Annotated in this window: 381 protein-coding genes, 4 tRNA genes, 3 rRNA genes, 6 pseudogenes and 1 riboswitch (2 of these 395 cut by a window edge); of the genes and pseudogenes, 215 read left to right on the forward strand and 179 right to left on the reverse strand. The window is 60.3% G+C overall.

All coding sequences use genetic code 11. The annotated features are described in order from the left end of the window. The 9 genes from hutH to mdoH all read left to right on the forward strand — a co-directional run. Window positions 1–234 carry the final stretch of a histidine ammonia-lyase gene (gene hutH / locus ACM1ZW_RS10695; protein WP_416740516.1) on the forward strand. It extends 1,299 nt beyond the left edge of the window, so the window shows 234 of its 1,533 coding nt (coding positions 1,300–1,533); the start codon falls outside the window, past its left edge; its stop codon occupies window positions 232–234. A gap of 101 nt (window positions 235–335) precedes the next feature. Then, window positions 336–1,541 carry an imidazolonepropionase gene (hutI, locus tag ACM1ZW_RS10700; protein WP_017336089.1) on the forward strand — a complete coding sequence of 402 codons (1,206 nt, stop codon included), beginning with the start codon at window positions 336–338 and terminating at the stop codon, window positions 1,539–1,541. A gap of 10 nt (window positions 1,542–1,551) precedes the next feature. Continuing rightward, window positions 1,552–2,355, forward strand: a complete 804-nt coding sequence (gene hutG / locus ACM1ZW_RS10705; RefSeq protein ID WP_414883473.1) for an N-formylglutamate deformylase — start codon at window positions 1,552–1,554, stop codon at window positions 2,353–2,355. A gap of 272 nt (window positions 2,356–2,627) precedes the next feature. After that, complete coding sequence (locus tag ACM1ZW_RS10710; protein WP_017336091.1) at window positions 2,628–3,584, forward strand: choline ABC transporter substrate-binding protein; 957 nt, start codon at window positions 2,628–2,630, stop codon at window positions 3,582–3,584. Window positions 3,585–3,790: 206 nt separating this feature from the next. Then, the gene (locus ACM1ZW_RS10715; protein ID WP_050558245.1) at window positions 3,791–4,744 is read left to right on the forward strand and encodes an alpha/beta hydrolase; all 954 of its coding nucleotides are present in this window, start codon (window positions 3,791–3,793) and stop codon (window positions 4,742–4,744) included. A gap of 81 nt (window positions 4,745–4,825) precedes the next feature. Then, window positions 4,826–5,797, forward strand: coding sequence for a prolyl aminopeptidase (gene pip, locus ACM1ZW_RS10720; RefSeq protein ID WP_017336093.1), 972 nt, complete (start codon window positions 4,826–4,828; stop codon window positions 5,795–5,797). After that, a complete protein-coding gene (gene dtd, locus ACM1ZW_RS10725; protein WP_414879933.1) occupies window positions 5,794–6,231 on the forward strand; it encodes a D-aminoacyl-tRNA deacylase in 438 nt (145 codons plus the stop codon). Before pip ends, dtd begins: the two co-directional genes overlap by 4 nt. 321 nt (window positions 6,232–6,552) lie before the next feature. After that, entirely contained in the window at window positions 6,553–8,364 is a 1,812-nt protein-coding gene (locus tag ACM1ZW_RS10730) for a glucan biosynthesis protein G (RefSeq protein ID WP_416740517.1), read from the forward strand. Further along, window positions 8,357–10,927 (forward strand): glucans biosynthesis glucosyltransferase MdoH, encoded by a 2,571-nt coding sequence (gene mdoH, locus ACM1ZW_RS10735; RefSeq protein WP_416740518.1) that lies wholly within the window; start codon window positions 8,357–8,359, stop codon window positions 10,925–10,927. Before ACM1ZW_RS10730 ends, mdoH begins: the two co-directional genes overlap by 8 nt. A gap of 453 nt (window positions 10,928–11,380) precedes the next feature. Here the strand turns inward: mdoH and ACM1ZW_RS10740 are convergent, their stop codons facing one another. From ACM1ZW_RS10740 to ubiE, 11 genes and pseudogenes are all read right to left on the reverse strand, one after another. Beyond that, window positions 11,381–12,253 (reverse strand): methyl-accepting chemotaxis protein, encoded by an 873-nt coding sequence (locus tag ACM1ZW_RS10740; RefSeq protein WP_416740807.1) that lies wholly within the window; start codon window positions 12,251–12,253, stop codon window positions 11,381–11,383. 33 nt (window positions 12,254–12,286) lie between these two features. Next, window positions 12,287–13,297, reverse strand: a pseudogene (locus tag ACM1ZW_RS10745) (methyl-accepting chemotaxis protein); the annotation flags it as partial. Between the two features lie 239 nt (window positions 13,298–13,536). Beyond that, entirely contained in the window at window positions 13,537–14,244 is a 708-nt protein-coding gene (locus ACM1ZW_RS10750) for a 16S rRNA (uracil(1498)-N(3))-methyltransferase (RefSeq protein ID WP_017336098.1), read from the reverse strand. Continuing rightward, window positions 14,241–15,035, reverse strand: a complete 795-nt coding sequence (gene tatC / locus ACM1ZW_RS10755) for a twin-arginine translocase subunit TatC (RefSeq protein ID WP_008025235.1) — start codon at window positions 15,033–15,035, stop codon at window positions 14,241–14,243. The genes ACM1ZW_RS10750 and tatC overlap by 4 nt, the downstream gene beginning before the upstream one ends. Then, window positions 15,032–15,493: a Sec-independent protein translocase protein TatB gene (gene tatB, locus ACM1ZW_RS10760; protein ID WP_017336099.1), complete on the reverse strand. Its 462-nt coding sequence runs from the start codon at window positions 15,491–15,493 to the stop codon at window positions 15,032–15,034. The genes tatC and tatB overlap by 4 nt, the downstream gene beginning before the upstream one ends. A gap of 10 nt (window positions 15,494–15,503) precedes the next feature. Further along, a complete protein-coding gene (locus ACM1ZW_RS10765; RefSeq protein WP_017336100.1) occupies window positions 15,504–15,782 on the reverse strand; it encodes a twin-arginine translocase TatA/TatE family subunit in 279 nt (92 codons plus the stop codon). Window positions 15,783–15,807: 25 nt separating this feature from the next. Beyond that, entirely contained in the window at window positions 15,808–16,140 is a 333-nt protein-coding gene (locus ACM1ZW_RS10770; protein ID WP_008047820.1) for a phosphoribosyl-ATP diphosphatase, read from the reverse strand. Then, on the reverse strand, window positions 16,133–16,534 hold the full coding sequence (gene hisI / locus ACM1ZW_RS10775) for a phosphoribosyl-AMP cyclohydrolase (protein ID WP_017336101.1): 402 nt from the start codon (window positions 16,532–16,534) through the stop codon (window positions 16,133–16,135). Before hisI ends, ACM1ZW_RS10770 begins: the two co-directional genes overlap by 8 nt. Before the next feature lie 80 nt (window positions 16,535–16,614). After that, window positions 16,615–18,219 carry a ubiquinone biosynthesis regulatory protein kinase UbiB gene (ubiB, locus tag ACM1ZW_RS10780; protein ID WP_253435196.1) on the reverse strand — a complete coding sequence of 535 codons (1,605 nt, stop codon included), beginning with the start codon at window positions 18,217–18,219 and terminating at the stop codon, window positions 16,615–16,617. Continuing rightward, a complete protein-coding gene (locus tag ACM1ZW_RS10785) occupies window positions 18,216–18,839 on the reverse strand; it encodes a ubiquinone biosynthesis accessory factor UbiJ (protein WP_017336103.1) in 624 nt (207 codons plus the stop codon). Before ACM1ZW_RS10785 ends, ubiB begins: the two co-directional genes overlap by 4 nt. After that, window positions 18,839–19,609, reverse strand: coding sequence for a bifunctional demethylmenaquinone methyltransferase/2-methoxy-6-polyprenyl-1,4-benzoquinol methylase UbiE (ubiE, locus tag ACM1ZW_RS10790; RefSeq protein ID WP_007948968.1), 771 nt, complete (start codon window positions 19,607–19,609; stop codon window positions 18,839–18,841). The genes ACM1ZW_RS10785 and ubiE overlap by 1 nt, the downstream gene beginning before the upstream one ends. A gap of 155 nt (window positions 19,610–19,764) precedes the next feature. On the opposite strand from ubiE, the gene ACM1ZW_RS10795 reads away from it, so the two are divergent. The 3 genes from ACM1ZW_RS10795 to ACM1ZW_RS10805 all read left to right on the forward strand — a co-directional run bounded on the left by ACM1ZW_RS10795 (window position 19,765) and on the right by ACM1ZW_RS10805 (window position 21,633). Further along, window positions 19,765–20,040 (forward strand): polyhydroxyalkanoic acid system family protein, encoded by a 276-nt coding sequence (locus tag ACM1ZW_RS10795; RefSeq protein ID WP_017336104.1) that lies wholly within the window; start codon window positions 19,765–19,767, stop codon window positions 20,038–20,040. 278 nt (window positions 20,041–20,318) lie between these two features. After that, entirely contained in the window at window positions 20,319–20,741 is a 423-nt protein-coding gene (locus ACM1ZW_RS10800) for a phasin family protein (RefSeq protein WP_017336105.1), read from the forward strand. Between the two features lie 10 nt (window positions 20,742–20,751). Next, window positions 20,752–21,633 (forward strand): phasin family protein, encoded by an 882-nt coding sequence (locus ACM1ZW_RS10805; RefSeq protein WP_414883468.1) that lies wholly within the window; start codon window positions 20,752–20,754, stop codon window positions 21,631–21,633. A 128-nt stretch (window positions 21,634–21,761) separates the two neighbouring features. Here the strand turns inward: ACM1ZW_RS10805 and ACM1ZW_RS10810 are convergent, their stop codons facing one another. From ACM1ZW_RS10810 to ACM1ZW_RS10855, 10 genes are all read right to left on the reverse strand, one after another. Next, window positions 21,762–22,382 (reverse strand): TetR/AcrR family transcriptional regulator, encoded by a 621-nt coding sequence (locus tag ACM1ZW_RS10810; protein ID WP_017336107.1) that lies wholly within the window; start codon window positions 22,380–22,382, stop codon window positions 21,762–21,764. 59 nt (window positions 22,383–22,441) lie between these two features. Beyond that, on the reverse strand, window positions 22,442–24,124 hold the full coding sequence (gene phaC / locus ACM1ZW_RS10815; RefSeq protein WP_416740519.1) for a class II poly(R)-hydroxyalkanoic acid synthase: 1,683 nt from the start codon (window positions 24,122–24,124) through the stop codon (window positions 22,442–22,444). Window positions 24,125–24,238: 114 nt separating this feature from the next. After that, window positions 24,239–25,093, reverse strand: coding sequence for a poly(3-hydroxyalkanoate) depolymerase (gene phaZ, locus ACM1ZW_RS10820; protein WP_010464458.1), 855 nt, complete (start codon window positions 25,091–25,093; stop codon window positions 24,239–24,241). An 84-nt stretch (window positions 25,094–25,177) separates the two neighbouring features. Continuing rightward, window positions 25,178–26,857, reverse strand: a complete 1,680-nt coding sequence (phaC, locus tag ACM1ZW_RS10825; RefSeq protein ID WP_414879939.1) for a class II poly(R)-hydroxyalkanoic acid synthase — start codon at window positions 26,855–26,857, stop codon at window positions 25,178–25,180. 260 nt (window positions 26,858–27,117) lie between these two features. Further along, the gene (locus ACM1ZW_RS10830) at window positions 27,118–27,498 is read right to left on the reverse strand and encodes a gamma-butyrobetaine hydroxylase-like domain-containing protein (protein ID WP_017336111.1); all 381 of its coding nucleotides are present in this window, start codon (window positions 27,496–27,498) and stop codon (window positions 27,118–27,120) included. A gap of 193 nt (window positions 27,499–27,691) precedes the next feature. Next, window positions 27,692–29,029 (reverse strand): ATP-dependent protease ATPase subunit HslU, encoded by a 1,338-nt coding sequence (gene hslU, locus ACM1ZW_RS10835; RefSeq protein ID WP_017336112.1) that lies wholly within the window; start codon window positions 29,027–29,029, stop codon window positions 27,692–27,694. Between the two features lie 55 nt (window positions 29,030–29,084). Further along, entirely contained in the window at window positions 29,085–29,615 is a 531-nt protein-coding gene (hslV, locus tag ACM1ZW_RS10840) for an ATP-dependent protease subunit HslV (RefSeq protein WP_007899242.1), read from the reverse strand. Window positions 29,616–29,903: 288 nt separating this feature from the next. Further along, window positions 29,904–30,602 carry an SPOR domain-containing protein gene (locus tag ACM1ZW_RS10845; RefSeq protein WP_017336113.1) on the reverse strand — a complete coding sequence of 233 codons (699 nt, stop codon included), beginning with the start codon at window positions 30,600–30,602 and terminating at the stop codon, window positions 29,904–29,906. Between the two features lies 1 nt (window position 30,603). Continuing rightward, window positions 30,604–32,340 (reverse strand): arginine--tRNA ligase, encoded by a 1,737-nt coding sequence (argS, locus tag ACM1ZW_RS10850; protein WP_416740808.1) that lies wholly within the window; start codon window positions 32,338–32,340, stop codon window positions 30,604–30,606. 266 nt (window positions 32,341–32,606) lie between these two features. Continuing rightward, on the reverse strand, window positions 32,607–34,826 hold the full coding sequence (locus ACM1ZW_RS10855) for a primosomal protein N' (RefSeq protein ID WP_017336115.1): 2,220 nt from the start codon (window positions 34,824–34,826) through the stop codon (window positions 32,607–32,609). A 170-nt stretch (window positions 34,827–34,996) separates the two neighbouring features. Here ACM1ZW_RS10855 and rpmE point away from each other — a divergent pair, with 170 nt between their 5' ends. From rpmE to ACM1ZW_RS10870, 3 genes are all read left to right on the forward strand, one after another. After that, window positions 34,997–35,227, forward strand: a complete 231-nt coding sequence (gene rpmE / locus ACM1ZW_RS10860; protein WP_414879940.1) for a 50S ribosomal protein L31 — start codon at window positions 34,997–34,999, stop codon at window positions 35,225–35,227. Window positions 35,228–35,241: 14 nt separating this feature from the next. Further along, window positions 35,242–36,042 (forward strand): thermonuclease family protein, encoded by an 801-nt coding sequence (locus ACM1ZW_RS10865; RefSeq protein ID WP_416740520.1) that lies wholly within the window; start codon window positions 35,242–35,244, stop codon window positions 36,040–36,042. 182 nt (window positions 36,043–36,224) lie between these two features. Next, on the forward strand, window positions 36,225–37,493 hold the full coding sequence (locus ACM1ZW_RS10870; protein WP_017336118.1) for a malic enzyme-like NAD(P)-binding protein: 1,269 nt from the start codon (window positions 36,225–36,227) through the stop codon (window positions 37,491–37,493). Window positions 37,494–37,663: 170 nt separating this feature from the next. Here the strand turns inward: ACM1ZW_RS10870 and ACM1ZW_RS10875 are convergent, their stop codons facing one another. Next, on the reverse strand, window positions 37,664–40,102 hold the full coding sequence (locus ACM1ZW_RS10875) for a penicillin-binding protein 1A (protein WP_416740521.1): 2,439 nt from the start codon (window positions 40,100–40,102) through the stop codon (window positions 37,664–37,666). A 217-nt stretch (window positions 40,103–40,319) separates the two neighbouring features. Here ACM1ZW_RS10875 and ACM1ZW_RS10880 point away from each other — a divergent pair, with 217 nt between their 5' ends. The 23 genes from ACM1ZW_RS10880 to gspM all read left to right on the forward strand — a co-directional run bounded on the left by ACM1ZW_RS10880 (window position 40,320) and on the right by gspM (window position 67,462). Further along, window positions 40,320–41,384 carry a pilus assembly protein PilM gene (locus ACM1ZW_RS10880; protein WP_017336120.1) on the forward strand — a complete coding sequence of 355 codons (1,065 nt, stop codon included), beginning with the start codon at window positions 40,320–40,322 and terminating at the stop codon, window positions 41,382–41,384. Beyond that, window positions 41,384–41,950 carry a PilN domain-containing protein gene (locus ACM1ZW_RS10885; protein WP_416740522.1) on the forward strand — a complete coding sequence of 189 codons (567 nt, stop codon included), beginning with the start codon at window positions 41,384–41,386 and terminating at the stop codon, window positions 41,948–41,950. The genes ACM1ZW_RS10880 and ACM1ZW_RS10885 overlap by 1 nt, the downstream gene beginning before the upstream one ends. Beyond that, window positions 41,947–42,570, forward strand: a complete 624-nt coding sequence (gene pilO / locus ACM1ZW_RS10890) for a type 4a pilus biogenesis protein PilO (RefSeq protein WP_017336122.1) — start codon at window positions 41,947–41,949, stop codon at window positions 42,568–42,570. Before ACM1ZW_RS10885 ends, pilO begins: the two co-directional genes overlap by 4 nt. Further along, window positions 42,567–43,094: a pilus assembly protein PilP gene (locus tag ACM1ZW_RS10895; RefSeq protein WP_416740523.1), complete on the forward strand. Its 528-nt coding sequence runs from the start codon at window positions 42,567–42,569 to the stop codon at window positions 43,092–43,094. The genes pilO and ACM1ZW_RS10895 overlap by 4 nt, the downstream gene beginning before the upstream one ends. 13 nt (window positions 43,095–43,107) lie before the next feature. Continuing rightward, window positions 43,108–45,207 (forward strand): type IV pilus secretin PilQ, encoded by a 2,100-nt coding sequence (gene pilQ, locus ACM1ZW_RS10900; protein ID WP_416740524.1) that lies wholly within the window; start codon window positions 43,108–43,110, stop codon window positions 45,205–45,207. Window positions 45,208–45,211: 4 nt separating this feature from the next. Beyond that, window positions 45,212–45,730, forward strand: coding sequence for a shikimate kinase AroK (aroK, locus tag ACM1ZW_RS10905; protein ID WP_017336125.1), 519 nt, complete (start codon window positions 45,212–45,214; stop codon window positions 45,728–45,730). Window positions 45,731–45,881: 151 nt separating this feature from the next. After that, a complete protein-coding gene (gene aroB / locus ACM1ZW_RS10910; RefSeq protein ID WP_017336126.1) occupies window positions 45,882–46,982 on the forward strand; it encodes a 3-dehydroquinate synthase in 1,101 nt (366 codons plus the stop codon). A gap of 10 nt (window positions 46,983–46,992) precedes the next feature. Further along, window positions 46,993–48,591 (forward strand): AAA family ATPase, encoded by a 1,599-nt coding sequence (locus ACM1ZW_RS10915; RefSeq protein WP_017336127.1) that lies wholly within the window; start codon window positions 46,993–46,995, stop codon window positions 48,589–48,591. A 350-nt stretch (window positions 48,592–48,941) separates the two neighbouring features. Continuing rightward, window positions 48,942–53,387, forward strand: a complete 4,446-nt coding sequence (gene gltB, locus ACM1ZW_RS10920) for a glutamate synthase large subunit (protein ID WP_017336128.1) — start codon at window positions 48,942–48,944, stop codon at window positions 53,385–53,387. Window positions 53,388–53,420: 33 nt separating this feature from the next. After that, entirely contained in the window at window positions 53,421–54,839 is a 1,419-nt protein-coding gene (locus tag ACM1ZW_RS10925) for an FAD-dependent oxidoreductase (RefSeq protein ID WP_017336129.1), read from the forward strand. 252 nt (window positions 54,840–55,091) lie between these two features. Next, on the forward strand, window positions 55,092–56,159 hold the full coding sequence (gene hemE, locus ACM1ZW_RS10930) for a uroporphyrinogen decarboxylase (protein WP_017336130.1): 1,068 nt from the start codon (window positions 55,092–55,094) through the stop codon (window positions 56,157–56,159). Between the two features lie 292 nt (window positions 56,160–56,451). Beyond that, window positions 56,452–57,918 carry an N-acetylglucosamine-binding protein GbpA gene (gene gbpA, locus ACM1ZW_RS10935; protein WP_414884973.1) on the forward strand — a complete coding sequence of 489 codons (1,467 nt, stop codon included), beginning with the start codon at window positions 56,452–56,454 and terminating at the stop codon, window positions 57,916–57,918. A gap of 232 nt (window positions 57,919–58,150) precedes the next feature. Then, window positions 58,151–58,624, forward strand: a complete 474-nt coding sequence (locus tag ACM1ZW_RS10940) for a hypothetical protein (RefSeq protein WP_017336133.1) — start codon at window positions 58,151–58,153, stop codon at window positions 58,622–58,624. Between the two features lie 8 nt (window positions 58,625–58,632). Further along, on the forward strand, window positions 58,633–60,561 hold the full coding sequence (gene gspD / locus ACM1ZW_RS10945) for a type II secretion system secretin GspD (protein WP_416740525.1): 1,929 nt from the start codon (window positions 58,633–58,635) through the stop codon (window positions 60,559–60,561). Next, a complete protein-coding gene (gene gspE, locus ACM1ZW_RS10950; protein ID WP_416740526.1) occupies window positions 60,558–62,030 on the forward strand; it encodes a type II secretion system ATPase GspE in 1,473 nt (490 codons plus the stop codon). The genes gspD and gspE overlap by 4 nt, the downstream gene beginning before the upstream one ends. Before the next feature lie 3 nt (window positions 62,031–62,033). Further along, on the forward strand, window positions 62,034–63,242 hold the full coding sequence (gene gspF, locus ACM1ZW_RS10955) for a type II secretion system inner membrane protein GspF (RefSeq protein ID WP_416740527.1): 1,209 nt from the start codon (window positions 62,034–62,036) through the stop codon (window positions 63,240–63,242). 3 nt (window positions 63,243–63,245) lie between these two features. Continuing rightward, window positions 63,246–63,701, forward strand: a complete 456-nt coding sequence (gene gspG / locus ACM1ZW_RS10960) for a type II secretion system major pseudopilin GspG (protein WP_017336138.1) — start codon at window positions 63,246–63,248, stop codon at window positions 63,699–63,701. A gap of 3 nt (window positions 63,702–63,704) precedes the next feature. After that, window positions 63,705–64,172, forward strand: coding sequence for a type II secretion system minor pseudopilin GspH (gene gspH / locus ACM1ZW_RS10965; protein ID WP_017336139.1), 468 nt, complete (start codon window positions 63,705–63,707; stop codon window positions 64,170–64,172). Beyond that, entirely contained in the window at window positions 64,165–64,548 is a 384-nt protein-coding gene (gene gspI / locus ACM1ZW_RS10970) for a type II secretion system minor pseudopilin GspI (protein ID WP_031318301.1), read from the forward strand. Before gspH ends, gspI begins: the two co-directional genes overlap by 8 nt. Continuing rightward, complete coding sequence (locus ACM1ZW_RS10975; protein WP_017336141.1) at window positions 64,541–65,083, forward strand: type II secretion system protein GspJ; 543 nt, start codon at window positions 64,541–64,543, stop codon at window positions 65,081–65,083. The genes gspI and ACM1ZW_RS10975 overlap by 8 nt, the downstream gene beginning before the upstream one ends. Continuing rightward, window positions 65,080–65,931: a type II secretion system protein GspK gene (locus tag ACM1ZW_RS10980; RefSeq protein ID WP_416740528.1), complete on the forward strand. Its 852-nt coding sequence runs from the start codon at window positions 65,080–65,082 to the stop codon at window positions 65,929–65,931. The genes ACM1ZW_RS10975 and ACM1ZW_RS10980 overlap by 4 nt, the downstream gene beginning before the upstream one ends. Next, on the forward strand, window positions 65,928–67,034 hold the full coding sequence (gspL, locus tag ACM1ZW_RS10985; RefSeq protein ID WP_416740529.1) for a type II secretion system protein GspL: 1,107 nt from the start codon (window positions 65,928–65,930) through the stop codon (window positions 67,032–67,034). Before ACM1ZW_RS10980 ends, gspL begins: the two co-directional genes overlap by 4 nt. After that, a complete protein-coding gene (gene gspM, locus ACM1ZW_RS10990) occupies window positions 67,031–67,462 on the forward strand; it encodes a type II secretion system protein GspM (protein ID WP_416740530.1) in 432 nt (143 codons plus the stop codon). The genes gspL and gspM overlap by 4 nt, the downstream gene beginning before the upstream one ends. A gap of 79 nt (window positions 67,463–67,541) precedes the next feature. Here gspM and ACM1ZW_RS10995 read toward each other — a convergent pair whose 3' ends face one another. Next, the gene (locus tag ACM1ZW_RS10995; RefSeq protein ID WP_414879995.1) at window positions 67,542–68,771 is read right to left on the reverse strand and encodes an MFS transporter; all 1,230 of its coding nucleotides are present in this window, start codon (window positions 68,769–68,771) and stop codon (window positions 67,542–67,544) included. 166 nt (window positions 68,772–68,937) lie between these two features. Between ACM1ZW_RS10995 and ACM1ZW_RS11000 the strand changes: the two genes are divergently transcribed. After that, complete coding sequence (locus ACM1ZW_RS11000; RefSeq protein ID WP_414879951.1) at window positions 68,938–69,840, forward strand: LysR substrate-binding domain-containing protein; 903 nt, start codon at window positions 68,938–68,940, stop codon at window positions 69,838–69,840. A 395-nt stretch (window positions 69,841–70,235) separates the two neighbouring features. After that, window positions 70,236–70,502 carry a DUF6124 family protein gene (locus ACM1ZW_RS11005; protein WP_150632699.1) on the forward strand — a complete coding sequence of 89 codons (267 nt, stop codon included), beginning with the start codon at window positions 70,236–70,238 and terminating at the stop codon, window positions 70,500–70,502. 57 nt (window positions 70,503–70,559) lie between these two features. Here ACM1ZW_RS11005 and ACM1ZW_RS11010 read toward each other — a convergent pair whose 3' ends face one another. The 22 genes from ACM1ZW_RS11010 to ACM1ZW_RS11115 form a co-directional block, all read right to left on the reverse strand. Further along, a complete protein-coding gene (locus ACM1ZW_RS11010; protein WP_416740531.1) occupies window positions 70,560–71,273 on the reverse strand; it encodes a hypothetical protein in 714 nt (237 codons plus the stop codon). Beyond that, window positions 71,270–72,418 (reverse strand): DUF2515 family protein, encoded by a 1,149-nt coding sequence (locus ACM1ZW_RS11015; protein WP_416740532.1) that lies wholly within the window; start codon window positions 72,416–72,418, stop codon window positions 71,270–71,272. The genes ACM1ZW_RS11010 and ACM1ZW_RS11015 overlap by 4 nt, the downstream gene beginning before the upstream one ends. A gap of 233 nt (window positions 72,419–72,651) precedes the next feature. Next, window positions 72,652–73,878, reverse strand: a complete 1,227-nt coding sequence (locus tag ACM1ZW_RS11020) for a beta-ketoacyl-ACP synthase (RefSeq protein WP_017336150.1) — start codon at window positions 73,876–73,878, stop codon at window positions 72,652–72,654. Then, entirely contained in the window at window positions 73,878–74,606 is a 729-nt protein-coding gene (gene fabG, locus ACM1ZW_RS11025) for a 3-oxoacyl-ACP reductase FabG (protein WP_017336151.1), read from the reverse strand. The genes ACM1ZW_RS11020 and fabG overlap by 1 nt, the downstream gene beginning before the upstream one ends. After that, on the reverse strand, window positions 74,603–75,064 hold the full coding sequence (locus ACM1ZW_RS11030) for a hotdog family protein (RefSeq protein ID WP_416740533.1): 462 nt from the start codon (window positions 75,062–75,064) through the stop codon (window positions 74,603–74,605). Before ACM1ZW_RS11030 ends, fabG begins: the two co-directional genes overlap by 4 nt. Then, a complete protein-coding gene (locus ACM1ZW_RS11035; protein ID WP_416740534.1) occupies window positions 75,061–76,257 on the reverse strand; it encodes a beta-ketoacyl-[acyl-carrier-protein] synthase family protein in 1,197 nt (398 codons plus the stop codon). Before ACM1ZW_RS11035 ends, ACM1ZW_RS11030 begins: the two co-directional genes overlap by 4 nt. Then, window positions 76,254–76,736: a hypothetical protein gene (locus ACM1ZW_RS11040; RefSeq protein ID WP_031318302.1), complete on the reverse strand. Its 483-nt coding sequence runs from the start codon at window positions 76,734–76,736 to the stop codon at window positions 76,254–76,256. Before ACM1ZW_RS11040 ends, ACM1ZW_RS11035 begins: the two co-directional genes overlap by 4 nt. Window positions 76,737–76,762: 26 nt before the next feature. Next, on the reverse strand, window positions 76,763–77,488 hold the full coding sequence (locus tag ACM1ZW_RS11045; RefSeq protein ID WP_416740535.1) for a class I SAM-dependent methyltransferase: 726 nt from the start codon (window positions 77,486–77,488) through the stop codon (window positions 76,763–76,765). Next, window positions 77,485–78,732: an NAD(P)/FAD-dependent oxidoreductase gene (locus ACM1ZW_RS11050; protein WP_414879958.1), complete on the reverse strand. Its 1,248-nt coding sequence runs from the start codon at window positions 78,730–78,732 to the stop codon at window positions 77,485–77,487. Before ACM1ZW_RS11050 ends, ACM1ZW_RS11045 begins: the two co-directional genes overlap by 4 nt. After that, complete coding sequence (locus ACM1ZW_RS11055) at window positions 78,719–79,879, reverse strand: hypothetical protein (protein ID WP_017336157.1); 1,161 nt, start codon at window positions 79,877–79,879, stop codon at window positions 78,719–78,721. The genes ACM1ZW_RS11050 and ACM1ZW_RS11055 overlap by 14 nt, the downstream gene beginning before the upstream one ends. Next, window positions 79,876–82,215 (reverse strand): MMPL family transporter, encoded by a 2,340-nt coding sequence (locus tag ACM1ZW_RS11060; RefSeq protein WP_017336158.1) that lies wholly within the window; start codon window positions 82,213–82,215, stop codon window positions 79,876–79,878. The genes ACM1ZW_RS11055 and ACM1ZW_RS11060 overlap by 4 nt, the downstream gene beginning before the upstream one ends. Next, window positions 82,199–82,747, reverse strand: coding sequence for an outer membrane lipoprotein carrier protein LolA (locus ACM1ZW_RS11065; protein ID WP_416740809.1), 549 nt, complete (start codon window positions 82,745–82,747; stop codon window positions 82,199–82,201). Before ACM1ZW_RS11065 ends, ACM1ZW_RS11060 begins: the two co-directional genes overlap by 17 nt. Window positions 82,748–82,932: 185 nt before the next feature. Beyond that, window positions 82,933–83,358, reverse strand: coding sequence for an acyl-CoA thioesterase (locus ACM1ZW_RS11070; RefSeq protein ID WP_017336160.1), 426 nt, complete (start codon window positions 83,356–83,358; stop codon window positions 82,933–82,935). Next, window positions 83,351–84,895, reverse strand: coding sequence for an HAL/PAL/TAL family ammonia-lyase (locus ACM1ZW_RS11075; protein ID WP_416740536.1), 1,545 nt, complete (start codon window positions 84,893–84,895; stop codon window positions 83,351–83,353). Before ACM1ZW_RS11075 ends, ACM1ZW_RS11070 begins: the two co-directional genes overlap by 8 nt. After that, a complete protein-coding gene (locus tag ACM1ZW_RS11080; RefSeq protein ID WP_017336162.1) occupies window positions 84,876–85,823 on the reverse strand; it encodes a glycosyl transferase in 948 nt (315 codons plus the stop codon). The genes ACM1ZW_RS11075 and ACM1ZW_RS11080 overlap by 20 nt, the downstream gene beginning before the upstream one ends. After that, window positions 85,820–86,554, reverse strand: coding sequence for a glycosyltransferase family 2 protein (locus ACM1ZW_RS11085; RefSeq protein WP_414884985.1), 735 nt, complete (start codon window positions 86,552–86,554; stop codon window positions 85,820–85,822). The genes ACM1ZW_RS11080 and ACM1ZW_RS11085 overlap by 4 nt, the downstream gene beginning before the upstream one ends. A 137-nt stretch (window positions 86,555–86,691) precedes the next feature. After that, on the reverse strand, window positions 86,692–88,374 hold the full coding sequence (locus tag ACM1ZW_RS11090) for an AMP-binding protein (protein ID WP_414879962.1): 1,683 nt from the start codon (window positions 88,372–88,374) through the stop codon (window positions 86,692–86,694). Next, window positions 88,371–88,916, reverse strand: coding sequence for a membrane protein (locus tag ACM1ZW_RS11095; RefSeq protein WP_017336165.1), 546 nt, complete (start codon window positions 88,914–88,916; stop codon window positions 88,371–88,373). The genes ACM1ZW_RS11090 and ACM1ZW_RS11095 overlap by 4 nt, the downstream gene beginning before the upstream one ends. Next, complete coding sequence (locus tag ACM1ZW_RS11100) at window positions 88,913–89,167, reverse strand: acyl carrier protein (RefSeq protein WP_017336166.1); 255 nt, start codon at window positions 89,165–89,167, stop codon at window positions 88,913–88,915. Before ACM1ZW_RS11100 ends, ACM1ZW_RS11095 begins: the two co-directional genes overlap by 4 nt. 9 nt (window positions 89,168–89,176) lie before the next feature. After that, a complete protein-coding gene (locus ACM1ZW_RS11105) occupies window positions 89,177–89,437 on the reverse strand; it encodes a phosphopantetheine-binding protein (protein ID WP_017336167.1) in 261 nt (86 codons plus the stop codon). After that, complete coding sequence (locus ACM1ZW_RS11110) at window positions 89,418–90,227, reverse strand: lysophospholipid acyltransferase family protein (protein WP_017336168.1); 810 nt, start codon at window positions 90,225–90,227, stop codon at window positions 89,418–89,420. The genes ACM1ZW_RS11105 and ACM1ZW_RS11110 overlap by 20 nt, the downstream gene beginning before the upstream one ends. Further along, entirely contained in the window at window positions 90,203–90,928 is a 726-nt protein-coding gene (locus ACM1ZW_RS11115) for a beta-ketoacyl synthase chain length factor (RefSeq protein ID WP_017336169.1), read from the reverse strand. The genes ACM1ZW_RS11110 and ACM1ZW_RS11115 overlap by 25 nt, the downstream gene beginning before the upstream one ends. Window positions 90,929–91,282: 354 nt before the next feature. Here ACM1ZW_RS11115 and ACM1ZW_RS11120 point away from each other — a divergent pair, with 354 nt between their 5' ends. Next, window positions 91,283–92,053: a ParA family protein gene (locus tag ACM1ZW_RS11120; protein ID WP_017336170.1), complete on the forward strand. Its 771-nt coding sequence runs from the start codon at window positions 91,283–91,285 to the stop codon at window positions 92,051–92,053. A 33-nt stretch (window positions 92,054–92,086) separates the two neighbouring features. On the opposite strand, the gene trxC is transcribed toward ACM1ZW_RS11120, so the two are convergent. Beyond that, complete coding sequence (trxC, locus tag ACM1ZW_RS11125) at window positions 92,087–92,521, reverse strand: thioredoxin TrxC (RefSeq protein WP_416740537.1); 435 nt, start codon at window positions 92,519–92,521, stop codon at window positions 92,087–92,089. A gap of 193 nt (window positions 92,522–92,714) precedes the next feature. On the opposite strand from trxC, the gene ACM1ZW_RS11130 reads away from it, so the two are divergent. Together ACM1ZW_RS11130 and ACM1ZW_RS11135 are read left to right on the forward strand one after the other, a co-directional pair. Then, entirely contained in the window at window positions 92,715–93,011 is a 297-nt protein-coding gene (locus ACM1ZW_RS11130) for a type II toxin-antitoxin system HigB family toxin (RefSeq protein ID WP_416740538.1), read from the forward strand. Next, a complete protein-coding gene (locus tag ACM1ZW_RS11135; RefSeq protein WP_017336173.1) occupies window positions 93,008–93,409 on the forward strand; it encodes a helix-turn-helix domain-containing protein in 402 nt (133 codons plus the stop codon). The genes ACM1ZW_RS11130 and ACM1ZW_RS11135 overlap by 4 nt, the downstream gene beginning before the upstream one ends. A gap of 6 nt (window positions 93,410–93,415) precedes the next feature. On the opposite strand, the gene selO is transcribed toward ACM1ZW_RS11135, so the two are convergent. The 5 genes and pseudogenes from selO to ACM1ZW_RS11160 all read right to left on the reverse strand — a co-directional run. Next, window positions 93,416–94,879, reverse strand: a complete 1,464-nt coding sequence (gene selO / locus ACM1ZW_RS11140) for a protein adenylyltransferase SelO (RefSeq protein WP_414884986.1) — start codon at window positions 94,877–94,879, stop codon at window positions 93,416–93,418. Window positions 94,880–94,927: 48 nt separating this feature from the next. After that, the gene (mscK, locus tag ACM1ZW_RS11145) at window positions 94,928–98,278 is read right to left on the reverse strand and encodes a mechanosensitive channel MscK (protein WP_414884987.1); all 3,351 of its coding nucleotides are present in this window, start codon (window positions 98,276–98,278) and stop codon (window positions 94,928–94,930) included. A gap of 34 nt (window positions 98,279–98,312) precedes the next feature. After that, window positions 98,313–100,055, reverse strand: a complete 1,743-nt coding sequence (locus ACM1ZW_RS11150) for a potassium/proton antiporter (protein WP_017336176.1) — start codon at window positions 100,053–100,055, stop codon at window positions 98,313–98,315. Between the two features lie 307 nt (window positions 100,056–100,362). Further along, window positions 100,363–101,235: a methyl-accepting chemotaxis protein gene (locus tag ACM1ZW_RS11155; RefSeq protein WP_416740810.1), complete on the reverse strand. Its 873-nt coding sequence runs from the start codon at window positions 101,233–101,235 to the stop codon at window positions 100,363–100,365. Next, window positions 101,218–102,054, reverse strand: a pseudogene (locus tag ACM1ZW_RS11160) (MCP four helix bundle domain-containing protein); the annotation flags it as partial. The pseudogene ACM1ZW_RS11160 and the gene ACM1ZW_RS11155, both read right to left, overlap by 18 nt. Window positions 102,055–102,263: 209 nt before the next feature. Here ACM1ZW_RS11160 and ACM1ZW_RS11165 point away from each other — a divergent pair. The 4 genes and pseudogenes from ACM1ZW_RS11165 to ACM1ZW_RS11180 all read left to right on the forward strand — a co-directional run bounded on the left by ACM1ZW_RS11165 (window position 102,264) and on the right by ACM1ZW_RS11180 (window position 104,831). Further along, complete coding sequence (locus ACM1ZW_RS11165) at window positions 102,264–102,494, forward strand: hypothetical protein (RefSeq protein WP_017336178.1); 231 nt, start codon at window positions 102,264–102,266, stop codon at window positions 102,492–102,494. Then, the gene (locus tag ACM1ZW_RS11170; protein ID WP_017336179.1) at window positions 102,491–102,793 is read left to right on the forward strand and encodes a cell division protein ZapA; all 303 of its coding nucleotides are present in this window, start codon (window positions 102,491–102,493) and stop codon (window positions 102,791–102,793) included. The genes ACM1ZW_RS11165 and ACM1ZW_RS11170 overlap by 4 nt, the downstream gene beginning before the upstream one ends. Window positions 102,794–103,055: 262 nt before the next feature. Continuing rightward, window positions 103,056–103,919, forward strand: a pseudogene (locus tag ACM1ZW_RS11175) (cache domain-containing protein); the annotation flags it as partial. Between the two features lie 204 nt (window positions 103,920–104,123). Further along, a complete protein-coding gene (locus ACM1ZW_RS11180; protein WP_416740811.1) occupies window positions 104,124–104,831 on the forward strand; it encodes a methyl-accepting chemotaxis protein in 708 nt (235 codons plus the stop codon). A gap of 142 nt (window positions 104,832–104,973) precedes the next feature. Here the strand turns inward: ACM1ZW_RS11180 and ACM1ZW_RS11185 are convergent, their stop codons facing one another. Next, the gene (locus tag ACM1ZW_RS11185; RefSeq protein WP_414884988.1) at window positions 104,974–106,776 is read right to left on the reverse strand and encodes an acyl-CoA dehydrogenase; all 1,803 of its coding nucleotides are present in this window, start codon (window positions 106,774–106,776) and stop codon (window positions 104,974–104,976) included. 246 nt (window positions 106,777–107,022) lie between these two features. Beyond that, window positions 107,023–110,976: a trifunctional transcriptional regulator/proline dehydrogenase/L-glutamate gamma-semialdehyde dehydrogenase gene (gene putA / locus ACM1ZW_RS11190; RefSeq protein WP_416740539.1), complete on the reverse strand. Its 3,954-nt coding sequence runs from the start codon at window positions 110,974–110,976 to the stop codon at window positions 107,023–107,025. Between the two features lie 462 nt (window positions 110,977–111,438). On the opposite strand from putA, the gene putP reads away from it, so the two are divergent. The 6 genes from putP to ACM1ZW_RS11220 all read left to right on the forward strand — a co-directional run bounded on the left by putP (window position 111,439) and on the right by ACM1ZW_RS11220 (window position 121,440). Next, window positions 111,439–112,923 carry a sodium/proline symporter PutP gene (gene putP / locus ACM1ZW_RS11195; RefSeq protein ID WP_017336183.1) on the forward strand — a complete coding sequence of 495 codons (1,485 nt, stop codon included), beginning with the start codon at window positions 111,439–111,441 and terminating at the stop codon, window positions 112,921–112,923. Between the two features lie 271 nt (window positions 112,924–113,194). Next, on the forward strand, window positions 113,195–115,084 hold the full coding sequence (locus tag ACM1ZW_RS11200) for a type VI secretion system tip protein VgrG (protein WP_416740540.1): 1,890 nt from the start codon (window positions 113,195–113,197) through the stop codon (window positions 115,082–115,084). Continuing rightward, window positions 115,074–115,811, forward strand: a complete 738-nt coding sequence (locus ACM1ZW_RS11205) for a DUF4123 domain-containing protein (protein WP_416740541.1) — start codon at window positions 115,074–115,076, stop codon at window positions 115,809–115,811. Before ACM1ZW_RS11200 ends, ACM1ZW_RS11205 begins: the two co-directional genes overlap by 11 nt. Beyond that, complete coding sequence (locus ACM1ZW_RS11210) at window positions 115,811–120,469, forward strand: RNase A-like domain-containing protein (protein WP_416740542.1); 4,659 nt, start codon at window positions 115,811–115,813, stop codon at window positions 120,467–120,469. The genes ACM1ZW_RS11205 and ACM1ZW_RS11210 overlap by 1 nt, the downstream gene beginning before the upstream one ends. After that, entirely contained in the window at window positions 120,466–120,765 is a 300-nt protein-coding gene (locus ACM1ZW_RS11215; protein WP_416740543.1) for a contact-dependent growth inhibition system immunity protein, read from the forward strand. The genes ACM1ZW_RS11210 and ACM1ZW_RS11215 overlap by 4 nt, the downstream gene beginning before the upstream one ends. Before the next feature lie 357 nt (window positions 120,766–121,122). Further along, window positions 121,123–121,440, forward strand: coding sequence for a hypothetical protein (locus tag ACM1ZW_RS11220; protein ID WP_017336188.1), 318 nt, complete (start codon window positions 121,123–121,125; stop codon window positions 121,438–121,440). A gap of 65 nt (window positions 121,441–121,505) precedes the next feature. On the opposite strand, the gene ACM1ZW_RS11225 is transcribed toward ACM1ZW_RS11220, so the two are convergent. From ACM1ZW_RS11225 to ACM1ZW_RS11235, 3 genes are read right to left on the reverse strand one after another with little or no spacing between them, the layout of a single operon-like run. Further along, window positions 121,506–121,922: a hypothetical protein gene (locus ACM1ZW_RS11225; protein WP_414884998.1), complete on the reverse strand. Its 417-nt coding sequence runs from the start codon at window positions 121,920–121,922 to the stop codon at window positions 121,506–121,508. After that, entirely contained in the window at window positions 121,919–122,491 is a 573-nt protein-coding gene (locus ACM1ZW_RS11230) for a type VI secretion system amidase effector protein Tae4 (protein ID WP_416740544.1), read from the reverse strand. Before ACM1ZW_RS11230 ends, ACM1ZW_RS11225 begins: the two co-directional genes overlap by 4 nt. Then, window positions 122,491–122,880, reverse strand: a complete 390-nt coding sequence (locus ACM1ZW_RS11235; protein ID WP_414879972.1) for a hypothetical protein — start codon at window positions 122,878–122,880, stop codon at window positions 122,491–122,493. Before ACM1ZW_RS11235 ends, ACM1ZW_RS11230 begins: the two co-directional genes overlap by 1 nt. A gap of 230 nt (window positions 122,881–123,110) precedes the next feature. Here ACM1ZW_RS11235 and ACM1ZW_RS11240 point away from each other — a divergent pair, with 230 nt between their 5' ends. Beyond that, window positions 123,111–123,947, forward strand: a complete 837-nt coding sequence (locus ACM1ZW_RS11240) for a 23S rRNA (adenine(2030)-N(6))-methyltransferase RlmJ (RefSeq protein ID WP_414884999.1) — start codon at window positions 123,111–123,113, stop codon at window positions 123,945–123,947. Window positions 123,948–124,104: 157 nt separating this feature from the next. Here the strand turns inward: ACM1ZW_RS11240 and msrA are convergent, their stop codons facing one another. From msrA to aceE, 5 genes are all read right to left on the reverse strand, one after another. Next, complete coding sequence (msrA, locus tag ACM1ZW_RS11245; RefSeq protein ID WP_416740545.1) at window positions 124,105–124,752, reverse strand: peptide-methionine (S)-S-oxide reductase MsrA; 648 nt, start codon at window positions 124,750–124,752, stop codon at window positions 124,105–124,107. A 64-nt stretch (window positions 124,753–124,816) separates the two neighbouring features. Beyond that, entirely contained in the window at window positions 124,817–127,510 is a 2,694-nt protein-coding gene (locus ACM1ZW_RS11250) for a putative bifunctional diguanylate cyclase/phosphodiesterase (protein ID WP_017336193.1), read from the reverse strand. A gap of 266 nt (window positions 127,511–127,776) precedes the next feature. Continuing rightward, entirely contained in the window at window positions 127,777–129,171 is a 1,395-nt protein-coding gene (locus ACM1ZW_RS11255) for an alkaline phosphatase D family protein (protein WP_416740546.1), read from the reverse strand. Between the two features lie 271 nt (window positions 129,172–129,442). Next, window positions 129,443–131,431, reverse strand: coding sequence for a dihydrolipoyllysine-residue acetyltransferase (gene aceF / locus ACM1ZW_RS11260; protein WP_416740547.1), 1,989 nt, complete (start codon window positions 131,429–131,431; stop codon window positions 129,443–129,445). A gap of 11 nt (window positions 131,432–131,442) precedes the next feature. Then, window positions 131,443–134,088, reverse strand: a complete 2,646-nt coding sequence (gene aceE, locus ACM1ZW_RS11265) for a pyruvate dehydrogenase (acetyl-transferring), homodimeric type (RefSeq protein WP_017336197.1) — start codon at window positions 134,086–134,088, stop codon at window positions 131,443–131,445. On the opposite strand from aceE, the gene ACM1ZW_RS11270 reads away from it, so the two are divergent. The 18 genes from ACM1ZW_RS11270 (at window position 134,083) to ACM1ZW_RS11355 (ending at window position 154,133) form a co-directional block, all read left to right on the forward strand. After that, a complete protein-coding gene (locus ACM1ZW_RS11270) occupies window positions 134,083–134,475 on the forward strand; it encodes a hypothetical protein (protein WP_080995105.1) in 393 nt (130 codons plus the stop codon). The genes aceE and ACM1ZW_RS11270 overlap by 6 nt on opposite strands. Next, window positions 134,472–137,411, forward strand: coding sequence for a bifunctional [glutamate--ammonia ligase]-adenylyl-L-tyrosine phosphorylase/[glutamate--ammonia-ligase] adenylyltransferase (gene glnE / locus ACM1ZW_RS11275; RefSeq protein ID WP_416740548.1), 2,940 nt, complete (start codon window positions 134,472–134,474; stop codon window positions 137,409–137,411). Before ACM1ZW_RS11270 ends, glnE begins: the two co-directional genes overlap by 4 nt. Window positions 137,412–137,610: 199 nt before the next feature. Next, window positions 137,611–138,645, forward strand: coding sequence for a lipopolysaccharide heptosyltransferase II (waaF, locus tag ACM1ZW_RS11280; RefSeq protein WP_017336199.1), 1,035 nt, complete (start codon window positions 137,611–137,613; stop codon window positions 138,643–138,645). 1 nt (window position 138,646) lies between these two features. Further along, window positions 138,647–139,708 (forward strand): lipopolysaccharide heptosyltransferase I, encoded by a 1,062-nt coding sequence (gene waaC / locus ACM1ZW_RS11285; RefSeq protein WP_414879977.1) that lies wholly within the window; start codon window positions 138,647–138,649, stop codon window positions 139,706–139,708. Next, window positions 139,708–140,829, forward strand: coding sequence for a glycosyltransferase family 4 protein (locus ACM1ZW_RS11290; RefSeq protein ID WP_017336201.1), 1,122 nt, complete (start codon window positions 139,708–139,710; stop codon window positions 140,827–140,829). Before waaC ends, ACM1ZW_RS11290 begins: the two co-directional genes overlap by 1 nt. After that, complete coding sequence (rfaP, locus tag ACM1ZW_RS11295) at window positions 140,829–141,635, forward strand: lipopolysaccharide core heptose(I) kinase RfaP (RefSeq protein WP_017336202.1); 807 nt, start codon at window positions 140,829–140,831, stop codon at window positions 141,633–141,635. Before ACM1ZW_RS11290 ends, rfaP begins: the two co-directional genes overlap by 1 nt. Beyond that, the gene (locus ACM1ZW_RS11300) at window positions 141,635–142,369 is read left to right on the forward strand and encodes a lipopolysaccharide kinase InaA family protein (protein WP_017336203.1); all 735 of its coding nucleotides are present in this window, start codon (window positions 141,635–141,637) and stop codon (window positions 142,367–142,369) included. The genes rfaP and ACM1ZW_RS11300 overlap by 1 nt, the downstream gene beginning before the upstream one ends. Continuing rightward, window positions 142,366–143,118 (forward strand): lipopolysaccharide kinase InaA family protein, encoded by a 753-nt coding sequence (locus ACM1ZW_RS11305; protein ID WP_416740549.1) that lies wholly within the window; start codon window positions 142,366–142,368, stop codon window positions 143,116–143,118. The genes ACM1ZW_RS11300 and ACM1ZW_RS11305 overlap by 4 nt, the downstream gene beginning before the upstream one ends. Beyond that, window positions 143,118–144,569 (forward strand): lipopolysaccharide kinase InaA family protein, encoded by a 1,452-nt coding sequence (locus ACM1ZW_RS11310; RefSeq protein ID WP_017336205.1) that lies wholly within the window; start codon window positions 143,118–143,120, stop codon window positions 144,567–144,569. The genes ACM1ZW_RS11305 and ACM1ZW_RS11310 overlap by 1 nt, the downstream gene beginning before the upstream one ends. 252 nt (window positions 144,570–144,821) lie before the next feature. Continuing rightward, window positions 144,822–145,157: a YceK/YidQ family lipoprotein gene (locus ACM1ZW_RS11315; RefSeq protein WP_031318309.1), complete on the forward strand. Its 336-nt coding sequence runs from the start codon at window positions 144,822–144,824 to the stop codon at window positions 145,155–145,157. Window positions 145,158–145,329: 172 nt separating this feature from the next. Next, window positions 145,330–147,087: a carbamoyltransferase gene (locus ACM1ZW_RS11320; RefSeq protein ID WP_017336206.1), complete on the forward strand. Its 1,758-nt coding sequence runs from the start codon at window positions 145,330–145,332 to the stop codon at window positions 147,085–147,087. Then, the gene (locus tag ACM1ZW_RS11325; RefSeq protein WP_416740550.1) at window positions 147,071–148,201 is read left to right on the forward strand and encodes a glycosyltransferase; all 1,131 of its coding nucleotides are present in this window, start codon (window positions 147,071–147,073) and stop codon (window positions 148,199–148,201) included. Before ACM1ZW_RS11320 ends, ACM1ZW_RS11325 begins: the two co-directional genes overlap by 17 nt. Continuing rightward, the gene (locus ACM1ZW_RS11330) at window positions 148,201–149,097 is read left to right on the forward strand and encodes an antimicrobial resistance protein Mig-14 (RefSeq protein WP_416740551.1); all 897 of its coding nucleotides are present in this window, start codon (window positions 148,201–148,203) and stop codon (window positions 149,095–149,097) included. The genes ACM1ZW_RS11325 and ACM1ZW_RS11330 overlap by 1 nt, the downstream gene beginning before the upstream one ends. 8 nt (window positions 149,098–149,105) lie before the next feature. Beyond that, window positions 149,106–150,539 carry a PIG-L family deacetylase gene (locus tag ACM1ZW_RS11335; protein WP_416740552.1) on the forward strand — a complete coding sequence of 478 codons (1,434 nt, stop codon included), beginning with the start codon at window positions 149,106–149,108 and terminating at the stop codon, window positions 150,537–150,539. Between the two features lie 53 nt (window positions 150,540–150,592). Continuing rightward, window positions 150,593–151,477 carry a DUF6625 family protein gene (locus ACM1ZW_RS11340; protein ID WP_017336210.1) on the forward strand — a complete coding sequence of 295 codons (885 nt, stop codon included), beginning with the start codon at window positions 150,593–150,595 and terminating at the stop codon, window positions 151,475–151,477. After that, a complete protein-coding gene (locus ACM1ZW_RS11345; RefSeq protein WP_416740553.1) occupies window positions 151,474–152,628 on the forward strand; it encodes a glycosyltransferase family 4 protein in 1,155 nt (384 codons plus the stop codon). Before ACM1ZW_RS11340 ends, ACM1ZW_RS11345 begins: the two co-directional genes overlap by 4 nt. Next, window positions 152,625–153,506: a glycosyltransferase gene (locus ACM1ZW_RS11350; protein WP_416740554.1), complete on the forward strand. Its 882-nt coding sequence runs from the start codon at window positions 152,625–152,627 to the stop codon at window positions 153,504–153,506. Before ACM1ZW_RS11345 ends, ACM1ZW_RS11350 begins: the two co-directional genes overlap by 4 nt. Window positions 153,507–153,509: 3 nt before the next feature. After that, window positions 153,510–154,133 (forward strand): CatB-related O-acetyltransferase, encoded by a 624-nt coding sequence (locus ACM1ZW_RS11355; RefSeq protein WP_416740555.1) that lies wholly within the window; start codon window positions 153,510–153,512, stop codon window positions 154,131–154,133. Window positions 154,134–154,161: 28 nt separating this feature from the next. On the opposite strand, the gene ACM1ZW_RS11360 is transcribed toward ACM1ZW_RS11355, so the two are convergent. Next, window positions 154,162–156,027 carry an O-antigen ligase family protein gene (locus ACM1ZW_RS11360; protein ID WP_416740556.1) on the reverse strand — a complete coding sequence of 622 codons (1,866 nt, stop codon included), beginning with the start codon at window positions 156,025–156,027 and terminating at the stop codon, window positions 154,162–154,164. A gap of 154 nt (window positions 156,028–156,181) precedes the next feature. Here ACM1ZW_RS11360 and msbA point away from each other — a divergent pair, with 154 nt between their 5' ends. The 5 genes from msbA (at window position 156,182) to ACM1ZW_RS11385 (ending at window position 162,250) form a co-directional block, all read left to right on the forward strand. Then, window positions 156,182–157,984 (forward strand): lipid A export permease/ATP-binding protein MsbA, encoded by a 1,803-nt coding sequence (gene msbA, locus ACM1ZW_RS11365; protein ID WP_416740557.1) that lies wholly within the window; start codon window positions 156,182–156,184, stop codon window positions 157,982–157,984. Window positions 157,985–158,160: 176 nt separating this feature from the next. Further along, the gene (hldE, locus tag ACM1ZW_RS11370) at window positions 158,161–159,582 is read left to right on the forward strand and encodes a bifunctional D-glycero-beta-D-manno-heptose-7-phosphate kinase/D-glycero-beta-D-manno-heptose 1-phosphate adenylyltransferase HldE (protein ID WP_017336215.1); all 1,422 of its coding nucleotides are present in this window, start codon (window positions 158,161–158,163) and stop codon (window positions 159,580–159,582) included. Window positions 159,583–159,710: 128 nt separating this feature from the next. Further along, on the forward strand, window positions 159,711–160,685 hold the full coding sequence (locus ACM1ZW_RS11375) for a glycosyltransferase family protein (RefSeq protein WP_416740558.1): 975 nt from the start codon (window positions 159,711–159,713) through the stop codon (window positions 160,683–160,685). A gap of 2 nt (window positions 160,686–160,687) precedes the next feature. After that, complete coding sequence (locus tag ACM1ZW_RS11380) at window positions 160,688–161,392, forward strand: hypothetical protein (RefSeq protein ID WP_031318311.1); 705 nt, start codon at window positions 160,688–160,690, stop codon at window positions 161,390–161,392. A 51-nt stretch (window positions 161,393–161,443) separates the two neighbouring features. After that, window positions 161,444–162,250 (forward strand): hypothetical protein, encoded by an 807-nt coding sequence (locus ACM1ZW_RS11385; protein WP_414879982.1) that lies wholly within the window; start codon window positions 161,444–161,446, stop codon window positions 162,248–162,250. Window positions 162,251–162,262: 12 nt separating this feature from the next. Here ACM1ZW_RS11385 and ACM1ZW_RS11390 read toward each other — a convergent pair whose 3' ends face one another. The 4 genes from ACM1ZW_RS11390 to ACM1ZW_RS11405 form a co-directional block, all read right to left on the reverse strand. Next, the gene (locus ACM1ZW_RS11390) at window positions 162,263–163,228 is read right to left on the reverse strand and encodes a hypothetical protein (RefSeq protein WP_017336219.1); all 966 of its coding nucleotides are present in this window, start codon (window positions 163,226–163,228) and stop codon (window positions 162,263–162,265) included. A 34-nt stretch (window positions 163,229–163,262) separates the two neighbouring features. Next, window positions 163,263–164,075: an aldo/keto reductase gene (locus tag ACM1ZW_RS11395; protein ID WP_017336220.1), complete on the reverse strand. Its 813-nt coding sequence runs from the start codon at window positions 164,073–164,075 to the stop codon at window positions 163,263–163,265. Then, window positions 164,072–165,247, reverse strand: coding sequence for an NAD(P)/FAD-dependent oxidoreductase (locus ACM1ZW_RS11400; protein WP_416740559.1), 1,176 nt, complete (start codon window positions 165,245–165,247; stop codon window positions 164,072–164,074). The genes ACM1ZW_RS11395 and ACM1ZW_RS11400 overlap by 4 nt, the downstream gene beginning before the upstream one ends. A 72-nt stretch (window positions 165,248–165,319) precedes the next feature. Beyond that, window positions 165,320–165,652 (reverse strand): DMT family transporter, encoded by a 333-nt coding sequence (locus tag ACM1ZW_RS11405; RefSeq protein ID WP_008027887.1) that lies wholly within the window; start codon window positions 165,650–165,652, stop codon window positions 165,320–165,322. Window positions 165,653–165,754: 102 nt separating this feature from the next. Here ACM1ZW_RS11405 and ACM1ZW_RS11410 point away from each other — a divergent pair, with 102 nt between their 5' ends. Together ACM1ZW_RS11410 and waaA are read left to right on the forward strand one after the other, a co-directional pair. Further along, window positions 165,755–166,657 (forward strand): LysR family transcriptional regulator, encoded by a 903-nt coding sequence (locus ACM1ZW_RS11410; RefSeq protein WP_414885015.1) that lies wholly within the window; start codon window positions 165,755–165,757, stop codon window positions 166,655–166,657. An 11-nt stretch (window positions 166,658–166,668) separates the two neighbouring features. Continuing rightward, the gene (gene waaA / locus ACM1ZW_RS11415; RefSeq protein WP_017336223.1) at window positions 166,669–167,949 is read left to right on the forward strand and encodes a lipid IV(A) 3-deoxy-D-manno-octulosonic acid transferase; all 1,281 of its coding nucleotides are present in this window, start codon (window positions 166,669–166,671) and stop codon (window positions 167,947–167,949) included. Between the two features lie 174 nt (window positions 167,950–168,123). Here the strand turns inward: waaA and ACM1ZW_RS11420 are convergent, their stop codons facing one another. Next, on the reverse strand, window positions 168,124–169,557 hold the full coding sequence (locus ACM1ZW_RS11420) for a TolC family outer membrane protein (RefSeq protein WP_416740560.1): 1,434 nt from the start codon (window positions 169,555–169,557) through the stop codon (window positions 168,124–168,126). Window positions 169,558–169,749: 192 nt separating this feature from the next. Then, window positions 169,750–169,855, forward strand: a riboswitch (TPP riboswitch). Between the two features lie 168 nt (window positions 169,856–170,023). Between ACM1ZW_RS11420 and thiC the strand changes: the two genes are divergently transcribed. Beyond that, entirely contained in the window at window positions 170,024–171,913 is a 1,890-nt protein-coding gene (gene thiC / locus ACM1ZW_RS11425) for a phosphomethylpyrimidine synthase ThiC (protein ID WP_416740561.1), read from the forward strand. 152 nt (window positions 171,914–172,065) lie between these two features. Further along, window positions 172,066–173,358, forward strand: coding sequence for a putative hydroxymethylpyrimidine transporter CytX (cytX, locus tag ACM1ZW_RS11430; RefSeq protein WP_017336226.1), 1,293 nt, complete (start codon window positions 172,066–172,068; stop codon window positions 173,356–173,358). Here cytX and ACM1ZW_RS11435 read toward each other — a convergent pair. Next, window positions 173,327–174,073 carry an RsiV family protein gene (locus tag ACM1ZW_RS11435; protein WP_414879985.1) on the reverse strand — a complete coding sequence of 249 codons (747 nt, stop codon included), beginning with the start codon at window positions 174,071–174,073 and terminating at the stop codon, window positions 173,327–173,329. The genes cytX and ACM1ZW_RS11435 overlap by 32 nt on opposite strands. A gap of 206 nt (window positions 174,074–174,279) precedes the next feature. Here ACM1ZW_RS11435 and ACM1ZW_RS11440 point away from each other — a divergent pair, with 206 nt between their 5' ends. The 9 genes from ACM1ZW_RS11440 (at window position 174,280) to ACM1ZW_RS11480 (ending at window position 183,670) form a co-directional block, all read left to right on the forward strand. Next, window positions 174,280–174,897, forward strand: a complete 618-nt coding sequence (locus tag ACM1ZW_RS11440) for an NUDIX domain-containing protein (protein ID WP_416740563.1) — start codon at window positions 174,280–174,282, stop codon at window positions 174,895–174,897. Continuing rightward, entirely contained in the window at window positions 174,888–175,340 is a 453-nt protein-coding gene (locus ACM1ZW_RS11445) for a DUF1249 domain-containing protein (protein WP_017336229.1), read from the forward strand. The genes ACM1ZW_RS11440 and ACM1ZW_RS11445 overlap by 10 nt, the downstream gene beginning before the upstream one ends. Window positions 175,341–175,443: 103 nt before the next feature. Then, entirely contained in the window at window positions 175,444–176,259 is an 816-nt protein-coding gene (cpdA, locus tag ACM1ZW_RS11450; RefSeq protein WP_031318314.1) for a 3',5'-cyclic-AMP phosphodiesterase, read from the forward strand. 181 nt (window positions 176,260–176,440) lie between these two features. Continuing rightward, window positions 176,441–177,049, forward strand: coding sequence for a YqiA/YcfP family alpha/beta fold hydrolase (locus tag ACM1ZW_RS11455; RefSeq protein ID WP_017336231.1), 609 nt, complete (start codon window positions 176,441–176,443; stop codon window positions 177,047–177,049). A 40-nt stretch (window positions 177,050–177,089) separates the two neighbouring features. Further along, window positions 177,090–178,994 (forward strand): DNA topoisomerase IV subunit B, encoded by a 1,905-nt coding sequence (gene parE / locus ACM1ZW_RS11460; RefSeq protein ID WP_017336232.1) that lies wholly within the window; start codon window positions 177,090–177,092, stop codon window positions 178,992–178,994. Further along, window positions 178,994–179,983: an esterase-like activity of phytase family protein gene (locus ACM1ZW_RS11465; protein ID WP_416740564.1), complete on the forward strand. Its 990-nt coding sequence runs from the start codon at window positions 178,994–178,996 to the stop codon at window positions 179,981–179,983. The genes parE and ACM1ZW_RS11465 overlap by 1 nt, the downstream gene beginning before the upstream one ends. Continuing rightward, complete coding sequence (locus ACM1ZW_RS11470) at window positions 179,980–180,504, forward strand: retropepsin-like aspartic protease family protein (RefSeq protein ID WP_017336234.1); 525 nt, start codon at window positions 179,980–179,982, stop codon at window positions 180,502–180,504. Before ACM1ZW_RS11465 ends, ACM1ZW_RS11470 begins: the two co-directional genes overlap by 4 nt. Before the next feature lie 7 nt (window positions 180,505–180,511). Beyond that, window positions 180,512–182,779, forward strand: coding sequence for a DNA topoisomerase IV subunit A (gene parC, locus ACM1ZW_RS11475; protein WP_017336235.1), 2,268 nt, complete (start codon window positions 180,512–180,514; stop codon window positions 182,777–182,779). Window positions 182,780–182,956: 177 nt separating this feature from the next. Then, complete coding sequence (locus ACM1ZW_RS11480; protein ID WP_017336236.1) at window positions 182,957–183,670, forward strand: PqiC family protein; 714 nt, start codon at window positions 182,957–182,959, stop codon at window positions 183,668–183,670. 233 nt (window positions 183,671–183,903) lie between these two features. Here the strand turns inward: ACM1ZW_RS11480 and ACM1ZW_RS11485 are convergent, their stop codons facing one another. After that, on the reverse strand, window positions 183,904–185,433 hold the full coding sequence (locus ACM1ZW_RS11485) for an AhpA/YtjB family protein (RefSeq protein WP_017336237.1): 1,530 nt from the start codon (window positions 185,431–185,433) through the stop codon (window positions 183,904–183,906). A gap of 135 nt (window positions 185,434–185,568) precedes the next feature. Here ACM1ZW_RS11485 and serB point away from each other — a divergent pair, with 135 nt between their 5' ends. Beyond that, a complete protein-coding gene (gene serB / locus ACM1ZW_RS11490) occupies window positions 185,569–186,783 on the forward strand; it encodes a phosphoserine phosphatase SerB (RefSeq protein ID WP_017336238.1) in 1,215 nt (404 codons plus the stop codon). A gap of 135 nt (window positions 186,784–186,918) precedes the next feature. Here serB and ACM1ZW_RS11495 read toward each other — a convergent pair whose 3' ends face one another. Then, the gene (locus ACM1ZW_RS11495) at window positions 186,919–188,706 is read right to left on the reverse strand and encodes a hypothetical protein (RefSeq protein WP_017336239.1); all 1,788 of its coding nucleotides are present in this window, start codon (window positions 188,704–188,706) and stop codon (window positions 186,919–186,921) included. 199 nt (window positions 188,707–188,905) lie between these two features. Here ACM1ZW_RS11495 and ACM1ZW_RS11500 point away from each other — a divergent pair, with 199 nt between their 5' ends. Then, entirely contained in the window at window positions 188,906–189,307 is a 402-nt protein-coding gene (locus tag ACM1ZW_RS11500) for a hypothetical protein (RefSeq protein WP_031318316.1), read from the forward strand. Between the two features lie 57 nt (window positions 189,308–189,364). On the opposite strand, the gene asd is transcribed toward ACM1ZW_RS11500, so the two are convergent. The 3 genes from asd to ACM1ZW_RS11515 are packed head-to-tail and all read right to left on the reverse strand — an operon-like array spanning window position 189,365 to window position 192,637. Continuing rightward, complete coding sequence (gene asd, locus ACM1ZW_RS11505) at window positions 189,365–190,225, reverse strand: archaetidylserine decarboxylase (RefSeq protein ID WP_008040415.1); 861 nt, start codon at window positions 190,223–190,225, stop codon at window positions 189,365–189,367. 18 nt (window positions 190,226–190,243) lie between these two features. Continuing rightward, complete coding sequence (locus ACM1ZW_RS11510) at window positions 190,244–191,059, reverse strand: rhodanese-like domain-containing protein (RefSeq protein ID WP_017336241.1); 816 nt, start codon at window positions 191,057–191,059, stop codon at window positions 190,244–190,246. A gap of 39 nt (window positions 191,060–191,098) precedes the next feature. Further along, complete coding sequence (locus ACM1ZW_RS11515) at window positions 191,099–192,637, reverse strand: HDOD domain-containing protein (RefSeq protein ID WP_414879989.1); 1,539 nt, start codon at window positions 192,635–192,637, stop codon at window positions 191,099–191,101. A 166-nt stretch (window positions 192,638–192,803) separates the two neighbouring features. Here ACM1ZW_RS11515 and motA point away from each other — a divergent pair, with 166 nt between their 5' ends. The 3 genes from motA to ACM1ZW_RS11530 all read left to right on the forward strand — a co-directional run bounded on the left by motA (window position 192,804) and on the right by ACM1ZW_RS11530 (window position 196,001). Continuing rightward, complete coding sequence (motA, locus tag ACM1ZW_RS11520) at window positions 192,804–193,655, forward strand: flagellar motor stator protein MotA (RefSeq protein ID WP_017336243.1); 852 nt, start codon at window positions 192,804–192,806, stop codon at window positions 193,653–193,655. 3 nt (window positions 193,656–193,658) lie between these two features. Beyond that, window positions 193,659–194,681, forward strand: a complete 1,023-nt coding sequence (gene motB / locus ACM1ZW_RS11525) for a flagellar motor protein MotB (protein ID WP_416740565.1) — start codon at window positions 193,659–193,661, stop codon at window positions 194,679–194,681. Window positions 194,682–194,778: 97 nt separating this feature from the next. After that, window positions 194,779–196,001 (forward strand): IS3 family transposase gene (locus ACM1ZW_RS11530; protein WP_416739011.1). Its coding sequence is split into 2 segments (ribosomal slippage): window positions 194,779–195,130 and window positions 195,130–196,001, totalling 1,224 coding nucleotides; the frame shifts between segments, so codons are not numbered across the junction. A 44-nt stretch (window positions 196,002–196,045) separates the two neighbouring features. Here the strand turns inward: ACM1ZW_RS11530 and rsgA are convergent. After that, the gene (gene rsgA / locus ACM1ZW_RS11535) at window positions 196,046–197,077 is read right to left on the reverse strand and encodes a small ribosomal subunit biogenesis GTPase RsgA (RefSeq protein ID WP_416740566.1); all 1,032 of its coding nucleotides are present in this window, start codon (window positions 197,075–197,077) and stop codon (window positions 196,046–196,048) included. A 107-nt stretch (window positions 197,078–197,184) separates the two neighbouring features. Between rsgA and orn the strand changes: the two genes are divergently transcribed. Beyond that, on the forward strand, window positions 197,185–197,727 hold the full coding sequence (orn, locus tag ACM1ZW_RS11540; protein WP_007995036.1) for an oligoribonuclease: 543 nt from the start codon (window positions 197,185–197,187) through the stop codon (window positions 197,725–197,727). 232 nt (window positions 197,728–197,959) lie between these two features. Beyond that, window positions 197,960–198,571 (forward strand): trimeric intracellular cation channel family protein, encoded by a 612-nt coding sequence (locus ACM1ZW_RS11545; protein ID WP_017336246.1) that lies wholly within the window; start codon window positions 197,960–197,962, stop codon window positions 198,569–198,571. Here the strand turns inward: ACM1ZW_RS11545 and queG are convergent. Next, complete coding sequence (queG, locus tag ACM1ZW_RS11550) at window positions 198,553–199,632, reverse strand: tRNA epoxyqueuosine(34) reductase QueG (protein WP_416740567.1); 1,080 nt, start codon at window positions 199,630–199,632, stop codon at window positions 198,553–198,555. The two genes, ACM1ZW_RS11545 and queG, sit on opposite strands and share 19 nt — an antisense overlap. 63 nt (window positions 199,633–199,695) lie before the next feature. Between queG and ACM1ZW_RS11555 the strand changes: the two genes are divergently transcribed. From ACM1ZW_RS11555 to ACM1ZW_RS11610, 12 genes are all read left to right on the forward strand, one after another. Continuing rightward, the gene (locus ACM1ZW_RS11555; RefSeq protein WP_416740569.1) at window positions 199,696–201,195 is read left to right on the forward strand and encodes an NAD(P)H-hydrate dehydratase; all 1,500 of its coding nucleotides are present in this window, start codon (window positions 199,696–199,698) and stop codon (window positions 201,193–201,195) included. Beyond that, a complete protein-coding gene (gene tsaE, locus ACM1ZW_RS11560) occupies window positions 201,183–201,653 on the forward strand; it encodes a tRNA (adenosine(37)-N6)-threonylcarbamoyltransferase complex ATPase subunit type 1 TsaE (protein ID WP_416740570.1) in 471 nt (156 codons plus the stop codon). The genes ACM1ZW_RS11555 and tsaE overlap by 13 nt, the downstream gene beginning before the upstream one ends. Window positions 201,654–201,701: 48 nt before the next feature. Continuing rightward, window positions 201,702–203,081 (forward strand): N-acetylmuramoyl-L-alanine amidase, encoded by a 1,380-nt coding sequence (locus ACM1ZW_RS11565; protein ID WP_414878231.1) that lies wholly within the window; start codon window positions 201,702–201,704, stop codon window positions 203,079–203,081. After that, on the forward strand, window positions 203,078–204,988 hold the full coding sequence (gene mutL, locus ACM1ZW_RS11570; protein ID WP_416740571.1) for a DNA mismatch repair endonuclease MutL: 1,911 nt from the start codon (window positions 203,078–203,080) through the stop codon (window positions 204,986–204,988). Before ACM1ZW_RS11565 ends, mutL begins: the two co-directional genes overlap by 4 nt. Beyond that, window positions 204,988–205,959 (forward strand): tRNA (adenosine(37)-N6)-dimethylallyltransferase MiaA, encoded by a 972-nt coding sequence (miaA, locus tag ACM1ZW_RS11575; RefSeq protein WP_017336252.1) that lies wholly within the window; start codon window positions 204,988–204,990, stop codon window positions 205,957–205,959. Before mutL ends, miaA begins: the two co-directional genes overlap by 1 nt. 95 nt (window positions 205,960–206,054) lie before the next feature. Further along, entirely contained in the window at window positions 206,055–206,315 is a 261-nt protein-coding gene (gene hfq / locus ACM1ZW_RS11580; RefSeq protein WP_007902656.1) for an RNA chaperone Hfq, read from the forward strand. Between the two features lie 12 nt (window positions 206,316–206,327). Further along, complete coding sequence (gene hflX, locus ACM1ZW_RS11585; RefSeq protein ID WP_017336253.1) at window positions 206,328–207,629, forward strand: ribosome rescue GTPase HflX; 1,302 nt, start codon at window positions 206,328–206,330, stop codon at window positions 207,627–207,629. 96 nt (window positions 207,630–207,725) lie between these two features. Next, window positions 207,726–208,898 carry an FtsH protease activity modulator HflK gene (gene hflK / locus ACM1ZW_RS11590; protein ID WP_017336254.1) on the forward strand — a complete coding sequence of 391 codons (1,173 nt, stop codon included), beginning with the start codon at window positions 207,726–207,728 and terminating at the stop codon, window positions 208,896–208,898. Further along, window positions 208,898–209,767, forward strand: coding sequence for a protease modulator HflC (gene hflC / locus ACM1ZW_RS11595; RefSeq protein WP_017336255.1), 870 nt, complete (start codon window positions 208,898–208,900; stop codon window positions 209,765–209,767). The genes hflK and hflC overlap by 1 nt, the downstream gene beginning before the upstream one ends. A 316-nt stretch (window positions 209,768–210,083) precedes the next feature. After that, complete coding sequence (locus tag ACM1ZW_RS11600) at window positions 210,084–211,271, forward strand: ATP phosphoribosyltransferase regulatory subunit (protein WP_414878173.1); 1,188 nt, start codon at window positions 210,084–210,086, stop codon at window positions 211,269–211,271. A 55-nt stretch (window positions 211,272–211,326) separates the two neighbouring features. Further along, window positions 211,327–212,616 carry an adenylosuccinate synthase gene (locus tag ACM1ZW_RS11605; protein ID WP_017336257.1) on the forward strand — a complete coding sequence of 430 codons (1,290 nt, stop codon included), beginning with the start codon at window positions 211,327–211,329 and terminating at the stop codon, window positions 212,614–212,616. Between the two features lie 150 nt (window positions 212,617–212,766). Next, window positions 212,767–214,701: a methyl-accepting chemotaxis protein gene (locus ACM1ZW_RS11610; protein WP_017336258.1), complete on the forward strand. Its 1,935-nt coding sequence runs from the start codon at window positions 212,767–212,769 to the stop codon at window positions 214,699–214,701. A 102-nt stretch (window positions 214,702–214,803) separates the two neighbouring features. Here ACM1ZW_RS11610 and ACM1ZW_RS11615 read toward each other — a convergent pair whose 3' ends face one another. From ACM1ZW_RS11615 to ACM1ZW_RS11630, 4 genes are all read right to left on the reverse strand, one after another. Further along, the gene (locus ACM1ZW_RS11615) at window positions 214,804–216,369 is read right to left on the reverse strand and encodes an ABC transporter permease (RefSeq protein WP_414885026.1); all 1,566 of its coding nucleotides are present in this window, start codon (window positions 216,367–216,369) and stop codon (window positions 214,804–214,806) included. Then, window positions 216,369–217,379 carry an extracellular solute-binding protein gene (locus ACM1ZW_RS11620; protein ID WP_416740573.1) on the reverse strand — a complete coding sequence of 337 codons (1,011 nt, stop codon included), beginning with the start codon at window positions 217,377–217,379 and terminating at the stop codon, window positions 216,369–216,371. Before ACM1ZW_RS11620 ends, ACM1ZW_RS11615 begins: the two co-directional genes overlap by 1 nt. Before the next feature lie 331 nt (window positions 217,380–217,710). Further along, a tRNA-Leu gene (locus tag ACM1ZW_RS11625) sits at window positions 217,711–217,797 on the reverse strand. Window positions 217,798–217,962: 165 nt separating this feature from the next. Then, window positions 217,963–218,049, reverse strand: a tRNA-Leu gene (locus ACM1ZW_RS11630). A gap of 226 nt (window positions 218,050–218,275) precedes the next feature. On the opposite strand from ACM1ZW_RS11630, the gene rnr reads away from it, so the two are divergent. The 11 genes from rnr to ACM1ZW_RS11685 all read left to right on the forward strand — a co-directional run bounded on the left by rnr (window position 218,276) and on the right by ACM1ZW_RS11685 (window position 235,240). Beyond that, a complete protein-coding gene (rnr, locus tag ACM1ZW_RS11635) occupies window positions 218,276–220,894 on the forward strand; it encodes a ribonuclease R (protein ID WP_416740574.1) in 2,619 nt (872 codons plus the stop codon). Beyond that, window positions 220,891–221,658 carry a 23S rRNA (guanosine(2251)-2'-O)-methyltransferase RlmB gene (gene rlmB / locus ACM1ZW_RS11640; RefSeq protein WP_017336262.1) on the forward strand — a complete coding sequence of 256 codons (768 nt, stop codon included), beginning with the start codon at window positions 220,891–220,893 and terminating at the stop codon, window positions 221,656–221,658. The genes rnr and rlmB overlap by 4 nt, the downstream gene beginning before the upstream one ends. 315 nt (window positions 221,659–221,973) lie before the next feature. Next, the gene (gene rpsF, locus ACM1ZW_RS11645; RefSeq protein WP_003217491.1) at window positions 221,974–222,396 is read left to right on the forward strand and encodes a 30S ribosomal protein S6; all 423 of its coding nucleotides are present in this window, start codon (window positions 221,974–221,976) and stop codon (window positions 222,394–222,396) included. A 28-nt stretch (window positions 222,397–222,424) separates the two neighbouring features. Beyond that, entirely contained in the window at window positions 222,425–222,655 is a 231-nt protein-coding gene (gene rpsR / locus ACM1ZW_RS11650; RefSeq protein WP_002551829.1) for a 30S ribosomal protein S18, read from the forward strand. A 36-nt stretch (window positions 222,656–222,691) separates the two neighbouring features. Further along, window positions 222,692–223,585 (forward strand): hypothetical protein, encoded by an 894-nt coding sequence (locus tag ACM1ZW_RS11655; protein WP_017336264.1) that lies wholly within the window; start codon window positions 222,692–222,694, stop codon window positions 223,583–223,585. A gap of 19 nt (window positions 223,586–223,604) precedes the next feature. Then, the gene (gene rplI / locus ACM1ZW_RS11660) at window positions 223,605–224,051 is read left to right on the forward strand and encodes a 50S ribosomal protein L9 (protein ID WP_007939577.1); all 447 of its coding nucleotides are present in this window, start codon (window positions 223,605–223,607) and stop codon (window positions 224,049–224,051) included. Between the two features lie 121 nt (window positions 224,052–224,172). Beyond that, entirely contained in the window at window positions 224,173–225,567 is a 1,395-nt protein-coding gene (dnaB, locus tag ACM1ZW_RS11665; RefSeq protein WP_017336265.1) for a replicative DNA helicase, read from the forward strand. A gap of 250 nt (window positions 225,568–225,817) precedes the next feature. Beyond that, window positions 225,818–228,121, forward strand: a complete 2,304-nt coding sequence (locus ACM1ZW_RS11670) for a YgiQ family radical SAM protein (protein WP_017336266.1) — start codon at window positions 225,818–225,820, stop codon at window positions 228,119–228,121. 378 nt (window positions 228,122–228,499) lie between these two features. Next, complete coding sequence (locus ACM1ZW_RS11675; RefSeq protein WP_416740575.1) at window positions 228,500–231,775, forward strand: DUF2126 domain-containing protein; 3,276 nt, start codon at window positions 228,500–228,502, stop codon at window positions 231,773–231,775. A gap of 88 nt (window positions 231,776–231,863) precedes the next feature. Beyond that, complete coding sequence (locus tag ACM1ZW_RS11680) at window positions 231,864–234,350, forward strand: circularly permuted type 2 ATP-grasp protein (protein ID WP_414878177.1); 2,487 nt, start codon at window positions 231,864–231,866, stop codon at window positions 234,348–234,350. Further along, window positions 234,350–235,240 carry a transglutaminase family protein gene (locus ACM1ZW_RS11685; RefSeq protein ID WP_017336269.1) on the forward strand — a complete coding sequence of 297 codons (891 nt, stop codon included), beginning with the start codon at window positions 234,350–234,352 and terminating at the stop codon, window positions 235,238–235,240. Before ACM1ZW_RS11680 ends, ACM1ZW_RS11685 begins: the two co-directional genes overlap by 1 nt. A gap of 77 nt (window positions 235,241–235,317) precedes the next feature. On the opposite strand, the gene ACM1ZW_RS11690 is transcribed toward ACM1ZW_RS11685, so the two are convergent. Together ACM1ZW_RS11690 and ACM1ZW_RS11695 are read right to left on the reverse strand one after the other, a co-directional pair. Further along, window positions 235,318–235,509: a hypothetical protein gene (locus ACM1ZW_RS11690; protein WP_017336270.1), complete on the reverse strand. Its 192-nt coding sequence runs from the start codon at window positions 235,507–235,509 to the stop codon at window positions 235,318–235,320. A gap of 68 nt (window positions 235,510–235,577) precedes the next feature. Continuing rightward, window positions 235,578–236,165, reverse strand: coding sequence for a TIGR00730 family Rossman fold protein (locus tag ACM1ZW_RS11695; RefSeq protein ID WP_416740576.1), 588 nt, complete (start codon window positions 236,163–236,165; stop codon window positions 235,578–235,580). A 344-nt stretch (window positions 236,166–236,509) separates the two neighbouring features. On the opposite strand from ACM1ZW_RS11695, the gene azu reads away from it, so the two are divergent. Next, complete coding sequence (gene azu, locus ACM1ZW_RS11700) at window positions 236,510–236,956, forward strand: azurin (RefSeq protein WP_017336273.1); 447 nt, start codon at window positions 236,510–236,512, stop codon at window positions 236,954–236,956. A 176-nt stretch (window positions 236,957–237,132) separates the two neighbouring features. Here the strand turns inward: azu and nadE are convergent, their stop codons facing one another. The 3 genes from nadE to ACM1ZW_RS11715 all read right to left on the reverse strand — a co-directional run bounded on the left by nadE (window position 237,133) and on the right by ACM1ZW_RS11715 (window position 240,390). Beyond that, window positions 237,133–237,960 (reverse strand): ammonia-dependent NAD(+) synthetase, encoded by an 828-nt coding sequence (gene nadE / locus ACM1ZW_RS11705; RefSeq protein WP_017336274.1) that lies wholly within the window; start codon window positions 237,958–237,960, stop codon window positions 237,133–237,135. 4 nt (window positions 237,961–237,964) lie between these two features. Next, the gene (gene pncB / locus ACM1ZW_RS11710; RefSeq protein WP_017336275.1) at window positions 237,965–239,191 is read right to left on the reverse strand and encodes a nicotinate phosphoribosyltransferase; all 1,227 of its coding nucleotides are present in this window, start codon (window positions 239,189–239,191) and stop codon (window positions 237,965–237,967) included. A 287-nt stretch (window positions 239,192–239,478) separates the two neighbouring features. Continuing rightward, a complete protein-coding gene (locus ACM1ZW_RS11715; protein ID WP_017336276.1) occupies window positions 239,479–240,390 on the reverse strand; it encodes a LysR family transcriptional regulator in 912 nt (303 codons plus the stop codon). A 174-nt stretch (window positions 240,391–240,564) separates the two neighbouring features. On the opposite strand from ACM1ZW_RS11715, the gene ACM1ZW_RS11720 reads away from it, so the two are divergent. The 8 genes from ACM1ZW_RS11720 (at window position 240,565) to ACM1ZW_RS11755 (ending at window position 250,433) form a co-directional block, all read left to right on the forward strand. Further along, on the forward strand, window positions 240,565–242,055 hold the full coding sequence (locus tag ACM1ZW_RS11720; RefSeq protein ID WP_416740577.1) for an aldehyde dehydrogenase family protein: 1,491 nt from the start codon (window positions 240,565–240,567) through the stop codon (window positions 242,053–242,055). A gap of 119 nt (window positions 242,056–242,174) precedes the next feature. Next, window positions 242,175–243,458 carry an NAD(P)/FAD-dependent oxidoreductase gene (locus ACM1ZW_RS11725; protein WP_017336278.1) on the forward strand — a complete coding sequence of 428 codons (1,284 nt, stop codon included), beginning with the start codon at window positions 242,175–242,177 and terminating at the stop codon, window positions 243,456–243,458. Between the two features lie 365 nt (window positions 243,459–243,823). Then, window positions 243,824–244,957, forward strand: coding sequence for a branched-chain amino acid ABC transporter substrate-binding protein (locus ACM1ZW_RS11730; protein WP_017336279.1), 1,134 nt, complete (start codon window positions 243,824–243,826; stop codon window positions 244,955–244,957). Between the two features lie 171 nt (window positions 244,958–245,128). Next, a complete protein-coding gene (locus ACM1ZW_RS11735) occupies window positions 245,129–246,043 on the forward strand; it encodes an ABC transporter permease subunit (RefSeq protein ID WP_017336280.1) in 915 nt (304 codons plus the stop codon). Between the two features lie 3 nt (window positions 246,044–246,046). Then, entirely contained in the window at window positions 246,047–247,330 is a 1,284-nt protein-coding gene (livM, locus tag ACM1ZW_RS11740; protein WP_017336281.1) for a high-affinity branched-chain amino acid ABC transporter permease LivM, read from the forward strand. Next, a complete protein-coding gene (locus tag ACM1ZW_RS11745) occupies window positions 247,327–248,202 on the forward strand; it encodes an ABC transporter ATP-binding protein (RefSeq protein ID WP_414878181.1) in 876 nt (291 codons plus the stop codon). The genes livM and ACM1ZW_RS11745 overlap by 4 nt, the downstream gene beginning before the upstream one ends. Continuing rightward, window positions 248,199–248,915: an ABC transporter ATP-binding protein gene (locus tag ACM1ZW_RS11750; RefSeq protein WP_149419281.1), complete on the forward strand. Its 717-nt coding sequence runs from the start codon at window positions 248,199–248,201 to the stop codon at window positions 248,913–248,915. Before ACM1ZW_RS11745 ends, ACM1ZW_RS11750 begins: the two co-directional genes overlap by 4 nt. A gap of 747 nt (window positions 248,916–249,662) precedes the next feature. Then, the gene (locus tag ACM1ZW_RS11755; protein WP_017336284.1) at window positions 249,663–250,433 is read left to right on the forward strand and encodes an SDR family oxidoreductase; all 771 of its coding nucleotides are present in this window, start codon (window positions 249,663–249,665) and stop codon (window positions 250,431–250,433) included. A 112-nt stretch (window positions 250,434–250,545) separates the two neighbouring features. On the opposite strand, the gene ACM1ZW_RS11760 is transcribed toward ACM1ZW_RS11755, so the two are convergent. From ACM1ZW_RS11760 to ACM1ZW_RS11790, 7 genes are all read right to left on the reverse strand, one after another. After that, complete coding sequence (locus tag ACM1ZW_RS11760; protein ID WP_031318325.1) at window positions 250,546–251,673, reverse strand: AGE family epimerase/isomerase; 1,128 nt, start codon at window positions 251,671–251,673, stop codon at window positions 250,546–250,548. A gap of 197 nt (window positions 251,674–251,870) precedes the next feature. Continuing rightward, window positions 251,871–252,443 carry a HupE/UreJ family protein gene (locus ACM1ZW_RS11765; protein ID WP_017336286.1) on the reverse strand — a complete coding sequence of 191 codons (573 nt, stop codon included), beginning with the start codon at window positions 252,441–252,443 and terminating at the stop codon, window positions 251,871–251,873. Between the two features lie 34 nt (window positions 252,444–252,477). Beyond that, entirely contained in the window at window positions 252,478–253,092 is a 615-nt protein-coding gene (ureG, locus tag ACM1ZW_RS11770) for an urease accessory protein UreG (RefSeq protein ID WP_017336287.1), read from the reverse strand. Between the two features lie 23 nt (window positions 253,093–253,115). Next, window positions 253,116–253,790 carry an urease accessory protein UreF gene (locus ACM1ZW_RS11775; RefSeq protein WP_416740578.1) on the reverse strand — a complete coding sequence of 225 codons (675 nt, stop codon included), beginning with the start codon at window positions 253,788–253,790 and terminating at the stop codon, window positions 253,116–253,118. Next, entirely contained in the window at window positions 253,787–254,287 is a 501-nt protein-coding gene (gene ureE, locus ACM1ZW_RS11780) for an urease accessory protein UreE (RefSeq protein ID WP_416740579.1), read from the reverse strand. The genes ACM1ZW_RS11775 and ureE overlap by 4 nt, the downstream gene beginning before the upstream one ends. A gap of 237 nt (window positions 254,288–254,524) precedes the next feature. Further along, window positions 254,525–255,157 carry a TetR family transcriptional regulator gene (locus ACM1ZW_RS11785; RefSeq protein WP_017336290.1) on the reverse strand — a complete coding sequence of 211 codons (633 nt, stop codon included), beginning with the start codon at window positions 255,155–255,157 and terminating at the stop codon, window positions 254,525–254,527. Window positions 255,158–255,328: 171 nt separating this feature from the next. Then, window positions 255,329–255,883 carry a hypothetical protein gene (locus ACM1ZW_RS11790; protein ID WP_414878183.1) on the reverse strand — a complete coding sequence of 185 codons (555 nt, stop codon included), beginning with the start codon at window positions 255,881–255,883 and terminating at the stop codon, window positions 255,329–255,331. A gap of 388 nt (window positions 255,884–256,271) precedes the next feature. On the opposite strand from ACM1ZW_RS11790, the gene ACM1ZW_RS11795 reads away from it, so the two are divergent. Then, a complete protein-coding gene (locus ACM1ZW_RS11795; protein WP_416740581.1) occupies window positions 256,272–258,347 on the forward strand; it encodes an AsmA family protein in 2,076 nt (691 codons plus the stop codon). Window positions 258,348–258,408: 61 nt separating this feature from the next. On the opposite strand, the gene ACM1ZW_RS11800 is transcribed toward ACM1ZW_RS11795, so the two are convergent. Then, window positions 258,409–258,939, reverse strand: a complete 531-nt coding sequence (locus ACM1ZW_RS11800) for a ferritin-like domain-containing protein (RefSeq protein ID WP_017336293.1) — start codon at window positions 258,937–258,939, stop codon at window positions 258,409–258,411. Window positions 258,940–259,073: 134 nt separating this feature from the next. Continuing rightward, a complete protein-coding gene (locus ACM1ZW_RS11805; RefSeq protein WP_017336294.1) occupies window positions 259,074–260,021 on the reverse strand; it encodes a LysR substrate-binding domain-containing protein in 948 nt (315 codons plus the stop codon). Window positions 260,022–260,141: 120 nt separating this feature from the next. Between ACM1ZW_RS11805 and ACM1ZW_RS11810 the strand changes: the two genes are divergently transcribed. The 3 genes from ACM1ZW_RS11810 (at window position 260,142) to ACM1ZW_RS11820 (ending at window position 262,085) form a co-directional block, all read left to right on the forward strand. After that, complete coding sequence (locus tag ACM1ZW_RS11810; RefSeq protein WP_416740583.1) at window positions 260,142–260,780, forward strand: FMN-dependent NADH-azoreductase; 639 nt, start codon at window positions 260,142–260,144, stop codon at window positions 260,778–260,780. Beyond that, window positions 260,781–261,086: a DMT family transporter gene (locus tag ACM1ZW_RS11815; protein ID WP_017336296.1), complete on the forward strand. Its 306-nt coding sequence runs from the start codon at window positions 260,781–260,783 to the stop codon at window positions 261,084–261,086. Between the two features lie 108 nt (window positions 261,087–261,194). After that, window positions 261,195–262,085: an esterase/lipase family protein gene (locus ACM1ZW_RS11820; protein WP_416740584.1), complete on the forward strand. Its 891-nt coding sequence runs from the start codon at window positions 261,195–261,197 to the stop codon at window positions 262,083–262,085. A gap of 102 nt (window positions 262,086–262,187) precedes the next feature. Here the strand turns inward: ACM1ZW_RS11820 and ACM1ZW_RS11825 are convergent, their stop codons facing one another. Further along, on the reverse strand, window positions 262,188–263,075 hold the full coding sequence (locus ACM1ZW_RS11825; RefSeq protein ID WP_416740585.1) for a DMT family transporter: 888 nt from the start codon (window positions 263,073–263,075) through the stop codon (window positions 262,188–262,190). A 97-nt stretch (window positions 263,076–263,172) separates the two neighbouring features. On the opposite strand from ACM1ZW_RS11825, the gene ACM1ZW_RS11830 reads away from it, so the two are divergent. The 3 genes from ACM1ZW_RS11830 to ACM1ZW_RS11840 all read left to right on the forward strand — a co-directional run bounded on the left by ACM1ZW_RS11830 (window position 263,173) and on the right by ACM1ZW_RS11840 (window position 265,571). Beyond that, a complete protein-coding gene (locus ACM1ZW_RS11830; protein WP_416740586.1) occupies window positions 263,173–263,967 on the forward strand; it encodes an AraC family transcriptional regulator in 795 nt (264 codons plus the stop codon). A gap of 64 nt (window positions 263,968–264,031) precedes the next feature. Next, window positions 264,032–264,337 (forward strand): PsiF family protein, encoded by a 306-nt coding sequence (locus ACM1ZW_RS11835; RefSeq protein WP_084319263.1) that lies wholly within the window; start codon window positions 264,032–264,034, stop codon window positions 264,335–264,337. Between the two features lie 220 nt (window positions 264,338–264,557). After that, window positions 264,558–265,571, forward strand: coding sequence for an AI-2E family transporter (locus ACM1ZW_RS11840; protein WP_017336301.1), 1,014 nt, complete (start codon window positions 264,558–264,560; stop codon window positions 265,569–265,571). A 126-nt stretch (window positions 265,572–265,697) separates the two neighbouring features. Here the strand turns inward: ACM1ZW_RS11840 and ACM1ZW_RS11845 are convergent, their stop codons facing one another. Next, window positions 265,698–266,972 (reverse strand): Hsp70 family protein, encoded by a 1,275-nt coding sequence (locus ACM1ZW_RS11845; RefSeq protein ID WP_150654544.1) that lies wholly within the window; start codon window positions 266,970–266,972, stop codon window positions 265,698–265,700. A 297-nt stretch (window positions 266,973–267,269) separates the two neighbouring features. On the opposite strand from ACM1ZW_RS11845, the gene ACM1ZW_RS11850 reads away from it, so the two are divergent. Together ACM1ZW_RS11850 and ACM1ZW_RS11855 are read left to right on the forward strand one after the other, a co-directional pair. Further along, entirely contained in the window at window positions 267,270–268,217 is a 948-nt protein-coding gene (locus ACM1ZW_RS11850) for a DnaJ C-terminal domain-containing protein (protein ID WP_017336303.1), read from the forward strand. 23 nt (window positions 268,218–268,240) lie between these two features. Further along, complete coding sequence (locus tag ACM1ZW_RS11855; RefSeq protein ID WP_414878189.1) at window positions 268,241–268,546, forward strand: chaperone modulator CbpM; 306 nt, start codon at window positions 268,241–268,243, stop codon at window positions 268,544–268,546. Between the two features lie 109 nt (window positions 268,547–268,655). Here ACM1ZW_RS11855 and ACM1ZW_RS11860 read toward each other — a convergent pair whose 3' ends face one another. Beyond that, a complete protein-coding gene (locus ACM1ZW_RS11860; RefSeq protein WP_414878190.1) occupies window positions 268,656–269,783 on the reverse strand; it encodes a sensor histidine kinase in 1,128 nt (375 codons plus the stop codon). A gap of 236 nt (window positions 269,784–270,019) precedes the next feature. Between ACM1ZW_RS11860 and ACM1ZW_RS11865 the strand changes: the two genes are divergently transcribed. Continuing rightward, a complete protein-coding gene (locus ACM1ZW_RS11865) occupies window positions 270,020–275,302 on the forward strand; it encodes a dermonecrotic toxin domain-containing protein (RefSeq protein ID WP_416740587.1) in 5,283 nt (1,760 codons plus the stop codon). 54 nt (window positions 275,303–275,356) lie between these two features. Here ACM1ZW_RS11865 and ureC read toward each other — a convergent pair whose 3' ends face one another. From ureC to urtA, 11 genes are all read right to left on the reverse strand, one after another. Continuing rightward, on the reverse strand, window positions 275,357–277,057 hold the full coding sequence (gene ureC / locus ACM1ZW_RS11870; RefSeq protein WP_414878192.1) for an urease subunit alpha: 1,701 nt from the start codon (window positions 277,055–277,057) through the stop codon (window positions 275,357–275,359). A gap of 180 nt (window positions 277,058–277,237) precedes the next feature. After that, window positions 277,238–277,546 (reverse strand): urease subunit beta, encoded by a 309-nt coding sequence (locus ACM1ZW_RS11875; protein ID WP_017336308.1) that lies wholly within the window; start codon window positions 277,544–277,546, stop codon window positions 277,238–277,240. Further along, window positions 277,546–278,079 carry a GNAT family N-acetyltransferase gene (locus ACM1ZW_RS11880; RefSeq protein WP_017336309.1) on the reverse strand — a complete coding sequence of 178 codons (534 nt, stop codon included), beginning with the start codon at window positions 278,077–278,079 and terminating at the stop codon, window positions 277,546–277,548. The genes ACM1ZW_RS11875 and ACM1ZW_RS11880 overlap by 1 nt, the downstream gene beginning before the upstream one ends. 6 nt (window positions 278,080–278,085) lie before the next feature. Further along, complete coding sequence (locus ACM1ZW_RS11885; RefSeq protein WP_017336310.1) at window positions 278,086–278,619, reverse strand: GNAT family N-acetyltransferase; 534 nt, start codon at window positions 278,617–278,619, stop codon at window positions 278,086–278,088. Between the two features lie 9 nt (window positions 278,620–278,628). Further along, complete coding sequence (gene ureA / locus ACM1ZW_RS11890) at window positions 278,629–278,931, reverse strand: urease subunit gamma (protein ID WP_007907366.1); 303 nt, start codon at window positions 278,929–278,931, stop codon at window positions 278,629–278,631. 93 nt (window positions 278,932–279,024) lie between these two features. Beyond that, on the reverse strand, window positions 279,025–279,864 hold the full coding sequence (locus ACM1ZW_RS11895) for an urease accessory protein UreD (protein WP_017336311.1): 840 nt from the start codon (window positions 279,862–279,864) through the stop codon (window positions 279,025–279,027). Window positions 279,865–279,894: 30 nt separating this feature from the next. Next, the gene (gene urtE, locus ACM1ZW_RS11900; RefSeq protein WP_007950600.1) at window positions 279,895–280,593 is read right to left on the reverse strand and encodes an urea ABC transporter ATP-binding subunit UrtE; all 699 of its coding nucleotides are present in this window, start codon (window positions 280,591–280,593) and stop codon (window positions 279,895–279,897) included. Between the two features lie 140 nt (window positions 280,594–280,733). Further along, the gene (gene urtD / locus ACM1ZW_RS11905) at window positions 280,734–281,603 is read right to left on the reverse strand and encodes an urea ABC transporter ATP-binding protein UrtD (RefSeq protein WP_414878195.1); all 870 of its coding nucleotides are present in this window, start codon (window positions 281,601–281,603) and stop codon (window positions 280,734–280,736) included. Beyond that, a complete protein-coding gene (gene urtC / locus ACM1ZW_RS11910; protein WP_017336313.1) occupies window positions 281,600–282,679 on the reverse strand; it encodes an urea ABC transporter permease subunit UrtC in 1,080 nt (359 codons plus the stop codon). The genes urtD and urtC overlap by 4 nt, the downstream gene beginning before the upstream one ends. Continuing rightward, on the reverse strand, window positions 282,679–284,181 hold the full coding sequence (gene urtB / locus ACM1ZW_RS11915) for an urea ABC transporter permease subunit UrtB (RefSeq protein WP_416740588.1): 1,503 nt from the start codon (window positions 284,179–284,181) through the stop codon (window positions 282,679–282,681). The genes urtC and urtB overlap by 1 nt, the downstream gene beginning before the upstream one ends. A gap of 212 nt (window positions 284,182–284,393) precedes the next feature. Beyond that, window positions 284,394–285,659 (reverse strand): urea ABC transporter substrate-binding protein, encoded by a 1,266-nt coding sequence (gene urtA, locus ACM1ZW_RS11920; RefSeq protein WP_416740590.1) that lies wholly within the window; start codon window positions 285,657–285,659, stop codon window positions 284,394–284,396. A gap of 291 nt (window positions 285,660–285,950) precedes the next feature. Here urtA and ACM1ZW_RS11925 point away from each other — a divergent pair, with 291 nt between their 5' ends. Both ACM1ZW_RS11925 and ACM1ZW_RS11930 read left to right on the forward strand, forming a co-directional pair. Continuing rightward, window positions 285,951–290,477, forward strand: coding sequence for a hypothetical protein (locus tag ACM1ZW_RS11925; protein WP_416740591.1), 4,527 nt, complete (start codon window positions 285,951–285,953; stop codon window positions 290,475–290,477). A 133-nt stretch (window positions 290,478–290,610) separates the two neighbouring features. Further along, window positions 290,611–293,949, forward strand: coding sequence for a hypothetical protein (locus tag ACM1ZW_RS11930; protein WP_416740592.1), 3,339 nt, complete (start codon window positions 290,611–290,613; stop codon window positions 293,947–293,949). Between the two features lie 32 nt (window positions 293,950–293,981). On the opposite strand, the gene ACM1ZW_RS11935 is transcribed toward ACM1ZW_RS11930, so the two are convergent. The 11 genes from ACM1ZW_RS11935 to cbiE all read right to left on the reverse strand — a co-directional run bounded on the left by ACM1ZW_RS11935 (window position 293,982) and on the right by cbiE (window position 305,437). Continuing rightward, entirely contained in the window at window positions 293,982–294,992 is a 1,011-nt protein-coding gene (locus tag ACM1ZW_RS11935; protein WP_017336319.1) for a FecCD family ABC transporter permease, read from the reverse strand. Then, window positions 294,989–295,936, reverse strand: coding sequence for an ABC transporter substrate-binding protein (locus tag ACM1ZW_RS11940; RefSeq protein ID WP_017336320.1), 948 nt, complete (start codon window positions 295,934–295,936; stop codon window positions 294,989–294,991). Before ACM1ZW_RS11940 ends, ACM1ZW_RS11935 begins: the two co-directional genes overlap by 4 nt. Then, on the reverse strand, window positions 295,933–296,721 hold the full coding sequence (locus ACM1ZW_RS11945; protein WP_017336321.1) for an ABC transporter ATP-binding protein: 789 nt from the start codon (window positions 296,719–296,721) through the stop codon (window positions 295,933–295,935). Before ACM1ZW_RS11945 ends, ACM1ZW_RS11940 begins: the two co-directional genes overlap by 4 nt. Window positions 296,722–297,005: 284 nt before the next feature. Then, entirely contained in the window at window positions 297,006–298,385 is a 1,380-nt protein-coding gene (locus ACM1ZW_RS11950; RefSeq protein ID WP_416740593.1) for a PepSY-associated TM helix domain-containing protein, read from the reverse strand. Between the two features lie 127 nt (window positions 298,386–298,512). After that, a complete protein-coding gene (locus tag ACM1ZW_RS11955; protein WP_416740594.1) occupies window positions 298,513–300,630 on the reverse strand; it encodes a TonB-dependent copper receptor in 2,118 nt (705 codons plus the stop codon). A 221-nt stretch (window positions 300,631–300,851) separates the two neighbouring features. Beyond that, window positions 300,852–301,310, reverse strand: coding sequence for a DUF2946 domain-containing protein (locus ACM1ZW_RS11960; RefSeq protein WP_031318334.1), 459 nt, complete (start codon window positions 301,308–301,310; stop codon window positions 300,852–300,854). 21 nt (window positions 301,311–301,331) lie between these two features. Then, window positions 301,332–301,811, reverse strand: a complete 480-nt coding sequence (locus ACM1ZW_RS11965; protein WP_414878201.1) for a copper chaperone PCu(A)C — start codon at window positions 301,809–301,811, stop codon at window positions 301,332–301,334. A 48-nt stretch (window positions 301,812–301,859) separates the two neighbouring features. Further along, window positions 301,860–302,258, reverse strand: a complete 399-nt coding sequence (locus ACM1ZW_RS11970) for a DUF2946 domain-containing protein (protein ID WP_017336326.1) — start codon at window positions 302,256–302,258, stop codon at window positions 301,860–301,862. A gap of 161 nt (window positions 302,259–302,419) precedes the next feature. Next, window positions 302,420–303,139, reverse strand: a complete 720-nt coding sequence (locus ACM1ZW_RS11975) for a cobalt-precorrin-6A reductase (protein ID WP_414885051.1) — start codon at window positions 303,137–303,139, stop codon at window positions 302,420–302,422. After that, complete coding sequence (locus ACM1ZW_RS11980; RefSeq protein ID WP_414885052.1) at window positions 303,136–304,233, reverse strand: cobalt-precorrin-5B (C(1))-methyltransferase; 1,098 nt, start codon at window positions 304,231–304,233, stop codon at window positions 303,136–303,138. The genes ACM1ZW_RS11975 and ACM1ZW_RS11980 overlap by 4 nt, the downstream gene beginning before the upstream one ends. Then, window positions 304,226–305,437, reverse strand: a complete 1,212-nt coding sequence (gene cbiE / locus ACM1ZW_RS11985; RefSeq protein WP_414878204.1) for a precorrin-6y C5,15-methyltransferase (decarboxylating) subunit CbiE — start codon at window positions 305,435–305,437, stop codon at window positions 304,226–304,228. Before cbiE ends, ACM1ZW_RS11980 begins: the two co-directional genes overlap by 8 nt. A gap of 262 nt (window positions 305,438–305,699) precedes the next feature. Between cbiE and ACM1ZW_RS11990 the strand changes: the two genes are divergently transcribed. The 5 genes from ACM1ZW_RS11990 to cobJ all read left to right on the forward strand — a co-directional run bounded on the left by ACM1ZW_RS11990 (window position 305,700) and on the right by cobJ (window position 310,595). Continuing rightward, window positions 305,700–306,107, forward strand: coding sequence for a hypothetical protein (locus ACM1ZW_RS11990; RefSeq protein ID WP_144425211.1), 408 nt, complete (start codon window positions 305,700–305,702; stop codon window positions 306,105–306,107). A gap of 112 nt (window positions 306,108–306,219) precedes the next feature. Continuing rightward, on the forward strand, window positions 306,220–307,542 hold the full coding sequence (gene cobG, locus ACM1ZW_RS11995; RefSeq protein ID WP_416740595.1) for a precorrin-3B synthase: 1,323 nt from the start codon (window positions 306,220–306,222) through the stop codon (window positions 307,540–307,542). Continuing rightward, window positions 307,535–308,161, forward strand: coding sequence for a precorrin-8X methylmutase (locus ACM1ZW_RS12000; protein WP_017336331.1), 627 nt, complete (start codon window positions 307,535–307,537; stop codon window positions 308,159–308,161). The genes cobG and ACM1ZW_RS12000 overlap by 8 nt, the downstream gene beginning before the upstream one ends. Then, window positions 308,161–308,892, forward strand: a complete 732-nt coding sequence (locus tag ACM1ZW_RS12005; protein WP_017336332.1) for a precorrin-2 C(20)-methyltransferase — start codon at window positions 308,161–308,163, stop codon at window positions 308,890–308,892. The genes ACM1ZW_RS12000 and ACM1ZW_RS12005 overlap by 1 nt, the downstream gene beginning before the upstream one ends. Further along, a complete protein-coding gene (gene cobJ / locus ACM1ZW_RS12010; protein ID WP_416740596.1) occupies window positions 308,892–310,595 on the forward strand; it encodes a precorrin-3B C(17)-methyltransferase in 1,704 nt (567 codons plus the stop codon). The genes ACM1ZW_RS12005 and cobJ overlap by 1 nt, the downstream gene beginning before the upstream one ends. Window positions 310,596–310,757: 162 nt before the next feature. On the opposite strand, the gene ACM1ZW_RS12015 is transcribed toward cobJ, so the two are convergent. The 14 genes from ACM1ZW_RS12015 to gcbA form a co-directional block, all read right to left on the reverse strand. After that, a complete protein-coding gene (locus ACM1ZW_RS12015) occupies window positions 310,758–311,354 on the reverse strand; it encodes a MarC family protein (RefSeq protein ID WP_017336334.1) in 597 nt (198 codons plus the stop codon). 64 nt (window positions 311,355–311,418) lie between these two features. Next, on the reverse strand, window positions 311,419–314,196 hold the full coding sequence (locus tag ACM1ZW_RS12020) for a hybrid sensor histidine kinase/response regulator (RefSeq protein WP_017336335.1): 2,778 nt from the start codon (window positions 314,194–314,196) through the stop codon (window positions 311,419–311,421). A 99-nt stretch (window positions 314,197–314,295) separates the two neighbouring features. Continuing rightward, window positions 314,296–315,591, reverse strand: coding sequence for a phosphoribosylamine--glycine ligase (gene purD / locus ACM1ZW_RS12025; RefSeq protein ID WP_017336336.1), 1,296 nt, complete (start codon window positions 315,589–315,591; stop codon window positions 314,296–314,298). A 154-nt stretch (window positions 315,592–315,745) separates the two neighbouring features. Continuing rightward, the gene (purH, locus tag ACM1ZW_RS12030) at window positions 315,746–317,353 is read right to left on the reverse strand and encodes a bifunctional phosphoribosylaminoimidazolecarboxamide formyltransferase/IMP cyclohydrolase (protein WP_017336337.1); all 1,608 of its coding nucleotides are present in this window, start codon (window positions 317,351–317,353) and stop codon (window positions 315,746–315,748) included. A gap of 81 nt (window positions 317,354–317,434) precedes the next feature. Beyond that, window positions 317,435–317,755 carry a DNA-binding transcriptional regulator Fis gene (gene fis / locus ACM1ZW_RS12035; protein ID WP_007907419.1) on the reverse strand — a complete coding sequence of 107 codons (321 nt, stop codon included), beginning with the start codon at window positions 317,753–317,755 and terminating at the stop codon, window positions 317,435–317,437. Next, entirely contained in the window at window positions 317,752–318,762 is a 1,011-nt protein-coding gene (gene dusB / locus ACM1ZW_RS12040) for a tRNA dihydrouridine synthase DusB (RefSeq protein ID WP_416740597.1), read from the reverse strand. Before dusB ends, fis begins: the two co-directional genes overlap by 4 nt. Window positions 318,763–318,947: 185 nt before the next feature. After that, window positions 318,948–320,180 (reverse strand): DUF3426 domain-containing protein, encoded by a 1,233-nt coding sequence (locus ACM1ZW_RS12045; RefSeq protein WP_416740598.1) that lies wholly within the window; start codon window positions 320,178–320,180, stop codon window positions 318,948–318,950. Window positions 320,181–320,210: 30 nt separating this feature from the next. Continuing rightward, window positions 320,211–321,089 (reverse strand): 50S ribosomal protein L11 methyltransferase, encoded by an 879-nt coding sequence (gene prmA / locus ACM1ZW_RS12050; RefSeq protein ID WP_017336340.1) that lies wholly within the window; start codon window positions 321,087–321,089, stop codon window positions 320,211–320,213. A 327-nt stretch (window positions 321,090–321,416) separates the two neighbouring features. Continuing rightward, entirely contained in the window at window positions 321,417–322,775 is a 1,359-nt protein-coding gene (gene accC / locus ACM1ZW_RS12055; protein ID WP_017336341.1) for an acetyl-CoA carboxylase biotin carboxylase subunit, read from the reverse strand. Window positions 322,776–322,792: 17 nt separating this feature from the next. Continuing rightward, window positions 322,793–323,263: an acetyl-CoA carboxylase biotin carboxyl carrier protein gene (accB, locus tag ACM1ZW_RS12060; protein ID WP_416740599.1), complete on the reverse strand. Its 471-nt coding sequence runs from the start codon at window positions 323,261–323,263 to the stop codon at window positions 322,793–322,795. A gap of 48 nt (window positions 323,264–323,311) precedes the next feature. Further along, entirely contained in the window at window positions 323,312–323,764 is a 453-nt protein-coding gene (gene aroQ, locus ACM1ZW_RS12065; RefSeq protein WP_017336343.1) for a type II 3-dehydroquinate dehydratase, read from the reverse strand. A 132-nt stretch (window positions 323,765–323,896) separates the two neighbouring features. Further along, window positions 323,897–325,636, reverse strand: a complete 1,740-nt coding sequence (locus ACM1ZW_RS12070; RefSeq protein ID WP_416740600.1) for a protein-disulfide reductase DsbD — start codon at window positions 325,634–325,636, stop codon at window positions 323,897–323,899. Between the two features lie 165 nt (window positions 325,637–325,801). Beyond that, entirely contained in the window at window positions 325,802–327,748 is a 1,947-nt protein-coding gene (locus ACM1ZW_RS12075; RefSeq protein WP_017336345.1) for a methyl-accepting chemotaxis protein, read from the reverse strand. Between the two features lie 52 nt (window positions 327,749–327,800). Further along, window positions 327,801–329,471: a diguanylate cyclase GcbA gene (gene gcbA / locus ACM1ZW_RS12080; protein ID WP_017336346.1), complete on the reverse strand. Its 1,671-nt coding sequence runs from the start codon at window positions 329,469–329,471 to the stop codon at window positions 327,801–327,803. Between the two features lie 326 nt (window positions 329,472–329,797). On the opposite strand from gcbA, the gene ACM1ZW_RS12085 reads away from it, so the two are divergent. The 11 genes from ACM1ZW_RS12085 to ACM1ZW_RS12135 all read left to right on the forward strand — a co-directional run bounded on the left by ACM1ZW_RS12085 (window position 329,798) and on the right by ACM1ZW_RS12135 (window position 340,414). Then, window positions 329,798–330,949 carry a DUF2515 family protein gene (locus ACM1ZW_RS12085; protein ID WP_416740601.1) on the forward strand — a complete coding sequence of 384 codons (1,152 nt, stop codon included), beginning with the start codon at window positions 329,798–329,800 and terminating at the stop codon, window positions 330,947–330,949. Further along, complete coding sequence (locus ACM1ZW_RS12090) at window positions 330,946–331,629, forward strand: hypothetical protein (protein ID WP_416740602.1); 684 nt, start codon at window positions 330,946–330,948, stop codon at window positions 331,627–331,629. The genes ACM1ZW_RS12085 and ACM1ZW_RS12090 overlap by 4 nt, the downstream gene beginning before the upstream one ends. 14 nt (window positions 331,630–331,643) lie before the next feature. Next, on the forward strand, window positions 331,644–332,150 hold the full coding sequence (locus ACM1ZW_RS12095; RefSeq protein ID WP_414885061.1) for an Hcp family type VI secretion system effector: 507 nt from the start codon (window positions 331,644–331,646) through the stop codon (window positions 332,148–332,150). Beyond that, window positions 332,147–332,623: a hypothetical protein gene (locus ACM1ZW_RS12100; RefSeq protein ID WP_416740603.1), complete on the forward strand. Its 477-nt coding sequence runs from the start codon at window positions 332,147–332,149 to the stop codon at window positions 332,621–332,623. The genes ACM1ZW_RS12095 and ACM1ZW_RS12100 overlap by 4 nt, the downstream gene beginning before the upstream one ends. A 153-nt stretch (window positions 332,624–332,776) precedes the next feature. Beyond that, window positions 332,777–333,844: a DUF2333 family protein gene (locus ACM1ZW_RS12105; RefSeq protein ID WP_017336350.1), complete on the forward strand. Its 1,068-nt coding sequence runs from the start codon at window positions 332,777–332,779 to the stop codon at window positions 333,842–333,844. Window positions 333,845–333,847: 3 nt separating this feature from the next. Next, window positions 333,848–334,396: an NUDIX hydrolase gene (locus ACM1ZW_RS12110; RefSeq protein ID WP_414878214.1), complete on the forward strand. Its 549-nt coding sequence runs from the start codon at window positions 333,848–333,850 to the stop codon at window positions 334,394–334,396. Between the two features lie 291 nt (window positions 334,397–334,687). Continuing rightward, window positions 334,688–335,059: a translation initiation factor Sui1 gene (locus ACM1ZW_RS12115; protein ID WP_007947660.1), complete on the forward strand. Its 372-nt coding sequence runs from the start codon at window positions 334,688–334,690 to the stop codon at window positions 335,057–335,059. A 218-nt stretch (window positions 335,060–335,277) separates the two neighbouring features. Further along, window positions 335,278–337,191 carry an arginine decarboxylase gene (speA, locus tag ACM1ZW_RS12120; RefSeq protein ID WP_017336352.1) on the forward strand — a complete coding sequence of 638 codons (1,914 nt, stop codon included), beginning with the start codon at window positions 335,278–335,280 and terminating at the stop codon, window positions 337,189–337,191. A 233-nt stretch (window positions 337,192–337,424) separates the two neighbouring features. Next, window positions 337,425–338,741 carry a type VI secretion system Vgr family protein gene (locus tag ACM1ZW_RS12125; protein ID WP_416740604.1) on the forward strand — a complete coding sequence of 439 codons (1,317 nt, stop codon included), beginning with the start codon at window positions 337,425–337,427 and terminating at the stop codon, window positions 338,739–338,741. Next, on the forward strand, window positions 338,738–339,520 hold the full coding sequence (locus tag ACM1ZW_RS12130; RefSeq protein WP_416740605.1) for a DUF4123 domain-containing protein: 783 nt from the start codon (window positions 338,738–338,740) through the stop codon (window positions 339,518–339,520). The genes ACM1ZW_RS12125 and ACM1ZW_RS12130 overlap by 4 nt, the downstream gene beginning before the upstream one ends. Window positions 339,521–339,538: 18 nt before the next feature. Beyond that, complete coding sequence (locus ACM1ZW_RS12135) at window positions 339,539–340,414, forward strand: alpha/beta hydrolase (RefSeq protein ID WP_416740606.1); 876 nt, start codon at window positions 339,539–339,541, stop codon at window positions 340,412–340,414. On the opposite strand, the gene ACM1ZW_RS12140 is transcribed toward ACM1ZW_RS12135, so the two are convergent. Both ACM1ZW_RS12140 and ACM1ZW_RS12145 read right to left on the reverse strand, forming a co-directional pair. Beyond that, window positions 340,408–341,757: an MATE family efflux transporter gene (locus tag ACM1ZW_RS12140; RefSeq protein WP_414878218.1), complete on the reverse strand. Its 1,350-nt coding sequence runs from the start codon at window positions 341,755–341,757 to the stop codon at window positions 340,408–340,410. The two genes, ACM1ZW_RS12135 and ACM1ZW_RS12140, sit on opposite strands and share 7 nt — an antisense overlap. 203 nt (window positions 341,758–341,960) lie before the next feature. Next, window positions 341,961–342,254 (reverse strand): hypothetical protein, encoded by a 294-nt coding sequence (locus tag ACM1ZW_RS12145; protein ID WP_017336357.1) that lies wholly within the window; start codon window positions 342,252–342,254, stop codon window positions 341,961–341,963. A 179-nt stretch (window positions 342,255–342,433) separates the two neighbouring features. Between ACM1ZW_RS12145 and ACM1ZW_RS12150 the strand changes: the two genes are divergently transcribed. The 5 genes from ACM1ZW_RS12150 to ACM1ZW_RS12170 all read left to right on the forward strand — a co-directional run bounded on the left by ACM1ZW_RS12150 (window position 342,434) and on the right by ACM1ZW_RS12170 (window position 346,775). After that, window positions 342,434–342,736: a MazG-like family protein gene (locus tag ACM1ZW_RS12150; protein ID WP_414885066.1), complete on the forward strand. Its 303-nt coding sequence runs from the start codon at window positions 342,434–342,436 to the stop codon at window positions 342,734–342,736. Further along, on the forward strand, window positions 342,736–343,485 hold the full coding sequence (locus ACM1ZW_RS12155; protein ID WP_416740607.1) for a methyltransferase domain-containing protein: 750 nt from the start codon (window positions 342,736–342,738) through the stop codon (window positions 343,483–343,485). The genes ACM1ZW_RS12150 and ACM1ZW_RS12155 overlap by 1 nt, the downstream gene beginning before the upstream one ends. A gap of 12 nt (window positions 343,486–343,497) precedes the next feature. Continuing rightward, the gene (locus ACM1ZW_RS12160; protein WP_416740608.1) at window positions 343,498–344,109 is read left to right on the forward strand and encodes a DUF4136 domain-containing protein; all 612 of its coding nucleotides are present in this window, start codon (window positions 343,498–343,500) and stop codon (window positions 344,107–344,109) included. A gap of 54 nt (window positions 344,110–344,163) precedes the next feature. Continuing rightward, window positions 344,164–344,721: a DUF4136 domain-containing protein gene (locus ACM1ZW_RS12165; protein WP_017336361.1), complete on the forward strand. Its 558-nt coding sequence runs from the start codon at window positions 344,164–344,166 to the stop codon at window positions 344,719–344,721. Between the two features lie 131 nt (window positions 344,722–344,852). Then, window positions 344,853–346,775 (forward strand): pilus assembly protein TadG-related protein, encoded by a 1,923-nt coding sequence (locus ACM1ZW_RS12170; protein ID WP_416740609.1) that lies wholly within the window; start codon window positions 344,853–344,855, stop codon window positions 346,773–346,775. Here ACM1ZW_RS12170 and ACM1ZW_RS12175 read toward each other — a convergent pair. Further along, window positions 346,760–349,504, reverse strand: coding sequence for an ATP-binding protein (locus tag ACM1ZW_RS12175; RefSeq protein WP_416740610.1), 2,745 nt, complete (start codon window positions 349,502–349,504; stop codon window positions 346,760–346,762). The genes ACM1ZW_RS12170 and ACM1ZW_RS12175 overlap by 16 nt on opposite strands. Further along, window positions 349,501–349,941, reverse strand: coding sequence for a TadE/TadG family type IV pilus assembly protein (locus ACM1ZW_RS12180; protein ID WP_416740611.1), 441 nt, complete (start codon window positions 349,939–349,941; stop codon window positions 349,501–349,503). The genes ACM1ZW_RS12175 and ACM1ZW_RS12180 overlap by 4 nt, the downstream gene beginning before the upstream one ends. A 75-nt stretch (window positions 349,942–350,016) precedes the next feature. Here ACM1ZW_RS12180 and ACM1ZW_RS12185 point away from each other — a divergent pair, with 75 nt between their 5' ends. Together ACM1ZW_RS12185 and ACM1ZW_RS12190 are read left to right on the forward strand one after the other, a co-directional pair. Further along, window positions 350,017–350,487, forward strand: a complete 471-nt coding sequence (locus ACM1ZW_RS12185; RefSeq protein WP_416740612.1) for a prepilin peptidase — start codon at window positions 350,017–350,019, stop codon at window positions 350,485–350,487. Window positions 350,488–350,601: 114 nt separating this feature from the next. Further along, window positions 350,602–351,384 carry a response regulator transcription factor gene (locus ACM1ZW_RS12190; RefSeq protein WP_017336366.1) on the forward strand — a complete coding sequence of 261 codons (783 nt, stop codon included), beginning with the start codon at window positions 350,602–350,604 and terminating at the stop codon, window positions 351,382–351,384. 67 nt (window positions 351,385–351,451) lie between these two features. Here ACM1ZW_RS12190 and ACM1ZW_RS12195 read toward each other — a convergent pair whose 3' ends face one another. The 8 genes from ACM1ZW_RS12195 to cpaB are packed head-to-tail and all read right to left on the reverse strand — an operon-like array spanning window position 351,452 to window position 358,962. Further along, a complete protein-coding gene (locus ACM1ZW_RS12195; protein ID WP_017336367.1) occupies window positions 351,452–351,727 on the reverse strand; it encodes a DUF3613 domain-containing protein in 276 nt (91 codons plus the stop codon). A gap of 9 nt (window positions 351,728–351,736) precedes the next feature. Beyond that, window positions 351,737–352,450, reverse strand: coding sequence for a hypothetical protein (locus ACM1ZW_RS12200; RefSeq protein ID WP_416740613.1), 714 nt, complete (start codon window positions 352,448–352,450; stop codon window positions 351,737–351,739). 10 nt (window positions 352,451–352,460) lie between these two features. Continuing rightward, window positions 352,461–353,351 (reverse strand): type II secretion system F family protein, encoded by an 891-nt coding sequence (locus tag ACM1ZW_RS12205; RefSeq protein WP_416740614.1) that lies wholly within the window; start codon window positions 353,349–353,351, stop codon window positions 352,461–352,463. Further along, window positions 353,348–354,232 (reverse strand): type II secretion system F family protein, encoded by an 885-nt coding sequence (locus tag ACM1ZW_RS12210; RefSeq protein ID WP_017336370.1) that lies wholly within the window; start codon window positions 354,230–354,232, stop codon window positions 353,348–353,350. The genes ACM1ZW_RS12205 and ACM1ZW_RS12210 overlap by 4 nt, the downstream gene beginning before the upstream one ends. A gap of 10 nt (window positions 354,233–354,242) precedes the next feature. Continuing rightward, entirely contained in the window at window positions 354,243–355,523 is a 1,281-nt protein-coding gene (locus ACM1ZW_RS12215; RefSeq protein ID WP_416740615.1) for a CpaF family protein, read from the reverse strand. Continuing rightward, window positions 355,520–356,716 carry an AAA family ATPase gene (locus tag ACM1ZW_RS12220; RefSeq protein WP_416740616.1) on the reverse strand — a complete coding sequence of 399 codons (1,197 nt, stop codon included), beginning with the start codon at window positions 356,714–356,716 and terminating at the stop codon, window positions 355,520–355,522. The genes ACM1ZW_RS12215 and ACM1ZW_RS12220 overlap by 4 nt, the downstream gene beginning before the upstream one ends. After that, window positions 356,713–357,984: a type II and III secretion system protein family protein gene (locus tag ACM1ZW_RS12225; protein ID WP_416740617.1), complete on the reverse strand. Its 1,272-nt coding sequence runs from the start codon at window positions 357,982–357,984 to the stop codon at window positions 356,713–356,715. The genes ACM1ZW_RS12220 and ACM1ZW_RS12225 overlap by 4 nt, the downstream gene beginning before the upstream one ends. Window positions 357,985–358,005: 21 nt before the next feature. Beyond that, window positions 358,006–358,962 (reverse strand): Flp pilus assembly protein CpaB, encoded by a 957-nt coding sequence (gene cpaB, locus ACM1ZW_RS12230; protein ID WP_017336374.1) that lies wholly within the window; start codon window positions 358,960–358,962, stop codon window positions 358,006–358,008. 317 nt (window positions 358,963–359,279) lie between these two features. Between cpaB and ACM1ZW_RS12235 the strand changes: the two genes are divergently transcribed. Both ACM1ZW_RS12235 and ACM1ZW_RS12240 read left to right on the forward strand, forming a co-directional pair. Then, complete coding sequence (locus ACM1ZW_RS12235) at window positions 359,280–359,480, forward strand: Flp family type IVb pilin (protein ID WP_017336375.1); 201 nt, start codon at window positions 359,280–359,282, stop codon at window positions 359,478–359,480. A gap of 81 nt (window positions 359,481–359,561) precedes the next feature. Beyond that, window positions 359,562–359,975, forward strand: coding sequence for a response regulator (locus ACM1ZW_RS12240; protein ID WP_017336376.1), 414 nt, complete (start codon window positions 359,562–359,564; stop codon window positions 359,973–359,975). Between the two features lie 91 nt (window positions 359,976–360,066). Here ACM1ZW_RS12240 and ACM1ZW_RS12245 read toward each other — a convergent pair whose 3' ends face one another. The 4 genes from ACM1ZW_RS12245 to ACM1ZW_RS12260 all read right to left on the reverse strand — a co-directional run bounded on the left by ACM1ZW_RS12245 (window position 360,067) and on the right by ACM1ZW_RS12260 (window position 365,900). Beyond that, window positions 360,067–361,734 carry a ShlB/FhaC/HecB family hemolysin secretion/activation protein gene (locus tag ACM1ZW_RS12245; protein ID WP_416740618.1) on the reverse strand — a complete coding sequence of 556 codons (1,668 nt, stop codon included), beginning with the start codon at window positions 361,732–361,734 and terminating at the stop codon, window positions 360,067–360,069. 136 nt (window positions 361,735–361,870) lie between these two features. Next, the gene (locus tag ACM1ZW_RS12250) at window positions 361,871–363,304 is read right to left on the reverse strand and encodes a collagen-like triple helix repeat-containing protein (RefSeq protein WP_416740619.1); all 1,434 of its coding nucleotides are present in this window, start codon (window positions 363,302–363,304) and stop codon (window positions 361,871–361,873) included. Between the two features lie 386 nt (window positions 363,305–363,690). Continuing rightward, complete coding sequence (locus tag ACM1ZW_RS12255; protein WP_416740620.1) at window positions 363,691–364,545, reverse strand: MaoC family dehydratase; 855 nt, start codon at window positions 364,543–364,545, stop codon at window positions 363,691–363,693. A gap of 2 nt (window positions 364,546–364,547) precedes the next feature. Next, entirely contained in the window at window positions 364,548–365,900 is a 1,353-nt protein-coding gene (locus ACM1ZW_RS12260; protein ID WP_416740621.1) for a 3-oxoacyl-ACP reductase, read from the reverse strand. 164 nt (window positions 365,901–366,064) lie between these two features. Here ACM1ZW_RS12260 and ACM1ZW_RS12265 point away from each other — a divergent pair, with 164 nt between their 5' ends. Then, a complete protein-coding gene (locus ACM1ZW_RS12265) occupies window positions 366,065–367,342 on the forward strand; it encodes an acetyl-CoA C-acetyltransferase (protein ID WP_416740622.1) in 1,278 nt (425 codons plus the stop codon). Window positions 367,343–367,519: 177 nt separating this feature from the next. Continuing rightward, complete coding sequence (locus tag ACM1ZW_RS12270; protein ID WP_017336382.1) at window positions 367,520–368,311, forward strand: AraC family transcriptional regulator; 792 nt, start codon at window positions 367,520–367,522, stop codon at window positions 368,309–368,311. Between the two features lie 152 nt (window positions 368,312–368,463). Here ACM1ZW_RS12270 and ACM1ZW_RS12275 read toward each other — a convergent pair whose 3' ends face one another. After that, complete coding sequence (locus tag ACM1ZW_RS12275; protein ID WP_390959830.1) at window positions 368,464–369,231, reverse strand: methyl-accepting chemotaxis protein; 768 nt, start codon at window positions 369,229–369,231, stop codon at window positions 368,464–368,466. 90 nt (window positions 369,232–369,321) lie between these two features. Beyond that, window positions 369,322–370,410: pseudogene (locus ACM1ZW_RS12280) on the reverse strand (cache domain-containing protein); the annotation flags it as partial. Window positions 370,411–370,856: 446 nt separating this feature from the next. Between ACM1ZW_RS12280 and ACM1ZW_RS12285 the strand changes: the two are divergent. Both ACM1ZW_RS12285 and ACM1ZW_RS12290 read left to right on the forward strand, forming a co-directional pair. Next, a complete protein-coding gene (locus ACM1ZW_RS12285) occupies window positions 370,857–371,750 on the forward strand; it encodes a PA4780 family RIO1-like protein kinase (protein ID WP_017336384.1) in 894 nt (297 codons plus the stop codon). A gap of 68 nt (window positions 371,751–371,818) precedes the next feature. Beyond that, entirely contained in the window at window positions 371,819–373,036 is a 1,218-nt protein-coding gene (locus ACM1ZW_RS12290; RefSeq protein WP_416740623.1) for an MFS transporter, read from the forward strand. Here the strand turns inward: ACM1ZW_RS12290 and cueR are convergent. The 3 genes from cueR to ACM1ZW_RS12305 all read right to left on the reverse strand — a co-directional run bounded on the left by cueR (window position 372,990) and on the right by ACM1ZW_RS12305 (window position 376,273). Continuing rightward, window positions 372,990–373,403: a Cu(I)-responsive transcriptional regulator gene (gene cueR / locus ACM1ZW_RS12295; protein ID WP_017336386.1), complete on the reverse strand. Its 414-nt coding sequence runs from the start codon at window positions 373,401–373,403 to the stop codon at window positions 372,990–372,992. The two genes, ACM1ZW_RS12290 and cueR, sit on opposite strands and share 47 nt — an antisense overlap. Next, entirely contained in the window at window positions 373,400–375,793 is a 2,394-nt protein-coding gene (locus ACM1ZW_RS12300) for a heavy metal translocating P-type ATPase (RefSeq protein ID WP_416740624.1), read from the reverse strand. Before ACM1ZW_RS12300 ends, cueR begins: the two co-directional genes overlap by 4 nt. 96 nt (window positions 375,794–375,889) lie before the next feature. Further along, on the reverse strand, window positions 375,890–376,273 hold the full coding sequence (locus tag ACM1ZW_RS12305) for a hypothetical protein (RefSeq protein ID WP_017336388.1): 384 nt from the start codon (window positions 376,271–376,273) through the stop codon (window positions 375,890–375,892). Window positions 376,274–376,420: 147 nt separating this feature from the next. Here ACM1ZW_RS12305 and ACM1ZW_RS12310 point away from each other — a divergent pair, with 147 nt between their 5' ends. Both ACM1ZW_RS12310 and ACM1ZW_RS12315 read left to right on the forward strand, forming a co-directional pair. Continuing rightward, window positions 376,421–376,618, forward strand: a complete 198-nt coding sequence (locus ACM1ZW_RS12310; protein ID WP_017336389.1) for a heavy-metal-associated domain-containing protein — start codon at window positions 376,421–376,423, stop codon at window positions 376,616–376,618. 133 nt (window positions 376,619–376,751) lie between these two features. Next, window positions 376,752–377,948 (forward strand): multidrug effflux MFS transporter, encoded by a 1,197-nt coding sequence (locus tag ACM1ZW_RS12315; protein ID WP_017336390.1) that lies wholly within the window; start codon window positions 376,752–376,754, stop codon window positions 377,946–377,948. Between the two features lie 8 nt (window positions 377,949–377,956). Here the strand turns inward: ACM1ZW_RS12315 and ACM1ZW_RS12320 are convergent, their stop codons facing one another. The 3 genes from ACM1ZW_RS12320 to ACM1ZW_RS12330 all read right to left on the reverse strand — a co-directional run bounded on the left by ACM1ZW_RS12320 (window position 377,957) and on the right by ACM1ZW_RS12330 (window position 379,602). Beyond that, window positions 377,957–378,127 (reverse strand): hypothetical protein, encoded by a 171-nt coding sequence (locus tag ACM1ZW_RS12320; RefSeq protein WP_017336391.1) that lies wholly within the window; start codon window positions 378,125–378,127, stop codon window positions 377,957–377,959. Window positions 378,128–378,261: 134 nt separating this feature from the next. Continuing rightward, window positions 378,262–379,275 (reverse strand): zinc-binding alcohol dehydrogenase family protein, encoded by a 1,014-nt coding sequence (locus ACM1ZW_RS12325; protein ID WP_017336392.1) that lies wholly within the window; start codon window positions 379,273–379,275, stop codon window positions 378,262–378,264. Between the two features lie 33 nt (window positions 379,276–379,308). After that, window positions 379,309–379,602, reverse strand: coding sequence for a putative quinol monooxygenase (locus tag ACM1ZW_RS12330; protein WP_017336393.1), 294 nt, complete (start codon window positions 379,600–379,602; stop codon window positions 379,309–379,311). Window positions 379,603–379,720: 118 nt separating this feature from the next. On the opposite strand from ACM1ZW_RS12330, the gene ACM1ZW_RS12335 reads away from it, so the two are divergent. From ACM1ZW_RS12335 to ACM1ZW_RS12345, 3 genes are all read left to right on the forward strand, one after another. Beyond that, on the forward strand, window positions 379,721–380,650 hold the full coding sequence (locus ACM1ZW_RS12335) for a LysR family transcriptional regulator (protein WP_017336394.1): 930 nt from the start codon (window positions 379,721–379,723) through the stop codon (window positions 380,648–380,650). Window positions 380,651–380,966: 316 nt separating this feature from the next. Further along, window positions 380,967–381,701, forward strand: coding sequence for an ArsR/SmtB family transcription factor (locus ACM1ZW_RS12340; RefSeq protein WP_017336395.1), 735 nt, complete (start codon window positions 380,967–380,969; stop codon window positions 381,699–381,701). 125 nt (window positions 381,702–381,826) lie between these two features. Next, entirely contained in the window at window positions 381,827–383,209 is a 1,383-nt protein-coding gene (locus tag ACM1ZW_RS12345) for an MFS transporter (protein ID WP_414885077.1), read from the forward strand. Between the two features lie 114 nt (window positions 383,210–383,323). On the opposite strand, the gene ACM1ZW_RS12350 is transcribed toward ACM1ZW_RS12345, so the two are convergent. After that, a complete protein-coding gene (locus tag ACM1ZW_RS12350; protein ID WP_017336397.1) occupies window positions 383,324–384,277 on the reverse strand; it encodes an adenosine deaminase in 954 nt (317 codons plus the stop codon). A 192-nt stretch (window positions 384,278–384,469) separates the two neighbouring features. Here ACM1ZW_RS12350 and ACM1ZW_RS12355 point away from each other — a divergent pair, with 192 nt between their 5' ends. Further along, the gene (locus tag ACM1ZW_RS12355) at window positions 384,470–385,558 is read left to right on the forward strand and encodes a calcium:proton antiporter (protein WP_416740625.1); all 1,089 of its coding nucleotides are present in this window, start codon (window positions 384,470–384,472) and stop codon (window positions 385,556–385,558) included. Between the two features lie 61 nt (window positions 385,559–385,619). On the opposite strand, the gene ACM1ZW_RS12360 is transcribed toward ACM1ZW_RS12355, so the two are convergent. The 3 genes from ACM1ZW_RS12360 to ACM1ZW_RS12370 form a co-directional block, all read right to left on the reverse strand. After that, window positions 385,620–386,978: an 8-oxoguanine deaminase gene (locus ACM1ZW_RS12360; RefSeq protein ID WP_416740626.1), complete on the reverse strand. Its 1,359-nt coding sequence runs from the start codon at window positions 386,976–386,978 to the stop codon at window positions 385,620–385,622. 252 nt (window positions 386,979–387,230) lie between these two features. Continuing rightward, window positions 387,231–387,917 carry an SDR family oxidoreductase gene (locus tag ACM1ZW_RS12365; protein WP_017336400.1) on the reverse strand — a complete coding sequence of 229 codons (687 nt, stop codon included), beginning with the start codon at window positions 387,915–387,917 and terminating at the stop codon, window positions 387,231–387,233. A 25-nt stretch (window positions 387,918–387,942) separates the two neighbouring features. Continuing rightward, a complete protein-coding gene (locus ACM1ZW_RS12370; protein ID WP_017336401.1) occupies window positions 387,943–388,293 on the reverse strand; it encodes a MerR family transcriptional regulator in 351 nt (116 codons plus the stop codon). 85 nt (window positions 388,294–388,378) lie between these two features. On the opposite strand from ACM1ZW_RS12370, the gene ACM1ZW_RS12375 reads away from it, so the two are divergent. Continuing rightward, window positions 388,379–388,804 (forward strand): hypothetical protein, encoded by a 426-nt coding sequence (locus ACM1ZW_RS12375; RefSeq protein WP_414878229.1) that lies wholly within the window; start codon window positions 388,379–388,381, stop codon window positions 388,802–388,804. A 460-nt stretch (window positions 388,805–389,264) separates the two neighbouring features. Here the strand turns inward: ACM1ZW_RS12375 and ACM1ZW_RS12380 are convergent, their stop codons facing one another. The 3 genes from ACM1ZW_RS12380 to ACM1ZW_RS12390 form a co-directional block, all read right to left on the reverse strand. Beyond that, on the reverse strand, window positions 389,265–389,846 hold the full coding sequence (locus ACM1ZW_RS12380) for an IMPACT family protein (protein WP_017336403.1): 582 nt from the start codon (window positions 389,844–389,846) through the stop codon (window positions 389,265–389,267). Between the two features lie 7 nt (window positions 389,847–389,853). Continuing rightward, complete coding sequence (locus tag ACM1ZW_RS12385) at window positions 389,854–390,504, reverse strand: TetR/AcrR family transcriptional regulator (protein ID WP_017336404.1); 651 nt, start codon at window positions 390,502–390,504, stop codon at window positions 389,854–389,856. A 98-nt stretch (window positions 390,505–390,602) separates the two neighbouring features. Further along, on the reverse strand, window positions 390,603–391,523 hold the full coding sequence (locus ACM1ZW_RS12390) for a LysR family transcriptional regulator (RefSeq protein ID WP_008031360.1): 921 nt from the start codon (window positions 391,521–391,523) through the stop codon (window positions 390,603–390,605). 124 nt (window positions 391,524–391,647) lie between these two features. On the opposite strand from ACM1ZW_RS12390, the gene ACM1ZW_RS12395 reads away from it, so the two are divergent. The 13 genes from ACM1ZW_RS12395 to ACM1ZW_RS12455 all read left to right on the forward strand — a co-directional run bounded on the left by ACM1ZW_RS12395 (window position 391,648) and on the right by ACM1ZW_RS12455 (window position 412,242). Then, a complete protein-coding gene (locus ACM1ZW_RS12395) occupies window positions 391,648–392,997 on the forward strand; it encodes an aspartate aminotransferase family protein (RefSeq protein WP_017336405.1) in 1,350 nt (449 codons plus the stop codon). Between the two features lie 64 nt (window positions 392,998–393,061). Beyond that, entirely contained in the window at window positions 393,062–394,555 is a 1,494-nt protein-coding gene (locus tag ACM1ZW_RS12400; RefSeq protein WP_008031364.1) for a CoA-acylating methylmalonate-semialdehyde dehydrogenase, read from the forward strand. Window positions 394,556–395,182: 627 nt separating this feature from the next. Then, window positions 395,183–396,719, forward strand: a 16S ribosomal RNA gene (locus tag ACM1ZW_RS12405). An 82-nt stretch (window positions 396,720–396,801) separates the two neighbouring features. Further along, window positions 396,802–396,878, forward strand: a tRNA-Ile gene (locus ACM1ZW_RS12410). Between the two features lie 28 nt (window positions 396,879–396,906). Further along, window positions 396,907–396,982 (forward strand) — tRNA-Ala (locus ACM1ZW_RS12415). 236 nt (window positions 396,983–397,218) lie between these two features. Further along, window positions 397,219–400,110 (forward strand): 23S ribosomal RNA (locus ACM1ZW_RS12420). A 155-nt stretch (window positions 400,111–400,265) separates the two neighbouring features. Next, window positions 400,266–400,381 (forward strand): 5S ribosomal RNA (gene rrf / locus ACM1ZW_RS12425). The 16S, 23S and 5S rRNA genes sit together here with 2 tRNA genes alongside, the layout of an rRNA operon. A gap of 154 nt (window positions 400,382–400,535) precedes the next feature. Beyond that, a complete protein-coding gene (gene recC, locus ACM1ZW_RS12430) occupies window positions 400,536–403,988 on the forward strand; it encodes an exodeoxyribonuclease V subunit gamma (RefSeq protein WP_416740627.1) in 3,453 nt (1,150 codons plus the stop codon). Beyond that, a complete protein-coding gene (recB, locus tag ACM1ZW_RS12435; RefSeq protein WP_416740628.1) occupies window positions 403,985–407,677 on the forward strand; it encodes an exodeoxyribonuclease V subunit beta in 3,693 nt (1,230 codons plus the stop codon). The genes recC and recB overlap by 4 nt, the downstream gene beginning before the upstream one ends. Then, a complete protein-coding gene (gene recD / locus ACM1ZW_RS12440; protein ID WP_416740629.1) occupies window positions 407,674–409,782 on the forward strand; it encodes an exodeoxyribonuclease V subunit alpha in 2,109 nt (702 codons plus the stop codon). The genes recB and recD overlap by 4 nt, the downstream gene beginning before the upstream one ends. A gap of 119 nt (window positions 409,783–409,901) precedes the next feature. Then, the gene (locus tag ACM1ZW_RS12445; RefSeq protein WP_414879316.1) at window positions 409,902–410,477 is read left to right on the forward strand and encodes a YfiR family protein; all 576 of its coding nucleotides are present in this window, start codon (window positions 409,902–409,904) and stop codon (window positions 410,475–410,477) included. Beyond that, on the forward strand, window positions 410,474–411,742 hold the full coding sequence (locus ACM1ZW_RS12450) for a diguanylate cyclase domain-containing protein (RefSeq protein WP_416740630.1): 1,269 nt from the start codon (window positions 410,474–410,476) through the stop codon (window positions 411,740–411,742). The genes ACM1ZW_RS12445 and ACM1ZW_RS12450 overlap by 4 nt, the downstream gene beginning before the upstream one ends. Next, window positions 411,742–412,242 (forward strand): OmpA family protein, encoded by a 501-nt coding sequence (locus tag ACM1ZW_RS12455; RefSeq protein ID WP_017336411.1) that lies wholly within the window; start codon window positions 411,742–411,744, stop codon window positions 412,240–412,242. Before ACM1ZW_RS12450 ends, ACM1ZW_RS12455 begins: the two co-directional genes overlap by 1 nt. Here ACM1ZW_RS12455 and ACM1ZW_RS12460 read toward each other — a convergent pair. Further along, complete coding sequence (locus ACM1ZW_RS12460; protein ID WP_017336412.1) at window positions 412,239–413,186, reverse strand: LysR family transcriptional regulator; 948 nt, start codon at window positions 413,184–413,186, stop codon at window positions 412,239–412,241. The genes ACM1ZW_RS12455 and ACM1ZW_RS12460 overlap by 4 nt on opposite strands. Window positions 413,187–413,348: 162 nt before the next feature. On the opposite strand from ACM1ZW_RS12460, the gene ACM1ZW_RS12465 reads away from it, so the two are divergent. Together ACM1ZW_RS12465 and mmsB are read left to right on the forward strand one after the other, a co-directional pair. Continuing rightward, window positions 413,349–414,875 (forward strand): CoA-acylating methylmalonate-semialdehyde dehydrogenase, encoded by a 1,527-nt coding sequence (locus ACM1ZW_RS12465; protein ID WP_017336413.1) that lies wholly within the window; start codon window positions 413,349–413,351, stop codon window positions 414,873–414,875. Window positions 414,876–414,885: 10 nt separating this feature from the next. Next, window positions 414,886–415,773 carry a 3-hydroxyisobutyrate dehydrogenase gene (gene mmsB / locus ACM1ZW_RS12470; protein WP_017336414.1) on the forward strand — a complete coding sequence of 296 codons (888 nt, stop codon included), beginning with the start codon at window positions 414,886–414,888 and terminating at the stop codon, window positions 415,771–415,773. A 219-nt stretch (window positions 415,774–415,992) separates the two neighbouring features. Here the strand turns inward: mmsB and ACM1ZW_RS12475 are convergent, their stop codons facing one another. The 3 genes from ACM1ZW_RS12475 to ACM1ZW_RS12485 form a co-directional block, all read right to left on the reverse strand. Beyond that, window positions 415,993–416,337 (reverse strand): cupin domain-containing protein, encoded by a 345-nt coding sequence (locus tag ACM1ZW_RS12475; RefSeq protein WP_008024653.1) that lies wholly within the window; start codon window positions 416,335–416,337, stop codon window positions 415,993–415,995. Between the two features lie 167 nt (window positions 416,338–416,504). Next, window positions 416,505–417,908 (reverse strand): amino acid permease, encoded by a 1,404-nt coding sequence (locus ACM1ZW_RS12480; protein WP_416740631.1) that lies wholly within the window; start codon window positions 417,906–417,908, stop codon window positions 416,505–416,507. A 104-nt stretch (window positions 417,909–418,012) separates the two neighbouring features. Further along, the gene (locus ACM1ZW_RS12485) at window positions 418,013–418,897 is read right to left on the reverse strand and encodes a LysR substrate-binding domain-containing protein (protein WP_416740632.1); all 885 of its coding nucleotides are present in this window, start codon (window positions 418,895–418,897) and stop codon (window positions 418,013–418,015) included. Between the two features lie 222 nt (window positions 418,898–419,119). Between ACM1ZW_RS12485 and ACM1ZW_RS12490 the strand changes: the two genes are divergently transcribed. Then, window positions 419,120–419,884 (forward strand): sulfite exporter TauE/SafE family protein, encoded by a 765-nt coding sequence (locus tag ACM1ZW_RS12490; protein ID WP_017336417.1) that lies wholly within the window; start codon window positions 419,120–419,122, stop codon window positions 419,882–419,884. On the opposite strand, the gene ACM1ZW_RS12495 is transcribed toward ACM1ZW_RS12490, so the two are convergent. Further along, complete coding sequence (locus tag ACM1ZW_RS12495; RefSeq protein ID WP_017336418.1) at window positions 419,874–420,188, reverse strand: putative quinol monooxygenase; 315 nt, start codon at window positions 420,186–420,188, stop codon at window positions 419,874–419,876. The two genes, ACM1ZW_RS12490 and ACM1ZW_RS12495, sit on opposite strands and share 11 nt — an antisense overlap. A gap of 162 nt (window positions 420,189–420,350) precedes the next feature. On the opposite strand from ACM1ZW_RS12495, the gene ACM1ZW_RS12500 reads away from it, so the two are divergent. The 8 genes from ACM1ZW_RS12500 (at window position 420,351) to ACM1ZW_RS12535 (ending at window position 429,096) form a co-directional block, all read left to right on the forward strand. Beyond that, window positions 420,351–420,941: an NAD(P)H-dependent oxidoreductase gene (locus ACM1ZW_RS12500; RefSeq protein ID WP_017336419.1), complete on the forward strand. Its 591-nt coding sequence runs from the start codon at window positions 420,351–420,353 to the stop codon at window positions 420,939–420,941. A 240-nt stretch (window positions 420,942–421,181) separates the two neighbouring features. Beyond that, the gene (locus ACM1ZW_RS12505; RefSeq protein ID WP_084323566.1) at window positions 421,182–422,093 is read left to right on the forward strand and encodes a LysR family transcriptional regulator; all 912 of its coding nucleotides are present in this window, start codon (window positions 421,182–421,184) and stop codon (window positions 422,091–422,093) included. 103 nt (window positions 422,094–422,196) lie between these two features. Further along, a complete protein-coding gene (locus ACM1ZW_RS12510) occupies window positions 422,197–423,090 on the forward strand; it encodes an NAD-dependent epimerase/dehydratase family protein (protein ID WP_416740633.1) in 894 nt (297 codons plus the stop codon). Window positions 423,091–423,292: 202 nt separating this feature from the next. Next, window positions 423,293–424,738 carry a SulP family inorganic anion transporter gene (locus tag ACM1ZW_RS12515; protein WP_416740634.1) on the forward strand — a complete coding sequence of 482 codons (1,446 nt, stop codon included), beginning with the start codon at window positions 423,293–423,295 and terminating at the stop codon, window positions 424,736–424,738. A 185-nt stretch (window positions 424,739–424,923) separates the two neighbouring features. Then, complete coding sequence (locus tag ACM1ZW_RS12520; RefSeq protein ID WP_052909684.1) at window positions 424,924–426,273, forward strand: gluconate:H+ symporter; 1,350 nt, start codon at window positions 424,924–424,926, stop codon at window positions 426,271–426,273. A gap of 15 nt (window positions 426,274–426,288) precedes the next feature. Beyond that, window positions 426,289–427,149, forward strand: a complete 861-nt coding sequence (locus ACM1ZW_RS12525; RefSeq protein WP_414879324.1) for a MurR/RpiR family transcriptional regulator — start codon at window positions 426,289–426,291, stop codon at window positions 427,147–427,149. A gap of 1 nt (window position 427,150) precedes the next feature. Then, on the forward strand, window positions 427,151–428,608 hold the full coding sequence (locus tag ACM1ZW_RS12530) for an N-acyl-D-amino-acid deacylase family protein (RefSeq protein WP_416740635.1): 1,458 nt from the start codon (window positions 427,151–427,153) through the stop codon (window positions 428,606–428,608). A gap of 119 nt (window positions 428,609–428,727) precedes the next feature. Further along, a complete protein-coding gene (locus ACM1ZW_RS12535) occupies window positions 428,728–429,096 on the forward strand; it encodes a glyoxalase superfamily protein (protein WP_017336425.1) in 369 nt (122 codons plus the stop codon). 143 nt (window positions 429,097–429,239) lie between these two features. Here the strand turns inward: ACM1ZW_RS12535 and ACM1ZW_RS12540 are convergent, their stop codons facing one another. Together ACM1ZW_RS12540 and ACM1ZW_RS12545 are read right to left on the reverse strand one after the other, a co-directional pair. Continuing rightward, on the reverse strand, window positions 429,240–430,103 hold the full coding sequence (locus ACM1ZW_RS12540) for a methyl-accepting chemotaxis protein (RefSeq protein WP_416740812.1): 864 nt from the start codon (window positions 430,101–430,103) through the stop codon (window positions 429,240–429,242). 42 nt (window positions 430,104–430,145) lie between these two features. Continuing rightward, window positions 430,146–431,159, reverse strand: a pseudogene (locus tag ACM1ZW_RS12545) (methyl-accepting chemotaxis protein); the annotation flags it as partial. Window positions 431,160–431,416: 257 nt separating this feature from the next. Here ACM1ZW_RS12545 and ACM1ZW_RS12550 point away from each other — a divergent pair. Next, window positions 431,417–432,088, forward strand: coding sequence for a histidine phosphatase family protein (locus tag ACM1ZW_RS12550; RefSeq protein ID WP_416740636.1), 672 nt, complete (start codon window positions 431,417–431,419; stop codon window positions 432,086–432,088). Then, window positions 432,085–432,912, forward strand: a complete 828-nt coding sequence (locus tag ACM1ZW_RS12555) for a phosphatase PAP2 family protein (protein ID WP_416740637.1) — start codon at window positions 432,085–432,087, stop codon at window positions 432,910–432,912. The genes ACM1ZW_RS12550 and ACM1ZW_RS12555 overlap by 4 nt, the downstream gene beginning before the upstream one ends. 172 nt (window positions 432,913–433,084) lie before the next feature. On the opposite strand, the pseudogene ACM1ZW_RS12560 reads toward ACM1ZW_RS12555, so the two are convergent. After that, window positions 433,085–433,378, reverse strand: a pseudogene (locus ACM1ZW_RS12560) (hydrolase); the annotation flags it as partial. Between ACM1ZW_RS12560 and ACM1ZW_RS12565 the strand changes: the two are divergent. The 11 genes from ACM1ZW_RS12565 (at window position 433,325) to ACM1ZW_RS12615 (ending at window position 448,604) form a co-directional block, all read left to right on the forward strand. After that, on the forward strand, window positions 433,325–433,621 hold the full coding sequence (locus tag ACM1ZW_RS12565) for a hypothetical protein (protein ID WP_416740638.1): 297 nt from the start codon (window positions 433,325–433,327) through the stop codon (window positions 433,619–433,621). The pseudogene ACM1ZW_RS12560 and the gene ACM1ZW_RS12565 sit on opposite strands and share 54 nt — an antisense overlap. A gap of 130 nt (window positions 433,622–433,751) precedes the next feature. Beyond that, on the forward strand, window positions 433,752–434,684 hold the full coding sequence (locus ACM1ZW_RS12570; RefSeq protein ID WP_416740639.1) for an NAD-dependent epimerase/dehydratase family protein: 933 nt from the start codon (window positions 433,752–433,754) through the stop codon (window positions 434,682–434,684). A 62-nt stretch (window positions 434,685–434,746) separates the two neighbouring features. Beyond that, entirely contained in the window at window positions 434,747–437,557 is a 2,811-nt protein-coding gene (locus ACM1ZW_RS12575; RefSeq protein ID WP_017336430.1) for a bifunctional glycoside hydrolase 114/ polysaccharide deacetylase family protein, read from the forward strand. Beyond that, window positions 437,535–441,173 carry a tetratricopeptide repeat protein gene (locus ACM1ZW_RS12580; RefSeq protein ID WP_017336431.1) on the forward strand — a complete coding sequence of 1,213 codons (3,639 nt, stop codon included), beginning with the start codon at window positions 437,535–437,537 and terminating at the stop codon, window positions 441,171–441,173. The genes ACM1ZW_RS12575 and ACM1ZW_RS12580 overlap by 23 nt, the downstream gene beginning before the upstream one ends. A 26-nt stretch (window positions 441,174–441,199) precedes the next feature. Beyond that, window positions 441,200–441,718, forward strand: a complete 519-nt coding sequence (locus ACM1ZW_RS12585) for a hypothetical protein (protein WP_017336432.1) — start codon at window positions 441,200–441,202, stop codon at window positions 441,716–441,718. A 5-nt stretch (window positions 441,719–441,723) separates the two neighbouring features. Then, window positions 441,724–443,091 (forward strand): PelD GGDEF domain-containing protein, encoded by a 1,368-nt coding sequence (locus ACM1ZW_RS12590; RefSeq protein ID WP_017336433.1) that lies wholly within the window; start codon window positions 441,724–441,726, stop codon window positions 443,089–443,091. Beyond that, window positions 443,069–444,058 (forward strand): tetratricopeptide repeat protein, encoded by a 990-nt coding sequence (locus tag ACM1ZW_RS12595; RefSeq protein ID WP_416740640.1) that lies wholly within the window; start codon window positions 443,069–443,071, stop codon window positions 444,056–444,058. Before ACM1ZW_RS12590 ends, ACM1ZW_RS12595 begins: the two co-directional genes overlap by 23 nt. Continuing rightward, window positions 444,055–445,569, forward strand: a complete 1,515-nt coding sequence (pelF, locus tag ACM1ZW_RS12600) for a GT4 family glycosyltransferase PelF (protein ID WP_017336435.1) — start codon at window positions 444,055–444,057, stop codon at window positions 445,567–445,569. The genes ACM1ZW_RS12595 and pelF overlap by 4 nt, the downstream gene beginning before the upstream one ends. Continuing rightward, a complete protein-coding gene (pelG, locus tag ACM1ZW_RS12605; protein WP_017336436.1) occupies window positions 445,570–446,943 on the forward strand; it encodes an exopolysaccharide Pel transporter PelG in 1,374 nt (457 codons plus the stop codon). A gap of 265 nt (window positions 446,944–447,208) precedes the next feature. Further along, entirely contained in the window at window positions 447,209–448,147 is a 939-nt protein-coding gene (locus tag ACM1ZW_RS12610) for an enoyl-CoA hydratase/isomerase family protein (RefSeq protein WP_017336438.1), read from the forward strand. 34 nt (window positions 448,148–448,181) lie between these two features. Further along, window positions 448,182–448,604, forward strand: a complete 423-nt coding sequence (locus tag ACM1ZW_RS12615) for an organic hydroperoxide resistance protein (protein WP_017336439.1) — start codon at window positions 448,182–448,184, stop codon at window positions 448,602–448,604. A gap of 186 nt (window positions 448,605–448,790) precedes the next feature. On the opposite strand, the gene ACM1ZW_RS12620 is transcribed toward ACM1ZW_RS12615, so the two are convergent. The 7 genes from ACM1ZW_RS12620 to ACM1ZW_RS12650 form a co-directional block, all read right to left on the reverse strand. Then, entirely contained in the window at window positions 448,791–450,674 is a 1,884-nt protein-coding gene (locus tag ACM1ZW_RS12620; protein ID WP_416740641.1) for a methyl-accepting chemotaxis protein, read from the reverse strand. A 298-nt stretch (window positions 450,675–450,972) separates the two neighbouring features. Continuing rightward, entirely contained in the window at window positions 450,973–452,214 is a 1,242-nt protein-coding gene (locus ACM1ZW_RS12625) for an OprD family porin (RefSeq protein WP_017336441.1), read from the reverse strand. 154 nt (window positions 452,215–452,368) lie between these two features. Next, complete coding sequence (locus ACM1ZW_RS12630) at window positions 452,369–454,108, reverse strand: acetyl/propionyl/methylcrotonyl-CoA carboxylase subunit alpha (RefSeq protein WP_416740642.1); 1,740 nt, start codon at window positions 454,106–454,108, stop codon at window positions 452,369–452,371. Continuing rightward, window positions 454,105–455,724: a 5-oxoprolinase/urea amidolyase family protein gene (locus tag ACM1ZW_RS12635; protein WP_414879331.1), complete on the reverse strand. Its 1,620-nt coding sequence runs from the start codon at window positions 455,722–455,724 to the stop codon at window positions 454,105–454,107. The genes ACM1ZW_RS12630 and ACM1ZW_RS12635 overlap by 4 nt, the downstream gene beginning before the upstream one ends. Window positions 455,725–455,733: 9 nt before the next feature. Next, window positions 455,734–456,540, reverse strand: coding sequence for a putative hydro-lyase (locus tag ACM1ZW_RS12640; protein WP_414884070.1), 807 nt, complete (start codon window positions 456,538–456,540; stop codon window positions 455,734–455,736). Then, complete coding sequence (locus ACM1ZW_RS12645) at window positions 456,537–457,307, reverse strand: LamB/YcsF family protein (protein WP_150634199.1); 771 nt, start codon at window positions 457,305–457,307, stop codon at window positions 456,537–456,539. Before ACM1ZW_RS12645 ends, ACM1ZW_RS12640 begins: the two co-directional genes overlap by 4 nt. Before the next feature lie 28 nt (window positions 457,308–457,335). Next, window positions 457,336–458,568 (reverse strand): NRAMP family divalent metal transporter, encoded by a 1,233-nt coding sequence (locus ACM1ZW_RS12650; protein WP_150634225.1) that lies wholly within the window; start codon window positions 458,566–458,568, stop codon window positions 457,336–457,338. 330 nt (window positions 458,569–458,898) lie between these two features. Between ACM1ZW_RS12650 and ACM1ZW_RS12655 the strand changes: the two genes are divergently transcribed. Then, window positions 458,899–459,498, forward strand: a complete 600-nt coding sequence (locus ACM1ZW_RS12655; protein ID WP_017336447.1) for a GntR family transcriptional regulator — start codon at window positions 458,899–458,901, stop codon at window positions 459,496–459,498. Window positions 459,499–460,178: 680 nt separating this feature from the next. Here ACM1ZW_RS12655 and ACM1ZW_RS12660 read toward each other — a convergent pair. After that, window positions 460,179–461,373 carry the 3' portion of a DEAD/DEAH box helicase gene (locus ACM1ZW_RS12660; protein ID WP_416740643.1) on the reverse strand. 1,817 nt of this gene lie beyond the right edge of the window, so only the last 1,195 of its 3,012 coding nucleotides appear in the window; its start codon lies beyond the right edge, outside the window; its stop codon occupies window positions 460,179–460,181.

Here is a 461,373-nt window from a genome sequence, read left to right on the forward strand (position 1 = left end):
AACACTCGCGGGATTCTGGCGGTGGAATGGTTGGCGGCTGCTCAAGGCCTGGACCTGCGTGAAGGCTTGAAGACTTCGCCAAAACTCGAAAAGGCCCGGGCGATTCTGCGTAAAGAAGTGCCGTTCTATGAGAAGGATCGCTTCTTTGCGCCGGACATCAATGCGGCGACTGAACTGCTGGCGACGCGCTGCCTGAATGAACTGGTGTCGGTGAATCTTTTGCCGAGCCTGTGATGTACTCATCGCCAGCAGGCTGGCTCCCACAGTTGCATTGCGCATCCTTGTGGGAGCCAGCCTGCTGGCGATTCGATTTTGAATACTGTGGAGACTAAGGGATGAAAACCCTCTGGCAACACTGCCACGTCGCAACCATGGCGCAAGGCGTCTACTCGATCATCGAGGATGCGGCCATCGTGACGTCAGGTGCGCGCATTGAGTGGATCGGCCCTCGCGCTGAGCTGCCGTCTGGTGAATACCCGGCCGTCAACGATTTGAACGGGGCCTGGGTCACCCCGGGCTTGATCGACTGCCACACCCACACGGTGTTCGGCGGTAACCGCAGCGGTGAATTCGAACAGCGCCTGCAAGGCGTCAGCTACGCGGAAATCGCGGCGGCCGGTGGCGGCATCGCCAGCACCGTACGCGCCACTCGCACGGCCAGTGAAGACGAACTCTTCGCCAGCGCCGCCAAGCGCCTGAAAAGCCTGATGCGTGACGGTGTCACCAGCATCGAAATCAAATCCGGCTACGGCCTTGATCTGACCAACGAGCGCAAGATGCTGCGGGTCGCCCGCCGTCTCGGCGCCGAACTGCCGATCAGCGTGCGCAGCACCTGCCTGGCGGCCCACGCCCTGCCACCGGAGTATGTGGGCCGCGCCGACGATTACATCGATCACATCTGCGCGGAAATGCTCCCCGCGCTCGCCGCCGAAGGCCTGGTGGATGCGGTGGACGCGTTTTGCGAGTACCTGGCGTTTTCGCCGGCGCAGGTCGAACGCGTGTTTATCACCGCTCAAGCACTTGGCTTGCCGGTGAAGCTGCACGCCGAGCAACTGTCATCGCTGCACGGTTCGAGTCTGGCGGCGCGTTATCACGCATTGTCGGCCGACCACCTGGAGTTCATGACCGAAGAAGATGCCATCGCCATGGCCGCGTCCGGCACCGTCGCGGTGTTGCTGCCGGGGGCGTTCTATTTCCTGCGTGAAACCCAATTGCCGCCGATGGATGCCCTGCGCAAACACGGCGTGAAAATCGCCATTGCCAGCGACCTCAATCCCGGCACCTCGCCAGCGCTGTCGCTGCGTTTGATGCTGAACATGGCGTGCACCTGTTTCCGCATGACCCCGGAAGAAGCCCTGGCGGGTGCAACGATTCATGCCGCCACCGCGTTGGGCATGGCCGAGACACACGGCTCGCTGGAAGTTGGCAAGTTCGCGGACTTCGTCGCCTGGCAAATCGATCGTCCCGCCGACCTGTCGTACTGGCTGGGCGGTGATCTGGAGAAACGCGTCGTGCGTCACGGCGTTGAAACGAGCGTTTAGGAGAATAGTTGTGGATAAGGTTCTGAACTTCAAACAAGGCCGTGTGCCGCTGCTGATCAGCATTCCCCACGCCGGCCTGCGCCTGACCCCGGCGGTCGAAGCCGGGTTGATCGCCGACGCGAAAAGCCTGCCGGACACCGACTGGCACATCCCCAGGCTTTACGAGTTCGCTGCCGAACTGGGCGCCAGCACGCTGGCCGCCGAGTACTCGCGGTTTGTCATCGACCTGAACCGCCCGTCCGACGACAAGCCTCTGTACGCAGGCGCGACCACCGGCCTGTACCCGTCGACGCTGTTCGACGGCATTCCGTTGTTCCGTGAGGGTATGGAACCGTCGGCAGCGGAACGCGCGACCTATCTGGAACAGGTCTGGACGCCGTACCACAGCACGCTGCAGAACGAACTGGCTCGTTTGAAAGCCGAATTCGGCTATGCGTTGCTGTTCGATGCGCACTCGATCCGTTCGATCATTCCGCACCTGTTTGACGGCAAGCTGCCGGACTTCAACCTCGGCACCTTCAACGGCGCCAGTTGTGATCCTCAGTTGGCCACCCAGCTGGAAGCGATCTGCGCACGGCATGGCGACTACAGCCATGTGCTGAACGGTCGTTTCAAGGGCGGCCACATCACCCGGCACTACGGCAATCCGGCGGAAAACATTCATGCGGTGCAACTGGAGTTGTGCCAGTGCACCTACATGGAAGAATTCGAGCCGTTCCGCTATCGCCCGGATTTGGCTGAGCCGACGCAAGTGGTGCTCAAGGAATTGCTGCAAGGATTGTTGGCCTGGGGCGAAAAGCACTACACCGCATAACTCTGTTGCGAGGGGGCTTTTTGTGGCGAGGGAGCTTGCTCCCGCCGGGTTGCGAAGCAGCCCAGGACCACGACGGCTTCGCCGCCGAGCGGGAGCAAGCTCCCTCGCCACAGGTTGTTGTCCGTCTCGATACTGGATCGGGACAGTCGCCACCGTGCAAAACACAGTCGCCACAGTTCGCTTTTACCTCTCGTCTGCTGCGTAATGTTCCGGGCACGGTGCACAAAGACACCGAGCCCACAACAATCCGCTGCCGCACGAGAAAGCCCTCTATGACAAGCACCAAAGGTTTGTTCACCCGCTGTCTCTCAATCCTTTGCGGTACCGCTCTTCTGAGCACCAGTGTTCTGGCCAGTGACGATGCTTCCTGCAAAGCCGTGCGCATGGGAGTGGTCAACTGGACCGACGTAATTGCCACCAGCGGCATGGCTGATGTGCTGCTCAATGGTCTTGGCTATGAAAGCAAGCAGACCAGCGCCGTGCAGCAAATCATCTTCGCCGGCATCCGCGACAAGCGCCTCGACATCTTCCTCGGTTACTGGAAGCCGGCGATGGACAACAATATCGCGCCGTTCGTGGCGGCCAATCAGGTGAAAGTCATGGCCAAGCCGAGTCTGGCCGACGCTCAGGCAACGCTTGCTGTGCCGCAGTACGTCGCCGACGCCGGGCTGAAAACCTTCGCCGACATTGCCAGGTTCAAAGACAAGCTTGGCGGCAAGATCTACGGCATCGAGCCGGGCAGCGGTGCCAATACCACCATCAAGACCATGATCGAGACCAATCACTTCGGCTTGAAGGATTTCAAACTGATCGAGTCCGGTGAGGCCGGCATGCTGGCCGCCGTTCAGCGGGCGGTGAACCGCAAGGAATTCGTGGTGTTTGTCGGTTGGACCCCGCACCCGATGAACATCAACATGAAAATTGCCTACCTGACCGGCAGCGAAGATGTCTACGGGCCGAACGAAGGGGCGGCCACGGTCTCCACGGTGACGTCACCGGACTACGCCGAACGTTGCCCGAACGTGAACCGTCTGCTGGAGAACCTGACGTTTACCGCCGCTCAGGAAAGTCAGCTGATGGTGCCGATCATGGAACGCAAGACGCCGCAGGACGTTGCCAGGCAATGGCTGCGTGATCACCCGGAAGACCTTCAGCGCTGGCTGGCGGGTGTCAGCAGTTTTGACGGCAAGGACGGTGTAGCCACCGTACAGGCCAGCCTGAAAAACTGACCCGCCATTGTTTGGCAGCGCAATTTCTGTGGCGAGGGCGCTTGCTCCCGATCGGCGGCGAAGCCGTCGTAAACCCGGCTGCTCGGGTGCACCTGATAAAACTCGGTTGAGTGGTTTGGGGGCTGCTTCGCAAACCAGCGGGAGCCAGCTCCCTCGCCACAGAACCGAGTTCCACTTCCAATGCTGAACTGACTGGCACCAGGCTCATGGCTACTTACCCGCTATCTGCACAAATGTCGGCCTTCGTCGAGAAAACCGTCAGCTTCAACAGCACCGAGAGCAGCCTCGCCGGCATGCGCCAGGCCTACAGCGACATGTGTCGGGCATTTACCCCGCCCCGTCCCGCCGGGCTGTATGTCGTGGACTTTGAATTGGCCGGTGTGCCGGTGCGCTCGTATCAGCCGCCGGTTTCGCCGTTGACCGGCGGTTGTCCTTGCATTGTGTATCTGCACGGCGGCGGTTGGGTGGTGGGGGATCTGGATTCCCACGATTTCATCTGCGCTGAACTGGCGTCGACGCTCGACGTGTTAGTGATCGCCGTCGATTACCGTCTGGCGCCGGAGCATCCGTTTCCGGCGGGCTTCAACGATTGTCTGGGAGTGTGGCGGGCGTTGCGAACCGGGCCATTCCAGCTTGATCCCGCGCGTACGCTGGTGGCAGGCGACAGTGCCGGGGGAAATCTCGCCGCCGCGCTTTGCCTGGCATTGCGCGATGCGGGTGAGCCATTGCCAGCGGCACAGGTCCTGATCTATCCGGGGCTCGGCGGCGACCAGCGGCTGGCGTCGCGCAGCGAATGCGTTGACGCGCCGTTGCTCAGCAGCAGCGACGTGGATTGTTATCACGCCTTGTACTTGCGCGGCAGTCGACAGCCGGGCGGCTATGCGATGCCGTTGCTCGCCGAGGATCTCGGCGGCTTGCCGCCGGCGCTGATCGCTGTGGCGCAATTCGATCCGCTGCGCGACGACGGCGTGCGCTACGCCGAGCGACTGGACGCCGCGGGCGTGGCCGCAACACTTTATTACGGCGAGGGACTGGTTCACGGCTGTTTGCGAGGGCGGGGCCAGGTCGCCGAGGTCGATGCGCTCTATGAAACGCTGCTCGGCTATCTGGCTGAAAAAACGGGCGGTAAAACTCTGGCTCAGCAAGGGCATGCTCATTGACGTAATTCGGGTTTATGATGCCGGACGGCAGAATAATAGAAGTCCCCCCAGGGATGACCTCGACCCCTTACGGAGCGCGCAATGCAGACTTTGTACCCGCAGATCAAACCCCACGCCCGGCACGATCTGGCTGTCGATGAAACCCACACCTTGTATGTCGACGAAAGCGGTTCGCCGGAAGGTTTGCCGGTGGTATTCATCCACGGTGGCCCCGGTGCCGGGTGTGATGCACAGAGTCGCTGCTTTTTTGATCCGAACCTGTACCGCATCGTCACCTTCGATCAGCGCGGTTGCGGCCGCTCCACCCCCCACGCCAGCCTGGAAAACAATACCACCTGGGATCTGGTCGCCGACCTTGAGCGGATTCGTCAGCACCTGGGCATCGACAAATGGGTGCTGTTTGGCGGGTCGTGGGGCTCGACCCTGGCGCTGGCCTACGCGCAAACCCACCCGGAGCGGGTACACGGTCTGATTCTGCGAGGGATTTTTCTCTGCCGTCCGCAGGAAATCGAATGGTTCTATCAGGCAGGTGCCAGCCGTCTGTTCCCCGATTACTGGCAGGACTACATCGCGCCGATCCCGCTGGACGAGCGCGAAGACTTGCTCAGCGCTTTCCACAAGCGCCTGACCGGCAACGACCAGATTGCGCAAATGCACGCGGCCAAGGCCTGGTCTACCTGGGAGGGCCGTACGGCGACCTTGCGTCCAAACCCGCTGGTGGTCGACCGTTTCTCCGAGCCGCAGCGAGCGTTGTCGATTGCCCGTATCGAATGCCATTACTTCACCAACAATGCGTTCCTCGAGCCGAACCAGCTGATTCGCGACATGGGCAAGATCGCCCATTTGCCAGGCGTGATCGTGCACGGTCGTTACGACGTGATCTGCCCGCTGGATAACGCCTGGGAATTGCATCAGAACTGGCCGAACAGTGAATTGCAGGTGATCCGTGACGCCGGGCATGCCGCCTCCGAACCGGGCATTACCGATGCCTTGGTGCGCGCCGCCGATCAGATGGCCCGGCGCTTGCTCGACCTGTCCCCAGAAGAAGCATGAAGGGCCTGCTGCAGCGCGTGCGTGGCGCGCGAGTCGAGGTAGCGGGGGAGGTGGTGGGTGCCGTCGATCAGGGGTTGCTGGTACTGGTCGCGGTCGAGCCCGAGGATACTCGGGCCAGCGCCGACAAACTTCTGCATAAGCTGCTTAACTATCGAGTGTTCAGTGACGCCGAGGGCAAGATGAATCTGTCCCTGGCGGACGTCGGTGGCGGGTTGCTGCTGGTCTCGCAGTTCACCTTGGCTGCCGACACCAGAAGCGGGTTGCGCCCGGGTTTTTCAACGGCCGCACCTCCGGCGCTGGGCGAGGAGCTTTTCGACTATCTATTAGGGAAAGCGAAACAGGTGCATGGCACTGTGGCATCAGGTAGATTCGGCGCGGATATGCAGGTGCACCTGGTCAATGATGGCCCGGTTACCTTCCTGTTACAGACCTGAAAGCGCTTGAAACAAGTTTTTAAGCGCTTTTTCACTGAAAACAGGGGTTTTTCGCGAGAAATACTTTGTTGCGCCTGATGCGTTGTAACGCGGCCTGCTAGATAATCGCGCGCTACGGGGATCAGCGTTCGTTGGTCCGTTTTGACTTAGGTAGAGACTTGTCCTGGACCTGTTGGGGAATCATTTGGCCCCATAGGAGTCGGAACAATGCTCGCCAACTTGGCAAGAGTGGTTTGTAGGGACGGGTTTTTCCTTCCGTCTACCTCACAGGCCCTTCAACTGGCCGTTGGTTTTTTGATCTGTTTTCGGCGAGGGTTGCTCGTGATTGTTAGTCCCTGTATTGCACCAAAATTGTCTGCCAAACGGTTACGAAGCGCTCTGGTAGCGGGCTCTGCCCTGCTTTGCCTGCTCAGCGCCGGCCAGCTTTGGGCATTCAGTCTGGATGATGTATCGGCCAAGGCAAAAGAGCTGGCCGGGCAGAAATACGAAGCCCCGCGCAGTAACCTGCCGAACGAATTCCGCGAGATGAAGTTTGCGGACTATCAAAAAATCCGTTTCCTGACCGAAAAAGCCGAATGGGCCGATCAGAAAACCCCGTTCAAGCTTTCGTTCTATCACCAGGGTATGCATTTCGATACGCCGGTGAAAATCAACGAAATCACGGCCAATACCGTCGAAGAGATCAAGTACGACCCGACGCGTTTCGATTTCGGCGACCTGAAATTCGATCCTAAAGCGACTGAGCAACTGGGTTATGCCGGTTTCCGTGTGCTGTACCCGATCAACAAGGCCGACAAGCAAGACGAAATCATGACCATGCTCGGCGCGAGTTACTTCCGCGTTGTCGGCAAGGGTCACACGTATGGCTTGTCCGCTCGCGGCATGGCGATCGACACCGCGTTGCCGTCCGGCGAAGAGTTCCCGCGTTTCCGTGAGTTCTGGATTCAACAGCCGAAACCGGGCGACAAGCACCTGGTCATCTTCGCCCTTCTGGATTCGCCACGCGCTACCGGTGCCTATCGCCTGACCGTACGTCCGGGCAGCGACACCATTGTCGACGTCAAGGCTCAGATGTTCCTGCGTGACAAGGTCACCAAGCTTGGCGTTGCGCCGCTGACCAGCATGTTCCTGTTCGGCGCCAACCAGCCTTCCAAAGTGCTGAACTATCGTCGCGAACTGCATGACTCCAGCGGTCTGTCGATCCATGCCGGCAACGGCGAGTGGATCTGGCGCCCGTTGAACAACCCGAAACACCTGTCGGTGAGCAACTACTCGGTCGAGAACCCGCGTGGCTTCGGCTTGTTGCAACGTGGCCGTGACTTCAGTCACTACGAAGACCTCGACGACCGCTACGACAAGCGCCCAAGTGCCTGGATCGAGCCAAAAGGCGATTGGGGCAAGGGTTCTGTAGACCTGGTCGAAATTCCGACGGCCGATGAAACCAACGACAACATTGTTGCCTTCTGGAGCCCGGAAAAACTGCCTGAGCCTGGCCAGCCGCTGGAGTTCGGCTACCGCATGCACTGGACCATCGACGAAGCCGCGCTTCATGCGCCGGACAGTGCCTGGGTTCAACAGACCCTGCGCTCCACAGGCGACGTCAAACAGTCCAACCTGATTCGTCAGCCGGACGGCAGCGTTGCCTATCTGGTGGACTTCGAAGGCCCGTCGCTGGCGGCATTGCCGTCCGATGCGGACGTTCGCAGCCAGGTCAGCGTTGGCGACAATGCCGAACTGGTCGAGAACAGCGTGCGATACAACCCTGAAACCAAGGGCTGGCGCCTGACCCTGCGCATGAAGATCAAGGACCCGGGCAAAGCCACCGAGATGCGTGCTGCGCTGGTCCAGAACATTCTGCCTGCCGACCTGGCCAAGTCATCCGTGCCAGCGTCCAGCAATGCTGTGGCCAAGGCCGACAAGGTTGCCGCCAGACAACAGGAAAAAGCAGACAAGGAAGCCAAGCAAGCCGAGGCCAAGCAGGCCGAAGCCAAGCCAGTCGCAGATGCCAAGGAGGCCAACAAAGACGCCAAGCAGCCTGCTGCTGCGGACGCGGCCCCAGCCACACCGGAATCGGCCGCGACTGAAGACGTCCTGACCGAGACCTGGAGCTACCAGTTGCCTGCCGATGAGTAATTCTCAAGTACAGCCAGAGACGCTTGCCGAGTATCTGGCGCATTTACCGATGACCGACGAGCAGCGCGCGGAACTCGCGGGCTGCCAGTCCTTCAGCGAGCTGCACCAGCGCCTGTCGTCCTCGACGTTCGACGCACCGACCGAGGCTGCTCAAGCCTCGGTGGGCCGTCGTTTGACCCTGAACTCCGCTGAAGAGCTGGAAGAAGCGGAAATGCTGGTGCTCGACGCCAGCGGTCGGGTTTGCCTCAAGGCCACTCCACCGATCCGCCGGACCAAAGTCGTGCCGGAGCCGTGGCGCACCAACATTCTGGTGCGTGGCTGGCGGCGTCTGACCGGCCGCACCAATCCGCCAGCCCCGCCGAAAGACGAGAACGTGCTGCCGGCCGCGCGCTGGCGCACCGTAGGTTCGATCCGGCGTTACATCCTGCTGGTACTGATGCTCGGTCAGACCATCGTCGCCGGCTGGTACATGAAGGGCATCATGCCGTACCAGGGCTGGTCGTTCGTCGACCTGAACGAAGTCCTGCATCAGCCAATCCTGAAAACCGTCACGCAAGTACTGCCGTATGCGCTGCAGACCAGCATCCTGATCATGTTCGGGATTCTGTTCTGCTGGGTGTCGGCCGGTTTCTGGACGGCATTGATGGGCTTCCTTGAGTTGCTCACCGGGCACGACAAGTACCGCATCTCCGGTAAAAGCGCCGGCAATGAGCCGATTCCCAAGGACGCGCGCACCGCACTGGTGATGCCGATCTGCAACGAAGACGTGCCGCGGGTGTTCGCCGGTCTGCGCGCGACGTTCGAGTCGGTCGCTGCCACGGGTGACCTGGATCGCTTCGACTTTTTTGTCCTCAGTGACAGTAACGATGCCGATATCTGTGTTGCCGAGCAGCAAGCCTGGCTGGACGTTTGCCGCGAAGCCGGCGGTTTCGGCAAGATTTTCTATCGCCGCCGTCGCCGTCGGGTAAAACGCAAAAGCGGCAACCTCGACGACTTCTGCCGTCGCTGGGGCGGCGATTACAAGTACATGGTCGTGCTCGACGCTGACTCGGTGATGAGCGGCGAATGCCTGACCAGTCTGGTGCGCTTGATGGAAGCCACGCCGGACGCCGGGATTATCCAGACCGCGCCGCGTGCCTCGGGCATGGACACGCTGTATGCGCGCATGCAGCAGTTCGCGACTCGGGTGTACGGTCCGCTGTTCACCGCCGGTCTGCACTTCTGGCAGTTGGGCGAATCCCACTACTGGGGCCATAACGCGATCATCCGCATGAAGCCGTTCATCGAGCACTGCGCCCTGGCGCCGTTGCCGGGTAAAGGCGCATTCGCCGGGGCGATTCTGTCCCACGACTTCGTCGAAGCCGCGTTGATGCGTCGTGCGGGTTGGGGCGTGTGGATTGCCTACGACTTGCCGGGCAGCTATGAAGAACTGCCGCCGAACCTGCTGGACGAACTCAAGCGTGACCGTCGCTGGTGCCACGGTAACCTGATGAACTTCCGCCTGTTCCTGGTCAAGGGCATGCACCCGGTTCACCGTGCAGTGTTCCTGACCGGCGTGATGTCTTATTTGTCGGCGCCGCTGTGGTTCTTCTTCCTGGTGCTGTCGACGGCGCTGCTGGCGGTCAACACACTGATGGAGCCGCAGTACTTCCTTGAACCGCGCCAGCTCTATCCGCTGTGGCCACAATGGCACCCGGACAAGGCGATCGCGTTGTTCTCGACCACCATCGTGCTGCTGTTCCTGCCGAAGCTGTTGAGCATCATCCTGATCTGGGCCAAGGGCGCGAAAGAGTTCGGCGGCAAGTTCAAGGTGACCTTGTCGATGCTGCTGGAGATGCTGTTCTCCATGTTGCTGGCGCCGGTGCGGATGATTTTCCACACTCGCTTCGTGCTCGCCGCGTTCCTCGGCTGGGCCGCCACCTGGAACTCGCCGCAACGTGACGACGACTCCACGCCGTGGAGCGAAGCGGTCAAGCGTCACGGGCCGCAAACCCTGCTGGGTTTCTTCTGGGCGTTGCTGGTGATCTGGCTGAACCCGAGCTTCCTCTGGTGGCTGGTGCCGATCGTCGGTTCGTTGATGCTGTCGATTCCGGTGTCGGTGATCTCCAGCCGCGTGGGCCTGGGCCTCAAGTCCCGTGACGAGAGCCTGTTCCTGATCCCCGAGGAATACAATCCGCCGCAGGCGTTGCTGGCAACGGATCAGTACACCCATGAAAACCGTTACCACGCGCTGAAAGACGGCTTCATTCGCTCGGTGGTCGATCCACAGCAGAACGCCCTGGCGTGCGCGCTGGCGACGTCGCGTCACCGTGAGGCCGAGCCGATCGAATGGCTGCGGATCGAGCGTGTGCGCCATGCCTTGAAAGTCGGGCCTGACGGTTTGACCAACAATGAGCGTGTGCAACTGCTGAGCGATCCGGTGGCACTGGCTCGCTTGCACGAGCAGGTGTGGAACGAAGGTCATCCCGCGTGGCTGGAAGCCTGGCGTAAATCGGTGAAAGCCGATCCCCATGCGCCGCTGCTGCCGCTCAAGCCACTGAGTGCACAGCCTCAATTGGCATAAAAAGCCCCGCTTCTGAGAGGAGGCGGGTGTTTTTAAAGATCGCAGCCTTCGGCAGCTCCTGCACGGTATCAATCTGTAGGAGCTGCCGAAGGCTGCGATCTTTTGCTTTCAGTCCCGCGAAACAACAAATCACGCGCAAACACTTTTGCAAACGAGCGAGTGCGTTAGGACCCGTCCGCAAATTGGTGCGCCCGGATAATTTTTGTCCGTATCGATGCTTTTCCTGAGGGGAGCCGGCGTTTGCGCGCCTCATGACGCTTATCTACGACGCGCCACACAACGTAGTGGCGGTGAATAAGGTCGGCAATATGGAGTAAGGCCGGTCAGACAGACCGCGTCGCGCCTCATCGCCAGCAGGCCGGCTCCCACACTGAAATGCATTCTCCTGTGGGAGCCAGCCTGCTGGCGATTGCATCAACTCGGTTCCAAGCGGACCGAGGCATGCACATCACCTCAAACCTTGAACCTGCCCACCAGCGTCTGCAAATGCGTCCCCAGCCGCGCCAACTCGACGCTGGAGGCCGCGGTCTCTTCACTGGCGGCCGAGGTCTGCTCGGACACATCGCGCACGTTCAGCACGCTACGGTTGATCTCTTCGGCTACCGCGCTCTGCTGTTCGGCCGCTGCGGCGATCTGCTGGTTCATCGACTGGATCGCCGACACGGTGCGGGTGATGCTTTCCAGCGAGCCACCGGCACGGCGGGTCAGTTCGACGCTGCTGTCGGTCAGGCTGCGGCTGTTGTCCATGATGGTCGCGACTTGCTGGGTGCCGCTTTGCAGACCGACGATCAGCTCTTCGATTTCTTCGGTGGACTTCTGGGTGCGTTGGGCCAGGCTGCGGACCTCGTCGGCGACCACCGCGAAACCACGCCCTGCTTCACCGGCGCGGGCGGCTTCGATCGCGGCGTTGAGCGCCAGCAGGTTGGTTTGCTGGGCCACGGATTTGATCACGTCGAGCACGCTGCCGATCTTGTCGCTTTCGCGTTTCAGGTGACCCATGGCTTCGGTGGAGTTGCCGACTTCCAGGGCCAGACGCTCGATCTGCGCGATGGCTTCGCCAACGACCTTGTCACCTTCGCGGGCCTGCTGATCGGCGGCCAGAGCCGCTTCAGAGGCCTCTTCGGCGTTACGCGCGACTTCCTGCACGGTGGCGGTCATTTCGTTCATCGCGGTCGCCACCTGGTCGGTCTCGACCTTCTGGCTGTTGACCCCGGCGCTGGTCTGCTCGGTCACTGCGGACAGTTCTTCGGCAGCGCTGGCGATTTGCGTAACGCCATCGCTGATGCCGCCGATCAATTCGCGCAGACCCAGGGTCATGTTCTGCATGGCGCGCTGGAGTTGACCGAGTTCATCGTGGCGCTCGGAAACGAGGTTGTGGGTCAAGTCGCCGGCGGCAATGCGCTCGGCCACTTTCAGTGTCTGGCTCAATGGAATGACGATCTGCCGTGTGATCGCCCACGCCGCGAAGAGGCCGAAGACCAGCGCCAGGGAAGTGGCCAGCAACAGCATGTTCCTGGCGTGTGCCGCATCGGTGTCACGCACGACGGTTTGTGAGGCGGTGAGTTTCTTGCTGACTCCGAGCAGGATGTCGCCTTGCGCGGCCATGCGTTTCAGGGCATCAGCCGTCGCAACCTGCGAGTCACGGAACTGAGTGACCGCGGCTCGGTAGGCTTTGAGCGCTTCGCTGGCCTGTTGCAGATTGGCGGTGTGCTGCTGCGGCAGTTTCGATGGAAGGCTTTCGAGGCTGTTCAACGCGTTGGCGATGGCATCCAGCGCCGGTTGTTCGGCATCGGCCTTGCCACTATAGGTGTAGCCGCGAACCTGATAGCGGGCTTGTTGCAGCAGCTTGCTGACTTCCACCACGTTGTTGAAGTCAGCCACGTTGTCGCCTTGCAGCAGGGACTTCTCGACTTCAGTGACTCGCGCCACAGCGTTGTCGGCGTTGGCGCCGAGTTTACTGCGAGCGTCTTCGCGGCTGGCGCCGGCCTGGGTCATGGCGGCGAAGGCTAGTTTATATTCGCTGACGGCGGTCAATTGCTGGTCGATCATCGCTACGTCGGCCGGTTGTTCGATCAACGTGCGCGCGGTTTTCAGTCCGGTATCGAGTTGGCCGAGCAGGTCGTTGACGGCGCCCGGACCTTGTTCGCCGCGGCGCATCTCGTAATCCAGACGGGCCAGGCGCAAATCCTTGGTCAGCTCATTGAGGCTGGAAATGAATCCCAGCTTGTCGCCGCGACTGATCACATTACCCAGGCCAGTCCAGCCGGTAGCGGTGATCAACACCGTCAGAAGCAGCACCAGACCGAAGCCGACACCCAGTTTGCGATTGACGCTGACGTTCCCCAGTTTCTCGGCTAGCCATCGGTACATGCTGCAACTCCCACGGACCACAAGTTGGTTTTATGGGAGGTGTATCGGCTGGCGGGCGGAAATCTGTAGGCGCAGCACGAGTTTGGCTTGGTTAACCTGTGGCGAGGGAGCTTGCTCCCGCTCGGCGGCGCAGCCGGCGTAAAACAGTCGCCGCGATATTGGGGATTAAATGCGGTGGCCGCTTCGAGCGGGAGCAAGCTCCCTCGCCACGGGGTTTGGAGCGAAGCTCGGGGACCGGATTAGAACAGGCGTGCAAGCAACGCAGTGACGGCAGTCTCGACGCGCAGGATGCGCTCGCCGAGCTGCACTGGTTGCAGGCCGGATTTGCCGAGTAAATCGATTTCGTAGGGAATCCAGCCGCCTTCCGGGCCGATGGCCAGGGTCACCGGTTCGTCCAGGCCGCGGGGGCAGGGCGGGTAATTGCCGGGGTGACCGACCAGACCGAGGGTGCCTTCGGTGATCGCGGGCAGTCGATCTTCGACGAACGGTTTGAAGCGTTTTTCGATGACAATTTCAGGCAACACGCTATCTCTTGCCTGCTCGAGGCCGAGGATCAGTTGCTCGCGAATCGCTTCAGGTTCGAGAAACGGGGTCTGCCAGAAGCTCTTCTCGACGCGGTAGCTGTTTACCAGCACGATTCGCGGCACACCCATGGCCGCCACGGTCTGAAACACCCGACGGAGCATTTTGGGCCGCGGCAGCGCCAATACCAGGGTCAGCGGCAGCTTGGCCGGTGGTGGTTGGTCGAGGGTGACGCGCAGTTCGGCTTCATCGCTGTCCAGACGCAGCACTTCGGCCGAACCCATCAGGCCGCCGATACGCCCGACGCGCAGGCTGTCACCCACTTCACAGCGGTGAACTTCCTGCATGTGAGTCAACCGGCGATCGCGCAGGACCACTCGGTCGGCCGCAATGAAATCGGCCTCTTCGAGGAGCAGCAGGTTCACGCTTGGGTCGCTGGCGGCTGGTCGTTGTGATCGTCGACCGGTTGGTCGTCCGGGTGGTCGCCGCGCTTGCTGATCAGGCCGCCGAACAGGATGCCGATTTCAAACAGCAGCCACATCGGTACGGCCAGCAGCGTCTGCGAAAAGATGTCCGGTGGCGTCAGGATCATGCCGACCACGAAGCAGCCAATGATCACGTACGGGCGGATTTTCTTCAGGTATTTGACGTCGACCACGCCGATCCAGACCAGCAGCACCACGGCCACCGGGATCTCGAACGCCACACCGAAGGCGAAGAACAGCGTCATGACGAAATCGAGGTAGCTGCTGATGTCGGTCATCATCTCCACGCCGGCCGGGGTGGCGGCGGCGAAGAATTTGAAGATCAGCGGGAACACCAGGTAGTAGGCGAACGCCATGCCGGCGTAAAACAGCATGATGCTCGATACCAGCAAGGGTACGGCGATGCGTTTTTCATGTTTGTACAAGCCCGGCGCAATGAAGCCCCAGATCTGATGCAGGATCACAGGGATTGCCAGGAACAGCGACACCATCATGGTCAGTTTCAGCGGCGTCAAAAACGGCGACGACACGTCGGTGGCGATCATCGTCGCGCCCACCGGCAGGTACTGGCGCAACGGCGTCGAGACGAAGGTGTAGATCTGCTGGGTGAAGGCGAACAACCCGGCGAAGATGATGAAGATCGCCGCTACGCAGCGCAGCAGACGGGTACGCAACTCGGTGAGGTGCGAAACCAGCGGCATGTGCTGGTCGTTTTCTGGGAGATCGCTCATGAGACTCGCGGCGGCAAAGTGGTGTCGTGAGGGGCCGGCGTTGTCGGCGCGGCGGCAGGAGCAACAGGTTCTACGGATGCGACAGCCGCTGCCGGTTCAACAGTTTTCACCGTTTCCGTTGGTGCCGCGACAGGTGCAGCTTCTGCAATCGGTGCATGAATCGTCTGCTCCGCCACAGGTTCAACCGGCTGAACCGGCGTAGCCTCCTGCTGGGTCGGCGTGAAGATTTTCCGTGCCTCCTGCTCCAGCGACAGGATGTGCTCGTTGTGCAGTTGCCGACGAATCTCGTCGGCACCGATTTCACGTTCAACTTCCTGTTTGATCGCGTTGAAGCTGCGCTTCAGGCGCCCGACCCACAGGCCGGCCGTGCGCGCAGCCCCCGGCAGACGTTCGGGGCCCAGCACCAGCAGGGCCACGAGGCCGACGAGCAGCAGTTCAGAGAAGCTGATACCAAACATTAGTCAGTGCTCACACGTCTTTGCGGATCGGCTCTTCGACTTTTTGCGCCTGCACGTCGATGGTGTGCGGCTGGTTCACGGACTGTGTGGTCTGTGGCTGAACCGGTGGCACCGGTTGGGCCGGGGTCACAGTCGGGTCAACCGGCTTGTCTTCATCGTTCATGGCTTTGCGAAAGCCCTTGATCGACTCGCCCACGTCAGTGCCGAGGTTTTTCAGTTTCTTGGTGCCGAACACCAGAACGACAACAACCAGGATGACGATCCAGTGTTTCCAGTCAAAAATGCCCATGTTGCTGCTCCTCTCTAATAATTGTTCAGGCGGACGGGCGCGAGGCTTTCTCGGCGTGTCCGGACAGACCGAAACGACGGTCCAGTTCATCGAGTACAGCCTGTGGATGCTGCCCCAGTTGGGCAAGCATGACCATGCTGTGGAACCAAAGGTCGGCAGTCTCGTAGATCACGTCGCTGCAGTCACCGCTGATGGCGGCGTCCTTGGCGGCAATGATGGTCTCGACCGACTCTTCGCCGACTTTTTCCAGAATCTTGTTCAAGCCCTTGTGGTACAGGCTGGCGACATACGAGCTGTCGGCGGCGGCGCCTTTGCGCTCTTCCAGTACCTCGGCCAGTCGGGTCAGGGTGTCACTCATGGGTGTGTCCTGCGCAATAGATAGCGTGCGGGTCTTTCAGGACCGGATCGACGGTTTTCCAGTCGCCGTTCTCGAAGACGCGGTAGAAGCAGCTTTGACGGCCGGTATGGCAGGCAATGTCGCCGATCTGCTCGACCATCAGGATGATCACGTCGGCGTCACAGTCCAGGCGCATCTCATGCAGGGTTTGCACGTGACCGGACTCTTCGCCCTTGCGCCACAGCTTGCCACGGGAACGTGACCAGTAAATGGCACGGTTTTCGGCAGCGGTCAGTTCCAGCGCTTCACGGTTCATCCAGGCCATCATCAGGACGCGCCCGGTCTTGTGATCCTGGGCAATTGCCGGCACCAGGCCATCGGCGTCCCACTTGATCTCGTCCAGCCAGTTTTTCATCTTCGACTCCGACAGCGGGCCCCGCACTTCATTAGCAGGGCCCAACGTTCAAACAGTGTGCCAGTGGATCACACAACTGGCTATCGGCGAACGACCAGATACAAACCGACGGCCATCATGATCCCGGCCGGCCAGTAAGCCAGTTCATTCAGCGGCCCGCCAACGGCGAGTATTGCGCCGCCGGCCAGATGGGCTGTGCCGAGCAGCCGCAGGAACCAGTCGTCCCGGCGCCGATGCCACGGTGGCGGCGGGTCGTAGGCGTGGGGCTGGGACATGCGTTCGAGCAGATCCCGCGCCATGTTGGCCAGGTGCGGCAGTTGCTCGAACTGGCTCTGCACGTTGCCGAGCAAGGCCTTGGGGCTGACGCGTTCACGCATCCAGCGTTCGAGGAACGGTTGGGCGGTATTCCACAAATCGAGGTCCGGGTACAACTGACGGCCCAGGCCTTCGATGTTCAACAAGGTTTTTTGCAGCAGCACCAGCTGCGGCTGCACTTCCATGTTGAAGCGTCGAGCGGTCTGGAACAGGCGCATCAGCACTTGGCCGAATGAAATATCTTTTAACGGTTTTTCGAAGATTGGCTCGCACACCGTGCGGATCGCCGCTTCGAATTCGTTGAGTTTGGTTTCCGCCGGCACCCAGCCCGAATCGATGTGCAGTTGCGCCACACGACGGTAATCACGCTTGAAGAACGCGAACAGGTTGCGCGCCAGGTAATCCTGGTCTTCCGGGGTCAGGCTGCCGACGATGCCGCAGTCGATCGCAATGTATTGCGGGCTCCACGGGTTGACGGTGCTGACGAAGATGTTGCCGGGGTGCATGTCGGCGTGGAAGAAACTGTCCCGGAACACCTGGGTGAAGAAAATTTCCACGCCGCGCTCGGCGAGCATTTTCATGTCGGTGCGTTGATCGGCGAGGGTCGCCAGATCGGTCACCTGAATCCCGTAGATGCGCTCCATCACCAGCACTTTCGGCCGGCACCAGTCCCAATAGACTTGCGGCACGTACAGCAACGGCGAGCCATCGAAGTTGCGTTTCAACTGGCTGGCGTTGGCCGCCTCGCGCAGCAGGTCGAGTTCGTCGTAGATGGTTTTTTCGTAGTCGCTGACCACGTCCACCGGGTGCAGCAGGCGTGCATCGGCCGAGAGCTTTTCCGCGGCGCGGGCGAGGATGAACAGCCACGCCAGGTCCTGGGCGATGATCGGCTTCAGGCCCGGGCGGATGACTTTGACGACGACCTCTTCACCGGTTTTCAGCTGCGCGGCATGCACCTGCGCCACCGAAGCGGAAGCCAGCGGTTCGACGTCAAAGCGGCTGAACACTTCACTGATTTTCTTGCCGAGCTGTTCTTCGATCAGCTTGATCGACACTTGCGAATCGAACGGCGGCACGCGGTCCTGCAGCTTCATCAGCTCGTCGGCAATGTCTTCCGGCAGCAGGTCGCGGCGGGTGGACAGGATCTGCCCGAACTTGATGAAAATCGGCCCCAGGTCCTGCAGCGCCAGGCGCAATCGGGCGCCACGGCTCAGGTCCAGCGTCTTGCGCGGGAACCAGCGCCACGGCAAGGCGTAGCGCAGCGCCAGCAGAAACCACGGCAGCGGCAGGGCGAACAGCAGGTCATCGAGGCGGTAGCGAATCACAACGCGCTGGATGCGCAACAAACGGCGGACGGCAAGCAGCTTCATGCGTTATCGCTTGGGTCGAGGGATCGGGAAAGGCGCTCGAAACGCGCCTCGAGACGTTCCAGATCGAGTTTGATCTGGTCCAGTTCACTGAAACGGGCTTCGGCTTCGCGCTGACCGACGAGGGTGCGCGATTCTTCGGCCAGGTATTCGCCCAGGTTCTGATTGAGGCTGGCGAACCCTTGCTGATACCAGCGTGCGCGGCTGCGCAGGTGACCGCCGACCAGGGAAGTGGCGACGGGGCCGAGCCAGCGCGAGAGTTCGTACTCCCAGTCCAGCTCGAGGTCCTGAAGGATCGCCGCCAGCTCCAGCAACACGCCGCTGTCACCGTCGAGTTCAACTTCAGGGCCATGCAGGACCGAGGTCTTGTCCTTGCTCATCGCCAGTTTCAACAGGCTGGAGGCCGGTGCACGCAAGGTGCAGTCGGCGCCGGTTTCCCAGTGAGAGGCCAGCATCAAGCCTTCGTCGCTGGGCAAAATGAACAGTTGCAGCGCCGGGCTGCGGCAGTCGACGGCAATCACCTTGCCGCTCAAATGCGCCAGCCGCGGCAGCGCCGTGCTGTCGAGACGCAGCACCCGGTTCAGACCGAGTTCAACGCTGGCGAGCAGGCCGGCCAGCAGCATCAGGGTTTGATGCCGCGGTGCAGGGCGACGATGCCTGCGGTCATGTTGTGATAGGTCACGCGATCGAAACCGGCCTCGACCATCATCGACTTCAGGGTTTCCTGGTTCGGGTGCATGCGGATCGATTCGGCCAGGTAGCGATAGCTTTCCGAGTCGTTGGTGATCAGCTTGCCCATCAGTGGCATGAAGGCGAACGAGTAGGCGTCGTAAGCTTTGGACATCAGCGCGTTGGTCGGTTTGGAGAACTCCAGCACCAGCAAACGGCCACCCGGCTTGAGTACACGCAGCATCGAGCGCAGGGCGTCTTCTTTATGCGTGACGTTGCGCAGGCCGAAAGCGATGGTCACGCAGTCGAAGTGGTTGTCCGGGAACGGCAGCTTTTCAGCATCGGCCTGGACGAATTCGACGTTGCCGGCCACGCCGAGATCCAGCAGGCGGTCACGACCGACCTTGAGCATGGATTCGTTGATGTCGGCCAACACCACCTGGCCGGTCGGGCCCACGAGGTGCGAGAATTTCTTGGTCAGGTCGCCGGTGCCACCGGCGATGTCCAGCACGCGGTTGCCGGTGCGCACGCCCGACAGCTCGATCGCGAAACGCTTCCACAAGCGGTGCATGCCGCCCGACAGGAGGTCGTTCATCAAGTCGTACTTGGCGGCTACCGAGTGGAAAACCTCAGCGACTTTTTCCGCTTTTTGGCTTTCCGGAACGTTTTTGAAACCGAAGTGAGTGGTGGGTTCGGCATCGCTGCCTTTGCGCTGATCAGTCATATCGCTGTCACCAGAAGAGAATGCGGGACATTCTAATCCCGGTGGCCTGCTTTGTCTTGGCAAGGCTGAAGGTAAGATAGGCAACCGCCGGGACGTTTTGCCGCAGCAGCGGTCAAGATGCTTCAGGAAAGTATCCATAAAGCAGGAGTCATTCGATGGCCCGTATTAGTGTTGAGCGTGCCCACGGCCTGGGCAAGGAAGCGGCCCGCGAGAAGGCCGACCAGTTGGCGCAGAAGCTGTCCGATCAATATGGCCTGGAGCCGCAGTGGTCTGGCGATACCCTGAACCTCAAGCGTTCCGGGGTGAAAGGCGCAGTGCATGTCAGCGAAGATTCGATCCGCGTCGATGTGGAGTTGGGCCTGATGATGTCGGCCATGAGCGGCATGATCAAATCGGAAATCGAAAAGGCCCTCGATAAAGCCCTCGCCTGAGATCGAGCCGATACCTGTGGCGAGGGAGCTTGCTCCCGCTGGGGTGCGAAGCGCCCCCAACACTGGCACTGCATATTCTCAGGGACATTCGGTTCGCCTGTTTTCGACTGCTGCGCAGTCGAGCGGGAGCAAGCGCCCTCGCCACAATTGATCTCGGTCATGCAGCACCTGTTTATGTCAGTTGTTAGGGTGCCGTTTCTAATTTTTCTCCCTACTTTGTGCCTGAGCCCGACACTTTCGCGGGCAGTTCCTCAAACCTTCTGCGCGTGAGGTGCACCATGGCCAAAGTTATTTTGAAGAAAAAAATCGACGCTTCGACAACCGCTCTGAGCGACGTCAAATCCTATGCCCGCAAGATCTGGCTGGCAGGCCTGGGTGCCTACACCAAGGTCGGCCAAGAGGGCAGCGAGTATTTTCAAGAGCTGGTAAAAGCGGGTCAAACCGTTGAAACCAAAGGAAAAAAAGTAGTCTCCGAGAAACTTGAAGCCGCTAACGCCGAGATCGATGAAGCCAAGAGTGAAGTAAGCACATTCAAAGGCAAGGTCGAACTTCAACTCGACAAGGTCGAGAAGGCTTTCGACTCGCGTGTTGCAAGTGCCTTGAATCGTATCGGCATTCCGTCTAAACATGACGTTGAGACACTCTCTGCTAAGCTCGATGAGCTGACGGCATTGCTCGAACGCGTCGCGCGTAAATCTTAAGGAGAACGGGATGGCTGGTAAAAAGAACACCGAAAAAGAAGGCAGCTCGTGGATTGGGAAAGTCGAAGACTACTCCCGCAAAATCTGGCTGGCTGGTTTAGGCGTGTACTCGAAGATCGACACTGACGGCAGCAAGCTCTTCGATGCATTGGTCAAAGACGGCGAGAAAGCCGAGAAGCTCACCAAGAACGCAGTTGGCAAAAAAGTCGACGACGTCAAGGACTCCGCTTCCTCGGCCAAGTCGCGCATCAGTGGCGTGAAAGATCGTGCGCTGGGCAAGTGGGATGAGCTGGAAGGCGCTTTCGACAAGCGCCTGAACAGCGCCATTTCGCGTCTGGGCGTACCAAGCCGTAATGAAGTGAAAGCGCTGCACAGCAAGGTCGATACCCTGACCAAGCAAATCGAACGACTCACCGGTGCCAAGGTTGCGCCTGTTGCGGCGAAAACCGCAGCGGCCAAACCTGCTGCTAAAACGGCTGCCAAGCCACTGGCAAAAGCAGCCGCTAAACCGGCTGCCAAACCCGCTGCAAAAGCAGCGGCCAAGCCTGCTGCCAAAACGGCTGCTGCCAAACCTGCCGCAGCCAAGCCAGCGGCCAAACCGGTCGCCGCCAAAGCCGCAGCTAAACCAGCCGCCAAGCCTGCCGCCAAGCCTGCAGCGAAAACCGCAGCCGCCAAACCGGCAGCCAAGCCAGCGGCAAAACCTGCCGCAGCGAAGAAGCCAGCAGTGAAAAAACCGGCAGCGCCGAAAGCCGCTGCACCCAAACCAGCAGTGGCTGCCGCCAAACCGGCAACCCCGTCGACTGTAAGCGCATCGAACTCCGCTTCCGCGCCGACCCCTGCTGCAACCCCGACTGCTGCGCCAGCTCCATCGACGCCAACCAGTCAGTCCTGATTCCAGGGCTCAAAAAAACGCCCGGCCTGTAAAGGTCGGGCGTTTTTGTTTGTGCACGATTCTGCAAACACCACGGCCCCTGTGGGAGCTAGCAGGCTGGCTCCCACAGGGGCCGCGGTGTTCGGGGGTTATTCGTGTTCTTCGAGGTATTGCAGCGCCAGCTGTTCAGTCGCAACCTTGATCGGCGGCAGCAGATGCGGCGCCACCAGCATCATGATCTGGTACACCACCAGTCTCACTTCACCCTCACGATCCAGAATCCGCTGATAGTCCAGCGAGAACAGCAGCGTCATGGTGATCTGCTCCACCAGTTGCCCCAGCGCCTGCGTGTCGCTGACCAACAGCCCTTGAGCCTTCAGCCGCGCCAGCAATGAAGCCAGCGTGCGCTTCAGTGCATTGAGCAGATTGCGTATTCCTTTGGCCAGTTTCGGCAACCGCCCGGCGAGGTTCGACAGGTCCTGGAATAGAAACCGGTAATGAGCCAGGCGCTCTACGATCAAATGCAGAAACAGCCAATAGTCTTCAGGGGCCAGTTCCACGTCGGACGGCGGATCGAGCAGCGGCGCGAGTTCCGCCTGGAAACGTTCGAACAACCCGAGAATCAGCGGTTCCTTGCCGTGGAAGTGGTAGTAGAGGTTGCCCGGGCTGATGCCCATTTCGTTGGCAACTTCCATGGTGGAGACGTTCGGTTCGCCCTTCTGGTTAAACAACTGCAGGGCACATTCGAGGATCCGGTCGCGGGTTTTCATCCAGTCTTCTTAATGATCAGGTCATGCCACGGTCGATGCCGGCCGTGGTGTGTTGAGCGTCAGCGCACGCGCACGTAAATACCGGGTGCTGCCTCCATCGGTGGATAGTTCTGGTTGCCGAGCGCCATGTGGGTTTCTTTCTGTGTGCCCGAGCGTTCCTGGATCCAGCCCAGCCACTGCGTCCACCAACTGCCGTCGACTTGTTTGGCGTCGTAATACCAGGCCCGGGGATCGCCGCTCAGTTTTGTGCTTTCGATGAAGTTGGCTTTCGGGTTGGAAGGCGGGTTGAGGATGCTCTGCACATGCCCGCTGTTGGACAGCAAGAAGCGCCGCTCGCCACCCAGCAGCAGGGTCGAGCGGTACACGGCATCCCATGGGGTGATGTGGTCGTTGATGCCGGCCACGCTGAAGCTGTCGACCGTGACTTTCTGCAAATCGATCGGCGTGCCGCACACTTCAAGACCCCCTGGATGACTCAGCGGGTTGTGCTTGAAGAAGTCCAGCAGGTCACCGTGAAAGGCCGCCGGCAGACGCGTGTTGTCGTTGTTCCAGTAGAGAATGTCGAACGCCGGCGGCTCCTTGCCCAGCAGGTAGTTGTTGACGAAGTAGCTCCAGATCAAATCGTTGGGGCGCATCCAGGCGAAGACCTTGGCCATGTCGCGGCCATCCAGTACGCCTTTCTGATATGACCGACGCTTGGCCGCTTCCAGTGTCTGTTCGTCGGCGAACAGGGTCGCGGGGCTCTCCATCTGACTGTCGAGCAGGCTCACCAGATAGGTTGCGCTGGATACCCTGCGCAATTGTCGTTTGGCTTGCAAATGGCCTTGCAGCGCGGCGATGGTCAGCCCGCCAGCGCAAGCGCCCATCAGATTCACGTCCCGGGCACCGGTAATCTCCCGGCACACATTCATCGCTTCTTCGACGGCTTCGACGTACGTCGATAGGCCCCATTCGCGATGACGCACATCCGGGTTGCGCCAACTGATCATGAAGGTCTGCAGGCCGTTTTTCAGGGCAAACTGAACGAAGCTGTTGCTCGGGCTCAGGTCGAAAATGTAGTACTTGTTGATCTGTGGCGGCACCACCAGCAGCGGTTTGGAATACTGCTTCTCGCTCATCGGCTTGTACTGGATCAGCTCCAGCAGCTCATTGCGAAACACCACGGAGCCGGTGGTGGTGGCGACCGTTTTGCCGACCTCGAACGCCTGCTTGGTGACTTGCCTGGGCAGGCCGTCGTTGTGCAGGAAATCATCGACCAGATGACCGATGCCGCGCACCAGGCTGTTGCCGCCGGAGTTGAAGATCTCCTTGATCGCCAGCGGATTGAGCAGGGTGTTGGACGGTGACACCGCATCGTTGAGCAAGGCGAACGCGAAGTGGGCGCGGGCGCGATCGTCCGGGTTCATGTTGCTTTCGTCGATCCAGCTTTTGAACTGCTTCTGCCAACTCAGGTACGCCTGCAGGCTGCGGCGATAAAACGGATTGAGGCTCCAGGCCGGGTCGGCGAAGCGACTGTCATGCGGGTTGGTCGGGTGCAGGGTTTCGCCCAGCAACACCCGCCCCAATTGACCGCCCAGCTTCAAGGCGTGTCGGGCGCTGTGCACCGGGTTGCGCAAACCATGGGCGGCAACACTGCGCAGGGTTGACAGCAGATCCCGACCACGCAGGCCGGTAATCGCACTCTGTGCGTTGATGAACGCGGCGGGAGTGGGCAGAAACTCCTTCGTTGGTTTTTCGCGCATGAATCAACACTCCTTCGTCTTCAGGCCTAAAACAAATACACCGAACCAGAACACCATAGACGCTGTAACGGGTTGTTGCGCGGCGCGGCGTCCTGCCGACCGACGATGAGTCGGCTAACCGCCCAATGGCGCCGGATGCGGATGCATCACGGCGCGCTGCCGTTCTTCCTCGAGGAATTTCATGATGATCGGCGCCACGGCCTCGGCGCGGGTGATCAGGAACAGATGCCCGTCATCGATGATGTGCAACTGAGCATTGGGAATCCGCCAGGCCAGCATGCGCATGTTGATCAGCGGGATCAGAGGATCATCGTCACCTGCCAGCACCAGCGTCGGCTGGTTGATCTTGTGCAGCCAGTGAATGCTGGTCCAGCCGAGGCCGGCGAACAGCTGCCAGTAGTAACCGAGCTTGCCGGCCGAACGCACCTTTGCCGCATGGCTGGCGGCGAGTGTCGGATCGCGTCGGAACGAGCCGCCGTAGATCATTGGCGCAATGCGAATCACGTGAGAGGGCTGGATGTAGCGCCGTGGACTGGCCATCATCCACAGCACTTTCGGCTTGCCCGGCACCATCACCGCACCTGCCGCCGTCGCCGCCAGCACCAGTTTTTTGCAGCGCTCGGGATAGTCGTAGGCAAACTGCTGGGCGAGGGCGCCGCCCCACGACACACCGATCACGTTGACTTGCCCGTAATCGAGATAATCGAGCATCCGTGCCGTGAGTTTGGCCAGGCCCGGAAAACGATACGGCCGGTTCGGTGTCGACGAGCCGCCAACACCCGGGACATCGAAAGCGATGACTTCGAGGTCCGGGTCCAACGCCGCGACGAACGGAAACACCAGCTCCAGGTTGGCGCCGATGCCATTGAAAATCAGCAAGGGCGTCAAGTGAGGCTTGCCGGGGCGTACCGCCGTGCGGAGGGTCTGGCCATCCAGGTCGACGGTACGAAAAATGAACGGTTGCGGCATGCTTCAAGCCCTGTGGGTTAATTATCCCGATCCGCTGCAGGCGCTGAGCAGGCTCCGCTCCTGCAGCGGATCAGGGTGTGTCATTTACCGCTCATGTACGTAAGTGCCTGGTGCAGCTTCACCCGCGGGGTAAGCCTTGTTGCCCAGTTTTGTCGGAGCTTTTTTCAGTTCGCCCGAACGTTCCGCTTGCCAGGCCTGCCAGTGCAGCCACCAGGAATCGGTGTGCTTGGTGGAATTTTCCTGCCAGTCCTCGGCCTTCACCGGCATCTCGGTGCTGGTCATGTAACGTGATTTCGGATTGCCCGGCGGGTTCAGAATGCTCTGGATATGCCCGCTGCTGGACAACACGAACTCAACCTTGCCACCGAACAGTTGCGCCGATTTGTAGCAGGACTTCCACGGGGTGATGTGGTCGTTGGTGCCGGCCAGGGAATAGATGTCCGCCGTGACCTGTTTCAGATCAATCGGCGTGCCGCACACTTCCAGTGCGTCCGGACGAATCAGCGGGTTGTTTTTGAACATCTCGATCAGGTCGCCGTGGAATGCGGCGGGCAACCGTGTGGTGTCGTTGTTCCAGAACAGAATGTCGAACACCGGCGGCTCGTTGCCGAGCAGGTAGTTGTTGACCCAGTAGTTCCAGATCAGATCGTTGGGCCGCATCCAGGCGAACACCTTCGCCATGTCACGGCCTTCCAGCACACCGGCCTGATAGGAATGACGCTTGGCGGCTTCGAGGGTCTGCTCGTCGACGAACAGGGCCACGTCGCTGTCCAGGGTGGTGTCCAGCACGCTCACCAGCAAGGTGAGGGCGTTGACCTTCTTCTCGCCGATCGCGGCGTAGTGGCCCAGCAGCGCGGTGCAGGTGATGCCGCCCGAGCAGGCGCCGAGCATGTTCACGTCTTTGCTGCCGGTGATCGCGGTGACCACGTCGACCGCTTCCTTGAGCGCTTCGATGTAGGTCGAAAGACCCCACTCGCGTTGCTCCTTGGTCGGGTTGCGCCAGCTGACGATGAAAGTCTGCACGTGATTGCGCAGGCAAAAACGCGCCAGGCTTTTGTCCGGGCTGAGGTCGAATACATAGAACTTGTTGATCTGCGGCGGCACCACCAGCAACGGGCGCTCGTGCACCTGCTCGGTGGTCGGCCGGTACTGGATCAGCTCCAGCACGTCGTTGCGAAAGACCACGGCGCCTTCGGTCACGCCCAGGCTCTTGCCGACTTCGAACGCGCCCATGTTGACCTGGCTCGGCATACCGCCGTTGTGCACCAGATCCTTGGCCAGGTGCGAGAGGCCGTCGAGCAGGCTCTTGCCACCGGTTTCGAAGAAACGTTTGACCGCCGCCGGGTTGGCCGCACTGTTGGTCGGGGCCATGGCCTCGGTCATGAGGTTGATCACGAAATGCCCGCGTGCCACATCCTTGGGCCCGAGGTTGCTGTCGTCGATCCAGTCGTGGAGTTCCTTGCGCCACGCCAGGTAAGTTTGCAGATAACGTTTGTAGAGCGGGTTCTGGCTCCAGGCCGGATCGTGGAAGCGACGGTCATCGCTGGTCGGTTGCAGCTCGGACTTGCCGAAGAGCACGTTCTTGAGTTCAAGGCCGAAATGAGCGACATGCCTGGCGCTATGAATCGGTTGCCGGATGGCCTGCCTGAGCACCATTCGAGCAGAAGCCAGTAGATCCTTTCCACGCAGCCCAACGACAGGATTCAGCCCCAGGGTGTTTTCCGAGGCCTGATACTTCAAGTCATCGTTATTCTTGTTACTCATCTACGACGCTCCATTGTCCTGAGACGAGTACCAGGGTCCAGCTGTGTAGGTACACAGCCAATGCCAGGTACTACTGCTCGGGTGACCGTTAATTCTGCATCGCTGCTTTTTCGTTCGCAGAGAGCACTGCAGGGAACTTGCCAGCTCCATTGGTTACCCGAGTTTAATTTTTTTCGCAAGCAGGCCAATGACTGGCCTCGCGGCCAAGCATTCAAACAGATGAAATTAGAAAATGCCCTCTAAAGCGCAAGAAGCCTGGGCTAGAGCATCAGCTTGACGACAGACTCGTTCGGGTCGCGGGTCTTTCCGGCCGCTTTCAGTTCGGCAAGATAATCGTTCCAGAGATCCTCCTGACGCACGCCCAACTGGTACAAGTAATCCCAGGTGAACAGGCCGCTGTCGTGGCCATCGTCGAAGGTCAATTTCAGTGCGTACTGACCGGCCGGTTCTACCTTGGTCAGGCCTACGCCGATCTTGCCAAATTGCAGGATAGGTTTGCCGTGGCCCTGGACCTCGGCGGAAGGAGAGTGCACGCGCAGGAACTCGGCGGGCAAGTGATGCTCCTCGCCGGACGCGTATTTCAGCGACAGGGTTTTCGAGGCTTTGTGCAGCTTGATGTCGGTGGGGAGTTGGGTCGTCATGGGCCGGTCATCCGTCTTGAGGGTGGCGGGTGATCCTGTGGCGAGGGAGCTTGCTCCCGCTCGGCTGCGCAGCAGTCGTAAATCCGGCGAACGGGTTTTGCTGACAGACAGCATTCGCCGAATTCGGGGCCGCTTCGCGACCCAGCGGGAGCGAGCTCCCTCGCCACAGGAGCCCGCTCACACAGAATGTTGCTTACAGGATATAACGGGACAGGTCTTCGTTCTGCGCCAATTCGCCCAGGTGGCTGTTGACGTAGTCGGCGTCGATCAGGATCACCTTGCCGTCGTGGGCGCTGGCCAGGTCACCGGCGCTGAACGACACCTCTTCGAGCAGTCGCTCAAGCAAGGTGTGCAGGCGACGGGCACCGATGTTCTCGGTCTTCTCGTTGACCTGCCAGGCGATCTCGGCGATGCGCTTGATGCCGTCCGGCTGGAACTCGATGGCCAGGCCTTCGGTTTTCAGCAGTGCGCAATATTGCTCGGTGAGGGACGCGTGCGGCTCGCTGAGAATGCGTTCGAAATCTTCCGGTGTCAGCGCTTTCAGCTCGACACGGATCGGCAGACGACCTTGCAACTCAGGCACCAGATCGCTCGGCTTGCTCAAGTGGAATGCGCCGGAAGCGATGAACAGGATGTGGTCGGTCTTGACCATGCCCAGTTTGGTGTTGACGGTGCAGCCTTCGATCAGCGGCAGCAGGTCGCGCTGTACGCCTTCACGAGACACGTCGACGCCACCGGAGTTACCGCGCTTGGCCACCTTGTCGATTTCGTCGATGAACACAATGCCGTGCTGCTCGACCGCTTCCAGCGCCTTGGCCTTCAACTCTTCATCGTTGACCAGGCGGCTGGCTTCTTCGTCGCGCACCAGCTTCAGCGCTTCCTTGACCTTGAGCTTGCGGCTCTTGCGTTTGCCCTTGCCCATGTTGGCGAACAGGCTTTGCAGCTGGTTGGTCATTTCTTCCATGCCCGGTGGCGCGGAGATATCGACGCCGGCCACTTCGGCGACTTCGATTTCGATCTCCTTGTCATCCAGCTGACCTTCGCGCAGGCGCTTGCGGAACAGCTGGCGGGTGTTGGAGTCGGCCGACGGGGTGTCATCGTTGCTGAAACCCATGCGCGCCGGTGGCAGCAGGGCGTCGAGGATGCGCTCTTCGGCGGCGTCTTCGGCGCGGTGGCGAACCTTGGTCATTTCCTGTTCGCGCAGCAGCTTGATAGCGGCGTCAGCCAGATCACGAATGATCGACTCGACGTCGCGACCGACGTAGCCGACCTCGGTGAACTTGGTCGCTTCGACCTTGATGAACGGCGCGTTGGCCAGTTTGGCCAGGCGACGGGCGATCTCGGTTTTACCGACACCGGTCGGGCCGATCATCAGGATGTTCTTGGGTGTGACTTCAACGCGCAGTTCTTCCGGCAGCTGCATCCGGCGCCAGCGGTTGCGCAGCGCGATGGCGACGGCGCGCTTGGCATCGTCCTGGCCGATGATGTGACGATTGAGTTCGTGGACGATTTCACGGGGAGTCATGGACATAGTAATTGGCGGTCCTCAAGCAAAAGTGAGCCGTGGCGCTAAGGCCGGAACAGGCTTACTCGGCGAGGTCCTGCTCCTCAATGGTGAAGGTGTGGTTGGTGAATACGCAGATGTCGCCGGCGATGCCGAGCGCGGTTTCGACGATTTCGCGGGCGGACAGATCGGTTTTCTTCAGCAGCGCGCTGGCGGCGGCCTGGGCGTAACCGCCACCGGAACCCATGGCGATCAGGCCTTCTTCGGGTTCGACCACGTCGCCGTTGCCGGTGATGATCAGGGACGCGTCTTTGTTGGCGACCGCGAGCATGGCTTCGAGGCGGCTGAGGGAGCGGTCGGTGCGCCATTCTTTGGCGAGTTCGACGGCGGCGCGAACCAGGTGACCTTGATGTTTCTCGAGCTGGCCTTCGAAGCGCTCGAAGAGGGTGAAGGCGTCAGCGGTGGCCCCGGCAAAACCGGCGATAACCTGGCCGTGGTACAGGCGACGAACTTTCTTCGCGTTGCCTTTCATCACGGTATTACCGAGAGAAACCTGGCCGTCGCCGCCCATGACGACTTTGCCGTGGCGGCGAACTGAAACGATGGTGGTCAAGGGAGAGTCTCCACGCAGCGGGGCGAAAATGCCTTATGCCAACTCATATGGGGGTGGTGGAGCGTTTTTCAACTGCGGGGTATGGCGGGGGACGAGCGGTGTGCAGCTCGCAAAAAAGGCTTGGAGCGAATACCTGTGGCGAGGGAGCTTGCTCCCGCTCGGCTGCGAAGCAGTCGTAAATCCGGCCATCGCGGTTTGTCTATAAGCCGCGATGGCTGAATTGGGAGCGCTTCGCACTCCAGCGGGAGCAAGCTCCCTCGCCACAAAGTAGGTTGTGTCCCGGGGGAATCAGCGGTTCTGGCGTTGTTGTAACAACAGGTTGCTGAAGCCCGCGCCGGCCAGTTGCTTCTGCGCGGTGGTCAGTTGTTCGCGGTTGCTGAACGGTCCAACCAAAACGCGATACCAGGTCTCGTCTTTGACCGTGCCGGATTCAACCGCCACCGCCTGACCGAGCAAGATGATCTGCGCACGCACCTTGTCGGCATCGGCTTCCTTGCGGAACGAGCCGGCCTGCAGGAAAAACTTGGTCACCGGCGCGGCCTTGGCCACGGGTGGCGGCGGTGGCGGGGTGATGCCGGCCAATGCCGCTTGAGCGCGCGCAGTGTCGATTTTCGCTGCTTCCGCTGGTGTGACCGGCGTGGTCGGTACAGCCGGCGTCGGCGGCGTTTTCTCCGGCACGGCATCCGGCGGCACGATCACTTCCGATTCCGGCAGCAGGGTGTAGAAGTCGTACTTCGGCTTCACCGGTTGCGTCGGGCTCGGCGGGGTCTTGTTGGCCTCGGCGATCTTGCTGGCTTTCTGCTGCTCGATCTTCTCGCGCTTGACGCTCTCGCTACCCTTGCCCGGTTCCAGCTTCATCAGGAACACAATGAACGCGCCGACCGTCAGGCCGATGGCCATCCACAGCCAGCCCGGAATCGGTTGCTTTGCAGGAGCTTGGTAACGGCTGGCGCCACGCTTGGGTGCAGGTTTTTTCTTGGCAGCCAACTTACATACGCTCCAGAGTTTCCAGACCCAAGAGTTCCAGGCCTTGCTTGAGAGTGCGGCCGGTCAGCGCGGCGAGGCGCAGGCGGCTTTGCATTTGCGCCGGGGTTTCAGCGCTGAGGATCGGGCAGTTCTCGTAGAAGCTGGAGAACAGGCCGGCAACGTCGTACAGGTAGGTGCAGAGGATGTGCGGGGTGCCTTTCTCGGCCACGTTGTTCAGTATTTCACCGAATTGCGCGAGTTTGGCAGCCAGCTCATGTTCATGCGCGGCTTCCAGGACGATCTGCCCTTCGACTTCGCTGAAGTCCTTGCCGAGCTTGCGGAACACGCCCGCCACGCGGGTATACGCGTACAGCAGGTACGGCGCGGTGTTGCCTTCGAAGTTCAGCATCAGGTCGAAGTTGAAGCTGTAGTCGCTGGTGCGGTGCTTGGACAGGTCGGCGTATTTCACCGCGCCAATGCCCACGACCTTGGCGATGTTGCGCAGCTCGGCCTCGGCCAGCTCCGGGTTCTTGTCCTTCACCAGGGTGTAGGCGCGTTCCTGGGCTTCGGTCAGCAGGTCGATCAGCTTCACGGTGCCGCCATCACGGGTCTTGAACGGACGGCCATCGGCGCCATTCATGGTGCCGAAGCCCATGTGTTCCATTTCCATCGGGTGCGTCACGAAGCCGGCCTTGCGGGCGACCGCGAACACTTGCTGGAAGTGCAGGGCCTGGCGCTGGTCGACAAAATACAGCGCGCGATCAGCCTTCAGCTTGCCGCTGCGGTAACGCACGGCCGCCAGGTCGGTGGTCGCATAGAGGTAGCCGCCATCCGCCTTGACGATGATCACCGGCAGCGGGTCGCCGTCGGCGTTCTTGAATTCGTCGAGGAACACGCACTGCGCGCCGTTGCTCTCGACCAGCAGGCCGGCGGCCTTGAGGTCGTTGACCACGTTGATCAGGTCGTCGTTGTAGGCGCTTTCGCCCATCACGTCGGCCATGGTCAGTTTGACGTTCAGCAGTTCGTAGATTTTCTGGCAGTGGGACAGCGAGATGTCCTTGAACTTGGTCCACAGCGCCAGGCAGTCCGGGTCGCCGGCTTGCAGCTTGACCACCAGGCCACGGGCGCGGTCGGCGAACTCTTCGGATTCGTCGAAGCGTTGCTTGGCGGCGCGGTAGAAGTTTTCCAGGTCCGACAGCTCGTCGCTGGTGATCGGGTTTTCCTGCAAGTACGCCATCAACATGCCGAACTGGGTGCCCCAGTCGCCCACGTGGTTCTGGCGGATCACTTCGTCGCCGAGGAATTCCAGCACGCGGGCCACGCCGTCGCCGATGATGGTCGAGCGCAAGTGACCGACGTGCATCTCTTTTGCCAGGTTCGGTGCGGACAGATCGACAACCGTGCGTTGCACCGGGCCGGCCTTGCGTACGCCGACGTGCTCGTCGGCCAAAGCGGCGTCGAGGCGCGTAGCCAGGGCCTGGGTGTTCTGGAAGAAGTTCAGGAAGCCAGGGCCGGCGATCTCGGTCTTGGTGACGTTCTCGTCGGCCGGCAGTGCAGCGATGATTTTTTCGGCCAGATCCCGCGGCTTCATGCCGGCAGGCTTGGCCAGCATCATGGCGATGTTGCTGGCGAAATCGCCGTTCTTCTTGTCGCGGGAGTTTTCCACCTGGATCGCCGGCGACAGGCCTTCAGGCAACACACCTTCGTTGACGAGTTGGGTGATGGCTTGTTGGATCAGCTGGCGAATGGTGTCTTTCATGGTCTTCTCTTTCGACCGCAAGCGCGGCGGCGCTTCGATGCGCTGGTGGAAAAACTGGGCATTATCCGTTGCGAAGGCGGGCTTGCCAACCATTGTAGGTTCATTGCGGACTTACGGCGGATGATTCCCTTGTGGCGAGGGAGCTTGCTCCCGCTGGGGCGCGTAGCGGTCCTAAATCAGTCGCCTTAATCTGTCTGGCGGTTCTCGGTTGGCAGTTTGCGGCCGCTTCGCAATCGAGCGGGAGCAAGCTTACTCGCCACTGGGTTTCAGTATAAATCTACAGGGTCGACATCCAGCGACCAGCGCACCGCCCGCCCGCTCGGCATCTGCTCCAGTACCAGCAACCAATTGGCCAGTAACCGATGCAGCGGCGCCCGCGCCGTCGCTTGCAGTAACAACTGCGCGCGATAACGCCCGGCCCGGCGTTCCATCGGCGCCGGCACTGGCCCTAGCAGCTCGATCCCGGTCAGGTTCTGTTCGGCCAGCAACCGTTCAGCCTCACTGCATGCTTCATCCAGAAACCCTTCCGCCTGCCCCGGTTTGTGCGCTTCCGCCCGCAGCAGCGCCAAATGTGCAAATGGCGGCAAACCGGCAGAACGCCGCTCGCTCAGCGCCTGCTCGGCAAAGGCGAAGTAACCTTGTTCGGTCAATTGCACCAGCAGCGGATGATCCGCCAGATGCGTCTGGATAATCACCTTGCCCGGCTCTTCAGCCCGGCCCGCACGTCCGGCCACCTGAACGATCAGTTGCGCCATGCGCTCGCTGGCGCGGAAGTCGCCGGAGAACAATCCGCCGTCGGCATCGAGAATCGACACCAGCGTTACTCGTGGAAAGTGATGCCCTTTGGCAAGCATCTGCGTGCCCACCAGAATGCATGGCTGACCCTTCTGAATGGTCGCGAACAACTGATTCATCGCGTCCTTGCGCGATGTGCTGTCGCGGTCGACCCGCAGCACCGGCACGTCCGGAAACAGGATGGCCAGGCGTTCTTCGGCACGTTCGGTGCCGGCGCCGACGGGTCGCAAGTCGACCTTGCCGCATTTCGGACAGTGCCGGGGCACGCGTTCGACGTAGCCGCAATGGTGGCAGCGCAGTTCGCCGGAGCGCTGGTGCACGGTCATCCGCGCATCGCAGCGCTGGCATTCGGACATCCAGCCACAGTCGTGGCACAACAGCGTCGGCGCGAAACCTCGACGGTTGAGAAACACCAACACTTGTTGGCCGGCTGCGAGTGTCTGGCCAATGGCTTGCTGCATTGGCCCGGAAATACCGCTGTCGAGCGGGCGACTTTTCACATCCAGGCGAAGGAAGCGCGGTTGCTTCGCGCCGCCCGCCCGCTCGTTCAGCCGTAGGAGGCCGTACCGACCGGTGTAGGCGTTGTGCAGGCTTTCCAGCGAAGGCGTGGCAGAGCCGAGCACGATCGGGATGTTTTCCTGTCGTGCGCGCACCAATGCCAGGTCGCGGGCGTGATAGCGCAGGCCTTCCTGCTGTTTATAGGAGCCGTCGTGCTCTTCGTCGATGATGATCAGGCCGGGATTTTTCATCGGTGTGAACAGCGCCGAGCGGGTGCCGATAATAATGTCGGCGTCGCCATCCCGGGCGGCGAGCCAGGCTTCAAGACGCTCGCGGTCGTTGACCGCCGAGTGGATCAGCGCAATTCGTGCATTGAAGCGTTGCTCGAAGCGCGCCAGGGTTTGCGGGCCGAGGTTGATCTCCGGGATCAACACCAGTGCTTGCTTGCCGGCTTCGAGGGTTTCACGAATCAGCTGCAAATAGACTTCGGTCTTGCCGCTGCCGGTGACGCCGGCCAGCAGGAACGCGTGATAACTGTCGAACCCGGCGCGAATCGCTTCATAAGCGGCGCGTTGCTCAGGGTTGAGCGGCAACTCGGGTTGCGCCAGCCAATGCTCGTGGCGCGCGCCGGGAGCGTGCTTGCGGATTTCGACTTGCACCAGGTCCTTGGCCAGCAGCAGGTCGAGGCTGTCCTTGCTCAGCATCAGTTTGCTCAGCAATTGATGAGCGACGCCGTGGGGATGCTGGGCCAGTGTCGCCAGCGCTTCACGCTGACGCGGGGCGCGGGCGATACGCGGGTCATCGAGGCTGGCGCCAGGCGCGGCGGACCAGAAACGTTCCTGGCGCGCTTCGGCCAGCTCACCCTGACGCAACAACACCGGCAGCGCCCAGCTCAAGGTGTCGCCGAGGCTGTGCTGATAATACTGAGAGGTCCACAGGCACAGCTTGAATAATGCGGGTGGCAAGGGCGGTGTGGCGTCGAGCAGGGCCAGGGCCGGTTTGAGTTTTTCTGCCGGTACTTCACTGGTGTCGGTGACCTCCACCAGAATCCCGATCATCTCCCGCCGGCCGAACGGCACCCGCAAGCGCATGCCCGGTTGCAACTGGTCGCGCAGGACCCCGGCAGGGGCGCGGTAATCGAACAGGCGGCGCAGGGGCGAAGGCAGGGCGAGGCGCAGAATGGCGTCGGGCACGCGGCTATTTTCTCGATGATTGAGCGGTGAGGAAGGCCGGGAGCCTAGCAGACGGTCGGTCTCAGCGACAGCTTGCGTGATTGAGATTGTCTGGTAGAATCCGCGGCCTAATTACGTGCGGTATTCAACAATGGTGTTGAGTGGCGGCACGCTAGCCTGAGGAATTCATCATGAAAGCCGATATCCATCCAACATACGAAATCACCGCAGTTACCTGCAGCTGTGGCAACAAGTTCGAAACTCGTTCGAACCTGGCCAAGCCTCTGGCGATCGACGTATGCAACGAGTGCCACCCGTTCTACACCGGTAAGCAGAAGACTCTGGATACTGGCGGCCGTGTACAGCGCTTCGCAGACCGCTTCGGTGCTTTCGGCAAGAAGCCTGTTGCTGCAGCAGAGTAAGGTTCGAAAGCCCCATGGGCTTTACCTTGCTAATGAAAAAGGCGTCCCTCGTGGGCGCCTTTTTTGTGTCCGCGATTTGGTTCTCGGGCGCCCAGGCCTTCTGCCCTGTGCCGAGTGGGCTGGCGTCGGTCGCGGTGCAACGCGTGGTGGATGGCGACACAGTGCGCCTGAGCGATGGCCGCAGTGTGCGCATGATTGGCTTGAATACGCCGGAGCTGGGCAAGCAGGGCCGCTCCGACGAGCCGTTCGCCGTGGCGGCGCGCAAACGTCTGGAAGCCTTGGTGGCTGCCAGCGAAGGGCGGGTCGGCGTGCTCCCGGGTAAAGAGAGCAAGGATCACTACGGTCGCACCCTTGCACACCTCTATGGCGCCGATGGCGTCAACCTCGAAGCGCAGATGCTCGCTGAGGGCCTTGGGTTTCAGGTGGCGGTCGCGCCGAATGTCGATCTGGTCACCTGTCAGCAAGCGGCAGAACACAGTGCGCGACAGGCCGGGCTCGGCGTTTGGCGTCAGTCACCTGTACTGAAAGCGGAGCAGATCAACGCGTCCGGTTTCGCCGTGGTCAGTGGGCGTGTGAGCAAGGTTCAGCGCAATCGCGGCGGCGTTTGGATCGAGTTGCAGGATTCGCTTGTACTGCGAGTTGCACCCAATTTACTGGGGCAGTTCGACGTCGCGGCGCTGGAGCGCCTGAAGGGCAAGCAGATCGAGGCACGTGGCTGGGTGGTGGACCGTTCCCGCCGTGGCGGATTGAAACAGGGGCAGGCGCGCTGGCTCCTGCCTCTGACCGATCCGGCGATGCTGCAAGCGACGCCCTGATAAAAAATTGTAGACATTTTTTATGTCGATTGTGAACAGTCTATCCCTTATGTTCCGTGGCTCTTGGCCCAAAGTCGTAGGGCCGGGCGCTTGACAGGGGTGACTGGTCAGTCTTGTGGGGACTTTGCGAGGCGCGTATCCTCGCTGACCAGTCTGTCCAACAGTAAAAGCGGAATGCCCCCATGTCTGATCTGAAAACTGCCGCTCTCGAATATCACGCCCATCCTCGTCCAGGTAAGCTGAGTGTCGAGCTCACCAAGGCCACCGCTACCGCCCGCGACCTGTCGCTGGCCTACAGCCCCGGCGTAGCCGAACCAGTACGCGAAATCGCTCGCGACCCTGAACTGGCCTACAAATACACCGGCAAAGGCAACCTGGTTGCAGTCATTTCCGATGGCACCGCGATTCTGGGCCTGGGCAACCTCGGCCCGTTGGCTTCCAAGCCCGTGATGGAAGGTAAAGGCGTGCTGTTCAAGCGCTTCGCCGGCATCGACGTATTCGACATCGAAGTCGATTCCGAAAGCCCGCAAGCCTTCATCGACACCGTTAAGCGTATCTCCATCACCTTCGGTGGCATCAACCTGGAAGACATCAAGGCGCCTGAGTGCTTTGAGATCGAACGTGCTCTGATCGAGCAGTGCGACATTCCAGTGTTCCACGATGACCAGCACGGCACCGCGATCGTGACCGCTGCCGGCATGATCAACGCCCTGGAAATCGCTGGCAAAACCCTCGCCGACGCCAAGATCGTCTGCCTGGGCGCCGGTGCTGCCGCCATCTCCTGCATGAAATTGCTGGTGAGCATGGGCGCCAACATCGAAAACATCTACATGGTCGACCGTACCGGTGTGATCCACTCCGGCCGTGACGACCTGAACCAGTACAAGGCTGTCTTCGCTCACGCGACCGACAAGCGCACCCTGGCAGATGCCCTGCAAGGCGCGGACGTGTTCGTTGGCCTGTCCGGCCCGAACCTGCTGAGCGCTGAAGGCCTGAAGTCCATGGCGGCCAACCCGATCGTATTCGCGTGCTCGAACCCGGATCCGGAAATCGCCCCGGAACTGGCTCACGCTACCCGTGACGACGTGATCATGGCCACCGGCCGTTCGGACTACCCGAACCAGGTCAACAACGTACTGGGCTTCCCGTTCATCTTCCGTGGTGCCCTGGACGTTCGCGCCAAGCGCATCAACGAAGAGATGAAAGTGGCGGCGGCCAACGCCCTGCGTGAACTGGCCAAACTGCCGGTTCCTCAGGAAGTGTGCGACGCCTACGGCGGCATCAAACTGGAGTTCGGCCGTGAGTACATCATCCCGAAACCAATGGATGCCCGTCTGATCACCCTGATCTCCGATGCCGTGGCCAAGGCTGCGATCGAGACCGGTGTGGCCACCCTGCCGTATCCGAAGAACTACCCGCTGAAAAGCGTGGATGACGTGTTCAACGGCTAAGCCGTTGTAGCGCTTCGATCAGAGGCCCCGATTCGTATGAGTCGGGGCCTTTTTGCATCTGGGCCTTTGTATCGCCCGCGAAGAGGCCGCGTCATACAGCGTAGAAACGACAGGCGATAAAAAGCCCCGCACTTCCATCGAAGGCGGGGCTTTTGCATTGTGCCGCGCGATCAGAACAAATCGATAGGCGCCGCTTCATCCGCTGGCAGCGGGCTTCCCGGAGCGTTGCCGTTACCCAGCTCATTCACCGAGGGCGGCGTATCTTCGGCCTTGAACAGCTCGAAGTACGCGCCTGGCGTGCCTGGGGTGGCAGCGCGACCACTGACCGGGTCAACCCGCAGGCTCAGAATGCCTTCCGGCTCTGGCTGCGTATGCGGCGGCTTGTCCTTGAGCGCGGCTGCCATGTAATTCATCCAGATCGGCAGCGCCACAGTGCCGCCGAACTCACGTTTGCCCAGGCTTTCCGGCTGGTCGAAACCGGTCCAGACGGTGGTCACGTAATCAGCGTTGTAGCCCGAGAACCACGCATCCTTGGATTCGTTGGTGGTACCGGTCTTGCCCGCGATATCGGGGCGACCCATGGCCAGTGCGCGGCGGCCAGTGCCGAGCTTGATCACGTCCTCGAGCATGCTGTTGAGGATGTAAGTGGTACGGCCATCGACAATGCGTTCAGCCACGGCGGGTGCCTGAGGCGCGGGTTGGCCCGAAGCCTCACCCGGCGTCGCGTTGACCGTAAAGGCCTCGGCCGCGGGGGCGGCAATGCCATCCGTTGCGACACCACCTTTCGGCACGCTCGGCGGGTTGGCGACGAACAGCGTGTCGCCATTACGGCTTTCGATCTTGTCGATGATGTACGGGCTGATCTTGTAGCCGCCGTTGGCAAACGTGCTCCAGCCGGTGGCGATTTCCATTGGCGTCAGGGTCGCGGTGCCCAGGGCCAGCGACAGATTGCGCGGCAGGTCCTGCTTGTTGAAGCCGAACTTGCTGATGTAGTCGATGGTGCGATCAATGCCCAGGGCCTGCAACAGACGGATCGACACCAGGTTGCGCGACTTGTAGAGCCCTTCGCGCAGGCGGATAGGGCCGAGGAAAGTGTTGGTGTCGTTCTTCGGGCGCCAGACCTTGTCCAGGTATTCGTCGACGAACACGATCGGTGCGTCGTTCACCAGGCTGGCGGCGGTGTAGCCGTTATCCAGTGCGGCGCTGTAGACGAACGGTTTGAAGCTCGAGCCCGGCTGACGCTTGGCCTGCAGGGCGCGGTTGTAATTGCTCTGCTCGAAGGCGAAGCCGCCGACCAGCGAGCGAATGGCGCCGTTCTGCGGATCAAGAGAAACCAGCGCGCCTTGTGCTTGCGGGATCTGGCTGAACTTCAGTGAATTGTCCGGCTGGCGTTGCACGCGAATCAAGTCGCCGACCTGGGCAACATCCGACGGCTGCTTCGGGTTGGCACCCATGCTGTTGGTGTTCAGGAACGGCCGCGCCCATTTCATGCTGTCCCAGCCAACATGCTCGTCGCCGGTACGGGTCATCACCTGCAGGCCGGTCTTGTCGACCTGAGTGACGATGGCGGGTTCAAGGCTGCTGATCGTGCGTTGCTTGGTCAGTTCGGCGGCCCAGGCTTCACGCGTCTTGCCCGGCAGGCGTGACTCGGGACCACGATAACCATGGCGCTGATCGTAAGTCATCAAGCCTTCGTGAAGCGCGGTGTTGGCCATTTCCTGCAGGTTGCTCGGCACGGTGGTCGTGACGCGGAAACCTTCGGTGTAGGCATCGCTGCCATAGCGGCCGACCATTTCGGCACGAGCCATTTCAGCGATGTAGGGCGCGTTCACTTCCGGGGTCGGCACGTGATAACTGGCGTTCAGCGGCTCGTTGATCGCAGCGGTGTAATCGGCTTCGGTAATTTTTCCGAGCTTGTACATGCGCCCCAGGATCCAGTCGCGACGCTCCTTGCTGCGCGCCGGGTTGGCCAGCGGGTTGAAGCGCGACGGGGCTTTTGGCAAACCGGCGATCATCGCCATCTGCGCCAGGCTGACGTCACGAATCGACTTGCCGTAATACACTTGCGCCGCCGCCTCGATGCCGTAGGCGCGGTTGCCGAGGTAGATCTTGTTGACGTACAGCTCAAGGATCTCGTCCTTGGTCAGCTGCCGTTCGATCTGCAGCGCCAGGAGGATTTCAGTGGTCTTGCGCGAAAAGCTGCGTTCGCTGGTCAGGAAGAAGTTCTTCGCCACCTGCATGGTGATGGTGCTGCCGCCGGACTGAATGTGGCCGCTTTTGACCAATTGGGTGGCGGCGCGCATCAGGCTGCTGGGATCGACGCCATAATGGTTGGCGAAATTGTCGTCTTCAGCACTTAGTAACGCATTTATGAAATTGGGAGGAATATCGGCGAAACGGATCGGAGTGCGGCGCATTTCGCCAAATTCTGCGATCAACTTGTTATCGCTGCTGTATACCCTTAGAGGAATCTGCAACTGAATGCTTCTCAGCGCCTCCACAGACGGTAATCCGGGGCTAAGGTAAAGAAAAGCGCCGGTCAGACCAAGAAGCAGTCCGCAGAAAACGGCGACGATGGACCAACCGAAAAACTTCAGCAGACGAATCAAGGCTTTGGGATATCCAGGGCAAAGAATGAATGAGGCATCAGGGTTCAGGTAAAAAAGGAGAACGACCCGCGCTTGACGTAAAAAGCGGAAAAAATCGCTGGGCATTATAAGCATTTTTACGTCGAGAGCGTCATTTGCGCTGCTGTCAAGACGGGTGGATGGAACGCAATGGACATTACAGAGTCCGTAACTCACGGATAGTCATAGGGAATTGGTAGTGCTAGGACTCTTCAATAAAAAGGCCAATACGCTTTTGGGGATCGACATCAGCTCTACGTCGGTGAAGCTTCTGGAGTTAAGCCGCCAGGGCGACCGCTACCGGGTCGAAGCCTATGCGGTAGAGCCGTTGCCTGCCAGCGCGGTGGTCGAGAAAAATATCGCCGAGCTCGAAGGCGTGGGTCAGGCACTCACGCGCGTGCTGCTCAAGGCCAGAACCAGTCTCAGGAACGTCGCAGTGGCCGTTGCCGGCTCGGCGGTGATCACCAAGACCATCGAAATGGATGCCGGTCTTTCCGACGACGAGTTGGAAAACCAGCTGAAAATCGAGGCTGATCAATACATCCCTTATCCGCTGGACGAAGTGGCCATCGACTTCGAAGTCCAGGGTGCATCGGCGCGCAACCCCGAACGGGTCAATGTGTTGCTGGCGGCCTGTCGCAAGGAAAACGTCGAAGTCCGTGAGGCGGCGCTCGCACTGGCCGGCCTGACCGCTCGCGTGGTCGATGTCGAGGCCTATGCGCTGGAGCGATCCTTCGGTTTGCTGGCCGGACAGCTGGCAGCCGCTCAGGACCGTCTGACGGTTGCCGTGGTCGACATCGGTGCGACCATGACCACGCTCAGCGTCCTGTACAACGGACGCATCATCTACACCCGCGAACAATTGTTCGGTGGTCGTCAACTGACGGAAGAAATCCAGCGACGTTATGGCCTGACCCTCGAGCAAGCAGGGTTGGCAAAGAAGCAGGGCGGTTTGCCGGACGACTACGTCAGCGAGGTGCTGCAGCCATTTCGTGATGCGCTGGTGCAGCAGGTGTCGCGATCGTTGCAGTTTTTCTTCGCCTCCGGGCAGTACAACGCTGTGGATCACATCCTGTTGGCCGGTGGTACCGCTTCGGTGCCGGGGCTGGACCGGTTGATCGAGCAGCGTTTGAGCACGCCGACGCAGGTGGCCAATCCCTTCTCGAACATGACCCTGAGCAGCAAGGTCAACGCTGGCGCCCTGGCCAGCGATGCGCCGGCGCTGATGATCGCTTGCGGGCTGGCCCTCAGGAGTTTCGACTGATGGCGCGGATCAACCTTTTACCCTGGCGCGAAGAACTGCGGGAACAGCGCCGCAAACGCTTCTTGCTGGCGCTGGTGGGTGTGCTGGTGGGCTCAGTGGCAGCGTTACTGATTGCGGACCAGGCCATCAATGGCGCCATCGATCGACAAGTCGCCCGAAACGATTACATCGGTAAACAGATTACGGTGGTCGACGAGCGGATCAAGCAGATCAGTGATCTGAAGGCCCGTCGCCAGCAGCTCGTCGAGCGCATGCGCATCATCCAGGACCTGCAAGGCAATCGTCCGATCAGCGGGCGGATCTTCGATCAGTTGGCGCGTACCTTGCCGGACGGGGTGTATTTCACCGAGGTGAAAATGGAAGGCAAGACCCTGTCCATTGCCGGCGCGGCAGATTCCAATAACCGTGTGTCAGACCTTATGCGCAACCTGGATGCATCGGACTGGTTCGACGCGCCGAACCTGACGGAAGTCAAGGCGACCACCGCCGGCCAGCTGGATCAGGCCAACGTCTTCCAGTTGACCGTGCGCCAGACCCAGCCAGCCGCTACGGAGGCTGTTCAATGAGGCTGGCCGAATGGATTGAAGGCTTGCGCAAGATTGACATCAACGATCTGGACACCAACAACCTGGGTTCCTGGCCGCCTGCCATCAAGACGCTGGCGGGTGCGCTGTTGATGGTTCTGGTGCTGGCGCTGGGCTACAGCTTTTCCATCAGCGACCTTGAGAGCCAGCTGGAACTCAAGCGTGAGGAAGAGTCGACGCTCAAAGAGCAGTTTGCCTCCAAGGCGCACATGGCGGCGAATCTGGAGTTATATATCCAGCAGATGAAGGAAATGGAGAATTCCTTTGGTGTGCTCTTGCGGCAATTGCCCAGCGACACCGAAGTGCCCGGTCTGCTGGAGGACATCACTCGAACCGGCCTGGGCAGTGGCCTGGAGTTCGAAGAAATCAAGCTGCTGCCGGAGGTCACCCAGCCGTTCTACATCGAGCTGCCGATCCAGATCACTGTTACCGGCGCGTATCACGACCTCGCCACGTTCGTCAGTGGCGTGGCCGGGTTGCCACGCATCGTCACCCTGCATGACTTCGATCTCGCACCGGCCAACCCTGAGGGCGGGACGAAATTGCGCATGAGCATCCTTGCCAAGACTTACCGGTATAACGACAAGGGGCTGCAGAAATGACCCCGATGCGTTTTATCCCGATGATCGGAATACTGGTCGTTCTGGCCGGTTGTGGCGGCGACACTGACTTCCGCGACCTGGACGCGTACATGAACGAAATGCGCCTGCGTGCACCGGGCAGGATTGAACCAACGCCGACATTCCGGTCTTACCCAACGTTCACCTACAACGCCGCTAACCTGCGCAGTCCCTTTTCCCGGCAGGTCAAGGTCGACCTGGCTGGCCAGAAACAAGGCTCACGCAACGTCAAGCCTGATCCCAACCGGGTCAAGCAGTACCTCGAAGGTTTCAACATCGAGCAGTTTGAAATGGTCGGCACGATCTCCAATGCGGCTGGCTCCTTTGCGCTGTTGCGCGGGGCAGGCGGTGTGCATCGGTTGAAGGTCGGCGATTACCTGGGACGTAACGATGGCCGGATCGTTGCCATCAGCGGCTCGCAAGTCGATGTGGTCGAAATCGTTCCTGACGGCGAAGGCGCCTGGCTGGAACGGCCGCGGACCATCCCTTTGAAAGAGCACTCATAGTGGAACTCGAATAATGAACAGGATTTTCGCAACCTTCGGAGTTTCGCTATGGATAGCGTTGCTTTCGCCGATGGTACAAGCGGCCAACCTCAAAGCGCTGGATGTCGCTGCGCTGCCGGGAGACCGCGTCGAGTTGAAGCTGTCATTCGATGGCGCGCCTCCAGCGCCCCACGGTTACACGACGGAGCAGCCTGCGCGGATCGCGCTGGACCTGCCTGGTGTGGTCAGCCAGCTAACGAGCAAGACTCGCGACCTGGGCGGCGGCAATGCCCGCAGTGCCACGGTGGTGGAAGCCAAGGACCGCACGCGGCTGATCATCAACCTGACTCAATTGACCCCGTACACCGCTCGTGTCGAAGGCAATAACCTGTTTGTGGTGGTCGGGCGCGGAACCAGTAACGCCGCCTCTGCACCTGCACCTGCGACCGCACCCAAGCCGCCACGCGTCGCCACGGCAACTCCCGCGCCGGCCAAGGCCTATGCGCCGGTGAGCAAGGCGATCCGCGGCGTGGATTTCCAGCGCGGCACCCAGGGTGAAGGCAATGTGGTCATCGATCTCTCGGATCCGTCCATCGCCCCGGACATTCAGGAGCGCGATGGCAGGATTGTCGTCGGTTTCGCCAGGACCCAATTGCCGGAACCGTTGCGGGTCCGTCTGGACGTCAAGGATTTCGCCACACCCGTGCAATTCGTCAACGCCAGCGCCACGGGAGACCGGGCGACCATCAGTATTGAGCCCAGCGGCGCGTTCGATTACTCGACCTATCAAACCGACAACAAGCTGACCGTCAGCGTCCGCCCGATGACCGTAGACGACTTGCAGAAGCGCAACGCCGAGCGTTTTGCCTACACCGGTGAAAAGCTCTCGCTGAACTTCCAGGACATTGACGTGCGCTCGGTGCTGCAACTGATCGCCGATTTCACCAACCTCAATCTGGTGGCCAGCGACACGGTGCAGGGCGGCATTACCTTGCGCTTGCAGAACGTGCCGTGGGATCAGGCGCTGGACCTGGTGCTGAAAACCAAGGGCCTGGACAAACGAAAGATCGGTAACGTGTTGCTGGTGGCGCCGGCCGATGAGATTGCCGCCCGCGAACGCCAGGAACTGGAGTCGCAGAAGCAGATCGCCGAACTGGCGCCTTTGCGTCGCGAGCTGCTGCAAGTCAATTACGCCAAGGCGGCCGATATCGCCAAGCTGTTCCAGTCAGTGACCAGTGCCGAAGCGAAAGTCGACGAGCGGGGTTCGATCACCGTCGATGAACGAACCAATAACATCATCGCCTACCAGACCCAGGACCGTCTCGACGAGCTGCGCCGTATTGTCGCGCAACTGGATATCCCGGTGCGTCAGGTGATGATCGAGGCTCGGATCGTCGAAGCGAACGTCGACTACGACAAGAGCCTCGGTGTGCGTTGGGGTGGTTCGGTGCAGAACAAGGGCAACTGGAACACATCCGGTGTCAGCAACGGCGCCAACGCGTCGTCGACCATTGGTACGCCGGGCAGCACCAGCACCAACTCACCGTTCGTCGACATGGGTACCGCCGCCAACACTTCGGGGCTCGGCATCGCCTTCATCACCGATAATGTGCTGCTGGATCTTGAGCTGACCGCGATGGAAAAAACCGGTAACGGCGAAATCGTCTCGCAACCCAAGGTGGTTACCTCCGACAAGGAAACCGCAAAAATCCTCAAGGGCACCGAGATCCCGTACCAGGAAGCCAGCTCCAGCGGCGCTACGTCGGTATCGTTCAAGGAGGCCTCGCTGTCGCTGGAAGTGACGCCGCAGATTACCCCGGACAACCGGATCATCATGGAGGTCAAGGTCACCAAGGACGAACCGGACTACCTGAACAAGGTGCAGGATGTACCGCCCATCAAGAAAAACGAGGTCAATGCCAAGGTTCTCGTCAATGACGGCGAGACCATCGTGATCGGTGGGGTTTTCTCAAATACTCAGAGCAAGGTTGTAGATAAGGTGCCATTTCTCGGTGATGTGCCGTATCTTGGCCGCCTTTTCCGGCGTGACGTGGTTTCGGAGAAAAAATCCGAGCTGCTGGTATTTCTCACTCCGCGTATCATGAACAATCAGGCGATTGCTGTGAGTCATTGATTCTGTGCGAAATTTGATTCTTGTTGGACCGATGGGGGCTGGAAAAAGCACCATCGGCCGGTTGCTGGCCAAAGAGCTGCGCCTGCCATTCAAAGATTCCGATAAGGAAATTGAATTGCGCACCGGCGCCAATATCCCATGGATTTTCGATAAGGAAGGCGAGCCGGGCTTTCGTGACCGCGAGCAGGCGATGATTGCCGAGCTGTGCGGCTGCGATGGCGTGGTGCTGGCGACCGGCGGCGGCGCGGTCATGCGCGAAGCCAACCGTCGAGCACTGCGCGCCGGTGGTCGGGTGGTTTATCTGCATGCTTCTGTCGAACAGCAGGTTGGCCGTACCGCCCGTGACCGCAATCGACCCCTGTTGCGGACTGCCGATCCGGCCAAGACCCTTCGGGACCTGCTGGAGTTGCGCGATCCGCTGTATCGGGAAATCGCCGACCTGGTAGTGGAAACCGATGAGCGACCGCCGCGAATGGTGGTGCTCGACATTCTTGACCGCCTGCAGCAGCTGCCTCCCCGTTAAAGCACAGCGCGAAATGCGCTATCCTCGGCGTCCTGCCACGACCGCTCAAGGTTGTGGCGCAAGGTTGCCGAACGGCGTCACACCAGCAAATGCCGCGGACATTCGATAACTCAAGGCAGGACGCCTGATTCCATCTTCACTGTGGGGACACATGCAGACACTCAAGGTCGATCTAGGCGAGCGCAGCTACCCGATTCATATTGGCGAAGGTTTGTTGGATCAGCCCGAGCTGCTGGCCCCGCATATTCGCGGGCGGCAAGTGGCGATCATCTCCAACGAAACCGTTGCGCCGCTCTATCTCGAACGTCTGACCCGCAGCCTTGCGCAGTTTTCGGTGATTTCCGTAGTGCTGCCCGACGGCGAAGCCTTCAAGACCTGGGAAACCCTGCAACTGATTTTCGACGGTCTGCTGACCGCACGCCATGATCGCCGCACCACCGTGATCGCCCTCGGCGGCGGTGTGATTGGTGACATGGCCGGTTTTGCTGCTGCCTGCTACCAGCGCGGTGTCGATTTCATCCAGGTTCCGACTACCCTGCTGTCGCAAGTCGACTCCTCGGTCGGCGGCAAGACCGGGATCAATCATCCCCTGGGCAAAAACATGGTCGGCGCCTTCTATCAGCCGAACGTGGTCTTGATCGATACCGCCTCCCTCAATACCCTGCCGGCTCGCGAGTTGTCCGCCGGGCTGGCTGAAGTCATCAAGTACGGGCTGATTTGCGACGAGCCGTTCCTCACCTGGCTCGAAGAAAACGTCGATCGCCTGCGCGCCTTGGACCAGGTTGCCCTGACGTATGCGATCGAACGTTCCTGCGCGGCCAAGGCGGCGGTGGTCGGTGCCGACGAGAAGGAAACCGGCGTTCGTGCCACCCTGAACCTGGGACACACCTTCGGCCATGCCATCGAAACCCACATGGGATATGGTGTGTGGCTACATGGCGAGGCAGTAGCTGCTGGCACCGTAATGGCCCTGGAGATGTCCGCGCGCCTGGGCTGGATCAGCGAGCAGGAGCGTGATCGCGGCATTCGCCTGTTCCAGCGTGCCGGCCTGCCGGTCATTCCGCCCGAAGAGATGACTGAAGCCGATTTTCTCGAACACATGGCAATTGACAAGAAAGTGATCGACGGTCGTTTGCGCCTGGTGCTGCTGCGCCACATGGGCGAAGCGGTGGTGACCGACGATTATCCGAAAGAGGTTCTACAGGCCACGCTGGGAGCGGACTACCGCGCCCTGGCTCAGCTTAAAGGTTAATAAGATCCCGATGACTAGTTTGCACGCCGACGAGGCTTTCCTCGGCCATTACCAGTTAAGCCATGACCCTTTTGCTCCACGGGTGCCTGGCTTCAAATTCTTCCCGGCCCAGCGCAAACCGGTGCTGGGACAGCTGCATCACCTGGCCCGCTACAGCCAGTTGCTGCTGGTGGTTACCGGCCCGCAAGGCAGTGGCAAGACCCTGTTGCGACAGGCTCTGGTGGCCAGTACCAACAAACAATCCGTTCAGAGCGTGGTGGTTTCCGCTCGTGGCGCGGGCGATGCGGCTGGCGTGCTGCGTCAGGTGGCCCAGGCGTTGAACGTCGCTCAGGCAGAGATCGGCCCGATCCTGTCTCAGGTCGTGCAGCTCGCGCTGACGGGTCAGGAAGTCTATTTGCTGGTGGACGATGCCGAGCAGCTCGACGAGTCCGCACTGGAAGCCTTGATGGAGCTGGCCGCGGGTGCACCGGAAGGTCGTCCGCATGTGTTCCTGTTCGGCGAGTCCTCGCTGATCGCGCAACTCGAGGCGTTGAACCTTGAAGAAGAGCGCTTCCACGTCATCGAACTGCAGCCTTACACCGAAGAAGAAACCCGCGAGTATCTGGACCAGCGGCTAGAAGGTGCAGGTCGCGGTATCGAACTTTTTACCGCGGATCAGATCTCTGATATTCACGAAAGCTCCGACGGCTGGCCTGGCAACATCAATCAGGTTGCCCGCGATGCAATGATCGAAGCCATGATTGCCAGCCGCTCTGCGGTCAAGCGTCCAAGTATGGGGTTCAACATGCCGAAGAAACACGTATTGGCGATTTCCGCCGTTGTCGTGGTCGCGGTGGCCGCCGCCTGGTTGATGCCGGGTCGCAGCAAAGCACCGACCACCGGCGCACCTGCCAACGAACAGGCGCAACTGCCGCTTGGCCAGGGCACGCCACAACCTAACAGCGGCGGCGCACCTGCCGTGGAGTTCGCCGGTAACTCGCAACCGATGCCGTTGCCGCTGGTCGGTAATTCGCAACCGGTCATGCGCGGTCCCCTCGCGGAAGCGGCCGGTGGTATCACCGAAGGCGACGATGGCGTGCCGGTCGAAGGCTCCAGCGATACACCGCCGACCGTGACCACCACCGCGCCTCCTGCAGGCGTTCCGGCCGGTCCTGCACCGACGCCAGCCGCCAAGCCGACGCCTGCGCCGACTCAGGTCGCGACAGCCAAGCCTGTCCCGACTGCCCCTGCGGTGAAGCCGGCGCCAGCGCCAGCCAAGCCAGCCGCGGTCGCTACCGCCAAGCCTGCCGAGAAGCCAGCCGCTGCTGCTGCCAAAGGCGCTGGCGGCACCTGGTACGCCGGGCAGCCGACGAGCAACTACGTGGTGCAGATCCTCGGCACCAGCTCTGAAGCGGCCGCGCAATCCTTCGTGAAGGAGCAGGGCGGCGAGTACCGTTATTTCAAGAAAGTCCTCAACGGCAAGCCGCTTTACGTCATCACTTACGGTAGCTTCGCCAACCGCGATGCGGCCGTTACCGCCATCAAGGCCTTGCCAGCGAAGGTTCAGGCTGGTAAACCTTGGCCTCGCACTGTCGCCAGCGTCCAACAGGAACTGGCAACAACTCGCTGAAGATTCGGCGGCCTTACCCAGGCCGCCTCTCCAAGCACCTCAAAATTTCTGCAAGTGCGCGCCGTCTCTACAGACCGCGTGCCTTGTGGTGTCTGCGTTACAGTAGTCTTTGAGTCGTTGCGGTCAGAATTAAAAAAGTTTTGACTAGCACAGCAGATCGCTTTAAACCTTTCACAAATGCGACATAGATTTGCGACAGTTCGTCGTCAAATTTGTGAGCGTCTGTGTCGCTGTGTACAATGACCACCCTTTTGCCCCCGCTAAGCCGGCGTACGTTCGGCGTGGAATGCAAGTGGTTGAATTGAAAAGAAATTTGCCTTGATAAGAGGCAGCCTGGTGAGAAAGTGTCTATGAAAGCAGGTCTGTACCAACCAGATGAATTCAAGGATAACTGCGGTTTCGGCCTGATAGCCCACATGCAGGGCGAGCCCAGTCATACCCTTTTGCAAACGGCCATCGAGGCCCTGACCTGCATGACCCACCGCGGTGGGATCAACGCCGACGGCAAGACCGGTGACGGTTGCGGTCTGCTGATTCAAAAGCCGGATGTGTTCCTGCGAGCGATCGCCCAGGAAACCTTCGGCGTCGAATTGCCCAAGCAATACGCAGTGGGCATGGTTTTCTTCAACCAGGACCCGGTCAAGGCCGAAGCCGCTCGCGAGAACATGAACCGCGAGATCCTGGCTGAAGGCCTGACCCTGGTCGGCTGGCGCAAAGTGCCGATCGACACCAGTGTCCTCGGCCGCCTGGCCCTCGAGCGCTTGCCGCAGATCGAGCAGGTCTACATCGGTGGTGAAGGCCTGAGCGATCAGGACATGGCGATCAAGCTGTTCAGCGCCCGTCGTCGCTCGTCCGTGGCCAACGCCGCCGACGTCGATCACTACATCTGCAGCTTTTCCCACAAGACCATCATTTATAAAGGCCTGATGATGCCGGCGGATTTGACCGCCTTCTATCCAGACCTCAGCGACCAGCGCCTGCAAACCTCGATTTGCGTGTTCCACCAGCGCTTCTCCACCAACACCCTGCCGAAATGGCCGCTGGCGCAACCGTTCCGCTTCCTCGCCCACAACGGCGAGATCAACACCATTACCGGCAACCGCAACTGGGCCCAGGCCCGTCGCACCAAGTTCACCAACGATCTGATGGATCTGGAAGAACTCGGCCCGCTGGTCAACCGTGTCGGTTCCGACTCCTCCAGCATGGACAACATGCTCGAGCTGATGGTCACCGGTGGCATCGACCTGTTCCGTGGCGTGCGGATGATCATTCCGCCTGCGTGGCAGAACGTCGAAACCATGGACCCGGATCTGCGTGCGTTCTACGAATACAACTCGATGCACATGGAGCCGTGGGACGGCCCGGCCGGTGTGGTCATGACCGACGGTCGCTACGCGGTGTGCCTGCTCGACCGTAACGGTCTGCGCCCGGCGCGCTGGGTCACGACCAAAAACGGTTTCATCACCCTGGCGTCCGAAATCGGTGTCTGGAACTACCAGCCTGAAGACGTGATCGCCAAGGGCCGTGTGGGGCCGGGCCAGATCTTTGCCGTGGACACCGAAACCGGTCAGATCCTCGACACCGACGCCATCGACAACCGCCTGAAGTCCCGTCATCCGTACAAGCAATGGCTGCGCAAGAATGCCCTGCGCATCCAGGCGACCATGGAAGACAACGACCACGGTTCGGCGTTCTACGACGTCGACCAGCTCAAGCAGTACATGAAGATGTACCAGGTCACGTTCGAAGAGCGCGACCAAGTGCTGCGCCCGCTCGGCGAGCAAGGCTACGAGGCCGTTGGCTCGATGGGCGACGATACGCCGATGGCCGTGCTGTCCCAGCGCGTGCGCACGCCGTACGACTATTTCCGCCAGCAGTTCGCGCAGGTCACCAACCCGCCGATCGACCCGCTGCGTGAAGCCATCGTCATGTCGCTGGAGATCTGCCTCGGTGCCGAGCGCAACATCTTCCAGGAGTCGCCGGAACATGCTTCGCGTGTGATCCTCAGCTCGCCGGTCATTTCTCCGGCCAAGTGGCGCTCGCTGATGAATCTCGATCGTCCGGGCTTCGAGCGCGCGATCATCGACCTCAACTATGACGAGAGCGTCGGCCTTGAAGCCGCTGTGCGTAATGTCGCCGATCAGGCTGAAGAAGCCGTTCGCGCCGGTCGCACCCAGATCGTCTTGAGTGACCGTCACATTGCCCCGGGCAAGTTGCCGATCCACGCCTCCCTGGCCACCGGCGCGGTGCACCACCGCCTGACCGAAAAAGGCCTGCGTTGCGACTCCAACATCCTCGTGGAAACCGCTACCGCACGCGATCCGCACCACTTTGCGGTACTGATCGGTTTCGGCGCCTCGGCGGTCTATCCGTTCCTGGCCTACGAAGTGCTGGGCGACCTGATCCGCACCGGTGAAGTGCTGGGCGACCTCTATGAGGTGTTCAAGAACTACCGTAAGGGCATCACCAAAGGCCTGCTGAAGATCTTGTCGAAGATGGGTATTTCGACCATCGCTTCGTACCGCGGTGCGCAGCTGTTCGAAGCCATCGGCCTGTCCGAGGAAGTCTGCGACCTGAGCTTCCGCGGCGTTCCGAGCCGTATCAAGGGCGCACGTTTCGTCGACATCGAAGCCGAGCAGAAAGCCCTGGCCGCCGAAGCCTGGAGTCCGCGCAAGCCGATCCAGCAGGGCGGCCTGCTGAAGTTCGTCCACGGTGGCGAATATCACGCCTACAACCCGGACGTGGTCAACACCTTGCAAGCTGCTGTGCAGCAAGGCGACTACAGCAAGTTCAAGGAATACACGGCGCTGGTGGACAACCGCCCGGTGTCGATGATCCGCGACCTGTTCAAGGTCAAGACTCTGGACAAACCGCTGGACATCAGCGAGATCGAACCGCTGGAGTCGGTGCTCAAGCGCTTTGACTCCGCGGGCATCTCGCTTGGCGCTTTGTCGCCGGAAGCTCACGAAGCCCTGGCCGAAGCCATGAACCGCCTCGGTGCGCGTTCCAACTCCGGTGAAGGCGGCGAAGACCCGGCGCGCTACGGCACTATCAAGAGCTCGAAAATCAAGCAAGTCGCGACCGGCCGTTTCGGTGTCACTCCGGAATACCTGGTCAACGCTGAAGTGCTGCAGATCAAGGTCGCCCAGGGCGCCAAGCCCGGCGAAGGCGGTCAGCTGCCAGGCGGCAAGGTCAACGGCCTGATCGCCAAGCTGCGTTACGCAGTGCCGGGCGTGACCCTGATTTCGCCACCGCCGCACCACGACATCTATTCGATCGAAGACTTGTCGCAGCTGATTTTCGACCTGAAACAAGTCAACCCGAAGGCCCTGGTTTCGGTGAAGCTGGTGGCAGAAGCCGGCGTCGGTACCATCGCCGCTGGTGTGGCCAAGGCCTATGCGGACTTGATCACCATCTCCGGCTACGACGGCGGCACCGGTGCATCGCCGCTGACCTCGATCAAATACGCGGGCGCTCCGTGGGAACTCGGCCTGGCCGAAACCCACCAGACCCTGCGTGGTAACGACTTGCGCGGCAAAGTGCGGGTGCAGACCGATGGCGGCCTGAAAACCGGCCTCGACGTGATCAAGGCCGCGATCCTCGGCGCTGAGAGCTTCGGCTTCGGCACCGCGCCAATGATCGCGCTGGGCTGCAAATACCTGCGTATCTGCCACCTGAACAACTGCGCCACCGGCGTTGCGACTCAGAACGAGAAGCTGCGCAAGGATCACTACATCGGCACCGTCGACATGGTGGTGAACTTCTTCACCTACGTCGCCGAAGAAACCCGTGAGTGGCTGGCCAAACTGGGCGTGCGCTCCCTCGAAGAGCTGATCGGCCGTACCGATCTGCTGGAAATCCTCGAAGGCCAGACCGCCAAGCAGCAACACCTGGACCTGACGCCATTGCTGGGCAGCGATCACATCCCGGCAGACAAGCCTCAGTTCTGCCAGGTCGACCGCAACCCACCGTTCGACAAAGGCTTGCTGGCCGAGAAAATGGTCGACATGGCCACTTCGGCCATCAACGACATGAGCGGTGCCGATTTCGCCCTGGATATCTGCAACTGCGACCGCTCCATCGGCGCGCGGATCTCCGGCGAAATTGCGCGCAAGCACGGCAACCAGGGCATGGCGAACGCGCCGATCACCTTCCGCTTCAAAGGGACGGCCGGTCAGAGCTTCGGTGTGTGGAACGCCGGCGGCTTGAACATGTACCTGGAAGGCGACGCCAACGACTACGTCGGCAAAGGCATGACCGGCGGCAAGCTGGTCATCGTTCCGCCGAAGGGCAGCGCCTACAAGACTCAGGACAGTGCGATCATCGGCAACACCTGCCTGTACGGCGCGACCGGCGGCAAATTGTTCGCGGCCGGCACCGCAGGCGAGCGTTTCGCAGTGCGTAACTCCGGTGCTCACACCGTGGTGGAAGGCACCGGCGATCACTGCTGCGAGTACATGACCGGTGGTTTCGTCTGCGTTTTGGGCAAGACCGGTTACAACTTCGGCTCAGGCATGACCGGCGGTTTCGCCTACGTGCTCGACCAGGACAACACCTTCGTTGACCGGGTCAACCACGAACTGGTGGAAATCCAGCGGATCAGCGGCGAAGCGATGGAAGCCTACCGTAGCCACCTGCAACGCGTGCTGAACGAGTACGTCGAGGAAACCGACAGCGAGTGGGGTCGTGAACTCGCGGAAAACCTCGATGACTACCTGCGCCGTTTCTGGTTGGTCAAGCCGAAGGCTGCCAGCTTGAAAACGTTGCTTTCCAGCACCCGTGCCAACCCGCAGTGATATGCGCCTGAACAGTTTGATGAGGTTTTAACAATGGCTGAACGTCTGAATAACGACTTCCAGTTCATCGACGTCGGGCGCAAAGATCCGAAGAAGAAACTGTTGCGTCAACGCAAGAAAGAGTTCGTGGAGATCTACGAACCCTTCAAACCCCAGCATTCGGCCGATCAGGCCCACCGTTGCCTGGGTTGCGGTAACCCGTATTGCGAATGGAAGTGCCCGGTGCACAACTTCATTCCGAACTGGCTGAAACTGGTGGCCGAGGGCAACATCCTTCAGGCCGCCGAGCTGTCACACCAGACCAACACCCTGCCGGAAGTCTGCGGCCGGGTGTGCCCGCAGGATCGTCTGTGCGAGGGTGCCTGCACCCTTAACGACGGTTTCGGCGCGGTGACCATCGGTTCGGTCGAGAAGTACATCACCGACACCGCGTTCGCCATGGGCTGGCGCCCCGACATGTCCAAGGTCAAGCCGACCGGCAAACGTGTCGCGATCATCGGCGCAGGCCCGGCCGGCCTCGGCTGTGCCGACGTGCTGGTACGCGGCGGCGTGACCCCGGTGGTGTTCGACAGGAACCCGGAAATCGGCGGTCTGCTGACCTTCGGCATTCCCGAGTTCAAACTGGAAAAGACCGTGCTGAGCAATCGTCGCGAAGTCTTCACCGGCATGGGCATCGAGTTCCGCCTGAACACCGAAGTGGGCAAGGACGTGTCCGTCGAGCAACTGCTCGAAGAATACGATGCCGTGTTTATGGGCATGGGCACCTACACCTATATGAAGGGCGGCTTTGCCGGTGAGGATCTGCCGGGCGTGCATGACGCGCTCGACTTCCTGATCGCCAACGTCAACCGCAACCTGGGCTTCGAAAAGTCGCCGGAAGATTTCGTCGACATGAAAGGCAAGAAGGTTGTGGTGCTGGGCGGCGGCGACACGGCGATGGACTGCAACCGTACCTCGATCCGCCAGGGCGCCAAGTCGGTGACCTGTGCGTATCGCCGTGACGAAGCGAACATGCCGGGCTCGCGCAAAGAGGTGAAGAACGCCAAGGAAGAAGGCGTGAAATTCCTCTACAACCGCCAGCCGATCGCCATCGTTGGCGAAGACAAGGTCGAAGGTGTGAAGGTGGTCGAGACCCGTCTCGGCGAACCGGACGCCCGTGGCCGTCGCAGCCCCGAGCCGATCCCGGGTTCCGAAGAGATCATCCCGGCCGACGCTGTGGTTATCGCTTTCGGCTTCCGCCCGAGCCCGGCGCCGTGGTTCGAGCAGTTCAGTATCCAGACCGACAGCCAGGGCCGTGTTGTGGCGCCGGAACAAGGTCAGTACAAGCACCAGACCAGCAATCCGAAAATCTTCGCCGGTGGCGACATGGTTCGCGGCTCTGACCTGGTGGTGACGGCGATCTTCGAAGGCCGCAATGCGGCTGAAGGGATTCTGGATTACCTGGGCGTCTAACCCGCCGGTTCAGACCTGACAGGCAGTAACCCTGTGGGAGCTGGCCGGCCAGCGATAGCATCACCTCGGTCTGACTGATCACCGAGGTGGCCGCATCGCTGGCCGGCCAGCTCCCACATTGGTTTGCGGGTGTTGCTGAAATCTGCGTATTTGTTGCGACAAATTGACCCGATAGACAAAAGGCTGACCTGCAACCGTGCCTTTTGCCTCGCGCTCTGAGAAAATGCCCGCACTTTTTTTCCGGATGCCGACATGACTGCCCTGAAGAACGACCGTTTCCTTCGCGCCCTGCTCAAGCAACCCGTAGACGTCACCCCTGTGTGGATGATGCGTCAGGCCGGTCGCTACCTGCCGGAATACCGCGCCAGCCGTGCCAAGGCCGGTGATTTCATGAGCCTGTGCATGAACCCGGAGTTCGCTTGCGAAGTCACCATGCAGCCACTCGACCGCTATCCGCAACTGGACGCGGCGATCCTCTTCTCGGACATCCTCACCATCCCGGACGCCATGGGCCAAGGCCTGTACTTCGAAACCGGCGAAGGTCCACGCTTCAAGAAAGTTGTCAGCACGATGGCCGATATCGAAGCCCTGCCGATTCCTGACCCGCACAAAGACCTCGGCTACGTGATGGACGCGGTCAGCACCATTCGCCGCGAACTGAACGGCCGTGTGCCGCTGATCGGTTTCTCCGGCAGTCCATGGACATTGGCTACCTACATGGTCGAAGGCGGTTCGTCGAAAGACTTCCGCAAGACCAAAGCCATGCTCTACGACAACCCGCAAGCCATGCACCTGCTGCTGGACAAGCTCGCGCAGTCGGTCACGTCCTACCTCAACGGCCAGATCATGGCCGGCGCGCAAGCGGTACAGATTTTCGACACGTGGGGCGGCAACCTCTCAGCGGCGGCGTATCAGGAATTCTCCCTGGCCTACATGCGCAAAATCGTCAGCGGCCTGATCCGCGAACACGAAGGCCGCAAGGTTCCGGTCATCCTGTTCACCAAGAACGGCGGCCTGTGGCTGGAAAGCATCGCCGACGCGGGTGCTGATGCGCTGGGCCTGGACTGGACGTGCGACATCGGCAACGCCCGCGATCGCGTCGGCAACAAGGTCGCGTTGCAAGGCAACATGGACCCGACGGTCCTCTACGCCAAACCGGAAGCCATTCGCACCGAAGTCGGCCGGATCCTCGCCAGTTATGGCAAGGGCAGCGGTCACGTGTTCAACCTCGGACATGGCATCACCCCGGAGGTCGATCCCGAGCATGCGGGTGCGTTCCTGCGCGCGGTGCATGAGTTGTCGGCGCAGTATCACGAGTAGTCATACCCGCGTTTCATCAAGCCTGTCCGGTCAACGCCGGACAGGCTTTTTTTATGCCTGAAAAACGTATGCCAGCCTGATGCGTTTTCATCTGTAAGAAATTCCTCTCTCTTTGTCAGATGAGTGAAGAGAGAGATCAATCCTCATGTAAGCGAAGACTTGTCCTACATAGAAAACGCGTTCATCCCGGTAAGGTTCCAGCCCTTCGTTTGGTGCCGCACACCGAGCGGCACTACGAACAGTGGCGCCCGCAAGGCGCCTTAATTTTCGATAAGTAGTCTGGAACGCAGTGATGAAAAAAAATTTCCACAAGGGAGGTGCACTAACCGCATGCGCCTCTCCAATGATCCTGTTATCGGCAATGTTGGCGTCTCAAACTGTTGCTGCCCATGGCTATCTTGAAGTGCCACCTTCGCGGGCATTGCTTTGCCAGAAAGGCTTGAACACCCACTGTGGCCCCGCGCAATACGAACCTCAAAGTGTCGGCGAAACGTTCAAAGGCTTTCCGGCGGGTGCAGGTGGTGCTCCTCTGCAAGGGCCGATCGACGGCAAGATTCCGAGTGGCGGTCATCCATCGTTCTCCGCGATGGATGCCCAGTCCGCCACCCGTTGGCATCTGACGGAAATCAAGGACCGCAACATCGATTTCCAATGGCGCTACACCGCGGTTCACCCGGCAACCAAACATGAATACTTCATCACTCGCAACGGCTGGAATCCGAACGAGTCGCTGAAACGGGCCACCTTTGAAAGCACGCCGTTCTGCACCATTGAGGGTGGTAATCAGAAGCCTGGATCGGGTGACAAGCACAACTGCACCATCCCGACAGACAAGTCCGGCCAGCATGTGATTCTGGCGGTCTGGACGGTTGGAGACACCGACGCAGCGTTCTACAACCCGGCCGATGTGAACATTATTGCCGAAGCAGAGTTGCCGGGCGGCTGGTCTTCCGTTGGCGGTATCGCACCGTCGACCGAATTGCTGATCGGCGACAAGGTCAAGGCCCGTGCATTCTCCGCCAATGGCGTTAGCCCGGATTACGACGTGGAAATCGCCATCGCCACTGCCGAAGAAGGCTTGCCAAACAACTGGGCGTTCAAACTGGCAGAAAAGATCAACGCCACTCACACCCTCATCCGCGCCGGTATTCGTGGTGAGAGCGGCAACATCGAACCGGTCCGGGGTAACAACACCCTTTATGCCCAAAAAGAAAGCGGCGTGACCCGTTTCGAAGTTCAACTGGACATGAAGGAAGACGCTGCAGCACGCATGTCGGTAGCTTCTCAGCAAGCTGAATACGTTCTGGAAAAAGGCCTGGCCAAGGTCGGTTTCAGCATGATCTCCAATCGCAAAATGAACGTTGAAGCGACCTTGTTCGATGAGAACAACAAGCCGGTCGGCACCACCTCTGCACAGGTGGACAGCGGCTCGACGACGTTGACCCTGGATGTGCGCAGTAACCCTGGCCAACACACGCTGACACTGGTCGGCACCACCCTGGATGGCCGTACCACTCGCCAGGATACCCAGCCGACCAACATGACCGGTGAAGGCGCTGGCGTCGAGCATGACTTCGTGTTCCCTGAAGGCCTCGGCGAATACACCGCCGGTACCAAAGTGCTGCAACCGAAGACCAACGAAGTCTTCGAATGCAAGCCGTTCCCCGAGTCCGGCTACTGCAAGCAATACAGCCCGACCGCCAATGGTTTTGAACCTGGCGTAGGGGCGCACTGGCACATGGCGTGGGACAAGCTTTAAGCCCGCCGTAACCCTTCAGGCGATCCGCGAATGGATCGCCTGAGGGTTCTTCCTCTTGTAGAAAATCGAGTTGAAAAATGACGGTTTTGGGTTATTCCACCCAACGCGTACGGCTGCACTGGTTATCGGTGGCACTCATCGCCTGGACCCTGATTTTCGGCTTTTATGTGGCCCGCGTTCGAAGTGAGCGACTCGAGTGAGCAGGCGCTTGAGCACACTCTGCCTGCTGGTTATGTCCGCAGGTTACGCAACGTTTCTGGCGTGGCAGGAGTGGGGTTTTCGCAAAACTCTCGCCCCGCCGTTGTCGTTCGCTGCGACCTTGCCGGCGCCAACGCCCCGTGCGCCCCTCGATACCACAGCGGTCGCAACGGTGCTCGGTCTGGCGACTGAAACCTCGTTGCTGCCCAGTGCCGAAGCGCTGACCTTGCAGGCCAGTTTTGTCCTCGACACAGGCTTGTCCAGAGCGTTGCTGGCGGACGCTCAAGGCTCACGGATTTACCAGGTGGGGGATCAGTTGCCGGGCGGCAGCGTCCTGCGTCGCGTCGAGGTGAATCAAGCGGTGTTGTGGAACAAGGGTCGAGAAGAGGTGCTGACGTTGCAGAGCTCTTCCGCGAGTTTCCTGCGCCAACTCGACTCGCCATCCCAACCACCGACACCGGTCAGTTCTACGCGTTTTCTACGCCCTCTTTCCGGGCAGTCAGAGTGATCACACCCATGAACAGCTTCATCGGCGCGTATCCCTTGCGCATCCTTCTTTTTCTGGTCGCTTTGGCGACGACCTTCTTTCATGACACGTTGCAAGCCGAGGAAGAAAAATGGCAACTGGCGATGAACAATGCCGAGTTGCGCGACATCGTCGAAGAAATCTCGAACATTCTCGGGACCACAGTGGTGCTCGACCCCAGAGTCTCCGGGCGCATCACCGTCATGTCCCGCCAGGCTCTCGATCGCGAGGGCGTTCGCCGGTTGTTTTATTCGGTACTCGATGCCCATAACTTTACGGTGATCGACGAAGGTGACCGCATTCTGATCACGCCGGTCACCGAAGCGAAAACCCGTGCAGGCCAGAGCACCGCGACAAACGTCACGGCATCGCAGTTCGTCACCCGGGTCATTGAATTGAATACCAGCAGCGCCTCCGATATTGCCGGACTGGTCCGGCCGCTGGTGTCGGTCAATGGTTACGTCGGCCCGTCGGTGTCGGCGAATGCGCTGGTCGTCACCGATACGGCTGCCAATGTGGGTCGTATTGCCAAGGTTGTGGGTCAGCTGGATGCGGGGCAGAACAACCTGCATGCCGTGGTGCAGATGCATCACGCCCAGGCCGCCGACGTGATGACGATCATTGAGTCTTCACTGGGCAAGCGCGCCGCCGATACGCCGATCCAGGTGCTTGCCGACACCAGGACCAATCGACTGATCCTCATTGGTCCACCGTCGGTGCGTCAGCGCCTGATCGACCTCGCACGCAGTCTCGATACGCCCGCCACTGCATCCCTCGACAATGCCCGGGTCATCCGTTTGCGCCACAGCGATGCCAAGCAATTGGCCGACGTTCTGGAAATGATGGGGCAGGGCCGAAAACAGGCATCGAACCTGGGCGCCGTGAAGGATGGCTCGTCCGGCACGACGTTCATGATCAAGGCCGACGAAAGCCAGAATGCGCTGGTGCTGATCGCCGAGCCCGCGCAAATCCGCACCATCGAAAACATCGTGCGCCAGTTGGACCAGCCCCGGGCCCAAGTGTTGATCCATGCCGCTATCGTCGAAATCTCGGGAGACATCGCCGAAGCCGTAGGCGTCCAGTGGGGCATCAGCAGCGGCGACGCGAAAGGCTTTATCAACTTCCCCGGCACCGATATTCCGATCATTGGCGGGCTGACTTTCGACGAGAAAAAATCGGCGCCGGAAGGCGCGCTCCTGAAACTGGGCAATGACCGTTTTGGCGCGTTGATTTCGGCGTTGGCCAGCAATACCCATAGCAATCTGCTTTCCACGCCGAGCCTGTTGACCCTGGACAATCAGGAAGCGGAAATCATCGTCGGCCAGAACGTACCGTTCAAGACCGGGTCCTACGCCACCAACAGCAACGGTGCGGGCAACCCGTTTACCACCGTCGAGCGCAAGGACGTCGGCATCAGCCTGAAGATCAAGCCGTACATCAACGAAGGTTCGACCTTGCGCCTGGAAGTGGAGCAGGAGGTGTCGGACATTGCGCCGTCGGTGTCAGGAATCGATTCTTCCGACCTGATCACCAACAAGCGTGCACTCAAGAGCACCATTCTCGCCGACGATGGCGAGATCATCGTGATCGGCGGTTTGATCCGCGACAGCGTTCGTACCCAGCAAAGCGGCGTGCCGCTGCTGCGCAATATTCCTTACCTGGGCGCGCTGTTTCGCTGGACCCGGGATACGCAAACCAAAAGCAACCTGATGGTCTTTTTGCGGCCCACCATCGTGCGCAGCAAGGAAGATCTGGCGGATGTAAGCCAACAGCGATACGACGCGCTGCGCAAGCTGAGCCAGCCGGGGGCGCACGGGAACAACTCGTTGTTGCTACCGGCAGAATCGCGTCAGTTGTTCGACCCGGCCCCTGATGCGCCGGTGTTTGATTTGCGCAAGCAGACCCCGGTTTCGCCATGAGCGAAAAAATCGAACAGTTGCCCTTCGGTTTCGCTCGGCGTTTCGGTGTTTTGCTGGCGAGCGAGGGGCCCGATTCGAGCCTGGTGCTGCGAGCCGATACGCCGCTGACAGCCCTGTCGGAAGCACGCCGGATGTGCGGGTGGAATCTGCCGATCCAGGTGCTGGATGCAGAGGTCTTCGCAGCACGTCTGGCCGCTGCTTACCGTGATGGTCAAAGCGCGGCGGAGCAGGTGGCCCAGGGCCTGGATGACGAACTGGATCTGCTCAGCCTTGTCGATCAGGTCCCGCAGACCGCCGACTTGCTGGAACAGCAGGGCGACGCGCCGATCATCCGTCTGATCAACGCCCTGCTCAGCGAAGCCGTGCGCGAGCAGGCCTCGGACGTGCACCTGGAAACCTTCGAGCACACTCTGTCGGTGCGCATGCGGGTCGACGGGCAGTTGCGCGAAATGCTCAGGCCGCGGCGTGAATTGGCGACGTTGCTGGTGTCGCGGATCAAGGTCATGGCGCGTCTGGACATCGCTGAAAAACGTATCCCGCAGGACGGTCGAATGGCCCTGCGACTGGCCGGGCACGAAGTCGATGTGCGGGTCTCGACATTGCCGTCGGCGCACGGTGAGCGGGTGGTGCTGCGGTTGCTCGACAAACAGGCCGGGCGCCTGGAGTTGCAGCGACTCGGCATGCCGCCCGATACCCTCGCGGCGTTGCGCCAGTTGCTCGGAAAACCCCACGGCATTCTGCTGGTGACCGGGCCCACCGGCTCCGGCAAGACCACCAGTCTGTATGCCGCGCTGAGCAGCCTGAATGACCAGACGCGCAACATCCTGACGGTCGAAGACCCCATCGAATATCACCTGCCGGGTGTTGGGCAGATGCCGGTCAATCCGAAAGTGGACATGATCTTTGCCCGAGGCTTGCGGGCGATTCTGCGTCAGGATCCGGATGTGGTGATGGTCGGCGAAATCCGTGATCGCGAAACGGCGGAAATCGCCGTCCAGGCCTCGCTGACCGGGCACCTGGTGCTCTCGACGCTGCACACCAACAGCGCGGTGGGCGCAGTGACACGGCTGGTGGACATGGGGATTGATGCCTACCTGCTCGCGTCGTCGCTGGTGGGCATCCTGGCTCAACGTTTACTGCGTACGTTGTGCCCGCATTGCAAGGCGTCGTTTCGCGCCGATGCGGCCATGTGTCAGCGTCTCGGGCTCGATGTGGCGGCGCCACCGCAACTCTTCAGCGCCGTGGGGTGTGAGCAGTGCCAGCACGGTTATCGCGGGCGTATCGGGATCTACGAACTGATCAGCGTCACGCCGGCCGTGTCGACGCTGATTCATCAGGGCGCCAGTGAGCAGGCGTTGATCGATGAGACGCGCAAGGTCTCCTGCAGTTTGTTTCAGGACGGTCGGCAACGGGTGCTCGACGGCGTGACCAGCCTTGACGAGTTACTGCGTGTGACTCAGGAGGACTAGCGAGTGCCGACGTTCGAATACCGCGCTGACGATGCCCAGGGCCGACGCTGCAAGGGCCGACTGGAAGCCGACAGCCCGCGTCATGCACGACAGCTGATGCGCGAGCGCGGTTTGTGGCCGCGTGAATTGAATGAGGTCAACACGGGCGGCGCTACCGGTGCGCAACCGCGCAGTGGGCGGCTGGGGGCGGCAGAACTGGCGCTGTTGACGCTGCAGTTGTCCACGCTCGTTCAGGCGGGTCTGCCCCTGGAAGAAGCACTGGAAGCAGTGACCAGACAGAGCGCCAGGCGCAAGGTTGCCGGCCTGTTGTCGGCGGTCCGCAGCCGGGTGATGGAAGGGCATGCCCTTTCAACCGCGCTGGGGCTGTTCCCCAAGGCGTTCCCCGAGTTGTTTCGCGCCACCGTCGCGGCCGGCGAGCGTTCCGGGCACTTGGGTCATGTGCTCGAACAGCTGGCGGCTTACACCCAGGCGCGCCAGGCATCGCGGCAGAAAATCCAGATGGCCTTGGTCTACCCGATGATCCTGATGCTGGCGAGCGTGGCGATCCTGGGTTTCCTGCTCGGTTATGTGGTGCCGGACGTGGTGAAAATCTTCGTCGACAGTGGCCAGCCGTTGCCTTGGCTGACGCAGGCGCTGATCGGTTTGAGCGACGGTCTGCGTAACCATTTCCTGGCATTGATGGGCGTGCTGGCGACGTTGATCGGCCTCTGGCGCTGGAGTTTGCGCCAGCCGCCCTGGCGCCTGCGCTGGCATCGCCTGGCCTTGAAGCTGCCGGTAGCCGGTGAGGTGCTGCGGGCGATGGAAGCCGCGCGGTTTGCCAGCACCCTGGCGATCCTCGGCAAAAGCGCCGTGCCACTGGTGGACGCGCTGGAAATCGCTGCCGCTGTCATCGGCAATCTGACCATTCGTGCGCGCATGGTCGATGTCGCCCGCTCCGTACGTGAAGGCGGAACCCTGACCCGGGGCCTGGAACTCAGCGGCGATATCCCGCCGATGATGCTGCACATGATCGCCAGCGGCGAGCGCGCGGGCGAACTCGATCACATGCTGGTAAGGGCCGCCGAACAGCAGGAAAACAGCCTGGCGGCGCGCATCGCGCTGGTTGTGAGCCTCTTTGAACCGGCCATGCTGGTGCTGATGGGCGGCGTCGTGCTGCTGATCGTCATGGCCATTCTTCTACCGATACTCAGCCTCAACCAATTGGTGAATTGATCCATGCAACCTCTACGCAGCAACTCGCGCCGCGGGCAACGCGGTTTTACCCTGATCGAAATCATGGTGGTGGTCGTGATCATCGGCGTGCTGGGGGCCATCGTGGTGCCGCAGTTCATGAGCCGGCCCGACCAGGCCAAGGTCACCGCAGCAAAAATTGATATCCAGGCCATTGCCACCGCCCTGGAAATGTACCGCCTCGACAACTTCCACTACCCCTCGACGCAGCAAGGGCTGGAAGCCTTGAGCAAACGTCCTTCGGGCCTGCCGGCGGCGAGGAACTGGAACCCTCAGGGTTACCTGAAAAACCTGCCGGTCGACCCGTGGGGCACGCCCTATCAGTTTCTTAATCCTGGTGTGCAGTCGATCGACGGCAGCTACGACTTGTATTCCCTGGGCTCCGATGGCGTGGTGGGCGGCGAAGGGCATGCGACCGATATCGGCAATTGGGGCGACTGATTCATGCGCCAACGTTGCCGCGGGTTTACCTTGCTCGAGTTGATGATCGTGATCGTTGTGATCGGCGTGCTGCTGTGCATGGTGAGTCTGGTCGGCGGCCCGAATCCGGTGCGTCAGGCGCGGCACGAGGCGCACGGGATGGCAGGCCTGATTCAACAGCTGCGTGAGCGGGCGGTGCTGGATGGCGAGGAATACGGCCTGCGGATCAGTGACAGCGGTTACCGCGCGATGCGCCTCGATGCTCGAGGCTGGGAGCCGGTGGCTGCGTTTTACAAGTGGCCCGACACCTTGCGGCTACACCTTGAACAGGATGGGCATTCCCTGATGCTGGGTGCCGATGAAGGACTGCCGCAATTATTGATGCTCAGCAGCGATGAAACCAGCGCCTTTACGCTGACGTTCGCGACCCGGGACAGCACGCTCCTGAGCCTTTCGAGCGATGGACTGGGTGAGGCAGTGATTGATGGTTAAGGGCCTGTCTCGGGCACGCACGTGTGGATTCACACTGCTGGAAATCATGGTGGCCCTGGCGGTCTTCGCCACACTGGCGGCGGCCGTGCTGTCGGCGAGCCAGTACGTGTTGAAACAGACCGGGGCGGTCGAGGAACGCCTCTTCGCCACCTGGTTGGCCGATAACCATTTGAACGAACTGCGCCTGCAACCGGGGCTGCCCCTCGGTCAACAGCAGCGCGTGGTGCATATGGATCGCCGCGACTGGCTGCTGCGCCAGCACATCAGCGCATCGACTGACCCGCGTCTGCTCAAGGTCGACGTTGACGTCAGCCTTTCCGGTCGCGAACAAACACTGCACCGCGCCAGCGGCTGGATACCTGATCGTCATGAATAGGCAATCCGGTTTCACCTTGCTGGAGCTGGTGATCGCCATGGCGATATTCGCTTTGCTCGGCCTGGCCAGTTGGGGCTTGTTCGATGGCGTCGTGCGTGCACAGCAGGGCACGACAGCCCACGAGCGTGAGTTTCGACGCCTGCAACGGGCGGTGGCGGTGATTGAGCGGGACGTGTTGCAGGTTACCGAACAGCCAGTCGTGCTCCAGCCAATGGGGCTGCAGTTGCAGCGCAGCCACTGGCGCAATCCTCTGGACCAGCCCCGCAGCGAGCGCCAGACACTGACGTACCGACTCGAAAACGGTGTGCTGTGGCGTGAAAGCCAAGGCGAGGGCACGCCCCTCATGCAACGGCAACGACTGCTCGACGATGTGCGGGACGTAAGCTGGCGTTTGTTTGATCGTCAAACCGGATGGCGCAGCGAGGGGCCGTCGGGGCGAGACGCGAAGGCACCGATGGCAGTGGAACTGCAAGTGTCGGCAGGCCGTTTCGAGGCGATCCGTCGGGTGTTGCTGTTGCCGGGCGTCTTGCCATGAACGGGCGTCAACGGGGCATCGCGCTGATCAGTGTGTTGCTGGTCATGAGTCTGGCGTTGTTGATCACCAGCGGCATGCTGCGCAGTCATCGACTGTCGTTGCAAGGCAGCGGGCAAGCGATGCATTACGTTCACTTGCGGCAACTGGCGGGTGCCGGTGAAACCTGGGCGCTTTTACAGCTACAGGACGCCGCGCGTGCTTCGCAAAAAAACGTTGACCTGACTCAGGACTGGGCGCGGACGGCGCCCGACTTCGACATCGAGGGCGTGCAGTTGCGCGTCGATATCGAAGACCTCGCCGGGCGATTCAATCTCAATTCATTGTTGACCCAGGGTCAGATAGATCAGGTCACCCTTGATCGTTGGGGACGCTTGCTCGAGCTACTCGATCTTGCGCCGCTGCAATTGAGTCAGGTCGGCGCATTACAAGAACTGAGCCAGCTGCGCCTGCTTCCAGGTGTCGACGGCCAGCTGTTGCGTCAACTGGAGCCCTGGGTCGCGGTGCTCCCCACAGAGGCCGCGCTGAACATCAACACCGCGCCTGCGCTGGTATTGAGGATGCTCGATGGCGTGGAAGCGACGACAGCCGACGCGCTGGTCCGTCAGCAATCGGCCACTGCATGGGCGAGCGTTCAGGCCTTTACTCAAGACCCGCTGCTCTCCGGCGCAGGCGTGAGCAGCCATGGGCTGGGCACCGGCAGCCGCTGGTTCCGGATCACAGTGCAGGTCATTCAGGGCCAAAACCGTTTGCGCCTGGCCACTGATGTCGAGCGAGACCCCGACACGCACCAATTCAAGATCCTGCAACGACGTCTTCTTCCTTCGAGTACCCATGAGATGCCGCGATGAACACCTGGCTTTACCTGACCGCCGAGGGCCTGTCCGAGCCGTCGACCGACTGGCCGTGCTGCCTGTGGCCTTCGACCGGCCAACGCCAGTTCATGCCATTGAATCAAGCCGCGCAGTCACTGAACGGGCAGACGGTCGATCTGTTGTTGCCCATGGAAATGTGCAGTTGGGTGCGCAGCGATCCGTGGCCTTCCAGGCGTCAGCCCGCTGCGCAAGCCATCGCGTTTGCCGTAGAAGATCAACTGAGTGACGCGCTGGAGAAATTGCACCTGGGCATTGGCGCTCGCGACCGGGAAGGGCGCTATCCGGTGATGGTGATCGGTCGAGAGCGATTTGCCGCTGTGCTCGCGCTGCTGGCGGAGGCGGGGGTTGGCGTCCGTTCTGTCTTTGTCGATGCCGATGTGTTGCCCGGGGCCCAGGCGGTCGTCGTGCGCTGGTTCGGTCGATGGTTGCTTGGCGGCGCAATGCCGGCTCGCGTGGCGGTGTCGGATGACGGGTTGACCTCGCTGAGACCGGCATTGCCCCCGGATATCCGGTGGGTCGACGAGCGTCACGATGCGGTCGATGTCGACCAGTGCCTGACCCTTCGCCACCCCCAGGCCATCAACCTGCTGCAAGGAGCATTCGCCCCACGCGGCAAACGTCTGCCCTGGCATGTCGGTGGATTGGCGTTACTGATGCTATTGCTGCTGACCTGGGGTGCCAGCGCCACGCGAATCCATTTTATCGAGGGTGAAACCCGGCGGCTCTACAGCCAGAACGAGCAGCGGTTCAAGGCCCTTTACCCTGACCAGAGCCGCATCGTAGACCTGGCGACGCAACTCAAGGTGCTGCAGAACCAGACCGCCGAACCGGAGAAGACACGTATCGCCGGTTTGGTGGGGCTGATCGAGCAGGTCATCGGCGCGAGTCATGTTGAAGTTCAGCGTATCGAATTTCGTGCAGGCGACGGCTGGAAAGTCCGGCTGACTGCCAACAGTTTTGCCGAGCTTGAGCAACTGCGTGAGCGCGGACGGCAGCAAGGTGTGCCGGTCAGGCTCGACAGTGCGAGCAGAGAGCGCAATCGGGTACAGGCGACATTGGTTGTGGAGGACAACTCATGAAAACCGTCTGGCAACGCCTGTCCAATCGTGAGCAGCGACTGCTGTTGGCCGTGGGCGTATTTTTGCTGGTTGTCGCGATGTTCAGCCTGATCTGGCAGCCGACCCGTCAGCGTCTGGAAGCCGTCGAACGCGGTCATCAACAGCAACGGGCCTTGGCGGCGCAGTTGCAACGGGCGCAACCCCGAAGCACCGTTGCGGTCGTTGCTGACCAGCCCTTGTCGCTGCGTATCAGCGAAAGTGCCACAGCGGCGGGCCTCGAACTGCATCAGATGGATGCCGATAACGACTTGCTGCGTTTGACCCTCAGCGGTGATGCGAAGACGCTGCTGCAATGGCTGGATCGTGCTGAGCGGGATGGGGCTGTGGTGCAATCGCTGGTGCTGGAAAGGCGTGATGCGGTGCTTGAGGCGCGGGTGGTGCTCAGGTAGTTGCGGTGGGTTGGGATTGCCCACTGCGCAGGTGCCTGGGGGTTTTCACGAGCAGGCTCGCTCCCACAAGGGCCAGGGTCTAAACCTGTGCAGCCCCCGGCAACGGCGGTAATTTTGCCAGTTTCAACGCGATCAACAACGCCACCACCAGCAACGCCCCGATAAACAACCCGATCCCGTTCCATCCGCCCAGGTGCCAGAACACCCCGCCCGCTGTGCCGGCGATGCTCGACCCGGCGTAGTAGCTGAACAGATACAGCGACGAAGCCTGCCCCTTGGCTTTGGTAGCGCGGCGACCGATCCAGCTGCTCGCCACCGAGTGGGCGCCGAAGAAGCCGAAAGTGAAAATCAGCATGCCGATGATCACCATGGGCAGTGGCGTGAACATCGTCAGGGCCAGGCCGGCGAGCATCAGCACGATGGTGGCCCAGAGCACCTGGCGTCGGCCTAGCTTGTCGGCCAATGCACCGATTTTCGCCGAGCTGTAGATGCCCGACAGGTACACCACCGAGAGCAGCCCGACGAAGGCCTGGTCCATGTGGTACGGCTCGGCCAGCAGGCGATAACCGATGTAGTTGAACAGCGTGACAAACGCGCCCATCAACACAAAGGCTTCGAGAAACAACAACGGCAGGCCGGCGTCGCGAAAGTGCATGGTGAAGCCGTCGAGCAGGCTGCGCGGGTGCAGTGAGCGGGCGCGGAAGTTGCGTGATTCGGGAAGGATTTTCCAGAACACCGCCGCCGCGATCAGCGCCAGGCCGCCGATCACCAGCATCGCCGTGTGCCAGCTGACGAAGTCGATCAACACCCCGGTGATCAAGCGTCCGCTCATCCCGCCGATGGCATTGCCGCCGATGTACAGGCCCATCGCCAGGCCGATGTGTTGCGGATGGATCTCCTCGCTCAGGTACGTCATGGCGACCGCCGCCAGGCCGCTCAACGACAACCCGATCAGCGCGCGCATTACCAGCACGCCGTGCCAGCTCGGCATCATCGAACTGGCGATGGTGCACAGCGCCGCGGCAAACAGCGCCGTCACCATCACCGGTTTGCGCCCGACACGGTCGGAGATCGGGCCGGTGATCAGCAAGCCGATGGCGAGCATGCCGGTGGCCACTGAAAGAATCAGACTGCTCTGCGCCGCGTTAATGGAATATTCGTGGGACAGCAGCGGCATCATCGGCTGCACGCAGTACAGCAGCGCGAAAGTCGCGAAGCCACCGGAGAACAGGGCCAGCACCGTGCGCATGAACATCGGCGTGCCTTTTTCGATGTAGATTTCCTTGAGCTCAGCCACGGCATCATCCAGCGCGGCGGGCGGAACTTCATGGGCGAGTGGGGCGACAGCAGTTTTCACGTCAGACCTCGGGGCAGGCAGCCGGTCAGGCAATGAAAAAAGCATATAGCTGCCTAATGATTCAATCCAATATATTGTTCGACCTGTTTAAGAGGTTTTACGACCTAATGGGGTTTTCATGGAATTGCGTCACCTGCGCTACTTCATTGCCGTCGCCGAAGAACTGCACTTCGGCCGCGCCGCCCAGGTGCTGGGCATCTCGCAACCGCCGTTGAGTCAGCAGATTCAGGCGCTGGAGCAGGAGGTCGGCGCACGATTGTTCGAGCGTACCAATCGTCGGGTCGAGCTCAGTGAAGCCGGGCGATTGTTTCTGGAAGAGGCGCGGTTGGTGCTGGCGCAGGTCGACAAAGCCGCGGATGTGGCGCGACGGGCGCAGCTCGGTGAGTTGGGCGAACTCAAAATCGGTTTCACCTCGTCGGCACCGTTCAACTCGACCATCCCTCAGGCGATTTTTTCGTTTCGCCAGCGTTTTCCGGCGGTGCACCTGAACCTGCGGGAAATGAGCAGCACCCAGGTGGCCGATGCGCTGGTGGACGAGTCGATCGAAGTCGGGATCATGCGCCCGTTAGGTTTGCCGGATTCGCTCAGCGTGGTGGAGCTGATGCGCGAACCGCTGGTGGCGGTGCTCAGTTCCAAGCATCCGCTGGTGCAGGACAGTGAAGCGGGATTGTTCCTGTCGGCGTTGGCGCTCGAACCGTTCGTATTTTTCCCGCGCAGTTATGGCAGTGGTCTGTATGCGCAGTTGCTCAGCCTGGCGCGGGACGCCGGTTTCAGCCCGCACTTTGCCCAAGAGGCGGGTGAGGCCATGACGATCATCGGTCTGGTGGCGGCGGGGTTGGGGGTGTCGGTGTTGCCGGCGTCTTATCAGCGGATGCGGATTGATGGCGTGGTCTATCGGCCGTTGCTCGACCCGGAAGCAGTTTCAGCCGTGTGGCTGGTGCAGCGCAAGGATCAGAAGTCGCCGATGGCCAAGGCGTTTGTGGAGTTGTTGACGCGGAAGGTAGAACCCCTCCAATCGTGACCGAACACAAACCTGTAGGAGCCGGCTCCTACAGTTTTTGCTTCGTGTCAGCGGTGGTTGTGGGACGTTTCCTAAGACGTGTTCCGGGAGGCTACAGCAGCTTGCGGCAGCGCCTACAACTACGCCAGAATCCGCCGGCTTGTGCGCTTTGGGGAGCATCGGTAACTTGATTCGTGTCACTGATTCCCAGTGATCGGGTTTAGTAGCCCGTGTTTACACGATGCGCATTAGCATGCCGAGCAGTCAGGCCATTTCGTGCCTGCACTTGATGGTAGCTGTGCGTAGGGCGCTCTTGGGCGCGCCGGTTTGTGTTTCCCGGTCTACTAACCTGCGTACGGCTGCCACCCTTTTGTTTAGTAGCGATTTGGTGGCTCCACTTTGTAGGTAGCCGAAACATGACGAATACAACAGCAACTCCTCCGGACGTCGATCCGGATGCCCCACGCCAACCAAGCAAAATCTTCCTCATCGCCCCCGACATCGACAACCAGACCCTACTCGAATACGCCTGTGAATCCCTGGCATCTGCCAACGTCATGGCGAGTGATTTCGCGAGGTATCTGGAAGGATCGCAAAGCAACACACTGCTGGGCATTCAACAGTCGATCATGCTCGGGGAACTGGCGGTGAACCGGGTGCTGGATAACCTTGATCCGCCCTAGCTCAGCACTCGATTGATCGTTCCGAAAGGTGATTGTGAGGAGGCCATCGCCGAAAACTCAAGGTTGCTCACTGAGTGCTTCACACTCGGGAATCGGCGATGGCTTGGGACTGCCAAGGCACAGCGAGTACACCTGCTCCCAGTCTGCTTCAATTTCATCGAAGGGTACCCACGGCTTGGCCACCGAAAGAGTAATGAGATAGCGTTCTTCGGTCGGATTTCTGGAATCACTAAACTGTCCTAGAAGCAGCATTGCTTGATACTTGTCTCCTGCCTGCCAAAAGGATCTCCCTGATCGCTCACTGTCCCGAAGCCAAGCTCGCCATTCGGGTGTATCGGCGATGGTGGGGTTGCTCCGCAGGCCCCTCGCCACCCAGCCTTTTTCGCGCCATTGGTTCTGTAAGTCGAGAACGACCTTAAGGGCATCGTCGAGCAGCAACGGTTCTATTTGAGGGGACATGCGGATGTCGTCAATGACATTGTCGTCGAACCCAACCGTGAAAAAGCGAGCCAGAGGCGTGACGAACCCGAACTGCGGGTCGATGAATCGCATTCGTGCATCCACCATAGGAACTCCGAGCCACAGGTGCCCACGGATTAACGGGCTAAAAGAGGCTGAAGAGCGATTACGCATCTCTTCATACGTTCCGCCTATCTCCACGGCGACTTCCGGTTCATCCCACAAAGGCTGTCTCAGTTGGTGTATGGCGGCCAGCGCCAAAACAGCCAGAAGCAACCAGCCTGCTCCTCGGCGCCAGCTGCGCAAGTTCATGCCTCGCCACCGGAGGCGATTTCTCGAATCGACTGCTCTAATGCCCCTCGGTTGCTGTCGTTTAGCATCTCATCGAACCTCGCCGCCGCCCGGAGTACGAAAGGCATGCGCTGCTTGATGTTCGACAAGTCCGCCAGCGGGTTGGAACTAAAGCCGATGGTGCGTTCGTCCTTAACGCTTTGGCATTGGCTCGTGAGGGTCAACTCGATAGCCTGAGCCACGCCAGAGGGAAAACCGGTCACGTAGGCAGCATGATTGGTACGCAGCAAGGCCACCAATTGCTGGTCCTCGTAAATGGCTGGCTGGAGGATATTGCGCTGCTCATGCCACGCCAGAAACTCCACGCTTTGGGCAATATCCCCTTCATCAATCAACTCGAAAGCACGAATGATTTCCTGATGAAATTGTCCAAAGCGGAGCTTTTTCTGCCCCGCAGGCCAAAGCACTGACCACTTCGGATGTCCGTAAATCCCCGCTCGCGCTTCCAGACATTTCTTCAACTCCTTCAAGCCTCGCTTCGCATAGAACTCATGCAGCGGGAAAATATCCAGAAACAGCGTGGTGTTCCCCAGTGCCATCATGTCGTACACATGCCGGAACTGTTGCTGCACCAACGACAAGTCATTTCCCTTGAAACGGAGATCTACGGACGGAACCGGGTTACGCGCATCGGCTTCTTTGTAGTCACGCAGCGCTTCGGCCTGTTCGGCCATCCTGTCAGCTGTAAACAACCCGAATTCACTACGGCTATCTCGCACGCGCTGTCGGGATTGATGTTCCGCGCCAATATGTCCAATGGTGTCCGCCGCATGCAGCAGTCCGCAGCCAACCTGCTTGGAAGCAAATGCAGCAAGCCCGGCCCACTGAAACCGCGAATCATGCAACCACAGCCGGGCATAGGCTGCGTTGATCACTCGGTTGCGTTCCACCGGATCAGCAATCAGCACGCCGCCAGGGGCAACGATGTCTTCGGCTTGGCGTTGGTAGATGCGCCAAAGGCATGCGCACGTGAGGATGGGGACCTTGGTCGCCATGGTCTTGACGCCGTAAAGCAGTTCTTCTTTGCATTCACAGTCAGCAACGGGCGTGCTGTTGTGGTTCAGGTGCTGATTATCGCTGGGGTGTTCTTTGAAGCATTGGGTCATGGCTGGAGGGTCGCTTGTCAGGAAATGCCTGAACCCTAACAGCCATAAATCCCGCCCAGATCACGCGGACCCAAAATCAGACGTCACTGGCAGACGAGATGCGCAAAGTGCGAGGAAATTACGATGAAGCGGGTAGGAAATATCCTCAAGTGCCTCGTTCATCGTAGGAAATCCCATGTTTCTTGCTGTGGTGAATCAAACGATTGCTGCAGGCGGCGATCGTTTGATTTTGCTTAGGCCCACCGCCGAAAAATCAACGACGTATTAACCCCGCCAAACGCAAAATTATTGTTCATCACATACTGATTACTCATCTGCCGAAACTCGCCGCGCAGGTAATCGAGCTTGCCGCAATTGGGATCGACTTCATCAAGGTTGAACGTGTGCGCGTACAGGTTGCTGTTCATCATCTCGATGCTGAACCAGGACTCCAAAGCACCGCAGGCGCCGAGTGTGTGGCCGAGGAAGCTCTTCTGCGAACTGATCGGCATGTGCTCACCGAACAGCGAACTGGTGGCCAGCGTTTCGGCGATGTCGCCCTGTTCAGTCGCGGTGCCGTGACCGTTGACGTAGCCGATGTCCGACGGCTGCAAACCGGCGTCTTCCAACGCCAGTTCCATGGCCCGGCGCATGGTGGACTGCTCTGGACGCGTGGTGTGCTGGCCGTCGGCGTTGCTGCCGAAACCGACGAGTTCGGCATGAATATGCGCGCCGCGCGCCAGTGCGTGCTCCAGTTCTTCAAGCACCAGCATGCCGCCGCCTTCCCCGATCACCAGGCCATCGCGACCGCTGTCGTAGGGGCGCGGGGACGTCTGTGGCGCATCGTTTTTCAGGCTGGTGGCGTAAAGCGCATCGAAGACCATGGCTTCGGTGGGGCACAGCTCCTCGGCGCCGCCGGCAAGCATCAAGGGCAAACGCCCGAACTTGATCGATTCGTAGGCATAACCGATGCCCTGGCTGCCGCTGGTGCAGGCGCTGGAGGTCGGGATCAGCCGGCCGGTGAGGCCGAAGAAGATGCTGATGTTCGCCGCCGTGGTGTGCGGCATCATGCGCACATAGGAGTTGGCGTTCAGACCTTCGGCCACGGAGTTGAGCAGCATGTTGCCGAACGCCTTGATCTCGTCGGTGCTGCCCGTGGAGGAGCCGCAGGCGACGCCCATGCGGCCGTCCTTGATCGACTCGTCACCCAGCAAACCCGCATCGGCCAACGCCTGCTCCGCCGCGCCGACGGCCAGGCGCGAAACCCGGCCCATGCTGCGCAGTTGTTTGCGGGTCCAGTGGCTCGGTACCTTGAAGTCATCGATGGGCCCGGCCAGGCGTGTGTTGAGTTCGGTAAAGCGATCCCATTCGTCCATCCGGCGAATGCCGCTGCGGTTGGCCGCGAAGTTGGCAGCGATGGTCGCCCAATCGCTGCCCAATGAGGTGATGCCGGCCATGCCGGTGACGACGACGCGTTTCATCAGCACAGGCCTCCGTTGACGGCCAGCACCTGCCGGGTGATGTACGACGCTTCCGCCGACATCAGGAAATTCACCGCGCCGGCCACCTCTTCCGGGGTGCCCATGCGCTGTGCGGGGATCATTTTCATCAGTTCTTCCACTGGCACGTTTTCGTCGAGCATGGCGGTGTCGATCAAGCCCGGGGCGACACAGTTGACGGTAATTTTGCGCTTGCCCAGTTCGATCGCCAACGCTTTTGCCGCGCCGATCAAACCGGCCTTGGAGGCGCTGTAGTTGACCTGCCCGCGATTGCCGATCAACCCCGAAACCGACGTGATACAAACGATGCGTCCGGCGGCGCGACGACGGATCATCGGCATCATCACCGGGTGCAGCACGTTGTAGAAACCGTCGAGGTTGGTGCGCATCACCACATCCCAATCATCCTCGCTCAGCGCTGGAAAAGCACCGTCGCGTGTCAGGCCGGCGTTGAGCACCACGCCGTAGTAGGCGCCGTGGCTTTCCACGTCGGCTTCGAGAATGGCTTTGCAACTGGCGCGGTCGGACACATCGAATTGCAGGATGCGCGCGTTGCGGCCCAAGGCTTCGACTTCGATCTTCACGGCCTCGGCGTCTGCAAGACCACTGCGGCAATGCAGCACGATGTCATGCCCGGCCCGGGCCAGACGCAAGGCGATGGCGCGGCCGATGCCACGGCTGGAGCCGGTGACCAGTACGGATTCAGTCATGACCGGACTCCTGGGGTTTCATTAAGGTATTGGGCGGCTTGCGGCGGACGAAACACGTTCAGACGAGCGGTGGCGTGAATGCCGGGGGCGTTGATGTGGCATTCGAACACGCCCATGCCGTTGTCGTCTTCCAGCGAACGCATCCCGTGGATGGTCAGCTCGGTGCCGGCGGGAAAATATTCGACGTTGCATTCAAATTTACGGGTGCCGAGCAGGAAGCCCAACTCCACACCGTCGCCCCGCTGGCGCGCATGGCAACCGGCGAAGGCGGCCACGCTCTGCGCCATCAATTCGATGCCGACCCACGCCGGCAGGCTGCCGTCGGGCCGGTTGAACAGGCCATCGGGCTTGACGGTAAGGCGGGTGTGGATCTGCTCGTCATCGAACGCCAGGATCTGATCGATGAGGATCATGTCGCCAGCGTGCGGCAGCAGTTCGGCGAGCGGCCAGTCAATCATGGGGCGTCTCCGATAATCAGGCTGACGTTATTGCCCCCGAAGGCAAAGGAATTGCTCATCAGGTAGCGAGGTGCAATGGACGCCAGGCGATCGGCCGGGGTCACCCAATTCAGGACCGGCAGATCGGGGTCGGGCTGGCCGTCCCAGACATGTGGCGGCAACGCATGGTGTTGATTGTCAGCGCTCAGGCTCAACCAGCAGAACGCCGCTTCCAATGCGCCGGCCGCACCGAGGGTGTGGCCGGTCATCGGTTTGGTCGACGAACAGGGTACGCCGGCCGGGAACAATGCCGACACCGCCAGGCTTTCCATAGCGTCGTTGTGCTGAGTGGCGGTGCCGTGCAGATTCAGGTAACCGATCTGTTCAGGTTGCAGGCTCGCCCGGCTCAAGGCTTTGCGCATCGCCTGCAGGGCGCCACGGCCGGTCGGTTCCGGTGCGGAAATGTGGTGCGCATCGGAACTCGCCCCACTGCCCAACAGGGCAATCGACGGTTCGTCGCCAGCCACTTTCGTCATCAGGAACAGCACGGCGGCTTCGCCGATGTTGATGCCATGACGATTCACCGAGAACGGGTTGCAGCGTTGTTCGGACACTGCCTCCAGCGCCGAGAAGCCGTTGAGGGTCAGCTTGCACAACGTGTCGACGCCGCCGCACAGCACCGCGTCGCACAGGCCCAGGTCCAGCAGGCGCTGGGCACTCATCAGCGCCCGGGCGCTGGAGGTGCACGCGGTGGAAATCACATAGGCCGGGCCGCTGAGTTGCAGCCAGTCGGCAAGAAAATTCGCCGGTGCGCCGAGTTCCTGTTGCTGGTAGTCGTAATCGACAGGGAACTGATCCTCGCGGATGTAATGAGCCAACCCATGACTGGCTTCATCGATGCCGGAGGTGCTGGTGCCGAGGATCACGCCGATGCGATCACGGCCATAAGTCTGGATCGCTTGATCGATGTCGTCGCGAATTTGCAGCGCCGCTTCCAGCAGCAATTGGTTGTTGCGGCTGCTTTGTTTCGCCAGTTCCACAGGGATCGGCGCCAGTTCGCCGCGCACCGCGGCCACCGGCAACGAGCGTTCCGGCACCCAGCCGGCCTCGCTGCGCATGCCGGAGCAATCGCCGGCGAACAGGTTGTGTGCAACTTCCTGCTTGCTGCGGCCCAGGGCGCAGATCACCCCGAGGGCGTTGAGGTAAGCGGTCATGGCGTTTCACCGGTCAGGGGCGTGACTTGATACGTCGGACCTTTGGGCACGTTCAATTCAAAGCTCATCGATTGTGAGTAACGGACTTCCCAGTGCGACGGCAGGGAACGTTGTGCGCCATGCTGCCAGGCGCCGGGATAGTTGCCCTGTAATTCATCTTTGGGCGTGAGCGCAAACAGCAACGCGGCGAACAACTCACGGGCTTCCGGATTCGGTGGCAGCAAGCCGTCAGCCTGCCATTTGCCGTCGATCAGTTTCTGACGTGCCTGTGGAATGCCCAGCAAATCCATCATCGACCAGCGAATGCCCGGGCCTTCACGCGCAATCACCAACACCCAATCCTGACGCTGGCCGTCCAGCAGCCGCTGGATGTGCAGTTGCTGTGGCAACGGCACGCTCGGGGTTTGCTCGGGCAAGGGCGCGTGGCTGGTGCAGGCGCTCAGCAACACGACCGCGCCGAGCAGCAAATATCTCAGCATGTATTTTGAGCGACTGGCAATGAACATCACACAACACCTTCAAGCGGTTTGCGCGCCACCACATTGACCAGGGTTTCTTCCCGTTGGCCAACAGGTTTTGGCTGGCGCAGGCCAAAGCGTTCGAGCAGGCCGAAATCCTTGGCGCGACTCCACCACAAGTATGGATAAGACACGTTCTGCGCGCTGAATTCGAACCCTTGGCGACGAATCATCTCAAGGTACTCGGCGGCGCTCTTTTGCACGTGCATCGGATGGCGGAACAGCCAGCGAATCACCCAGGTATCAATGTAAGCCTCGGTGGATTCGGCGAACAGCAGATAACCGCCGGGCTTGAGCACGCGGTAGAACTCGGCCAGTGCCTTTTCCTGCTCCACCAGATGGTGGAAGGTCTGGTGACAGAACAGCAGGTCGACGCTGGCATCCGGCACGGCAAGCGTGGCGCAGTCGCTGCCGACCAACTCCACGTCCATGCCCTGACGGGCGGCTTCTTCGCCGCTCAAGTCGAGGCTGTGCGGGTCGGCGTCCACGCCAATCAGGCGCTGTGGCGCAAAGGTCTGGCGCAGGTACTGGAACGACTTGCCCTGACCGCATCCGGCATCCAGCAACACCGGGTTGCCTGGCAACGGTTCGCTGAACAGGCCGCGCAGGTCATTGATCGCGACGCGCAACACATGGTGCTGCCAGGTGTGGCTGCGCAGGAACCAGAAACCGAACCGGGTCTCTTCGACGTAGTGTTCGCTCAAGTAGCTCACGTAGCGTCACTCGCGCAAATTTCCGAAAGCATGCGCAACCGGCGCTTGGCTTCGCTGACGAACGGATTGCGCTCGTCCCACGCATAACCGGCCAGGATCGAGCTGATCATGCGGCGAATATCCGCCGAGCCGCCCTCGTGATAAATCACGTCCTGGAACGTTCCGGCGTACCAGCCTTCGACATAGCAACGGAACGTATCGACGCCACGCTTGAGCGGTTCGGCGAACTCGGCCTGCCAGTCGACGCTTTCCCCCTGCAACTGACGGTGCAGAACCCCGGCGGCCATGCTCGCCGAACGCATGGCGATGGTCACGCCGGAGGAGAACACCGGATCGAGGAATTCCGCCGCGTTACCGAGCAGTGCAAAACCGGGACCGTGCAGGGTTTTGACGTTGGCCGAATAGCCGCCGATGGTGCGCGCCGGCGTATCCCACACAGCGTTGCCCAGCACGCCGGAGAGGCTTGGGGTTTCAGCGATAAACCCCCGCAGGCACTCGTCCAGATTGTCCATGCGGCCTTCATAGTGTTCGGCTGCCGCGACAACCCCCACCGAGCAACGGCCGTTGCTGAACGGAATGGTCCAGAACCAGATATCGCGCTGGGTCGGATGGGTGGTGATGAGGATCTTTTCCCGTTCGAATGCCGGGCTGTCGATATGGTCTTCGATGTGCGTGAACACGGCTTGGCGCACTGGAAAATTCGACGGTGCCTCAAGGTCGAGCAAGCGCGGCAGGACACGGCCGTAACCGCTGGCGTCGAGCATGAAGTCCGCTTCGATCGCGTACTCGCTGCCGTCTTCACGACGCACGCCGAGCTGCGGTTTCGCCCGGTCGACATCGACGCTGACGATGGCTTCGCCGTAGCGGATTTCGACACCCTGCAGCGCGGCCTGATCGGCCAGCAGTTTGTCGAAGTCGGCGCGCTGGACCTGGAAGGTGGTCGGCTTGCCGTCACTGAACGTGTCGCCGAAATCGAAAGCGCTATAGCGCTCGCCCCAGGCAAATGCTGCACCGTTTTTCATCTGGAAACCGGCGGCGTTGACGGCATCGAGCATGCCGGCCTCCTCGACGAAATCCAGGCAGTGCGACAGCAGGCTTTCGCCGATGGAAAACCTTGGGAAATGCTGGCGCTCGATCACCAGGACATCATGCCCTTTGCGCTTGAGCAGCGCGGCGGCGATGGCGCCCGACGGGCCGGCGCCGATGATTACTACCTGACGACGTTCCATTTCAACGATTGGCATGGGGGCTCCTTGCCGGGACGGCAGCTTTCAAGGGGATTCGATGCATGCCGACCAATGCCGGCAGCAGTGTCGCGATCAGGCCCATCAACATCAGCGCAAAGTACAGCGGCGGGCTGATGAGCTGTTGTTGCAGCAGCAGGTTGAGAAAGACGATCTCGCTCAAGCCGCGAATATTCAGCAGTACGCTTTCGCGCCAGCGGCTGGCGCCGGCAAACGAAGCGCCGGCCCAGCCGAGCCCCAGCCAGTTACCCAGCAGTTTGCTGGCAATCGGCAACAGCAGCAGCGCGGCCAGTTGCGCCCAGCTCAGGCTGTCCATGGCGCTGTGGACATTGATCTGCACGATGCCGAACGTGAGGATCAGCGGGATCGCGACCCAGGTTTGCAATCGATTCATCCAGATCGCTTGCACCGGCAACACCAGCGGCACCTTCAGCGCGGCCATGCACAGCAGATAGCCGATGCCGACAATCAGCGCGTTGAGTTTGTAGTGTTCAGCCACCACCAGCAGTGCAAAGAAACACCCGCTGTAGAGTCGTGGCTGGCGCAGGCCGGCAACCCACATCAGTGCGGGCACACAGGCGCAGGCCAAGGGCAGCAGCAGACTGCTCAGGTGCAGGCTGCCCTGGGCAATGGCAAACAGCGTCCAGCAAGTGAGGTCGATCAGAATCGCCGTCTGCACCAGTCGCCGGGTGGCGGTGGTCGGGTAACCGATATGCCGCAAGTACAGATACAACACCGGTATTGCGGTGATGGCGAACAGCAAGCCCACCGCCAGCGAACTGATCCACGGCTGGGGCGGCAGCCACCAGATCGCGGTGGCCAGGCCGCAGGCAAACGGCACGCAGAAACTCGGCAGAGCTATTTTCAGGCTCTGGCGATCAAGGCGCAGGTCGATTACGTCGCTGAGGATGTAACCCAGCAACAGTGCGAAACTCAGGCTGTAGAGGTTTTTCAGCCAGATCGGTGCGACGAGCGTCGCGCCGCTCAACTGCCAGTCGGGTTCGATCCAGAAGTACATCAGCAACGGCAGGCCGACGGTGGCCAGCAACAATTGACTGACGATCGGGATCAAGCCGAAGTGACGCCCGACACGGGTGGCCACGGCGAACAGCGCCAGGGCCATTGCCCAGAACAGCACGACCATCATGCTGCCGACTCCGCGACGCTGGTCGCCTGCACGTGTCGCCCGGCCCACGGCGCGAGCAGGAAGCTGAACGCCAGGCCCAGGCTCACCGACAGTCCGAAGTTACTCACCGCCGGCGTGCTGGACACCGCCAGCAAACCGAACGACAGCCAGGTGGTCAACGCCGCCAGCAAGGTGCCCAGCAGGCTGACGGCGGCGCCGCCGACCTGTTCGCGCATGAGGATCGCGTAGTCGACGCTGATCGCCGTCACCAGCAGCAGGCCGAACAGGCTGAACAACGTCAGTGGCTGGCCGAGCCAGCCAAGACTGGCGAGGCTGCACAGCGCTGCCAGAAGCGGCAGTGAGACGATGCGCAACGCGCCGCCGAGGCCGAACGGCAGGATCAACACCAGCACGATCAGTACGCAGGAGGCGAGTTTCAGTTCGGCGGCGCTGATCTGCGTCTCGGCGAAAACCTGGTTCAATTCACCCAGGCGATCCACCAGCTCCACACCCGGCAAATCCAGCGCCTGAACCCGCAGCAGCGCGGGGTTGTTCAGGCCTTGCAGGCTGACCATCGCCGCCACGCCGTCCTCGGTCGGGCCCAGCCACAGTGTGCGATAGGGTTCGGCCAACGGACCGGTCAGCGCGCTGTCGATGTCTTCAACCGGCAATGCCTGCAACTTCGCCAGCTCTGCTTTCAGTGCTTCAAGCGGCACGCCGACGTCGAGCAGCGGTTGCCAGAATTGCGGCAACCTGTTCAGCGCTTCGCGTACCAGATCTTGCTCGCGGGGCTGACTCACCAGTTGGTTGAGCGACAGGTAGCCCTGGAGTTTGTCCAGGTTGACCAACTGATCCAGGCGCTCGCTCAACGCGGTTTGGCGTTCGAGCAGTTCTTGCTGATTGGTGGCCCGTACCAGGAAGAACTGGCTGGTGGGTTGGTAACCGGTGATGCGCGCAATGGTCTGGGCTTCGTCCGTCAATTGCTGCGGCGCGCCGACCCATTGGCGAATGTCGTTTTTGCTGTCGAGCTGCAACAGACCGCCGACGCAGAAGGCGATCAGCAGCGCCAGCAGCACTGGCGTACGGGCGAAGTTCAACAGCCTTTCGCGCAGTGCCAGCAAATATTCGGCGACGCGCAGCGGCCACTGTGCCGGGCGCAAATCCGCACCCTTGAGCAGTGCCGGTAGCAGGCACACCGCTGACAGGTAGGCGCCGATCAGTCCGGCGGCGGAGAACACGGCGATCTGGGTCAGCGCCGGGAACGGCGTCCAGGCCAGCGCGAGGTAACCGATGCAACTGGTGATCAGGCTCAGCGTCAGGCCAGGCAGCGTCAGGCGCAATGCGGGCCAGCTGTGCCAGGGTTTCAGGCTCCAGCTCTTGGACAGATAGTGCAGCGGGTAATCGACCGCGACGCCGATCAGGCTGGAGCCGAGCACCAGCGTCATCACATGCATATGGCCGAACAGCGCCACACACGCCACCGCGCCGAACAGCATGCCGACCAGAACCGGAACGAACGCCAGCAACACGCGCCAGCGGCGGAAGGCCAGCAGTAACAGCAACAAAATACCGACGGTGGCGCCGCCGCCTACCCAGGTCATTTCCCGAGTCGCCTGTTGTTGACCGGCGGCGGCGTAGAGCAAACCGCTGGCGGCCAGCAGTTGCACGTCGCTATGAGCTGCTTCTTCGCGGCTGTGCTTGAGCAGTTCGGCCACTTGCAGCGGCAGGTTCATGTCGAAGGCATTGCCGGTGGTGCGCGCACGGAGCATCACCCAGCTCTTGCCGTCGGCATCGGCGACCAGTGCGCCGCTGCCGATGTCCAGTTGCACCGAACCGTGCTGCGGCTGGCTGTTCTGGATGCGTCCGGCCAGGCCCAGCCAGTCATCCTGGCTCGGCACCAGGCTGAAACCGGTGAACGGGTCGAACAGCGCCTGCACCCGTTGCTGGATAAAGGCGTCGGGGTGCTCGATCAGTTGCTGTCGATCCGTTGCTGAAAGCATCGCCAGCCGGCCTTGCAGCAATTGCGTGCGCAGCGCCGGCAAGTCGGCTTGCAGGGTCCATTGGACTCTTTCGAACAAACCACTGGCCTGCCATTGCTCGCCCAGTTTCTGCGCCATGGCGACGGCTTGCTGACGATCCTTGTGACCGACCAGCACCAGCATTTCGCGGTTCAGCGGTTCTTGCATGCGTTGCTCGGCGCGCAGCTCCAGCGCGTCCGGTGCCGTGCCCGGCACCAGTTCCATCAGGTTGGCCGACAGCGGTGCGCCGTCACGCCATTGCCATCCGGCAAGCGCGAGCACTGCCAGCAGCAGGATCAGAAACAGGCGTGGAAGCGTGCGTTCACTCGGCAAAGTCATGTTGCTCCGCATCGCTCAACGGTTGGGCGCTGGTGCTGTCCTGCATGCGTAACAGGGTGCTGTCGCCCTGGGTTTCCAACAGTTCGATGCTGTGCACCAGTTCACCACCGGTGATGTTGATCTGATTGAACACTTGCTTGAGCAACAGCGAGCGCGGAATCAGGGTCAGTTTCCAGTTCTGCGCCTCGCCGCTCAGGGACAGTTCGAAGTCCCGTTGCAAACCGCTGCTGTCGCCTTGCAGCACGGCGAGGAACAAGCGGTTCTGCTCGGCACCGGCACTCTTGCCCGGCAGCATCTGCCAACCGCTGGCGTCACGTCGCGCGATGCCTTTGTCGGTGATGCGGTAATCCTGTTGCAGCGGGGTTTTCAGTAGCCAGAGGAGGCCGTGGTTTTTCGCCAGGACGAAGGTGCCCTTGCTGGTTAACGGCTGGGGCAGGGCGCGCAGGTGTTTTTCCTGGATGAAGTCGCCGTGGATCACATCGGGTCTGGCCAATTGATCGCTAAGCTGTTGCAGATCGAAGGCGTGAACCATCGATGACAACCCGAGCAGCGCCAAAGCAGCGAGGTATCGAAACACCTGTGGCGAGCGAGCTTGCTCGCGCTGGGCTGCGAAGCGGCCCCAAAAACCTGCCAGCCATGGCCCTGTTTGTGAGTGCTGCGCACTCAAGCGCGAGCAGGAAACGGGGTTGGCCTCAGAAGAGGTGTCGATATCGGTGTTCATGGCAGCATCCTTTCAACGGCGTCGGTGAACACTTTCGGTGAGGCCATCTGCATCTCGCGGCTGGCCATGTCGACAGCCACCTGCACGGAACTGGCCCGGGTCAAACGTTCACCGGTTTGCAGATCGCTGATCAGGTAATTGATCTTCAACCGGTTCTCCCACTCCACCAGATTCGCCCGTACATTCAGCTTCTGGCCGAACACCGCGCCGCGCACGTAGCGCAATTGCAGGTCGATCACCGGCCAGGCGTAGCCCGATGCAACCATGGCGTCGTAGTTGTGGCCGATCCTGTCCAGCAGCGCGCAGCGAGCGACTTCCAGGTATTTGACGTAATGGCCGTGCCAGACGACGTTCATGGTGTCGACGTCAAAGAACGGCACGAGGATTTCCGTATCGGTGTGAAGCACTCCCTTGCTACGCATGCAGCCTCCAGTGTTGTTCGGCAATCCGTTTCAGGCACAGGCGCAATTCGCCTTCCAGTGCGCGGTCTTCGATGACTGGCGGGAAGTCCTTGGCCAGCGCTTCGTGCATGGCGGCAAGGGCGGGTGGCAACGGGCGGGCATCTTCAGCTTTGCTGCGCAGCCACACACCCTGATTGGCGGCGAGCAGCGTGGCGGCGGCGACCTGTTCGGTCAGCTCCAGCACACGGATCGCATCACGGGCGGCGATGGTGCCCATGCTCACCTTGTCCTGGTTGTGGCATTCGGTGGAGCGGGAGAACACGCTGGCCGGCATGGTGTTTTTCAATGCTTCGGCGGTCCAGGCGCTGGTGCCGATCTGCACGGCTTTGAAGCCGTGGTTGAGCATCGCGCGATCCGCCGTGGCGCCGGACAGATTGCTCGGCAAGCCATGGTTATAACGCTCGTCCACCAACAGTGCGAGTTGACGGTCGAGCAGGTCGGCAACGTTGGCCACCAGGTTTTTCAGGCTGTCCATGGCGAACGCGATGTGGCCGCCGTAGAAATGCCCGCCGTGCAGCACGCGCCCGGCTTCGGCGTCGATGATCGGGTTGTCGTTGGCGCTGTTGAGTTCGATCTCGATAAACGAGCGCAACCAGTTCAGGCTGTCGGCCAGGACGCCGAGCACGTGGGGCGCGCAGCGCAGGGAATAGCGGTCTTGCAAGCGATGCAGCGGCGCGGTCGGTGCGTCGATCGCCAGGTCCTTGCGCAGCCACGCGGCGACTTGCATCTGCCCCGGATGCGGTTTGGCGGCGAACAGGCGCTCGTCGAAGTGCTCCGGATTGCCTTGCAGCGCGACCACGTTCAGCGCGGTGATTCGGGTGGCCAGTTGCAGCAAATAATCGGCGCGGGCGTAGGCCAGGCAGGCGAGGCCGGTCATCACGGCGGTGCCGTTCATCAGTGCCAGGGCTTCTTTCGGGCGCAGAACCAGCGGTTCCCAACCCAGTTCGCGATGCACGTCCGCGGCCTGGCGGCGTTCGCCGCGGAACATCACTTCGCGCTCGCCGGACAAGGTCGCCGCGACATAGGACAGTGGCGTCAGATCACCGCTGGCGCCTACCGAGCCCTCTTCCGGGATCAGCGGCAGGATGTCATGTTCGAGGAACGCTTGCAGGCGCTCCAGCAATTCCACGCGCACCCCGGACACGCCGTGGCACAGCGACTGCAAACGCGCTGCGAGCACCGCGCGGGTGGCCTGGGCGTCGAGCAGTTTGCCCAGCCCGCAACCGTGGAATGTGTACAGATGACGCGGCAACGCCTCGACGTGATGCAGCGGCACCGCGACCACGCAGGAATCGCCGTAACCGGTGGTCACGCCATAGATCACGCCTTCCTTGTCCAGCAGGGAATCGAGGAATCGCGCACCCTTGGCGATGCGCTCGCGGTACGCAGGATCGTCCTGCAACTGCGTCGGCACCTGACGGTTGGCCAGGGCCAGCACGTCTTCGATGCGCAAAGGGAGTTCGCCGAAGGTTACCGGCTCAAGCGTTGGCGTCGTCATCGGTCTTCCAGAAGGGGTAAAAGTTGAACCATTGTTGAGGTGCTTCGAGGCAATAGTGACCCAGGCGTTCGGCGTAGCGGGTCGCCCACTGATGAATGACCTGTTCGCGGTCGCTGCGTTTCCAGGTGATCGCGTCAGCGAACGGTTCCAGGGTCAGCCGGTAATCACCGTCGGGTTTTTTCAGGCACAGCAGCAGGTTGACCGGGCATTTCAACAGCCCCGCGAGCAGCCACGGCCCTTGCGGAAACTTTGCCGGCTGGCCAAGGAAATCCACGGTCACGCTGCGCCCACCGTGCAACGGCACGCGATCACCGGCGATCGCCAGCCACTCGCCGCGCTCCAGGCGCTCGTGCAGTTGCAGCATGATCACCGGGTCCAGTTCGCTGACCTGGATAAGCCGCAGATTGGTCGCCCCGGCTTCGCCCAGCAAACGGTTGAACTGCTCGGCGTGCTTGGTGTGCACCAGCACGTTCATCGTGACCTTTTCGCCGATCTCCGCCAGCGCGCGACACACCTCGAGGTTGCCCAGATGCGCGCCCACCAGCAGTTGCCCGCGGCTGCCGCGCAGCTGATTGCGCAGCAATGCCGGATCGATGATTTCGATCTGCTCGAGGCTCAGCTTGCCGTTCCACACGTCGAGTTTGTCGAGCATCGAATCGGCAAAGGCCATGAACTGACCGAATACGCGCCAGTGGCTGGGGCGTAATTCCTCGCGATGACTCCAGTCGGCGAGGCGCTGCTGGTATTGCCAGGCACTGTGCCGGGCACTGCGACCGAACAGGAAAAAGTACAGGACGATGCCGTACAACAGCGGGCTCAACAGTCGGCGGCCGAGTACCTTGGCGCCGAACGCGGTGAGCTTCATCAGCCAGAAACTGCCGCGCTCCTGGCGGTCGGCCCAGTGTTCCTTGTCTGCGTTGCTGCTCATGCTCGCCACCGTCGCCAAAGGATCACCGGGGCTCGCAGCAACATGCCGAAGAACAGCCGGGTGTGCATGCTCGAAATCAGCACGTTGTCGTGGAACATCCGGAAGTGTGAGACACCGTCCAGCGGGTAGTGCACCTTGGTCGGCAGCCACTGCATCGGCTGATTGCGCCAGGCCAGGCGCACCAGAATGTCCGAGTCGAAGTCCATGCGCTTGCCGATTTTCGCCGAGTCGATCAGCGCCAGGGTTGGCGGTAATGGATAGACGCGGAAGCCGCACATGGAGTCGCGAATCTGCAGCGACAGGGTGTTGATCCAGACCATTACGTGCGTCAGGTAGCGGGCGTACAGACGACCTTTCGGCACGCTGGCATCGTATTGCGGATAGCCGCAGATCACCGCGCGCGGATGGGCGCGTGATTGTTCGATGAACGTCGCGATGTCTTGCAGGTCGTGCTGACCGTCGGCGTCTACCTGCAAGGCATGGCTGAAGCCCAGGCGCGAGGCTTCGCGCAGGCCGGTCATGACCGCGCCGCCCTTGCCCTGATTGGCGGCGAGGCGGATCAGGTAAACCATCTCGCGTTGGGCCAGTTGATCGAGCACCGCCGCGCAGGCCGGGTCGCTGGCGTCGTCGACCAGAATGCATGGCAAGTTGCTTGCGATCACTGCGTCGACCACGGTGGTGATCGCGGTTTCGTGGTTGTAGACCGGGATGATTGCGCAGGGTTTATGCATGATGTGGAACCTGCGCAAAACCCCTGTGGAAAGAGCGCTTGCTCCCGCTGGGCTGCGAAGCAGCTCCAAAACTGATTAGTGCTGACATCAAGGCGACTGCTGCGCAGTCGAGCGGGAGCAAGCTCCCTCGCCACAGGTTAAGCATTGCCTGCAGCCTCCAGCAAAATCCGCCCGCTGGAGCAGGTGGCGGTCTCGTTGCGATAGGCGAAATACAGCTTGCTGCGCACCGGATCGAAGCGCAGGTGTAACTGGATTTCATCGCCCGGACGCACCAGTTGCTGGAATTTCAGCACTTCCATGCCGGCGAACTTTTCCGGCAGTTTCATCAATTGCTGACCAAGGTTCAGTGCCCATTCCACCTGCACCACACCGGGCAGAACCGGCGCCTGGGGGAAGTGGCCACTGAAGTAGGCGAGGTCCGGTGGTATCGCCAATTGCAGGCTCCACTCACCATCGACTTCGACCTGCTCCAGCACTTGCGGCGCTTTCGGGCGCGGCGCCAGCAGCAAGGCTTCCACCTCGGCCTGAGGCAGTTTGCCTTGAGTGTTGAGCGGCAGTTGCCGCAGCAAACGCCAGCGTCGTGGCAGGGCGAGGGCTTCGCAATGCTGGCTGAGGTGTTGGCGCAGTTCCTGAGTGAGGGTGCGTCGGCCCTGATTGCGCAAGGCATGCAAACCCGATTCGCTGAGCACCAGCAATGCACCCAGCGAGGCACGATTCTCCTGAACCACGCCGAGGCGCGCTTCCGCGATCCATTCGTGGGCCATCAGCGCCTGCTCCAGCATCGGCAGCGAGATACGTTTTTCTTCCAGTTTGACGATCCGGTCCAGCCGCCCGAGCAGTTCGAAGCGGCCGTCGGCGGCGATTCGCGCCGCATCCGCAGTGTGTTCGATGTGACCGGGCGGCAAGTATGGCGACGCAATGAGCAGCGCGCCGTCGCTGTCCTGGCTCAACTCGATGCCGGCGAAGGCTTGCCAGAGAGTGTTGCCCTGACGCCAGGCGATGCCACCGGTTTCCGAACTGCCGAAGATTTCCGTCGGCCACTGTTGCAGCCGTTGTTGAAGGCTTTGCGCTGCCTCGGCGGGTAAAGCGCCGCCAGAGGAAAACACCCGGCGAACCGCGCTCAGCGCCGGCCAGTCAAGGTTGTCGCCCATGCGCTTGAGCAGCGCCGGGCTGGCAACCCACGCAAAGGTCGGGTGTTTGCGGCTGGCGCGCTGCAAATCTTCTGGAAAGGCCAGTTGCTTGCGCACGAATGAACGCCCGGCGCACAGCGGCCACAACACCCGAAACAGCAGGCCGTAGATGTGCTGGGTGGCGACGCTGCCAATCAGGCACGCCTCGCCCAGATCGGCACCCCAGAGCTGCTCCAGCGCTTCGACTTCATTGGCCAGTTGGCGCAGGGTCTTGTCGATGCGCTTGGGTTCGCCGCTGGAACCGGAGGTGCACAGGCTTAGCGTGCAGCGATCCAGGTCCAGGGCTGCGGCGGTCAGTGACGCATGGCGATAATCGCTGAGGTGCGCATCATCGGCCTGATCCGTCAGCCACAGGTCGACTTCGCTCGACCAGCGTTGACGCGTTTGCGGTTGCAGGTCGGCAGGCAGCAGCACGCTGACACCGGCGCGCCAGGCACCCAGCAGCGCAATTGCCAGGTCGGCGGCATCCTCAAGGTGCACGGCAATGCGCTGCACGCCCTGCGTTTGCAGGCCGGCGGCCAGACTCAGGGCCTGTTCGCACAGTTGTGCGTGATTCAGCACCGGATCAGCCGTCACAGCACGTTCCGGTTGAGCCTTGAGCAACAATTGCTCAAGTTTTATCCAATTCATGGGTGGCCTCGTACCCGTTGTCGTATAAGCCATTCAATGGCAAACATCAGGCCGATCAATCCATAGGAGATCAGGCCGGTGTACAACATCCACCAACTCAGCGGCGCCCAGAGGGTCAGGGCTGCAGCGCACAAACCGTTGCAGAGAAAAAACACACACCAGGCAATGGTGACCTGGCGGGTATAGCGAATTGCCTTGGCCGGCAAGCGTGGCTCACGCAGGCGGGCAAGGCGTTCGATCATCGGCGGGCCGTATTTCAAACTCAACCCGAACAGCATCAGCATGAAGCCGCTGATCAGCACGGGGTACCAGCGCAGCATGGCGGGGCTGTCGAACAGTGCGAGCAACAGGCAAAACACGATGGCGATGGTGGCCATCCACCGGTTTCCCGGTCGGCGCACGCCCGTCAGCGCCCGAGCCAGCCACAGGCTGCCCAGCAGCAGACCGAACTGCCACGGGGCAAAATGTTCCATGCCGAAATACACCGCAAAGGGGTACAGCAGGCCCGCCAGCAGCAGGCCAAGGCCGATCACTCGGCTCATGCGGCGGGTTGAACCAGACGGTAGACCGCCTCGACCACGTCGCTGACGGTACGCACCGTTTTGAATTCTTCAGCGGCGATTTTCTTGCCGGTCTGGCGCTTGATGTGGTCGATCAGGTCGACCGCGTCAATGCTGTCGATTTCCAGGTCCTGGTACAGGTTGGATTCGAGGCTCACACGCTCGGGGTCCAGCTCGAAGAGTTCTACCAAGGCATCGCGCAGGGTGTTGAAAATGTCATCACGAGTTTGCATGGTCCGGTCTCAAGCTGCCTGTTTTGCGGTGACGAACGCCGCAAGGCTCGCCACGTTACTGAAGTGATTACGGGTGTCCTTGGCGTCGGCGTCGATTTTGATGCCGTATTTTTTCTGGATCGCCAGGCCGAGCTCCAGGGCGTCGACGGAGTCCAGGCCCAGGCCTTCGCCAAACAAAGTCTGGTTATTGCCGATGTCGTCGACGCTGATGTCTTCGAGGCCCAGGGCTTCGATAATCAGTTCTTTGATTTCACGGTGCAGATCGCTCATCTTCGGCGAGCTCCTTAATAAAGTAGTGATGCAAGTAATCATTGAGCTTGCGCGAGGCTTGAGGCGCGGGCCCTTGCACGGCGAAGGCCTGTGGGTCTATATCGGCCCCGACCCGAAAACTGAAGTGCACGCGGCGTTTGGGGATCCGATACCAGGGTTCGGCCTTGGTCAACGTGGTCGGGCTGACCTTGATGACCACCGGGGTGAGAATTTTCGCACCGCGCAGTGCGATCGACGCCGCACCCCGATGAAAGGAGGGCGTTTCACCGGGCTGGGTGCGGGTGCCCTCCGGAAAAATGATCAGGGTCTGGCCGCTTTTCAGTGCGTCGGCTGCCGCATCGAGCATGTCCATGCTGCCGTCGTTGCTGATGTATTCGGTGCGGCGTAGCGGGCCGCGGGTAAAGGGGTTTTCCCAAAGGCTGCTTTTGACCACGCAGTTGGAATGGCGTACGAGGCCGATCAGGAACACCACGTCGATCAGCGACGGGTGATTGGCGATGATCATCTGCCCGGGGCGGCCGAGTTTTTCCGCGCCCTCAATGTCGTAGGTCAGCACGCCGGTACGGGCCATGAACCGGACGAAAAACCAGAAACAGCGACTGACGGTTTGCCGCGCGCGTAGCCGGTGCGTCTGTGCGCTGCCGGGCAGGCAGCCCAGCACCGGAAAAACCACCAGGCGCAGGCACAGCCCACCCAGTCCGAAGAGGGTGAAACTAGCGGCGGTGGCCAGCAAACGCCAGTAATAGGCGTCGCGGTTTTTTTCACTTACAGGTTGCGTTGCCAGGTCCATACACGATTTTTCCAGGCATGTTGGCAGGTGGTCTGCTGGCCTAGCAGGGTACGCAAGAGATTCAGGGCATGGGGCCAGTGGGCTTTGGACAACTCATCCGAAGTGCTGTTCAGGGACAACTGCCAATCGTTGCCGGGTGTCAGCAACAAACCCACCGCGTAGGGAAAGGGCACGTCGTCGATCCAGTCCGAATAGGCTTCGGGTGGCTGTTCTTCGGTGACCACCAGCAGAACCGCGGGCGCGCCTTCGGCAAGCAGTGCCGCCGCCTCTAGCATGCCGTGTTCAAGGCCATCGCCGGCGGCGGCCAGGGCGGTCATTTCACTGGTTTCGCCACGCATGATCGACCACAGGCCGATGACCGCGTTATGCACGGACAGGCTGAACTGGGTCGGCGACAGTGGCTGATCGGCGGCCAGATCACTGAGGATGTCGAAGGTGCGCGGGGTTTCGCCGTGGCGGGAAATAAAGACCAACGGTAGATCAGGGCGACCATCGGCCAACGGCCAGCCGACACTGAACGCCATCCGCGCAAGACGGCTGAGCCGCCGCCGCTGCATGGCCGGCAGAAACGAGACGTCGGGGGCAGCATCGCAGCTTGGCAGCGCGACCGGTTGTCGGCTCCAGGCCTGCCAATCGTCCACGCTTTCGAGCCCAGGGGCCCACGCGCGCCATTGGGCGATGTTGAAGTTGATCACAGGCATTCATCCCGCCCCTGCGGGCTTTCTTGACGCGACGAGGCGCGAAAACGCGACTCACCTTACGTGACGCTTAGCGTCGAGTGGCGCGCATTATCCCGGTGCGGCGGGCGTGTAGCAAATGCTGGTTACATTTTGCACAACGAAATGTACCGATTGGTCCGTGAGTGGATGTCGTTTGGCCATTATCCACATCGGGTCGTGGATGTCTGTCGGCGCCGGGAGCCTTTTTCTTGACGAGAAGGCGGCTTTTTCAGTGAGCGTTTGCACCTGACTGTGTAGTCCCTGTGCCGGCGAGGTAGCTAAGCGACGCCGTGGACTACTACACTCGGTCATTCTTTGATACACGGAGGTTTTGACATGCGGCGCGTGGTATTCAATCAGAAAGGCGGCGTAGGCAAATCCAGCATTGCCTGCAATCTGGCGGCGGTCAGTGCCAGCGAGGGCTATCGAACCCTCCTGGTGGATCTCGACGCTCAGGCCAATTCTACCCAGTACCTCACCGGGCTCACCGGTAATGACATTCCGATGGGTATTGCCGACTTCTTCAAGCAGACACTGTCTTCGGGGCCGTTCTCGAAGAAAAACCAGGTCGATATCTACGAAACCCCGTTCGACAACCTCCATGTCATTACCGCCACTGCCGAGCTGGCCGACTTGCAGCCCAAGCTTGAGGCGAAACACAAGATCAACAAGCTGCGAAAATTGCTCGAGGAACTGGACGGCGATTATGACCGGATCTACCTCGACACCCCGCCGGCGCTGAATTTCTATGCGGTTTCAGCGTTGATTGCCGCTGATCGGGTGCTGATTCCGTTCGACTGCGACAGCTTCTCGCGTCAGGCGCTGTACGGCCTGCTGGCGGAAATCGAAGAATTGAAGGAAGACCATAACGAAGGGCTGGAGGTCGAGGGTATCGTCGTCAACCAGTTCCAGGCCCGTGCCAGCCTGCCGCAGCAGATCCTCGATGAGCTGATTGCTGAAGGTCTGCCGGTGTTGCCGGTGTATTTGGCGAGTTCGGTGCGCATGCGCGAATCGCATCAGGCCAACACACCGCTGATCCATCTTGATCCACGGCACAAGCTGACCCAGCAATTCGTCGAGCTGCATAACCTGCTGGAAAACGCCTGATTCGCGTAAACGACGCCGGCCATTGTGGTGATATTAAATCCCCTGGCTACGTAACCAGCTCATCAACTGCGGCAACGGAAAGGCCCCGCTCTGGCGCGCCACTTCCCGACCGTTCTTGAACAGAATCAGGCTCGGAATCGAGCGAATCCCCAACTGCGCCGACAACTGCTGGTTGGCCTCGCTGTCCAGTTTCGCCAACCGGCACTTGCCCGCCAGCTGAGTGGCCGCCTGCTCGAACACCGGCGCAAACGACTTGCACGGCCCGCACCAGTCCGCCCACACGTCCACCAGCAAGGGCAAATCACCCTTGATCTGGCTGGCGTAATCGCTTTGTTTCAGCTCGAACGGTTTGCTCAGCAGGACTTCGCCCTTGCAGCGGCCACATTTCGGATGGTCGCTGAGGCGCTCGGCGGGTATGCGGTTGAGGCCGTTGCAGTGGGGGCAGGGGATGAGGAGTGGGGCGGTCATGAGGGTGGTCCTTTTAAGAAGCCGTCCCCCTGATTTGGAGACGTTTGCTCATATTTTCAACCGTTCGAACAATCGCAGCGAATCTACGCTAGGAGAACGCTGGCGCGCCGCCGGTCGGCTGAAGATTATCGCAACTTGCGATATTCACTCCCTGTGGTTAACTCATCCATAGCCAATGCGATAAGGAAATTGCATGCGTGTGTTTTCTGAAAAACGAATATGGGATTCAAAGGAAAAATGGCCAAATTCAACAACTGCGCTTGACCATTGGTATCGACTGCTCAAGCGAAATAGTCCTTGTGATTTTGCCGCCATGAAGTCGTTGTTTTCTGCGACCGACAAGGTTGGGGAGTTACATGTATTCGATATCGGGGGAAATAAGCTGCGCTTGATTGCATATGTCAGGTACCGGAGCCAAAAGCTGTACATCAAGCACGTACTGGATCATCGCGAATATGACCGAGGAAAATGGAAGGAGGGAAAAGAATGAGTGCATTGATCAAACAGGCGGCTGAGCACTGGGAGTTTGTTTCACCCTTGTTGCGGAAGCCGAAAAACGAAGACGACTACGACAGGCTTGTTCTTGCGCTCGATGAGTTGCTCGAAATAACAGGTGATGACGAGTCGCATCCTCTAATGAGTCTTGTCGACATCATCGGAGACTGGATAGAGGAATGGGATCACAAACATCACCCTATGCCCGAAGCCAGTGGTGCTGATGTTCTTGGTTACATGATGCGCGAGCACGGTTTGACTCAGAGCGATCTGCCTGGTGTTGGCACTCAATCGGTGGTGTCCGAAATCCTCAGCGGCAAGCGTCAGCTCAACCTGCGACAGATCCGTTGGTTGGCCGAGCGCTTCGGTACGTCAGTGGAAACCTTTATCTAGCCAGGTTCAGGAAGAACAACTGATCTCCAAATGCTTCCCCCACTCCGGCGGCCGCTCGGCATAGCTTTCCATCCCCGGCTGCTCCTCGAATGGCTTGCTCAGTACCGCATGCAGCCGGCGAACTTCTGAGTAGTCGCCGCTTTCCGCCGCGTCGATGGCTTTCTGCGCCAGGTAGTTGCGCAGGATGTAGAGCGGATTGACCGCGTGCATCCGTTGGCGGCGCTGTTCCTGATCAGCTTCACCTTCGCGTGCAACACGGGCGACATAGCGCTCGGCCCAGGCATCGAAGCCCTTGATGTCGACGAAGTCGTCGCGCAACCGGGCCACGGCCGGTTCCGGTGATTCATCACCGAGGCGGCGGAAGAACAGACTGTAGTCGACGCCGCTGTTCTGCATCAGTTGCAGCAGCTGTTCCAGCAGTTTCTGATCGTCATCTTCGGCGGTGGTGAGCCCGAGGCGGCGGCGCATCAGGTCCAGATAGTGAGCCTGGAACAGCGGCAGGTACAGGCCCAGGGTTTCACGCAGGGCCTCGACGCTGATGAACGGCGTCAAGGCTTGAGCCAAAGCGCTGAGGTTCCACTGACCAATCGGCACCTGGTTGCTGAAGGAGTAGCGGCCCTGGTCATCGGAGTGGTTGCAGATGAAATTGGCGTCGAAATCGTCGAGGAAGGCGAACGGGCCGAAATCGAAGGTGATGCCGAGGATCGACATGTTGTCGGTGTTCATCACGCCGTGGCAGAAACCATAGGCCTGCCATTTGGCGATGAGCTCGGCATTGCGCTCGACGATTTCGCGGAACATCGCCAGATAAGGTTCGGGCTGTTCGAGGCATTCGGGGAAGTGCAGGGCCAGCACGTGCTCGCCGAGTTCTTTCTGTTTCTCTGGGCGTTTGGTGTAGTAGAAATATTCGAAATGCCCGAAGCGCACATGACTCGGCGCCAGGCGCAGGACCATGGCGGCGCGCTCCTGTTTTTCGCGCCAAACCGGCGTGTCGGAGCCGATCACGCACAACGCGCGAGTGGTCGGGATGTTCAGTGCATGCAAGGCTTCTGAGGCGAGAAACTCGCGGATAGACGAACGCAGTACCGCGCGTCCATCGCCCATGCGCGAAAAAGGCGTCTGGCCGGCACCTTTGAGGTGCAGGTCCCAATGTTCGCCGGCCTCGTTGTAGACCTCGCCCAGCAACAGGCCGCGACCATCGCCCAGCTGCGGGTTGTAGGAACCGAACTGATGCCCGGAATAGACCATCGCCCGAGGCACCGCATCGGCCCAGAGCTTGTGGCCGCTGAACAGCTCGGCAAACTCCCCGGTTTCGGCCACGGCCGGATCAAGGTCGAGCAGCGCCATGGCGGCAGGGCTCGCGACTACGAGGCGCGGGTTGTCGATGGGCTCGGGCAGCACGTGGGCGGAAAACGTATCGCCCAGGCGATCGAAGCGGTTATCGAAGGTCAGTTCGTCGAGGGCTTTCACCGGCCATCTCCAGCAGAATGTCCGAGCATTCTGCTAGGGACGGGGCGGTTAGTCGAGCTTGGCGGCTGGTGGCTCTTGCGGTGGTTTGCCATCCACCAGCGGCACGATGGTTTTGGTTTCCGACTCGACCGGCACCATTTTGTATTCCTGGCCGTGCAGGTTCTTCAGGTAAACCTCCATCTGCCGGAACGAGATGTTGATGTGCTGTTTCTTGAACTCGCGGTTGATGAAGCGGTTGACCTCATCGAGCACCGGGTTACGGTCACCGAGGTCGCGCACATGCATGCGTAGCTCGTGGTCGAGGGTACTTTCGCCGAAGTTCAGGAAGTACACGTGGGGTTCGGGGTCTTTCAAGACACGCGGATTGTCCCGGGCAGCCTTCAGCAGCAGTTCTTTCACCAGGTCCAGGTCCGAGCCGTAATCGACGCCGAGCTTCAAGGTCACCCGGGTGATGGTGTCGGTCAGGGACCAGTTGATCAGTTGCCCGGTAATGAACGTCTTGTTCGGGACGATGATGTCCTTGCGGTCGAAGTCGGTGATGGTCGTGGCGCGGATGCGAATCTTGCTCACCGTGCCCGACAGGTTGCCGATGGTGATGGTGTCGCCGATCCGTACCGGGCGTTCGAACAGGATCATGATGCCGGAAATGAAGTTCGCAAAGATCTCCTGCATCCCGAAACCAAGACCGACCGAGAGCGCCGCCACCAGCCATTGCAACTTGTCCCAGCTCACGCCGAGGGTCGACAGGGTCGAGACAAAACCGACGCCGGCGATCACGTAGGACAGCAACGTGGTCGTGGCATAGGCGCTGCCCTGGGCCAGGTTCAGCTTCGACAACACCAGGACTTCCAGCAGCCCCGGCAAGTTGCGCGCGAGGGCGAAGGTGATGCCGATGATGATCAGCGCACCGAGCATGTCGCCGATGCTGATCGGCACCATGCTCATGTTGGCGCCGGTGCCGCTGGTGTATTCGTAGAGGGTGATGTTGTCCAGGTACGAGAACACCGAGATAAGGTCAGACCAGACCCAGTACAGTGCGGCCATGAAGCCGCCGAGTAGCGCCAGACGAATCAGGCGCAGGGACTGTTCATTGACCTTTTCGATGTCCAGGGTCGGCTCTTCGATCACTGCTTCGCCGTCGCCGGCCTCTTTGGCGGCCTGACGTTTGGCCAGCGCCCGCTGATAGGCCAGGCGCCGTGCGGCAACACTGAGCCCTCGGACGAAGGTGGCTTCGATCACCAGCCAGAACATCAGCAGGTAAAGGGTGTTGATCAAGCGGTCGCTGAGTTTCAGCGCGGTGTAGTAGTAGCCAAAGCAGACGGCGACGAACAACGCGATGGGCAACGCGGTAAACAGGATGCCCACCGCCTTGCGGAACAGTGAGGCGTTCTGGTGCGTCGGGCTGCTGATCAGCAGGCGACTGAGCAACCAGGCCATCAGTGCGTAGCAGGTCAGCACCACCGGCATGCCGAGCACGTCATCGGCCAGTGCTGCCGGTTGCAGCTCGGCAACCGCCACCACGGCGACCAGGGCCATCACCACCAGACCCAGTCGGCGGACCCAGCCCTGGAGGAATTCGACCTGGGGTTTTTCCCAGCGGAAATGCAGTTCAGCGACGCCGCCCGGCGCGAGGATGCGGTAGGCGGTGTAGAACACCAGCCAGGCCTGGGCCATCTGCAACAAGGCCGAGCCCATGTTGGCGTTCTGCCCGCGAGCGTCGATCTGCAAGGCCAGGCCGCACAAGGCCAGGCCCAGTGCGACCGGCATGGCCAGCAGAATATTGATCAGAATCGCCTGCGGCGTGTGCAGCTGGCTGTCACGCTTAAAGTGGCCGATGTCCTGGTGAACCTTGTTCAGTCGGGCGTACAGGCTTTTGCGACGCCACAACAGGGCGCCGATCAGCAGAACCAACGGCAGGAACAGCAGCGGTCGCTGTGTCAGGCCGTCGATCAGTTCGCTCACGCTCGACGCCAGCGGCAGGGTCGCGATCTGGCGTTGCAGACGCTCCGGCACGCCGCGCATCCATTCCGGATCGAGCGGCTTGTTGCTCGGAATCCAGAACATCTGCTCATCGAGGGTCGCCCGCAGGCTTTGCGCGGTACTGAGCAGCTGTTTCTGATTGAGTTGCAGCGTGATCGATTCGTTGAGCACCGCGCTGAGTTCGCGGTTCAGCCGCTCCAGCAGGTCGGCGCGGGTTGTGGCCAGTTCCAGCAGGCTCTTGCGCAGTTGCGGGGTGACTTGCTCGGGAGGTTGGGTCGAGAGCAGGTTGTCGACGTAGGCCGCCGGGTTGCTGAGCAGTTCCCGTTGCTGGCTGACTTCGAACTGATACAAGCGGATATCGGCGATCTGGTCGGCCAGGTCACGGTCGAGCTTGAGGCGCGGCAGGCCCTGTTTCTGTTTGTAGAGAATCTTCGACAGCAGCAGGCTGCCCTTGAGCACGTTGATTTGTTCGTCCAGGGCCGAATCGCTCTGGGTCACGTTGTCCAGCTGCTGCTTGGTTTGCAGGTTCTGCTGGGTGACGACGTTCAAGCGGTCAGTGCTTTTGAGCAGATAGTCGGAAAGCTTCAGATTGGCCGCGCTTTCGGTGGCTAGCAGGGCGCTGCTGCCGGATTTCTGAGCCTCGATGGACTGCTGCGTCACGGTTTCCTGAGACTGGGCCAGGCGTTTCTGGTTGATCAGGGTTTGCAGCTCCTGGATCTCCCGGTCCAGGCGATCGGTTTTTTCCGTTAGCAAGTCATGCTGGCTGTTGCCCAGATCCTGCAACTGGCTGTTGCCGGCCAGTTCCTGGCGGCGCAGCGGGATCAGCGCGTTCAGTGCGGCCAGCTCGGCATTGAGCAGGTCACGCTGTTCGCCGCTCAAGGTCTTGCCGTTGTCCTTGCCAGCCTTGAGGATGTTGTTGATCTGCTGGATGCGCGTCTGGCTGGTGGAAATTTCAGCCTGGGCGCGCTCGGGCCGGGTCTGGGCGGTAATGACCAGGCTGTTCGCTTCGGCGAGGGCTTTTTGCATGTCGCTTTGCTGGGTCGAACGCTCGGTGAGCATCTGCTCCAGCTGCTGAATGGACTCTTTGCTATAGCGTTGCGCCACCGGCGTCACGTTGGTGGCCTTGAGGCGAGTCAGTTCGCGCTGGTTCTCGATGTTCTGCTTCGGCGCCGTGGCGAGTTGCTGCTTGAGATCGGTCAGCTTCCGCTCGTAATCACGCTTATTCTCGAGCTGGGTCAGCGTGTTCTGCAGGAGGGTCTGCAGGGCCTTTTGGTCGGCTTCCGGCAGTTTGCGCTCGGCAATCTTGTCCAGGTTTGCCTGCACGGCTTCGCTGGACGGCGGTTCGGCCGCTTGCAACGTACCGACAGAAAGACTCAAGCCCAGCAGGGCCATGATGAAAAAGGTGCGCAGGGTTGACATAGAGACCGATCGAAAACGAGACGAAGTGTGGAGTTTAGAGGAAGAGTCCCGGACCCGGGCGACTTCCTTCGGGGAATCTGACGCCCACTTTGCCGATCTTGTTCCCCTCCATGACCGCGACGGTCCAGATGGTGTTGTTCCATTCCACCTGGTCACCCACCACTGGCGCACCGCCCACTTTGTGGGCAATGAAACGGGCCAGAGTCATATCCGGATCGATGCCCTCGACTTTCAATCCGTACAGGGCAGCAACCGCGGCCAGCTGGGCATCTCCTTCCAGTACGAAGTCGCCGAAGAAGCGCAAATCCAGACCTCGTTGCGGTGCCTGGCTGAACAATTTTCCGAGGGCCGGAAGGTTGTGTTCGTGACCGATTACGCACAGCAAATCATCGACTTCGAGCACCGTACTACCCGACGGATGGAGCAGTTGCTGGCCACGAAACAGGGCCGCGATGCGCGTGCCTTCGGGCATTTTCAGTTCGCGAAGGGGCGAGCCGATGCACCATTTTTCAGCGCCGAGGCGATAAACGAACAGCTCCCACTCGCTGGTGACATGCACTTCCAGCGCGGCGCGGGAGATCGGCGCCGGCTCGGGCGGAACGGTCACCTTCAACAGCTTCGCCACCCATGGCAGGCTCGTACCCTGCACCAGCAGCGAGACCAGCACGATAAAGAACGCGAGGTTGAAGTACAGCTGAGCGTTGGGCAGGCCGGCCATCAGCGGGAACACCGCCAGGATGATCGGGACCGCACCACGCAGGCCAACCCAGGAAATAAAGGCTTTTTCCCGGCCGTGGAAGGCCTTGAACGGCAACAGGCCGACCATCACCGACAGTGGCCGTGCAAACAGAATCATCCACAGCGCCAGGCCCAGGGCGGGCAGGGCGATGGGCAATAAATCATGCGGCGTCACCAACAGCCCCAGCACCAGGAACATGCCGATCTGCGCCAGCCACGCCATGCCGTCGAGCATGTGCAAGATGCCGTGGCGGCTGCGCACCGGACGGTTGCCGATCACCAGGCCGCACAGGTAAACCGCAAGGAAACCGCTGCCGTGCAGGGCGTTGGTCAGGGCGAACACCACCAGGCCGCCGGCAATCACCAGAATCGGATAAAGGCCGGTGGCCAGATTGATCCGGTTGACCAGCTGCAGCATCAACCAGCCGCCACCCAGGCCGATCACGCCGCCGATGCCGAACTCGCGCACCAGATGCACCAGCAGGTTCCAGTGCAGGCCGGTTTCGCCGCTGGCGAGCATGTCGATCAGGGTGACCGTGAGGAACACCGCCATCGGGTCGTTGCTGCCGGATTCGATCTCGAGGCTGGCGGTGACCCGTTCGTTAAGGCCCTTGCCGCCGAGCAGCGAAAACACCGCCGCGGCATCCGTGGAGCCGACGATGGCACCGATCAGCAGGCCTTGAATCAGGTTCAGATTGAACAGCCACGCCGCGGCCATGCCGGTCAGCCCGGTGGTAATCAGCACGCCGACCGTGGCCAGCGACAGTGCCGGCCATAACGCCACGCGGAAACTCGACACCCTGGTTCGCAAGCCACCGTCGAGCAGGATCACCGCCAGCGCGAGGTTGCCGACCAGATAGGCCGTCGGGTAGTTATCGAAAATGATGCCGCCGCCATCGACGCCGGCCGCCATGCCCACGGCCAGGATAATCACCAGAATCGGGATGCCGAGGCGGGACGAAAGTGAACTCACCAGAATGCTTGCACCTACCAGCAACGCGCCGATCAAGAACAGGCTGTTGATGGTCGTCGCATTCAAAGGCAGTACTCCAGAAAGCTGAAAGGCGGGCACAAACTGACCATGCAGTCTGCGTGCCAGCGATTCTAACCTGTTGAAATGTGATGCTGTCAAAAAGGTTTTGCAGCAACGACAACGTCGCCGGGTTGAGCTCGATCACTGTGGCGAGGGGATTTATCTGTGGCGAGGGGATTTATCCCCGTTGGGTAGCGAAGCTACCCCCAAACCCTCAGACGAGTTTGATCAGGTGTACCGGGAACAATGGGTTTACGGCGGCTGCGCCGCCGAACGGGGATAAATCCCCTCGCCACAGAGTTCGCGGTGCTCTTTAGAGACTGAACCGCCCAACCATGTTGTTCAGGTCCAGCGCCAACCGCGACAGCTCATTGCTCGCTGCGCTGGTCTGATTGGCCCCGGTTGCCGATTGCACCGACAGATCACGGATGTTCACCAGGTTGCGATCCACTTCCCGCGCCACCTGCGCCTGCTCTTCGGCCGCGCTGGCGATGACCAGGTTGCGTTCGTTGATTTCGACGATGGCGCTGTTGATCGTGTCCAGCGACAGGCCGGCACCCCGGGCGATGTTCAGGGTCGACTCGGCACGCTCGGTGCTGTTGCGCATCGAATCCACAGCGTGTTCGGTGCCGCTTTGAATGCTGCCGATCATCCGTTCGATTTCACTGGTCGACTGCTGAGTGCGATGCGCCAGGGCGCGGACCTCATCCGCCACTACCGCAAAACCACGACCGGCTTCACCCGCGCGAGCGGCTTCGATCGCCGCGTTCAACGCCAGCAGGTTGGTCTGGTCGGCCAAGCCACGGATCACATCCAGCACCTTGCCGATGTCACGGGATTCATTCGCCAGGTCGCCAATCAGCGTGGCGGTGCTCTGCACATCGGCGCTCATGCGTTCGATGGCGCTGACGGTTTCCTGAACCAGATCGCGGCCATCGCCAGCCGATGTGATGGCGTTCTTCGACGCTTCGGACGTGCTCACCGCGTTGCGCGCCACTTCTTCCACGGCGCTGGTCATTTCGTTGACCGCGGTGGCAGCCTGTTCGATCTCGTTGTTCTGTTGGGTCAGGCCGCGTGCGCTTTCGTCGGTGACGCTGTTGAGCTCTTCGGCGGCGGAGGCCAGTTGCGTGGCCGAGCCGGAAATCCGCTGCAGGGTGTCGCGCAGCTTGTCCTGCATCTTCGACATGGCCAGCAGCAAACGACCGGCTTCGTCTTCGCCATCAACGGTGATCGGCCGAGTCAGGTTACCTTCGGCGATTTCTTCGGCAGCGCTCAAGGCATTGGCGATCGGTTTGGTGATGCTGTTGGTCAGCAACCAGGCAAACAGCACGGTCAGGCCGGTGGCGATGACCAGCAAAGTGATCACCAGATTGAAGGACATCGAATACTGGTCACCTGCATTGCGGTCGGTTTTGTCGATCTGCAGGGTATTGATTTCAAGCAACTTCGCGAGGGCTGCGTTGACTTCTTCGGAGTTGGCGAGCAACTCGGTGTTCAACAACTTGCGCAGGTCGTCGACCTGATTGTTGCGCGAGAACGTCTTCATCCGCTCTTCGAGTTGGCGATACTGCGCCAGCAACTGCACGTACTTATCATAGGCGGCGCGTTCTTCCGGGCCCTCGATCAGTTGCTCGTAGACTTTCTGGGCATCGCGGATCTGCTGGTTGCGCAGGTCGAACAGTTCCATGGTTTTCTGCTGAACATCAGGTTCGCGGTTTACCAGCAAACGATAGGACAGGACCCGAAGTCGCAAGGTCAGCTGGGTGAACTCATCCAGGCTTTTGATGCTCGGTACGCTCATGGAGGCGATGTCTTCACCGGCACCACGGATCTTGCTCATCTGGTTCAAGGCAAACACACCCAGAACCAGCATCAAACCGCCAATCAGAGCGAAGCCGAGGAACGCCCGCGGCGCGATATTCATATTACGAAGGGACATGGTGTTTACCGAAAAGAGCGCAGCCGTGCGGCGCTGGGACTGACGTATGGATGACTTATCGGTCATACGACTAAAGTCTTGAATGCCTGTGCGTATTTGTCGCAGCGAGGGCCCGGCGACGAAGTGCAGGAACCAGATTCGCCAATCACAGTCTTTAAAGTTCGCGAGGAAGGTCACCTGCCAGCAAAATCAAGGCCTTGCGCCCCAATAACCCTGGCATCCGTGGTGACTTTTCTTTATCGTACGCGCCCTTTGAAAATGCCTGGAAAATCAAAATGTTGGAAGCATCCCTAAGCCAATTGGAACAGCTGGTCAGCGACCTTGTTCAACAGAACCAGAACCTGCTCGGCACCAACCAGACCCTGAGCGCAGAATTGGCCCAGGCCAAGGATGAAAACGAAAGCCTGCAGCTGAGTCTGATGGAACAGGAAGAAAAACAAGGCGCCACCGCCGCCCGCATTCAGGCCCTGGTTGAACGCGTCAGCGCCGGCCCGGTCAGCGCATGAGTCAGGGCGCCGCAGGGGTAAAAGTCGTCTCGATCCTGGGGGAGGACTATTCGATCAAGGCGCCGGCCGGGGAAGAGCAAACCCTGCTGGACGCCGCCATGATGTTGAAAGCCGCTTTGGCCGACACCAAAAGAAAGTACCCGACGCTGATCGGTGACCGCCTGCTGGTGCTGGCAGCCATGAATCTGTGCTCGCAGCAGATCGAAATGCAAAAGCAACACAAGCTCGAACTCGACCGTTACCAAGAGCAAGTCAGCGCCACGGTTGAAGTGATCTCCAAGACGATCAATCAGGCCTGATCGGCTTTGCGCACAACCAAAGAATAAATTGTCGTTTGTGTTGTATACAATCGGCACGGCTGTTGCAGTGTTTCAGCCTCTTATTCTTTGGGGGTGCTCCATGCAGTTCTGGCGACGCAGTATTCAATGGCAGTTGATCCTGAGCATGGGCACCGCCCTGCTGGTCAGTATTCTGATCGTGGTTGGCATTTATACCCTCGTGGTCAACCGTCTTGCCCAGAGCTACCTTGTCGAACAAGCGCTGCCGTCGAGCATCGAAGCGATGCGCAACGACATCGAACGCATCCTGGTGCAACCCCTTACCGCCGCCAAGGACATCGCCAGCAACAGCATGGTGCGTGACTGGCTGGCCGGGGGTGAAGACAGTGCCCGGACCGCCGCGTTCGTGGAGTATCTGGAAGGCATTCGCGCGGAACACAAAGCGTTTACCGCGCTGATCGTCGGCACGGCTTCAAACCACTATTTCACTGAAAAAGGCCTGGACCGGACCCTCAGCCGATCCAACCCCAAGGACGCCTGGTTCTACTCGTTCCTCGACAGCAACCAGCCGCGCACCCTCAATATCGACAATGACACCGCGACCGGAGAGTTGGCGTTGTTCATCGACCTCAAGGTCGAACAGGCCGGCAAAGTCGTGGGCGTTGCGGGCCTCGGGTTGAGCATGAAAGAGCTGTCGGAGCTGATCCACAACTTCAATTTTGGTGAGCGCGGCAAGGTCTATCTCGTACGTTCCGACGGTTTGATCCAGGTTCATCCCGAGGCGCAGTTCAGCGGAAAACGGACCCTGGCCGAGCAAATTGGCGGCTCAGCGGCGCAAACAGTCATGGGTCAAAAAGCCGCCACCAGCAGCGGATTCACCCGCGACGGCGAAGATTTCCTGGCATTGAGCCTGCCTTTGCGGGATCTGGGCTGGACCCTGGTGGCCGAAGTGCCACAGTCGCAGATCTACGCCGAAGCCCGCCGCGCCATGTGGATGAGCAGCGGCATCGGTCTGGCGGTGGCGCTGGTGTGCCTGTTGCTGGTGGTGTTGCTGGCCCGTGGCCTGGTGCGCCCGATTCGTCAGGTAACAGCGGCATTGGTAGCCATCGGTAGCGGTGGTGGAGATTTGACCCACAGGTTAGATTCCAGTCGCGCCGATGAGCTGGGCGACCTGGCGCGCGGTTTCAATCGATTCCTCGACAGTCAGCGCGAGATGATCGGTGAAGTGCTGACCACCAGTGAGCGCTTGCGCACCGCAGTCAGTCAGGTGGCGAAGGTTGTGGACAACACCGCCGAACGCTCCGGGCGTCAGCAGGAAATGACCGACATGGTCGCCACCGCCGTCCACGAAATGGGCCTGACCGTGCAGGAAATCGCGCAGAACGCCGGCAACGCCGCGGTTGCTTCGCAGAATGCTCGCGATGAGGCGATGCAGGCGCGGGAAGTGGTCGGCGGTTCGATCCGGCATATTGAAAGCATGTCCGATGAAATCGGCCACGCCGCTAGCGCGGTAGGCGAGCTGGCCAATCAGGTGGCATCCATCGATCAGGTGCTGGCGGTGATTCGCGGGATTTCCGAGCAGACTAACCTTTTGGCGTTGAACGCAGCCATCGAAGCGGCGCGGGCCGGGGACATGGGGCGTGGATTTGCGGTGGTGGCGGATGAAGTGCGCACGTTGGCTCGACGTACGCAGGCTTCCACCGATGAGATTCAGCAGATGATCGGCAGCCTCAAGCAGGGCGCGGAGAACGCGGTGTCGTCGATGCACACCGGGCAAGCGGCGACGGGCACCGGGGTTGAGTCCAGCCAGCGCACCGGGGCGTCGTTGACGGCGATTACCGGGCAGGTCGAGCGCATCAGCGACATGAACCATCAGGTGGCGACCGCGACGGAAGAGCAGTCGGCGGTGACGGAAGAGATCAACCGCAATGTGCAGGGGATTTCCGATCTGGCCCGGGCGACGGCGGGGGAGGTCAGGGCTTGCCGTGAGGACTGTCAGACGTTGCAGCGGTTGGCGGATGATCTGGCGCGGCAGATGGGCAGTTTCAAGCTGAAGTGATGTGTTGGTTGTGCTGATGCCGTCGCGAGCAGGCTTGCTCCTACAGGATTTGGGTGTTGATCACATTATCTGTGACCGACAGAGATCCCTGTGGAGGCGAGCCTGCTCGCGATTGGATTTCAGCAGCATTGCAAGGCTTTAGTTAAAACCACTCATCCTGCATCCCAAGACACACATCATCCCGAGCCTCAAGAATCGCCAGTTCATGGTGGCAACCCGGCACTTCCCACGTCAGGAAATACCGCGCCGCCTGCAGCTTGCCCTTATAGAAGCCCACATCCGCCGCATTCCCTTTGGCCAACCCTTCCTCGGCGCGAATCGCCTGTTCCAGCCAGCGCCAGCCAATCACTGTGTGCCCGAACACTTTCAGGTACAGCGCCGAGTTCGCCAGGCTGCTGTTGACCTTGCCTTGGCCCAGATCGGTCAGCAGGCCAATGGTCACGGTCTGCAGGCGTGCCACCAGTTTCTCCAGCGGTTCACGCAAAGGGGTCAACGAATCGTATGCGTGAGCGCGCTCGGCAGTATTGGCGATCAGGCGGATCAATTGCTTGAGTCCCGCGCCACCGTTCTGCGCCAGTTTGCGCCCCAACAGGTCGAGCGACTGAATGCCGTGGGTGCCTTCATGAATCGGGTTCAGACGGTTGTCGCGGTAATACTGCTCGACCGGGTACTCACGGGTGTAGCCGTGGCCGCCGAGAATCTGGATCGCCAGTTCGTTGGCCTTCAGGCAAAACTCTGACGGCCAGGATTTGACGATCGGCGTCAGCAAATCCAGCAGCTCATGCGCCTGTTTGCGCTCGCCTTCGGTTTCCAGTGTCGTGGTGTCATCGAACAATCGCGCCGCATACAAACCAAGGTCGAACGAACCTTCGACGTAGGCTTTTTGCGTGAGCAACATGCGTTTCACGTCAGCATGTTGAATGATCGCCACCGGCGCGGTGTTCGGGTCTTTGCTGTCCGGCACGCGGCCCTGTGGGCGCTCGCGGGCGTACTCCAGCGAATAGAGGTAACCGGCGTAGCCGAGCATCACCGCGCCCATGCCGACGCCGATCCGCGCCTCGTTCATCATCTGGAACATGTAGCTCAAACCGTGGTGCGGCTTGCCCACCAGATAGCCGACGCATTCGCCGTTGTCGCCGAAGTTCAGCGCCGTAGACGTGGTGCCGCGCCAGCCCATCTTGTGGAACAGACCGGCCAGCAACACGTCATTGCGCTTACCCAGGCTGCCGTCATCGTTGACCAGGAACTTGGGCACGATAAACAGCGAAATCCCCTTCACCCCGGCCGGCGCGTCCGGCAGTTTGGCCAGCACCATGTGCACGATGTTTTCCGACAGCGGGTGATCGCCGCCGGAGATGAAAATCTTGTTGCCCTTCAGGCGATAAGTGCCGTCCGACGCCGGCTCCGCGCGGGTACGAATATCCGACAGGGATGAGCCGGCATGGGGCTCGGTCAGCGCCATGGTGCCGAAAAAGCGGCCGTCGATCATCGGCTGCAGGAAGCGTTGTTTCTGCTCTTCAGTGCCGAAGCTTTCGATCAGGTTCGCCGCGCCCATGGTCAGGAAGGGATAAGAAGTTGACGCCGCGTTGGCCGATTGAAAGTGCGCGAAGCAGGCCTGGGACAACAGTGTAGGCAGTTGCATGCCGCCGGCGTCGAAACTGCGCGCAGCGTTGAGGAAACCGGCTTCGAGGAAAGCATCCACGGCCGGTTTCACTTCCGGAATCAGAATCGCCTGGCCGTTCTCATAGCGCGGTTCGTTCTCGTCACCCTTGCGGTTATGCGGGGCGAAGAACTTCTCGGCGATGTTGCGGGCAGTGCCGATGGCAGCATCGAAGGTCTCGCGATTGTGCTCGGCGAAACGCTCACGCTGTGTCAGGCCTTCGGCATCGAGGACTTCATACAGCTCGAAAGCCAGATTGCGGGAACTGAGCAACGTCTCGGACATGGCGGCCTACCTTTTTTTGGAATGGACCGAGTCTAGGCGTGGGAATAGAGGCTGAACAGGATGATTGATGAGCGTGATGGTGGGATGCGGGCAGCGCGAATCAAATGTGGGAGCGAGCCTGCTCGCGATGAGGCCATAACATTCAACATATTAGTTGAATGCTATACCGCTATCGCTAGCAGGCTAGCTCCCACAGGGGAGGTTGCTGACCGGGCGACCATTGCGGACGCCCGGTCTTGTTGCGATTTAGCCGATCGTCATCAAGCTTGCATTACCACCCGCCGCAGCGGTGTTAACACTCAATGCCCGCTCGATCACCAGACGCTCCAGCGCAATGTTGGTCTCGCCCTGGGACAACCCGTGAACCCCGACGATCGCCCCGGCACGCTTGGCCACTTGCTGGCAAACCCCGCGCAGCTGATCGGAATGGCCGTGATGCAGGACCGCATCAAACACCACTTCGTCCTTGTTCCAGTCGGCAACCAGCTTGATCTTCGCCTGAATTTCCTTTGGCAGGCGTGCGAACAATGCCTTGGTCAAGTCAGCTTCCGGCCAAACCGCTGAACCACCGACAGCCAATACCGCCGCCAGTTGAGTCAACAGATCGCCTTCGACTTCCGCCAGGCACAGCACGTGTTCACGCGGCAGAATGGCGTAGCTGTTGCGCTCGCCAGTCGGCCCCGCCAGCACACGGGTGATCCCGCTTTGCGATTGCGCCGCGAACTGCACGCACAGGGTGCTCAGGTCGCTGAGCTTGTTGCTGTCGGCCCAGGCTTGCAGCGCAGTCAGCGGTTTGCTCATGGCGTCACGCAGACGAACATCCGGTGCAGTGACGGCATCGCCGCGAGCGAAGGACTGTTCGATCGCATCGGTAGGACGGGTCGACAGCAGGCGGTACAGGTACAACGGGCCACCGGCTTTCGGGCCGGTGCCCGACAGGCCTTCGCCACCAAACGGTTGCACGCCAACCACAGCGCCAACGATGTTGCGGTTCACGTAGACGTTACCGGCGTTGACGTTGTCGATCACCTTGGCGATGGTCTCGTCGATACGCGTGTGCACGCCCAGCGTCAGGCCGTAGCCGGAAGCGTTGATCTGGCCGATCAACTGGTCGATGTCCTTGCGCTTGTAGCGAACCACGTGCAGCACCGGGCCGAAGATCTCGCGTTGCAGTTCGTCGAAGCTCTCCAGCTCGATCAGCGTCGGCATCACGAAGGTGCCGCGTTTGACTTCTTCGCTGTTGGCGATCGCCACCTGATACACGTTGCGACCTTTGTCGCGCATGGCCTGGATGTGCTTCTCGATGCCCGCCTTGGCTTCGGCGTCGATCACCGGGCCGATGTCCACGGACAGGCGCTCAGGGTTGCCGAGACGGCATTCAGCCATGGCGCCCTTGAGCATTTCGATGACGCGATCAGCGGAATCTTCCTGCAAGCACAGTACACGCAGGGCCGAGCAACGTTGACCGGCGCTGTCGAAGGCCGACGACACCACGTCGATCACAACCTGTTCGGTCAGTGCCGAGGAGTCGACGATCATCGCGTTCTGGCCGCCGGTTTCGGCGATCAGCGGAATCGGACGACCCTGTGCATCCAGACGACCGGCGACGTTGCGTTGCAGCAAGCGAGCGACTTCGGTGGAGCCGGTGAACATCACGCCTTTGACCCGATCGTCACCGACCAGACGGGCGCCAACGGTTTCGCCACGACCCGGCAACAGTTGCAGCACGCCCTCCGGAATCCCGGCTTCGAGCAACAGGCGCACGGCTTGAGCGGCGACCAGCGGGGTTTGTTCCGCTGGCTTGGCCAGAACCGGGTTACCGGCGGCCAGCGCAGCAGCGACCTGGCCACTGAAGATCGCCAGCGGGAAGTTCCACGGGCTGATGCAGACCACCGGACCCAATGGGCGGTGGGCGTCATTGGTGAAATCGTTGCGAGCCTGCACGGCGTAATAACGCAGGAAGTCCACGGCTTCGCGCACTTCGGCGATGGCGTTGGCGAAGGTCTTGCCGGCTTCGCGAGCCAGCAGGCCCATCAGCGGCTGAATCTCGCCTTCCATCAAATCGGCGGCACGTTCCAGGATCGCAGCACGTTCGGCGGGCGGAGTGGCCTGCCAGATCGGCGCAGCGTTCAGGGCGCACTGGATCGCGTTGTCGACGTCTTCGACGGTTGCTTCCTGCACATGGCCGACCACGTCACGCAGATCGGACGGGTTGAGCACTGGCGCAGGTGTTTCAGTGCTGGAGGCGCAACCGAGCATCGGTGCGGCCTTCCAGTGGTTGTGAGCGGTGGCCAGCAAAGCGCAGGACAGCGAAGCCAGACGATGTTCGTTGGCCATGTCGATGCCGCTGGAGTTGGCGCGCTCGGCACCATAAAGGTCACGCGGCAGCGGGATACGCGGGTGCGGCAGGCCGAAGCCGCCTTCCAGCGTCGCCATCTGCTCGATGCTGGCCACTGGATCGGCCACCAGCTCCTGGATCGAAATGGACTGGTCGGCGATACGGTTGACGAACGAGGTGTTCGCGCCGTTTTCCAGCAGACGACGAACCAGGTACGCCAGCAGTGTTTCGTGAGTACCAACCGGAGCGTACACGCGGCACGGACGGTTCAGCTTGCCTTCGGAAACTTTGCCTACAACCTGTTCGTATAGCGGTTCACCCATGCCGTGCAAGCACTGGAACTCGTACTGGCCGGGGTAATAGTTCTGCCCCGCGATGTGGTAAATGGCCGACAGGGTGTGGGCGTTGTGCGTGGCGAACTGCGGATAGATGACTTCCGGCACCGAGAGCAGTTTGCGCGCGCAGGCGATGTAGGAAACGTCGGTGTACACCTTGCGGGTGTAGACCGGATAGCCTTCCAGGCCTTCGACCTGGGCGCGCTTGATTTCGCTGTCCCAGTACGCGCCTTTTACCAGGCGGATCATCAGGCGATGACGACTGCGACGCGCCAGGTCGATCACGTAATCGATCACGTACGGGCAACGCTTCTGGTAAGCCTGGATCACGAAGCCGATGCCGTTCCAGCCGGTCAGTTGCGGCTCGAAGCACAGGCGCTCCAGCAGATCCAACGACAGCTCGAGGCGGTCGGCTTCTTCGGCGTCGATGTTCAGGCCGATGTCGTACTGCTTGGCCAACAGGGTCAGCGACAACAGGCGCGGGTACAACTCGTCCATCACACGCTCGTACTGCGCACGGCTGTAACGCGGGTGCAGTGCCGACAGTTTGATGGAAATGCCCGGGCCTTCATAAATCCCACGACCGTGGGACGCTTTGCCGATCGAGTGGATGGCTTGTTCGTACGAGGCGAGGTATTTCTGCGCGTCGTGCTCGGTGAGTGCGGCTTCACCCAGCATGTCGTAGGAATAGCGGAAGCCTTTGGCTTCGAACTTGCTGGCGTTGGCCAGGGCTTCGGCGATGGTTTCGCCGGTAACGAACTGCTCGCCCATCAGGCGCATGGCCATGTCGACGCCCTTGCGGATCATCGGCTCGCCGCTTTTGCCGATAATGCGGCTCAAGGACGAAGTCAGGCCGGCTTCATTGTGGGTGGCGACCAGTTTGCCGGTCAGCAACAAGCCCCAGGTAGCGGCGTTGACGAACAGCGACGGACTGTTGCCCAAGTGCGGGTGCCAGTTGCCGGTGCTGATCTTGTCGCGAATCAGTGCGTCGCGAGTGCCTTTGTCCGGGATGCGCAGCAGCGCTTCGGCCAGGCACATCAGCGCCACGCCTTCCTGGGACGACAGGGAAAATTCCTGCAGCAGGCCCTGAACAATCCCGGCACGGCCGCCGGCGCTCTTCTGATTGCGCAGTTTCTCGGCAATCGAGGCCGCCAGCTTGTTGGTGGCTTCGGCCATGGCGACCGGCAAGCGAGCCTGTTCGATCAACATCGGCACCACTTCCGGCTCAGGGCGACGGTAAGCGGCGGTGATCGAAGCACGCAGCACCGATTGCGGCAGGATGCTTTCGGCGAACTCGAGGAAGCACTGGTGTGCATGGTCGACATGGACTTCGCCACTGTCGTCAGCCTCTTTGGAGGTCAAACCGTTCAGCTCGGTCAGGGTTGCACCACCCTCGAGTTTTTCCAGGTAATTGAAAATTGCCTGCTTGATCAGCCAGTGCGGCGTGCGATCAATCGAGGTCGCGGCCGCCTTTAGGCGCTCGCGGGTCGGGTCATCAAGTTTGACCCCAAGGGTGGTGGTAGCCATATTTTTATCCTCATGTTTGCCACGACCGCGTGGCATCAGCTGGCCGCAAGATTAGCTGGGCAACCTTTGAGGTGCAACCGGGTGCAACCCTTTTTTTGTCGGAATTATAAGCAGCTCGTCAGGAAATAAATTCCGATACGAACGTACCGCACTTGCTTGGTGCTTTTAATTCTAGGAACGGTCGTTGACTGCGCTAAAAGGAAGCAAAAACCGGCTTTTTTCGGATAAATCCGACTAGGTGCAACTTATTCTCGCGAAATGGGTTGCACCTTATTTGCATTGTTGAATAGCATTCGCGGCTAAGGTGCAACCAGTCAAAAAGACAGGTGTATCTGGCTGATGGCTTTCCTGGGGAAACATCAGTCATAAATGCGCGGGATCTGAAATCGTCTGTCAAACGTCGTCGTTTGCGCGCGGTTCACCAGCCGCCGCTACATAAAAACAAAGCCAGGGCGTAACTTAATGAGCGTTAGCAATCCAACCCTGATCACCTTCGTGATCTACATCGCAGCAATGGTGCTGATCGGCTTCATGGCCTATCGTTCCACCAACAATCTTTCTGACTACATTCTGGGCGGTCGCAGCCTGGGCAGCGTCGTGACTGCATTGTCCGCCGGCGCCTCCGACATGAGCGGCTGGTTGTTGATGGGCCTGCCGGGCGCCATCTACATGTCCGGCCTGTCCGAGAGCTGGATCGCCATCGGCCTGATCATCGGTGCTTACCTGAACTGGCTGTTCGTCGCCGGCCGTCTGCGCGTGCAGACCGAGCACAACGGTGATGCGCTGACCCTGCCGGACTACTTCTCCAGCCGCTTCGAAGACAAAAGCGGTCTGCTGCGGATCATCTCCGCGGTCGTGATCCTGGTGTTCTTCACCATCTACTGCGCTTCCGGCATCGTGGCCGGCGCCCGCCTGTTCGAAAGCACCTTCGGCATGTCCTACGAGACAGCGCTGTGGGCCGGTGCTGCGGCGACGATTGCCTACACCTTCGTCGGCGGTTTCCTGGCAGTAAGCTGGACTGACACCGTACAAGCCACGCTGATGATCTTCGCTCTGTTGCTGACGCCGATCATCGTGCTGCTGGCCACCGGCGGCGTCGACACCACGTTCCTGGCCATCGAAGCGCAAGACGCCAGCAACTTCGACATGCTGAAAAACACCACCTTCGTCGGCATCATCTCGCTGATGGGCTGGGGCCTGGGCTACTTCGGCCAGCCGCACATCCTCGCGCGTTTCATGGCGGCGGATTCGGTCAAGTCGATCGCCAAGGCTCGCCGCATCTCCATGGCCTGGATGATCCTGTGCCTGGGCGGCACCGTGGCTGTAGGCTTTTTCGGTATCGCTTACTTCTCCGCGCACCCTGAAGTGGCTGGTCCTGTGACCGAAAACCCGGAGCGCGTGTTCATCGAGCTGGCCAAAATCCTCTTCAATCCTTGGGTTGCCGGTGTCCTGCTGTCGGCTATTTTGGCCGCGGTAATGAGCACCCTGAGCTGCCAGTTGCTGGTGTGCTCGAGCGCCCTGACCGAAGACTTCTACAAAACCTTCCTGCGCAAAACCGCTTCCCAGGTTGAGCTGGTTTGGGTCGGTCGCGCCATGGTGCTGCTGGTTGCCCTGATCGCTATCGCGCTGGCGGCTAACCCGAACAACCGTGTACTGGGTCTGGTCAGCTACGCCTGGGCCGGTTTCGGTGCTGCGTTCGGTCCGGTTGTGCTGATCTCCGTGATCTGGAAAGACATGACCCGCAACGGCGCACTGGCCGGTATTCTGGTTGGCGCGATCACCGTCATCGTGTGGAAACACTTCGAGCTGCTGGGTCTGTACGAAATCATCCCTGGTTTCATCTTCGCCAGCCTGGCGATCTACATCGTCAGCAAACTGGGCAACCCGACGGCGGGCATGCTTCAGCGCTTTGCCGCTGCCGAGGCAGATTTCCGCCTGAACAAGTGATCGGGACGAGCTGAGGCTCCGACCTTTCGCCGAACATGAAAACGGCCCGCTTCCTTTGGAGGCGGGCCGTTTTTTTTGCTTGCGGGTGACACAGACCCGCTCCCCCATTGGCCGGTGGTGGTTTTGAGGGGGATGTCTGTAGTCGGATGTCCCGATTTTTGAAGGAAGAATCTATAAAAAAGTAGGGCGAATCTGAGTTTCCTGTCCCTTCATCAACACCCCTTGTCGCTCATGCAGAATCGCCCGCCTACATTTTGCAGAGACACATCGGATGTTCGCTCTCGCCAATCAACCGCGCTTCACGCTGACCGTCGACGGCAACCAGAATGAGCTCAAGGTGCTTGAGTTCACGGGAAAGGAAGCCATCAGCCAGCCCTACCGTTTTGACCTGGAACTGGTCAGCGAACGGCCGGACCTCGATCTCGAAAGCCTTCTGCATTGTCAGGCGTTTCTGAGTTTTGATGCGCAAGGTTGCGGCATCCACGGTCAGATTTATCGCGTGGGCCAAGGCGATTCCGGTCAACGTCTGACGCGTTATCAGATCAGCCTGGTGCCGCGTCTGAGCTACCTCGGGCAGCGCGTCAATCAGCGGATTTTCCAGCGCAAAAGCGTGCCGACGATCATTGCGCAGGTTCTCAAGGATCATGGCATCCAGCGTGATGCCTTCGCGTTTCGTCTTGGCAGTGACTACCCCGAGCGCGAGTACTGCGTGCAATACGCGGAAAGCGATCTGGCGTTCATCCAGCGGTTATGTGCCGAAATTGGCATTCACTACCACTTCCAGCACAGCATCGACGGGCATTTGCTGGTGTTTGGTGATGATCAGACGGTTTTTCCTCTGATCGCCAAACCGACGCTTTACTTGCCTGACACCGGTATGGCGGCAGATGCGCCAGCGATCAATCGCTTCAACGTACGACTGGAAACCCGCACCACGGCGGTAGCTCGTCGCGACTACGACTTCCACAAACCGCGACTGCAACTTGAAAGCCGAATCGACAACGGGCAGTTGCCGGCCCTTGAGGATTACCACTTTCCAGGCCAGTTCACGGATCGCGAATACGGTAAGGAGCTGGCTCAGCGAGCGCTTGAACGCCACAACGCGGACTACCGACAGGCTGAAGGGTGGGGCGATGAAACTGCTTTGGTCAGCGGGCATTTCCTACGCTTGGCCGAGCACCCGCGTCAGACATGGAATGACCTGTGGCTGATCACCCAAATTGAACACCATGGCCGTCAGCCGCAGGTGCTGGAAGAGATGGCCGGCAGCAACCCGGAAGATTTCCAAGGCTATCGAAATACCTTTCTGGCAACGCCGTGGGATGTTTCGTTTCGCCCGGTTCATATCGGGAAACCCTCTTTCACCGGTTATCAAACGGCTGTAGTCACGGGCCCAAGTGACAGCGAGATCCACTGCGACGAGTACGGCCGGGTCAAGGTACAGCTTGCTTGGGATCGTGACGGGAAGCGCAACGAACATTCCAGTTGCTGGCTGCGCGTCGCCACGGGCTGGGCGCATGACGGCTACGGCATCGCACTGATTCCTCGGGTCGGCATGGAAGTACTGGTAGGGTTCGTCGATGCCGACGTGGATAAACCGGTGGTCATGGGCTGCGTTCCCAATGGCGCCAACTCGGCACCACTGAATCTGCCCGCCGACAAAACCCGCAGCATTTTCCGCAGCCAAAGCAGTCCCGGTGGTGGCGGTTACAGCGAATTACGCATTGAGGATCGCAAAGGCGCCGAGGAAATCTACCTGCGGGCCCAGCGAAACTGGACTCAAGAGGTATTGAGCGACTTGCACGTCGAGGTCGGCAACCGGCGCAGTGCGGTCGTTGGTGTAAGCGATAACCTGCACGTGCGCGGTGATCGACATATCAGCGTCGGCAACCAGAGCCTTAAAGCGAGCGGACAAGTCGTCATCGAAGGCGGTACCAATGTCACGCTTCAGGCGGGCGGGCACTGGATCAACATCGGCCCCGCCGGGATCTTCAGTAGCGTTCCGATAGAACTCGGTGGTGCACCGATGCCGGCAATGAGTGCGCCGAGCAGCCAAAGACAGCTCGCCGCTCTCAGCGTCGCACAGATTCTGAGCCTCAAAAGCGACGCGCCGTTCTGCGAAGAATGCGCGCGTTGCAAGGAGGGTGTCTGTGCAGCCTGATCGCTTGTCACCTCGCGAATGGCTGGAGCGCCAACCGCTGAAACCTTCGGAGCAACTGTTCGCGATCTTCAGCAATACAAGCTCCGCAGAACCCTTAAAGGCCTGGCAGCGATCGATCGCCGCTCAAGCACCCAGTCCGATCTGGGCCGACACCGACTATGCCGAGTGGGAACCGGTCATGCCTTATGTCGGAATCGTTGCTGCCGGCAGTGAGTTTCTGGAATGGGCGGCCACGACCGAGTCTTGCGACTGGGGTTGGCTCGCGGTGTCTTCTTCGACTCGGGAAGTGTTGGTCGAGCATTTATGCAGCCTTACGCAAGTGCTTTTGCCTAATGGCAGCGCGGTATTTTTCCGTTTCTGGGATGGGCGTTATTTATTGCCGATTCTTCAGTCTGCCGAGGTAAACGCGGCACAACTGATGCCGGTGATCGGGCGTTGCCTGATCAATGGCCAGTCACTTGAAATTGGCGGTGACGCGCTGAAAACCTCCAGGGTTTTTCCATGGTGGGAAGTCTCCGCAACGCTGCTGGAACATCTCGCTGACCAGTCAAGCACCACTCGGGTGAACAACTTGCTCAAGTGGCTGAGCGAAGACCGTCCTGACCTTTTCGAGGCGTTCTCCGAGAACGTCTTGCGGCACAAGCTGGTGGTCTTTTTAGAGGCGCCAGACCTGCCGCCAGCACCGAAATCAGCCTTGGTGGATTACCTGATATCGGAGCTGGACTGATGGATCAGATCGTACAGATCGAGCAGGAGCTCGACGGCTTCAAAGACACCTTGACGCTCTATCGCGAACAACTTGGCAACTGGTTCAACCGTACTGCCGACAAGGTCAGCCGGGCGACGGACATGCCTTCGCTGATGGGCGTGGAACGTCAAATCAAACTCGGCAGTACCACCCAGTCGGTCAGCAGTAGCGATGACGACTTTATCTCCAGTGTTGCTCAGTGTCCTGAGAGCAGGATTCTGGAGATCGAAAGCAAGTTCGAGTCGGTTTACGACATTCCACTGGGGAACATTCAGGTTGATGTGATTGCCGTTGATGGCGGCGAAAAGACAACGGTCACGCTTGATGAAAACGGCAAGGGACGGTTCGAAGGTACACCCGGCAAGTTCTACCGTGTTCATGTCCACAGCGCGGTGACTTCGGATCAAGTTGATGAGCTTTTCAAGTCTTACGACGACCTGAGCGAACAGCTCGAAACCTGGCTGCGCAACGAGTGGCAAGGTTTCAAGCCGCAATGGTCGCAGTCGGTTTTTGCCGCAGCGGGTAACGGCATGCTCGCTGGAAGTTGGGCCGCAATTATGGGTGTGTGGGACAGCCTCAACGTGCTCTCGGACATTCTCAAGGATCCCGGCGAGTTCGTTGAACGACTGGGTAGCGGTGCTGATGAGCTGGCCAGGCTCGCAAAAACGGCTCCGGACGTGATGGCAAAAGTCCAACTGTTGGCCAGCGATGAAGCGGCACTGTGTTTGTTGCTGCGCACCGCCAGCCTCTGGTTGGAGATGCTGCCGCCCAGCGAGGTCGCCGGAAAAACCGCCGAGGCTGTATCAACAGTCGTCGTGCAGTTGCTCATCGACATTCTGATCGGGATTGTCCTGACCTTCGCTGGCGCGGGGGCTGGCATTGCTTATCTGAGTATGCGTTTTGCCAGTTACGGCGCCCGCCTCGTCAGCGCCGTGCAGGGATTCGTCAAAGCGATCTTCAACCTCATCGATAACTTCATGAGCTACGTCGACCGCTACAAAAAGGTCGCAGCAAGGGGCGTGGCGGCGGGCCCCAGAAGTGGCAGGGTGCAGCTGCGTTGGGACGCCAAGCGCAACACGACCCTCAAGCGAAACGAACACCAGGACGACGTCCCGGTTCAGGCGAAAAACCCCAACGGCGACCCCGCCGATTCCACCGATAAAACCGCCACCAACAAATGCCCGGTGTCGATGGTCACCGGCGAAGAGCTGCTGACCCTCACTGACGGCTCGCTGGACGGCATCCTGCCGTTCGACTTCACCCGCCTCTACCGCACCAGCGCTGTCGAGATCGATGGCGGGCTCGGTTTCGGCTGGAGTCACAGCCTCGCGCATCGACTGGAAATCGAGGGCGACAACGTCATCTGGATCGATCACGAAAATCGCCGCACCTCTTTTCCACTGCCGAGCATCGAACGCCCGGCCATCCACAACAGCCTCTCGCGCGCGGCAATTTTCCTGGGCGACGAACCAGAAGAATTGATCCTCGCCCAGGCCGGCGATGACACGCGTTTCTATCACTTCATCAACGGCCGACTGACAACGATCAGCGACGGTTACGACAACCGACTGCGCGTCACACGCGACCGCCAGGAGCGCATCAAGCGCCTCGATAACGGCGCCGGCCGAGCCTTGCTGTTGCGTTATGAGCGCAGCCATCTGGTCGCCGTCGATTATCAGGTTTTCGTCCCGGCCCAAAATCTCGACGAGGCTTGGCACTCCGAACAGACGCTGATCAGTTATCGCTACAACGACCGCTGGCAACTGATCGAAGCCACCAACGCTGTCGGCGAAAGCGAACGTTACGACTACGACGATCAGCACGTCATCCTGCAGCGGCAACTGGCCGGTGGGGCGAGTTTCTTCTGGGAGTGGGAACGGTCCGGCAAGGCGGCGCGATGCATCCGACATTGGGCGTCGTTTGCCCAGATGGAGGCGCGGTATGTCTGGGACGACGCGGGCAGCGTCACGGTCCGCAACAGTGATGGCAGCGAAGAGGTTTACCAGCACGATGATCGCGCGCGGTTGGTGTGCCGGATCGGGCTGGATGGCGGCGAACACCTCAAGGCCTACGACGACAAAGGCCGGTTGATTGCCGAGCAGGATCCGCTCGGCGCCGTCACCGAATACCACTACGACGAAGCCGGGCGGCTGGTCGCGCTGATTCCACCGGAAGAGGAACCAACTTCCTACGAGTATCGCAACGGTTTCCTGCATGCGCAGTCCCGCGGCAAAGCCGTGTGGACGTATCGGCGCAATGCCCAGGGCGATGTCATTGAGGCGACCGATCCTGACGGTCATGTCACCCACTATCACTACGATGAAAAAGGGCAGTTGCTGTCGATCCGGTATCCGGATAACAGCCGTCATCTCTTCGTCTGGAATGCCTTGGGCCAACGGGTTGAAGAGACCTTGCCGGACGGTGGTCAGCGGCGGTTTTCCTACGATGCGTTGGGTCGGCAGATTACCCGCCAGGACGAACACGGCGCCGTCACCCGCTACCAGTGGGATGCCGTCGGACGACTGCTTCAGACGACGCTTCCCACAGGTGCCACTCGGGCATTCAGCTACAACGCCTACGGAAAAATCACCGCTGAACGTGACGAACTGGGTCGTGCCACGCGCTACGAATACCTCGACGATTTGCACTTGGTCAGCCGCCGCGTCAATGCCGACGGTTCGCAGCTGAAGTATCGCTACGACAACGCACAGCTATTACTGACGGAAATCGAAAACGAGTCGGGTGAGAAATATCGCCTGGATTACACGCCCGGCGGATTGATCCGACAGGAAACCGGATTCGATGGTCGTCGCACCGCGTATGCCTACGACCTCAACGGCCATCTGTTGGAGAAAACCGAGTTCGGCGATGAGGGGGCGCGGTGGGTTACTGCTTATGAACGAGACTCGGCAGGGCGGTTGCTGGTCAAGACGCTGCCCGACGGCATCAAGGTCGAGTATGGCTACGACAGCCTTGGCCGCCTGATCAACGTCAATGACGGCCACGATCATCCGCTGGAATTCGAGTACGACCAACAGGACCGCCTGATCACCGAACATCAAGGCTGGGGCACCTTGCGCTATGGCTACGATGCCTGCGGCCAGCTCAACCGCATGCGCCTGCCGGACGGCAGCAAACTCGACTACCACCACGAAAAGGGCGGCGCGCTGAGCGCCATCGACCTCAATGGCGCGCGGCTCACCACTCACCAATTCGCCTTCGGCCGCGAGCAGCAACGCCAACAAGGTCAACTCACCAGCCACTATCACTATGACGAACAGGGCCGGCTGCAAGCCCACGCGATCAACCAGCCAACCCGATCGCTGTACCTGCGCCACTACAGCTACGCGGTCAACGGCAACCTGGCGACCATCGCCGACAGCCGCCACGGCCAGCGCAGCTATTACTACGACCCGCTCAACCGCCTGACCCGCGTACGCCATACCCGCGACGACCTACCGGAAACCTTCGCTCACGACCCTGCTGGCAACCTGCTGTTGCAGGATCGCCCCGGCGTGGCGACCGTTAAAGGTAATCGCCTGCTGATGCAGGGTGACCGCCATTACGACTACGACGCCTTTGGCAACCTCATCCGCGAGCGGCGCGGTACTGGGCAAAAACTCGTCACCGACTACCGTTACGACTGCCAGCATCGGTTGATCGGCGTCACGACACCCGACGGACGTTGCGCGAGTTACCGCTATGACGCCTTCGGCCGCCGCATCGCCAAAACCGTCGACGGTCACACCACCGAATTCTTCTGGCAGGGCGACAACCTCGTCGCCGAAAGCAGCCGCGAGCATTACCGCAGCTACGTCTACGAACCCGGCACTTTTCGCCCATTGGCCATGCTCGACGGCAAAGGCCCGCGCAAGGCGTGCCCGTTTTACTACCAGCTCGATCACCTTGGTACGCCGCAGGAACTGACGGATTTTGGTGGCGAGATTGTCTGGTCGGCGAAGTACAACGCCTACGGAAAAGTCACGCATTTAGCAGTTGGCGGGGGAGAGCGGCTCGAACAACCGCTGCGGTTTCAGGGGCAGTACTTTGATGTCGAGAGCGGTCTGCATTACAACCGGCATCGGTACTATGATCCGGAGGTAGGGCGATATCTGACGCCGGATCCTGTGAAGCTGGCGGGCGGGCTGAATCAGTACCGCTACGCGCTGAATCCGACGGGCTGGGTTGATCCGTTGGGGTTGGCTTGCAACCCATGTCCAGGGGATTCGGACGCGGATGGGCCTTACAGCGAAATTGTTCCGGGTGGAGGTTTGTCTGCGCATGAAGCTCAAGGAGGGCATCTCATCAAGAAACATGTGGGGAGAACGGACAAGCAATTAGCTGAAAGGTTAGAGGCGGAGCCAAATATTCCTGCTGCATCAACGTTTCCTGATCGAGCCACTGCTGAGGCGGCTTCTTCGAAAGCATTAGATGCAAATAAAGCAAAAATCGAAAAATTCCTTAAAGGGAAGAAAGGAAAAACGACAGTTACTCATACATTCCCCTACCCAGTAGGCGTCAGTATGCCCAATGGACGTAACGACCATTTGCCGGCATCGAAGGTTTTGTTGGTACTGGTAAAGGATGCCCGAAGACCGGAGGGATATTTTTTGCTAACAGGGTTTCCAGAGATATGAACAGAGAGTTTTCCGAGCTGCACGATTTTTTCGGCGCGTACTTTCATCAGGATTGGACGGTCGAACACGATTCGGCTGAACAAGTGATTGATGCGTTTTTAGTCGACTCTGATCCTGAGGATCTAAAGTTGGTTCGGCAAGAACTTGGCTTTTTGCTTGAACAACGGAAGAGTGAACGGGAGTTAAGGGAGTACTTATTGAAGGAGCTGAGCTGTTACTACTGCTACTGGAATGAGTGGGAATCAGGCGAAGCATGGTTGTGTCATATTGCTAAAAAGTTGGGCAACAAAATTTGATGGTTTTGCTGATAACGGGAAACGAAATTTCTGGGCAAGGTCGTCGGAAGTTTCCTTCAATTTCTATCGGATTCCATGAACTGGTGCGTAACGTGTTCCATGGATAGTCTCTGGTGGTCACTGAAAATTCAGTGATGGGGGTGTAGGAACCCTTCAAGACCAGAGAGGACGCTTTGGCGTCGACACTTGAATTGCGGCCATCAACATGCGTCCGTAAGATCAGTTGCGGCGGCTGTGCGCGGGCACGCTTCGGTGTGGTCGAGTTCTCTGGTCTCGATATTCCTACCCCGCGTATAGCTGCCACCCAAGCCTGTAGGAAGGCCGATGGTAGCTTCCCTTCTTACCAGAGGTTTAAAAATGACAAATCTTCACCCCGATCCACCCTACGAAAAACCAGCCCCTCCACCCAAAAGCCGTTTCATGGCACTGACCAGCAACTGCGACGACATGCCCACCTTGTTCGTCGATACCCTCGCACCACTCGACGTTTTATACGACGCGGCCAGCTTTCGTATCCGCGCCGTCACCCAAGTCATGGAAAACCTGTCGATGCGTGGCTCGGTCGAGTGTCAGTCCTTCATCCTCAGTGACTTTGCCTTGCTCTGCGCCATTCCGTTGCGGGATGGGTGTGATGTGCTGGATGTGTTGGGGCGGCGGTTGAAAGCGCTGTCGTAACATCGGTAAAGGGGGATCCTTCCGGTGTAATTGCAGGAAGGATCGTCCGGATGATTTTTGATGACCTACTTTGGTAGGTACTGATCCTGAGATTTGACGAATGCTTCGAATTCCGCGGAGTTGTAAACCTCTAGGCAACCATAAAAAACCATTTTTTTATCGGAGTGCTTGCTGACGGATGAGGTCCTTGCGTAGGCATTACGCATGTATTTCTCGGTTTCTGCGTAGGGATCGTGCGTGACTTCAAGGGTGTCCTCGTTTTGAACGATCAGATGCTGACCTTTTCCCATCGACGAGTAGGCGCCAATCGCGAGTCCTATATCAGATTTGATTTCTGACTCGCCCTTGAATTGGCCGGAAATACAGTTGGCCAACCCATAATTTTTAAGCGTTTCTCGAGCCTTGTCGATACTGATTTCAGCAGATATGGCTCGCCCTGAAACCAATAGCAGTGCCAGCACAATTAACTGCGAGCGCGTCATCCTTTCAACTCCCAAAAGTTTATTTTTTCCAGCTTTACCCTCGGATTGTCATAGGTGTGGCTGTCTTGCCTATGGTAGTCACTTTCGTCACCGGTCACGCTCCCGTTCCAAAGGGTCGCGTGGCCTGATGCGTCGCTCCACCCGGTGATCTCCATGACAATGACGCCTTTTTTGCCATTTATAAAATTTGAATTACTTTGCGTCAAAATATGGTCGGGTTTGCCCCAGTTATGTCTAAGAAACGCGAGGAAATCTACCACCTTCATGATGTAGGGGAGTTGGTCCGCTCCACTCAATCGATAGATGGGCTGGTTTTTTATGATCGTGCCTTTGGGGATTTTGTATCCGCCATAGTTAAAGGCTCTGCTTATCCTCAAGGCGCAGGCATTCGCATAAGCATCAGGCTTTTCAACTCTTGCCGCTTCGACTCCGCCGCCGACAAGTCCATAAACCTCCACTGAGCCTTTATGACCCACTTCTGCATATGCGTTCCATAAAGTGCTGAAACGAGGCCGTTTAACCGAAATGTTGGAAGACACCCCCCCGGAACTGATGACAACTTGAGCCATTATGCTTCCCCTTCCATGTCAATAATTTCGCTTCCAAATGCGTTTGGAATGATGGCTATGCCTTTGGCTCCGACTATCCCGGTCAACGCTTTTTCGGTGGGGCCGCTAATGTTGACGGTAACCGTTTCGCCGGGAGAATAACCCGAGGTTTTTACATGAATATTCAAGTCGGTGTAAAACCGGGAAACTGACTCAACAGGCACCTGCGCATCGCCATAGGACAAGGAAATATCAGTGATGGTCTTGGGGCGATTGAGCGCGGCAGTGATGCCTGAAAAATCTGCTTTGTTGTGTTCGGCTCCTCCGTATACAGATGACTGAGCAAACATCACCTTGTTGGATTGTGGAGGGCAGCCGCAGGCAACGTAATCACCTTCCAGGGCAACCAATCCGGCCGGTAATGTAATGGTTCTGGGCCCGACCGCGACGATAGGGCCTTTTCCTTTGCTGCAGGCTGGGCAACTTGCCACGTGTCCAATGGACGAGGGAAAATCGCAGCCGTCGGTAGCTCCGACGCAGGGACGTGATCGCAATTGAATGAGCGAATGCCCGCTCAGCCGCGAAGCCCTGACGTTCGCCTCGGTACAAGGTAAACTTCCCGGCCTTCGCAGGAGCAATCATGAATTATCGTCACGCCTTCCATGCCGGCAATCACGCCGATGTGTTCAAACACCTGACTTTGACCCGCCTCATCGCCCTGATGTCGCGCAAGGAGCAGCCGTTTGCCTATCTCGACACTCACGCCGGCATTGGTCTGTATGACCTGCAGGGTGATCAGGCGAGCCGCACCGGGGAGTACCTGGAAGGCATCGCGCGGTTGTGGGATCAGCCGGACCTGCCGGCGTTGACCGCCGATTACATGAAGGTGCTGCATGACATGAACCCGGATGGCCAGTTGCGCTATTACCCGGGGTCGCCGGAGCTGGCGCGGCGTCTGACGCGGCCGCAGGATCGGGTGATGCTCAACGAGAAGCATCCGGAAGACGGTGTGTTGCTCAAGGACAATATGGCCGGCGACCGTCGGGTGAAGGTTCACCTGGGCGAAGGCTGGCATGTGCCTCGGGCGATGTTGCCGGTGCAGGAGAAGCGGGCGGTGATGTTGATCGATCCGCCGTTTGAACAGCTGGATGAAATGCAGCGCTGTGCGGCGGCGCTGAAAGAGGCGGTTGGCCGGATGCGCCAGACCGTGGCGGCGATCTGGTACCCGGTGAAGGACCAGCGCATGTTGCGGCGTTTCTATCAGGATCTCGCAGGGTCGGGCGCGCCGAAGTTGTTGCGGGTGGAATTGCTGGTGCATCCACTGGACACGCCGAACAGTTTGAACGGTTCCGGGTTGGCGATTGCGAATCCGCCGTGGGGGCTGGAAGAGGAATTGCGTGAGTTGCTGCCGTGGTTGTCCAAGAAGCTTGGGCAGACCCAGGGTGGGTGGCAGATGGATTGGTTGATTGCTGAGTAAGCAGAGAATTTGTGGCGAGGGAGCTTGCTCCCGCTGGGGCGCGGAGCGGCCCTGATTTCGGTAGCGATGTTCATTCAGCAAGAACCCGCATACCGATTTTACGACTGCTTCGCAGCCGAGCGGGAGCAAGCTCCCTCGCCACAGGTATTGCGCTAAGTCAGATCGGGCACGTCACGCCCGTACCGCCAATCCCGCAATACCCTTCTGGATTCTTGGCCAGATACTGCTGGTGATAGGCCTCGGCGAAGTAGAACGTCGGCGCTTCTTCGATTTCAGTCGTGATCGTGCCTTTACCCGCCTTGGTCAACTCGGCCTGGAATACATCCTTGCTGTGATTGGCGGCTGCCAATTGAGTCGGGTTGGTCGCGTAGATGACCGAGCGATATTGGGTACCGATGTCGTTGCCCTGACGCATGCCCTGAGTCGGGTTGTGCAGTTCCCAGAACATCTTCAGCAGCTCTTCATAGCTGACTTTCGCCGGCTCGTAGACCACCAGTACCACTTCGCTGTGGCCGGTCAGGCCCGAGCAGACTTCTTCATAGGTCGGGTTCGGCGTAAAGCCGCCGGCGTAACCCGCCGCCGTACTCACTACACCTTCACGCTGCCAGAACTTGCGCTCCGCACCCCAGAAGCACCCGAGACCGAAGATCGCGAAATCCACGTCCATGGCAAACGGGCCCAGCAGCGGGGCGTCGTGGACGAAGTGTTTTTCCGGCACGGTCATCGGGGTTTCGCGGCCAGGCAGCGCTTGTTCTTTTGTAGGGAGCACGTTTTTGTTCACCAGAATTTCCGAGCGCAGAACCATTATCAGTCCTCTCAGTCAGGTTGAAATTGTCAGACGCGCAGTTTGCCCGAATGCAGCCCCGCTGTCAGGCGAGCGGGCCACGCGGGTAGCGCTTGAGCTTTTCGATCAGCTCGGAGCCCGGGATCGGTCGGTCGAACAGGTAGCCCTGGCCGACGTCACAGCGGTGGCGGCGCAGGAAAGCCAACTGCTCGGCCGTCTCGATGCCTTCCGCCACGACCTTGATTTTCAGGTTGTGGGCCATGGCGATCACCGCGGAGGTGATTTCCATGTCGTCCTGGTTGTCCGGGATTTCGTGAATGAAGCTTCGATCAATCTTAATGATGTCGATCGGGAATTTTTTCAAGTAACTCAGCGACGAGTAACCGGTGCCGAAGTCGTCCATGGCCAGGGTCAGGCCCAGGCGTTTGAGCTGGTCGAGCTGCAAGTGGGTGTCTTCGGTGGCTTCCAGCAGCAGGCCTTCGGTCAGTTCCAGCTCCAGCAGGTTCGCCGGCAGCGCTTCTTCCTTGAGGATGTTGGCGATCGACGACACCAGGTCCGGGTCGGAAAACTGCTTGGGTGACAGGTTGATCGCCACTTGCAGGTTGCCCAGGCCCGCCGCCGTCAGGTCTTTGCTCATGCGGCAGGCCTGGCGCGCGATCCATTTGCCGATCGGAATGATCAGGCCGGTTTCTTCAGCGACGCTGATGAACTGATCCGGACGGATCATGCCCTTTTCCGGATGGTTCCAGCGCAGCAGCGCTTCCATGCCGAGCAGGCGGCCGCTGCGCAGGCAGAGCTTGGGCTGGTAGAACACGTCCAGCTCGTTTTGGGTCAGGGCGCGGCGCAGGTTGTTCTCGACGAACAGTTTGTAACTGGCTTCGGCGTTCAGCGCTTCGGTGAACACCTGGACCTGGTGCTTGCCGTTGGCCTTGGCCTTGTGCAGCGCGAGCCCGGCGTTACGCATCAGGGTTTGTGGATCGCGGCCATGCAGTGGCGCGCAGGCCAGGCCAACAGAGCCGGTGACGCTGATCAGCTGGTTGTCGACAAACATCGGTTTGTCGAGGGTCGCCAGCAGTTGGTTGGCGACTTGCTGGCCCATCGCGAGATCGGTGTCGTCCAGCAGTACGGCGAATTCGTTACTGGCGAAACGCGCCAGGCTGCCGCTCGGGATCAGGCTGTTGCGCAGGCGCCGCGCCAGGCTGATCAGCAGCTTGTCGCCGGTCTGGTGGCCGAGGCTGTCGTTGATCCGCTTGAAGTTGTCGATGTCCACCAGCAACAGGCTGATCGGGGTGTCGCTGTCTCGGGCGAAGCGTTCATCGAGGTTGCGGATGAACGCTGGTCGGTTGCCGAGGTTGGTCAGGTTGTCGGTGTAGGCCAGGCGCTCGATGCGCTGCTGGGCGAGTTTGGTCTGGGTGATGTCTTCGTAGATGCCGATGTAATGCGTCAGCTCGCGGTTGTCGCCGTACACCTTGGAGATCGACAACTGGCCCCAGTAGGGTTCGAGGTTTTTGCGCCGGCTTTTGAATTCGCCCTGCCAGCTGTTGCTCTTGGCCAGCGCCGAGGGCGCGTCGAACAGCAGTTCGCTGAGGTTTTCCAGGGCCGGCAGTTCCGACAGCCGCTGGCCGTGGACTTCTTCGGTGCTGTACTGGGTGATCGCGGTGAAGCTCGGGTTGACGTATTCCACCACACCGTCGCAATTGACCAGCAAAAAGGCGTTGGCACTCTGCTCGACCGCCCGCTGGAACAGGTGCAGGGCGCTGGTGACGGTGCGGCGGTTGTGGTTGTTGATGACCTGGGCGAACTGATCGGCCAGCTCGCCAGCGAAGGCGATTTCGTCGGACTGCCAGGCGCGGGTCGCACCCGTTTGTTCCAGGCAGAGCACGCCGACCACCTGGCCATCCACGCGAATGCTGGCGTCGAGCATCGCGTTGACGTTGCGCGGGCGCAGGCTCTCGGCCATTTCCCGGGTGCGCGGATCACGAATCGCATTGTGCGCATCGATCGCTCGGCTGCCGTGCAGCGCATCCATGTAATCGGGGAAACCGCTGATGTCGATTGGTTCCGGCATCGCGTATTCCCGAGTGGCACGGTGATACGCCGAGATCGGCACCAACATCGAGCCGTCGAGGTTCCACAGGCTGGCGCAGTCGATTTCGTAGATGTCACAGGCACTGCGGGTGATCAGTTCAGCGGCTTCTTGCAGGGAATTGCCGGAGCTGTAGCGCTGGCGGGTCAGCAGCAGGATCAGGTCTTGCTGGGCGCGCACGCGATCCAGGTGCAGGAGTTGCTCCTGTTGGGCGCGCTGATTGAGTTCAAGGGCGATCTGCAGGCGCGAGTTCTGGGTTTCCAGGTCCAGCGCCGGCAGCAGCGGTTCGCCCTCGAACAGACCGTCGACCACCAGCAGGTAGCCGCGCAGCAGGTGTCTGTTGTGTTGTTTGTAGGCTTCGCCCATTTCCAGCAGGCTCAACGTGCCGGCGGCGGTGTGCAGGGAGTAGCGGATCAGGTAATGCGGGCACTCGGTGAGTTGCTGCTGGATGGCGTCATGCAGCTGATAGCGCGCTTCGGGCTCCATCAGGCTGGCGTAGGGTGAGCCGACCAGGGCGCAGAGCTCCACTGCCGGCAGACCGAACTGTCGCTCGCAATTGGGATCGAGAAACAGCAGCGCCCAGCTTGGTTCATTCAGCCGTTCGAAACGCAGCATGCCGAGCCGCGAGGGCACAGGCAACTGCGTCACTACCTCGGCCACCATACGGCTGGCGGCATCGGGTTGGCTCTTCATATGGAGGGAAACTCGCTTCGAATGTGCTGATCGCGCCGGGCTCTCGCCCTCTTTACTGTTGCCTGCGGCAAGGTTGCATCATTGCGACACTGACTGACAAGAGACATGAAGGCCAAGTGCTATAAGAATATGTCGGCAGAGGCGAAGATTTCTTCAGCGTGGGCCGAAAAGTAATGTTTTTACCCTAAAGATCGCAGCCTTCGGCAGCTCCTGCAGAGGAATGCAATCTCATGTAGGAGCTGCCGCAGGCTGCGATCTTTTTGCGATTAACGCAATTTGATGTTTGTCGAATGCAGCGGTTTGCCTTCCCGGTCGTGATAACTGACGCGAATCCGCTCTGACTCTACGATCAGATGGGCAAAGTTGTCCTGGCTGATCACCTCGCTGGTCAGTTCATGCCGATAAACTCCCGCGGCAGCCTGCGCCAGTGGTTGATCGAGGATGAAGGTGGAGGCCTTGGCGTAGGGCAGCAGTTTGCTGTTGCACAGCGGCGAGGAGACGATGGTGTGAACCTCGAAATCCGGGTCTTCGCTGTGTGTCAGCCGGCTGGTGAGGGAGCCGTGCACATCGCCGGACACGAAGAAGACGTTCTTGATGCGCTGTGTGCGAATAATCTCCAGCAATCGCAGGCGTTGTTCCGGAAAGGCTTGCCAGGCGTCATTGCCCAGGCGCTTGCGATCGGGATAGAACATCACACTGGTGACGACGAATTTCACCCGGGCCGGACTGTGGATCAGCCAATTGCACAAGGCTGTTTCCTGCTCGTTGTCGAGGATCCGCCGGTCGCTGGCCGATAGATTGCGTCGGGTTCGGCTGTCGGTGACAAACCATTCGATATCACCATGGGTGAATTGATACCAATAGCGCTCCAGGTGTCGTTCGATGTTTCCATCTTCCAGCAACTCTCGGGCGGGGCTGTGGCTGGCTTGATATAACTCATAGGCGGCGATGGCATTGTTATAGAGATCGTCGTCGTTTTTGTTTTTATTGACGGGCCAGTTGTCTTCGATTTCATGGTCGTCGAGGATCATGTAAGTCGGCGTGCCGGACATCAACTTTGCAATATGAGGCTGGGAAAAAGCGATGCGGTACTTACTGAGTATTTCCTTGTATTCCCGATCCGGGGCGATGATGTTCAAGTCATCGATATAGACTTGGTCGCCCGTCATCAACAGTGCGCTGATGGGCGTTTCGGTGCGCTGCGCCAGATGGGTGATGGAGGCGAAGATCCGATCGCCCAGATGCGGGAACGAAGGCGCACCGACCGTCATCCGCAGGTAGCGGCATGACCCGACGATGTAAGCCCGTGGCACGGCGGGATTGCTGGACGGGGTGCTGAAACGGTAGACAGCCCGGGGCCATTGCAACGGCAGTTCCTGAATCGTCTCGACGGTGTGCACCGGGCTCATGGGGCTGAACCAGCCCGCCTGGTATTCGTACTCGGTATCGGCGGCGAGGCCGTTGAGCGCAAAGACGTCGCACATGTCTCGCGCGGCAGTCAGTTGAATGAACATTCCTTTGGACCAGGGTGTGTCGCCGCTGCGTCGATAACGAACTCCACCAAATACCAGCGTGTCTTTTTGAAGTTCTCCACGTAAAAAGATACGTGCGTGATGAGCTGTAGTGTGGCCAATGATCGGGCCGACTGTAGGTTTGAACATATTCGAATCCATTCGAAGAAGTGCTAACTAATCAATTAAGTTTGTTTAACTTTTCGTCAGTTGTTTGTGTAACTAAGCCTAGAGGCTGGCCGGAAAAAAATATCGTGCCGAAGTGGATTCGAGTTGTGGGTGAACTCAGCCGCGGGCGTAGGAAAGAGTCTTTTTTCAAGGCAAAAAAAGCCCCGCCAAATTGGCGGGGTTGAGGTACGAGCGTGGCGCTCGGAAAACGTGGAACGCGACAGGCCCTCCGGTGAAGGAGGGCCGGCCGGTGTTACAGCAAGATGGTGCGGATGTCCGCCAGCAGGTCGCTCAGACGCTTGGTGAAGCGTGCAGCAGCGGCGCCGTTGATCACACGGTGATCGTAGGACAGCGACAGTGGCAGCATCAGTTTCGGCTGGAAGGCTTTACCGTCCCAGACTGGCTGGATGGTTGCCTTGGAAACACCGAGGATCGCCACTTCCGGCGCGTTGACGATCGGCGTGAAGCCGGTGCCGCCAATGTGGCCGAGGCTGGAAATGGTGAAGCAGGCGCCTTGCATATCGTCAGCGGTGAGCTTCTTGTCGCGGGCTTTGGCGGCCAGCGCAGCGGCTTCGGCTGCCAGTTGCAACAGGCTCTTCTGGTCGACGTTCTTGATGACCGGTACCAGCAGGCCTTCAGGGGTGTCGACCGCGAAGCCGATGTTCACGTACTTCTTGCGGATGATCGCCTTGCCGCTAGGTGCCAGCGAACTGTTGAAGTCCGGCAGTTCCTTGAGCAGGTGCGCGCAGGATTTGAGCAGCAGCGGCAGGATGGTCAGCTTGACGCCGGCCTTCTCTGCAACGGCTTTCTGAGCGATACGGAACGCTTCCAGCTCGGTGATATCAGCCGAATCGAACTGAGTCACGTGCGGAATGTTCAGCCAGCTGCGGTGCAGGCTCGACGCGCCGATCTGCATCAGGCGAGTCATCGGCACTTCTTCGGTTTCACCGAAGCGGCTGAAGTCCACGACCGGAATCGGCGGGATGCCCGCGCCACCGGTTGCGCCTGCAGCAGCGGCCGGTGCTTCCTTGGCCTTCTGCATCATCGCCTTGACGTAAACCTGCACGTCTTCTTTCAGCACGCGACCGTGCGGGCCGCTTGGGCTGACCGCGCTCAGCTCGACGCCGAATTCGCGGGCCAGTTGGCGTACGGCCGGGCCAGCATGAACCTTGGCGCCTGGCTTGGCGGGTGCCGCTGCAGGTGCGGCCGGTGCCGGAGCAGCAGGTGCCGCGGCGGCTGGAGCAGGCGCAGCAGCGCTCGGTGCCGCAGCGGCCGGAGCCGGGGCAGCAGCAGGCGCAGCGCCTTTGACTTTCAGCTTCAGGATCAGGTCGCCAGTACCGACTTCGTCATCCAGCTTGATGGAAACGCTTTCCACCACGCCAGCGGCAGGCGATGGAATTTCCATGCTGGCCTTGTCGGATTCCAGGGTGATCAGCGACTGGTCGGCGGTGACGGTATCGCCTGCCTTGACCAGCACTTCGATGATCTTGGCCTTGCCCGACGAACCGATGTCCGGGACGTGAATGTCCTGAACACTGTCGGCAACCGGTGCAGCCGGGGCAGCAGCGGCAGGCGCCGGAGCAGCGGCCGCAGGAGCAGCGGCCGCAGGAGCAGCAGCCTGTGCTGGCGCGGCAGCGGCAGGGGCCGCAGCACCCGCCACCTCCAGATCCAGGATCAGGTCGCCAGTGCCGACTTCGTCGTTGAGCTTGACGCTGATGCTCTTGACCACGCCAGCGGCAGGCGATGGGATTTCCATGCTGGCCTTGTCGGATTCCAGGGTGATCAGCGACTGATCAGCGGCGACGGTGTCGCCGACCTTGACCTGGATCTCGATGATCTGGGCCTTGCCCGCCGAACCGATGTCCGGCACGTGCACTTGCTGAACCGAAGCGGCAGCAGGCGCGGCGGCTGGCGCTGGAGCAGCGGCGGCAGGAGCAGCAGCCGGTTTCTCTTCAGCTTTTGCAGCTGGCGCAGCGGCAGCCGCAGCCGCAGGGGCCGCAGCAGCGGCACCTTCGACTTCCAGCTCCAGCAGTTCGTCGCCTTCTTTCAGGCGATCGCCCAGCTTCACTTTCAGGCTCTTGATGATACCGGCCTTCGGCGCAGGCACTTCCATGCTCGCCTTGTCCGATTCCAGCGTCAGGATGCTCTGGTCGGCTTCGATGCGGTCGCCGACCTTCACAAACAGTTCAATTACTTCACCTTCACCGCTGCCGATGTCAGGTACGCGAATGAGTTCGCTCACAGAGTGTCTCCTCAGCAGTCCAGTGGGTTGCGTTTTTCCGGGTCGATACCGAACTTGGCGATGGCTTCAGCCACCACTTTAGGTTCGATGTCGCCGCGGTCAGCCAATGCTTCCAGGGCTGCCAACACCACGAAATGACGATCGACTTCGAAGAAGTGACGCAGCTTCTTGCGGCTGTCACTGCGGCCGAAACCGTCGGTGCCCAGGACTTTGAATTCCTTGGACGGTACCCACTGACGAATTTGCTCTGCGAACAGTTTCATGTAGTCGGTAGAGGCGATGACCGGACCTTTACGGCCGCTCAGGCACTCTTCGACGTAGCTCAGTTTAGGCTTCTGGCCAGGGTGCAGACGGTTGGTGCGCTCAACGGCCAGGCCATCGCGACGCAGTTCGTTGAAGCTGGTAACGCTCCACACGTCGGCGCCGACGTTGAACTGTTCACGCAGGATCTTCGCCGCTTCACGGACTTCACGCAGGATGGTGCCGGAGCCCATCAGCTGAACGTGGTGCGCCGCTTCGCGGGTATCTTCTTCGAGCAGGTACATGCCCTTGATGATGCCTTCCTCTACACCGGCCGGCATGGCTGGCTGCTGGTAGGACTCGTTCATCACGGTGATGTAGTAGAAAACGTCCTGCTGCTCTTCGGTCATCTTCTTCATGCCGTCCTGAATGATCACCGCCAGCTCGTAGCCGTAGGTTGGATCAAAGGTGCGGCAGTTCGGGATGGTGGCAGCCAGGATGTGGCTGTGACCGTCTTCGTGTTGCAGGCCTTCGCCGTTCAGCGTGGTCCGGCCGGCGGTGCCGCCGATCAGGAAGCCACGGGTACGGCTGTCGCCGGCAGCCCAGGCCAGGTCGCCGATACGCTGGAAGCCGAACATCGAGTAGAAGATGTAGAACGGCAGCATTGGCTGGTTGTGGCTGGAGTACGAAGTACCGGCCGCGATGAAGGAGCTCATGGCGCCCGCTTCGTTGATACCTTCCTCGAGGATCTGGCCCTTCTTGTCTTCCTTGTAGAACATCACCTGGTCTTTATCGACTGGCTCGTAGAGCTGGCCGACGGACGAGTAGATGCCCAACTGACGGAACATGCCTTCCATACCGAAGGTACGGGCTTCGTCCGGGATGATCGGAACGATGCGCGGGCCGATTTCCTTGTCCTTGACCAGCTGCGCGAGGATCCGCACGAACGCCATGGTGGTGGAAATCTCACGGTCGCCCGAGCCGTCGAGGATAGCCTTGAGAGTATCCAGCGATGGGGTCGGTACGCTGAAGCTCTGCGCGCGGCGCTGTGGCACGAAACCGCCCAGTGCAGTGCGGCGCTCGCTCAGGTAGCGGGCTTCGGCGCTGTTCGGTTCAGGTTTGAAGAACGGCAGGTTTTCCAGCTCTTCGTCCTTGACCGGGATGTCGAAGCGGTCACGGAACAACTTAAGGCTGTCGACATCGACTTTCTTGGTGTTGTGCGCAGTGTTTTTCGCTTCGCCGGCACCGGTGCCATAACCCTTGATGGTCTTGGCCAGGATGACGGTTGGTTGTTCTTTGTGGTTGACCGCTTCGTGGTACGCCGCGTAGACCTTGTACGGGTCGTGACCGCCACGGTTGAGTTTCCAGATCTCGTCGTCGGACAGATCAGCAACCATCGCCTTGAGTTCTGGCGAGTTGAAGAAGTGTTCACGCACGAACGCGCCGTCTTTGGCTTTGTAGTTCTGGTACTCGCCGTCGATGACTTCGTCCATGCGACGTTGCAGGATACCGTCGACGTCTTTGGCCAGCAGTGGGTCCCAGAAACGGCCCCAGATGACCTTGGTCACGTTCCACTGAGCGCCACGGAACACGCCTTCGAGTTCCTGGATGATCTTGCCGTTGCCGCGAACCGGGCCGTCGAGGCGCTGCAGGTTGCAGTTGATGACGAAGATCAGGTTGTCGAGCTTCTCGCGGCCAGCCAGCGAGATCGCGCCCAGGGATTCTGGCTCGTCGCACTCGCCGTCGCCCAGGAAGCACCAGACTTTCTGCTTGCCTTCCGGAATGAAGCCACGGGCTTCCAGGTACTTCATGAAGCGTGCCTGGTAGATCGCCTGGATCGGGCCCAGACCCATGGATACGGTCGGGAACTGCCAGAAATCAGGCATCAGCCAAGGGTGCGGATAGGACGAGAGGCCTTGGCCGTCCACTTCCTGGCGGAAGTTGTTCATCTGGTCTTCGGTGATGCGGCCTTCCATGAACGCGCGGGCATAAACGCCTGGCGAGGTGTGGCCCTGGAAGTAGATCAGGTCGCCGCCGTGTTCGTCGGTCGGGGCCTGGAAGAAATAGTTGAAACCGATGTCGTACAGGGTGGCGCTGGAGGCGAAGCTGGAGATGTGACCGCCCAGGTCAGAATCTTTCAGGTTCGTACGCATCACCATGGCCATCGCGTTCCAGCGTACCAACGAGCGAATGCGGCGTTCCATGAACAGGTCGCCAGGCATGCGTGCTTCGTGAGTTACGGGAATGGTGTTGCGGTATGGCGTGGTGATGGCGTAAGGCAATTGCGAACCGCTGCGGGTTGCGAGTTCGCCCATACGGGTCATCAGATAATGAGCACGGTCTTCGCCTTCTTTGTCGAGAACCGATTCCAGGGCGTCCAGCCATTCCTGGGTTTCGACGGGATCGAGGTCTTGCATGGCTTGCTCCAGGGCGGAAAGGCTTCCAGAATCGGTTGCCTGAGTTTGCGACTGGCCTTGTGGGCAGACGATATAAATTCTTGGATTGCCGAGAGGTTGTTCCGGCGGCGTGTAGTTTTACTACAAATCATCGGGCATTTCAGCCTTTCGAATGTATATACGAGTAGTAAAACTACAGATGAGCGGCTTGTGGCCTCCAGCTGCGTTGTGAGAATAATCGTTAAGGTTGGTCTTTTGCCAACCAAAAAAGGTGAAAGCTTGATGCTGTCTACCAAAAATGAAGAAATTTCAGCTATTTCTAACCTTTGTTCGACAGTCGATCACGTAGTGCAATTTGAAAATTCACTACATGCAGCCCTCTACACGCCGATCAAGGATAGACCATGAGCCTCCCTTCGCTTGCCGAACTGCCTGGCATTCTCCTGCCGTTTGTCACCCGTGCCGAGCAGTCGTTCCGTGCAGCGGTCGAGGCGCTCGATGATGATCATGGCCTGTCTTCGTGGACACCTGAACGCTGGGCGCAGTTCGCCCGTGTCACTGCCGCCAGCGACTTCGTGATTGAACAAAGCATTCGTGACCCTTTGATGTTGCTGGCACTGGTGCAGTCCGGCGAACTGGATCGCGGCTTTGCCCCCGGCGAGTTGTGCGCGCAGATTGCGGCGGCGGTGAATGCCGCGCAGACCGAAGACGAACTCGGCCGCGTCCTGCGTCGCCAGCGTACCCGTCATCAAGTGCGGATCATCTGGCGTGACCTGACCCGTCAGGCCGACCTCATCCAGACCTGCCGCGACCTCTCGGACATGGCCGACGCCAGCATCGATCAGGCTTATCAATGGTTGTACTCGCGCCATTGCCAGCAGTTCGGCGTGCCGACCGGTCGACGCAGCGGCGAGCCGCAGCAGATGGTCATCCTCGGCATGGGCAAGCTCGGCGCGGTCGAGCTCAACCTGTCTTCGGACATCGACCTGATCTTCGCTTACCCCGAGGGCGGCGAAACCGTCGGCGTGAAACGTTCACTGGATAATCAGGAATTCTTCATCCGCCTCGGTCAGCGCCTGATCAAGGCACTGGACCCGATGACCGTCGACGGTTTTGTGTTTCGCGTGGACATGCGCCTGCGACCCTACGGTTCGGCCGGTGCGTTGGTGCTGAGCTTCAACGCGCTGGAGCAGTATTACCAGGATCAGGGGCGCGACTGGGAGCGCTACGCGATGATCAAGTCGCGGGTGGTGGCCGGCGATCAAGTGGCGGGTGCGCAGCTGCAAGAAATGCTGCGGCCGTTCGTTTACCGGCGTTACCTGGACTTCTCCGCCATCGAAGCGCTGCGCACGATGAAGCAGTTGATCCAGCAGGAAGTCCGGCGCAAGGGCATGGCCGACAACATCAAGCTCGGCTCCGGCGGCATCCGCGAAGTCGAGTTTATCGCCCAGGCATTTCAGCTGATCCACGGCGGCCGCGACCTGAGCCTGCAACAACGTCCTCTATTAAAAGTATTGAGCACCCTGGAAGGTCAGGGTTACCTGCCGCCGGCGGTGGTCAGCGAACTGCGCGAAGGCTACGAATTCCTGCGTTACACCGAGCACGCCATTCAGGCGATTGCAGACCGCCAGACCCAGATGTTGCCGGACGGTGCGCAGGATCAGGCGCGTATTGCCTTTATGTTGGGCTTTGCCGATTGGGACGCCTTTCATGAGCAACTGATGTATTGGCGCGGTCGTGTTGCGTGGCACTTCGGCCAGGTGATCGCCGATCCCGACGTAGAGGAAGGGGCTGAAAGCGAAGTGGTGGTCGGCGGTGAATGGCTGCCACTGTGGGAAGAGGCGCAGGACGAAGAGGCCGCTTGCCGCCAGTTGGAGGAGGGCGGTTTCGTCGATGCCACCAAAGCCCTGAAAGCCCTGGCCAGCCTGCGCAGCAGCCCGCAATTGCGCGCGATGCAGCGTTTGGGGCGCGAACGCCTTGATGCCTTTATTCCACGGTTGCTGGCGCAGGCGGTCGAACACGCCAATCCGGATCTGGTGCTGGAACGCGTGCTGCCGCTGGTTGAAGCGGTGGCCCGGCGTTCCGCGTACTTGGTGCTGCTGACCGAAAACCCCGGCGCGCTGCGACGCTTGCTGACCTTGTGCGCTGCGAGCCCGTGGATTGCCGAACAGATCACCCGCTTCCCGCTGCTGCTCGATGAATTGCTCAACGAAGGCCGGCTGTTCAAACCGCCCCTGGCGCCGGAGCTGGCCGCTGAGTTGCGCGAGCGCCTGACACGAATTCCCGAGGATGACCTCGAGCAGCAAATGGAAGCCCTGCGCCATTTCAAGCTGGCGCACCGCTTGCGCGTCGCCGCGTCGGAGATCGCCGGCAGCCTGCCGTTGATGAAAGTCAGCGATTACCTGACCTGGCTCGCCGAAGCGATCCTCGAACAGGTGCTGGCCCTGGCCTGGCGCCAGACGGTAGCCAAATACGGCACGCCGCTGCGCAGTGACGGTACGCTGTGCGATCCGGGCTTCATCATTGTCGGTTATGGGAAAGTCGGCGGGCTGGAATTGGGGCATGGTTCGGACCTGGACCTGGTGTTCATACATGACGGCGACCCGCAGGCTGAAACCGACGGCCCGAAACCGATTGATGGCGCGCAATTCTTCACCCGGCTCGGGCAGCGGATCATTCACTTGCTCACGGCCCAGACCAACTCCGGCCAGCTCTATGAAGTGGACATGCGCCTGCGACCGTCCGGTGCTTCCGGTCTGTTGGTGAGTTCGCTTGGCGCGTTTGCGCGTTATCAGGAAAACGAAGCCTGGACCTGGGAACATCAGGCGTTGGTGCGGGCGCGGGTATTGGTGGGCAGTCAGGACGTCGGCCAGGCGTTCGAGAAGGTTCGCGCGGCGATTTTGGGCAAAGTCCGGGATTTACCGACCTTGCGCCAGGAGGTCAGCGAGATGCGCGCCAAGATGCGCGACAACCTCGGCAGCAAGAGCACCGCGGCCGGCACCGGGGCGAATGCCTTCGAGGCCACGGCGCCGTTCGATCTCAAGCAGGACGCCGGAGGTATCGTCGATATTGAATTTATGGTGCAATACGCGGCCTTGGCGTGGTCCGAAACACACCCGCCATTGCTGCGCTGGACCGACAATATCCGCATTCTGGAAGAGCTGGAACACGAAGGGCTGATGCCCGCCGAAGACGCCAGCCTGTTGCGCGAGGCCTATAAAGCCTACCGCTCCGCCGCGCACCGGCAGGCCTTGCAGAAGGACGCCGGGGTGATACCGGGCGACCAGTTCGTGGACGAACGACGGCAGGTGTTGCGGATCTGGCGCGAGTTGGGTCTAAGCTGAAACGTGGCCGTTGGAACGACGAGATTCAAATGTGGGAGCGAGACCGGCTTGCCGGCGATGAGGCCGTCACATCCGGCATGTATGCTGACTGTCACGCCGCTTTCGCGAGCAGGCTCGCTCCCACAGTAGATCTGCAGTGTTTTGTAGAATTCTCGAGGCGGGGAGGCGTATGCCTCCCCGGTTCGTTTTTGGAAACCACATGAAAATTCTGATCGTTGGGCCCAGTTGGGTCGGTGACATGGTGATGGCGCAGACACTGTTTCAGTGTCTCAAGCAACGCCACCCGCAGTGCGAAATCGACGTCCTGGCCCCCGAATGGAGCCGGCCGATTCTTGAACGCATGCCCGAAGTTCGTCAGGCCTTGAGCTTTCCGCTCGGTCACGGTGCTTTGGAGCTGGCGACGCGTAGGCGCATCGGCAAATCCCTGGCCGGCCAGTACGACCAGGCGATCCTGTTGCCCAATTCCCTGAAGTCGGCATTGGTGCCGTTTTTTGCCGGCATCCCGAAGCGCACCGGCTGGCGCGGCGAATTCCGCTACGGCCTGCTCAATGACGTGCGTACGCTGGACAAAGAACGTTACCCGCTGATGATCGAGCGCTTCATGGCGCTGGCTTACGAGCCGGGCCTTGAACTGCCGAAACCGTACCCGCGCCCGAGCTTGCAGATCGATCCGGTCACCCGCGAAGCGGCGCTGGCCAAATTCGGTCTGGCTCTCGACCGCCCGGTGTTGGCGCTGTGCCCCGGTGCCGAGTTCGGCGAGTCCAAGCGCTGGCCGTCCGAGCATTACGCCAAGGTCGCCGAAGCGAAAATTCGCGAAGGCTGGCAAGTCTGGCTGTTCGGTTCGAAAAACGATCACGCCGTAGGCGAAGACATCCGCGCGCGCTTGATTCCCGGCCTGCGGGAAGAGTCGGTGAACCTCAGCGGCGGCACGTCGCTGGCCGAAGCCATCGATTTGCTGTCCTGCGCACATTCGGTGGTGTCCAACGACTCCGGCCTGATGCACGTTGCCGCGGCACTGAATCGCCCGCTGGTGGCGGTGTACGGCTCGACGTCACCGGGCTTCACGCCGCCGCTGGCCGAGCACGTCGAGATCGTGCGCCTGGGCATCGAATGCAGCCCGTGCTTCGATCGCACGTGCCGCTTCGGTCATTACAACTGCCTGCGCCAGCTGATGCCGCAAGCGGTGAACGAAGCCTTGCAGCGGTTGCAGGGCACTGTGGTCGAGGTCAAATAGTTTGCGGGTTCTGCTGATCAAGACTTCTTCGCTGGGCGACGTGATTCATGCGTTGCCGGCGTTGACCGACGCGGCCCGGGCGATTCCCGGCATCACGTTCGACTGGGTGGTGGAAGAAGGTTTCGCCGAGATCCCGACCTGGCACCCGGCTGTAGGCAAAGTTATTCCGGTGGCGATCCGTCGCTGGCGCAAGAACATCTGGCAGACCATCAAGAGTGGCGAGTGGAAGCGCTTCAAGCAAAGCCTTCGCGCCACGAAATATGATCTGGTGATTGACGCGCAGGGCCTGCTGAAAAGCGCCTTGCTGACCCGCTATGTCAAGGCGCCGGTGGCAGGCCTCGATAAAGGCTCGGCACGGGAACCGATCGCCGCGCGTTTCTACGATCGGCGTCTGGCGGTTGCCCGTGGCCAGCACGCGGTTGAGCGAGTGCGTCAGTTGTTCGCCATCGCCCTGGGCTACGACCTGCCCAATGGGTTGGGCGACTACGGCCTGAACGTCGAGCGCCTGGTGGAATTGCCGCGCAAGAACCCTTACGTGCTGTTCCTGCACGGCACCACCTGGGATACCAAGCACTGGCCTGAAGCCTACTGGCGCGAGCTGGCCGAGCGCGTCGGCTACCTGGGCGTCGGCGTGAAGCTGGCGTGGGGCAATCCGGCGGAAAAAGCCCGGGCCGAGCGCATTGCCAAGGACATGCGGCACGTCGAAGTGCTGCCCAAACTGAATCTGGCGGGCATCGGCAAAGTGCTGGCCGGTGCGCAGGCGTGCGTGGCGGTGGACACCGGCCTCGGTCACCTGGCCGCTGCACTGGACGTGCCGACGCTGTCGCTGTTCGGCCCGACTAACCCGGGCCTGACCGGCGCTTACGGCAAGGCCCAGATCCACATGGCCAGCGATTTCCCCTGCGCTCCATGCCTGCAAAAGAAATGCACCTATCAACCGACGGCCGAAGATGCCCGCCGGTTCGACCTGAAACGCGAGTGGCCGCTGTGCTTCACGCGTCTGAATCCCGAGCGTGTCGCGACCCGACTGAGCACGTTGTTACTGGCTGAGGAGCTGCGCTGATGCAATTGGCATTCGTCTTGTACAAGTACTTTCCATTCGGGGGGTTGCAGCGTGATTTCATGCGCATCGCCCTGGAATGCCAGAAGCGCGGCCACCAGATTCGCGTCTACACGCTGATCTGGGAGGGCGATATTCCGCCGGGTTTCGAAGTGCTGGTGGCGCCGGTCAAGGCGTTTTTCAATCATCGGCGTAACGAGAAGCTCAGCGAGTGGATGGAGGCCGATCTGGCCAAGCGTCCGGTGGATCGCCTGATCGGCTTCAACAAAATGCCGGGCCTGGACGTTTACTACGCGGCCGACGGTTGCTTCGAAGACAAGGCGCAAAACCTGCGCAACTCGCTGTACCGTCGCTGGGGCCGCTACCGGCACTTCGCCGAGTACGAGCGCGCGGTGTTTGCCAGGGACGCCAAGACTGAAGTGTTGATGATCTCCGAGGTCCAGCAGCCGCTGTTCATCAAGCATTACGACACGCCGCTGGAACGCTTCCATTTGCTGCCACCGGGCATTTCTCAGGATCGGCGCGCGCCACCGAATGCGGCTGAGATTCGTACCGGGTTCCGTCGTGAATTCAACCTGAAGGACGACGAGTTGCTGCTGGTGCAGATCGGCTCCGGGTTCAAGACCAAAGGCGTGGATCGCAGCCTCAAGGCGCTGGCCGCGTTGCCCGCTGATCTGAGGAAACGCACCCGGCTGTTTGTAATTGGCCAGGATGACCCCAAATTGTTCCAGATGCAGAGCGCTGCGTTGGGGCTCGGCGACAACGTGACGTTCCTCAAGGGCCGCAGCGATATTCCGCGTTTCCTGCTCGGGGCCGATCTGTTGATCCATCCGGCGTACAACGAAAACACCGGGACTGTGCTGCTCGAAGCCCTGGTGGCCGGTTTGCCGGTGCTGGTGAGTGCGGTGTGCGGTTACGCCCATTACATTGCCGAGGCCGACGCCGGTCTGGTGCTGGATGAACCCTTCGATCAGGCGCAACTGACGCAATACCTGACCGGTATGTTGAACGACGCTCAAGCACGGGCGGCCTGGAGCCGCAACGGTCTGGCCTTCGCCGAGACGGCAGACCTCTACAGCATGCCGCAACACGCGGCCGATGTGATTCTGGCGGAGCACGCTTAATGAAGTTGATGCTGGCTGAACCGTTCAAGAGCCTTTGGGCCGGACGCGATCCATTCGCCGAGGTCGAAGGGCTTCAGGGCGAGGTGTACCGCGAGCTGGAAGCTCGCCGCACGTTACGCACCGAGGTGAACGGCAACGGGTTTTTCGTGAAGATCCACCGTGGCATTGGCTGGGGCGAAATCTTCAAAAACCTGCTGACGGCCAAGCTGCCGGTGCTCGGCGCGGGTCAGGAATGGAAAGCCATTCAGCGCCTGCAGGAAGTCGGCGTGCCAACCATGACGGCGGTTGCCTACGGCGAGAAGGGCAGCAACCCGGCGGATCAGCATTCGTTCATCGTCACCGAAGAACTGGCGCCGACCGTCAGCCTCGAAGACTTCAGCATCGACTGGGTCAAGAACCCGCCGGAGCCGAGACTCAAGCGCGCGCTGATCGCCGAAGTGGCACGCATGACCGGCATGATGCACCGCGCCGGGGTCAACCACCGCGACTGCTACATCTGTCACTTCCTGCTGCACACCGACAAACCGGTGACGGCTGACGACTTCAAGCTCTCGGTGATCGACCTGCACCGCGCCCAGACCCGCCCGACGATTACCCAACGCTGGCGCAACAAGGATTTGGCGGCGCTGTACTTTTCGGCCCTGGACATCGGCCTGACCCGACGCGACAAGCTGCGTTTCCTCAAGGGTTATTTCCAGCAACCCCTACGCCAGATCCTCGGCGAAGAAGCCGGGTTGCTCACCTGGCTCGAAGGCAAGGCCAGCAAACTCTATGACCGTAAACAGCGATACGGGGATGCGCTCTGATGTCGGGCTGGAGACTGGAACCTGCTTACAGTGACCTGGCCGATGATTTTGGCAGCCTTGAGGCGGTGTTTGCCCTTCAGGGCGAGCAGTTGACCCGCGACCCGTTGTCCGAGGTTGTCCGCGTCCAGCTCAAGGGCGTCAACTATTACGTCAAGCGCTACGTGGGCGCAGGCAAAGGCCTGCGCCGCTACCTCGGCAAGCCGCGGGTGAAGATGGAATGGCAAAACCTCAAGCGCTTTGCCAAGTGGGGCATTCCCACCGCAGAGGTGGTGGCCTGGGGGCTGGAACGGCGCGGTGCAGCCTACGCTCGCGGTGCGATGATCACCCGTGAACTGCCCAATACCGAAGACCTGAATGCCCTGGCTGAACGACGTGACCCGAAACTGACGGATCGCGCCTGGGTCGATCACATCAGTCGGCAACTGGCCGGTTACACCCGGATCATGCATGACAATCGCTTCACCCATAATGATTTGAAGTGGCGCAACCTGCTGGTCGACGATCAGGCACAACTGTTCCTGATCGACTGTCCCAACGGTGACTTCTGGAGCGGCTTCTGGCTCAAGTACCGCATCACCAAGGATCTGGCATGTCTCGACAAGGTCGCCAAGTATCACCTGTCGGCCACCCAGCGACTGCGCTTTTACCTGCAATACCGCCAACGGACGCGGCTCAATGCGGCCGATAAAAAGCGGATCCGGCACGTGGTGAGATTTTTCGAGGGGCGCGAATGACTGATTTTCTGGCCGCTGAAGACCGGGCGCTTTTGGAGCGTCACGGCCTCGGCACCTTCGATGCACTGTGGGCCCGGCAGCTTGAGGCTGTGGATGAACCCAACACCGCGCGCGGTGGCTGGAGCAGCGTGTTTCGGCTGGATCTTGAAGGTCACGGCTTCTACCTCAAGCGCCAAAGCAACTACCAGATGCGCACCTTGCACGCGCCCTTTGGCGAGCCGAGTTTTGCCCGGGAATTTCGCAACATCAGCCGTTATGAAAAGCTTGGCATTCCGGCGCTGAAAGCGGTTTTTTTCGGTGAGCGCAAGGTCGACGGCGAGGTCCGCGCGGTTTTGCTGACCCGTGCGCTGGACGGCTGGGATGACCTGGATTCGCTGTTGCAGCGTTGGTCGGATCTGAGTCCGGCGCAGCACTCGGCCATTTTGCAGGCCTGCGGGCTGTTGGCTCGGCGCCTGCACGGTGCGCGTCAGGTCCACGGCTGTTTCTACCCCAAGCACATTTTTCTCCAGGCCACCGGCGACGGTTACATGGCCCAGCTCATCGACCTGGAAAAGACCCGGCCGCTGCTGTTCGGTCAGCGTGACCGGATCAAGGATCTGGAACCGCTGACCCGGCGCTCGCCCCAGTGGAGCGATGCACAGCTGCGCGAGCTGTTGGCCACCTACTTGGATCAACCGCCGTACAGTTCGCTGATCGACAGCTGGCTGGCGAAATTGACCGCGCGGCGTAGTTACAAGAGGTCCAACTGATGCGTTTGTCCGAACTGAAAGAGGCGGGACGCGACCCGGTGCTGCCGCTGAGCATCTCGCTGGCCGATGCCGCCGGGCCTGCCGAGTTGCAGTTGTTGAGCCTGTTGCGGGTGTTGCCGGGCCAGCGCTATGTCGGCGCCGGTGTCTGGCGTGGCCGGCCGGTATTGGCCAAGTTGCTGGTCGGCAGCAAAGCGGCGCGGCATTTCCAGCGTGAGCTGAGCGGCGTGCGCTTGCTCGCGGACCAAGGGCTGACTACGCCGCAGCTGTTGGCCGATGGCCTGAAGGACGGCGAAGGTGGCTGGCTGCTGTTCGATTACCTCGAAGGTGCGCAAAGCCTGGGGGATACCTGGAAACGGGTCGAGCATTTGCCGGTGCTCTCGGATGGGCAAGGGGCCGTGTTGGCCGAGGCGCTGGGCGCGATCGGCCAGATGCACCGCAAAGGGCTGTGGCAGGAAGACCTGCACCTGGACAACCTGCTGCGCCAGCGCGGCCGCCTGTATTTGATCGATGGCGCCGGGATTTGCAGTGAAACCCCCGGCCAGCCGCTGTCGCGACAGAAAGTCCTGGAAAACCTCGGGGTGTTTTTTGCTCAGTTGCCCAGGTCGCTGGAGCCGTTCACTGAAGAATTGCTGGTGTATTACCTCCTGAGCAATGGCGAACATGCCTTGCCGATGGAGGCGTTGCAGAAGCAGATCGACAAGGTGCGCAGTTGGCGCCTCAAGGACTTTCTGATCAAGGTCGGCCGCGAATGCACGCTGTTCAGCGTGCAGCGTGGCGCCTTCGGTTTACGGGCGATTCGCCGCGAAGAAGAAGCGGCGATGTTGCCGGTGCTGGAACAGGCCGATGCGTTGCTCGATCAAGGGCATCTGTACAAGACCGGCGGTGCGGCGAGCGTCGGCAAGGTCGAAGTGGCCGGTCGTACCCTGGTGATCAAACGCTACAACATCAAGGGGTTCGCCCACTGGCTCAAACGCTTCTGGCGCCCGAGCCGTGCCTGGCATTCCTGGCGCGAAGGCAATCGATTGGCGTTCCTCGGGATCGCCACGCCGAAACCGTTGGCGGTGCTGGAAAAGCGTTTTCTCTGGTTGCGCAGTCGGGCTTATCTGGTGACCGAGCACCTTCCGGGGCCGGACATCATCGAACGGTTCGCGCCGTACGTTGACAGCGGTGATGCGCCCGAAGCCGAGCTGGTGGCGCTGGATCACCTGTTTGCGGAGCTGATTCGCGAGCGGATCAGCCACGGCGACTTCAAGGGCCATAACCTGTTCTGGCAAGAGGATCGCTGGGCGCTGATCGATCTCGATGCGATGTGCCAGCATGGCTCGTTCCACAGTTTCGCCCCGGCCTATGCACGGGATCGGGCGCGGTTCATGCGTAACTGGCCTGAAAGCAGTGCATTGCATCAGGTGATTGATCAGCGTTTGCCCAAAGATATCTCAGGCGCTGGCTGAATCGGACCTGCGGTCCTATCGCGAGCAAGCCCCCTCCCACACTGCTCCGGGCCTTACGCAGATTATGCGCAAAGCCAGGAAACTGTGGGAGCGGGCGTGGTCTGGGCGGCCTTGCGACGATTGCGTCAGGCCAGTCACCCGAGATTAAGGGACAAGTTCTTATGAAATGTCCTACATGATCTCCAGACCCCATGAACTGTGCCCTGAATAGTCGCGATGCTAGTTTGCCTGACGTTCCTCGGAGGGCAGGTCTTGACTATAAAAACGGTTGTCCTATTCATCGCATGCTCATTGGCACTCTCCGGCTGCGGCACCGCTGTCACAGTCCTGCAAAATGACGAAGACGCGGCGCGCAGCCTGCGCAAGCAAAAAACCTACTGCCAGTCCATCCCGCGTATCTACAGCGGCCTGGCCTACGATTTCTGCGTCTTGAATGCCCCGCCTGACCCTACGGGCTTTCTCGTCCCGCTGGTCCTGCTGGATCTGGCGTTGTCGGGTGCGCTGGATACCGTTTCCCTGCCCTACACGATTTACCGGCAAGGGGTGGATGGCAATATCAGGATCTACTGGCGGGCGAGCCGCGGTTAGCCCAGGGTTGCGGCGTCGTGCAGGCCATCATTGCGCCGCTGATAACCGTAGGGTCATTCCTACTATGTTTACGCTATAATCCCGCCCTTTAGCTGTCTCTCGCCCTCTTGCGAGGGCACATTCATTTTGAGGCGCCTTGCGCCTGCATGCAGACTAAAGAGGCTAGACCCCTGTGGCATTGACGATTCTTGGCCTGTCCGGCGCCCTTAGCCATGATCCTTCCGCAGCGTTGTACATCGACGGCAAGCTGGTCGCGGCGGCTGAAGAAGAGCGCTTTGTGCGCGATAAACATGCAAAGAACCGCATGCCTTACGAATCGGCGAAGTTCTGCCTCGAGCAGGCCGGCATCAAGCCGTCCGACGTTGACGTGGTCGCCATTCCGTTCGCGCCGATCAGCCTGTTCGGCAAGGCACGCTGGCACTACGCCAAGCGTTACTGGTACGCCCCGGACCGCGCACTTGACGCGATCCTGATGGGCAATCGCCGCTACAAGCGCTACCGCAACAAAATCGTCTGGTGCCTGGAGCAACTGGGCTTCGATCCGAAGAAGATCAAGATCGAGCCGGTCGAACACCACCTGGCTCACGCCTCCAGCGCTTACCACTGCTCGGGTTTCAAAGAGAAAACCGCGATCCTCGGGATCGACGGCAAGGGCGAGTACGCCACGACCTTCTTCGGTTACGGCGAAAACGGCAAGATCCACAAGATCAAGGAATTCTTCGATCCGGACTCCCTCGGCGGCCTGTACGGCGCGATCACCGAGTTCCTCGGTTTCGAGATGCTCGACGGCGAGTTCAAGGTCATGGGCATGGCGCCGTACGGCGATGCCAGCAAGTACGATTTCTCGCGCCTGGCCTCGTTCGAAAACGGCGAGCTGGTGATCAACACCGACTACGCCAACGTCATCGGCCTGCGTCGCTATAAAGAGAAGGGCAAGGGGTTCTACTTCTCGCCGAAGCTGATCGAGTGGCTGGGTCCGAAGCGCGAAGGCGACATCGCCGACGAGCCGTACATCCACTACGCCGCGAGCATGCAAGCGCTGTTCGAAAAGATCTCGCTGCAGATGATCGACCACTATCTGGGCGATGTGCTCAAGGAAACCGGCAAACTGGCCTTCGCCGGTGGCTGTGCATTGAACGTGAAGCTGAACCAGAAAATCATCGCCCGCGACGACGTCAAGGAGCTGTTCGTGCAGCCTGCGTCCGGTGACGCCGGCACCGCGGTCGGCGCGGCGGCTTATGTGTCTCACGCCCGTGGCGTGCCGGTCGAGAAGATGGAACACGTCTACCTCGGCCCGTCGTACAGCAACGAAGACGTGCTCGCCGCATGTGCCCGACACCCGAGCAAGCCGGTATGGCGAAAGCTTGAGAACATGCCGGAAAACATCGCCAAAATCATGGTCGATGGCAACCCGGTGGCCTGGTTCCAGGGGCGTATGGAGTTCGGTCCGCGTGCCTTGGGCGGTCGTTCGATCATCGGTTGCCCGAGCGCGACCGGCGTGGCTGACCGCATCAACCACCAGATCAAGTTCCGCGAGCGCTGGAGGCCTTTCTGCCCGTCGATGCTCGACACCGTCGCACCGCAGATGATCAAGATCGATCACCCTGCGCCATTCATGACCTTCACCTTCGAAGTGGCGGAAGAGTGGAAGACCCGCGTGCCGGAAGTCGTCCATGAAGACGGGACGTCCCGGGCCCAGGTGCTCAAGCGCGAATACAACCCGCGCTACTACGACATGATGAAGGCGCTGGAAGTACTGACCGGCAACGGTGTGTCGCTGAACACCTCGCTCAACCGTCGTGGCGAACCGATGATCTGCTCGCCGACGGATGCCCTGAACATGTTCTTCGGTTCCGACCTACAGTATCTGATCATGGAAGACATTCTGGTGGTCAAAGAGGGCGCGGACGCATATGACACGCTCGGCTGAACGCCATGTGCTGCAGTTCTGCCACGGTTATGACGGTCCGTTTCTGGACTGCGCCCGGCAGTACGCCAGCCTGTTCGCGGGGACCGGTTATCGCGTGACCACGGTGTTTCTGACCGGGGTTGCCGATGCCCGAGTCGCCGAGGCCTGCGCCTCCGATGAAGTGCTGTTCATGGAATACAGCTCCAAGGCTATTCGTGGCCTGAAGCTGGGTGCCATCGGCGATCTGCGCAAGATCGCCGCTTCGCGCAATTTCAGTTTCTGCATTGCTCACCGTTTCAAACCGATCTACATCGCCTTGCTTGGCACGTCGTTGCCGGTGATCGGCGTGCATCACGCGTTTGACGACTACAAGCGCGGCACCCGCAAACTCTTTGTGAATTTTTTCCGCAAGCGTTTGAGTCTGCTCGGGGTTTCCGATGCGGTACGCGACGACATACGCAGTTGCCTGCCGAATTGGCCGGCTGCACGGATTCAGACGCTCTACAACCGCATCAACGTGCAAGTCTTGCAAGGCAGTCACGTGTCGGTTCGCGAAGCTCGGGAAACCCTGGGTCTGTCCATGGATGCGTGGATTATCGGTAATGTCGGCAGACTGCACCCGGACAAGGACCAGGCCACGTTGCTGCACGGTTTTGCCGCGGCGTTACCGGGTTTGCCGGCTAACAGCCAGTTGGTAATTCTCGGTATCGGTCGGCTGGAACAGGATCTCAAGGCCATGGCCCGTGAACTGGGGATCGGCGACCGCGTGCTGTTCCTCGGTCAGGTGCCCGAAGCCCGTCGTTATTTTCGTGCATTCGATGTGTTTGCCTTGAGCTCCGATCATGAACCGTTCGGCATGGTGCTGCTGGAAGCCATGGCCGCTGGTGTGCCGTTGCTCGCGACGGCATGCGGCGGTGCGAAGGAAGTGGTCGAGGGCGTCGGGATTCTATTCCCGCTGGGCGACGCCGAGCACTTGGCTCAAGGGCTGCAACACCTGGCTGCGATGGATGATCAGCAGCGTCGCCAGTGTGCCGAGTTGATGCTCGACCGTTTACGCGAGCGCTTCTCCGACCGCGCGGTACGCGATGCTTTCTGGCATTTGCCCGCCGTCACCGAACTGGCGGCGAGGGGTTGATGCTCAACCGATTTCAAGGATGGCGCGAACGTGGCTGGGCGGTGGTCGATGCCTCGACATACGCCGAGGCCTGGCACCGTTATGGCGGCAGCGTCGCCACTCATCCGCTGGTGGTCGAGCGCCTGGCGCAGTTGGCCGATATTCCGGTGCGTTACCTGGCCTGGGCGCCCAATGGCGAAGTCCAGGCGGCGATTCCAACCTGGGGTCGCGACCTTGCCTTGTCCAAGGACGTGCTCAAGCGCAACGGTAAAAAGGGCCTGTTCGATCTCGGCAATGCTGAGTTGATCCTACCGGCCGCCGCTGATACGCAAGCGCCCCTGCGCCATCGCGCGCGTTACTTGTCCGCACTGAATGAAGGCCGCTTCAGCGGCATCAGGCTGCAGGCAGAACAACTGGCCATGGCCCGTACGCCCGAAGAACTGTCGAAAAAATTTCGCTATAACCAGCGCCGCGAATTGCGTCTGCTGGAAGAAGCGGGCGGCGTGGTGCGGCCGGTCAGCGACTTTTCCAGCGGCGAGCTGGCGGCGATTTACTGCGACCTGTTCCAGCGTCGCTGGGGGTTTCCGGCGACCGGTGCCGAGCGCATGGCCGAGGTGATCGAGTTGTTGCGTGACTTGCTGATCGGCTCGGTGATTTTCCTGAACGATGCGCCGATCGCGATTCAACTGGTGTACCGCGTCGAAGCGCCGCAATGGATCAGCGTCGAGTACATCAACGGTGGCGTCGATCCCGAGACCCGTGAATTCAGCCCCGGCAGCGTCTTGAGCTTTCTCAATACCCAAAGCGCCTGGAAGCATGCACGCGCGCTGGACAAGCCGCTGCGTTTTTCCTTCGGTCGCGCCGACCGTGAATACAAGGACCGCTGGTGTAATCCTGTGCCGGTGTTCACCGTATGAGCGAGCCCATGAGTCGAAAACAGCAATTGCTCAAGCGGCACCGGCGCAACAAACGCATCGGCCTGCTGATCGCCTTGATGCTGTTGATCGTCATCGGCGTGCTGGTGGCCTGGTGGCTGCCGCTGGTGCTGGCGGTGCTGGGCTGGATTGCTCATGAAGCCTGGTTTGCCGATCATTTGTTCTATTCGCCCAAGGACGATTACGCGTACAGCTTCCCGCCTTACACCCCGCAACCCAAGATTCACCTGGACGGCGAGCGTTTGCGCCTGGATGACGGCGTCATGCTGGTGGACGACGCTACGCTGGTATTGGCCCTGCGGATCAAGAGCACCTGGCTTGGACGCTTTATCGACCCGGCAGTCGAATTGTCGGGTGGCGATAATCCCGATCGACAAACCTTCGAGCGTGGCGCCAACGGGCTGCGCTACCTCAACCTCAGTGGTCAGGCGCAAGTGCTGTCGCGAGGCGAGTTGCGTCTGCGTGGACGTTTTTGCCGAGTGCTGGGCGAGCCCGTGCTCTGGGCGTTCGAACAACCGGATTACCGCCGTCAGCGGGTAATGGTCATTGCGCCACACGCCGATGACGCCGAGCTGGCGGCTTATGGTTTGTACAGTCAGGCCGACGAAGCCTGGATCGTCACCCTCACCGCCGGCGAAATCGAAGCGGAACACTATCAGCAGATCGGCCTGAACAAGGTCGAAGCAGCGCGCCTCAAGGGGCGGCTGCGGGCCTGGGACAGCATCGCCGTGCCACGCTGGGCCGGAGTGCCCGAAGCCCATTGTGTGCAGTTGGGCTATTTCTGCCTGCAGCTGGCGGCGATGCAGGCAGCACCGTCCCGGCCAGTGGGTTCACGGGAAGCGGAGATGGACGACACCCGCTTGTTTCGCCAGTTGAACCCCTTTGCACTGCCGGGCGATGTCGATGGGGTGCCGACCTGGAACAATCTGTTGGCCGACCTGCGCGAGTTGCTGTTGCGGGCACGACCTGAAGTCATCGTGTTGCCGCACCCCACGCTCGATCCGCACCCGGATCACCTGTGCGCCCAACAAGCGATCCTTGAAGCACTGCGAGGTCTGGAGTGGCAGCCGACCACGTTGCTCGGTTATGCCAACCATTTGCATGACAATGATCGCTGGCCCATGGGGGATGCCGGTCATGGCATCGCGCTGCCGCCGGCCTTTGATTCGTCGGTGCCGATGCAGCCTTATTGCCTTCCGGTTCCCCCGGAACTTCAGCGTGATAAAGCCATGGCGCTGGGAATGATGCACGACCTGCAGCCGCGCATGCCCTTCAAGCGGCGACTGCGGCGGTTGATACAGTGGCTTTTGGCCAGTAGAGTGCCGCCCCCTTATGGCGAAAATGAATTTTTTCGCAAGGCGGTCAGGCGCCAGGAATTGTTCTGGCTTCTGAAGCATGACGAAACACCTGTGAAGCAGAACTGAAGCAGAACTCTGCCTAGCATGGTGGCGTTCCCAGCATTGACAGCGAGTTATCCGTGATTAATCCATGCCCGCGTATTTTGTTTCTGATGCCTTATTTCGGCAGCTGGCCCTTCTGGATGCCGTTTTTTCTGGAGAGCTGCCGTCGCAATCCGGACATCGACTGGCTGTTCTTCACCGACTGCGGGGTTCCCGAGAATCTGCCGCCCAACGTGACCATCGAATGCATGATGTTCAGCGATTACTGTGGATTGGTGTCCCAGCGGCTGGGTATCGATTTTGCGCCGACCCAGGCTTACAAACTGTGCGACATCAGGCCTGCGTTCGGACTGATTCATGCCGACCGCCTGGAGGGCTATGATTTCTGGGCCTTCGGCGACATTGACCTGGTGTATGGCGACTTGCGCAGCTACTTCACCGCAGATCGTCTCGCCTCGTACGACCTGTATTCCACTCACGAGCGGCGAGTGGCCGGGCATCTTTGCCTGATCAGGAACACCCCCCGCAAGCGTGAGTTGTTCAGGCAGATCAAGGACTGGGAAGCGCGTTTCACCGATCAGAAACATCATGCGATCGACGAAGGTGCATTCAGTCGAATCTTTCTCTGGCGCAAGAATTTTCCCCAGCCCTTGTTCAAGCTGGTGGGCAAGTTCAACCCGTGGCGTCGACGCAGTGAATTCACCGAGGCATTCAGTACGCCCGGTGGTTGCATCAAGTGGCATGACGGGACCGATAATTTCCCGCACCAATGGTTTTGGCGCGACGGCCATCTGACCAATGATCGCGATGGCGATCGCCGGTTTCCGTATTTCCATTTCGTTTGCTGGAAACGTAACGAGTGGCCACGGTTGCCTCAACCCGATCCGGCGGAGATCAAGCGCCTCGCCGCTGAACCCGCCTGGGTCATCGACGCGACTGGTTTTCACCGGGGAGAGTTATGAGTCAACGGTCAAAGGTTCTGCAGTTGCAGCCTGACTACAATGTCAAAGCCCATGACTTTGCCGACCTGGCAGAGCAGATCGTCAAGGCTTTGCCGGGCGATCGCTATGAGGTGACCGCGGCGTTTCTGCGCGGCAAGCCCGGGCCGGGCGAGGCCGTGAGCCGTGCCGCGCGTTCCGTTTATTTCGAGTTTTCCGACAAGTCGCTCAAGGGCATGCGCCTGCGCGCCATGTGGCGGCTGTATCAGTTTTGCCGTAAAGAAAAATTCGATGTGGTGATCTGCAACCGCTTCAAGCCGGTCAACATGATGCTGACGCTCAACCGCTGGTTGAAAGTGCCATTGTGCATCGGCATCTCCCATGGCTTTGGTGAGTACGACCGATTCTACCGACGTCGCCAGACCCAGCGTCTGATCGATCGTCACTGGCGATTTGTCGGTGTATCGCCGGCGGTCAAACAGTACCTGCTGGACTGTGACTGCGGTTTCACCGACCAGAATACCTACGCCATTACCAATGCGATCGACATCGAACAGGCCGAAGGCTTGCAACACAGCCGCGAACGCGCCCGTGAACTGCTCGGGATTGATCCGTCGGTGCGACTGATCGGCGCATTGGGCCGGTTGGTGCCGGTCAAGGGGCACACTTACCTGTTGCAGGCGTTTGCGGCACTCAAGGACAAATACCCGAATACTCATTTGGCGATCATCGGTGCCGGCCGCGAAGAGTCGCGCCTGGCCGCCGAGATCGAGCGTCTGGGCCTGAGCGGACGTGCGCACCTGCTGGGCTTCAAGGAAAACGCCTTGCAGTACGTTCGCGCCTTTGACATCTGGACCATGCCATCGCTGGCCGAAGGTCTCGGGCTGGCATTGCTCGAAGGCATGAGCGGTCACCTTCCGGTGATCGCCTCCAACGTACCGGCGATGCTGCCGTTGATTCAGGGCGCGGGCGGTCTGGCGATTACGCCGAAGGATGTGCCGAGTCTGGTCGCGGCACTGGATACTTACCTCGAATTACCGGATGACGCGCTCAAGGCCAAGGGCGAACAAGCCTACCGTTATCTCCAGGAACAACACGATATCGAGGTGTTCCGCCAGAAATACCTGAACCTGATCGACTCCGGCTTGAGCAAGGCCCGCAAGGAACAATCATGAGCGACGCACAACCCATCGTCACGGTCATCATCGCGTCGTATAACCACGGTCGTTATATTGAGGAGAGCATTCTCAGCGTCCTCAACCAGACCTATTCGAACATCGAGCTGCTGGTGGTCGATGATGGTTCCAGCGATGACAGTGTCGAGCGGATCAACGCCTTGCAGGCGCAACACGGTTTTGATTTCCGTGTTCAGCAGAATCAGGGGCTGACCAATACCCTCAACGGTGCGATTGCGCGCGCAAAGGGCAGTCTGATCGTGCCCTTCGGTTCCGATGACATCATGTTGCCCGAGCGCATCGCCACGCAAGTCGCGCACATGGATGGCAAGCCCGAGGTCGGCATCTGCGCCGGCAATATCGAGCTGATGGACGCTGACGGCATTGCGTACCCGGAGTCGCGCCAGCGCCGCGATGTGCCGTTCCGCCGCCTGGACTTCGATGACATGTTCCTCGAGCGCAAGCCCTATCCGCCGGCACCGACCCTGATGATCCGCCGCGAAGCGCTGGACAAGGTCGGCGGGTTCGATCCGAACATTCGCCTGGAAGATTTGCTGATCGAACTGAAGGTGACCCATGCCGGCTACTTCATTGATGGTTTGAACGTGTTGATGGCGCGCTATCGCAAGCACGCCACCAATTCCTACAAGAATCACCGTTTCATGATCGACAACATTCTGCGCACCTATGCCTTGTTCAGCGATCACCCGCTGTACGATCACGTGCGCTACAAGTTTCTCAGTTCGATGTTCCTGAAGACTGCCAATCGAGACCGAAAACTGGCGCGTGAGCTGCTGGCGCAGATTCCGTTCAAGGCGTGGAACAAGAAGACCTGGCGTGGTCTGGGGCGCTTGCTCTTACCGTTGGAGAAAGATTGAGCCATGGGTTGGATTCAACGCTTTCGGGAAAAGCGCGCGAAACGAGCGATCAGAAAACTGCCGAAGTTCGAGCGTGGCATGGCGCGATTCAAGGCTCAATATCCGGACTATGCCTTTGGCCGTGGCAGCTATGGCGTGCCACAGGTCCATGACTGGAAGGAAGGCTCGACGCTGAGCATTGGTGCGTATTGTTCGATCGCTGAAGGCGTGCAGATTTTTCTCGGCGGCCACCATCGTGCCGATTGGGTCACCACGTTCCCGTTGCCGGTAATGGTCGCGCAGGCCGCACATATCAGCGGGTACAGCGGCACCCACGGCGATGTGAGCATCGGCAACGATGTATGGCTGTGTTCAAACAGCACAATCCTTTCGGGTGTGACGGTGGGGGATGGCGCAATCGTTGCCGCGGGCGCGCTGGTGACTCGCGATGTCGAGCCCTACGCGGTCGTCGGTGGCAATCCTGCGCGTTTCCTGCGGTGGCGTTTCCCTGAGGAGCAGCGGTTGCTGCTCCTTCAGAGTGCCTGGTGGAACTGGCCGGAAGCCGAATTGCACAGTCTGGCTGACAAGCTTTGCAGCGATGATATCGAAGGCTTCCTTGCCTATGTCCGCCAGCGTTCGCCCGTCTGATCGCTAGCCATACGGGCGAGGGTTTCGGTCATACGTGAGCCCGCTCGGGCTGCCTGGCCGCCAGTACTTGCCTGTGCAGGTTATCCACCGCGGATTTCGATGCTGTCACGGCGTAACCCTGAAGCAATGCCTGGAAATGATCTTCGAACAACCAGCGATGGTCTAAGGTGTAGCGCTGCATATGGCGCAGGTTGCGTTGACGCAGGGACAGGCTCAGTGACGAAGGGTAGATGCGCAGGTCTGCCACATCGATCAGGCCGAACTCGCCGTCCTCCAGCACCAGCACATTACCCAGATGCAGAGACCGGAAATACACCCCTTGCTCGTGCAGTTGCGCCATGAACTTGCCAAATCGCTCGACCAGCGCCTGTCGCACGTCCGGAGCCGTGATCGCTTGCAGGACCTGGCGCAGGGTATTACCGGGCAGAGGCGTGTAGTGCACGGCGCTGCTGCCGTCCTTGAGGCGGTACAGACCCAGAATCGGTGGCGTCGGGATGCCCATGCGGCGCAATCGCTCGCTGTTGACGGCAAAGCGTTCGGAATACGGATCGAAGCTGCCCGATGTGTACCAGCGGCGACGGCGGAATAGCTTGAGGAAGCTGCCATCGACCAGGCGCAGGACCTTGGGGCCCAGACCATCTTCTTCGATCACCTGGGCGTTGGCCGTCAGTTTTTCCAGGGCTGCCTGCGCCAGTTGCTTGATCGGCATGGCCAGCAGTCGACCCGCGCGTTGATTGATACTCAGCGCAGCGATCAGTGCCAGAGGAATCCACAACAGGAACCAGTGTTCCTTGGGGCGTGAAATGATCCCGCCGCCTTCGGTCAGGCCCGCGCCGATACCGAACACCAGCCAGGTCGAGGCGATGATGAACAGCGGTTGCACGCGATGGCGCCAGCTGCTCAGCAGGCCCCAGGCCTGGAAGAACAGCCATGGGATAAAGCCGAAGATGCCGACATAGTAGAGAACGCCCAAGGCGAAACTGTGGGGTTCTGCCAGCATGTAGCCCACGCCCGGATCGACGTTCAGGCTGGCGTCGTAGCCATGACCGATCCAGGGGTGTTCGGCGATTTTTTGCAGGACCATCTGCCAGATTTCGAAACGGTAGGAGTCGCCACGTCCGAAAATCATGTTCGAGAAAAGCGCAATTACTGACGCTCCGCCGACGATTATGATGCCCAGCAATACGATGGACCGGCGATTCCAGCAGATGAAACCCAGCCACAGCGCCGCCAGTGTCAGTGCAACCAGCGGTGTCCGGGAGCCGGTGGCGATTACCGCAATGAACATGATCGCCATTGCCGGGATACTCAACCAGAGTATCTGCGGGCGCTTGCAGGTCATGCTCAGGCTCAGCCAATAGGCGCAGAAGAAACCGAACAAGTGCGAGCTCAATAAGGGATTGTCGAATGCGCCGCCTCCAATCAGGCGCCGGCCCGGCTCATAGATGTGGGCAAACATGTACAGGTTGTAGATCGATGCAATCAGTCCGACCATCGCGGCGCTGAACAGCAGGGGCTGGACGATATCACTGCGGTAGCGCACCAGCAGGTAGCAACCTGCGAACAGCATCAGCGTATGGAGCGGTGGCTTGAACTTGCCGGAAAAACCGTCATCGCCCGGGCTCCAGCACAGGCTTAATAGTGCCCATCCGGCGAACAGCAGCATTGCAATGAAGATCGGCTCGCGCAGCAACTCTTTGAGTTCACGTGGTCGCAGGCAAAGCGCTATCAGCGCTGGAATGCTGAACAAACCGTAGTAGAGCTTGTGAAGCAGGCTGCGGTCCGGCAGGAAGAACAGCGAGCACAGAAGTAAAAGATAGCCCAGTGGAAGCACCCACAGGCAAATGAAATCGAAGACTCGATTGGACGTACTGTTGAAACCACTGAGTCGCATGTTGAGAAATTCAATCCTGAAGTTGATCGGCCATTCCGATGGTGGCTATATGATACTGTTTGCGCCGTCTAACAATAACAGCCTTTATGGGATTGCCAGAACCCTGGGGAAGCTGTGCTAAAGTCAGCGTCCTTTTTATCGACATTCGCGTGATATGGCCGACTCCAGTCTCTCCGCAAGCCCCTCGAGCTTGAAAATCTACTTCCGTCTGCTCGGTTATGTCCGGCCGTACATCGGCCTGTTCCTGATCAGCATCGTCGGTTTTCTGATTTTCGCTTCGACGCAGCCAATGCTCGGCTACATTCTCAAGTACTTCGTCGATGGCCTGTCCAACCCCGAAGCGGTGCTCTTTCCCAGTGTCCCCTACCTGCGCGACCTGCAACTGCTGCAAGCCGTGCCGTTGCTGATCATTTTGATCGCCGCCTGGCAGGGGTTGGGATCTTATCTGGGCAACTACTTCCTGGCCAAGGTTTCTCTCGGGCTGGTCCACGACCTGCGGGTGCAGTTGTTCAATAACCTGCTGGTCCTGCCCAACCGGTATTTCGACAAGCATAACTCCGGTCACCTGATTTCCCGCATCACCTTCAACGTGACCATGGTCACAGGGGCGGCCACAGATGCGATCAAGGTCGTAATCCGTGAAGGCATGACGGTGATCTTCCTGTTTGCCTCGCTGCTGTTCATGAACTGGCGCCTGACTCTGGTCATGGTCGCGATCCTGCCGCTGATCGCGTTGATGGTCCGTACCGCGAGCAAGAAATTCCGCAAGCAGAGCAAGAAGATCCAGGCGGCCATGGGCGACGTGACGCACGTGGCGTCGGAAACCATCCAGGGTTATCGTGTGGTGCGCAGCTTCGGCGGCGAAGTCTACGAACAGAAGCGTTTCTTCAATGCCAGCCAGGGCAACACCGACAAGCAATTGCGCATGACCCGCACCGGCGCTATCTACACGCCGCTGCTGCAGTTGGTGATCTACAGCGCCATGGCCGTGCTGATGTTCCTGGTCCTTTTCCTGCGTGGCGATGCGTCCGCCGGTGACATGGTGGCCTACATCACCCTGGCGGGCCTGCTGCCCAAGCCGATCCGTCAATTGTCCGAAGTCAGCTCGACCATTCAAAAAGGCGTGGCGGGCGCCGAAAGCATCTTCGAACAACTGGACGTTGAGCCGGAAGTCGATACCGGTACCGTCGAACGCGATGCCGTGACCGGACGCCTGGATGTGCGGCATCTGAGCTTCACCTATCCTGGCACCGAGCGTCAGGTACTCGACGACATCAGTTTCTCGGTCGAGCCCGGGCAAATGGTGGCGCTGGTCGGGCGGTCGGGCAGCGGCAAGTCGACCCTGGCCAACCTGATTCCGCGTTTCTATCACCACGACAAGGGCGAAATCCTGATCGATGGCGTCGAGGTGGAACAGTACAAACTGCTGAACCTGCGCAAGCACATCGCCCAGGTCACCCAGCACGTGACGTTGTTCAGCGATACCGTGGCCAACAACATCGCGTACGGCGATCTGGCCGGTGCGCCCCGTGAAGACATCGAAAAAGCGGCGAAAGACGCTTATGCGATGGACTTCATCGCGCAACTGCCCGAAGGCCTGGACACTCAGGTCGGCGAGAACGGTGTATTGCTTTCCGGTGGCCAGCGCCAGCGTCTGGCGATTGCCCGGGCCCTGTTGAAGAACGCGCCTTTGCTGATTCTCGACGAAGCCACCTCGGCACTGGACACCGAATCGGAACGGCATATCCAGGCGGCCCTGGATCAAGTGATGAAAGGCCGCACGACCCTGGTGATTGCTCACCGTCTGTCGACCATCGAAAAAGCCGACCTGATCCTGGTCATGGATCAGGGCCGGATCGTCGAGCGCGGCACGCACGCCGAACTGTTGGCGCAAAATGGTTATTACGCCCGCCTGAATGCCATGGGGCTTGATGCCCCGGCTGAAGATATCGCCTGATTCCTGTCGACGTTCGTTCGTCGTGAACGACTGAAAAGAGTCGCAGTCTGTCGTTTTAGAACGTTTACAGGCTGCGATTTTTTTGCTTTTGGCACCCTCGTTCATGCCATGCGCAAGCCCTGCGCCAACCCTGTGCTAATATCCCGCCCTTGTTCATTTTGTATGTGGGATGCTCCATGAAGTTGTCCATGCCGCGATTCGATCAAGCCCCTGTCTTGGTGGTCGGCGATGTCATGCTCGACCGTTATTGGCATGGTGGTACCTCACGGATTTCCCCTGAGGCGCCGGTACCGGTGGTCAAGGTCGAGCAAATCGAGGACCGCCCGGGCGGTGCCGCTAACGTTGCCCTGAACATTGCCGCGCTTGGCGCACCGGCCTCGCTGGTCGGAGTGACCGGCGACGACGAAGCTGCCGACAGCCTGGCCAACAGCCTCAAGGGTGCTGGTGTGCGCGCATTGTTCCAGCGTATTGCGCACCAGCCGACCATCGTCAAGTTGCGGGTCATGAGTCGACACCAGCAGTTGCTGCGTATCGACTTCGAAGAACCCTTTGCCACCGACGCCCTGGCGCTGGGCGAGCAAGTTGACGAGTTGCTTGAAGGCATCAAGGTGCTGGTGCTGTCCGACTACGGCAAAGGCGCGCTGAAAAATCATCAGGTGCTGATCCAGGCCGCCCGTGCCCGTGGCATTCCGGTGCTGGCCGATCCCAAGGGCAAGGATTTCTCGATCTACCGGGGGGCGAGCCTGATTACCCCGAACCTCAGCGAATTCGAAACGATCGTCGGCGGTTGCGCCGATGAGCACGAACTGGTGAGCAAGGGCGCGCAACTGATGCACGACCTGGACCTTGGCGCGTTGCTGGTGACTCGTGGCGAACACGGCATGACCCTGTTGCGTCCGGATCATCCCGCGTTGCACTTGCCCGCGCGCGCGCGGGAAGTGTTCGACGTGACCGGTGCCGGCGACACGGTGATTTCCACCCTGGCGGCCGCGATCGCCGCTGGCGAAGAATTGCCCCACGCAGTGGCGTTGGCCAACCTGGCGGCGGGCATCGTGGTCGGCAAGCTCGGTACGGCGGCCATCAGCGCTCCGGAGCTGCGGCGTGCCATCCAGCGTGAGGAAGGTTCCGAGCGCGGTGTATTGGGTCTGGAGCAGTTACTGCTGGCGGTAGACGATGCGCGTGCGCACAAAGAGAAAATCGTCTTCACTAACGGTTGTTTCGACATCCTGCATGCCGGTCATGTGACCTACCTCGAACAGGCACGGGCCCAAGGGGATCGCTTGATCGTTGCGGTCAACGACGATGCATCGGTAAGCCGTCTGAAAGGGCCGGGACGTCCGATCAACAGCGTTGACCGTCGCATGGCTGTGCTGGCGGGGCTGGGCGCGGTGGATTGGGTGATCAGCTTCCCTGAAGGCACTCCTGAAAACCTGCTGCGCGAGGTCAAGCCGGACGTGCTGGTGAAGGGGGGCGATTACGGGATCGATCAAGTGGTCGGTGCCGACATCGTGACGGCCTACGGTGGTACTGTGAAGGTGCTGGGATTGGTGGAAAACAGCTCGACGACAGCGATTGTCGAGAAGATTCGAAGTCATTGATGAGTATTAGTGATTCCCGTTTCATACGGCGTATAAACGGGTTTTATTGTGAGGATATCAGCCTCCCCGAGGATTTTAGTGGGTATGACCCCGTGCGTTTGCCTGCTTTGTCTCGTGGTAAATGATCTATGAAAGTCATGCTCCTGGTGATGGGCGAGCAACGCGTGATTCTGGATCGACTGTATGAAATCGTGCAGCAGAACTGCGACGAGTGTGTCGTTTATCGCCTGAGCAAAAAGCAGCAAATGAAGCTCGGTCCGTTCCTGGCCTCTGTCAATTACCAGAATTTCGACCGGGTCGTGATCTTCTCCAGGGTCAAGCGCCTGGTTCCTCAACTACGGGTCCTGAAATGTATTCCGGGCCTGGTCTTCCTCGAGCATGATGCTTATCAGAACTATATGCCCGCGAGTAAATACCTTCGGGTTTACTCGCGTCTTTACAGTCGTCTGCCCAGCTCTCGCGCGCTGGTTTCCGGCGCTGTCGTAGCGCGTCGGATGCAAGCTGAAAACATTGATGCAGTGTTCGTTTCGAAGGGATATGACGAACAAATGCTGCACAACACCAACAGTGTCCGGGACATCCCGGTGGCTTTTCTGGGCAGTCTGAAAAGTACTGAATACGCGCAGCGCAGAGCGCTTCTGGAGTCCCTTTCCCGGCGTACCGGCATGTTGGTGGGCCGCACCAAATCGGGCGCTGAGTATCTGGAAATGCTCAATCGCATCAAGATTTTCGTGAGTGCCGATATCGGCATGAATGAATTCATGATCAAGAACTTTGAAGCAATGGCGTGTGGCTGTGTATTGCTGGCCTGGAGTCAGGGCGAAGAAGACCAATTGCTGGGTTTCCAGGACATGCACAACACGGTTTTCTATCGCTCTGAAGATGAGGCCGTGGAAAAACTCCAGCTGCTGCAGAGCGACCCGTTGCTGACGGCTCGTATCGCCAGTAACGGGCAGGCATTCGCCGAGAGCCAGTATTCCTTTGCTCGGGTGGGGCGCACGCTCGCTGCCGAGATTCAGCGTGAAATGCGTCCTTGGCAGCCACCTTCATTGTTGACTCGCCTGTGGGTAAAGCTGCGTTACGGTATGCAGGTTCCAGAGTAACCATGGAAAATCCTCCGTCCCAAGCCGATGAGCCAATGGCGCTGGACGCATTGCCCGGTGGTCATCAGTCTGTTCCGGGCGGGCTGCCGCAGGAACTGAAGGAGTGTCTGCGCAGGGCGCCGCGGGTTCTGCTGGTTGCCAACAATCCAGCGATTACCCGGGACGATTTCCAGGCGCTGAACATCGGCGCCGACGATGTCGTCGTCAGCTTCAACAAGTGTGTCCTGGCGCCGCTGCTTTCCCCACAAAGCGTTAATCTCTTCGTTCATGGTTTCAATTCGCCGGACGCCTATTTTTTTGGTCTTCCTTACGGGCCTGAAGTGCAGCGGCTTTTCCGGCAGGCCGACGCGCGGTGTTTCACGATGCTAGTCGGTTGCACCGGGGCCATGTGTCCCTTGCCACAGGTGGCGCTCTATTGGGAGCGTATCCCGTTGCCGGCATTGTGGAACTACCCGGTCGATCGCCCGGGCGGTAAACGCTATGTCGGACCCACCACCGGTTTCAATGCGCTGGTGCTGTTCGACTGGCTGCGCGGGCAGGCAGGGTATGACTATCAGCTCATGACGTTAGGTTTTTCCGACGAGGCGGGTAAACGCTGGGGCGGGCATGCCTGGGATTATGAGCGTGACTGGCTGAAAAACTCAGACGTTATCGTGATACCTCTGCGGCGTCGACGTTGGTGGCAGAAGCTGTTTGATCGCGGATGATTTGTCGCCGGTTGCCCACAGGGGCCTGATTATTTTTCAAGGGGTGCTGTAGTGTTGAATATTGCGGTGGCTTTTTTTGGTATCCCGAGAAATTCGCAGATCTGCTTTCCTTCCATTCAAGAAAACGTCCTGGCGCTGCTTCCTTCCGACAGCAACGTAAAATGCTTTTATCACCTGTACAAGATCGACGAAGTGCAGAACTCCCGTTCGGGCGAGCAAGGTGAGCTGAAGGCTGACAACTACGAGCCCTTCGAAACCATGACCGGGCAACTGACCTCGACCGAGGGTGTGCTGGCGCGCTGGAACTTTGAACAAGTGAAAGCGCTGGGCGATACCTGGGCTGATGACTACGCCTCACTCAGAAACCTGATCTATCAACTCAATTCGCTGCACACCGTTACGACCATGATGGAGTCTTTCAATCCTGATTTCGTCGTCTACGTGCGGCCGGACATTTTCTTTCATACACCGCTTCCCGCTTATGTGTTCAAGCACGCAGAAGCCCGGCGACGTAATACCTACATTCCCGACTGGCAGTGGTGGGGTGGGCTGAATGATCGTTTTGCCATTTGTGGTCGCGACACCTACGTCGCGTACGGCAAAAGGATCGAGCGCATGTTTGATTTCAGTAAAGTGACGGGAAGGAAGTTGCACTCCGAGCGGCTGCTCAAATTTGCACTGCAACAGGCAGGGGCGAAGATCTGCACCCTGGAGACCCAGGCGTCGCGTGTTCGTATCAACGGCGCCTTTGCCGAAGAATCGTTCTCTCCCAAGCGCGGCATGGGCAAGCGCGAGAATCGCTATTTCCATTTTTTTGCGCGGTTACGCACCTTCATGGACAAACAACGAGCCGGTTAGATCGAACCTGATTTATTTGCGCAAGCTTCCCTGTACCAACCGCACCAGGCGCAAGGCCTTGACGCTCAGTTTCTTCAGTCCCCGTCGCGGGGCTTTGGGTGCTTCCAGCCCTTGTTGTGCAACCCAGTCCTTCCAGCGAATACGCTCCTCGCGCACTGTCCAGCCTTCCTGGATGGCAAAGCTCTCCGCCAGATACAGTCCACGGGTACTGGCGGGTATAAGTTTGTCGCGCTTGAGCGTGTACAACTCGGGGCGCGGGACGCCATCTTCCAGAGGCATCAAGTACAGATCCGGACGTTTACGATCCAGGCGGGCCACCAGTTGGTCGCCTTCCAGTCGTTCGTCGACATGAAACAGGCTCAGGGACTTGGCTTCCCTGGGCACATCCAGGCGCAAGTCATAGATCAATTGCAGCGACGCTGTCGGCAGGTGCACGTAAGCCCGCGGACGCTCGATCAGTTGCATGTTGGCGCAACGCACCGGCCGCGCCGAGCCGGAAAACGGGGTGAGGCGAAAGGGCAAGGCCTCGCGATAGTGCAGCGCAGACGAGTAGGGCGCTGGCAGCCAGGTGTCGTTGAAACGTCCACCGAGCCAGCCTTCCGGAGTTTCCAGCAGGCACTCTTCGGCTATCTCCTGAATCGCCGTGTGCAGGGGCAGGTTCAGCTCGTGGGCCGGTACGTAACCGGAGATCAGTTTGAGCACCACGTCGCCACGATCCTGCCGACGCTGGCGTACCAGCACCCAGTAATCGCGATTCTGCCAATGCAGGGTCAGGCGCACCGAGACCCCGAGGTTGGCCAGCTCCAGCGCGAACCGCTCGTTGTCAGCCACCGTCACCGGGCGGCGACGCTGCAGGGTCTGGGAAAAATTGAGCGGCATCCCGACGCTCTGGTAGTTCAAGCCTTCGGGAGTCGCTTCGACGAATAACGGCAGGGTCTTGAAGTTGCTCGGATTCTTTCTAATGAGCGTACGCGGCATGTCGGCTCCTGCTTTAAGGCCGCGAGGGGCGGCATCAGTTGCTACGTAGGACCTGGGCAACGGTCGCGACGTTGTGGGCGAGGTGCAGCGGATTGATGGTCCCGACAATAGCACTGGCGACACCCGGATGTTCAAACAACAACTCGAAGCTGGCGCGCACCGGGTCTACACCCGGGCTCAGGCAGACATGACCGCTGGCCAGGGCTTTCTTGACCAGGATGGCTTTGCCGTGTGCAGCAGCATAGTCAATGACCGGCTTCTCGTTCTGATCGTTCAGATTGTAGGTGACCATCGCGCAATCACCCTGCTCCAGAGCCTTCAAACCGCCTTCGACGGTTTTGCCGGAGAAACCATAGCCGCGAATCTTGCCTTCAGCCTTGAGCGCGGCGAGGGTCGTATAGACTTCGCTGTCGTTGAGGATCGCCAGGTCGTTGCCGTCGGAATGCACCAGCACCAGATCGATAAAATCCGTTTCCAGGCGTTGCAGGCTGCGTTCCACCGACAGGCGAGTATGCGCGGCGCTGAAATCATGACGGGACAGACCGTCGGCAAACTCCTCGCCGACCTTGCTGACGATCACCCAATCCTGGCGCTGCCCCCGCAGCAACGGGCCGAGCCGTTCTTCGCTGCGGCCATAGGCGGGGGCGGTGTCGATCAGGTTGATGCCCAGATCGCGCGCGAGTTTGAGCAACATGCGCGCTTCGTCATCGCCGGGAATCTGAAAGCCATTGGGGTATTTCACGCCTTGATCGCGGCCGAGTTTGACCGTGCCCAGACCCAGCGGCGAAACCATCAGGCCGGTGCTGCCCAGTGGACGATGCACATCGTGCAGGGTGGGTTGGCTCATGGCAGCAGTTGCTCCCAGGCCGGGACGCCCATCGGCGGTTTCGGCAATTCGGGCAGCGGCGCCGGATGGCCTGGCTGGATGCCGTCACGTTGCAAGGCGTTGATCACGCGGTCGGCGAAGTCCGGCGCCAGCGCCAGTTTGGTAGGCCAGCCGACCAGCAAGCGGCCTTCTTCGGCAAGGAAGGCGTTGTCCGGACGGGTCAGGCCCGATTGCAGCGGCTCGGCGCGGTCCACGCGCAAGGTCGCCCATTGCGCGGTGCTCAAGTCGATCCATGGCAGCAACTGGCCGAGTTCTTTCTGCGCGGTGGCAATCTGCTCGGCAGGTTCGCGTGCAACACCTTCGGCTTCGGCAATGTCGCCACCCAGGTACCAGACCCATTGGCCATCGGCGGCCGGGTGCGTGGTGACGGTGATGCGCGGTTTGGTGCCGCCGCCCAGGCAGTGGGCGTACAGCGGTTTGAGGCTCGGGCCTTTGACGATGATCATGTGCAACGGTCGGCGTTGCATGGCGGGCTGGCTCAGGCCCAGCGCTTCAAGCAGCGCCGCCGTGCCGGTTCCGGCGCTCAAGACGATGCGCTGGGCGCGGATCTCGCGCCCGTCGACCTTCAGGCCCACCGGGACGCCACCGTCCAGCAGCGGTTCGATGTTCTGACCGGCGAGCAAGCCATCGCCCGCCAGATCGGCCAGGCGCTGGACCAGGCTCGGCACGTCGATCACCAACTCCGCCAGGCGGTAGACCTTGCCCTTGAAGCGCTTGTCCTGCAGGGCCGGCGGCAGTTGGTCGCCCTTGACCTGGTCGACGCGGCCACGCACGGCTTTGCTGGCGAAGAAACTGGTGAGGTTGCCGGCGATCGTGCCGGGAGACCACAGGTAGTGGGCTTCGGACAGCAGGCGCACACCGGACAGGTCCAGTTCGCCGTCGCCGGCCAAGGCTTCACGCCAGCGACGGGGCATGTCGGCGATGGCTTCCGAAGCGCCGGTCAGGGCACCATGCAGCGCGTATTTGGCGCCGCCATGGATGATCCCCTGGGACTTCACACTCTGCCCGCCGCCAAGGCTGGCGCTTTCCACCAGCACGGTCGAAAAACCCTGGCGGCGCAAACGCGCATTCAGCCAGAGGCCGGCGACACCAGCGCCGACAATCAAAACGTCGGTGGAAATAACGGATGGCATGCAGCGACCTCAGTGTTCAAGACGAGGGCGCAGTATACAGAGCTAGGACGGGAAAAAAGATCGCAGCCTTCGTCAATGCCCAGCGGTTTTGGAGAAGAGCTGGATCACGACGACACCCAGCACAATCAACGCCATGCCCAACATAGCCGGCACATCCAGCTTCTGCCCGTAAATAAACAGCGCTGCAACGCTGACCATCACGATCCCCATGCCGGCCCACACCGCGTATGCCACACCCACCGGAACGCTGCGCACGACCAGCGTCAGCATCCAGAAGGCGATGCCGTAGCCGACGATCACCAGAATCAGCGGCAGCGGCGTGCTGAAGCCTTTGACCGCTTTCATCGAAACAGTGGCAATCACTTCGGCGCAGATGGCAATGGCCAGGTAGTAGTAAGCGGTCATGGGTGCATCCTCATGTGAAGTGTTGCTTTCTGAGGTCGGCATTTTAGTGATTCTCCAGATGCGGTAAAGTCATTACCTATCTGTTATGGCGATGGGTTGATCATGAACACGCAATGGAATCTGGAGCAGCTACGGCTGTTTGTCAGCGTAGCGGAGCAGCGATCGTTTTCCGCCGTCGCACGGGATCAGCGCAAGGCGCAGTCGGCGGTCAGCAGCTCGATTGCGCTGCTGGAGGAGGACTTGGGTGTGAGCCTGTTCGACCGCAGCAGCGGCCGTCAGCCCAAACTCACCGAAGCCGGCAGTGCCTTGCTGGAGGAGGCGCGGGAAGTGCTGCGCCAGTGCGAGCGACTCAACGGTCGGGCGCTGGCGATGATGCGCGGGCAGGAGGCTCGTCTGCGGGTGGCTCAGGATGAGGCGATGCCCTACCAGCCGATCATCGAAAGCTTCGAAGCACTGGGCGAGCAATTTCCCAGCCTTGAAGTGCAATTGACCAGCGCGGCCCAGGGTGATGTGGCGCGCAAACTGGTGGAGCGTCGGGCCGATCTGGGGTTGCTGTTTTATCACGACCAGATTCCCGAAGCGCTTGAGCGGCGCGTGCTGGGCAGCGTTGAAATGGTTACGGTCTGTGGCGTCGGGCATCCGTTGGCGGCGAACGCTGCCGTGAACTGTCAGGAACTGGCGCAGCATCGACAGCTGCTGATGTCCACGCAGTCCAGTGTCTACCCCGGCAGCGAGCCGGCCAGCCCGCAAGTCTGGCGGGCCGACAGCTTCTACGTGATGGCCGAATGGCTGGTGCGGGGCCTCGGTTGGGCCTGGCTGCCGCGACACGTGGTGCAATACCCGGCGTATCAGGATTTGATGGTCGAACTGGTCAGCGAATGGACACCGCCGGCGCTGGTGGTGGAATTGGTCTGGCGGCGCGACGAACCCCTTGGCCCGGCGGCTCGCTGGCTGGCGGAACGTTTTGCCGTGCACTTGCAGGCGATCGGCGAGAAAAGCCGATAAACTCCGCCGCCATGAATAGAACTCTCTACACCGCGCTGTTTTACCTGGGGCTGCCACTGGTAGCGATTCGGCTATGGTTGCGCTCGCGCAAGGCGCCGGCGTATGCCAAACGCATCGGCGAGCGTTTCTCCCTCGGGTTGCCAGCGATGAAGCCGGGCGGCATCTGGGTACACGCGGTGTCGGTGGGCGAAAGCATTGCCGCAGCGCCGATGATTCGCGCGTTGCTGCAACGCTATCCGGCGCTGCCGATCACCGTGACCTGCATGACCCCGACCGGCTCCGAACGCATCCAGGCGATGTTCGCCAGCGAGCCGCGCATCCAGCACTGTTATTTGCCTTACGACTTGCCGTGCGCAGCGGCGCGATTTCTGGACCGGGTCCGGCCAACACTGGCGGTGATCATGGAAACCGAACTCTGGCCCAACCATATCCATCAATGCGCCAAACGCGGGATTCCCGTCGCTCTGGCCAATGCACGACTATCCGAGCGTTCGGCCAAAGGCTATGGCCGTTTCGGCAAGCTGACCCAGCCGATGCTCGCCGAGATGAGTCTGTTCGCGGTGCAGACCGAAGCCGAAGCCCAGCGCTTCCGTGAGTTGGGCGCCCGTGCAGAAACCGTTGAAGTGACCGGCTCGATCAAGTTCGACCTGACCATTGATCCGCAATTGCTCCTGCGCGCCGCTGAGCTTCGCGGGCAATGGCAGGCTCAGGAGCGTCCGGTGTGGATCGCCGCCAGTACTCACGACGGTGAAGACGAAGTGGTGCTGGCGGCGCATCGGCAGTTGCTGGCCGGTCATCCCGATGCGTTGCTGATTCTGGTGCCGCGTCACCCGGAGCGATTCAACTCGGTGTTCGATCTGTGCAAGCAGCAGGGTTTCGCCACGGTCCGTCGTTCCACCGGCGAACCGGTGACCGCAGGGACTTCGGTGTTGCTCGGCGACACCATGGGCGAGTTGCTGTTTCTTTATGCCTTGGCTGATAGCGCGTTTGTCGGCGGCAGTCTGGTGCCGAACGGTGGCCATAACCTGCTGGAGCCCGCCGCCCTGGCGAAACCGGTGCTCAGTGGGCCACACCTGTTCAACTTCCTCGAGATCGCCGCGCAGTTGCGCAGCGCCGGCGCGTTGCAGGAGGTGGAGGATGCCGAAGGGCTGGCCCTGGCCGTGCAGCGACTGTTCGAATTGCCGCGCGATGCGCAGCGGATGGCGCAGGCGGGGTTGAAGGTGATGCGCACCAATCAGGGCGCGTTGCAGCGGTTGCTGGAGGGGTTGGGGCGGTTGATCGACAAGCCCTGAGTCTGTCACTGAAATAGTGTGGCGAGGGAGCTTGCTCCCGCTCGACTGTGAAGCAGTCGTGAAATCAGCCGTTGCGGTCTATCTGACAGACCGCGTGCTCAGGGTTTGGGGCCACTTCGCAGCCCGGCGGGAGCAAGTTCCCTCGCCACAGGTTAGCCCTGCCGCAAAGCTCCCTCAGGGCCGGGCTTTGAGCTGCTCTGCCGCAGCCTTGGCCAGATCCGGTGGCAGGAAGTCCTTGTCCGGGTTGTAGTCGGCCTTGAGATAGCGCTTCAGATCCTGCAAATCCCCCGGGTTCAACGTACCGGCGGCCTGCTTCAGGCGCAGGTTGTCGAGGATGTAGTCGTAGCGGGTGTTGTTGTAATTGCGCACCGAGGTGTACAGCTGACGCTGGGCATCGAGCACATCAACGATGTTTCGCGTGCCCACCTGATAACCGATTTCGGTCGCTTCCACTGCGCTCTGGTTGGAGATGATCGACTGTTTGCGCGCCTGTACCTGTTCCACATCGGTGTTCACCGCGCGGTGCAGGTTGCGGGTGTTTTCCACCACTTGCCGACGCAGGCCTTCACGCTGTTGTTCAGTCTGGTCCAGGCGCGAGTACGACTCGCGCACCTGCGAACTGGTCAGCCCGCCGCTGTAGATCGGGATGTTCAGTTGCAGGGCCAGCGTGCGCTGCTCGACGGGGCCGCCATAAGACTGGCGGAAGGCATTCGGGTTGCTGAAACCGAAGGCGTCGTTGTCGCCTTTCTCGTACTTGGCCACCGCATCCACCGTGGGCGCGTGGCCAGCCTTGCGCTGCTTGAGGGTTTCTTCGGCAGCGCTGACCGCGTAGTTGCTGGCCAGCAGATTCAGGTTCTGTTTGGCAGCGGTGTCGACCCAGGCCTTGGCGTCGTTCGGGGCCGGCGGCAGGATCGGCAAGGTGTGGACGATGCCCTGGATCGAGTTGTACTGACGGTTGGTCAGGGTGATCAACGCTTCAAATGCATCATCCACCTGGCGCTGGGCAACGATCCGGTTGGCCCGTGCCGTGTCGTAACTGGCTTGCGATTGCAGCACGTCGGTCTTGTCCGACAGGCCGACATCGAAGCGCTCGTTGGACTGGTCGAGCTGGCGCTTGAATGCCGCTTCTTCAGCCTTGGTCGAGGCCAGGGTGTCCTGGCTGCGCAGCACGTTGAAGTAGTTTTCAGCGGTTTGCAGAATCAGGTTTTGCTCGGTCGCCGAGAGTTGCAGGGCTGCCTGCTCATTGACGTCCTTGGCGGCCTGATACTGGAACCAGCGATCGGCACGAAACAACGGCTGAGCCAATGTCGCCTGATAGGAGTTGGCGCTGCGGTTGGCGATGGCCGCCGGTTGATCGATGTCGGTGCGCACGTTGGCCACCTGGGCGCCGCCGGAGATATTCGGCAGCAGGCCGGCGCGGGCCTGGGGCACGACTTCTTTCTGGGCGCCGTACTGGGCGCGGGCGGCGGCCAGGTCGGCGTTGTTGTCCACCGCTTCCTGGTAGACGCTGACCAGATCGGTATTGGTCGATAAGGGCGCTTCTGCTGCCCAGGCCATTCCATTGGAAGCACAAGACACGGCAAGGGCCAGTGAAAGTTTGCGCAGCATGCGGCCATCCCTAAAAATTACGCTGATAATTTGAGCGCCAAAGGTACGGCGCAGGCCACGTAGCGTCAATGCGCTGCATGGCCGATGCGAGTGTAGTTGCACGCTCGTTCCGCAACAATCCTGTAATTGCGCCATTCATCATGGTGTTTACAGCGGTGTTGGCGTTCTTTGCCACTTGTGTCTAGACTGGCCGGGTTCTTGTCGGGGTGCCTTGCTATGAGGCTGAGATCGAATAATTTCGGATCCCGTTGAACCTGATCAGGTTAGCGCCTGCGTAGGGAACAAGATTTCTCGTCACCCGGCGAGTCCTCTTGTGCTTCGTCCGGGATGTTGTTCGACAATCGAACACCCCTCGAGCACTGAGCACAGCACCAACAGCGATGTCATGGCTGATTGGTCGCGTCCATTCGTTACAGGTTCGCTCCGACAAAATTCCACTGCCTGGAAGCTGTCTGGAGAGCCCGTGATGACGATAAAATTAAAAAACACTACGAACCTGAGTGACTCGGCCCAAGTCGATCAACAATCGGTTCAGCCGTTTACCCGTTCGCAAAAAATCTATGTCCAGGGCTCTCGTCCGGACATCCTCGTGCCGATGCGCGAAATCAGCCTCGACGTGACCCCGACCGACTTCGGCGGCGAGATCAACGCACCGGTGGTGGTGTACGACACCTCGGGCCCGTACACCGATCCCAACGTCATCATCGATGTGCGCAAAGGCCTGGCCGATGTGCGTTCGCCGTGGATCGAATCCCGTGGCGACACCGAGCGGCTGCCGGGCTTGAGTTCCAACTTCGGCCAGGAACGCCTCGCCGATGCCGAGCTGACCAAGCTGCGTTTCGCCCACGTCAACAACCCGCGCCGCGCCAAGGCCGGGGCCAACGTCAGCCAGATGCACTACGCGCGCAAAGGCATCATCACCGCCGAGATGGAATACGTCGCCATCCGCGAGAACATGAAGCTCGAAGTGGCCCGTGCCGCCGGGTTGCTGGACCAGCAACACGCCGGTCACAGCTTCGGCGCCAGCGTACCGAAAATCATCACCCCCGAATTCGTCCGTGACGAGATCGCCCGCGGTCGCGCAATCATTCCGGCCAACATCAACCACACCGAACTGGAACCGATGATCATCGGCCGTAACTTCCTGGTGAAGATCAACGGCAACATCGGCAACAGCGCCTTGGGTTCGTCCATCGAAGAAGAAGTGGCGAAACTGACCTGGGGCATTCGCTGGGGTTCGGACACGGTCATGGACCTGTCCACCGGCAAGCACATTCACGAAACCCGCGAGTGGATCATCCGCAACTCGCCGGTGCCGATCGGTACCGTGCCGATCTACCAGGCCCTGGAAAAAGTCGGCGGTGCTGCCGAAGACCTGACCTGGGAGCTGTTCCGCGACACGCTGATCGAACAGGCCGAGCAGGGCGTCGACTACTTCACCATCCACGCCGGCGTGTTGCTGCGCTACGTGCCGCTGACCGCCAAGCGCGTGACCGGCATCGTTTCCCGTGGCGGTTCGATCATGGCCAAGTGGTGCCTGGCGCACCATAAAGAGAACTTCCTCTACACTCATTTCGAAGACATCTGCGAAATCATGAAGGCCTACGACGTCAGCTTCTCGCTGGGCGACGGCCTGCGTCCGGGCTCGATTGCCGACGCTAACGACGCTGCGCAATTCGGTGAGCTGGAAACCCTCGGCGAGCTGACCAAGATTGCCTGGAAGCACGACGTGCAATGCATGATCGAAGGCCCCGGCCACGTGCCGATGCAGTTGATCAAAGAGAACATGGACAAACAGCTCGAGTGCTGCGACGAGGCGCCGTTCTATACCCTCGGTCCTTTGACCACCGACATTGCGCCGGGCTACGACCACATCACCTCGGGTATCGGTGCGGCGATGATCGGCTGGTTCGGTTGCGCCATGCTCTGCTATGTGACGCCGAAGGAGCACTTGGGCCTGCCGAACAAGGATGACGTGAAGACCGGGATCATCACCTACAAGATCGCCGCGCATGCCGCCGATCTGGCGAAGGGACATCCGGGCGCGCAGATTCGCGACAATGCCTTGAGCAAGGCGCGCTTCGAATTCCGTTGGGAAGACCAGTTCAACCTGGGCCTTGATCCGGACACCGCCCGTTCGTATCACGATGAAACCCTGCCGAAGGATTCGGCCAAGGTCGCGCATTTCTGTTCGATGTGCGGGCCAAAATTCTGCTCGATGAAAATCACCCAGGAAGTCCGTGAATACGCGGCCAACCAGCGGATCGAAACCGTCGATGCCGAAGTCGCCCAGGGATTGGCGGAACAGGCCGAGCGGTTCAAGCAGGAAGGCAGTCAGCTGTACAAGAAGGTTTGACCTGACCTGAAAAGGTGGGGCCTGTAAGGGCCCCATCGCCAGCAGGCTGGCTCCCACACTGGATTTGGGGTGTTCACAAGTCCCCTGTGGGAGCCAGCCTGCTGGCGATAGCGATCCACACAACAACAAATGTCCCTCTGAGATAACACCCCTTGAGCATTCAACCCAGCACTTATTCCCCTGACATCGCGGTGCCGACCGACAAGCGTGTCTTCGGCGGACGCGATCTGTTTTCCCTGTGGTTTTCCCTCGGCATCGGCCTGATGGTTTTGCAGACCGGCGCATTGCTCGCGCCAGGTCTTGGCCTGTCCGGTTCGCTGTTGGCGATCTTCCTCGGCACGCTGGTCGGCGTTCTGCTGCTCGCCGCTGTCGGCGTGATCGGCAGTGACACCGGCCTGTCGTCGATGGCCGCGCTCAAGCTCAGCCTCGGCAAGCGTGGCGCGAGCCTGCCCGCGGTGCTGAACCTGCTGCAACTGATCGGTTGGGGCTCGTTCGAAATCATCGTGATGCGCGACGCTGCCAGCCTGCTTGGCGCCCGTGCGTTCAGCGAAGGCAGTCTGTTCACCAGTCCGCTGCTCTGGACGTTGTTCTTCGGTGCCTTGGCGACTTTGCTGGCTGTCAGCGGTCCGTTGACCTTCGTGCGGCAGATACTGCGCAAGTGGGGCATCTGGCTGTTACTGGCGGCGTGTATCTGGCTGACCTGGAACCTGTTCGCCAAGGCCGACCTGGCCGCGTTGTGGGCGCAGGCTGGTGACGGTTCGATGCCGTTCGCGGTGGGCTTCGACATTGCTATCGCGATGCCGCTGTCGTGGCTGCCGCTGATTGCCGACTACTCGCGTTTCGGCAAGCGGGCGAAGAACGTTTTCGGCGGTACTGCGATCGGCTTCTTTATTGGTAATTTCTGGCTGATGAGCCTGGGCGTGGCCTACACCCTGGCGTTCGCGCCGAGCGGTGAAGTGAACGCCTTGCTGTTGGCCTTGGCGGGTGCGGGCCTGGGGATTCCGCTGCTGCTGATTCTGCTCGATGAGTCGGAAAATGCGTTTGCCGACATTCATTCGGCGGCCGTCTCCAGCGGGATTCTGTTGCGCTTGAAAGTCGAGCACCTGGCGTTGGCCATTGGTGTGGTCTGCACCCTGATCGCCTTGCTGGCGCCGTTGGCTCAGTACCAGAACTTCCTGTTGTTGATCGGTTCGGTGTTTGCGCCGCTGTTCGGCGTGGTGCTGGTGGATCACTTCATCTTGCGCAAACGCAGTGCTCGTGTGGCGTCAGCTGCATTGCGCTGGCCGGCGTTGCTCGCCTGGTTGGGCGGGGTGAGCACCTATCACTTGCTGGCCAATCTGTATCCGGACATCGGCGCAACCCTGCCGTCGTTGATTCTGGCAGGGCTGCTGCAGCTGGTGCTGGGCCGGGCCTTCAGTTACGGCCGGGAAACAGCTCGGGCTTGAGAATGCCGTTCAGGCGCGGGTAGGGGATCTTCAGTTCGACGTGGCCCAGCGCGTAAGGCGCGATGGTGCTCACTTCGTACTTGAGGATCACCCCGCCGTAGGTCAGCGCCACGTTCTGGGTTTTCTGGAACGGCCACTGCTTCACGAACTCCGGTTCCTGATCGAGCTTGGTGCTGATCAGCCAGCTGTTGTGCGCCACCTGCGCCGCTTTCCAGAATGCTTCTTCCTGCCCCGGCACCAACATGTCGGACAAGGTCAGCACTTTATGCTGCTGGCGCGAATAGTTGATGAAACTGCGACCCGGCGTGCCATGCGCACCGCCGGTGTCCAGGTAGCTGGAAAACTCAACGATCACCAAGCCGTCATGCTGCTCACGTACTTTCGCTTGCAGGTAACTGCTGTAGCGCGGGCCGGCAGTGCGCAAAAACTCATCGCGATAAGCCGCCAGCGTCGGTGCCGCGGGGGCGTCGGGTGAGGTGCGGGTCATTTGCAGCAGGCGTTTTTCGACGATGCCGTCAAGCTGAGGCTCGGCGGGAAAGCGCAGCGTATCAATGTTTACCAGCGGGCACTCGGGTGTGGTGCAGCCCGGTTTCAGCGTTTCGGTCGCGTCGCGGGTGGTTTCCAGCGGCGCCCGGTAGTTGGGCTGGAACAGACTCTGGCAAGCGCCCAGGGTCAGGGCGATTGCGGCCACGGAGGCGATTTTAAAAAGCGACATGGGCGTCCTTCATAAAACAGGGAAAGGCGAAAAGTTAACCGCTTCGACTCTCAACGAAGCAGTCAGTTCGCCACTAAGCTAATTAGAGTTGGTTTAGCCCTCACCGTCTATCCCGCTGACGGGAAAGGGGCTGCATCAAACGTCACGGGCGCGTTAGGATGGCGCGAAGTCGAGGCAGGAGCCTCGCTGCACATACGAGGATAGTCATGACTGATTTTGCCAACGCCATTCCGACCGCCGTCGATATCGTCCGGCGCGAAAAGTGCTACGAGGGCTTTTACAAGCTTGATCGTGTGCACTTGCGCCACGAGTTGTTCGCCGGTGGCATGAGCCGCGAAATCAATCGTGAAGTGTTTGTTCGCCACGATGCCGTCTGCGTGCTGCCTTACGACCCGCAGCGTGACGAAGTGGTGCTGATCGAGCAGTTTCGCGTCGGTGCCATGGGCAAGACCGATAACCCGTGGCTGATCGAGCTGGTCGCCGGTCTGATCGACAAGGATGAAGTGCCGGAAGAGGTTGCTCACCGCGAAGCGCAGGAGGAAGCTGGGCTTGTATTCGGGGCGCTGTGGCCGATGACCAAATATTTTCCATCGCCGGGCGGCAGCAATGAATTCGTGCATTTGTACCTGGGGCGTTGCGAGACAACCGGGGTCGGCGGCCTGCATGGGCTGGAGGAAGAAGCAGAAGATATCCGCGTTTCGGTCTGGGCGTTCGAAGACGCGCTGCAAGCCGCACGCGACGGACGTATTGCCAACGCGCCAAGCATCATTGCCTTGCAGTGGCTGGCTTTGAATCGCGTTGAAGTGAGGGGGCTATGGTCGTAAACAAGCTGCGCGATCGTTACAGGGTCGACCTCGTGGGGCTGCAAGCCTCTTGCGAGGCCAACTACGCGCGCCTGATGCGACTGTTGCCGGACATGCGCAACGAACCGGCGGCGCGGCGCATTGCCGTGACCCATGGCGAGCAGATGCTCGGCGTGCTGGCGCTGGAAGTACTGCAGGTCTGTCCGTATACCACCACCCTGCAAGTGCGCCAGGAGCACAGCCTGCCGTGGTTGCCGGTGCCGCAACTGGAAGTGCAGGTCTATCACGACGCCTGCATGGCCGAAGTGGTCAGCGCCGAACATGCGCGACGCTTTCGCGGCATCTATCCTTACCCGAACGCCGCGATGCATCAGCCGGACGAAAAGGCCCAGCTGAACATGTTTCTGGGGGAGTGGCTGAGCCATTGCCTGGCGCTGGGGCACGAGTACGAAGTCGTTCGTTGACGTTGTTGTGAACTGCGTCAGGTTCGCGCGTTTCCTCTTTTGACCATCCCCCAGCATAATTGCGGCACTTCATCATCCCGTGATTCAGCCCTGGGAGATCGCCTTGCCGAGCGTATCCACATTGACCACCGCCGATCCGGCGTTGCTGGTGCAACTGTCCGACAGCCATCTGTTTGCCGAGCCCGACGGTACGTTGCTGGGCATGAATACGCGCGACAGCCTGCAAAAGGTCATCGAGCTGGTCAGGCTGCAACAGCCGCAGATCAATCTGATCATCGCCAGTGGCGACCTTTCGCAGGACGGGACGCTGGAGTCGTACCAGCAGTTTCGCGACCTGACCCGACAGCTCGATGCACCGGCGCGCTGGATTCCTGGCAATCACGATGAACCGCAGATCATGGCCGAAGCCGCGACTCACAGCGCTTTACTGGAACCAATGGTGGATATCGGTAATTGGCGCGTCACCTTGCTTGATTCCGCGGTGCCCGGTTCGGTGCCGGGGTATCTGCAGGATGAGCAACTGCAACTGCTGGCCCGCTCGTTGAGCGAGGCGCCCGAGCGGCATCATCTGGTGTGTTTCCATCATCATCCGGTGCCGATCGGGTGTGCGTGGATGGAGCCGATCGGGTTGCGCAATCCAGAGGCGCTGTTCGCGGTGCTGGATCGGTTCCCGCAGGTGCGCGCTGTCTTGTGGGGGCATGTGCACCAGGAAATTGATCAGGATCGTAATGGCGTACGCCTGTTCGCCTCGCCTTCTACCTGCATTCAGTTCGAGCCGGGGAGCGAGGATTTCAAGGTGGGGGAGCAGGCGCCGGGATATCGATGGTTGCGGCTGTTGCCGGATGGGCAGATTGAAACCGGCGTGGAGCGTGTAACTGGCTTTGATTTCACGGTCGATTATGGCTCCAACGGCTACTGAATATCTGCGGTGCTGCCATCGCCAGACGGCTGGCTCCCACTCTGCGTCGTGCACAAATCCCTGTGGGAGCCAGCCTGCCGTCGATGGCGTCCGCTCAGACGATATCAATTCCACGGATATCCCCGATTCCCCCGACACCCTGTAAACTCCGCCTTCTTTACCCGACGCACAGGGAGTTCAAATGTCCGGTTCGATCCTTTATATCCACGGTTTCAACAGCGCGCCTTCGTCGAAAAAAGCCACGCAGTTGATCGAAGTGATGGAGCGTCTGGGCTTGAGCGATCACCTGCGCGTTCCAGCCTTGCATCACCATCCGCGCGAAGCCATCGGTCAGCTGGAACAGGCGATTGCCGAACTGGGGCGGCCACTGCTGGTCGGCAGCTCACTCGGCGGCTACTATGCGACTCACTTGGCCGAGCGCCATGGCCTCAAGGCCCTGTTGATCAATCCTGCCGTCAGTCCGCACCGGATGTTCGACGGGCACCTGGGGACACAGAAAAACCTGTATACCGATGAGGCCTGGGAACTGACCCACGACCACGTGACGGCCCTGGCCGAGCTGGAAGTGCCGGCGCCCCGGGATCCGCAGCGTTATCAGGTGTGGTTGCAGACCGGTGATGAAACACTGGATTATCGCCTCGCCCAGCAGTATTACCGGGCTTGTGCCTTGCGCATCCAGGCCGGCGGCGACCATGGTTTCCAGGGTTTTGCCGAGCGATTGCCGGCAATGCTGAGTTTTGCCGGCATCGGCGCAGATTTGTATCAGGCGATTGATTTCACTGCACTTTGATCCTTGCCTCTTATTCACAGAACATTGACGACGAGACCCCATGGCCACTCCCAGCGCTAGCTCTTATAACGCAGACGCCATCGAAGTCCTCTCGGGCCTCGACCCGGTGCGCAAACGCCCCGGCATGTACACCGACACCAGTCGGCCGAATCACCTCGCCCAGGAAGTCATCGACAACAGCGTCGACGAAGCCTTGGCCGGGCACGCGACTTCGGTGCAGGTCATCCTGCACGCCGATCACTCCCTGGAAGTCAGCGATGACGGTCGTGGCATGCCGGTGGACATTCACCCGGAAGAGGGTGTTTCCGGGGTCGAGCTGATCCTCACCAAGCTTCATGCGGGTGGCAAGTTTTCCAACAAGAACTACCAGTTCTCCGGCGGCCTGCACGGGGTGGGTATTTCGGTGGTCAACGCCTTGTCGACCGAAGTCCGCGTGCGCGTAAAGCGTGACGGCAACGAATACCAGATGACATTCGCCGACGGTTACAAGAAGACCGAACTGGAAGTGGTCGGCACCGTCGGCAAGCGCAACACCGGCACCAGCGTATTCTTCGCCCCGGACCCGAAATACTTCGACTCCCCGAAATTCTCCATCAGCCGCCTCAAGCACGTACTCAAGGCCAAGGCCGTCCTGTGCCCGGGGCTGCTGGTCAGTTTTGAAGACAAGGCCACCGGCGAGAAAGTCGAATGGCATTACGAAGACGGTCTGCGCTCCTACCTGGTCGACGCGGTCAGCGAATTCGAACGCCTGCCGGACGAACCGTTCTGCGGCAGCCTGGCCGGTAACAAGGAAGCGGTCGACTGGGCGCTGCTGTGGTTGCCGGAAGGTGGCGACAGCGTGCAGGAAAGCTACGTCAACCTGATCCCGACGGCCCAGGGTGGTACCCACGTCAACGGTTTGCGCCAGGGCTTGCTCGATGCCATGCGCGAATTCTGCGAATTTCGCAGCCTGCTGCCGCGCGGCGTGAAGCTGGCGCCGGAAGACGTCTGGGAACGCATCGCCTTCGTCCTGTCGATGAAAATGCAGGAACCGCAATTCTCCGGCCAGACCAAAGAGCGGCTGTCGTCCCGTGAAGCGGCGGCGTTTGTTTCCGGTGTGGTCAAGGACGCGTTCAGCCTGTGGCTCAATGCGAACCCGGAAACCGGCATGCTCCTGGCGGAACTGGCGATCAACAACGCCGGCCGTCGCCTGAAGGCGAGCAAGAAGGTCGAGCGCAAGCGCATCACGGCGGGACCGGCACTGCCAGGCAAGCTCGCCGACTGCGCCGGGCAGGACCCGATGCGTTCCGAGTTGTTCCTGGTGGAAGGTGACTCCGCCGGCGGTTCCGCCAAACAAGCACGGGACAAAGAGTTTCAAGCCATCCTGCCGTTGCGCGGCAAAATCCTGAACACCTGGGAAGTCGACGGCAGTGAAGTGCTGGCCAGCCAGGAAGTGCACAACATTGCCGTGGCGATCGGTGTCGATCCGGGTGCGGCGGACATGAGCCAGCTGCGTTACGGTAAAATCTGCATCCTCGCCGACGCCGACTCCGACGGTTTGCACATTGCTACGCTGTTGTGCGCGTTGTTCGTCCAGCATTTCCGTCCGTTGGTGGATGCCGGTCACGTCTACGTCGCGATGCCGCCGCTTTACCGTATCGACCTCGGCAAAGAGATTTACTACGCCCTCGACGAAGCCGAGCGCGATGGCATTCTCGACCGTCTGGTGGCCGAGAAGAAACGCGGCAAGCCTCAGGTCACCCGATTCAAAGGCCTGGGTGAAATGAACCCGCCGCAACTGCGCGAAACCACCATGGACCCGAACACCCGGCGTCTGGTGCAGCTGACCCTGGACGATTTCGAAGCGACGTCGGAAATGATGGACATGTTGCTGGCGAAGAAGCGCGCCGGTGACCGTAAATCCTGGCTCGAATCCAAAGGCAACCTGGCCGAGGTTCTTGGCTGATGCGGGTTGGCCTTGCCCTGGCATGTGCGTTACTTCTGACCTCTGTTTCGGCGTTCGCCGAACCGGCACCGGAGTTGCGCCTGTTGTCCGAACATCCCGTGGAGGGCATGCGCGGCGGCAACCTGTCGGGGCTGGCGCAGTGCGGCAAGGATTTGTGGACGATTTCCGATCGCGACGACGATCAGATCTACCGACTCGAGACCGGCGATACGGTCTGGCAGGCGGAAACCATACGTATCGGTGTGCCGCCTGTGCCGGACAGCGGTTTGCCCTGGGGTTTGCGTTCGCGGACGTGGGCGGCGTCGTTCGTGCGGGGCGGGGATCTGGATTTCGAAGGCATCACCTGCGACAACGCCGGCAATCGCTACATCGTCAGCGAGTCCCACGCAGCGGTACTGCAAGTGCCGCCCGTTGGGCCGACGTCCTGGCTGAAGATCTCGCCGATGTTGGTTCGCGAAGCCCGGGCCAGTGGCATGTTGTTGCACTTCAACGCATTGTTCGAAGGTCTGGCGATCAACCCGGCCGGCGATCAATTGTGGTTGGCCGCCGAACGTGAGCGCCGTGGCCTGTTGTTGATCAAGCGTCAGCAAACGGTCTGGGATTGCGACGGCGGTTGTGTACTGCTGAGCGAAGCCGGCATGGAAATGCAGCCGGCGAAATTTCCCAAGGCCAGAGCGGTGTCGCGGGACTTTGCCGACCTGTCGTTGTTCAACGGCAAGCTGTTTACCCTTGAGCGCAATGCGTTCGAAATTTGCCGCCGTGACGCGGTGACCGCCAAGGTCGAGCGTTGCTGGTCGTTTGCCGACGAAGCCTTGCAGGATAACCGTCGTTATCCACAGGGCTATGGCCTGACGGAAGCACTGATCGTCGACGCCGATGGCGCCTGGGTCGGCATCGACAACAACGATGGTGCCCGTGCTGATGGCGAGTACCGCCCGATTGTCTGGCGCTTCGCCGCGCCTGAAGGTGGCTGGAGTGCCAAGCCGTGACGCCGCAAACGCCCGGGAAACGCGCGGGTCGGGTGTTCATGGTGCTGGCCTGGTGCGCAGCGCTGTTTCTGGCGACGCGGTTTTTCGGCCAATGGGAGGAGCGTCAGCAAAATCCCAATGTCGTCGTCAGCTCGGAACAGGGCGAAGGTTTTATCGAAGTGAAACTGGCGAGCAACACCCAGGGGCACTTCGTCGCCAGCGGCCAGATCAACGGCCAGCCGGTGGATTTCATGCTGGATACCGGGGCAACCGATGTGGCGATCCCGGCAGAAATGGCCGAACGGCTGAAACTTGAAAAAGGCTTCGGGGTGACCCTGAGCACCGCCAACGGTCGTACCGAGGGTTATCGAACCCGTGTCGACCGGCTGCAACTGGGCGACATCGTGCTGCGTGATGTGCGCGCCATCGTCGTGCCAGGCCTTGATGGCAAGCAAGTGCTGCTCGGTATGAGTGCACTGAACAAACTTGAATTTACCCAGCGCGGTGGCACCATGCTGCTGCGCCAGACAACGAACCGATGAGGCCCGCATGAGCGACTCCCTTGATCTCAGCCTGGACGGTGTAGAACGCCGGTCACTGGCTGACTTCACCGAAAATGCCTACCTCAACTACTCCATGTACGTGATCATGGACCGTGCCTTGCCGCATATCGGCGACGGCCTGAAGCCGGTACAGCGTCGCATCATTTATGCGATGAGCGAGTTGGGGCTGGACGCCGATTCCAAGCACAAGAAATCGGCGCGTACCGTCGGTGACGTGCTCGGCAAGTTCCACCCGCACGGCGATTCGGCCTGCTACGAAGCCATGGTCCTGATGGCTCAACCGTTCAGCTACCGCTACACGCTGGTCGACGGTCAGGGTAACTGGGGTGCGCCGGATGATCCCAAGTCCTTCGCCGCCATGCGTTACACCGAAGCGCGGCTGTCGCGTTATTCCGAAGTGCTGCTCAGCGAACTGGGCCAGGGCACGGCGGACTGGGGCCCGAACTTCGACGGCACCCTCGACGAACCACTGGTGTTGCCGGCACGTTTGCCGAACATCCTGCTCAACGGCACCACCGGGATTGCCGTGGGCATGGCCACCGACGTACCGCCGCACAACCTGCGGGAAGTCGCGACAGCGTGCGTGCGTTTGCTCGATGAGCCGAAAGCCACGGTCGAACAGCTCTGCGAGCACATCCAGGGCCCGGATTATCCGACCGAAGCGGAAATCATCACCCCGCGCGCCGATCTGCTGAAAATGTATGAAACCGGCAAGGGCTCGGTGCGCATGCGCGCCGTTTACCACATCGAAGACGGCGACATCATCGTCACCGCGCTGCCGCATCAAGTGTCCGGTGCCAAGGTGCTGGAGCAGATTGCGGCCATGATGCAGGCCAAGCCGTCCAAGGCCCCGCAGATCGCGGACCTGCGCGACGAATCCGACCACGAAAACCCATGCCGGATCGTAATCATTCCGGGCGCGCGCAAGAATTTTGACCACGACGCGCTGATGCAGCACCTGTTCGCCAGCACCGAGCTGGAGTCGAGCTACCGGGTCAACATCAACATCATCGGCCTGGACGGCAAGCCGCAGCTGAAAAACCTGCGTGCGCTGCTGGTGGAATGGCTGGAGTTCCGCGTTCAAACCGTGCGTCGTCGCCTGCAATTCCGCCTCGACAAGGTTGAACGTCGTCTGCACCTGTTGGACGGTTTGTTGATTGCCTACCTCAACCTGGATGAAGTGATCCACATCATCCGCACCGAGGAGCACCCGAAAGCCGCCCTGATCGCGCGTTTCGCCCTCAGCGAAATCCAGGCCGAGTACATTCTCGACACCCGTTTGCGTCAGTTGGCGCGCCTGGAAGAAATGAAGCTGCGCTCCGAGCAGGATGAACTGCTCAAGGAACAAGCCAAGCTGCAAGCCCTGCTGGGCAGCGAAGCCAAGCTGAAAAAACTGGTGCGCACCGAGCTGATCAAGGACGCCGAAACCTATGGCGACGACCGTCGCTCGCCGATCGTCGAGCGCACCGAAGCCAAGGCCCTGACAGAGCACGATCTGCTGCCGAACGAGAAAGTAACCGTCGTGCTGTCGGAAAAAGGTTGGGTTCGTTCCGCCAAGGGGCACGAAATCGACGCCACCGGGCTTTCCTACAAGGCTGGGGACGGTTTCAAGGCCCTGGCACCCGGGCGTTCCAATCAGTTTGCCGTGTTTATCGACTCTACCGGTCGTAGCTATTCGGTGGCCGCTCATACCTTGCCATCAGCCCGTGGTCAGGGCGAGCCGTTGACCGGTCGTCTGACGCCGCCACCCGGCGCGAGTTTCGAATGCGTGCTGATGCCGGATGATGACTCGCTGTACGTGATCGCCTCCGACGCCGGTTACGGTTTCGTGGTCAAGGGTGAGGACTTCCAGGCCAAGAACAAGGCGGGCAAAGCGTTGCTGAGCTTGCCGAACAACTCGAAGGTCATTCTGCCGCGCCCGGTGGCTGATCGTGAGAACAACTGGCTGGCCTCGGTGACCACCGAAGGTCGCCTGCTGATCTTCAAAATCAGCGATCTGCCACAATTAGGTAAGGGCAAAGGCAACAAGATCATCGGGATTTCCGGTGAGCGTGTGGCCAGTCGCGAAGAATATGTCACGGACATCGCTGTTCTGCCGGAAGGCGCCACCTTAGTGCTGCAGGCCGGAAAACGTACCTTGTCACTGAAGGCGGACGACCTCGAACACTACAAAGGTGAGCGTGGGCGGCGTGGAAACAAACTTCCACGAGGCTTCCAGAGGGTAGATGCGCTGCTCGTCGAAAACCTCAATTAAGCGTCCCAGAGCGCTCGATCTGCGATTTAACGCGTAGATCGACGCTTTGCCGCTGGAGTCGGAACGCATATTCACGGATGATATGGCCTTTCCAAGCGCCGGCGTGGCCGAGCGTTCTTCATATTTATTGAGTATTTTCACTGTGGTTAGCCTTGTGGCAACCACCTGGATGGGACGATGACTGCTCTGCGCCTTCCTTTTATTTTGATGCTCGCCGGCGTTCTTGGCCTGGCGGGTTGCAGCACTCACCAACCGGTGTCGCTGTATCAGCTGGACAGCGGAAGTCCGGCTCAGCCTGCGCAAAGCGCGGGCATGGCGGTATTGCTCGGCCCGGTAACGGTCGCCGACTATCTGCAACGTGAGACATTGCTGCAGCGTCAGCCGGATGGCAGCTTGCAGGCTTCGACCGATGGTCGTTGGGCGGGAAGCCTGTCTTCCGACATCGATCAGCTGTTGCTGCGTCAGGTGGCAGGTCATCTGGACAGTCAACGCGTGGTGCTGGCGCCGGCAACGCTCGGCTTCACGCCGGACGTTCAGGTGCTGCTGACCATCACGCGCCTGGACTCGGGTGAGTCGCAACCGGCGATCCTTGATGCGCAATGGCGTTTGATCGACCGTCGTGGTCAGGTGCGCGATAACCGCATCATTCATCTGCAGGAACAACACGCCGGCGGTACTGCCGCGCAGGTTCAGGCTCAGGGTGTGTTGTTGCAGAAACTTGCCGAGCAGTTGTCGGTAGCGCTCAAGCCGCTGGCTAACCAGCCACCGATTGCGGAAGCGCCAAAGAAACCGGCTGCCAAGCCTGCGGCGCCAGCGACGGAACAGGAAAAGCAGCCGAAGATTCCGATGGCTTCGCCGATCCGCACCGATATGGAAGTGTTCAGGTTCTAAGCCTGGATTGATCCAACACAAAGCCCGCAGAGATGCGGGCTTTGTTGTTTCTGCAGGTTCATCTCCATTGCCTGTCCCGGCCTCATCGCCAGCAGGCTGGCTCCCACAGGGGACATGTGGACGCCATAGATCCAATGTGGGAGCCAGCCTGCTGGCGATGGGGCCAGAACAGACAACAAAAAACCCGCAGACAATCACTCATCTGCGGGCTTCTTCACATCAGGGCCTAAGGTTTACGCCCGGCGCTCATGCATCCGCGCCAGTTGCCGCTCCAGCATCGACGGATAAGGCTCCATCAGCCGCTCTACACAGCATGCACCCTCAGGGCTGGCAATCGGACGGATCCGCGCACGCTGGCGAATCAGCGCGTCGTCACTGATCTTGCGCTCCACCAGCAGCAGATTGCGGCTGTGTTGCGACAGTGCCAGGGCGTCCTGGGCGGTTTCGGTCAGTAGCAGGTCAATCTGGCTCAAGCCAAACAACTCGTCGCCCAGGGTCAGGCCCAACTGCAATTGCAGGGTGATGCCGCTGTCCGCGACTTCGATCTGCAACTGATGGCCCAGCGCCCGCAGCAACTCACCGCAGCAAATGGCGTTGGTCAGGTAGTCGTCACCGCTGTCTTCGGTGTGGAACACCATCAACGTGCTGCCATCGTTCAGGCTATGCAGTTCGCCCTCATAGAGTGACGCGGCCTGGTCGAGGCAGTCGCGATAGCGTTTCAGCAATTCTTCCAGGCGCGCACGTGGCAGGCGGCGCAACTGATCCTGGGCGCCCAGTTGCACGGCCAGCACCGCGCTGTGTTGCGGCACGTTCGATACCTGCGGTTTGACCACTGGCTTCGATGCGCTCGCTACCGACTCGTCACGCAGGTCGGCAAACGCATCGTCGTCATCTTCATCTTCTACGGTGCTGACGATATGCCGTGGCGCAGGCTTGAGGCCAGCGACAGGCTTGGTTTCGTCGAAGCTCGGATCACGCAGATTGCGCACTTCGAAGGCCGGCTCGTCGTCGCCGTCTTCGTAATCGTTTTCGTCGTACTCGGGTTCCGGCTCAGGCTCTGGCTCGGCCGGCTCCGGCGCGAAGTTGGCGTGCAGCTGGCGAGCCAGGTCGCCGATCTCGTCCTGACGCCCGGTTGCCGGGGTGTATTCATCGATGTTGCGCAGCCACACGCGCAATTGCAGCAGCGGTGTGGAGATGTGCCGACCCAGGCGCAGGCTCAAGGCCAACGACAAGGCCAACAGGATTGCACTCAAGATGCCCATGCTTTGCAGGCTGATGGTCATCGGCTGCTGGAACTGATCCATGTCCAGGCTGATGCGCAGTTGCCCGGCAGTCACGTCCTGGAAGGTGATCTTGCTCTGGTACATGCCCTCCGCTTCGCCCAGCAGGCTGTGCTTGGGGCGCTGGCCGGCTTCGGCGAGGATGCGGTTGTCCACGCTGTAGATGGCGGCGTGGGCCACCAGCTTGTTCTTGGTCAGGTTGTTGAGCAGCACGTTGAGGCTGAGGATGTCGTTGGACACCAGCAGCTCCGTGGCGGACGTGGCGGTCTGCGTGGTCAGGCTTTCGCCCAGGGCATCCGCCTGCTCGTGCATGGCCTGCTTGAACTGCAAACCCATCACACAGGCGTAGATCACCAGGGCCAGAGCGACCAGGATCACGTTATGGCTGGCAATGCGCAATGCAATCGGTACACGGCGGTGGCGCAGTGCACGGAAGATCAGCAGAAAGAAGTTATCGGTTTTTACTGGCGTGGGCCGGTTCACTTGAGCTCGGCTCTTTTGTCCGTGAAGTTGACGCGCAGTATAGCGACAGGCCCTAGACCGGCAAAGCGCTCACGGTGCCCGATGGTCACTGAAAGTGGGTAGAATGCGGTTTTTTTCCACCTGCGGGGGTGCGCCTTGCGCGAAATCGTCCTGATAAACATCACGGGAGTCGACCGTCCGGGTCTGACTGCGGCCATTACCGGCGTTCTGGCCCAGGGTGGTGTGAACATTCTCGACATCGGTCAGGCGGTGATCCACGACACCCTGTCGTTCGGCATCCTGGTTGAAATTCCTGACACCGAGCAAGGCAACTCGGTGCTCAAGGACATTCTGTTCACGGCTTACAAACTCGATCAGCAGGTGCGTTTCACGCCGGTGTCCGAAGATGATTACCAGCAGTGGGTCGGCAATCAGGGCAAAAAGCGCCACATCGTGACGCTATTGACCCGCAAAGTGACCGCCGGGCAATTGCAGGCCGTGAGCTCGATCACCGCCAAATATGGCCTGAACATCGACCACATCGATCGCTTGTCCGGGCGCATGCCGCTGGACACCCCGGCTGACAAGGGCAAGGGCTGCATCGAGTTTTCAGTGCGTGGCGAAGCGGCTGATCCGCAAGCGCTGCGGGCCGAGTTCCTCAGCGTCGCCCAGGAATTGAATGTCGATATCGCCTTCCAGGAAGATTCGCTGTTCCGCCGCAACCGTCGTCTGGCGGTGTTCGACATGGACTCCACACTGATCGAAGCCGAAGTCATCGACGAATTGGCCAAGGCCGCTGGCGTCGGCGACCAGGTGTCGGAAATCACCGAGCGGGCGATGGCCGGAGAGCTCGACTTCCGCGCCAGCTTCAAAGAGCGTCTGGCCTTGCTCAAAGGTCTGGACGTCAGCGTGCTGGATTCGATCGGCGCCTCCCTGCGCCTGACCGAAGGTGCCGAAACCCTGTTTGCCGAACTCAAGCGCCTGGGCTACAAGACTGCGATCTTGTCGGGTGGCTTCACTTACTTCGCCAAGCAATTGCAGGCCAAGCTGGGCATCGACTACGTGTTCGCCAACGAGCTGGAAGTGGTTGATGGCAAGGTCACCGGCGTGGCGGTCGAGCCGATCGTCGATGCCCAGCGCAAGGCGGATCTGCTGAAGGAGCTGGCGCACAAGGAAGGTTTGCGTCTGGAGCAGACCATCGCGGTCGGCGACGGTGCCAACGATTTGCCGATGCTGGCGATTGCCGGGCTGGGTGTGGCGTTTCGCGCCAAACCGCTGGTCAAGCAGTCGGCGAAGCAGGCGATTTCCACCCTTGGGCTGGATGGCGTGCTGTACCTGCTGGGCTTTCGGGACCGTGACGGGCAGCTCTGAGTTTTCCATAACTCAGAAAGTGCCTTTGTGGCGAGGGAGCTTGCTCCCGCTGGGCTGCGAAGCGGCCCCAAAAAATGGACTGCTAGGCAGTCCAGGCGGGAGCAAGCTCCCTCGTCACCGTTATCGGATTCACCCTCAAAGCGTTTTCCACAACGAATCAAATTCTTCCTCAATACCGACCACGCCGCTCCCCGCGGCGTTGTCGTTTCTGGTGGCCTCCAGCGAACGATAGGCAAACTGATTGAAGCTGTTGGTGCTCGCCACCCGACGGTCCAGTCCGGCCCGGCGTTCCTCGCCATTGGTGTTGATCACCACCTTGTTGCCTTCCTGAAAGGGCAGGCGCGGGGCGAGCAAGGTGGCCGGCAGGTCTATCGCGCTGATCGCGGGCAATAGCAAGCCTCGCAGATATTGGCTGTGGTCGTCACGGGTGCGCACCAGTTGCAGGCCGCAAGGCTCGGCGTAGGGCGCGACTTGCTCGATACCCATTTGCGTGCCGCCGCCGCGAACCTGGCGGATCCAGCGCACCACCGCGATGCTCCAGCCCGACCCCGCCGTATCCTCGATGCCCACCATCTCGCCTGCCTGTAACTCGGCCGGCACGTCACCGGGCCAGGCCAGGCAATAACCGCCCGGGCTGTGATTGATCACCGGCAAGGCGTAGGTCGGAAAGTGACGGTTGCGGTCGGAGTCTTTTTGATTGTCGTCGTTCTGAAGTTGCGGGTATTCGATTTCTTCGTAGGGCAGCAACGTGTCGGCGGTGCCTTGCGGCGCTGCGTCGAAGGCGTGGTGCCATTGGTCTTTTTCCCGAAGGGAGGGCGAGGTCGCCGCGAACTGTGCGCGCCCGGCACCGGGATGTTTCAGGATCTCGCTGAACGGACGCTGCCCGCCCAGATAGAAGTGCAGCGCGCTCATGCCCACGCACAAGGTCAAGGTCCCTTGACTGGGCGTGCGCTGGAAACTGCGTTCGACCGCCTGGCCCCAGGCGGCATTCAGGTGTTGCAGCGTATCCAGGCTCAATCCTGCCGGCACGGGCAGTGGCACCGCACTGTCGGTTTTTTGCAAATGGGCATCAATGGCTGTGACCAGCGGCAGCGTATCGAGCCCCAGCAAGCATTCCTGTTGCTCGGGCCGGAATTTCGAACGGTAACGCGGCCCGATGTCGAGCTCCGGTGCGACGCCAAACAGTCCGCCGCTCGCGGATTCCGGTTGCAGCTTGATCAATTTGCTCCACGGCTCCAGCACTTCGGCGAGCCGCGCGATCTGGTTCTGGCGCAGTTGGTTGCATCGTGCGGCGCCCAGCAGCAGTGCGACCACGTACGTCTGTTCGATGCTCAGGGTTTGCGTCTGGCTGGCCAGCTCATCGCGCAGGCTCAGGTGCTGGAGCCGATGAGAACAGGCAATCCGATACAGCAGATGCAGTTCCAGCCACACACCTTCCGGCACCGGGCAATAGAGCTCGGTGGCGCGGATCAGAGGACCGTTGAGGCAATGGATCGCCCGTTGCAATGCTTGGGCCAGCAGCGGCGCGCGGTCCTTGCTGAGGCGCGGCGAGAGGCGCACGACGATCTGTTTATAGCCAATCGCCAAATGACTTTGCAGCGCCTGGCAGAGGTTGGCGATCTTGCGCGAACGCTCGTCGAGGACAATCGACTGGTACAGGAAGTGCCGCTCCAGGTGTTTGCAAACGTAATACACCTCGGGCCTGAGTAACTCGAGTAATTGCAGACGATTGTCGCTGGGTGTCAGCAGTTGATTCAGTTCGCTCAAGCCTTGATAGAGCTGGCGAGCGGTTTCGCCGATGTTGGCCTTGGGGAGGTCGGCGATCCAGCGCTTGAGGTCGCGCGGGGTGGCTTCGCAGAACGACAGGCGCAACTGTGCAGGGATCGGCGCGCGTAGCAAAAGGTGAGGACTGGTCTCATTCATGCCGTGAACAAACTCCAACCGGGAAAATGGGCAGTGAATGACCTGACTGTAGCAGTTCTGGTCGGCGACCGTTTGTCTGTCAGCCGAGTGAGGTTCGAGTGTGCTACTAATCTGACAGACGTGCGACTGGATACGCACGGTCGTACGGCCTGCTGCCTGTGCCGGGCAGGTCTCTCGTAACTTCAAGGAGATGAAGTTTATGTCTAGATACGTAGTGGCAAATCAATGGGGCGGTAGTTCTGCACCCTGGCATCCGGGCGGAGACTGGACGTTAGGCGCGCGGGACAACCAGAAGGTTGTCGCGATCGAGATCAAGTCGAGCGATGGCGGCAAGAGCTTCACCGGCACCATGACGTACGCGGGTGAAGGTCCCATTGGCTTCAAGGCTCAGCGCACGGGCCAGAACCAGTACAACGTTGAAAACCAGTGGGGCGGTAACGACGCTCCATGGCATCCGGGTGGCAAGTGGGTCATCGGGGGCCGGGACAATCAGAACGTTGTCGCGTTGAGCGTGACCTCCAGTGATGGAGGGAAAAACCTCAGTGGCACCAATACCTACGCCAACGAAGGACCGATCGGTTTTCGTGGACAGATAGAGTAGGGGCACCACCGAAATGTCCGACCCCACGAAGACGTTCGTGGGGTTCGGATCAGGGGATCAGGCTTTTGGCAGGCCCATGCCCTGGCCCATCTGCACCGGCGAACCGGCCGCCAGTTCTTCAGCCCACTGCACTTGATCAGGGCCGAACAGCACTACAGCCGTCGAACCCAGCTTGAAACGACCCAGTTCCGCACCTTTTTCCAGGTGGATCGGCGCACGAGCCGCTTCGTCGTAGCGGAAGGTTTTCAGCTCGCGCTTCGGTGGCGTCACCAGGCCCGCCCAGACGGTTTCGATCGATGCGACGATCATCGCGCCCACCAGCACCACGGCCATCGGCCCGCGCTCGGTGTCGAAAATGCACGCCACACGCTCGTTGCGGGCAAACAATTCCGGAACGTTTTCAGCGGTGGTCTGATTGACCGAGAAAATCCGGCCTGGAATGTAGACCATCTCGCGCAATGTGCCGGCCAGCGGCATGTGCACGCGGTGGTAGTCCTTCGGTGACAGGTAAATGGTCGCGAAATCACCGCCCATGAACGGCGCTGCGTTGGCAGCGTCACCGCCCAGCAACTCCAGCACGCTGAAGCTGTGGCCCTTGGCCTGGAACACGCGACCGTGTTCGATCGGACCGAGCTGGCTGACCGCGCCGTCGGCCGGGCTGAGGATCGCGCCCGGGGTTTCGTCCAGCGGACGAGCGCCGTCTTTCAACGCGCGGGTGAAGAACGCGTTGAAGTGCTCGTAGGCGGTCAGGTCTTCGACCAGGGCCTGGGACATGTCCACCTGATAGCGCTTGGCGAACCACGCGGTGAACGCATTCTTGAACCAGCGCACGCGGCATTCGGCGATGCAGCCGGCCAATCGCGAGAGCAAGTGGTGGGGCAGCAGGTATTGGCTGAGGATAAACAAACGCTTATTCATTAACTGTCCTTAAAAACCTTAAATCTCTACAGGCGTATCGGGATGGTTGCCCCATTCGCCCCAGGAGCCGGCGTAGCCTTTGACCCGCGGATAACCGAGGGACTTGGCCACCAGATAGGTGAAACCAGAACGGTGGTGAGTCTGGCAGTGGGTAATCACTTCTTTGTCTTTACTGATCCCGAGTTGTTCGAGGATCTGCGGCATGTCGGTACGGATGCGCAGGTTCCGCGCCCGATCCATGCCCGCGGTCCATTCGAAATTGACCGCGCCGGGAATGTGTCCGGCCTTGGCCGCCAGGACTTTCTCGCCGGAGTACTCCAGCGGCCCGCGCGCGTCCCAGATCGCCAGGTCGGGGGCACCGAGACGGCTTTGCAGGTACTCGCGGGTGGCGGTGGGTTCATCGTGCAGGGTCAGGGCAACCGGGCCGCCGACCGCGGGAGGGATCTGGATCGACATGGGCAAGCCTTCTGCCAGCCACGCCGTCAGGCCGCCATCGACATAGTGGTACTTGCTGTGGCCGATGACGTCCAGCAGCCAGATAAAACGCCCGGCCCAACCGCCGCCTTCGTCGTCATACACGACGTAGACCGCGTCGGGGTTGTGGCCCAGCTCACCGAACAACGCTTCGAGTGCCGCGTGCGGCGGCATCAAGCCTGGCGCCGGCGGCTGTCCGAGTTGCGTGCGTTTCGGATCGACAAAACGCGCACCGGGAATATGCCCTTCGGCATAGCGGGCACTGCTGGTCAGGTCCACCAGAATCAGTTCGCGGGCGTCGAGACGGGCGAGCAAGTCGCTCGGCTCGATCACCAGCGGCAAGCCAGAGAAGTCAGACATGTGAGGTCTCCAGGGCATAAAGGGGAGGATTGTAGCGGGTCATTGGCCGCGATGGCTAAAGCTGTGCAGGGCTTTCTCGATGCACTGCGCGGTTTTGCCAAAGGCCTGCACGGTGATTTCCGAGAACGGCCCGCCCCCCTGATCCGCCACGACGATCATGATCACGCGGCCGTTGTTGACCAGCGAGCGCAACAGCAGGTGTTCGCCACCGAACTGCGAACGCAGGCCGGCCGGCAGCAGGGCCGAAAATTGCGCGTTGTTGGCCGGAGACAGGCGCACCTGCGCCTGTTGCGAAAGCAGGCGTTGCAGTACGGTGCTTTGGCTGACCACGAAATTCAGGCCCGCGGCTTCTTTCGGCAACCCGGCGATCTGGTGCACGCGCAGATTGGCGTGCGTGCGGTCGGCCATCAGGATCATCACCCGACGCATGCCGCACGCGACCAGCGCGTCACGGGCCGAGTTGGTCAAGTGCATGGCATTGGTGAAACGACTCGGCTCTACCAGCAGTTCGGCGCATTGTGCGCGCCACTTGGCCAGGTCTTCGGCGGTCGGTGCCGGGGCTGGCAGCAGTCCGGCGTGAACGCGGTTCATGCCCCACGGCCAGAGCAGCGCAACGGCTGGGTGCCAGAGGTCGGGCATGGCGTGTTGACGCGCACTGTTGGCGGCCTGCTGGTGCAATTGTTGCTGCACTTCGTCCATCGGCATTTGCAGGTAAAGGCTGGTCAGGTACTGCCAGCGTTCGCTGTGCGGACTGTCCCAGGCCTGTTGCGCCGACAGCGCCAGACCGTTGGCCAGCAACACGGTGTTGGCCGGTTGATTGAGCCAGCGGCGAAGGGTCGGATCGTCATCAAGACGGTTCTGCTGGCGCAATGGATGATCGCTGTCGCGGGCGATACGCAGGACTTTCACCAGTTCCCGCTGCTCGTTGAGCAACAACTTGTAACCCTGCTGCACCCAGATCGGCAGGTGCCAGATATCCACCAGCGCCTGAGCGATTTCCAGCAGGCGAACGCCGAACAATTGTTTCTCGACGTTGCGGGCCGACTCGCCTTTATGGATGACCCGCAGTTCCCATTCTTCAAGCAGCTGCGGATGGGTCAACGCCATGGGCCACAGCGGCGAAAGAAACAGCAGGCTGCCCCAGTGGATGTCCTGCCACAGCCGCGCCAGGCGAGCGGCGAAAAAACCGTTGGCCTGTTGCGTCGCGTGCTGACTGATCATCTGCAACTGACGCAGGGCCACGGGGATTTGCGATTCAGGTTCCGCGGGCAGCCGGGCGAGCAGTTCTTCGGTGCGCTTCAAACCGAGGCGATTGATCGCCACCTCAAGGTTTTCCGCCGGCTCGGTCATGCTGCCGTGGGTGTGCCGGTTGGCTTCGCGGATCACGCTCAAGGCCAGGGCGGGGCTGTCTTGCATCAACTCGGCGATATCGCGCAGGGAACTGCGATCGTCGCGGATGGCTTTGCAGACACGGTCGTGACTGGCCTGCGGAACCGGCAGGCGCACACCATCAAGAAGCTTGACCCAGCCTTCGAGTGTGGTGGGTTTTGGAGTTGGGACGTTCGTTTCGTTAGCCATGTCTGGACGCGACCATCGTCTGCATTACCTATGCCTGGAGCGGGCCAAATTGGCTTTTCGCCTGAACTGGCTATAGTCTGGCGCAGTTTTGCCGATAAGTAGAAGAAGAGATTTTTTAACTTCCGAATATGACCTTGAACCCGACTCAGTAAGTGCTCTCCTACCTATGGCTAAAATAATCGGCATCATCGTCGTATTCGCGAGCGTGCTCGGCGGATACGTGCTCTCCCACGGCAAGATTGCAGCCCTGATTCAACCCTTCGAGGTGTTGATCATCGGTGGTGCGGCCCTTGGCGCATTCCTCCAGGCCAACCCCGGTTACATGACCCTGCACGTGCTCAAGAAGTCCTTGAGCATGTTCGGGTCGCGGTTCAATCACGGCTACTACCTTGAAGTGTTGGGCCTGATCTACGAGATCCTCAACAAGAGCCGCCGCGAAGGCATGATGGCCATCGAAGGCGACATCGAAGATGCCGCTGCGAGTCCCATCTTCGCCAAGTACCCGTCGGTGCTCAAGGACGAGCGCATGACCGCGTTCATCTGCGATTACCTGCGCATCATGTCCTCCGGCAACATGGCTCCCCATGAGCTGGAAGGCCTGTTCGACATGGAGCTCTACAATCTCAAGGAAGACCTGGAGCACCCCTCCCACGCGGTGAACGGCATCGCCGACGCCATGCCCGGTTTCGGTATCGTTGCGGCGGTATTGGGTATCGTGGTGACCATGGCGTCCCTGGGCGAAGGCGACCAGAAATCCATCGGTCTGCACGTCGGTGCGGCACTGGTCGGTACGTTCTTCGGTATTTTGGCCGCCTACGGTTTCTTCGGTCCGCTGGCCCATTCCCTGGCCCACGATGCCAAGGAAGAACTGAATGTCTACGAAGCCATCAAGGCTTCGCTGGTGGCTTCGGCTTCCGGCATGCCGCCATCGCTGGCGGTAGAGTTCGGGCGCAAGGTTCTGTACCCGGCGCACCGTCCTAGCTTCGCTGAGCTGGAACAAGCGGTTCGCGGTCGCTAAGCCATGGAAAACAATCAGCCGATAATCATCAAGCGCGTCAAGCGCATCGCCGGCGGGCATCACGGGGGCGCCTGGAAAATCGCCTTCGCCGACTTCGCGACGGCGATGATGGCGTTCTTCCTGGTGCTGTGGCTGCTGTCTACCGCAACACCGGAACAGAAGATCGCCATCGCCGGTTACTTCAAGGACCCGGTCGGCTTTTCCGAAAGCGGCACGCCTTACGTCATCGACCTGGGCGGCACGCCGACCCTGGCGCCGGAAAACACCCTCAACCCCGAGGTGAAATCCCAGCCGCAGCCGGACAAGGTAACTGTCGACGCCGAACAGGTCGAAGGCATGGCCGAGATGGTGGAGAAGGAACGCCTCGAACTGTTGCTGCAAGAATTGCAGAACAAGGTCGAAGAGAACCCGCAGCTGAAGAAATTCAAGGACCAGATTCTGTTCGAGATCACGCCGGACGGTTTGCGCATCCAGATCGTGGACGCCGAAAACCGCCCGATGTTCGACTCGGGTTCAGCGCGTCTCAAGCCTTACTTCGAAGACATCCTGCTGGCCATGGCTGACACCATCAAAGCGGTGCCGAACAAGATCAGCATCAGCGGCCACACCGATGCCAAGCAGTACTCGGGCACTGGTGACTTCGGTAACTGGGAGCTTTCGGCCAACCGGGCCAACGCCGCACGCCGTGCGCTGGTGGCCGGCAGTTATCCGGAACAGCAGATCGCACGAGTGGTCGGTTATGCCTCGTCGGCCTTGTTCGATCGCGAGAACCCGCTCAACCCGGTCAACCGCCGAATCGACATTGTCGTGCTGACCAAGAAAGCCCAGCGTGCCATCGAAGGTTCGCAAGGCGCGGAACCGACGCCAGAGCCGACCCAGGGGCAGGGTGGCCCGGGTGAGGTGCCTGCCACGCCAGCTGATCCGAACGCGTTGCCGGCGGATAAAGAGCCGTTGCCGGCGCATGAGCTTCGTGAGCGGTTGAATCTGTTTGATGATCCCAAGCCAGCAGACCCGCCGAAACAGTGACGCACAAAAAAGCCGCGAGATGATCGCGGCTTTTTTGTCTCTGCTGTCCCGTCCTGAATAAGGTTTACACCTTCTGACTTCTTTTCAGGAAGGTGCAATGGATACGGGCACGAAGCGCAGTCAGCGTGATTACACACTGGCTTTTAAATTATCGGTTGTCCACCAGGTCGAAAAAGGCGAGTTGAGTTATAAAGAGGCTCAGCGGCGCTATGGGATTCAGGGTCGGTCGACGGTGCTGGTTTGGTTACGCAAACATGGTCGCCAGGACTGGAGCCAAGGCGCCTCCATTCGTTCCCAGAGGATCAGACCTATGGACGAGCCAACCTTGCCACTGACTCCCGAGCAAAGAATCAAAGAACTCGAAGAACAACTGGCGCTGGCAACTCAGAAAGCCCAATTCTTTGAAGCCGTGGTCGATGTTCTGAAAAATGACTACGGCGTATCTGTCGTAAAAAAGCGACCCGGCAAGTCGTTGCGCAAACCCAAACCCTGAGTGTCAGCAGGGCTTGCCAATTTATGGGAATAAGCCGTCAGGCCTATTACAAACGCAACCGGGTCTACAGGGCTCGGGCCGACCAGGATCAGCAGCTCATAACGTTTGTAGAGAAGGTCCGTGTTCGCCAACCGTGCATCGGCACTCGCAAGCTGCATTCGATGATGCATGAGCAGCGTGAGCAACAGGAGCTCCATGTTGGCCGGGATCGTTTGTTCGCGGTTTTGCGGGAAAGCCGCCAGTTGGTCCGCAGAAAACGGGCGTATCACAAGACGACCGACAGCCATCATCGCTTCCGCCGACACCCCAATCTGCTGAAACCAAGCCCGGAACAAATAGTCGCTACCGGCCCAGAACAGGTCTGGGTGGCCGATATTACGTACCTGCCTACCCGTGATGGCGTTGCCTATTTGAGTTTAGTGACGGATGTCTTTTCGAGAAAAATAGTCGGCTATCACGTGCATGAAAGTCTGCACACCGACTCCGTGGTGCAAGCCTTTCGAATGGCTTTGAAGCGACGTCGAAGCGTTCAGAAACTAGTCCATCACTCGGATCGAGGCGCCCAGTACTGCTCGGCCCTTTATCAAGAAATGCACGCAAAGCATGGCATCACTTGCTCGATGACCGACGGCTACGACTGCTACCAAAACGCCTTGGCAGAGCGGGTCAACGGCATCTTGAAAACAGAGTTCTTGATCCACCGACCTGCGGATTTTGCGCAGGCCACACAGATGGTGCGAGAGGCCGTCACGATCTACAACCAGGAGCGGCCGCACCTCTCTTTAAAATACAAAACGCCCGATGCGGTGCATCGGGCGTTAGGGTGAAACAGGTGTAAACCTATTTCAGGACTAGACATGCAGGAAGCGGCTTAGTAACTGCTCTCCGGCAAACTCGCGATGATCGAGCGATAGCTGTTCATCCGTTGCTGCTGCACGCGGCCTTCTTCCAATGCCTTGAGCAATGCGCAACCCGGCTCGCGGTCGTGCTTGCAGTCGCGGAAGCGGCAGGTGCCGATCAGGTCGTTGAACTCGATGAAGCCGGCTTCGACGTCGGCGCGGCTGACGTGGCCGAGGCCGAACTCACGAATACCCGGGGAGTCGATCAGCTCTCCGCCACCGGGGAAGTGGAACAACCGCGCGGTGGTGGTGGTGTGAGTGCCTTGGCCGGACAGCTCGGACAACGGGCCGACGCGGGTGTCGACTTCCGGCAGCAGGCTGTTGACCAGCGACGACTTGCCGACGCCGGACTGGCCGACGAACACGCTGATGCGCCCGTCCAGCTGTTCCTGAAGTTGTTCCATGCCATTGCCATGGTGCGCCGACACTTCGAGGACCGGATAACCCAGCGTGCGGTAAACCGCGAGCAAGGCATTCAGCGCCGGGGCGTTCTGCTCGTCGATCAGGTCGAATTTGTTGAGCAGCAGCAGCGGCCGAATCCCGGCATGCTCCGCCGCGACCAGATAGCGGTCGATCAGGTTGGCGTGAGGCTCGGGCAGTGGCGCGAAGACGATGACGATCATGTCGACGTTGGCGGCTACGGGCTTGAGCTGGCCACGGCTGTCCGGACGGCAGAGTTCGTTCTTGCGCGGCAGTTGCGCCACGATCACACCGATACCCTGGTTGCCGGCACGCCAGACCACCTGGTCGCCGGTCACCAGCGCCGGCAGGTTGGCGCGCAAGTGGCAGCGGAACACCTGTCCGGCCAAATCGCCATCGAGGGCTTCGACTTCGACCTGCACACCGAAGTGCGCGATCACCAGGCCGGTCTGTTCCGGACCCAGGTCGCCACCTTCGAGTGCCTCGACAGCCGAGGACTCGCGTTTGGCGGCGCGTGCAGCGCGTTCGCCCTGAATCTTTTCGATGCGCCAGTTTTGACGACGATTGAGTTGGCGTTTGGCCATGGGTGTTCCGTATCAAGAATGCAGCGATTAGGTAAAACGGCCGCGAGTTTAGCACGCCCGGCCACCGGCCTAGGCTAAACTGCGCAGCATTGCCTAGGAGCCGACACATGCAAAACCCGCAGAATCTGATCTGGATCGACCTGGAAATGACCGGTCTGAACCCTGATACTGACGTCATCATCGAGATGGCCACCATCGTCACCGACAGCGATCTGAACACCTTGGCCGAAGGGCCGGTGATCGCGATCCATCACAGTGATGAAATCCTCGCCGGCATGGACGAGTGGAACACCCGTCAACACGGCGGTTCGGGCCTGACCCAGCGCGTGCGCGACAGCCGCATCAGCATGGCCGAAGCGGAAGCCGAGACCATTGCCTTCCTGGAGAAGTGGGTGCCGAAGGGCAAGTCGCCGATCTGTGGCAACAGCATTTGCCAGGACCGTCGCTTCCTTTATACCCACATGAAATCCCTGGAAAGCTATTTCCACTACCGCAACCTCGACGTCTCGACCCTGAAAGAACTGGCCGCTCGCTGGGCGCCGGACGTGCGCGACAGCTTCAAGAAAGGCAGCACCCACCTGGCGTTGGACGACATCCGCGAATCCATCGCCGAGTTGCAGCATTACCGCAAGCATTTCATCAAGTTCTGATTGGCGGCGGAGGGCTTTTGTGGCGAGGGAGCTTGCTCCCGCTCGGCTGCGAAGCAGTCGCAACCCAGTCGATGCGGTACATCTGAAAGAGCAAGGTGTCTGGTTTTGGGGCCGCGTCGCGGCCCAGCGGGAGCAAGTGTCCTCGCCACAGGTACTCAGTGTCTGTTCTTGCCCTCTTTTGGTGCCGGGACTAAATGGCTAGACTGCGCGCCTTCCTGCAAGGACCGCCACCATGTTGCTGATGCTTTACCTGATCGCCATTACCGCCGAAGCCATGACCGGTGCCCTGTCTGCCGGTCGTCGGGGCATGGACTGGTTCGGCGTGGTGCTGATCGCCTGCATCACGGCGTTGGGCGGTGGTTCGGTGCGTGACGTGCTGCTCGGCCATTACCCGCTGACGTGGGTGAAACACCCGGAATACCTGGTGCTGACATCGATTGCAGCCATGTTCACGGTCTTCGCTGCGCGCTGGATGCGTCACTTGCGCTCACTGTTTCTGGTGCTCGACGCCGTGGGCCTGGTGGCGTTCACCCTGATCGGCTGCATGACTGCCCTGGAAATGGGCCACGGCATGCTGGTGGCCTCGGTCAGCGGCGTGATCACCGGGGTATTCGGCGGCATTCTGCGCGACATCTTCTGTAACGACATCCCGCTGATCTTCCGTCGCGAACTCTACGCCAGCGTGTCGTTCGCGGCGGCGTGGTGCTACATGCTGTGCCTGTATTTGAACGTGCCGGGAGAACAGGCAATTCTGATCACCCTGTTCGGCGGCTTCCTGCTGAGGTTGTTGGCGATTCGTTTCCACTGGGAAATGCCGAAATTCGTTTATAACGACGAAGCCTGACGTTCGGCGTGTTGCTTCAACGCCCATTCCACATGCTCGCGAACCAGTTCCGACGGATACTCGCGCCGCGCCTTCAACGCTTCCAGCACCGGAATGCTCGACGGCGCATTCCCCAGGCCCACCGCCAGATTCCGCAACCAGCGCTCATAACCGGCACGCCGTAACGGCGAGCCTTCAGTGCTGCTGAGGAACTTGTCTTCGTCCCACATAAACAGCTCCGCCAGTTCGGCGTTGTCCAGATTGTGCCGTGGCTTGAAGTCGCTTTCGCCGGACGGGCGAGCGAAGCGGTTCCAGGGGCAGACGATCTGGCAGTCGTCGCAGCCGAAGACCCGATTGCCGATCAATGGCCGCAAGTCTTCGGGGATCGCGCTTTTCAGTTCGATGGTCAGGTAGGAAATGCAACGTCGGGCATCCAGCACATAAGGCCCGACAAAGGCGTTGGTCGGGCAGATGTCGAGGCACGCGGTGCAGCGGCCGCAATGTTCGGTGCTGTGGGGCGGGTCGATGGGCAGCGGCAAGTCGACAAACAGCTCACTGAGGAAGAAATAACTGCCGGCCTTGCGATTCAAGACCAGGGTATTTTTGCCGATCCATCCAAGGCCCGCCTGTTCCGCAATGGCTTTTTCCAGCACCGGCGCACTGTCGACAAACGCGCGGTAGCCGAACGGGCCGATGACCGCCTGAATCTTTTCTGCCAGTTGTTGCACACGTTTACGGATCAATTTGTGGTAATCGCGGCCCAAGGCATAACGCGACACGTAGGCTTTTTCCGGTTGGGCGAGGCGTTTGGCCATTTCAGTATCACCCGGCAGGTAATCCATGCGCAGGGACACCACCCGAAGCGTACCGGGCACGAGCTCTTCCGGGTGTGAGCGTTTAGTGCCGTGGGCACCCATGTAGTCCATTTCGCCGTGGTAGCCGGCCGCAAGCCAGCGCTCCAGGTGCTGTTCATGCTCGGCCAGGTCCAGGCCGCTGATGCCGACTTGCTGAAAGCCCAGCTCGCGGCCCCAGTCCTTGATGGATTGGGCGAGGGCGGGCAGGTCTGTGGTAATAGCAGGCATGAGGCGAGAGAAACCGGAGCTGAGGTGCGTATAATTCTGCCAGACATCGGAGCCCGAAGACGCATGCCGCACACTAAAGATGATTTACCCGACGCGCTGTACAGCGCCGCACAAGTGCGAGCCCTCGATGCGAGCCTGATTGCGGCGGGTACGCCGGGCTTCGAATTGATGCACCGTGCGGCACGGGCGACCTGGCGTGCGCTGGTCCGACAGTGGCCGACGGCCAACGAGCTGACGGTAGTCGCCGGTCAAGGCAATAACGCCGGTGATGGCTATCTGGTGGCGGTGTTGGCCCGGCGTGCCGGCTGGCATGTGCGCGTATTGGCGGCGGGTGATCCTCAGCGTTTGCAGGGCGATGCCGGGTTGGCCCACGCCGAGGCCCTGTCCGAAGGCGTTGCCGTTCAAGCCTGGAGCGCGCAATCCGATTTGCGCGGTGTCGTGTTGGACGCCTTGCTGGGCACCGGTCTGACAGGCGAGGTGCGAGAGCCTTACGCCAGTGTCATCGCCGCGATCAATGCCAGCGATCTGCCGGTTGCTGCCGTGGACATTCCTTCGGGACTGTGTGCCGATACAGGGCGTGTGCTCGGCGTGGCCGTTCGGGCGAATCTGACCGTGACCTTCATCGGTTTGAAGTTGGGGCTGTTCACGGGCGAAGCGGCGGACGTGGTGGGTGAGTTGGTTTTCAATGATCTGCAGGCTTCTCCCGAGTCGTACAACGGGATTGGCGTCAGTGCGCGTCGCCTGACGGCCGGCAATTTGCCGCGTTTGGCGGATCGCGCGCCGACTGCCCATAAAGGCAAATTCGGCCATGTTTTGTTGATCGGCGGGGATCGCGGCTTTGGCGGTGCCATTTTGTTGAGCGCGCAAAGTGCCCTGCGCAGTGGGGCCGGCATGGTTTCGGTGGCCACCCGCAGCGAGCATGTGCCCGCAGCACTCGCCCGAATCCCCGAAGCCATGGTAATGGGCACTTCGTCAGCCAATCAGTTGATGGGATTGCTGCAAAAGGTTTCCGTGCTGGTAGTGGGGCCGGGCCTGGGGCAGGCTTCGTGGGGGCGCAGTCTGTTGTCGGCGGCGGCCAATGCGCCGTTGCCGCAGGTATGGGACGCCGACGCGCTGAACCTGCTGGCCGAACAACATGTGAGCTTGCCCATGGACTGCGTGATCACCCCGCATCCAGGGGAGGCGGCGCGGTTGCTCGGGATAAGTACCGCTGAAGTTCAGGCTGACCGTCCGTCCGCCGCTCACGCATTGAGCAAAAAATACACAGCTGTCGTGATTCTGAAAGGCGCCGGCAGCCTGATCGCCAGTCCCGACGGGCGCCTGGCGTTGTGTCATCAAGGCCACCCGGCCATGGCCACCGCTGGTCTGGGCGATGTGCTGGCTGGATTGGTTGGCGCATTGCTGGCGCAAGGCATGAATGCGTACGACGCCGCTTGCCTGGCGGTCTGGCTGCACGCCAATGCCGGTGCGCAACAAGGTAAATCGGGCCGTGGGCTGGCGGCCAGTGATCTGATTCCAGCCATTCGTCAGTTGTTGGAGGAGCAAGCACCGTGTCTGAAGTAACCCTGTACCTGGCTGATGAAGAGGCGATGACCGCATTTGGCGAGCGCATCGCAAAAACCACTCAAGGGCACGGTCTGATTTTTCTGGAAGGGGATCTGGGGGCGGGCAAGACCACGCTGTCGCGGGGCATCATCCGGGGCCTGGGGCATGCAGGCGCGGTTAAAAGTCCGACCTTCACGCTGGTCGAGCCCTACGAGATCGGTGACATCCGCGCCTTCCATTTCGATCTCTATCGCTTGGTCGACCCTGAAGAACTGGAGTACCTCGGCATCCGCGACTACTTCGAAGACGACGCGTTATGCCTGATCGAATGGCCCCGCAAAGGTGCAGGCTTTTTGCCAAAGCCCGACCTGACCATTACCATTAGCCCGCAAGGCAGCGGGCGTTCGCTGAAAATTTTGTCCCAGGGCTCGCGTGGCGAGTCGTGGTGTGCCGCTTTGGCATTGGAATCCAATTAAATGATGGGGTCAGGTATGCGCTTTCGCGCGATGGTAGCTGCCGTAGGGATGTTGTTTTTGGCGGTGACCGTCGACGCTGTGGCTGAAACAAAGGTCAACAGCGTTCGCCTGTGGCGGGCGCCGGACAACACACGGTTGGTGTTCGACCTGACCGGGCCGGTGCAGCACAGCGTTTTCACCCTGACATCCCCGGATCGACTGGTTATCGACATCAATGGCGCGTCCCTCGGCGCACCACTGAACGTCAATGCTTCGAATACGCCCATCACCGCCATGCGTTCGGCCCAACGCACGCCGACCGACTTGCGTGTGGTCATCGACCTGAAAAAAGCCGTCACGCCAAAAAGCTTCACCCTGGCGCCGAACGCCCAGTACGGCAATCGTCTGGTGGTCGATCTGTTCGATAACGCCGCCGACGCCGCGCCGATCCCGCCGCCGACCAACGTGGCGACCGTGGCACCGGTCCCTGTCACGCCGGTAGATCCACCGGTCAAATTGCCGCCCGCTCCGGCTGGCAAGCGCGACATCATCGTGGTCATCGATGCCGGCCACGGCGGTGAAGACCCGGGCGCCTCCGGCTCTCGCGGCCAGCGTGAAAAAGACGTGGTGCTGGCCATCGCCCGCGAATTGCAGCGTCAGGTCAACGGCATGAAGGGCTTCCGCGCCGAACTGACCCGCACCGGTGACTACTTCATCCCGTTGCGTGGCCGTACCGAAATCGCCCGCAAGAAGGGCGCTGACCTCTTTGTCTCCATCCACGCCGACGCCGCGCCTTCGGCGGCTGCGTTCGGTGCGTCGGTGTTCGCCTTGTCTGATCGCGGCGCCACCTCTGAAACAGCCCGCTGGCTGGCCGACAGCGAAAACCGCTCCGACTTGATCGGCGGTGCCGGCAACGTCAGCCTCGACGACAAGGACCGAATGCTCGCAGGCGTTCTGCTCGACCTGTCGATGACCGCGTCTCTGACCTCCAGCCTGAACGTTGGCCAAAAAGTGCTGAGCAACATCGGTCGCGTGACGCCACTGCACAAACAGCGCGTGGAACAAGCCGGTTTCATGGTGCTGAAATCGCCGGACATCCCGTCGATCCTGGTGGAAACCGGATTCATCTCCAACGCCAACGAAGCGTCGAAACTCGCGGCGGCCAGCCACCAGCAAGCGCTGGCGCGCTCGATCAGCAGCGGCGTGCGTCAGTTCTTCCAGCAGAATCCACCGCCGGGCACTTACATTGCCTGGTTGCGTGATTCCGGCAAGATCGCCCAGGGCCCACGGGATCACCGGGTCAACCCGGGCGAAACCCTGGCGATGATTGCCGTGCGTTATCAGGTGTCCCCGGCCACCTTGCGCAGTGCCAACAATCTCAAAAGTGACGAGCTGAAAATCGGTCAGACCCTGACCATTCCCGGCACTGAACTGGCGTCCAAAGAATGAATCAGGCCGTGATCAACAGCGCTCGCATCGAGCTCCTCAGCCCGCGACTGGCGAACCAGATTGCCGCCGGTGAGGTGGTTGAGCGTCCCGCTTCGGTGATCAAGGAGTTGCTGGAAAACAGCCTCGACTCCGGCGCCAGGCGCATCGATGTCGATGTCGAGCAGGGCGGCGTCAAGCTGCTGCGGGTGCGCGACGATGGCAGCGGCATTTCTGCCGATGACCTGCCACTGGCCCTGGCGCGACACGCCACCAGCAAGATCCGCAACCTGGAAGATCTCGAACAGGTCATGAGTCTCGGGTTTCGCGGTGAAGCACTCGCCTCGATCAGCTCCGTGGCGCGCCTGACCCTGACGTCCCGCACCCGCGATGCCGATCAGGCCTGGCAGGTTGAAACCGAAGGCCGGGACATGGCGCCCCGCGTGCAACCGGCCGCTCACCCGGTGGGTACTTCGGTGGAAGTGCGTGACCTGTTCTTCAACACTCCGGCGCGGCGCAAATTCCTCAAGACCGAAAAAACCGAATTCGATCACCTCCAGGAAGTGATCAAGCGTCTGGCCCTGGCGCGCTTCGACGTGGCGTTCCATTTGCGCCACAACGGCAAAACCATCCTCAGCCTGCACGAAGCCCAAGATGACGCTGCCCGTGCGCGGCGAGTGGCGGCGATTTGCGGTTCGGGTTTTCTGGAACAGGCGCTGCCGATCGAGATCGAGCGCAATGGTCTGCATTTATGGGGTTGGGTTGGCTTGCCGACGTTCAACCGCAGCCAGGCGGACTTGCAGTATTTCTTCGTCAACGGCCGTGCCGTACGCGACAAACTGGTAGCCCACGCGGTGCGCCAGGCGTATCGCGACGTGCTGTTCAATGGTCGGCACCCGACGTTCGTGCTGTTTTTCGAAGTCGATCCGGCCGGTGTCGACGTCAACGTGCACCCGACCAAACACGAAGTACGCTTCCGTGACGGACGCATGGTTCACGATTTTCTTTATGGCACCTTGCACCGCGCTTTGGGCGATGTACGGCCGGATGATCATTTGGCGGCGCCGGTGGCGACGGCCATTGTTCGCCCGACCGGCATCGATGCGGGGGAATTCGGTCCCCAAGGCGAAATGCGCCTGGCGGCCAATGCGCTGCTGGAACAGCCTCAGGCACAACCGTCATTCAACACCGCTGCGGGTTCCGGCGCTGGCGCCGGTTATCAGTATCAGTACACGGCGCGTCCACAGTCGGGCGTGCCTGCGGCTGAAGCCCAGGCGGCGTATCGTGAATTTTTTGCGCCGTTGCCTGAAGCCAACGCCGTCGCACTTCCGGCCGGTCAGGACGATATTCCTCCGCTGGGTTATGCGCTGGCGCAGCTCAAAGGCATCTACATTCTTTCGGAAAACGCCCAGGGCCTGGTGCTGGTGGACATGCACGCCGCGCACGAGCGGATCATGTACGAACGCCTGAAAGTCGCCATGGCCAGCGAAGGCCTGAGCGGTCAACCGTTGTTGGTGCCGGAGTCTTTGGCTGTGAGCGAGCGCGAAGGTGACTGCGCCGAAGAAAACGTCGCGTGGTTCCAGCGTCTGGGCTTTGAATTGCAGCGTCTGGGCCCGGAAACGCTGGCCATCCGGCAGATTCCAGCCTTGCTCAAGCAGGCGGAAGCCAATCGATTGGTGAGCGACGTGTTGTCGGATTTGATGGAATACGGCACCAGCGACCGGATTCAGGCGCACCTGAACGAATTGCTCGGCACCATGGCCTGCCACGGCGCGATTCGGGCGAATCGGCGTCTGGCCCTGCCGGAAATGAACGGTCTGCTGCGTGATATGGAAAACACCGAGCGCAGCGGTCAATGTAACCATGGCCGGCCGACCTGGACCCAATTGGGCCTGGACGATCTGGACAAACTGTTCCTGCGCGGTCGTTGATGAGCCAGCTCCCTCCTGCGATTTTCCTGATGGGCCCGACAGCAGCGGGCAAGACCGACCTGGCCATCGAGCTCACCAAAGTCTTGCCTTGCGAGTTGATCAGTGTCGATTCGGCGCTGGTCTATCGCGGCATGGACATCGGCACCGCCAAGCCCTCGAAAGAGATTCTGGCCGAATTCCCCCACCGTCTGATCGACATTCTCGATCCGGCAGAGAGCTATTCCGCTGCGGATTTCCGCCGTGACGCCCTCGAAGCCATGGCCGACATCACCGCACGCGGCAAAATTCCGCTGCTGGTGGGTGGCACAATGCTCTATTACAAGGCTTTGGTTGAAGGTCTGGCGGACATGCCAGCCGCCGATCCTGAAGTCCGCGCGCAGATTGAAGAGGAAGCCGCACGCCTTGGCTGGCAAGCCCTGCATGACCAATTGGCACTCATCGACCCGCAATCCGCCGCACGTATTCACCCGAACGATCCCCAGCGCCTGAGTCGAGCACTGGAAGTTTATCGCGTCAGTGGTCAGAGCATGACCGAGCTGCGGCAGCGACAAAGTGCGCAAAGTACTGAAGCAGCCGCTTCGGGACTGCAACAATTGCCCTATACTGTCGCGAACTTGGCCATTGCTCCGGCAAATCGTCAGGTACTGCACGAGCGAATTAAACAAAGATTCACTTTAATGTTGGAACAGGGATTCATTGACGAGGTCGTAGCCCTGCGTGAGCGAAGTGACCTGCATTCAGGGTTGCCGTCTATACGTGCGGTAGGCTACCGACAAGTCTGGGACTACCTGGATGGCAAGCTGACGCAAGCCGAGATGCAGGAGCGTGGAATCATTGCCACGCGCCAATTGGCAAAGCGTCAGTTCACCTGGCTGCGCAGTTGGGCTGATTTACACTGGCTGGACAGCCTGGATTGCGACAATCTGCCGCGCGCCTTGAAATACCTGGGGACCATCTCCATATTGAGCTGAGTCCTTGCAATTGCCGTCTATCCTTGGGGGTGTGACGGCCACAAGCCATCTGTTTACCTATTTTTTTATATTGAATCCTTAAAGGAGTGCGGCACATGTCAAAAGGGCATTCGCTACAAGACCCTTACTTGAATACTTTACGTAAAGAGAAAGTTGGGGTGTCGATCTACCTGGTCAACGGGATCAAACTGCAAGGCACGATCGAGTCTTTCGACCAGTTCGTTATCCTGCTGAAAAACACCGTCAGCCAGATGGTTTACAAACACGCTATCTCTACAGTGGTGCCGGTTCGTCCAATTCGTCTGCCTAGCGCAACCGAATCCGAGGCAGGCGACGCTGAGCCAGGTAACGCCTGATAGGAGTCTCCTTTGTTCTTTGAGCGCCACGGTGGTGGTGAGCGAGTGATCCTCGTTCACTTGGATGGACAGGACCCTGAGGCGCGCGAAGACCCGCAGGAGTTTCAGGAATTGGCTAATTCGGCCGGCGCCGAGACCGTTGCGTTTTTTAACGTGCCGCGTCATCGGCCAACCGCCAAATACCTGATCGGTAGCGGCAAGGTCGAGGAACTACGCGACCTGGTCCATGCCGAAAAGGCAGATCTGGTGATCTTCAATCACATCCTCACGCCCAGTCAGGAACGTAACCTCGAACGTGTTTTCGAGTGTCGCGTGATCGACCGCACCGGCCTGATTCTCGATATTTTCGCCCAGCGCGCCCGTACCCATGAAGGCAAGCTCCAGGTAGAACTGGCCCAGCTTGACCACATGAGTACCCGTCTGGTTCGTGGCTGGACTCACCTTGAACGTCAAGGTGGCGGTATCGGCATGCGTGGCCCGGGTGAAACCCAGCTGGAAACTGACCGCCGCTTGCTGCGGGTTCGCCTGCGACAGATCAAGGGCCGGTTGGAAAAAGTGCGCAGCCAGCGCGAACAGTCGCGACGTGGTCGTACGCGTGCGGATATCCCTACCGTGTCTTTGGTGGGGTATACCAACGCCGGTAAATCCACACTCTTCAATAACTTGACGAAATCCGACGTGTACGCGGCTGACCAGTTGTTTGCCACGCTGGACCCGACCTTGCGCCGTCTGGAACTGGACGACCTGGGGCCGATTGTCCTGGCTGACACTGTGGGTTTCATTCGCCACTTGCCCCACAAGCTGGTCGAGGCATTTCGGTCTACCCTCGAAGAGTCGAGCAACTCCGACCTGCTGTTGCACGTGATCGACGCGGCCGAACCGGATCGCATGTTGCAGATCGAGCAGGTGATGGTGGTGCTGGGCGAGATTGGTGCCCAGGACTTGCCGATCCTCGAGGTCTATAACAAACTCGATTTGCTTGAAGGCGTTGAACCACAAATCCAGCGCGACGAAAACGGCAAGCCTCAACGGGTCTGGCTGTCGGCGCGTGATGGCAGTGGTCTGGAACTGCTTGAACAAGCCATTGCCGAGTTGCTGGGCAGTGAGTTGTTTATCGGTACCTTGCGCTTGCCGCAACGATTCGCTCGACTGCGTGCGCAGTTCTTCGAACTCGGAGCGGTGCAGAAAGAAGAACACGACGAAGAAGGTGTCAGCTTGCTGGCCGTTCGATTGCCGCGCTCGGAGCTCAATCGGCTGGTCAGCCGTGAAGGCGTTGTGCCGACAGAGTTCATCGAGCAACACACTTTGCAATAAAAGCCTGAGAAAGCGGTTGTGCCGTGGTGACAGGCATTCTGTAGCATTGGTCGGCGCGCCGTGGGTGCGTCTTTGCTTTATCAGATGGAGAGCGCTATGGCTTGGAATGAGCCGGGTGGCAACTCGAACAATCAGGATCCTTGGGGTGGCAAGCGCCGCAATAACGGCGACCGCAAGGGACCACCGGATCTCGACGAGGCCTTCCGAAAGCTGCAGGAAAGCCTGAATGGGTTGTTCGGTGGTGGTAAGAAACGTGGTGACGACGGCGGTGGTTCGGGCAAGAGTGGCGGCTTCGGCGGCCTGCTCGGCATCGGCCTGGTCGTATTGGCGGCCGTGTGGCTGTACAGCGCGGTCTACGTGGTCGACGAGCAGGAGCAAGCCGTGGTGCTTCGCTTCGGCAAGTACTATGAAACCGTCGGCCCGGGCCTGAACATCTATTTCCCGCCGCTCGATCGAAAGTACCTGGAAAACGTCACGCGTGAGCGTGCCTATACCAAGCAGGGTCAAATGCTGACTGAAGACGAAAACATCGTCGAAGTGCCGCTGACCGTGCAGTACAAGATCAGCAACCTGCAGGACTTCGTGCTGAGCGTAGACCAGCCGGAAATCAGTCTGCAGCACGCGACTGAAAGTGCCTTGCGCCATGTGGTGGGTTCCACCGCGATGGACCAGGTGCTGACCGAAGGTCGTGAGTTGATGGCCAGTGAAATCAAGGAGCGTCTGCAACGCTTCATGGATACATACCGCACCGGCATCACCATTACCCAGGTCAACGTACAGAACGCAGCGGCACCGCGTGAAGTGCAGGAAGCTTTCGATGACGTGATTCGCGCCCGTGAAGACGAGCAGCGTTCGCGCAACCAGGCTGAAACCTACGCCAACGGCGTCGTGCCGGAAGCCCGTGGCCAGGCCCAGCGCATCCTTGAAGATGCCAATGGTTACCGCGATGAAACCGTCTCGCGCGCCAAGGGTGAGGCCGATCGCTTCACCAAACTGGTCGCCGAGTATCGCAAGGCACCTGAAGTCACCCGCGAGCGTCTGTATCTGGACACCATGCAGGAAGTCTTCAGCAATACCAGCAAGGTTCTCGTGACCGGCAACAAGAATGGCCAGAGCAATCTGCTGTACTTGCCGCTGGACAAGATGGTCGAAAGTGGTCGCAACACCAGCACGTCCGTGCCTGGCGCGGCTGCCACCAGCAATGAAGCGAATGCACGTGCGGCAGCTGATCTGCAGCAACAGCCAGCACGTACCAGGGAGAGTCGCTGATGAGCAATAAATCGCTGATCACCCTTATTGTCGTCGTCGTTGTAGCGATCGCAGCCTGGAACTGCTTCTACATCGTGGCTCAGACCGAGCGTGCGGTGCTGCTGCAATTTGGTCGTGTGGTTCAGGCCGATGTTCAGCCTGGCCTGCATGTGAAAGTGCCTTACGTTAACCAGGTGCGTAAATTCGACGCGCGTCTGATGACGCTGGATGCACCGACACAACGCTTCCTGACGCTGGAAAAGAAAGCGGTCATGGTCGATGCCTACGCCAAGTGGCGGGTGAAGGACGCCGAGCGCTTCTACACCGCAACTTCCGGTCTCAAGCAGATCGCTGACGAGCGTCTTTCCCGTCGTCTGGAGTCGGGCCTGCGTGACCAGTTTGGTAAGCGCACGCTGCATGAAGTGGTTTCTGGTGAGCGCGACGCGTTGATGTCCGATATCACTGCCTCGTTGAACACGATGGCGGAAAAAGAGCTGGGCATCGAAGTGGTCGATGTTCGGGTCAAGGCCATCGATCTGCCGAAAGAAGTAAATCGCAGTGTGTTCGAGCGCATGAGCTCCGAGCGTGAGCGTGAAGCTCGCGAGCACCGCGCCAAGGGTAACGAGCTGGCGGAAGGCATTCGTGCCGACGCCGATCGTCAACGCCGCGTGCTGCTGGCTGAAGCCTATCGTGAATCCGAAGAGGTTCGCGGTGATGGCGATGCCCAGGCCGCTGCGATCTACTCCAAGGCCTACGGCCAGGATCAGGAGTTCTACGGTTTCTACCGTAGCCTGCGCGCCTACCGTGAAAGCTTCGCGAACAAATCCGACGTCATGGTCCTGGACCCAAGCAGCGACTTCTTCCGTTACCTGGAAAAAGCCAAGCCTTGATACGACGTTGACCTGAATCATCCCCCGCCTGGCGGCTAAAGCCTCGGGCGGGGTGATCCTTTGGGAAAACGTGTGTATGATGCGGCAGCCGGGAAATTCCCGGCTTTTTTGCGTCTGCACGTTTGATTGCTGTTGTTTATGCAGGCGCCCGAGTCGAATGACTCGACAGGTTTTTCGAGGAAAGTGATTGGCGAAGCTTATTTTCAGGCTTTTCGCCGCGTTGTTCATGCGTGGCTTGTCAACAAGGCCGATCATTTTCTGCTTCACTCAAGGCTCGCCCAAAGGCTGGCCGCCCGGACCATAGGGGAATGGCGTAATGGCAACGGTAGACCGCTGGCTGCTGCCAGATGGCATCGAAGAAGTACTGCCACCGGAAGCGGCGCGCATTGAAGTCGCGCGTCGTCAGGTGTTGGATCTGTTCCAGAGCTGGGGTTACGAGTTTGTCGTGACTCCCCATATCGAGTACCTGGAATCCCTGCTGACCGGTGCCGGCCAGGACCTCGATCTGCGTACCTTCAAGGTCATCGACCCGCAATCGGGTCGGCAGATGGGTTTCCGTGCCGACATCACGCCGCAAGTGGCGCGCATCGACGCGCACACCCTGCGTCGCGAAGGTCCGAGCCGCCTGTGCTATGCCGGCAGCGTGCTGCACGCTCAGCCACGCGCCTTGTCGTCCTCGCGCAGCCCGATTCAGCTGGGCGCCGAGTTGTACGGCGATGCCAGCCCGAGCAGCGACGTGGAAGTCATCAGTCTGATGCTGGCCATGCTGCAACTGGCCGATGTGCCGGATGTGCACATGGACCTCGGTCATGTGGGTATCTACCGCGGCCTGGCCCGCGCGGCCGGTTTGTCCGGTGAAGTTGAACAACAGTTGTTCGATGCGTTGCAACGCAAGGCCATCGACGAGGTCATTACCTTGACCGAAAGCTTGCCTGCCGATCTGTCGGGCATGTTGCGGGCGTTGGTTGACCTGTGTGGCGGCCGTGAAGTGCTGGAAGCTGCGCGCGTACGTCTGGCAGATGCGCCGGCGCCAGTGTTGGCGGCTCTGGATGACTTGCTGGCGATTGCCGAGCGTCTGTCCACGCGTTTCCCTGAATTGCCGCTTTACTTCGACCTTGGCGAGCTGCGCGGCTACCACTACCACACCGGTGTGGTGTTCGCGGTGTTCGTGCCGGGCGTTGGCCAGTCCATTGCCCAGGGCGGTCGTTACGACGACATCGGCGCTGACTTCGGTCGTGCCCGTCCGGCAACCGGCTTCTCTACCGATTTGAAAACCCTGGTGACCCTGGGGCGTGCTGACATCGAGCTACCGTCTGGCGGTATCTGGATGCCTGACAGTACGGATGCGGCACTCTGGCAGCAGGTTTGCCAGTTGCGCAGTGAGGGTCAGCGTGTCGTTCAGGCCTTGCCTGGACAACCTTTGGCCGCCGCCCGTGAAGCGGACTGCGACCGGCAATTGATTCAGCAGAACGGGCTTTGGCAAGTATCGCCACTGGCTTCTTGAGTTTTCCTGTCGGCCCGTGGCCGGCACCAAGTTTGCGCGAATGAGGACAAGTGTTATGGGTAAGAATGTCGTAGTCCTGGGCACCCAATGGGGTGATGAGGGCAAAGGCAAGATCGTTGATCTGCTGACCGAACATGCTGCCGCCGTAGTGCGCTACCAGGGTGGCCACAACGCTGGCCACACCCTGGTGATCGATGGCGAAAAAACCGTCTTGCACCTGATCCCGTCGGGCGTACTGCGCGAAGGCGTGCAGTGCCTGATCGGCAACGGCGTGGTGGTTGCACCGGACGCCTTGCTGCGCGAGATCGTCAAGCTGGAAGAGAAAGGCGTGCCGGTGCGTGAGCGCCTGCGTATCAGCCCGTCCTGCCCGCTGATCCTGTCCTTCCACGTTGCGCTGGACCAGGCCCGTGAAAAGGCCCGTGGCGAGCTGAAGATCGGTACCACCGGTCGCGGCATCGGCCCGGCCTACGAAGACAAGGTTGCTCGTCGTGGCCTGCGTGTTGGCGACCTGCTCAACATGCCGCGCTTTGAAGACAAACTGCGTGAACTGGTGGATTACCACAACTTCATGCTGGTGGGTTACTACAAAGAGCCAGCCATCGAATTCGACAAAACCCTGGCCGAATGCAAAGCATACGCTGAGCTGCTCAAGCCGCTGATGCTGGACGTGACGGCCGAGCTGCACGATCTGCGTCGCGCAGGCAAAGACATCATGTTTGAAGGCGCCCAGGGTTCGTTGCTGGACATCGACCACGGTACCTATCCGTACGTGACCAGTTCTAACACCACCGCTGGCGGCGTTGCTACCGGTTCGGGTGTTGGCCCGATGTTCCTGGACTACATCCTGGGCATCACCAAGGCTTACACCACGCGTGTAGGCTCGGGTCCATTCCCGACTGAACTGTTCGACGAAGTCGGTGCGCACCTGGCCAAACAAGGTCACGAGTTCGGCGCGACGACCGGCCGTGCCCGTCGTTGTGGCTGGTTCGACGCCGTTATCCTGCGTCGCGCTATCGATGTGAACAGCATCTCGGGCATCTGCCTGACCAAGCTGGACGTGCTCGACGGTCTGGAAACCATCAACATCTGCGTCGGCTACAAAGATGCAGAAGGTAAAGTTGTTGCCCCGACTGATGCTGACAGCTACGTGGGTCTGCAGCCTGTGTACGAAGAAGTGCCGGGCTGGACCGAGTCGACCGTGGGTGCCAAAACCCTGGAAGAGTTGCCAGCGAACGCACGTGCCTACATCAAGCGTGTTGAAGAGCTGATCGGTGCGCCGATTGACATTATTTCGACGGGCCCGGATCGCAACGAAACCATCGTTCTGCGTCACCCGTTCGCTTAATAAGCCGTTGATGTAAAACACAAAGGGCCCTTAATCGGGCCCTTTGTCGTTTTTGCCTGTTGGACGGCATGACCTTTGCTGTGATCTTCATTAAGAGCACGTCTTCTGGCGTGCCATCAATTTAATGGCGTCCAGGCAGAGGGATATCAAGTGTCGGCGGTTCTCTCATTGTTACAAAGCCGTCTATTGCGGCCGGTGTTCGTTACCCTTGGTATCGCCCTTTTGGTGCAGGTGCTGGTGGCTGTTGCTCTGACTCGAAGCACAGTGACTGCACTGGAAGCCGATCTGGGTGTGCGCCTTGGGGCGGACAGTCAAAAGCTCTCTGGTGAGCTGGAGCAGGCAGGGCGTGAAGTCACGTCGAGCCTCGACAACCTCTCCACCAGTACACGCCAGCGCCTCACGGCCGGTTTGTCCTCGAAGCTGGAGGAAGAACAGGCTCAGCTGCGTGCCACGCTGGAAAAGGATCTGAAGGATTCCGCCAATGATATGGCGCAGCTCCTGGCCTCGGTCGCACCCCGCGCCATGTGGGACAGCGACGTGCCAACCCTGTCCGAATTCGCCCGTCGCGCCCAGCGCAATCCGAACGTGCTGTTCGTGGTTTATGACGACGCAACGGGGCAGCATCTGACGCGCTACCTCAATCGCGAAAACCCGATCAACAAGGCCCTTCTGGAGAAAGGCCAGGGCGAGCGCGCACTGGACAAAGTGCTGGATGCGGCGAAGAACGATCCTTCGGTCTACTACCTCGAAGCCTCGATCAACCCAAATGGCGTGGAAATCGGCAAGGTTTTGATGGGCGTTTCCACCGCCTCGGTGGAAACCGATCTGGCCGCGTTGGACAAGCGCTTCTCGGCGCTGATCGCCAGCAGTGATCAACTGGTCGGCGATAGCCTCAAAGGTGCGGCAGCTGACAGCGCCACCGCGATGCGGGCTCGCCTGACCTCCGCTCAGTCGACCGCCTCGGAAATGAAAGCCAATACCACCAGTACCGTGCAGGAAGCTGCAGCGACCTTGCGCTGGCGCATCGGCATGGGTCTGGCGCTTGTGGGTTTCGGCGTACTGCTGTTGCTGGCCGTGGTCCTGGGTCGTCGTGTGGTCAACCGCTTGAAGATGCTGATTGCCGCGATGGACGACCTGGCGGCAGGCGAGGGTGATCTGACCAAGCGCGTGCAGATCAACAGCAAGGACGAGATTGGCGACATGGCGTCGGCGGTCAATCGCTTTGTGGACAAGTTGCAACCCATCGTGCGTGAGGCGGGCGACGTGGCCCAGCGCACGGGCGTTGAAATTGGCGCCATGACCTTGCGTAACGCTGGTGCCGACGCGGCCGCGGGCATGCAGCGTGACGAGGTTGCCGAAAGTCTGCGCGCGTTGTCGCAGATGGCTGATGAAGCGCAGTCTGAAAGTCATGCCATGCAGGCAGCCTTGCAGCAGGTGGTGGACATCCGTTCTGCGACCGATGAAAACACCCGGACCTCGGCGAAAGTCGGCAGCTTGATCGAGGCGTTGGCCGGACAGGTCGATACCGGGGCGAAAGTCATCGAGCGACTGGCGCAGCAAAGTGAACAGATTGAAGTGGTGCTCACCGTGATTCACGGGATCGCCGAGCAGACCAACCTGCTGGCGCTGAACGCTGCCATTGAAGCAGCGCGTGCCGGCGAGACCGGCCGCGGCTTTGCCGTAGTGGCGGACGAAGTACGGGCATTGGCGAGCAAGACCCAGAGTTCCACGGGCGACATTCAGGCGCACATCGTGGCCTTGCAGCAAGGTGCACGTGAGGCGGTTGCCGCGATCGGTCAGGCCGGGCGTCAGGCCAGCGAAGGTCTGCTGGTATTGCGTGACAGTGCGCGGTTGCAGCAGTCGGTGCAGGTGTCGGTCGAGCAGGTGCATGCGGCCATTGGCCTGGCAACGCAGGCAGCAGCGCATCAGGCGCAAGGCGCGCAGGCGGTGCGGGGTCGGGTTGAAACCATTCACGCGCAGGCTGAGAAAGCGGCTCAGGCGGTGGTGGAGACTACGGCGAGCGGCAAGGTGCTGGACGGGTTGGCAGCGCAGTTGAAGGCGAGCCTGGGGCAGTTCAGGGCCTGATAAGGTCTGAAGATCCAAGAGATCGCAGCCTTCGGTAACTCCTGCACAGGAATATGCGTTTCCCTGTAGGAGCTGCCGAAGGCTGCGATCTTTTTTGCTTTGTTAGCGGCTCAGGTACATTCGCGTTGTAAGCAGATAAACCGGTAGCCCCGACACCAATATCAACAACGCCGCATAAGGCGCCGCCGCCGCAAACTCTACGTTCGCGGTATGCGCCCAAACTTCCGTCGCCAACGTATTAAGTCCGGTCGGACTCAGCAGCAACGTCGCCGTCAGCTCCTTCATCGCGTCCAGAAACACCAGCGCAAACGCCGCGCCGAGTGCCGGGAAAATAATCGGCAGGGTCACCCGGCAAAACGCACTGAAGGATGAGGCCCCCAGCGTGCGAGCCGCCTCTTCCAGCTGCGGCGCAGCCTTGTTCAATGCCGTACGAATCGGCGCCTGAGCCAGCGGCAGAAACAGCAGCGCATAAGCGATCAGCAGCAACGCCGAGGTCTGGTACAGCACCGGCACGTAGTGCAGCGCGAAATACACCAGCGTCAGCGCAATCACCAGTCCTGGCAGCGCATGCAGGAGATACGGCAATCGCTCGGCCCAGATCGCCAGTTGGCCTTTGTAGCGCACCACCAACAAGCCCACCGGCACCGCCAGCACCAGGCACAACGCTGCGCCACCCAGCGATAGCGCCAGAGAAGAAAGCAGTGCCTCGCTGATCGCTGCCACCGGGAACGCCGCTGAAGAACCGACCGCCAGCCAGTACGCCAGCATCCCCAAGGGAATCCCGCTGCCGATGATCGCCAGTGCCAGGCAATAAATTTGTCCGGCGACAGCCCAGGGCCCTAATCGAACCTGTTCCGCTTGTCGCGCGGCGCCCTGGCCGGTGCGCACGTGCCGGCCTTTACCGCGGACTCGCAGTTCAAGCCATAGCAGCATCAGGCATAGCGCGAGCAACACAGCGGAAAGCATCGCCGCGTTGGCGTTGCTGAATTCCAGTTCGAACTGCTGATAGATCGCCGTGGTGAATGTCTGCAAGCCGATGATCGACAGCGCACCGAATTCCACGAGCATGTGCAGGGCAATCAGCAACGAGCCGGCAAGCAGCGACGGCCAGAGCAGTGGCAGGGTGATTTTGAAGAATACACCCCAGCGATTCTGTCCAAGCGTCCGTGCGGACTCCTCGAGAGAGGGGTCAAGATTGCGCAGGGTCGCCGCAACCGGTAAAAAAATCAGCGGATACTTGGACAGGGTCATCACCAGGATCGCCCCGCCCAAACCTTCGAAGTGGGCGCTCAACGAAACCCAGGTGAAGCTGCTGACAAAGGCAGGAACCGCGAACGGCAGGCACAGGATCACGCCCCACAAACGCCGTCCAGGCAAGTTGCTGCGCTCAAGCAGCCATGCCAGCGAGAGGCCGATCACGCCACAGGCAACCGTCACACCCACCATCAATGCCAGCGTATTGCGCAGCAGGCCGAACACATACGGTCGCCACAACAGATGCAGCGCCTCGGCCCAGCCGGCCTGCCAGGTCTTGAGCCCGACGTATGCCAGCGGTAAAAGACTGAGCACCACCAGCAGCAAAACCGGTAACAACAGCCAGATCGAAGGCCGCTTGCGCCGTGGCACGTAAGCCCCGCGAGACGCAGGGGCAGATAACGATGCGCCCATCAGTTCAAGCCAACGTCACGTTCCAGGTCCAGGGCTTCTTCGGCGTTGCCAAGGTCGGCCGGCGTGACTTTCGGCGCTTGCAGTTCGCTGAACGGCTTGAGGCCGCGATCCGATTGCATGCCTTTGTGCAGCGGGTATTCGGCGGTGGTCTGGGTGATCACGCGCTGACCTTCTTCGCTGGCCATGTAGGCGAGGAATTGTTGGGCTTCTTTTGGATGTTTGCTGGATTTCAGGACGGCAGCGCTGGAAACGGTGATCAGTCCGCCGACGTCGCCGCCGGTGAAGTAGTGCAGTTTCGAGTCGAGCTGGCCTTTTTCACGCTGCAAGGCGAACCAGTAGTAATTGTTCACCAGCACGGTGGCGACTTCACCGTTTTCCACGGCTTTCAGCGCCACCATGTTATTGCTGTAAGTCTTGCCGAACGCGCGCAGGCCGGTCAGCCATTCTTCGGCTGCGTCCATGCCGTGCACCTTGATGATCGCCACGGCTTGTTCCTGGAACGCGCCGCTGGTGGGCACGAAGCCGACCTTGCCTTGCCATTTCGGGTCGGAGAATTCCATCACCGATTTCGGCAGGTCTTTTTCATCGATGAGCTTGGGGTTGAATGCAACGACGCGGACTCGTGCAGTAATTCCGATCCAGGTGCCATTGCCGGCGACGTAGTCTTTGGGCAGGACGGCGAGGGTGGCGGCATCGGTTTGTGCCAGCAGGCCCTGTTCGCCCAGTTTGTTCAGCGGCGGCGATTCTTCGGTGTAGATCACGTCGGCGGGGGAGCGATTGCCTTCTTCGACGACCTGGCTGGCAAGCTGGTTGCTGCTGCCTTTGCGCACATTGACGCGGATGCCGGTCTTGGCTTCAAAGGCTTTGGCGACGGCGTCGCCGACTTCCTTGTGTTGGCCGTTATAGAGTGTCAGGGAAACTGGATCAGCCGCCTGGGTGAGGGAGGTGGCGAGTGCCAGGCCGAGCAGGGTGAAGGTCAGGCCGCGGCGCAGGGTATTTCGAAACATCATTCGCAGGGTTCCTCACTGTCGCATTGCAAAATCTTGCAACAATGATAAACGATATTGTTTCTCAAGTGCGCCTTGCGGCGCTGGAAGGGTTTTGCTAGAGGGGGCTGGTTCAGATCTGTGTGGCGAGGGAGCTTGCTCCCCTCGGCTGCCAAGCAGTCGTTGATCCTGAGCGCGCGGTGTCAATTTTGAAATAGGTCGGGAGCGCTTCGCTCTCCAGCGGGAGCAAGCTCCCTCGCCACAAAAGCCTTCATGTATTTTCGAAAGCCAGAAACGCAAAAACCCGCTTTCGCGGGTTTCTGTGAAATTCAAGGTCGTGACCTTGAATTTGAATTGGTGCCCAGAAGAAGACTCGAACTTCCACGACCTTGCGGTCACCAGCACCTGAAGCTGGCGTGTCTACCAATTTCACCATCTGGGCATAATCTTCAGCGTTGCCGCTGTTGATGTGGCGCACTATACGGAGAGCGTTTTGATCTGTAAACCCCTGATTTGGTTTTAATAAATCAGAAGCCTGGAATGCAAAAACCCGCTTTCGCGGGTTTTTGTGTGAGCCTTGAAATTGAACTAATCTCAAGCTCGAAATTGGTGCCCAGAAGAAGACTCGAACTTCCACGACCTTGCGGTCACCAGCACCTGAAGCTGGCGTGTCTACCAATTTCACCATCTGGGCAGTATCGACAGCGCTAGTGCGTCGTCGATGGCGCGCACTATACGGAGCGTCTTTTTAACTGTAAACCCCTGGCATCAAAAAAACCTGAAAAATATTACCAGTGGCATTCAAGTAAGCTTTTCGGTGTCGATAAAGGGCTTTAGATGGGCGCTCATAGCCTGAAATTTCCCGTTTCATTACGCCTATGCCAAACTAACCCGCATATAGACAAGGTGAAAACTCTCTAATGGCCGATTGGCAGTCCCTCGATCCCGAGGCCGCTCGTGAAGCGGAAAAATACGATAACCCTATTCCTAGCCGCGAACTGATCCTTCAGCACCTTGCTGATCGGGGTTCGCCTGCTAACCGCGAGCAACTGGTCGAAGAGTTTGGTCTGACCACAGAAGACCAGATCGAAGCCCTGCGCCGCCGCCTGCGCGCCATGGAGCGCGACGCTCAACTCATCTATACCCGTCGCGGCACCTATGCGCCGGTGGACAAGCTCGACCTGATCCTGGGCCGCATCAGCGGTCACCGTGACGGCTTCGGTTTCCTGGTCCCGGACGACGGCAGTGACGATCTGTTCATGAGCCCGGCGCAAATGCGTCTGGTGTTCGATGGTGACCGTGCCCTGGCGCGTGTTTCCGGCCTGGACCGTCGCGGTCGCCGTGAAGGCATGATCGTCGAAGTGGTCTCCCGCGCTCACGAAACCATCGTCGGCCGTTACTTCGAAGAGGGCGGTATCGGCTTCGTGGTGGCGGACAATCCGAAGATCCAGCAGGAAGTGCTGGTCACGCCGGGCCGCAATGCCAACGCCAAGATCGGTCAGTTCGTCGAAGTGAAGATCACTCACTGGCCGACCCCACGCTTCCAGCCGCAAGGCGACGTGGTCGAGGTCGTGGGCAACTACATGGCGCCGGGCATGGAAATCGACGTTGCCCTGCGCACCTACGATATTCCTCACGTCTGGCCTGAGGCGGTACTCAAAGAGGCCGCCAAGCTCAAGCCTGAAGTTGAAGAGAAAGACAAAGAGAAGCGCATCGACCTGCGTCATCTGCCGTTCGTGACCATCGATGGTGAAGATGCGCGCGACTTCGATGACGCGGTTTACTGCGAAGCCAAGCCTGGCAAGCTGCGCCTGTTCTCCGGCGGCTGGAAGTTGTACGTGGCGATTGCCGACGTTTCCAGCTACGTGAAGATCGGTTCGGCACTGGATAACGAATCCCAGGTTCGCGGCAACTCCGTTTACTTCCCGGAGCGCGTCGTGCCGATGCTGCCCGAGCAGCTGTCCAACGGCCTGTGCTCGCTGAATCCGCACGTCGATCGCCTGGCCATGGTCTGCGAAATGACCATCTCCAAAACCGGTGAGATGACCGACTACTGCTTCTACGAAGCGGTTATTCACTCCCATGCCCGCCTGACCTACAACAAGGTCAGCGCGATGCTGGAAACGCCGAAACTCACCGAGGCGCGTCAGCTTCGTGGCGAGTACAACGACGTTCTGCCGCATCTGAAGCAGCTTTACTCACTTTACAAAGTGCTGCTGGCCGCTCGTCACGTGCGTGGCGCGATCGATTTCGAAACGCAGGAAACCCGGATCATCTTCGGGACCGAGCGCAAGATTGCCGAAATCCGCCCAACCGTTCGTAACGATGCGCACAAGCTGATCGAGGAATGCATGCTGGCGGCCAACGTGGCCACCGCCGAATTCCTGAAGAAGCACGAAATTCCTGCGCTGTATCGCGTCCACGATGGTCCGCCGCCGGAGCGTCTGGAAAAACTGCGTGCCTTCCTTGGTGAGCTCGGCCTGTCCCTGCACAAAGGCAAGGATGGCCCGTCGCCGAAGGATTACCAGGCCTTGCTGGCGAGCATCAAGGACCGTCCGGATTTCCATCTGATCCAGACCGTCATGCTGCGCTCGTTGAGCCAGGCGGTGTACAGCGCTGATAACCAGGGCCACTTCGGCCTGAATTACGAAGCCTATACCCACTTCACCTCGCCGATCCGTCGCTACCCGGACTTGCTCACGCACCGGGCGATCCGCAGCGTCATCCATTCGAAAATGAACACCCCGCACGTTCGCCGTGCCGGCGCGATGACCATTCCGAAAGCGCGCATCTATCCGTACGACGAAGCGGCGCTGGAACAGCTCGGCGAGCAATGCTCGATGAGCGAACGCCGTGCCGACGAAGCGACCCGCGACGTGGTGAACTGGCTCAAGTGCGAGTTCATGAAAGATCGCGTGGGCGAATCGTTCCCGGGTGTGATCACTGCCGTGACCGGTTTTGGCCTGTTCGTCGAACTGACCGATATCTACGTCGAAGGCCTGGTGCACGTCACCGCGCTGCCGGGCGATTACTACCACTTCGACCCTGTGCACCATCGCCTCGCCGGTGAGCGTACCGGTCGCAGCTTCCGCCTTGGCGACACCGTTGAAGTGCGCGTGATGCGCGTCGACCTCGACGAGCGCAAGATCGACTTCGAGATGGCTGAAAAAACCATCAGCGCACCGATCGGCCGCAAGAAGCGCGGGACTGAAACCGCTGCACCTGCTGCGAAAACGGCTGCTGAGCCGGCGCCGGCGAAAACCGGTCGTCGTCCTGCCAAGGAAAAGGCGGTCGAAGCCTATCGCCCGAGCGATGCTGCGGCGAAAAACGCTGAGCTGCGTAAAAGCCGTGAACTGAAGCAGGCGTTGCTGTCTGAAGCGAAAAGCGGTGGTAAAGCGGCGTCTGGGGGAAAGACCGGACGGTCGGCGCCTGACAAGGCTCCCGGCAGCAAGCCAAGCAAACACCGTAAAGGCCCGCCGAAAGCGGGCTCTGCCCCAGCCAAAAGCGGCGGGGCGCGTAAACCTAAGGCCAAGTCATGAGTCAGTTGGAAAAAATCTACGGCGTACATGCGGTAGAAGCATTGCTGCGTCACCACCCGAAACGCGTCAAGCAGATCTGGCTGGCTGAAGGCCGCAGTGATCCGCGGGTTCAGACGCTGATCCAGCTCGCTGCGGAAAATCGCGTAGCTGTCGGCAACGCCGAGCGTCGTGAACTCGATGCCTGGGTTGAAGGTGTGCACCAGGGCGTGGTGGCGGACGTGAGCCCGAGCCAGGTCTGGGGTGAGGCGATGCTCGACGAGCTGCTCGATCGTACCGACGGGGCGCCGCTGCTGCTGGTGCTTGACGGCGTGACCGATCCGCACAACCTTGGCGCTTGCCTGCGTTCGGCCGATGCGGCCGGCGCGTTGGCGGTGATCGTTCCGAAAGACAAGTCGGCCACGCTGACCCCGACGGTACGAAAAGTGGCCTGTGGCGCAGCGGAAGTGATTCCGTTGGTCGCGGTGACCAACCTGGCGCGTACCCTGGAAAAGCTCAAGCAGCGCGGCTTGTGGGTCGTCGGTACGGCGGGCGAGGCTGAGCAGAGTCTGTATCAGCAAGACATGACCGGCCCGACCATTCTGATCATGGGAGCGGAAGGCAGCGGCATGCGTCGCCTGACTCGCGATCTTTGCGACTACCTGGTGCACCTGCCGATGGCCGGCAGCGTCAGCAGTCTCAACGTGTCCGTGGCGACTGGCGTTTGCCTGTTCGAAGCCCAGCGCCAGCGCAGCGTCAAGGCTGCAGCGGGCGGCAAAAAGTCTTAAAGCGGTTGTAATCCCTGTGGGAGCGGGCCTGCTCGCGATAGCGGTGTAACATTCAGCATAAATATTGAATGTTGCGTCCTCATCGCGAGCAGGCTCGCTCCCACAGTGGTTTGTGTCAGGGCGAAAAGGAACGGTGTGAACGAACTGTTCAAATAATCACCAATTGCCTTGCACCTCTTCTGTCCCTTCTCTACAATTGCGCCCCTTGCTGTGACGGCAGGCACGCATGTGTCTATCGCAGGCAAGTCCATAAGTGTCATTCACTCCTTGTCTGACCGCTTTTGAGCGGCAGGCTACAACCCGTAAGGAGCATTCATGCGTCATTACGAAATCATCTTTTTGGTCCACCCGGATCAAAGCGAGCAAGTCGGCGGCATGGTTGAGCGTTACACCAAGCTGATCGAAGAAGACGGCGGCAAAATCCACCGTCTGGAAGATTGGGGCCGTCGTCAACTGGCCTACGCAATCAACAATGTTCACAAGGCTCACTACGTGATGCTGAACGTTGAGTGCACTGGCAAGGCCCTGGCCGAGCTGGAAGACAACTTCCGCTACAACGATGCAGTGATCCGTAACCTGGTCATCCGTCGCGAAGAAGCCGTTACCGGCCAATCCGAGATGCTCAAGGCTGAAGAAAACCGCAGTGAGCGCCGTGAGCGTCGCGACCGTCCTGAGCACGAAGGCGCTGAAAGCGCTGATAGTGATGACAGCGACAACAGCGATAACGCTGACGAGTAATCCACGGACCTTTTAAGGAGCCTATCAAATGGCACGTTTCTTCCGTCGTCGTAAATTCTGCCGCTTCACCGCTGAAGACGTGAAAGAGATCGATTACAAAGATCTCAACACTCTGAAAGCTTACGTATCCGAGACCGGCAAAATCGTTCCAAGCCGCATCACCGGTACCAAAGCACGTTATCAGCGTCAGCTGGCCACCGCTATCAAGCGCGCCCGCTTCCTGGCCCTGCTGGCCTACACCGACAGCCACGGCCGCTGAGACCGGGCAGTCGACACGTAGCAAAGGATTGAAAGCATGCGTGCCTTAGCTGAGTTCATCATGCGCGGCCGTATGCAGGCCACTCTCGTAGTGGCTGGATGCGCAACATTGCCGTTGTTGTATTGGTTGGGTGCTGCCGCCGGATGCCTTGTGCTCCTGCGGCGCGGATTGAAGGACGCCCTTGGCGTACTTGCTCTGGGACTGCTGCCGGCGTTGATCTGGTGGCTTTACTCCGATGACCCACGGGCACTCCTGGTGCTGCTGGGGTCTTCGAGCCTTGCGTTGGTTTTGCGCGCAAGCGAGTCCTGGAACCGCGTGCTGCTGGTCAGCATAGCGATGGGAGTGGTGTTTGCAGTGGTGCTGGGGACAGCTTTTGCTCCCCAAATCGAGATGCTGGCGCAGGCCTTGATAAAGGTCATGCCGTCGCTACTCGGTGATGTCTACCAGAAGTTGTCGGTAGACGAGCAAGCGCATTTTGCGTCCCTGATTGCACCGGTCCTGACCGGCCTGATTGCGGCCTTGTTGCAAATCGTCAGTGTGCTGAGCCTGATTGTCGGGCGCTACTGGCAGGCGTTGTTGTACAACCCGGGTGGTTTTGGTCGCGAGTTTCGCGCCATCCGATTCCCGCTTTTACCAGCGATGTTGCTGCTGGCGTGCATGCTTCTGGGGCCGAACATCGGTCCACAGATGGCCATGTTGACGCCGTTGTGCAGCGTACCGCTGGTGTTCGCCGGGCTGGCCCTGATTCACGGGCTGGTGGCGCAAAAGCGACTGGCCAGGTTCTGGCTGGTGGGGTTGTACGTCACGCTGTTGCTGTTCATGCAGCTGATCTATCCGTTGCTGGTGGTTCTGGCCATCGTCGACAGCCTGATTGATTTTCGCGGTCGTCTGGTGTCGAAAGACCCCGATAACGCGAACGGTGAAGGTTAAAAGTTAAGAGGATTTTCACATGCAACTGATCCTTCTGGAAAAAGTCACCAACCTGGGCAACCTGGGTGACAAAGTGAACGTTAAGGCTGGTTACGGTCGTAACTACCTGCTGCCTTACGGCAAAGCTACCGCCGCGACCCCAGCCAACCTGGCTGCGTTCGAAGAGCGTCGCGCTGAGCTGGAAAAAGCCGCAGCAGACCGTAAAGCATCGGCTGAAAGCCGTGCCGCCCAACTGGCTGAGCTGGAAGTGACTATCACTGCCACCGCTGGTGACGAAGGCAAGCTGTTCGGTTCGATCGGTACTCACGATATCGCTGATGCACTGACCGCCTCTGGCGTTGAAGTTGCCAAAAGCGAAGTTCGTCTGCCGAACGGCACCATCCGCAACGTAGGCGAATTCGACGTAGCCGTGCACCTGCACGCCGAAGTTGAAGCCACCGTACGCGTTGTCGTGGTAGCAGCTTAAGCAGCACTTGTCGGCTGGCACCCTCGGGTGCTTGTCGGTAACATCGGGCACGATCCTGTTTACAGGTCGTGCCCTTTGTCTTTCTGAACCCCCCAGCTTTTCTTAAATAAACCTAGTGGCCATGAACGATATCTCCGCTCCCGAGCAATACGATCTGCAAACCGCTGCCCTGAAGGTGCCGCCGCATTCCATCGAGGCCGAACAGGCTGTGCTCGGTGGTCTGATGCTGGACAACAACGCCTGGGAACGTGTGCTCGATCAAGTCTCCGACGGCGATTTCTACCGGCATGACCACCGCCTGATCTTCCGCGCGATCGCCAAGCTCGCCGACCAGAACTCCCCGATCGACGTCGTGACCCTTGCCGAGCAATTGGACAAGGAAGGTCAGACTTCGCAGGTCGGCGGCCTCGGTTACCTCGGCGAGTTGGCGAAAAACACGCCGTCCGTCGCCAACATCAAGGCCTATGCGCAGATCGTCCGCGCGCGGGCAACGCTGCGGCAGTTGATCGGCATCGCGACCGAGATTGCCGACAGCGCCTTCAACCCGGAAGGCCGCACCGCTGAAGAGATTCTCGACGAAGCCGAGCGTCAGATTTTCCAGATCGCCGAGGCCCGGCCTAAAACCGGCGGCCCGGTGAGCGTGAATGACCTGCTGACCAAGGCAATCGACCGCATCGACACCCTGTTCAACACCGACAACGCCATCACTGGCCTGTCGACGGGTTACACCGACCTTGATGAAAAGACCAGCGGCCTGCAGCCAGCCGACCTGATCATCGTCGCCGGCCGTCCGTCCATGGGTAAAACCACCTTTGCGATGAACCTGGTGGAAAACGCCGTGCTACGCAGCGACAAGTGCGTGCTGGTGTACTCGCTCGAGATGCCAGGTGAATCGCTGATCATGCGTATGCTCTCGTCCCTCGGCCGCATCGACCAGACCAAGGTCCGTGCCGGTCGACTGGACGACGACGATTGGCCGCGCCTGACCTCGGCGGTCAACCTGCTCAACGACCGCAAGCTGTTCATCGACGATACGGCGGGTATCAGCCCTTCGGAAATGCGCGCGCGGACCCGGCGCCTGGTGCGTGAGCACGGCGATGTTGCCCTGATCATGATCGACTACCTGCAATTGATGCAGATTCCGGGTTCCGGTGGTGACAACCGGACCAACGAGATTTCCGAAATCTCCCGCTCCTTGAAAGCCCTGGCCAAGGAATTCAATTGCCCGGTGGTGGCGCTGTCACAGCTCAACCGCTCCCTGGAGCAACGACCGAACAAACGCCCGATCAACTCCGACCTCCGGGAATCCGGAGCGATCGAGCAGGATGCCGACGTCATCATGTTCGTGTACCGGGACGAGGTGTATCACCCGGAAACCGAACACAAAGGCATCGCCGAGATCATCATCGGCAAGCAGCGGAACGGCCCGATCGGCACGTCGCGACTGGCGTTCATCGGCAAGTACACCCGCTTCGAAAACCTGGCGCCGGGCAGCTACAACTTCGACGACGAGTAACCCGGCAAAAACCTGTGGCAAAGCAGCTTTTGTGGCGAGGGAGCTTGCTTCCGCTTGAGTGCGCAGCGCTCACAAGATTGTGGGGCCGCTTCGCAACCCAGCGGGAGCGAGCTCCCTGGCCACAAAGGCGTGACCTTAAGATCGGCGCTCAAAACAACCACCGACATTTCCGACCATAGCCGTCGGAATTGGTTATTTTTTGTGCTATATTCCGCGCCCGCGATTTTTCATCTCAACACCGGTCATCGTCATGCAAACAGCCAAGCCGTTATTTGACTATCCCAAGTACTGGGCCGAATGTTTCGGTCCAGCGCCATTCCTGCCAATGAGCAGGGAGGAGATGGATCAGCTTGGCTGGGATTCGTGCGACATCATCATCGTCACCGGTGATGCCTACGTTGACCATCCGTCGTTCGGCATGGCGATCATCGGCCGGCTGCTGGAGTCGCAAGGCTTCCGCGTCGGGATCATTGCCCAGCCGAACTGGCAGTCCAAAGACGACTTCATGAAACTCGGCGAGCCGAACCTGTTCTTCGGCGTCGCGGCCGGCAACATGGACTCGATGATCAACCGCTACACCGCCGACAAGAAAATCCGTTCCGACGACGCCTACACCCCCGGTGGCCTGGCGGGCAAACGTCCGGATCGTGCGAGCCTTGTTTACAGCCAGCGCTGCAAGGAAGCCTACAAGAACGTGCCGATCGTGCTTGGCGGCATCGAAGCGTCCCTGCGCCGCATCGCCCACTACGATTACTGGCAGGACCGGGTGCGCAACTCGATCCTGATCGACGCCTGCGCTGACATCCTGCTCTACGGCAACGCCGAGCGTGCGATCGTCGAAGTTGCCCAGCGTCTGTCCTACGGTCACAAGATCGAAGACATCACCGACGTGCGCGGCACCGCGTTCATCCGTCGCGATACGCCGAAAGACTGGTACGAAGTCGATTCCACGCGCATCGACCGTCCGGGCAAGATCGACAAGATCATCAACCCGTACGTGAACACCCAGGACACTCAGGCCTGCGCCATCGAGCAGGAGAAGGGCCCGGTTGAGGACCCGAGCGAAGCCAAGGTCGTGCAGATCCTGGCGAGCCCGAAAATGACTCGCGACAAGACCGTGATTCGTCTGCCATCGGTTGAAAAGGTCCGTGGCGACGCGGTGCTTTATGCCCACGCCAACCGTGTGCTTCACCTCGAAACCAACCCGGGCAACGCCCGTGCGCTGGTGCAGAGGCATGGCGAAGTCGACGTCTGGTTCAACCCGCCGCCGATTCCGATGACCACTGAAGAAATGGACTACGTGTTCGGCATGCCTTACGCACGTATCCCGCACCCGGCGTACGGCAAGGAAAAAATCCCGGCCTACGACATGATCCGTTTCTCGGTGAACATCATGCGTGGCTGCTTCGGTGGCTGCACGTTCTGCTCGATCACCGAGCACGAAGGCCGGATCATCCAGAACCGTTCCGAAGAGTCGATCATTCGCGAAATCGAAGAGATCCGCGACAAGGTCCCAGGCTTTACCGGCGTCATTTCCGACCTCGGCGGCCCGACCGCGAACATGTACCGAATCGCCTGCAAGAGCCCGGAAATCGAATCCGCGTGCCGCAAGCCATCGTGCGTTTTCCCGGGTATTTGTCCGAACCTGAACACCGACCACTCGTCGCTGATCCAGCTGTATCGCAGCGCCCGTGCCTTGCCGGGTGTGAAGAAGATTTTGATCGCGTCCGGCCTGCGTTATGACCTTGCGGTCGAGTCGCCGGAATACGTCAAGGAGCTGGTGACCCACCACGTCGGTGGTTACCTGAAGATCGCCCCGGAACACACCGAGGAAGGTCCGCTCAACCAGATGATGAAACCGGGCATCGGCAGCTATGACAAGTTCAAGCGCATGTTCGAGAAGTACTCCAAGGAAGCCGGGAAAGAGCAGTACCTGATTCCGTACTTCATCGCCGCTCACCCGGGCACCACCGACGAAGACATGATGAACCTGGCCCTGTGGCTCAAGGGCAATGGCTTCCGCGCCGACCAGGTGCAGGCGTTCTACCCGTCGCCGATGGCCACCGCCACCGCGATGTACCATTCGGGCAAGAACCCGCTGCGCAAGGTCACTTACAAGAGCGACGCCGTGACCATCGTCAAGAGCGAAGAGCAGCGTCGTCTGCACAAGGCGTTCTTGCGTTACCACGACCCGAAAGGCTGGCCGATGCTGCGTGAAGCGTTGACCCGCATGGGCCGCGCCGACCTGATCGGGCCAGGCAAGAACCAGCTGATTCCGCTGCATCAGCCGGCGACCGACAGCTATCAGAGTGCCCGTCGCAAGAACTCGACGCCGGCGGGCAGCCATAAAGTGGCGGGTGAGAAGACCACCAAGATCCTGACCCAGCACACTGGCCTGCCACCGCGTGCCAGCGATGGCGGCAACCCGTGGGACAAGCGTGAACAGGCCAAGGCGGCGGCATTCGCCCGCAACCAGCAGGCGGCCAAGGAGCGCAAGGATGCGGCCAAAGGCAAAGGACCCAAGCCTGCGCGCAAGCCGGTGGTACCACGGTAAACACTGACCGCTGACAACAGAACGCCAACCTTCGGGTTGGCGTTCTGCGTTTCTGGATCGGTGATCACCTGTGGCGAGGGCGCTTGCTCCCGCTCGACTGCGAAGCAGTCGCAAACCAGCTGGCACGTCTTGATGGAAGGGACTCATTACCTGATTCAGGGCCGCTGCGCGCCCCAGCGAGAGCAAGCTCCCTCGCCACAATGACGGCGTACACTCACTCCTGCGCCACAAATGCGTGCAACTCCCCCAAACCAATTCTCCGCATTGCCCGATTTTGGTGCTGTACTGCCTAAGCAAATCTATGAAAGCGCCAGCGCCACTGGATGGCATAAGTCTTGCGCGCTTTCGAATACGCTCAAGGCTCGCAGGAGGCACGCCGTGTCGATTCATGTCGCATTGCACCACGTCACGCATTACCGCTACGACCGCGCCGTCGAGCTCGGGCCGCAGATCGTTCGCCTGCGCCCGGCCGCCCACAGTCGCACGCGGATACTGTCGTACGCGCTGAAAGTCTCGCCCGAGCAGCATTTCATCAACTGGCAGCAGGATCCCCAGGGCAATTACCTGGCGCGGTTGGTGTTCCCGGAGAAAACCGCGGAACTGCGGATCGAAGTCGATCTGCTGGCAGAGATGGCGGTGTTCAATCCGTTCGACTTTTTCCTCGAGCCTTACGCCGAACAGATCCCTTTCACCTACGCTGCCGACGAGCGCAAGGAACTGGCGCCGTACCTGGAAACCTTGCCCCTGACGCCGAAGTTCAAGGCGTATCTGAACGGTATCGACCGCACGCCGTTGCCAAGCGTGGATTTCCTTGTCGCGCTGAACCAGCGGCTGAGCGAAGACATTGGCTACCTGATTCGTATGGAGCCGGGTGTGCAAACGCCTGAACACACGCTTGAGCATGCCTCCGGTTCCTGCCGCGACTCGGCGTGGTTGCTGGTGCAATTGCTGCGCAATCTCGGGCTGGCCGCTCGTTTCGTCTCCGGTTACCTGATTCAACTCACCGCCGACGTCAAAAGTCTGGATGGCCCTTCTGGTACCGAGGTGGACTTCACTGATTTGCACGCCTGGTGCGAAGTCTATTTGCCGGGGGCCGGCTGGATCGGCCTGGACGCGACGTCGGGGCTGTTTGCCGGTGAAGGGCACGTTCCGTTGGCGTGTAGTCCCGATCCGGGCTCTGCGGCACCGATCAGTGGCTTGGTGGAACCGTGCGAGTGCGAATTCACCCATGAAATGTCCGTGGAGCGGATTTGGGAAGCGCCGCGGGTCACCAAGCCCTACACCGAGGATCAATGGCTGGCGATCCAGGCGCTGGGCCGGCAGATCGATGCCGACCTGCTGGAAGGCGACGTTCGCTTGACCATGGGCGGGGAGCCGACCTTCGTCTCCATCGATGATCCAGACGGCGCCGAGTGGAACACCGCTGCGCTCGGGCCGGACAAGCGTCGCCTGTCCGCCGAACTGTTTCAGCGCATGCGCAAGCGTTACGCGCCGAAGGGCCTGGTGCACTTCGGTCAAGGCAAGTGGTACCCCGGCGAGCAACTGCCGCGCTGGTCGCTGAACTGTTACTGGCGTCGGGACGGCGTGCCGATCTGGCACAACAGCGCGCTGATTGCCGACGAGCAGGAAGACTACGGCGCCGATGGCGAGCTGGCGGGGCGCTTTCTGGCAAGTGTCGCCGAACGTTTGAAAATTCCGACACGTTTTGTGTTCCCGGCTTACGAAGACAATTTCTATTACCTCTGGCGCGAAGGCACGTTGCCGCAGAACGTCAGCGCCGAAGACTCACGACTGGAAGAGCCGCTGGAGCGTGCGCGTCTGCGTAAAGTCTTCAGTCAGGGGCTGGATAAAGTAATCGGCCAGGTCCTGCCGCTGGCGCGCACCGCCAAGGGCGATCAATGGCAAAGCGGTCGCTGGTACCTGCGCGACGAGCACTGCCGCTTGGTGCCGGGGGATTCGCCGCTGGGCTATCGCTTGCCGCTGGGATCGCAGCCGTGGGTCAAGGCCGCCGAGTATCCGTTCATCTATCCCAACGACCCTAACCAGGAATTCCCGGCGCTTCCGGACACCCAGCAGCTGAACAGCCCCGGAGCCGCGGCTGAAGCGGTCGAGCGGGATCTGGAGGTCGACGAATCCGCCGACTGGCTGACGCGCACCGCGTTTTGCGCCGAGGCGCGGGAAGGGCGCTTGTACCTGTTCATGCCGCCGCTGGAGCGGGTCGAGGATTATCTGGAACTTGTCACCGCGATCGAGGCCACGGCGCAGGAGTTGCACTGCCCGGTGTTGCTGGAAGGCTATGAGCCGCCGAGCGATCCGCGTCTGAGCAACTTCCGCATCACCCCGGACCCGGGCGTGATCGAGGTGAACGTGCAGCCGTCCGCCACATGGGACGAACTGGTCGAGCGCACCGAGTTTCTCTACGAAGAGGCGCGCCAGACCCGGCTGACCACCGAGAAATTCATGATCGATGGCCGACACACTGGCACCGGTGGCGGTAACCATTTCGTACTGGGTGGCGCGACGCCGGCTGACTCACCGTTTCTGCGTCGTCCCGACCTGCTGCGCAGCCTGATCAGTTACTGGCACAACCATCCGTCGTTGTCCTACCTGTTCTCCGGGCTGTTCATCGGCCCGACGTCCCAGGCACCGCGCGTCGATGAGGCACGCAACGATGCGCTGTACGAGCTGGAAATCGCCTTTGCACAAATGCCTGAACCGGGCGAAGAGTGCGCGCCATGGCTGGTGGATCGGTTGTTGCGCAACCTGTTGATCGACGTGACTGGCAACACCCACCGCGCCGAGTTCTGCATCGACAAGCTTTATTCACCGGACGGCGCGACGGGGCGCCTTGGTTTGCTGGAGTTGCGTGCCTTTGAAATGCCACCGCATGCGCGCATGAGTCTGGCGCAACAGTTGTTGCTGCGAGCGCTGGTCGCGCGATTCTGGCGCGAGCCTTATGCGCCGCCGAAACTGGCGCGCTGGGGCACTGAATTACACGACCGGTTCCTGTTGCCGCACTTTATCGAACAGGATTTCGCCGATGTCATCGTTGATCTCAACGCCTCGGGTTACCCCGTGCGGGCCGAGTGGTTTGCCGCGCATCTGGAGTTCCGCTTTCCCAAGGTCGGCGACTATGCCGTCAGCGGCATCGAACTGGAAGTGCGCCAGGCGCTCGAGCCGTGGCATGTGCTGGGCGAGGAGGGCGCCGTCGGTGGCACGGTACGGTATGTGGATTCGTCCCTTGAGCGTTTGCAGGTCAAGCTCACCGGCCTGCCGCCGCAACGTTATTTGCTGACCTGCAACGGCGTTCCGATGCCCTTGCAGCCCACCGGGCGGGTTGGCGAGTTCGTGGCCGGCGTGCGTTTCCGCGCCTGGCAGCCGGCCAACTGCCTGCAACCGACCATTGCGGTCCATGCGCCGCTGGTGTTCGACCTGCTCGACACCTGGATGCAGCGGTCGCTGGGGGGCTGTCAGTACCACGTCGCCCATCCGGGCGGGCGCAACTATGACAGCTTGCCGGTGAACGCCAATGAAGCCGAAAGTCGGAGAATGGCGCGTTTCTTCCGCATCGGACACAGCCCAGGGAAACTTCCTATCCCGATTCTGGAAGTTAACGACGAGCTGCCGATGACTCTCGATTTGCGACGTTTCTAAACCGTACGCGACGCTCGGATTTTTCGTATATCCGGGCGTCATGAGCCTGCGTTAGTCTGACCGTTCCTTGCTGTCTGCCGAGCTTTCCATGCCTGACCTGCTAGACCGCTACCCGCTGACGGCGGGCACTTATCACGAACTGCTCGACAACAGCGGCGCGGTGCGTCCGCACTGGCGTCGGCTGTTCGACCAGTTGCAACGCAGTACGCCCGCGCAGCTGGTGCAGCGTCAGGCACTGCTGACCCGGCAGATCCAGGAAAACGGCGTGACCTACAACGTCTACGCCGATCCCAAGGGCGCGGACCGACCGTGGGAGCTGGACCTGCTGCCGCATGTGATCGCCGCGGATGAGTGGGCGCTGTTGTCAGCCGGGATCGCACAGCGGGCGCGTCTGTTGAATGCCGTCCTGGCGGATTTGTACGGGCCGCAGCGGCTGATCGCTGAAGGCTTGCTGCCGGCTGAACTGGTGTTCGGTCACAACAACTTCCTCTGGCCCTGTCAGGGCATCACGCCGCCCGACGGGGCCTTTCTGCATCTGTATGCCGTGGATCTGGCGCGCACGCCCGACGGGCGCTGGTGGGTCACGGCGGATCGGACTCAGGCACCGTCCGGCGCGGGTTACGCCCTGGAAAACCGCACGATCGTGTCCCGGGCCTTCCCCGAGTTGTACCGAGATTTGAAGGTGCAGCATCTGGCCGGGTTCTTCCGCACGCTGCAGGAAACCCTGGCCCGTCAGGCACCGAGCGATGATGAAGCGCCGTTGGTGGTACTGCTGACACCGGGGCGTTTCAACGAAAGCTACTTCGAACATCTGTACCTGGCGCGGCAGCTCGGTTATCCGCTGGTGGAGGGCGGCGACCTCACGGTGCGCGATGCCACGGTGTACCTGAAAACCCTGAGCGGCCTGCGTCGCGTCCACGCGATCATGCGCCGCCTCGACGACGACTTCTGCGATCCGCTGGAATTGCGCACCGACTCTGCGCTGGGCGTGCCGGGCCTGCTCGAAGCCGTGCGGCAGGGGCGAGTGCTGGTGGCCAACGCGCTGGGCAGCGGCGTTCTCGAGTCGCCAGGACTGTTGGGCTTTCTACCGAGGATCAATCAATTCCTGTTTGGCGAAGAGCTGATTCTGCCCTCCATCGCCACATGGTGGTGCGGCGAAGCGCCGGTGCTGGCCCAGGCATTGGAAAAGTTGCCGGAGCTGCTGATCAAACCGGCGTTTCCTTCGCAGAGTTTTGCGCCGGTATTTGGCCGTGACTTGAGTGAAAAACAGCGCCAGACCCTTGCTGAGCGCATGCAGGCGCGACCTTACGCCTATGTGGCGCAAGAGCTGGCGCAATTGTCCCAGGCGCCGATCTGGCAGGCTGAGGACGGTCAGTTACAGCCTCGGGCGATCGGCATGCGCATGTATGCGGTGGCCAGTCGCGATGGCTATCGGGTGCTGCCCGGTGGTTTGACCCGTGTGGCCGCCGAGGCCGATGCCGAAGTGGTGTCGATGCAACGTGGCGGCGCGAGCAAGGACACCTGGGTGCTGGGGGATCGGCCACCGAGCGGCGAGCAGTGGAAAGCCCAGCGCAGCATCGGCGTGCACGACCTGGTGCGGCGCGATCCGTATCTGCCGTCCCGGGTCGTGGAAAACCTGTTCTGGTTCGGCCGCTACTGTGAACGCTGCGATGACAGCGCTCGGTTGCTGCGGATCATGCTGGCGCGCTACGTCGACGGCGACGACCCGCAAGCTCTGGAGGCGGCTGTCGAGCTGGGCGAGCGGTTGATGTTGCTGCCCGATGAAGGCGAATTGCCTGAACGGTTACTGGCGGCGCTGCTCGGCGACGACTGGCCGTTCAGCCTGCGTTCCAACCTGCAGCGCTTGCAGTGGGCGGCTTCGCAGGTGCGCGGCAAGCTCTCGCGGGAAAACTGGCAGGCGCTGGTGGAGTTGCAGCGCGAGGCAATCGAGCTGGAAACCGAAGAGCCGGATTTCGGCGAGTTGCTGGATTTCCTCAACCGTCTGGTGATGTCGCTGGCGGCGCTGTCGGGTTTTGCCCTCGACGACATGACCCGGGACGAAGGCTGGCGCTTCCTGATGATCGGCCGGCGGATCGAGCGCCTGCAATTTCTCAGCGGCAGCCTGGCGGCGTTCCTGCGCGGTAGTGGTGCCTTCGACCAGGCCGGACTTGAATGGCTGCTGGAACTGGGCAACAGCAGCATCACCTACCGCTCGCGGTATCTGGCGGTGGCGCAATTGATCCCGGTGCTGGACCTGTTGCTGCTCGATGAGCAGAACCCTCACGCCGTGTTGTTCCAGCTGAAACTGGTCACTCGCACCCTCAAGCGGTTGAACGATGATTTTGCTGTGCCGCGCGAAGCGGGGCTGCCGCACTTGGTGGAGCGGCTGGCGCGCTTCGATCTGGGGTGCCTGGAGAATTCGTTGTTCGGCGATGCCAGCGTTCGTGCCGCCATAGAGGGTCTGGCCGATCTGCTGCAAGAGATCGCTGACGCCAGCGGACAAGTGTCGGATCGTCTGGCGTTGCGCCATTTCGCCCATGTCGATGATGTCAGCCAGCGCACGGTGTCCGTCTGATGAGCGCCCGTTACCAGATTTTCCACGACACCCATTATCACTACGACAGCCCGGTGTCCCTCGCCCAGCAATTGGCACACCTGTGGCCGCGATCGTGTGCCTGGCAGCGCTGCACCGAGCAGCAATTGCAGATCAGCCCCGATCCGACATCGCGCCGGGACGAGCTGGATGTGTTTGGCAACCCGCTGACCCGACTGGCATTCGAGCGGCCGCACGATGAACTATTGGTCAACGCCCGGCTCACCGTCGAAGTGATGTCCCGGCCAACGCTGGATTTCAATCAATCCCCGGCCTGGGAAGACACCCGCAACGCACTGACCTACAGCAGTCAGCCGCTTTCTCCTGAATTGCTGGAAGCTTGCCGTTACCGGTTCGAATCGCCCTATGTGCATCTGAAGCGCAACTTCGTCGAGTTCTCGGAAAGTTGTTTCCCGGCGGGCCGTCCGTTGTTGCTCGGCGTTCAGGCGCTGATGGAGAAAATCTTCAGCGAGTTCACCTTCGACGCCGAAGCGACGCAGGTGGCAACGCCACTGGTGGAAGTGCTGGAGCGCCGGCGCGGGGTTTGCCAGGACTTCGCTCACCTGATGCTCGCTTGCGTGCGTTCCCGCGGGTTGGCGGCTCGTTACATCAGCGGTTACCTGCTGACTCAGCCACCGCCCGGCCAGCCACGGCTGATCGGTGCCGACGCCTCGCATGCCTGGGTTTCGGTTTTTTGCCCGATGCTGGGCTGGGTGGATTTCGATCCGACCAACAATGTGCAGCCGGCGCTGGAACACATCACCCTGGCCTGGGGCCGGGATTTCTCCGATGTCTCGCCGTTGCGGGGGGTGATTCTGGGGGGCGGTAATCACGACCCGGAAGTCCGCGTCACCGTAATGCCACTGGAGTAACGCAGGGCCAGCAGCGTAACTGCTGACCCTGGACACAGATCCGGTGGGCCTGATCAGATCATCGGGCCCTGAGGGTCTCAGGCGTCGGGCGCCTGATCTTTCGGTGCTTCAACATCACTTTCTGCGGCCACTTCACCGTCTGTTTCCGGGTTCAGTGCGGCGGCTTCTTCTTCAGCTGTAGCTTTCTTGCGCTGAAGCTTTTCCTCTTTCTTCTGCTCCTTGGCCAAGTCTCTCTGACGTTTGGCGAAGGAATAATTAGGTTTAGCCATGGGCGATCCTCTGGGGTCGAAGGTGAGGTTGAGCGGCGCATATTCTGCCCTGTATCGGTGCCGAGCCGTTAGCTGGGTTTTTGCTCTGTCCACTTTGGCACCAAGGTCGGCTGCCAGGCATCCAGGGCATCGAGCAGGGTTTGCGGCGATTCGCTCAGTTGCAGCATGTCACGGTGCGCTTCGCGAACGAAGCCTTCGCCGACGATATGATCAAGAAAACCAGTCAATTTGCTGTAGAAGCCGTTCACTTCCAGCAGACCCAGTGGTTTGCCGTGGTAGCCGAGCTGGCCCCACGTCCAGACTTCGAACAGTTCCTCCAGAGTGCCCAGGCCGCCGGGCAATGCGATAAATGCGTCGCTGAGCTCAGCCATCCGCGCCTTTCGCGCATGCATGCCGTCGACCACTTCGAGGCGAGTCAGGCCGCTGTGGCCGATTTCCTTGTCCTTGAGGCTTTGCGGGATGATCCCGATCACTTCACCGCCGGCTGCCAGTGCAGCATCGGCCACAATCCCCATCAACCCCACGGCGCCGCCGCCATAGACCAGGGTCAACCTGCGCTCGGCCAATGCTCGCCCCAGGGCGACAGCCGCTTCACGATAAGCCGGGTTGGTGCCGGTGCTGGCACCGCAAAATACACAAACGGATGCTAAAGACATGCCTTGCTCCAGGGTCAGGATGGCCACAGAGTAAAGGCTGAGGCGCTGCGCTCCAAGGTCTAAACTTCGCGTTGGGACGTTTCACAGGTACCACTGGCGCCACAGGCATAAGCGGCGAGCAAACTGCACAAAAAGCTGTTGATCGACATGACAGACGCTCCATATTGGTGATGACGACCTGATGATAGGGCCGCCCTGGACGTCTGGCTGGTAGATTATTTGGATAGGTGTCATAGCTCTAAAGTTGTATACAATTTTTGATTCAGGTCATAGGAACTTGCGAAGTTTTCAGGCAGTCTTCTGTCCATTCGCACTTTTGTTTACCCCCGCCTTGGAGATTCACCATGTTTGCCAAACTTGTTGCGGTATCCCTGCTGACACTGGCCAGCAGTCAATTGATGGCTGCCGAGTGCAAGACGACCATCGACTCCACCGACCAAATGTCCTTCAACACCAAGGCCATTGAAATCGACAAAAGCTGCAAGACCTTCACCGTTGAACTGACCCACTCCGGCAGCCTGCCGAAAAATGTGATGGGTCATAACTGGGTGCTGAGCAAAGAGGCTGACATGCAGCCGATCGCCACTGACGGCCTGGCTGCCGGTATCGACAAGAACTATCTGAAGGAAGGTGATGCGCGCGTTATCGCCCACACCAAAATCATCGGTGCCAAGGAAACCGACTCGGTGACCTTCGACGTGTCGAAGCTTGATGCTGCCGAGAAATACGGCTTCTTCTGCTCGTTCCCGGGCCACATATCGATGATGAAAGGCACGGTTACGCTGAAATAAGCGAATCGGGCTCATAAAAAAAGCGTCCTGCGAGGGACGCTTTTTTTGTGCCTGATATTTGACCGAGTCATCGTTCATCGCTAGCAGGCTAGCCCCACACTGGATCTGCGACACTCCGCAAGTCCCCTGTGGGAGCTAGCCTGCTAGCGATGTGGTCGGTTCAGGCGCTGCCTTGCTTATGGTGCAAACGGCATCACGCGCTTGTGGTGGGTCTTTTTGTACGTATCGCAGATGATCTTGAACGCTTCCTCACGCACCGGCTCACCGTGCAGGAACGCATCGATCTCGGCATACGTCACGCCGTGGGACGCTTCGTCCGGCTTACCCGGCGACAGGTCTTCCAGGTCGGCAGTCGGGACTTTCTCCACCAGTGCTTCCGGCGCACCGAAACTGCGGGCAATGGCCCGGACCTGGTTTTTCACCAGGCCGCTCAACGGGGCCAGGTCGCAAGCACCGTCACCGAACTTGGTGAAGAACCCCATCACCGCTTCTGCCGCGTGGTCGGTGCCGATCACCAGGCCATGGGCCGCGCCAGCGATGGTGTACTGGGCGACCATGCGCATCCGCGCCTTGGTGTTGCCGAGGACGAAATCCACTGACACCGCGTGCTTGCCTTCGAAGGCTGCCACTTCATTGGCCAGGGATTTGACTGCCGGGCCGATGTTCACGGTGTGACGCTCGTCCGGCTTGATGAAATCCACCGAAGCCTGGGCGTCGTGTTCATCGAACTGGGTTTCATACGGCAGGCGCACGGCGATGAACTTGTAGTTGTCATCACCGGTGCGGGTGCGCAGTTCACGCATGGCGCGCTGGGCCAGCAGGCCGGCGGTCAGGGAATCGACCCCGCCGCTGATGCCGAGCACCAGGGTCTTGAGCCCGGAATTGACCAGGCAATCCTGGATGAAGGTAATGCGCCGGGCGATTTCCGCCTCGAGGGCGGCCTTGTCGGCGAATGGCGGTTGAACCTTGAGCTGCTCAGCAATCTCACGCTGTACGGCTTGCATGAATTCACTCCTTGCTTGGTGTGCTGGAAAGGGCGGCAGGAACTTTGAAAACGTGTCGCAAGTAGGCGACGAAATTCGGGTCTTTGCAGTGAGTCTTGCCAGGCTCGTCGGAGATCTTTGCCACCGGTTGGCCATTGCAGGCCGCCATTTTAAGCACGATGCTCATCGGTTCAACACCTGGAATATCGCACGTCAGGTTGGTGCCGATGCCGAAGCTGACATTGATCCGACCGCGTAATGCGCGAAATATTTCCAGCGCCTTGGGCAGCGTCAGACTGTCGGAGAACGTCAGGGTCTTGCTCATCGGGTCGATGCCCAGCTTTTGATAGTGGGCGATCGCCTTTTCTGCCCAGATCACCGGATCCCCGGAGTCATGGCGCAGGCCGTCGAAGAGTTTGGCAAAGTACAGGTCGAAGTCGTTGAGGAAGGCATCCATGGTGATGCAGTCAGTCAAGGCGATCCCCAGCAGGCCGCGGTATTCGCGGACCCAGCAATCGAGGGCGGCAATCTGACTGTCGATCAGTCGCGGACCGAGTTGCTGGTGGGCCATGATCCATTCGTGGGCCATGGTGCCCAGCGGTTTCATGTCCAGTTCCCGGGACAAATGCACGTTGCTGGTGCCGACGAAACGTCCGGGGAAATCGTGCTTGAGCACGTTCACCACTTCTTCCTGCACACGGTACGAAAAGCGACGGCGGGTGCCGAAATCGGCTACTTGCAATTCCGACAATTCGTCGCTGCTGGCGTTGGCGGTCAGCCAGTCGAACTTGCGATAAAGTTGCTCGCGCGCTTGCTCCAGAACGATGTCCCGGTAGCGATAGCGGTTGCGCACTTCGCTGACGATGGACAGCAGCGGGACTTCAAAAAGAATCACATGCAGCCAGGGCCCGCGCAGGCGGATAAACAGCTCGCCGTTTTCGATGCCGGTGTGGACGTAGCGCAGGTTGAAGCGGAACAAGCCGAGGAAGCGCAGGAAATCCGGCTTCATGAAGCTGATGCGCTCCATGAAACTCAACTGGTCGGCGCTCAGGTTCAACTCGGCGAGGCGCTCGATCTGAAAGCGGATTTCCGCCAGGTACGGGCGCAGGTCTTCACTGTTGCGGCAACGGAACTCCCATTCGACGTCCACGTTCGGGTAGTTGTGCAGCACCGCCTGCATCATCGTCAGTTTGTAGAAGTCGGTGTCGAGCAGGTTCTGCACGATGCGATCGGCAAACACACTCTCGCTCATAACGGGGTTCTCCAGGCTGGCCGCGGCCCGTGGCAGTGGCGTTGCAGCTGTTTCAATGAATGGGGCTAGTGGCGCATATCCGCGCGGGGTATTGCCAGCGATTTTTGCATCGCAGCAGATCCCTGTGGCGAGGGAGCTTGCTCCCGCTCGGTTGCGCAGCAGCCGCAAAACGGTAAACGCAGCTTTTCAGTTTGAACGTAGCGGCTGTAGGGGGGCGCTTCGCACCCCAGCGGGAGCAAGCTCCCTCGCCACAGTGATGGTGCTTTGCCACAGGTCTTGGTGAAGCCTTAAGTTTGCGGTACTTCCGGGCTATCAATCTGCTCCAGCATCCACTTCACAAAGTCCCGCACCTTGGGCACTTCCGCCGAATGTTCCGGGTACGCCAGGTAATAGGCGTCGGAACTGGGCATCGCGTGCTGCCAGGGTATGACCAGTTTGCCGTCGGCCAACTCCTCTTCCACCAGAAACCGCGGCAACAGCGCCACGCCACAGCCGACCTGCGCGGCGCGGATGCACATGTAGAAGGTCTCGAAGCGCGGCCCGTGGTAGCTGTGTTCGGTGTGGTAACCCTGACTGTCGAACCAGTCGTGCCAGGCCTGCGGACGGGAGGCGTTTTGCAGCAGGACCAGGTCGGTGAGTTGGGTGGGATCAGTGAACGGTGTCGCCGGCAGGCTACCCGGTGCACACACGGGAACAAGCTCTTCGCCGAACAGCTTCAGGCATTCGGTACGGGGGCGTGAGCCCTGGCCGAAATAGAACGCCAGATCGCTGCGACCTTGCAGCAGGTCATCGGCTTCCTGCTCGCTGCACAGGTCCAGGTGGATCGATGGGTGACGCAGGCGCCAACCTTTCAAGCGGGGCACCAGCCAGCGGGCGCCGAAGGTCGGAGGGGTCGAGACGCGCAAGACTTCGGTTTCCCCGCCGTAGGAACGCAGGTAGTGGGTCGACATCTCGACTTGCGTGAGGATTTTTCGTACCTCAACCAGGTACAAATCACCGGCCGGGGTCATTTGCAGGCGTCGACGCACCCGGCGAAACAACAGGTGTTGCAACAATTCTTCCAGTTGCGCGACCTGTTTGCTGACCGCGCTCTGGGTCAGGTTCAGCTCTTCGGCCGCCCGTGTGAAGCTCAAATGCCGGGTCACGGCCTCGAAACACTGCAATGCGGTGATCGACGGCAGGTAACGTTTATTCAGCATGGGTTGTCCTTTTTCTTGTTTCTTTCTGACCAGCAATTCGCAGCATGAATAAACGGAATGATATCTCTCTTAAAGGTCGTTTGTTGGGTAACCTCCGGCAAGCTAAAACTACAGGTCTGATCAGTCGTGATTTTCCGGCTGCACGTTTTGTGTTTTTTGCTCGAGGAGTGACCCATGGTTGCCGCATTGCTTGATCGTCTTGGTGTGAATCCGGCCCTGTACCAGAACGGCAAAGTGCCGGTGCATTCGCCAATCGATGGCAGCAAGATCGCCTCTGTGAACTGGGAAGGTGCCGCTGAAGTCGAGCAGCACATCAGTCGCGCAGATCATGCGTTCGAATTGTGGCGCAAGGTCCCGGCCCCGCGCCGTGGCGAACTGGTACGCCAATTGGGCGACATCCTGCGTGAATACAAGGCCGATCTCGGCGAGCTGGTGTCCTGGGAAGCGGGCAAGATCACTCAGGAAGGCCTGGGTGAAGTTCAGGAAATGATCGACATCTGCGATTTCGCCGTCGGCCTGTCCCGTCAACTGTACGGCTTGACCATCGCTTCCGAGCGCCCGGGCCACCACATGCGTGAAACCTGGCACCCGCTGGGCATCGTGGGCGTGATCAGTGCGTTCAACTTCCCGGTGGCGGTCTGGGCCTGGAACACCACGCTGGCGCTGGTTTGCGGTAACCCGGTGATCTGGAAGCCCTCGGAGAAAACCCCGCTGACCGCACTGGCCTGCCAGGCGCTGTTCGACCGCGTACTGAAAAACTTCAGCGACGCACCTCCGCACCTGAGCCAAGTGATCATCGGCGGCCGCGATGCCGGCGAAGCGCTGGTCGATGACCCGCGTGTCGCGCTGATCAGCGCCACCGGCAGCACCCGCATGGGCCGCGAAGTGGCACCGAAAATCGCCGCACGATTCGCCCGCAGCATCCTGGAGCTGGGTGGCAACAACGCCATGATCCTCGGCCCAAGCGCTGATCTGGACATGGCTGTTCGCGCGATCCTGTTCAGCGCCGTCGGCACCGCCGGCCAGCGTTGCACCACGTTGCGTCGCCTGATCGCTCACGAATCGGTGAAAGAAGAAATCGTTACCCGCCTCAAGGCCGCTTACTCGAAAGTGCGCATCGGCAATCCGCTGGAAGGCAACCTGATCGGCCCACTGATCGACAAGCACAGCTTCGACAACATGCAGGACGCGCTGGAGCAAGCCTTGAGCGAAGGCGGTCGGGTCTTCGGCGGCAAGCGTCAGCTGGAAGACAAATACCCGAACGCTTACTACGTCTCGCCAGCCATCGTTGAAATGCCGGAACAGAGCGATGTGGTCTGTCACGAAACCTTCGCGCCGATCCTGTACGTGTTCGGTTACAAGGACTTCGCTGAAGCGCTGCGCCTGAACAACGCCGTTCCACAAGGCCTGTCCTCATGCATCTTCACCACCGACGTGCGTGAAGCCGAGCAGTTCATGTCGGCGGTGGGCAGCGACTGCGGCATCGCCAACGTCAACATCGGCCCGAGCGGTGCGGAAATCGGCGGCGCGTTTGGTGGCGAGAAAGAGACGGGCGGTGGTCGTGAGTCGGGCTCCGATGCATGGCGCGGGTACATGCGCCGCCAGACCAACACCGTGAACTACTCGCTGGAGTTGCCGTTGGCTCAAGGGATTACGTTCGACTGATCGGGCCCCATCGCTGGCAAGTCAGCTCCTGCACGGCCTGTGTCGTGGCGCATAACCTGTAGGAGCTGGCTTGCCAGCGAAGCTTTTTCTGTTTGTTAGGTTTCTGTTGGAGTCTGGCAATGCCGTTACGCGAAGAGTGTCTGTGGGAAAAACTGACGCCGCAAAGGCCTGATAACGCGGCGCTCAAGGGTGAAGTCACGGTCGACGTCTGCGTCATCGGCGCCGGTTTCACCGGTCTGTCGGCGGCGGTGCATCTGCTGGAACAAGGCAAAACGGTGTGTGTGCTGGAAGCCCATCGTGCCGGTCATGGCGGTTCGGGGCGCAACGTCGGGCTGGTCAATGCCGGCATGTGGATTCCGCCGGACGACATCGAAGCCGGGTTTGGCGAAGCGGTGGGCAGTCAGCTCAATCGCATGCTGGGGGCGGCACCTTCGTTGGTGTTCAGCCTTGTGGACAAGTACAACATCGATTGCCAGTTACGCCGCGAAGGCACGCTGCACATGGCGCATAACGCTCGTGGTGAAGCGGACTTGCGCAGTCGTGAAGAACAATGGAAACGTCGCGGCGCACCGGTCGAACTGCTGACCGGTCAAGCCTGCGAACAGGCAACCGGCACCCAAAAAATCGCCGCCGCACTGCTGGATCGGCGTGCTGGCACGATCAACCCGATGGCTTACACCACGGGGCTGGCCAAAGCGGCCATCGGCCTCGGCGGTCAGCTGTTCGATCATTCCCCCGTGACCCGGCTCGAACGTCAGGGCCAGAAGTGGTCAGTACAGACCGCGCAGGGTTCGGTGCTTGCCGAGCAGGTTGTCATCGCGTCCAACGCTTATACCGAAGGCGACTGGACAGAGCTTCGGCGCAATTTCTTCCCCGGTTATTACTATCAGGTGGCATCGGTGCCACTCACTGAAGAAGCCGCCCGGCAAATCCTGCCCGGTGGCCAGGGTTCCTGGGACACCCGTCAGGTGCTCAGCAGCATTCGCCGCGATAAAGACGGTCGGCTGTTGCTCGGCAGCCTGGGTAATGGCAATCAGAAGCCGACCTGGTTCCTCAAGGCCTGGGCCGATCGCGTTCAGCAGCACTATTTCCCCTACCTCAAACCGGTGGAATGGGAGTGCACCTGGACCGGTTGCATCGCCTTCACCCCCGATCATTTGATGCGCCTGTTCGAGCCAGCGCCCGGTTTAGTGGCAGTCACTGGCTATAACGGTCGGGGCGTGACCACTGGCACTGTAGTCGGCAAAGCCTTTGCCGATTATTTGTGCAACGGAAATCCGCAGGCGTTGCCGATCCCCTTCGCTCCGATGCAACCACTGGCCGGGGCTGGCCTGCGTAGCTGTCTGTATGAAGCGGGATTTTCGCTGTATCACGCGGGCCAGTGCTTGCGGATCGTGATTTGATTGTTGAAATTTGTTGCGGGGAGCGGCGCTTTTCGGCGCAGCGACTAGCCTGTAAAAGGTGCGGGTTGTAGCAGTACCGCACCAGCAGTGTGCACTTCGGTGACGCGCGTTGTTACAGGCTGGTTGCACGTCGTTTGGCGCTGCGGTTGCAATGATGGCGCGCACGGGTTGCGCCTTGATAAATAAATGGTTTCACCTTCAGCGGTTTAGACGGTTGCACGTCCAATGAAAATGGGCTCGAAACAGTCGATATAACAATAAAGCAGCGACTTTTTTCAGAATAAAAAACCGATGGCACGGCCCTTGCTCTGAGCATTCAGTGAAGTTGCAGTGCCAATTAAAAAAAAACCTTGGAGCACCACCTCATGTCCCAGACGTTTTACAAGAAAGGCTTTCTGGCCCTCGCAGTGGCAACTGCGCTGGGTGTTTCTGCGTTTGCACAGGCTGACGTAAAAATCGGTGTGGCGGGTCCAATGACGGGCGCCAACGCGGCATTTGGCGAGCAGTACATGAAGGGTGCACAGGCCGCAGCCGATGCCATCAACGCATCGGGCGGCGTTAACGGGGAAAAAATCGTACTGGTCAAGGGCGATGACGCCTGCGAACCGAAACAGGCTGTGACGGTCGCCAAGGACCTGACCAACCAGAAAGTGGCAGGCGTGGTCGGTCACTTCTGCTCCTCGTCGACCATTCCGGCCTCCGAGATCTACGACGAAGCAGGCATCATCGCAATCACTCCGGGCTCCACCAACCCACAGGTGACCGAGCGCGGCCTGAGCGCCATGTTCCGTATGTGCGGCCGTGACGACCAGCAGGGTATCGTGGCCGGCGACTACATCGTCGACGTGCTCAAGGGCAAGAAAGTCGTGGTTCTGCACGACAAGGACACCTACGGTCAAGGTCTGGCGGATGCCACCAAGGCCCAACTGGCCAAGCGCGGCGTGACCCCGGTGCTGTACGAAGGTCTGACCCGTGGCGAGAAAGACTTCAGCGCCGTGGTGACCAAGATCCGTGCAGCCGGTGCCGATGTCGTCTATTTCGGCGGCCTGCACCCGGAAGCCGGTCCACTGGTTCGTCAACTGCGTGAGCAAGGCCTCAAGGACGTCAAATTCATGTCCGATGATGGCATCGTGACTGATGAACTCGTGACCACCGCCGGTGGCCCGCAGAACGTTGATGGCGTGTACATGACCTTCGGCGCCGACCCACGCCTGCTGCCAGACAGCAAGACCGTGGTAGACACCTTCCGCAAGGCCGGTACCGAGCCTGAAGGCTACACCCTGTACGCCTACGCTTCGGTTCAAACCCTGGCGGCTGCTTTCAACGGCGCCAAGTCCAACAATGGCGAAAAAGCGGCCGAGTGGCTGAAGAAAAACCCGGTTAAAACCGTGATGGGCGAGAAGACCTGGGACGCCAAGGGCGACCTGAAAGTCTCCGACTACGTGGTTTATCAGTGGGACAAGGATGGCAAATACCACCAACTGGAAAAACAGAAGTGATATGAGCTGCTGAATTGCCCGGTGCCTTGTGCACCGGGCAGTCAACCAACATGTCCGTGCAGTACCTGTCTTTTCTCGTAGAGCTGCACACAACCGTGTTGCGCGGGTGGCTGAACCCCGGTCCGTCGCACCCGGCTTCTGTGCAGTCTCTCAAATGCGTGAGATTGCGTTATGGATGGTATTTTCCTGCAGCAACTGGTCAACGGCCTGACCCTCGGGTCGGTCTATGGCCTGATCGCCATCGGCTACACAATGGTCTATGGCATCATCGGCATGATCAACTTCGCCCATGGTGAGGTTTACATGATCTCCGCTTACCTCGCGGCGATCAGTCTGGCTCTGCTGGCATACTTCGGTATTGAATCCTTCCCTCTGCTGATGCTTGGCACACTGGTCTTCACCATCATCGTCACGGCGGTGTATGGCTGGGTCATCGAGCGTGTCGCCTACAAACCCCTGCGTAACTCAACCCGACTGGCACCGCTGATCAGCGCCATCGGTATTTCCCTGATCCTGCAAAACTATGCACAGATCGCCCAGGGCGCCCGCCAACAAGGCGTACCTACCTTGCTGACCGGTGCATGGCGAGTGGAAGTCGGAAGCGGCTTCGTCCAGCTCACCTACACCAAGATCTTCATTCTGATCGCCGCATTCGCCGGCATGGCCCTGCTGACCTACGTCATCAAGTACACCAAGCTCGGCCGCATGTGCCGCGCCACCCAGCAAGACCGCAAGATGGCCTCGATCCTGGGGATCAACACCGATCGCGTGATTTCCTACGTGTTCATCATCGGTGCAGCAATGGCGGCCCTGGCCGGTGTGCTGATCACCATGAACTACGGCACGTTCGACTTCTACGCAGGCTTCGTTATCGGTATCAAGGCGTTCACCGCTGCGGTACTTGGCGGAATCGGCTCGCTGCCTGGCGCGATGCTCGGCGGGATCATCCTCGGCATTTCCGAGTCGCTGTTCTCGGGTCTGGTCAACTCGGACTACAAAGACGTTTTCAGCTTCTCGCTGCTCGTTCTCGTTCTGGTCTTTCGGCCCCAAGGCCTGCTCGGCCGTCCTCTTGTGTCGAAGGTGTAAGCGATGTCTTCAACCACTAAAAAAACCATTGATCTCAAAAGAAGCCTGGTTGACGCGATTCTTGCCGGTCTGGTCGCCCTCATTGTGTTCGGCCCGATTGTTGGCGTAGTCCTCGACGGCTACGGCTTCAATCTGGAAACGACCCGAGTGGCGTGGATTGTCGCCATCGTCATGGCCGGCCGCTTTGCCCTGAGCCTGTTCCTGCAAACGCCCAAAGGCCTGAGAATTCTCGAAGGTTTTGAAAGCACAGGCTCCGGGGTACATGTACTGCCGCCTGACTACAAGACCCGGTTGCGCTGGATCATTCCAGTGGTGATCGTCGTCGCCGTGGTGTTCCCGTTTTTCTCCAACTCCTACCTGCTGGGCGTGGTCATCCTCGGGCTGATCTACGTGCTGCTGGGGCTTGGCTTGAACATCGTGGTCGGCCTGGCCGGCCTGCTCGACCTCGGCTACGTGGCGTTCTACGCCATCGGGGCCTATGGCCTGGCACTCGGCTATCAATACCTGGGGCTTGGCTTCTGGACGGTGCTGCCACTGGCAGCGATCACCGCCGGCCTTGCCGGTTGCATCCTCGGCTTCCCGGTATTGCGCCTGCACGGTGACTACCTGGCGATCGTGACCCTGGGCTTCGGTGAAATCATTCGCTTGGTCCTCAACAACTGGCTGAGCCTGACGGGGGGGCCAAATGGCATGGCGGCGCCGCTGCCAACCTTCTTCGGCCTGGAGTTCGGCAAAAGGGCAAAGGACGGTGGCGTTCCGTTCCATGAGTTTTTCGGTATCGCCTACAACCCGGACGTGAAGTATTACTTCATTTACGCGGTGTTGTTCCTCGTGGTACTGGCCGTGCTGTACGTCAAGCACCGTCTGACCCGTATGCCGGTCGGTCGCGCCTGGGAGGCCTTGCGTGAAGATGAAATCGCCTGCCGCTCCATGGGTCTGAACCACGTGCTGGTCAAGCTTTCGGCGTTCACCATCGGTGCGTCGACGGCGGGTCTGGCGGGTGTGTTCTTCGCCACCTACCAAGGCTTCGTCAACCCGACCTCGTTCACCTTCTTCGAGTCGGCCCTGATCCTCGCCATCGTGGTACTCGGCGGCATGGGCTCGACCATTGGCGTCGTCATCGCAGCCTTCGTGCTGACCGTGGCCCCGGAACTGCTGCGTGGCTTCGCGGAATACCGCGTGCTGCTGTTCGGCATCCTGATGGTGTTGATGATGATCTGGCGACCGCGCGGCCTGATTCGGATCAGCCGTACCGGTGTGACCCCGCGTAAAGGAGTAGCGCCATGAGCGAAGTCGTACTCTCGGTCGAGAAACTGATGATGCACTTCGGCGGCATCAAGGCGTTGAACGATGTCAGCCTGAAGGTCAAGCGCAACTCGATCTTCGCCCTGATCGGCCCCAACGGCGCCGGCAAAACCACGGTGTTCAACTGCCTGACCGGTTTCTACAAGGCCTCCGGTGGCAAGATCGAACTCAGCGTGCGGGGCGAGCAGACCAACGTCATCCAGTTGCTGGGCGAATCGTTCAAACCGGCGGATTTCGTTTCGCCAAAATCCTTTCTCAGTCGGCTGTATTACAAGATGTTCGGCGGTACCCACCTGGTGAACCGTGCCGGGCTGGCGCGGACCTTCCAGAACATTCGCCTGTTCAAGGAAATGTCGGTGCTGGAAAACCTGCTGGTTGCCCAGCACATGTGGGTCAACCGCAGCATGCTCGCCGGTATCCTCAACACGAAGGGCTACCAAAAGGCTGAAAGCGATGCGCTGGACCACGCCTTCTACTGGCTGGAAGTGGTGGACCTGGTGGACTGCGCCAACCGTCTGGCCGGTGAACTGTCCTACGGTCAGCAACGCCGTCTGGAAATCGCCCGGGCCATGTGCACCCGGCCGCAGATCATCTGCCTCGACGAACCGGCCGCCGGCCTCAACCCTCAGGAAACCGAAGCGCTGAGCGCGATGATCCGGCTGCTGCGCGACGAGCATGATCTGACCGTGGTGCTGATCGAACACGACATGGGCATGGTTATGAGCATTTCCGACCACATCGTGGTGCTGGACCACGGCATCGTCATTGCCGAGGGCGGGCCTGATGCGATACGCAACGATCCGAAAGTGATTGCGGCCTACCTGGGTGCCGATGAAGAGGAAGTGGCGCTATGAGTCAACCTATCCTCGAACTGAAGGATCTGGACGTGTTTTACGGGCCAATCCAGGCCCTGAAAAAAGTCTCGCTGTACATCAACGAAGGGGAAACCGTCAGTCTGATCGGCTCCAACGGTGCCGGGAAGTCGACCCTGCTGATGTCGATCTTCGGCCAACCGCGGGCGGCTGACGGGCAGATCATCTATCAAGGGGTGGACATCACCCACAAGTCGTCGCACTACATCGCGTCCCACGGTATCGCGCAATCGCCGGAAGGACGGCGGGTGTTCCCCGACATGACTGTCGAGGAAAACCTGCTGATGGGCACCATCCCGATCGGTGACAAGTACGCCAAGGAAGACATGCAACGCATGTTCGAGCTGTTTCCGCGGCTCGAAGAGCGACGCACCCAGCGCGCCATGACCATGTCCGGTGGTGAACAGCAAATGCTCGCCATCGCCCGTGCGCTGATGAGTCGGCCCAAACTGTTGTTGCTTGACGAGCCGAGCCTGGGTCTGGCACCGATCGTGGTGAAACAGATCTTTGCCACGCTGCGGGAACTGGCCAAGACCGGGATGACCATCTTCCTGGTCGAGCAGAATGCCAACCACGCGCTCAAGCTGTCGGACCGGGCGTATGTCATGGTCAACGGCGAGATCCGCATCACGGGCACCGGCAAGGAGTTGCTGGTTAACGAGGAAGTGCGTAACGCCTATCTCGGCGGCCACTGATTTCGCTGTTGTAACACCAAGCCCCGGCGCGCAATCGCCGGGGCTTTTTTACATTTTCAATACTCCCGCAGGTGTCCGCGGTGTGCTTTCTGGAAATTGTGGAAAACAAATTCATCAAGCTCCCAAAGCGCGACATAAAGCCGCTGCAAATAGTTGTTTTGTCACGCTTTTGACTTGTCCCCGTTTGCTGTGGAGCTGGCTGTGAATAACGTGGGAGTAGCTGGCTGAGGGCCTTTGGATACGTGGCTTGCAGCGATGTGGTTGTTTTTTGATCAGGTGTTTTTACGCGACTGGGGCTCGGCTTTGTCAACCTTTTTATTGGCTGGGAAATCAGTCCGGAACGGAGGGGTGATGCCTGTGGATAAGTCTGTGGTTAAACTCTGGAAAGAGTCGGCTGAGGGCCGTAGTTACTGGCTCGGCGCCATCGCTGGTTTACCGGGTCGATCGTGCAAAATGCCACGGGCTACACAGTGAGCGCTTCAGGGTCAAGCAAAAAACTTTGTAATTTGCCCGCAAAGCCTTGTGCACAGCGGCTTTCAGCTTTTTCACTTGCCCCCGGAAACTGTGGACCGGCCTGTGGATAACGTGCGCGTACATGGCTGCAGGCCACGGGGGATAAGGCGCCGCTGACATTGATCGTTTTTCATACAGCTTTTGTGGTGGTTGCCGCTGTCGGCAAGGCCGGGCATGCTGCCAGCTGATTTTCTATTCCAATGGCTGCCCGTCGGCCGAAGCAAGGAGAACACGATGTCCAACACCCTGTTTATTACCGGCGCGACTTCCGGTTTTGGTGAAGCCTGTGCCCGTCGTTTTGCCGAGGCTGGCTGGAAACTGGTGCTGACAGGTCGTCGTGAAGAACGCCTCAATGCCCTGTGCGCCGAGTTGTCGAAGCAGACCGAGGTCCATGGCCTGGTGCTCGACGTGCGTGATCGCAAGGCCATGGAGGAGGCGATTGCCAACCTGCCGCCATCCTTCGCCAAGCTGCGCGGGCTGATCAATAACGCCGGCCTGGCGCTCGGCGTGGACCCGGCGCCGAAGTGCAACCTTGATGATTGGGACACGATGGTCGACACCAACATCAAGGGCCTGATGTACAGCACTCGCCTGCTGCTGCCACGCCTGATCGCCCACGGCCGTGGCGCCAGCATCGTCAACCTCGGTTCCATCGCCGGCAACTACCCGTATCCGGGCAGCCACGTGTATGGCGCGAGCAAGGCGTTCGTCAAACAGTTCTCGCTGAACCTGCGCTGTGACCTGCAGGGCACGGGCGTGCGAGTCAGCAACATTGAACCGGGCCTGTGCGAGAGCGAATTCTCGCTGGTGCGTTTTGCCGGTGATCAGGAACGCTATAACGCGACCTACGCCGGTGCGGAGCCAATCCAGCCACAAGACATCGCCGAGACCATTTTCTGGGTGCTCAATGCGCCGGCACACATCAACATCAACAGCCTTGAGCTGATGCCGGTGAGCCAGACGTGGAGCGGGTTTGCGATTGAGCGTAACGGAGCCAAGGCGTAATTATGGCGAGGGAGCTTGCTCCCGTTGGACTGCACAGCAGTCCCTTTCTTTTCAGGGGTAAGCGGGGCCGCTTCGCGGCCCAGCGGGAGCAAGCTCCCTCGCCACAGAGGATTTAGCCGAGATAATCGGCCAATCCGCGATAGCAGGTCGCCAAGTGATAAGGCGTGGTCGAAGGCATGTCCTGGCGGCTCACTTCACCGTTTTCATTGCGACACTCATACCAGCCCTCCGAATGCAGGGAGCGCTGTTGCAGTGCCTGCAATTGGCGCAATACCGATGCCTTGCTGTGTGGACGCAAGGTCAGCGCACGCAGGTATTCAGCCTGGGCCCAGATGCGTTGGGTGCCATCCTTCGATTGCCCATCGAGCGTGAGCATTGCCCGCACCGCCCCACTCGATTGATCGACACCCAACTGCTCTGTGTACGCAAAGGCGCGTTCCAGGGAGGCGTGCAGTTTGGAGCCGCGCAACAACGGTGAAGACTCCAGCAGGAAATACCACTCGAACTGATGCCCCGGTTCAAACCAGTTATCCACAGCGCCCAGCGGTTTTTCCATCAGCACACCGTGCTGCGAATCGATAAAGCGCTTCTGCATGGCTGTGCATAACTCGACGAGCGCGCGCTGCACTGCGAGGTCTTCACGCACCGACAGTGTGGCGAGGAAGGCTTCGGCCAGGTGCATCAGCGGGTTTTGCAGCGGCCCGGTATTCAGCGACGACCAGTCACGTTCAAGGCAAGCTTCGTACAGGCCGTCGCCCGTGGCGAAACGCTGCGCAACCACTTCCAGCACGGCGTTGAGCACTGACTCCACCAGCGGTTCGCGAACCTTGTCCCAGTAATGGGCGCAGGCGAAGAGAATGAAGGCGTGGGTGTAGAGATCCTTGCGCTGGTCCAGCGGCGCGCCTTGCGGATCGATGCTGTAGAACCAGCCACCGTGTTCGGCGTCATGGAAATGTTGCTGCAACGAGCGGAACAGCGCCGCGGCACGCTCTTCGGCGCCGGGTATCTGGCCGATCAGGCTGGAAAACAGATACAACTGCCGCGCGCAGGCCATGGCCCGGTAGCGTTGAGGTGGCAAGGGCAGATGTCCGGCGTCCAGCGCCTCGTAGGGCAGGGCCAGTTCGGCGTTCCAGCCCGGGCCTTGCCAGAGGGGCACGATCACGTCCTGGAAATGCTGATGCACTGAGGAGAACAGAGCGATCAAGTCAGGCTGGGAGGCGGAGCGGGGAGAATGAGGCATTGGCTGGCGTCGTCACGGCAGGGTCGATTGCGCGCCATGTTAACAGGCCTGAGAGTTGCGGTGTCTGTCAGGCCGCCTTCGCGGGCAAGCCCGCATTGGTTCTGCGCACACGCATCTCAAGCCCGCTCCCGACATTGGTTCTGTGTACACGTGTGTGCGGGCTTGCCCGCGAGGGGGCCATCACTGACGGTAGAAAATCAACCCGCCAACAACCACACTCCAGCCGCCGCCGAAACCGCGCCCGCCAGCCGAACCAACGGCGCCGCCGCCTGCGGCAACACACGAACCACCGCATAACCCGCCGCGTGCAAGGCTGCCGTCGCCACTACAAACCCTGCGGCATACGCCCACGGGCTCGACATTTCCGGCAATTCCAGCCCATGCGCCACGCCATGGAACAGCGCAAACAGCGCCGTCGCACCCACCGCCATGCCCAATGGCGGACGCACCGCCAGTGCCACCGCCAGGCCCAGCGCCAGCACCGATGCGGCGATCCCGCTTTCCAGCGCCGGCAGGTTGAGCCCTTCAAAACCCAGCAGTCCGCCGATCAACAGGGTGCCGACAAACGTGCACGGCAGCGCCCAGCGTGCGGCGCCTTTCTGCTGCGCCGCCCACAACCCGACCGCAACCATCGCCAGCAAGTGATCGAGGCCGCCGATCGGATGGCTGATACCGGCGATCAAACCATTGTCGCCGTGCCCGGGGTGGGCAAAGGCGATGGCCGGGGTCAGCAGCAGGGCCATGGCGCCGAGAATGCGTTTAAGAGACATGGATAAGCTTCCTTGTTGATAGGTGTGGTCGTGATCAGGCTGCGGTCAGCAGGCCCTGGCGTTCGATGAACGCGATGATTTCTTCCAGGCCCAGCCCGGTTTTCTGGTTGCTGAAGACAAACGGTTTGCCGTTGCGCATGCGCTGGGTGTCGCTGTCCATCATCTCCAGCGACGCGCCCACCAAGGGGGCGAGGTCGATCTTGTTGATCACCAGCAGGTCGGATTTACAGATCCCCGGCCCACCCTTGCGCGGCAGCTTGTCGCCGGCCGAGACGTCGATCACGTAGATCGTCAGGTCCGACAGTTCCGGGCTGAACGTGGCCGACAGATTGTCGCCACCGGACTCCACCAGAATCAGGTCCAGCCCGGGAAAGCGGCGGTTAAGTTGATCCACGGCTTCGAGGTTGATCGAGGCGTCTTCGCGGATCGCCGTGTGCGGGCAGCCGCCGGTTTCCACGCCGATGATCCGCTCCGGCGCCAGGGCTTCGTTGCGCACCAGAAAGTCAGCGTCTTCGCGGGTGTAGATGTCATTGGTCACGACGGCCAGGTTGTAGCGGTCGCGCAGCGCCAGGCACAGGGCCAGCGTCAAAGCGGTTTTGCCGGAACCGACCGGGCCGCCGATGCCGACGCGCAGAGGTTGTGTGTTCATGTGATTCTCCAAAGTAACAGGCCCTAGGAACGGAACAGGCGGCTGTACTGGCGCTCATGGGCCATGCACGCCAGGGACAGGCCGAAAGCGGCGCTGCCGTAGTGTTCGGGGTTGATTCGGGTGGCGTTCTGCTGGGCTTGCTGCAATAGCGGCAGCAATTCGCTGGTCAGGCGTTGCGCGGCTTGCTGCCCCATCGGCAGGGTCTTCATCAGCACTGCCAGCTGGTTTTCCAGCCAGCTCCACAGCCAGGCCGCCAGCGCGTCCTGCGGACTGATGCGCCAGGCGCGCGCGGCCAGTGCCCAGCCGAGGGCCAGGTGTGGTTCGGGACGCTGATCGAGAAAGGCGCGGGCCAGGGTATCGAGTTCCGGCAAGCCGTTGAGCAGTTGCTGCAAGGAATAACCCATCTGCCGGCTTTCCTGATGCAACTCGCGGGTTTCCCGGCTGGCGCGGTGTTCCTCGCAGCGTTGCAGTAATTCGCCCCAGTTTTCTTCGGCGGCGGCCACGCAATGGGCGAGTAGCAGCGGCGCTTCGAAACGCGCGAGGTTCAGCAGCAACTGATCGCTGATCCAGCGTCGGGCGCTGTCGTAATCCTTCACCCGACCGTTATCCACCGCCATTTCCAGGCCTTGGGAATAGCTGTAGCCGCCAATCGGCAATTGCGGACTGGCCAGGCGCAGCAGCGCCCAGGCCGGGTTCATAGGCGTACGCCGAACTGGTGCAGTTTCGGCGGATAGTTGAAATCCTCGTCGCCATGCCGCGAATGGTGATGGCCACCGCCATAGGCGCCGTGCTCCGGCTGGAACGGCGCCTCGATGTTTTCGACCCTGGCATCAAGTTGCTCGAGCATCGCCTTGAGCACGTAGTCATCGAGCAGACGCAACCAGCCATCGCCGACTTGCAGGGCGACGTGGCGATTGCCGAGGTGATAAGCCGCGCGGGTCAGCTCGAAAGCGTTGGCGCAGGTGACGTGCAGCAGGTGTTCGGGGTGGGCACAGACGCGGACGATGCGACCGTCTTCAGCCTGTAGGCATTCGCCGTCATACAGCGGCGACTGACCGCGCTCCAAAAACAACCCGACGTCTTCACCCTCGGCACTGAAACAGCGCAAGCGGCTTTTGCTCCGGGCTTCGAAGGTCAGGTGCAACTCAGCGCCCCAGACGGGTTGAGGGTCGATTCTGCGGTGAATCACCAGCATCGGAAGGCTTCCAGCAATGGACATTGCTGTGGTTAGAGCAAGGGGCTTGCCAATCGGGGGATGTGTAGGAAATGCCTGTCGGAGCGACGGTTATGTTTCAGATTGTTGTAGTAATTTGGTGCGCGGCATTGTTGGGCGCACCAAATGATGGCGCGCGGTGTGCTCCCGATCAGTCGCGCGTTGCACAACTGGGTAGGGACCGGCTTGCTGGTGTTAGGTGTTGTGATGAAAGCGGGGTTATTCGGTACTGCCGAGTCCCTGCCAATGCTTCAGCCCGATAAAGATAAACCGCAACTGCTGAGTGATTTTTGCCTGCGGCGTCAGATGCTCGGGCAATGCTTCTGCCGGTGGATCAATGATGTCGGGCAAGGTTGCGAACACGCTTTTAACAATCAGGTCGGCCATGACACTCAGGCCGGCGATGTCCAGGTGTTGCAGCTTTGGCATCAATGACAAGTCGGCCGCCAGGTCCGAGCTGATGTCTTCGCGCAACCGTCCGATGGCCAGGCGCACCGGCAGCGAACCGCCGTACTGCTCGCGGGCGAGAAACAGGAATTGCGAACGATTGGCCGACACCACGTCGAGAAAGATCCGCACCGAGGCATCGATGATGCCGCCCATCACGAATTCGTTGTGGCGCACCAGGCGGATGGTTTCGCGGAAGGTCTGACCGACTTCGCTCACCAGTACCAGGCCCAGTTCATCCATATCGGAAAAATGCCGGTAGAAACCGGTGGGAACGATGCCGGCGGTTTTCGCCACTTCGCGCAGGCTCAGGCTGCCGAATCCTCGGCCGCATTCCATCAAATGGCGGGCAGCGTCCATCAGGGCGTTGCGGGTTTGTTGTTTCTGTTCGGCGCGGGGCAGCATCGCAAGGGTGTTTTTCTGGACAAGACAGCGACGCACTCTAGCAAATCGGCTTTGCTGGCGTCGAACGACGATCGGGGGACACCTAAAAGAGGGGCGGGTAGAGAAGGGGTGCTTCTATAAAATCAAAAGCCCAATCCGTGGATTGGGCTTTTTTTCAGGGCCGCCATGGGCTCAGCTCAAAGCGCTGTTGCGTTGGATCACGCGGTCACCACCACCTTCAGCGAGGATTTGACCTTGTGGAGTGCGATCGGAACCGTCAGCAGCCAGGGTTTGACCTTGTGGAGTGCGATCGGAACCGTCAGCAGCCAGGGTTTGACCTTGTGGGGTGCGATCGGAACCGTCAGCGGCCAGGGTTTGACCTTGTGGAGTGCGATCGGAACCGTCAGCGGCCAGGGTTTGACCTTGTGGAGTGCGATCGGAACCGTCAGCGGCCAGGGTTTGACCTTGTGGAGTGCGATCGGAACCGTCAGCAGCCAGGGTTTGACCTTGTGGGGTGCGATCCGAACCGTCAGCGGCAAGGGACTGGCCTTGTGGGGTACGGTCCGAGCCATCTTGAGTGATCAGGCCTTTTTCTTTCAGGCGATCGTTACCACCTTCGGCAACGGTCTGGCTGAACACCGAGTGGGCGGCTTTCACTTGTGGGGTTGCCTGGTCAGCAGCTGGCAGAGCGAAAGCGGTGCTGGCCAGCAGTGAGAGGGAAAGGCTAAGCAGTAATTGGCGTTTCATGATTGGGTGCTCCGTGGGAGGGCGATAAAGTGGGTACGAGGGCAATGCTACTCTCGATAAGTCGATATAAAAGTTCATAAACGCAATGGTAATAATCAACAGAATTGATTGTTCCCTGGGAAGGCTCTAGAACGGGCCTCTCCGGCGAGGCTTTTTGCACTGGTGTGGGTATTTTCGACCCACTCGTGCCGCGCAAAAGTGCGGGGTCGGTAACGCCGGGTTTGCGAGAGCAGGGTGTCCCCGACCGATTATTTGAACGTTAAGCCCATTTCGGTTAAACCTGCGCGCCGTTTCCCAGTCCTAGATTTCATGGCAGGCCGGTTCTGGCCTAACGTTTCACACGTGCGTCGCAGTCAGGGCGCTCAGTCGTATTCAGGAGCCCTGTGCAATGACGCGCACCCCCAAGATTTTTGCCTGGACCTTTGCCAGCCTGGTTGTGTTGCTGGCGATACTGGTTCTGATCATCGTGTTCTTCGATTGGAACCGGATCAAACCGACCATCAACTCCAAAGTCTCCGAAGAACTGCATCGACCGTTTGCCATCAATGGCAACCTGGCGGTGGTCTGGCAGCGCGAGCTCGACGAAGGTGGTTGGCGGGCGTGGGTGCCGTGGCCGCATGTAGTGGCAGAGGACCTGAGCCTCGGCAACCCTGAGTGGTCGAAGCAGCCCCAGATGGTCACGCTCAAACGCGTCGAACTGCGCCTGTCGCCGCTGGCATTGCTGGCTCAACGCGTGGCGATCCCGCGCATTGACTTGACCGAACCGAACGCAGACCTCCAGCGTCTTGCCGATGGCCGCGCGAACTGGACGTTCAAGTTCGACCCGAAAGACCCGAACGCCGAGCCTTCAAATTGGGTGGTCGACATCGGCGCAATCGGCTTCGACAAAGGCCACGTCACCCTTGACGACCAGAGCCTGAAAACGCAGTTCGACCTGATCATCGACCCACTGGGCAAACCGATTCCGTTCGGCGAAATCGTCGGCGACAAAGCGGCGAAAACCGCGCTGGAGAAGGGTGCTGCACCCCAGGATTACGCGTTTGCGCTGAAGGTCAAAGGCCAATATCACGGACAGAAACTCGCTGGAGACGGCAAGGTCGGCGGTTTGCTGGCGTTGCAGGATTCGGCCCGACCGTTCCCGCTCCAGGCCCAGGTCAAGATCGCTGACACCAGCGTCGAACTCGCGGGTACGCTGACCGATCCACTCAATCTCGGCGCATTGGACCTGCGACTGAAACTGGCCGGCAGCAGCCTGGGCAACCTCTATCCGCTGACTGGCGTGACCCTGCCGGATACGCCGCCCTACGCCACCGACGGCCACTTGATCGCCAAGTTGCACGAGGCCGGCGGCGCGGTGTTCCGTTATGAAGCGTTCAACGGCAAGATCGGCGAGAGCGACATTCATGGCAGCCTGGCCTACGTCGCCAGCGAGCCACGGCCGAAACTCAGCGGTTCACTGCTCTCCAATCAGCTGTTGTTTGCTGACCTTGCACCCTTGATTGGCGCCGACTCCAACGCCAAACAAAAGGCCCGTGGCGGTGAAAGCAAGCAACCGGCGGACAAAGTGCTACCGGTCGAAGAGTTCAAGACCGAGCGCTGGCGTGACATGGACGCCGATGTCGAATTCACCGGTAAACGCATCGTCCACAGTGAAAAACTGCCGTTCAATGACCTTTATACCCACCTGGTGCTGACCGACGGCGTGCTCAGCCTCGAGCCCCTGCGCTTCGGTGTGGCCGGCGGCAAGCTGGATGCGCAGATTCGCCTCAACGGACGTACCGAGCCGTTGGAAGGCAATGCCAAGCTGACCGCGCGCGGGTTCAAGCTCAAGCAGCTATTCCCCACCTTCGAGCCGATGAAGACCAGTTTCGGCGAGCTCAATGGCGATGCCGACATCGATGGTCGTGGCAACTCGGTGGCAAAACTGCTGGGTTCGGCCAACGGCAATCTGAAAATGCTGATCAACGACGGGGCGATCAGTCGCGAGCTGATGGAGCTGGCCGGACTCAACGTCGGCAACTATGTGGTAGGCAAGATCTTTGGTGACAAGGAAGTGAAGATCAATTGCGCGGCGGCCGACTTCGACATCAAGACGGGCCTGGCCACCACGCGGCTGTTCGTCTTCGACACCGAGAACGCAATCATCTACATCGACGGCACGGCGAACATGGCCACTGAGCAACTGGACCTGACGGTGACGCCGGAATCCAAGGGCTGGCGTTTGATTTCGCTGCGTTCGCCGCTGTATGTACGGGGCAAGTTCATCAAACCCGATGCCGGTGTGAAAGCGGTGCCGCTGATGTTGCGGGGCGCGGGGATGGTGGCGCTGGGTGTGATCGCGGCGCCGGCGGCGGGGTTGTTGGCACTGGTGGCGCCGAGTGGTGGCGAGCCGAATCAGTGTGCGCCGTTGTTGCAGCAGATGAAGGCGGGGAAGGCGCCGGTGACCGTTAAACCCACCAAGTAAAATCTTCGGTGTCTATCAAGACGCCTTCGCGGGCTTGCTCGCGAAGGCGGTCTGTCCGGCGCTACAAATCTTTCAGAATGTCCGCCATATCATCCGCATGCTCTTCTTCCTGAGCCAGGATGTCTTCGAAGATGCGCCGGGTGGTCGGGTCTTTCTCGCCGATGTACTGAATGATTTCGCGGTAGCTGTCGATGGCGATGCGCTCGGCGACCAGGTCCTCGTAGACCATCTCTTTGAGGGAGTTACCGGCCACGTACTGTGCGTGGGAGTTTTTCGACAGCAGGTCAGGGTTGAATTCAGGCTCGCCGCCCAGCTGCACGATGCGCTCGGCCAATCGGTCGGCATGCGCCGCTTCCTGATTCGCGTGCTCAAGGAACTCGTCGGCGGCGACATGGGCTTTGAGGCCGTTGGCCATGAAATAGTGGCGTTTGTAGCGCAAGACGCAGACCAGTTCGGTGGCCAGCGATTCGTTGAGCAGGCGCAGCACTTCGTCGAGGTCGGCGCTGTAGCTTTCGGTCACCGCGCCGTTCTCGACGTTCTGGCGGGCCCGTGCGCGAAGGGTCGTTACATCAGACAAATGCATGTCACTCATCTCGTTCTCCTTGGAGGCTGATCCGGGTTTGCGTCACCTTCTGGGGAAGTGATCACTACCTAGTTGTGAGTGATGAGCGTGGCGAAAAGTTTGATGTAATTTCCATCGAGAAAGATCGCAGGCTGAGCCAGCGCCTACAGGGGCATGCGTTTTCCTGTAGGCGCCGGCGCAGCCTGCGATCCTGGCAGTAGGCCAGACAATCGAGCTTCTTCCTGCAGCCAGGCAAAGAATGCACGCACGGGCGGATGGCGCTCGCGACCCGGAACGCAAAGCGCGCTGTAACCGGCGCCCTGCACTTGAATGTCACTGCGGTAAGCCACCAGCAAGCCACTGGCCACACTCTCCGACACCAGAATATTGCTCGCCAGCACCAGGCCTTGCCCGGCGATGGCGGCTTGCAGGGCGTAATGTTCTTCATCGTATTCCCGGACAACCGGTTGCCCCGTCAGCCAGGTTTCGCCGGACTGCGCGCACCACGCCGCCCAGCCATGGGCGTAGAGCTTCGAGTTGTGCCAGCGCACGCTGATCAACGTGGGGGCCTGGCCACTTAGGGCCAGCGCGACCTGTCCAGGCGAGCCATAAACGCCAAACGCCTCATCGAACAGGCACAGACCATAAAGGTTCGGATAGTCATCCAGGCTGTAGCGCACCACCAGATCGACACTGGCGTCCTGATGCAAATCGATCACTTCGCAATGGGTGTCCAGGCGCAGGCTGATGGTCGGATGCCGGGCGTAAAACCGCCCAAGCCGAGGCACCAGCCACAGCGCGGCAAACGCGGCCGTGGTGGAAATCGTCAGGCTCGCGCCGCTGCGTTGCGGGCGCAAGGTGTCGACGCTCTGGGCCACTTCCAGAAAAGCGCCGTGCAGGCTGTGGAACAGACGCTCACCGCACTCGGTCAGGCGAACCTGCCGTGGCAGGCGCTCGAACAGCGGCACGCCGAGCCAGCCCTCCAACGAACGAATCTGATGGGAAACCGCCGTTGGCGTCACGGACAGTTCTTCGGCGGCGGCCTTGAAGCTCAATAGGCGAGAGGCCGATTCAAAGGCGCGCAGGGCGGTCAACGGCAGCGAGGCGAACATGGGTTACTCCATGGGTGAAATGAATTCATCCAGACTGATTTTTATTCATTTGAGACGAGTCAGCGGCGAGCTCAATCTGCACGCCACAAGCCGTTTGAGTTTAGTCCCCAGGAGATTCAGATGAACAGAGTTCTTGTCATTCACGCCAGCCCACGGGGCGAACGTTCCCACTCCCGGCGCTTGGCCGAAGTGTTTCTCAGCGCCTGGCAGGCGCGTCACCCGCAATCACAATTGACCCGCCGCGAAGTCGGTCGGGCCTTGATTCCACCGGTCAACGAAGCCTTTGTGGCCGCCGCGTTCTACCCCGACCCCGAGGCACGGCCGCTGTCGATGCAGGCCGATCTCGCGTTCAGCGATCAACTGGTGGGTGAATTGCTGGGCCACGATGTGCTGGTGATCTCCACGCCCATGCACAACTTCAGCGTGCCCAGCGGCCTCAAGGCGTGGATCGATCAAGTGGTGCGGCTCGGGCTGACGTTCAACCACACGCTGGACAACGGCGTCGCTCAATACGAGCCGCTGGTACAGGGCAAGAAAGCGCTGATCGTCACCAGCCGTGGCGGGTTCGGCTTCGGCCCCGGGGGCGAACTCGAAGCGATGAATCATGCCGATACCCTGCTGCGCACGGCGTTGGGTTTCATCGGCATTACCGATGTCACCGTGGTCGCCGCCGAGGGCGAAGAATCCGCCGAGCGCACCTTTGAAATCTCCGTCGCCGAGGCCGAGCAACGTTTGCTGACGCTGGCCAGGGAGTTCTAGATGGCCTGGGTGTTTTTGCTGATCGCCGCCGGGTTTGAAGTCACCTTCGCCATGGGCATGAAGTACGCCGAAGGTTTCACCCGGCCCTGGCCGTCGCTGATCACGGTCGTGGCGGCGGTAGGCGGGATCTACTTCCTGACCCTGGCAATGCGTGAGTTGCCAGTGAGCATCGCTTACCCGATCTGGACCGCCATCGGTTCGCTGGGCACCGTGTTTCTCGGGTTTGCGTTGCTCGGCGAAAGCCTGACGGTGGTCAAACTGGTGTCGGTGGGGCTGATCGTGGCGGGGGTGGCAGGGCTGAAGTAGGACGGATGTCATAGACTGGTCGTCGTGTTGTCATTTTTGATGACGATGCTTGGCTGATGTCTTGCATTCAGCCTTGCTTCACCTCACCGATCACAAGGACGTCCACCCATGTCGCAAGGTTCTGCCCCGCGTTATCCGTTGGTGCTGGTCCCGGGAATGCTCGGGTTTATCCGTCTGGTGCTTTATCCGTACTGGTACGGGATTGTCGGAGCGTTGCGCCAAGAAGGGGCGACGGTGATTGCGGTGCAGGTTTCACCGCTCCACTCGACCGAGGTGCGCGGTGAGCAATTGTTGGCGCGCATCGGCGAGATCCTGCAGGAAACCGGCGCCGAGAAGGTTAACCTGATCGGCCACAGCCAGGGCTCGCTGACCGCCCGTTACGCCGCCGCGAAACGCCCGGATCTTGTGGCGTCCGTCACGTCGGTGGCAGGGCCCAATCACGGCTCGGAACTGGCGGATTACCTGCACGAGCATTACCCGGCAGACAGCGTGAAGGGACGGCTGCTCGCCTTTTTTCTCTGGATCATCGGTGCGTTGATGAGCCTGCTGGAAACCGGCTATCGCGGGCCGAGGCTGCCGGTGGATATTCACGCTTCCCATGAGTCCCTGACGACGGCCGGGGTGACGCTGTTCAATCAACGTTATCCACAGGGCTTGCCTGACACGTGGGGCGGGCACGGGCCGGAAGAGGTCAACGGCGTGCGCTATTACTCGTGGTCCGGCACCTTGCAGCCGGGCAAGACCGATCGCGGGCGCAATCTGTTCGACGGGACCAACCGCAGTTGTCGGTTGTTTGCCAAAACCTTCGTGCGTGAAGTCGGGCATTGTGACGGGATGGTCGGGCGCTACAGCTCGCATCTGGGGACGGTGATTGGCGATGAGTATCCGCTGGATCACTTCGACATCGTCAACCAGTCGCTAGGGCTGGTGGGGAAGGGGGCCGAGCCGATACGGTTGTTTGTCGAGCATGCGGCGCGGTTGAAAGCGGCGGGGGTTTAACCCGCGTTGTGACGAGGGGATTTATCCCCGTTGGACTGCGTAGCAGTCCCTTTTTTTGGGGCCGCTTCGCAGTCCAACGGGGATAAATCCCCTCGCCACAGATCAGGCGACGCTAATCTTGCGGCCCAACACCGTGGTCCAGCGCTCCGAAAGAATCACCCCGCCCAACGTCAGCACACCGCCCACCAGGTTATACATCGCCAACTGCTCATGCAGCACCAGTGCGGCGATCAGCGCCGTCAACAACGGTAGCAGATTGAAAAACTGCGTAGTCCGGCTCGGCCCCAGGCGCACCACGGCCTGCATCCACGCCAGTGGCGCAACCATCGACGCCAGCAGGCAGGCATACAGCACCAGCGGAATGTTCTGCAGCGTCGGGCCGATTTTCGGCGACACCGCGAACAGCGGAAACAGCACCACCACCGCCACCCACACCTGCAGATACAACAACACCAGCGGTGGCAAACGCAGCTGCCACTTTTTCAACAGGGTGCTGTAGATCGCGTAGGCCAGCGTGGCGATCAGCATCATCGCATCGCCCAGATTCACCCCGTGCTCCAGCAAAGCACCGAGGCTGCCGGACGAGACCACCACCAACACCCCGGCAAACGACAGCACGGCACCGGCCAGCGCGCCCGCCGTCAGACGCTGACCGAGACTGATGATCGCCATGGCCAGCGACATCAACGGCATCAGCGACAGGATGATGCCCATGTTGGTGGCCGACGTCAGCGACGCCGCGAAATACGCCAGGCTCTGATAAACCGCCATGCCGAGCACGCCGAGGACGAAAATCTTCCCCAGGTTCGGGCGAATGGCCGACCAATGGGCAAAGACGGGTTTGAGCATGAATGGCGTGAACAACAAGCCGGCCAGCAGCCAGCGGTAAAAACCGATTTCGGCGGGGAAAATCGCGCCGGCCGACATTTTGGTGATCACGGTGTTGCCGGCCCAAATGAAAATGGCCAGCAGGGGATAAGCGTATTGCATCGGGAAAAACCAGAAACGTTAATGAGGAGTGATTATCGCCTGTCTGGATGAAAGCCTATACTTCGATCCAGACAACCCGCCCCGGATGACGGACAGCATGACCAGTAAACACATCGACCTGCTGGAGTTCAGCGAATTGCCTTCGCCGGTCTACTTCCGTTATGCCGACTTCGACACCCACGAGTATGCCTCGGCCCACCGTCACCCCTGGGGCACGCTGGAATATTCGGCCAACGGTGTCCTGCACATGGAAATCGGCAGCAGCCGGTTCATGTCGCCACCGCAATATGCCGTGTGGGTGCCACCGCAGATCGAGCACAGTTTTTACAGCAATCAACCGATCAACTACCGCGCGGTCTGCCTCGCACCGGCGCTCTGCCAGGAGCTGCCACAGCAGGCTTGCACCCTGGCGATCAGCGACATTCTCAAAGCGATTCTCAAGGACTTCGCCGCCCGAGATGTGAAAATTCCCGAACAGGCTGCGGACCAGCGCTTGGCGCAGGTGTTGGTGGACCAGTTGCAGCAGGCGCCCGTTCACGAGTGCTACTTGCCCTACGCCAGCAACCCCGGGCTGCTCGGGATACTGGAAGCCTTGCAGGCGGAACCCGGGGATAACCGACCGTTGTCGGCGTGGGCTGCACAGATTCACGTCAGTGAGCGCACGCTGGCGCGGCAGTTTGTGCGCGAACTGGGCATGAGTTTCGGCGAGTGGCGACAGCGTGTGCGCTTTCTGGCAGCGATCGAGGCGCTGGACAGTCACCGCAGCGTTCAGGAAATCGCTTTCGACATGGGTTACAGCACCGGTTCGGCGTTTATCGCGATGTTTCAACGTCAGGCCGGGTGCACGCCGGAGCAGTATCGCCGTAGCCATCTTGAGAACAGGAAGGTGTAACAGGCTTTGTCTACACTCCAGAACGAGGTCGCACCCCTCGGTGCGGCAACAAGGAGAAAACTCCATGAAGATGTTGCGTGTCCCTTTGTTGATGATCGGTTTGCTGCTCTGTTCCCAAGGCTTCGCCGCCACAGCCCAACAGAACAAGATGACCACCTGCAATGCCGACGCTACCGCGAAAAGCCTCAAGGGCGACGAGCGCAAAGCCTTCATGAGCACTTGCCTTAAAGCGGCGCCAGCCGCCAATGACGCGAAAGCCTTGACCCCTCAGCAAGAGAAGATGAAAACCTGTAATGCCGATGCGGCGACCAAAGCCCTCAAGGGGGATGAGCGCAAGGCGTTCATGAGTGATTGCCTGAAGAAAAAGTAAACACTGGACTGGGGGGCTGTGAGGATCTCATCGCCAGCAGGCTGGCTCCCACACTTGGAATGCATTCCCCTGTGGGAGCTAGCTGCTAGCGATGGGGCCGGCAAGGTCACTACAAAAAACACCCGAGCCCCCGACCAAGGTCGCCCTACACAATCCCTAGTGCTGACACCCGAACGCTGGCAGACTGCCAATCCTTTTAGGCCGTTCGTTTTGAGGCTGTATGCCAACGTTTTCTCAACGCCAAGTCTTGCTGCTGATCAGTTGGGTCATCATCTTTGGTGGTTTGCTGCTGGTGATTCCGCTGCGCTTGCTGCCAAGCCTGCTCGCCGGTTTGCTGGTGTTCGAACTGGTCAACATGCTCACCCCGCAATTGCAGCGGCTGATCGAAGGACGGCGTGCACGCTGGCTGGCGGTGGCATTGCTGGGGACGCTGGTGGTCAGTGTACTGGCGCTGATCTTTGCCGGGGCCATCAGTTTTCTGCTGCACGAGGCGGAAAACCCCGGTGCTTCCCTCGATAAATTCATGGGCGTGGTCGACCGTGCGCGCGGGCAATTGCCGCCGTTCATCGACGCCTACCTGCCCGCCAGCGCCGCCGAGTTCCGCGTGGCCATCGGCGAGTGGATGAGCAAACACCTTAGCGACTTGCAGCTGGTCGGCAAAGACGCGGCGCACATGTTCGTGACGCTGCTGATCGGTATGGTGCTGGGGGCGATCATTGCCTTGCAGCGTGTGCCGGACGTGACCAAGCGCAAGCCGCTGGCCGCCGCCCTGTTCGATCGTTTGCACCTGCTGGTGCAGGCCTTTCGCAACATCGTGTTCGCCCAGATCAAGATTTCCCTGCTCAACACCTTCTTCACCGGGATTTTCCTGGCGGTGGTCCTGCCGATGTTCGGCATCAAGCTGCCGCTGACCAAGACCCTGATCGTGCTGACTTTCCTGCTCGGCCTGCTGCCGGTGATCGGCAACCTGATGTCGAACACGCTGATCACCATCGTCGGTTTGTCGCTGTCGATCTGGGTGGCGGTGGCGGCGTTGGGTTACCTGATTGTTATCCACAAGCTCGAATACTTCCTCAACGCGCGCATTGTCGGCGGGCAGATCAGTGCCAAGTCGTGGGAGTTGCTGCTGGCAATGCTGGTGTTCGAGGCCGCGTTCGGCCTGCCGGGGGTGGTGGCGGGGCCGATTTATTACGCGTACCTGAAGAGTGAGTTGAAGCAGGTGGGGATGGTTTGATCCCGCGTCGATCTCTGTGGCGAGGGGATTTATCCCCGTAGGGCTGCGAAGCAGCCCCATAGCTAAATGCGGGGACTGCTGCGCAGTCCAGCGGGGATAAATCCCCTCACCACAGGGTTTTTCGGATCAGTCCATCGGGCCGTAACGCTTGGCCGCTTCAATCGCCAACCCGCTGCCGATGCTGCCAAAGATGTTCCCTTCCACATGCCGCGCATTCGGCAACATTGCCGACACACTGTTGCGCAACGCCGGAATCCCGCTCGAGCCGCCGGTGAAGAACACCGTATCCACCTGATCGACCCGCACATTGGCGTCGTTCAGCAGTTGGGTCACGCTGTTGCGCACACGCTCCAGCAGGTTGTCGATGGCCGATTCGAACAGCGCCCGGCTCAGCTCCACGCTCAGTCCCGGTTCGATGCGGTCCAGCGGCACATGGCGGCTGTCGGCGTGGGTCAGCTGGATCTTGGTTTCTTCCACTTCCATCGCCAGCCAGTGCCCGGCGCGTTGCTCGATCAGCTTGAACAGACGGTCGATGCCGCCGGTGTCTTCGATGTCGTAACGCATGCTGCCCAGGGCCAGGGTCGACTTCTGCGAGTACACCGAGTTGATCGTGTGCCAGGTCGCCAGGTTCATGTGGTGGCTGGTGGGCATGTAGGCGCCGCTCTTCATGCGGCTGCCATAGCCGAACAGCGGCATCAGGCCTTGCAGGCTCAGCTGCTTGTCGAAATCGGTCCCGCCGATGTGCACGCCGCCGGTGGCGAGGATGTCATCGTGACGGTTGTCGTGGTTGCGGCGCTCGGGCGACAGGCGCACCAGCGAGAAGTCGGACGTACCACCGCCGATGTCGACGATCAGGACCAGCTCTTCCTTTTCGATGGTCGACTCATAATCGAACGCCGCCGCAATCGGCTCGTACTGAAAGGACACGTCCTTGAAGCCGATGGCGCGGGCGACGTCCACCAGGGTGTTCTCCGCTTCCTGGTCGGCCATTTCATCGTCATCGACGAAAAACACCGGACGGCCCAGCACCACTTCTTCGAACTCCCGACCAGCGGCGGTTTCGGCGCGCTTCTTCAGCTGGCCGATGAACAGCCCGAGCAGGTCCTTGAACGGCATCGCCGTACCGAGGACGCTGGTGTCGTGCTTGATCAGCTTGGAGCCCAGCAGGCTCTTGAGCGAGCGCATCAACCGGCCTTCGTAGCCTTCCAGGTACTCGTGCAGCGCCAACCGGCCGTACACCGGGCGGCGTTCTTCCATGTTGAAGAACACCACCGACGGCAGGGTGATCTTGTCGTCCTCCAGCGCGATCAGCGTTTCCATGCCGGGGCGCAGCCAGCCGACGGTGGAGTTGGACGTGCCGAAGTCGATACCACAGGCACGGGCTGGAGATGCGTTTTTCATGTCTTTCAGGTTCCGGTTAAAAAACGGCCGCGCAGTGTATGCCAGTGCGGCGCAGATTCGAAGGCCGACTATCCGCTAAATCTCAGCCAATAGCGCCTTGATAAGCTGGCGGAATGCCCCAAACTTGTCTGCATTGAGCCTGGCAGCCATCGGACGGTCGCAAGAACCGCCCACTGCTGCCGATAAACTTCTGATGCGCCCTCCGGTCACAACCTTGAGATCGGTCAACCCGGCAGCTGCCAATGAGCGCATGCTGCGAGTGACGGCGCGATTTTGATAAGGGATGGTGATTCCACGATGGACTTCAAAGACTATTACAAGATTCTCGGTGTGGAACCGACCGCGGACGATAAGACGATCAAAGCGGCTTATCGCAAGCTGGCGCGCAAATACCACCCCGACGTCAGCAAGGAAAAGGACGCCGAGGCCAAGTTCAAGGACGCCTCGGAAGCCTATGAAGCGCTGAAAAGCGCCGACAAGCGCGCCGAATACGACGACTTGCGCAAGTACGGCCAGCATGGCCAACCGTTCCAGGGCCCGCCAGGCTGGCAGGGGCGTGGTGGCGGTGGTTTCGGTGGCGGCCAGGATACGGGCGATTTTTCGGACTTCTTCAGTTCGATCTTCGGCAACCGTGGTCCGGGTTTTGGTGGTGGACAGTCAGGCCGCAGCGCCGGACGTCGAGGGCAAGACGTGGAAATGGAACTTGGGATCTTTCTGGAAGAAACCCTCTCGAACGAATCGAAGAAGGTCACCTTCCAGGTGCCGCAGTACAACGCGGCCGGTCAGCACGTCAGCAACACCAGCAAGAGCCTGAACGTGAAAATCCCGGCCGGCGTGACCGACGGCGAACGCATCCGCCTCAAAGGGCAGGGTGCACCGGGCATCGGTGGTGGCGCCAACGGCGATTTGTTCCTGATCATTCGCTTCGCGCCGCATCCGAAGTTCGACGTCGAAGGCGAGAACCTGATCATTACGCTGCCGCTGGCTCCGTGGGAGTTGGCACTGGGCACCGAAGTGGCTGTGCCGACACTGACAGGCAAGATCAACCTCAAGGTGCCGGCGGGCAGCCAGAACGGCCAGCGCATGCGCGCCAAGGGACATGGCTTGCTGAACAAGGCCGGTCAACGAGGTTACCTGTTCGTGCAATTGAAAGCGGTCATGCCTAAAACCTCGAACGATGAGGTCAAGGCGTTGTGGCAGGAACTGGCGAAAAAAGCTGCATTCGACCCGCGAGAAAATTTCTGATCCAAGAGACGGAGTAGCCCATCATGAGCAGCCCCCTGATCGTTCAACTGGACATGGCAGAATTCTGTGAGGCGTCCGATTTGTCGGACGTCTACGTGATCGAAATCGTCGAGCACGGCATCCTCGAACCTCAGGGCAAGCAGCCCAAGGATTGGCGTTTCAACGATTATGAGCTGGCCCTGGCCAAGCGTGCCGCCAAGCTGCGGCACGACCTGGAGCTGGAGTGGGAAGGCGTCGCCCTGGCGCTCGACCTGCTTGAAGAGGTGCAGCAACTGCGGGCCGAGAACCGCATGCTCAAGCAGCGGTTGGGGCGGTTGGTGGCTGAATAGCGCTGAGCACTGAACCTGTGGCAAGGGCTTGTCGGGACGCCGCACCGTACTGCTCGGCAGCCCAGCGGGAGCAAGCGTCCTCGCCACAAAGCCTTTTCCCGCAACACCCCTAGATATTTCTCGGCAACACCACGGTGAACAGTGTTCCGTCCACTTCGTTCGAGCTGACTTCAATCGTCCCGGAATGCGCATCGACCACTTCCTTGACGATGAACAAGCCAAGGCCAAGGCTAGTGGACGGCTGGCCGAGTTCTTCATCGGCGCTGCGTACCAGCGGATCGAAGATCGTACCGATGGCCTCTTCGGGAATCGGCGCTCCGAAGTTATGCACCGTCAGGCGAACGGTATCCGGTTCGCCGGTGAGGGTCACCGTCACATCCCGCTTGTTCGACCCATGCTGCAACGCATTGCCGATCAGGTTTTGCAGCAGTTGAGCCAGGCGCCCGGCATCCCAGACGCCGGTGGTGTCCCCCTCTGCATGAACCATAGGGTCGCACTCCGGATTACCGGCACAGGCTTCGGCCACTGCTGCGTGGACGGCATCGGCCAGGTCCATCGGCTTCGGTTCAATCGGCAGGCTCTTGCCCAGGCGACTTCGCACCAGCTCCAGCAAATCGCTGACCATCACCGCCATGTGCCGCGCACCGCGCTTGATGTTGATCGCGCAAGCCAAGGCATCGCCCTCAAGCGTGGCTTTGCGCATCAGCATTTCAGTGGACATGCTCACGGCTTGCAAGGGGGCGCGCAGATCATGCCCGAGTATCGCCAGAAACAGGTCCCGCGAATGGTTGACCTGTTCGGCATAGGCCGCCGTGGATTCGGCAAGGGCTTCATCGATGGCTTCGTTGAAACGGATCATGTCCTGGAAGTGGGCAAGTTCCGGCGATTCCAGGCTGTCGACCCACAGACGAATCACACAGGCGCGCAAATGGCGGAACTCACTGGTCATCTGCACCAGGTCGAACCCCACGGTATGCCGCAGTTCACCATGACTGGCGCCAGCTTCGTCCAGACTCGGGGTTTTCTCCGGACCTTCGCCCTTCGCTTTGGCGAGTTGCTCGCGGGCGGTTTGCGCGGTGGTCATGTCCCGCGCTGCCGCCAACAGAATTGCCTTGGCATGATCGCGCAAGGCCAATCGATCCATGTGATCGGCTGCCGGGGTAATCGTTCTGGCGAACTGCTCCCATTCATCGACGATACGGTCTACGTGCTGCCTGATGAATTCGGATAAGCGCATGGTCGGTTTCCTGATGGCAATCCGGGGCATATTAGCCCCTTTGACGTCCCCTAAAAACTACCATTACGCCGGCGACCATTCTTTGACGGCTTCAGGGTACTAATTATTTATTTTTTAGATCCTGAAATTAATTGCATTGTTCGACTTTTGCGGTTTTCCAAGTGGTTTTTTAATCTTTTGTTTTTAACCGCATTCAATAGTCTGGTGGTTCTTTTCATCGCATAAGGATTTGCGAAATGACCCAACTATCGGACGTTCCGGCGTTGCAAGTTAATTCCGGACAGAGACAAGGCCAGGATAATGTCCATCATGATTATCTTCTGAGCAAACTGCCTTCGCCGCTAAAAGACGCACCGGTTTCGCGTCTGCTGTCGATGGCCGATTCGGCAGCGGGTTTTCCGGAGTGGTATTTGAATGCACGCGCCATCGATCGTCAGTACCTCAAGCAACTGACAGATGAGCGCTGGCGCACTCAGGCCCCGCTGGACGAAGCGCTGGAGCATTTGCAGCAGGACATCCTCGCCTTTGCCGAACCCTTGCTCGTCAAAGCATTAAAGGAACAACTGAATCTCGATCTGGACGTCAATGCGACGCTCATTCGCCTGTATATCCCGGCAAAGCTGGGTTTTGGCATCGATACCAATGCCAGTCGACTCAGGCAATCGACTTTGCTGGAAGCGGCGCTTCACAATTTCGAGGAGCCTGAAACGCAGGCCGACGCATTTCGCGATGGCTCTGGCATCTTCACCCTGGACGACGAAAACCAGTTACAGCGGCATGCGCTGACCGTCGAACGGTTTGCTGCCCTGTGCCGGACGCTTGATATCGGTACGAACTATCAGCAGCACATAAAGGGCCTGCTGAGTCCGCAAGAAGACACGGCCAAAGCGTTGGTTGAACGGCGATGCCTGGCCAGCGAAAAAGCCGCTTTCGACGAAGCGGCGCTGATCGCTTACTTGAAAAGCGACATCAGTTCCTATGGCTACGGGAAACTCAAGCAAGTTCGTGGCAATGAAAAGGGCATCCTATGGAACAATCGCCCTTGGCAATGTCATCGACTTTCGCTAATGGGGTTCAGGTTATCCGGCATCCTGTTATTCAGCGCGGTGGCAGACCCCATTGAAGTGAAAAGAATCTACGACAGTCTGGTTCCCGCTCACCAGCGCACACTGCTGGAATGGTCCAGGCGTTTGACGCTGCTGCCAGGCCAGGAATTTGCCCAGTTCAAACTGCTCGAGGCGTTTTTCGCCAATGGCCCCGGCGGTCTCGTCGACGCCATGTTGCAAAGGGAAGATGATTTTCAACAAAGCCGTCTCGACGGGACGTTGATCGCCTATGTCCCGGATGATCCTCAGCACCCGCTCAAAGAGTATGCGTCCTTCACTGACTTCATGAAGGAACTGACGAGCCAGTTGCGCTCGCCGGACTATCAACAGTTTTTCAGCCGATTCGTCGCACAAAAAGACCATGGCAAATTCTTTGCCCGGGTTCGCGAGCGTTTCACCACGTTCACCTGGACGCAGCGTGAACCGCTGGACATGGGGCCGTGGTGGCGAGAGACCGCGGTTGAAAACGCCAACGCAGAGCCCATCACCCACATCATCTCAGGCGATCTCTGGTCGCAAATCGGTCGCTGGCGCAGGGACAAAGCCATTGCCGATGCGCGGCACATCGCTGTGCCGACCGGGGACGAAGACGCGACCACCCGCTGGAATCGGTTGACCAGCTATCTGACCATCGGCTGGAACGTGTTCAACTTTGGCGCCATGTTGGTGCCGGGGCTCGGCGAAGCGATGCTGGCGGTCATGGTCGGGCAGATGCTGTTCGAAACCATGGAGGGCATTGAAGAGTGGAGCAAGGGCGACAGGGAGGAAGCGGCGGCCCATCTCACCGGCGTCATGATCAATTTCGCCCAACTGGCGATCATGGCGGCGGGAAACGTCTTGCCCGCCGGTGCGGCGGCGTCGGTCAAACCGTCGGCCTTTATCGATCAGTTGAAAAAGGTTGAGTTGCCTGACGGCCAGACGCGCCTGTGGAAGCCGGATCTGTCGCCCTACGCCCATGACCTGACGCTGCCCGAAGGGGGGACGCCAAGTGAGCAGGGGCTGTACCGCCACAGCGAAAAAGACTTTCTGAAGCATGAAGGCAAGCACTTCGAAGTCAGAAACGATCCGCGCACCGGTCAGCCATACCTGCAACATCCGGATCGGGCGCAGGCGTATCAGCCAACACTCGAACATGACGGTGCGGGAGTATGGAGGACCGAGCTCGACCGACCTCTCGAGTGGGACAAAACCACACTCATGCGGCGCATGGGGCCGTCGGTCGAGGGGTTCTCCGACACGACGCTGGAGCAGATTCGGGTCGTCAGTGGTCTCGAAGAAAACCAGTTGCGCAGGTTGCACGTGGTCAACGAACCCGCGCCAGCATTGCTGACCGACACGATCGAGCGGTTCAAGACCTGGGCCGAGGTGCAAAAACTGCCCGAACAGATACTGCGCGATGAGGTGCCTGAAGCGTTCATCGAACAGGTGCCCCGTTTGCTGGTTGACCTGCCGAGATGGCCCGAGCAAAAAAACATCGAGCTTTTTGACGGCGCAGGTATTGCCGGGCGTTCGACAAAGTACGGCAATGTCGACGCGTCGCCGGCCAACACGCTGAAGATAAGCCGTGCCGAGGTCAGCGCAGGAAAACTTCCAGAGCTTGCCGTGAAGTTCATGAGCGAGGCCGACGTCCACGCAATGCTCGGACAGGGCATTTCGACAGACGAGCACATCCGGATCGATGCGTTGAAAAACAAGCTGGCCGAACGGGCGGGCAATCAGCGTGATTCGCTGTTCAACGCGCGGGATCGTCGTCTGCAACAGACCGACAATCGGCAAGTGCTGGCGCTTCAGGACGCGTTCAGCGGCCTGCCCACGGTGATCGCCCGGGAGTTGCTGGCCGACCTCGAACCGCAAGAACGGCTCAAAATCACCGACTCTTCGCGCATCCCCTTACAGCTGCAAGAGCGTACGCGGGGGACTTTGCAGGCGTTACGAGCGGCACGCGCCTACGAAGGGCTGTTTCTCGATGCCGCGTACAGTGTCGATACCGAACGGCTGGCGTTGCACTCGTTGCAAGCGTTGCCCGACTGGCCCGACAACGTGCAGATCGAAATCCGCGAGGATTCATTTGATGGACCGTTGCACGACAGTGTCGGCCCGGCCAATGCCTCCGTTCGCCGTGTGTTGGTCAGCGAGGACGGTCAGTACCAGGCCCGCGATGACGATGATCTGCACCTGCATGGGCCCGATGATCTCTACGCGTCCGTACTGCACGCCCTGCCTGATGCCGAACGAAACGCGCTGGGGTATCACATCAATCAAGGCGCAACGCTCAAGCAGGCCGTTCAAAAAACGCCATTGCCACGGGACAGGTTCAACGCGCTTCTGGCGCAGAACCCTGTCCGTAAACCCGCTTACGACCCGGCCACGATGCGGCTGCGTGGCGGTATGCGCGGAGTTTCCCAAGGGCTGCGGCGGGTCACCGGGAACATTACGCCACAGGAACGTGTGCGGGTTGTCCGCCCAGGCTGGACGGAGGCCGAGGCGCAGGCTTATCTGCAGGCGGGTGGCAGCGAGGTCAGTTTTGAGCAGAGGGCGAGTGCCCTGGAAGCGGAATTCGATCGGTTGAACACCAATTTCCAACGCTGGCTGAAATCGCCGACTGAGTCATACCGCTTCACGTCCGCCGGCATCGCTGAATGGCGATCCAGAAACGCGCTGTACAAAGCGATCAGAGAGTGTTGGCAGCACTCCGGATTGCGCCATGTGGATTCGTTTGGCGAGCTGCAAGGCGTTGTGCTCGACCTCGAGAACATGCCGCTGGGCCGTCATCTGCGCACCATGCCCATGCTGGAGGGCACCTTCGATCACGTCACCCGCCTCAATCTGACCCTGACCGAATTGACCGACGCGCATATTTCCCTGCTCTATCATTTCCCCCGGTTGCGTTCGCTCAACGTCAACGGTAATTCGCTCACCCGGATTCCTCGTGCCGTCGGTCGCATGCGCGCACTGACGGAATTGAACATGCGAGGAAACCGCATTGTCCTGGATGCGCAAGGCGTCTCGGACCTGCGCAACCTGACACGGCTTCAGGTCCTGGACCTGTACGGCAACCCTCTGGGCCGGGAACCGGATATTGGCAGCATGCGCATGTTGCATACGCTGATCCTGGCCGACACTGGCATTCGGACCTGGCCGGACGGTTTGTTCGCGCAGCCACGCTTCCGGCATTTTTACCTGGACATGCAGTACAACGAAATCACCTACGTGCCCATGGTCGCGCGTGGCTCCGTTGAGGCGGAATTGCTGGCGCGCACGGTGTTGAGCCGGGACACGGATTATCTGCCGGCCTTCAATCTGCAGACGCTCAGGGAGTACATCGCGTCCGTCGGCATGGACCCCGATCGACCGTATCCGCCTCGTGGCGTGCGTGACAGCCTCGATTGGGAGGCCGGCATGACCCGACGGGAATGGGTGGCCAAACAGGCAGTGTGGAACAGCGTCGAGGATGAGATCGGCTCGCTCGGGTTTTTCAACGAGATTCGCAAACTCACGGAATCGGGGCACTTCAAGCACGATCCCGGGTTTCGGATCGACATGACTGCCAAGGTCTGGCGAATGCTCGAAGCGATGTCGAAAAATACCGAGCTGCGGCAAAAACTCTTCACTATGACCACCGTGCCCACGGCGTGTGTCGATGCCGGCGCGCAGCTGTTCAACGCCATGGGAATGGAAGTGCTGATTCATGAGGCGTATGAACTGGCCAATCCTGCGCTGGTGGAGGCTGAACTGGTGTCGCTGGCGCGGGGCAAGTCACGTCTGGATGAACTGAGCAGGATTGCCCGCAAAACGGTCTCCGAACGCGAGGCGGTTGGCGAGCAATTCAGGCGCGTCAATGCCGCGGGCGAGGTCACTGGCACGATTGATGAGGTTGAAGTTCACCTGGCGTTCATGACGGATCTTGCCGAGCGGCTGGACCTGCCCTGGCAGACGCGAAAAATGCAGTTCAGAAAAATCGCCGCGGTTACGCCAGAGATGATCGAGGATGCTTTGCGACGTGTACTGGACCTTGAGGAAGGAGAGCTTCTGGGTGATTTGATCGTCGATCAACCGTTCTGGGCATCCTATGTCGAGGGCGTCAATCGAGGGGTTGTCAAAGGTTTCAGTCGCCGGATCGAAGCCACGATCGAGTTCTACTCAGCATTGGAAAAACGTGCAACCGAGACAACACTGTCTCTGGAGCAAAAGGCTCAGTTGAAGGAAGAACTCAGGGTACTCGGTGCTGAATTGAACAAGCCGGAAAGCGCGTTTGCACCGGGACACGTCATGACCGAAGCGGAATATGCCGCCGAGCTGGAAGTCATCGACGAAGACAGGAAAGCCTTTATCAAAACCTTCACACGCCAGGCGATCGAACGGGCAAGACTGCAACGGGTGGAAATTCCTTTCACCGTACAGCCGAACAGCTGATCGTTATTGCTTTACGCCGGGGCCCGGCAAGGCCCCGGTGATCCAGTCAACCGATCAAAACAGGAAGTAACGCTGAGCCATCGGCAGCACATCCGCTGGCTCGCACCACAGCAGGACACCGTCGGCCTTGACCTGATACGTCTGCGGATCGACATCGATACTCGGCAGGTAGTCATTGTGGATCAGGTCGGTTTTCTGCACCTCACGGCAGCCTTTGACCACAGCGATTTTCTTCTTCAAGCCCAATGCCTCGGGAAGACCGGCCTCGTGCGCCGCCTGGCTGATAAACGTCAGGCTGGTGGCATGCAGCGAGCCGCCGTAACTGGCGAACATCGGACGGTAATGCACCGGTTGCGGTGTCGGAATCGAGGCGTTGGCATCGCCCATCAGACTGGCGGCAATGGCGCCACCCTTGAGGATCAGCGTCGGTTTGACCCCGAAGAACGCCGGGCGCCACAGGACCAGATCTGCCCATTTACCCACTTCTACCGAGCCCACTTCATGACTGATACCGTGGGTGATTGCCGGGTTGATGGTGTATTTGGCGATGTAGCGTTTTGCGCGGAAGTTGTCGTTGCCTTCACCATCATCGGGCAACGGGCCGCGCTGTTTTTTCATCTTGTCGGCGGTCTGCCAGGTGCGCGTAATGACTTCACCGACACGGCCCATGGCCTGGCTGTCGGAGCTGATCATCGAGAACGCGCCGAGGTCGTGGAGGATGTCCTCGGCGGCAATCGTCTCGCGACGGATACGGCTTTCGGCGAAGGCCACGTCTTCGGCAATGCTTGGGTCGAGGTGGTGGCAGACCATCAGCATGTCGAGGTGTTCGTCGATGGTGTTGCGGGTGAACGGCCGGGTCGGGTTGGTCGAACTCGGCAGCACGTTGGCAAAGCCGCAGGCCTTGATGATGTCCGGTGCATGCCCGCCGCCCGCGCCTTCGGTGTGATAGGTGTGGATGGTGCGGCCCTTGAAGGCGGCGAGGGTGGTTTCGACGAAACCCGACTCGTTGAGCGTGTCGGTGTGGATCGCCACCTGCACGTCGTACTGATCGGCGACGCTGAGACAGTTGTCGATACTCGCGGGTGTGGTGCCCCAGTCTTCGTGCAATTTGAGACCGATGGCGCCGGCCTTGACCTGTTCGATCAACGGCTCCGGCAGGCTGGCGTTGCCCTTGCCGGTGAGGCCGATGTTCATCGGGAAGGCATCCGCCGCTTGAAGCATCCGCGCCAGGTGCCATGGGCCGGACGTACAAGTGGTCGCGTTGGTGCCGGTGGCCGGCCCGGTGCCGCCGCCGATCATGGTAGTGACGCCGCTCATCAAGGCTTCTTCGATCTGTTGCGGGCAGATGAAGTGGATGTGGGTGTCGATGCCGCCGGCGGTGAGGATCATGCCTTCACCGGCGATCACTTCGGTGCTGGCGCCGATGGCGATGGTGACGTTGGGCTGCACGTCCGGGTTGCCGGCCTTGCCGATGCCGGCGATGCGCCCGTCCTTGAGACCGACGTCGGCCTTGACGATGCCCCAGTGGTCGATGATCAGCGCGTTGGTGATCACGGTATCGACGACTTCGGCGGCCAGTAGCTGGCTTTGGCCCTGGCCGTCGCGGATGACTTTGCCGCCGCCGAATTTCACTTCTTCGCCGTAGGTGGTGAAGTCCTTTTCCACTTCGATCCACAGCTCGGTGTCGGCCAGGCGGACCTTGTCACCGACGGTGGGGCCGAACATGTCGGCGTAGGCTTGTCTCGAAATTTTCATATGTTTGCCTTGGAAAGTGCGGCAGTCCGCTGCCCATTGTGGCGAGGGAGCTTGCTCCCGCTCGGCTGCGCAGCAGTCGTAAAAATCTGCCGTCTGGGTGTATTCAGATAAATCGCATTAGCTGTATTGCGAGCGCTTCGCGCTCGAGCGGGAGCAAGCTCCCTCGCCACAAAGACGGTGTTAATCGAGGTCACCCATGATCCTGCCGGCAAACCCGAACACCCGGCGATGCCCGGCCAGGTCGACCAGCTCGACTTCGCGGCTCTGCCCCGGCTCGAAGCGCACGGCGGTGCCGGCGGGGATGTTCAGGCGCATGCCGCGGCTGGCGGCGCGGTCGAAGGTCAGGGCGTCGTTGGTTTCGAAAAAGTGGTAGTGCGAGCCGACCTGGATCGGCCGGTCACCGCTGTTGGCCACTTTCAGGCTGACGGTGCGGCGGCCGGCGTTGAGTTCGATGTCGCCGGGCTGGATCTGGAATTCACCGGGAATCATCAATGGGCTCCCTGGAGAATTTTGTAGTAAAGGGCGGTCGGCTTGTAGCGGCCGCTCGGGTCGCAGGCGTAGTCGGGGATTTCGCCGGCCCGGCTGTAACCCAGTGCCTTGTAGAAGTCCTCGGCAGGGGAGCCGGCTTCGGTGTCGAGGTAGAGCATGCCGCGCTTGTGCTGGAGCGCGGCCTGTTCCAAAGCGCTCATCAACTGTTGGCCCAGGCCACGGCGGCGCGCGTGTTCACGCACCAGCAGTTTCTGCACTTCGGCGCGGTTCAGACCATTGGCTTTCTGACACAGGGTCAGTTGCACACTGGCCTGCACCTGTTCGTCCTTGACTACCACCCACAGCAGCACGTTGCCCTTGTTGAGGTTGTCCTGAACTTCATCGAAATAGGCGCGTGCCTGAGTGGCATCCAGATCGGCCATGAAGCCGACACTGGCGCCATAACCCACGGCGTCGAGCAGCAGATCAATCAAACCCTGGCGATAGTGCGCGAAGCTTTCAACATTGACGCGGCGCAGTTGGGCGGCGTTCATCGGGCGTTACTCCTTGCTGGCGGGCGACGGTTCGGCGCCAGGGTTGAGGGTCAGTTGCATGAAGGTCAGGTCCAGCCAGCGACCGAACTTGGTGCCCACCTGAGGCATTTGCCCGGTGGTCACGAAACCGACGCGTTCATGCAGGCGGATGGAGGCGGCATTGCCGCTTTCGATGGCAGCGACCATCACATGTTTGTCGCAGCCTTTGGCGCGTTCGATCAGCACGTCCATCAATTGCGGACCGAGACCATTGCCGCGCTGGTCGCTGCGCACATAGACCGAATGCTCGACGGTGTGGCGGAAACCATCGAACGGTCGCCAGTCACCAAATGAAGCGTAGCCGAGTACGCTGTTATCGCCGTCGACGATCACCAGGATCGGATAGCCTTGGGCTTGCCGGGCGCTGAACCAGGCCTGGCGGTTGCCCAGGTCGACAGCCTGGTCGTTCCAGATCGCCGTGGTGTTGAGTACGGCGTCGTTGTAGATGTCGCGGATCGCCGGCAGGTCGGCGTGCACCGCATCGCGGATGTGGTAAGTCATGGCACGGCCTCAGGCGATGGGTTGGTGGACGGTGACCAGTTTGGTGCCGTCGGGGAAGGTGGCCTCGACCTGGATCTCCGGGATCATCTCCGGGATGCCTTCCATCACTTGTTCGCGGCTGAGCAGGGTGGTGCCGAAGTGCATCAGCTCGGCCACGGTCTGGCCGTCACGGGCGCCTTCGAGCAGCGCTGCGGAAATATAGGCCATGGCTTCCGGGTAGTTGAGTTTCACGCCGCGCGCCAAACGCCGCTCGGCCACGAGGCCGGCGGTGAAGATCAGCAGCTTGTCTTTTTCGCGTGGGGTCAGGTCCATCGTTTGGAATCCATCCGGGCAGATAAAAAAGAGTTGGATCTGCTGGCGCAGATCCCTGTGGGAGCGGGCAAGCCCGCTCCCCGGGATTGCATTTCAGGTGCTCCATATTCGGGGTGGGACGGCTTCTCGGTCGAGGAGTGCCGGCCTGAGCATCCGCCACAAATCAATCAGCCAGCCCCGCGCCAGCAATGCCTCACGGGCCAGGCATCGTGCAACCAACAGCCCCGGCAACTGCGTCAAATCCCCGCGTACTTCATGGTTCAGCGAACGGCATTTCTCCAGCAGCTCGCTATCAATCTCCCCCGTTACCAACAACGTCGCAAACACCGGTTGCCCATCCATCCCGATCGGCGAATCGAGCAAACCATCACCGCCGACAATGCGCTGGCGTTCATGCCAGAGCAACTGGCCGTCGCGACGGATGTCCAGCTGCGCCTGGAAATGCCCGAGGTCAAAACGCTCGCCACTGGCCGGGCGGCCCAGCGCCACGACGTCCCAGTAGAACAACCGCCCGTCGCCTTCCAGATCGATAGACGTGCTGAGTTCAGCCTGGGCGGCGCTGAAGATAATCGTCTCTTGCGGCAGCCACTCCAGTGTCGCGCCGCTGGCTACTTTCAGATCAAGTGTCTGATAAGCCGGCCCGGCCGCGCGATACCACTTGGCAGCGCCGGGGCTGGTAATTTGCGCCCACGCCCCGTGGCCGACACTGGCGCTGATGTCGAGCCGGTCGCCGCCGGCAATCCCTCCGGGCGGATGCACGATGATGTGCTGGCACACTTCGGGCCCTTCGGCATACAGATGTTTCTGCACCCGCAACGGACCTTTGTGCCGGCGCTGAACCGGGCGCGTGCTGTCGCCGAATCGGGCATAGCCCAGTTCCAGCTCGGCGTGCCAGCTAGGCGTGAACAGCGTGGTGTGGGCAGGTAAATTCATGGTTTTCAGTTATCGTCAGGACGCTGCAGATTAAATCGTAACCAGACCGCGTACACCCTCGGCTTCCATATTTTCTCCGCGACCCTGCTGCACGATCTCGCCGCGTGACATCACCAGGTATTGATCGGCCAGTTCGGCGGCGAAATCGTAGAACTGCTCCACCAGCAGAATCGCCATGTCGCCCCGTGCTGCGAGCTTCTTGATCACTGCGCCGATCTCCTTGATCACCGAAGGCTGGATGCCTTCGGTCGGCTCGTCGAGAATCAGCAACCGCGGTCGGCTGGCCAATGCCCTCCCGATGGCAAGCTGCTGTTGCTGACCACCGGACAAGTCACCACCGCGCCGTTGCTTCATTTGCAGCAGCACCGGGAACAGCTCGTAGATGAACGCCGGGACTTCCTTCGCTTCACTGCCGGGAAACCGCGACAGGCCCATCAGCAGGTTTTCTTCCACGGTCAACCGGCCAAAAATCTCCCGGCCCTGAGGCACGTAAGCGATTCCGGCGTGAACCCGTTGGTGCGGCTTGAACGTGGTGATCGGCTTGCCTTCCCAGTTCACCGCGCCTTCTTTGGCCGGCAGCAATCCCATGAGGCATTTGAGCAGGGTGGTCTTGCCCACGCCATTGCGCCCGAGCAGGCAGGTGACTTCACCGACCTTCACGTCGAACGACAGGCCCCGCAGGATGTGGCTACCGCCGTAGTACTGGTGCAGCTTGTCGACTTGCAGCATGTCCAGATTCCTTGAATTTCAAACAGACCCCCTGTGGGAGCTGGCCTGCCAGCGATGGGGGCGGCACATTCAGCACTGATGTTGTCTGACCCACTGCTATCGCTGGCAGGCCAGCTCCCACAGTGACCGTGTTGGCAGGTTCAGCGACCGAGGTACACCTCGATCACCCGCTCGTTTTCCTGCACCTGTTCCAGCGACCCTTCGGCCAGCACGCTGCCCTGGTGCAATACGGTGACGTGGTCGGCAATCGAGCCGACAAACCCCATGTCGTGTTCCACCACCATCAGCGAATGCTTGCCCGCCAGGCTTTTGAACAGCTCGGCGGTGAACTCGGTTTCGGCGTCGGTCATGCCCGCCACCGGTTCGTCGAGCAGCAGCAATTGCGGGTCTTGAACCAGCAACATGCCGATCTCCAGAAACTGCTTCTGACCATGGGACAACAAGCCTGCCGGACGATTGACCGAGGTGGTCAGGCGAATGGTCTCCAGCACTTCGCTGATGCGATCCTTCTGTTCTCCACTCAAGCGAGCCCGCAGGCTGGCCCACACGGACTTATCGGTTTTCTGCGCCAGCTCCAGGTTTTCGAATACGCTCAGGGCTTCGAACACTGTCGGCTTCTGGAACTTGCGGCCGATGCCGGCCTGAGCAATCTGTACTTCGCTCATCTGCGTCAGGTCGAGGGTTTCACCGAACCAGGCTTTGCCATGACTGGGGCGAGTCTTGCCGGTGATCACGTCCATCAGCGTGGTCTTTCCCGCGCCGTTGGGACCGATGATGCAGCGCAATTCGCCGACGCCGATGTACAGGTTCAAATCGTTCAGAGCCTTGAAACCATCGAAGCTGACGCTGATGTCTTCCAGGGTCAGGATGGTGCCGTGGCGGGTATCCAGGCCGGGGCCGACGCGTTGGCCGAGGCCGATGGCATCGCGGCTGCTGCCGGCGTCCTTGTTCGGGTTCGGTGGATAAAACGCCGGTTCGAGCATGAATTCAGCCGTCGCAGTCACTCTCATTGGTCACCCCTTTTCTTCAGCAGGCCGATCACGCCTTTGGGCAGGTACAAGGTCACGACGATGAACAACGCGCCGAGGAAGAACAGCCAGTATTCCGGGAATGCCACGGTGAACCAGCTCTTCATGCCGTTGACCACGCCAGCGCCAAGCAGCGGCCCGATCAGTGTGCCGCGACCGCCCAGCGCCACCCACACCGCGGCTTCGATGGAGTTGGTCGGCGACATTTCGCTCGGGTTGATGATGCCGACCTGCGGCACATACAGCGCACCGGCCAGACCGCATAACACCGCGCTCAATACCCAGACAAACAGCTTGAATCCGCGAGGGTCGTAACCGCAGAACATCAGGCGGTTTTCTGCATCGCGCAACGCGGTCAGCACCCGGCCGAACTTGCTTTGCGCGAGGCGCCAACCGATGAACAGGCTCGCCACCAGCAACAGCACCGTTGCGAAAAACAGCACGGCGCGCGTCCCCGGTTCGGTGATGCCAAAACCGAGAATGGTGCGGAAATTGGTGAAGCCGTTGTTGCCGCCGAACCCGGTTTCGTTGCGGAAGAACAACAGCATTCCAGCGAAGGTCAGGGCCTGGGTCATGATCGAGAAATACACGCCTTTGATCCGCGAACGGAAGGCGAAGAACCCGAACACCAGCGCCAGCAACCCCGGCGCCAGTACCACCAGGCACATCGACCAGAGGAAACTGCTGGTGCCGGTCCAGTACCACGGCAGTTCGGTCCACGACAGGAACGTCATGAATGCCGGCAAGCCATCGCCCGAAGCCTGGCGCATCAGGTACATGCCCATCGCATAACCGCCGAGGGCGAAGAACAGACCATGGCCGAGGGACAGCAGGCCGGCGTAGCCCCAGACCAGATCCAGCGCCAGGGCGACAATGGCGTAGCAAAGAATCTTGCCCACCAGGGTCAGCGTATAAGCCGAGACATGAAACGCGCTGTCCGGCGACAACAGCGACAGCAGCGGCAGCGCGAGCAACAGAACGAGGATCACCGCGCCGACGGCAATCGTGACTTTGGGGCCGGCCTTTTGGCTGGCCGTGAGCATCAGGGGCTGGTTCATCAGTCGATCACCCGTCCTTTCAGTGCGAAGAGGCCTTGCGGACGTTTCTGGATAAACAGAATGATCAGCGCGAGGATCAGGATCTTGCCGAGCACGGCGCCGATCTGCGGTTCGAGAATCTTGTTGGCGATGCCCAGGCCAAACGCGGCGAGCACGCTACCGGCCAACTGACCGACACCGCCGAGCACCACCACCAGGAACGAGTCGATGATGTAGCTCTGGCCGAGGTCCGGGCCGACGTTGCCGATCTGGCTCAGCGCGACGCCGCCAAGGCCGGCAATGCCCGAGCCTAGGCCAAAGGCGAGCATGTCGACGCGCCCGGTGGGCACGCCGCAGCAGGCCGCCATGTTGCGATTCTGAGTGACGGCGCGCACGTTCAAACCCAGGCGTGTCTTGTTCAGCAGCAGCCAGGTCAGCACCACCACAAACAAGGCGAAGGCGATGATCACGATGCGGTTGTACGGCAGCACCAGATTGGGCAGCACCTGAATCCCGCCGGACAACCAGGCGGGGTTGGCCACTTCCACGTTCTGCGCGCCGAACAGCAATCGGACCAGCTGAATCAGCATCAGGCTGATGCCCCACGTCGCAAGCAGGGTTTCCAGCGGGCGACCGTAGAGGTGACGAATTACCGTGCGTTCCAGTGCCATGCCAATCGCGGCGGTGACGAAAAACGCCACCGGCAACGCGATCAGCGGATAAAACTCGATGGCTTGCGGAGCGAATCGCTGGAACATCAGTTGCACCACGTACGTCGAGTAGGCGCCGAGCATCAGCATCTCGCCGTGGGCCATGTTGATCACGCCGAGCAGGCCGAAGGTGATCGCCAGGCCAAGCGCCGCGAGCAACAGGATCGAGCCGAGGGACATACCGCTGAAGGCTTGCCCGAGCATTTCGCCGATCAGCAGTTTGCGTTTGACTTGGGCCAGGCTGGTTTCGGCAGCCGTGCGCACATTGGCGTCGGCTTCGATACCCGGTTCCAGCAGACTCTCGAGACGAGTGCGGGCCAATGGATCGCCGGTTTCGCCGAGCAGGCGCACAGCGGCGAGGCGCACGGCCGGGTCGGTGTCGACCAGTTGCAGATTGGCCAGGGCCAGGCTGAGAGCGGCGTGGACGTTTTCATCTTTTTCGCCAGCCAGTTGCTGGTCGAGAAATTTCAGCTGCGCGGGTTTGGCGCTTTTCTGCAATTGCTGCGCGGCAACCAAACGGGTTTTGGGGGCCGCGGCGAGCAATTGGTGGCTGGCCAGCGCGGTGTCGATCAGACCCCGCAGGCGATTGTTCAGGCGCAGGGTTTTCGGTTGACCGTCGACCATCAACTCGCCTTGCTGCAGGGCGTTGATCAGTTCGACACGGGCCGGATCGGGCTGCGCGGCCCAGGTTTCCAGGAGTTTGGCTTGCTGCACGGGATTGGCGGCGACGAAATCTTCGGCGTCGCTGGCGTGTACGGCCATCGGCAGTAACAACGCGATGGCGAGGATGAAGCGGTAAAGGGCGGTGGGCATATGCATGGCCTTGCGCGGACTAAATGTGGAGACAGACTTACTGTGGCGAGGGAGCTTGCTCCCGCTGGACTGCGCAGCAGTCCCCTTCTTTCCAGGTCAGTAAGGGGGCCGCTTCGCGGCCCAGCGGGAGCCAGCTCCCTCGCCACAAAAGCCCGCTCTCACAGGAGTTTTGTCGGGCCGGGGACTGTGTGCCAAGCCCGACATCCAATGGCTTAGTTGCTCTTCACCGCATAATCCGGCTTCTTGTCGTTGCCGGTAATGAACGGGCTCCACGGCTGGGCGCGGATCGGCCCTTCGGTCTGCCACACCACGTTGAACTGACCGTCCGCCTGGATCTCGCCGATCATCACCGGCTTGTGCAGGTGGTGGTTGGTCTTGTCCATGGTCAGGGTGTAACCCGACGGCGCGGCAAAGGTCTGGCCGGCGAGGGCTTCGCGGACTTTGTCGACGTCGGTGGACTTGGCTTTCTCCGCCGCTTGCGCCCACATGTGAATGCCAACGTAGGTGGCTTCCATCGGGTCGTTGGTCACCGCTTTGTCGGCGCCCGGCAGGTTGTGTTTCTTCGCGTAGGCTTTCCAGTCGGCGACGAATTTCTTGTTCGTCGGGTTCTCTACCGACTCGAAGTAATTCCACGCCGCGAGGTTGCCCACCAGCGGTTTGGTGTCGATGCCACGCAGTTCTTCTTCACCGACCGAGAACGCCACGACCGGAACGTCGGTGGCTTTCAGGCCCTGGTTGGCCAGCTCTTTATAGAACGGCACGTTGGAGTCGCCGTTGACGGTGGAGATGACAGCGGTTTTGCCGCCCGCCGAGAATTTTTTGATATTGGCCACGATGGTTTGATAGTCGCTGTGGCCAAACGGGGTGTAGACCTCTTCGATGTCCTTGTCGGCCACGCCTTTGGAGTGCAGGAACGAACGCAGGATCTTGTTGGTGGTGCGCGGGTAGACGTAGTCGGTGCCGAGCAGGAAGTAACGCTTGGCGCTGCCGCCTTCTTCGCTCATCAGGTATTCCACTGCCGGGATCGCCTGCTGGTTCGGCGCGGCGCCGGTGTAGAACACGTTCGGCGACATTTCTTCGCCTTCGTATTGCACCGGGTAGAACAGCAGGCCGTTGAGCTCTTCGAACACCGGCAGCACCGATTTACGCGACACCGACGTCCAGCAACCGAACACCACCGCAACCTTGTCCTGGGTCAGCAGTTGACGACCCTTTTCCGCGAACAGCGGCCAGTTCGACGCCGGGTCGACGACCACCGGTTCCAGCATCTTGCCGTTCACGCCGCCCTTGGCGTTGATCTCGTCGATGGTCATCAACGCCATGTCTTTCAGGGACGTTTCGGAGATCGCCATGGTGCCGGACAACGAATGCAGAATACCGACCTTGATGGTCTCGGCGGCCTGGACGGTCCAGGTCATGCCCATCGCGGCAATGCTTGCCGTGAGTGTGAAAGCCTTGATCAAGCTGCGACGCTTCATTGTGCGATCTCCATGAATTTATGAATTTTCTTGGTTGGCAGATGCGGACTACTGAAGGGTCTTTAGCAAGGGCTGTGCCTGTTCGGCAAAGGCCGGGAAAACTCGGGATAGAGCCTTTGGCGGACTGGGGCGCGCACCAGACTGGGGCCTGAGTGCAAGGCAGGTGCGCCTGCGTGCGCAGCATTGGTGCTGACGGTGTTTAACAGCAAATCCCGGCAAGCGATAAATATGTACCGCCCGTTGCGCTGCGCAATCTTGATGATGAGGGACTCTCAATCAGGCGAGCAGAGCATGGACAGCACTTCGATCAATACACCTTCAACCACCCGGGCGACGGCACGATTTCCCGCCCTGGGACCAACATTCATGAGCGCCGATGATGCGGCCTATTGGGCGCATCGGCAGATTGGCGCGCGCTATGACCAGCACTACGGCGGCGTAATCCTGCAACGGGCCGACGGTAAATATCAGCCCACGTTTCCTGTGCCAGGCAAGAAAGGGCGTTTCGATTTCGACACCCTGCTGTCTGCCGACAACCCTGGGGAGCTGTTCGTCTCCCCTGGCTACAGTGGCGCTGCGTATTACTTGTCCCATTCGGCCAATCACGCCGAAGTCCTGCGTGTTCACCCAGGCTGGACGAACGAGCAGATCAAGTTGAGCCTCGGTTTTTTTTCGAGACACTACATCCTCAGCGACATGCAGGATTCGGGTGCCTATGGACAGCGCCACTATTTATCGGGGCCGGATGGCTCGCTGATCAAATACGAGTCCACTCAACCGGCAGAGGAGAAAAAGCTCTTTGAGGTGGCGTTCAAGGCTTTCGGGCCGTTCTCCGACGTTGAGCGATTGATTCAAAAATTGGCCACGACCGGCACGCTGAGCGTACTGGTACCCAACGCTCAGTGGGGCGGAGTGCGAGGAAACGTGTCGGCGAACTGGAGCCTCGGTACTGCCGCGCAGCGAAGTCCGACGCCGGTACAGCCGTTTTTTTGTGCGGTGTCCGATCAAGTGGACAAGGCGATTGAAGCCGCAGCAACGACGCTCCCCCCGACGTCCGACAGCCTTTATCTAGGGTTTGTGGTGACCTCTGCCGGCAGCTCGGAATGCATGGCGACCTATCCGGTTCTTTCCAGCAATCCGGCAGCCGAACTGTTCAAAACATTTCCGATGCGAGCGGATCGCAAGTTGGAGCCTTTGCTCGATTTCGACCTCAACGGCGTCTATTTCATATCGCACAGTGATGGGGCGCAGAGTGCCAGCGAGCCTTGGCTGTATGAGCGGTTTTTTTCACCGGACGAGCTGGCGGCTGGCATCAGGTTTTCGCTGTGGGATGTTTACCGGCAGGAGTACCCGGACTATCTGAAGGTGTACGCCCGGACCCGCGACGGTGCCGTTTTGCAGTACCAGCCTTCGGCGCACCAGCGTGAAGCTGCGCTGAAGGACAGCACAGACTTCAACGCGCGACTGAAGGAAGGTACGCTCAAGCCTGCGGTTTACGTCAAGCAGGTGGCAGCAGCCGGCGAGTTGACGGTGCTGAAGGACAGCGCGTTATGGGATGTTGTCGGGAACGTTGGCACCGACTGGCAACCCTATGCGAGGTCAAGGCGTTTGAGTCCCGCTTTCCTCCTCGCCGACGATGCTGCACGGTTTGCGCATGGGTACATCGGCAGCCGCCGTGAACAAGGCTTTGTCGGGATGATTTTGCAGGATCAAGACAAACGTTTTGTCGCCACTGAGCCGGTTATCGGCGCGCCGCCGCGGTTTGCCCTGGACCGGCTCTGTCCTCTCGACGCCTCAGGAGCACCGATCGTACTGCTCGAGGGACACTCGTTTTATGGGTTGTACGCTTCACGCTGGCAAAGGGACTCAAGTGCTGTTGTCCATGCCGACGCAGAAGAGCAATTGACGCAGGCGCAAATGTTCACCACCGAGGACATTCGCTCAGTGCTCGCCAAGAGCGCGCATGTTGCCGATTTTTACCTCTCGGGTTCGCCAGACAGCCTGCTGGCTTACAGCCCCGATTTATCGAAAGTGGCCGCTCGCAACAAGGTGAAAGAGCGAGTTACCTTGCTTGCCGATGATTCCACCTTGATAGACCGGGAGCTGGCAGTCGGCACACTGGCACCCGATGCCGTGGTCGAAGAATTGGCCGGGACTGGCCGATTGCGTGTGGTCGCGGGCAATGATGTGTGGGGGCCGAGGGGAACGGTGCTGGGTGATGAATCAGCGCCCGCAGGCGTTTCCGTTCCGATGCTCGGCGCGATTTTTTCCAATGCCGAAGACGCGGTGCTGAACGCCCGTCATCGCGCCCGGCTCGACTACCGTGCGGCGGCTGCGGGTTGGGGTTTTATCCTTAAGCACAAGGACCGCGAAGAGTATGTGGCGACCGAAACGGTGCCTGCCAGCCACCTGGGGGCGCTGAACCAGGCTAGCGACTTTGGCGCGCCCGTATTGATCGACGAGTTTCGCACCCTCGCGCTTTATTACTCGGCAAGCTGGATTCCCGATGGGTTATCGACAACGGACGCCTGGTTTGCCCGTCATTTTGCTTCCATGACCGAACTGGCTGCGGCGATCCATGACGACGATGGCACCCAACGCCTTACGCATTTTCAGGACCTGAGCGTTTTTATCGCGACCCTGGATGGGGCCTTGTTGCGCTATCAATATTCGTCCACCTCAACACAATTCGACGCCAACGGTTTGCAGCAGCTCAAGTCGCTGTTGCTCAACGCCACGCCGCCCTTTGCCAACGTCATTCAATGGATCGCCAAGGCCGGAGAGCTGAAGGTGCTGCGTACCAGTGAGCTGTGGGACGAGACGGGCATTGTCGGCGCCGATTGGAAATCCTATGTACAGCTCCAGCGACGAGCGCTCAGCCCGGTCTTTGTGTCGCAGGATGATGCAGTGCGCCATGCGCTGGAGCAGTTGGGCTCGCGGCGAGAGCGGATCTACGGTGGCCTGGTGCTGCGTCGGCTCGATGGTTTGTTCGTCGCAACATTGCCGGTGGCCGTCGAGGTCGAGAATTTCCCTGCCAGCTGGATTCGCCTGGACGAGTTGATCGAGCAGGGACTGTTTCTGGCCGGGAGCACGGTTGTCGCCCGCTACCATTCGCGAATGCAGGTCGAACCGATTTTCGCGCTGTCGAACCGCGAGCGGGACGTGTACCTCACCATGTTCTCCACTGATTTTCTGGCGGCAATCCTGAGCGGCTCGTCGCTTTCGCCCGGCAAGGAATATCTGCTGGGGCTCGACGGCAGCCTCATCAGCTACACCCTCAGCGCCAGTGCTGCGGAAAAACAACTCGCGCGGTCATTGGCGTCCCCCAGTCAATTGCAGCGCCGGCACACCCCGATAGAGCTGCAAATGCGCAATGGCACGCTGACCCCGAGTGAATACGTCAATCAGGTTGCAAGAGCCGGTCGGTTGCAAGTGATCAAAGGCAGCCGACTCTGGGGCAAGGCCAGGCAGTTGTCGGTATGGAGCGCTTATTCCGAGGGAGGCCCTTCGCAAGTGCATCGGTCGGCTATTGCTGATCCGGCGTTCAGTCCGGTCTTCACGCAAATGGACGACGCCGTACGGCATGTCCACCGAGCGGTTGGCGTTCGAACCGGATTGATGTTCGGGTTCATACTCAAGGCGCTGAACGCCGAGCGGTATGTGACGACGATGCCGATCGACGGGCGGCGAGGAAGTCTCGCCGTCGAGAAGGTATTTCCCGACGGGCTATTGCCTCTGGGGTACCGCGTGGAGGGGATTTTTCTGTGTTCCTCGGCCGGAGCGGGGCGACTGCCGCACGACTTGAATCAGAGTTTCATCTCGCCTCGGGATCTGATGTACGGGTTGGACGCTGTCCGTGTGCGCACGGAGGCAGTCACTGCTTTCCTCTCCGTCTTTGTGTCCTGTGCCGATGGCGCCTTGTTGCGATACAAGCCCAAGTCCATCGCACCAGAGTGGACCCAGTTGCAGGTCGCGCTCGCCTACGAAAAGGTCCTGCAATCTGGAAGCGAAACGCTGTTCGAATATCTGCGTAAAGTGATCGCAAACGGTGAGTTGCAGGCAGTGGTGCGCAGCGCTTTCTGGTCGCCGTTCAGGGTGGACTCCCGAGGTGTCAAAACCGGCATCGGGTTGGTGAGATGGGCGCCGGATAACAGCTTTGCCCTCGGGCCTGTATTCGCACATGCCGATGATGCGGCCCGTTCGGCCCAAAGACAGATTGGCGATTACGTTGCTCAGGAGTTTCTGGGGGGGATCCTGATGCATGAGGCGAGCGCTTCATTCGTTGCTGTCGAGCCGCTTGAAGACGGCCCCGACAGTGGCGCTGCCAGTTCGCTGTTTTACTCGGGGGTGGGCGGGCCCATTGCCCCTGTTTCCATACCGGGGGCGCAACCATTGCCATTACCGATATTTCCTCCGGACTACAAATGGGTCGCCGTCCATCAGTTCTACAAACGCTTCAACCTGTTGGTCAAGGACCCCTCTGCGATGGATCGATTGCTGCTGGATAACCTGGCCCTGGCGGACCTGTGGTTCAGCCGGGACGTGGTGAAAAAGAGCGGGGTCTCCGGCGGTAGTTGCTACTTCTCCGGTCGCGGGGGCGCGCTGTTCAAATTCACCCCCAGTTTCTCGGCACAGGAAACCGCATTTTTCAATGAGGAAGCAAAGGACGGGGTCGCTGCTTACCTCGCTCGACTCGCAGGCGTCGGCCGGCTTGAAGTCGTGGACACCGATGGTTACTGGCGCCGCCTCGGACGTCTGGACTCGACCTGGACGCCGACGGTACAACCGGAGGTGAAGCCAGACCGTGACGAGCTGTAGAACGCCTGATGAGCCGTGCCCACACGTACGCAAGCAGTTCGGGGGGGGGGGAGGAATAACTATGTACCGCCATGGGCGTATTTCACAGTGCGACAGTGAGTGTTCAATGAAGACTCACTGGAGTACTCCCATCATGGATGAACAACCTCAACAGCCTGACTCGACAAATGCTGTATCAACACTAAGTGTATTGGGCCGGACCTTTCTTTCGGCGGGCGACGCCGCCTGTTATGCCCACGAACGGGTAGGGCGGCGCCGTAATCGCGGTTACTACGGCTATATCCTCCAGCGAGATGATCAGCGGTACGTGATTACTGAGCCCGCCGAACAATTGGCCAGTTCGAGTACGCATCACGAGCGTGTCCCCGACAATCATGTCTTGCACAGTCGGTTTTACGCTCACCCCGCGCTTTCGACACTCGACGCACACGAAGCAGCGGATCTGGAATGGTCCGTCGAAGATGCGGCAACGAGCTTGCTGATGTTCAATGTCAAAGCGTTGCGCAATAGCCTCGCAACCGACCTGTCGGCCTATCTGTCGGGGGCCGAAGACAGTTTGATCCGGTTCACCCCGGACAGCTCTCGCTCGCAGGCACTGCTCAAACAGTTGGGAACCAGCCAATCGCCCGGCAAGCTTGCCCTCGACCTGGAAAAGGGCGTGGTCAAACCGGAACAACTGGTGACAGAGGCGGCGGCCGCCGGCGATTTGCAGGTCATTATCAGCAACGGTCGCTGGCGACCTCGGGGGAAAGTCACGGAGCACTTCGTTCCCGGCCCCTGGGAACGGAATGTCCCGGAGAGAGTGTCGTTGGGTGCGGTGTTCCAGTCGGCCGACGCAGCGGCGCTCGATCGTTATGCCCGAAACACCGGACAACGTGATGAAGGACAGACCTGGTTCGGCTTCATTCTCAAGCACAGGGACAAAGAAGAATATGTCGCTTCAGAACTGGTTCCCGTCAGCTATCCAAGAGACAAGCTTTTCCTGGAGCGCAGTGTGTTCCGACGTTCCCCAACGTCCGGGGACTATGTTTATCCCGAGTCCTTCGCTCCTCACTCCTATTTCTATTCGCGCCAGCGGGTCAACCATGAGCGGGATGCGCCCCGACGCTGGCTGGCCGAGCATTTCATTGTTCCGAAAGATTTGTGGGTCGCTGTCTACAACGCCAAAAAACGCCCTGTCTTCGGGGAAAGAGTTCCGGCGCTGCTCTACGTGTCGACGCCGGACGGGGCACTGCTGAAGTACGAGCCCCGACCGGACACCCCGCTGTTCGACAACGATGTTCCGAACATGGGCCTGGAGGCCATTCAAAACAATCTGGCCAAGGGCGTGTCGAGCGCAACCGATTTTGTCGCGACGGTCGCCCGCAACGATGCATTGCACGTGTTGCGCACCAGTGTGTGCTGGGACAGGAAAGGGCTGGTGGGCGCCCATTGGGCGCCGTGCCAGAACGTGCAGCGTCGTTCGCTCGGTCCGGTGTTCCTGACGGCCGATGACGCCGCCGTGCATGCTCGTTCACAAGTGCCTGCCGGCACGCCAAGGGCATTCGGTGGTCTGATTCTCCAGCGCTCTGATGGGCGTTTTGTGGCCACTGATCCTACCGATATCCCCCAGGAAGACTTCGATATCAAGTGGATCTTTGCGGATGCAGCGATCGAGCTCGGTCAGTTTCCGACAGACTGCACGATCGTGGCGCGTTATCGCTCACGGGTGCTGCGCGCGTTACCCGTCCTGTTATCGGACGTCGACAAAGAGCTCTATCGCAACATGCTCTCTGTCGATACCGTTTACACCGCCTTCATGCGCAGAACGCAGGCGCTCGATGAATACCTGTTTGCACCCGACGGATCGATCATCCGTTACCGGATCGGCACATGGGAGCGCATCCGCGCGGACCTGGGCATAGCGATCAGCCTGTCGGGTAAGCCGGCTCGTGATCTGGACGCCACCTGGATCAAGGATCAGATCCATGCCGGTACGTTGACGCCGACAGCGTGGGTTAAAAAACTGGTCAATTGCGGGTATCTGAAAGTGGTTGCAGGAAGCCGCCTATGGGGCCCGGCTCGAGAAGTCACGGAGTTTGAACCGTATCAGACGATACCCCAAACGACGGGTTACCCAAGGGCCTTGGTGGAGCCGGCTTACACTGCGGTCTGCATCCAGGAACAGGATGCCGCCCGCCTGGCACATGAACAGGCGGGCAGTCGTTCATTACCCGGCTTTGGATTTATCCTGCGCAACGCTCGCGATGGTTCATTCCTCGCGACGCTGCCCGTGAGTGTGCGCAACTCACGGTTGGCGTATGACCGTGTGTTTCCTGGCGTATTGCCTTACCGCTACGTGGACAGTGGGCTCATCCTGTGTGCGGTCGCTACGCCGCCGGGGCTGCCGGACGATGACTACCGGCACTTCTTTTCGCCCATGGAGGTGAGTCTGGCGCGTGACAGCGTCCGTACGTCTCACGGGTACAGGCCGATTTATTTTTCCTGTGGCGACGGCGCCTTGCTACGTCTTGAACTCGCGCCGTTCGATCCGGTGGTGTCGCGGGACAAATATGGCCAGGTGCAGGTCAGGGACAACCCGTTTGCGACAACGGCGCAGGCTCAACGTGATCAGGACGATATCAACCGTGGCTCATTCAAACTGACCGATTACATTCGGCGTATGGCAGCGGCGGGGAAACTGGAGGTGCTGTTGACCAGCGCTTACTGGTCCCGTGCCGGTGAGGTGGGTCAGGACTGGTTTGCCGGTATGCCGTTTGTGTCCGTCGAAGCAAGGTGGGCAAACACCTCCAGTCTGCCGTTTGGGCCGATGTTTCATCATCCCGACGATGCTGCTCGTTATGCTCAGTTTCGAGCGGAACACTTTAATCGGGGATTGGCGTGTACAAGCGCAATCCTGGCCAAACCCGATACCTTTTCATACGTCGGCATGCAGCCCCTCGCTGGCACGAGTCATCCCGATGCAGCCATCAGGCTGATCTTCCGCACTGCCAACGACCTTTCAACTGCACCAGACACTCGATTGCCACGCTTGCCTGACGGCTACACATGGATGGCCAGTCATCAGATTGATCAGTCAGGCAAGGTGCAAGCGGGATCGGATGCCGACGTTGAGAACTATGCTTCTCCCGAGTCGATTCATTCGCACACCCAGGTCGTGAAAAACAAAGGCTTCGATATCACGGCTTTCTACTATTCCTCACGCGACGGCGCATTGCTGAAGTACGTACCGACCTATTCGATAGCGGAGCAAGCACTGCTTAACGTCATGCTGGTGCAGCCTCCCAATGATCGATGGACCACCGTGATGTCGTTCGAGGCGTTCATTTCCAGGCTGGCTGACACCAGCCATTTAGAAGTATTGAGGGCCGCCGGTTACTGGCGCCAGCCCGGGCGACTGGGCGCCGACTGGAAAGACGTGCGCCAGCAGTTTCCCGACGTATCCGTCCAATACCCCCGGGATGAGTTGTAACCGTGTCCGCAGCCTGACCACCTCGCACCCGGTCAACGCTTGCGCATGAGGCCGATGAAAAACAATCCGCCAATCGCCGCCGTGGCCACGCCTATGGGCAAGTCCTCGGGGGCGATCAGGGTGCGCGCGGCGACATCGACCCATACCAGAAACACACTGCCCAACAGCACGCACACCGGCAGCAATCGCCGATGTTCAGCCCCCACCAATCGGCGTGCGATGTGCGGCACCATCAACCCGACAAATCCGATGGACCCACTGATCGACACCAGCACCCCCGTCATCAGCGACGCAATCAAAAACACGCGCAGGCGTACGCTACGGGCGTTGAGCCCCAGCGTCACGGCCGTCTGTTCACCCGCCATCAACGCGTTCAACGGACGGGCCATGCCCAGCAACAAAACCAGCCCGAGCAACACGCTCGCCGCCGGCACCGCGAGCAATTCCCAGCGCGCCAGTCCGAGCCCGCCCAGCATCCAGAACATCACCGCCGAACTGGCACGGTGATCGCCGAGAAACAGCAACAGATTAGCGATCGCCATCATCACGAACGACACCGCCACGCCGCACAACAGCAGCCGGTCACTGTCCAGCCGACCGTTGCGGTTGGCGATCACCAGGACGATCAGCATGCTCAGCAGTGCACCGATAAAGGCGGCGATGGGCAAGGTCAGCAGGCCGACGATTTCACCGACATGCAGCACCACGATCACTGCGCCAAGTGTCGCGCCGGACGTCACCCCGAGCAAATGCGGATCGGCCAGCGGGTTGCGCGTCACCGCTTGCAGCACCGCGCCGATCAACGCCAGGCCGGCGCCCACCAGCGCGCCGAGCAACATGCGCGGCACGCGGATCAACCACACGATATGTTCCTGACCGGCTGTCCAGCTCACCTCGCCAAAGCCAGACACCTTGTGCAGCAAAATGTGCCAGACCGCGTCCACCGGCACCCGCGCCGGGCCGAAGCCCAGTGACACCACGCACGACACAATCAACAGTGCGCCGAGGGCGATCAGCAACAAGGCGTAGCGACGACTGGTCATTCGCCGTGGAAACCCTTGGCCAGGGTTTCAACCGCCAGCACGTTGTCGATGCCAGGCGTGGCCTGCACATACGGAATGACGATGAAGCGCTGGTTCTTGATCGCGTCCACCGATTGCAGCGCCTTGTTGTTCAGCAGGAATTGCACCTTCTGCTCGGCGGTGACCTCGCCGTAGTCGACGATCACGATCACCTGCGGATTGCGCTCGACCACGTTTTCCCAATTCACGCGGGTCCAGCTCGCGTCGGTGTCATCCAGAATGTTGCGCCCGCCCGCCGCGTCGATCAGCGCTTGCGGCATGCCCAGGCGACCCGAGGTCATGGCGCGGTCTTCGCCACTGTCATAGAGGAACACGCGGGGTTTTTTGGCCGGCAGATCCTTGCGCACGTCCGCAACTTGCGCCTGCATTTGGGCGATCAAGGCGTTGGCACGATCCTGCACATCGAAGATTCTGCCGAGGTTGCGCAGGTCGTTGTAAGTGTCTTCCAGCGTGGCGGCCGGGCGCTTCATCACGAACGCGCAGGATTCGGTCAGCTCGTAGACGTTGATGCCCAGCGGCTGCAACGTTTGCGGCGTGAGATCACCGCCGACGCGCATGCCGTAATCCCAACCGGCAAAGAAGAAATCGACGTTGGCGTTGAGCAGGGTTTCCACCGATGGGTATTTGGCCGCCAGCTCCGGCAGGCCGTCGAGGATGGTCTGCATCTGTGGCGTGACCGATTTCCAGCCGGTGACGCCGCTGTAGCCGGCCATGCTCGGCTTGAGGCCGAGGGCGAGCATCATTTGCGTCATGTTGATGTCATGGCTGACCGCGTGTTTCGGCGCTTGCGCGAAGGTCACTTCGCGGTTGCAGCTCTGGACCGTCAGCGGATATTTCGTTGCTTCGGCAAGCGCTTGGGCACTGCCCAGCAACAGCGCGACGCACAGCAGGGAACGCAAAGTCATGGTTGGGTTATCCAGGTGATTCGTGGGTAGCCGTGCAGAGGGTGTTCATCGATCAGCGCTTCGACGCCGAACACATCACGCAGCAGCGGGGCGGTCAGGACTTCTTTGGGTGTGCCGCTGGCGACGATGCGGCCGTGATCGAGCACGTACAGCCGATCACAGAACGCGGCGGCGAGATTGAGGTCGTGGATGCTCGCCAGGGTGCCGATCTGCAGGCGCTTGACCAGTTGCAACAGCTCCAGCTGATAGCGCGGGTCGAGGTGATTGGTCGGCTCGTCGAGGATCAGCAGCTGTGGTTGCTGGGCGAGTGCGCGGGCGAGGATCACGCGTTGCTTTTCGCCGCCGGAGAGCGTGGCGAAAGCGTGGTCTTCAAAACCGTTGAGGCCGACGGATTCCAGTGCTTGCGTCGCGAGGTTTCGGTCTTCGAGGGTGTCGCCGTCGAACAGGCCTTTGTGCGGTGTCCGGCCCATGGCGACCACTTCGTCGACGGTCAGGCCGAAGGCGTCGGGGAATTCCTGCAACACCACTGCGATGCGTTGCGCGCACCAGCGCGAGGATTGTTTCCAGACGTTGTGATGATCGAGCCGGACCTCGCCGTTTTCCGGTTTGCTGAAGCGGTAGGCGCAGCGCAGCAGACTGGTCTTGCCGCTGCCGTTGGGGCCGATCAACCCGACAAACTCACCGGCGGCCACGTGCAACGAGGCATCACGCAGCTGGAACTGGTGATGACAGTGGCCGTGGCCCATGGGTGTCCAGGCGAGGTTGGTGAGGTTCAGCGAGGTCATTGCATTCCTGATTGATCGTTTTAACTGTGCACATCACCTGTGGCGAGGGAACAAGCGCCCTCGCCAAAACAGCTTCGGCTGCACTTGAGCACTGTTCAGGGCAGCAGGCAGAGGCCGGTCAAAAGGTACTGTTCATCGGGATGGTGAATCACTTCTTCAAAAGAAAACCCGCAGCCATGGCTGCGGGTTGAATGATGTACTCGAGTTATACAGTAACACTTAATATGACCGGGCGATAAGTGCCGAAGTCTACACGTGCCTCTAAAACAAGCATCTCGCCTGTTTCATGATGAAGATGAGGCCGATTCAGTTTGTCGGTTGAAGCGCGAAAGCAGCACGCGATCCAGCAACCAGACCACCACCAACGAAGCCCCCACCAATGGAAACGCCACCGCCAGCACCAGCATGATTGCCACGCCGGTTTTCCATTTCGGCAGATCGTGGCGTAGCGGCGGAACACCGAACTTGCCTTGCGGGCGGCGCTTCCACCAGATCACCACGCCGCTGACGGCGCTGAGCAGAATCATCAGGCAGATCAGCAACACGATGATCTGGTTGAGCACGCCGAACATCTTGCCTTCGTGGAGCATCACGCCAATTTCCGTGGCGCGGGCGACGGTGCCGTATTGCTCGAAGCGCACATCGGCGAGGACGTTGCCGGTGTATTGATCGACGTGCAGAGTGGCATCGTTGCGCGGGTCGTCGGCAAATACCGCGATGGTGAACACGCCGGTGGCAGTGGTCGGGAACGTGATGCTGTAGCCAGGCTCGACCTTGCGCTGTTCGGCGATGTTCTGCACGTCTTGCAGGCTGATGGTCGGCGCCGCAGGACCGGCTTGACCGCTGCCGTGGGCCATGTGTTCGGCGTGGTCACCGGACATCGGCATCGGCGTGTTTTCCATCGCCCAGGGCACGGTCTGGCGGGTGGCGGTGTTGAGGCTGCGGGCCTCGACGTCGGACTTGGGCATGTCATTCCACATGGCGTCCGGGAACACGTTCCAGACCCCGGCGTATTGCTTGCCCCAGAACCCGGTCCAGGTCATGCCGCTCAGCAGCATCACCAACAGAAACGCGGCACCCCAGAACCCGGTGACGGCATGCAGGTCGCGCCACAGCACGCGACCGCGACTGCTCAGGCGCGGCCACAAGATGCCGGCGGCCTGACCTCGCGGCCACCACAGGAACACCCCGGAGACCACCAGCACGATGCCCCAGCCCGCGGCGAGTTCGATCAGTCGATCACCGACCGTGCCGATCATCAATTCACCGTGGATCGCACGGGCAACGGCTTGCAGATTCTTCTTCGCGTCTTGCTCGCCGAGAATGTCGCCGTGATACGGGTCGACAAAAACATTCAACTCATTGCCGGCGTTGAGCACGACAAACTGCGCGCTGCGTTCGGCGTTGATCGGCGGCAGGTACTGCTTGATCGTTGCTTGTGGATAAGCCTCTTTTACCCGCTTGAGCAGGGCATCGGCCGGGACACTGTGATGACCGGCCGGGACGTTCATCAGGCTGCCGTACATCAACGGATCGAGTTGCGGCTTGAACAGGTAAATGACGCCGGTCAGGGCCAGCATCACCATGAATGGCGCGACGAACAGACCGGCATAGAAATGCCAGCGCCAGGCCAGGTTGTAGAAATTCGGTTTGGGCTGTTTCATCGGTTGTGCTCCGCTTGGCTTGGTACTTTTGTTGTTGTCTGGTGACTGCTGTGCAGTCATTCGCGAGCAGGCTCGCTCCCACAGGTTCAACACTTTCCATGTGGAAGCGGGCTTGCCCGCGATGTTCTTAGAAACTCATGTCGACCTTGGTCCAGAGCATGCGCCCCGGTTCTTTGATGGCCTGCGGGTCATTGGCCGGGTAGCCAAAACCGGCGTTGCCGGCCAGGTTCAAATGCTCGGCGTAAGCCTTGCCGAACAGGTTGTCGACGCCGCTGCTGACCTTCCAGTTCTTGTTGATCCGGTACGCACCGTTGAGCGAAAACACGCCGAACCCCGAGGTCTTGTCGAAGTCCTTGCCGACCACGTTGCCTTTGTTCTGGTCGATACGATTTTGCGCGGCGACCACTCTCCACAGTGCGCCGGCGCTCCAGTTGTCTTCGCTGTAGGTCAGGCCGAAACGTGCATCCAGTGGCGGCATTTGCGGCAACGCGTTGCCGTCGCTGCTGTTCTTGCCCCAGGCATAGGCGAGGGTCGCATCGGCCTTCCAGTTCGAGGTCAGCTTGTAAGCCGCACCGAGTTCACCGCCCATGATCCGCGCGTCGATGTTCTCGGCTTGCGAGGTCATGCCCATCATTCCCGGCGTGTAGTTGAACAGGATGTAATCGCGCACCTGTCCGACATAACCCGAGGCCCAGGCTTCGAGGTCTTCGGTCTTGTATTGCAGGCCGAAGTCGAGCTGGGTGGTTTTTTCAGGCTTGATCGAATCGAAGGCATTCACCGAGCCGGCAGGGCCGGAGTTGGGCGAAAACAGCTCCCAATAATCCGGGAAACGCTGGGTGTGACCGAGACCGGCGTACAACGTGGTCGGGCTGTCGGCGAGGTCGTGTTCGTAGCGGACGAAGCCGCTGGGCAAGGTGTCGGCGCGGGTGTCGTCGGCGGTCGGGTTGCGCCGGGTCATCATCCCCGAGCCAGTGGTCTGCCGAAAATCCCTGGCCGAAGCGCGGTCCAGTCGCGCGCCGGAGATCAAGCGATCGCGGTCGGCGGCGTACCAGGTCAATTCGCTGAACACGCCGTAGTTGTGGAAGTCGGCGTCCTTGTCGCGTGGCAGATCCTTGTAGGTGTCGATGCCCATGGCGCTGCGCTTGCGGTGTTCGTTAGTCTGCGCGTCGATGCCGCTGATCAATTGCACATCGGCCCAGCGCCAGGTGCCCTTGATCCGCGCACCGAGGGTTCGCCGATCGACACTGGAGGCCATCGGCCCAGCCATCATCCCGGTGCCGGACGGCGTGCGCAGGGTGTAGTTGTCCATCACGTGGTCGGCGTAGTTGTAGTAGATCTGTGCTTCGACCTTGTCCAGTACGTCGCCGATGTTGGACTTCTCGAAGCGCAGGCCGAGGCTTTCGCGTTTGAACTGCGCACCGTCCATGCCGCGTCCGGCATAACGGGCTTCGCCATCGCCCTTGCCGGCGGTGAGTTCCAGCAGCGTGTCGGCGTCCGGGGTCCAGCCAACGGCGACGTCGCCGTTCCACTTGTCGTAGCGCGACGCCACGGTGTCGTTGTTGCCGTCGCGGTAGTCGTCGGAATGCGCGGTGTTGCCGATCACTCGCACGTAACCCGACTGGCCGCCGGCGGCAGCATCCACCACTTTGTCGAAGCGACCGTTGGAACCGGCCAATACGCTGGCATTCACGCGTGTACCGAGTTCGCCGAAGCTTTCCGGCTCACGGTCGAACAGGATGGTGCCGGCTGACGCGCCTGGCCCCCACAGCACGGTTTGCGGGCCTTTGATGACGGTAAGTTTGTCGTAGGTTTCCGGGGAGATGTAGGAGGTCGGCGCGTCCATCCGGCCGGGGCAGGCCCCGAGCATCTGGCCGCCGTTGGTGAGGATATTCAACCGTGAGCCGAACATGCCGCGCAGCACAGGGTCACCGTTGGTGCCGCCGTTGCGTACCAGGGCGAAACCGGGAATGGTCTTCAGATAGTCGCCGCCGTCGCTGGCCGGCACCGGTTGGCGCGGGTCCTTGGGGTTGGTGACGACGGTCAGCGGCGAACTCGGCGCGACGGCGGTGATCACCGTCGGGCTCAGTTCTTCATGCTGGCCGGCGTGCTCGTCGGCCAGCACCATAGGGGTCAGCAAAGCGCCGCAAAGAATGGCAGTGGCGTGCCTGAAACGAACGCGCGTTTCGTTCAGGGTAAAAGTGGCTTGGGCAGCGCTCAAGCGCGTGTCAGCAGAAAGCGTGGACATGACAATTTCCATCGAACAGTCGTAAACGACACGGCCGGCCGCCGACGCCATCCCCTGTGGGAGCGTGCCGTGTGGCGAGGGAGCTTGCTCCCGCTGGGCTGCGTAGCGGCCCTTTTGTGAGTGCTGCGCACTCAAGCGGGAGCAAGCTCCCTCGCCACACAGACTCGCGCCCACAGGGATGGCGCAGGCAATCTTCAGGACCGTGTGAGATTGGGGGGTGTTTACGTGACGATGGGCGGCGCGCGGGTGCGGGCGCCGGGGAAGAAGGTCTGCCGGGCGTGGCCCAGGCGAGTGGCGGGTTTGGTGAAGGTCGTGGCTGTTGGTGTATCGAATGCGATGAAGGACTGGCCACCCGTCAGTGCCGGGCAATTGAACAGCAGGCTGCAATAGCCGCACTTTTCCCAGATGGCGTGATGAGGTGTCTTGGGTGGGCAGTGCTCGGCGGCGGCTTGCGCGCCGTGGTCGCCGTGCTCCATTGCCGGCATCTCCATGGGCATGTCCATCGACATGTTCATGGAGACTTCCATCAGGGCGGAGGCGCGCGGATCCATCGGCATCGACTGAGAAATCAGCGGGCCGATAAAGATCATCAACATGGCGAACAGGCTGATCCAGCTACCGCGGGTCAGGCTCAATGGCTGACGACGGGGGGCAGATGACCTGGCGCTAAGCGGGCGCATGGGCGTATTCAGCGTTGGCGATTACGGGGTGTGCGCGTGCACTTGCACGCCGTTCGGCGCGGTTTTCTGCACTGCGACTTCGACCGTCACATCACCGGATTTCTCGAAATGCATCGTCAGCGGGAACCGTTTTCCGTCGCTCAGCAGGCTGCGGTCTTTGAGTTCCAGCAGCATCACGTGATACGCCATCGGCGCAAACGTAACGCTCCCGCCCGCCGGGATTTCGACGACCGGCACTTGCTGCATTTTCATCAGATCGTTCTGCATCACGTGCTCGTGCAGTTGAGCGATACCTGCAATCGGCGAGTCGACGCTGAGCAGTTTGTCTGCGGTTTTACCGTGGTTTTGAATCACGAAATAAGCCGCAACGGTCGGCGCGTTAGGCGGTAACTCTTGCGACCATGGATGAGCGATCTCCAGTTCGCCCGCCTTGTATTCATGGGCATTGGCAAAGCAGGCAGGCAGCAGCAACGCAGCCAGAACGATGAGTTTGTTCAACATGACAGTTCTCCAGAACGATTCAAGACGCAGGTCAATTGCGAGAAGGAATCACACCAGAGGGGATGCGCGGGGGTTGAGATTCGGCCATTGCTGGCGCGGAGTGGGCGTGTCGAGAGAAGCAGCGGGCAGGCTTCGATTGGCCTCGAAACGCGCGAAGTACAACTGCGGTACATGCCCGGGCAGTGCCACCAACGGCGCTGAGCCGGAGCAACACCAGCAATGCTGCATGCTGGAATGATCGTCGTTTTGCGGCGCTTTCTGTTCAAGCGTCCCCAGGGAAATCGCCACCATCTTCGTGCCGGTGGACGAGCAAAAACTGCCCCACAACAGCTGTTCGGCCGGCGATTTCGCCGTCTGCGCCATCGCTCCGGTCATCGGCATGGCGAGCATGTTGAACAGCACTGCGAAGCAGGCTATCCAGGCAATTGCGAGCCGTTGTCGGGACATGGGACAGATCCGGTTGAGTGGGAGATCAGGCGCGGCTATTTAGCCTGATCAATGCCGATAAGTAAAAAAGCGGCCTGCGGTTTGGTGTCGCAGCGTATTTCAGATGAGTGTAGCGGCTCCGATTTGAAATGCCGGGAGGAGTGGTGACTCGCCACAAATACTTAGGCGTCCGTCAGTGCGGCCAGGACTTCACTCACCGACCCGAACTCCCGATCCACCCCCGCCAACACCGGCCGCTTCAACACCAACACCGGCACCCCCCGTTCCCGCGCCACGTCCAGTTTCGGCTCGGTGGCAGTGCTGCCGCTGTTCTTGCTGATCAGCACATCAATCTGCCGGCGCTCGAACAGCTCACGTTCATCGTCAATCAGAAATGGCCCGCGGGCGCCAATCACTTCGCAGCGTTCGTTGCCGGGATAAACATCCAGTGCGCGCAACGTCCAGAATTGCTCCGGCGGGATTTCGTGCAGGTGTTGCAAGGGTTCACGGCCAAGGGTGAACAGCGGTCGGCGGAACGGTTTCAGCGAGTCGATCAACCCGGCCCAGTCGCTGACTTCGCGCCAGTCATCCCCGGCTTGCGGCTGCCAGGCCGGACGCCTGAGTGCCCAGCAGGGAATACCGGCCCGTTGCGCGGCAGTCGCAGCGTTCTGGCTGATTTGTGCGGCGTAGGGATGAGTCGCGTCCAGCAGCAGGTCAATCCCTTCATCGCGGATGAACTGCGCCAGACCCTCGGCACCGCCATAGCCGCCGACGCGCACCTGGCAATTCAGATCCGTCGGCACTCGACCGACGCCGGCAAGGCTGTAGATGTGTTCCGGGCCTAGCGTACGGGCGATTGCCAATGCTTCCGTCACACCGCCGAGCAGCAAAATGCGTTTCATTGAAAAGCTCCCGCATGGCCGACGATGCCGCCCTGGCGATCGATGGCAAACACTTCGACCTGAACCTGCGCCGGCACCACACTGCGCGCAAACGCCAGCGCGTGTCCGCACACCGCATCGCCAAGCGCGATGCCGGCCGCGCTGGCCATGGCCAACGCCTGTTGGCTGGTGTTGGCTTCGCGGATCGCTTGCTGCAACGCTTCATTCGCGCCGACCGCCGCGGCCCATTCGGCCAGTTGCGGCAGGTCGATACTCGAATGCCGGCTGTGCAGATCCATGTGCCCGGCCGCCAGTTTGCTGATCTTGCCGAAACCGCCACAAATGCTGAGTTTATCCACAGGCACTTTGCGCAGGTGCTTGAGCACGGCGCCGACGAAGTCGCCCATTTCGATCAGGGCGATTTCAGGCAAGTCGTAGACGCGGCGCATGGTGTCTTCGCTGGCGTTGCCGGTGCATGCGGCGATGTGCAGGTAACCGTTGGTTTTCGCCACGTCGATGCCTTGATGGATCGAGGCAATGTACGCCGCGCAGGAAAACGGCCGGACGATACCGCTGGTGCCCAGGATCGACAAGCCACCGAGAATGCCCAGTCGTGGATTCATGGTTTTCAATGCCAGCGCCTCGCCGCCCTCGACGTTCACCGTGACCTCGAAACCGCCGTGATAGCCCAGTTCCTCGGCAAGCAAGGTCAAGTGGTCGGTGATCATTTTGCGCGGGACCGGGTTGATCGCCGGTTCGCCGACAGCCAACACCAATCCTGGCCGGGTGACCGTGCCCACCCCTTGGCCAGCACTGAATCGAATGCCTGGTTCGGCGTTCAATCGCACTTGGGAAAACAGCAGCGCGCCGTGGGTCACGTCCGGATCGTCGCCGGCATCCTTGATCGTGCCGGCTTCGGCGCCGTCATCCAGGAGCCGACAGAACTCCAGACGCATCTGCACCTGCTTGCCTTTGGGCAGGACGATGTCCACTGCATCCGCGGGCTCGCCGCCGAGTAGCAGGCGAGCGGCCGCGAGGCTGGTCGCGGTGGCGCAACTGCCCGTCGTGAGGCCGCTGCGCAGCGGTGCGGGTTGTTCGGCAGTTTCGTCACGCATCGAAAGGTTTGACCACGTCCAGCAAGGTAATCGGCAGCGCCTGGCGCCAGGTGTCGAAGTCGCCCAGGGGTTGCGCCTGGGCGATGTGGATGCGCGTCAGTTCGCCGCCATGCCGCTCGCGCCAAGCCATCAGGGTCATTTCACTTTGCAGTGTGACGGCGTTGGCGATCAGGCGACCACCGGGTTTCAACTGAGTCCAGCAGGTGTCCAGCACACCCTCGCGAGTGACGCCGCCACCAATGAAAATCGCATCCGGGCGTTCCAGTCCGGCCAGCGCTTGCGGTGCACTGCCGCGAACCAGTTGCAGGCCGGGCACGCCAAGCGCATCGCGGTTTTGCTCGATCAACAGTTGCCGTCCTTCATCGGCCTCGATGGCCAGGGCCCGGCAACTCGGGTGGGCACGCATCCATTCGATGCCGATCGAGCCGCTGCCGGCGCCGACGTCCCACAGCAGTTCACCGGGCACCGGGGCCAGGCGAGCGAGGGTGATTGCGCGCACGTCGCGTTTGGTCAGTTGGCCGTCGTGCTTAAAGGCTGAATCCGGCAAGCCGGCCAGTCGCGACAGGCGCGGCGCATCGGGGTCAGCGATGCATTCGATGGCGATCAGATTCAGATCGGCGATCACCGGGTCGGCCCAATCGCGGGCGACGCCGTCGATGCGTCGCTCGACTTCGCTGCCCAAATGTTCCAGTACGGTCAGGCGACTTGGCCCGAATCCGCGCTCGTGCAGCAGTGCAGCAATCGCCGCAGGGCTTTGACCGTCGTTACTGAGTACCAGCAGGCGAACACCGCTGAACAACTGCGCGTTGAGCGCCGCGATCGGGCGGGCGACGACGGACAGCGTGACCACCTCCTGCAACGGCCAGCCCATTCGCGCCGCGGCCAGCGAGCAGGAGGAGGGCGCCGGCAGGATCAGCATTTCATCGCCGGGCAGTTGTCGAGCGAGGGTGGCGCCGACACCGAAGAACATTGGATCTCCGCTGGCGAGCACGCAGACCGGATCGCCCCGCAGGGCCAGCAACCCATCGAGGGAGAATGGACTCGGCCACACTCGGCGTTCGCCGCGGATACACGCCGGGAGCAGATCCAATTGTCGTTGGCTGCCAAAGATCTTCGACGCGGCCAACAGCGCATGCCGGGCATTTTTGCCCAGACCTTTGAAGCCCTCCTCACCAATGCCTGTCACGGTCAGCCAGCGTGCCATGTGTGTGCTCTGTTCAACTGTATAAAGCGGCACATGATACGCGTCGGCAGTGAAGGCGAGTAATGGAATGTTTTAAGTGGCCTGCCCCAGTTGCTGGATGACGGTTTTCAAGTTGTAAAGCCTGAACTTTCTTGCATCGCTGATTAATGGTTTAAAAAGAATTAACGATGGATTTGAAGAGCGCGGAATACCTGGGCTTTACGGTATGTTCGGAAGCGTTCGAAACTGACAAGAGCGCGATCGTCAAACAGATCCCCAGGGTTTGTTCTCCCTGTTTGCCATCACGCTTTGGTCTATGGACTGGGAGTACAAAGACGAAAGCGTCGTCGAGCCATATTACAGGCATGTCTCCGGTCAACTAAGTCAGGCTTGTTTGAATGAAGTTTCTGGTGTTGAAAATCAAATGGGAAAAGTTACAAGAGATATGTTGTCTGCACTATTGGCAAATACATCTGCCCTTTGCTCCTTGTCCCCGAGTCCAGCGGGAAGAATTTTGTTTCGGGACTGGAGCGAGAGCAGCGTCACGCTCACGCATCGCGCCGTGCCATTCACTCTGAACAGCGCAAGGTTTGATGAGGTCCGTCCAGTGTTGAAGGATCGGCTCGGCATTATCGCTGACGCGATATTCGAGTTTTATTCGCAACGTCTATGTGGGGCGCCGGATGATTGATTGAGGGAGCAAGCGTTTGCGACACGCGGTCTTAGGATGCCGTACGGCAAAGCAGGCATAATACCGCTCGCTTCCATCCGGAGGCGCTTCCACTTTTGATCCGGTCGTCCCTTTGAACAAACACTCTGCGCCCATCGCTTTACGCCCCTCGGCTTGTCCGGGGCTGCTGCGTATCGTTCAGGCCAGGGATGGGGGTATCTGCCGAATAAAGCTCGCCGGTGGTGTGGTGAGTACTGCGCAGGCCTGCGCCATTGCCGATGGCGCACAGCGTTACGGCAGCTCAGTGATCGAGGCGACTAATCGGGCCAACCTGCAGATTCGTGGCATCGCACAAGAGCAGGCCGCGCTGATTGAAAGTCTGCTCGCCGCGGGCCTCGGCCCTTCGAATGCGGCCGGCGACGATGTACGCAATCTGATGCTGAGCCCGAGCGCAGGCATCGACCGGCAGATGCTGTTCGACACCCGCGACCTGGCCCGGCAGATCCTCGCTACCCTGCAAGAGCACGAACCTTTCCACGACCTCAGCGCCAAATTCGCCGTGCAGCTGGATGGGGGCGAGGGCCTGGCGATGCTCGAACACCCTCATGATCTGTGGTTGTCCGCTGTCGAGCGGGAGGGCGAGCGGCGCTTGGCTTTCGGTTTGGCCGGGTGTCTCTCCGACGGGCCGGTTGGTTCGGTGCCGCTGGAAGAGGGTCATGCGCTGGTGGTCGCCGTGCTTGAGTTGTTCCTGGAGCTGGCGCAGCCCGATCAAACGCGAATGCGCCATTTGCTGAGCGAAATGACGACCTGCGGGTTTCTCGCCCGGCTGGCCGAGCGTGTGCCATTCAAGCCCGTTACAGCCTGGCAGCGTTCATTGACTTCAAACGTTCTGCACATTGGCGCCCATCCGCAGGCGCAAGCCGGTCATGTCTATGTCGGCGCCGTACCGCCGCTGGGGCGGCTCGATTGCGCGATGCTTCGGGGGGCTGCTCAGCTGGCGCAGGAATACGGCGACGCAACGCTGCGGTTCACCCCGTGGCAAAGCCTGCTGTTGCCGAACATCCGCGACGAAAACGCCGATGAAGTCATCCGGCGTCTGCATCGGTTGGGCCTGCTGTGCGACGCCGATCAGTCCTTGTCGCGGTTGATCGCCTGTACCGGTTCCAGTGGCTGCGGCAAAGGCCTGGCCGACACCAAGGGCGACGCTCTGCAACTGGCCGCGCTGTTGCAGCGTCATGGCCAGGTATTGAACGTGCATCTGTCCGGCTGCTCACGTTCCTGCGCCGCCGCGCATGTTGCACCCATCACTTTACTGGCGATCAGCCCCGGTCATTACGACCTCTATTTTCGCGAAGCGGGGCAGCCGGGTTTCGGCGCCCTGCACGCACGCAACCTTACTATTGAAGCGGTCGCAGCCCTGCTCGACGCCCGCTCACGGAGCCCCTTTGATGCTTGATTACATCCGCGACGGTCAGGAGATCTATCGCAACTCCTTCGCGATCATTCGCGCCGAGGCCAACCTCGAACGAATCCCGGCCGATCTGGAAAAACTCGCGGTACGGGTGATTCACGCCTGCGGCATGGTCGATGCGATTGACGGTCTGCAATTCTCCGACGGCGCGGGCAAGGCCGGGCGCGATGCGCTGGCCGCCGGCGCGCCGATTCTGTGTGATGCGCGGATGGTGTCCGAAGGCGTGACCCGCACACGCTTGCCGGCGAACAACGAAGTGATCTGCACCCTGCGCGATGAAAGCGTTCCGGAGCTGGCGCGCGAGCTGGGAAACACCCGTTCCGCCGCCGCGCTGGAACTGTGGCGCCCGCACCTGGAGGGCAGTGTGGTAGTGATCGGCAATGCGCCAACCGCCTTGTTTTATCTGCTGGAAATGCTCGATGCCGGCGCGCCGAAACCGGCGCTGATTCTCGGCTTCCCGGTGGGCTTCGTCGGCGCCGCCGAATCCAAGGCAGCGCTCGCGGCGGACAGCCGTGGCGTGCCGTTTGTCATCATGCAAGGCCGGCTGGGCGGTAGCGCCATGGCCGCCGCCGCCGTCAATGCCCTCGCCACGGAGATCGAATAATGCAGCAACCTGGACGTTTGATCGGCCTTGGCGTCGGCCCCGGTGATCCAGAACTGATTACCGTCAAGGCCCTGCGCCTGCTGCGCGAATCGCCGGTGGTGGCGTACTTCGTTGCCAAGGGGAAGAAGGGCAATGCCTTCGGCATCATCGAAGCGCATTTGCAGGACGCACAAACCTTGCTGCCGCTGGTGTATCCCGTGACGACCGAAGCATTACCGGCACCGCTGTCCTATGAACAGGTGATCAGTGATTTCTACGATGCGGCCGGCGAAGAACTCGCCGCTCATCTCGATGCCGGACGTGACGTTGCAGTGATCTGCGAAGGTGATCCGTTCTTCTACGGTTCCTACATGTACCTGCACGATCGTCTGGCGGAACGTTATGAGGCTGAAGTCGTGCCAGGTGTCTGTTCGATGCTCGGCGGCGCTTCAGTCCTTGGTGCGCCACTGGTGTACCGCAATCAGAGCTTGTCGGTCCTGTCCGGCGTATTGCCTCATGACGATCTCAAGCGCCGGCTGGCTGATGCCGACGCGGCGGTGATCATGAAGCTGGGGCGTAACTTCCCCAAGGTCCGTCAGGTGCTCGAAGAGCTTGGTCTGGCAGAGCGCGCGCTTTACGTCGAACGCGCGACCATGGCCAATCAGAAGATTGTGCCGCTGGATCAGGTCGAGCCCATGTCCTCGCCGTACTTCTCGCTGATCATCGTTCCGGGTGAAAGGTGGCAAGGCTGATGACTCGTCCAGCTCCGGCGATTGTCATCCTCGGCAATGGCAGCCTTGCGACCGCGCGCAATATTCAAAAACTGTACCCCGACGCCGTGATCCATGGCCTGGCCGATCGGGTTGAAGGCGCGGACCGTGTCTATCACGAATTCGGCGCAACCCTGCGCGAACTTTATCAGCAGGACACGCCGATCATTGCCCTGTGCGCGGCCGGTATCGTGATTCGCACACTGGCGCCGTTGCTGCTGGAAAAAGGCGCCGAGCCGCCGGTGCTGGCCGTTGCCGAAGATGGCAGCGCGGTGGTGCCGCTGCTGGGCGGTCTGGGCGGCGTGAACGTGCTGGCGCGGGAAATTGCGGCCGCGCTGAACGTGGCGGCGGCGATCACCACCAGTGGCGAGTTGCGATTCGGCACGTGCCTGCTCAATCCACCTAACGGATATGCCCTCGGCGACCTGGAACTGGGCAAGCGCTTTGTGTCCGATTTGCTGGCCGGTGAAACCGTGCGCATCGAGGGTGAAGCGCCGTGGTTGGCGCAGGCGCAGTTACCTGAAAACCCGCAAGCGCGACTGGCAGTTCACGTGGGGCATGCCGAGCGTACGCCGGCGGCGAACGAACTTTTGATTTATCCGCGCAACGTGTTGGTGGCCATCAGTGCCGGCGTGGCCAATGTGCCCAATGCCGTTCGCGATGCTTTGCACCAGGCAAAAATCGCCGTGCAGTCGGTGGCGTGTCTGTTGGCTGCAGACAGTGAAATGTCGAGCGCTGCATTGCGTGAAGCGGCGCTTGAACTGGGCGTGCCATTGCGCTTTGCCTCGGCGACGGGGGCGGTCAGTGAGCTGGCACGCAACGCCATCACCCCGCCTGTTTTGATCTTCGGCAATGACGCCATTGCCATCGCGGTGGCCGAGCAGCCTCTGGACCCGTTATCGATCGGCCGTCCCCGGGGGCGTCTGGCGGTGATCGGTCTTGGCCCCGGCGCTGCCGAGTTGATGGTGCCCGCGGTCAAGGCTGAACTGGCGCGCGCCAACGATGTGCTGGGCTACGAAACCTATGTGCGCATGGCTGGCCCGTTCCGCGCCGATCAAGTGCTGCATTGCACTGACAACCGCGAAGAGATGCAGCGTGCGCGTCACGCGTTCGAGCTGGCGGCGCAAGGGCGTTCCGTGGTCGTGGTTTCGTCGGGCGATCCGGGTGTGTTCGCCATGGCGGCGGCGGTGCTCGAAGCCCTGCACGAATCCAGTGATGCAAACTGGCACAACGTCGATCTGGAAATCCTTCCCGGTGTTTCCGCATCACTGGCCACCGCTGCTCAGGCGGGTGCGCCGTTGGGGCATGACTTCTGTGTGTTGTCGCTGTCGGATAACCTCAAGCCTTGGGACATTATCGAGAAACGTCTCGATCTGGCGTCGCAGGCTGATCTGGCGCTGGCGTTCTACAACCCGATCTCACGCTCCCGTCCCTGGCAGCTTGGCCGGGCGCTGGAAATCGTCGCTCGACACCGTACGCCTCAGACGCCAGTCGTTTTGGGGCGCGACATCGGCCGCCCGGGTCAGACGTTGCGAGTAACAACCCTTGGCCAGTTGACCCCGGACCAGGTGGATATGCGCACCATGGTGCTGGTGGGATCGTCCACGACCTGCGTATTTTCGCGGGCAGGTGGCGGTGATTGGGTATACACCCCTCGCTGGTACGGAGAAAAACCCTCTTCCTGAAGATGTACTCTTCAATGAAAAGCCATGGCAGCCGAGTGTCCTCTCGCGTTGCCATGGCTTTTTTTTTGGTTCTTCACGGAATCCCGGGAAACACAGAAACAAGAACGCCGGTTTGAATCATTGCGCTTGCCAGAGGCTTCACGCCTCTGGTCATCGCTGCCGTCAGGGCACCAGGTAACCCTTCACCCCTGTGAAAATGATCTGTGCAGCCAGTGCGCACACAAACAACCCCATCAACCGACTGACAATCTGCAAACCCTGGTCACCCAGTATTCGCTCGATGCGGTTCGACAGATAAAGCACCACACCTACCGTGAAACTGGCCAGGGCGATGCTGAGGATGGCGGTGAGTTTGTCGTCCCAGTGCGGCTGGCTCACCCCCATCACCAGCAACGCACCGATGGTGCCGGGGCCGACGGTCAGGGGGATGGTCAGCGGCACGATGGTGACGTCCTGCTGCACATTGTCGGTCTGGACCGCTGACTTGCCTTGGGCCATGCCCAACGCCGAGATAAACAGCACGCTGCCGGCGCCGATGCGGAACGCGTCCACGGTGATGCCAAACACATTGAAAATGACCCGCCCGAACAGGTACAGCAAGACGCTGGACACCAGCGTGGCCGTTGCCACTTTCCACGCCAGCCGACGTTGCTCCTTGCGTGAATAACCGCGGGTCAGGCTGATGAAGCAGGACAACACGAAGAACGGGCTATAGAGCACCAGCATCTTCAGGTAAACGCTGAACAACACATGGAGCATGGGACAAGCTCACTGGCGAGGGAAGTCGTGGGGGAGTCTATCAGGCGTGATCGGGTCTGTCGGCTCAGGACGTTTGAGCCGTTGCCCGGTTCTGCTGATCGCGCTGGGCTACCCAATGCTCGATCAGTTCGCGCAACTGCGACAGCTCGACCGGCTTGGCCATGTGCCCGTCCATGCCGGCCTGACGCGCACGCTCTTTGTGTTCGGCGAGGATATGCGCGGTCAACGCCACGACAGGGGTGCGAACCCGCTGGTTGCCGACTTCCCAGGCGCGCAATTGCTGGGTGGCCGAGAAACCATCGAGGATCGGCATTTCGCAATCCATCAGTACCAGGTCGTAACGCTGGGCCTTCATGGCCTGCAAGGCTTCTTCGCCATTGCTGGCGGTGTCCGGTTGCAGGTTGAGTTTACCCAGCATGCCGCGAATGACCTTGGTCGAAATGCTGTTGTCTTCGGCAACCAGAATGCGGAAGTCGCTAGGCACCTTGACCGGCAGGGTCGGGCCCGTGGGCAGGTGCGGCGAAACGGCGAGGCCCTTGTTGCGCTGGTTCAGTTCATCCGCCAGCGTGGTCTTGAGGGTGTAGCCGGCCACCGGTTTGGCGAGGATGCGCTTGATCCCGGAGTTGCGCGCGATGATCTTGCTCGGCGCATTGCTGATGCCGGTGAGCATGATCAGCAGGATGTCGTGGTTGAGGCTCGGGTCTTCCTTGATCTTGGCCGCCAGTTGCATGCCGGTCATGCCGGGCATGTTCTGGTCGAGCAGGACCACGTCGAAGTAATCGCGCAGGTGCGCCTTGGTCCGCAGCAGCGCCAGCGCCTCCTTGCCGGACGGGACAGCGCTGACATTCAATCCCCAGGCGCTGCACTGTTGCACCAATACTTTGCGGCAGGTGTCGTTGTCGTCCACCACCAGCACCCGAGCACCCTGCAGCGGGCCATCGAGGTCGGAGGTCGGGTGTTCGAGGCGGTCAGGGTCCAGGGGCAAGGTCAGCCACAAGGTGCTGCCCTGGTTGGCGCCGCTCTTGATGCCGAATTCGCCTTGCATCAAACGGATCAGCTGGCGGGCAATCACCAGCCCGAGGTTGCCGCCCAGTCGGGTGGCGGAGAGGAAGTTCTTGCTGTGCAGTTCGGCGTGCATCAGCGCGTCGCGTTCTTCGGCGTCCATCGGCTCGCCGCTGTCCTGCACGGCAATGCGCAGGCGCGGCCTGGCGCTGCGCTCGTCGAGGGCGACGACGATCAGGATCTCGCCTTCGTCGGTTTTTTTCAGGGCGTTTTCCAGCAGGCTCAGCAAGGTCTGGCGCAGGCGCGTCGGGTCACCGCTGATGACCCGCGGCACTTGCGGCTGGATAAAGCTGATCAGTTCGACGTTCTGCTGTTCGGCCTTGGCGCGGAAGATGCTCAGGCAATCTTCGATCAGCGCATTGAGATCGAACTGCACATCGTCCAGCTCGATCTGTCCGGATTCGAGTTTGGAGATGTCGAGAATCTCGTTGATCAGGGTCAGCAGTTCGTTGCCGGCGCTGTGGATGGTTTGCACGTAGTCGCGCTGCTTGACCGACAGCGGAGTGCCCAGCAACAGTTCGGTCATGCCCAGCACGCCATTCATCGGGGTGCGGATTTCGTGGCTGATCTTCGCCAGGAATTCGGCCTTGGCATTGATTTCGGCGTTGCTGGCGGCGAGGTCGCGGCTGATGCTGAAACGGTCCTCGGTGATGCTGCGCTGGCGTTCACTCAGGGCAATACTCATCAACAGACCGCTGATGCAGATGAACACCAGGAGGGCGATGATCAGGCCCTGCGGTTCAATCAGCGTCAACCCCAGCAGGGCCGGCAGGATGATCAGCGTTCCCGCGTTGAACACCACCATGGCTGCCACGAACAGCCGCGCCGGGCGATAGCCTTTTTGCCAGTGCCAGGCGCTGACGAACAACATCGTCAGGCCCGCCAGGGCGACCAGCGTATAGGTGATGATGTTCAGCGGCAGCGTATTGACGAACAGCAACAGCAGGCCGCAGACGGTGATGAGCAGGATTTCGCCGAGCAGCAGTTTGTTCAGCGGATGCGGGCCGAGCGGAGCGAAGAAGCGGTAGGCAAGCATCAGCCCGCACGGTGCGGTGAGCAGCAAGGCGAGGTAGGCACCCGGTGTCTGCACCGCGTGCCAGTCCGGTAACCACGGTCCCGCGAGGTTCAGCAGCAGCCCGAGGCTGAGCATCAACAATGCTTCACAACCTGCCAGCCACAGGCTACTGCGCGATCGGGTGTAGGCATACCGAATCAGGTTGTGCAGGACCAGCATGCCGATGCAGCCGAACAGCAGGCCGTAGATCAACGTCTGACTCTGATTGGCCGCGGTCATGATGGCTGATTGCAGGGTGATGTAGGGCCGCATCTGGTGTTCGGAAACCAGGCGCAGGTAAACATCGAGGGGTTTGTCGCTTTGCGGCAACGGCAACATGAAGTCGCTGTTGGGTAATGGCCGTTCAACCTGGGGCTGTTCGGTGCCGGTGTTGAGCTGATCAATCAGCTTGTCGCCGTCCAGCACATACAGATTGAGGTGCGACAGGTCGGGCGCAAACACCCGCAGTAATTGCTCGTGCTTGCCCGGTGAGAGCCTGAAACGCAGCCAGAGCGCACCGCCGGGCTCCGCCGCGGTGAGGCGTTCGAGTTCGGTGGGGCTGAATTGGTTGGTGTAGCGAGCGGAACGGATGTCGCTCAGCTGCAGGTCGCCCTGTTCGTCGAGCAATACCGCCCAACCACTGCCTTGCGCGGCCTGGGCCGGGAGCATGCAGAGCAAAGTCAGCACGGTGACAGTGAAACCTATGGCAATCCTGAGCCAGCGCACGGCGAAATCCCTTCGTAGGTTGATGCCAGAATATAACTATGCGCGGCGCCGGAATAGTCCGGCAAGGGGTTGAAACCCTTGCCCGACCGAATGGATCGATTATTCCTGATTTTCGCCACGCTCGCGGGCAATGGCGCGGTAGCCAATGTCCTTGCGATAGAAACAGCCTTCCCAGTCAATCTTCGCCGCCAGCCTGTAAGCCTGCTGCTGAGCAGCATCAACGCTGGCGCCCATGGCGGTAGCGCAAAGCACACGACCACCGGCCGTCACCACTTGACCGTCTTTCAGTGCCGTACCGGCGTGGAAGACTTTGCCTTCCAGCGCGGCGGCTGCATCCAGGCCGTTGATGGCCACGCCTTTAGCGTAGTCGCCAGGATAGCCGCCTGCCGCCAGCACGATGCCGACGCTCGGACGTGGATCCCACTGGGCTTCCACCTTGTCCAGAGCTTGTGCCAGGGCGGCCTCGACCAGCAACACCAGGCTCGACTGCAAACGCAGCATAACCGGTTGGGTCTCAGGGTCGCCGAAGCGGCAGTTGAATTCGATGACTTTTGGGTTACCAGCCTTGTCGATCATCAAGCCAGCATAGAGGAAACCGGTGTAAACGTTGCCTTCTTCGGCCATGCCGCGCACGGTTGGCCAGATCACCAGGTCCATGACGCGCTTGTGCACTTCGCTGGTCACAACCGGTGCCGGGGAGTAAGCGCCCATGCCGCCGGTGTTCGGACCGGTATCGCCGTCGCCAACACGTTTGTGGTCCTGGCTGGTGGCCATCGGCAATACGTTCTTGCCGTCGACCATGACGATGAAACTGGCTTCTTCGCCGTCCAGGAACTCTTCGATGACCACGCGCGAGCCGGCGTCGCCGAACGCGTTGCCGGCGAGCATGTCGCGCACGGCGTCTTCGGCTTCGGCCAGCGTCATGGCAACGATCACGCCTTTACCGGCGGCCAGGCCGTCGGCCTTGATCACGATCGGTGCGCCTTTTTCACGCAGATAAGCCAGGGCTGGCTCGATCTCGGTGAAATTCTGGTAGTCGGCGGTCGGGATCTTGTGACGCGCGAGGAAATCCTTGGTGAACGCTTTCGAGCCTTCCAGCTGGGCAGCGCCCGCCGTCGGACCGAAGCAGTCCAGACCGCGGGAGCGGAACAGATCAACGACGCCAGCCACCAGTGGCACTTCCGGACCGACGATGGTCAGGGAAACGTTCTTCTCGGCGAAGTCGGCCAACTGTTCGAGGGCCAGCACGTCGATAGCGACGTTTTCGCACTTGGCTTCAATGGCGGTGCCAGCATTGCCGGGCGCTACGAAAACCTTCTGCACGCGCGGATCCTGAGCCACTTTCCAGGCCAGGGCGTGTTCACGGCCACCGCTGCCAATGATCAAAACATTCATTTCAAAAAACCTCGGATGACGCTAATTCTGTTGAGCGCCGCAGGGGCGCTTTTCTGTGGGAGCCGGCCTGCCGGCGATGCAGACAACTCGGTTTATCGGCTAAACCGAGGGGATGCTATCGCTGGCAGGCCAGCTCCCACAGTGGATCGTGTACTTAGTGACGGAAGTGGCGCATGCCGGTGAATACCATGGCGATGCCAGCTTCATCAGCCGCTGCAATCACTTCTGCATCACGCATCGAGCCGCCCGGCTGGATTACTGCGGTAACGCCGGCCTTCGCCGCATTGTCCAGACCGTCGCGGAACGGGAAGAATGCATCGGAGGCCATGACCGAGCCGGCGACCTGCAAACCGGCATGTTCAGCCTTGATCGCAGCGATACGCGCAGAGTTGACGCGGCTCATCTGGCCAGCGCCGACACCGATGGTCTGACGATTCTTGGCGTAGACGATGGCGTTGGACTTGACGTACTTGGCGACTTTCCAGGCGAAGATCAGGTCGTGGATTTCCTGTTCGGTCGGTGCGCGCTTGGTCACGACTTTCAGGTCATCGGCGCCGATCATGCCGATGTCGCGGCTCTGCACCAGCAGGCCACCGTTGACGCGTTTGTAGTCCCACGCAGCGGCGCGGTCAGCCGACCACTCGCCGCAGGCCAGCAGGCGCACGTTGGCTTTTGCCGCGACGATGGCGCGGGCTTCTTCGCTGACGCTTGGGGCAATGATCACCTCGACGAACTGACGCTCGACGATGGCCTTGGCGGTCTCGGCATCCAGTTCGCGGTTGAAGGCAATGATGCCGCCGAAGGCGGATTCGGTGTCGGTGGCGTAGGCCAGTTCGTAAGCCTGGCGAATGCCGCCTTCCGCGTCCGGGCTCACGGCAACGCCGCACGGGTTGGCGTGCTTGACGATCACGCAGGCCGGCTTGACGAAGCTCTTCACGCATTCCAGCGCGGCGTCGGTGTCGGCCACGTTGTTGTACGACAGCTCCTTGCCTTGCAGTTGGGTCGCGGTGGCGATGCCGACTTCGGCAGGCTTGGCTTCCACATAGAACGCCGCGCTCTGGTGCGGGTTCTCGCCGTAGCGCATTTCCTGAGCCTTGATGAACTGGCTGTTGAAGGTGCGCGGGAACTCGCTGCGACCGGAGGTCGAGAGGGTTTCAGCGGCCTGGTTCACGGTGCCCATGTAGTTGGCGATCATGCCGTCATAGGCGGCGGTGTGTTCGAAGGCCTTGAGCATCAGGTCGAAACGCTGAGCGTAGGTCAGGCCGCCGGCCTTGAGGCCTTCGAGGACGCTGGCGTAGTCGCTGGCATTCACCACGATGGCCACGTCCTTATGGTTTTTCGCAGCGGAGCGGACCATGGTCGGGCCGCCGATGTCGATGTTTTCGATGGCGGTCGGCAGGTCGCAGCCTGGCTTGTTGATGGTGGCTTCGAACGGGTACAGGTTGACTGCAACCAGATCGATCGGCTTGATGCCGTGCTCGTTCATGATCGCGTCGTCGATACCGCGACGACCGAGGATCCCACCGTGGATTTTCGGGTGCAGGGTTTTCACCCGACCGTCCATCATTTCTGCGAAACCGGTGTAGTCCGCGACTTCCACTGCGGCAACACCGTTGTCGCGCAGCAGCTTGAACGTTCCGCCGGTGGAAAGGATCTCGACGCCCAGGGCTTCAAGCTCTTTGGCGAATTCGAGGATCCCGGTCTTGTCGGAAACGCTGATCAAGGCGCGGCGGATCGGCAGGCGGGTAGTCTGGTCGGTCATTTCAATTTCCATCAAAAGCAAAGGAGTCAGCAAAAAAGGCGACCGTTTTTACGCGGGCGCCTTTCTGGTTTGATTGAATGCTTACAGCAAATCGTACTGCTTGAGTTTCTTGCGCAGGGTGCCTCGGTTCAGTCCGAGCAGCTCGCTGGCCTTGGTCTGGTTGCCCTTGACGTAGTTCATCACGCACTCGAGCAGGGGCGCCTCGACTTCGGAGAGCACCAGGTTGTACACATCCGTGACGGCAGCGCCCTCAAGGTGGGCGAAATAATTGTGCAGCGCCTTCTCGACACTCCCGCGAAGGGTCTGACCTTCTTCGCTCGGCGTGTTGAGGTGCTGTTTCAAATTCACGTTGTCGCTCACGGGTGTTGTTCCACTCACTAAAGTCTCGGTCATCATCGTCATGCGGCCACCTCTTCTCCGTCCCCTGTCAGGCTCTTGTAACGTTCGGCGAAGAAGCCCTGAACGTTGGCGCATTGTGCTTCCGTATCTTCCAAACGATTGAAGTGGGCGCGGAACTCCCTGGCGCCCGGCAGGGTTGCGAGATACCAGCCCACATGCTTTCGAGCAATGCGTACGCCCATGACATCTCCATAGAAGACGTGCAGCGCAGCCAGATGCTCTAGCAGAATGCGTTCCACCTCGATCAGTTCCAGCGCCGGGAGTTTCTCGCCGGTACGCAGGAAATGGTCGATCTCGCGAAAAATCCATGGCCGCCCCTGGGCGGCCCGTCCAACCAGCAATCCATCGGCACCGGTCGCGTCGAGCACGTATCGGGCCTTCTCCGGCGAATCGATGTCGCCATTGGCGAAGACCGGAATCGACACCGTCTGCTTGATCGCGGCAATGGTGTCGTACTCGGCTTCTCCGGTGTACAGATCGGCACGGGTGCGGCCATGAACCGCCAGCGCCGTGATGCCTGCCTGCTCGGCGATCTTCGCCACCGTCAGACCGTTCTTGTTGTCCCGGTCCCAGCCGGTGCGGATCTTCAGGGTAACCGGCACATCAACTGCAGCCACCACGGCCTGCAGGATCTCGGTTACCAGTGCCTCATCCTTCAACAGCGCAGAACCGGCGGCCTTGTTGCAGACCTTCTTCGCCGGACAGCCCATGTTGATATCAATAATCTGTGCGCCCAGTTCGACATTGGCCCGGGCCGCATCCGCCAGCATCTGCGCATCGCCACCGGCGATCTGTACCGAGCGTGGCTCGGGATCGCCTTCGTGGATCATGCGCATGCGCGATTTGCGGGTGTTCCACAAACTCATGTCGCTGGTGACCATTTCCGAGACTACAAGTCCTGCGCCCAGTCGCTTGCACAGCTGACGAAAGGGTTGGTCGGTGACACCCGCCATGGGGGCGAGAATCAAGCCGTTGTGCAATGTGTATGGACCGATGCGTACCGCCGACATAGGACTTTCCAGTTGTGGGGCCGGATCATGAGAGTTCGAAAAAGGGTTGGCATGATACCCGCTCTCGATGACTGGATAAAGGCTGAATTGAACAAAATCTGAACAGTTATTCTGTTATCGCCAGCAGTTTGGTTTGAGCGGTCGCTGTCAGAAATGTGCCGTCAAACCCGTAGCACTGAACCGTTTCACTCGGGCGAGTGGAAGCTCAGGCTGTAGTTCACGGCTTTGGCGCCTGGGTCGAGGATATCCAGGGCAATGTGGATCGGCGTTTGCGGCGGCATTTCCGCCATGCCTTCGAGATCGCCGTTGAGGTACTCGCCGGGCTTGAAGCGACGGCTGGCGATCAGGTGGCCGTTGAGGTCGGCAAAACGCAATTCCAGCAGCGGGAACGGCTGGGAGAACGGCGCGCGGTTGTAGATGATCGCGTCGACCACCAGTGCGCCATTGAATTCCGGATGGCTGCGCACCACCAGGTTACTGCTCTTGATTTTCGCGATGTCGACTTTCGACGGCACGGTGCAGCCGATTTGCGGGCACAACTGCTGGAACCAGGGGCGATACTGATCCTGGCGCGCCAGTTCATCGAAGTGGTAGGCGACGTACTGGCCGACGAGCGCGCCGGCACCGAGCAGAATCAGCAGCAACCAGAGAAGCCGTCGACCCCAGGGGGATCGGCGTTTCTGCCAATCGAGTTGCAGCGGGTCGTCGGTCAGGTCTTGCAGAACCTCGGCACGCATCGCCGGCTCGCTGCGTTCGCGACGCTTGCGCAAGGGTTCGATCGAGGGCAGGTCGTCGTCGAACTCGTCAGTGGTGTCGGCCGCTGACAGGCGTTCGTGATGAAGCGGGGCGTCGAGCGGATCGTTCAGGCGTAGTTGCGGCGGCAGAGGCTCGTCGTCCAGTTCCACCGGTTCCAGAGACAGCGAGGGCTCGGTGCGCGAGGGTGTGCTCGGCTCGACGGTCAGTTCTGGCGTGATCGTGGCTTCGGCCGCTTCGGCGCGATCGGCAGCCGATTCGCTGAACAGGCTGTCGGACCAAGGCTCTTCGTCGGGCTCAGTGGTATCCCGACGGGCACTCAGATTGTCTTCGCGGTGGCGTCCGAACTCGGTAGTCGGCTGGATTTCCCGCTGTTCGAGCCGGGCGAGTTCTTCGTCCAGGTCCAGGCTGTCCAGGTCGAGTTCAGCGGCAGACCACTGCTTCTGGCTGATGGCCCGTGGTTCTGGCTCGGCGGTCTCGACGATGGCCGGAGCAACCGGGGGGATCACGTCCTTGCCTGCCTGCTCAAGCAACTGCTTGGCGGCATTGAACACCTGCAGGCAGGAGCCGCAACGAACCACCCCACGGGCCACGCTCAATTGAGCATGGCTGACGCGGAAGCTGGTTTGGCAATGCGGGCACTGGGTGACGAAGCTGTCGGTCATGCGGCGATCCGGATTATGCAGGCGCTCATTCTAGCGCCGACGGCCAGTGATGCGCACCCAGCCATCGCGATTGGCGATCGGGTCCAGATCGAAATCACGGGCGTAGGCGTTGGCAACCTCTTCGCCTTGTTCGGCAAGAATGCCGGACAGTGCCAGGCGGCCACCCGGCTTGACCAGGCTGGACAGTTGCGGCGCCAGGGACACCAGCGGGCCGGCGAGAATGTTGGCCACCAGTACGTCGGCCTGAACTTGCGGCAGGTCCTCGGGCAGATACAGCGGGAACAGCGCTTCGGCGATGTTGTTGCGCCCGGCGTTGTCGCGCGAGGCTTCCAGCGCCTGCACGTCGATGTCGGTGCCGACGGCTTGTTTGGCACCCAGCAGCAGGGCGGCAATCGCCAGGATCCCCGAGCCGCAACCGAAGTCCAGCACGTTGCAGTCTTTCAGGTCCTGACCGTCGAGCCATTCCAGGCACAGCGCGGTGGTCGGGTGCGTGCCGGTGCCGAATGCGAGGCCCGGGTCCAGCAGAATGTTCACGGCGTCGGGTTCAGGGGCAGCGTGCCAGCTTGGAACGATCCACAGGCGCTGGCCGAAGCGCATTGGCTGGAAATCGTCCATCCAGGTGCGTTCCCAGTCCTGGTCTTCGATGACTTCGCTGTGATGCTCGGGCAGCGGGCTGCCCGTCAACAGCTCCAGATGCGCCAGTACGCTGGCCGCTTCGGTGCCACCTTCGAACAGGGCCAGCAGGTGGGTGTGCGACCACAGCGGGGTGGTATTGAGTTCCGGTTCGAAGATCGGCTGATCTTCGGCGTCCATGAAGGTCACCGACACGGCGCCCACTTCAAGGAAAGCGTCTTCGTAGGTTTCGGCTTGTTCTGGGCTGATGGCGAGACGGACTTGCAGCCAAGGCATGGCGGGCACCTTTGAAAAATATTGATTGCAGCCTAGCGGGCTGCGAGAAGCGCACAAGTTTACGCGAGCGCGACGCAGAAGACGACCGGGTTGCCAGGGTTCAGCGGTTAACAAATCACTTGTGGCGAGGGAGCTTGCTCCCGCTGGGGCGCGAAGCGGTCCCAAAATGGCCCAACCGGATCTGTCTGGCACCGCCCTGTTGAATGGTCCTTGCGGTCGCTGCGCAACCGAGCGGGAGCAAGCTCCCTCGCCACAATGGTTTTGCGTGGAGCATTCTGCAGAAACAACAAAGCCGCCCGAAGGCGGCTTTGTTGTTCGGGCTAAAGCTTAGTGCTTGTCGCCAGCCAGCTTGTGTTCCAGGTAGTGGATGTTGATCCCACCCTTGCAGAAGCCTTCATCGCGGACCAGATCGCGGTGCAACGGGATGTTGGTCTTGATCCCGTCGACAACGATTTCGTCCAGCGCATTGCGCATGCGCGCCAGCGCTTCGTCACGGGTTGCGCCGTAGGTGATCAGCTTGCCGATCAACGAATCGTAGTTCGGCGGAACGGCATAACCGCTGTACAGGTGCGAATCGACGCGAACGCCGTTGCCGCCTGGGGCGTGGAAATGCTTGACCGTGCCTGGGCTTGGCATGAAGGTTTTCGGGTCTTCGGCGTTGATCCGGCATTCAAGTGCGTGACCGCGGATGACGACGTCTTCCTGGGTGTACGACAGCTTGTTGCCAGCGGCGATGCTGAGCATCTCCTTGACGATGTCGATGCCGGTGACCATTTCCGAAACCGGGTGCTCAACCTGAACGCGGGTGTTCATTTCGATGAAATAGAACGCGCCGTTCTCGTACAGGAACTCGAAGGTGCCCGCGCCACGGTAGTTGATGTCGATGCAGGCTTTGACGCAGCGTGCGAGGACTTCAGCCCGTGCTTTCTCGTCGATGCCCGGTGCCGGCGCCTCTTCGAGAACCTTCTGGTGACGACGTTGCAGCGAGCAATCGCGGTCGCCCAGATGGATGGCATGGCCCTGGCCGTCGGAAAGTACCTGGACTTCCACGTGACGTGGGTTGGTCAGGAATTTTTCCAGGTAGACCATCGGGTTGCCGAACGCCGCGCCAGCTTCGGAGCGGGTCAGTTTCGCCGAGGAAATCAGGTCTTCTTCTTTATGCACGACGCGCATGCCGCGACCACCACCGCCGCCAGCGGCTTTGATGATCACCGGATAACCGACTTCGCGACCGATGCGCAGAGCGGTTTCTTCGTCTTCCGGCAGCGGGCCGTCAGAGCCCGGAACGGTTGGAACACCGGCAGCGATCATCGCGTGCTTGGCCGACACCTTGTCACCCATCAGGCGAATGGTGTCGGCTTTCGGGCCAATGAAGGCGAAGCCGGAGTTCTCGACCTGTTCAGCGAAATCAGCGTTTTCCGCAAGGAAACCGTAGCCTGGGTGAATGGCGGTAGCGCCAGTCACTTCAGCCGCGGCGATGATAGCCGGGATGTGCAGGTAAGAGTGGGCGGCCGAGGCCGGACCGATGCAGACGGATTCGTCTGCCAGGCCCAGGTGCATCAGCTCTTTGTCAGCCTTGGAGTAAACGGCGACGGTCTTGATGCCCATCTCTTTGCAGGCACGCAGAATCCGCAGTGCGATCTCACCGCGGTTGGCGATCAGAACTTTTTCCAACTTCGCAGTCATCAAAGTTTCTCCGCGGTTCAAACGATGGTGAACAGCGGTTGGTCGTACTCAACCGGCTGGCCGTCTTCGACGAGGATGGATTCGATCACACCGCTGGTTTCAGCTTCGATGTGGTTCATCATCTTCATGGCTTCGACGATGCACAGGGTGTCGCCTTTCTTCACGGTCTGGCCGACTTCAACGAAGGACGGCGAGCTTGGCGAAGACTTGCGATAGAAGGTGCCGACCATCGGCGAACGGGCAACGCTGCCGTTCAGGACAGGGGCGGCCGGGGCGGCAGGCGCGGCAGGCGCGGCAGCGGCGGCAACCGGAGCAGCAGCAGGTGCTGGAGCCGGAGCGTGCATTGGAGCCGGTGCGTAGTACTGCTGAGCCGGGGTCTTGCTATGGCGGCTGATGCGTACGGACTCTTCGCCTTCCTTGATCTCGAGCTCGTCGATGCCGGACTCTTCCAGCAATTCGATCAGTTTCTTAACTTTACGGATATCCATGAATCATCAACTCCCAAGGGTCGGTCAGGGGCGTTTAACGCTTGTTGTTCAAGCCGTTGCCTGTCTTTCAAGCTGCTCTAGTGCGGCCTCCAGGGCCAGTCGATAACCGCTGGCGCCAAGGCCGCAGATCACTCCCACCGCTACGTCGGAGAAGTAAGAGTGATGGCGGAAAGGTTCGCGTTTGTGCACGTTAGACAAATGCACTTCGATGAATGGGATGCTCACCGCCAGCAGCGCGTCACGTAATGCGACACTTGTGTGCGTAAAAGCTGCTGGGTTGATCAGAATGAAGTCCACACCTTCGCTGCGGGCAGCGTGGATGCGGTCGATCAATTCGTACTCGGCGTTGCTTTGCAGGTGCAGCAAATGATGGCCGGCTTCACGAGCACGGCGTTCCAGGTCCTGGTTGATCTGCGCCAGTGTCGTAGCGCCATAGGTGCCCGGTTCACGGGTGCCGAGCATGTTCAGGTTGGGGCCGTGCAGAACCAATAGGGTCGCCATCTGCTGTTCCTTGTTATCCGCTGTGCATTTGTCAGAACCCGGCGACTATGCCGCAAAGCCTTTGTGACTGTCCAGTTCTATGCAATAGCCAGCACGATGGCCGATGTTTGCGCGAAATATGTGACCGGGTGATTAAATCCGGTCATTTGCTTTCGCGACACGTTCGGCGAAGTCCGTGGCGTTGATCTCGCCGATCACTCGCACCTCGGTGCGTTCGACACCGTCCTTGCCGAAAAACATCAGCGCCGGTGGGCCGAACAATTTGTAGCGGTCGAGCAGCGCACGTTGCTCGGCGTTGCTCGCAGTGATGTCGAAGCGGATCAGCCGATAGCCCTTGAGGCGTTCGACGACCTTCGCGTCGTTGAGCACTTCGTGTTCGATGACTTTGCAGCTGATGCACCAGTCGGCGTACCAGTCGAGCAGCAGTGGGGTGCCGGACGATCTGGCGTCCGCGAGGGCGCGATCCAGTTCAGCCGGGGTGGTGATGGTTTGCCAGTTGCCGGTGTGTTGCGGCTGCCCGTTGCCATTGACGATACGCGGCTGGCCGATGGGATTGAGCGGATCAGTCTGGCCGCTGAAGGCGCCATACCAACACGCCAGCGCATAAAACAGCAGGAACATGCCGAGCAATTGACCGACACGTTTTCGCGGCGGTTTGTAGACGAACTCCAGCGCACCCATGAACAGGCCGACGCCACCGGCCAGCAAGCCGATCAGCAGCAAGGTGATCTGCCCCGGCAACACCCGACTGAGCAGACCGATCGCCAGCCCCAGCAACAAAACGCCAATCGCGTTTTTCACGTAGACCAGCCACGGCCCGCTTTTCGGCAGCCAGGCTGCACCGCCGGTGGCCACCAACAATAGCGGGGCGCCCATGCCGAGGCCGAGCATGAACAGCTTCAGCCCGCCGCCCAGCGCATCGCCGCTGGCGCTGATGTACAGCAACGCGCCGGCCAGCGGTGCCGAGACGCAGGGCGAAACCAGCAGACTGGAAACCACGCCCAGCACCGCCGCACCCCATAACGAGCCACCTTCGGTGCGACCGGCGATGCGGTCCAGTCGGCTGCTGATCGCCTGCGGCAACTTGAGTTCGAAGACGCCGAACATCGCCAGGGCAAACACGGCAAAAAACATCGCGAACGGCACCAGCACCCACGCCGATTGCAGCCTCGCCTGAAGATTGAGCTGTGCGCCGAACAGCCCCATCAACGCACCGAGCAGGGCGAAACAGGCGGCCATCGGCAGCACATACGCGAGAGACAGATTGAAGCCGCGCAAGCCACCGACCTGGCCACGCAACACCACGCCGGACAGGATTGGCAGCATCGGCAATACGCAAGGGGTGAACGTCAGGCCCAGGCCGGCGAGGAAGAACAGCGCCAGCTCCCGCCAGCTCCAACTCGTGGTCGCGCCGCTGCTGCCATCGATACTCAGGCGTTCGGTTTCAGGCGGATAGCACAGGCCTTTATCGGCACAGCCCTGATACGTCACGGCCAGCGTAAAGGCGCGTTGATCGGTGCGTGGCAGTTCTACATCGAGGATCCCGTGGTAAACCTCGACATCGCCAAAGTATTCATCGTGCTTTTGTTCACCCTTGGGCAATTGCGCCGTGCCGAGCGCGAGATCGGCGGGGTCGGCGCGAAACTGAAAGCGATGGCGGTAGAGGTAGTAACCCTCGGTGGCGACGAAACGCAGCTTTATCGATTGCGGCGTGCTTTCGACCAGACTCAGCTGAAAGGCTTCGCGCACCGGCAGGAAGTCGGCGCTGTTGTTGATCGAGCCCAACGTGGCGCTTGGCCGACTCTCCAGCAGCCCGGCGGCGTTGGCCGGCAGGGCGAGAACAAAAAACAGCAGGCAAAGCAAACGGCGCATGACAATCTCGCGTATCGGAGGTGCGGGAATGATAGCGGAGTCGTCGCGGATGCGTATGTAGGCGCTGTCGAGTGAAACGAGGCTGCGATCTTTTGATGTTGATCCAAAAACCAAAATCAAAGATCGCCGCCTCGTTTCACTCGACAGCGCCTACAGGGAGTCTGGTCAGACGCGGAAGGCTTGAACGGCTGTATGCAACCGCCCTCCCAGCACCAACAAATGCTCCCCTTGCTCACGTCCCTCACCGATGCGCAGCAGGTTATCCCCACCCAGCTGGTGAATCCGCTCACTGTGATCGCGGATCTCGCTGACCGCGCCGCTTTGCTGAGCGGTGACATCGGCGATGCGTACGGCAGTGTCGGAAATGGTCTGGATCGCCCCGACGATTTTATCCAGCGCGCCGTCAGCGGCCTGGGCCTGATTGGCCGTTGCTTCAGCATGCTCAACCTGCGCACGCATGCCTTGCACCGATTGCTGCGCCGCCGTTTGCAATCCGGCGATCAAGACCTGAATCTCGGCCGTGGCGCCAGCGGTGCGTTGCGCCAACGAGCGAACCTCTTCAGCGACGACGGCAAAACCACGGCCCATTTCCCCGGCGCGAGCCGCTTCAATGGCTGCGTTCAAGGCCAGCAGGTTGGTCTGGTCGGCAATCGAGCGAATCACCGTCAGCACGCCGCCGATGGTGGCCGATTCCGAGGCCAGGTGTTCGATCATCTGTGCATTGCCTTGCACTTCATCGACCAGTGCGTGCAGCCCGGTGAGGCTCAGGCCGATGACTTTTTGCCCATGTTCCACCGCCAACCCGGCATGGCGGCTGGCGTCGGCAGCCTGGCTGGCATCACCGGCCACTTGTTGAATGGTCGCTTCCAGTTCGCCGAGAGAATCACGGATGAGCGCCGTGTCACCCGCCTGATGCTCGGCGCCGCTGTGCAGGTCATTGCTCAATTCGGCCAGGGTGCGGCTGCTGCCGGCGACCTGTTCGGCGTTAAGGCGAATGGTCCCGACCAGATCGACGAGGTAGGCGCGCAGACGGTTGAGCGAGGCTTGAATGTCATGCAGCTCGCGATTGGTCTTGCCCAACTCAATGTCCCGGCTGAAGTCGCCTTCGGCCCAGGTCGAAAGTGCCGGCGCGAGGTTGGTCAGTGTTCGGGCCAGGCGTCGTTGCAGGGTGTCGATGAGCAACGCGATCAGCAGGATCAGGCCGATCATCACGCCTTGCATCAGCCGCACTTCGCTTTGGATCTGCCCATGCTGGGCGCGGACCACCGGTTCCAGCCCGGCGATGGTCTGTTGTACCGCAGCGATTTTCAGGTGAGTCGCGGCGCTGAGGTCGGTACGTTTCTGGATCTGCTCACGGGTGCGCGCAAGCTCCGCGGGATAGCGGGTTAGCAGGCTGTTGAGTTCGCGTTTGAGCCCGACGCCAGCATCTTCGGTCACGGTTTTTTCGGTGTTCTCCAGGCCCATCATCGCGGCGAAATCATCGGTGCCCGATTCACTTTTACTGGCAACGCCGAGTAGCGGCAGGGCATCCAGACGTTCTGCTTGAGCGCGGATGTTGGTGACTTCACGCTCAACATCCGCCGCCAGTTCGCTGCGACCGCTGCTGACCAGTTTGTCCCGGGCCAGCGACAGTTTGCCCAGGTGTTGGGATGCATTAAGCAGAGGCGTCAGATAAGTCGCGTTATCGCTGGCGTACTGGCTGAGCTGATCGAGGCTGGCACCGAGCTCGCGTTCGGCTTGCAGCAGCAGTGCCTGAGGATCTCCCGCGAGTTTGCCGGCGGCCAACAGGTCGGTTTTGCTGAACTCATCCAGGTTCGTCAGGCTGGGGCGCAAGGTGTCGGCCAATGCCGGCGGCAACTCCACGAGCTCCTTTTGCAATGCGTCTATGGCCTGGCTGGCGCTGCTCAGGCGCAAGGCATCACCGCTGGCGAGGTAATCCTCGACGTTGCGCGCCACTTCATTTTGAAATTGCTGTGACAGCCCCAGGTAACGCTCCATCAACAAATACGGGCGTTCCAGGGCTTTTTGCGACCACCAGAGCGTGGCGCCGAGGGCCACGCACACGGCGACTAAAAGGAGGGTGTTGAGATTGGTCAGCAGCTTCAGGCGCATCGCGGGACTACCAACGGCAGAATGGTAAGTCCCTGAAGTTATTGCGTTTCTGTTACAGGGTTATGACTGACTGGGTGGATTCCGATGAAAAGGTGGCATTTTGCTTTGATGCCCGCGCCGCCTGTACGCGGTTGCGCCCGGCGTGCTTGGCACGGTACAGAGCCTCGTCCGCCTGGCTGGCCATCATCAGGCCGTCGGAGTCTTCGCCCAGCTCGACCACCCCGGCGCTGAAGGTGCACCAGAGATCCTGCGGCTGCGCGGGGTAATGAATTTCCGCAAAGCGCTGACGGATTTCATCGAGGACGTTGTAGGCGGCTTCGATATCGGTGTCCGGCATGACGATGGCGAACTCTTCGCCGCCGTAACGGCCGATGAAGTCAGTCTTGCGCAGGCGTTGCTTGAGAAACAGCGCCAGGCTCTTGATCACGCGGTCGCCCATCGGGTGGCCGTGACTGTCGTTGACCCGTTTGAAGTGGTCAATGTCGAGCATCGCGAAGCTCAAAGGCTTGCTCTCGCGGCGGGCGCGAAACGAGCAGTCTTCGAGCAATTGCAGAATGTGCGTGTGGTTGTACAGCCCGGTGAGGCTGTCGCGGACCATCCGCGCTTTGAGATTGCGCGCGCGCGCTGCGCGGTTGCGCACCGTGGTGATCAGGTGGCGCGGCTTGATCGGTTTGGTCAGGAAGTCGTCGCCGCCCTCGCTCATGGCGTCGAGCTGCTTGTCCAGATCGTCTTCGGCGGACAGGTAAATGATCGGCACGCTGACGTAGCGGTCGTTGTGACGAATGACCTTGGCCAGTTCGGTACCGGTGCAGGTCGGCATGTACATGTCGAGGATGATCAGGTCGGGCTGGAAGTCCGCGAGTTCAGCCATGGCCTGGATCGGCTCGATCAAGGTCCGCGTGACGATTCCGGCGCTGTTGAGCAGGCGCTCGGTATGCAAGGCCTGTGCGCGGGAGTCGTCGATGATCAGCACTTTATAAGGTTCGTATTGCGCAACGCAGGTCAGGACTTCGATCTTTTCCAGCAGGCTCGAGGCTTCGAGGGTGCCGGTCAGGAACTCCTGGCCGCCGGCACGCACCGCCGCGAGGCGGGTCGGGGTGTCGGTTTCGAGCAGGCTGAAAAACAGCAGTGGCAACGGTTCATCCAGACCGACCTGGGCTTCGGCGGCCAGTTTCAGGCCGATGCCGGGACCGCTGAAGTCCACGTCCATGACGATTGCGGCGGGCAAGCGTTCGACCATCGACGAACGAAAGGCCGCCACGCTGTCGAGGGATTGGGCGCTGAGTCCAAAGAATTCAAGCTGCTTGGCCAGGCGCTCGGCACGGTCGTGATCCTGGAGCATCACGTAGATCGGCTTGCGCAGCGGCGGCAGGAAGGTTTGTTCGAGTTGATCGCCATGTCGAAGGCCAGTGCGCGACAAGCGCTGCATCAGGCGATTGAGATCAGTGATCAGGCCGCTGCTCAGGCGTCCGCGATTGGCATCGACGGCTTCCAGCGACTGGCCGATGTGGCGCGCCAGCTGGATGTGTTCCGGTTGTTCGAAACGCTCGGCGAAACGCTGCAGGCGCAGGTTGGCCTCGCTCAGTTCCGATAAATCGGTGACGGACCACTCGCTGCGTTGCAGGCGCTGCCAGATCTCAAGAATTTGACGTGCCTGATGAATTACCCGCTGGGCAAAGTGGTGCTTGAGGCGCTCACGGCTGGGGTCTTCTGGCTCGGTCATATCCTGACTACTAGTTAGGGTGCATGCTGAGATCGACTGGTGGCTCTATGCTAGCACCTCTTTTCGTTTGCATGAGTGTCGTACGTCAATAATCTGCAAAGCGACGTCATTCAGTTTCTGACTGGCTGGTCTGAAAATGCCTGGAGGTTATTCCGAAAGGCCCGTGGGCTGGGTGTCTCAGGGCACTTTTCGTGTTTTTGTGCGAAGCGTCCGTAAGCTTGGCGAGTGTTATTTGTCAGGGAGTTCTGGTTTTTGGCTTGCTGGATTCGAGCCGGGTTTTCGGCGTGTAGGGTGTCAGGGAAACCCTTAGACGCCATCCACGAATCATGACCCAGTGTTTCAAAGACCAACCCAGCGATCAGCAGCGCCTCAACCACAACAGCACCCCCATCGCTGACTGTGAATGCAAAGAGGAGCTGCTTTATGGCAGCAAGGCACTCATTACCGACGTGCCGATTCTTACTTGCGCCTGCCTATGGCGACACTACCAGCGCGAGGCGGAAGAGATTGTCGCACCCGGTGGGGTACTGATTGCCGACCCGGTAGAGCGCAACCGCGTGATCAACGCTGCCTACGCTCGCCTGTGGCTGCACGATTCAAGGTTTCAGTGGGCCGGGCTGGCGGCATTTGCCTCCAAGCAGGTCGGCTGCGGATTACTGCATGCGGCGGACAGTATCGACCTCATTCGCAAGGAGTACGAGGCGCGGCAGCGTGTGCGCGATAGCCGCAGCGAGTTCGGGTTGCTGACGCCAGACAAGATGGCCGAGCAGGCGGATGAGTTGCGTGGCTATAAGGAAGCGGATGCGCGTAATCCTGTGCCCTCTGTGGACTTTCGTTCAACGGGTGAGGACTTGTCGCTGGTGCAGCAGCAGTTCCGGCATGTGCACGACATGATGGCGCTGGGGAATACCACGCTGTTTCTGGATATTTATCCGTTGCATGAGTTTTATGCGAAGCGTGGGTTCAGAGAGCTGAAACAGTGCTTGGGAGCACGAGCGGGAATATTTGGGCATCCGAAGTTTCCGGTGCTGTGGCCGGTGGGGGAGGAAAAGCTCGAATTCGGGCTGGATTACACCGAGATTTTTCTGGGTTTTGAGGCGATAGAGGACGGAGATATTGCCGCAGGTGTTAAGCATTTGGCGCGGCATGAGCAGAAGAATATCCTCCAGCCAACGATTTACCAGGACCGCCAACTGGTAGCTTTGCTGCGTGCCAATCACGCCTCCTACGTTACGGGGTTTCCTTCAGGCGTTGCCCAGGCGATTGAGTTGACCCTTACCAGTCAGTGTCAGCGTGTCGGGGACGGGCGCACCGTCGATTTTGGCGACAACCCACTGGCGGACTTGTCCGACATCAATCAGCGAATGGAATTCGTGCTCCAGGCAGCGACACGCTTTGATCGGATGCTCGGTGACCACAACCGTTATGCATTGGAGCAGTCAATCAACGAGATCGCAGCAAGCGGTAGTAGTCAATGACTCTTCGATCACATTGGTTCGGCTGGCGCTGCGGCGCCTTTCTTCTTGTCCTGGCTGGCCTGACGTGGGCCGTCATACACCGCCTGACGCAACCTCTCTGGGATGAACCCGAAATCGTCGTGGAAATGGGGGGGACGTATGAAAACCTGCTCAGAAACTCTTCAGCTCCCTTTAGTCCGGAGATCCGTGACCGCATCTGGTTCGGCATTCCCATGACCGACGCACGATTGCGATTTGTTGATCCACAGTTCGGATTCACCACGCCGGCGGCGCGCTTTTTCACTGTCAATTTTGACGACAATGTCATTTCCGGTATCCGCATGTCCCCGCAGGTCGAACCGCTGCTAATCGATGATGCCCTCAAGGTAGTTCTCGATCTGCAAGACCAATGGCGTGAAAAAGGTTGGGTGGCAAAGGGGCTGCGAAACAATCCCACAATCTCCGATACCCCTGAGTGGCGGGCCTACTTGAGTAAAGGAATTCTCTCCGGACGATCCTATTGGCAGGCGGGCGACAAGTATCAGGCCATGCTGATAATGGGGCGTTTCGAGGATTATCGAAATCCGAGTCAGGAACGCTACCTCATCACCTTGGACCTCGGTAAAGCCTGGCGGCCCTTTGACGAAATCGAAGACATGTACGACGAGCCCAGTCACTTCCCCGCCCCACAACCCAAATAAAAAGGAGCCCCACCATGCCAACTCCCGCCTTCATGACCCTGCGCGGCGAACGACAGGGCCTGATCAGCGAAGGTGCCTTCACCGAGGCGTCGGTGGGTAACACCTTCCAGAAGGGACGTGAGGACCAGATCATGATCCAGGCTCTGAGCCACGGCATTTTCGTGCCGAAAGGGTCGGGTGCAGGTCGTCGGATGCACAAGCCCTTGATCATCACCAAGACCATCGACAAAGCGACACCGCTGATCAACAACGCTTTATGTTCTGGAGAATTGCTGAAAGTGTGCCGCGTCGAGTGGTATCGCACCTCGGCTCAGGGAATTCAGGAGCACTTCTATACGATGGAGCTGGACGACGCGGTCATCATCGGCGCGGAAGTGCTCATGCCTCATTGCCAGGATCCCGGCACTGCCCACGTCACTCAACTGGAGAAGGTTCACTTCAGTTATCGCCGGATTTACTGGCGGCACGAAATCAGCAGAACCATGGGCGCTGATGAGTGGAGCACCGAGGTGCAAGAGTGAGGTTGGTCAACGAGTTCGGGCTGTCCGAGTGGGAGCGCCAACACGCCTGGCCCACTGAGCAGGCGCTGGAACTGGTGCGCCAGGCGCTGATGGATCGACAGCCTATCGATGGGCTGGACGAGTTGCGCATCGGGCTGGTGATCGACACTGACAGCGAAGTGCTTGACCAGATCGAGCGGGGAGAGTGGTGGTTGGTCAGGCCTGAAGCCGATTACGCTGACTGGGTCATGCCGGAGCGGAGCTTTGATCCTGCGATCATGGAGCTGATGCAAAATCCCCCCGCCCAGGCCACAAGATCGCCAAGGCTCTTTCGCCTCCTGGACAGCGTAACCGGTGAGCCGCTGGCGCAGCGTCACTATATCGCGACGGTGGATGGGGACACGGCGCCGCGCAGAACTGACGGAAAGGGCATCGCGCATCTTTTTCTATCGGCGGAGGTTCAGCCAATCTCAATGAAGGTCACTGGCGTTTAACACGGGCAGGGCGGCTCGGGTTCATGGACACGGTTTTCACCGCTACCTGACGGTAATTTACCCGGATAACCTGACGACGGGTGCCGGGCAAAGGCACGTTGTTGTATGGTTGTGGTCGAACCGATGAACTCAAGTGATTGAAAGGATATCGCCATGCTGGACTGGAAGAACCGCGCGGGCAGCGCGCCTGAACGTGCCGCCGAACCGAAATCGGCCACCCGCAGCTACATCGGCGGCCTGTTGTTCAGCCGGGCGCTGGCCACGTTGATCGGCCTCTACCTGATTGTGGCCGTTGCGCTTGGCTGGTACTGGAGCCAGGAGCCGGCGCTGTTCCCGGTTCAACAGAATGCCCAGGTGGCTGCCGAGAAAGAAGGCAAGCAGATGGTCATCGGCTACACCACGGTCGAAACCCTCAAGACGGTTGCCGACACCTTGTTGACCAAACCGGGCGGTTACATTTCCAACGATCGTTTCCCGCCGGGCCTGTGGATGGATAACACGCCGAGCTGGGAATATGGCGTGCTGGTCCAGGTCCGCGACCTGACGCGTGCGTTGCGTAAAGACTTCGCCCGTTCGCAATCGCAATCGGCCGAAGACTCCGATCTGGCGAAAGCCGAGCCGCGTTTCAACTTCGACAATAAAAGCTGGGTGCTGCCGTCCAGTGAGTCCGAGTACCTGGAAGGCATCAATTCCCTGAGCCGCTATCAGGCGCGCCTGTCCGATCCGACGCAGAAAAACGCGCTGTTCTATGCCCGCGCCGACAACCTCAACAACTGGCTGGGCGATGTGGGCACCCGCTTGGGTTCGCTGTCACAACGTCTGTCGGCCAGCGTTGGCCGGGTCAAACTGAACACCGCGCTGAAAACCGAAGTGGTCGCGCCGGGTCAGGTGCCACAGGTGGACGAGGAAGTCGTCGAAACACCGTGGATGCAAATCGATAACGTGTTCTACGAGGCTCGCGGCCAGGCCTGGGCGTTGTCCCATCTGCTGCGCGCCATCGAGGTCGATTTCGCCGATGTGCTGGCGAAAAAGAACGCGACGGTCAGCGTGCGCCAGATCATTCGTGAGCTGGAAGCCTCGCAAGAGCCGGTCTGGAGCCCGATGATCCTCAACGGCAGCGGCTTTGGCGTGCTGGCCAACCACTCACTGGTCATGGCCAACTACATCTCCCGGGCCAACGCAGCGGTGATCGATCTCCGTCAACTGCTCAATCAGGGCTGAGTCATGGTCGATAGCGCCAAAGAGGCCGCCCATCGCGCAGCCTCGGATGCCGAACAGATCGCCTGGGTCGACGAGCAGGACAACCTGCTCGGCGCTCTGGTTCGCTCCGACCTGCGCGAGCGCGGGCTGATCGGCCGCGGCACGTACATCATGCTGTTCAATTCCGTCGGAGAGCTCTGCGTGCATCGGCGCACGTTGAGCAAGGCGATTTATCCCGGTTACTGGGATGTGGCGGCAGGGGGCATGGTGCTGGCCACCGAAACCTACGCCGAATCGGCCGCCCGTGAACTGGAAGAAGAGCTCGGTGTGAGCGGTGTGGAACTGACCGCCCATGACCATTTTTTCTTCGAAGACACTGGTAATCGCCTCTGGTGTTCGGCGTTTTCGGCGGTGTGGGACGGCCCGTTGATCCTGCAGTCGGAGGAAGTGCTCGAAGCGCGCTTTATTCCCGTCGATCAGGTCATGCTGGAAATCCAGCAAAAGCCTTATTGCCCGGACTCTTTGGCCGCCTTGAAGCGCTATCTCCGGGCTCGCGGGGAAGACGTCGCATAAGAGGCATAAATTGGCGCCGATTGGCTCTTAGCAATCGGCGTTTTTGCCGTTACACTGCGCGACCTTTTCAAGCTGAACCGGCATTGCTTTTTTTAGGAGCTGCCGCAGGCTGCGATCTTTTGACATTGCTTTTGATTCAACATCAAAAGATCGCAGCCTCGTTGCACTCGCCAGCTCCTACGCAGGGCTGTACCGGTTCAGTAGCGCTGCCCCTGCCTGAGTGGGGCTTCGCGGTCGATGGCACTTGCCCAAGTGCCGCGACCAGTCTTTGTCCTCCCAAGAGGATTGCCGGTGGCCAAAAAAGCCGCATCCTTCGCCGCCCTTGGTGGCCTGGTATTTTCCACCGACGCAGGTCGTCATTGCCCGGAATGCAGTAAACCGGTGGACGCCTGTATCTGCAAACAGACCGTTATCCCGGCCGGCGACGGCATCGCTCGCGTGCGTCGCGAAAGCAAGGGGCGTGGCGGCAAGACGGTGACCACCATCACCGGCGTGCCGCTGGCCGAAGACGCGCTCAAGGACCTGGCCACCACGTTGAAGAAGCGCTGTGGCACCGGTGGAGCGTTGAAAGACGGAATCATTGAAATCCAGGGCGATCATGTCGAGCTGCTGTTGGGCGAGCTGATCAAACTCGGTTTCAAGGCGAAGAAGTCCGGCGGCTAGCAGCCTCTGTGAAAACCACCCCCGGCTTGATCCGGGCCTGATTCAACCCGGGTCCGCCGTCGCCTACATGGTTTTCACAGAGCCTGTTCTGACCGGTTTCTAAACTCACTGCGGTCAGCGAGGTCTATCCCCTCGTTGACGAACCGTCATTTTCATCCTTTAGACTGCGCCGGCCTGAACCCAGGCGACGCTCTATGACTTCTTTATAGGGGACTTCAATGTCCGTACGACGCACACGCAAAGACGATGGCAGCCAATGGACAGTTGCGGACAGCCGCAGTGTTTACGGGATTCGCCATTGGGGGGCCGGGTATTTCGCGATCAATGATGCCGGTCGCGTCGAGGTTCGTCCGAACGGTCCGACCAGTTCGCCCATCGATCTGTTCGAACAAGTCGACCAGCTGCGCAAGAGCGGCCTGTCCTTGCCGTTGCTGGTACGTTTCCCGGACATTCTGCAAGACCGCGTGCGTCAGCTGACCGGCGCGTTCGACGCCAACATCGAGCGCCTGGAATACCAGAGCAAATACACCGCGCTGTACCCGATCAAGGTCAACCAGCAAGAAGCGGTGATCGAGAACATCATCGCCACGCAAAACGTGTCGATCGGCCTCGAAGCCGGTTCCAAGCCAGAGCTGCTGGCGGTACTGGCGCTGGCGCCGAAGGGCGGGACCATCGTCTGCAATGGTTACAAGGACCGCGAGTTCATCCGTCTGGCGCTGATGGGCCAGAAGCTGGGCCACAACGTGTTCATCGTGATCGAGAAAGAATCCGAAGTGGGACTGGTGATCGAAGAAGCCGCCTCGCTGAAGGTCAAGCCGCAGGTCGGCCTGCGTGTGCGTCTGTCGTCCCTGGCCTCGAGCAAGTGGGCAGACACTGGCGGCGAGAAATCCAAGTTCGGTCTGTCGGCGGCGCAATTGCTGTCGGTGGTCGAGCGTTTCCGCGCGGCGGGCCTTGACCAGGGCATTCGTCTGCTGCACTTCCACATGGGTTCGCAGATCGCCAACCTGGCGGACTACCAGCACGGCTTCAAGGAAGCGATTCGTTACTACGGCGAACTGCGCAACCTCGGCCTGCCGGTGGATCACATCGACGTCGGTGGCGGTCTGGGCGTCGACTACGACGGCACGCATTCGCGCAACGCCAGCTCGATCAACTACGACATGGACGATTACGCCGGTGTCGTGGTCGGGATGCTCAAGGAATTCTGCGACGCGCAGAGCCTGCCGCACCCGAACATTTTCTCCGAAAGCGGCCGCTCACTGACCGCGCACCACGCCATGCTGGTGGTGCAAGTCACCGACGTCGAGAAACACAACGACGACGTGCCGCAGATCGAAAACAAGGAAGCGCTGCCGGAAACCGTGCAGTGGCTGGTTGACCTGCTCGGCCCGACCGACATCGAAATGGTTACCGAGACCTACTGGCGCGCCACACACTACATGAGCGACGTGGCCACCCAGTACGCCGACGGCAAGCTGACCCTGGCGGAAAAAGCCCTGGCCGAGCAATGCTACTTCGCCGTGTGCCGTCGCCTGCACAACTCGTTGAAAGCGCGTCAGCGTTCCCACCGTCAGGTGCTCGACGAACTCAACGACAAGCTGGCCGACAAGTACATCTGCAACTTCTCGGTGTTCCAGAGCCTGCCGGACACGTGGGCCATCGGCCAGGTCCTGCCGATCCTGCCGTTGCACCGTCTCGACGAAGAACCGCTGCGTCGCGCCGTATTGCAGGATCTGACCTGCGACTCCGACGGCAAGATCAAGCAATACGTCGACGAGCAGAGCATCGAGACCAGCCTGCCAGTGCACGCACTGAACGAGGGCGAGGATTACCTGCTGGGGATTTTCCTGGTCGGCGCCTATCAGGAAATTCTGGGCGACATGCACAACCTGTTCGGCGACACCGACTCGGTGAACATCTACCAGAATGCCGACGGCAGCGTATACCACGCGGGTATCGAAACCCACGACACCATCGAAGACATGCTGCGTTACGTGCATTTGTCGCCGGAAGAGCTGATGACTCACTACCGCGACAAGTGCGCCAGTGCACGCATCACCGCCGCCGAACGGACCCAGTTCCTCGACGCATTGCGTCTGGGCCTGACCCGTTCGTCTTACCTGTCTTCTTGAGGTAAGTCGCCGCGCTCATCAGGTTGTCTGAAATTGTTCCGCATGCTGCGGAAATTTCGGATGACCTGGTGCGGCGGTTCTCTATTTCCCCGCGAAATTGCCCACACTCCCGGCTATCAAAGCCATATGGTCTTCTTTTCGCGTAGGCCATTTCCTAAGTTGTACTTCGGCACTCTACTCAGCCATGGCTCTCGGCGAGAATCCCCGGCCGCCCCTCCTGTAGAGAATCGCCGATGTTCGATCCAGTCAACGAACCTTCATTTCGTCTGGACGTAGCCGGTCTGCCCGACCCTTTCGAAGTTCTGGCCTTTACCGGTAGAGAAGCGATCAGCGAGCCCTTTGTGTTCGATATGGACCTGCTGATCGATGACCCGACGCTCGACCTTGCGAGCTTGCTGTACCGCCCGGCCGCTTTACATTTCGGGCCGGAGGGCAGCACGGTGCATGGTCTGTTGCATGAACTCGTCCAGCGTGACCATGGCCCGACAGTCAGGCTTTGCCATGTGCGTCTGAGGCCCAGGCTGGCTTGCCTTTCCCAGCGTTTCAGTCGACGCATTTTCAACGACGTCTCGGTGCCCGAGATTCTCAGCCAGGTGCTCAAGGAGCACGGCATCACGGGTAAGGATCGACGCTTCGAACTGAGTGGCGATTATCCGCCCCGTGATTTCTGCACGCAGTATCGGGAGTCGGATTTGCAGTTTCTCCAGCGCCTGTGCGCCCAGGAGTGCCTGCATTATCACTTCGAGCATCACGCACGCGGGCACTGCGTGGTGTTTGGTGATGGTCGTGGCCATTTCCGTCCCGCTGCGAACGCGCCGTTCCAGGTCGATGGCGAGCAACCGGCGGTGCGGCAGTTTCAGCTTCAGGCGGGGCAGCGTACCGTGCCGGGTGTGGAAGGTCGTACAGACTTGCCGACGTTGCGCAGTGGTCAGTTGATGCCGTTGTCCGGCCACCCGGTAGCCGACTGGAATCATTTGTGGCTGCTGACCCATGTCGAACATCAGGGTAGTCAGGATCCAGTGGCTCCCTACAGTAATCGGATCCGTGCGCTTCATGGAGCCACCTCCTTCGTCCCGCCTCCCTGTGCGGTGAAACCGCGGATGCACAGCCTGCAACGAGCCTGGGTGGTCGATGTCGATGAACCTCGGCCGGATCCCTCTCGGCCAGTGGCCGTGCAGTTCGACTGGCTCTATCAGGGCGAAGGCGCGGCCCCCAGCCATTGTTGGCTACCGCTGGCCGCTGAGCTGGAGGATCCGAGCGTCTCGCTGCTGAGCGAGGGCACCGAGGTGGTGGTGAGCTTTATCGAGGGCGATCCGGATCAGCCGCTGATTTGCGGGTTTCTTCATACGCCGTCGCGGGTCGAGGTGGTCGAGGAACCCAGCCCGCCAGAGGCCGGCCCACTCCATGACGGTTTGCTGGAACTGCTGCGCTCGGGTGAACCCTTGGTGCTGTTGTGTCTGTTACCCGGCGGCGGCAGCTTCAGCCACTGCTCGCAGGCGCTTTGCACCTGTCGGGCGGCGACGCTGTTTGGCCAGAGCGGTGCTGCATGATTGGCGCAACCCCGCAATGGCTGTTGCTGGACGTCCCGAGTGCGACTCAGGCGAGCGCAACACTGCAACAGGTATTCTCGCAGACCCAGCGGTTCTGGCTGTTCGAGGGCACCGAACTGCAGGCGTTGCGTGAAGACGGCCCGGCGCTGGTCGACCTTCGAACGTGCCCGGCGCTGGCCGAGTTGTGCTACAGCGATACGCAGGCCTTGCGTGGCTTGCTGATTGTCAGCGAGGTGTCGTCATCGCGATTGCTGGCGCATTTACGCCGCATGCTCATTGTGACTTGCGGGCTGCACCATCGAGCCTTGTTGAGTTATTACAATCCGAACACGGCCAGTTACTTTTTCGACGCCTGTGATGCCCGCGAGCTGAGTCGCTGGCTGGGACCGATCAGTCAGTTGCACTGGTTCGGCGGGACGTGGGCCGATCGAGCGATCGGCAGTCAGGGCTGGCAGCAGTTGTTCAACCCGGGGCTCGCCGTCAGCCCGCTGGCGGTCGAAGAAAGCCTCAGCCCCCGTCAGCGGGAAACCCTGCAAACCTGCCTGCTGGAACAGCATGCCTGGCACTGGAGCCAATCCACCGGGACCGATTACCGCCGCTTGTGGTCCCATGTGCAGGAAGGGCTGGCGCTGGGTTTCAGCGAACGGCCGGTACTCGATGGCTGGTTATGGCTACGCTTGCAGTACCCCCGCGCTTCGCTGGTGCCGCCATTATCGGGGCTGACCCAGCAGGAACGCCTCGATAGCCTGCGCATTCGGTGGCAGAACGATCAACCCTGAATACGAGGTACGGCATTAATGACGAGCACTCTGCGGCGACTGTTCTGCCTGGCAATGGGCGGGTGTCTGCTGTTGGCGATGACGGCGTGCTCGCCACTGAAATTGCTCAATGCCCTGACGCCCGACGGGAGTTTCGACAAGACCGAGGGCATCGCCTACGGTGCTGATCCGCGGCAAAAACTCGATGTGTACGTGCCGAGTCATCCCGTGGCGAACGCCCCTGTTGTGGTGTTTTTCTATGGCGGCAGCTGGAACAGCGGGTCCCGCAGCGATTACGGGTTTGTCGGCGAGGCTTTGGCGTCTCGGGGGATTGTCGCGGTGCTGGCAGACTATCGGTTATATCCGCAGGTGCGTTATCCGCTGTTCCTGGAAGATGGCGCAAAAGCGGTTGCCTGGACACACGAACACATTCGGCAGTTTTCCGGGAATCCGCAGCGGCTATATCTGATGGGCCACAGTTCCGGGGCGTACAACGCTGCGATGTTGGCGCTGGACCCCGACCTGCTCGGCGCGGTAGGCCTGTCGCCGCACAATCTCAGCGGCTGGATCGGTCTGGCGGGACCGTATGATTTTTTGCCGATCAAGAATCCGGACGTACGCCCGGTATTTTTCTGGCCGGATTCACCGCCGCAGTCGCAGCCGATCAATCACGTCAGTCGTGGCTCGCCGCCAGCCTTGTTGATGGCCGCGACGGACGATGAGCTGGTCAACCCGGCGCGCAACACCGGCGGCCTGGCGCGCAAGCTGCGCGAGGCGGGCGTATCGGTGCAGGACCTGTACTTCTCGCGTCCCGGCCACGCCACGCTGGTAGCGACCCTGTCACGACCGATGCGCGGTCTGGCGCCGGTGCTGGAGCAGGTCGCCGCGTTCGTGAAGGCGACGCCGGGTCAGTGAGCCCGGCCGCTGAACCAGCCGTCGTTGTTGCGCAGAAACCAGGCAATCACACCAAGGGTCAGGCTGCGCAGCACCATGAACAACAGGAAGGTTATCCACAGTCCGTGGTTGCCCAAACCTTGCAACGCCCAGCCAAACGGCAAAAGTAGAATCACGGTCAACAGCATGCCGTTGCGCATTTCCCGAGCGCGGGTGGCGCCGATGAACAGCCCGTCGAGCAAGTAGCTCCAGACCGCGATCAAGGGCAGGGCGGCGAGGTAGGGCAGGTAGATGAACGCCGTATCGCGCACGCTCTGAATGTCAGTCTGCATCTCGATGAACAAGTGCCCGGCGAACAGAAACAGCACGGCAAACCCCAGGCTCGCCAACAACGACCAGCCACAGGCAACGACCAGTGAGCGGCGCAGGGCATCACGGTCGCGAGCGCCAATGGCATGTCCGCACAACGCTTCCACCGCGTGGGCCAGGCCATCGAGCGCATGGGCGGTCAGCAGCAGCCCGTTGAGCAACAAGGCGTTGGCCGCGACGGTGGCGTCACCCAGTCGTGCGCCCTGTACGGTGATCAGGAAAAACACTGATTGCAGCAACAGGCTGCGGATGAATATGTCGCGATTGACCGCCAACAACGGTCGCCAACTCTGCCACAGCGCCAGTGCGGCCCAGGCGATGTGGCCGGGGTAGGCGCGCAGGGCCTTGCGGGTCATCAGCAGGCCGATCAGCGCGCCGGTCCATTCGGCGATTACCGAAGCCCGGGCCGAACCGACCACGCCCCAATCCAGGCCGAGGACGAACCACAGGTTCAGCGCAATGTTGACCAGGTTGGTGCTCAGCAGAATCGCCAGTGGTGCCCGGGCGTTTTGCGTGCCGAGGAACCAGCCGACCAGCGCATAACTGGCCAGCGCGGCCGGGAGGCCGAACAACCGCGTGTGAAAGAATTCGCGGGTCAGTTGGTCCAGCTCTGCCGAGGGTTGCATGAAGTGCAACGCGACTCCGCTCAACGGGATGCCCACCGCCCCCAATGCAATGGCCAGAACCATGGCCAGCAACAGCCCCTGCAACAGAATCTGCCGCAACGCTGCGCCATCCCCGCGTCCGGCGGCCTGGGCGGCAAAACCGGTGGAGCCCATGCGCAGAAAGCCCATGGCCCAGGCGAGAAAGGTATACAGGCTGGCCCCGACCGCGACAGCGCCCAGTTGATGGGCGTGAGGCAAGTGGCCGATGACCGTGCTGTCGACCAGCGCCACCAGTGGCACGGAAATGTTCGAGAGGATCATGGGCGCGGCGAGTGCCCAGACCCGGCGATGGGTCGGGCGGTCGCGCCAGTCGGCAATCAGGTTGGACATGCAGGCTCCTTGGAGAGCCGGCATTGTAGCGATACATGCGAATCCGCAGCATCAATTGTGGCGAGGGAGCTTGCCCCGCTGGGTCGCGAAGCGGCCCCAACCCCCGACTTCGAGTGTATGCAGACACACCGCGCTGGCTGATTTACGACTGCTTCGCAGTCGAGCGGGAGCAAGCTCCCTCGCCACAGTGTTTTGTGCGAGGGCTAGTGGATTATCCAGCTAAGCAACCACAACCCCAGCAGCAACCAGATGATCCCCATGATGACCGACGCATTCATGAACGCCCGGATCGCCGACCACAACAGCATCAGCCCCAGGATCAACGCAATGATGCTGATGATCGATGTGTCCATGCCCAGCGCGCGGGACAATCCTTCGACAAAATTGCTGCCGGCATGGCTCAACAGATTGAACAGGCCGCTGAGGGCGTCAACGATAAAGCGGATGACTGAACCGATTGCCTGGCCGAGCCATTCGAAAAAACTTTCTACCTGCATGTCGTTAACGTCCTGATGTAAGTGGTTGAGCCTTGGGCCATTGAACGCGGTGGCGAGTTCCCTGTAGGAGCTGCCGGAGGCTGCGATCTTTTTGATTATGGAGCAAAGAAACGCGCCTTACCGAGATGCTTGCCTTCCTCAGTCATCCCCCCGAAGCTATACGCCTTCAGGAGAGCCCGATGAACCTTGTTGAACTGACCGAACGCCTGCACGCCATCCGTGACCGCAATGACTGGCGGAAATTTCACAGCCCGAAAAACCTGGCCATGGCCGCGAGCGTGGAAATGTCCGAACTGGTGGAAATCTTCCAGTGGCTGAGCGAAGACCAGTCACGCCAGTTGCCGGCGGACAAACTGGCCCATGCCGGGCAGGAGGTCGGTGACATCGTGCTCTATCTACTGCTGCTGTGCAGCGAGTTGGGGCTGGACATGAATGAAGTGGTGCGCAGCAAACTGGCGGACAGTGAACGGAGGTTCAGCTGATGAGTGACCGTCATTTCGATCAACTGGCAACCCGTTTCGCCGAAAAGATCTACGGCGGCGCCAAGGGCGCGATCCGCCTGGCGGTGCTTCAGGCCGACCTGGCCGAAACCCTGCCTGACCGTCCGCTGCGTGTGCTCGACATCGGCGCCGGCCTTGGCCACATGTCGTTGTGGCTGGCCCAGCGCGGTCATGACGTGACGCTGGCAGAGCCCGCCGAGCCGATGCTGGAAGGCGCCCGCCAGCGTTTTGCCGACGCCGGCCAGACGGCTACTTTCATACAGGCGCCGTGGCAGGATTTGCTCGGCCAACTCACCGAGCCCTACGATCTGGTCCTGTGCCACGCGGTGCTGGAATGGCTGGCGGAACCCCATGCAATCCTGCCGGTACTGCATCAATTGACCAAGCAGGATGGCTGGTTGTCCCTGGCCTTCTACAACCGCGATGCGCTGATCTATCGCAACCTGCTCAAGGGGCACTTCCGCAAAATGCGCAAGAACGACATGGCGGGTGAAAAGCAGAGCCTGACCCCACAGCAGCCGCTTGATCCGCGTGAATTGGCGGCGCAACTTGAAGGCCTGTGGCAGGTCGAAGCCCAGAGCGGGGTGCGTGTTTTTCACGACTACATGCCGGTGGAGTTCCAGGCCCGCGCCGAACTCGTGGACTTGCTGGAAATGGAACTGGCCCACCGTCGTCACCCAAGTTTTGCCGGGCTTGGGCGCTACTTGCACTGGATCTGTCGGCCGGTCTGATCGGAGCGCGAAATGAAACGTCGTTCAGGGTTACTGGTGATCTGTCTCGGGTTGGCTGCCTGCCAGGGCACCAATCCCTACGTGGCAAGTTCCAAACCGTTGCCGCCGGCGCCACCCGAGGCGGCTAACACCTTCGATCGCAGCGCCTACCCGGCTGCGCCGCGTGACTACGGTCGCTACCGCAGCTGGGCGTGGCTCAACGGGCGCATGCCCGCGGGGTCGGCCTGGGCGGATTCGGCGCAAGTCGCCGAGGCCGTGAGCAATGCCCTCGATCAGCGCGGTTTGCGGCCGCTGCATGACAATCGCCCGGCGGACCTGTTTGTCAGTGCCAATCTGCATCTGGAAACCCGCTTGCGTCAGGTCCGGGACGACTATGGTTATTACGGCGGCTATGGCGGTTACAACCACTACGGCAGCGGTTATGGCATGTACAACACGGTGCCGATCGTTCGCACGTATTCGGAACAAGTCGTGGTCGTGAGGGTGGACCTGTTCGATGCGCAAAGCGGTCAACCGGTGTGGAGCGCGAGCGCCGAAACCGCCAACAAGGGCAGCCAGAGCGCCCGCGCCGATGCCATACGGGAGGCTGTGGAAAAGGCCATGTCGGCGTATCCTCCCAGTTAGCTTCTGCAATCAGGAAGCGTTCCGCAGGTTCATGTCTTCAATCGGAGAATCATCATGTTCCGCCGTCTCGCTTTACTGGCAGTGGCCGCGCTCCTGAGCGCCTGCGCCGCCAACCAGGTCAATCATGACTTCGACGCCAGCCGCGACTTCGCCGCCTATCGCAGCTGGAGCTGGAAAGACCCCGCCCTGCAATATCGCCCCGATGACCCACGGATCAAAAGCGACCTGACTGAACAGCGCATTCGCCAATCGGTGGCCGATCAGCTGGATCAGCGTGGCCTGCGCCCGGCCGCTGCGGGCAAACAGGGTGATTTGAGCGTGCAAACCTACCTGATCGTCGAAGACCGTCAGCAACAAGTGACCACCAACTACGGCGGCGCGTGGGGTAACCCGTGGAATGGCTACTGGGGCGGGCCGATGTACAACGAAACCCGCAACATCAGCTACAAAGTGGCAATCATTCAGATCGACCTGCTCGACGGCAAGGACGGCAAACTGGTGTGGCGCGGCAGTGACGAACAAATCCTCAGCCGCTCACCGAACCCGTCGGATCGCAGCACGGCGATACGTGAAACGGTCGGCCGGATACTGGCCAACTACCCGCCCAAGTAAGCCGGAACCCCCGCTCCCACTGTTTTTTGGGGCTGGAGTGGCGGGTTGCCAGCAGGCTCTTCCAGCCTTGTCTACACTGCTTTTCACCAATGGAGGTAGCGCCCGGCAGCGCGCCGGCAAAGGAGTGCGCCATGTCTCCCCGCATGCAGTTTCGCGGCCCGGCCCGGCAACGGGGGGCGATCGGATTGATGGCGGCCCTGACCCTGGCCATGGCCCTGGGCTTCACGGTGCTGGTCATCGACAGCGGTCGGCTCTATCTGGAACAACGGAAATTGCAGCGGGTGGCGGATACCGCGGCACTCGAGGCCGTGACCCGCGATGGCAATTGCCTGCCCGGGCTCAGCGCTGCCAGTTACGCCACGCAAAGTGCGACGCGTAACGGTTTTGCCGTCAACGCCAGCAACACGCTGACGGTCAGTTGCGGCACCTTGCAGACCGGCGCGGACAACCTGCGCGCCTTCACCGTCGACGCCACAAAAAGCGCCGCCGTGCGCGTCATCGCCACCCAGACCGTTGCCACCAGCGTGGCCGCCGGCATCGGCGCTTTGCTGTCCGGCGGGCCCGTCGCTTTAACCACCCAGCTCAGCGCCACCGCCGTGGCGGCCGAGCCCAAGCTGACATTGGCACAACTCAGCATTCGAAGCAGCCTCGTGGGCGCCGATACCTCCCGATCGAACCTGTTGAACCCGCTGTTCTCGACCCTGTTGGGCGGCAACGTCAACCTCACGGCCGTGGGCTGGGACGGTTTGATCAAAACCGACGTCAATTTGTTGAAGTTCATGGATCGACTGGCGATAAAGCTGGGCGTGGCGGCGGGTGACTACATCACGTTGTTGAACACGCAAGCCAGCGTGACCCAATTCATCCAGGCCGCCGCCGATGTACTGCCCGCCAACGGCTCCACGGCGACCGTCAAGACCGCGTTGGTTAATCTCCAATTGGCCGCCACCAATGCCTCACCGATCAAGTTGGGTGACTTGCTCCAGCTGCAAACCGGCGCACAAGCGGCCAGTCTCGACGCCACGGTGCAACTGTTCCAATTGGTTCAAGGGTTTGTGCAACTGGCGAACAAGAACAGCGCGGTGGCCGCGGTATTGCCGGTGAATGTGTTGGGACTGGCTGGCATGACCACCCGCATCAAAGTCATTCAGCCGCCGCAGTTTTCTGCGGTAGGTGACCCCGCGCTGGCGAAAGTGGCACCGCTGGGCGCGAACAAAATATACGTGCGTACTGCACAAATCCGCATCCTTGTGTCGGTGGACCTGACGCTGATCAATGTCGTCCTGCAAACCGTCAATGCGCTGTTACAGACGGTGACAAGCCTGATCAATACGGCTCTGGCGCCCGGCTGCATCCTGGGCAACTGCACCCAGACGGACCTGCAAATACTGCCCGATGGATTCAACCTCGACGTCGGTCTTGAAGCCGGTGTCGGCAGCAGCTACGTCACCGATTACGCCTGCGCCAGCCCTGCAAACAAAAGCCTCACCGCCACCACCAATATCTCCGCGGTGCAACTCAAGGTTGGCAAAATCGATCCGGCGATCTGGCTCTCCTCTTCCGCGGCGTCCAGTCTGTCGCCGCTGACCTTGGTGGATATCGGCTCGAAGACCTGCCACTTGCTCAGCTGCGGCGCGCGAACACCGTTCGGCGGCGGCGGTTTGGAACTCAAGATCGACAGCCCCGTTGCCGGCACCAGCGAGCCCAATTACACCTTCGCCAATCCGCATGAGGTCAATGTAGCGCCAGACCCCACGCACCCGGTGACGGTGTCGGATGTCGTGGGCAGTTTGAAGGGGACGCTCATGGGCATCACGTTAACCCAACACCCTCCGACCATTGGCAGTCTGTTGGGGTTACTGCTCAATACCTTGCTGTCGACGCTGGCTGATGTCACCCAACTTCTGGTCACGGCCATCAGTGGCCTGATCGCGCCTCTGATTGATCCGATCGTCGACAGCCTGTTGCTCAACCTCGGGATCGACGTCAATAAAGTCGACGTCGGTTTCAACCTCACCTGCGGGCAAAAAGGCAAAGCCTATCTGGTGATCTGATTGTCCACGGCAATCGGCAGCTCGATACAAAACCGTGCACCCTCGGTCGAGTTCCGCACGCTGAGTTTGCCGCCCATGTTCTCGACGATCCCATAGCTCACCGACAAGCCCAACCCGGTGCCGACGCCTACCGGCTTGGTGGTGAAAAACGGTTCGAAGATCCGCTCCAGCAGGCGCGGATCAATCCCGCCGCCGTTGTCCTCGACCCACAGTCGAACCGACTGCGCATCACGTTCGGCGTACAGCGAAATCCACGGTTTGAATTGTTGATCCGCCTCACGTTTGACGAGTAGCGCATCCCGGGCGTTGACCATCAGGTTGATCAGTACCTGTTCCAGCTGATCGACATAACCGCGCACCAGCGCCTCGAAGCCTGTCTCGCTGACCCTCAACTCGATACCTTTGCCGCGCATGCCTTCGGCCAGCAACGACAGCGTGCCTTCGATGGCTTGAACCGGATTGAAAGGGTGCTGTTCGATCTCCGAGCGGCGACCGAACACCCGCATGTGATCCACCACCCGCCCCGCCCGCTGGACCTGCGCATCGATGCGGTTGAGTTTGTCGGTCAGGTAATCGATCTGCACATCGCCGTTACTCAAGCGCTTGAGCACATTGACGATGGCCATGCGCATCACGTTCAGCGGCTGGTTGATTTCATGGGCCAGGCCGGTGGCCATTTCGCCGAGGGTGGCCATTTTCGCGCTCTGGGCAAGTTGCTGCTGCGAACGGCGGACTTCGGTGTTGTCGCGGCCCACGGCCTGAACCTCAAGCAAACGGCCTTGCGCATCGAACACGCCGCGATCCGACCAGACCCACCAGGCGTGTTCCCGTCCCGGCAGCTGCAGGTTGATTTCCGCCGTGCTGACCGGAAACTCCGGGCTCAGCTGGCCCAGTCGACGGAGAAACGCTGCCTGCTGTTCCGCCGACATCCAGCTGCCCAGGTTCACGCCTGGCAGTTGCTCGGGCAGGCATTCCAGGTACGTCGCCAGCGGGCGGTTACCGAAGGTCAGGGTCAGGTCCGGCCGATAACGGCAGATCATCGCCGGGGAATCCTCGACCAGAATCCGATAGCGCTCTTCGCTTTGTTTGACGTGCTCGGCGGCCAGGGTCGCGTCGGTCACGTCCAGCCACAATCCGACCGCTTCGACCGGCAGGCCAAGGTCGTCGCGTAACAGCTTGGCTTCGTCGAGCAGCCAGTGGTAGTCGCCGCGACTGTCACGCAGCCGGTAGCGCGCACGGACCGACCCTTCGCGAAGCAGTTGCCGAGAGCGTTCGAAATAGCGCTCGCGGTCCTCGGGATGGACCCGTTCTACCAGGGCTCCAGCTGCGCAATCGGCGAGGGTCCACCCCAGCAAAGGCAACAGGCTGTCGCTGAAAAAGCTCGGTTGCAACGCGCCTTCGGCATAGCGCTGCACATAGATTACCGCCGGTGAACTGGCGATCAGGTTGTCCAGTCGGGCATGGGCCGCCGCCGCCTGTTGCTCCTGATTCTTGATGTCGCTGATGTCGAGCATGAAGCCCACCAGCCGCCGGTTTTTGCCGATGCCCAAGGCCTGGCCCTGCAGGCGATACCAGATCGGTGCGTCTCGGCGATGCAGGCGCACACAGAGGAGCAAAGGCGTGCCCTCATCCTGCAAGTCTTGCAGGCGACTGCGCAGTTCTTCGCGGTCGGCGGGATGGAACTGCTCAAGCCAGTCAGGCAGGGGCAGGCGTGTATCGGGCAGGTCGAGGGTGCTGGCCAGCGACGGCGCCAATTGCACCTCGGCACCGTCGCTGAAAATTTCCCACCAACCGCTGCCCAGCAGGGCTTGTAACGAGTCCAGCCGCTCCAGTTGCACATGGTGCCGATACTCGCGCAAGCGCTCCAGCAGCGGGCCGGCGAGCGCTGCGGCGAGCTGCAACCAGTCGCGGGCGCCGACGTCGGGTGCTCGCTGCTGCGCCGGGTAAAACCCGCAGAGCAACCATGCGACCACACCTTGCGCGTCGTGATAGGGCACTGCAAACCCTTCAGCATTGCCGAAAGTGGCTTGCAGGCGCGGGTGCTCGCCGAGCGCAAGAGGCTGCGGGGCGGAGCCGTTCAAACTGTCGAGTCCGGTGCCCAGGCGCTGACCGTTTTGCCACAGTTGTGGGGCGTCGAAGGCGGCGTAGTGCTGGTGGATCTGCCAACCGTCTTCGTGCTCATCCAGCAATGCCAAGGCGATGCAAGGGACTTGATAACGCTGGGCCAGGCTCTGTAATTGCTCCGCCAACACCTCGGGCAGACGCGCCATGCTGCACAGGCGCAACTGGTCGCCGATCTGCGTCGCGAGCCATTGGGATTGTTCGCGGCTGCGCGATTGCCGACGCTCGTGCAACAAGTCGCCGATGTCCAGCAACTGCAGCAGCCAGGCGTCAGCCCACGGCTGCACCCAGCCGCGCAGGTGCAGGGGGGACCCGCTGAGGCTGTAAAAATCCAGGTCCAGCAGTTGCCCCTGCCAGTCGGCCGGTGTGCCTTCAACGACGAGGAAGCTGTGGGGCAAGAGAAAATCCAGCAGGTGCGGCGCCCGGGCGGCGGTCAGTTGCTGGGCCAGCCCATGCCGCAACGGACCGGTCAGATGAAGCACCCGGCCTTCGGCATCCAGATGCATCTGTAAACCGACATCCGGCACGCTCAAGCGGCTCGGCGCGTTCTGGGGCGGTGGCGTTTGGCGATTGAGCAGGCGCCCGAACAGTCTGTCCCCGGAGCTCAAAATTGCAGGCTCGAACTGGCGGTGAGCGTGGCCGGCAGATTGGGTACCGAACCGATTCCCGGCAGGGTCAGAAACGGGATGACTTGCTTGAGTTTGCTGGTGGGGTAGTTGATGGAGACCTTCAATACCCCGCCTGCGTAAGTGGCGGTGGTGTCGGTGGCGACGTTGAAGTTCAGCGTTGCCGGAATCCAGGCCAGTTGCCGGCTCAGTTCAGCTGTGGCGACGGTCTTTATCACGGTGTCGTAACCGGGTGTGTTCGGGTCGAGCGCGACGCTTTGGCGCACAGCTTCTGCGGTCGACTGGTTGAAGGATTGCATAAGCAACAGCGGCAGGCTGTAGGTGACGATGCCGTAAAACACAGCGAAAAACATGACGAACACCAAGGCGAACTCAATCGCGATGGCACCTTTTTGCTGGCGGGGGAGGTTGGTTTTCATGAGTGCGTCTACCCTGACAATCACTGCGTAATGTCAGCATAGAATCATTCAGCCAAAACGGACGTTTTTTACCGAATGCAGAGTTTTTTCCTACTGGTGTGGCTGACGCTATGCGCCGAGCAGGATATTCGGCAGCGGCACATCGCCAATCATCTGACCCTGGGCGCCAGCTTGGTGGCACTGCTGTTTCTGGGGTGGACCGGCCGCACCTGGCTAGGGGCCGAAGCCGTGCAGGGTGGTTGGGCTTTTCTGTTGGCGCTGGCCTTCACGTTGCCCGGCTATGCGGCGCGGCGCCTGGGCGCAGGCGATGTGAAACTCATGACAGCGTTGGCTCTTGCGACGGACGGTATGCATGTACTGGGCACATTTATTGGCGCCGGATTGGCCAGTGTCTGTTGGCTGCTGCTGGCGCCAAGAGTCTGGCTTCTTTTGAGTCAGGACCTTAGGAATCTTCTTCAATATCTGGGACCCGGAACGTCAAATAAGCAGCCATTTGCACCCTTCGTACTGCTGGGTTTTTTGCTGTCCCTCGCCTGGATTCACTAGTCACCTGTTCTATGTACATAGTCAAAAAGTACGTCTACTTTCAAATCAGTTGTTGTACAGCCCGTGGCTGTCGGTACAGGAACAGCCAGCCTTTGTTTTTGCAGGGAGTTGCATGTGAACAAGCCTACCTCCGTAGTGAAAGTCCTTGTGGTCGATGATCAACCATTGATTGTCGAAGAACTTTGCGAGTTTCTTGAAAGCAGCGGTTACCGTTGTGTGCCATGTGAGTCCAGCGGTCAGGCAGTCGAACGATTCGCTGAAGACGCGGACATCGGCCTGGTGCTCTGCGATTTGCACATGCCCGGGCTGGATGGCATCCAGTTGGTCCAGGAGCTGCAACGGTTGTCCGGCAAGCATCGGGCGTTCGAAGCGATCATGCTCACCGGGCGCGCGGATAAGCAGGATGTGATCAAGGCTTTGCGCGCCGGGATTGCCGATTACTATCAGAAGCCGATTGACCTGGATGAGTTGCTCGAGGGCATTGCGCGACAGGAGGTGGCATTGCGGGAGCGGCAGAAGAGTTTGCAGTTGGGGCATTTGAATCAGAAGCTGCAGTATCTTTCCGAGTCGATCGATGACCTGTATCAGGATCTGGACAAGGTTCGGCGTAGTCCGCAGTCATCGAATTCCTCTGATAGCGATGACAGTGATCTGGATCGGATTGAGATCCCGGCGGTTTTCAATCAACTGTCGCCCAGGCAGTTGGATGTGGCGCGTTTGGTGGGCAAGGGGCAGACCAACTATCAGATTGCCTGTGAGCTGGGGATTACCGAGAACACGGTAAAGTTGTACGTGTCGCAGGTCTTGCGGTTGACGCACATGCATAATCGGACGCAGCTGGCTTTGGCGTTAACGCCCAGCAATTCGGGTTTGCGCCAGAGGGTTACGGCTCACTAGCACTGTGCGCCTGCATGATCGGGACTTTCGCATCCATCGCGCCACTTAGGCTCGTTAAGAGGGGCTGTTATCCCCCCGATCCGCTATCGACCTTCCCTCCCTCATCCTGATCGAAGAACTGCGGGATCTCATGCTCATAACTCTTCAGCCAGCGCTGCATGCTCAACTCGCGTTCCGTCGCGGTTGAGGTTTGCTGTTGGGTCGACGCGGCCTTGTTGCTTCTCTGCAGTTGCAGCCAGCCTTCGGTTTCCTGTTGTTGCGGCGACGCCGGGCCAGCCTCGATTGCGTGCGCAGCGACAGGCAGGGTCAGCAAGCCGAGGCAACAGATCAGTGTCGTTTTCATGACGTCTCTCTATTGAAGGTTCGGGGCCGTGACGGCGGCGACCTGGTTGGCATTGGCCGGGACTGTTTTGCCCGGGGTCTTCAGTTTTTCCGCGCGTGCCTGGGCTTCGGTGACTTGGGCGGGGCTCAGGCCGAGGCGGCTGACCAGTTCGGCGGCGCGACTCCAATCATCCTGGTAGATCAGCAATGTCACCAGATTCAACGCCGCCAGTTGATCGCTTTGCTTGAGCTCCATCGCCGTCAGAAACTCGAAGCGAGCATCTTCGACGCGCAATTGATTGAGGTACACCACACCGAGGTCGTTGCGGATTTTTTCGTCAGTGGGTGCCAGTCGTGCTGCCCGTTGCAAGTGGCTTTGAGCCTGGCGGTTATCGCCCTTCGCGGCGGCGAGTTGGCCCAGGCCATGTTCGGCTTCGGCAGCGAGGCAACTGCCGAGCAGGCTGCGGTACAACGGCTCGGCTTCGTTGCGGCCCAACAATCGGTAGACCTTGGCCTTGCGCAGTCGCACGTCAGCGAGGTTGTCGGGCAGGCTTTGCAGGTTGGCCAGGCTGGCGTGCAGTTTGCCATCGTTGGCCATGTCGTCGGCCAGGTTCATTGACAGTTGCTCATCGGAACTCAGCTTGCCGCAACGGGTGGTGTTGGTCAGGGCGTTCCAGGGCGTCTGACCGTTGCTCGCACAACCGCTCAGCAGCAGCAGACTCAAACCGGCAATCATTGCTCTCATCAGATTCCCTCTAGGAAGCAAAGGCCCGGGCCATGGCGGTGAAGCCGGGGCCGGCCAGCACGATCAACAACGCCGGGAAGAGAAACAGCATCATCACGACGGACATTTTGGCGGACATCTTGGATATGTATTCCTGCAAGCGCGTCAGGCGCCGGTCATCGAGTAACTGTTTGAGTACCAGCAGGGATTTCATCGCGCCGCCGCCCTGGTGGATCAACTGCTGAAGGATCACGCAGGTGTCGGTGAACTCATCCACCGCCAGCAACCGGGAGGCCTTGTTCAGTTCTTCGCCCAGCTCCAGGCCGGAATCGACACGGGCCAGCACCAGGCGCAGTTCATGGGTCAGCGCCGGCAGCAATTGTTTGCCTTCGTTGCTAAGGACGCGCAGCGACTGCTCCACGGCCATGCCCGATTCGAACAGGATGCGCAGCAGCGGAATGAAGGTGGAGATCTCGATCGCCAGTTGTGTCTGACGACGTTTGGCAGCCGCGGCCAGCAAGCGTTTGGGCAGCAGGTAGCCGAGGCCCGTGACAAAGGCCGGGGCGATCCAGTGGTTTTCCACAGGCGGGAAGAACAGGCTTTGGACCAGCATGCTCAAGGCCAGCGCGAGCACCGGCACGCCCACCTGGAACGCCGCGAACAACGAGCGTCGCCGGATGCTGCGCCAACCCAGACGGTTGAGCAGGATCTGGGTTTCATTGTCCAGTTTGACCGAGCGCTGGCCGATGCGGCTGCTGCCCAAGGCTTGCAGCCAATGCCCGACACGGTTAGCGCTCGGCGATTTGCCGTCCAGCCGTTGCGCCACCTGTCGGACTTGTCGCTGCTGCTTGAGCAATCCACTGATGAGCAGGATCCCGGCGGCCAAAAACAGCAGTGCGCTGATCAGCAAGGGAATCTTCATACGCTGCGCAACATGCGCCAGAGCGCAAGGCTGCCCACCAGCTGCAGGCCGAACGCGGTCGCGAGCATGATTCGCCCGGAATCGTCGTGCCACATGGCGAGCAAGTAGTGAGGATTGGCCATCAGGAAATAGCCGGCCAGCCCAATAGGCAAACAGCCCAGTACCCACGCCGTGACGCGGGTTTCACCGGTCATGGCGCTGAGCTGGCGCGCAGCCTGTTCGCGTTCGCGGATCATCTTTATCAGGTTCTCCAACAGCTCGCTGGCGTTGCCGCCGTAGCGATGGTTGACCTTCAAGCCGAGGGCAAACAAATGCAGTTCGTCTTTGTCATACAACCTGGCGAGGTCGGACGCGGCGTCCGGCAAACTGACCCCCAATTGCACGTTGCGCTGCAGCCGGCCCATGGCCTGTTTCAACGGATGTTCCGCGGTCTCGATGGCGCCCAGTACCGCATCCGCCAACGTTCGCCCGGACTTCAGGCTTCGCACCGCGTGATCGAGTAGCGGCGGCAGTTGTTCGATCATGCGTTTGAGCCGGCGCTGATAACGCCAACTGACATACAGCCGCACCGCCAAGGGCGGCACCAGCAACGACAGCAGGGCGCCGATCCAGCTGCCGACGGCAATACCGAGCAGGATGCCAAACACCCAGAGTGTCAGCCACAGACCGATGCGCTCAGTGGGGCGGCCGAGACCGGCGCGCAAAAACGCCCGTTCCAGGCCGGCCCATGAGGACTTCTCGACCACTCGCTGCGGCTGCTCGTGGGCCAGTCGATCAAGGACCCGATCGGTCCCGGACTGGCGAATGCCGCGATAGAACAAGCGCACCGACAACCCGAACAAACCCAGGCAGACAAGAATGAGCAGCAGCGGTTTGAGCATGCCGTGGCCTTCAATACGCTGAGGGAGAAAGCGCCGACTCGCGGCGCAGTTTGTCGCCGGCGGGGTTGACCGCCTCGCGCAGGAAACCGACACCGCTGCGCCGGTCGAGACGGAACAAGGTGTTGGTGACGTAGACGTCGTCGCGGATGCCGATTACCTCCACCACTTCACTGACGCAGCGGCGGCCATCGGGCATGCGCGTCAACTGAATCACCACGTCCAGGGCCGCGCAGATCATTTGCCGCAGGGTCCGTTCGGCGATGGTGCGGCCAGTCAGGCCGACCAGCGTTTCCAGGCGCAACAGTGCGTCCTGGGCGTTGTTGGCGTGCACGGTGCTCATGGAGCCGTCGTGACCGGTATTCATCGCGGTGAGCACATCGACCACTTCGACACCGCGAATCTCGCCGAGGATGATCCGGTCGGGACGCATCCGCAGGGCGTTGCGGATCAGGTCGCTGGACTTCACTTCGCCGTGGCCCTCGGCATTTGGCGGGCGTGTCTCCAGGCGCACGACGTGCGGGTGGCCGAGTTGCAGTTCGGCCACATCCTCGATGGTGACAAGCCGTTCGTGCGGGCTGATCAACTGGCTGAGGATGTTCAGCAACGTGGTTTTGCCGGTGCCGGTGCCGCCGCTGATCAGGATGTTGCAGCGTCTGCCCACGGCCTCCTGAATGAATTCCAGGATCGCCTGGTCGATGGTTTGCATCGCCATCAGGTCGGCGCTTTTAAGCATGTCCTTGCGGAATTTTCGAATCGACAGGCATGGGCCGTCGAGAGCGATCGGCGGGATGATCGCGTTGACCCGGCTGCCATCCGGCAGGCGCGCATCGACCATCGGGGACGACTCGTCCAACCGTCGGCCCAGGGGCGCGAGGATCCGCTGCATCACGCGTTCGACGTGATGCGCGTCGACAAAACGCAGGTCGCTCTGATGCAGGATGCCGTCGCGTTCGACGAACACCCGATGCGGCCCGTTGACCAGGATTTCGCTGACCGCCGGATCGCGCAACAGCACTTCCAGCGGACCGAAACCGGTGAGCTCATCGACGATTTCTTCGGCCAGGCGTTCCATCTCATAGCGGGAGATCGCCAGGTGCAAACGGGCGATGTACTCGGCCACTTTATCGATGACGAATTGCGAGAGCACTTGCCGCGAGCCTTCGAGCAGGTTTTTCCCCGACTCTTCAATGGCGTCGATGATGTAGCGGTGCAGCACCAGTTTCAGGCCTTCGTGGTCTGTGTTGCCGGTGGAGGTGCGCACCGGAGCGCCGAACAGTTTTTCGCCGTTCATGGCGTGCCCCTCAAGCGGGTGAACCAGCCCGCCTTGGGTTTGGCCAGGCCTTCGGAGCGCCTGGCCAGGCGTTCGCCGAGGTTCCGCAGGCTTTGGGTCAGGCCATCGCGGGGGGCCAGTTCAAACAGGGTGACGCCCTGGTTTTTGGCATTGAGGCGTACTTCCGGGCTGTAGGCGAGCGTTGCGATGACTTCCATGCCGAAGCTTTTACCGAGGGTTTCCGGGTCCGGCGCGACGTTGCGCAGGTAGCGGTCCACCAGCAGTCGCGCGTGATCGAGCTTCATGCCTTTTTCGCGCCAGAGGGTGAGCAGGACCAGATTGCGGCGGCAGTCGATCACGTTCTGGTCGGTGTACCAGATCAACTTGTCGCAATGGCTGACAAAGGTGCGCAAGGCTTCGCTGTCGGACTGGCCGGTGAGGTTCACCACGATGTGCTGGAAGTGTTGGCGCAAGGCGCTGAGCAACATGTACAACTCGGCGGCGCTGGTGCGCTCCAGGGGATCATCGTTGTTGGCGTAGGCGAGGATTCGCAGCCCGGCATCGCAGCTGGTGAATGCGCTGTCGATCAGCGTCGCATCGAGGCGCCGCAAATGCCGCAGGGCATCGCCGAAGTGAAACGAGCTTTCCAGGCCGAGCAGCGCCAGGCTGTCGCCGCGTGGCAGGCCGAGGTCGAGCAGCAGCGTTTGCTGGCCACTCTTCTGCACCACTTGCGCCATATGGCTGGCAAGCAGTGCCCCGTCGGCGTTGCTCTGCACACCGTAGAGCACGGTCAATCTGCCCAGTTGCGTATTTGGCGCCACGGACGGCATGCGTTTGCCCAGCCGGCGCACCAGGCCTGTGACTTCACTGGAACGCGAGCCATACGCGACGAAATCCCGGGCCCCGGCGCGCATGGCATTGAGCACCAGCTGATTGTCCATGCCGTCCCCCAACGCGACGATCGCGAGCATCGGTTTGGCTTCCAGCGCACCCTCGATCAATGCGCTCTGGGTTACCACGTGCTCACGATCGAGGCCGACGAACACCAGACTGGCGAAGGTCACATCCACCAGCGCCAGCAACTCGTCGAGACTGCCGCCACCGGCGCTGACCACCTGGCCCAAGGGTGCGAGGGCGCCTTGAAGCCATTCAAGGTCGGTGCTGTTGCGTGTGATCGCGAGGAAGGTCTGACTCAGGCTTTGACTCTGGCTCATTGCGATAATCCGCTGCGTTTGTCGAAGTTGCCGTTTTCGAGGAAGTACAGGCGATACCAGTTCGGGTCGTAGTTCCGCAGTTTTTCGCCGGGCAACGAGGGCAACTGTGCGTTGGCGGCCAGCGGCTGCACCAGGTGCGGCGTGACGATCATCAGCAGTTCGCGTTCTTCGCGCTTGAGCTGAGAGTTGCGAAAGAACGCGCCGAGAATCGGAATATCGCCCAGCCCGGGAAACTTGCTGACTTCGGACGCGTTGTGCGTGCTGATCAAGCCGCTGATGACGAAACTCTCGCCGTCGGCCAGCGAGATGCTGGTGTCGGTGCGGCGAATGGTAAACGCCGGCACGGTGGTGCCGCCGATGGTCACGCCGTTGTTGTAATCCAGTTCGCTGACTTCCGGTGCCACTTTGAGGGCGATGCGGTCGTGGCTGACCACGGTCGGCGTGAGCGTCAGGCGGATACCGAACTCCTTGTATTCGATGGAGTAGCTGTTGCTGTTGGCGCTGGGCACCGGGATCGGGATTTCACCACCCGCGAGGAAGCTCGCACTCTGCCCGCTGAGGGCCACCAGGCTTGGTCGCGCCAGGGTGTAGGCGAAGCCGCTGCCTTCCAGGGCGTTGACGATGCCGAGGAATTTGCTGCTGCCACCGCCCCAGACAATGTTGAAGCTGTCGTTGAGCAACGGGATGCTCGGCGCCGCGATGCGTGGATCGATATTGAACAGCGGCACGACGCCTGGCGTGACGCCAGTGTTGGGAACCGTGCCCGGGGCGCCGAAGAGAAAGTTGTTCGAGGCCTTGCCGAAAATCGAGGTGCCGGCCTCTTTCAGTTTGGTCCGGCTGACTTCGACAAAGCGGATATCGGTCTGCACTTGCGACGGCAGCAACGTGTCATCGGACGGCAGTTGCGCGGCAGTGGTCATGGCTGCCGTGGCCCGCCCCTGAACGAACACCATGCTCTGGCGCGGTGCGCTGGCGCAGGCTGTCCAAACCATCAGGCTGGTGGCGCCGGGCGCCATGCCGGTGAGCAAAAAGGCTTGGTTGCCATTGACGCGCACGTCGGCGATTTTCGGGTCGCCCACGGCCACTCGCGTGATCGCCACCGGGGACTGCACCTCCTGTTGCAGCCCTTCACCGACTTCCAGCGCTGCCGGCAATGCAGCGAGTGCGGCGCAATTTCCTACGGCGGCTGACGTCGCCGTCAGCGGCAGTCCGCTTAACAGAGAGACCCAGAGCAGGCCTTGAAACATGGGCATGGAACGTCTGCGCATTTAGATGCGTCCTTGCTCGATTCAGGGAGTTTGTTGCGTGATTTCGTTGCCGCGAATGACCTCCACACTCGACCTGCGCGGTGCTGCGACGTTGCTAGTGCTAGTGGTGGTGATGGGCTTGGGCGCGGGCGTCATGGCCAGTTGGCTGAACTGGATCAGCTCGCGGTTGGCATTGGCGAGGTTGGCCGAAGCATCGCTTTCGCCAGCCCAGTAACGGGCCAGGCGTTTCTCCTCGGCGCTGCGCACCGCCAGGCGTAACACGCCGGCCTGAGCCGCAAGCATCAGACGACTCAAGAGTGCTTCGGGAACGGCGAGCACCACCGTCCGGGCGCTGACGCGCGACTGTTCCTGCTTGAGCTTTTCTTCGCTGCTGCGCGCCGGGCTGGCGGGTTGGCCGTCGTTGGTCAGCCCCAACTGTTCGCCGACCCCGAGTACACGCAGGGCCGGGACAACCAGTTGAGCCGATGGCTGCGGGTTGTTGGTGTCCAGGCGCAAAAACAGCAGCACATCGACGTAGTCCCCCGGTGTGAGTTGCCCTCCGGCGTTGATAACTTCATCGACGGCCACGGCGAGGGCGCGCTCATTTGGGCGAATCATTCGCGCCAGTTTGCTGCCGGCCTCGAAGCTTTCGTCATTGAGCCAGGTGCCGGCGGCCAGGGCGCGCCAGGTCGTCTTTCCGATAGCTTGATCGATCCGGCTCAGGCTGCCGGCGGGGACGATGGCGAGTTTTTCCACGGCCACGTCGGCTGCGGTGATTTGCTCGAACGGCGCGACGTCACGCAGCAGTACCACTACCGGATGACGGGTGGGATCCTCGACGGAAGCAGATGCCTGTGGGGAGGGGGCGGACGAGCCCGTGTCAACTGGCGCGACAGGTTCGGCAGTGGGTTGACGGCTTAACGTGAGGCCCCAGTAACCGGCAATCATGGCGCCCACCAGCAGCACGCCGGCCAGGCCCAGGGTGACACGACTGTTCATAACGGCTCTCCCTTTCCCGCTGCTCAAACAACCTCGTCTTTTCCGACGAGACAACTTCTCAAACAGGCAGCTATGAACTTGAACTATTTCGCTATTTGACGGTAGCGCAGCTAAAGCGAAATGCCATTACTGTTGTGAAAATTACTAATGAAGGGCGCAAGGCGGCGCGGTTTCTTTGACGTCAACGAAAGGGCTAATACTTTAGTAATAATTCATTCTTACAGTTGCTGGCAGGGGGAATGCCGACAATGCTGATACTGGCATAGGGGAATCATGTTGCGATTGCGCAACACCCGTCGTCATCAAGGAGAAACGTCATGTCCTTCACCAAGCTCGCTCAGAAGATCAAATCCGAAATCGCTTTTTACCAAGGGCTGGCCAAAGATACCGAGGGTGCTTCGGGTATTGAGTACGCGGTCGTGGCCGCGATGGTTGCGTTGGTGATTGCGGGGTTGAGTTCGGATATTGAAGGGGCGATCAGCACTCTGTTCGGCAATATCAAGACGGCGCTGACATAACCGCGGTGGAAGTGCCGCGGGGCAAACTGCCAAACCCCCAGGATTCTAACGTCAGTGTTTAGTCCATTTCAGGTGTTGCCCATGAACGCTCCCGCACTTGCACGCCAACAGCTTCTTCTGGTCGATGATGAAGAGGACGCGTTGCTGGAGTTGGCGGAGTTGCTCGAAGGCGAAGGCTTTCATTGTTTTGCCGCCACCTCAGTGAAACTTGCGCTGCACCATCTGACTCTCCACCCGGATATCGCGCTGGTCATCACCGATCTGCGGATGCCGGAAGAGAGCGGCATGTCGCTGATCAAACGGCTGCGCGAACATACCTCCCGGCAACATTTGCCGGTGATCGTGACGTCGGGCCACGCGGACATGGAGGACGTCAGCGACATGCTGCGATTGCAGGTGCTCGACCTGTTTCGCAAGCCGATTTATCACGTGCGGTTGCTGGAGACGCTGAATAACCTGTTTCCGCAGCCACGGTTGAATCTGGTCAATCTGTAAATCCCCCACCTCCCCCAAACCCCACGGACCCGTGGCGCTGGCTTGCCAGCGAAATCGGTCTGACGCCCGCCTTCATCCGGTTCGTTACGACCTACAGCTGATAACTGAAACTGATGCTGTACCTCGGTTTGCGATTGAACGTATCCAGTGCCTCATCCGACATCGGCTTGGCCGCTTCCAGCGCGATGTTGTAGTACTTCGCATCGCCAATTCGCAATCCAACCGCCGCCGAGGACAGGTTGTTGCCCTTGATCGGCAACTCGTTGAACCAGGTCCTGGCGCGATCCATCACCACATAAGGTTGCAGCACCCTGACCCAGTTGCCGTCGCGGTTGAAGCTGTAGTTCAGCTCATATGCCACCCCCCATCCCTTGTCGCCCGAGGCCTGATCGTCAGGGTAACCACGGCCGAAATTTTGTCCGCCGAAAACCGCGCGTTCACTTTCGGGCAAGGTGTCATCACTCCAGTACAGCGCGGCGGAAATCACCCCCTGCCAGTTGTCGAAAAACTTGTCGCTCTGCACGCCTGAGAACCGCAGGCGGAAGAAGTCCAGGTCGAGCTCAGGGTTGTTGGTTTTTGCGCCCATGCCGTCGATGCCCTGATACAGCCCGCCGCTGAGAATGCGCAGTTGTTGTTCATCGGCCTTGCGCCAGTCGCTTTCGAAGGCGAGGGCGCGAAGGTCGGTGCGTTCCTCGAGGGTCAGCGGGAAGCCGACGACCTGGTAGCGTGTCTTGTCGTTGACCGCGTACAACCGCGATCCGGCGCTGAGCAGCTCGTTGGGTGACGCAATGAACGGGTGACTGAAGCCGATGGAATAGCGATCGTTTTCCCGGTGAGGCTTGAGTTCGATGCCGTTGTCCAGTTGCACGTTGGTGCCCAGGTCGGCGCGGTAACGTGAGGCGGACAAGGCCAGTTGTGTGCCTTCTGCGTTGAGGTACTGGTTGTAGTCCAGGCGGTAGTAATGCTCATCGTCGTCCCCAGGCGGAAACAGCCCGCTGAGGCTCAGTTGTTCGCCCATGGCCGTTTGTGAGTTGCTGCTCGCGCCGAGCAAGGCCTGGGTGCCGTTGCGGTTGTCCTCGGTAGCACTCAGTGAGCTGGTAAACGGCTTGCGACTGGCCTGGGCAATGAGGTAAGCCGCGCCGTCGGTGGTGCCCGGCGGCGGCACTTGGGCCTGCAAGGTCACGCCGGGAATGCGGCTCATCAACGTGGTGTAGCGCTCGAAAGTCTTGCGCGTCAGGGGCCGCTCGGTCTGGAGTTTGGCCACCAGTTTGTCGAGCAGCCCCTTGACCCGCCCGACGTCGCCCTGCAACCGGTAATCCTTGATGTAACCCTCCACCAGCACCACGCGCACCACGCCATTGTCGAAGGACTGTTGAGGCAGAAACGCGTAGGACAGCAGATACCCGTCCTGCTGATAACGACGAGTGATGCTGCGGGTGGCTTCGATCAGATCGGCGAGGCTGGTTTCGTGGCCAAGCAAAGGCTGGAAGAGCGTTGCCAGTTCGCCGAGCGGGTAAATCGTCCCGCCTTTGATCTGCACGGTTTTGAGGGTGACTTTGGTGCCCATCATCAACGGTTGGCCCTGGGTCGCTCCGGGCTCCGGCACCTGCAGCGGCGCAGCCGTCGGGCGGTAGGCGTCGGCGGGAAGGTTCGGGACAGGGAGATTGCGAATGGTTTCGTTGCTGTTGAGAAAACTCGGAAGGGTGTCTGCAAAGGTACAGGTACTGACGGTGAGGAACAGCAAAGACGCAACGCGCATAGGACACTCCCTGTTCAATTCGCTACATCATTTGGATCTTCATGTCCCAAAGAAAGGGCGGAAGACTCATGCGAATCTTCCGCCTCCAACCAAGCGTAGGCGCTGTAGTCAAGGCCGTCGAATCGGCCAGGTGCAATCAGCGATTGTTGCCGCCCAGGCCGCCGAGGAGTCCGCCAAGACCGCCGCCGGTGCCGCCGTTGACCAACCCGCCAACGCCGCTGACGGTATTGCCCAAGGAGGTGACAGTGTTACCCAGTGCCGCGGTGACCGCGTTGGTATTGCTGGCGACAATCGCGCCGCCGAGGTTGGCGACCGCGCCGCCGGCCTGGCCGGTCAGGCCCGCGGTCGGACTGCCGAGGCCGGTGGCGGCGCCGACGTTTTGGGTGAGGCCGGTGACGGCGCTGGTCACCGGGTTGAGCGCTGTGCCGATGTTGCTTCCGACGCTGGCCAGTGCGGCGGTCGGGCCGACATTGGCGACACCGCTGCCGCCCAGGCCGCCGCCTACAGTGGCGACCAGATTGCCGCCGGCAACAGCGTTTTTGCCCGCCGTGCCGACCACCCCGTTACTGCCGCTCAGGCCCTGGCCGAGGTTGACCACCGCGCCACCAACGGTTTCCAGCAGGCCGTTGCCACCCAGACCACCGCCGCCGGTGCCCGAATCCTTGCCGTTGGACACCAGGCCACCGGCCTTGCCGACCGTGGTGCCGGTGTTGCTCAGGGCGTTGCCGAGGGTGTCCGTCACTGGATTGCCATTGCCGGCATCGGCGACGTTGTCACCCACGCCATCGACGGTATCGCCGACTTTCTTGATCACACCTTTGAGCGGATCGCCCAGGCCGGTGGCGTCGCCTGCTTTGTCCGTGGTGTTCTCGACCAAGGCAATCACCGGCACCAGTTTGCTTCCGATCTCCTTGGTCACCGACCCCAACGGACCGGTGGTGGTTGCGGTGCTCAAGGTGTCGCCGAGCATGGTGACTCTTTCGCCGACGCCATCCAGCACTGGCGCGACTTTGGTGACCACGCCGCCCACCAGCGGTACGCTGCTGGTCGCGGTGGCGAGCTTGCCGCTGACATCGGAGACACCGTTGCCGACATCCTGCACCACGCCGCCCACCGAGGCGGCCGTGACGCCAAGACCATTCGGGTCGGTGGCCAGTTTGCCAATGCCGTTGCCCAAGCCGTCACCCAGTGTGGTGACTACATTGCCGGTGGTGTTGGCGACGCTTTGAACCACACCACCCACCACGGGAACTGAACTCAGGGAATTGCCGAGCTGCCCGACGCCATCGCCGAGGCCGCTGACTGTTGTGCCGACATCCTGTACCAGTGTGGTGGTCACCAGCGGCGAGGCAGTCGGCGTGGTCGTGCCGCCACCGCCTGTACCTCCACCCGTTCCGCCGCCCGCTCCGCCACCGCTTGCGCCACCGGCGCCCGCCGTGTTCGTGCTGTCAGGGGACGAACCGTCGGAGCTGCTGTGATGACCGCCACCGCCGCTGCTGCAACCGACGAGGCCGAGAGAGAGGATGAGCGTCAATGCCGTTGCCGATTTACACCATACGTGAGTGTTCATGAGTGAGATCCCTTGCACCTGTAACAACGTCGTTGTTGTCGATGGCTTGCCGTTTCTGTCGTCGGCAATGCCTTCGTCCGTTGTCCACATCACAATCGCAAAGGCTCTGAGGCACCATTCTCCAGTTGGTATTAACCTTTTAGATACGGACGCGCCGGTGCCGCCTAAGCACTAATACCTTGGGTGTGGTTTTTGCCGGTGGCGGGAGATAAATTTGTTTTAAATCAATGTGCAGTGTTGTTTGGCGGAGGCGTGGGGAGCGGCGAAAAAACTGAAGTGATATATACAATTAAACATGTTCAACGCCCGATCCGACTGTCTGCACACGACCCGCAGGTGCTGGTTTGCGAGCGCCTGCAGTGTTTGTGTGAAGCTCAAGTCGGGTGTCAGGCCACCGGCCGCCAATGGCCGACCATATGTTCCAGATCGCCCACGCCTACCAGGCGAAAATCCCCACTCGAAGCCGCCGTGCTGGCGAGCAATGTCACTTCGCCGGGCAAGCGCACCGGCTTGCGAAACTGCACCGCGATCTCGACATTCGCTGTAGGCAAATGATCCGCCAGCGCGGCCAGGGTCCGTGCCTTGTTCCACAGTCCATGAGCGATGGCCGTAGGGAAACCGAACAGTCTGGCGCTCACCGCACTGAGGTGTATCGGGTTGTAATCCCCTGACACCCTGGCGTATTGCCGGCCGATGTCCGCAGGTGCTTTCCAGCGGGCGACTTCAGTCAGCATCATCGTCGAGGCCAGTACCTCCTCGACGGGCTCGCCTTCAAGTTTGACCCCGCGACACAGCATCCGGCTTTGCGCTTCCCACAACGGTCCCAGCTGATCATCGAGCGTGGTCAGCAGATCGAACGTCGCGCCCTTCGCGTGGGGTTGCAGATTCTGCACCTGCACGCTGATGCGGACACGGTTCACGCCGCCCATGGGCCGCAAGACGCGAATGCGGTTGCTCAGGTGAATCAACCCCAGCAGCGGGAACGGGAAATCCTTGTCAGTCAGCAGTTGCATCTGCAACGCGAACGCCAGGATGTGGGGATACGTCGGCGGCAACAAACCGTTGTCGGCAAACCCGCAGACGTTGCGATAAGCCGCCAGACGTTTCGGATCGACATCGACCCAGCAACGCAAACCCGAATCGGGCAACGTGGAGCCGGTGATCTTGCGTCGCGTCGCGGCCTGCACATACAACCCGGGCAGGCTTGGTTCGCGGTTGAGCGTGTGCCAATCGGTAATCATCACTAAGCCCCCAAAACACTTTGTCCGCAGACGCGCAGCGCTTGCCCGGTGAACGCGCCGGTGCCCGGTTGCGCCAGCCACGCCACCGCTTCGGCGACGTCTTGCGGCAGGCCGCCCTGGCCCAGCGAACTCATGCGCCGGCCCGCTTCACGCAGGCCGAACGGAATGTGCGCAGTCATTTGCGTCTCGATGAACCCCGGCGCCACCGCGTTGATGCTGATGCCGCGTTCGTTGAGCAGCGGCGCCCAGGCTTGGGCCAGACCAATCAACCCGGCCTTGCTCGCCGCGTAATTGGTTTGCCCGCGATTGCCGGCGATGCCGCTGATGGACGCCAGCAAAATCACCCGGCCGTTGTCGCGCAGGGTGCCACTGTCGAGCAAGGCCTTGGTCAACACCTGTGGGGCATTGAGGTTGACCGCGAGCACTGCGTCCCAGAATTCCGGGGTCATGTTGGCCAGGGTTTTATCGCGGGTGATACCGGCGTTGTGCACCACAATGTCGACGCCGTCAGGCAGTTGCTCGATCAACTGCGTGCCGGCGTCTTCCGCGCAGATATCCAGGGTAATGCTGCGCCCGCCGAGGCGTGCGGCGAGGGCGTCGAGATCGGTTTTTGCCGCGGGCACGTCGAGCAGGATCACGTCGGCGCCGTCACGGGCCAGGGTTTCGGCAATCGATGCACCTATGCCGCGTGCGGCGCCGGTGACGAGAGCCTTGCGCCCCGACAACGGACGCGTCCAGTCCGTCACCGGCGTGGTGCAGGGGCTCAAGTGAATCACTTGTCCGGAGACGAACGCGCTTTTTGGCGAAAGGAAAAACCGCAACTGGCCTTCCAGTTGATCCTCGGCACCTTCGCCGACGTGAATCAGTTGCAAGGTGCCGCCACTGCGCAGTTCCTTGGCCAGCGAACGACTGAAACCTTCCAGGGCACGCTGAGCGCTGGCAGCAAACGGATCGCTCAACGTCTGCGGTGCGCGCCCGAGAATGACCAGGTGCGCGGAGTCCTCGAGGTTTTTCATCAGTGGCTGGAAGAACTCGCGCAGCTGTTTGAGCTGATCGGTATGCATCAGATGACTGGCGTCGAACACCACTGCCTTCAGCTTCGGGCCGTGACCGGGAATCCACGCGGTGGCGATCGAGGGTTCGCTGTCGTAGCTGTAAATCGCATCGGTCAGGCGGTTGGCGAAAGCGCTGACATTCTGCGCCAGCGGCCCGCCGCCGATCAGCAGCGCCCCTTCGACAGGGCGCAGTCGACCTGCCTGCCAGCGTTCCAGCCGAACCGGCGTCGGCAGACCCAGGGCGCCGACCAGACGGTGGCCGATGGATGAATTGGCGAAGTCGATATAGCGATCAGACATGGAACGCGCTCCAGTAGCTGGGGTTCAAAGTGTGGACCACGAATGGCAATCAGTCGTTCGATTCACGAGATAAGGCCTACGCTTGGACATTGCGGAGGTTTTCAGGAACACGCAGACCCTGTGGGAGTTGCAGTGTTTTTTAAATTGTTCATCAGGAGCTTTTCATGACTCAACTGCGCCGCGTCGCGATTATCGGTGGTAACCGGATTCCCTTCGCCCGCTCCAACGGGCCGTACGCTACCGCGAGTAACCAGGCGATGCTCACCGCAGCGCTCGAAGGCCTGATCGAGCGTTTCAACCTGCACGGTCTGCGCATGGGCGAAGTGGCGGCGGGCGCGGTGCTCAAGCATTCCCGGGACTTCAACCTGACCCGCGAATGCGTGCTCGGCTCACGGCTGTCACCGACCACCCCGGCCTATGACATTCAGCAAGCGTGTGGCACCGGACTGGAAGCGGCGCTGCTGGTGGCCAATAAAATCGCCCTGGGCCAGATCGAGTGCGGTATTGCCGGCGGCGTCGACACCACGTCCGACGCGCCGATCGGCATCAACGAAGGTTTGCGCAAAATCCTCCTGCAGGCCAACCGCGCGAAAACCACCGCCGACAAACTGAAAACCTTTTTGCAACTGCGCCCCGGGCATCTCATTCCGGAATTTCCCCGCAACGGCGAGCCACGCACGGGCCTGTCGATGGGCGAGCACTGCGAGTTGATGGCGCAGACCTGGAACATTCCGCGCGCGGAGCAGGATCAACTGGCGCTGGAGAGTCACCAGAAAATGGCGGCGTCATATACCGAAGGCTGGCACAACGACCTGATGACGCCGTTCCTGGGCCTGACCCGCGATAACAACCTGCGCCCGGACCTGACCCTGGAAAAACTCGCTTCGCTCAAACCCGCCTTCGAGAAAAGCGCCAAAGGCACGCTGACCGCCGGCAATTCGACGCCGCTCACCGACGGCGCGTCGCTGGTGCTGTTGGGCAGTGAAGAATGGGCGAAGGAGCGCGGCTTGCCGATCCTTGCGTATTTACGCGATGGCGAAGCGGCGGCGGTGGATTTCGTCAACGGCTCCGAAGGGCTGTTGATGGCGCCGGTCTACGCGGTGCCACGCCTCCTGGCGCGCAATGGCCTGACCTTGCAGGACTTCGATTACTACGAAATCCATGAAGCGTTCGCCGCGCAAGTGCTCTGCACCTTGAAGGCCTGGGAAGACCCCGAGTACTGCAAAACCCGCCTCGGCCTCGACGCGCCACTGGGCTCCATCGACCGCAGCCGGCTCAACGTCAAAGGCAGTTCACTGGCGGCGGGGCATCCGTTTGCGGCTACCGGCGGACGTATTGTGGCCAGCCTGGCCAAGCTGCTCGACGCCGCAGGCAAGGGGCGAGGGCTGATCTCGATTTGTGCGGCTGGCGGGCAGGGTGTCACCGCAATAGTTGAGCGTTGAATCAAGACCTGTGGGAGTAAGCCTGCTCGCGATGGCTGCGGCACATTCAACATTAATGTCGCCTGACAGTCCGCCATCGCGAGCAGGCTCGCCCCACAGGGGATCAGCGGTGTTGAATGCGGGAGTGGCTTGGCCTAACGTCGACGCTTTAGCAACCTTGCAACACAAGGCTCATCAATGCCGACTAACGGACAACTCTCCCTCGAACGGACAATTCCCGCACTGACCTTACTGCCGCGCCCCCTGTATGCGCGGGCGGAAAGCCTCAACGCCGGTTCGTGGACATCGTCTCATCGCCATGACTGGGTGCAATTTTCCTACGCGATCAGCGGCGTTCTCGGCGTGCACACCGCCGAGGGCAGTTTCTTTGCGCCGCCGCAGTGGGGGATCTGGATTCCGGCGGATGTCGACCATCAGGTCGTGACCTCGATGCGCGCCGAGATGCGCAGTCTTTATGTGCGCCGAGAGGATTGCCCTTGGGCGGACGATCGCTGTCGGGTGTTGGAGGTGACGCCGCTGGCCCGGGAGTTGATCAAGAGTTTTTGCCTGCTGCCCGTGGAATATCCACAGGGCGACAGCCCGGAAGCACGGTTGGTGAGTGTGTTGCTGGACCAGTTGGCGAATCTGCCCGAAGTCGGTTTCTCGCTGCCGTTGCCGCGTCATGAGCGCTTGCTGGGTCTGTGCAATGAGCTGATCGAAAGTCCTGAGCGGACTGTGACCTTGCAGGAATGGGCGCAGCGACTGGGCACGTCGGAAAAAACCCTGATGCGCCTGTTTCAGCGTGAAACCGGGTTGAGTTTTCGCGGCTGGCGTCAGCGGATGCGACTGCTGTCGTCGTTGAATGTGCTGGAGGAGGGTGACAGCGTGACGAATGCCGCGTTGTCTTGTGGGTACGACTCGACGTCGGCGTTTATAGCGGCGTTCAAAGGGTTGTTCGGGTTTACCCCCGGGGAATTGTTTCGACAGTAATTGTGGCGAGGGAGCTTGCTCCCGCTGGAGCGCGAAGCGGTCCCAGATCAGTCCACGCGGAGTCTCAGGATGGTCCGCATTTTCCAATTTTCACGACTGCTTCGCAGCCGACGGGAGCAAGCTCCCTCGCCACAGTTATAAGCGATTTTGGATCAGGTTCTGAAACGACGAACCAACCCGTCCAGTTCATTCGACAATCCGGCCAGGCTCTGGGAATCCAGCCGCGCCGAGTTCGCCAGTTCCGCCACCAACTGCGCATCGCCATGAATCTGGCTGATGTGCCGGTTGATGTCTTCCGCCACCTGGTGCTGTTGTTCTGCTGCCGTGGCGATCTGGGTGTTCATGTCGCGGATCACGTCCACCGATTCACGAATCTGCCCGAAGCTGCTGCGCGCCTCGCCGATGCGGGTCACCGACTGCTGGGACACTTCCAGGCTCGCGTGCATCTGCTGAGTGACCTGGCTGGTGCGCTTGGCAAGGTTGCCGAGCAGGCCGTCGATCTCCGCCGTGGAATCGGCCGTGCGTTTGGCCAGCGCCCGCACTTCGTCCGCCACCACCGCAAAACCGCGACCTTGTTCACCGGCCCGTGCCGCCTCGATGGCAGCGTTCAGTGCCAGCAGGTTGGTCTGTTCGGCGATCGAACGAATGGTTCCGAGAATCGACTGAATGTCATTGCTGTCGCGTTCCAGCTGTTGCATCGACTGGGCCGATTGTTCGATTTCCTGGCTCAGTCGATCGACGCTGGTCACCGCCGCATCGATCTGCTGCTGACCTTCTCGCGCCTGGCGCTGGCCACTGTCGGCCGACTCGGCGGCCTGGCTGCAGGAGCGCGCGACTTCGTTGGCAGTGGCGACCATTTCATGGAACGCGGTGGAGACCATGTCCACGGCTTCACGCTGGCGCCCGGCCGCTTCGGCCATGTCGCTGGAGACCTGGGTCGAGCTCTTGGAGGTGGCGAGGATTTTGGTCGCGGCGCCGCCGATGCTTTGGATCAGGTTGCGAATCGCCGCCAGGAACTGGTTGAACCAGTTGGCCAGTTGCGCGGTTTCGTCGCTGCCACGGACGTGCAGGTTTTTGGTCAGGTCGCCTTCACCCTGGGCGATGCCTTCCAGGCCATCGGCCACGCTGCGGATCGGACGCACGATGACGCTGGCGAAACTGGCGCCGACGATGGCGAAGACCACGGCCAGCACGGCGGCGATGATTGCGATCAACCAGGTCAGTTGGGTCGCGGTGCTCATCACGTCGCTCTGCTTGATCAGGCCGATGAAGGTCCAGCCCAGTTGCTCGGACGGCCAGACGTTGGCCATGTAGCGCTCGCCATTGAGTTCGACTTCGACCAGGCCTTTACCAGCCTTGGCCAGTTGCGCATAACCCTCACCGAGGCTGCCCAGGGCCTTGAAGTTGTGTTCCGGTTGTTTCGGATCGACCAGTACGGTGCCGGAGTTTTCCAGCAGCATCAGGTAGCCGGTTTCACCGAGCTTGATTTGCTTGACCAGTTCAGTGAGCTGCTTGAGCGACACGTCGATGCTGACCACGCCGCCGTTGGTGCCCAGCTTGTTATCGATGGTGCGTACGGTACTGACGTAGGACGTGTCATTTTCGGCCCAGTAATAGGCCTCGGTACGGAACGGCTTGCCCGGTTTGGCCTGGGCCGCCTTGTACCACGGACGCTGGCGCGGGTCGTAGTTCGCGAGCTTGGCATCGTCCGGCCACGACACGTAGCCGCCGGCTGCCGTGCCGAGGATGGCGTAGGCGTAGGACGGATGGGCGTTGCCCAGGTCCTGCAGGAAGCCGAAGATTTTTTTGTCCATCTCGCCCTGGGGAATGCTGGCGGCGTTGGCATTCATGTAGGTCTTGAGGCTGTCGTCGGAGTTCGTGATCAGCGGCTGCCTGGCCAGGTATTCGACGTTCTGGCTGATGCCGTCGAAGAACAGTTGCATGGCATTGCTGACCTGACGGATTTCGCGACCGCTGTTGTCGACGAATTCGTCCTTGGCATCACTGCGCAGGTTCAGCACAACGAGGGTGGCGACCAGCACCACGGGCAAGCAGGCGATGATTGCAAACGCCCACGTCAGCTTTTGTTTGATGTTCATCCGCGCTCCAGATTTTCTTGTAGGCCCACGCAGTGCAGATGACTCGCGGAATTATTGGCAGCCGTAAACGTACTTTTCGAACCCCTATCCCTTGGGGGCACCATCGTTTTCTATCGGAACGATCGTCGGACAATTCACTTTGTTACAGATGACTTCGGCTGCGGAAGGAGGAAATTTAGGGCTGTTGGAAAAAATCCTGCGAAGGGTGGCGACCGGTATGTCGGATTCTGTCGCAAATCCCCTTGCATCCCTTCTCCAACAAGTGCTGCCGGCTCGGCTATGATCCTTGGCGGTCGATGAACCTCGGCGGGTTTGTCGGGTTTTTCCGGCACATTGTGTGCATCCGCAACGTTCATAGGTCGGCAACCCCTCCCCCGAACGAGTGGATTGCCGTATAACGAATGACTTTCGCGTGTTTGGTAATAAAGGACCCACAATAAAAGCTGATGAAGACTCCAAAACGCATTGAACCCCTGATCGAGGACGGTCTGGTCGACGAGGTGCTGCGCCCACTCATGAGTGGTAAAGAAGCAGCTGTTTATGTGGTGCGCTGCGGCAACGAGTTACGTTGCGCGAAGGTCTACAAGGAGGCGAATAAACGCAGTTTCCGTCAGGCGGCCGAGTACCAGGAAGGCCGCAAGGTGCGCAACAGCCGTCAGGCCCGTGCGATGGCCAAGGGCTCCAAGTTCGGCAAGAAAGAAACCGAAGACGCCTGGCAGAACGCCGAAGTGGCGGCGTTGTTCCGTCTGGCCGGCGCCGGTGTCCGGGTCCCTCAGCCTTACGACTTCCTTGAAGGCGTGCTGTTGATGGAGCTGGTGGCCGATGAGTACGGCGATGCCGCGCCGCGTCTGAACGACGTGGTGCTGGAGCCGGATCAGGCGCGCGAATACCACGCGTTCCTGATTTCGCAGATCGTGCTGATGTTGTGTACCGGCCTGGTGCACGGTGACCTGTCCGAGTTCAACGTACTGTTGACCCCGACCGGCCCGGTCATCATCGACTTGCCGCAAGCGGTGGACGCGGCGGGCAACAACCACGCGTTCAGCATGCTGGAGCGTGACGTGGGCAACATGGCGTCCTACTTCGGGCGGTTTGCCCCGGAGTTGAAAAAGACCAAATACGCCAAGGAAATGTGGGCGTTGTACGAAGCCGGCACCTTGCACCCGGCCAGTGTCTTGACCGGCGAGTTCGACGAGCCGGAAGAGTTGGCCGACGTCGGCGGGATCATGCGCGAAATCGAGGCGGCACGCCTGGATGAAGAACGCAAACAAGCGGTCCGCGCGGCAGATGACGCGCCACCGAGCAAAACCGAAGAACCGCCTCCGCCCTGGATGCAGTGATCGGTTGACGAAAAACCCGGCTTCGGCCGGGTTTTTTGTCAAACGCTAAACCCTTTGCAGGATTGAATGTGGACACCTCCACCCGCAACGCCCAGCTGATCATCGCCGCCCGTCTGGTCTCGGACTTCGGCGCGTTCCTCAACATGGTCGCCCTGGCCACCTACGTCTACCTGCTCAGCAACAGCGCCATGAGCGTTGGCATCTTCCTCGCCAGTCGCGTGGGTGGAGGGATTTTTGCCAGCCTCATCGGCACCCGCTTCTATCGCCGCTGGGCCGGGCGTCTGCCGCTGATTGTCTTCGATGTGCTGCGCGCCGGATTGCTGGGGCTGCTGCTGGTCTTGCCGGTTACCCAGCAAGCGCTGCTGCTGCCGGTCATTGCCTTCGGGCTTGGCTTGGGCAACTCAATGTTTGCCATCGGCCTCAACAGTCAGCTGCCGCACTTGATCGAGGGCGATCAACTGCTCAAGACCAACGCCTGGATCACCTCGGCGTCATCGGCAGCCATGGTCGGCGGAAGTCTGGTGGCCGGGGTGTTGGTGGCAGCGTTTGGCTTTGAGGTGGTCTTCGCACTGAACGTAGTCACTTACCTGTTGGCCGCGTTGTTCATCCTGCCGCTGCGGTTTTCCGGACCGTCTCCCAGCGCCGAGCCCGATCACGAACGAGGCGAATGGTCAGCCCTGCGCCAGGGGCTGCGCGCTACGCCGGTGGTGGCGGCGATGCTCGCGGTCGCGATGGCCGATACCTTGGGCAGCGCCGCACACAACGTGGGTTTGCCGATCATTTCAAAACTGCTGACACCCGAATCCGCCAGCACCACGCTGGGCCTGATGCTGGCGGTATGGGCTTGCGGAAAACTCATCGGCGCACGGATCGCCAGCCGCCTCAAAGGCTCGGATAACGTGAACCTGGAAAGACGGTTTTTCTTCGGGGTGCTGCTGATGTCCTGCGGCTTCATCCTGATGTTCCAGCAACAGACCCTCTACGGCTTGCTGCTGTTCTCACTGCCGGCAGGGTTGGGCGACGGTTTCTCTGAAGTCGGCCTGATGTCGCGCCTGCAACGAGAACCGGACAGCCTGCGCCTGCCGATTTTCAGTTTCCTGACGTTGTTGCAGATGACCGGGTTCGGTGTCGGTATGCTGATCGCTGCACCGTTTTACGCGTGGTGGACGCCCGGCGCAGTGGTGCTGCTGTTCCACGGCATTCCCCTCACCACCTTGCTGCTGGTGAAGGTGCTCGCGATCAGGAGCGAGCGGGTACGGCGCAACAACCCGACTCAAGATTTTTGAGGATCGGGCAGTCCGGACGGTGATCGCCATGGCAGTGCTCGACCAGGTCCTGCAAGGTATCGCGCAACTGACCGAGTTCGAGGATTTTCTGGTTGAGCTCGTCGATGTGCTGACGAGCCAGGGCCTTCACGTCAGCACTGGCGCGCTGACGGTCCTGCCAGAGGGTCAGCAGTTTGCCGACCTCTTCCAGTGAAAACCCCAGGTCCCGCGAACGCTTGATAAACGCCAGCGTGTGCAAGTCGTCATCGCCGTACACCCGGTAACCGCTGTCGGTGCGATGGGCCGCCTTGAGCAGACCGATGGACTCGTAATAACGAATCATCTTCGCGCTCAGGCCACTTTGGCGGGCTGCTTGGCCGATGTTCATCGGTTGTCCTCCAGATCCTTCGGTTTCCAGGTCTTCAACAGTAGCGCATTGCTCACCACGCTGACGCTCGACAACGCCATCGCCGCGCCGGCCAGCACCGGGTTGAGGAAACCGAACGCGGCCAGCGGAATGCCGATCAGGTTATAGACGAAGGCCCAGAACAGATTCTGACGAATCTTCGCGTAGGTCTTGCGGCTGATCTCCAGCGCGGCCGGCACCAGTCGCGGGTCGCCACGCATCAGGGTGATGCCGGCCGCGTGCATGGCGACGTCGGTGCCGCCACCCATGGCGATGCCGATGTCGGCGGCGGCCAGGGCCGGGGCGTCGTTGATACCGTCGCCGACCATCGCCACCACCCCGGTTTTCTTCAGTTCGGCGACGGTGGCGGCTTTGTCGGCCGGCAGCACCTCGGCGTGGACATCCTGGATGCCGAGCGCTTCGGCGACCACTTTGGCGCTGCCGCGATTGTCGCCGGTCAGTAGGTGACTGCTGATGTGCCGGGCGCTGAGTTGTTGCACCGCTTGCAGCGCGCCGGGTTTGAGGGTGTCACCGAAGGCGAACAGGCCCAGGACGGTTGGTTGCGGACTTTGCTCGATCAGCCAGGACAGGGTCCGGCCTTCGGTTTCCCACGCGGTTGCAGAGTCGGCCAAAGTACCGGCGCTTAATCCGCTCTCTTCCAGCAAGCGTCGATTGCCCAGCGCCAAACGGCGACCATCGAGGTTGCCGGCAATGCCCCTTCCGGTCAGGGATTGGCTGTCGCTGACATCGGCCACGGCCAATCCGCGTTCGACGCAAGCGTCCAGAACCGCTTTAGCCAAGGGGTGTTCACTGCCGCGTTGCAGCGCACCGGCCCATTTCAGCAAGGTCGCTTCGTCACCGTCGACGGCACTTAAATGGGCGATGCGTGGCGCACCCGAGGTCAGCGTGCCAGTCTTGTCGAAGACTACGGCGCTGACTTCATGGGCTCGCTCCAGTGCCTCGGCGTCCTTGATCAGAATGCCGTAGCGCGCGGCCACGCCGGTGCCGGCCATGATCGCGGTTGGCGTGGCCAGACCGAGCGCACAAGGGCAGGCGATCACCAATACCGCGACGGCATTGATCAGCGCCGTTTCGATGGGCGCGCCGTACAGCCACCACCCCATCAGTGTCGCCAGTGCAATCAGCAGGACCGTTGGCACAAATACCTGGCTGACTTTGTCCACCAGTTTCTGAATTGGCGCTTTTGCGGCTTGCGCGTCTTCCACCAGACGGATGATTCGCGCCAACACGGTTTCCGCGCCCAAGGCCTGGGTACGAACCAGCAACCGGCCTTCACCATTGATGGCGCCGCCGGTGACCTTGTCGCCAGGCTGTTTCGGCACGGGCAGGCTCTCGCCGCTGATCAATGCTTCGTCGGCGTGGCTCTGGCCTTCGACCACTTCGCCGTCCACGGGGAATCGTTCCCCGGGTTTGACCAGCACCAGATCATTCAGGCGCAAGGCGCTGATGGCGACGTCCTGTTCGCGGCCGTCGATCACTTGAATGGCCCGCTCCGGACGCAATGCCTCAAGGGCGCGGATGGCGCTGGCGGTCTGGCGTTTCGCGCGGCTTTCGAGGTATTTGCCCAACAGGACCAAGGCGATCACGACGGCCGAGGCTTCGAAATACAGATGGGGCATGCGCCCGGCGGCGGTGGCCCATTCGTAGAGGCTCAAGCCATAACCGGCGCTGGTGCCGAGGGCGACCAGCAGGTCCATGTTGCCGGCCCCGGCGCGCACTGCTTTCCATGCTGCTACATAAAAGCGGGCACCGAAGATGAATTGCACCGGCGTGGCCAGCGCGAACTGCACCCACGCCGGGAGCATCCAGTGCACACCGAACGGTTGCAGCAGCATCGGCAACACCAGCGGCAAGGCGAGGGCAATCGCCATGATCAAGACCCAGCGCTCATGGTGCAGGCGCTGTTGTTGAGTGTCGGTTGTCGGGTGTTCGACCTCCCAGACGCTGGCGTTGTAGCCAGCCTTGGTCACGGCCGCGATCAAGCTTTGCGGATCGACCTGGCCGAGCAGTTCGAGGTGGGCGCGTTCGTTGGCCAGGTTGACGCTGACACTTTTTACCCCCGGCACCTTGGCCAGCGCCCGTTCGACCCGACCGACGCACGACGCGCAGGTCATGCCGTCGATACTCAATTCCAGACTCTGCTGCGGCACGCTGTAACCGGCTTGCTGCACAGCGTCCATCAACGCCGGCAGACTGTCGCTGGGTGCTTGAACGCGGGCCTGCTCGGTGGCCAGGTTGACGCTGACGGCAGAGGCGCCGATGACTTTGCTCAAGGCACGCTCGACACGCCCGGCGCAACTGGCACAGGTCATGCCGGCAATCGGCAGATCGAATGTGGTGGTTTCGGACATATCGGTCGCGCTCCCTGTAGAAGATGTCTACAGGATCAACCTTGCCATGCTGGCAAGGTCAAGCGCCATGTCTCAGATCAAAAGATCGCAGGTGAATCAATATCCGAGGTCAGCAGGCTTCAGGTACATCCCTTCCTGCGTCATCGCAATCCGGAACTTCAACACATCCCCGGCCTTGAGCGTGATGTCCTGCGACCCCGGCGCCAACATCCCCGGATTGCAGCCCGGCGCCTGGCCCGGCAGCAGCTTCAGGCGCAAGGAAACATTGCCCGGCGGCAGGTTGAACGATGTGCTTTGCTCCTGAAAAAGCCGCGCCGACAGTTGATCCTGGATGTACACACCGATTTCGCAGTTGGTCGAGACTTCCAGGCGCTCGCGGGAAATGATCAGCACACCGTAATCCTCCCCGGCAGCATTGACCGAGGGCACGGCGGCGAAAAGGCTGAGGAAGCCAAACAGGCTGAGAGCTGACCAGCGCATGGCTGAATCTCCTGAGATCGAGTCATAGATGCACGCAGCTTGGCCGAGCGCGACGCCGATTGCCAGCCCGGCAGATCACATCAGAACTTGACCTTGCCATGGTGGCAAGCTCGAGACTGCTCGCAATCCCACTAAAGGAGTCATTCCATGCAAGTGTTCAACGTTCAAGGCATGTCCTGCGGTCACTGTGTCAAAGCCATCACTCAAGCGCTGCAAGCGAGGGATCCCGCGGCCAGCGTGCGGATTGATCTGGCGGCAAAGGAAGTTGGCGTCGAGAGTGCGTTGACTGCGGATGAAGTGATCGCAGCGATCAGCGAAGAAGGTTATGAAGTGAAAGTCGCCTGAGGCCAAACGCAATCCCATGTGTGCGGGCTTGCATTTATCCAGGGGTTTTTAATAGTTAGCGAGCTATCGGAATGTTCAAGGTGTCCCCACGCGGCTAGACTGTGGAGCTGCCGACTTCAGCCCTGGATACCTGATGAACTTCCGTACCATTTTGATACTTGGCGCCCTGAGCGCTTTTGGGCCGCTTGCAATCGACTTCTATCTGCCGGCGTTCCCGGCCATGGCGCTGGCGTTCGGCACCGATGAACAACACGTTCAGCTGACGCTGGCGGCGTATTTCCTCGGTTTGTCCATTGGTCAGCTGATGTACGGCCCGGTAGCGGATCGGTTTGGCCGGCGCATTCCGCTGTTGACGGGTGTCGGTCTGTTCACCGCCGCTTCGTTGGCGTGCGCCTATGCGCCGAATCTTGAATGGCTGCTGGGCGCGCGTTTTGTCCAGGCACTGGGCGGTTGCGCGGGGATGGTGATTTCCCGGGCGATTGTCAGTGACAAATGCGATGCAGTGGGTTCGGCCAAAGTCTTTTCCCAGCTGATGCTGGTCATGGGCCTGGCGCCGATTCTCGCGCCGATGCTCGGCGGTTTGCTGGTCAATACCACCGGCTGGCAGTCGATCTTCCTGGCGTTGAGCGGTTTCAGTGCCTTGGCGGCGGTGGCCGTGGCGCTTGGCTTGCCGGAAAGCATGCCCGCGCATGTGCCCCGTCAACCGCTGTCGGGCGCGCTGCGTCAGTACGGTCGCCTGTTGTCGGACCCGGTGTACCTCGGCCACGCCCTGACCGGTGGCATCGCCATCGCCGGGATGTTTGCCTACATCGCCGGTTCGCCGTTCGTCTTCATCAAACTCTACGGCGTACCGGCCGAGCATTTCGGCTGGTTGTTCGGCACCAATGCGGCGGGTTTCATTCTGGTGGCGCAGGTCAACGCGCGACTGCTCGCCAAGCGTGGCCCTGCTTTTTTGCTGGCGCGTACCGTGTGGATTTACCTGGCGGCCGGCCTGACGTTGCTGGCTGTCAGTTCGCTGCACACCGAACAGTTGTGGCCGCTGCTGATTCCACTGTTCATCTGCATCGCCAGCCTCGGCTGCATCCTCCCCAACGCGTCGGCCTGTGCCATGAACGGGCAGGGCGCCCGCGCCGGGAGTGCGTCGGCGATGCTCGGGTGCCTGCAATTCAGCGTTGCCGCCGGGGCTGCGTCGCTGGTGGGTATTTTGTACGACGGCAGCGCCGTGCCGATGGCCATGGTCATCAGCCTGTGTGGAATTCTGGTGGTGAGCGTGGCGATGCTCACCCGGCGTTTGCAAAATGCCCGGGCGTTGGTGCAAGCCCAGGTGTGAGGCAGGTCTCAGCCAACAGCGCGCTGCTGTTGGACGGGAATCTGATGGGGGGCGTGCAAGCGTGCTTCGAGGGTTCGGGTGAAAGCGCGAGCTTCGGCTTCGCTACGGAACGTCACCGCGTGTTGGTCCAGGCGGACCTGCCACTGGGATTTTGCCAATTCTTTTATCAGGATCTTCATTGCTGACCTCCTCGGTTAAAAGATTGCATCGCAGAGTTCTGGATTGTAGACCTGAATACGATCGCAATTATGACAACGGTCAACCTTCGGACTGACGGTGTCGTCCATCCGGACGACACTTGTATCAATCTGTGTCAGAAGCCTTCGAGCACAATCTTGCCCTTGGACTTGCCGCTTTCCAGCAACTCATGGGCTCGCCGCAGATTCGCCGCGTTGATGGTTCCGAAGTGCTCGCCCACCGTGGTTTTCAATGTGCCGTCATCGATCAGTCCGGCCACGCGGTTGAGCAGTTTGTGCTGCTCGATCATGTCCGGCGTTTCGAACAGCGAGCGGGTGTACATGAACTCCCAGTGCAGGGACAGGCTCTTGCGTTTGAGCTTGGTGACGTCCAGCGCTTTCGGGTCATCGATCAGCGCGAGTTTGCCTTGTGGCGCCAGGGCCTCGACCAACTGATCGAGATGCTGATCGGTCTGGGTCAGGCTGGCGACGTGGGTCACCTGCGCAACGCCTGCGCGTTTCAGTTCTTCACTGAGCGGCTGGCTATGATCGATCACCAGGTCGGCGCCCAACTCACGCACCCAACTCTGGGTTTGCGCACGGGAAGCGGTGCCGATGACTTTCAAACCGGTGAGTTGACTGGCCAGTTGCGTCAGGATTGAACCGACACCGCCGGCCGCCCCGACGATCAGCAAGCTCTGGCCTTCATCGGTGTTGCCTTCGCGCACTTGCAGGCGTTCGAAAAGCAATTCCCAAGCGGTAATGGCGGTCAGCGGCAGCGCGGCCGCTTCGGCAAAACCGAGGGTTTTCGGCATATGGCCGACGATCCGCTCATCCACCACGTGCAGTTCGCTGTTGCCGCCGGCGCGGGCAATCGAGCCGGCATAGAACACCTTGTCGCCAGCCTTGAACAAGGTCACTTCGCTGCCGACGGCCTTGACCACGCCGGCCACGTCCCAGCCCAGCACTTTTGCCGCGCCGCCTTCGGGCTGGACGTTCTGGCGGACCTTGGTGTCCACCGGGTTGACCGAGATGGCTTTGACTTCCACCAGCAGGTCACGGGGGCCGGCGACCGGTTCCGGCAGTTCGATGTCTTGCAGGGATTTTTCGTCGCTGATCGGCAACGAGGCGTAGTAGGCAATGGCTTTCATGAGGAGGGTTCCGAACAGTAATAGAAGAAGGGATCAAGCCACGGAGCGCAGGCGCTTGAGATCGAAGTGTTCGATCAGGTCGCCGGCCTGGGCGCGAAAGTTCTGGATGTGTGCGCTGGCGTCGTGGGCTTGCAGCGCTTCGTCGCTGCTCCATTGTTCAATCATGTAGAAGGCCAGCGGATTGGCGAGGTCCTGATGCAGGTCGTATTGACCGCAACCGGCTTCGGCGCGGGTCGGCTCCAGCAGTGCACGCAGGTGTTGCTCGAGCGCGTCCTGTTGGCCGGCTTTGGCGATCAGGGTGGCAATGGCGGTGAAAGGCTGGGACATGGTCGACTCCAGAAGCAGGATGATTTCGATGCAGCAGATGATTGGCTATTTCTCTGCGAGATAAAACCCGCTAAAAGAGCAGTCTCTTTCAATATTTTTTTGATAATCGAGGCTGTAAATGCTGCGTTTCGATGACTTGCAGTTGTTTGTCCGGGCGGCGGACCTGGGCAGCCTGTCAGCGGCGGCGAGGGGAATGGACATGTCGGCGGCGGTGGCGAGTGCGGCGTTGAAGCGCATCGAGCAGCAACTCGGCGCCCGATTGCTCGCCCGCTCCACCCGCAGTCTGCGCCTGACGGCGGAGGGCGAAGGATTTCTCGAGTATGCCCGGGCCGCGCTGAGCAACCTCGACGAGGGCCGCCGATTATTGGCCAGCGGTCAGGACCAGGTCAGCGGGGTGCTGCAGCTGTCGGCGCCGTCGGATTTCGGTCGCAACCTGCTACTGCCCTGGCTGGACGAGTTCCAGCGTGAACACCCCAAACTCACGGTGCGCTTGTTGCTGGGCGACCGCATCGCCGATCTGTTCCGCCAACCGGTGGACATTGCCCTGCGCTACGGTGAGCCGGAAGACTCCAGCCTGGTGGCGCTGCCCATCGCCCCGAATAACCGCCGCGTGCTGTGTGCCGCCCCGAGCTACCTGGCCCGGCATGGCGAACCGCGGCAACTGGAGCAACTGGCGCAGCACAATTGCCTGCTGTTCATGCTCGGCAGCCGGGTTCACGACCATTGGAGTTTTCACGACGGCAAACGCGAAGTCAGCCTGACCGTCAGCGGTGATCGCTTCAGTGACGATGCCGACGTGGTGCGCTTGTGGGCCGTGGCGGGTGCCGGGATCGCCTACAAATCCTGGCTCGATGTCGCCGCCGATGTATTGGCCGGCCGCCTGAAAGTGCTGATGCCGGAGCTGCTCTGTGAGCGCGCACCGCTGAATTTGCTGTGCGCCCATCGCGCACAATTGAGTAAGCCGGTGAACCTTTTGCGGGAAATGCTTGCCAGCCGATGTACTCGATTAGGCAGTCAATTTCCTGTGTTGGCGCATGTCGATCATTAGTCGCAGGCAAATAGCGAAATTTCCCTCAGGATCAATCACCACCAATGGTTTCCGGGGGGCAGGAACCGACCGGCAACGGGCTTATACTAGCGCCCGCCTCATGTACGCACCGTCGACCTCGCCATGGCGAGTCCGCGTTCGAGTCGGTCAGGCTCCACCGTCAATCCAAAGCCTTTGCAAGGTCTTCGAAGCAATGGCTTGTGTGAGTGGATGGCTTTGCCCGGTTTATGGCGGTTTCCACGTCTTGGCCGACGACACATTACTGGTCAAGATGTCTCTGAGCAGTAGACGAAACGATTCAACAGGGAGTGAATACATGGAACATGCACCTTGCATCAGCCAGATCGCCACGTTGCTGGCTGACCCAAAGCGCAGCGCAATGATGTGGGCCTTGATGGACGGCGCTGCGCGGCAGACCGAAGAGCTGGCATTGCTGGCCCGCCTGTCGCCGTCTTCGGCCAGTGCACACCTGGGGCGTTTGTCCGCCGGAGGTCTGTTGAAAGTCGAAACCCGCGGCCGCAAGCGATTCTTCCGGTTGGCCGCACCCGAAGTCGGGGCCGCGATAGAAGCGCTGGCCAGTGCGACGATCGCCAGCACACCTCGGGACATTCCCGATGTTTTCAGCCGCACCCCCGCCATCCCCAAACGTCAGGCCGCGCCCTCGTCCTTGTTGCGCGCACGGCTCTGCGACGATCATTTAGGCGGCACGCTGGCCGCCGATCTGTACCAGCGCTTGCTGGATGCGGGCTGGATCGAACAGTTCGATCATCGGGTGTCGATCACGCACAAGGGCGCCACGCAACTGGCGACACGCGGCGTTTTCGTCCAGGCGCTGGCGCAGAGCACCAGCCGAGCCGCCTGTGCCTGTCCTGACTGGAGCGAAAGACGTCCGCACATGGGCGGTTCACTGGGCGCGGCGTTGCTGCAATTGTTCATGCAGTCCGGCTGGCTGAGCTTGCCTAACGATTCGCGCGCCTTGCACGTCACCGTGACGGGGCAGCGTGAAATCCACCGTTTCGCCAAGGAGACCGAGCTGGAAATGGCGTTGTAGACGCATCGGGATCGACGTCCGGGGGCACGGGCGTCGTTCAGAGCTGCGGCCAGGTCGCATCCAGCAATAACCCCCGGCGACCATCGCGCACACTCGTTCAGGGACTTTCGAACGGGGGATGTGGCATGGAAACACGAGGCTTCAGCGCGGCAGAACGATTGGAACGGCTGCCCATCAGCGGCTATCACCGGATCATTTTCATCATCATCGCCCTGGCGTTTTTCTTTGATTCCATGGACCTGGCGATGATGACTTTCCTGCTCGGCTCGATCAAAACCGAGTTCGGCCTCAGCACGGCGCAGGCCGGGTTGCTCGCCAGTTCGAGTTTCTTCGGCATGGTCGTGGGCGCATCACTGTCCGGCATGCTGGCGGACCGTTTCGGCCGCAAACCGGTGTTCCAGTGGAGCATTGTGTTGTGGGGCATCGCCAGTTACCTGTGCTCCACGGCGCAGAATGTCGAGACGCTGACGCTCTTCCGCATCCTCCTGGGAATTGGCATGGGCATGGAGTTTCCCATCGCCCAGTCGATGCTTTCGGAATTGATTCCGGCGAAAAGACGTGGGCGTTACATCGCGTTGATGGACGGTTTCTGGCCCTTGGGGTTTGTCGCGGCCGGGGTGCTGTCGTATTTCCTGTTACCGGTGATTGGCTGGCGGGATATTTTTCTGGTGCTGGCGGTGCCGGCGGTGTTTGTCCTGGTGATTCGCTTTTTCATTCCCGAGTCACCGCGCTGGCTGGAACAGGCCGGGCGTGATGAGGCGGCGGACAAGGTCTTGCTGGGTATCGAAGCGCGGGTCCGGACGTCGCTGGGTCATGGGGATTTGCCTGAGCCGATCCGCTTGCCGCGTGTGGCAAGTACGCCGGGCAACTTCTTTTCGGCTTTGCAGCAGATCTGGTCGCCGCTGTATCGCCAGCGCACGATGATGATCTGGAGCGTCTGGTTCTTTGCCTTGCTGGGGTTCTACGGGTTGACGTCGTGGCTCAGTGCACTGCTGCAGCAGTCGGGTTTCGCCGTGACCCAGTCGGTGTATTACACCGTGCTGATTTCCCTCGGCGGGATTCCCGGTTTCCTCATGGCGGCTTGGCTGGTGGAGCGTTGGGGCCGTAAACCGGTGTGCGTGGTGACGTTGCTCGGCGGCGGGGTGATGGCGTTTCTTTACGGTCAGAGCGCAGTGTTTGGCGGCAATGTCGGCTTGCTGATCACGTCGGGGCTGTTGATGCAGTTTTTCCTGTTCGGCATGTGGGCGGTGCTCTACACCTACACGCCAGAGTTGTACCCGACGTCGGCGCGGGCCACGGGTTCCGGTTTTGCGTCGGCGATTGGCCGAGTGGGTTCGTTGCTTGGGCCAATGGTGACCGGGCTGGTATTCCCGATGACCGGGCAGGGTGGCGTGTTCGCGCTCGGGGCGATGTGTTTTGCGATTGCGGCGGGGGTGGTGTGGGTGTTCGGGATGGAGACGCGGGGCAAGACGCTGGAGGAGTTGAGCGAAGTGGTAACCGTCGGCTAAACACAAACCCTGTGGGAGCGAGCTTGCTCGCGATAGCGGATTCACATTCACCAATGACGCTGGATGTGATGGCCTCATCGCGAGCAAGCTCGCACCACATTGGGTCTTCAGCAGTTACGGTTTTACCAACCGCGCATCCAGGCTGTTTTGCGCCAATCGCTTGGCCTGATCCTGGGTCATGCCCAGATCGGTGTACAGCGCATGGAAGTTCTCGGTCACATACCCGCCGAAGTACGCCGGGTCATCCGAGTTCACGGTGACTTTCACGCCGCGCTCGAGCATGTCGAGAATGTTGTGCTGTGACATGTGATCGAACACGCAAAGCTTGGTGTTCGACAACGGGCACACCGTCAACGGGATCTGCTCATCAATGATCCGCTGCATCAGGCGCTCGTCTTCGATGGCGCGCACGCCATGGTCGATACGCTGGATTTTCAGCAGGTCGAGGGCTTCCCAGATGTATTCCGGCGGGCCTTCTTCACCGGCGTGAGCGACGGTCAGGAAACCTTCGTGACGGGCACGATCAAACACGCGCTGGAACTTGCTCGGCGGGTGACCCATTTCCGAACTGTCCAGGCCGACGGCCACGAACGCGTCGCGGAATGGCAGCGCCTGGTCGAGGGTCTTCTGTGCTTCGTCTTCGCTCAAGTGACGCAGGAAACTCAGGATCAAACCGCTGGTGATGCCCAGCTGCTGTTCGCCGTCCTTCAACGCGGCGGCGATGCCGTTGAGCACGACTTCGAACGGGATGCCACGGTCGGTGTGGGTCTGCGGGTCGAAGAACGGTTCGGTGTGAATCACGTTCTGCGCCTTGCAGCGCAACAGGTAGGCCCAGGTCAGGTCGTAGAAATCCTGGGAGGTGCGCAGCACATCGGCGCCCTGGTAATACAGGTCGAGAAACTCTTGCAGGTTGTTGAAGGCGTACGCCTTGCGCAGGGTTTCGACATCGCTCCACGGCAGGGCGATCCTGTTGCGTTCGGCCAGGGCGAACAGCAGTTCGGGCTCCAGCGAACCTTCGAGGTGCAGGTGCAGTTCTGCCTTGGGCAGTGCGTTCAGCCAATCGTACATTTGTTCAAATCTCATCAGGTGCAATGACGGCATTCTACAGATGCTCGCTGCAACAATTGGTAAAACCTGACCAAGAGGTTCATTGGCCGGCTGGCATCCATTGCTGGGCTAAGGTGTAACGAAACGTTAGCGCTGCTCCGCAGTCAGTAGCTCATCACACTGATTCCGCTCCATTCGGCAAAAAGGCCTGCAATGCTCACATTCCTCAAGCAAGAAAAATTTCTGCTGTTGGCCCTGATCGCCGCCTTCATCGCTTACCCGATGGAACACTGGATGCTGCACAGCGGCCAGCCCATAGCCCTGACTGCCGGTCTCGTGCTGATCGCCTTCATCGTCGCCGCATCCATGCGCGTCGCCCATCACGCCGAACTGCTGGCGGAAAAAGTCGGCGATCCCTACGGCACGATGATCCTGACCCTGGCGGCGGTGCTGGTGGAAGTGGTGATCCTGGCGATCATGATGAGCAACGAAGCCTCGCCGACGCTGGTGCGCGATACGATTTACTCGGCGGTGATGCTCGACATCAACGGCATCATCGGCCTCGCGGCATTGATGGGCGGGATCAAGCACGGTGAACAGTCCTACAACGATGACTCGGCGCGCAGCTACAGCGTGATGATCCTCACCGCCATGGGCGTTTCCATGGTGGTGCCGGAGTTTGTTCCCGAGGCGAACTGGAAGCTGTATTCCGCGTTTACCATTGGCGCGATGGTCGTGCTTTACACCCTGTTCCTGCGCATGCAGGTCGGGCCGCACAGTTATTTTTTCAGCTACAGCTATCCGGAAAAACGCCGCAAAAAAGTCCCGGAGGAAGCACCTGAATCGGTCAATCTCGCGCTGAGTATCGGGACGTTGGTGTTGGGTGTGGTGGTGATCGGCGCATTGGCCGAGGTGATGTCCAAGACCCTGGACCTGGGCCTGGAAGGGACGGGCGCACCGCCGGTGATCACGGCGATTCTGGTGGCGGCGATTTCCGCGGCGCCAGAGATTCTGACGGCGTTGCGCGCAGCGCTGGCCAACCGTATGCAGTCGGTGGTGAACATTGCGATGGGCGCATCGCTGTCGACGGTGATCCTGACGGTGCCGGTGATGGAAGCGATGGCGCTCTACACCGGTCAACCGTTTCAGATGGCGATGACGCCGGTACAGACAGTGATGATCTTCCTCACCCTGATCGTCAGCGCGATCAATCTCAATGACGGCGAAACCAATGCCATCGAAGGGATGACCCACTTCGTGTTGTTTGCGACGTTCATCATGTTGTCGCTGCTCGGTCTCTGAACTTTCCACAAATCCAACGTGGGAGCGGGCAAGCCCTCTCCCACATTGGGTTCGAGTTGTATCAGGTACCGGCGATCAACTGCCGGGCCGCCTGGCTGTGATCCGCAATCAAGCCCTTCAGATCAAGCCCCTCGACCTGCCCGTCAATCACTCGCCACTGGCCGCCGACCATCACCCGATCCGCCCGGTCCGCACCACACAGCAGCAACGCCGACACCGGATCATGACTGCCGGAAAACCGCAGCTCATCCAGCTTGAACAACGCCAGATCCGCCTGCTTGCCCACTGCCAGCTCACCAATATCGGTACGCCCGAGCAAACTCGCCGAGCCCTTGGTCGCCCATCCCAGCACCAATTCCGGGGTGATCTTCTCGGCGCCATAACGCAAGCGCTGAATGTAAAGCGCCTGACGGGTTTCGAGCATCATGTTCGACGCATCGTTGGACGCTGAACCGTCCACGCCCAGCCCGAGCAACGCGCCGGCGGCGGTCAGGTCCAGTGTCGGGCAAATGCCGGAGGCCAGGCGCATGTTCGAGCTCGGGCAATGGCAAATGCCTGTGCCGGCCGCGCCGAGGCGGGCGATTTCGTCAGGGTTGAAGTGGATGCCATGGGCGAGCCAGGTGCGCGGGCCGAGCCAGCCGACGCTGTCCAGGTAATCCACGGTACGCAGGCCGAAGCGCTGCAGGCAGAAGTCTTCTTCGTCGAGGGTTTCGGCCAGATGCGTGTGCAGGCGCACATCGAGCTTGTTCGCCAGCTCGGCGCTGGCCGACATGATTTCCGGGGTCACCGAGAACGGCGAGCACGGCGCCAGGGCGATCTGGATTTGCGCGCCATCGCCACGCTCGTGATATTCGGCGATCAGGCGCTGACTGTCGTCGAGAATCACTTCGCCTTCCTGGACCGTTTGCTGCGGTGGAAGGCCGCCGTCCTTTTCGCCGAGGCTCATTGAGCCGCGCGTGAGCATGGCGCGCATGCCCAGTTCGCGGACACTCTCGACCTGTACGTCGATCGCATTTTCCAGGCCCTGCGGGAACAGGTAATGGTGATCGGCCGCTGTGGTGCAGCCAGACAACAACAACTCGGCCAGCGCGACTTTTGTGGCGAGGGCGAGTTTTTCCGGGGTGAGTCGTGCCCAGACCGGGTACAGGGTTTTCAGCCACGGGAACAACGGCTGATTGACCACTGGCGCCCAGGCACGGGTCAGGGTTTGATAGAAGTGGTGATGGGTGTTGATCAGTCCCGGCAGGATTACATGCTCGCGCGCATCGAAGACTTGTCCACAGGGCGCGCAAGGTTGCTGGCCGGCGGCGAGCACTTCGACGATCAGACCGTCTTGCACAACCAGCCCGCCACGGGCATCGAGGTCATTGGCAGTGAAGATCGCGAGGGGATTTTTTAACCAGGTACGGGTCGCAGGCATGTTGGCCGGCTCCTCTGAAAGTGGGTTCAGGTTAGCCAGCTCAGTGATTACCCTGTCTGCTGATCCAGGGTCGCCGCAAGGGACGAGGTGCGGAGTTTCAAACAAAACCGCGTGGTGGGCAAGCCCGGCCCGACCAGACGATAAAAATCCTGTGGGATCCGGGTTTGCCCGCGATGCATGCACCTCGGTCTTTCAGGTCTTCCCAGGTGAAGCCATCGCAGGCACGCCAGCTCCCACAGGGGGACGCAGTGACTACCAGGGAATGGTTTCACCTCTGTAATTCACAAAGTGATGCCCGCCCTTGCCGACATACGCATTCACCTGATCAACCAGCCCACGCGTGCTGGTTTCCACATCGATATCAGCGCCTTCGCCGCCCATGTCGGTCTTCACCCAACCCGGATGCAGCGACAGCACGGTCAGTTTCTGCTCGCCCAATTGCGTCACGAAACTGCTGGTCATGGAGTTCAGTGCCGCCTTGCTCGCCTTGTACAACGCCAGCTCCGGCGCGTCCGGCATGGTTACGCTGCCGAGCACCGAGCTCATGAACGCCAGCACGCCGCTTTCCGGGCGGATTTGCCCGACAAAACGTTGTGCCAGGTTGATCGGTGCCACCGCGTTGGTAAAAAACAACTGGCCCACTTCAGCCAGCGTCGCGCCGCCCGGTGTTTGTACTTCCGGCCCCTTGACCCCGGCATTCACGAACAGCAGATCAAACACTTCGCCCTTGAGTTGCTGGCTCAACGCGATGACTGCCTGCTGATCATCCATGTCGAGTTTTTCGATCCGCACCGTTCCCAATGCCTTCAAGGCGTCGGCATTCTGCGGGTTACGCACAGTGGCGGTGACTTGCCAGCCGTCGGCGAGCAGGGTCTTCACCAGACCGAGGCCCAGGCCCCTGGAGGCGCCGATGATGAGTGCGGTTTTTGCCTTGGACATGAGTGGCTTCCTTGAGAAGTGAGAATCACGGATTCAATGGACAACGTTGACCAAGACGTTGCTGCAACTCGTGTCGCAGCGCGCCAAGTTCATCCATTCGGGTTTCGATCAGTTTGAGTTTGTCTTGCAGCAGTTGGGTGACGGCGCTGTCCGGGTCGGGCGACTGCCACAACGTGGCGACGCTATTGCCGATTTCGCCCAGGGTAAAACCCAGCCGTTGAGCGGTCTTGATGTACAGCACCAGTTGCACCACGTCCGGCGGATAATCGCGATAACCGTTGGCGCTGCGTTGCGCGGCGATCAATCCGCGTTGCTCGTAGAAGCGCAGCGTGTCGCGGCTGACCGCGCTGGCCTGGGCTAATTCACCGATGCGCATCCTGACGTCTCGAGAGGGGGGCTTGACCCTGGAGCATACTCCAGGCTTTAGCCTTGTTGCTCCCTGAATTTATGGAGCAATGCCGATGTGGACTTCAACGCAATATCGCCGGTTGGTGCGTGGTAGCGCCTGGTATGACTTGATCGTGACGGCGGCGTTTGTCACGCCGTGGACATTTGCGGCGTTGCACGGCGTTTTGACGGGGGTGAGCCGGGCGTTCGACTTACCCGGAGAACTGCCGGCATTCGAACCAATGCACATGCTGATGGCGAACCTGTTGGGATCGATTGTGTGCATTTGGGCCGTGCTGCGGATTCGTGATCCGCAGCAGGTGTTTGGTCGGTATGACGCCGTGGGCCGGTTTCTGTTTTCGGCTTGGCAACTCTATGCCTTGCTGCATGGCGCCAGTTCGCTGTTGGTGATTTTTTTGTTCTTTGAATTGGCGTGGGGTGTGGTTCAGGTCCTGCCTGTGGATAAAACAGTGACCTGGCCATTGAGACAGGAAATTTGAAATCTCATGGCGACCAAGGCCTCAAGGGCGCTGCCTCGCCACCTTTCAATTGGCAGGCAGGCACCACTTGAGGGCGAAGTCGTTGGTCGAGCTCTGTTTTTGCTCATCAAGCTTTGGTCAAAAAACGAGCAACCCGGCGCGAGCCATGCCGGACATGGGGCCGCGACAGCCATGAACGGGTTATCCACAGATTGCTCCACAGTATTTGTGCGCAAGCGCAAAGCCCGGGCATAAGCATTGAGCGGCTTTCTTCTAAAGGTGATAAACCACGCTAACTGGTTGTTTTTACGTGGATTTAGTCTTGGTGGTGGCAAATTGGGCGAAAAATGAGCAATGCCCGCAAAGCCGCATGACAGAAGGGTTACAGCGGTATGTGCTCAGGTTATCCACAGCCGGGTGCACAGTAGATGTGGGCAACTGTGACAGTTCGACGAAAGGGCAATGGGCGTTGTTGGTGCGATCAGCGTTGCAACAGAATGCGTCCGCGACTCAAATCTGCCAGCTGGGTTTGCAGGGTTTCGATCTGCGCTTCGCCCATCGCTAACTGCAGCTCTACACCGTTCGCCGTGAACGTCTCTTCCACTACCAGGCCACCGAGCTCCGCCACCCGAAGCTTCACCAGCGTCAGTTCAGCAAACCCGCAGGCGCAACTCACCGGCACTCGGCTGATCAGCTCTATCTTCGGCGCTGCTTGCAGGCACTTGTTGGCGCCACCGCCATACGCCCGTGCGAGCCCGCCGGTGCCCAGTTGAATGCCGCCATACCAGCGGATAACCAGCACGGCGACCTGATCGCAATCCTGCGCCTCGATCGCCGCGAGAATCGGTCGACCCGCCGTGCCGCCCGGTTCGCCATCATCGGTGCTGCGGTATTGAGCGCCGAGCTTCCATGCCCAGCAGTTGTGCGTGGCATTCAAATCACTGTGCTGTTCGATAAATGCCTGGGCTTCAGCAGGGCTGCTGATCGGCGCGGCGAAGGTGATGAAACGGCTTTTGCGAATCTCTTCGCGGTATTCGCAAAAGCCGCTGAGGGTAAAAGGCATAAGAGTCTTAAATAGCTGGAGTCAGGCCGCAGCCTTTGAGAATGATGCGGATCAGGTTATCGCTGGCATCTTCCATGTCTTGCTTGGTCAACTTGGTTCGGCCGCTGACCCGGCAAATTTGCGTGGCGAAATCGGCGTAATGCTGGGTGCTGCCCCACAACAGGAAAATCAGGTTGACCGGGTCGACCGGGTCCATTTTTCCGGCGTCGATCCACGCCTGGAACACCGCCGCCCGGCCCTGGAACCAGGCGCGGTAGTCCTGGTTGAAATACTCGGTCAGGCATTCGCCGCCGCTGATCACTTCCATCGCGAAGATCCGCGAGGCCTGCGGTTGCCGGCGGGAGAATTCCATCTTGGCGCGGATGTATCGCGTCAGCGCTTCGGCCGGGTCATCTTCGGCGGTCAGGGTGTTGAACGTGCTGTCCCACAACTGAAGGATGTTGCTCAGCACCGCCACGTACAAACCCAGTTTATTGGTGAAGTAGTAATGCAGGTTCGCCTTGGGCAACCCGGCATTCAGGGCGATGGTGTTCATGCTGGTGCCTTTGAACCCGTGTCTGGCGAACTCGTCTTCGGCGGCTTTGATGATGGTCTCTTCGTTCTTCTGACGAATGCGGCTGGCAGGTTTGCCGCCGTGAGCGGGGACTTCAAAGGTCATAGGCACTTCCGGACAGGTGGGTGGGTGCAACCAAGTGCGTTGATAGCGCACCCATGGGGATCCGACAAGTCCTGACGCAATAAAAGCCCCGCGACGTTCTATCGTGTCGCGGCCAGGCTCTCCAAAAAGCTTTCCAGCACCAAATGCGGGCGACGTCCCTTGCGCGTGACCGATGCGAGGCTGAGGTCATAGAAGCGCGCTGTAGGTTTCAGTGCGCGCAAACGACCTTGTTGAACCCAGAGGCTGGCGTAGTGATCGGGCAGGTAGCCGATATAGCGTCCAGTGAGAATCAGGAATGCCATGCCTTCGCGGTCCGATGCACTGGCCGTGCAGTTGAGGGCCTGGTAATGCGCCTGGATTTCGGCAGGCAAGCGGAAGGTCGGGGCGATGGCGTCCTGACTGTTCAGGCGTTCATCGTCCAGTTGTTTGTCGTCGACGTAGAACAAGGGATGCCCGACCGCGCAATACAGCAACGAGCGCTCGCTATAGAGCGGCTGATACTCCAGGCCTGACAGCGCGCTGGCCTGCGGCACCACGCCGACATGCAAGCGACCGTCGAGCACACCTTGTTCGACTTCGTTGGGCGCGATCATGCGGATTTGAATCTGCACGTCCGGTCCACGTTCCTTCAATTGCGCCAGGGCGTGGGTGATGCGCATGTGGGGCAGGGTGACGAGGTTGTCGGTCAGGCCGATGGTCAATTCGCCGCGCAGGTGTTGGTGCAGACCGTTGACCTCGGTGCGGAAACTTTCCAGCGCACTTAATAGCTGTAATGCGGACTGGTAGACCTCGCGACCTTCCTCGGTCAGGGAAAATCCGGCGCGACCGCGTTGGCACAGGCGCAGACCGAGGCGCTGTTCCAGGTCACTCATCTGTTGGCTGATCGCCGAACGGCCAATCCCGAGCACTGATTCCGCTGCAGAAAAACCGCCGCACTCCACCACGCTGCGAAAAATCCGTAGCAGGCGGATATCAAAGTCGCTGACTTGTGCCAGCGGATCGGGGCGACGAGTGCTCATAGTTTAGTGATGGCCTGACTGAACGTTAGAAAAGTTGGATTTCACAGACTTTATCCCCGTGGCAATTTAGCTGCAAGAACGCTTTTCATCTCCACGCCGCTTATTGCCTTGCGAGGTTTTGCCCATGAACTTGCCTGAAAACGCCCCGTCTTCCCTGGCCAGCCAGCTCAAGCTCGATGCTCACTGGATGCCCTACACCGCCAACCGGAATTTCCAGCGCGATCCGCGACTGATCGTGGCGGCTGAAGGCAGTTGGCTGACGGACGACAAGGGCCGCAAGGTCTACGATTCGCTGTCCGGTCTGTGGACCTGTGGCGCCGGGCACACCCGCAAGGAAATCCAGGAAGCGGTAGCCAAGCAATTGGGCACCCTCGATTACTCGCCGGGCTTCCAGTACGGTCACCCGTTGTCGTTCCAGCTGGCCGAGAAAATCACAGACCTGACGCCGGGCAATCTGAATCACGTGTTCTTCACTGACTCGGGTTCCGAGTGTGCGGATACCGCGGTGAAAATGGTCCGCGCTTACTGGCGTCTGAAAGGCCAGGCAACCAAAACCAAAATGATCGGCCGTGCCCGTGGTTACCACGGCGTGAACATCGCCGGCACCAGCCTCGGCGGCGTCAACGGCAACCGCAAAATGTTCGGTCAGGCGATGATGGACGTTGATCACCTGCCGCACACCTTGCTGGCAAGCAATGCCTATTCTCGTGGCATGCCGAAAGAGGGCGGTATCGCTCTGGCCGATGAGCTGCTCAAACTCATCGAACTGCATGACGCTTCGAACATTGCTGCTGTATTTGTTGAACCAATGGCCGGCTCCGCTGGTGTGCTGGTTCCGCCTGAGGGCTACCTCAAGCGTCTGCGCGAGATCTGCGATCAGCACAACATCCTGCTGGTGTTCGACGAAGTGATCACCGGTTTCGGCCGTACCGGCTCGATGTTCGGCGCTGACAGCTTCGGCGTGACCCCGGACCTGATGTGCATCGCCAAGCAAGTCACCAACGGCGCGATCCCGATGGGCGCGGTGATTGCCAGCTCCGAGATCTACCAGACCTTCATGAACCAGGCGACGCCTGAATACGCCGTGGAATTCCCGCACGGTTACACCTACTCCGCGCACCCGGTGGCGTGCGCCGCAGGCCTGGCAGCACTCGACCTGCTGCAAAAGGAAAACCTGGTGCAGAGCGTGGCCGACGTCGCGCCGCATTTCGAAAATGCGCTGCACGGCCTGAAGGGCTCGAAAAACATCATCGACATTCGTAACTACGGTCTGGCTGGTGCGATCCAGATTGCCCCGCGTGACGGCGACGCCATCGTGCGTCCGTTCGAAGCGGGCATGGCGCTTTGGAAAGCCGGGTTCTACGTGCGCTTCGGCGGCGACACCCTGCAGTTCGGCCCAACCTTCAACAGCAAGCCGCAAGACCTTGATCGCCTGTTCGACGCGGTCGGCGAAGTGCTGAACAAAATCGACTGATTTTCCCTTCTATATAGAGGCGTCCGTTGACGGGCGCCTGTGGACAACTTTTCTGGAGCCCCGCATGAGCCTTATTCCGCATTTGATCAATGGCGAACTGGTGACCGAAGACGGTCGCACGGCTGACGTGTTCAACCCGTCCACCGGCCAGGCGATCCATAAGCTGCCTTTGGCCAGTCGCGAAACCATTCAGAAAGCCATCGATTCGGCCAAGGCTGCGTTCCCGGCCTGGCGCAATACTCCGCCGGCCAAGCGTGCTCAGGTGATGTTCCGCTTCAAGCAACTGCTGGAACAGAACGAAGCACGTATCGCCCAACTGATCAGCGAAGAGCACGGCAAGACGCTGGAAGATGCTGCCGGTGAACTGAAACGCGGTATCGAGAACGTCGAGTTCGCGTGTGCAGCGCCGGAAATCCTCAAGGGCGAGTACAGTCGTAACGTCGGCCCGAACATTGATGCCTGGTCGGACTTCCAGCCGTTGGGCGTGGTTGCCGGCATTACGCCGTTCAACTTCCCTGCGATGGTGCCGCTGTGGATGTATCCGCTGGCGATCGTCTGCGGTAACTGCTTCATCCTCAAGCCGTCCGAGCGTGATCCAAGTTCGACACTGTTGATCGCTCAGTTGCTGTTGGAAGCCGGTCTGCCTAAAGGTGTGTTGAGCGTTGTGCATGGTGACAAGGCTGCGGTAGATGCGCTGATCGAAGCGCCGGAAGTCAAAGCGTTGAGCTTTGTCGGTTCGACGCCGATTGCCGAATACATCTACGCCGAAGGCACCAAGCGCGGCAAACGCGTTCAGGCACTGGGCGGCGCGAAGAACCACGCGGTGCTGATGCCGGATGCAGATCTGGATAACGCCGTCAGCGCACTGATGGGCGCGGCGTACGGTTCGTGCGGTGAGCGTTGCATGGCGATCTCGGTGGCTGTGTGCGTCGGTGATCAGGTGGCAGATGCGTTGGTGGCCAAACTGACGCCGCAGATCAAGGCATTGAAGATTGGCGCAGGCACCACTTGTGGCTTGGACATGGGGCCATTGGTCACCGGTCAGGCTCGTGACAAAGTCAGTGGCTATGTAGAAGACGGTGTTGCGTCGGGTGCAACCTTGGTCGTCGATGGTCGTGGTCTGAGTGTGGCCGGTCATGAAGAAGGTTTCTTCCTGGGTGGCTGTCTGTTCGATAACGTCACCCCGGAAATGCGTATCTATAAAGAAGAGATCTTCGGGCCAGTGTTGTGCGTTGTCCGGGTCAACAGCCTGGAAGAGGCGATGCAGCTGATCAATGATCACGAGTATGGCAATGGCACCTGCATCTTTACCCGTGATGGGGAAGCGGCGCGGTTGTTCTGCGATGAGATCGAAGTCGGTATGGTCGGCGTCAACGTGCCGTTGCCAGTGCCAGTGGCGTATCACAGCTTTGGCGGTTGGAAGCGTTCGCTGTTCGGCGACCTGCATGCGTATGGCCCGGATGGCGTGCGCTTCTACACCCGTCGCAAAGCCATCACCCAGCGCTGGCCGCAGCGTGCGAGCCATGAAGCGTCGCAATTTGCGTTCCCGAGCTTGTAAGTAGAAGGGAAGAAGGCCGAGCCCCCTGGGGCTCGGCCTTCGTGTTTACGGGCTTTTTTGACCTGTATGACAGAAATGTGAAATCAGGGGTTGACGGCAGATTCTGGAAGTCTATAATTCGCCCCACTTCCGGCGCAGTCGAAACGGAAAACTCCTTGGTAAACAAAGAGTTACGCGGTTTTCGATAGCGAGTTGCTTCAGCTCATCGAAGCCCAGAAGGAGTTGGTCAGGCAGTGTGTTGTCGCTTGATTGACGGTTCGATCTTCTCGGTCGAAAGCGGAGAAAAAGAGGTGTTGACAGCAGCGAACAACGCTGTAGAATTCGCCTCCCGCTAACGAGAGATCGGAAGCGCAAGTGGTTGAAGTTGCAAAGGAAACTTTGAAAACTTCTGAAAATAACCGCTTGACAGATACAGAGGACGCTGTAGAATGCGCGCCTCGGTTGAGACGAAAGATCTTAACCAACCGCTCTTTAACAACTGAATCAAGCAATTCGTGTGGGTGCTTGTGGAGTCAGACTGATAGTCAACAAGATTATCAGCATCACAAGTTACTCCGCGAGAAATCAAAGATGTAACCAACGATTGCTGAGCCAAGTTTAGGGTTTCTTAAAAACCCAAAGATGTTTGAACTGAAGAGTTTGATCATGGCTCAGATTGAACGCTGGCGGCAGGCCTAACACATGCAAGTCGAGCGGTAGAGAGAAGCTTGCTTCTCTTGAGAGCGGCGGACGGGTGAGTAATGCCTAGGAATCTGCCTGGTAGTGGGGGATAACGCTCGGAAACGGACGCTAATACCGCATACGTCCTACGGGAGAAAGCAGGGGACCTTCGGGCCTTGCGCTATCAGATGAGCCTAGGTCGGATTAGCTAGTTGGTGAGGTAATGGCTCACCAAGGCGACGATCCGTAACTGGTCTGAGAGGATGATCAGTCACACTGGAACTGAGACACGGTCCAGACTCCTACGGGAGGCAGCAGTGGGGAATATTGGACAATGGGCGAAAGCCTGATCCAGCCATGCCGCGTGTGTGAAGAAGGTCTTCGGATTGTAAAGCACTTTAAGTTGGGAGGAAGGGCATTAACCTAATACGTTGGTGTCTTGACGTTACCGACAGAATAAGCACCGGCTAACTCTGTGCCAGCAGCCGCGGTAATACAGAGGGTGCAAGCGTTAATCGGAATTACTGGGCGTAAAGCGCGCGTAGGTGGTTCGTTAAGTTGGATGTGAAATCCCCGGGCTCAACCTGGGAACTGCATTCAAAACTGACGAGCTAGAGTATGGTAGAGGGTGGTGGAATTTCCTGTGTAGCGGTGAAATGCGTAGATATAGGAAGGAACACCAGTGGCGAAGGCGACCACCTGGACTGATACTGACACTGAGGTGCGAAAGCGTGGGGAGCAAACAGGATTAGATACCCTGGTAGTCCACGCCGTAAACGATGTCAACTAGCCGTTGGGAGCCTTGAGCTCTTAGTGGCGCAGCTAACGCATTAAGTTGACCGCCTGGGGAGTACGGCCGCAAGGTTAAAACTCAAATGAATTGACGGGGGCCCGCACAAGCGGTGGAGCATGTGGTTTAATTCGAAGCAACGCGAAGAACCTTACCAGGCCTTGACATCCAATGAACTTTCCAGAGATGGATTGGTGCCTTCGGGAACATTGAGACAGGTGCTGCATGGCTGTCGTCAGCTCGTGTCGTGAGATGTTGGGTTAAGTCCCGTAACGAGCGCAACCCTTGTCCTTAGTTACCAGCACGTTATGGTGGGCACTCTAAGGAGACTGCCGGTGACAAACCGGAGGAAGGTGGGGATGACGTCAAGTCATCATGGCCCTTACGGCCTGGGCTACACACGTGCTACAATGGTCGGTACAGAGGGTTGCCAAGCCGCGAGGTGGAGCTAATCCCATAAAACCGATCGTAGTCCGGATCGCAGTCTGCAACTCGACTGCGTGAAGTCGGAATCGCTAGTAATCGCGAATCAGAATGTCGCGGTGAATACGTTCCCGGGCCTTGTACACACCGCCCGTCACACCATGGGAGTGGGTTGCACCAGAAGTAGCTAGTCTAACCTTCGGGAGGACGGTTACCACGGTGTGATTCATGACTGGGGTGAAGTCGTAACAAGGTAGCCGTAGGGGAACCTGCGGCTGGATCACCTCCTTAATCGACGACATCAGCTGCTCCATAAGTTCCCACACGAATTGCTTGATTCATTGAAGAAGACGATAAGAAGCAGCCCGAAATTGGGTCTGTAGCTCAGTTGGTTAGAGCGCACCCCTGATAAGGGTGAGGTCGGCAGTTCGAATCTGCCCAGACCCACCAATTTTTGTGTGGGATCCTGTAGCAATACGGGGCCATAGCTCAGCTGGGAGAGCGCCTGCCTTGCACGCAGGAGGTCAACGGTTCGATCCCGTTTGGCTCCACCACTACTGCTTCTGATTGTATAAAGCTTAGAAATGAGCATTCCATCGTGATGGTGGTGAATGTTGATTTCTAGTCTTTGGCTAGATCGTTCTTTAAAAATTTGGGTATGTGATAGAAAGATAGACTGAACGTTACTTTCACTGGTAACGGATCAGGCTAAGGTAAAATTTGTGAGTTTAATCGCGAATTTTCGGCGAATGTCGTCTTCACAGTATAACCAGATTGCTTGGGGTTATATGGTCAAGTGAAGAAGCGCATACGGTGGATGCCTTGGCAGTCAGAGGCGATGAAAGACGTGGTAGCCTGCGAAAAGCTTCGGGGAGTCGGCAAACAGACTTTGATCCGGAGATGTCTGAATGGGGGAACCCACCTAACATAAGTTAGGTATCTTAAGCTGAATACATAGGCTTAAGAAGCGAACCAGGGGAACTGAAACATCTAAGTACCCTGAGGAAAAGAAATCAACCGAGATTCCCTTAGTAGTGGCGAGCGAACGGGGACTAGCCCTTAAGTGGCTTTGAGATTAGCGGAACGTTCTGGAAAGTGCGGCCATAGTGGGTGATAGCCCTGTACGCGAAAATCTCTTAGTCATGAAATCGAGTAGGACGGAGCACGAGAAACTTTGTCTGAATATGGGGGGACCATCCTCCAAGGCTAAATACTACTGACTGACCGATAGTGAACTAGTACCGTGAGGGAAAGGCGAAAAGAACCCCGGAGAGGGGAGTGAAATAGATCCTGAAACCGTATGCGTACAAGCAGTGGGAGCCCACTTTGTTGGGTGACTGCGTACCTTTTGTATAATGGGTCAGCGACTTATTTTCAGTGGCGAGCTTAACCGAATAGGGGAGGCGTAGCGAAAGCGAGTCTTAATAGGGCGTCTAGTCGCTGGGAATAGACCCGAAACCGGGCGATCTATCCATGGGCAGGTTGAAGGTTGGGTAACACTAACTGGAGGACCGAACCGACTACCGTTGAAAAGTTAGCGGATGACCTGTGGATCGGAGTGAAAGGCTAATCAAGCTCGGAGATAGCTGGTTCTCCTCGAAAGCTATTTAGGTAGCGCCTCATGTATCACTGTAGGGGGTAGAGCACTGTTTCGGCTAGGGGGTCATCCCGACTTACCAAACCGATGCAAACTCCGAATACCTACAAGTGCCGAGCATGGGAGACACACGGCGGGTGCTAACGTCCGTCGTGAAAAGGGAAACAACCCAGACCGTCAGCTAAGGTCCCAAAGTTATGGTTAAGTGGGAAACGATGTGGGAAGGCTTAGACAGCTAGGAGGTTGGCTTAGAAGCAGCCACCCTTTAAAGAAAGCGTAATAGCTCACTAGTCGAGTCGGCCTGCGCGGAAGATGTAACGGGGCTCAAACCATACACCGAAGCTACGGGTATCACTTAGGTGATGCGGTAGAGGAGCGTTCTGTAAGCCTGTGAAGGTGAGTTGAGAAGCTTGCTGGAGGTATCAGAAGTGCGAATGCTGACATGAGTAACGACAATGGGTGTGAAAAACACCCACGCCGAAAGACCAAGGTTTCCTGCGCAACGTTAATCGACGCAGGGTTAGTCGGTCCCTAAGGCGAGGCTGAAAAGCGTAGTCGATGGAAAACAGGTTAATATTCCTGTACTTCTGGTTATTGCGATGGAGGGACGGAGAAGGCTAGGCCAGCTTGGCGTTGGTTGTCCAAGTTTAAGGTGGTAGGCTGGAATCTTAGGTAAATCCGGGATTCTAAGGCCGAGAGCTGATGACGAGTGTTCTTTTAGAACACGAAGTGGTTGATGCCATGCTTCCAAGAAAAGCTTCTAAGCTTCAGGTAACCAGGAACCGTACCCCAAACCGACACAGGTGGTTGGGTAGAGAATACCAAGGCGCTTGAGAGAACTCGGGTGAAGGAACTAGGCAAAATGGCACCGTAACTTCGGGAGAAGGTGCGCCGGTGAGGGTGAAGGACTTGCTCCGTAAGCTCATGCCGGTCGAAGATACCAGGCCGCTGCGACTGTTTATTAAAAACACAGCACTCTGCAAACACGAAAGTGGACGTATAGGGTGTGACGCCTGCCCGGTGCCGGAAGGTTAATTGATGGGGTTAGCTAACGCGAAGCTCTTGATCGAAGCCCCGGTAAACGGCGGCCGTAACTATAACGGTCCTAAGGTAGCGAAATTCCTTGTCGGGTAAGTTCCGACCTGCACGAATGGCGTAACGATGGCGGCGCTGTCTCCACCCGAGACTCAGTGAAATTGAAATCGCTGTGAAGATGCAGTGTATCCGCGGCTAGACGGAAAGACCCCGTGAACCTTTACTATAGCTTTGCACTGGACTTTGAATTTGCTTGTGTAGGATAGGTGGGAGGCTTTGAAGCGTGGACGCCAGTTCACGTGGAGCCAACCTTGAAATACCACCCTGGCAACTTTGAGGTTCTAACTCAGGTCCGTTATCCGGATCGAGGACAGTGTATGGTGGGTAGTTTGACTGGGGCGGTCTCCTCCTAAAGAGTAACGGAGGAGTACGAAGGTGCGCTCAGACCGGTCGGAAATCGGTCGTAGAGTATAAAGGCAAAAGCGCGCTTGACTGCGAGACAGACACGTCGAGCAGGTACGAAAGTAGGTCTTAGTGATCCGGTGGTTCTGTATGGAAGGGCCATCGCTCAACGGATAAAAGGTACTCCGGGGATAACAGGCTGATACCGCCCAAGAGTTCATATCGACGGCGGTGTTTGGCACCTCGATGTCGGCTCATCACATCCTGGGGCTGAAGCCGGTCCCAAGGGTATGGCTGTTCGCCATTTAAAGTGGTACGCGAGCTGGGTTTAGAACGTCGTGAGACAGTTCGGTCCCTATCTGCCGTGGACGTTTGAGATTTGAGAGGGGCTGCTCCTAGTACGAGAGGACCGGAGTGGACGAACCTCTGGTGTTCCGGTTGTCACGCCAGTGGCATTGCCGGGTAGCTATGTTCGGAATAGATAACCGCTGAAAGCATCTAAGCGGGAAACTAGCCTCAAGATGAGATCTCACTGGGACCTTGAGTCCCCTGAAGGGCCGTCGAAGACTACGACGTTGATAGGTTGGGTGTGTAAGCGCTGTGAGGCGTTGAGCTAACCAATACTAATTGCCCGTGAGGCTTGACCATATAACACCCAAGCAATTTGCTGACTCGAAAGAGCACCAGATTGCGGTGTGTGAAGACGAAACGAACCGAAAGTTCGAGAACAAACACACAAACTATCGCATACCCATTCGCTGGAGCGTGAACCTGAAAAGGCCCACGACCTGGCTACCGAATTTCTTGACGACCATAGAGCATTGGAACCACCTGATCCCATCCCGAACTCAGCAGTGAAACGATGCATCGCCGATGGTAGTGTGGGGTTTCCCCATGTGAGAGTAGGTCATCGTCAAGATTAAATTCCGAAACCCCAATTGCGAAAGCAGTTGGGGTTTTGTTTTGCCCGCAGGAAAGTTCGTACAGCAACACCGGACGCCTTCCGGCTGTCACAGTCTCCCGACAATGCTAAGGTTCGGCCCTAGCTTTTGTATTTTTCCAAGGAAGCCTTTATGCCGGACGCAACGTCCCTCAGTGCTGGTTTTATGGTGGTTCACGGCAACCGCCTGGACGAGTTGCGCAGCCTGGTGGTCAGCTGGATGCGGCGCTACCCGCTGGCACCCTTGGAAAATGAAATCGCTTTGGTCCAGAGCAACGGCATCGCCCAATGGCTGAAGCTGGCACTGGCTGAGGATCCGAAAGAGGACGACATGGGCGGCTGCGGTATCGCCGCAGCGATCGATGTGCAGTTACCGGGCAGCTTCATGTGGCAGCTCTATCGCATGGTCCTGGGCCGAGATGAAATCCCTGTCAAATCCCTGCTCGATAAAGCCCCACTGACCTGGCGCCTCATGCGCCTGCTTCCACAGTTGATCGATCAGCCACACTTCGAACCTCTGCAACGCTTCCTTACCCATGACACCGATTTGCGCAAACGCTATCAATTAGCCGAGCGACTGGCTGACCTGTTTGATCAATACCAGGTATACCGAGCTGACTGGCTCGAGGACTGGGCAGAAGGTCGTCATCAATTACGCAACGGTCGAGGTGAAGCGAAAGCCCTGACTGCGGCAAACTGCTGGCAGGCAGAATTGTGGCGTGCACTGTTGCTGGATGTCGGTGAACAAGGCATGGCGCAAAGCCGTGCCGGCGTCCATCAACGATTTATCGAGCGTATCAACAGCCTCGACGTTGCGCCTGATGGACTTCCCTCGCGGGTGATCGTTTTCGGTATTTCTTCACTTCCCGCCCAGGCGCTTGAAGCGCTCGCCGGGCTGGCTCGTTTCAGTCAGGTTTTGCTGTGCGTTCATAATCCGTGTCGCCACCATTGGGCGGACATCGTCGCTGATAAAGACCTGTTACGGCATCAATACAAACGTCAGGCTCGCAAGAGCGGCATGCCGGTTGTCCTGGATCCGCAAACCCTGCATCAGCATGCCCATCCCCTCTTGGCTGCGTGGGGCAAGCAGGGGCGGGACTACATCAATCTGCTCGATAGCTACGACGATCCCAACAGCTATCGCTCGGCATTTCGTGACGGGAGAATCGACCTGTTCAGTGACAGTCAGCCACTGAGCATGCTCAATCAATTGCAGGACGACATTCTTGAATTACGCCCTCTGTATGAAACGCGTGAACGCTGGCCGGCAGTCGATCCAAAAGTGGATCAATCAATCCGATTTCACATCGCCCATAGCGCCCAGCGAGAGGTGGAGATCCTTCACGACCAGTTGCTCGCCCGTTTCAGTGCAGATCCCGATTTAAGGCCTCGCGACGTCATTGTGATGGTCCCGGATATCGACAGCTATGCCCCGCATATTCGTGCAGTATTCGGGCAGCTTGAACGCAATGACCCGCGCTTCATTCCCTTCACGCTCGCAGACCAGGGGCAACGTGGCCGTGACCCGCTGCTGATCGCTGTCGAACATCTGCTTAAACTGCCGGACAGTCGATTCCCCGTCAGCGAAATCCTCGACCTGCTGGATGTTCCGGCCCTGCGCACTCGCTTTGGTGTGGAGGAGCGAGACCTGCCGACCCTGCATCGCTGGATCGAAGGCGCTGGCATTCGTTGGGGTATGAACGCCGGGCAACGGGCAGGTTTGGGCCTGCCTCAGGAGCTGGAACAGAACAGTTGGCGTTTTGGACTGCGTCGGATGCTGCTTGGCTACGCCGTGGGAAGCGGCAGCGCTTGCGAAGGCATCGAGCCCTACGACGAGATCGGTGGTCTGGATGCCGCACTCATCGGTCCACTGGTTGCTTTGTTGGACGCGCTGGAGATTGCCCATCAGGAGCTCTCGCGACCGGCGCCGCCCAAGCAATGGGGTATACGGTTGCAGGCGCTGGTGCAGTTGTTTTTCCAGGCCAGCAATGAACATGACGACTACCTGCTGGCCCAGCTCGAGGAGTTGCGTGAAACCTGGCTTGAGACTTGCGAGTCCGTCGGTTTGCATGACGAGCTACCGTTGACGGTCGTTCGTGAAGCCTGGCTCGCCGGACTTGATCAAGGTCGATTGTCCCAGCGCTTTCTCGCCGGCGCAGTCAATTTCTGCACGTTGATGCCGATGCGCGCGATCCCGTTCAAACTGGTCTGTCTGCTCGGCATGAATGACGGCGATTATCCGCGCGCGCAACCGCCTTTGGACTTCGACCTCATGGGCAGCGATTATCGACCGGGTGACCGTTCGCGCCGAGAAGATGATCGCTATCTGCTGCTGGAGGCACTGCTGTCGGCATGTGACCAGCTCTATATCAGTTGGGTTGGCCGTAGCATTCGCGATAACAGCGAGCGTCCCGCATCCGTATTGATCGGTCAGTTGCGTGACCATCTGGCCAGTGGCTGGCGATTGCGCAATGCAGATGAAGATCTGCTTGAGGCCATGACTCAGGAACATCCGTTGCAACCGTTCAGCGCCCGTTACTTCCATGAAGGCGATGATCTGTTCAGCTTCGCCAACGAATGGCAGGTGCTTCATCAGTCTGGTGAGCCAGTTATCGATAACAACATCCTGGACGCTTACGTTCAGGAAGAGCCGTTGAGCCTCGGTCAGTTGCAGGATTTCCTGCGCAATCCTGTGCGACATTTCTTCAGCCAGCGATTGAAGGTGTTCTTCGAAGCCGCTGAAGTGCCGCTGGCCGATGAAGAGCCCTTTGTACTTGATGCGCTGCAACGCTATAGCCTCAGCGACAGTTTGCTCGGCGCCGCGCTGGCACAGCTTGAACGTGTGGATGAGGTGTTGGATGCGCATGCCAAACGCCTGCAAAACAGCGGTCTGCTGCCCATGGCCGGTTTTGGCGAATGCCTGCAACGAGAGTTGATCGAGCCGTTACCGGATCTGCTGCAACGCTATCAACAGCTACTGGCGTTATGGCCCACGCCACTCACCAGCGCTCTGCCGGTCAATCTCGAACTTCAAGGTCTGCGTCTGGAAGGATGGCTCAGCGGTCTGCATCAACGCGCAGACGGCGGATTGTTGTCGGTCACTACGATCCCCAACAGCATCGGTTCGATCAAATCCCGCAAGTGGCATCGTCTGACACGACCCTGGGTCAATCATCTGGTTGCCTGCGCCAGTGGTATGGAGATGACCACTGCACTGGTGGCCAGTGACGACAGTCTGTTACTCGGCCCGATTGAAAAAAATACCGCATCCCTAATCCTGGGCGACCTGTTGATGGCCTGGCAAACGGGCATGCGCCAGCCTCTGCCCATTGCGGTGAAAACTGCATTTGCCTGGCTCGCTCAGACCGACCTGGCCAAAGCCGATGCCGCTGGCCGCAAAGCTTATGAAGGCGATGGCATGACCACGGATGGCGAGCGTCGGGAAAGTCCCGCGCTCGCCCGACAGTTCGCTGACTACGACGCACTGATCGCCGACGAGACTTTCCCTGATTGGTGCAACGCTTTGTACAAACCGATGCTTGAAGCGCCGTGGCGCTCATTGAGCAGCGAGGAAGCACGCTCATGACCGCGAAAACACCGCTGGCCCTGGCATTCCCGCTGCGCGGCAGTCAACTGATCGAAGCCAGTGCCGGCACCGGGAAAACCTTCACTATTTCCGCGCTGTACCTACGCCTGGTCCTCGGCCACGGTGGCGAATCGAGTGGCTTCGGGCGTGAATTGTTACCGCCGCAAATCCTCGTCGTGACCTTCACTGACGCCGCGACCAAGGAGCTGCGCGAACGCATTCGAACGCGCCTGGCAGAAGCCGCGCGGTTTTTCCGCGATGAAACTCCGCCGCCGGATGCGCTGATCGCGGAGTTGCGTGATCAGTACCTTCCGGAGCAGTGGCCCGGATGCGCGAATCGTCTGGACATCGCTGCCCAGTGGATGGATGAAGCGGCTGTCTCGACCATCCACAGCTGGTGTCAGCGGATGTTGCGCGAGCATGCGTTCGACAGCGGCAGCCTGTTTACCCAGACCCTGGAAACCGATCACAGCGATTTGCTGGGCGAAGTCCTGCGCGATTACTGGCGATTGTTCTGCTACCCGATGCAAGGCGATGCGCTGAACTGGGTGCGTGGTAATTGGGGCGGTCCGGCGGCGCTGTTGCCACGCGTCCGTGGATTATTCGCCAGTGAGCGCGACAGCGTCGAAGGAAAAGAGCCTGCGGAGCTGATCAACGAATGTCTGCAGGAGCGCCGGGCAGCCTTGATCGAACTCAAAATGCCCTGGCGTCAGTGGGCCGACGAGTTGCTTGCGATCTGTCACGAGGGTGTTGCGAGCAAAAGCGTCGATGGACGCAAGATGCAGGCGCGCTACTTCGAACCCTGGTTCGAAAAGTTAAAGGCCTGGGCCGAAGACGAATTGCTTGAGCAGTTGGATATTGGCACGGGCTTCACCCGCCTGACCCCTGAGGGCATGGCTGAAGCGTGGAAAAAAGGCGAAGTCCCCCACCATCCGGGACTGGACGCCATGCCGGGCCTCAAGGCCAGTCTCGATGGATTGCCGACTCCCGATGCCGCGGTTCTGCAACACGCCGCCCAGTGGGTGGGCGCACGGTTCGAGGCGGAAAAACGTCGTCGCGCGGAAATGGGCTTCGATGACATGTTGCTGCGCCTCGATGCCGCATTGCAATCCGAGGGTGGCGAACGCCTGGCGACCTTGATCCGCGAACAGTTTCCGGTGGCGTTGATCGACGAGTTCCAGGACACCGACCCGGTGCAGTACCGAATCTTCGAAAGCATCTATCGCATCGAAGACAACAACCCCGAATGCGGCCTGTTCCTGATCGGCGACCCAAAGCAGGCGATCTATGCCTTCCGTGGTGCCGATATCTATACCTACCTGCGCGCTCGTCAAGCCACCGCAGGCCGACTGCATACACTGGGGACCAACTTCCGTTCCAGCCATGGCATGGTCGGTGCGGTGAACCATGTGTTTGCGCGCGCCGAGTCGTGCGAGGCCGGTCGGGGTGCGTTCCTGTTTCGCGAACGGAATGGCGATAACCCCGTGCCGTTTCTGCCGGTCGCCTCCCAGGGACGCAAAGAAGTGTTGAGCATCGGGGGGCAGGTTGTACCCGCGTTGAACATCTGGCATTTGTCCGCCGACCAGCCCCTGTCGGGCGCGGTTTACCGACAGCAATTGGCTGCCGCTTGCGCCAGTGAAATCACCGCGTTGCTGAACGGCGGACAGCAAGGCAAGGCGGGTTTTATCCAGGACGGCAAGGACTTCAGGGGCCTGTTGCCGGCGGATATCGCAATTCTGGTGCGCGACGGTAAAGAAGCTCAGGCCGTACGCGCCGAACTCTCCGCCCGTGGTGTGCGCAGCGTTTATCTGTCGGACAAGGATTCCGTGTTCGCCGCCCAGGAAGCCCACGATCTGCTGACCTGGCTCAAGGCGTGTGCCGAGCCGGATGTCGAGCGTCCGTTGCGGGCCGCGCTGGCGAGCATCACGTTGAACCTGTCGCTGGCAGAACTTGAACGGTTGAATCAGGACGAGCTGGCCTGGGAAGCGCGGGTCATGCAGTTCCGTGGTTATCGCGAGCTCTGGCGCAAGCAAGGCGTGCTGCCCATGCTGCGTCGTTTGCTGCATGACTTCCAGCTGCCTCAGGCATTGATTGCGCGCAGTGACGGCGAGCGGGTGCTGACCAACTTGCTGCACCTGTCCGAGTTGCTGCAACAGGCGGCCGCCGAACTGGATGGCGAGCAAGCGTTGATCCGGCACTTGTCCGAACATCTGGCGCTGTCCGGTCAGGCGGGTGAGGAACAGATCCTGCGTCTTGAAAGTGACGAGCAACTGGTCAAGGTCGTGACCATTCACAAGTCCAAGGGGCTTGAGTATCCCTTGGTGTTTCTGCCATTCGTGTGTTCGGCGAAACCGGTGGACGGAAGCCGTTTGCCGCTGCATTACCACGATGAAGCGGGCAATGCTCGAGTGACCCTCAAGCCCACGCCCGAGTTGATCGCGCTGGCGGATGATGAGCGGCTGGCCGAGGATCTGCGTTTGCTTTATGTCGCCTTGACCCGGGCTCAACATGCCTGCTGGCTCGGTGTCACTGACCTCAAGCGCGGTAATAACAACAGTTCGGTGTTGCACCTCTCTGCGTTGGGTTATCTGTTGGGGGGCGGTGCTCCATTGGTGGAGTCGCAAGGTTTGAAGCGTTGGCTGGAAGACCTGCAGCAGGATTGTCCCGCGCTGAATTACAGTGAGATGCCTGAAAAGACGGATGAGCATTACCATCCGCCGCAGAACGATGCGAGCTTGCTCGCCCCCCTGATCCCCAAGCGCAAAGCCAGCGAAAACTGGTGGATTGCCTCCTACAGCGCCCTTCGCATAGGCGACAGCCTGAGCGTGGGCAGTGATGAAGCACCGGAAAACCCGCAGGCGCAAAAGCTGTTCGACGACGAGCGCCTCGATCCTGAAGCGCCGCGCGAAGTGATCGCCGGCGGTGCCGATATCCATCGGTTCCCGCGTGGTCCGAATCCCGGCACCTTTCTTCATGGTTTGCTTGAGTGGGCGGGTGACGAAGGTTTTGCCGCCACGCCGCGGGCCGTGGAAGACGCGATTGCCCGTCGCTGCAACCGTCGTGGCTGGGAAGGCTGGATCACCACGCTGAGCGATTGGCTGCAGCACTTGCTCAAGTCGCCGCTGCACATCGGCGCTGGGCAGGCGCCCGTGATTTTTGGGCAACTGAAACAATACCGTGTCGAGATGGAGTTCTGGTTCGCCAGCCATAAGGTCGATGTGCTCAAACTCGACGAGCTGGTCCGCCAACATACCCACAACGGCGTCGCCCGTGTTGCGGCCGAACCGGTACTGCTCAATGGCATGTTCAAAGGCTTCATCGACCTGACTTTCGAGCACGATGGTCGCTATTACGTCGCCGATTACAAATCCAACTGGCTGGGCGTCGATGACATGGCCTACACCGAGCAGGCGATGGAACAGTCGATCCTGGATAATCGCTACGACCTGCAATACGTGCTGTACCTGTTGGCCCTGCATCGTCAGCTCAAGGCGCGGCTTGCCGATTACGATTACGACCGGCATGTCGGAGGGGCGTTGTATCTGTTTCTGCGCGGCACGCGCTCATCCAGTCAGGGCGTGTATTTTGCCCGTCCGCCACGGGAACTGATCGAGCGTCTGGACCGGCTGTTCCAGGGCAAGCCGGAACCCAAAGCCGAACCGGCCTGGGAACAGGGAGTATTGCTATGAGCCGCACCTTTGCCGATGTGTTGCCCACGCCGTTGGCAGCCGAAAGCCTGGCAAGTCTGGCGCCGTTGAGTCGCGCCGATGATTTGCTGTCGTTGCTCACGCGCTGGGTCGAGCGCGGCTGGTTGCGAGCGCTGGACAAAGCCTTCGTTGCCTTTTTGCACGAACTCGCCCCCGACGATGATCCGCTGGTGCTGCTGGCGGCGGCATTGACCAGTCATCAACTGGGCCACGGTCACGTCTGCCTGGATCTGTTCGAGACGCTCAAGGCGCCGGATTTCGCCCTGTCGTTGCCGCCGGAAGGCGACCTGCAAAGTGGTGCGATGTTGCTGCCTTCGCAATTGCTTGAGACGCTGGACGGCGCCCACTGGTGCAAGGTCCTGGCCTCCAGCCGGCTGGTCGCATTGGCGGCCGATGGCAGCGAAACGGCGTTGCAAAGGCCGTTGGTGTTGTCGGGAAAGCGCCTGTACTTGCGCCGTTACTGGGTGTACGAGCGACGTATCGATAACGCGCTGCGCCTGCGTCTGGCAGAACACGAGTCCACACCGAATGACTTGCCTCAACGCCTCACCGGTCTGTTCGGCCCGGCCCGGCCCGGCGAACTGATCGACTGGCAGAAACTCGCGTGTGCCTTGGCGACCCGCAGTGCATTCAGCATCGTCACTGGCGGTCCCGGAACCGGCAAGACCACCACGGTCGTGCGTTTGCTGGCGCTGTTGCAGGCACCGGCGGTGGAGGCTGGCAAACCACTGCGCATCCGTCTTGCGGCCCCCACCGGCAAAGCGGCGGCGCGGCTGACGGAATCCATCAGCCAGCAAGTCCGGACGCTGGAAGTGGCCGAGGCCGTGCGAGAAAAAATTCCGTCAGACGTCACCACCGTGCACCGCCTGCTCGGCAGCCGTCCCGGTACCCGACACTTTCGGCACCACGCCGGTAATCGCTTGCCGCTGGATGTCTTGGTGGTCGACGAAGCCTCGATGATCGACCTGGAGATGATGGCCAATCTGCTCGACGCGATGCCGGCTCATGCACGACTGGTGCTGCTCGGTGACAAGGATCAACTGGCATCGGTGGAAGCCGGCGCCGTGCTGGGCGATTTGTGCCGCGACGCCGAGGCAGGTTGGTACAGCCCGCAGACCCGACAGTGGCTGGAAGCGGTCAGTGGTGAACACCTCGAAACCAGCGGTTTGCAGCAAGACACTCACGGGACTCATCCGCTGGCCCAGCAGGTCGTGATGCTGCGCCACTCGCGCCGGTTCGGCGAGGGCAGTGGCATTGGCCAACTGGCTCGCTGGGTCAATCAGCAACAACCCGAAGAAGCTCGCAAGTTGTTGGCGGCCGGAAACCACGATGATGTGTTTTCCCTGCCTCTCAAAGGTGAGCACGACAGGGCACTGGAGCGCTTGTTGCTCGAAGGCCATGGCGATGGACCGCAAGGGTATCGGCATTACCTGAGCCTGCTGCGCAGTCGGCGACCGTCGCTCGACAGCACCCTCGAGGATCCGCGCTGGACCGATTGGGCTCGCGACGTGTTGCAAGCCTTCGATGCCTTCCAGTTACTGTGCGCCGTGCGCAAGGGACCATGGGGCGTGGAAGGCCTGAATCAGCGAGTGACCGATGCGCTGCTCAAGGCCAGGCTGATCGACAGCAATCAACAGTGGTACGAAGGTCGGCCAGTGCTGATGACCCGCAACGACTATGGCCTGGGCTTGATGAACGGCGACATCGGCATTGCGCTCAAGCTGCCGGAGCGCGAGGGACCCGAGGCGGGGCGTCAAGTGCTGCGCGTGGCCTTCCCGCGTAACGACGGCCAGGGCGGCGTGCGCTTTGTCCTGCCGAGCCGGCTGAATGATGTCGAAACGGTGTACGCCATGACCGTGCACAAGTCCCAGGGCTCCGAGTTCGCCCATACGGCGCTGATTTTGCCGGACGCCCTGAACCCGGTTCTGACCAAGGAGCTGATCTACACCGGCATCACCCGCGCCAAACACTGGTTTACTTTGATCGAACCGCGTAGCGGCGTGTTTGAGGAGGCCGTGCGACGCAAGGTCAAGCGCCTGAGCGGGCTGATGCTGGAATTGGAAGAGGCCATACCGCCGGGGGATTGAGGACGGCAGCGCCAGACGACGGAAACTGTCCGAAGTGCCGTCTTGCGCTGCCTCGCGAGCGTTTCGACGCTATGCTATCGTTGCGGCATCATCCCGTTACGACCGAATGGAATCCCTGCATGAAAGTGGCTGTCTGGACGACAGAGCACATTGTTGCCTGCAAGCGAGTCATGCTGGCAGGCGTTCTCTGTTTGCTCAGTGGCCTCGTGTTCGCGCAAGCGCAAACGCCCCCCGGCATGGCCGATCAACGCGCCCAAGCCGTTACGCAGGTTGTACTCGGCATCCTCAGTTATGCCCGTTGGCCTGTTGAGCCAGCACAACTGCGTTTGTGCATAGTGGGCCCCACCGAATACACCGACGATTTGGTCAAGGGCACGACCCAGGCCACCGGCCGTCCTGTCACCGTGCGTCGGTTGCTGGCGGATAGCCCGTCGATTGTCGGTGAGTGCGACGCGGTGTACATCGGCAAACTGACCAGCGAGGAACGCAGCCGGCTCTTCGCTTCGCTGGCGGGGCGGCCGGTGCTGAGCATCAGCGAAAGCGACGACCAATGCACCGTCGGCAGCCTGTTCTGCCTGCGAGTCGGCGATGAGCAAGTGTCCTTCGAGGTCAACCTCGATTCCGTCGCCCGCAGCGGCGTGAGAATTCACCCCAGTGTGCTGCAACTGTCCCGCCGCAAGCCGGCGGCACCATGACGCTATTCAAACCGGATAGTCGTCCGACCTTGCGCTCCGTCATCGGTCGCGGTCATTTGATCGTCGCACTGGTGGGCGTGGCCATGGCCAGTGTTTCGCTGACGTTGCTGGGCGTGCTGGCCTTGCGGGTTTACGCCGACCACAACCTGCACCTGATTGCACGCTCCATCAACTACACCGTGGAAGCGGCGGTGGTGTTCAATGACAAGGCAGCCGCCACGGAGGCGCTGGCATTGATCGCGTCCACCGAAGAAGTGGCTGATGCCCAGGTGCTGGACGAGCAAGGCAAGTTGTTGGCCCGTTGGCAGCGACCGGAAACCGGATTTTTCTCGGACCTGGAAATGCATATGGCCAAGGCGTTTCTGGAAAAGCCGATCAGCATGCCGATTGTCCATCAGGGCCAGGAAATCGGCAGTGTCCAGCTCATTGGTCACGGTGGCAGCCTGATGCGTTTTTTGCTCAGCGGACTGGTGGGGATCGTTCTGTGTACCGCTGTCAGCGCCTGGGTGGCGCTGTATCTCGCACGCCGACAACTTCGCGGGATCACCGGCCCACTGCGCAGCCTGGCTTGCGTGGCTCACGCTGCACGCAGCGACCGTGCCTTCGACCGGCGTGTGCCACCGGCGGCCATTGCCGAACTCGACAACCTGGGCAACGACTTCAATGCCTTGCTCGATGAACTCGAATCCTGGCAGACCCACCTGCAAAGCGAAAACGAAACCCTGGCCCACCAGGCCAGCCATGACAGCCTCACCGGGCTACCGAACCGGGCGTTTTTCGAAGGCCGGCTGAGTCGTTCGCTGCGCAACGCCAACAAACTCAACGAGCGCGTGGCGGTGCTGTTTCTCGACAGCGACCGATTCAAGGAGATCAACGATAACTTCGGTCACGCCGCCGGCGATGCGGTGCTGGTGGCCGTGGCCAATCGGGTTCGTGCGCAGCTGCGCGAAGACGATCTGGTGGCGCGTCTGGGGGGCGATGAATTTGCCGTCCTGCTGACCCCGCTGCACATGACCGAAGACGCCGAGCGTATCGCCGACAAAATCCTAGAAAGCATGGAAATGCCGATCCCGTTGCCGGGGACCAGCCAGGTGCTGACCTCTCTCAGTATCGGCATCGCCGTGTACCCTGATCATGGAACGACACCGGGGGCGCTGCTCAATGCTGCCGATGCGGCCATGTACCAAGCCAAGCGCCTCGCCAGGGGGGCTCAGCACACGTCAGGGTCGGAGCACCCTGTCGCCGATATTCAAACCAGGAGCTAATGCCCGTGTTTTCACTCCCTCTGCGATTTTTCACGATGACCCTGTTCATGGCCGTGCTGGCATTGGCCGGTTGCCAGACGGCGCCGCAAAAAGGCCTGACCCCGGCGCAGGTCGCGGTGCTCAAACAACAAGGTTTCGAGTTGACCGACGAGGGCTGGGCGTTTGGGCTGTCCGGCAAAGTCTTGTTTGGCAGTGACGTCGAAAAACTCAATGCGCAGAGCACCGAGATCGTCGAGCGCATTGGCAAGGCGCTGTTGGGGGTCGGAATCGAGCGGGTACGGGTCGATGGTCACACCGACGCGTCGGGTAAAGAATCGTATAACGAACAGCTATCCGTGCGCCGCGCGAAAAGCGTTGGCATGGTTCTGACCTCGGTGGGCATGAACGAACAAAACATCCAGCTGCGTGGCTTCGGCAGCAGTCAGCCCGTCGCCTCCAACGACACCGCCGCTGGCCGAACCGAGAACCGCCGGGTGTCGATTGTGGTCAGCGCCGATTAGTCGGCGAACACCATGTCCCGTCGCTCACCCATCAACAGACCCTGATTCTGCTCAGTCACCTCCCGGATGTAATCCCACAACAGGGTAATCCGCTTGAGCTTGCGCAGGTCCTCGCGGCAGTACATCCAGAACTGCCGGGTGATGTTGATCTCTTCCGGCAACACCGGCAGCAGACGCGGATCCTGCGCGGCGAGGAAGCACGGCAGAATTGCCAGTGACCGCCCCTGCTGCGCCGCCACGAACTGTGCGATCACGCTGGTGCTGCGCAGATTGGCGCTGGCACCGGGTAGCACGTTTGCCAGGTACAACAGCTCCGAGCTGAACGCCAGGTCGTCGACATAACTGATGAATGAATGCTTGCCCAAGTCTGCCGGGCGGCGGATGGGCGGGTGTTTGTCCAGGTAGTCCTGGGTCGCGTACAGCTGCAATTTGTAGTCGCAGAGTTTGCAGCAGACATAGGGGCCATGCTCGGGGCGCTCCAGCGCAATGACGATGTCCGCCTCACGCTTGGACAGGCTGATGAAGTGCGGCAATGGCAGGATGTCCACCGAGATCGCCGGATAGGCATCGACGAAATGGCTCAGCTGCGGGGTGATGAAAAAGCTGCCGAACCCTTCCGTGCAGCCCATCCGCACGTGCCCGGAGAGCGCGACGCCAGAGCCTGATACTTGCTCGCAGGCCATGTGCAGGGTGCTTTCGATCGACTCGGCGTAACCGAGCAATCGCTGACCTTCAGCCGTCAGCACGAAACCGCTGGTCCGGGACTTTTCAAAAAGCAGCGTGCCCAACGCCGCTTCCAGCGAACTGATACGCCGCGACACAGTGGTGTAGTCCACCGCCAGGCGCTTGGCCGCGGTGCTGGCCTTGCGGGTGCGGGCGACTTCGAGGAAAAACTTGAGGTCATCCCAGTTCAGCGAGCCTAGGGACGTGATGTTTTTTTGCATGATGGACCGGCTTTTATGTGCGTTCTTATTAGAAGTTTGCACATCTATACTCCAAAAACAGTCCGATAACCAATTCGCGACACACGCCTCATCTCAAGGCGACTTTCTCGCCTTGGCTCCCTAGATAGCTCTCTAAATAAGAACAATGTCCCGGAGACCAACATGAACGCATCGCTCACGCCAAACGAAACCACTGTGCAAAAGGTCAAGCTGTTGATCGACGGCGAGTGGGTCGAGTCCCAGACCAGCGAATGGCACGACATCGTCAACCCGGCGACCCAACAAGTGCTGGCCAAGGTTCCGTTCGCCACGGCGCAGGAAGTCGACGCCGCGATCAGTGCCGCCCATCGCGCCTTTCAGACCTGGAAGCTGACCCCGATCGGCGCGCGCATGCGCATCATGCTCAAGCTCCAGGCGTTGATCCGCGAGCACTCCAAACGCATCGCCGTGGTGCTCAGCAACGAGCAGGGCAAAACCATTGCCGACGCTGAAGGCGACATTTTCCGTGGCCTGGAAGTGGTCGAACACGCCTGCTCCATCGGCAGCCTGCAAATGGGTGAATTCGCCGAGAACGTCGCGGGCGGCGTCGATACCTACACCCTGCGTCAGCCCATCGGCGTTTGCGCCGGCATCACCCCGTTCAACTTCCCGGCGATGATCCCGCTGTGGATGTTCCCGATGGCCATCGCCTGCGGCAACACCTTTGTGCTCAAGCCGTCCGAACAGGACCCGATGTCGACCATGCTGCTGGTGGAACTGGCAATCGAGGCCGGCGTTCCGGCAGGCGTGCTTAACGTGGTGCATGGCGGCAAGGACGTGGTGGACGCGCTCTGCACCCACAAAGACATCAAGGCTGTTTCCTTCGTTGGTTCGACTGCGGTCGGTACTCACGTCTACGACTTGGCCGGCAAACACGGCAAGCGCGTGCAATCGATGATGGGCGCGAAAAACCACGCCGTGGTTCTGCCAGATGCCAATCGCGTACAAGCACTGAATGCGCTGGTCGGCGCCGGTTTCGGCGCAGCGGGCCAACGTTGTATGGCCACGTCCGTGGTGGTGCTGGTGGGCGCGGCCAAACAATGGTTGCCGGACCTGAAAGCGCTGGCGCAAAAACTCACCGTGAATGCCGGCAGCGAGCCGGGCACTGACGTTGGCCCGGTGATCTCGAAAAAAGCCAAACAGCGGATCCTCGATCTGATCGAGAGCGGCATCAAGGAAGGCGCCAAGCTGGAGCTGGATGGTCGCGACGTCACCGTTCCAGGCTTCGAGAAGGGCAACTTTGTCGGCCCGACCCTGTTCTCCGGCGTGACCACCGACATGCAGATCTACACCCAGGAAATTTTCGGCCCGGTGCTGGTGGTGCTGGAGGTCAACACGCTCGACGAGGCCATCGCACTGGTCAACGCCAACCCGTTCGGTAACGGCACCGGCCTGTTCACCCAAAGCGGTGCGGCGGCGCGCAAATTCCAGAGCGAAATCGATGTCGGCCAGGTCGGCATCAACATCCCGATTCCGGTGCCGGTCCCGTTCTTCAGCTTCACCGGTTCGCGCGGTTCCAAACTCGGCGACCTCGGCCCGTATGGCAAGCAAGTGGTGCAGTTCTACACTCAGACCAAGACAGTCACCAGTCGCTGGTTCGATGACGACAGCGTCAACGACGGTGTGAACACCACCATCAACTTGCGTTAAGGAGCCGGACATGAAAATCGCTTTTATCGGTCTCGGCAACATGGGCGCGCCGATGGCGCGCAACCTGATCAAGGCCGGCCATTCGCTGCGGCTGGTCGACCTGAACAAAACCGTTCTGGCCGAGCTGGAACAACTGGGCGGCAGCATCAGCGCGACAGCCCGTGAAGCCGCTCAAGGTGCAGAACTGGTGATCACCATGCTGCCTGCCGCTGTGCACGTGCGCAGTGTGTGGCTAGGTGAAGACGGCGTGCTGGCGGGGATCGCCAAAGGTGTGCCGGCCGTGGATTGCAGCACCATCGATCCGCAGACGGCGCGTGATGTAGCCGCTGCGGCAGCCAAACAGGGCGTGGCAATGGCCGACGCGCCGGTGTCTGGTGGCACTGGCGGCGCAGCGGCCGGGACGCTGACCTTCATGGTCGGCGCCACCCCCGAACTGTTTGCCACTCTGCAACCGGTGCTGGCGCAGATGGGTCGCAACATCGTCCATTGCGGCGAAGTCGGCACCGGGCAAATCGCCAAGATCTGCAACAACCTGCTGCTGGCGATCTCCATGGTCGGCGTCAGCGAAGCCATGGCGCTGGGTGATGCGCTCGGAATCGACACCACGGTGCTCGCCGGGATCATCAACAGTTCCACGGGGCGTTGCTGGAGTTCCGAGATGTACAACCCGTGGCCGGGCATCGTCGAAACGGCGCCGGCCTCGCGTGGTTATACCGGTGGTTTTGGTGCCGAACTGATGCTCAAGGATCTGGGGCTGGCCACGGAAGCGGCCCGTCAGGCGCACCAACCGGTGGTGCTCGGCGCGGTGGCCCAGCAGTTGTATCAGGCGATGAGTCAGCGTGGGGAGGGTGGCAAGGACTTCTCGGCGATCATCAACAGCTATCGCAAACCCCAATAAGGGCTTTGGTGAGGGGCTTTGGTGGTGAGGGAGCTTGCTCCCGCTGGTTCGCGAAGCGGACCCGTTCGGGGTTAATGCGGTGTATCGGTTAGGGCGCATTGGCTGACTGTACGACGGCTTCGCCGCCGAGCGGGAGCAAGCTCCCTCGCCACAGGTACTGCATGTACGCATCGACATTTACCGGGAAATCACGTCGGGTGATCTCCCGGTTTTTTTGCATCAGGCAAACACGAAATACTTGCGCACGGTTTCAACCACTTCCCACGTGCCTTTCATGCCCGGCTCGATGACGAAAATATCACCGGCACGCAGATGGATCGGCTCCTTTCCTTCCGGGGTGATGATGCAGTAGCCCTCGCGGAAATCGCAGTATTCCCACTTCACGTATTCCACGTACCACTTGCCCGGCGTGCAGATCCAGGTGCCCATGATCTTGCTGCCGTCTTCGCTGGTGTAGGCATTGAGGTTGACGGTGTGCGGGTCGCCTTCGAGTTTTTCCCATTTGCAGGCGTCGAGGACCGGCAGGGGATGGGTGTCGCGAAGAACGGTAATCGGTGCGGACATGATGACTCCGAGCGTGAGGGATAACTGAAGTCGCACCGTATAGGGCTTGTTGCGGCATCAGTTGTCTGTGCTCGACATCGGGGTGTCCAGAAACGCTCGTTCATGAGCGCGTCCCATAAAAAACGCCCCGGTATTCATCGAATGCCGGGGCGTTTTTTTATCAGTGTTTATTGCGCCACTGGCAGGTTTCGATGCCGGGCCATGCGCAACCGGTAGCATCCGTAGATGACCAATACCCACACCGGCATGGCGTACACCGAGGCGCGCACCGGTGGAATCATCCAGATGACGCAGATGATCACGGCCATGAACGCCAGGCACAGGTAATTGGTGTAGGGCGACCAGAATGCCTTGAAGCCTGGCACGATGCCGCGCAGAACCATGGCCTTGCGAAACTTCAGGTGCGTGAGGCTGATCAGCGCCCAGTTGATCATCAGCGAGGCGACCACCAGGGCAAACAGCATCTCAAGCGCTTCATGCGGAGCGACGTAGTTGACCACCACGGCCAACATCGTGATCAGCGCCGATACGCCCAGCGCCAGTAACGGAACGCCTTGCTTGTTCAGCTTCATCAACACCTTGGGTGCATCGCCTTGTTCGGCCAGGCCATAGAGCATGCGGCTGTTGCAGTAGACGCCGCTGTTGTAGACCGAGAGCGCGGCGGTGAGTACCACGAAGTTGAGGATTTGCGCGGCGGTGTCGCTACCGATCAAGGCAAAAATCTGCACGAACGGACTGCCGCTGTAGGCGTCGCCCGAAGCGCCCAGTGTTTGTAGCAGTTGGTCCCACGGATACAGCGACAACAACACGGTGAGTGCGCCGACGTAGAAGATCAACACCCGATACACCACCTGGTTGATGGCCTTGGGAATGACCTTTCTTGGCTCGCTGGCTTCAGCGGCGGTGATGCCGACCAGTTCCAGGCCGCCGAAGGAGAACATGATGAACGCCATCGCCATCAGCAGACCGGTCGTGCCGTTGGGGAAGAAACCGCCGTGACTCCACAGGTTGCTCACCGATGCTTGCGGGCCGCCGGTGCCGCTGAACAGCATGTAGCAGCCGAGGAGGATCATGCCGATGATGGCCACGACCTTGATGATCGCGAACCAGAATTCCATCTCGCCGAAGACTTTGACGTTCAAGGTGTTGATCAGGTTGACCAGCACGAAGAATACCGCCGCGCTGACCCAGGTCGGCACCTCCGGCCACCAGAACTGCACGTACTTGCCGACGGCTGTCAGCTCGGCCATGCCCACCAGCACATACAGCACCCAGTAGTTCCAGCCGGACAGGAAACCGGCAAAGCCGCCCCAGTAATTGTGAGCGAAGTGGCTGAACGAGCCGGCCACCGGTTCTTCAACAATCATCTCGCCCAGTTGGCGCATGATCAGGAACGCAATGAAACCGGCAATCGCGTAGCCGAGGATCATCGACGGTCCGGCGGACTTGAGCACTCCGGCAGAGCCCAGGAACAGCCCCGTACCAATGGCGCCGCCCAATGCGATCAGTTGAATGTGTCGATTTTTCAACCCCCGCTTGAGCGTTGCCGGTTGCAATATTTCATCCGCCATCTGGTTCCCTTTTTGGTTGTTGTGGCCAGGCCTGATTTGAAGGGGCAGATATTACTCTGCGCGGCCTTCGTCATATAGGTGCCAGTTGGGCCAAACACCGGTTTTCAAGGCGCGCGCAACGCGTCGAGCAAGGCTCTGGCATAACCGGGCAGGCCAGTGAATGAACGTGCGCACAACAACAGTTTGCGCTGTGCCCAGTCTTCCTTCAGGGCGAAGCTCTTGAGCGGTTGATCGACGGCCCGGCGCTGGATCGCTGCCAGCGGCACAATCGCCAGCCCGGCGCCGCGAGCGACCATGCGCATCACACCGTCGAAACCTTCCGCACGGATGCGGATTTGCAGGCGCATCCCCGCGTGCAGCGCCTGTTCTTCGAGGTACACCGCCAGTGCACTGTTGGCGCTCAGGCCAACGTAATCGTGATGCAGGGTGTCGCTGAAGTTTGGTGTCGCGCCGTTCGCCAGGGGATGGTCGGGCGGCATGATCAGCACCAGCGGATCATCGCGAAAGGGCAGGGTCTCGAGGGCGTGGGTGTCCACGGCGTCGGAGACGATGCCAAGGTCTGCAGCGCCCTGGCGCAGGGCGTGAGTGATACGGGCGCTGGGCAACTCTTGCAGGTCAATGTCGAGGTTGGGATGACGGCACAGAAAGTCTGCCAGCACTTCCGGCAGGTGCTCGGTGATCGCTGTGGTGTTGCACAGTAAACGCACCTGACCTTTGACGCCTTTGGCGTATTCAGCCAGGTCCTGTTGCATGCGGTCAGCGTGTTGCAGCAGCAGTCGGGCGTGTTGCGCCAGGGCTTTTCCGGCAGGCGTGGGGGTTACGCCGCGACGACCGCGTTCGAGGAAATCGATGCCTAGCGATGACTCCATGGCGCGGATTCGTGCGCTTGCCGCCGCCAGGGATAAATGGCTGCGAGCGGCGCCGGCGGTGATGTTGCCGGTGTCGAGGATGTTCAGGTAGAGACGCAGGTCGGTCAGGTCGAAGTGCATTACAGCAACCTCAGAATATGTGTTGTCTGGACGGACGCCATCGCGAGCAGGCTCGCTCCCACATTTGTCCGCGTCAGACCGGACGACGCGTTTAACTGTGGGAGCGAGCCTGCTCGCGATGGCGTCAGTGGAAGCAATGAATTTTAAGCCTCTGAAAAAACAAGAGGCACCCTCAGTGTATGGCAGATTTTCACGCAGCCATTCCGGGCTCAGGATAAGCCCATGAATACACTCTCTGCGTTTTATCAAAACCTCGGCCTGGCCCTTTCCCTGCTGGTCATTGCGACCTTCCTGCTGGCCGGCATGATCAAGGGGGTCATCGGTCTCGGCCTGCCGACCATCGCCATGGGGCTGCTCGGTCTGGCTATGGCGCCGTCGCAGGCTGCGGCGTTGCTGATCATTCCCGCGACCCTGACCAACGTCTGGCAACTGGCATTCGGCGGGCATTTGCGTGGGCTGGTCAAACGGCTGTGGCCGATGCTGCTGGCGATCTTCATCGGTACCGGCGCCGGTACGTTGTGGATCGGCATGGCCGGCGGTCATTGGGTGGTGCGAGGCCTGGGCGCGGCGTTGCTGCTCTACGCGCTGAGCGGGTTGTTCCTGCCGACCTTGCGCATCGGCAACCAGGCCGAACGCTGGTCAGGGCCGCTGTGCGGCGTGCTGACCGGCGTCATCACCTCGGCTACCGGCGTCTTCGTGATTCCGGCGGTGCCGTACCTGCAAGCACTGGGTTTGAGCAAGGATGAACTGGTGCAGGCGCTGGGCCTGTCGTTCACGGTGTCGACCCTCGCACTCGCCGCTGGCCTGTTGTGGCGTGGGGCGTTGGGCAGTGGCGAGCTGAGCGCGTCATTGCTGGCACTGATCCCGGCCGTGCTGGGCATGTTGCTGGGCCAGTGGCTACGGCAGCGGATCAGCGCCCCCTTGTTCAAGCGCGTGTTTTTCATTGGCCTCGGTGTACTTGGCGGCCACTTGCTGGTCAGCGGGTAGCGGACGACGGGCTGAGCATCTCGATGGCGCGGATCTCGAAATCCCGCTCCAGGTATTCCTCGCGTTGCTCAAGGAACTGCTTCATGTGCGGCAGGTTCGAGTGCACGTCGAGGTGGGCCTGGGATTGCCAGATCTCGAAGAAGATAAACAGCGTCGGGTCCTGTTTGTCGCGCAGCATGTGGTACTCGATGCAGCCGGGCTCGGCGCGGCTCGCTTCTACATAGCCACGGAAGAACGCTTCGAAGGCGTCGGATTTTTCCGGGCGGGTCTTGGCGTGCAGGATGAAGCCTTGCATTTCACTCATCAAAAATCTCCTCAAGTTCAGAATCGGCGCAAGTTTATGGCAACAATCGCCTGTTGATTCGTGCGTATGGGTCAAATTAGTTTTGTGAATTCAGGGCTTATTCCGCGCGAGGCGGGCCATTAACCTGCCGCCATCCAATTTCTGACCCTTCCGAGATTTCCCATGAAAAAAGTCCTGTTGCTCAATGGCGGCAAAAAGTTTGCTCACTCCGACGGCCGCTACAACGCCACCCTGCATGAAGCCGCGTTGAGCGTGCTGGATCGCGGCGGCGTTGACGTGAAGGCCACGTTCATCGACGAGGGTTACGACGTCGCCGAAGAAGTCGCCAAATTCCTCTGGGCAGACGTGATCATTTATCAGATGCCCGGCTGGTGGATGGGCGCGCCGTGGACGGTGAAGAAGTACATCGACGAAGTTTTCACCGAGGGCCACGGCAGCCTCTACGCCAGCGACGGTCGCACCCGTTCCGACGCCTCGCAAAAGTACGGCAGCGGCGGTCTGGTGCAGGGCAAGCAATACATGTTGTCGCTGACCTGGAACGCGCCGCAGCAAGCCTTCGACGACCCGACCGACTTCTTCGAAGCCAAGGGCGTGGACGCGGTGTACTTCCCGTTCCACAAGGCCAACGAGTTCATCGGCATGACCGGTTTGCCAACGTTCCTGTGCGTTGACGTGATGAAGCGCCCGAACATCGAAGCCGACGTGGCGCGTTATGAACAGCATTTGAAAGAGGTGTTTGGCCTCAAGGCTTAAGGCTCGGCTACTATCGATACCTGTAGCAGGCACTGAACTGTGACGAGGGCTTTTTTGTGGCGAGGGAGCTTGCTCTCGCTGGTGCGCGAAGCGGACCCCAAATCAGCGAACGCGGTGAATCAGGCGGACCCTGCAGGCTGATTCACGACGGCGCCGCCGCCGAGCGGGAGCAAGCTCCCTCGCCACATCAGGCTTCTTTTGCACAGTGAATTTGCGCCGGACTATCGATAAGGGACACATGTGAAAGCCAGATCCGATGAGTTGCAGATTTTCGTCTGCGTGATTGAGTGCGGTTCGATTTCGGCTGCGGCCGAGCAGGTCGGGCAAACGCCTTCGGCGGTCAGTCGCACGCTGTCGCGGCTGGAGGCCAAGCTCGACACCACACTGATCAACCGCACCACGCGACGCATGGACCTGACCGAGGAAGGGAAGTATTTCTTCGAGCACGCCAAGCTGATTCTCGATCAGATGGACGAACTCGAAGAGCGCCTCAACTCACGCCAGCAAACCCCGTCCGGGCGTCTGCGGATCAACGCCGCCTCGCCGTTCATGCTGCACGCCATCGTGCCGTACATCGATGAGTTCCGCCGGCTCTACCCGGACATTCAGCTGGAGCTCAACAGCAACGACCTGATCATCGACCTGCTCGAACAGAGTACCGACATCGCCATCCGCATCGGCACCCTGGCCGACTCGACCCTGCACGCCCGTTCGCTGGGTTGCAGCCCGCTGCACATCGTCGCCAGCCCGGCCTACCTTGAGCAACATGGCACTCCGATGGTGGTCGAGGACCTGACGGGGCACGCGCTGCTGGGCTTTACGAATAACGAAGGGCTCAACCAATGGCCGTTGCGTTATGTGCATGGCGATCGCTGGCCGATTCAAGCGTCGATCAGCGCGTCCAGCGGTGAGACGATCAGGCACCTGGCGCTGGAAGGCCAGGGCATTGCCAGCCTCTCGCATTTCATGACCATCGACGACATCCGCGCCGGGCGCCTGAAGGTGCTGCTGGCGGATTTCAACAGCGGCTATCGCCAACCGATCAACGCGGTGTACTACCGCAACTCGCAACTGGCCTTGCGGATTCAATGCTTCCTGGACTTCATCCAGGGCAAATTGGCGGTCTACGCGAACTCGGATTTCAAGGGCTGATTCGTGATCCCTGCGCAAGAGTGAATTGGGTCAACGGGGATTTTTCGTCCGCGATGACTACTTGATACTCGTTGCATCACTTATTCACGCAGGGAGTTTCTCCATGAACGTATTCGTTACCGGCGCTGCCGGTTTTATCGGCGGCTCCATCGCCACGGGTCTGGTCCGCGCGGGCCACACAGTTACCGGCCTGGTGCGCAGCACCGAACAGGCCAATGAATTGCGCGCTTTGGGCATCACCCCGGTCATCGGTACTCTTGACGACAGCGCACTGCTGGCTGAACAGGCCCACGCTGCCGACGCCGTGATCAACGCCGCCAGCAGCGATCATCGCGGCGCGGTGGAAGCGTTGCTCAATGCCTTGCGCGGTTCCAACAAAGTGTTCCTGCACACCAGCGGTTCGAGCATCGTCGGCGATGCGTCGGGCGGTAAATCCAGCGACGTCATCTATGACGAAGACAGCTTGCCGGAGCCGACCGTCGACAAGGCTGCACGCGTGGCCATCGACAACCTGATCCTCGCCGCAGCGAAAGACGGCGTGAACTCGGCCGTGATCTGCAACACCCTGATCTACGGCCACAGCCTGGGCGTCAAGCGTGACAGCGTGCAGCTGCCGCGCCTGCTGAAACAGGCGCGCAAAAGTGGCGTGGTTCGTCATGTCGGCACGGGCCAGAACATCTGGTCCAACGTGCACATCGAAGACGTTGTTTCCCTGTACCTGCTGGCGCTGACCAAAAACGTACCGGGCACGTTCTACTTCGTTGAAAGCGGTGAAGCGTCGTTCATCGACATGACCACGGCGATTGCCGAAGCGTTGAAGCTGGGTGAGCCACAAGACTGGCCACTGAAGGATGCCGAGGCCGAGTGGGGTTATGAAATGGCCAACTATGGTTTGGGTTCCAACAGCCGTGTGCGCGGCAAGCATGCGCGGGAACTGCTGGGTTGGGCGCCGCAGCGGACGTCTGTGGTTGAGTGGATTCGGGACGAGATGGTTTGAGTTCGCTGTAGACCGAGTCATCGTTCATTGCGGGCAAGCCACGCTCCGCCAGGATTTGCGTCGTTCACACATTGGGTGAACGACGCAAATCCTGTGGGAGCGTGGCTTGCCCGCGATTGCTTTTTCAGCCGCACGGCAACTGGCCGGGCCAGGCTCAATTCCGTAACATCCGCCCCCTCTATCCCTGCTGTGTCCTGTTCCCATGAAAGCAAAACGTCTGCGCGCCGATCTCCTGGCCGGGCTCACCACCTCATTTGCCCTGCTTCCCGAATGCATCGCCTTCGCGCTGGTCGCCCACCTCAACCCGCTGATGGGGCTTTATGGAGCGTTCATCATTTGCACCCTGACTGCGCTGTTCGGCGGCCGGCCGGGCATGGTGTCGGGCGCGGCCGGTTCGATGGCCGTAGTGATCGTCGCGTTGGTGGTGCAGCACGGTGTGCAATATTTACTCGCGACGGTGTTGCTGGGTGGCCTGATCATGCTGGCGTTCGGGTTGCTGAAACTCGGCAAGCTGGTACGCATGGTGCCGCACCCGGTGATGCTCGGCTTCGTCAACGGCCTGGCGATCATCATTGCGTTGGCGCAACTCGAACACTTCAAGAGCGGTGACGCCTGGCTCAGCGGCACGCCGTTGTATGTGATGACGGGGCTGGTGGCGCTGACGATGGCGATTGTCTATCTGCTGCCGCGTCTGACGCGTGCGGTGCCACCGGCATTGGTGGCGATTCTTGGCGTGGGGCTGGCGGTTTATCTGCTCGGCCTGCCGACCCGCACGCTCGGCGACATGGCACACATCGCCGGCGGCTTGCCGACGTTTGCCTGGCCGGACATTCCATGGACGCTGGACACCCTGCGCATCATCGCGCCTTACGCGATCCTGATGGCGCTGGTCGGTCTGCTGGAAACCCTGCTGACCCTGAACCTCACCGATGAAATCACCGAAAGCCGTGGCTTTCCGGATCGCGAGTGCGTGGCGCTGGGCGCGGCCAACATGGTGTCCGGTGTGTTTGGCGGCATGGGTGGCTGCGCGATGATCGGCCAGACCGTGATCAACCTCAGTTCCGGAGGTCGTGGCCGGCTGTCCGGCGTGGTGGCCGGTGTGCTGATTCTGCTGTTCATCCTGTTTTTATCACCCTTGATCGAGCGCATCCCGCTGGCGGCACTGGTCGGGGTGATGTTCGTGGTGTCGCAGCAAACCTTCGCCTGGGCTTCGCTGCGGGTCGTGAACAAGGTGCCGTTGAATGACGTGCTGGTGATCGTCGCGGTGACGGTCATTACCGTGTTCACCGATCTGGCCACCGCCGTGCTGTGCGGGATCATCATTGCCGCGCTCAACTTCGCCTGGCAGCAGGCTCGCGAACTGTATGCCGACAGTCACCTCGAAGCTGACGGCAGCAAGCTTTACTTGCTGCATGGCACGCTGTTCTTCGCCTCGACGACGCCTTTTCTCAATCAGTTCGACCCGGCCAATGACCCGTCCGTGGTGACGATCGACTGCCGTCACCTGAGCTTCGTCGATTACTCAGCCATCGCGGCGCTCAAGACCCTGCGCGAACGCTACGCCAAGGCCGGCAAGCACCTGCGCGTGCTGCACTTGTCCGAGCGTTGCAAGAAGTTGCTCAAGCGTGCGCGGGTGAGTCACGACTGAGTAACATCGGGCAGGCGCGATGAAAATCCGCCTGCCCGATTTTCATATCCGCCGACCTCGCATGCCTCTGCGCGACAACCCTTACCCCTCCACGAAAATTACTTTCACCTCGTTTGAGTTTCACGCTTCGAAATGTTTTAAGCGTTTCACAAAACTTTCGACGTGACCCTTTCGAGGAGTACCGCATGACCCTGTCCTTCGGCTATTGGCTGCTGGTGTATGCCGCCATCGCCATCATTGCCCTGATCGTTCTGATCGCCCGTTACCGGCTTAATCCCTTCATCGTCATCACCCTGGTGTCCATCGGCCTCGCGCTGCTGGCCGGCATGCCGCCGTCCGGGGTGGTCGGTGCGTACGAGGCCGGCGTCGGCAAGACCCTGGGGCATATCGCGCTGGTGGTGGCGCTGGGCACGATGCTCGGCAAGATGATGGCCGAGTCCGGCGGTGCCGAGCAGGTGGCGCGGACCTTGATCGATCGTTTCGGCGAGAAGAACGCACACTGGGCGATGGTCTGCATCGCGTTCCTGGTCGGGCTGCCGTTGTTCTTCGAGGTCGGTTTTGTGTTGCTGGTACCGATCGCCTTTACCGTGGCGCGCCGCGTCGGGGTGTCGATCCTGATGGTCGGTTTGCCGATGGTCGCCGGGCTCTCGGTGGTGCATGCCCTGGTGCCGCCGCACCCGGCGGCGATGCTGGCGGTGCAGGTGTATGGGGCGTCGGTCGGGCAGACTTTGATGTACGCGATTCTGATCGGCATTCCGACCGCGATCATCGCCGGTCCGCTGTACGCCAGGTTCATCGTGCCGCGCATTCAATTGCCGGCGGAAAACCCGCTGGAGCGGCAGTTCCTCGAACGCGAACCACGCGACAGCCTGCCGGGTTTCGGCATCACCATGGCGACCATTCTGCTGCCGGTGGTGCTGATGCTGATCGGCGGCTGGGCCAACCTGATTTCCACGCCGGGTAGCGGCTTCAACCAGTTTCTGCTGTTCATCGGCAACTCGGTAATCGCCTTGCTGCTGGCGACCTTGCTGAGCTTCTGGACCCTCGGCATCGCCCAGGGCTTCAACCGCGAATCGATCCTCAAGTTCACCAACGAATGCCTAGCGCCGACCGCCAGCATCACCCTGCTGGTCGGCGCTGGCGGCGGGTTGAACCGGATTCTGGTGGACGCCGGGGTGACCGATCAGATCGTCAGCCTGGCCCATGAATTTCACCTGTCGCCGCTGCTGATGGGCTGGCTGTTCGCCGCGCTGATGCGCATTGCCACTGGCTCTGCCACCGTGGCCATGACCACCGCCTCGGGCATCGTCGCGCCGGTGGCCATTGGGCTGGGCTATCCGCATCCGGAGTTGCTGGTGCTGGCGACGGGCGCGGGGTCGGTGATCTTTTCCCACGTCAACGACGGCGGCTTCTGGTTGATCAAGGAATACTTCAACATGAGCGTCGCCCAGACCTTCAAGACCTGGACCGTGCTGGAGACCATCATTTCCGTGGTCGCCTTTGCGTTGACCGTAGGTCTTTCTTACCTGATTTAACCGGAGCCGCCTGCCATGGACATCCTCTATCAGATCCGCGCCCGTCAGGATTCCTTCAGCGCCGGCGAAGGACGCATCGCCCGGCTGATGCTCGACGACGTAGGGTTTGCCTCTGCCGCCAGCCTCGATGAGCTGGCGCTGAAAGCGGAAGTCAGCACCGCCACGCTGTCGCGTTTCGCCCGCACCGTGGGTTGCCGCGACTTGCGGGACTTGCGCCTGCAACTGGCTCAGGCCAGCGGCGTCGGCAGCCGTTTTCTCGACCCGGCGGGTACGCCCGATCAGTCGGCGTTCTACGGGCAGATCGTCGGCGATATCGAGTCCACTTTGCGCCAGCATCTGGCGGCGTTCGACGAGTCGCGTTTTGCTGATGCAGTCAAACTGCTGGGCAAGGCGCGGATGATTCATGCGTTCGGCATGGGCGGTTGCTCGACCTTGTGCAGCGATGAACTGCAGGTGCGGCTGGTGCGGTTCGGTTACCCGATTTCGGCGTGCCACGACCCGGTGATGATGCGTGTCACTGCCGCCAGCCTGGGCGCGGAACACGCGGTTATTGTGTGTTCGCTGACCGGCATCACTCCAGAATTGCTCGAAGCCGTCGCGCTGGCGCGCAACTACGGCGCACGGATTGTCGCCATCACCCGGGCCGACTCGCCGCTGGCGCAATTGGCCGATGTGCTGCTGCCGCTGCAGGGCGTCGAAACCTCGTTCATCTACAAACCCACGGCGGCGCGCTACGGCATGCTGCTGGCCATCGACGTGCTTGCCACCGAACTGGCGCTGGCCAATCCTGAAGACAATCAAGAGCGTCTGCGGCGGATCAAACTTGCCCTGGACGATTACCGCGGCGGCGACGATCACTTGCCGCTGGGAGACTGACATGAAGTACGACACGCTGATTCGCAACGCTCTGATCATCGACGGCAGCAACGCCCCCGGTTACCCCGCCGACCTGGCGATTCTGAATGGCCGCATCGAGCGCATCGGCGACTTGCACGACGCCACAGCCACTGAAGAAATCGACGCGGCAGGGAGGGTGCTGGCGCCAGGTTTCATCGATGTGCACACCCACGACGACACGGTGGTGATCCGCCAGCCGCAGATGCTGCCCAAGCTCAGCCAGGGCGTGACCACCGTCATTGTGGGCAACTGCGGGATCAGCGCTTCGCCGGTAAGTTTGAAAGGTGATCCACCCGACCCGATGAACTTGCTCGGTACCTCGGCGGCCTTCGTTTATCCGACCTTCCGCGACTACCGCACGGCGGTCGAGGCGGCGAACACCACGTTGAACGTCGCCGCACTGGTGGGCCACACCGCGTTGCGCAGCAATCACCTCGACGACCTGTTCCGCACCGCCACGCCGGATGAAATCAGCGCGATGCGTGAGCAACTGCGTGAAAGCCTTGAAGCGGGCGCTTTGGGCTTATCCACAGGCCTGGCTTACGCCAGCGCCTTCTCGGCCTCCACCGATGAAGTGATGCAACTGACCGAAGAACTGACCGCGTTCGGTGCGGTGTACACCTCCCATTTACGCAGCGAATTCGAGCCGGTGCTGGAAGCCATGGACGAGGCGTTCAAGATCGGTCGCCATGCGAAGTCACCGGTGATCATTTCCCACCTCAAATGTGCCGGCGCCGGTAACTGGGGGCGGAGTCCTCAGCTGTTGGCGTCGCTTGAAGCGGCCGCGAAAACCCACCCGGTGGGCTGCGATTGTTATCCCTACGCGGCGAGCTCTTCGACCCTGGACCTCAAGCAAGTCACCGACGCCCATCGCATCACTATTACCTGGTCCACACCACACCCGGAATTGGGCGGTCGCGACCTGCTGGACATTGCTGCGGAATGGAGCGTGCCATTGCTCGAAGCTGCTCGCCGACTGCAACCGGCCGGCGCGGTGTATTACGGAATGGACGAGAACGATGTGCGAAGAATCCTCGCGCATCCGCTGTCGATGGTCGGCTCTGACGGACTGCCGGAAGACCCGTTTCCGCATCCGCGGCTGTGGGGCGCATTCCCGCGGGTGCTCGGACATTTCAGTCGCGATGTCGGGCTGTTTCCGCTGTACACGGCGGTGCACAAAATGACCGGATTGTCCGCGGCGCGATTCGGCTTGAAACAGCGCGGCGAAATCCGTGAAGGGCATTGGGCGGACCTGGTGTTGTTCAATCCTGCAACCATTCGCGATGTCGCCGATTTCAGTGACCCGCAACGCGCGGCAGAAGGCATCGACGGCGTGTGGGTCAACGGTGTGTTGAGTTACAGTGAAGGGCAGGCAAACGGCAGAAGGGAAGGGCGGTTTCTGGCGCGGGAAGGGGATTTGCGTGACGGGTTTCAGTAAGCATTTCGAGTGCTGCGTCACAGTGGTGGCACATTGCGATTAAAGAAAGCCCTCGCCAAGCCGAAGCGCTGACACTAGCCCGGCTACACTCTGGGCCTTTCCAGTCTGGGAGCAACTTTATGAGCTGCGGCAAAACCACCCCGATCCTGCGGATTTTCGACGAAAACAAAGCCGTGGAGTTCTACGTCGACTTCCTCGGTTTCAAGATCGACTGGCAGCATCGTTTCGAGTCGGATTTTCCGTTGTACCTGCAAGTGTCCCGTGGCGAATGCGTGCTGCATTTGTCCGAGCACCACGGCGACAGCACACCGGGTTCGGCGCTGCGCATCGAGACCGATGAACTGGAAGCGTTCCAGCAGCAATTGCTCGCCAAGGAATACAAGTTTTCGCACCCACAGATCCAGGCCATGCCGTGGGGCAGCCAGGACATGACCATCGCCGACCCGTTCGGCAATCGGTTGGTGTTTACCAATGCGATCAGTGTGTAACGCGGCGGGGTCGAGTCAGATCTGCCTTGGCGCCAGATAGAGCGGTGAATACCAGGCCGGGCGGATCCGAATTATCTGTTGCTTGTCGAAAGCCATCGCGGGCTTGCCCGCGATGGGGTCAGTGATTCAATGCTGACTGAATGTCAGACGCGGAAATGGCTGACCATCATCTGCAACTGATTACCCAACCGTGCCAGTTCAACACTGGACTTGGCCGTTTCGTCGCTGGCCGCGGCGGTCTGTTCGGACACGTCGCGCACATTGATGATGCTGCGGCTGATCTCTTCGGCCACGGCGCTTTGCTGTTCGGCAGCCGCGGCGATCTGCTGGTTCATCGACTGGATGTTGGACACTGTGCGGGTGATGTTTTCCAGTGACACACCGGCCTTGCGGGTCAGGGCGACGCTGCTGTCGGTGAGGGTGCGGCTGTTGTTCATCACGGTCGACACTTGTTGCGTGCCGTTTTGCAGACCCGCCACCAGGCCTTCGATTTCCTCGGTGGATTTCTGCGTGCGCTGGGCCAGGCCACGAACCTCGTCGGCCACCACCGCAAAACCACGACCGGCTTCACCGGCACGGGCGGCTTCGATGGCAGCGTTGAGCGCCAGCAGGTTGGTCTGCTCGGCGACGGCCTTGATCACGTCCATGACGCTGCCGATCTTGTCGCTTTCCTGTTGCAACACGCTCATGGCTTCGGTGGAACGCGCCACTTCGCTGGCCAGGCGTTCGATCTGGGCGATGGCTTCGTTGACCACCTTGTCGCCTTCGCGGGCTTCGCCGTCGGCAGCGGCTGCGGCTTGCGAGGCTTCTTCGGCGTTGCGTGCGACTTCCTGCACGGTGGCCGTCATTTCGTGCATGGCGGTGGCCACCTGATCGGTCTCGATCTTCTGGCTGTTCACGCCGGCGCTGGTCTGCCCGGTCACGGCCGACAGTTCTTCGGCAGCGCTGGCGATCTGGGTCACGCCGTCGCGGATGCCACTGATCAAGTCGCGCAGGGTCACGCCCATGCGTGCGATGCCTTGCTGCAACACACCGAGTTCATCGCGGCGAGTGACCTTGACGTCCTGGGACAGGTCGCCGCTGGCGATGCGTTCAACCACGGCCAGCGTGTCGCGCAGCGGGCCGGTGATCTGACGGGTGATGATCACGGCGGCAATGACGCCCACCAGCAACGCCAGCAAGGTACTGATCAGTTGCAGGGTGCGGGCCTGTGCGCTTTCGGCGTCACGACGGTCGAGCTGGATCTGATACAGCTGCTCGCTGAGGCTCACGATGGCGCCGCCCTGGTCGGTCATCTCCTTGCGTGCCTGCACCGCATCGACGCTCGCGGTCTTATAGGCCTGCAAAGCGCTGCGGTAATTGTGCAGCGCGGTTTCCAGTTGACGCAGGGCGTCCTGCTGAGAGTCGGCGAAATGCACATTCAGTTGTTTCAGGCTGGCGATGGCCGCGTCCAGTTGGCCGACGGCTTTCTGCTCGGTCTCGGCGTTGGTGGTCGCGGTGTAGCCGCGCACTTCGTAGCGGGCCAGCATGAACGCTTCCTTGGCGGCGGTGATGGCCTGGAATTGGTCGAAGCGCTGATCGCTCAGTGGCATTTGCTGTACGTGGGTGTTGATGGCGTTGATCAGCGAGTACGCGTTTTCCGCATTGGCGCCCATGGCGTCGCGTGCGCTGTTGCCGGTGCGGTAGGCGCTGCGCATTTTGTTCAGGGACGTTTTGTACGCCTCAATCTGCGTGCCTTGCTCTTTGAGCAGCTTGATGTTTTCCGGGCTCTTGAATTTCACCAGCAGCGCTTGTTGCTGGGCGGCAAACGCATCCAGGGTGGTCTGTACATTCTGTGCGGCGGTTTCATCGCCGTTGGTCAGCATGTATTGCAGGCGAACCACACGCAGTTTGGTCAGGCCGGCATTGAGCTGGGTGATGTCGCTCATCCAGTTGCTGCGGTCAATCAAGCCGCCCAGGCTTGTCCAGCCGGTGAGGGCGAGGATGCAGGTCAGTGCCAGGACCAGGCCAAACCCCAGGCCCAGTTTCATGTTCACGCTGATGTTGCCGAACCAGCTATTCATCAAATTCCTCCAGGAACGTTGCGCTTTTTGGTCGTCGGTTGGCTGGAAGATTGTTGTTTTTGGTAGCCAAGGATATGTAGCAGGTCTGTATCGGCAGCAAGCACGAGAGCTGAAAGGATTTTGTTGGAGCGATGTGTAACAAGGTTTTTGAGGGTGAATTAAGCTTTTTTTCACATCGGTTTCACCCCTAGCGGACGCCTGGCTCCCTACCCTCGCGGCATCGAATCAAGGGATGCATGCCGGTGAGGCGGCCTGATGTGGAACTGAGACTGAATCTGTTCGGGGTAACGCGCTCGATTGATCTGAGCCGTTTGACCCGCTATCGAAATACTGCGGTAGTGCTGGCCTCTGTGCTGTTGGTGATTCCGCTGACGGTCTGGCTGCTGCGGCCTGCGGCGGTGCCAGACCTGGCCCACGGCAATGTCGCCGGCGCCCAGGCGTTACTGAGCGACTGGGCCAAGGGGGACCTGATTGTGCTGGTGCGTCATGTCGAGCGCTGCGATCACTCCAAAGCCGCGTGCCTGAGTGGCAATGACGGCATTACCGATCGCTCCCGCAGTGTCGCGGTGAGTGTCGGTGCGCAGTTCGAACAGTTGGGACTGGAAAAGGCAGACATCTACAACAGCCCGATGATTCGTACCGCACAGACCGCCGGCTATATGTTCAACAAGGTGAGCGCCAATGAAGACTGGCTGATCAGCTGCAAGGGCACGATGCTGCGCGACGCGCTGGCGCACAAAGTGGCAGGTCGCAATCTGATTCTGGTGACTCACAGCGAATGCATGGCGCAGATTGAGAAAGACCTCAAGTTACCGGCTGCCACCCTCGGTTACGGTGCCTCTTTGTTTATCTCCGCCGCCACACCACAAACACCGCAAATGCTCGGTTTCATCGAAGCTTCCGACTGGCGCACGGTGACCGCCCAATGAGTAATTCCCTGCGCTTTTACGGCTTCAATTTCGGTATTCCGCTGGCCTGTGCGGCGATGGTTTTCCTGTTGTTCGACATGACGAAAATCGACATCGCGTTCAGCAATCTGTTTTTTGATCCGGTGACCCAGACGTTTCCGCTCGACCAGGTTCACTTCTTTGAAAAGCTCACCCACAAGTGGGCGCGCATCATTCCGAACTGGACCGGTGAACTCGCGTTGATCGGCGCGATGCTGTCGTTTGTCTGGCCGCTGACCAACCCGCAGAAGCATCCGCGCCTTGGCCGTTTTCTGGTGCGGAGCAAAGCCGCTTCGGTGCTGCGATTTACCCACGACCATCGTCGGGACTTTCTGTTTGTGGTGTTCGCGTTTGCCATTTGCACCGGTGTGATTCATTTCCTCAAGTCGCACACCAGCGTGTATTGCCCGATTGAAACGACCCTCTACGGCGGAAAAATTGCCCATATGGAGTGGTACAGCAACTTCCAGTTGTTCAGGGAGGCCGGCGATGGCCGCTGCTGGCCGGGCGGGCATGCTTCGGGCGGGTTCACCATGCTTGCGCTGTACTTTGTTGCGCGCCGTTACCGCTGGCGCCATTCGAAAGCGCTGATGTACGGCTCGCTGCTCCTCGGTTTCGTCTACGGCACGACTCGGGTTCTGCAAGGCTGGCATTACATGTCCCACACCCTCTGGGCCGGGATCTTCGTCTGGCTGGCGTGTTTGCTGACCGCGCTGGCGTTTTATGGGCGAGCGCGTCTGGAGTTGCCCGTGCTGCAAAAGCACAAAGAGCCGCTGGTTTTAATCCAGTCGACCAGTGTTTCCTGAAGGCAAAAAAAAGCCCGCGGGAGGGCGGGCAAACCGTAGTTTCTTGAATGAGCGAGGGCAATGTACCGGTTGGCGAGGTGTGTCGGGGTGAAGAAAAATTTATGTGGCGCAATGGCCTTGTGCTGCGAAAGGTTATTGGCTTTTTTATAAACACACCATAAATGCCATGCCACTCCCTCGACGTCACCGTGTGCCTGACATGATGCTCCCACCGCCGCACGCCCAATCCCTCCCGCCGATCCAGCGACGCCCGACCGTCAGGTCCATGATCGGCGTCGGTTGCGACCCCGCGTCAAGCAACGCACCCCCCGCCGTCAGGCAACGGATCTCGGCCTGAAGTCCGCACACCAGCACGTGTCCCACTTGCAAACTGGACAGATAATCTATGGCCATCAGGCGATGGCGCGTAGCCATGCCTGATGAAAATGCGATCAGCATGGATCAGGTTTTCATCGTCCGGTGTGGGGGTGCCCGCCGAGTTATTTCTCGAAAAGTGGTTCCAGAGGCGGTGTCGCCTGAGTCATTGGATGTCGATATGTCATTTATTAATGTCGTCAATAAAATGGCGAATAATCGTTGTCGAGAGCCGTATGGCGGCTTAATGGACAAACTATTGACAGTGCGTCGCCGATCTCACATTATCTGCGCCGCATTAATGGCCTTGCGCCATAAAATCGACGTTGCCGGACACTACCGACTGAACCTTTGAGATTGAGAAGATGTCGCAGTCTCAGGCGTGAGAGGCTAAGTGCCATCAGCTCGAATCAATGATCTACAGAGTCACCGTTTGGCGGACTTTACATACGAAGTGTCCGTGTGAATCTTCAGGAATAAACTTCATGCTTGATGGGCGAATACTGGTTACCGGCGGTGCAGGATTTATTGGGTCACACCTTGTGGAAGCGTTGCTTGGCAAAGGCTACAAGGTTCGCGTACTGGATAATTTGTCGACCGGAAAGGTCGGTAATCTGCCGGTGGGTAACGCCAATCTGAACCTGGTCGTCGGCGATGTAGCGGACGATGCCGCGGTAGAGCAAGCCATGCGTGATTGCACTGCAGTCGTGCACCTGGCGGCGGTGGCCTCGGTACAAGCCTCGGTAGATGATCCGGTCAGCACCCATCAAAGCAACTTCGTTGGCACGCTCAACGTGTGTGAGCACATGATGAAGGCCGGTATCAAGCGCGTGGTATTCGCGTCCAGCGCGGCCATCTACGGCAACAATGGCGAAGGCTGTGCAATCGACGAGGACACCCCCAAGTCCCCGCTCACGCCTTATGCCAGCGACAAACTGGCCAGCGAGTATTACCTGGACTTCTACCGCCGTGAACATGGCCTGGAGCCGGTGGTCCTGAGGTTCTTCAATATCTTCGGCCCGCGCCAGGACCCTTCGTCGCCGTACTCCGGCGTGATCAGCATTTTCACCGAACGGGCCATGGCCCGGCAGCCTGTGGCGATTTTCGGCGACGGTGAACAGACCCGTGACTTTGTCTACGTCCAGGACCTGGTAAGCATCCTCGTCCAGGCCGTGGAAGCCAACGAACCGAGCCCCGGCGCGGTGAATGTCGGGCTCAGTCGTTCCACCAGCCTCAACGATCTGATCACTGAACTGGGGAACGCCACCGGCAACCCTCTGACGGTGACTTATCAGGCGCCGCGTCAAGGCGATATTCGCCATTCACGCGCTAATAACGCTCGCCTGCTCGAGCGTTTTACGCTGGCGACACCGACCTCCATTGGTGACGGTTTAGCACAGCTTTTGCGCAGTTTGTAACCCGCCCGTTCCACCCATTGGTGTGCAGGCAGTCTCGGTTCAGTTCCTTTCAAGAGTGAATTATGGAAATCGTTTTTCGCAGGACGCGTGTCCGCTCAGTCGCCAGGCGTCTATTCGCTGCCGTGGCACTCTTCGTGAGCGGACCAGCCGTCCAGGCTGCAGCGGTACAGTCTCCATCCAGTGTGGCTTTCTGGTATGCCGAACAGCCACCGCTGTCTGAACTGGCTCAGTTCGAATGGTCTGTGGTCGAGCCGGGTCACATGACGGCCAACGATGTCAAAACCTTGCGCAAATTAGGCAGTCAGCCGTTTGCATATGTGTCCGTCGGCGAGTTCGATGGCAACAAGGCTGAAATCGACAAGGCGGGGCTGGGCAAGGCGGTCACGTCGGTGCGAAACGACTCATGGGACAGTCAGGTCATGGACCTCACTGCGCCAGCCTGGCGGGAGCACTTGCTCGGCCGCGCCAAAGCGCTGCAAGCGCAAGGGTATGCCGGTCTGTTTCTGGACACCCTCGACAGTTTTCAGTTATTGCCAGAAGCGTCGCAGCAAGCCCAGCGTGTTGCCCTTGCCAGTTTCCTGCGCGAACTGCACAGCCGTCAGCCAACGCTGAAGCTGTTTTTCAATCGTGGATTTGAAGTGTTGCCCGAGCTTGATGGCGTGGCGGCAGCAGTGGCTTTTGAATCCCTGTACGCCGGCTGGGATCCTGCCGCCAAGCGTTATCGGCCGGTCCCGGAAGCTGATCGCCAGTGGTTGATGGGTGAGTTGCAACCCCTGCGCGCCAAAGGCATACCGCTGGTTGCGATCGACTATCTGCCGCCGGAGCGTCGTGAAGAAGCACGCAAGCTGGCCAAACGCCTGCGCGATGAGGGTTTCATTCCCTTCATCAGCACGCCTGAATTGGACTCGATGGGTATCAGTAACATCGAAGTTCAGCCGCGCCGGATCGCAATGATCTACGATCCGCGTGAAGATGAACTGACCAGCAACGCCGGCCACACAATGCTCGGCGGTCTGATCGAATACCTGGGATACCGGGTTGATTACCTGGCTGTGGACAGCTTGCCGGAGCATCGTTTCAGCGGTCTGTACGCGGGCATTATCACCTGGATGGCCAGTGGTACTCCGCAGGACAGCGCCGGGTTCAACCGTTGGCTCAACAAGCGCCTCGACGAGAAGGTGCCGTTAGCGTTTTTCGCCAGCCTGCCAATTGAAGACAAAGTGTTGCTCAAGCGTCTGGGGTTGAATCTGTCCAGCCCGCCGGGCACTCAAACCTTGAACATCACTTATCAGGACAAGTCGTTGATCGGGGCCTTCGAAGCACCGGTACAGGCCCGATCCCGCGACCTGAGCGCTATTTCCGTACTGCCCCAGGGGCCAAAACCCGCGCTGTTGCTGACGGGCAAAAACGGTCAGACGTTCGCGCCGGTGGCGGTTGGCGAGTGGGGCGGTCTGGCACTTTCTCCGTATGTCCTGGAGACGAACAGCGAACGCAGCCGCTGGATCATCGACCCGTTCGCCTTTCTCCAGGCGGCCCTGCACTTGCCGGAGCAGCCTCGTCCGGACACCACCACGGAAAACGGTCGGCGAATCGCGACGGTGCATATCGATGGCGATGGTTTCCCTTCGCGCGCCGAAGTGCGTGGTTCGCCGTATGCCGGCAAGCAAGTGCTCGACGATTTCATTCGGCCCAACCCGTTTCTGACCTCGGTATCGATCATTGAGGGGGAGATTTCGCCGCGTGGCATGTTCCCGCATCTGGCACGTGAGCTGGAGCCGATTGCGCGTGAGTTGTTCGCCAGCCCTAAAGTCGAAGTCGCCACGCACACCTTCAGCCATCCGTTTTTCATGCAACCGGAACAAGCCCGGAAACGGGAGGACTTTAACCCTGAATACGGCTTGAAAATGGCCATCCCGGGTTATGACACGATCGATTTTCGCCGCGAGATCTTCGGTTCGCGCGACTACATCAACCAACGTCTCACCACCCCGGAAAAACCGGTAAAGATGGTCTTCTGGCCGGGCGATGCCTTGCCGTCGGCAGCCACCATAAAACTGGCCTACGACGCTGGCCTGAAAAACGTCAACGGCGCCTCGACCATGCTGACCAAGGCCAAGCCATCGCTGACCGGGTTGTATCCGCTGTTGCGTCCCACCGAAGGTGGCTTGCAGTACTACGCGCCGATCATCAACGAGAACGTCTACACCAATCTCTGGAAAGGCCCGTATTACGGCTTCCGCGAAGTGATCGAGACCTTTGAACTGACCGACAGCCCGCGCCGATTGCGCGGTCTGCACCTCTATTACCACTTCTACTCGGGCACCAAGCAGGCCTCGATCAAAGCCATGAACGACATCTATGCGTTCATGAAAGACCAGCAGCCGATGTCATTGTGGATGAGCGATTACATCGATCGGTTGCACGGCCTGTACCAGTCGAGCCTGGCGCGTACGGCCGAAGGCGCCTGGCAGGTTCGAGGGATGGATGCATTGCGCACTGTGCGGCTTGACCCGCAAATGGGTTGGCCGGATCTGCTGCGCTCCCAAGGTGTCGCCGGGGTGCGTGATTTGCCTCAGGGACGCTATGTGCATTTGAGCAGTGACCAGGCGCTGTTGGTCTTGCGTCCTGACCGGGATGACAGACCTGCGCTGGAGGAGGCCAATCTGCCGTTGGTGGACTGGCGTTATCTGGATGATCGGCGCGTGAGCTTTTCGTTTGCCGGAGAATTCGATCTGAGCTTCTCGGTTCGCTCCTCGAGCGCTTGCCGGGTGGAAGTGGATGGCCAGCGTTTCACGGGCAAGGCATCCGCCGGTCTGTGGACTTTTCAGTTACCCATGAAGCAGGTGAGTAATGCTCAACTCCTCTGCAACTAACTCCTCGGTAACTAAAAGCGGCCGTCTGCTCAATCCCTGGGCATTGGCGGCGGTAGCGGTCGCAGTGGGGGGAATACTGTGGGCGACTTTCCAGCGTGAGGAAGTGTTCCAGCCCGATGGTCGAGAGCCGGATGCAGTGTCGGCCAACTATGCCGAGTTGCTGCTGGCGGCCCACCCGTCGGACGACCACCTGCGCCTGCAATTGGTCGATCTGTTGATTCGTCTCGGTGACTACACGAAGGCGCGCCAGTATCTGGAGAGTTGGCCTGATCCTGCGCCGGAGGTACAGGCGTACTACCGGCTTGAGCTGGATACATTGGTGGCGGTGAACAGCGAAGATCCTGCTGTGCGGCTGGCGCTGGTGGAGCGGCTCAAAAGCTTGGACCATCGCAAGTTGTCACTGCCGCAATTACAGAACCTGGCCCGCCTGGCGTTGTCGTTGCAGGCACCCGCCATGGCGGCCAGCGTCTATGAAGAAATCGCCGACCGTGACCCCACGCTGCGTACCGAGGCGTTGAGGTCTGCTGCCCAGTGGCATTTGGCGGGCGAGCAGCCGGGCCTGGCGGCAGACATCTATCTGCGGCTGAAAAGAGACAGCGTGCAGCCCGCTGAACGTCGAGAGTTTGCCCAATTGGCGTTCAACAGTCTGCTGGCTGATGGTCGCGGCGAACAGGCAACGCAAGTACTGGCCGATGAACTCGGTGGGCTCAAGGATCCGCAAGGCGATTCGGTCTGGCTGGAGCAGGGTGTTGACGTCGCGGTTGCGAACAACCGCTTCGACCTGGCTCAGCTGTTCCTCGAGCAGTGGCGCGTTTTTCAGCCGGACAATACGCAACGCCTCAGAAAAGAATTCAGCCTGCGTCTGGCATTGAACGAACTCAACGGCGCGTGGGAGAGCGGCCAGCAATTGCTCGTCAGTTTCCCCGATGAGCAGGCATTGCTGGAACAAATGGCGCACCTGGGCGAATGGCGTGGCGACAACCGCGCGGCACTGGATTACTGGATTCGTTTGCTCGAGCTAAACGAAACGGCGCCAGTCCGTGAGCACGCCTGGCGTCTGGCAAGCCAGGAGTTCGATTTTGACCGGTCGATTCCATTGCTTGAAGAAATCATGGACCAGCGAGCGCTGACCGACATCGAGCTGGATGCCCTGATTTATGGCCATGAATCGCGGGGTACACCGCAGCAGGCCGAATCATGGCTGCGCCAATACCTACGCAAATACCCGGCCCATCGTCTGGCCTGGACACGATTGCTGCAAAATCTTGAAAACACCGGGCAGTTTGCGAAAAAGACCGAGGTTTATCAGGACATGTCGAAACGTTTCACGCTGACTGGCGCCGAACGGGTCGAATGGGCTCATACCTACCTTCTGCTGTTTGACAATCGCCAGGCCTGGGAAGTCGTTAAGGCGAATGACCCCGCCATCTCCGATCAGGATTACTGGCGTGTGCGGGCCTTCCTGGCCTGGGAGCTGGAGCGTGACGATGAGTTGCAGTTGTCCATGGAGAAACTGCTGACCCTCAAAGGTGCGCTGGACAGTAACGAGGAGACTCAGTTGATCTCCAGTTATCGCATCAGCAATCCACAGCGCGCGCTGCAATTGACCGTGGCCAGTTGGGAGCGCACCCACAATCCGCTGCGGCTGGTCGACGCGCTGCTGATGGCTCAGGAGTTGGAGGATTGGCCACTGGTAGAGACGTTGCTCAAGGACGCCAGCCAGAATCCGGAGATTGACGAGCAGGCTCAGGTGCTGGCGGTGCGCGCCGCCCTGGCCGTGCAGCAGGGGCAATACGAAGAGGCAGAGCGCTTGTACCTGTCGGGTTTATCGCGTTATCCCAATGACAATCTGTTTCGCGAGCGTCTGATGTGGCTTTACATCGACCGAGGTAACACGGCGGCGCTCAAGCCGCTGCTGACCCGGTGGCGGAGTCAGGCGCGGAACGACCAGACCCTTTGGCTGGCGTTTGCCAGTGCCAGCCAGATATTCGGTCGCGACAGCGAAGCGTTGGCCTGGTATCGCATGTACCTCAAGAACAACTCGCAGGATTGGCTGGTGCAGGCGGCTTATGCCGATGCGCTTTACAGCGCCGGGTATCAGGATGCGGCCCAGCGTCTGCGCTTGAAGCTGTTGCGCAGCCCAGAGGGTGAAAACCTTCAGCCATCGTCTCAGCGCTACACGACCTGGCTGCGCCTGATGGCCAGCAGTTATTCGCCACGGGCGGCACAGCGAGAAGTGTTGAAGTGGAAAGATGGTTCGCCGGCCATGTTGCAATTATGGTTCGAACGCCTGTTGGCGCGTCTGGATGCGACAAACCAGGAGGCGCAAAAAGACGAGTGGCTGGCGTGGGCGCAGAGCCAGGGCCTGAAGGTCGAGCGTTACGAGCAGATTCAACAGGCCCTGCGCAGCCGTAACAAAGCCCAGGTCGAAACACTGTTGGCCGGTAGCGATCTGAACCCGGCCCAGCGGGCCCAGGCTTTGACCCGTCTGGGGCGTCTGGGTGAAGCACTCGACACCAGCCTCTCTGCGCTTGGGGACGATCAGCCTGCCGACGTGCGTGAGCAACTGCGCAATCAGGCGGTAGAACTGCAGGAGCGCACGCCTCAGGGTATGTTGTTGTCCTGGCAGGCGCAGAATTTCGGCGGTGTGCAATTTGATGCCCCGACGTTGCAGATCGCACACAACCTGGGTGATCACTGGTACGCCGATCTCGAACTGGAACAGGGTTCGTACAACGACGAAGATATCGAGTCATCCAAGCTCGGCCAGGAGCGTAACGCCGCCCTGACCCTGCAACGTTCGGTTGAAGACGGCAGTTACAAACTGTTCGCCGACACCAGTCAGCGCAAGGACGATGACCGTAATGGCCTGGGGCTGTCGCGCACCTGGGAATTGGGCGTGAGTGATGAACTGGAAACGGGGGTGGGCTGGCATCGCAAGAGCGAGGACAGCGGGCTGATGCGCGCTTTCGGTCAGCAGGACAGCGTTTGGCTGGGCGGTCGTCACAGCCTGACGGCCCGCGACCAGCTCAGTTGGGAAGTCTCGCAGCGTTCGTTTTCAACGCGGGCGGGCGACAGCCTCGGCGATGGTCACGCCCTGAAAATGGAGTTGAACCACACGCTGGAGTTCGCCGGTCCCAACTGGACCGTGCGCAGCGGTGTCGACTATCAGAAAAACCGGGTCAAGAACACCAATCTGGACTACCTGTCGAGTAACTATGGCGGCGCGATAAAACAGTTGGCGCCTGAAGTGGTCATCGATGAGGACACCGGTTTGCCCGAGCCGATCGATCCACTCGACATCGAAACGGTCACCGCCAAGGACCTGCTGCAAAGCCGCTACGGCCAACTGTATGTCGGCAGCACCTGGCGTCGCGGTATACCGGGCGCGCTGGTGCGCACCAAGCCGCAATACACCTGGCTGGTGGACGCGACGGCCGGTTGGCAATGGACCGATCAAACCTTCAATTACGGCCTCAACACCGGCATCGGTTTTGAAGTGCTGGGTGACGACGAACTGGCCCTGACCATCGGTTACCAGTCCGCGCCACAAGGCGGGGATGGTAAATCGGGCGGAACACTGGGTGTGAGCTACGGCGTGCGGTTTGGACGCTGATCATGGAATGTCTACGGAGAAAAACTATGCAAGCAATTCGTAATCTGGGCCTGGCCCTCGCCGTCCTGTTCGTCGCCGGTTGCGCCAGCTTCACCGATGAATCCAGCCCGAACCTGCCGCGCAACGCGCAGTGGGGCATCGTGCCGATGGTCAACTATTCGCAGACGCCGCAGGCCGGTGAGCGCAGCGAGCAGATCCTGCTCAGTGTTCTCAGCAGTCACGGTCTGCAACCCCAGGTTTACCCGGCCAGCACCCAGGGCGAACAAGCGCTGATGGATGACAATGAACGTCTGGCCGGAGCCCTGGAATGGGCGCGCGAACAGAAACTCGATTATGTGATCGCCGGCAGCGTGGAAGAGTGGCAGTACAAGAACGGCCTGGACGGCGAGCCGGCGGTGGGCATCAGCCTGCGCGTACTCGAAGGCAGCAGCGGTCGCGTACTCTGGAGCAAGAGTGGCGCACGTGCCGGTTGGTCCCGTGAAAGCCTCGCGGGCACCGCTCAAACGGTGCTCGACAAACTTGTCGGCGCCCTTCGGTTCGAGTGATTGCAATGAATTCTCCCCACATGGATTACAGCCTGGCGCCTCAAGCCAGCGGCCCGGTGTCTTGGCTGGAAACGTTTCTGGTCACCGGCGCGGCGATCGGCCTGGGCTTGTGGCTGACCCCTGAAGACCCGTTGCAGGTACACGGCGGGTTCCCCTGGCCGATTCTGGCGCCGCTGTTGTTGGGCGTGCGTTACGGTTTCGTGCGTGGTCTGTTCAGCGCCAGCCTGTTGGTCCTGGCGATGTTTGCCCTGCGCTACAGCGGTCTTGAAGGCTACGCCCGGATCGATCCGTCATTCATTGTCGGCGTGCTGGTTTGCGGGATGCTGGTGGGTGAGGTTCGCGATCTGTGGATGCGGCGTCTGGAGCGGCTGCAGATGGCCAACGAATATCGTCAGTATCGTCTCGACGAGTTCACCCGGTCGCACCAGATTCTGCGGGTCTCCCACGACTTGCTCGAGCAGCGCGTGGCCGGTAGCGACCAGAGCCTGCGCAGCTCCTTGCTGGGCTTGCGCGAAAAGTTGAGGGTGATGCCGGACGCGGGCGATGCATTGATCGCGCTGGCAGATCCGATCGTGGCGATGCTTGGGCAATACGGTGCATTGCGCGTGGCCGGTCTGTACCGCGTTGACGAGCGTGAAGAAAATGTCTTGCCTGACGCGTTGGCAACGATCGGCGTGATGGGGCCGTTGGGCACCGAGGACGGCCTGGTCAAGCTCTGCCTGGAGCGCGGCGAACTGGTGAGCGTACGTCAGGAGTTGATCGATTCCGGCACCTCGGCGCAGTTCTCGTCGTTGCAGGCGTGCATCCCGTTGATCGATGCCGAGGGTCGTCTGCTGGCAATTCTGGCGGTTCGGCAGATGCCGTTCTTTGCCTTCCAGGATCGCACCCTGAGCCTGTTGGCGCTGCTCGCCGGGCACATCGCCGACCTGTTGCGCCGTGACCCGCAAGTGCTGCAACTGCCCGACGCCGATGCGCAGCAGTTCACCCTGCAGCTCAAACGCTCGCTGGTGGATGTCGAGAAACACAAATTGCCGGCCGGTTTGTTTGCCTTTGAAATGACCCGCCCCAACGACGAGCTGACGCGTCTGCTGGAACGCAGCCAGCGCGGCCTCGATTTGCACTTGCCGGCGCGCAACAATCGCGATCATCAACTGTTGCTGGTGCTCTTGCCGTTGACCAGTCCGCAGGGCACCGAAGGTTATCTGGCGCGGATCAGCCTGTTGTTGCATGAGCACTTTGGTATTGAAAGTGACATGGCGAGCCTGGGTGTGCGGGTGATGCCTTTCAATCTGGAGCCTGGCTGTGAACGCGACGGGCTGCGTAATTTCCTGTTCAACGAGTGTGGCCTGAATGATCAGCAAGTGGCTGTTTAGCGGAGCCTTGTTGTTTGAGGCGGGCAGTTGGGCCAGTTTGTGGCTCGCGGCGCCCGAGTTGCAACAATTGCTGGTATTCACCCTCAGCCATGGTCTGGCATGCGTGCTGCTGTGCGCCGCGGTGTGGCTGTTGTTGCCGGCACGCTACCGTGCGCCGTTGCCCTGGAGCCCGCTGTTCATTTTCAGCCTGGCGTTCTTTGTGCCGGTGATCGGCATGGTCGGTGTGGTCGTGTCGATCTTTCCAGCGCTGTACCTGCCGCGCAAACGCGACAAACAAGCCTGGCAGGCTGTCGGTATTCCGAGCCTGCCGTATCGCGCGCAGCTGCAATTGCATTCGCCGATCTTTGCCGACGGCGGTTTGCAGGATGTGCTGCGCCATGCGCCCGATCCGGACCAGCGTCTGGCCGCATTGCTGGCCACGCGACGCATGCCGGGCAAGGAAGCGGTGCCGATCCTCAAACTGGCGCTGGGTGATCCCAGCGACGACGTGCGGCTACTGGCGTACTCGATGCTCGACAAGCAGGAAAGCGACATCAACCTGCGCATCCAGATCGCCCTCGGGCAACTCAGCGGCGCCAATGCCAAAACCGCGGGTGCGCTGCATGGCACGCTGGCGCGCTGGTATTGGGAGCTGGCGTACCTCGGCCTGGCGCAAGGCAGTGTGCTCGAGCACGTGCTCGACCAGGCCAGCGAACACGCCGAGCAAGGGCTTGAAGCGGGCGAGGGCGGCGAGCTGTTCTTGCTGGCCGGACGCATTGCGCTGGAGCGCGGTGATATCGAGCGCGCCGAAGTGCTCTTGCATCAGGCCCAGGACAACGGCATGGGCGCAGCGCAGGTTCTGCCGTTCCGCGCTGAACTGGCGTTCGAGGCTGGTCGTTATCACGAAATTCCCGGGTTGCTCGAGAAACTGCCCGAGAAAACCCGTCGGCGGCCACCGTTCGCTGAACTGGTGAGGAGCTGGTCATGAATCACAAGGAAGCGGCGCCGACGGCCGACATCTGTCTGCTGCTCGAAGGCACCTGGCCTTACGTGCGCGGCGGCGTGTCGAGCTGGATTCATCAGATGATTCTCGGCCTGCCGGAGCTGACCTTCTCGGTGATGTTCATCGGCGGCCAGCGTTCGGCCTATCCGTCGCGACGCTATGAAGTCCCCTCGAATGTGCTGCACATCGAAGAGGTGTTTCTCGAGGATGCGACCCATCCGGCCAACACCCGCGGAACGCCGCGAGAGGCCGACCCGCAGCAGTTGCTGGACCTGTATCGCTTTCTGCACCACCCGGATGCGCCGGAGCCTGAGCTGGGCGAACGCCTGCTCGACTGCATCGCGCAGGGCCGCATGACCCTCGACGACGTGCTGCGCAGCCGCGCCAGTTGGGAAGCGTTGAGCGAAGGGTATCGGCTGCATTGCGCCGACCCCTCCTTCGTCAATTATTTCTGGACCCTGCGTTCGATGCAGTCGCCGTTGCTGATGCTCGCCGAAGCGTCGCGGAAAATGCCGCGAGCACGGATGCTGCATTCGATTTCCACCGGTTACGCCGGGCTGCTGGGGTGCATTCTCAAGCAACGCTGGAACTGCACCTACCTGCTCAGCGAGCACGGGATTTACACCAAGGAACGCAAGATCGACCTGGCCCAGGCCAGCTGGATCGCCGAGAGTTCCGGCCAGGCGCTCAATCGCAGCCTCGACGCCGGCTCGGGTTACATCCGCACGTTGTGGATACGCTTCTTCGAACGCATTGGCCAGCTGACTTACAACAGCGCCGACAACATCATCGCGTTGTATGACGGCAACCGTCAGCGGCAGATCAAGGACGGCGCCGACCCGGCCCGCACGCAGGTCATTCCGAACGGCATCGACCTGCCGCAGTGGACCGCGGCACTGGAATCCCGTGCGCCCGGTATCACACCCGTGGTGGGCTTGATCGGGCGTGTGGTGCCGATCAAGGACGTGAAAACCTTCCTGCGGGCCATGCGCGGTGTGATCAGCGCCATGCCGGAGGCCGAAGGCTGGATCGTCGGTCCCGAAGAGGAAGACCCGGAATACGTCAGCGAATGCCGCAGCCTGATGGCCAGCCTGGGGCTGGAGGGCAAGGTGCATTTCCTGGGCTTCCAGCGCATCCAGGACATCCTGCCGAAACTCGGCCTGATGGTGCTGACCTCGATCAGCGAGGCGCAACCACTGGTGATCCTCGAAGCCTGGGCCGCCGGTACGCCGGTGGTCAGCAGTGATGTGGGCTCGTGTCGTGAATTGATCGAAGGCGGCAGCGCCGAGGACCGCGACCTCGGCCTGGCCGGCAAAGTGGTGGCGATTGCCGATCCACAAGCCACCTGCGCCGCGATCCTCGAACTGCTGCGCAGCCCGCAACGCTGGCAGGCCGCACAGGCCAGCGGCTTGTTGCGGGTCAATCGTTATTACACGGAAGCCTTGATGCTGCAGCGTTATCGCGACTTGTATCAAGCAGCCATGGAGAACAGTTAAATGGCCGGCATTGGCTTCGAACTGCGCAAGATTCTTTCGCGCGACTCCTACACCGCGACCTTGCACGCTTATGTGTATGCCGGCCTGATCAGCTCCGGGCCCTGGGTGTTATCGATCATCAGCGTGATGCTGGTGGGGATCATCAGTCTGGGGCTTGTGATACCCAACACGCTGGTGGGGCAGTTTCTGGTGACGGTGACCTACCTGATGGCCACCTCGCTGATTCTCACGGGAGGCTTGCAGCTGTTTTTCACCCGGTTCGTGTCCGACCGTTTGTTCGAGCACAAATACGAACAGATCCTGCCCAACTTGCTGGGCATCCTGTTGCTGGTCACGCTCGCGGCCGGCGTGCTGGGCATCATCGTGCTGGCCGTGTTGTTCGATCAACCACTGATCTACCGGGTGCTGGTGCTGTCGAATTTCGTGGTGCTGTGCAACTTGTGGCTGGTGATCATCTTCCTGTCGGGGATGAAGGCCTATAACCGCATTCTGCTGGTGATGCTGGTGGGCTACACGTTGATGGTGGCAAGCGCCTATGTGCTGGCTTTCCTGCAGATACCGGGCCTGCTGCTGGCACTGTTGATCGGGCACAGCACGCTGCTGTTCCTGTTCCTCTATGACATCTTGCGCGAGTACCGTGCGGAGAAACTGATCGCCTTCGATTTCCTTGATCGTCGCCACGTCTTTCTCAGCCTGCTCGCCACCGGTTTCTTCTACAACTTCGGTATCTGGATCGACAAGTTCCTGTTCTGGTTCAACCCCGGCACCTCGAACATCGTCATCGGTCCGCTGCGTGCGTCGATCCTGTATGACCTGCCGATCTTCCTTGCCTACCTGGCGATCATCCCGGGGATGGCGGTGTTCCTGGTGCGCATCGAAACCGATTTCGCCGAATGGTATGACCGTCTGTTCCGGGCGATCCGCGAGGGCGAAACCCTGCAGCACATCGGTTCGCTGAAAACCGAGATGACCTTGTCGATCCGTCAGGGGCTGCTGGAAATCTGCAAGGTGCAGGGGCTGACGGTGGTGCTGCTGTTCCTGTTCGCGCCGCGTCTGCTGGATTGGCTGGGTATTTCCAGCTACTACCTGCCGTTGTTCTACATCGACCTGATCGGCGTCAGTATCCAGGTGGTGTTCATGGCGTTGCTCAACGTGTTCTTCTACCTGGACAAGCGCACCGTGGTGCTGGAATTGTGTGTGCTGTTCGCGGTGTTGAACGGGGCGCTGACGATGTTGAGCATGTACCTTGGCCCAAGCTTCTTTGGCTACGGGTTCACCCTGTCGTTGCTGGTCTGTGTGCTGCTGGGGCTGCACCGACTGTCCACGGCGCTGGAAGACCTGGAGTACGACACGTTCATGCTGTCATCGCGCTGACCGGTTGTTGCCGGTATAAAAAAGGCACTGGCGATCATCGCCCAGTGCCTTTTTTTTTCGCCTGATGGCTTCCGACTGACGTCACTTGAAAGGCCAGGTTGCGCTGCTAACCTTGATCATTCGGAGCTGCCGACGACAGACGATCTGTTCCGGGCTACCTCTTGATGCGAGTGCCACTCGATCGATCAAGCCGTCCCCGCCCCCTCCCATCGACTCCTGCGATATCTCCGACACGTGTCTTTCGATAGCGCTCTGGAGATGTCACATGAAACTACAGTTGCTGAGTTCTGCGCTCATGCTCGCCGCAATGGCGACGGCCAGTCTGACCTTCGCCGGTGAGACGGCCCCAGCCACCCCCTCGAAATCTGCCACCCCCGCCGTCAAACAGGAGATCAAACTCACGCGTGTCACGCCCGAGTACTGGCGCGTCACGTTCCACAATCCGCCGTATAACATCTACGGCCCGGAAACCATGCCGCAATTGAACGAGGTCATTACCGCGCTCGAGACCGATCCGAAGGTCAAGGTGGTGGTGTTCGACAGCGATGTTCCGGATTTTTTCCTTACCCACTATGACTTCGTGCCGCCACTGACGGACACGACGAGCCTGCCCAACGGCCCCACCGGCTTGCCTCCGCTGCCGGACATGCTGGTTCGCCTGAGCAAGGCGCCGGTCGTATCGATTGTGTCGATTCGCGGTCGCGCCACCGGTGTCGGCAGTGAGCTGTCACTGGCCAGCGACATGCGCTTTGCCAGTCGCGAAAAGGCCATCCTGTCGCAATGGGAAATCGGCGCTGCGCTGGTGCCAGGCGGTGGCCCCATGGCTCGATTGCCGCGGCTGATGGGGCGTGGGCGCGCACTGGAAGTGCTGTTGACCGGTAACGACATCGATGGCGACCTGGCTGAACGCTATGGCTACGTCAATCGTGCGCTGCCCGACGCCGAACTCGACGCGTTCGTCGACACCATGGCCCGCCGTATTGCCCGGTTCGACAAACAGTCGATCACCGACATCAAACGCCTCGTCGACGCTTCAAGCCTGCCACCGAACGACGCCATCGCTGCCGAATGGGACGGGTTCATCGGCTCGGTGAAACGTCCGGCGGCACAGCAACGGATCAAACAGTTGATGGAGCTTGGCTTGCAGAAGAATGCGGATGTTGAAAAGCGCCTGGCGCATCACACGGGCACTCTCGGGGACTGATCAAAAAGACCCTCACCTATCAGGAGTTACTGTCATGAGCACTGCACTGGAAACCGTTCTGTACACCGCAAAAACCCACACTGTCGGCGGCCGCACGGGCACCGGAAAATCCAGCGATGGCGAGCTGGACGTGAAATTCAGCTCACCGGGCTCGGGCAAACCGGGGACCAATCCGGAGCAGCTGTTTGCACTGGGGTATTCAGCCTGCTTTATCGGTGCGATTCAGGTGGCGGCGGGCAAAATGAAAATCAAACTACCGGAAGACACATCGGTGGACGCCGAAGTGGACCTGGGCAAAACCGGTGGTGGGGATTTTCAGTTGGCGGTCAGGCTCAACGTCAACATTCCCGGCCTGGAGGAGGGCGTGAAACGGGAATTGGCAGAGGCTGCGCATCAGATCTGCCCGTATTCGCGGATGACGCGGGGGCATGTGGCAGTGGAGTTGAAAGTCGTTTGATCGCCGGATAAAAAATCAAGGCAACAAAAAAGCCGTGAAGCTTCGATTTCTCGATGCTTTACGGCTTGGTTTTACTGACTCAGGCAGGCCATGGCCTTGGTGATAAGGTGGTGCGATTGAGTCCTCCCACTCTGGTGATCAAGTCAGACGGGGCCAGCACAAATTGTTCGCTGTTAACCAATACGCCTACAACTTGAACGTATCTACGACGTTTCTGAGTCGCCCAGCTTCTGAATCCAATGCTGCACAGGCTCTGAGGGTAGAGCCCAGATTGTCAGTGGTCTGGCGATTCAACTGGCTGATCTCATGCACATCCCTTGTCAGTTGATCGACGGCTGTTGTTTGCTCTTCAGTCGCGGCAGCGACCGTAAGGCACATCTCATCGATCTCACCGATTTTCGAGACGACGTTCACAAGGCTGGCCCCAGCCTGTTTCGCGACGAGCACGCTTTGGCTGCCGATTTCATTGCTGTGCAGCATGGTTCGGGAAGCCTGGGCGCCGCCGGCCTGTAACGCTTCGATGACCTGGCGAATTTCTTCGGTCGCATTCTGGGTATGGTGGGCAAGGTTTCTCACTTCGTCCGCCACGACGGCAAAGCCGCGTCCCGCCTCTCCGGCTCTGGCCGCCTCGATAGCCGCATTCAGGGCCAGCAGATTGGTCTTTGCGGAAATCGTCGAAATGACCTCCAGGACTGTTCCGATGTTGATGGTTTTGGCGTTGAGGTCTTCGATCTGCGAGCGGGTCAGTTCGATATTTGCCTGCAGGTCGCTCATGGCTGTGACTGTGTTCTCGACCAGTTCGCAGGTCGACTCGATCTGCAACCTGGCGCTGGAAGCACCTTTGGACGCCGCCGAGGCGCTGGAAGCGATCTCCTGCGCCGCTGCACCCAACTGTTCGATTGCGGCAGCCACGCTCGTGGTGTAACCCGACTGGTGTTCCGACTTTTCCACCGAGGAGTCGGACGCCGACAGTACCCGCCGCGTCGCTTCACCCAAGGCATCCGTCGTCGAGGATACTTCGCTGATAGAAGCGTGGATACGATCGCTGAAGCGGTTGAAGCTCATGGCCAGTTGCCCGAATTCGTCCTTCGACAGGATCGACAATCTACGGGTCAAGTCGGCATCGCCTTGGGCGATATCTTCCATCGCGTGGCTGATCGAATGCAGGGGCCTCATCAGCACGCGAATCAGCAGCCCGAGCAGCAGCAAAGTGGCCAGGCCCGCAACAGCCGTCGCGATGATCGCGGAGTTACGGAACGCGGAGACACTGGCCAGGGCCGCTTGTTTGTCGAGCACGATACCGATGTACCAATCCTGCGAAGGCAGGCCGTTGACCGGTGAGAACAGGGTGAATTTGCTGCCATCAACCGACGTGGCTTCGACCAGCCGGTCGCTCAGGGTCAAGGTGTTGCCCGGAAACAGATCGGCCACGCTTTTACCTATCAGCGCCTGGTCAGGGTGAACCAGGATCTTGCCCTCCTTGCTCACCAGAAAGGCGTAGCCGTTGCCATCGAACGCCTGGGCATTGAGTGTTTGCGAGATCGTCTCGATTTTCAGGCTGGCGCCCAGTACCCCGAGTGTTTGCTGCCCGGAAGGGATGGCGACCGCCTGGGTAATGATCCGGTAATCGATCCCTGCGCCTACGTAAGGTTCGGTCATCGCGGCTCCGTTGGCGATGGCGTCCTTGTACCACTGGCGCTGTCGGGCGTCGTAGTCCGCAGGCATCTCCCGTGGCGGATAGATCTGAAACTTGCCGTCACGGGTGCCGGCATACGTGGCAATGAACTGCTCCATCAGCACTTGGTTTTGTAATGTGGCCAGGACGTTTTCTGCCGTGGGGTTGTGCCCGATAAACTCGGCGACGCTTTTCATCAGAATCAGCCGGCCGGTCAGCCAGCTCTGGATGTCATGCGCTATGGAGGCGGCGAGGGCGCGTGTGTTTTGTTCGATTTTCTGCGCGTTGTCTTCGCGCAGGCGAATGTCATTCAACACGGAAAATGCGCAAAACACCGTCATGATCACCAAGGAGGCGATCAGCAATATCTTCTGATTAAATTTGAGATGTCCCATCGTTCACTCTCCGGGTTTGAATCGGTACACCACGTATTCAGGCTGAGGATTCCGGGGTTGGATTATCAACCCCGGGACCTTGTTACTTGCGAACGCAATTGCCTCCTTGTAAAAACGGAGCTGTCAGTTATCCGAAGTTTGCTTTGTTGTACCTGTTAAAACATCGCGTCAGGATAAAAGCGCCCCTGCGGCAGCCAATTTCATGGCGAGCCAGATACTTTGACTTGCGCTATTGATTGGTAAATTTGTAAGGCGTCCAGCACAGGTTGTGGCTGAAAGTTGTCTGGGTATTTTGCCGTTACCACAATGCCAAGGTGTAACTAAGGATCAGGCGTGTTTCATCCAGGTCATTACCAAAGTTTGACCTGACGGTTGCGTTTCTGACTTTCAGTCCGACGTTTTTCAGCGAGCCTGACTGTATGACATAACCAATGTCGGTGTTGCGCTCCCACTCTTTACCGGTGTTGTTGCCGGCGACCAACGCGTTGTCTCCCTGGACATAACGACTCATGAACGTCAGCCCCGGGAGGCCCAGCGCGGCGAAGTTGTAGTCATAGCGCAGCTGCCAGGAGCGTTCCTGGGTATTGGCGAAGTCATTGATCTGGACGAAGTTGACCAGGTACGGATCGCTATTGGCAATGTAGGGGAAGGGGTCGTCACCGCTCATGCGTTGATAGGCCGCGGTGAATACGTTGGAGCCCAGGGTGTAGGCCACCAGGCCGTTCGCTGCCCGGTTATCGAGGGGGCGAAAGTTGCCGTCGTCGGTGCTTTTCGAATAGCGCAGGTCGAACTTCAGCGACTGTTGCTCGGCGAGGGGGATCTCGTAGACCACGCCGCCAAAGTACTGCCGATAGACGTTTTCCAGGTTGCCGTAGTACAGGCTGGTGCTCAGGGCCTTGTTGAAACTGTAGGTGCCGCCGGCAAAGCGAAAGTCATCGCTGACGCCGCCAATACGGTTACCCGTGAAGTCTTGATAATTTGAAGAGCTGTTGAACTTGATTTGCTCCAGCTTGCCGCCTTGCAACATGAGCTTGTCGATGTCCTTCGACGTCAGCAGTGCGCCTTCGAACGTCGACGGCAGTAAGCGCGTGTCATTGCTCGAGACCACGGGCGTACGGAAGGCGAGTGAACCGACCTTCAGAATGGTTTCCGATACCTTCGCCTTGGCCGTCAGCTCGAGTTTGGAGTATTCGTCCTGTGAGCCTCGGCCGTTTTTCGAACCAAGGTCCGCCGGCAGCAGGCCCGTGCCGCCGGAACCATCACCGCCGTCAAGCTTGATACCGAGCATGCCGACAGCGTCGACGCCCAGGCCCAGAGTACCTGCGGTATAACCCGACTCGAATCGCAACATGGCTCCCTGCGCCCACTCCGCCGCAGAGTCACGTTGGGTGGTGGGCGGTCCGTTACGAAAGTCACGGTTGAAGTAGAAGTTGCGCAGTTCAACGCTAGCCTTGCTGTCGGCAATAAAATCTGCAGATGCCGGAAATGGGAAAACCAACGCGCAAGTACCCGCGACAGCGAAAGTCGTTTTGATCAACATGCTCTTTATGCTCCAGATAACGGCAGATTTATTGGTTGAGTTTTTATCGTTATTTTGAATGCGCAGTTACATCTACAGTTTTCTGCAGGCAGCACGCGGCAACGGAGTTATTACCCCGTTGTGCGTACTACCGGCGAAAAGAAGAGTGTTTAAATCAATTAATGGTCTTGATGCGGCCAATCACGGAGCCGGCTTCAAAATAGTCACCGGCCTGTTTGGCGATCTGCACCTGACCTTCACAAGGTGCCAGGACCGAGGTTTCCATTTTCATGGCTTCTACAACCGCGATCACTTGCCCGACGCTCACCGACTCGCCGTCTTCGACGACCCAGGTATGCAGATTCCCCGCTACGGGTGTCAGTACCGCCTGCGGATCAGTGACCTCGGAGGCGGCCGTGCTTTCGCTGACGGTGTCCGCTGCGTTCAGGCTGACGCCTCGCAGCAGCGCAGCCGGAAGGCCGAGTTCGTGGCGCTTGCCGTCGATCTCGACAAACGTGCGCAGGATGCCAGGGTCAGCCGATACAACGGCACGGGGGGCGAGAGTGATCTGTTCGGCGAAATCGGTCTCGATCCAGCGCGTGTGTACGGCGAATTTCTCGGCACCGGTGAAGTCGTCATGGTCCATCACGGCTCGGTGGAACGGCAGCACCGAGGCGATGCCCTCAATGTTGAACTCAGCCAGCGCGCGCCGGGCGCGGACGATGGCCTGTTCGCGGGTGGCGCCGGTGACGATCAGTTTGGCCATCATCGAATCGAAGGTACTGGGCACTCGCGAGCCGCTTATCACGCCGCTGTCCAGACGCACACCCGGGCCAGACGGTGGCAGGAAATCAGTAATCTGACCGGGGGTGGGCAGGAAGCCCTTGCCCGGGTCTTCCGCGTTGATGCGAAATTCGAAGCTGTGGCCACGCGGGGTCGGCGTTTCACTGAAGGACAACGGGAAACCGTCGGCGATTCGCAGTTGTTCGATCACCAGATCGACCCCAGTGGTCTCTTCGGTCACCGGGTGCTCGACCTGCAAACGGGTATTGACCTCAAGGAACGACAGGGTGCCATCCTGGCTCAGCAGGAACTCCACCGTGCCTGCACCGACATAGCCGGCTTTGGCGCAGATATCCTGAGCGGATTGATGAATACGCTGGCGCTGTTCGTCACTGATAAAGGGCGCTGGCGCTTCCTCCACCAGCTTCTGATTGCGCCGCTGCAAGGAGCAGTCCCGCGTGCCGACGACGACGACCTTGCCGTGCTTGTCGGCAAGGATCTGCGCTTCGATGTGCCGAGGACGGTCGAGGAACTGTTCGACATAGCATTCGCCACGACCAAAGGCTGCTTCCGCTTCGCGCACGGCGGAGGCGAACAATTCAGCCACTTCATCCATGCGCCAGGCGACTTTCATGCCGCGTCCGCCGCCGCCAAAGGCCGCCTTGATGGCAATTGGCAGGCCATGCTGTTCGGCAAAGGCCAGTACTTCGGCGGCGCTTTCCACCGGGCCAGGCGTACCGGCCACCAGAGGCGCACCGACCAGTTGGGCAATTTTCCGCGCCTCGACCTTGTCGCCGAGCACGTCGATGGTCTCCGGGTTGGGACCGACCCAGATCAACCCTGCGTCGATCACCGCCCGGGCGAAGTCGGCCCGTTCAGACAAAAAACCATAGCCGGGGTGCACGGCATCGGCGCCGCTGCGTTTGGCGACGGCGATCAGTTTGCCGATATCCAGGTAGGTCTCGGCCGGGCGCTGGCCATTCAGTGAGTAGGCTTCGTCGGCTTGGCGCACATGCAGGGCGTCGATGTCCGCGTCGGCATAGACCGCGACAGACTGCACGCCGTAGTCGCGGCAGGCGCGGGCGATGCGGACGGCAATTTCACCACGGTTGGCAATCAGTAATTTTTTCATGGAAGTTTTTTCACATCGGCAGTTGAAGAAGAGGCTTCCGTAATGGCTTGAATCTCTTTGAAGCCGTCCAAAGGGTTGAAGCGAATCTGCGCATTGACAGGTATCTGGCCAGCCAGGTCGAGATGGTAGCTGGCGACTGCGGCGATCACCGGATAGCCACCGGTCAACGGGTGATCGGCGAGAAACAGAACCGGTTGGCCGCTGGCCGGAACCTGAATGGCTCCGACGGAAGTGCCTTCGCTGGGCAACTCTTGGTGGTTGGTGCGCTCCAGCGGGGTTTCACCGGCCAGACGAATACCGACGCGGTTGGACTGTGAGGTGACGCGCCAGAGTTGGCTGCTCAGGCGCTGGATAGCTTCTTCGGTAAACCAGTCGGTGCGCGGCCCCATCACCACGTCAAGGGTGACGATGTTTGCCGCCGTCGGTAGTTCAAAGGCCGGGGCTTCGTTCAGCGATACGCTGGTGCCGGTGGTCAGTGTGGCAAAGCCCAGTCGGTCGCCGACGGCGAGCGCCGGGGGGCCAACCTGGGCCAGTGTGTCTGTGGACAGGCTGCCGAGCACCGGCGTGACCTCAAAGCCGCCTCGAATCGCCAGGTAGCTGCGCAGCCCCGCCAGCGGTGAGCCCAGGCTGACACGGTCACCCACATCCAGCTCGATGGGCTGGTAGTTGCCTGCCTGCCATTGCAGGCCACTCGCGTTGGTGATGGTGACCGGGGTTTGCGCACCGGTGACGGCGATCATGGCACGGCCATGGCAAACGAAGCTCAGGCCGCCGAGTACCGATTCCACACAGGCCATGTCCGAGCGGTTGCCGACCGCGCGGTTGGCTGCCCGCAGGGCGCCCAGGTCCAGCGCGCCGGAACGGGATACGCCTTGGCCGGTCTGGCCGGGACGGCCCATATCCTGCAGTACGCTGTGCAAACCAGGGGTCATGATTTCCAGATAGGCACCGGTGGGCGTAGCGGCACTTGCCGGTACCGAGGGGGCAGGCAGGCCGCCCGCCGGGAGCGGGCCAGCATCGGTGAACCGCACTTTATAGCCTGGGCGCAGCAAGGCCGATTCAGCGCGGTTCAGGTCCCACATCTGCAAAGGCGTTACGCCGATGATCTGCCAACCACCGGGGCTGGCTTGCGGATAAACACCGCTGAATTCCCCCGCCAGAGCAACCGCACCTGCGGGTATGCGGGTGCGTGGCGTTTGTCTGCGAGGCACCTGGAAATCGGCACCGCCGGTGAGGTAGGCGAAGCCCGGAGCGAATCCGCAAAAGGCCACGCTGTAGTCCTGGGCGGTGTGGCGTCGGACCACTTCGGCGCGGCTGATCCCCAGCAGCGTGGCGACCTCGTCGAGGTCTTCACCATTGTAGTGGACGGGAATTTCCACCCGGCGATGCTCGATCGCGCGGCGCTGGCTCAGGTCCTGGCCAGCGATACAATCAACGAGCGCCTGCTGCGTAATGGCGCTGGGGCGAAACTGGATCAGCAGGGTCCGTGCGGCAGGAATGATTTCTTCCACGCCCGCAATAGACTCCGCGATCAGGGCGTCGAACAACGCCAGGGTCTCGTCCAGGTCTTTCAATTCGACGAGCAGGGCGTCCAGGTTGACCGGTAGAAAGCGCACGGGAGACTCCTAGACGTGGTAAGTGCTGTCGGGCACATCGGTGATGAACATGTGGCCGGGCGCATGCGTGATCGCAAAGGGCACACCCGAAGCCGCTACCGCAGCCTGTGGCGTCACACCGCAGGCCCAGAAAACTGGAACCTCGCCAGGCTCAATGCGCACGGCGTCGCCAAAATCGGGTCGGCTCAGGTCCTGTATGCCCAGCAGCGCAGGCTCACCGATGTGCACCGGGGCGCCGTGAACGGAGGGATAACGCCCGGAGATTCCACTGGCCTCTGCCACGCGATCGGGCGGGATCGGGCGCATGGACACGACCATTTCACCCTGAAGGCGTCCCGCCGGACGGCAGGCGCGATTGGTGCGGTACATGGGCACGTTGCAGCCATCTGCGATATGCCGCACTTCGATGCCCGCTTCTTGCAAGGCGGTTTCAAAGGTAAAGCTGCAACCAATCAAAAACGCCACCATATCGTCGTGCTCAGCCCAGGCTTGGGTGGCGTCGCTGACTTCCTCGACCATTTTTCCGTTCCTCCAGATGCGATACAGGGGGATATCGGTGCGCAGGTCTGCGCCTTCAGCCAGCACTGTTCTCGGACTGCCCGCATCGCTGACGTCGAGGACCGGACAAGCTTTCGGATTGCGCTGGGCATATAGCAGAAAGTCATAGGCCCATTCGCGCGGCAAGGCGATCAGGTTGGCCTGGGTCATGCCCGGGGCGATACCGGCTGTGGGGGTTACCAGTCCGCCACGATAGGTTTTGCGTGCTTCCTGGGCGGCGGCAATGGCCGACTGGCGGGCGCGGGCGAAAGCATTCATGGACGATCTCCTGCAAAAGGCCGCAGGGACAGGTTGGCGTGCTCCAGAACTCGGCGCAGTTCGCGAGCCATTTCCACGGCAGCGGGGCTGTCGCCATGAACACAGATTGAGTCAGCCTGGATTCGGGTTCGACTGCCATCAATGGCCTCGATGGTGCCGTCTTCGACCAGGCGGAGCATGCGTTGGGCCACTAGCTGGGGATCGTGCAACACAGCCCCCGGCTCGCGTCGTGAAACCAGGGTGCCTTGCGGTGTATAGGCACGGTCGGCGAAGGCCTCCGCGACACACTGCAAGCCCTCGTTACGCGCCAACTCAATCAGATCGGAGCCGGCCAACGCCACCAGTATCAGCGTGGGGTCGATGGCGCGGATAGCGGCGATCACCGCCAGCGCCTGGCGGCGGTCGTGGGCGATGGTGTTGTACAGGGCGCCGTGGGGCTTCACATAGCGCACCGAGGTGCCCGCGGCCTTGGCCAGGCTTTGCAGCGCGCCGATCTGGTAGATCACGTCGGCAGTCAGCTCATCGCTGGCCAGGTCCATGTTTCGTCGGCCAAAGCCCACTTTGTCCGGGTACGCGACATGGGCGCCAATGGTGACGTTTTTGGCTGCTGCGGCTTTCAGTGTCCGCAGGATGCCCGCCGGGTCTCCGGCATGAAAACCGCAGGCGACATTGGCGCTGGTCACGATATCGAGCATCGCGTCATCGTCGCCCATGCTCCAGGCGCCGAAGCTTTCGCCCAGGTCACTATTGATATCTATCGTTGGCATTCACGTGACTCCTTATTCGTTATCAGGCTCAGACGACGTTGAGGAAGGCAAAGATCGGCCCGACGGATTTGATTGCCATGTACCAGGTCAGCATGCAGGTCAGGACACCCAGCACCAGGAGCCAGCGTGGGTAATGGTAACCGTCCATGAGATCGGATCGGCGCCAGCCGACGTAGATGAAGATGCTCAGGCCGATTGGCAATATCAGGCCGTTGAAACCGCCAGCGAAGAGCAGCAGTGCGGCAGGAGCAGTACCCATCAGGACAAAGATCAGCAGCGATAGGGCGATGAACACTGTGGTGGCGCGGTTGCGCCCCTGCTCAGTGATGTTCGGCTTGAACACGGTGATAAAGGAGATGGAGGTGTAAGCGGCGCCGATCACGCTGGTGATACTGGCGGCCCAGAGGATGAGACCGAAGACGCGCAGGCCGATCTGCCCGGCCGCTGCCTGGAAGGCTTGTGCGGCCGGATTGGCGCCCTGACCCGAGGTGTCGATGATTACGCCGCTGGCAACAACGCCGAGGATGGCGAGAAACAGGATGTAGCGCATGAGGCCGGTGACCAGGATTCCGCTCAGGGCTGCTTTGGTCACTGCCTGGAGATTTTCTACCCCGGTAGTGCCGCGATCCAGCAGTTTGTGAGCCCCCGCATAGGTGATGTAACCACCCACCGTGCCTCCGACAATGGTGGTAATGGTGGCGAAGTTGATCTGGTCCGGAAGTACGGTCTGGTAGAGGGCTTCACCCAATGGCGGGTTAGAGGCGAAGGCTACGAACAGCGTCAGGCCAATCATCACCAGGCCCAGCACGACGATCAGCCGGTCGACCGCCAATCCGGCGCGGTGGGAGAGGAAGATGCCGATGGCCAGCAGGGCGCTCAGACTGCCGCCCCACTTTGCATCAAGCCCCAACAGCGCGTTCAGACCCAGCCCGGCGCCGGCGATATTGCCGACGTTGAATACCAGCCCGCCGAAGATCACCAGCACCGCTAGCAGGTAACCACTGCCTGGAATCGCTTTGTTGGCCACATCTGCGGCACGCATTCGGGTCAGGGAGACGATACGCCATACGTTAAGTTGAACCACGAAGTCGATCAGAATCGACGCCAGGATACCGAACGCAAATGCCGCCCCCATCTTGGCTGTGAACGTGGCGGTCTGGGTGATGAATCCAGGACCGATGGCAGAAGTCGCCATCATGAAAATCGCGGCGATCAAAGAAGCGCGCCGCGCTTTTGTAAACTCTTGAGTGGTCTGTGTCACGGCATCCACGGCATCATTCCTACGGTGAGAGATACCTTGACAGAGCAATGAGCATGCCAAGACTCAAGCAAACACCACGCAATGTAGGTAGATCAATGCTTCTTTGTTGAACAATCCAATTCTTATGGTTGAGCTATCGGCACCAAATTGTTACCTCGCCCTATAAAAGTGCTACTTAATGAAGCGCACTACACGTTTCGTCCTTGTGCCATGCACTGAGCTCTGATGGAATAATGGAGCGGTTTTTCTCACCCTGGATTTTTTATGAATGACGCCTCTCCCGCTCTTCCTCGAACACTGGGAGAATCCATCACCCAAGAAATACGCAGAATGCTGGTCGAGGGTGAACTCGTGCCCGGCCAACGCCTTTCAGAAGCCGCACTGGCCGAAAACCTGGACATTTCGCGGAACACTTTGAGAGAGGCATTCAGAGTCCTGACGCGTGAAGGGTTGCTCAAACACGAACCCAACCGTGGCGTAACAGTTGCGGAGCCTGACATGTCGTCGATTATCGACATCTACAGGGTGCGCCGTTTCATCGAATGCAAGGCGATCGCCCAAGGTTACCCCCAACACCCAGGCACCCTGCACATGCAAGAGGCGGTCGAATTAGGCGTCCGCGCGCGCGAAGCGAAAGACTGGGTAGCGGTCGGCACTGCTAACATGATGTTCCACAAATCAATCGTCGAACTGGCCGACAGTCCGCGCCTGCTCGTTTTTTATGGGCAGATATCGGCTGAATTGCGGCTGGCCTTCGGATTGCTCAACGATCCCCAATTCCTGCATTTGCCGTTTCTCGATATGAATGCTTCGATACTTCGATGCGTTGAGGAAGGCCGCTCGGACGAGGCGACTATTATGCTGGATGCCTACCTGGTCCAATCGGAGCGAACTGTCTTGGCAGCCTATGAGCGCAGCAGGAACCGATAGTCGACTTGATGTGGGTGCAGGTAGGCCTGAAACACCTGTATTCACTGGATTTCAGGCACAAAAAAAGACGTCCGTGGACGTCTTTAGAGCCGGGGTAATTTGAATCCGTTTAGTAAATTGTTGATTTATAATCATTAATATTTAATTTGATTTTTAGTTGGAATACCAATTGGAATACTGCACTCCAGTTGGCCACCCGTTTGCATTCGATCTGACCAGCACGTTTCGTAACCATGATTGGCAGTGAACTACCCATAGCTGCTGGTTGCGACAGGCAGAAATCGGCCAGAAGCGGCCCTTTATACCGAGCAGTGAAGGTAACTGCTAAGGCGAGGTCGAACGCAAATGGGTGACCAAATGGAATGCAAATTCGCAATCTTCCTGAAAAATAAGCGCCTTGCTAAGTCACGAACGCTTTGAAGGCTGTTTGCACGTGGTTGCCGATGTAGCGGGTGAGTGAAATCGATCAGTTGCTGTCGTATAAGTGGCAACCGGTTTAAATACGCAAATGATGTCCACTTAAGCGGTGGACACCATTTCTTAGCTTCGCGAAGTTAACCAGTACCTTCGCGGTACGCTTACCTGAAAAAAACTGCAGTGCAGGTGGGACGGGCTATCTACAGTAGGTTTGAACGCCCCCATTTTGCTTTTGCTATTGCTCAATTCATCATGTATGAAACTTAGGTAGAGGTCGGCAGAAGCTTCAATGACGAGTGGAGTTCGGTACCGCGCCGTCCTACGAGGGACGTTATCGTATCGTTCCCAAGCGCGGCGACATCTTCGAAATTTCTACAGCCAGCACGATAGAGTGCAAGCATTTCGCCCCGCGTTAGAAGAAAACTTCCTTCCGCTAACGCCAAAGCATCGGCGGGTAGGCCGAGATCGAGGCGAGTTAATAGCTGTGCTACAGCTTGTTGGTCCTCAGCCCTACCGAGCAGGATGGCAGCGATGCGAAGAGCTGACTCAAGGAGGAAGCGCGCGCCATCGGCGTAACCTCGAATATCGCCATGACCAACTGGTAAGTACGCGTTACCTGTATACCTGGCTTCAATATCGCTTGTTGATTTTCCGGCGATCCAGTCGCTGACAATCAAGGCTCGTTTGCACCGAGCGTAAAACGCAATGTCGCTTTCCGCCCGGTGGCGCAACGCGAAAGCAATAGAGTGGCCGAAGCGTAGGCTTGCTTCTTGTTGCCATCGAGGCTCTCCGCTTCGCCCGCCGCCTTGGGGCGTATAGTCTTCATCGCGCTCGGGAAGAGCTTCGATGATCACAAGCAGGTTTTCAAGCGTGGCCTCTCTGGGGTCTATGCGACGTAGGAGCTCGACCAGTCTCATCGCGGATTCCAATGTGAGAGGAGATTCACCGCAGGCCCGCCCGAGCATCGTCAGACTGAGAGTCTCGCCTTCCTGAACGATCAACTCATCAGCAATCATACGGTTGAGAAGACCTTCGAGCACATTGCTCATACGCTCCTTCCATGTTGGATTTTTGAGGGATGCAAGGAATCCCCCGTAGGTATTCGCAACAAGGTCGATCACCGCGTCACGCGGAACTTCGCGTACCTGGGCGAGCAAGCGCATGACCCATGTGCCAGGCTGCTGTGGATCAAAAGAGGAGGTGATTGGCTCGGGCTGTCCCTGCACATATCTCCGGAAAAGCTGATCTCGGTCCATTGAATTTTCGGCGAGAAGGATCGATTTGCCCTCGGCCTCAAAGCCAAGTCGGCCCGCCCGACCGGCCATGTTCTTATATTGCGCCACCGTGTAGGGCGTACGTTGTCTCCCAGGAAAATCTGTCTCAGCAATGATCACCGTTGACGCTGGTGTGTTGATCCCCGCTGCTACGGTGCTCGTGGCCACTAGGACTTTGATTGGC

The sequence above is a fragment of the Pseudomonas sp. NFX71 genome (assembly GCF_048079215.1).
In the GTDB taxonomy this organism is placed as follows: Bacteria; Pseudomonadota; Gammaproteobacteria; order Pseudomonadales; family Pseudomonadaceae; genus Aquipseudomonas; species Aquipseudomonas fluorescens_B.

Bases quoted from the DNA above. Each gene is read 5' to 3' on its own strand.
- ACM1ZW_RS11020 (WP_017336150.1), bottom strand. From the start codon at position 73,878: ATGAAACGCGTCGTCGTCACCGGCATGGCCGGCATCACCTCATTGGGC.
- gspE (WP_416740526.1), top strand. From the start codon at position 60,558: ATGAGCGAAAAAATCGAACAGTTGCCCTTCGGTTTCGCTCGGCGTTTC.
- ACM1ZW_RS11435 (WP_414879985.1), bottom strand. From the start codon at position 174,073: ATGTCGCTTTTTAAAATCGCCTCCGTGGCCGCAATCGCCCTGACCCTG.
- ACM1ZW_RS10800 (WP_017336105.1), top strand. From the start codon at position 20,319: ATGGCCAAAGTTATTTTGAAGAAAAAAATCGACGCTTCGACAACCGCT.
- ACM1ZW_RS11600 (WP_414878173.1), top strand. From the start codon at position 210,084: ATGGCAACGGTAGACCGCTGGCTGCTGCCAGATGGCATCGAAGAAGTA.
- gltB (WP_017336128.1), top strand. From the start codon at position 48,942: ATGAAAGCAGGTCTGTACCAACCAGATGAATTCAAGGATAACTGCGGT.
- ACM1ZW_RS12085 (WP_416740601.1), top strand. From the start codon at position 329,798: ATGACCCAGTGTTTCAAAGACCAACCCAGCGATCAGCAGCGCCTCAAC.
- ACM1ZW_RS11690 (WP_017336270.1), bottom strand. From the start codon at position 235,509: ATGGCTAAACCTAATTATTCCTTCGCCAAACGTCAGAGAGACTTGGCC.
- ACM1ZW_RS11925 (WP_416740591.1), top strand. From the start codon at position 285,951: ATGGACAGCACTTCGATCAATACACCTTCAACCACCCGGGCGACGGCA.
- ACM1ZW_RS10885 (WP_416740522.1), top strand. From the start codon at position 41,384: ATGGCGCGGATCAACCTTTTACCCTGGCGCGAAGAACTGCGGGAACAG.
- hisI (WP_017336101.1), bottom strand. From the start codon at position 16,534: ATGAAAAACTGGCTGGACGAGATCAAGTGGGACGCCGATGGCCTGGTG.
- ACM1ZW_RS12615 (WP_017336439.1), top strand. From the start codon at position 448,182: ATGAGCACTGCACTGGAAACCGTTCTGTACACCGCAAAAACCCACACT.
- ACM1ZW_RS12305 (WP_017336388.1), bottom strand. From the start codon at position 376,273: ATGCGCTGGTCAGCTCTCAGCCTGTTTGGCTTCCTCAGCCTTTTCGCC.
- ACM1ZW_RS11040 (WP_031318302.1), bottom strand. From the start codon at position 76,736: ATGCTGAGATATTTGCTGCTCGGCGCGGTCGTGTTGCTGAGCGCCTGC.
- ACM1ZW_RS12360 (WP_416740626.1), bottom strand. From the start codon at position 386,978: ATGCCTGCGACCCGTACCTGGTTAAAAAATCCCCTCGCGATCTTCACT.
- accC (WP_017336341.1), bottom strand. From the start codon at position 322,775: ATGACTGCGAAGTTGGAAAAAGTTCTGATCGCCAACCGCGGTGAGATC.
- ACM1ZW_RS10925 (WP_017336129.1), top strand. From the start codon at position 53,421: ATGGCTGAACGTCTGAATAACGACTTCCAGTTCATCGACGTCGGGCGC.
- ACM1ZW_RS12565 (WP_416740638.1), top strand. From the start codon at position 433,325: ATGCCTGATGAAAATGCGATCAGCATGGATCAGGTTTTCATCGTCCGG.
- ACM1ZW_RS11720 (WP_416740577.1), top strand. From the start codon at position 240,565: ATGGTTGCCGCATTGCTTGATCGTCTTGGTGTGAATCCGGCCCTGTAC.
- ACM1ZW_RS11965 (WP_414878201.1), bottom strand. From the start codon at position 301,811: ATGTTGAACAAACTCATCGTTCTGGCTGCGTTGCTGCTGCCTGCCTGC.
- ACM1ZW_RS11775 (WP_416740578.1), bottom strand. From the start codon at position 253,790: ATGAACCCGGCCTGGGCGCTGCTGCGCCTGGCCAGTCCGCAATTGCCG.
- ureE (WP_416740579.1), bottom strand. From the start codon at position 254,287: ATGCTGGTGATTCACCGCAGAATCGACCCTCAACCCGTCTGGGGCGCT.
- ACM1ZW_RS12070 (WP_416740600.1), bottom strand. From the start codon at position 325,636: ATGCGCCGTTTGCTTTGCCTGCTGTTTTTTGTTCTCGCCCTGCCGGCC.
- ACM1ZW_RS11750 (WP_149419281.1), top strand. From the start codon at position 248,199: ATGAGTCAACCTATCCTCGAACTGAAGGATCTGGACGTGTTTTACGGG.
- ACM1ZW_RS11500 (WP_031318316.1), top strand. From the start codon at position 188,906: ATGTCTAGATACGTAGTGGCAAATCAATGGGGCGGTAGTTCTGCACCC.
- ACM1ZW_RS11760 (WP_031318325.1), bottom strand. From the start codon at position 251,673: ATGCCTCATTCTCCCCGCTCCGCCTCCCAGCCTGACTTGATCGCTCTG.
- ACM1ZW_RS11765 (WP_017336286.1), bottom strand. From the start codon at position 252,443: ATGTCTCTTAAACGCATTCTCGGCGCCATGGCCCTGCTGCTGACCCCG.
- phaC (WP_414879939.1), bottom strand. From the start codon at position 26,857: ATGAGTAACAAGAATAACGATGACTTGAAGTATCAGGCCTCGGAAAAC.
- hldE (WP_017336215.1), top strand. From the start codon at position 158,161: ATGAAGTTGTCCATGCCGCGATTCGATCAAGCCCCTGTCTTGGTGGTC.
- ACM1ZW_RS10785 (WP_017336103.1), bottom strand. From the start codon at position 18,839: ATGCTGCTGGCCGGCCTGCTCGCCAGCGTTGAACTCGGTCTGAACCGG.
- ACM1ZW_RS12075 (WP_017336345.1), bottom strand. From the start codon at position 327,748: ATGCGCCTGAAGCTGCTGACCAATCTCAACACCCTCCTTTTAGTCGCC.
- ACM1ZW_RS11820 (WP_416740584.1), top strand. From the start codon at position 261,195: ATGTCGCAAGGTTCTGCCCCGCGTTATCCGTTGGTGCTGGTCCCGGGA.
- ACM1ZW_RS12640 (WP_414884070.1), bottom strand. From the start codon at position 456,540: ATGAATGCTTTCGCCCGCGCCCGCCAGTCGGCCATTGCCGCCGCCCAG.
- ACM1ZW_RS12645 (WP_150634199.1), bottom strand. From the start codon at position 457,307: ATGCCAACGATAGATATCAATAGTGACCTGGGCGAAAGCTTCGGCGCC.
- pip (WP_017336093.1), top strand. From the start codon at position 4,826: ATGCAGACTTTGTACCCGCAGATCAAACCCCACGCCCGGCACGATCTG.
- ACM1ZW_RS11015 (WP_416740532.1), bottom strand. From the start codon at position 72,418: ATGACCCAATGCTTCAAAGAACACCCCAGCGATAATCAGCACCTGAAC.
- ACM1ZW_RS12570 (WP_416740639.1), top strand. From the start codon at position 433,752: ATGCTTGATGGGCGAATACTGGTTACCGGCGGTGCAGGATTTATTGGG.
- ACM1ZW_RS11070 (WP_017336160.1), bottom strand. From the start codon at position 83,358: ATGCGTAGCAAGGGAGTGCTTCACACCGATACGGAAATCCTCGTGCCG.
- pilQ (WP_416740524.1), top strand. From the start codon at position 43,108: ATGAACAGGATTTTCGCAACCTTCGGAGTTTCGCTATGGATAGCGTTG.
- hfq (WP_007902656.1), top strand. From the start codon at position 206,055: ATGTCAAAAGGGCATTCGCTACAAGACCCTTACTTGAATACTTTACGT.
- ACM1ZW_RS12160 (WP_416740608.1), top strand. From the start codon at position 343,498: ATGAAACGTCGTTCAGGGTTACTGGTGATCTGTCTCGGGTTGGCTGCC.
- ACM1ZW_RS11230 (WP_416740544.1), bottom strand. From the start codon at position 122,491: ATGGCTCAAGTTGTCATCAGTTCCGGGGGGGTGTCTTCCAACATTTCG.
- ACM1ZW_RS12500 (WP_017336419.1), top strand. From the start codon at position 420,351: ATGAAAAAAGTCCTGTTGCTCAATGGCGGCAAAAAGTTTGCTCACTCC.
- ACM1ZW_RS11755 (WP_017336284.1), top strand. From the start codon at position 249,663: ATGTCCAACACCCTGTTTATTACCGGCGCGACTTCCGGTTTTGGTGAA.
- ACM1ZW_RS12335 (WP_017336394.1), top strand. From the start codon at position 379,721: ATGCTGCGTTTCGATGACTTGCAGTTGTTTGTCCGGGCGGCGGACCTG.
- ACM1ZW_RS12270 (WP_017336382.1), top strand. From the start codon at position 367,520: ATGCCGACTAACGGACAACTCTCCCTCGAACGGACAATTCCCGCACTG.
- orn (WP_007995036.1), top strand. From the start codon at position 197,185: ATGCAAAACCCGCAGAATCTGATCTGGATCGACCTGGAAATGACCGGT.
- ACM1ZW_RS12245 (WP_416740618.1), bottom strand. From the start codon at position 361,734: ATGCGCGTTGCGTCTTTGCTGTTCCTCACCGTCAGTACCTGTACCTTT.
- ACM1ZW_RS11850 (WP_017336303.1), top strand. From the start codon at position 267,270: ATGGACTTCAAAGACTATTACAAGATTCTCGGTGTGGAACCGACCGCG.
- ACM1ZW_RS11615 (WP_414885026.1), bottom strand. From the start codon at position 216,369: ATGGGCGCATCGTTATCTGCCCCTGCGTCTCGCGGGGCTTACGTGCCA.
- ACM1ZW_RS11290 (WP_017336201.1), top strand. From the start codon at position 139,708: ATGCAATTGGCATTCGTCTTGTACAAGTACTTTCCATTCGGGGGGTTG.
- ACM1ZW_RS12000 (WP_017336331.1), top strand. From the start codon at position 307,535: ATGCTTGATTACATCCGCGACGGTCAGGAGATCTATCGCAACTCCTTC.
- ACM1ZW_RS12555 (WP_416740637.1), top strand. From the start codon at position 432,085: ATGAGTAATTCCCTGCGCTTTTACGGCTTCAATTTCGGTATTCCGCTG.
- ACM1ZW_RS12595 (WP_416740640.1), top strand. From the start codon at position 443,069: ATGATCAGCAAGTGGCTGTTTAGCGGAGCCTTGTTGTTTGAGGCGGGC.
- ACM1ZW_RS12590 (WP_017336433.1), top strand. From the start codon at position 441,724: ATGAATTCTCCCCACATGGATTACAGCCTGGCGCCTCAAGCCAGCGGC.
- ACM1ZW_RS11685 (WP_017336269.1), top strand. From the start codon at position 234,350: ATGAGCGCCCGTTACCAGATTTTCCACGACACCCATTATCACTACGAC.
- ACM1ZW_RS12455 (WP_017336411.1), top strand. From the start codon at position 411,742: ATGCCCGTGTTTTCACTCCCTCTGCGATTTTTCACGATGACCCTGTTC.
- waaA (WP_017336223.1), top strand. From the start codon at position 166,669: ATGAATAGAACTCTCTACACCGCGCTGTTTTACCTGGGGCTGCCACTG.
- cpaB (WP_017336374.1), bottom strand. From the start codon at position 358,962: ATGAACAGTCGTGTCACCCTGGGCCTGGCCGGCGTGCTGCTGGTGGGC.
- putA (WP_416740539.1), bottom strand. From the start codon at position 110,976: ATGGCTACCACCACCCTTGGGGTCAAACTTGATGACCCGACCCGCGAG.
- ACM1ZW_RS11355 (WP_416740555.1), top strand. From the start codon at position 153,510: ATGGGTTGGATTCAACGCTTTCGGGAAAAGCGCGCGAAACGAGCGATC.
- ACM1ZW_RS11155 (WP_416740810.1), bottom strand. From the start codon at position 101,235: ATGTCGAAGATGCAGGACAAGCTGCGCGACACCCTGCAGCGGATTTCC.
- ACM1ZW_RS11605 (WP_017336257.1), top strand. From the start codon at position 211,327: ATGGGTAAGAATGTCGTAGTCCTGGGCACCCAATGGGGTGATGAGGGC.
- ACM1ZW_RS11395 (WP_017336220.1), bottom strand. From the start codon at position 164,075: ATGAGCCAACCCACCCTGCACGATGTGCATCGTCCACTGGGCAGCACC.
- ACM1ZW_RS11980 (WP_414885052.1), bottom strand. From the start codon at position 304,233: ATGCGTGACGAAACTGCCGAACAACCCGCACCGCTGCGCAGCGGCCTC.
- ACM1ZW_RS12515 (WP_416740634.1), top strand. From the start codon at position 423,293: ATGAAAGCAAAACGTCTGCGCGCCGATCTCCTGGCCGGGCTCACCACC.
- ACM1ZW_RS12180 (WP_416740611.1), bottom strand. From the start codon at position 349,941: ATGAAAACCAACCTCCCCCGCCAGCAAAAAGGTGCCATCGCGATTGAG.
- ACM1ZW_RS12390 (WP_008031360.1), bottom strand. From the start codon at position 391,523: ATGAGCACTCGTCGCCCCGATCCGCTGGCACAAGTCAGCGACTTTGAT.
- aroQ (WP_017336343.1), bottom strand. From the start codon at position 323,764: ATGGCGACCCTATTGGTTCTGCACGGCCCCAACCTGAACATGCTCGGC.
- ACM1ZW_RS11105 (WP_017336167.1), bottom strand. From the start codon at position 89,437: ATGAGCGATCTGCACCGTGAAATCAAAGAACTGATTATCGAAGCCCTG.
- ACM1ZW_RS12495 (WP_017336418.1), bottom strand. From the start codon at position 420,188: ATGAGTGAAATGCAAGGCTTCATCCTGCACGCCAAGACCCGCCCGGAA.
- ACM1ZW_RS12135 (WP_416740606.1), top strand. From the start codon at position 339,539: ATGACGAGCACTCTGCGGCGACTGTTCTGCCTGGCAATGGGCGGGTGT.
- ACM1ZW_RS11845 (WP_150654544.1), bottom strand. From the start codon at position 266,972: ATGAAAAACGCATCTCCAGCCCGTGCCTGTGGTATCGACTTCGGCACG.
- ACM1ZW_RS11300 (WP_017336203.1), top strand. From the start codon at position 141,635: ATGTCGGGCTGGAGACTGGAACCTGCTTACAGTGACCTGGCCGATGAT.
- nadE (WP_017336274.1), bottom strand. From the start codon at position 237,960: ATGCAAGCCGTACAGCGTGAGATTGCTGAGCAGCTCAAGGTTCAACCG.
- ACM1ZW_RS11255 (WP_416740546.1), bottom strand. From the start codon at position 129,171: ATGTTCAAACCTACAGTCGGCCCGATCATTGGCCACACTACAGCTCAT.
- ACM1ZW_RS11865 (WP_416740587.1), top strand. From the start codon at position 270,020: ATGACCCAACTATCGGACGTTCCGGCGTTGCAAGTTAATTCCGGACAG.
- ACM1ZW_RS12130 (WP_416740605.1), top strand. From the start codon at position 338,738: ATGATTGGCGCAACCCCGCAATGGCTGTTGCTGGACGTCCCGAGTGCG.
- glnE (WP_416740548.1), top strand. From the start codon at position 134,472: ATGAGCCTCCCTTCGCTTGCCGAACTGCCTGGCATTCTCCTGCCGTTT.
- ACM1ZW_RS11455 (WP_017336231.1), top strand. From the start codon at position 176,441: ATGTCCGGTTCGATCCTTTATATCCACGGTTTCAACAGCGCGCCTTCG.
- ACM1ZW_RS12150 (WP_414885066.1), top strand. From the start codon at position 342,434: ATGAACCTTGTTGAACTGACCGAACGCCTGCACGCCATCCGTGACCGC.
- accB (WP_416740599.1), bottom strand. From the start codon at position 323,263: ATGGATATCCGTAAAGTTAAGAAACTGATCGAATTGCTGGAAGAGTCC.
- argS (WP_416740808.1), bottom strand. From the start codon at position 32,340: ATGAAAGACACCATTCGCCAGCTGATCCAACAAGCCATCACCCAACTC.
- ACM1ZW_RS11800 (WP_017336293.1), bottom strand. From the start codon at position 258,939: ATGAGTGACATGCATTTGTCTGATGTAACGACCCTTCGCGCACGGGCC.
- ACM1ZW_RS11745 (WP_414878181.1), top strand. From the start codon at position 247,327: ATGAGCGAAGTCGTACTCTCGGTCGAGAAACTGATGATGCACTTCGGC.
- ACM1ZW_RS12530 (WP_416740635.1), top strand. From the start codon at position 427,151: ATGAAGTACGACACGCTGATTCGCAACGCTCTGATCATCGACGGCAGC.
- rfaP (WP_017336202.1), top strand. From the start codon at position 140,829: ATGAAGTTGATGCTGGCTGAACCGTTCAAGAGCCTTTGGGCCGGACGC.
- ACM1ZW_RS12475 (WP_008024653.1), bottom strand. From the start codon at position 416,337: ATGTCCGCACCGATTACCGTTCTTCGCGACACCCATCCCCTGCCGGTC.
- purD (WP_017336336.1), bottom strand. From the start codon at position 315,591: ATGAATGTTTTGATCATTGGCAGCGGTGGCCGTGAACACGCCCTGGCC.
- ACM1ZW_RS12265 (WP_416740622.1), top strand. From the start codon at position 366,065: ATGACTCAACTGCGCCGCGTCGCGATTATCGGTGGTAACCGGATTCCC.
- ACM1ZW_RS11815 (WP_017336296.1), top strand. From the start codon at position 260,781: ATGGCCTGGGTGTTTTTGCTGATCGCCGCCGGGTTTGAAGTCACCTTC.
- ACM1ZW_RS11555 (WP_416740569.1), top strand. From the start codon at position 199,696: ATGCCGCACACTAAAGATGATTTACCCGACGCGCTGTACAGCGCCGCA.
- ACM1ZW_RS11895 (WP_017336311.1), bottom strand. From the start codon at position 279,864: ATGAATTTACCTGCCCACACCACGCTGTTCACGCCTAGCTGGCACGCC.
- ACM1ZW_RS11110 (WP_017336168.1), bottom strand. From the start codon at position 90,227: ATGGACCTGGCAACGCAACCTGTAAGTGAAAAAAACCGCGACGCCTAT.
- msrA (WP_416740545.1), bottom strand. From the start codon at position 124,752: ATGGTTCTGCGCTCGGAAATTCTGGTGAACAAAAACGTGCTCCCTACA.
- ACM1ZW_RS12525 (WP_414879324.1), top strand. From the start codon at position 426,289: ATGGACATCCTCTATCAGATCCGCGCCCGTCAGGATTCCTTCAGCGCC.
- ACM1ZW_RS11330 (WP_416740551.1), top strand. From the start codon at position 148,201: ATGCTCAACCGATTTCAAGGATGGCGCGAACGTGGCTGGGCGGTGGTC.
- ACM1ZW_RS11725 (WP_017336278.1), top strand. From the start codon at position 242,175: ATGCCGTTACGCGAAGAGTGTCTGTGGGAAAAACTGACGCCGCAAAGG.
- ACM1ZW_RS11200 (WP_416740540.1), top strand. From the start codon at position 113,195: ATGTTCGCTCTCGCCAATCAACCGCGCTTCACGCTGACCGTCGACGGC.
- ACM1ZW_RS11565 (WP_414878231.1), top strand. From the start codon at position 201,702: ATGTTGTTTTTGGCGGTGACCGTCGACGCTGTGGCTGAAACAAAGGTC.
- ureG (WP_017336287.1), bottom strand. From the start codon at position 253,092: ATGAACACACAACCTCTGCGCGTCGGCATCGGCGGCCCGGTCGGTTCC.
- rpmE (WP_414879940.1), top strand. From the start codon at position 34,997: ATGAAAGCCGATATCCATCCAACATACGAAATCACCGCAGTTACCTGC.
- ureA (WP_007907366.1), bottom strand. From the start codon at position 278,931: ATGGACCTGACCCCACGCGAAAAAGACAAGCTGCTGATCTTCACCGCC.
- ACM1ZW_RS12250 (WP_416740619.1), bottom strand. From the start codon at position 363,304: ATGAACACTCACGTATGGTGTAAATCGGCAACGGCATTGACGCTCATC.
- ureC (WP_414878192.1), bottom strand. From the start codon at position 277,057: ATGAAAATTTCGAGACAAGCCTACGCCGACATGTTCGGCCCCACCGTC.
- ACM1ZW_RS12285 (WP_017336384.1), top strand. From the start codon at position 370,857: ATGAAGACTCCAAAACGCATTGAACCCCTGATCGAGGACGGTCTGGTC.
- ACM1ZW_RS12185 (WP_416740612.1), top strand. From the start codon at position 350,017: ATGCAGAGTTTTTTCCTACTGGTGTGGCTGACGCTATGCGCCGAGCAG.
- ACM1ZW_RS11325 (WP_416740550.1), top strand. From the start codon at position 147,071: ATGACACGCTCGGCTGAACGCCATGTGCTGCAGTTCTGCCACGGTTAT.
- pelG (WP_017336436.1), top strand. From the start codon at position 445,570: ATGGCCGGCATTGGCTTCGAACTGCGCAAGATTCTTTCGCGCGACTCC.
- ACM1ZW_RS11860 (WP_414878190.1), bottom strand. From the start codon at position 269,783: ATGCGCTTATCCGAATTCATCAGGCAGCACGTAGACCGTATCGTCGAT.
- pelF (WP_017336435.1), top strand. From the start codon at position 444,055: ATGAATCACAAGGAAGCGGCGCCGACGGCCGACATCTGTCTGCTGCTC.
- ACM1ZW_RS11790 (WP_414878183.1), bottom strand. From the start codon at position 255,883: ATGAAACGCCAATTACTGCTTAGCCTTTCCCTCTCACTGCTGGCCAGC.
- ACM1ZW_RS10710 (WP_017336091.1), top strand. From the start codon at position 2,628: ATGACAAGCACCAAAGGTTTGTTCACCCGCTGTCTCTCAATCCTTTGC.
- ACM1ZW_RS12330 (WP_017336393.1), bottom strand. From the start codon at position 379,602: ATGTCCCAGCCTTTCACCGCCATTGCCACCCTGATCGCCAAAGCCGGC.
- ACM1ZW_RS11130 (WP_416740538.1), top strand. From the start codon at position 92,715: ATGCGTGTGTTTTCTGAAAAACGAATATGGGATTCAAAGGAAAAATGG.
- ACM1ZW_RS12535 (WP_017336425.1), top strand. From the start codon at position 428,728: ATGAGCTGCGGCAAAACCACCCCGATCCTGCGGATTTTCGACGAAAAC.
- ACM1ZW_RS12165 (WP_017336361.1), top strand. From the start codon at position 344,164: ATGTTCCGCCGTCTCGCTTTACTGGCAGTGGCCGCGCTCCTGAGCGCC.
- putP (WP_017336183.1), top strand. From the start codon at position 111,439: ATGAGCGTTAGCAATCCAACCCTGATCACCTTCGTGATCTACATCGCA.
- ACM1ZW_RS10795 (WP_017336104.1), top strand. From the start codon at position 19,765: ATGGCCCGTATTAGTGTTGAGCGTGCCCACGGCCTGGGCAAGGAAGCG.
- ubiB (WP_253435196.1), bottom strand. From the start codon at position 18,219: ATGAAGCTGCTTGCCGTCCGCCGTTTGTTGCGCATCCAGCGCGTTGTG.
- ACM1ZW_RS10870 (WP_017336118.1), top strand. From the start codon at position 36,225: ATGTCTGATCTGAAAACTGCCGCTCTCGAATATCACGCCCATCCTCGT.
- ACM1ZW_RS11620 (WP_416740573.1), bottom strand. From the start codon at position 217,379: ATGATGTTTCGAAATACCCTGCGCCGCGGCCTGACCTTCACCCTGCTC.
- ACM1ZW_RS11305 (WP_416740549.1), top strand. From the start codon at position 142,366: ATGACTGATTTTCTGGCCGCTGAAGACCGGGCGCTTTTGGAGCGTCAC.
- ACM1ZW_RS12310 (WP_017336389.1), top strand. From the start codon at position 376,421: ATGCAAGTGTTCAACGTTCAAGGCATGTCCTGCGGTCACTGTGTCAAA.
- ACM1ZW_RS11360 (WP_416740556.1), bottom strand. From the start codon at position 156,027: ATGCGACTCAGTGGTTTCAACAGTACGTCCAATCGAGTCTTCGATTTC.
- ACM1ZW_RS12610 (WP_017336438.1), top strand. From the start codon at position 447,209: ATGAAACTACAGTTGCTGAGTTCTGCGCTCATGCTCGCCGCAATGGCG.
- speA (WP_017336352.1), top strand. From the start codon at position 335,278: ATGTCCGTACGACGCACACGCAAAGACGATGGCAGCCAATGGACAGTT.
- dnaB (WP_017336265.1), top strand. From the start codon at position 224,173: ATGAACGATATCTCCGCTCCCGAGCAATACGATCTGCAAACCGCTGCC.
- ACM1ZW_RS12400 (WP_008031364.1), top strand. From the start codon at position 393,062: ATGAGCCTTATTCCGCATTTGATCAATGGCGAACTGGTGACCGAAGAC.
- queG (WP_416740567.1), bottom strand. From the start codon at position 199,632: ATGCCTGCTATTACCACAGACCTGCCCGCCCTCGCCCAATCCATCAAG.
- ACM1ZW_RS12325 (WP_017336392.1), bottom strand. From the start codon at position 379,275: ATGAAAGCCATTGCCTACTACGCCTCGTTGCCGATCAGCGACGAAAAA.
- motB (WP_416740565.1), top strand. From the start codon at position 193,659: ATGGAAAACAATCAGCCGATAATCATCAAGCGCGTCAAGCGCATCGCC.
- ACM1ZW_RS12110 (WP_414878214.1), top strand. From the start codon at position 333,848: ATGGTCGATAGCGCCAAAGAGGCCGCCCATCGCGCAGCCTCGGATGCC.
- ACM1ZW_RS11715 (WP_017336276.1), bottom strand. From the start codon at position 240,390: ATGCTGAATAAACGTTACCTGCCGTCGATCACCGCATTGCAGTGTTTC.
- ACM1ZW_RS12240 (WP_017336376.1), top strand. From the start codon at position 359,562: ATGAACGCTCCCGCACTTGCACGCCAACAGCTTCTTCTGGTCGATGAT.
- ACM1ZW_RS12300 (WP_416740624.1), bottom strand. From the start codon at position 375,793: ATGTCCGAAACCACCACATTCGATCTGCCGATTGCCGGCATGACCTGT.
- ACM1ZW_RS11170 (WP_017336179.1), top strand. From the start codon at position 102,491: ATGAGTCAGGGCGCCGCAGGGGTAAAAGTCGTCTCGATCCTGGGGGAG.
- cobJ (WP_416740596.1), top strand. From the start codon at position 308,892: ATGACTCGTCCAGCTCCGGCGATTGTCATCCTCGGCAATGGCAGCCTT.
- tatC (WP_008025235.1), bottom strand. From the start codon at position 15,035: ATGAGCGATCTCCCAGAAAACGACCAGCACATGCCGCTGGTTTCGCAC.
- ACM1ZW_RS10980 (WP_416740528.1), top strand. From the start codon at position 65,080: ATGAACGGGCGTCAACGGGGCATCGCGCTGATCAGTGTGTTGCTGGTC.
- ACM1ZW_RS12155 (WP_416740607.1), top strand. From the start codon at position 342,736: ATGAGTGACCGTCATTTCGATCAACTGGCAACCCGTTTCGCCGAAAAG.
- ACM1ZW_RS12260 (WP_416740621.1), bottom strand. From the start codon at position 365,900: ATGTCTGATCGCTATATCGACTTCGCCAATTCATCCATCGGCCACCGT.
- livM (WP_017336281.1), top strand. From the start codon at position 246,047: ATGTCTTCAACCACTAAAAAAACCATTGATCTCAAAAGAAGCCTGGTT.
- rlmB (WP_017336262.1), top strand. From the start codon at position 220,891: ATGAGTCAGTTGGAAAAAATCTACGGCGTACATGCGGTAGAAGCATTG.
- gspM (WP_416740530.1), top strand. From the start codon at position 67,031: ATGAAAACCGTCTGGCAACGCCTGTCCAATCGTGAGCAGCGACTGCTG.
- rpsF (WP_003217491.1), top strand. From the start codon at position 221,974: ATGCGTCATTACGAAATCATCTTTTTGGTCCACCCGGATCAAAGCGAG.
- phaC (WP_416740519.1), bottom strand. From the start codon at position 24,124: ATGCGCGAAAAACCAACGAAGGAGTTTCTGCCCACTCCCGCCGCGTTC.
- ubiE (WP_007948968.1), bottom strand. From the start codon at position 19,609: ATGACTGATCAGCGCAAAGGCAGCGATGCCGAACCCACCACTCACTTC.
- ACM1ZW_RS11480 (WP_017336236.1), top strand. From the start codon at position 182,957: ATGACTGCTCTGCGCCTTCCTTTTATTTTGATGCTCGCCGGCGTTCTT.
- mmsB (WP_017336414.1), top strand. From the start codon at position 414,886: ATGAAAATCGCTTTTATCGGTCTCGGCAACATGGGCGCGCCGATGGCG.
- aroB (WP_017336126.1), top strand. From the start codon at position 45,882: ATGCAGACACTCAAGGTCGATCTAGGCGAGCGCAGCTACCCGATTCAT.
- ACM1ZW_RS11840 (WP_017336301.1), top strand. From the start codon at position 264,558: ATGCCAACGTTTTCTCAACGCCAAGTCTTGCTGCTGATCAGTTGGGTC.
- ACM1ZW_RS11075 (WP_416740536.1), bottom strand. From the start codon at position 84,895: ATGACGACGCCAACGCTTGAGCCGGTAACCTTCGGCGAACTCCCTTTG.
- ACM1ZW_RS11810 (WP_416740583.1), top strand. From the start codon at position 260,142: ATGAACAGAGTTCTTGTCATTCACGCCAGCCCACGGGGCGAACGTTCC.
- ACM1ZW_RS11730 (WP_017336279.1), top strand. From the start codon at position 243,824: ATGTCCCAGACGTTTTACAAGAAAGGCTTTCTGGCCCTCGCAGTGGCA.
- prmA (WP_017336340.1), bottom strand. From the start codon at position 321,089: ATGCCTTGGCTGCAAGTCCGTCTCGCCATCAGCCCAGAACAAGCCGAA.
- ACM1ZW_RS11830 (WP_416740586.1), top strand. From the start codon at position 263,173: ATGACCAGTAAACACATCGACCTGCTGGAGTTCAGCGAATTGCCTTCG.
- ACM1ZW_RS12465 (WP_017336413.1), top strand. From the start codon at position 413,349: ATGAACGCATCGCTCACGCCAAACGAAACCACTGTGCAAAAGGTCAAG.
- ACM1ZW_RS11975 (WP_414885051.1), bottom strand. From the start codon at position 303,139: ATGAAACGCATTTTGCTGCTCGGCGGTGTGACGGAAGCATTGGCAATC.
- ACM1ZW_RS11930 (WP_416740592.1), top strand. From the start codon at position 290,611: ATGGATGAACAACCTCAACAGCCTGACTCGACAAATGCTGTATCAACA.
- rplI (WP_007939577.1), top strand. From the start codon at position 223,605: ATGCAACTGATCCTTCTGGAAAAAGTCACCAACCTGGGCAACCTGGGT.
- gspI (WP_031318301.1), top strand. From the start codon at position 64,165: ATGGTTAAGGGCCTGTCTCGGGCACGCACGTGTGGATTCACACTGCTG.
- ACM1ZW_RS11185 (WP_414884988.1), bottom strand. From the start codon at position 106,776: ATGTCCGAGACGTTGCTCAGTTCCCGCAATCTGGCTTTCGAGCTGTAT.
- ACM1ZW_RS10915 (WP_017336127.1), top strand. From the start codon at position 46,993: ATGACTAGTTTGCACGCCGACGAGGCTTTCCTCGGCCATTACCAGTTA.
- mutL (WP_416740571.1), top strand. From the start codon at position 203,078: ATGAATCAGGCCGTGATCAACAGCGCTCGCATCGAGCTCCTCAGCCCG.
- ACM1ZW_RS12235 (WP_017336375.1), top strand. From the start codon at position 359,280: ATGTCCTTCACCAAGCTCGCTCAGAAGATCAAATCCGAAATCGCTTTT.
- ACM1ZW_RS11350 (WP_416740554.1), top strand. From the start codon at position 152,625: ATGAGCGACGCACAACCCATCGTCACGGTCATCATCGCGTCGTATAAC.
- ACM1ZW_RS11065 (WP_416740809.1), bottom strand. From the start codon at position 82,747: ATGGTTCACGCCTTCGATCTGCAACAGCTTAGCGATCAATTGGCCAGA.
- ACM1ZW_RS11875 (WP_017336308.1), bottom strand. From the start codon at position 277,546: ATGATTCCCGGTGAATTCCAGATCCAGCCCGGCGACATCGAACTCAAC.
- ACM1ZW_RS11655 (WP_017336264.1), top strand. From the start codon at position 222,692: ATGCGTGCCTTAGCTGAGTTCATCATGCGCGGCCGTATGCAGGCCACT.
- ACM1ZW_RS11835 (WP_084319263.1), top strand. From the start codon at position 264,032: ATGAAGATGTTGCGTGTCCCTTTGTTGATGATCGGTTTGCTGCTCTGT.
- parC (WP_017336235.1), top strand. From the start codon at position 180,512: ATGAGCGACTCCCTTGATCTCAGCCTGGACGGTGTAGAACGCCGGTCA.
- gspG (WP_017336138.1), top strand. From the start codon at position 63,246: ATGCAACCTCTACGCAGCAACTCGCGCCGCGGGCAACGCGGTTTTACC.
- ACM1ZW_RS12145 (WP_017336357.1), bottom strand. From the start codon at position 342,254: ATGCAGGTAGAAAGTTTTTTCGAATGGCTCGGCCAGGCAATCGGTTCA.
- ACM1ZW_RS11495 (WP_017336239.1), bottom strand. From the start codon at position 188,706: ATGAATGAGACCAGTCCTCACCTTTTGCTACGCGCGCCGATCCCTGCA.
- phaZ (WP_010464458.1), bottom strand. From the start codon at position 25,093: ATGCCGCAACCGTTCATTTTTCGTACCGTCGACCTGGATGGCCAGACC.
- ACM1ZW_RS12480 (WP_416740631.1), bottom strand. From the start codon at position 417,908: ATGGCGGATGAAATATTGCAACCGGCAACGCTCAAGCGGGGGTTGAAA.
- urtD (WP_414878195.1), bottom strand. From the start codon at position 281,603: ATGAGAGTGACTGCGACGGCTGAATTCATGCTCGAACCGGCGTTTTAT.
- parE (WP_017336232.1), top strand. From the start codon at position 177,090: ATGGCCACTCCCAGCGCTAGCTCTTATAACGCAGACGCCATCGAAGTC.
- ACM1ZW_RS12575 (WP_017336430.1), top strand. From the start codon at position 434,747: ATGGAAATCGTTTTTCGCAGGACGCGTGTCCGCTCAGTCGCCAGGCGT.
- ACM1ZW_RS11390 (WP_017336219.1), bottom strand. From the start codon at position 163,228: ATGCCGCGTACGCTCATTAGAAAGAATCCGAGCAACTTCAAGACCCTG.
- ACM1ZW_RS11405 (WP_008027887.1), bottom strand. From the start codon at position 165,652: ATGACCGCTTACTACTACCTGGCCATTGCCATCTGCGCCGAAGTGATT.
- ACM1ZW_RS10805 (WP_414883468.1), top strand. From the start codon at position 20,752: ATGGCTGGTAAAAAGAACACCGAAAAAGAAGGCAGCTCGTGGATTGGG.
- ACM1ZW_RS12445 (WP_414879316.1), top strand. From the start codon at position 409,902: ATGAAAGTGGCTGTCTGGACGACAGAGCACATTGTTGCCTGCAAGCGA.
- dusB (WP_416740597.1), bottom strand. From the start codon at position 318,762: ATGTCGGCGGTACGCATCGGTCCATACACATTGCACAACGGCTTGATT.
- ACM1ZW_RS12380 (WP_017336403.1), bottom strand. From the start codon at position 389,846: ATGCCTTTTACCCTCAGCGGCTTTTGCGAATACCGCGAAGAGATTCGC.
- ACM1ZW_RS11825 (WP_416740585.1), bottom strand. From the start codon at position 263,075: ATGCAATACGCTTATCCCCTGCTGGCCATTTTCATTTGGGCCGGCAAC.
- gbpA (WP_414884973.1), top strand. From the start codon at position 56,452: ATGAAAAAAAATTTCCACAAGGGAGGTGCACTAACCGCATGCGCCTCT.
- ACM1ZW_RS12090 (WP_416740602.1), top strand. From the start codon at position 330,946: ATGACTCTTCGATCACATTGGTTCGGCTGGCGCTGCGGCGCCTTTCTT.
- ACM1ZW_RS11970 (WP_017336326.1), bottom strand. From the start codon at position 302,258: ATGTCCCGACAACGGCTCGCAATTGCCTGGATAGCCTGCTTCGCAGTG.
- ACM1ZW_RS11035 (WP_416740534.1), bottom strand. From the start codon at position 76,257: ATGACCGCTTACCTCAACGCCCTCGGGGTGATCTGCGCCCTGGGCCGC.
- ACM1ZW_RS10770 (WP_008047820.1), bottom strand. From the start codon at position 16,140: ATGAGTGACACCCTGACCCGACTGGCCGAGGTACTGGAAGAGCGCAAA.
- ACM1ZW_RS11465 (WP_416740564.1), top strand. From the start codon at position 178,994: ATGCGGGTTGGCCTTGCCCTGGCATGTGCGTTACTTCTGACCTCTGTT.
- purH (WP_017336337.1), bottom strand. From the start codon at position 317,353: ATGACCGACCAGACTACCCGCCTGCCGATCCGCCGCGCCTTGATCAGC.
- ACM1ZW_RS12655 (WP_017336447.1), top strand. From the start codon at position 458,899: ATGCTGGTCGAGGGTGAACTCGTGCCCGGCCAACGCCTTTCAGAAGCC.
- rsgA (WP_416740566.1), bottom strand. From the start codon at position 197,077: ATGGCCAAACGCCAACTCAATCGTCGTCAAAACTGGCGCATCGAAAAG.
- ACM1ZW_RS11420 (WP_416740560.1), bottom strand. From the start codon at position 169,557: ATGCTGCGCAAACTTTCACTGGCCCTTGCCGTGTCTTGTGCTTCCAAT.
- dtd (WP_414879933.1), top strand. From the start codon at position 5,794: ATGAAGGGCCTGCTGCAGCGCGTGCGTGGCGCGCGAGTCGAGGTAGCG.
- ACM1ZW_RS10940 (WP_017336133.1), top strand. From the start codon at position 58,151: ATGTCCGCAGGTTACGCAACGTTTCTGGCGTGGCAGGAGTGGGGTTTT.
- ACM1ZW_RS11805 (WP_017336294.1), bottom strand. From the start codon at position 260,021: ATGTTCGCCTCGCTGCCGTTGACCGCCCTGCGCGCCTTTGAATCGGCC.
- ACM1ZW_RS12320 (WP_017336391.1), bottom strand. From the start codon at position 378,127: ATGAAGATCCTGATAAAAGAATTGGCAAAATCCCAGTGGCAGGTCCGC.
- ACM1ZW_RS12195 (WP_017336367.1), bottom strand. From the start codon at position 351,727: ATGAAAACGACACTGATCTGTTGCCTCGGCTTGCTGACCCTGCCTGTC.
- ACM1ZW_RS12460 (WP_017336412.1), bottom strand. From the start codon at position 413,186: ATGCAAAAAAACATCACGTCCCTAGGCTCGCTGAACTGGGATGACCTC.
- ACM1ZW_RS11005 (WP_150632699.1), top strand. From the start codon at position 70,236: ATGACGAATACAACAGCAACTCCTCCGGACGTCGATCCGGATGCCCCA.
- ACM1ZW_RS11225 (WP_414884998.1), bottom strand. From the start codon at position 121,922: ATGACGCGCTCGCAGTTAATTGTGCTGGCACTGCTATTGGTTTCAGGG.
- azu (WP_017336273.1), top strand. From the start codon at position 236,510: ATGTTTGCCAAACTTGTTGCGGTATCCCTGCTGACACTGGCCAGCAGT.
- hslU (WP_017336112.1), bottom strand. From the start codon at position 29,029: ATGTCCATGACTCCCCGTGAAATCGTCCACGAACTCAATCGTCACATC.
- ACM1ZW_RS12540 (WP_416740812.1), bottom strand. From the start codon at position 430,103: ATGGGCGTGACCCTGCGCGACTTGATCAGTGGCATCCGCGACGGCGTG.
- ACM1ZW_RS11945 (WP_017336321.1), bottom strand. From the start codon at position 296,721: ATGACCTCGCTGAACCTCACCAACCTCGCCTGGACACCCATGGGCCAC.
- ACM1ZW_RS11950 (WP_416740593.1), bottom strand. From the start codon at position 298,385: ATGAAACAGCCCAAACCGAATTTCTACAACCTGGCCTGGCGCTGGCAT.
- ACM1ZW_RS12125 (WP_416740604.1), top strand. From the start codon at position 337,425: ATGTTCGATCCAGTCAACGAACCTTCATTTCGTCTGGACGTAGCCGGT.
- ACM1ZW_RS11515 (WP_414879989.1), bottom strand. From the start codon at position 192,637: ATGGCTAACGAAACGAACGTCCCAACTCCAAAACCCACCACACTCGAA.
- trxC (WP_416740537.1), bottom strand. From the start codon at position 92,521: ATGACCGCCCCACTCCTCATCCCCTGCCCCCACTGCAACGGCCTCAAC.
- ACM1ZW_RS12205 (WP_416740614.1), bottom strand. From the start codon at position 353,351: ATGAAGATTCCCTTGCTGATCAGCGCACTGCTGTTTTTGGCCGCCGGG.
- ACM1ZW_RS12510 (WP_416740633.1), top strand. From the start codon at position 422,197: ATGAACGTATTCGTTACCGGCGCTGCCGGTTTTATCGGCGGCTCCATC.
- gspH (WP_017336139.1), top strand. From the start codon at position 63,705: ATGCGCCAACGTTGCCGCGGGTTTACCTTGCTCGAGTTGATGATCGTG.
- ACM1ZW_RS11695 (WP_416740576.1), bottom strand. From the start codon at position 236,165: ATGTCTTTAGCATCCGTTTGTGTATTTTGCGGTGCCAGCACCGGCACC.
- ACM1ZW_RS11380 (WP_031318311.1), top strand. From the start codon at position 160,688: ATGGAAAATCCTCCGTCCCAAGCCGATGAGCCAATGGCGCTGGACGCA.
- ACM1ZW_RS11940 (WP_017336320.1), bottom strand. From the start codon at position 295,936: ATGACTTTGCGTTCCCTGCTGTGCGTCGCGCTGTTGCTGGGCAGTGCC.
- hflC (WP_017336255.1), top strand. From the start codon at position 208,898: ATGAGCAATAAATCGCTGATCACCCTTATTGTCGTCGTCGTTGTAGCG.
- ACM1ZW_RS11785 (WP_017336290.1), bottom strand. From the start codon at position 255,157: ATGCTGCCCCGCGCCGAACAGAAACAACAAACCCGCAACGCCCTGATG.
- ACM1ZW_RS11885 (WP_017336310.1), bottom strand. From the start codon at position 278,619: ATGACTTACCACATCCGCGATGCGGTGCACGCCGACCTGCCGGCGATC.
- ACM1ZW_RS11410 (WP_414885015.1), top strand. From the start codon at position 165,755: ATGAACACGCAATGGAATCTGGAGCAGCTACGGCTGTTTGTCAGCGTA.
- ACM1ZW_RS11440 (WP_416740563.1), top strand. From the start codon at position 174,280: ATGACTGATTTTGCCAACGCCATTCCGACCGCCGTCGATATCGTCCGG.
- motA (WP_017336243.1), top strand. From the start codon at position 192,804: ATGGCTAAAATAATCGGCATCATCGTCGTATTCGCGAGCGTGCTCGGC.
- urtE (WP_007950600.1), bottom strand. From the start codon at position 280,593: ATGCTGCAAGTCGACAAGCTGCACCAGTACTACGGCGGTAGCCACATC.
- ACM1ZW_RS11030 (WP_416740533.1), bottom strand. From the start codon at position 75,064: ATGATTGACTGGCCGCTCGCCGAACTGCTGCCGCACGCTGGCGACATG.
- mscK (WP_414884987.1), bottom strand. From the start codon at position 98,278: ATGTCAACCCTGCGCACCTTTTTCATCATGGCCCTGCTGGGCTTGAGT.
- ACM1ZW_RS11060 (WP_017336158.1), bottom strand. From the start codon at position 82,215: ATGACTTTGCCGAGTGAACGCACGCTTCCACGCCTGTTTCTGATCCTG.
- ACM1ZW_RS12200 (WP_416740613.1), bottom strand. From the start codon at position 352,450: ATGAGAGCAATGATTGCCGGTTTGAGTCTGCTGCTGCTGAGCGGTTGT.
- rnr (WP_416740574.1), top strand. From the start codon at position 218,276: ATGGCCGATTGGCAGTCCCTCGATCCCGAGGCCGCTCGTGAAGCGGAA.
- ACM1ZW_RS11210 (WP_416740542.1), top strand. From the start codon at position 115,811: ATGGATCAGATCGTACAGATCGAGCAGGAGCTCGACGGCTTCAAAGAC.
- pncB (WP_017336275.1), bottom strand. From the start codon at position 239,191: ATGAGCGAGAGTGTGTTTGCCGATCGCATCGTGCAGAACCTGCTCGAC.
- urtC (WP_017336313.1), bottom strand. From the start codon at position 282,679: ATGAACCAGCCCCTGATGCTCACGGCCAGCCAAAAGGCCGGCCCCAAA.
- ACM1ZW_RS11050 (WP_414879958.1), bottom strand. From the start codon at position 78,732: ATGCCAATCGTTGAAATGGAACGTCGTCAGGTAGTAATCATCGGCGCC.
- ACM1ZW_RS11935 (WP_017336319.1), bottom strand. From the start codon at position 294,992: ATGACCAGTCGTCGCTACGCCTTGTTGCTGATCGCCCTCGGCGCACTG.
- ACM1ZW_RS11135 (WP_017336173.1), top strand. From the start codon at position 93,008: ATGAGTGCATTGATCAAACAGGCGGCTGAGCACTGGGAGTTTGTTTCA.
- ACM1ZW_RS11090 (WP_414879962.1), bottom strand. From the start codon at position 88,374: ATGAATTGGATAAAACTTGAGCAATTGTTGCTCAAGGCTCAACCGGAA.
- ACM1ZW_RS12345 (WP_414885077.1), top strand. From the start codon at position 381,827: ATGGAAACACGAGGCTTCAGCGCGGCAGAACGATTGGAACGGCTGCCC.
- ACM1ZW_RS12520 (WP_052909684.1), top strand. From the start codon at position 424,924: ATGACCCTGTCCTTCGGCTATTGGCTGCTGGTGTATGCCGCCATCGCC.
- tatB (WP_017336099.1), bottom strand. From the start codon at position 15,493: ATGTTTGGTATCAGCTTCTCTGAACTGCTGCTCGTCGGCCTCGTGGCC.
- ACM1ZW_RS10810 (WP_017336107.1), bottom strand. From the start codon at position 22,382: ATGAAAACCCGCGACCGGATCCTCGAATGTGCCCTGCAGTTGTTTAAC.
- fis (WP_007907419.1), bottom strand. From the start codon at position 317,755: ATGACGATGATGACCGAGACTTTAGTGAGTGGAACAACACCCGTGAGC.
- cueR (WP_017336386.1), bottom strand. From the start codon at position 373,403: ATGAACATCGGCCAAGCAGCCCGCCAAAGTGGCCTGAGCGCGAAGATG.
- ACM1ZW_RS12170 (WP_416740609.1), top strand. From the start codon at position 344,853: ATGTCTCCCCGCATGCAGTTTCGCGGCCCGGCCCGGCAACGGGGGGCG.
- ACM1ZW_RS12375 (WP_414878229.1), top strand. From the start codon at position 388,379: ATGTGGACTTCAACGCAATATCGCCGGTTGGTGCGTGGTAGCGCCTGG.
- ACM1ZW_RS11960 (WP_031318334.1), bottom strand. From the start codon at position 301,310: ATGCGCCCGCTTAGCGCCAGGTCATCTGCCCCCCGTCGTCAGCCATTG.
- ACM1ZW_RS11375 (WP_416740558.1), top strand. From the start codon at position 159,711: ATGAAAGTCATGCTCCTGGTGATGGGCGAGCAACGCGTGATTCTGGAT.
- urtA (WP_416740590.1), bottom strand. From the start codon at position 285,659: ATGAAGCGTCGCAGCTTGATCAAGGCTTTCACACTCACGGCAAGCATT.
- ACM1ZW_RS11180 (WP_416740811.1), top strand. From the start codon at position 104,124: ATGGGCCTGACCGTGCAGGAAATCGCGCAGAACGCCGGCAACGCCGCG.
- ACM1ZW_RS12395 (WP_017336405.1), top strand. From the start codon at position 391,648: ATGAACTTGCCTGAAAACGCCCCGTCTTCCCTGGCCAGCCAGCTCAAG.
- ACM1ZW_RS10715 (WP_050558245.1), top strand. From the start codon at position 3,791: ATGGCTACTTACCCGCTATCTGCACAAATGTCGGCCTTCGTCGAGAAA.
- ACM1ZW_RS11400 (WP_416740559.1), bottom strand. From the start codon at position 165,247: ATGCCATCCGTTATTTCCACCGACGTTTTGATTGTCGGCGCTGGTGTC.
- ACM1ZW_RS11240 (WP_414884999.1), top strand. From the start codon at position 123,111: ATGAATTATCGTCACGCCTTCCATGCCGGCAATCACGCCGATGTGTTC.
- ACM1ZW_RS11010 (WP_416740531.1), bottom strand. From the start codon at position 71,273: ATGAACTTGCGCAGCTGGCGCCGAGGAGCAGGCTGGTTGCTTCTGGCT.
- recB (WP_416740628.1), top strand. From the start codon at position 403,985: ATGACCGCGAAAACACCGCTGGCCCTGGCATTCCCGCTGCGCGGCAGT.
- ACM1ZW_RS12255 (WP_416740620.1), bottom strand. From the start codon at position 364,545: ATGATTACCGATTGGCACACGCTCAACCGCGAACCAAGCCTGCCCGGG.
- ACM1ZW_RS11000 (WP_414879951.1), top strand. From the start codon at position 68,938: ATGGAATTGCGTCACCTGCGCTACTTCATTGCCGTCGCCGAAGAACTG.
- ACM1ZW_RS12450 (WP_416740630.1), top strand. From the start codon at position 410,474: ATGACGCTATTCAAACCGGATAGTCGTCCGACCTTGCGCTCCGTCATC.
- ACM1ZW_RS12045 (WP_416740598.1), bottom strand. From the start codon at position 320,180: ATGACCGACAGCTTCGTCACCCAGTGCCCGCATTGCCAAACCAGCTTC.
- ACM1ZW_RS12140 (WP_414878218.1), bottom strand. From the start codon at position 341,757: ATGTCCAACCTGATTGCCGACTGGCGCGACCGCCCGACCCATCGCCGG.
- ACM1ZW_RS11310 (WP_017336205.1), top strand. From the start codon at position 143,118: ATGCGTTTGTCCGAACTGAAAGAGGCGGGACGCGACCCGGTGCTGCCG.
- ACM1ZW_RS12620 (WP_416740641.1), bottom strand. From the start codon at position 450,674: ATGGGACATCTCAAATTTAATCAGAAGATATTGCTGATCGCCTCCTTG.
- ACM1ZW_RS11220 (WP_017336188.1), top strand. From the start codon at position 121,123: ATGACAAATCTTCACCCCGATCCACCCTACGAAAAACCAGCCCCTCCA.
- ACM1ZW_RS10740 (WP_416740807.1), bottom strand. From the start codon at position 12,253: ATGCAGAACATGACCCTGGGTCTGCGCGAATTGATCGGCGGCATCAGC.
- ACM1ZW_RS12350 (WP_017336397.1), bottom strand. From the start codon at position 384,277: ATGTACGATTGGCTGAACGCACTGCCCAAGGCAGAACTGCACCTGCAC.
- ACM1ZW_RS12490 (WP_017336417.1), top strand. From the start codon at position 419,120: ATGAATACACTCTCTGCGTTTTATCAAAACCTCGGCCTGGCCCTTTCC.
- ACM1ZW_RS10830 (WP_017336111.1), bottom strand. From the start codon at position 27,498: ATGACGACCCAACTCCCCACCGACATCAAGCTGCACAAAGCCTCGAAA.
- ACM1ZW_RS12385 (WP_017336404.1), bottom strand. From the start codon at position 390,504: ATGACCTTTGAAGTCCCCGCTCACGGCGGCAAACCTGCCAGCCGCATT.
- ACM1ZW_RS11095 (WP_017336165.1), bottom strand. From the start codon at position 88,916: ATGAGCCGAGTGATCGGCCTTGGCCTGCTGCTGGCGGGCCTGCTGTAC.
- thiC (WP_416740561.1), top strand. From the start codon at position 170,024: ATGACGATAAAATTAAAAAACACTACGAACCTGAGTGACTCGGCCCAA.
- aceE (WP_017336197.1), bottom strand. From the start codon at position 134,088: ATGCAAGACCTCGATCCCGTCGAAACCCAGGAATGGCTGGACGCCCTG.
- ACM1ZW_RS12225 (WP_416740617.1), bottom strand. From the start codon at position 357,984: ATGCGCAGACGTTCCATGCCCATGTTTCAAGGCCTGCTCTGGGTCTCT.
- ACM1ZW_RS12210 (WP_017336370.1), bottom strand. From the start codon at position 354,232: ATGCTCAAACCGCTGCTGCTCATTCTTGTCTGCCTGGGTTTGTTCGGG.
- ACM1ZW_RS11345 (WP_416740553.1), top strand. From the start codon at position 151,474: ATGAGTCAACGGTCAAAGGTTCTGCAGTTGCAGCCTGACTACAATGTC.
- gcbA (WP_017336346.1), bottom strand. From the start codon at position 329,471: ATGACCGAGCCAGAAGACCCCAGCCGTGAGCGCCTCAAGCACCACTTT.
- ACM1ZW_RS11055 (WP_017336157.1), bottom strand. From the start codon at position 79,879: ATGATGGTCGTGCTGTTCTGGGCAATGGCCCTGGCGCTGTTCGCCGTG.
- asd (WP_008040415.1), bottom strand. From the start codon at position 190,225: ATGAATAAGCGTTTGTTTATCCTCAGCCAATACCTGCTGCCCCACCAC.
- ACM1ZW_RS12585 (WP_017336432.1), top strand. From the start codon at position 441,200: ATGCAAGCAATTCGTAATCTGGGCCTGGCCCTCGCCGTCCTGTTCGTC.
- ACM1ZW_RS11215 (WP_416740543.1), top strand. From the start codon at position 120,466: ATGAACAGAGAGTTTTCCGAGCTGCACGATTTTTTCGGCGCGTACTTT.
- ACM1ZW_RS12485 (WP_416740632.1), bottom strand. From the start codon at position 418,897: ATGCACTTCGACCTGACCGACCTGCGTCTCTACCTGAACATCCTCGAC.
- fabG (WP_017336151.1), bottom strand. From the start codon at position 74,606: ATGACTGAATCCGTACTGGTCACCGGCTCCAGCCGTGGCATCGGCCGC.
- ACM1ZW_RS12625 (WP_017336441.1), bottom strand. From the start codon at position 452,214: ATGTTGATCAAAACGACTTTCGCTGTCGCGGGTACTTGCGCGTTGGTT.
- hutI (WP_017336089.1), top strand. From the start codon at position 336: ATGAAAACCCTCTGGCAACACTGCCACGTCGCAACCATGGCGCAAGGC.
- ACM1ZW_RS11120 (WP_017336170.1), top strand. From the start codon at position 91,283: ATGCGGCGCGTGGTATTCAATCAGAAAGGCGGCGTAGGCAAATCCAGC.
- ACM1ZW_RS11670 (WP_017336266.1), top strand. From the start codon at position 225,818: ATGCAAACAGCCAAGCCGTTATTTGACTATCCCAAGTACTGGGCCGAA.
- hflK (WP_017336254.1), top strand. From the start codon at position 207,726: ATGGCTTGGAATGAGCCGGGTGGCAACTCGAACAATCAGGATCCTTGG.
- cbiE (WP_414878204.1), bottom strand. From the start codon at position 305,437: ATGGCACGCTGGCTGACCGTGACAGGCATTGGTGAGGAGGGCTTCAAA.
- ACM1ZW_RS11250 (WP_017336193.1), bottom strand. From the start codon at position 127,510: ATGAAGAGCCAACCCGATGCCGCCAGCCGTATGGTGGCCGAGGTAGTG.
- recC (WP_416740627.1), top strand. From the start codon at position 400,536: ATGCCGGACGCAACGTCCCTCAGTGCTGGTTTTATGGTGGTTCACGGC.
- ACM1ZW_RS11100 (WP_017336166.1), bottom strand. From the start codon at position 89,167: ATGCAAACTCGTGATGACATTTTCAACACCCTGCGCGATGCCTTGGTA.
- ACM1ZW_RS12275 (WP_390959830.1), bottom strand. From the start codon at position 369,231: ATGGCCGAAGCGGCCGGGCGCCAGCGTGAAGCCGTGGACATGGTCTCC.
- ACM1ZW_RS10895 (WP_416740523.1), top strand. From the start codon at position 42,567: ATGACCCCGATGCGTTTTATCCCGATGATCGGAATACTGGTCGTTCTG.
- mdoH (WP_416740518.1), top strand. From the start codon at position 8,357: ATGAGTAATTCTCAAGTACAGCCAGAGACGCTTGCCGAGTATCTGGCG.
- ACM1ZW_RS11955 (WP_416740594.1), bottom strand. From the start codon at position 300,630: ATGTCCACGCTTTCTGCTGACACGCGCTTGAGCGCTGCCCAAGCCACT.
- ACM1ZW_RS12365 (WP_017336400.1), bottom strand. From the start codon at position 387,917: ATGTCCAAGGCAAAAACCGCACTCATCATCGGCGCCTCCAGGGGCCTG.
- ACM1ZW_RS12340 (WP_017336395.1), top strand. From the start codon at position 380,967: ATGGAACATGCACCTTGCATCAGCCAGATCGCCACGTTGCTGGCTGAC.
- ACM1ZW_RS11510 (WP_017336241.1), bottom strand. From the start codon at position 191,059: ATGTCTGACTTCTCTGGCTTGCCGCTGGTGATCGAGCCGAGCGACTTG.
- ACM1ZW_RS11115 (WP_017336169.1), bottom strand. From the start codon at position 90,928: ATGCCTGTGATCAACTTCAACATCGCCCAATGGCGCGCGTGGGCCCCT.
- ACM1ZW_RS11735 (WP_017336280.1), top strand. From the start codon at position 245,129: ATGGATGGTATTTTCCTGCAGCAACTGGTCAACGGCCTGACCCTCGGG.
- ACM1ZW_RS11080 (WP_017336162.1), bottom strand. From the start codon at position 85,823: ATGAGCAGCAACGCAGACAAGGAACACTGGGCCGACCGCCAGGAGCGC.
- ACM1ZW_RS12315 (WP_017336390.1), top strand. From the start codon at position 376,752: ATGAACTTCCGTACCATTTTGATACTTGGCGCCCTGAGCGCTTTTGGG.
- ACM1ZW_RS12215 (WP_416740615.1), bottom strand. From the start codon at position 355,523: ATGAACGGCGAAAAACTGTTCGGCGCTCCGGTGCGCACCTCCACCGGC.
- ACM1ZW_RS12630 (WP_416740642.1), bottom strand. From the start codon at position 454,108: ATGAAAAAATTACTGATTGCCAACCGTGGTGAAATTGCCGTCCGCATC.
- ACM1ZW_RS11855 (WP_414878189.1), top strand. From the start codon at position 268,241: ATGAGCAGCCCCCTGATCGTTCAACTGGACATGGCAGAATTCTGTGAG.
- ACM1ZW_RS12105 (WP_017336350.1), top strand. From the start codon at position 332,777: ATGCTGGACTGGAAGAACCGCGCGGGCAGCGCGCCTGAACGTGCCGCC.
- ACM1ZW_RS11880 (WP_017336309.1), bottom strand. From the start codon at position 278,079: ATGAACGCCGCCCAACTGCGCCGCGTCAATGTTGAAAGCTTCGCGCAC.
- gspD (WP_416740525.1), top strand. From the start codon at position 58,633: ATGAACAGCTTCATCGGCGCGTATCCCTTGCGCATCCTTCTTTTTCTG.
- gspL (WP_416740529.1), top strand. From the start codon at position 65,928: ATGAACACCTGGCTTTACCTGACCGCCGAGGGCCTGTCCGAGCCGTCG.
- pilO (WP_017336122.1), top strand. From the start codon at position 41,947: ATGAGGCTGGCCGAATGGATTGAAGGCTTGCGCAAGATTGACATCAAC.
- ACM1ZW_RS10975 (WP_017336141.1), top strand. From the start codon at position 64,541: ATGAATAGGCAATCCGGTTTCACCTTGCTGGAGCTGGTGATCGCCATG.
- msbA (WP_416740557.1), top strand. From the start codon at position 156,182: ATGGCCGACTCCAGTCTCTCCGCAAGCCCCTCGAGCTTGAAAATCTAC.
- ACM1ZW_RS11085 (WP_414884985.1), bottom strand. From the start codon at position 86,554: ATGCATAAACCCTGCGCAATCATCCCGGTCTACAACCACGAAACCGCG.
- miaA (WP_017336252.1), top strand. From the start codon at position 204,988: ATGAGCCAGCTCCCTCCTGCGATTTTCCTGATGGGCCCGACAGCAGCG.
- hemE (WP_017336130.1), top strand. From the start codon at position 55,092: ATGACTGCCCTGAAGAACGACCGTTTCCTTCGCGCCCTGCTCAAGCAA.
- ACM1ZW_RS11165 (WP_017336178.1), top strand. From the start codon at position 102,264: ATGTTGGAAGCATCCCTAAGCCAATTGGAACAGCTGGTCAGCGACCTT.
- ACM1ZW_RS11445 (WP_017336229.1), top strand. From the start codon at position 174,888: ATGGTCGTAAACAAGCTGCGCGATCGTTACAGGGTCGACCTCGTGGGG.
- recD (WP_416740629.1), top strand. From the start codon at position 407,674: ATGAGCCGCACCTTTGCCGATGTGTTGCCCACGCCGTTGGCAGCCGAA.
- rpsR (WP_002551829.1), top strand. From the start codon at position 222,425: ATGGCACGTTTCTTCCGTCGTCGTAAATTCTGCCGCTTCACCGCTGAA.
- ACM1ZW_RS12005 (WP_017336332.1), top strand. From the start codon at position 308,161: ATGCAGCAACCTGGACGTTTGATCGGCCTTGGCGTCGGCCCCGGTGAT.
- waaF (WP_017336199.1), top strand. From the start codon at position 137,611: ATGAAAATTCTGATCGTTGGGCCCAGTTGGGTCGGTGACATGGTGATG.
- ACM1ZW_RS12220 (WP_416740616.1), bottom strand. From the start codon at position 356,716: ATGAGCCAGAGTCAAAGCCTGAGTCAGACCTTCCTCGCGATCACACGC.
- ACM1ZW_RS12015 (WP_017336334.1), bottom strand. From the start codon at position 311,354: ATGCTCCATGTGTTGTTCAGCGTTTACCTGAAGATGCTGGTGCTCTAT.
- ACM1ZW_RS11335 (WP_416740552.1), top strand. From the start codon at position 149,106: ATGAGTCGAAAACAGCAATTGCTCAAGCGGCACCGGCGCAACAAACGC.
- ACM1ZW_RS11545 (WP_017336246.1), top strand. From the start codon at position 197,960: ATGTTGCTGATGCTTTACCTGATCGCCATTACCGCCGAAGCCATGACC.
- ACM1ZW_RS11795 (WP_416740581.1), top strand. From the start codon at position 256,272: ATGACGCGCACCCCCAAGATTTTTGCCTGGACCTTTGCCAGCCTGGTT.
- ACM1ZW_RS12370 (WP_017336401.1), bottom strand. From the start codon at position 388,293: ATGCGCATCGGTGAATTAGCCCAGGCCAGCGCGGTCAGCCGCGACACG.
- ACM1ZW_RS10865 (WP_416740520.1), top strand. From the start codon at position 35,242: ATGGGCTTTACCTTGCTAATGAAAAAGGCGTCCCTCGTGGGCGCCTTT.
- ACM1ZW_RS12095 (WP_414885061.1), top strand. From the start codon at position 331,644: ATGCCAACTCCCGCCTTCATGACCCTGCGCGGCGAACGACAGGGCCTG.
- ACM1ZW_RS10765 (WP_017336100.1), bottom strand. From the start codon at position 15,782: ATGGGCATTTTTGACTGGAAACACTGGATCGTCATCCTGGTTGTTGTC.
- urtB (WP_416740588.1), bottom strand. From the start codon at position 284,181: ATGCCCACCGCCCTTTACCGCTTCATCCTCGCCATCGCGTTGTTACTG.
- ACM1ZW_RS11680 (WP_414878177.1), top strand. From the start codon at position 231,864: ATGCCTGACCTGCTAGACCGCTACCCGCTGACGGCGGGCACTTATCAC.
- ACM1ZW_RS12355 (WP_416740625.1), top strand. From the start codon at position 384,470: ATGCTCACATTCCTCAAGCAAGAAAAATTTCTGCTGTTGGCCCTGATC.
- ACM1ZW_RS12580 (WP_017336431.1), top strand. From the start codon at position 437,535: ATGCTCAACTCCTCTGCAACTAACTCCTCGGTAACTAAAAGCGGCCGT.